Source organism: Streptomyces sp. NBC_01306 (assembly GCF_026340465.1).
Taxonomy (GTDB): domain Bacteria; phylum Actinomycetota; class Actinomycetes; order Streptomycetales; family Streptomycetaceae; genus Streptomyces.
Map to the genome: position 1 here is coordinate 6,062,501 of NZ_JAPEPC010000001.1, position 461,373 is coordinate 6,523,873.

404 protein-coding genes, 8 tRNA genes, 2 rRNA genes, 8 pseudogenes and 1 riboswitch (2 of these 423 only partly in view) are annotated in these 461,373 nt (G+C 70.8%); of the genes and pseudogenes, 280 read left to right on the forward strand and 142 right to left on the reverse strand.

Translation table 11 applies throughout. The annotated features are described in order from the left end of the window. The 4 genes and pseudogenes from OG385_RS26780 to OG385_RS26795 all read left to right on the forward strand — a co-directional run. Positions 1-2,606 (forward strand): 23S ribosomal RNA (locus OG385_RS26780); it begins 518 nt to the left of the window's first position. Between the two features lie 111 nt (positions 2,607-2,717). After that, a 5S ribosomal RNA gene (gene rrf, locus OG385_RS26785) occupies positions 2,718-2,834 on the forward strand. A 678-nt stretch (positions 2,835-3,512) separates the two neighbouring features. Next, positions 3,513-3,866 (forward strand): annotated as a pseudogene (locus OG385_RS26790) (RNA helicase); the annotation flags it as partial. A gap of 516 nt (positions 3,867-4,382) precedes the next feature. Then, positions 4,383-5,093, forward strand: coding sequence for a tetratricopeptide repeat protein (locus OG385_RS26795; RefSeq protein ID WP_266861182.1), 711 nt, complete (start codon positions 4,383-4,385; stop codon positions 5,091-5,093). A gap of 96 nt (positions 5,094-5,189) precedes the next feature. Here the strand turns inward: OG385_RS26795 and OG385_RS26800 are convergent, their stop codons facing one another. Further along, a complete protein-coding gene (locus OG385_RS26800) occupies positions 5,190-6,512 on the reverse strand; it encodes a DUF1015 domain-containing protein (RefSeq protein ID WP_266858416.1) in 1,323 nt (440 codons plus the stop codon). Positions 6,513-6,579: 67 nt separating this feature from the next. Here OG385_RS26800 and OG385_RS26805 point away from each other — a divergent pair, with 67 nt between their 5' ends. The 4 genes from OG385_RS26805 (at position 6,580) to OG385_RS26820 (ending at position 10,665) form a co-directional block, all read left to right on the forward strand. Further along, a complete protein-coding gene (locus OG385_RS26805; RefSeq protein ID WP_266858417.1) occupies positions 6,580-7,608 on the forward strand; it encodes an HAD hydrolase-like protein in 1,029 nt (342 codons plus the stop codon). 140 nt (positions 7,609-7,748) lie between these two features. Further along, positions 7,749-8,792: an iron ABC transporter permease gene (locus OG385_RS26810; protein ID WP_266861183.1), complete on the forward strand. Its 1,044-nt coding sequence runs from the start codon at positions 7,749-7,751 to the stop codon at positions 8,790-8,792. Further along, entirely contained in the window at positions 8,789-9,826 is a 1,038-nt protein-coding gene (locus OG385_RS26815) for an iron chelate uptake ABC transporter family permease subunit (RefSeq protein ID WP_266858418.1), read from the forward strand. Before OG385_RS26810 ends, OG385_RS26815 begins: the two co-directional genes overlap by 4 nt. Continuing rightward, on the forward strand, positions 9,826-10,665 hold the full coding sequence (locus OG385_RS26820; RefSeq protein WP_266858419.1) for an ABC transporter ATP-binding protein: 840 nt from the start codon (positions 9,826-9,828) through the stop codon (positions 10,663-10,665). The genes OG385_RS26815 and OG385_RS26820 overlap by 1 nt, the downstream gene beginning before the upstream one ends. Here OG385_RS26820 and OG385_RS26825 read toward each other — a convergent pair. Further along, the gene (locus tag OG385_RS26825) at positions 10,649-10,996 is read right to left on the reverse strand and encodes an SCP2 sterol-binding domain-containing protein (RefSeq protein ID WP_266858421.1); all 348 of its coding nucleotides are present in this window, start codon (positions 10,994-10,996) and stop codon (positions 10,649-10,651) included. The two genes, OG385_RS26820 and OG385_RS26825, sit on opposite strands and share 17 nt — an antisense overlap. Positions 10,997-11,038: 42 nt before the next feature. On the opposite strand from OG385_RS26825, the gene OG385_RS26830 reads away from it, so the two are divergent. From OG385_RS26830 to OG385_RS26855, 6 genes are all read left to right on the forward strand, one after another. Next, on the forward strand, positions 11,039-11,365 hold the full coding sequence (locus tag OG385_RS26830) for a hypothetical protein (RefSeq protein WP_266858423.1): 327 nt from the start codon (positions 11,039-11,041) through the stop codon (positions 11,363-11,365). Between the two features lie 7 nt (positions 11,366-11,372). After that, entirely contained in the window at positions 11,373-12,188 is an 816-nt protein-coding gene (locus OG385_RS26835) for a TlyA family RNA methyltransferase (protein ID WP_266858425.1), read from the forward strand. Positions 12,189-12,307: 119 nt separating this feature from the next. Then, positions 12,308-13,201, forward strand: coding sequence for an NAD kinase (locus OG385_RS26840; protein WP_266858427.1), 894 nt, complete (start codon positions 12,308-12,310; stop codon positions 13,199-13,201). 126 nt (positions 13,202-13,327) lie between these two features. Continuing rightward, complete coding sequence (recN, locus tag OG385_RS26845) at positions 13,328-15,046, forward strand: DNA repair protein RecN (protein WP_266861185.1); 1,719 nt, start codon at positions 13,328-13,330, stop codon at positions 15,044-15,046. Positions 15,047-15,152: 106 nt separating this feature from the next. Continuing rightward, the gene (locus tag OG385_RS26850; RefSeq protein ID WP_266858429.1) at positions 15,153-15,923 is read left to right on the forward strand and encodes a hypothetical protein; all 771 of its coding nucleotides are present in this window, start codon (positions 15,153-15,155) and stop codon (positions 15,921-15,923) included. Between the two features lie 148 nt (positions 15,924-16,071). Continuing rightward, on the forward strand, positions 16,072-17,190 hold the full coding sequence (locus OG385_RS26855) for a glycosyltransferase family 4 protein (RefSeq protein WP_266858431.1): 1,119 nt from the start codon (positions 16,072-16,074) through the stop codon (positions 17,188-17,190). A gap of 64 nt (positions 17,191-17,254) precedes the next feature. On the opposite strand, the gene OG385_RS26860 is transcribed toward OG385_RS26855, so the two are convergent. Beyond that, positions 17,255-18,844 carry a PucR family transcriptional regulator gene (locus OG385_RS26860; protein ID WP_266858433.1) on the reverse strand — a complete coding sequence of 530 codons (1,590 nt, stop codon included), beginning with the start codon at positions 18,842-18,844 and terminating at the stop codon, positions 17,255-17,257. A gap of 367 nt (positions 18,845-19,211) precedes the next feature. Here OG385_RS26860 and OG385_RS26865 point away from each other — a divergent pair, with 367 nt between their 5' ends. Continuing rightward, a complete protein-coding gene (locus OG385_RS26865) occupies positions 19,212-19,916 on the forward strand; it encodes a GntR family transcriptional regulator (RefSeq protein ID WP_266858435.1) in 705 nt (234 codons plus the stop codon). 50 nt (positions 19,917-19,966) lie between these two features. Beyond that, positions 19,967-20,830 carry a hypothetical protein gene (locus tag OG385_RS26870; protein ID WP_266858437.1) on the forward strand — a complete coding sequence of 288 codons (864 nt, stop codon included), beginning with the start codon at positions 19,967-19,969 and terminating at the stop codon, positions 20,828-20,830. 534 nt (positions 20,831-21,364) lie between these two features. On the opposite strand, the pseudogene OG385_RS26875 reads toward OG385_RS26870, so the two are convergent. Then, positions 21,365-22,339, reverse strand: a pseudogene (locus tag OG385_RS26875) (aldo/keto reductase); the annotation flags it as partial. 52 nt (positions 22,340-22,391) lie between these two features. Here OG385_RS26875 and OG385_RS26880 point away from each other — a divergent pair. The 4 genes and pseudogenes from OG385_RS26880 to OG385_RS26895 form a co-directional block, all read left to right on the forward strand. Beyond that, positions 22,392-23,474 carry an IS630 family transposase gene (locus OG385_RS26880; protein WP_266861187.1) on the forward strand — a complete coding sequence of 361 codons (1,083 nt, stop codon included), beginning with the start codon at positions 22,392-22,394 and terminating at the stop codon, positions 23,472-23,474. A gap of 332 nt (positions 23,475-23,806) precedes the next feature. Continuing rightward, the gene (locus OG385_RS26885; RefSeq protein WP_266858438.1) at positions 23,807-24,739 is read left to right on the forward strand and encodes an aminoglycoside phosphotransferase family protein; all 933 of its coding nucleotides are present in this window, start codon (positions 23,807-23,809) and stop codon (positions 24,737-24,739) included. A 142-nt stretch (positions 24,740-24,881) separates the two neighbouring features. Next, positions 24,882-25,239: pseudogene (locus OG385_RS26890) on the forward strand (hypothetical protein); the annotation flags it as partial. Continuing rightward, positions 25,222-25,582, forward strand: a pseudogene (locus tag OG385_RS26895) (transposase); the annotation flags it as partial. The pseudogenes OG385_RS26890 and OG385_RS26895, both read left to right, overlap by 18 nt. Positions 25,583-25,711: 129 nt before the next feature. Here the strand turns inward: OG385_RS26895 and OG385_RS26900 are convergent. From OG385_RS26900 to OG385_RS26910, 3 genes are all read right to left on the reverse strand, one after another. Then, positions 25,712-26,110 carry a hypothetical protein gene (locus OG385_RS26900; protein WP_266858440.1) on the reverse strand — a complete coding sequence of 133 codons (399 nt, stop codon included), beginning with the start codon at positions 26,108-26,110 and terminating at the stop codon, positions 25,712-25,714. A gap of 434 nt (positions 26,111-26,544) precedes the next feature. Next, positions 26,545-26,790: a hypothetical protein gene (locus OG385_RS26905; RefSeq protein ID WP_266858442.1), complete on the reverse strand. Its 246-nt coding sequence runs from the start codon at positions 26,788-26,790 to the stop codon at positions 26,545-26,547. Between the two features lie 97 nt (positions 26,791-26,887). Next, positions 26,888-27,400, reverse strand: a complete 513-nt coding sequence (locus OG385_RS26910; RefSeq protein ID WP_266858444.1) for a hypothetical protein — start codon at positions 27,398-27,400, stop codon at positions 26,888-26,890. Between the two features lie 232 nt (positions 27,401-27,632). Between OG385_RS26910 and OG385_RS26915 the strand changes: the two genes are divergently transcribed. Further along, positions 27,633-30,020 carry a tetratricopeptide repeat protein gene (locus OG385_RS26915; protein ID WP_266858445.1) on the forward strand — a complete coding sequence of 796 codons (2,388 nt, stop codon included), beginning with the start codon at positions 27,633-27,635 and terminating at the stop codon, positions 30,018-30,020. Positions 30,021-30,553: 533 nt separating this feature from the next. On the opposite strand, the gene OG385_RS26920 is transcribed toward OG385_RS26915, so the two are convergent. Next, positions 30,554-32,356: a glycoside hydrolase family 15 protein gene (locus tag OG385_RS26920; RefSeq protein WP_266858447.1), complete on the reverse strand. Its 1,803-nt coding sequence runs from the start codon at positions 32,354-32,356 to the stop codon at positions 30,554-30,556. 450 nt (positions 32,357-32,806) lie between these two features. Between OG385_RS26920 and OG385_RS26925 the strand changes: the two genes are divergently transcribed. The 16 genes from OG385_RS26925 (at position 32,807) to der (ending at position 50,284) form a co-directional block, all read left to right on the forward strand. Then, a complete protein-coding gene (locus tag OG385_RS26925; RefSeq protein ID WP_266861189.1) occupies positions 32,807-34,465 on the forward strand; it encodes a CTP synthase in 1,659 nt (552 codons plus the stop codon). A gap of 84 nt (positions 34,466-34,549) precedes the next feature. After that, on the forward strand, positions 34,550-35,176 hold the full coding sequence (locus OG385_RS26930) for an NUDIX domain-containing protein (protein ID WP_266858449.1): 627 nt from the start codon (positions 34,550-34,552) through the stop codon (positions 35,174-35,176). 225 nt (positions 35,177-35,401) lie between these two features. Next, entirely contained in the window at positions 35,402-37,384 is a 1,983-nt protein-coding gene (locus tag OG385_RS26935) for an AAA family ATPase (protein WP_266861191.1), read from the forward strand. A 189-nt stretch (positions 37,385-37,573) separates the two neighbouring features. Continuing rightward, positions 37,574-38,689, forward strand: coding sequence for an alanine dehydrogenase (ald, locus tag OG385_RS26940; protein WP_266861193.1), 1,116 nt, complete (start codon positions 37,574-37,576; stop codon positions 38,687-38,689). A 328-nt stretch (positions 38,690-39,017) separates the two neighbouring features. Continuing rightward, complete coding sequence (locus tag OG385_RS26945) at positions 39,018-40,187, forward strand: ParA family protein (protein ID WP_266858451.1); 1,170 nt, start codon at positions 39,018-39,020, stop codon at positions 40,185-40,187. Continuing rightward, a complete protein-coding gene (locus tag OG385_RS26950; protein ID WP_266861195.1) occupies positions 40,184-40,738 on the forward strand; it encodes a hypothetical protein in 555 nt (184 codons plus the stop codon). The genes OG385_RS26945 and OG385_RS26950 overlap by 4 nt, the downstream gene beginning before the upstream one ends. A 77-nt stretch (positions 40,739-40,815) precedes the next feature. Next, complete coding sequence (locus OG385_RS26955; protein WP_266858453.1) at positions 40,816-41,871, forward strand: ScpA family protein; 1,056 nt, start codon at positions 40,816-40,818, stop codon at positions 41,869-41,871. Continuing rightward, positions 41,868-42,479, forward strand: coding sequence for an SMC-Scp complex subunit ScpB (gene scpB / locus OG385_RS26960; protein ID WP_266858455.1), 612 nt, complete (start codon positions 41,868-41,870; stop codon positions 42,477-42,479). The genes OG385_RS26955 and scpB overlap by 4 nt, the downstream gene beginning before the upstream one ends. Beyond that, complete coding sequence (locus OG385_RS26965; protein WP_266858456.1) at positions 42,479-43,663, forward strand: pseudouridine synthase; 1,185 nt, start codon at positions 42,479-42,481, stop codon at positions 43,661-43,663. Before scpB ends, OG385_RS26965 begins: the two co-directional genes overlap by 1 nt. Before the next feature lie 198 nt (positions 43,664-43,861). Continuing rightward, positions 43,862-44,599: an NUDIX domain-containing protein gene (locus OG385_RS26970; protein WP_266858457.1), complete on the forward strand. Its 738-nt coding sequence runs from the start codon at positions 43,862-43,864 to the stop codon at positions 44,597-44,599. Next, the gene (locus tag OG385_RS26975) at positions 44,596-45,663 is read left to right on the forward strand and encodes an ADP-ribosylglycohydrolase family protein (RefSeq protein ID WP_266858459.1); all 1,068 of its coding nucleotides are present in this window, start codon (positions 44,596-44,598) and stop codon (positions 45,661-45,663) included. Before OG385_RS26970 ends, OG385_RS26975 begins: the two co-directional genes overlap by 4 nt. A gap of 143 nt (positions 45,664-45,806) precedes the next feature. Beyond that, a complete protein-coding gene (gene aroH / locus OG385_RS26980; protein WP_266858461.1) occupies positions 45,807-46,169 on the forward strand; it encodes a chorismate mutase in 363 nt (120 codons plus the stop codon). Next, entirely contained in the window at positions 46,166-47,251 is a 1,086-nt protein-coding gene (locus OG385_RS26985; protein WP_266858464.1) for a prephenate dehydrogenase, read from the forward strand. The genes aroH and OG385_RS26985 overlap by 4 nt, the downstream gene beginning before the upstream one ends. 161 nt (positions 47,252-47,412) lie before the next feature. Then, entirely contained in the window at positions 47,413-48,129 is a 717-nt protein-coding gene (gene cmk / locus OG385_RS26990; RefSeq protein WP_266858466.1) for a (d)CMP kinase, read from the forward strand. A gap of 53 nt (positions 48,130-48,182) precedes the next feature. Beyond that, positions 48,183-48,770 (forward strand): 1-acyl-sn-glycerol-3-phosphate acyltransferase, encoded by a 588-nt coding sequence (locus tag OG385_RS26995; protein ID WP_266861197.1) that lies wholly within the window; start codon positions 48,183-48,185, stop codon positions 48,768-48,770. A gap of 65 nt (positions 48,771-48,835) precedes the next feature. Continuing rightward, positions 48,836-50,284 (forward strand): ribosome biogenesis GTPase Der, encoded by a 1,449-nt coding sequence (der, locus tag OG385_RS27000; RefSeq protein ID WP_266858468.1) that lies wholly within the window; start codon positions 48,836-48,838, stop codon positions 50,282-50,284. An 84-nt stretch (positions 50,285-50,368) separates the two neighbouring features. Here der and OG385_RS27005 read toward each other — a convergent pair whose 3' ends face one another. Continuing rightward, positions 50,369-50,695, reverse strand: coding sequence for a hypothetical protein (locus tag OG385_RS27005; protein ID WP_266858469.1), 327 nt, complete (start codon positions 50,693-50,695; stop codon positions 50,369-50,371). Positions 50,696-50,874: 179 nt separating this feature from the next. Beyond that, positions 50,875-51,675 carry a hypothetical protein gene (locus tag OG385_RS27010; RefSeq protein ID WP_266858470.1) on the reverse strand — a complete coding sequence of 267 codons (801 nt, stop codon included), beginning with the start codon at positions 51,673-51,675 and terminating at the stop codon, positions 50,875-50,877. A 210-nt stretch (positions 51,676-51,885) separates the two neighbouring features. Between OG385_RS27010 and OG385_RS27015 the strand changes: the two genes are divergently transcribed. From OG385_RS27015 to OG385_RS27030, 4 genes are all read left to right on the forward strand, one after another. After that, a complete protein-coding gene (locus OG385_RS27015; RefSeq protein WP_266858472.1) occupies positions 51,886-52,482 on the forward strand; it encodes a transglycosylase family protein in 597 nt (198 codons plus the stop codon). A gap of 104 nt (positions 52,483-52,586) precedes the next feature. Next, entirely contained in the window at positions 52,587-53,870 is a 1,284-nt protein-coding gene (locus OG385_RS27020) for a glycosyltransferase family 4 protein (RefSeq protein ID WP_266858474.1), read from the forward strand. Next, positions 53,867-54,703 carry a transferase gene (locus OG385_RS27025; protein ID WP_266858476.1) on the forward strand — a complete coding sequence of 279 codons (837 nt, stop codon included), beginning with the start codon at positions 53,867-53,869 and terminating at the stop codon, positions 54,701-54,703. The genes OG385_RS27020 and OG385_RS27025 overlap by 4 nt, the downstream gene beginning before the upstream one ends. A 333-nt stretch (positions 54,704-55,036) precedes the next feature. Continuing rightward, positions 55,037-55,252 carry an I78 family peptidase inhibitor gene (locus OG385_RS27030; RefSeq protein ID WP_266858478.1) on the forward strand — a complete coding sequence of 72 codons (216 nt, stop codon included), beginning with the start codon at positions 55,037-55,039 and terminating at the stop codon, positions 55,250-55,252. 123 nt (positions 55,253-55,375) lie between these two features. Here OG385_RS27030 and OG385_RS27035 read toward each other — a convergent pair whose 3' ends face one another. Next, positions 55,376-56,407 carry a phosphatase PAP2 family protein gene (locus OG385_RS27035; protein WP_266858480.1) on the reverse strand — a complete coding sequence of 344 codons (1,032 nt, stop codon included), beginning with the start codon at positions 56,405-56,407 and terminating at the stop codon, positions 55,376-55,378. A gap of 426 nt (positions 56,408-56,833) precedes the next feature. On the opposite strand from OG385_RS27035, the gene OG385_RS27040 reads away from it, so the two are divergent. Both OG385_RS27040 and OG385_RS27045 read left to right on the forward strand, forming a co-directional pair. After that, a complete protein-coding gene (locus OG385_RS27040) occupies positions 56,834-58,561 on the forward strand; it encodes an MFS transporter (RefSeq protein ID WP_266858482.1) in 1,728 nt (575 codons plus the stop codon). Between the two features lie 78 nt (positions 58,562-58,639). Continuing rightward, positions 58,640-59,830 carry an acyl-CoA dehydrogenase family protein gene (locus OG385_RS27045; protein ID WP_266858484.1) on the forward strand — a complete coding sequence of 397 codons (1,191 nt, stop codon included), beginning with the start codon at positions 58,640-58,642 and terminating at the stop codon, positions 59,828-59,830. A gap of 93 nt (positions 59,831-59,923) precedes the next feature. Here OG385_RS27045 and OG385_RS27050 read toward each other — a convergent pair whose 3' ends face one another. Next, entirely contained in the window at positions 59,924-60,370 is a 447-nt protein-coding gene (locus tag OG385_RS27050; protein ID WP_266858486.1) for a cell division protein SepF, read from the reverse strand. Positions 60,371-60,666: 296 nt separating this feature from the next. Between OG385_RS27050 and OG385_RS27055 the strand changes: the two genes are divergently transcribed. Next, positions 60,667-61,866, forward strand: coding sequence for a DUF5685 family protein (locus tag OG385_RS27055; protein WP_266858488.1), 1,200 nt, complete (start codon positions 60,667-60,669; stop codon positions 61,864-61,866). A gap of 55 nt (positions 61,867-61,921) precedes the next feature. On the opposite strand, the gene OG385_RS27060 is transcribed toward OG385_RS27055, so the two are convergent. After that, on the reverse strand, positions 61,922-62,866 hold the full coding sequence (locus tag OG385_RS27060) for an ABC transporter substrate-binding protein (protein ID WP_266858490.1): 945 nt from the start codon (positions 62,864-62,866) through the stop codon (positions 61,922-61,924). A gap of 604 nt (positions 62,867-63,470) precedes the next feature. Between OG385_RS27060 and OG385_RS27065 the strand changes: the two genes are divergently transcribed. The 8 genes from OG385_RS27065 to OG385_RS27100 all read left to right on the forward strand — a co-directional run bounded on the left by OG385_RS27065 (position 63,471) and on the right by OG385_RS27100 (position 71,944). Then, positions 63,471-64,322, forward strand: a complete 852-nt coding sequence (locus tag OG385_RS27065; protein ID WP_266858492.1) for an amino acid ABC transporter permease — start codon at positions 63,471-63,473, stop codon at positions 64,320-64,322. Between the two features lie 8 nt (positions 64,323-64,330). Further along, positions 64,331-66,085 carry an FAD/NAD(P)-binding protein gene (locus OG385_RS27070; protein ID WP_266858494.1) on the forward strand — a complete coding sequence of 585 codons (1,755 nt, stop codon included), beginning with the start codon at positions 64,331-64,333 and terminating at the stop codon, positions 66,083-66,085. Positions 66,086-66,228: 143 nt separating this feature from the next. After that, positions 66,229-66,981, forward strand: coding sequence for an amino acid ABC transporter ATP-binding protein (locus OG385_RS27075; protein WP_266861199.1), 753 nt, complete (start codon positions 66,229-66,231; stop codon positions 66,979-66,981). A 14-nt stretch (positions 66,982-66,995) separates the two neighbouring features. Next, on the forward strand, positions 66,996-68,075 hold the full coding sequence (locus tag OG385_RS27080; protein WP_266858496.1) for an LLM class flavin-dependent oxidoreductase: 1,080 nt from the start codon (positions 66,996-66,998) through the stop codon (positions 68,073-68,075). 17 nt (positions 68,076-68,092) lie between these two features. Then, complete coding sequence (locus OG385_RS27085; protein WP_266861201.1) at positions 68,093-69,373, forward strand: NtaA/DmoA family FMN-dependent monooxygenase; 1,281 nt, start codon at positions 68,093-68,095, stop codon at positions 69,371-69,373. A gap of 4 nt (positions 69,374-69,377) precedes the next feature. After that, on the forward strand, positions 69,378-70,244 hold the full coding sequence (locus OG385_RS27090; RefSeq protein ID WP_266858498.1) for a DUF1684 domain-containing protein: 867 nt from the start codon (positions 69,378-69,380) through the stop codon (positions 70,242-70,244). Between the two features lie 183 nt (positions 70,245-70,427). After that, positions 70,428-71,327 (forward strand): S1 family peptidase, encoded by a 900-nt coding sequence (locus OG385_RS27095; RefSeq protein WP_266858500.1) that lies wholly within the window; start codon positions 70,428-70,430, stop codon positions 71,325-71,327. A 137-nt stretch (positions 71,328-71,464) separates the two neighbouring features. After that, positions 71,465-71,944: a hypothetical protein gene (locus tag OG385_RS27100; RefSeq protein ID WP_266858502.1), complete on the forward strand. Its 480-nt coding sequence runs from the start codon at positions 71,465-71,467 to the stop codon at positions 71,942-71,944. 72 nt (positions 71,945-72,016) lie between these two features. Here OG385_RS27100 and OG385_RS27105 read toward each other — a convergent pair whose 3' ends face one another. Continuing rightward, on the reverse strand, positions 72,017-72,901 hold the full coding sequence (locus OG385_RS27105; RefSeq protein WP_266858504.1) for a DUF4231 domain-containing protein: 885 nt from the start codon (positions 72,899-72,901) through the stop codon (positions 72,017-72,019). A gap of 260 nt (positions 72,902-73,161) precedes the next feature. Here OG385_RS27105 and fxsA point away from each other — a divergent pair, with 260 nt between their 5' ends. From fxsA to fxsT, 5 genes are all read left to right on the forward strand, one after another. Continuing rightward, positions 73,162-73,323, forward strand: a complete 162-nt coding sequence (gene fxsA, locus OG385_RS27110; protein WP_266858506.1) for an FxSxx-COOH cyclophane-containing RiPP peptide — start codon at positions 73,162-73,164, stop codon at positions 73,321-73,323. A gap of 9 nt (positions 73,324-73,332) precedes the next feature. After that, entirely contained in the window at positions 73,333-75,546 is a 2,214-nt protein-coding gene (gene fxsB, locus OG385_RS27115; RefSeq protein WP_266858508.1) for a radical SAM/SPASM protein FxsB, inactivated metallohydrolase extension form, read from the forward strand. A 46-nt stretch (positions 75,547-75,592) separates the two neighbouring features. After that, on the forward strand, positions 75,593-76,303 hold the full coding sequence (locus OG385_RS27120; RefSeq protein ID WP_266861203.1) for an aminoglycoside N(3)-acetyltransferase: 711 nt from the start codon (positions 75,593-75,595) through the stop codon (positions 76,301-76,303). A 71-nt stretch (positions 76,304-76,374) separates the two neighbouring features. Next, the gene (gene fsxC, locus OG385_RS27125; RefSeq protein WP_266858510.1) at positions 76,375-77,709 is read left to right on the forward strand and encodes an FxsC protein; all 1,335 of its coding nucleotides are present in this window, start codon (positions 76,375-76,377) and stop codon (positions 77,707-77,709) included. Then, on the forward strand, positions 77,693-81,640 hold the full coding sequence (gene fxsT, locus OG385_RS27130) for an FxSxx-COOH system tetratricopeptide repeat protein (protein ID WP_266858512.1): 3,948 nt from the start codon (positions 77,693-77,695) through the stop codon (positions 81,638-81,640). The genes fsxC and fxsT overlap by 17 nt, the downstream gene beginning before the upstream one ends. Positions 81,641-81,671: 31 nt before the next feature. Here fxsT and OG385_RS27135 read toward each other — a convergent pair whose 3' ends face one another. Continuing rightward, entirely contained in the window at positions 81,672-82,568 is an 897-nt protein-coding gene (locus OG385_RS27135; RefSeq protein WP_266861205.1) for an alpha/beta fold hydrolase, read from the reverse strand. Between the two features lie 399 nt (positions 82,569-82,967). Here OG385_RS27135 and OG385_RS27140 point away from each other — a divergent pair, with 399 nt between their 5' ends. Continuing rightward, on the forward strand, positions 82,968-84,053 hold the full coding sequence (locus OG385_RS27140) for a S1 family peptidase (RefSeq protein ID WP_266858514.1): 1,086 nt from the start codon (positions 82,968-82,970) through the stop codon (positions 84,051-84,053). Positions 84,054-84,199: 146 nt separating this feature from the next. On the opposite strand, the gene OG385_RS27145 is transcribed toward OG385_RS27140, so the two are convergent. Continuing rightward, a complete protein-coding gene (locus OG385_RS27145) occupies positions 84,200-85,240 on the reverse strand; it encodes a DUF3533 domain-containing protein (RefSeq protein ID WP_266858516.1) in 1,041 nt (346 codons plus the stop codon). A gap of 150 nt (positions 85,241-85,390) precedes the next feature. Here OG385_RS27145 and OG385_RS27150 point away from each other — a divergent pair, with 150 nt between their 5' ends. The 5 genes and pseudogenes from OG385_RS27150 (at position 85,391) to OG385_RS27170 (ending at position 92,225) form a co-directional block, all read left to right on the forward strand. Continuing rightward, positions 85,391-88,864: a DNA polymerase III subunit alpha gene (locus OG385_RS27150; protein WP_266858518.1), complete on the forward strand. Its 3,474-nt coding sequence runs from the start codon at positions 85,391-85,393 to the stop codon at positions 88,862-88,864. Next, positions 88,861-89,856 carry a helix-hairpin-helix domain-containing protein gene (locus OG385_RS27155; protein WP_266858520.1) on the forward strand — a complete coding sequence of 332 codons (996 nt, stop codon included), beginning with the start codon at positions 88,861-88,863 and terminating at the stop codon, positions 89,854-89,856. Before OG385_RS27150 ends, OG385_RS27155 begins: the two co-directional genes overlap by 4 nt. A gap of 266 nt (positions 89,857-90,122) precedes the next feature. Then, the gene (locus OG385_RS27160) at positions 90,123-90,983 is read left to right on the forward strand and encodes a triacylglycerol lipase (protein WP_266858522.1); all 861 of its coding nucleotides are present in this window, start codon (positions 90,123-90,125) and stop codon (positions 90,981-90,983) included. A 218-nt stretch (positions 90,984-91,201) separates the two neighbouring features. Next, a pseudogene (locus OG385_RS27165) lies at positions 91,202-91,771 on the forward strand (class I SAM-dependent methyltransferase); the annotation flags it as partial. Positions 91,772-91,850: 79 nt separating this feature from the next. Next, complete coding sequence (locus OG385_RS27170) at positions 91,851-92,225, forward strand: GntR family transcriptional regulator (RefSeq protein ID WP_266858524.1); 375 nt, start codon at positions 91,851-91,853, stop codon at positions 92,223-92,225. Between the two features lie 23 nt (positions 92,226-92,248). On the opposite strand, the gene OG385_RS27175 is transcribed toward OG385_RS27170, so the two are convergent. Next, the gene (locus OG385_RS27175; protein ID WP_266858526.1) at positions 92,249-93,343 is read right to left on the reverse strand and encodes a DUF5925 domain-containing protein; all 1,095 of its coding nucleotides are present in this window, start codon (positions 93,341-93,343) and stop codon (positions 92,249-92,251) included. 298 nt (positions 93,344-93,641) lie between these two features. Here OG385_RS27175 and OG385_RS27180 point away from each other — a divergent pair, with 298 nt between their 5' ends. Both OG385_RS27180 and OG385_RS27185 read left to right on the forward strand, forming a co-directional pair. Next, positions 93,642-94,451, forward strand: a complete 810-nt coding sequence (locus tag OG385_RS27180; protein ID WP_266858528.1) for an SGNH/GDSL hydrolase family protein — start codon at positions 93,642-93,644, stop codon at positions 94,449-94,451. 238 nt (positions 94,452-94,689) lie between these two features. Then, complete coding sequence (locus OG385_RS27185; protein ID WP_164267539.1) at positions 94,690-94,953, forward strand: hypothetical protein; 264 nt, start codon at positions 94,690-94,692, stop codon at positions 94,951-94,953. 260 nt (positions 94,954-95,213) lie between these two features. Here the strand turns inward: OG385_RS27185 and OG385_RS27190 are convergent, their stop codons facing one another. From OG385_RS27190 to hmgA, 5 genes are all read right to left on the reverse strand, one after another. After that, complete coding sequence (locus OG385_RS27190) at positions 95,214-96,467, reverse strand: type ISP restriction/modification enzyme (protein ID WP_266858531.1); 1,254 nt, start codon at positions 96,465-96,467, stop codon at positions 95,214-95,216. A gap of 64 nt (positions 96,468-96,531) precedes the next feature. Then, the gene (locus OG385_RS27195; RefSeq protein WP_266858533.1) at positions 96,532-97,716 is read right to left on the reverse strand and encodes a hypothetical protein; all 1,185 of its coding nucleotides are present in this window, start codon (positions 97,714-97,716) and stop codon (positions 96,532-96,534) included. 13 nt (positions 97,717-97,729) lie between these two features. Then, positions 97,730-98,863: an SPFH domain-containing protein gene (locus OG385_RS27200; RefSeq protein WP_266858534.1), complete on the reverse strand. Its 1,134-nt coding sequence runs from the start codon at positions 98,861-98,863 to the stop codon at positions 97,730-97,732. 170 nt (positions 98,864-99,033) lie between these two features. Beyond that, positions 99,034-99,783, reverse strand: coding sequence for a GntR family transcriptional regulator (locus OG385_RS27205; protein ID WP_266858535.1), 750 nt, complete (start codon positions 99,781-99,783; stop codon positions 99,034-99,036). Between the two features lie 81 nt (positions 99,784-99,864). Further along, a complete protein-coding gene (gene hmgA, locus OG385_RS27210) occupies positions 99,865-101,256 on the reverse strand; it encodes a homogentisate 1,2-dioxygenase (RefSeq protein WP_266858536.1) in 1,392 nt (463 codons plus the stop codon). A gap of 102 nt (positions 101,257-101,358) precedes the next feature. Between hmgA and OG385_RS27215 the strand changes: the two genes are divergently transcribed. From OG385_RS27215 to OG385_RS27230, 4 genes are all read left to right on the forward strand, one after another. Further along, positions 101,359-101,964 (forward strand): TetR family transcriptional regulator, encoded by a 606-nt coding sequence (locus OG385_RS27215; RefSeq protein ID WP_266858537.1) that lies wholly within the window; start codon positions 101,359-101,361, stop codon positions 101,962-101,964. Between the two features lie 282 nt (positions 101,965-102,246). Further along, a complete protein-coding gene (locus OG385_RS27220) occupies positions 102,247-103,641 on the forward strand; it encodes an aldehyde dehydrogenase family protein (RefSeq protein ID WP_266858539.1) in 1,395 nt (464 codons plus the stop codon). Between the two features lie 17 nt (positions 103,642-103,658). Continuing rightward, a complete protein-coding gene (locus OG385_RS27225; protein WP_266858541.1) occupies positions 103,659-104,741 on the forward strand; it encodes a Zn-dependent alcohol dehydrogenase in 1,083 nt (360 codons plus the stop codon). Positions 104,742-105,162: 421 nt separating this feature from the next. Next, the gene (locus tag OG385_RS27230) at positions 105,163-106,248 is read left to right on the forward strand and encodes a hypothetical protein (RefSeq protein ID WP_266858543.1); all 1,086 of its coding nucleotides are present in this window, start codon (positions 105,163-105,165) and stop codon (positions 106,246-106,248) included. 63 nt (positions 106,249-106,311) lie between these two features. On the opposite strand, the gene OG385_RS27235 is transcribed toward OG385_RS27230, so the two are convergent. Further along, positions 106,312-106,968: a TetR/AcrR family transcriptional regulator gene (locus tag OG385_RS27235; RefSeq protein WP_266858545.1), complete on the reverse strand. Its 657-nt coding sequence runs from the start codon at positions 106,966-106,968 to the stop codon at positions 106,312-106,314. A 134-nt stretch (positions 106,969-107,102) separates the two neighbouring features. Here OG385_RS27235 and OG385_RS27240 point away from each other — a divergent pair, with 134 nt between their 5' ends. The 3 genes from OG385_RS27240 (at position 107,103) to OG385_RS27250 (ending at position 109,395) form a co-directional block, all read left to right on the forward strand. After that, positions 107,103-108,260, forward strand: coding sequence for an acyl-CoA dehydrogenase family protein (locus OG385_RS27240; RefSeq protein ID WP_266858546.1), 1,158 nt, complete (start codon positions 107,103-107,105; stop codon positions 108,258-108,260). A gap of 131 nt (positions 108,261-108,391) precedes the next feature. After that, entirely contained in the window at positions 108,392-108,679 is a 288-nt protein-coding gene (locus OG385_RS27245; RefSeq protein ID WP_266858548.1) for a YiaA/YiaB family inner membrane protein, read from the forward strand. A gap of 92 nt (positions 108,680-108,771) precedes the next feature. Then, complete coding sequence (locus tag OG385_RS27250; RefSeq protein ID WP_266858550.1) at positions 108,772-109,395, forward strand: TetR/AcrR family transcriptional regulator; 624 nt, start codon at positions 108,772-108,774, stop codon at positions 109,393-109,395. Between the two features lie 63 nt (positions 109,396-109,458). Here OG385_RS27250 and OG385_RS27255 read toward each other — a convergent pair whose 3' ends face one another. After that, entirely contained in the window at positions 109,459-109,920 is a 462-nt protein-coding gene (locus tag OG385_RS27255) for a MaoC family dehydratase (RefSeq protein WP_266858552.1), read from the reverse strand. 161 nt (positions 109,921-110,081) lie between these two features. Between OG385_RS27255 and soxR the strand changes: the two genes are divergently transcribed. Beyond that, complete coding sequence (soxR, locus tag OG385_RS27260; protein ID WP_266858554.1) at positions 110,082-110,567, forward strand: redox-sensitive transcriptional activator SoxR; 486 nt, start codon at positions 110,082-110,084, stop codon at positions 110,565-110,567. Positions 110,568-110,626: 59 nt separating this feature from the next. Here the strand turns inward: soxR and OG385_RS27265 are convergent, their stop codons facing one another. Continuing rightward, complete coding sequence (locus OG385_RS27265; RefSeq protein WP_266858556.1) at positions 110,627-111,238, reverse strand: hypothetical protein; 612 nt, start codon at positions 111,236-111,238, stop codon at positions 110,627-110,629. A gap of 214 nt (positions 111,239-111,452) precedes the next feature. On the opposite strand from OG385_RS27265, the gene OG385_RS27270 reads away from it, so the two are divergent. Continuing rightward, positions 111,453-114,230 (forward strand): penicillin acylase family protein, encoded by a 2,778-nt coding sequence (locus tag OG385_RS27270; RefSeq protein ID WP_266858558.1) that lies wholly within the window; start codon positions 111,453-111,455, stop codon positions 114,228-114,230. A gap of 66 nt (positions 114,231-114,296) precedes the next feature. Here OG385_RS27270 and OG385_RS27275 read toward each other — a convergent pair whose 3' ends face one another. After that, complete coding sequence (locus OG385_RS27275; RefSeq protein WP_266858560.1) at positions 114,297-115,547, reverse strand: DUF1343 domain-containing protein; 1,251 nt, start codon at positions 115,545-115,547, stop codon at positions 114,297-114,299. 118 nt (positions 115,548-115,665) lie between these two features. Here OG385_RS27275 and OG385_RS27280 point away from each other — a divergent pair, with 118 nt between their 5' ends. From OG385_RS27280 to OG385_RS27290, 3 genes are read left to right on the forward strand one after another with little or no spacing between them, the layout of a single operon-like run. Continuing rightward, the gene (locus tag OG385_RS27280) at positions 115,666-116,427 is read left to right on the forward strand and encodes an SDR family oxidoreductase (RefSeq protein ID WP_266858562.1); all 762 of its coding nucleotides are present in this window, start codon (positions 115,666-115,668) and stop codon (positions 116,425-116,427) included. Then, positions 116,409-118,097: a class I adenylate-forming enzyme family protein gene (locus OG385_RS27285; RefSeq protein ID WP_266858564.1), complete on the forward strand. Its 1,689-nt coding sequence runs from the start codon at positions 116,409-116,411 to the stop codon at positions 118,095-118,097. Before OG385_RS27280 ends, OG385_RS27285 begins: the two co-directional genes overlap by 19 nt. A gap of 57 nt (positions 118,098-118,154) precedes the next feature. Further along, positions 118,155-118,751, forward strand: a complete 597-nt coding sequence (locus OG385_RS27290; RefSeq protein WP_266858566.1) for a TetR/AcrR family transcriptional regulator — start codon at positions 118,155-118,157, stop codon at positions 118,749-118,751. Positions 118,752-118,895: 144 nt separating this feature from the next. On the opposite strand, the gene OG385_RS27295 is transcribed toward OG385_RS27290, so the two are convergent. Then, a complete protein-coding gene (locus OG385_RS27295) occupies positions 118,896-120,110 on the reverse strand; it encodes an acyl-CoA dehydrogenase family protein (RefSeq protein WP_266858568.1) in 1,215 nt (404 codons plus the stop codon). Positions 120,111-120,119: 9 nt separating this feature from the next. Beyond that, positions 120,120-121,142: a phosphotransferase family protein gene (locus tag OG385_RS27300; protein ID WP_266858570.1), complete on the reverse strand. Its 1,023-nt coding sequence runs from the start codon at positions 121,140-121,142 to the stop codon at positions 120,120-120,122. A gap of 282 nt (positions 121,143-121,424) precedes the next feature. On the opposite strand from OG385_RS27300, the gene OG385_RS27305 reads away from it, so the two are divergent. After that, complete coding sequence (locus OG385_RS27305; protein WP_266858572.1) at positions 121,425-122,363, forward strand: NADP-dependent oxidoreductase; 939 nt, start codon at positions 121,425-121,427, stop codon at positions 122,361-122,363. A gap of 87 nt (positions 122,364-122,450) precedes the next feature. Here OG385_RS27305 and OG385_RS27310 read toward each other — a convergent pair whose 3' ends face one another. Continuing rightward, positions 122,451-122,987: an NUDIX domain-containing protein gene (locus tag OG385_RS27310; RefSeq protein WP_266858574.1), complete on the reverse strand. Its 537-nt coding sequence runs from the start codon at positions 122,985-122,987 to the stop codon at positions 122,451-122,453. Next, complete coding sequence (locus OG385_RS27315) at positions 122,984-123,871, reverse strand: DMT family transporter (protein WP_266858576.1); 888 nt, start codon at positions 123,869-123,871, stop codon at positions 122,984-122,986. Before OG385_RS27315 ends, OG385_RS27310 begins: the two co-directional genes overlap by 4 nt. A 159-nt stretch (positions 123,872-124,030) precedes the next feature. On the opposite strand from OG385_RS27315, the gene OG385_RS27320 reads away from it, so the two are divergent. Continuing rightward, the gene (locus OG385_RS27320) at positions 124,031-125,704 is read left to right on the forward strand and encodes an FAD-binding dehydrogenase (RefSeq protein ID WP_266858578.1); all 1,674 of its coding nucleotides are present in this window, start codon (positions 124,031-124,033) and stop codon (positions 125,702-125,704) included. Positions 125,705-125,757: 53 nt separating this feature from the next. Here the strand turns inward: OG385_RS27320 and OG385_RS27325 are convergent, their stop codons facing one another. Continuing rightward, entirely contained in the window at positions 125,758-126,189 is a 432-nt protein-coding gene (locus OG385_RS27325; RefSeq protein WP_266858580.1) for an ASCH domain-containing protein, read from the reverse strand. Positions 126,190-126,334: 145 nt separating this feature from the next. On the opposite strand from OG385_RS27325, the gene OG385_RS27330 reads away from it, so the two are divergent. The 4 genes from OG385_RS27330 (at position 126,335) to OG385_RS27345 (ending at position 130,284) form a co-directional block, all read left to right on the forward strand. Continuing rightward, on the forward strand, positions 126,335-127,330 hold the full coding sequence (locus OG385_RS27330; protein WP_266858582.1) for a hypothetical protein: 996 nt from the start codon (positions 126,335-126,337) through the stop codon (positions 127,328-127,330). Between the two features lie 26 nt (positions 127,331-127,356). Next, complete coding sequence (locus tag OG385_RS27335; RefSeq protein WP_266858584.1) at positions 127,357-128,910, forward strand: APC family permease; 1,554 nt, start codon at positions 127,357-127,359, stop codon at positions 128,908-128,910. A gap of 122 nt (positions 128,911-129,032) precedes the next feature. Next, positions 129,033-129,698 (forward strand): molybdopterin-dependent oxidoreductase, encoded by a 666-nt coding sequence (locus OG385_RS27340; protein ID WP_266861207.1) that lies wholly within the window; start codon positions 129,033-129,035, stop codon positions 129,696-129,698. Beyond that, positions 129,640-130,284: a cytochrome b/b6 domain-containing protein gene (locus OG385_RS27345; protein ID WP_266858586.1), complete on the forward strand. Its 645-nt coding sequence runs from the start codon at positions 129,640-129,642 to the stop codon at positions 130,282-130,284. The genes OG385_RS27340 and OG385_RS27345 overlap by 59 nt, the downstream gene beginning before the upstream one ends. A gap of 172 nt (positions 130,285-130,456) precedes the next feature. Here OG385_RS27345 and OG385_RS27350 read toward each other — a convergent pair whose 3' ends face one another. From OG385_RS27350 to OG385_RS27365, 4 genes are all read right to left on the reverse strand, one after another. After that, the gene (locus OG385_RS27350; RefSeq protein WP_266858588.1) at positions 130,457-131,482 is read right to left on the reverse strand and encodes an L-idonate 5-dehydrogenase; all 1,026 of its coding nucleotides are present in this window, start codon (positions 131,480-131,482) and stop codon (positions 130,457-130,459) included. Continuing rightward, positions 131,482-132,249 carry an SDR family oxidoreductase gene (locus OG385_RS27355; protein ID WP_266858590.1) on the reverse strand — a complete coding sequence of 256 codons (768 nt, stop codon included), beginning with the start codon at positions 132,247-132,249 and terminating at the stop codon, positions 131,482-131,484. The genes OG385_RS27350 and OG385_RS27355 overlap by 1 nt, the downstream gene beginning before the upstream one ends. A 40-nt stretch (positions 132,250-132,289) precedes the next feature. Then, positions 132,290-133,684 carry a GntP family permease gene (locus OG385_RS27360; RefSeq protein ID WP_266858592.1) on the reverse strand — a complete coding sequence of 465 codons (1,395 nt, stop codon included), beginning with the start codon at positions 133,682-133,684 and terminating at the stop codon, positions 132,290-132,292. Between the two features lie 75 nt (positions 133,685-133,759). Then, complete coding sequence (locus OG385_RS27365) at positions 133,760-134,269, reverse strand: gluconokinase (protein ID WP_266858594.1); 510 nt, start codon at positions 134,267-134,269, stop codon at positions 133,760-133,762. 154 nt (positions 134,270-134,423) lie between these two features. Between OG385_RS27365 and OG385_RS27370 the strand changes: the two genes are divergently transcribed. The 4 genes from OG385_RS27370 (at position 134,424) to OG385_RS27385 (ending at position 138,604) form a co-directional block, all read left to right on the forward strand. Beyond that, a complete protein-coding gene (locus OG385_RS27370; protein WP_266858596.1) occupies positions 134,424-135,125 on the forward strand; it encodes a FadR/GntR family transcriptional regulator in 702 nt (233 codons plus the stop codon). Positions 135,126-135,245: 120 nt separating this feature from the next. Then, positions 135,246-136,673: an amino acid permease gene (locus OG385_RS27375; RefSeq protein ID WP_266858598.1), complete on the forward strand. Its 1,428-nt coding sequence runs from the start codon at positions 135,246-135,248 to the stop codon at positions 136,671-136,673. A gap of 216 nt (positions 136,674-136,889) precedes the next feature. Continuing rightward, entirely contained in the window at positions 136,890-137,975 is a 1,086-nt protein-coding gene (locus tag OG385_RS27380; RefSeq protein WP_266858599.1) for an S-(hydroxymethyl)mycothiol dehydrogenase, read from the forward strand. Beyond that, positions 137,975-138,604, forward strand: a complete 630-nt coding sequence (locus tag OG385_RS27385) for an MBL fold metallo-hydrolase (RefSeq protein WP_266858600.1) — start codon at positions 137,975-137,977, stop codon at positions 138,602-138,604. Before OG385_RS27380 ends, OG385_RS27385 begins: the two co-directional genes overlap by 1 nt. A gap of 62 nt (positions 138,605-138,666) precedes the next feature. Here the strand turns inward: OG385_RS27385 and OG385_RS27390 are convergent, their stop codons facing one another. The 3 genes from OG385_RS27390 to OG385_RS27400 form a co-directional block, all read right to left on the reverse strand. After that, positions 138,667-139,473, reverse strand: a complete 807-nt coding sequence (locus OG385_RS27390; RefSeq protein ID WP_266858601.1) for an SAM-dependent methyltransferase — start codon at positions 139,471-139,473, stop codon at positions 138,667-138,669. A gap of 91 nt (positions 139,474-139,564) precedes the next feature. Further along, the gene (locus OG385_RS27395) at positions 139,565-139,801 is read right to left on the reverse strand and encodes a DUF397 domain-containing protein (protein WP_266858602.1); all 237 of its coding nucleotides are present in this window, start codon (positions 139,799-139,801) and stop codon (positions 139,565-139,567) included. Beyond that, on the reverse strand, positions 139,802-140,662 hold the full coding sequence (locus OG385_RS27400; RefSeq protein ID WP_266858604.1) for a helix-turn-helix transcriptional regulator: 861 nt from the start codon (positions 140,660-140,662) through the stop codon (positions 139,802-139,804). Between the two features lie 203 nt (positions 140,663-140,865). On the opposite strand from OG385_RS27400, the gene OG385_RS27405 reads away from it, so the two are divergent. Both OG385_RS27405 and OG385_RS27410 read left to right on the forward strand, forming a co-directional pair. After that, positions 140,866-141,324 (forward strand): ATP-binding protein, encoded by a 459-nt coding sequence (locus OG385_RS27405; RefSeq protein WP_266858606.1) that lies wholly within the window; start codon positions 140,866-140,868, stop codon positions 141,322-141,324. After that, positions 141,318-141,656, forward strand: a complete 339-nt coding sequence (locus OG385_RS27410) for a hypothetical protein (RefSeq protein ID WP_266858608.1) — start codon at positions 141,318-141,320, stop codon at positions 141,654-141,656. The genes OG385_RS27405 and OG385_RS27410 overlap by 7 nt, the downstream gene beginning before the upstream one ends. 74 nt (positions 141,657-141,730) lie before the next feature. Here OG385_RS27410 and OG385_RS27415 read toward each other — a convergent pair whose 3' ends face one another. Then, entirely contained in the window at positions 141,731-144,136 is a 2,406-nt protein-coding gene (locus OG385_RS27415) for a glycoside hydrolase N-terminal domain-containing protein (protein ID WP_266858609.1), read from the reverse strand. A gap of 249 nt (positions 144,137-144,385) precedes the next feature. Then, positions 144,386-144,473 (reverse strand) — tRNA-Leu (locus tag OG385_RS27420). A 188-nt stretch (positions 144,474-144,661) separates the two neighbouring features. On the opposite strand from OG385_RS27420, the gene OG385_RS27425 reads away from it, so the two are divergent. The 3 genes from OG385_RS27425 (at position 144,662) to OG385_RS37405 (ending at position 147,312) form a co-directional block, all read left to right on the forward strand. Further along, positions 144,662-145,996, forward strand: coding sequence for a M20/M25/M40 family metallo-hydrolase (locus OG385_RS27425; RefSeq protein ID WP_266858610.1), 1,335 nt, complete (start codon positions 144,662-144,664; stop codon positions 145,994-145,996). A gap of 145 nt (positions 145,997-146,141) precedes the next feature. Continuing rightward, positions 146,142-146,375: a chaplin ChpH gene (gene chpH / locus OG385_RS27430; RefSeq protein ID WP_266858612.1), complete on the forward strand. Its 234-nt coding sequence runs from the start codon at positions 146,142-146,144 to the stop codon at positions 146,373-146,375. Positions 146,376-146,517: 142 nt separating this feature from the next. Continuing rightward, positions 146,518-147,312, forward strand: coding sequence for a chaplin (locus tag OG385_RS37405; protein ID WP_323183861.1), 795 nt, complete (start codon positions 146,518-146,520; stop codon positions 147,310-147,312). 69 nt (positions 147,313-147,381) lie between these two features. Here OG385_RS37405 and OG385_RS27445 read toward each other — a convergent pair whose 3' ends face one another. Continuing rightward, positions 147,382-147,570: a DUF5703 family protein gene (locus OG385_RS27445; protein ID WP_030907692.1), complete on the reverse strand. Its 189-nt coding sequence runs from the start codon at positions 147,568-147,570 to the stop codon at positions 147,382-147,384. 47 nt (positions 147,571-147,617) lie between these two features. On the opposite strand from OG385_RS27445, the gene OG385_RS27450 reads away from it, so the two are divergent. Beyond that, a complete protein-coding gene (locus OG385_RS27450; protein WP_266858616.1) occupies positions 147,618-148,340 on the forward strand; it encodes a hypothetical protein in 723 nt (240 codons plus the stop codon). 74 nt (positions 148,341-148,414) lie between these two features. On the opposite strand, the gene OG385_RS27455 is transcribed toward OG385_RS27450, so the two are convergent. Next, positions 148,415-150,793, reverse strand: a complete 2,379-nt coding sequence (locus OG385_RS27455) for an ATP-dependent RecD-like DNA helicase (RefSeq protein ID WP_266858618.1) — start codon at positions 150,791-150,793, stop codon at positions 148,415-148,417. Continuing rightward, entirely contained in the window at positions 150,790-151,773 is a 984-nt protein-coding gene (locus OG385_RS27460) for an aldo/keto reductase (RefSeq protein ID WP_266858620.1), read from the reverse strand. The genes OG385_RS27455 and OG385_RS27460 overlap by 4 nt, the downstream gene beginning before the upstream one ends. 140 nt (positions 151,774-151,913) lie before the next feature. On the opposite strand from OG385_RS27460, the gene OG385_RS27465 reads away from it, so the two are divergent. Together OG385_RS27465 and OG385_RS27470 are read left to right on the forward strand one after the other, a co-directional pair. Next, the gene (locus OG385_RS27465) at positions 151,914-152,963 is read left to right on the forward strand and encodes an LLM class F420-dependent oxidoreductase (RefSeq protein ID WP_266858622.1); all 1,050 of its coding nucleotides are present in this window, start codon (positions 151,914-151,916) and stop codon (positions 152,961-152,963) included. A 235-nt stretch (positions 152,964-153,198) separates the two neighbouring features. Further along, positions 153,199-153,990 carry a ferritin-like domain-containing protein gene (locus tag OG385_RS27470; RefSeq protein WP_266861209.1) on the forward strand — a complete coding sequence of 264 codons (792 nt, stop codon included), beginning with the start codon at positions 153,199-153,201 and terminating at the stop codon, positions 153,988-153,990. A 67-nt stretch (positions 153,991-154,057) separates the two neighbouring features. Here OG385_RS27470 and corA read toward each other — a convergent pair whose 3' ends face one another. Further along, the gene (corA, locus tag OG385_RS27475) at positions 154,058-155,050 is read right to left on the reverse strand and encodes a magnesium/cobalt transporter CorA (RefSeq protein ID WP_266858624.1); all 993 of its coding nucleotides are present in this window, start codon (positions 155,048-155,050) and stop codon (positions 154,058-154,060) included. Positions 155,051-155,208: 158 nt separating this feature from the next. Between corA and OG385_RS27480 the strand changes: the two genes are divergently transcribed. The 4 genes from OG385_RS27480 (at position 155,209) to mshC (ending at position 158,723) form a co-directional block, all read left to right on the forward strand. After that, positions 155,209-155,895 carry a histidine phosphatase family protein gene (locus OG385_RS27480; protein ID WP_266858626.1) on the forward strand — a complete coding sequence of 229 codons (687 nt, stop codon included), beginning with the start codon at positions 155,209-155,211 and terminating at the stop codon, positions 155,893-155,895. A gap of 72 nt (positions 155,896-155,967) precedes the next feature. After that, the gene (locus OG385_RS27485) at positions 155,968-156,558 is read left to right on the forward strand and encodes a DUF3090 domain-containing protein (protein WP_266858628.1); all 591 of its coding nucleotides are present in this window, start codon (positions 155,968-155,970) and stop codon (positions 156,556-156,558) included. Beyond that, a complete protein-coding gene (locus tag OG385_RS27490) occupies positions 156,522-157,340 on the forward strand; it encodes an SCO1664 family protein (RefSeq protein WP_266858630.1) in 819 nt (272 codons plus the stop codon). The genes OG385_RS27485 and OG385_RS27490 overlap by 37 nt, the downstream gene beginning before the upstream one ends. Before the next feature lie 153 nt (positions 157,341-157,493). Then, positions 157,494-158,723, forward strand: coding sequence for a cysteine--1-D-myo-inosityl 2-amino-2-deoxy-alpha-D-glucopyranoside ligase (mshC, locus tag OG385_RS27495; RefSeq protein WP_266858632.1), 1,230 nt, complete (start codon positions 157,494-157,496; stop codon positions 158,721-158,723). Positions 158,724-158,832: 109 nt separating this feature from the next. On the opposite strand, the gene OG385_RS27500 is transcribed toward mshC, so the two are convergent. Next, positions 158,833-159,855 (reverse strand): PAC2 family protein, encoded by a 1,023-nt coding sequence (locus tag OG385_RS27500; RefSeq protein ID WP_266858634.1) that lies wholly within the window; start codon positions 159,853-159,855, stop codon positions 158,833-158,835. 311 nt (positions 159,856-160,166) lie between these two features. On the opposite strand from OG385_RS27500, the gene OG385_RS27505 reads away from it, so the two are divergent. From OG385_RS27505 to OG385_RS27525, 5 genes are all read left to right on the forward strand, one after another. Continuing rightward, positions 160,167-161,492, forward strand: coding sequence for an enolase C-terminal domain-like protein (locus OG385_RS27505; RefSeq protein WP_266858635.1), 1,326 nt, complete (start codon positions 160,167-160,169; stop codon positions 161,490-161,492). After that, positions 161,489-162,268 (forward strand): SDR family NAD(P)-dependent oxidoreductase, encoded by a 780-nt coding sequence (locus OG385_RS27510; RefSeq protein ID WP_266858637.1) that lies wholly within the window; start codon positions 161,489-161,491, stop codon positions 162,266-162,268. The genes OG385_RS27505 and OG385_RS27510 overlap by 4 nt, the downstream gene beginning before the upstream one ends. A gap of 104 nt (positions 162,269-162,372) precedes the next feature. Further along, positions 162,373-163,410: a sugar ABC transporter substrate-binding protein gene (locus tag OG385_RS27515; RefSeq protein ID WP_266858639.1), complete on the forward strand. Its 1,038-nt coding sequence runs from the start codon at positions 162,373-162,375 to the stop codon at positions 163,408-163,410. A gap of 2 nt (positions 163,411-163,412) precedes the next feature. Continuing rightward, entirely contained in the window at positions 163,413-164,948 is a 1,536-nt protein-coding gene (locus OG385_RS27520) for a sugar ABC transporter ATP-binding protein (RefSeq protein WP_266858641.1), read from the forward strand. Beyond that, positions 164,945-165,979 (forward strand): ABC transporter permease, encoded by a 1,035-nt coding sequence (locus tag OG385_RS27525; RefSeq protein ID WP_266858643.1) that lies wholly within the window; start codon positions 164,945-164,947, stop codon positions 165,977-165,979. Before OG385_RS27520 ends, OG385_RS27525 begins: the two co-directional genes overlap by 4 nt. Before the next feature lie 117 nt (positions 165,980-166,096). On the opposite strand, the gene OG385_RS27530 is transcribed toward OG385_RS27525, so the two are convergent. Continuing rightward, the gene (locus OG385_RS27530; RefSeq protein ID WP_266858645.1) at positions 166,097-166,768 is read right to left on the reverse strand and encodes a FadR/GntR family transcriptional regulator; all 672 of its coding nucleotides are present in this window, start codon (positions 166,766-166,768) and stop codon (positions 166,097-166,099) included. A gap of 185 nt (positions 166,769-166,953) precedes the next feature. Here OG385_RS27530 and OG385_RS27535 point away from each other — a divergent pair, with 185 nt between their 5' ends. After that, entirely contained in the window at positions 166,954-167,508 is a 555-nt protein-coding gene (locus tag OG385_RS27535) for a MarR family winged helix-turn-helix transcriptional regulator (RefSeq protein WP_266858646.1), read from the forward strand. On the opposite strand, the gene OG385_RS27540 is transcribed toward OG385_RS27535, so the two are convergent. Genes OG385_RS27540 through OG385_RS27595 form a run of 12 tightly spaced genes read right to left on the reverse strand, consistent with a single transcriptional unit; the run spans position 167,421 to position 178,841 of the window. Then, positions 167,421-168,716, reverse strand: a complete 1,296-nt coding sequence (locus OG385_RS27540; RefSeq protein ID WP_266858648.1) for an MFS transporter — start codon at positions 168,714-168,716, stop codon at positions 167,421-167,423. The genes OG385_RS27535 and OG385_RS27540 overlap by 88 nt on opposite strands. Beyond that, on the reverse strand, positions 168,713-169,717 hold the full coding sequence (locus OG385_RS27545; RefSeq protein WP_266858650.1) for an aromatic ring-hydroxylating dioxygenase subunit alpha: 1,005 nt from the start codon (positions 169,715-169,717) through the stop codon (positions 168,713-168,715). The genes OG385_RS27540 and OG385_RS27545 overlap by 4 nt, the downstream gene beginning before the upstream one ends. 1 nt (position 169,718) lies before the next feature. Then, a complete protein-coding gene (locus tag OG385_RS27550) occupies positions 169,719-169,943 on the reverse strand; it encodes a recombinase-like helix-turn-helix domain-containing protein (protein WP_266858651.1) in 225 nt (74 codons plus the stop codon). Between the two features lie 53 nt (positions 169,944-169,996). Further along, positions 169,997-170,944, reverse strand: coding sequence for a PDR/VanB family oxidoreductase (locus OG385_RS27555; RefSeq protein ID WP_266858653.1), 948 nt, complete (start codon positions 170,942-170,944; stop codon positions 169,997-169,999). 10 nt (positions 170,945-170,954) lie between these two features. Continuing rightward, a complete protein-coding gene (locus OG385_RS27560; RefSeq protein ID WP_266858655.1) occupies positions 170,955-172,580 on the reverse strand; it encodes a thiamine pyrophosphate-binding protein in 1,626 nt (541 codons plus the stop codon). A gap of 10 nt (positions 172,581-172,590) precedes the next feature. Further along, positions 172,591-173,379, reverse strand: coding sequence for an SDR family oxidoreductase (locus OG385_RS27565; protein WP_266858656.1), 789 nt, complete (start codon positions 173,377-173,379; stop codon positions 172,591-172,593). A gap of 17 nt (positions 173,380-173,396) precedes the next feature. Continuing rightward, positions 173,397-174,137, reverse strand: coding sequence for an SDR family oxidoreductase (locus OG385_RS27570; protein ID WP_266858658.1), 741 nt, complete (start codon positions 174,135-174,137; stop codon positions 173,397-173,399). Continuing rightward, positions 174,137-174,658, reverse strand: a complete 522-nt coding sequence (locus OG385_RS27575; protein ID WP_266858660.1) for a cupin domain-containing protein — start codon at positions 174,656-174,658, stop codon at positions 174,137-174,139. Before OG385_RS27575 ends, OG385_RS27570 begins: the two co-directional genes overlap by 1 nt. Before the next feature lie 53 nt (positions 174,659-174,711). Next, a complete protein-coding gene (locus OG385_RS27580; protein WP_266858663.1) occupies positions 174,712-175,506 on the reverse strand; it encodes an alpha/beta fold hydrolase in 795 nt (264 codons plus the stop codon). After that, complete coding sequence (locus OG385_RS27585; protein ID WP_266858665.1) at positions 175,503-176,291, reverse strand: aspartate dehydrogenase domain-containing protein; 789 nt, start codon at positions 176,289-176,291, stop codon at positions 175,503-175,505. Before OG385_RS27585 ends, OG385_RS27580 begins: the two co-directional genes overlap by 4 nt. Next, entirely contained in the window at positions 176,288-177,304 is a 1,017-nt protein-coding gene (locus OG385_RS27590) for a VOC family protein (RefSeq protein ID WP_266858667.1), read from the reverse strand. Before OG385_RS27590 ends, OG385_RS27585 begins: the two co-directional genes overlap by 4 nt. A gap of 34 nt (positions 177,305-177,338) precedes the next feature. Continuing rightward, the gene (locus tag OG385_RS27595) at positions 177,339-178,841 is read right to left on the reverse strand and encodes an aldehyde dehydrogenase family protein (protein ID WP_266858669.1); all 1,503 of its coding nucleotides are present in this window, start codon (positions 178,839-178,841) and stop codon (positions 177,339-177,341) included. A gap of 277 nt (positions 178,842-179,118) precedes the next feature. On the opposite strand from OG385_RS27595, the gene OG385_RS27600 reads away from it, so the two are divergent. From OG385_RS27600 to OG385_RS27615, 4 genes are all read left to right on the forward strand, one after another. Further along, positions 179,119-180,519: an MFS transporter gene (locus OG385_RS27600; RefSeq protein WP_266858671.1), complete on the forward strand. Its 1,401-nt coding sequence runs from the start codon at positions 179,119-179,121 to the stop codon at positions 180,517-180,519. Positions 180,520-181,030: 511 nt separating this feature from the next. After that, entirely contained in the window at positions 181,031-181,774 is a 744-nt protein-coding gene (locus OG385_RS27605) for an IPT/TIG domain-containing protein (RefSeq protein ID WP_266858673.1), read from the forward strand. A 155-nt stretch (positions 181,775-181,929) separates the two neighbouring features. Beyond that, positions 181,930-182,934, forward strand: coding sequence for an IPT/TIG domain-containing protein (locus OG385_RS27610; RefSeq protein ID WP_266858675.1), 1,005 nt, complete (start codon positions 181,930-181,932; stop codon positions 182,932-182,934). Positions 182,935-183,125: 191 nt separating this feature from the next. Then, entirely contained in the window at positions 183,126-183,626 is a 501-nt protein-coding gene (locus tag OG385_RS27615; protein WP_266858677.1) for an Ig-like domain-containing protein, read from the forward strand. Between the two features lie 154 nt (positions 183,627-183,780). On the opposite strand, the gene OG385_RS27620 is transcribed toward OG385_RS27615, so the two are convergent. The 5 genes from OG385_RS27620 to OG385_RS27640 form a co-directional block, all read right to left on the reverse strand. Then, entirely contained in the window at positions 183,781-184,839 is a 1,059-nt protein-coding gene (locus tag OG385_RS27620; protein ID WP_266858679.1) for an LLM class flavin-dependent oxidoreductase, read from the reverse strand. Positions 184,840-184,982: 143 nt separating this feature from the next. Further along, positions 184,983-186,590 (reverse strand): glycerol-3-phosphate dehydrogenase/oxidase, encoded by a 1,608-nt coding sequence (locus OG385_RS27625; protein ID WP_266858681.1) that lies wholly within the window; start codon positions 186,588-186,590, stop codon positions 184,983-184,985. A 5-nt stretch (positions 186,591-186,595) separates the two neighbouring features. Continuing rightward, complete coding sequence (gene glpK, locus OG385_RS27630) at positions 186,596-188,125, reverse strand: glycerol kinase GlpK (protein ID WP_266858682.1); 1,530 nt, start codon at positions 188,123-188,125, stop codon at positions 186,596-186,598. 51 nt (positions 188,126-188,176) lie between these two features. Further along, on the reverse strand, positions 188,177-188,953 hold the full coding sequence (locus OG385_RS27635; protein ID WP_266858683.1) for an MIP/aquaporin family protein: 777 nt from the start codon (positions 188,951-188,953) through the stop codon (positions 188,177-188,179). A 284-nt stretch (positions 188,954-189,237) separates the two neighbouring features. Further along, positions 189,238-190,002: an IclR family transcriptional regulator gene (locus OG385_RS27640; RefSeq protein ID WP_266858684.1), complete on the reverse strand. Its 765-nt coding sequence runs from the start codon at positions 190,000-190,002 to the stop codon at positions 189,238-189,240. Between the two features lie 239 nt (positions 190,003-190,241). Between OG385_RS27640 and metH the strand changes: the two genes are divergently transcribed. The 3 genes from metH (at position 190,242) to OG385_RS27655 (ending at position 196,707) form a co-directional block, all read left to right on the forward strand. After that, positions 190,242-193,757 (forward strand): methionine synthase, encoded by a 3,516-nt coding sequence (gene metH, locus OG385_RS27645; protein ID WP_266858685.1) that lies wholly within the window; start codon positions 190,242-190,244, stop codon positions 193,755-193,757. A gap of 148 nt (positions 193,758-193,905) precedes the next feature. Continuing rightward, a complete protein-coding gene (locus tag OG385_RS27650) occupies positions 193,906-194,619 on the forward strand; it encodes an HAD family phosphatase (RefSeq protein WP_266858687.1) in 714 nt (237 codons plus the stop codon). Positions 194,620-195,105: 486 nt separating this feature from the next. Continuing rightward, positions 195,106-196,707 carry an ABC transporter substrate-binding protein gene (locus OG385_RS27655; protein ID WP_266858689.1) on the forward strand — a complete coding sequence of 534 codons (1,602 nt, stop codon included), beginning with the start codon at positions 195,106-195,108 and terminating at the stop codon, positions 196,705-196,707. A gap of 96 nt (positions 196,708-196,803) precedes the next feature. Here OG385_RS27655 and OG385_RS27660 read toward each other — a convergent pair whose 3' ends face one another. After that, on the reverse strand, positions 196,804-197,478 hold the full coding sequence (locus OG385_RS27660) for a response regulator transcription factor (protein WP_164263912.1): 675 nt from the start codon (positions 197,476-197,478) through the stop codon (positions 196,804-196,806). 118 nt (positions 197,479-197,596) lie between these two features. Continuing rightward, positions 197,597-198,454, reverse strand: coding sequence for a RecB family exonuclease (locus OG385_RS27665; protein WP_266858690.1), 858 nt, complete (start codon positions 198,452-198,454; stop codon positions 197,597-197,599). Positions 198,455-198,621: 167 nt separating this feature from the next. Here OG385_RS27665 and OG385_RS27670 point away from each other — a divergent pair, with 167 nt between their 5' ends. The 3 genes from OG385_RS27670 to OG385_RS27680 all read left to right on the forward strand — a co-directional run bounded on the left by OG385_RS27670 (position 198,622) and on the right by OG385_RS27680 (position 201,594). After that, the gene (locus OG385_RS27670) at positions 198,622-199,863 is read left to right on the forward strand and encodes a site-2 protease family protein (protein ID WP_266858692.1); all 1,242 of its coding nucleotides are present in this window, start codon (positions 198,622-198,624) and stop codon (positions 199,861-199,863) included. Between the two features lie 18 nt (positions 199,864-199,881). Beyond that, positions 199,882-200,841, forward strand: a complete 960-nt coding sequence (locus OG385_RS27675) for a tRNA (adenine-N1)-methyltransferase (protein ID WP_266858694.1) — start codon at positions 199,882-199,884, stop codon at positions 200,839-200,841. 165 nt (positions 200,842-201,006) lie between these two features. Continuing rightward, a complete protein-coding gene (locus tag OG385_RS27680; protein WP_266858696.1) occupies positions 201,007-201,594 on the forward strand; it encodes a hypothetical protein in 588 nt (195 codons plus the stop codon). Between the two features lie 76 nt (positions 201,595-201,670). On the opposite strand, the gene OG385_RS27685 is transcribed toward OG385_RS27680, so the two are convergent. Further along, complete coding sequence (locus tag OG385_RS27685) at positions 201,671-201,982, reverse strand: ferredoxin (protein WP_266858698.1); 312 nt, start codon at positions 201,980-201,982, stop codon at positions 201,671-201,673. Positions 201,983-202,223: 241 nt separating this feature from the next. Here OG385_RS27685 and arc point away from each other — a divergent pair, with 241 nt between their 5' ends. From arc to prcA, 5 genes are all read left to right on the forward strand, one after another. After that, the gene (gene arc, locus OG385_RS27690; RefSeq protein ID WP_266858700.1) at positions 202,224-203,990 is read left to right on the forward strand and encodes a proteasome ATPase; all 1,767 of its coding nucleotides are present in this window, start codon (positions 202,224-202,226) and stop codon (positions 203,988-203,990) included. Between the two features lie 235 nt (positions 203,991-204,225). Then, positions 204,226-205,737, forward strand: coding sequence for a depupylase/deamidase Dop (dop, locus tag OG385_RS27695; protein WP_353963174.1), 1,512 nt, complete (start codon positions 204,226-204,228; stop codon positions 205,735-205,737). A 206-nt stretch (positions 205,738-205,943) separates the two neighbouring features. Further along, positions 205,944-206,162, forward strand: coding sequence for a ubiquitin-like protein Pup (locus OG385_RS27700; RefSeq protein WP_164263898.1), 219 nt, complete (start codon positions 205,944-205,946; stop codon positions 206,160-206,162). Between the two features lie 147 nt (positions 206,163-206,309). Then, entirely contained in the window at positions 206,310-207,155 is an 846-nt protein-coding gene (prcB, locus tag OG385_RS27705; RefSeq protein WP_266858704.1) for a proteasome subunit beta, read from the forward strand. A gap of 46 nt (positions 207,156-207,201) precedes the next feature. Then, entirely contained in the window at positions 207,202-207,948 is a 747-nt protein-coding gene (gene prcA / locus OG385_RS27710) for a proteasome subunit alpha (RefSeq protein WP_266858707.1), read from the forward strand. 224 nt (positions 207,949-208,172) lie between these two features. Here the strand turns inward: prcA and OG385_RS27715 are convergent, their stop codons facing one another. Continuing rightward, positions 208,173-209,207 (reverse strand): LacI family DNA-binding transcriptional regulator, encoded by a 1,035-nt coding sequence (locus tag OG385_RS27715; protein WP_266858709.1) that lies wholly within the window; start codon positions 209,205-209,207, stop codon positions 208,173-208,175. A gap of 124 nt (positions 209,208-209,331) precedes the next feature. Between OG385_RS27715 and OG385_RS27720 the strand changes: the two genes are divergently transcribed. The 12 genes from OG385_RS27720 to OG385_RS27775 all read left to right on the forward strand — a co-directional run bounded on the left by OG385_RS27720 (position 209,332) and on the right by OG385_RS27775 (position 221,477). Continuing rightward, entirely contained in the window at positions 209,332-210,591 is a 1,260-nt protein-coding gene (locus OG385_RS27720) for an MFS transporter (protein ID WP_266858711.1), read from the forward strand. Between the two features lie 9 nt (positions 210,592-210,600). Continuing rightward, positions 210,601-211,962, forward strand: coding sequence for a Pup--protein ligase (gene pafA, locus OG385_RS27725; RefSeq protein WP_266858713.1), 1,362 nt, complete (start codon positions 210,601-210,603; stop codon positions 211,960-211,962). A 135-nt stretch (positions 211,963-212,097) separates the two neighbouring features. Continuing rightward, positions 212,098-213,099 carry an FKBP-type peptidyl-prolyl cis-trans isomerase gene (locus OG385_RS27730; RefSeq protein WP_266858715.1) on the forward strand — a complete coding sequence of 334 codons (1,002 nt, stop codon included), beginning with the start codon at positions 212,098-212,100 and terminating at the stop codon, positions 213,097-213,099. Between the two features lie 42 nt (positions 213,100-213,141). Further along, positions 213,142-213,513 (forward strand): FKBP-type peptidyl-prolyl cis-trans isomerase, encoded by a 372-nt coding sequence (locus tag OG385_RS27735; RefSeq protein WP_266858717.1) that lies wholly within the window; start codon positions 213,142-213,144, stop codon positions 213,511-213,513. 172 nt (positions 213,514-213,685) lie between these two features. After that, positions 213,686-214,642, forward strand: a complete 957-nt coding sequence (locus OG385_RS27740) for a YafY family protein (protein WP_266858719.1) — start codon at positions 213,686-213,688, stop codon at positions 214,640-214,642. A 7-nt stretch (positions 214,643-214,649) separates the two neighbouring features. Further along, positions 214,650-215,606 carry a YafY family protein gene (locus OG385_RS27745; RefSeq protein WP_266858721.1) on the forward strand — a complete coding sequence of 319 codons (957 nt, stop codon included), beginning with the start codon at positions 214,650-214,652 and terminating at the stop codon, positions 215,604-215,606. A 23-nt stretch (positions 215,607-215,629) separates the two neighbouring features. After that, the gene (locus OG385_RS27750; RefSeq protein WP_266858723.1) at positions 215,630-215,875 is read left to right on the forward strand and encodes a hypothetical protein; all 246 of its coding nucleotides are present in this window, start codon (positions 215,630-215,632) and stop codon (positions 215,873-215,875) included. A gap of 9 nt (positions 215,876-215,884) precedes the next feature. Next, a complete protein-coding gene (locus OG385_RS27755; protein WP_266858725.1) occupies positions 215,885-216,082 on the forward strand; it encodes a hypothetical protein in 198 nt (65 codons plus the stop codon). Positions 216,083-216,290: 208 nt separating this feature from the next. Beyond that, complete coding sequence (gene tatA, locus OG385_RS27760; RefSeq protein ID WP_266858727.1) at positions 216,291-216,578, forward strand: Sec-independent protein translocase subunit TatA; 288 nt, start codon at positions 216,291-216,293, stop codon at positions 216,576-216,578. 61 nt (positions 216,579-216,639) lie between these two features. Further along, positions 216,640-217,605, forward strand: coding sequence for a twin-arginine translocase subunit TatC (tatC, locus tag OG385_RS27765; protein ID WP_266858729.1), 966 nt, complete (start codon positions 216,640-216,642; stop codon positions 217,603-217,605). An 18-nt stretch (positions 217,606-217,623) separates the two neighbouring features. Continuing rightward, positions 217,624-218,592, forward strand: a complete 969-nt coding sequence (locus tag OG385_RS27770) for a diacylglycerol kinase (protein ID WP_266858731.1) — start codon at positions 217,624-217,626, stop codon at positions 218,590-218,592. A gap of 56 nt (positions 218,593-218,648) precedes the next feature. Further along, positions 218,649-221,477: an RNA helicase gene (locus OG385_RS27775; RefSeq protein WP_266858733.1), complete on the forward strand. Its 2,829-nt coding sequence runs from the start codon at positions 218,649-218,651 to the stop codon at positions 221,475-221,477. A gap of 67 nt (positions 221,478-221,544) precedes the next feature. On the opposite strand, the gene OG385_RS27780 is transcribed toward OG385_RS27775, so the two are convergent. Beyond that, a complete protein-coding gene (locus OG385_RS27780) occupies positions 221,545-222,486 on the reverse strand; it encodes an RluA family pseudouridine synthase (protein WP_266858735.1) in 942 nt (313 codons plus the stop codon). Positions 222,487-222,612: 126 nt separating this feature from the next. Beyond that, a complete protein-coding gene (locus tag OG385_RS27785; protein ID WP_266858737.1) occupies positions 222,613-223,251 on the reverse strand; it encodes a fasciclin domain-containing protein in 639 nt (212 codons plus the stop codon). A 277-nt stretch (positions 223,252-223,528) separates the two neighbouring features. Here OG385_RS27785 and OG385_RS27790 point away from each other — a divergent pair. The 5 genes and pseudogenes from OG385_RS27790 to OG385_RS27810 all read left to right on the forward strand — a co-directional run. Further along, positions 223,529-224,143, forward strand: a pseudogene (locus tag OG385_RS27790) (NAD(P)-binding protein); the annotation flags it as partial. A gap of 101 nt (positions 224,144-224,244) precedes the next feature. Beyond that, on the forward strand, positions 224,245-224,967 hold the full coding sequence (locus tag OG385_RS27795) for a DUF1365 domain-containing protein (protein ID WP_266858739.1): 723 nt from the start codon (positions 224,245-224,247) through the stop codon (positions 224,965-224,967). Positions 224,968-225,035: 68 nt separating this feature from the next. Next, positions 225,036-226,274, forward strand: a pseudogene (locus OG385_RS27800) (class I SAM-dependent methyltransferase). Continuing rightward, complete coding sequence (locus OG385_RS27805) at positions 226,271-227,578, forward strand: cyclopropane-fatty-acyl-phospholipid synthase family protein (protein ID WP_266858741.1); 1,308 nt, start codon at positions 226,271-226,273, stop codon at positions 227,576-227,578. Before OG385_RS27800 ends, OG385_RS27805 begins: the two are co-directional and overlap by 4 nt. After that, positions 227,575-228,381 (forward strand): DUF1295 domain-containing protein, encoded by an 807-nt coding sequence (locus OG385_RS27810; RefSeq protein WP_266858743.1) that lies wholly within the window; start codon positions 227,575-227,577, stop codon positions 228,379-228,381. Before OG385_RS27805 ends, OG385_RS27810 begins: the two co-directional genes overlap by 4 nt. Before the next feature lie 69 nt (positions 228,382-228,450). Here the strand turns inward: OG385_RS27810 and OG385_RS27815 are convergent, their stop codons facing one another. After that, positions 228,451-229,203: an anti-sigma factor gene (locus OG385_RS27815; RefSeq protein WP_266858745.1), complete on the reverse strand. Its 753-nt coding sequence runs from the start codon at positions 229,201-229,203 to the stop codon at positions 228,451-228,453. A gap of 1 nt (position 229,204) precedes the next feature. Beyond that, a pseudogene (locus OG385_RS27820) lies at positions 229,205-229,342 on the reverse strand (RNA polymerase subunit sigma); the annotation flags it as partial. Positions 229,343-229,553: 211 nt separating this feature from the next. On the opposite strand from OG385_RS27820, the gene OG385_RS27825 reads away from it, so the two are divergent. From OG385_RS27825 to OG385_RS27835, 3 genes are all read left to right on the forward strand, one after another. Continuing rightward, complete coding sequence (locus OG385_RS27825; protein ID WP_266858747.1) at positions 229,554-230,231, forward strand: PadR family transcriptional regulator; 678 nt, start codon at positions 229,554-229,556, stop codon at positions 230,229-230,231. Between the two features lie 175 nt (positions 230,232-230,406). Next, a complete protein-coding gene (locus tag OG385_RS27830; RefSeq protein ID WP_266858749.1) occupies positions 230,407-231,411 on the forward strand; it encodes an ATP-binding cassette domain-containing protein in 1,005 nt (334 codons plus the stop codon). Next, the gene (locus OG385_RS27835) at positions 231,408-232,187 is read left to right on the forward strand and encodes an ABC transporter permease (RefSeq protein WP_266858750.1); all 780 of its coding nucleotides are present in this window, start codon (positions 231,408-231,410) and stop codon (positions 232,185-232,187) included. Before OG385_RS27830 ends, OG385_RS27835 begins: the two co-directional genes overlap by 4 nt. A 156-nt stretch (positions 232,188-232,343) precedes the next feature. Here the strand turns inward: OG385_RS27835 and OG385_RS27840 are convergent, their stop codons facing one another. Then, positions 232,344-233,186 carry a siderophore-interacting protein gene (locus OG385_RS27840; protein ID WP_266858751.1) on the reverse strand — a complete coding sequence of 281 codons (843 nt, stop codon included), beginning with the start codon at positions 233,184-233,186 and terminating at the stop codon, positions 232,344-232,346. A 47-nt stretch (positions 233,187-233,233) separates the two neighbouring features. After that, entirely contained in the window at positions 233,234-234,139 is a 906-nt protein-coding gene (locus OG385_RS27845; RefSeq protein ID WP_266861211.1) for a 5'-3' exonuclease, read from the reverse strand. 223 nt (positions 234,140-234,362) lie between these two features. Here OG385_RS27845 and OG385_RS27850 point away from each other — a divergent pair, with 223 nt between their 5' ends. From OG385_RS27850 to OG385_RS27865, 4 genes are all read left to right on the forward strand, one after another. Beyond that, on the forward strand, positions 234,363-235,445 hold the full coding sequence (locus OG385_RS27850; RefSeq protein ID WP_266861213.1) for a glycine betaine/L-proline ABC transporter ATP-binding protein: 1,083 nt from the start codon (positions 234,363-234,365) through the stop codon (positions 235,443-235,445). Continuing rightward, positions 235,438-238,068: an ABC transporter permease/substrate binding protein gene (locus OG385_RS27855; RefSeq protein ID WP_266858753.1), complete on the forward strand. Its 2,631-nt coding sequence runs from the start codon at positions 235,438-235,440 to the stop codon at positions 238,066-238,068. The genes OG385_RS27850 and OG385_RS27855 overlap by 8 nt, the downstream gene beginning before the upstream one ends. A gap of 287 nt (positions 238,069-238,355) precedes the next feature. Then, positions 238,356-238,931: a cupin domain-containing protein gene (locus OG385_RS27860; RefSeq protein WP_266858754.1), complete on the forward strand. Its 576-nt coding sequence runs from the start codon at positions 238,356-238,358 to the stop codon at positions 238,929-238,931. 71 nt (positions 238,932-239,002) lie between these two features. Continuing rightward, entirely contained in the window at positions 239,003-239,977 is a 975-nt protein-coding gene (locus OG385_RS27865; protein WP_266858756.1) for a DUF2510 domain-containing protein, read from the forward strand. A gap of 80 nt (positions 239,978-240,057) precedes the next feature. Here the strand turns inward: OG385_RS27865 and OG385_RS27870 are convergent, their stop codons facing one another. Beyond that, on the reverse strand, positions 240,058-241,260 hold the full coding sequence (locus tag OG385_RS27870; RefSeq protein ID WP_266858758.1) for an amino acid deaminase/aldolase: 1,203 nt from the start codon (positions 241,258-241,260) through the stop codon (positions 240,058-240,060). A gap of 521 nt (positions 241,261-241,781) precedes the next feature. Between OG385_RS27870 and OG385_RS27875 the strand changes: the two genes are divergently transcribed. Beyond that, complete coding sequence (locus tag OG385_RS27875) at positions 241,782-242,678, forward strand: hypothetical protein (protein WP_266858760.1); 897 nt, start codon at positions 241,782-241,784, stop codon at positions 242,676-242,678. 112 nt (positions 242,679-242,790) lie between these two features. Next, the gene (gene mycP / locus OG385_RS27880; RefSeq protein WP_266858762.1) at positions 242,791-243,999 is read left to right on the forward strand and encodes a type VII secretion-associated serine protease mycosin; all 1,209 of its coding nucleotides are present in this window, start codon (positions 242,791-242,793) and stop codon (positions 243,997-243,999) included. On the opposite strand, the gene OG385_RS27885 is transcribed toward mycP, so the two are convergent. Then, on the reverse strand, positions 243,974-244,684 hold the full coding sequence (locus OG385_RS27885) for a serine hydrolase (protein ID WP_266858764.1): 711 nt from the start codon (positions 244,682-244,684) through the stop codon (positions 243,974-243,976). The genes mycP and OG385_RS27885 overlap by 26 nt on opposite strands. A 122-nt stretch (positions 244,685-244,806) precedes the next feature. On the opposite strand from OG385_RS27885, the gene OG385_RS27890 reads away from it, so the two are divergent. Next, positions 244,807-245,532: an SseB family protein gene (locus OG385_RS27890; RefSeq protein ID WP_266858765.1), complete on the forward strand. Its 726-nt coding sequence runs from the start codon at positions 244,807-244,809 to the stop codon at positions 245,530-245,532. 88 nt (positions 245,533-245,620) lie between these two features. After that, complete coding sequence (locus OG385_RS27895) at positions 245,621-246,445, forward strand: MIP family channel protein (RefSeq protein ID WP_266858766.1); 825 nt, start codon at positions 245,621-245,623, stop codon at positions 246,443-246,445. Here OG385_RS27895 and OG385_RS27900 read toward each other — a convergent pair. Continuing rightward, a complete protein-coding gene (locus tag OG385_RS27900) occupies positions 246,436-246,801 on the reverse strand; it encodes a DUF1844 domain-containing protein (RefSeq protein WP_266858767.1) in 366 nt (121 codons plus the stop codon). The genes OG385_RS27895 and OG385_RS27900 overlap by 10 nt on opposite strands. Before the next feature lie 362 nt (positions 246,802-247,163). On the opposite strand from OG385_RS27900, the gene infC reads away from it, so the two are divergent. From infC to OG385_RS27950, 10 genes are all read left to right on the forward strand, one after another. After that, complete coding sequence (gene infC / locus OG385_RS27905; protein WP_266858768.1) at positions 247,164-247,850, forward strand: translation initiation factor IF-3; 687 nt, start codon at positions 247,164-247,166, stop codon at positions 247,848-247,850. Between the two features lie 122 nt (positions 247,851-247,972). Then, the gene (gene rpmI / locus OG385_RS27910) at positions 247,973-248,167 is read left to right on the forward strand and encodes a 50S ribosomal protein L35 (RefSeq protein WP_164266672.1); all 195 of its coding nucleotides are present in this window, start codon (positions 247,973-247,975) and stop codon (positions 248,165-248,167) included. A 105-nt stretch (positions 248,168-248,272) separates the two neighbouring features. Continuing rightward, positions 248,273-248,659 (forward strand): 50S ribosomal protein L20, encoded by a 387-nt coding sequence (rplT, locus tag OG385_RS27915; protein WP_266858771.1) that lies wholly within the window; start codon positions 248,273-248,275, stop codon positions 248,657-248,659. Positions 248,660-248,840: 181 nt separating this feature from the next. Further along, a complete protein-coding gene (locus tag OG385_RS27920; RefSeq protein ID WP_266858773.1) occupies positions 248,841-249,698 on the forward strand; it encodes an RNA methyltransferase in 858 nt (285 codons plus the stop codon). Positions 249,699-249,752: 54 nt separating this feature from the next. Then, a complete protein-coding gene (locus OG385_RS27925) occupies positions 249,753-250,892 on the forward strand; it encodes an ATP-binding protein (RefSeq protein ID WP_266858775.1) in 1,140 nt (379 codons plus the stop codon). Positions 250,893-251,066: 174 nt separating this feature from the next. Beyond that, positions 251,067-252,194, forward strand: a complete 1,128-nt coding sequence (pheS, locus tag OG385_RS27930) for a phenylalanine--tRNA ligase subunit alpha (protein ID WP_266858776.1) — start codon at positions 251,067-251,069, stop codon at positions 252,192-252,194. Continuing rightward, positions 252,194-254,719 carry a phenylalanine--tRNA ligase subunit beta gene (gene pheT, locus OG385_RS27935; RefSeq protein WP_266858777.1) on the forward strand — a complete coding sequence of 842 codons (2,526 nt, stop codon included), beginning with the start codon at positions 252,194-252,196 and terminating at the stop codon, positions 254,717-254,719. The genes pheS and pheT overlap by 1 nt, the downstream gene beginning before the upstream one ends. A 183-nt stretch (positions 254,720-254,902) precedes the next feature. Beyond that, positions 254,903-255,958, forward strand: a complete 1,056-nt coding sequence (locus OG385_RS27940; RefSeq protein ID WP_266858778.1) for a PP2C family protein-serine/threonine phosphatase — start codon at positions 254,903-254,905, stop codon at positions 255,956-255,958. 345 nt (positions 255,959-256,303) lie between these two features. Then, entirely contained in the window at positions 256,304-257,644 is a 1,341-nt protein-coding gene (locus OG385_RS27945) for a transcriptional regulator (RefSeq protein ID WP_266858779.1), read from the forward strand. A gap of 51 nt (positions 257,645-257,695) precedes the next feature. Continuing rightward, the gene (locus OG385_RS27950; protein ID WP_266858781.1) at positions 257,696-258,226 is read left to right on the forward strand and encodes an NUDIX domain-containing protein; all 531 of its coding nucleotides are present in this window, start codon (positions 257,696-257,698) and stop codon (positions 258,224-258,226) included. A gap of 94 nt (positions 258,227-258,320) precedes the next feature. Here the strand turns inward: OG385_RS27950 and OG385_RS27955 are convergent, their stop codons facing one another. Beyond that, on the reverse strand, positions 258,321-259,181 hold the full coding sequence (locus OG385_RS27955) for a 3-hydroxybutyryl-CoA dehydrogenase (RefSeq protein WP_266858782.1): 861 nt from the start codon (positions 259,179-259,181) through the stop codon (positions 258,321-258,323). A 142-nt stretch (positions 259,182-259,323) separates the two neighbouring features. Beyond that, positions 259,324-260,301 (reverse strand): DMT family transporter, encoded by a 978-nt coding sequence (locus tag OG385_RS27960; protein ID WP_266858784.1) that lies wholly within the window; start codon positions 260,299-260,301, stop codon positions 259,324-259,326. Here OG385_RS27960 and OG385_RS27965 point away from each other — a divergent pair. Then, a complete protein-coding gene (locus tag OG385_RS27965; protein WP_266858786.1) occupies positions 260,300-261,736 on the forward strand; it encodes a PLP-dependent aminotransferase family protein in 1,437 nt (478 codons plus the stop codon). The genes OG385_RS27960 and OG385_RS27965 overlap by 2 nt on opposite strands. A gap of 179 nt (positions 261,737-261,915) precedes the next feature. Continuing rightward, on the forward strand, positions 261,916-262,491 hold the full coding sequence (locus OG385_RS27970; RefSeq protein WP_164264673.1) for a histidine phosphatase family protein: 576 nt from the start codon (positions 261,916-261,918) through the stop codon (positions 262,489-262,491). 191 nt (positions 262,492-262,682) lie between these two features. On the opposite strand, the gene OG385_RS27975 is transcribed toward OG385_RS27970, so the two are convergent. Then, positions 262,683-263,840, reverse strand: coding sequence for an FAD-dependent monooxygenase (locus OG385_RS27975; protein ID WP_266858790.1), 1,158 nt, complete (start codon positions 263,838-263,840; stop codon positions 262,683-262,685). Between the two features lie 153 nt (positions 263,841-263,993). On the opposite strand from OG385_RS27975, the gene OG385_RS27980 reads away from it, so the two are divergent. Further along, on the forward strand, positions 263,994-264,581 hold the full coding sequence (locus tag OG385_RS27980) for a TetR/AcrR family transcriptional regulator (RefSeq protein ID WP_266858792.1): 588 nt from the start codon (positions 263,994-263,996) through the stop codon (positions 264,579-264,581). Between the two features lie 71 nt (positions 264,582-264,652). Here the strand turns inward: OG385_RS27980 and OG385_RS27985 are convergent, their stop codons facing one another. Then, a complete protein-coding gene (locus tag OG385_RS27985; RefSeq protein WP_266858794.1) occupies positions 264,653-265,126 on the reverse strand; it encodes an SRPBCC domain-containing protein in 474 nt (157 codons plus the stop codon). Positions 265,127-265,410: 284 nt separating this feature from the next. On the opposite strand from OG385_RS27985, the gene OG385_RS27990 reads away from it, so the two are divergent. Together OG385_RS27990 and OG385_RS27995 are read left to right on the forward strand one after the other, a co-directional pair. Further along, positions 265,411-265,767 (forward strand): VOC family protein, encoded by a 357-nt coding sequence (locus OG385_RS27990; RefSeq protein ID WP_266858796.1) that lies wholly within the window; start codon positions 265,411-265,413, stop codon positions 265,765-265,767. Between the two features lie 179 nt (positions 265,768-265,946). Continuing rightward, positions 265,947-268,328, forward strand: coding sequence for an excinuclease ABC subunit UvrA (locus OG385_RS27995; RefSeq protein ID WP_266858798.1), 2,382 nt, complete (start codon positions 265,947-265,949; stop codon positions 268,326-268,328). Between the two features lie 85 nt (positions 268,329-268,413). Here the strand turns inward: OG385_RS27995 and OG385_RS28000 are convergent, their stop codons facing one another. Continuing rightward, positions 268,414-268,821 (reverse strand): YciI family protein, encoded by a 408-nt coding sequence (locus tag OG385_RS28000; protein WP_266858800.1) that lies wholly within the window; start codon positions 268,819-268,821, stop codon positions 268,414-268,416. A gap of 242 nt (positions 268,822-269,063) precedes the next feature. Between OG385_RS28000 and argC the strand changes: the two genes are divergently transcribed. From argC to OG385_RS28025, 5 genes are read left to right on the forward strand one after another with little or no spacing between them, the layout of a single operon-like run. After that, positions 269,064-270,092 carry an N-acetyl-gamma-glutamyl-phosphate reductase gene (argC, locus tag OG385_RS28005; protein ID WP_266858802.1) on the forward strand — a complete coding sequence of 343 codons (1,029 nt, stop codon included), beginning with the start codon at positions 269,064-269,066 and terminating at the stop codon, positions 270,090-270,092. Positions 270,093-270,150: 58 nt separating this feature from the next. Then, positions 270,151-271,302: a bifunctional glutamate N-acetyltransferase/amino-acid acetyltransferase ArgJ gene (gene argJ / locus OG385_RS28010; protein WP_266858803.1), complete on the forward strand. Its 1,152-nt coding sequence runs from the start codon at positions 270,151-270,153 to the stop codon at positions 271,300-271,302. Further along, positions 271,299-272,222 (forward strand): acetylglutamate kinase, encoded by a 924-nt coding sequence (argB, locus tag OG385_RS28015; protein WP_266858804.1) that lies wholly within the window; start codon positions 271,299-271,301, stop codon positions 272,220-272,222. Before argJ ends, argB begins: the two co-directional genes overlap by 4 nt. Further along, positions 272,219-273,403, forward strand: a complete 1,185-nt coding sequence (locus OG385_RS28020) for an acetylornithine transaminase (protein ID WP_266858805.1) — start codon at positions 272,219-272,221, stop codon at positions 273,401-273,403. The genes argB and OG385_RS28020 overlap by 4 nt, the downstream gene beginning before the upstream one ends. A gap of 19 nt (positions 273,404-273,422) precedes the next feature. Beyond that, positions 273,423-273,980, forward strand: coding sequence for an arginine repressor (locus tag OG385_RS28025; RefSeq protein ID WP_266858807.1), 558 nt, complete (start codon positions 273,423-273,425; stop codon positions 273,978-273,980). A gap of 67 nt (positions 273,981-274,047) precedes the next feature. On the opposite strand, the gene OG385_RS28030 is transcribed toward OG385_RS28025, so the two are convergent. From OG385_RS28030 to OG385_RS28075, 10 genes are all read right to left on the reverse strand, one after another. Beyond that, entirely contained in the window at positions 274,048-274,749 is a 702-nt protein-coding gene (locus OG385_RS28030) for a L,D-transpeptidase (RefSeq protein ID WP_266858809.1), read from the reverse strand. A 123-nt stretch (positions 274,750-274,872) separates the two neighbouring features. Beyond that, positions 274,873-275,838 carry a LysR family transcriptional regulator gene (locus tag OG385_RS28035; RefSeq protein WP_266858810.1) on the reverse strand — a complete coding sequence of 322 codons (966 nt, stop codon included), beginning with the start codon at positions 275,836-275,838 and terminating at the stop codon, positions 274,873-274,875. A gap of 70 nt (positions 275,839-275,908) precedes the next feature. Then, a complete protein-coding gene (locus tag OG385_RS28040) occupies positions 275,909-277,120 on the reverse strand; it encodes an acyl-CoA dehydrogenase family protein (RefSeq protein WP_266858812.1) in 1,212 nt (403 codons plus the stop codon). Next, a complete protein-coding gene (locus tag OG385_RS28045; RefSeq protein WP_266858814.1) occupies positions 277,117-278,382 on the reverse strand; it encodes a CaiB/BaiF CoA-transferase family protein in 1,266 nt (421 codons plus the stop codon). The genes OG385_RS28040 and OG385_RS28045 overlap by 4 nt, the downstream gene beginning before the upstream one ends. Continuing rightward, on the reverse strand, positions 278,379-279,749 hold the full coding sequence (locus OG385_RS28050) for an MFS transporter (protein ID WP_266858816.1): 1,371 nt from the start codon (positions 279,747-279,749) through the stop codon (positions 278,379-278,381). Before OG385_RS28050 ends, OG385_RS28045 begins: the two co-directional genes overlap by 4 nt. A gap of 170 nt (positions 279,750-279,919) precedes the next feature. Beyond that, positions 279,920-280,942, reverse strand: a complete 1,023-nt coding sequence (locus OG385_RS28055; RefSeq protein ID WP_266858817.1) for a bile acid:sodium symporter family protein — start codon at positions 280,940-280,942, stop codon at positions 279,920-279,922. Between the two features lie 58 nt (positions 280,943-281,000). Next, positions 281,001-281,990, reverse strand: a complete 990-nt coding sequence (locus OG385_RS28060; RefSeq protein ID WP_266858819.1) for a PfkB family carbohydrate kinase — start codon at positions 281,988-281,990, stop codon at positions 281,001-281,003. Further along, the gene (locus tag OG385_RS28065; RefSeq protein ID WP_266858821.1) at positions 281,987-283,453 is read right to left on the reverse strand and encodes a cytosine permease; all 1,467 of its coding nucleotides are present in this window, start codon (positions 283,451-283,453) and stop codon (positions 281,987-281,989) included. The genes OG385_RS28060 and OG385_RS28065 overlap by 4 nt, the downstream gene beginning before the upstream one ends. A gap of 66 nt (positions 283,454-283,519) precedes the next feature. Next, a complete protein-coding gene (locus tag OG385_RS28070) occupies positions 283,520-284,518 on the reverse strand; it encodes an ADP-ribosylglycohydrolase family protein (protein WP_266858823.1) in 999 nt (332 codons plus the stop codon). Further along, complete coding sequence (locus OG385_RS28075) at positions 284,515-285,237, reverse strand: GntR family transcriptional regulator (RefSeq protein ID WP_266858825.1); 723 nt, start codon at positions 285,235-285,237, stop codon at positions 284,515-284,517. Before OG385_RS28075 ends, OG385_RS28070 begins: the two co-directional genes overlap by 4 nt. A gap of 158 nt (positions 285,238-285,395) precedes the next feature. Here OG385_RS28075 and OG385_RS28080 point away from each other — a divergent pair, with 158 nt between their 5' ends. The 3 genes from OG385_RS28080 (at position 285,396) to OG385_RS28090 (ending at position 289,238) form a co-directional block, all read left to right on the forward strand. Continuing rightward, positions 285,396-286,589: an argininosuccinate synthase gene (locus tag OG385_RS28080; protein ID WP_266858827.1), complete on the forward strand. Its 1,194-nt coding sequence runs from the start codon at positions 285,396-285,398 to the stop codon at positions 286,587-286,589. Between the two features lie 123 nt (positions 286,590-286,712). Continuing rightward, positions 286,713-288,140 (forward strand): argininosuccinate lyase, encoded by a 1,428-nt coding sequence (gene argH, locus OG385_RS28085; RefSeq protein ID WP_266858829.1) that lies wholly within the window; start codon positions 286,713-286,715, stop codon positions 288,138-288,140. A 126-nt stretch (positions 288,141-288,266) separates the two neighbouring features. Then, complete coding sequence (locus tag OG385_RS28090) at positions 288,267-289,238, forward strand: aldo/keto reductase (RefSeq protein WP_266858830.1); 972 nt, start codon at positions 288,267-288,269, stop codon at positions 289,236-289,238. A 31-nt stretch (positions 289,239-289,269) separates the two neighbouring features. On the opposite strand, the gene OG385_RS28095 is transcribed toward OG385_RS28090, so the two are convergent. Beyond that, on the reverse strand, positions 289,270-290,214 hold the full coding sequence (locus tag OG385_RS28095; RefSeq protein ID WP_266858831.1) for a ribose-phosphate pyrophosphokinase: 945 nt from the start codon (positions 290,212-290,214) through the stop codon (positions 289,270-289,272). A 123-nt stretch (positions 290,215-290,337) separates the two neighbouring features. Between OG385_RS28095 and OG385_RS28100 the strand changes: the two genes are divergently transcribed. Beyond that, positions 290,338-290,889: a TetR/AcrR family transcriptional regulator gene (locus OG385_RS28100; protein WP_266858832.1), complete on the forward strand. Its 552-nt coding sequence runs from the start codon at positions 290,338-290,340 to the stop codon at positions 290,887-290,889. Beyond that, entirely contained in the window at positions 290,886-292,415 is a 1,530-nt protein-coding gene (locus tag OG385_RS28105; protein WP_266858833.1) for an MFS transporter, read from the forward strand. The genes OG385_RS28100 and OG385_RS28105 overlap by 4 nt, the downstream gene beginning before the upstream one ends. Before the next feature lie 115 nt (positions 292,416-292,530). Here the strand turns inward: OG385_RS28105 and OG385_RS28110 are convergent, their stop codons facing one another. Then, positions 292,531-293,202 carry a 1-acyl-sn-glycerol-3-phosphate acyltransferase gene (locus tag OG385_RS28110; RefSeq protein WP_266858835.1) on the reverse strand — a complete coding sequence of 224 codons (672 nt, stop codon included), beginning with the start codon at positions 293,200-293,202 and terminating at the stop codon, positions 292,531-292,533. Positions 293,203-293,427: 225 nt separating this feature from the next. Between OG385_RS28110 and OG385_RS28115 the strand changes: the two genes are divergently transcribed. The 3 genes from OG385_RS28115 to OG385_RS28125 all read left to right on the forward strand — a co-directional run bounded on the left by OG385_RS28115 (position 293,428) and on the right by OG385_RS28125 (position 295,735). After that, positions 293,428-294,597 (forward strand): glycerophosphodiester phosphodiesterase, encoded by a 1,170-nt coding sequence (locus OG385_RS28115; protein WP_266858837.1) that lies wholly within the window; start codon positions 293,428-293,430, stop codon positions 294,595-294,597. A 103-nt stretch (positions 294,598-294,700) separates the two neighbouring features. Further along, positions 294,701-295,195 (forward strand): sigma-70 family RNA polymerase sigma factor, encoded by a 495-nt coding sequence (locus OG385_RS28120; protein ID WP_266858839.1) that lies wholly within the window; start codon positions 294,701-294,703, stop codon positions 295,193-295,195. Between the two features lie 36 nt (positions 295,196-295,231). Then, complete coding sequence (locus tag OG385_RS28125; RefSeq protein ID WP_266861215.1) at positions 295,232-295,735, forward strand: GNAT family N-acetyltransferase; 504 nt, start codon at positions 295,232-295,234, stop codon at positions 295,733-295,735. Positions 295,736-295,777: 42 nt separating this feature from the next. Here OG385_RS28125 and OG385_RS28130 read toward each other — a convergent pair whose 3' ends face one another. After that, positions 295,778-296,191 (reverse strand): hypothetical protein, encoded by a 414-nt coding sequence (locus OG385_RS28130; RefSeq protein ID WP_266858841.1) that lies wholly within the window; start codon positions 296,189-296,191, stop codon positions 295,778-295,780. A 2-nt stretch (positions 296,192-296,193) separates the two neighbouring features. Further along, complete coding sequence (locus OG385_RS28135; RefSeq protein ID WP_266858843.1) at positions 296,194-296,553, reverse strand: hypothetical protein; 360 nt, start codon at positions 296,551-296,553, stop codon at positions 296,194-296,196. A 597-nt stretch (positions 296,554-297,150) separates the two neighbouring features. On the opposite strand from OG385_RS28135, the gene OG385_RS28140 reads away from it, so the two are divergent. The 8 genes from OG385_RS28140 to OG385_RS28175 all read left to right on the forward strand — a co-directional run bounded on the left by OG385_RS28140 (position 297,151) and on the right by OG385_RS28175 (position 308,251). Next, positions 297,151-298,188, forward strand: a complete 1,038-nt coding sequence (locus OG385_RS28140; RefSeq protein WP_266858845.1) for a methionine ABC transporter ATP-binding protein — start codon at positions 297,151-297,153, stop codon at positions 298,186-298,188. Beyond that, positions 298,185-298,856 carry a methionine ABC transporter permease gene (locus tag OG385_RS28145; protein WP_266858847.1) on the forward strand — a complete coding sequence of 224 codons (672 nt, stop codon included), beginning with the start codon at positions 298,185-298,187 and terminating at the stop codon, positions 298,854-298,856. Before OG385_RS28140 ends, OG385_RS28145 begins: the two co-directional genes overlap by 4 nt. Before the next feature lie 85 nt (positions 298,857-298,941). Continuing rightward, positions 298,942-299,802 (forward strand): MetQ/NlpA family ABC transporter substrate-binding protein, encoded by an 861-nt coding sequence (locus tag OG385_RS28150; RefSeq protein ID WP_266861217.1) that lies wholly within the window; start codon positions 298,942-298,944, stop codon positions 299,800-299,802. Between the two features lie 142 nt (positions 299,803-299,944). After that, the gene (locus tag OG385_RS28155) at positions 299,945-300,592 is read left to right on the forward strand and encodes a GNAT family N-acetyltransferase (protein WP_266858849.1); all 648 of its coding nucleotides are present in this window, start codon (positions 299,945-299,947) and stop codon (positions 300,590-300,592) included. A 186-nt stretch (positions 300,593-300,778) separates the two neighbouring features. Next, a complete protein-coding gene (gene cbiE, locus OG385_RS28160; RefSeq protein ID WP_266858851.1) occupies positions 300,779-301,957 on the forward strand; it encodes a precorrin-6y C5,15-methyltransferase (decarboxylating) subunit CbiE in 1,179 nt (392 codons plus the stop codon). Between the two features lie 309 nt (positions 301,958-302,266). Beyond that, entirely contained in the window at positions 302,267-305,923 is a 3,657-nt protein-coding gene (gene cobT / locus OG385_RS28165; protein WP_266858853.1) for a nicotinate-nucleotide--dimethylbenzimidazole phosphoribosyltransferase, read from the forward strand. A gap of 169 nt (positions 305,924-306,092) precedes the next feature. Then, positions 306,093-307,331 (forward strand): uroporphyrinogen-III C-methyltransferase, encoded by a 1,239-nt coding sequence (cobA, locus tag OG385_RS28170; RefSeq protein ID WP_266858855.1) that lies wholly within the window; start codon positions 306,093-306,095, stop codon positions 307,329-307,331. Between the two features lie 77 nt (positions 307,332-307,408). Continuing rightward, on the forward strand, positions 307,409-308,251 hold the full coding sequence (locus OG385_RS28175) for an RNA methyltransferase (protein WP_266858857.1): 843 nt from the start codon (positions 307,409-307,411) through the stop codon (positions 308,249-308,251). Between the two features lie 43 nt (positions 308,252-308,294). Here the strand turns inward: OG385_RS28175 and OG385_RS28180 are convergent, their stop codons facing one another. From OG385_RS28180 to OG385_RS28210, 7 genes are all read right to left on the reverse strand, one after another. Next, a complete protein-coding gene (locus tag OG385_RS28180; RefSeq protein WP_266858859.1) occupies positions 308,295-309,596 on the reverse strand; it encodes an MFS transporter in 1,302 nt (433 codons plus the stop codon). A 169-nt stretch (positions 309,597-309,765) separates the two neighbouring features. Then, positions 309,766-310,152 carry a carboxymuconolactone decarboxylase family protein gene (locus OG385_RS28185; RefSeq protein ID WP_266858861.1) on the reverse strand — a complete coding sequence of 129 codons (387 nt, stop codon included), beginning with the start codon at positions 310,150-310,152 and terminating at the stop codon, positions 309,766-309,768. A 310-nt stretch (positions 310,153-310,462) separates the two neighbouring features. Beyond that, positions 310,463-311,479, reverse strand: coding sequence for a LysR family transcriptional regulator (locus OG385_RS28190; protein WP_266861219.1), 1,017 nt, complete (start codon positions 311,477-311,479; stop codon positions 310,463-310,465). 36 nt (positions 311,480-311,515) lie between these two features. Further along, complete coding sequence (locus OG385_RS28195) at positions 311,516-312,664, reverse strand: acyl-CoA dehydrogenase family protein (protein WP_266858863.1); 1,149 nt, start codon at positions 312,662-312,664, stop codon at positions 311,516-311,518. Positions 312,665-312,714: 50 nt separating this feature from the next. Then, complete coding sequence (locus OG385_RS28200) at positions 312,715-313,938, reverse strand: CaiB/BaiF CoA-transferase family protein (protein WP_266858865.1); 1,224 nt, start codon at positions 313,936-313,938, stop codon at positions 312,715-312,717. 369 nt (positions 313,939-314,307) lie between these two features. After that, positions 314,308-315,078, reverse strand: coding sequence for a GntR family transcriptional regulator (locus OG385_RS28205; protein ID WP_266858867.1), 771 nt, complete (start codon positions 315,076-315,078; stop codon positions 314,308-314,310). 104 nt (positions 315,079-315,182) lie between these two features. Next, positions 315,183-316,391, reverse strand: coding sequence for a serine/threonine-protein kinase (locus OG385_RS28210; protein WP_266861221.1), 1,209 nt, complete (start codon positions 316,389-316,391; stop codon positions 315,183-315,185). 659 nt (positions 316,392-317,050) lie between these two features. On the opposite strand from OG385_RS28210, the gene OG385_RS28215 reads away from it, so the two are divergent. From OG385_RS28215 to OG385_RS28225, 3 genes are all read left to right on the forward strand, one after another. Beyond that, entirely contained in the window at positions 317,051-317,257 is a 207-nt protein-coding gene (locus OG385_RS28215) for a hypothetical protein (protein WP_266858869.1), read from the forward strand. A gap of 240 nt (positions 317,258-317,497) precedes the next feature. Further along, the gene (locus tag OG385_RS28220; protein ID WP_266858871.1) at positions 317,498-318,478 is read left to right on the forward strand and encodes a phosphotransferase family protein; all 981 of its coding nucleotides are present in this window, start codon (positions 317,498-317,500) and stop codon (positions 318,476-318,478) included. Between the two features lie 38 nt (positions 318,479-318,516). Continuing rightward, positions 318,517-318,807 carry a zf-TFIIB domain-containing protein gene (locus OG385_RS28225; RefSeq protein WP_266858873.1) on the forward strand — a complete coding sequence of 97 codons (291 nt, stop codon included), beginning with the start codon at positions 318,517-318,519 and terminating at the stop codon, positions 318,805-318,807. A gap of 71 nt (positions 318,808-318,878) precedes the next feature. Here the strand turns inward: OG385_RS28225 and OG385_RS28230 are convergent. The 5 genes from OG385_RS28230 to OG385_RS28250 all read right to left on the reverse strand — a co-directional run bounded on the left by OG385_RS28230 (position 318,879) and on the right by OG385_RS28250 (position 319,372). Then, a tRNA-Val gene (locus OG385_RS28230) sits at positions 318,879-318,950 on the reverse strand. Between the two features lie 59 nt (positions 318,951-319,009). Continuing rightward, positions 319,010-319,081: transfer RNA gene (locus tag OG385_RS28235), tRNA-Val, on the reverse strand. A gap of 32 nt (positions 319,082-319,113) precedes the next feature. After that, positions 319,114-319,185, reverse strand: a tRNA-Val gene (locus tag OG385_RS28240). A gap of 1 nt (position 319,186) precedes the next feature. Further along, positions 319,187-319,260: transfer RNA gene (locus OG385_RS28245), tRNA-Cys, on the reverse strand. A 39-nt stretch (positions 319,261-319,299) separates the two neighbouring features. Further along, positions 319,300-319,372, reverse strand: a tRNA-Gly gene (locus tag OG385_RS28250). A 146-nt stretch (positions 319,373-319,518) separates the two neighbouring features. On the opposite strand from OG385_RS28250, the gene OG385_RS28255 reads away from it, so the two are divergent. The 3 genes from OG385_RS28255 (at position 319,519) to OG385_RS28265 (ending at position 322,323) form a co-directional block, all read left to right on the forward strand. Continuing rightward, entirely contained in the window at positions 319,519-320,577 is a 1,059-nt protein-coding gene (locus tag OG385_RS28255; RefSeq protein WP_266858875.1) for a chorismate-binding protein, read from the forward strand. After that, entirely contained in the window at positions 320,574-321,395 is an 822-nt protein-coding gene (locus OG385_RS28260; RefSeq protein ID WP_266858877.1) for an aminotransferase class IV, read from the forward strand. The genes OG385_RS28255 and OG385_RS28260 overlap by 4 nt, the downstream gene beginning before the upstream one ends. An 88-nt stretch (positions 321,396-321,483) precedes the next feature. Continuing rightward, positions 321,484-322,323: a GNAT family N-acetyltransferase gene (locus OG385_RS28265; RefSeq protein ID WP_266858879.1), complete on the forward strand. Its 840-nt coding sequence runs from the start codon at positions 321,484-321,486 to the stop codon at positions 322,321-322,323. A 121-nt stretch (positions 322,324-322,444) separates the two neighbouring features. On the opposite strand, the gene OG385_RS28270 is transcribed toward OG385_RS28265, so the two are convergent. Next, positions 322,445-322,963, reverse strand: a complete 519-nt coding sequence (locus tag OG385_RS28270; protein WP_266858881.1) for a DsbA family protein — start codon at positions 322,961-322,963, stop codon at positions 322,445-322,447. A 154-nt stretch (positions 322,964-323,117) separates the two neighbouring features. Between OG385_RS28270 and OG385_RS28275 the strand changes: the two genes are divergently transcribed. Continuing rightward, complete coding sequence (locus tag OG385_RS28275) at positions 323,118-323,606, forward strand: hypothetical protein (protein ID WP_266858883.1); 489 nt, start codon at positions 323,118-323,120, stop codon at positions 323,604-323,606. Between the two features lie 117 nt (positions 323,607-323,723). Here OG385_RS28275 and OG385_RS28280 read toward each other — a convergent pair whose 3' ends face one another. The 3 genes from OG385_RS28280 to rhaI are packed head-to-tail and all read right to left on the reverse strand — an operon-like array spanning position 323,724 to position 328,523. After that, a complete protein-coding gene (locus OG385_RS28280; protein WP_266861223.1) occupies positions 323,724-325,160 on the reverse strand; it encodes a rhamnulokinase family protein in 1,437 nt (478 codons plus the stop codon). A 44-nt stretch (positions 325,161-325,204) separates the two neighbouring features. Then, positions 325,205-327,355, reverse strand: a complete 2,151-nt coding sequence (locus OG385_RS28285) for a bifunctional aldolase/short-chain dehydrogenase (protein WP_266858884.1) — start codon at positions 327,353-327,355, stop codon at positions 325,205-325,207. Position 327,356: 1 nt separating this feature from the next. After that, complete coding sequence (gene rhaI, locus OG385_RS28290; RefSeq protein ID WP_266858886.1) at positions 327,357-328,523, reverse strand: L-rhamnose isomerase; 1,167 nt, start codon at positions 328,521-328,523, stop codon at positions 327,357-327,359. A gap of 293 nt (positions 328,524-328,816) precedes the next feature. Here rhaI and OG385_RS28295 point away from each other — a divergent pair, with 293 nt between their 5' ends. Together OG385_RS28295 and OG385_RS28300 are read left to right on the forward strand one after the other, a co-directional pair. Further along, positions 328,817-329,830, forward strand: coding sequence for a LacI family DNA-binding transcriptional regulator (locus OG385_RS28295; protein WP_266858888.1), 1,014 nt, complete (start codon positions 328,817-328,819; stop codon positions 329,828-329,830). 115 nt (positions 329,831-329,945) lie between these two features. Further along, positions 329,946-330,104, forward strand: a complete 159-nt coding sequence (locus OG385_RS28300; RefSeq protein ID WP_266858889.1) for a hypothetical protein — start codon at positions 329,946-329,948, stop codon at positions 330,102-330,104. 9 nt (positions 330,105-330,113) lie between these two features. On the opposite strand, the gene OG385_RS28305 is transcribed toward OG385_RS28300, so the two are convergent. Further along, on the reverse strand, positions 330,114-330,671 hold the full coding sequence (locus OG385_RS28305; RefSeq protein ID WP_266858891.1) for a CGNR zinc finger domain-containing protein: 558 nt from the start codon (positions 330,669-330,671) through the stop codon (positions 330,114-330,116). Positions 330,672-330,872: 201 nt separating this feature from the next. Beyond that, positions 330,873-331,286 carry an SsgA family sporulation/cell division regulator gene (locus tag OG385_RS28310; protein WP_003959770.1) on the reverse strand — a complete coding sequence of 138 codons (414 nt, stop codon included), beginning with the start codon at positions 331,284-331,286 and terminating at the stop codon, positions 330,873-330,875. Between the two features lie 211 nt (positions 331,287-331,497). Here OG385_RS28310 and OG385_RS28315 point away from each other — a divergent pair, with 211 nt between their 5' ends. The 3 genes from OG385_RS28315 (at position 331,498) to OG385_RS28325 (ending at position 332,449) form a co-directional block, all read left to right on the forward strand. Beyond that, the gene (locus OG385_RS28315; RefSeq protein ID WP_266858893.1) at positions 331,498-331,962 is read left to right on the forward strand and encodes a TIGR02611 family protein; all 465 of its coding nucleotides are present in this window, start codon (positions 331,498-331,500) and stop codon (positions 331,960-331,962) included. Between the two features lie 72 nt (positions 331,963-332,034). After that, positions 332,035-332,106, forward strand: a tRNA-Val gene (locus OG385_RS28320). A gap of 271 nt (positions 332,107-332,377) precedes the next feature. Beyond that, positions 332,378-332,449 (forward strand) — tRNA-Val (locus OG385_RS28325). 96 nt (positions 332,450-332,545) lie between these two features. Here the strand turns inward: OG385_RS28325 and OG385_RS28330 are convergent. Beyond that, positions 332,546-333,271 carry a 3'-5' exonuclease gene (locus OG385_RS28330; RefSeq protein ID WP_266858895.1) on the reverse strand — a complete coding sequence of 242 codons (726 nt, stop codon included), beginning with the start codon at positions 333,269-333,271 and terminating at the stop codon, positions 332,546-332,548. Positions 333,272-333,453: 182 nt separating this feature from the next. Between OG385_RS28330 and OG385_RS28335 the strand changes: the two genes are divergently transcribed. From OG385_RS28335 to thrS, 3 genes are all read left to right on the forward strand, one after another. Continuing rightward, positions 333,454-334,020 (forward strand): DUF4365 domain-containing protein, encoded by a 567-nt coding sequence (locus tag OG385_RS28335; RefSeq protein WP_266858897.1) that lies wholly within the window; start codon positions 333,454-333,456, stop codon positions 334,018-334,020. Continuing rightward, a complete protein-coding gene (locus OG385_RS28340; RefSeq protein ID WP_266858898.1) occupies positions 334,020-335,291 on the forward strand; it encodes a hypothetical protein in 1,272 nt (423 codons plus the stop codon). Before OG385_RS28335 ends, OG385_RS28340 begins: the two co-directional genes overlap by 1 nt. A gap of 84 nt (positions 335,292-335,375) precedes the next feature. Continuing rightward, the gene (gene thrS, locus OG385_RS28345) at positions 335,376-337,352 is read left to right on the forward strand and encodes a threonine--tRNA ligase (protein ID WP_266858900.1); all 1,977 of its coding nucleotides are present in this window, start codon (positions 335,376-335,378) and stop codon (positions 337,350-337,352) included. A 29-nt stretch (positions 337,353-337,381) separates the two neighbouring features. On the opposite strand, the gene OG385_RS28350 is transcribed toward thrS, so the two are convergent. Next, positions 337,382-338,047, reverse strand: coding sequence for a potassium channel family protein (locus OG385_RS28350; RefSeq protein WP_266858902.1), 666 nt, complete (start codon positions 338,045-338,047; stop codon positions 337,382-337,384). A gap of 67 nt (positions 338,048-338,114) precedes the next feature. Between OG385_RS28350 and OG385_RS28355 the strand changes: the two genes are divergently transcribed. Further along, the gene (locus tag OG385_RS28355; RefSeq protein WP_266858903.1) at positions 338,115-338,672 is read left to right on the forward strand and encodes an HIT domain-containing protein; all 558 of its coding nucleotides are present in this window, start codon (positions 338,115-338,117) and stop codon (positions 338,670-338,672) included. Positions 338,673-338,768: 96 nt separating this feature from the next. Here OG385_RS28355 and OG385_RS28360 read toward each other — a convergent pair whose 3' ends face one another. Further along, positions 338,769-340,424 carry a hypothetical protein gene (locus OG385_RS28360; RefSeq protein WP_266858904.1) on the reverse strand — a complete coding sequence of 552 codons (1,656 nt, stop codon included), beginning with the start codon at positions 340,422-340,424 and terminating at the stop codon, positions 338,769-338,771. Between the two features lie 225 nt (positions 340,425-340,649). Continuing rightward, the gene (locus OG385_RS28365; RefSeq protein WP_266858906.1) at positions 340,650-342,875 is read right to left on the reverse strand and encodes an elongation factor G-like protein EF-G2; all 2,226 of its coding nucleotides are present in this window, start codon (positions 342,873-342,875) and stop codon (positions 340,650-340,652) included. Between the two features lie 272 nt (positions 342,876-343,147). Here OG385_RS28365 and pgsA point away from each other — a divergent pair, with 272 nt between their 5' ends. The 15 genes from pgsA (at position 343,148) to OG385_RS28440 (ending at position 358,450) form a co-directional block, all read left to right on the forward strand. After that, positions 343,148-343,822, forward strand: coding sequence for a phosphatidylinositol phosphate synthase (gene pgsA / locus OG385_RS28370; protein ID WP_266858908.1), 675 nt, complete (start codon positions 343,148-343,150; stop codon positions 343,820-343,822). Continuing rightward, the gene (locus tag OG385_RS28375; RefSeq protein ID WP_266858910.1) at positions 343,819-344,721 is read left to right on the forward strand and encodes a phosphatidylinositol mannoside acyltransferase; all 903 of its coding nucleotides are present in this window, start codon (positions 343,819-343,821) and stop codon (positions 344,719-344,721) included. The genes pgsA and OG385_RS28375 overlap by 4 nt, the downstream gene beginning before the upstream one ends. Then, entirely contained in the window at positions 344,718-345,878 is a 1,161-nt protein-coding gene (locus tag OG385_RS28380; RefSeq protein ID WP_266858912.1) for a glycosyltransferase family 4 protein, read from the forward strand. Before OG385_RS28375 ends, OG385_RS28380 begins: the two co-directional genes overlap by 4 nt. 130 nt (positions 345,879-346,008) lie before the next feature. Beyond that, positions 346,009-346,557 (forward strand): hypothetical protein, encoded by a 549-nt coding sequence (locus tag OG385_RS28385; protein WP_266858914.1) that lies wholly within the window; start codon positions 346,009-346,011, stop codon positions 346,555-346,557. 150 nt (positions 346,558-346,707) lie between these two features. Further along, the gene (pdxS, locus tag OG385_RS28390; protein WP_266858916.1) at positions 346,708-347,628 is read left to right on the forward strand and encodes a pyridoxal 5'-phosphate synthase lyase subunit PdxS; all 921 of its coding nucleotides are present in this window, start codon (positions 346,708-346,710) and stop codon (positions 347,626-347,628) included. Continuing rightward, the gene (pdxT, locus tag OG385_RS28395) at positions 347,625-348,218 is read left to right on the forward strand and encodes a pyridoxal 5'-phosphate synthase glutaminase subunit PdxT (RefSeq protein WP_323183868.1); all 594 of its coding nucleotides are present in this window, start codon (positions 347,625-347,627) and stop codon (positions 348,216-348,218) included. The genes pdxS and pdxT overlap by 4 nt, the downstream gene beginning before the upstream one ends. A 62-nt stretch (positions 348,219-348,280) precedes the next feature. Further along, positions 348,281-349,033, forward strand: coding sequence for a YebC/PmpR family DNA-binding transcriptional regulator (locus OG385_RS28400; RefSeq protein ID WP_266858920.1), 753 nt, complete (start codon positions 348,281-348,283; stop codon positions 349,031-349,033). Positions 349,034-349,254: 221 nt separating this feature from the next. Beyond that, positions 349,255-349,788 (forward strand): crossover junction endodeoxyribonuclease RuvC, encoded by a 534-nt coding sequence (gene ruvC, locus OG385_RS28405; protein ID WP_266858922.1) that lies wholly within the window; start codon positions 349,255-349,257, stop codon positions 349,786-349,788. Next, a complete protein-coding gene (gene ruvA, locus OG385_RS28410; protein ID WP_266858924.1) occupies positions 349,785-350,405 on the forward strand; it encodes a Holliday junction branch migration protein RuvA in 621 nt (206 codons plus the stop codon). Before ruvC ends, ruvA begins: the two co-directional genes overlap by 4 nt. Positions 350,406-350,418: 13 nt before the next feature. Continuing rightward, the gene (gene ruvB, locus OG385_RS28415) at positions 350,419-351,510 is read left to right on the forward strand and encodes a Holliday junction branch migration DNA helicase RuvB (protein WP_266858925.1); all 1,092 of its coding nucleotides are present in this window, start codon (positions 350,419-350,421) and stop codon (positions 351,508-351,510) included. A gap of 166 nt (positions 351,511-351,676) precedes the next feature. After that, positions 351,677-352,168: a preprotein translocase subunit YajC gene (gene yajC / locus OG385_RS28420; RefSeq protein WP_266858926.1), complete on the forward strand. Its 492-nt coding sequence runs from the start codon at positions 351,677-351,679 to the stop codon at positions 352,166-352,168. Positions 352,169-352,318: 150 nt separating this feature from the next. Beyond that, entirely contained in the window at positions 352,319-354,046 is a 1,728-nt protein-coding gene (gene secD / locus OG385_RS28425; RefSeq protein WP_266858927.1) for a protein translocase subunit SecD, read from the forward strand. A gap of 1 nt (position 354,047) precedes the next feature. After that, positions 354,048-355,160, forward strand: coding sequence for a protein translocase subunit SecF (secF, locus tag OG385_RS28430; protein ID WP_266858928.1), 1,113 nt, complete (start codon positions 354,048-354,050; stop codon positions 355,158-355,160). Beyond that, the gene (locus tag OG385_RS28435; RefSeq protein WP_266858929.1) at positions 355,157-355,705 is read left to right on the forward strand and encodes an adenine phosphoribosyltransferase; all 549 of its coding nucleotides are present in this window, start codon (positions 355,157-355,159) and stop codon (positions 355,703-355,705) included. Before secF ends, OG385_RS28435 begins: the two co-directional genes overlap by 4 nt. 195 nt (positions 355,706-355,900) lie before the next feature. Continuing rightward, positions 355,901-358,450 (forward strand): bifunctional (p)ppGpp synthetase/guanosine-3',5'-bis(diphosphate) 3'-pyrophosphohydrolase, encoded by a 2,550-nt coding sequence (locus OG385_RS28440; protein WP_266858930.1) that lies wholly within the window; start codon positions 355,901-355,903, stop codon positions 358,448-358,450. A gap of 82 nt (positions 358,451-358,532) precedes the next feature. Here OG385_RS28440 and OG385_RS28445 read toward each other — a convergent pair whose 3' ends face one another. Together OG385_RS28445 and OG385_RS28450 are read right to left on the reverse strand one after the other, a co-directional pair. Beyond that, entirely contained in the window at positions 358,533-359,762 is a 1,230-nt protein-coding gene (locus OG385_RS28445) for a DUF349 domain-containing protein (RefSeq protein WP_266858931.1), read from the reverse strand. A gap of 218 nt (positions 359,763-359,980) precedes the next feature. Then, a complete protein-coding gene (locus OG385_RS28450; RefSeq protein ID WP_266861225.1) occupies positions 359,981-360,763 on the reverse strand; it encodes a peptidylprolyl isomerase in 783 nt (260 codons plus the stop codon). 157 nt (positions 360,764-360,920) lie between these two features. On the opposite strand from OG385_RS28450, the gene OG385_RS28455 reads away from it, so the two are divergent. The 4 genes from OG385_RS28455 to OG385_RS28470 all read left to right on the forward strand — a co-directional run bounded on the left by OG385_RS28455 (position 360,921) and on the right by OG385_RS28470 (position 365,501). After that, positions 360,921-361,607 (forward strand): MBL fold metallo-hydrolase, encoded by a 687-nt coding sequence (locus OG385_RS28455; RefSeq protein WP_266858932.1) that lies wholly within the window; start codon positions 360,921-360,923, stop codon positions 361,605-361,607. Between the two features lie 10 nt (positions 361,608-361,617). Further along, positions 361,618-362,880 (forward strand): histidine--tRNA ligase, encoded by a 1,263-nt coding sequence (gene hisS / locus OG385_RS28460; RefSeq protein ID WP_266858933.1) that lies wholly within the window; start codon positions 361,618-361,620, stop codon positions 362,878-362,880. A gap of 537 nt (positions 362,881-363,417) precedes the next feature. Continuing rightward, on the forward strand, positions 363,418-364,044 hold the full coding sequence (locus OG385_RS28465) for a vitamin K epoxide reductase family protein (protein ID WP_266861227.1): 627 nt from the start codon (positions 363,418-363,420) through the stop codon (positions 364,042-364,044). Positions 364,045-364,133: 89 nt separating this feature from the next. Beyond that, positions 364,134-365,501, forward strand: a complete 1,368-nt coding sequence (locus tag OG385_RS28470; protein WP_266858934.1) for a replication-associated recombination protein A — start codon at positions 364,134-364,136, stop codon at positions 365,499-365,501. A 13-nt stretch (positions 365,502-365,514) separates the two neighbouring features. Here the strand turns inward: OG385_RS28470 and OG385_RS28475 are convergent, their stop codons facing one another. Then, positions 365,515-366,186, reverse strand: a complete 672-nt coding sequence (locus tag OG385_RS28475) for a DUF2470 domain-containing protein (RefSeq protein ID WP_266861228.1) — start codon at positions 366,184-366,186, stop codon at positions 365,515-365,517. A 186-nt stretch (positions 366,187-366,372) separates the two neighbouring features. On the opposite strand from OG385_RS28475, the gene rpsD reads away from it, so the two are divergent. Next, positions 366,373-366,987, forward strand: a complete 615-nt coding sequence (gene rpsD / locus OG385_RS28480; RefSeq protein WP_164265384.1) for a 30S ribosomal protein S4 — start codon at positions 366,373-366,375, stop codon at positions 366,985-366,987. On the opposite strand, the gene OG385_RS28485 is transcribed toward rpsD, so the two are convergent. Beyond that, the gene (locus OG385_RS28485) at positions 366,975-369,134 is read right to left on the reverse strand and encodes an AAA family ATPase (protein WP_266858935.1); all 2,160 of its coding nucleotides are present in this window, start codon (positions 369,132-369,134) and stop codon (positions 366,975-366,977) included. The two genes, rpsD and OG385_RS28485, sit on opposite strands and share 13 nt — an antisense overlap. 169 nt (positions 369,135-369,303) lie before the next feature. Here OG385_RS28485 and OG385_RS28490 point away from each other — a divergent pair, with 169 nt between their 5' ends. The 6 genes from OG385_RS28490 to OG385_RS28515 all read left to right on the forward strand — a co-directional run bounded on the left by OG385_RS28490 (position 369,304) and on the right by OG385_RS28515 (position 376,019). Next, positions 369,304-369,732, forward strand: a complete 429-nt coding sequence (locus tag OG385_RS28490; protein ID WP_266858936.1) for a DUF948 domain-containing protein — start codon at positions 369,304-369,306, stop codon at positions 369,730-369,732. A gap of 7 nt (positions 369,733-369,739) precedes the next feature. Further along, positions 369,740-370,054, forward strand: coding sequence for a DUF6167 family protein (locus OG385_RS28495; RefSeq protein ID WP_266858937.1), 315 nt, complete (start codon positions 369,740-369,742; stop codon positions 370,052-370,054). Continuing rightward, positions 370,054-372,723, forward strand: a complete 2,670-nt coding sequence (gene alaS, locus OG385_RS28500) for an alanine--tRNA ligase (RefSeq protein WP_266858939.1) — start codon at positions 370,054-370,056, stop codon at positions 372,721-372,723. Before OG385_RS28495 ends, alaS begins: the two co-directional genes overlap by 1 nt. Then, complete coding sequence (gene ruvX, locus OG385_RS28505) at positions 372,723-373,187, forward strand: Holliday junction resolvase RuvX (RefSeq protein WP_266858941.1); 465 nt, start codon at positions 372,723-372,725, stop codon at positions 373,185-373,187. The genes alaS and ruvX overlap by 1 nt, the downstream gene beginning before the upstream one ends. Positions 373,188-373,288: 101 nt before the next feature. Further along, positions 373,289-375,199 carry an endolytic transglycosylase MltG gene (mltG, locus tag OG385_RS28510; protein WP_266858943.1) on the forward strand — a complete coding sequence of 637 codons (1,911 nt, stop codon included), beginning with the start codon at positions 373,289-373,291 and terminating at the stop codon, positions 375,197-375,199. Next, positions 375,192-376,019 carry a shikimate dehydrogenase gene (locus OG385_RS28515; protein ID WP_266858945.1) on the forward strand — a complete coding sequence of 276 codons (828 nt, stop codon included), beginning with the start codon at positions 375,192-375,194 and terminating at the stop codon, positions 376,017-376,019. The genes mltG and OG385_RS28515 overlap by 8 nt, the downstream gene beginning before the upstream one ends. A 46-nt stretch (positions 376,020-376,065) precedes the next feature. Here OG385_RS28515 and OG385_RS28520 read toward each other — a convergent pair whose 3' ends face one another. Next, positions 376,066-376,440: a hypothetical protein gene (locus OG385_RS28520; RefSeq protein ID WP_266858946.1), complete on the reverse strand. Its 375-nt coding sequence runs from the start codon at positions 376,438-376,440 to the stop codon at positions 376,066-376,068. Between the two features lie 270 nt (positions 376,441-376,710). Between OG385_RS28520 and aroC the strand changes: the two genes are divergently transcribed. The 9 genes from aroC to OG385_RS28565 all read left to right on the forward strand — a co-directional run bounded on the left by aroC (position 376,711) and on the right by OG385_RS28565 (position 384,752). Continuing rightward, a complete protein-coding gene (gene aroC / locus OG385_RS28525; protein WP_266858947.1) occupies positions 376,711-377,895 on the forward strand; it encodes a chorismate synthase in 1,185 nt (394 codons plus the stop codon). Continuing rightward, on the forward strand, positions 377,892-378,449 hold the full coding sequence (locus OG385_RS28530) for a shikimate kinase (protein WP_266858949.1): 558 nt from the start codon (positions 377,892-377,894) through the stop codon (positions 378,447-378,449). The genes aroC and OG385_RS28530 overlap by 4 nt, the downstream gene beginning before the upstream one ends. Continuing rightward, on the forward strand, positions 378,446-379,540 hold the full coding sequence (gene aroB, locus OG385_RS28535) for a 3-dehydroquinate synthase (RefSeq protein ID WP_266858951.1): 1,095 nt from the start codon (positions 378,446-378,448) through the stop codon (positions 379,538-379,540). The genes OG385_RS28530 and aroB overlap by 4 nt, the downstream gene beginning before the upstream one ends. After that, positions 379,537-379,977: a type II 3-dehydroquinate dehydratase gene (aroQ, locus tag OG385_RS28540; protein WP_266858953.1), complete on the forward strand. Its 441-nt coding sequence runs from the start codon at positions 379,537-379,539 to the stop codon at positions 379,975-379,977. Before aroB ends, aroQ begins: the two co-directional genes overlap by 4 nt. 102 nt (positions 379,978-380,079) lie before the next feature. Next, positions 380,080-380,889: an AAA family ATPase gene (locus OG385_RS28545; RefSeq protein ID WP_266858954.1), complete on the forward strand. Its 810-nt coding sequence runs from the start codon at positions 380,080-380,082 to the stop codon at positions 380,887-380,889. 61 nt (positions 380,890-380,950) lie between these two features. Continuing rightward, entirely contained in the window at positions 380,951-382,057 is a 1,107-nt protein-coding gene (locus OG385_RS28550; protein ID WP_266858956.1) for an aminopeptidase P family protein, read from the forward strand. Positions 382,058-382,108: 51 nt separating this feature from the next. After that, entirely contained in the window at positions 382,109-382,675 is a 567-nt protein-coding gene (gene efp, locus OG385_RS28555; RefSeq protein WP_164264558.1) for an elongation factor P, read from the forward strand. A gap of 2 nt (positions 382,676-382,677) precedes the next feature. Then, entirely contained in the window at positions 382,678-383,106 is a 429-nt protein-coding gene (gene nusB, locus OG385_RS28560; protein ID WP_266858958.1) for a transcription antitermination factor NusB, read from the forward strand. Positions 383,107-383,207: 101 nt separating this feature from the next. Beyond that, positions 383,208-384,752 (forward strand): aminotransferase class V-fold PLP-dependent enzyme, encoded by a 1,545-nt coding sequence (locus OG385_RS28565; RefSeq protein ID WP_266858959.1) that lies wholly within the window; start codon positions 383,208-383,210, stop codon positions 384,750-384,752. Between the two features lie 108 nt (positions 384,753-384,860). Here OG385_RS28565 and bldD read toward each other — a convergent pair whose 3' ends face one another. Beyond that, the gene (gene bldD / locus OG385_RS28570; protein ID WP_014157378.1) at positions 384,861-385,361 is read right to left on the reverse strand and encodes a transcriptional regulator BldD; all 501 of its coding nucleotides are present in this window, start codon (positions 385,359-385,361) and stop codon (positions 384,861-384,863) included. Positions 385,362-385,589: 228 nt separating this feature from the next. Here bldD and pyrR point away from each other — a divergent pair, with 228 nt between their 5' ends. The 13 genes from pyrR (at position 385,590) to metK (ending at position 400,111) form a co-directional block, all read left to right on the forward strand. Continuing rightward, positions 385,590-386,228: a bifunctional pyr operon transcriptional regulator/uracil phosphoribosyltransferase PyrR gene (pyrR, locus tag OG385_RS28575; RefSeq protein ID WP_266858960.1), complete on the forward strand. Its 639-nt coding sequence runs from the start codon at positions 385,590-385,592 to the stop codon at positions 386,226-386,228. A 112-nt stretch (positions 386,229-386,340) separates the two neighbouring features. Beyond that, a complete protein-coding gene (locus tag OG385_RS28580) occupies positions 386,341-387,318 on the forward strand; it encodes an aspartate carbamoyltransferase catalytic subunit (protein ID WP_266858961.1) in 978 nt (325 codons plus the stop codon). A 2-nt stretch (positions 387,319-387,320) separates the two neighbouring features. Further along, entirely contained in the window at positions 387,321-388,607 is a 1,287-nt protein-coding gene (locus OG385_RS28585; protein ID WP_266858962.1) for a dihydroorotase, read from the forward strand. Continuing rightward, a complete protein-coding gene (locus OG385_RS28590) occupies positions 388,604-389,227 on the forward strand; it encodes a hypothetical protein (RefSeq protein WP_266858963.1) in 624 nt (207 codons plus the stop codon). Before OG385_RS28585 ends, OG385_RS28590 begins: the two co-directional genes overlap by 4 nt. Beyond that, complete coding sequence (gene carA, locus OG385_RS28595; RefSeq protein ID WP_266858965.1) at positions 389,224-390,375, forward strand: glutamine-hydrolyzing carbamoyl-phosphate synthase small subunit; 1,152 nt, start codon at positions 389,224-389,226, stop codon at positions 390,373-390,375. The genes OG385_RS28590 and carA overlap by 4 nt, the downstream gene beginning before the upstream one ends. After that, positions 390,368-393,679, forward strand: coding sequence for a carbamoyl-phosphate synthase large subunit (gene carB / locus OG385_RS28600; RefSeq protein WP_266858967.1), 3,312 nt, complete (start codon positions 390,368-390,370; stop codon positions 393,677-393,679). Before carA ends, carB begins: the two co-directional genes overlap by 8 nt. Before the next feature lie 94 nt (positions 393,680-393,773). Next, positions 393,774-394,883, forward strand: a complete 1,110-nt coding sequence (locus OG385_RS28605; RefSeq protein WP_266858969.1) for a quinone-dependent dihydroorotate dehydrogenase — start codon at positions 393,774-393,776, stop codon at positions 394,881-394,883. Continuing rightward, on the forward strand, positions 394,880-395,728 hold the full coding sequence (gene pyrF, locus OG385_RS28610; RefSeq protein WP_266858971.1) for an orotidine-5'-phosphate decarboxylase: 849 nt from the start codon (positions 394,880-394,882) through the stop codon (positions 395,726-395,728). The genes OG385_RS28605 and pyrF overlap by 4 nt, the downstream gene beginning before the upstream one ends. A gap of 315 nt (positions 395,729-396,043) precedes the next feature. Next, on the forward strand, positions 396,044-396,367 hold the full coding sequence (locus tag OG385_RS28615) for an integration host factor (protein WP_266858973.1): 324 nt from the start codon (positions 396,044-396,046) through the stop codon (positions 396,365-396,367). Between the two features lie 38 nt (positions 396,368-396,405). Continuing rightward, positions 396,406-396,999: a guanylate kinase gene (gene gmk, locus OG385_RS28620; RefSeq protein ID WP_266858975.1), complete on the forward strand. Its 594-nt coding sequence runs from the start codon at positions 396,406-396,408 to the stop codon at positions 396,997-396,999. Positions 397,000-397,024: 25 nt separating this feature from the next. Then, on the forward strand, positions 397,025-397,297 hold the full coding sequence (gene rpoZ / locus OG385_RS28625; RefSeq protein WP_003970369.1) for a DNA-directed RNA polymerase subunit omega: 273 nt from the start codon (positions 397,025-397,027) through the stop codon (positions 397,295-397,297). A 150-nt stretch (positions 397,298-397,447) separates the two neighbouring features. Next, on the forward strand, positions 397,448-398,653 hold the full coding sequence (gene coaBC / locus OG385_RS28630) for a bifunctional phosphopantothenoylcysteine decarboxylase/phosphopantothenate--cysteine ligase CoaBC (protein ID WP_266858977.1): 1,206 nt from the start codon (positions 397,448-397,450) through the stop codon (positions 398,651-398,653). 240 nt (positions 398,654-398,893) lie between these two features. Continuing rightward, positions 398,894-400,111: a methionine adenosyltransferase gene (gene metK / locus OG385_RS28635; RefSeq protein WP_266858979.1), complete on the forward strand. Its 1,218-nt coding sequence runs from the start codon at positions 398,894-398,896 to the stop codon at positions 400,109-400,111. Positions 400,112-400,240: 129 nt separating this feature from the next. On the opposite strand, the gene OG385_RS28640 is transcribed toward metK, so the two are convergent. After that, positions 400,241-401,059 carry a hypothetical protein gene (locus tag OG385_RS28640; RefSeq protein ID WP_266858980.1) on the reverse strand — a complete coding sequence of 273 codons (819 nt, stop codon included), beginning with the start codon at positions 401,057-401,059 and terminating at the stop codon, positions 400,241-400,243. Between the two features lie 169 nt (positions 401,060-401,228). Between OG385_RS28640 and OG385_RS28645 the strand changes: the two genes are divergently transcribed. Beyond that, positions 401,229-401,771: a GNAT family N-acetyltransferase gene (locus tag OG385_RS28645; RefSeq protein ID WP_266858981.1), complete on the forward strand. Its 543-nt coding sequence runs from the start codon at positions 401,229-401,231 to the stop codon at positions 401,769-401,771. A gap of 214 nt (positions 401,772-401,985) precedes the next feature. Here OG385_RS28645 and OG385_RS28650 read toward each other — a convergent pair whose 3' ends face one another. Genes OG385_RS28650 through OG385_RS28660 form a run of 3 tightly spaced genes read right to left on the reverse strand, consistent with a single transcriptional unit; the run spans position 401,986 to position 404,365 of the window. After that, complete coding sequence (locus tag OG385_RS28650) at positions 401,986-402,843, reverse strand: biotin-dependent carboxyltransferase family protein (RefSeq protein ID WP_266861230.1); 858 nt, start codon at positions 402,841-402,843, stop codon at positions 401,986-401,988. A gap of 53 nt (positions 402,844-402,896) precedes the next feature. Beyond that, on the reverse strand, positions 402,897-403,619 hold the full coding sequence (locus tag OG385_RS28655) for an allophanate hydrolase subunit 1 (RefSeq protein WP_266858983.1): 723 nt from the start codon (positions 403,617-403,619) through the stop codon (positions 402,897-402,899). After that, on the reverse strand, positions 403,616-404,365 hold the full coding sequence (locus tag OG385_RS28660) for a LamB/YcsF family protein (protein WP_266861232.1): 750 nt from the start codon (positions 404,363-404,365) through the stop codon (positions 403,616-403,618). Before OG385_RS28660 ends, OG385_RS28655 begins: the two co-directional genes overlap by 4 nt. Positions 404,366-404,545: 180 nt before the next feature. On the opposite strand from OG385_RS28660, the gene OG385_RS28665 reads away from it, so the two are divergent. The 5 genes from OG385_RS28665 (at position 404,546) to OG385_RS28685 (ending at position 410,758) form a co-directional block, all read left to right on the forward strand. Continuing rightward, entirely contained in the window at positions 404,546-405,265 is a 720-nt protein-coding gene (locus OG385_RS28665; RefSeq protein ID WP_266858985.1) for a GntR family transcriptional regulator, read from the forward strand. Positions 405,266-405,585: 320 nt separating this feature from the next. Beyond that, positions 405,586-406,323, forward strand: coding sequence for a DUF969 domain-containing protein (locus OG385_RS28670; protein WP_266858987.1), 738 nt, complete (start codon positions 405,586-405,588; stop codon positions 406,321-406,323). After that, entirely contained in the window at positions 406,320-407,288 is a 969-nt protein-coding gene (locus OG385_RS28675; protein WP_266858989.1) for a DUF979 domain-containing protein, read from the forward strand. Before OG385_RS28670 ends, OG385_RS28675 begins: the two co-directional genes overlap by 4 nt. Positions 407,289-407,440: 152 nt before the next feature. After that, the gene (locus tag OG385_RS28680; RefSeq protein WP_266858991.1) at positions 407,441-408,526 is read left to right on the forward strand and encodes a DUF2891 domain-containing protein; all 1,086 of its coding nucleotides are present in this window, start codon (positions 407,441-407,443) and stop codon (positions 408,524-408,526) included. Between the two features lie 90 nt (positions 408,527-408,616). Continuing rightward, positions 408,617-410,758, forward strand: coding sequence for a primosomal protein N' (locus OG385_RS28685; RefSeq protein WP_266858993.1), 2,142 nt, complete (start codon positions 408,617-408,619; stop codon positions 410,756-410,758). Positions 410,759-411,049: 291 nt separating this feature from the next. Here the strand turns inward: OG385_RS28685 and OG385_RS28690 are convergent, their stop codons facing one another. Continuing rightward, positions 411,050-411,619, reverse strand: a complete 570-nt coding sequence (locus OG385_RS28690) for a hypothetical protein (RefSeq protein ID WP_266858995.1) — start codon at positions 411,617-411,619, stop codon at positions 411,050-411,052. 237 nt (positions 411,620-411,856) lie between these two features. Here OG385_RS28690 and fmt point away from each other — a divergent pair, with 237 nt between their 5' ends. Continuing rightward, positions 411,857-412,789: a methionyl-tRNA formyltransferase gene (fmt, locus tag OG385_RS28695; protein ID WP_266858997.1), complete on the forward strand. Its 933-nt coding sequence runs from the start codon at positions 411,857-411,859 to the stop codon at positions 412,787-412,789. 263 nt (positions 412,790-413,052) lie between these two features. Beyond that, on the forward strand, positions 413,053-414,426 hold the full coding sequence (locus OG385_RS28700; RefSeq protein ID WP_266861234.1) for an RsmB/NOP family class I SAM-dependent RNA methyltransferase: 1,374 nt from the start codon (positions 413,053-413,055) through the stop codon (positions 414,424-414,426). A gap of 69 nt (positions 414,427-414,495) precedes the next feature. On the opposite strand, the gene lysA is transcribed toward OG385_RS28700, so the two are convergent. Then, complete coding sequence (lysA, locus tag OG385_RS28705; protein ID WP_266858999.1) at positions 414,496-415,776, reverse strand: diaminopimelate decarboxylase; 1,281 nt, start codon at positions 415,774-415,776, stop codon at positions 414,496-414,498. Between the two features lie 147 nt (positions 415,777-415,923). On the opposite strand from lysA, the gene OG385_RS28710 reads away from it, so the two are divergent. After that, positions 415,924-417,528: a CdaR family transcriptional regulator gene (locus OG385_RS28710; protein WP_266859001.1), complete on the forward strand. Its 1,605-nt coding sequence runs from the start codon at positions 415,924-415,926 to the stop codon at positions 417,526-417,528. A 9-nt stretch (positions 417,529-417,537) separates the two neighbouring features. Here the strand turns inward: OG385_RS28710 and OG385_RS28715 are convergent, their stop codons facing one another. Next, positions 417,538-419,172, reverse strand: coding sequence for a serine hydrolase (locus OG385_RS28715; RefSeq protein WP_266859002.1), 1,635 nt, complete (start codon positions 419,170-419,172; stop codon positions 417,538-417,540). A gap of 14 nt (positions 419,173-419,186) precedes the next feature. After that, positions 419,187-420,680, reverse strand: coding sequence for an APC family permease (locus OG385_RS28720; RefSeq protein ID WP_266859004.1), 1,494 nt, complete (start codon positions 420,678-420,680; stop codon positions 419,187-419,189). Positions 420,681-421,119: 439 nt separating this feature from the next. Here OG385_RS28720 and rpe point away from each other — a divergent pair, with 439 nt between their 5' ends. Together rpe and OG385_RS28730 are read left to right on the forward strand one after the other, a co-directional pair. Then, the gene (rpe, locus tag OG385_RS28725; protein WP_266859006.1) at positions 421,120-421,806 is read left to right on the forward strand and encodes a ribulose-phosphate 3-epimerase; all 687 of its coding nucleotides are present in this window, start codon (positions 421,120-421,122) and stop codon (positions 421,804-421,806) included. Positions 421,807-421,916: 110 nt separating this feature from the next. After that, on the forward strand, positions 421,917-422,933 hold the full coding sequence (locus tag OG385_RS28730; protein ID WP_164267829.1) for a sugar-binding transcriptional regulator: 1,017 nt from the start codon (positions 421,917-421,919) through the stop codon (positions 422,931-422,933). A gap of 43 nt (positions 422,934-422,976) precedes the next feature. Here OG385_RS28730 and OG385_RS28735 read toward each other — a convergent pair whose 3' ends face one another. Further along, the gene (locus OG385_RS28735; protein WP_266859008.1) at positions 422,977-424,350 is read right to left on the reverse strand and encodes a deoxyribodipyrimidine photo-lyase; all 1,374 of its coding nucleotides are present in this window, start codon (positions 424,348-424,350) and stop codon (positions 422,977-422,979) included. A gap of 31 nt (positions 424,351-424,381) precedes the next feature. After that, entirely contained in the window at positions 424,382-425,926 is a 1,545-nt protein-coding gene (locus tag OG385_RS28740) for an SDR family oxidoreductase (RefSeq protein WP_266859010.1), read from the reverse strand. A gap of 151 nt (positions 425,927-426,077) precedes the next feature. Between OG385_RS28740 and OG385_RS28745 the strand changes: the two genes are divergently transcribed. The 3 genes from OG385_RS28745 (at position 426,078) to OG385_RS28755 (ending at position 430,271) form a co-directional block, all read left to right on the forward strand. Continuing rightward, entirely contained in the window at positions 426,078-427,385 is a 1,308-nt protein-coding gene (locus OG385_RS28745) for an NAD(P)/FAD-dependent oxidoreductase (RefSeq protein WP_266859012.1), read from the forward strand. A gap of 223 nt (positions 427,386-427,608) precedes the next feature. After that, entirely contained in the window at positions 427,609-429,054 is a 1,446-nt protein-coding gene (locus tag OG385_RS28750) for a GuaB1 family IMP dehydrogenase-related protein (protein ID WP_266859014.1), read from the forward strand. Positions 429,055-429,479: 425 nt separating this feature from the next. Next, the gene (locus tag OG385_RS28755; protein WP_266861238.1) at positions 429,480-430,271 is read left to right on the forward strand and encodes an RNA polymerase sigma factor SigF; all 792 of its coding nucleotides are present in this window, start codon (positions 429,480-429,482) and stop codon (positions 430,269-430,271) included. Positions 430,272-430,276: 5 nt separating this feature from the next. Here the strand turns inward: OG385_RS28755 and OG385_RS28760 are convergent, their stop codons facing one another. Continuing rightward, positions 430,277-430,636, reverse strand: coding sequence for an ATP-binding protein (locus OG385_RS28760; protein ID WP_266859016.1), 360 nt, complete (start codon positions 430,634-430,636; stop codon positions 430,277-430,279). A gap of 290 nt (positions 430,637-430,926) precedes the next feature. Here OG385_RS28760 and OG385_RS28765 point away from each other — a divergent pair, with 290 nt between their 5' ends. Both OG385_RS28765 and OG385_RS28770 read left to right on the forward strand, forming a co-directional pair. After that, positions 430,927-431,724, forward strand: a complete 798-nt coding sequence (locus tag OG385_RS28765) for a carbon-nitrogen hydrolase family protein (RefSeq protein WP_266859018.1) — start codon at positions 430,927-430,929, stop codon at positions 431,722-431,724. Between the two features lie 95 nt (positions 431,725-431,819). Further along, positions 431,820-433,529, forward strand: coding sequence for an NAD(P)/FAD-dependent oxidoreductase (locus OG385_RS28770; protein WP_266859020.1), 1,710 nt, complete (start codon positions 431,820-431,822; stop codon positions 433,527-433,529). A 73-nt stretch (positions 433,530-433,602) separates the two neighbouring features. Here OG385_RS28770 and OG385_RS28775 read toward each other — a convergent pair whose 3' ends face one another. From OG385_RS28775 to OG385_RS28790, 4 genes are all read right to left on the reverse strand, one after another. Continuing rightward, on the reverse strand, positions 433,603-434,535 hold the full coding sequence (locus OG385_RS28775; protein ID WP_266859022.1) for an LLM class F420-dependent oxidoreductase: 933 nt from the start codon (positions 434,533-434,535) through the stop codon (positions 433,603-433,605). Positions 434,536-434,576: 41 nt separating this feature from the next. Continuing rightward, positions 434,577-435,281, reverse strand: coding sequence for a DUF5995 family protein (locus OG385_RS28780; protein WP_266859024.1), 705 nt, complete (start codon positions 435,279-435,281; stop codon positions 434,577-434,579). A 94-nt stretch (positions 435,282-435,375) separates the two neighbouring features. Further along, the gene (locus tag OG385_RS28785) at positions 435,376-436,800 is read right to left on the reverse strand and encodes a uracil-xanthine permease family protein (RefSeq protein WP_266859026.1); all 1,425 of its coding nucleotides are present in this window, start codon (positions 436,798-436,800) and stop codon (positions 435,376-435,378) included. 194 nt (positions 436,801-436,994) lie between these two features. Continuing rightward, positions 436,995-438,191, reverse strand: coding sequence for an MFS transporter (locus tag OG385_RS28790; RefSeq protein ID WP_266859028.1), 1,197 nt, complete (start codon positions 438,189-438,191; stop codon positions 436,995-436,997). 127 nt (positions 438,192-438,318) lie between these two features. Between OG385_RS28790 and OG385_RS28795 the strand changes: the two genes are divergently transcribed. From OG385_RS28795 to OG385_RS28845, 11 genes are all read left to right on the forward strand, one after another. Beyond that, on the forward strand, positions 438,319-439,494 hold the full coding sequence (locus tag OG385_RS28795; protein WP_266859030.1) for an ROK family transcriptional regulator: 1,176 nt from the start codon (positions 438,319-438,321) through the stop codon (positions 439,492-439,494). Between the two features lie 114 nt (positions 439,495-439,608). Beyond that, positions 439,609-439,739: riboswitch (FMN riboswitch) on the forward strand. A gap of 181 nt (positions 439,740-439,920) precedes the next feature. Further along, entirely contained in the window at positions 439,921-440,985 is a 1,065-nt protein-coding gene (ribD, locus tag OG385_RS28800) for a bifunctional diaminohydroxyphosphoribosylaminopyrimidine deaminase/5-amino-6-(5-phosphoribosylamino)uracil reductase RibD (RefSeq protein ID WP_266861240.1), read from the forward strand. A gap of 5 nt (positions 440,986-440,990) precedes the next feature. After that, positions 440,991-441,614, forward strand: a complete 624-nt coding sequence (locus tag OG385_RS28805) for a riboflavin synthase (RefSeq protein WP_266859032.1) — start codon at positions 440,991-440,993, stop codon at positions 441,612-441,614. 1 nt (position 441,615) lies between these two features. Further along, on the forward strand, positions 441,616-442,269 hold the full coding sequence (locus OG385_RS28810; RefSeq protein ID WP_266859034.1) for a nicotinamide mononucleotide transporter family protein: 654 nt from the start codon (positions 441,616-441,618) through the stop codon (positions 442,267-442,269). Continuing rightward, entirely contained in the window at positions 442,266-443,549 is a 1,284-nt protein-coding gene (locus tag OG385_RS28815) for a bifunctional 3,4-dihydroxy-2-butanone-4-phosphate synthase/GTP cyclohydrolase II (RefSeq protein ID WP_266859036.1), read from the forward strand. The genes OG385_RS28810 and OG385_RS28815 overlap by 4 nt, the downstream gene beginning before the upstream one ends. Positions 443,550-443,607: 58 nt before the next feature. Next, positions 443,608-444,093: a 6,7-dimethyl-8-ribityllumazine synthase gene (gene ribH, locus OG385_RS28820; RefSeq protein WP_266859038.1), complete on the forward strand. Its 486-nt coding sequence runs from the start codon at positions 443,608-443,610 to the stop codon at positions 444,091-444,093. A 34-nt stretch (positions 444,094-444,127) separates the two neighbouring features. Beyond that, positions 444,128-444,400: a phosphoribosyl-ATP diphosphatase gene (locus OG385_RS28825; protein WP_164266345.1), complete on the forward strand. Its 273-nt coding sequence runs from the start codon at positions 444,128-444,130 to the stop codon at positions 444,398-444,400. Between the two features lie 108 nt (positions 444,401-444,508). Continuing rightward, the gene (hisG, locus tag OG385_RS28830; RefSeq protein WP_266859043.1) at positions 444,509-445,357 is read left to right on the forward strand and encodes an ATP phosphoribosyltransferase; all 849 of its coding nucleotides are present in this window, start codon (positions 444,509-444,511) and stop codon (positions 445,355-445,357) included. Between the two features lie 23 nt (positions 445,358-445,380). Further along, entirely contained in the window at positions 445,381-445,848 is a 468-nt protein-coding gene (locus OG385_RS28835) for a PH domain-containing protein (RefSeq protein ID WP_266859045.1), read from the forward strand. Between the two features lie 216 nt (positions 445,849-446,064). Next, positions 446,065-447,408, forward strand: a complete 1,344-nt coding sequence (locus OG385_RS28840) for a hemolysin family protein (protein ID WP_266859047.1) — start codon at positions 446,065-446,067, stop codon at positions 447,406-447,408. Continuing rightward, on the forward strand, positions 447,405-448,505 hold the full coding sequence (locus tag OG385_RS28845; protein ID WP_266859049.1) for a hemolysin family protein: 1,101 nt from the start codon (positions 447,405-447,407) through the stop codon (positions 448,503-448,505). Before OG385_RS28840 ends, OG385_RS28845 begins: the two co-directional genes overlap by 4 nt. 25 nt (positions 448,506-448,530) lie before the next feature. On the opposite strand, the gene OG385_RS28850 is transcribed toward OG385_RS28845, so the two are convergent. Next, entirely contained in the window at positions 448,531-450,432 is a 1,902-nt protein-coding gene (locus OG385_RS28850; RefSeq protein WP_266859051.1) for an AAA family ATPase, read from the reverse strand. Positions 450,433-450,862: 430 nt separating this feature from the next. Further along, entirely contained in the window at positions 450,863-451,444 is a 582-nt protein-coding gene (locus OG385_RS28855; RefSeq protein WP_266859053.1) for a uridine kinase, read from the reverse strand. 172 nt (positions 451,445-451,616) lie between these two features. On the opposite strand from OG385_RS28855, the gene OG385_RS28860 reads away from it, so the two are divergent. After that, positions 451,617-453,014, forward strand: coding sequence for a peptidase C39 family protein (locus OG385_RS28860; protein WP_266859055.1), 1,398 nt, complete (start codon positions 451,617-451,619; stop codon positions 453,012-453,014). A 140-nt stretch (positions 453,015-453,154) separates the two neighbouring features. Here OG385_RS28860 and OG385_RS28865 read toward each other — a convergent pair whose 3' ends face one another. Further along, entirely contained in the window at positions 453,155-454,171 is a 1,017-nt protein-coding gene (locus OG385_RS28865; protein ID WP_266859056.1) for a hydroxyacid dehydrogenase, read from the reverse strand. 142 nt (positions 454,172-454,313) lie between these two features. Then, positions 454,314-455,441 carry a substrate-binding domain-containing protein gene (locus tag OG385_RS28870; protein WP_266859058.1) on the reverse strand — a complete coding sequence of 376 codons (1,128 nt, stop codon included), beginning with the start codon at positions 455,439-455,441 and terminating at the stop codon, positions 454,314-454,316. 194 nt (positions 455,442-455,635) lie between these two features. Between OG385_RS28870 and OG385_RS28875 the strand changes: the two genes are divergently transcribed. From OG385_RS28875 to OG385_RS28890, 4 genes are all read left to right on the forward strand, one after another. Next, a complete protein-coding gene (locus OG385_RS28875) occupies positions 455,636-457,648 on the forward strand; it encodes a DUF2264 domain-containing protein (protein WP_266859059.1) in 2,013 nt (670 codons plus the stop codon). 263 nt (positions 457,649-457,911) lie between these two features. After that, complete coding sequence (locus OG385_RS28880; RefSeq protein ID WP_266859061.1) at positions 457,912-459,588, forward strand: ABC transporter substrate-binding protein; 1,677 nt, start codon at positions 457,912-457,914, stop codon at positions 459,586-459,588. 16 nt (positions 459,589-459,604) lie between these two features. After that, entirely contained in the window at positions 459,605-460,705 is a 1,101-nt protein-coding gene (locus OG385_RS28885; protein WP_266859063.1) for an ABC transporter permease, read from the forward strand. A 3-nt stretch (positions 460,706-460,708) separates the two neighbouring features. Next, positions 460,709-461,373 carry the 5' portion of an ABC transporter permease gene (locus OG385_RS28890; RefSeq protein WP_266859065.1) on the forward strand. It continues 271 nt past the right edge of the window, so 665 of the gene's 936 nt are visible here — the first part of the coding sequence; it begins with the start codon at positions 460,709-460,711; its stop codon lies off the right edge, out of view.

A 461,373-nucleotide genomic window follows, 5' to 3' on the forward strand; every position in this document is an offset into this window, starting at 1 on the left:
TATTCCCTGGTGACCGATAGCGGATAGTACCGTGAGGGAATGGTGAAAAGTACCGCGGGAGCGGAGTGAAATAGTACCTGAAACCGTGTGCCTACAAGCCGTGGGAGCGTCGCTGGCAGTACTTGTACTGTCAGTCGTGACTGCGTGCCTTTTGAAGAATGAGCCTGCGAGTTAGCGGTGTGTAGCGAGGTTAACCCGTGTGGGGAAGCCGTAGCGAAAGCGAGTCCTAATAGGGCGTTTGAGTTGCACGCTCTAGACCCGAAGCGGAGTGATCTAGCCATGGGCAGGTTGAAGCGGCTGTAAGAGGTCGTGGAGGACCGAACCCACCAGGGTTGAAAACCTGGGGGATGACCTGTGGTTAGGGGTGAAAGGCCAATCAAACTCCGTGATAGCTGGTTCTCCCCGAAATGCATTTAGGTGCAGCGTCGTGTGTTTCTTGCCGGAGGTAGAGCACTGGATAGGCGATGGGCCCTACCGGGTTACTGACCTTAGCCAAACTCCGAATGCCGGTAAGTGAGAGCGCGGCAGTGAGACTGTGGGGGATAAGCTCCATGGTCGAGAGGGAAACAGCCCAGAGCATCGACTAAGGCCCCTAAGCGTACGCTAAGTGGAAAAGGATGTGGAGTCGCAGAGACAACCAGGAGGTTGGCTTAGAAGCAGCCATCCTTGAAAGAGTGCGTAATTGCTCACTGGTCAAGTGATTCCGCGCCGACAATGTAGCGGGGCTCAAGCGTACCGCCGAAGTCGTGTCATTCCAGCACATACCCCCAACGGGGGCTGGGATGGGTAGGGGAGCGTCGTGTGCCGGGTGAAGCAGCCGCGGAAGCGAGTTGTGGACGGTTCACGAGTGAGAATGCAGGCATGAGTAGCGATACACACGTGAGAAACGTGTGCGCCGATTGACTAAGGGTTCCTGGGTCAAGCTGATCTGCCCAGGGTAAGTCGGGACCTAAGGCGAGGCCGACAGGCGTAGTCGATGGACAACCGGTTGATATTCCGGTACCCGCTTTGAAACGCCCAATACTGAATCCTCTAATGCTAAGGCCGTGAAGCCGTCCTGGACCCTTCGGGGAAAGGGGAGTGGTGGAGCCGCTGAACCAAGGTGGTAGTAGGTAAGCGATGGGGTGACGCAGGAAGGTAGTCCAGCCCGGGCGGTGGTTGTCCCGGGGTAAGGGTGTAGCCCGTTATCCAGGTAAATCCGGATGACATGTGGGTGAGACCTGATGCCGAGCCGATTGTGGTGAAGTGGATGATCCTATGCTGTCGAGAAAAGCCTCTAGCGAGTTTCATGGCGGCCCGTACCCTAAACCGACTCAGGTGGTCAGGTAGAGAATACCGAGGCGTTCGGGTGAACTATGGTTAAGGAACTCGGCAAAATGCCCCCGTAACTTCGGGAGAAGGGGGGCCATTCTTGGTGATTGGATTTACTCCATGAGCTGGGGGTGGCCGCAGAGACCAGCGAGAAGCGACTGTTTACTAAAAACACAGGTCCGTGCGAAGCCGTAAGGCGATGTATACGGACTGACGCCTGCCCGGTGCTGGAACGTTAAGGGGACCGGTTAGTGATCTTTCGGGGTTGCGAAGCTGAGAACTTAAGCGCCAGTAAACGGCGGTGGTAACTATAACCATCCTAAGGTAGCGAAATTCCTTGTCGGGTAAGTTCCGACCTGCACGAATGGCGTAACGACTTCTCGACTGTCTCAACCATAGGCCCGGTGAAATTGCACTACGAGTAAAGATGCTCGTTTCGCGCAGAAGGACGGAAAGACCCCGGGACCTTTACTACAGTTTGATATTGGTGTTCGGTTCGGCTTGTGTAGGATAGGTGGGAGACTTTGAAGCGGCCACGCCAGTGGTTGTGGAGTCGTCGTTGAAATACCACTCTGGTCGTGCTGGATGTCTAACCTCGGTCCGTGATCCGGATCAGGGACAGTGTCTGATGGGTAGTTTAACTGGGGCGGTTGCCTCCTAAAGAGTAACGGAGGCGCCCAAAGGTTCCCTCAGCCTGGTTGGCAATCAGGTGTTGAGTGTAAGTGCACAAGGGAGCTTGACTGTGAGACCGACGGGTCGAGCAGGGACGAAAGTCGGGACTAGTGATCCGGCAGTGGCTTGTGGAAGCGCTGTCGCTCAACGGATAAAAGGTACCCCGGGGATAACAGGCTGATCTTCCCCAAGAGTCCATATCGACGGGATGGTTTGGCACCTCGATGTCGGCTCGTCGCATCCTGGGGCTGGAGTCGGTCCCAAGGGTTGGGCTGTTCGCCCATTAAAGCGGTACGCGAGCTGGGTTTAGAACGTCGTGAGACAGTTCGGTCCCTATCCTCTGCGCGCGTAGGAATATTGAGAAGGGCTGTCCCTAGTACGAGAGGACCGGGACGGACGAACCTCTGGTGTGCCAGTTGTCCTGCCAAGGGCATGGCTGGTTGGCTACGTTCGGAAAGGATAACCGCTGAAAGCATCTAAGCGGGAAGCCTGCTTCGAGATGAGTATTCCCACCCCCTTTGAGGGGTTAAGGCTCCCAGTAGACGACTGGGTTGATAGGCCAGATGTGGAAGCCCGGTAACGGGTGGAGCTGACTGGTACTAATAGGCCGAGGGCTTGTCCTCAGTTGCTCGCGTCCACTGTGTTGTTCCCAGGCCACGAACTATCGTGCCGGCGGAACTTGTTTCACTTACTTAATTGAAGAGTGTGCTTGTTCGCTAGAGCCCAAATAGGGTTTCGGTGGTCATAGCGTTAGGGAAACGCCCGGTTACATTCCGAACCCGGAAGCTAAGCCTTTCAGCGCCGATGGTACTGCAGGGGGGACCCTGTGGGAGAGTAGGACGCCGCCGAACAATCTTTGAAGGACCTTTGGTCCCAGCGTTCAGCGCTGGGACCAAAGGTCCTTTTTTTATTTCCCGAAGCGCGTCGGATCGCCGACTGCGTGAGAATGACTGCGGTACCCGAAGACAGGAGCCCCACCCATGTCCACCAACTCTCCCGACGACCGACCGGAGCGCGAGCCGCGTCGCCGGGACGGCGGTGACCAGGGCGGATTCCGCGGTGGTCGTGATAATCGATCCAGTGGCCCGAGCCGGGACAACGACCGTGGTGGCTTCCGTCGCGACGACAACCGCGGTGGCAGCCGTGGCGGTGGCAGCGGAGCCGGTGGGTTCCGTGGTGGCCGTGACGACCGCTCGTCCAGCGGCCCGCGCCGGGACGACCGTGGTGGGCGACCCGCCGGTGCCGGTGGTGGTTTCCGTGGTGGCCGTGACGACCGGCCGTCGGGTGGGCCCCGTCGTGATGACGACCGCGGCGGACGGCCCGGCAGCGCCGGCGGATACCGCGGTGGCCAGCGTGACGACCGTGGCGGCCGCCCTTCCAGTGGTGACCGTGGTGGGCGTCCGGGTGGTAGTGGCGGTGGGTTTGCCCGTCGTGACGACCGGCCGTCGTTCCGGCGTGACGACAGTCGTGGTGACCGGCGTGATGACAGCCGTGGTGGGCGTCCCGGTGGTGGTGGCGGTTTTGAGCGTCGCGATGACCGGGGCGGTGACCGTGGTGGCCGTCCGTCCGGTGGTGACCGTGGTGGGTTCCGTGGCGGTCAGCGTGATGACCGTTCGTTCGGTGCTCCGCGCCGCGATGACCGTCCGTCCGGTGGCCCGCGTCGGGACGATGAGCGCGGTGGTGGCTTCCGCCGTGACGACCGTCCCAGCGGTGGCGGCTACGGCCGGCGCGACGACCGGGGCAGCGACCGCGGCGGGTTCCGTGGTGGGCGTGACGACCGGCCGTCCGGTGGTCCGCGCCGTGATGACGACCGTGGTGGGCGTCCGGGTGGTAGCGGCGGTGGGTTTGCCCGTCGTGATGACCGGCCGTCGTTCCGGCGTGACGACAGTCGTGGTGACCGGCGTGATGATCGTCGTGATGACAGCCGTGGTGGGCGTCCCGGTGGTGGTGGCGGTTTTGAGCGTCGCGACGATCGGGGCGGTGACCGTGGTGGCCGTCCGTCCGGTGGTGACCGTGGTGGGTTCCGTGGCGGTCAGCGTGATGACCGTTCGTTCGGTGCTCCGCGCCGCGATGACCGTCCGTCCGGTGCTCCGCGTCGGGATGATGAGCGCGGTGGTGGCTTCCGTCGTGACGACCGTCCCAGCGGTGGCGGCTACGGCCGGCGCGACGACCGGGGCAGCGACCGCGGCGGCCGTCCCTCCGGTGGTGACCGTGGCGGGTTCCGCGGCGGTCAGCGCGATGACCGTGACCGTGGTGGATACCGGGGCGGCCAGCGTGACGAGCGTGGCGGCGGTTTCCAGCGGGACGACCGCGACCGGGACCGCGAGCCTGTGAAGCGGCTTCCCATCCCGGAGGACGTCACCGGCCAGGAGATCGACAAGGACGTACGGCAGGAGCTCATGAGCCTGCCCAAGACCCTCGCCGAGGATGTCGCGAAGAACCTGGTGATGGTCGCCCGGCTGATCGATGAGGACCCCGAAGAGGCGTACGAGTACTCGCGTATCGCCCTTCGGCTGGCCTCCCGGGTCGCCGCTGTGCGCGAGGCGGCCGGGTTCGCCGCGTACGCGACACAGAAGTACACGGAGGCGCTCGCCGAGTTCCGTGCCACGAAGCGGATGACCGGCACGGTCGACCTCTGGCCCGTCATGGCGGACTGCGAGCGCGGTCTGGGCCGGCCCGAGCGGGCGATGGCGATGGCCGGAGAGCCCGAGGTGCAGAGGCTCGACAAGGCCGGACAGGTCGAGATGCGTCTGGTCGCCGCCGGTGCGCGCCGCGACATGGGACAGATCGACGCGGCGATCGTCACGCTGCAGAGCCCGGAGCTGGCGTCCCACTCCGTACAGCCGTGGACCGCGCGGCTGCGCTACGCCTACGCCGACGCGCTCCTCGCTGCGGGACGCGAGGACGAGGCGCGTGAGTGGTTCGCCAAGACCATCGAGTCCGACAAGGACGGCTCGACGGACGCGTCGGACCGGCTCGCCGAGCTGGAGGGCGTCGAGTTCGTCGACGTCGAGGACGAGTCGGACGACGAGTCCGACGAGCCGCAGGCCGATGCCCCGGACCGGAGCGTGGACAGCGACGGCGACAGCGCTGCCGGCAGCCGGGACTGATGAACGCCGTCCGGCCCTGGCCGATCGGTCAGTGAACTGACAACGAGAAAGGCCGCACCCGGACGCCGGGTGCGGCCCTTCTCCGTATGGCGCGATTCAGTCGATGGTGAGGCTGCGCAGCACGAGCCCGGTCGCCGGTTTCGGGCCGAACGAGGTCGATTTGCGGGGCATCGTCACTCCTCGGCGGGCCAGCTCCCGGACGACCTCTTCGCGTACCGGATGCATCAGAACAGCTGTGCCGCCCTGGCGTTCCGCCTGTTCGACGGCCGCGTCCGTGGCATGGATGTACGCGATGTGCTCAGGCGCGTCCGGGACCGACCAGACCTTGTCCAGGAGCGTGTGGTGCAGGACGGTCGCGTCGAGGGTCTGCCAGGCCGTGGGGTGGTCCGTGGGGACGGTTCGGGCCAGCAGTTCCTCCGACGGCCGGTCGACGAGATGGAACCGGCCGTCCCCGGCGAGCAGGAAGGCGTTGCCCGCGGCTGCCGCGTCGGCGAGGGCGGCCAGCGCCTCGGGGAGCGCTTCGATCGTGCGGACCCGGAAGGCGCCGTCGAGCGCCGCCAGCGCTTCGGAGACGGGCAGCCGGCGCAGTACCCGGTGGATCGCCCGTACCTGGAGCGGATAGTGAACCGTGTCGATGAGGAGCACCAGGCCGTACCCCCACGGGCCCGGCCCCGGATGTTCGCCGCGCAGCTGGAGGTAGGTCGCCCACCGGTGGTGCCCGTCGGCGATCAGGGCCTGGCGGTCGGCCAGGTCCGCCTGCGCCTCCGCGATCTCCGCCGGGTCGGTGACGGCCCACAGCCGGTGGCTGAAGCCGTCCTCGGTGGTCGTCGCGAGCAGCGGGGGGCCGGTTATGGTCCGCTCGATGACAGCCGTCGCGCCCGCCGATCCTGCTGTGTCCGCTGTGTCTGCCGCGTCCGTTGTCCCCGTCGTGCCGTCGTCGCTGCGGTAGGTCAGCAGAAGCGGTTCGAAGTTGACGGCTGTGGTCCGCATCAGCGCCGCCCGGTCCGCGACGATGTCGGCCATCACGTCCTCGTGCGGAAGGACCACCCCCTCCTCGGGCGTGGAGAGGGCCAGTGCTCCGATGAGACCGCGCTGGAGCACAGCGCCGTTGCGCTGCTCGTACACATACAGGGCTGCCTCGGGGTCGGCGGCCAGGATGCCGTCCCTGAGCCAGTCGGAGAGGGTCGCCGCGGCCCTCTCGTTGCGGGCTGCCGGAGTGTCGGCCTGCGGCAGGATCAGCCTCACGATGTTGTGCGGATCGGCGGACTCCAGGTGCAGCAGCCCGTCCGGTCTGACCACGACGTCGTACGGCGGAGACGTGACGGCTGCGAGGCTGCCGACGCGTTCGGGAACGTAGCGCACTCCGCGGAAAGGGAAAAGACGCAGTCCGGTGTCCGCATGCCGACCACTTGAAGTCATTGGTGCATGGTATGTGGGGATCCGTCATACGGGATGATCGGGAGAAGAACAGCTATCGAGGAGTGCGATGACCCGGCAGACCAGGACCAGCCCGGACGGCATGAGGACAGCGCTGAGTGAGACGTACGACACAGCCCTGCTCGATCTGGACGGGGTGGTGTACGCGGGCGGCGCGGCGATCGTCCACGCCGTCTCCTCGCTCGGGACCGCGCGGGACGGCGGGATGCACCTCGCGTACGTGACCAACAACGCGCTGCGGACGCCGGATGCGGTGGCGCTGCACCTCACCGAGCTGGGGGTGCCCGCCGAGGCCGCCGATGTCATCACCTCGGCCCAGGCGGTGTCCCGGCTGATCGCCGATCAGGTCCCGCAAGGGGCCAGGGTGCTGGCCATCGGCGGGGAGGGGCTGCGGGTCGCGCTGCGCGAACGCGGTCTGGAACCGGTGGACTCGGCCGAGGACTCCCCGGTGGCGGTGGCCCAGGGGTACGGCGGTCCCGACATGACCTGGGCGCGGTTCGCCGAGGCCGGATACGCGATCAACAGCGGTCTGCCATGGTTCGTTTCCAATACGGATCTGACCATTCCCAGCGCACGTGGGATCGCGCCCGGTAATGGCGCCGCGGTCGAGGTCGTCCGGATCGCCACCGGGGCCGAGCCGCAGGTGGCCGGGAAGCCGTTGCCCCCCATGCACCGGGAGACCGTGCTGCGGACCGGAGCCGAACGGCCGCTGGTCGTCGGGGACCGGCTGGACACCGACATCGAGGGCGCGTTCAACGGAGGGGTGGACTCGCTGCTCGTACTGACCGGCGTGACGGATGCGGCGCAGCTGCTGGCCGCCCGGCCGGAGCACCGGCCGACCTATGTGGACGCGGATCTGCGGGGGTTGCTCACCGGTCAGCCCGAAGTGACCGGCGAGGGCGGTGCGTTCCGCTGCGGCGGCTGGACCGCTTCGGTACGGGACGGTGAGCTGGCCGTGGACGGTGACGGTGGCGCGCTGGACGGGCTGCGGGCGCTGTGCGCAGCGGCCTGGACAGAGGCGGGCGAGGGTACGTACGGTCCGGACGCGGGCAAGGTGATTTCCCGCATCGGGCTCTGACGTACGCCGGGCTCCGACGCGCGTCGGGCTGTAACGCGCGCCGTGCTCCGTCACGCGGACCTCGCCGCTTCCCCCGCCTCACCTTCCGGGTGAAGCCTCCCAGTCGAAGAGTTGCGAGGGTAGGCTAACCTAACTACGTGTTGGTCGACAGTCTCCCCAGACAGAGCGCGGAGCAAGCCCCCGCGCCCCCGAAGCACAACGCTGCGCGCGCCGCCGGGCTGCTGTTGTCGCTCGGTGTGCTGCTCCTGGTCGTCGTGGCGAGCATCGCGCTCGGCGCCAAAGCGGTGCCGCTCAGCGATGTATGGCACGGCCTGGCGCACAGCTCGGGCACCGCCGACGACGTCCTGATCCAGGATGTGCGAATACCGCGCACCCTGCTGGGGGTCCTCGTAGGAGCCGCGCTCGGGGTCGCGGGAGCGGTGATGCAGGCGCTCACCCGCAATCCGCTCGCCGAGCCCGGCATCCTCGGTGTCAACGCGGGTGCCTCCGCCGCCGTGGTCTCCGCGATGAGCTTTCTCGGCGTCAGCTCCTTCACCGGTTATGTGTGGTTCGCGTTCGCGGGCGCCGCGGTGGTCTCGGTGCTCGTCTACGTACTGAGCGGGAGCCGCGGCGCCACCCCGGTACGGCTCGCGCTCGCCGGCACGGCCGCCACGTACGCGATGTTCGGATACGTCAACGCCGTGGAGCTGCTGGACTCGGCCGCGCTGGACAAGATGCGCTTCTGGACGGTCGGTTCGCTGGCATCGGCGACGTCCGCGACGGTCTCGCAGGTGTGGCCGTTCGTGGCGGCCGGTCTGCTGGTCGCGCTGCTGCTCGGCCGCCCCCTGAACGCCATGGCCCTCGGCGACGACACGGCCAGGTCGCTCGGCGCGCATCTGACGCGCACCCGGGTGCTCGCGATGGTCGCCGTCACGCTGCTCTGCGGTTCGGCGACCGCCGCCTGCGGGCCGATCGTCTTCATCGGGCTGATGGTTCCGCACATCGTCCGGGCCATCACCGGACCCGACATGCGCTGGACGCTGCCGTACGCGGCGGTCCTCTCGCCCGTCCTGCTGCTGGGCGCCGACGTCGTCGGCCGGATCGTCGCCCGGCCCGCCGAACTCCAGGTCGGCATCGTGACCGCGCTCATCGGCGGCCCCATCTTCATCTTTCTCGTACGCCGCCGGAGGATGACTCAGCTGTGAAAGCGATCCACGCGATACGGACCCCGGGAGGGCTCTCCCTGCGGGTCGAGGTCAGGACCGCGGTCGTCGTCGTACTGCTGGCCGTGGTCGCCCTGGCGGCCGCCGTCGTGCTCATCGGGAGCGGTGACTACCCGATGGCACCCGCGGACGTGATCCGCACCCTGCTGGGCAGCGGCACCACCGCCCAGGAGTTCATCGTCAACGACCTGCGGCTGCCCAGAGCGCTCGTCGGCCTCCTCGTCGGGGCGGCGCTGGGCATCGGGGGAGCGGTCTTCCAGTCCATCTCCCGTAATCCGCTGGGCAGTCCGGACGTGATCGGCTTCGGGCAGGGGGCCAGTGTCGGTGCGCTCGCTGTCATCGTGCTCTTCCACGGCGGGGCGACCGCGGTGGCCGGCGGCGCGATCGTCGGCGGTCTGGCCACCGGAATCGCCGTGTACATGCTGGCGTGGAAGCGCGGTGTGCACGGCTACCGGCTGGTCCTCGTCGGCATCGGCGCCGCCGCGATGCTCACCGCCTGCAACAGCTATCTGCTCACCAAGGCCAATCTGGTCGACGCGACCCGCGCCGTCGTCTGGATGACCGGCTCGCTCGACGGCCGCGACTGGTCGCAGGTCTGGCCGCTGCTGGTCACCTGTGCGGTCCTGATACCGCTGGTACTCGGGTACGGGCGCAACCTCAGGATGCTGGAGATGGGCGACGACGCCGCGTACGCCCTGGGCGTACGGGTCGAGCGGACCAGGCTGGTGCTGATGCTGGCCGCGGTCCTGCTGACCGCGGTGGCCACCGCCGCGGCGGGGCCGATCGCCTTCGTGGCGCTCAGCGCGCCCCAGCTGGCCCGGCGGCTGACCCGCTCACCGGGCGCCAACCTCCTCCCGTCGGCCTTTATGGGCGCGGCCCTGCTGGTGGTCGCCGACTGGATCGCACAGCGGGCCTTCGGGGACCGGCAGCTGCCGGTGGGAGTCGTGACGGGGGTGCTCGGCGGCTGCTATCTGCTGTGGCTGCTGGTCTCCGAACGCAAGGCAGGACGGATCTGATGATGACAACCAGGAGCACCTCCATGCAGCGACTCACCGCCGAATCGGTCACCTTCGGCTACGAGCAGCGGGTCATCGCCGAGAACCTCTCGGTCGAGATCCCCGACAACTCCTTCACCGTCATCGTCGGCCCCAACGCCTGCGGCAAGTCGACCCTGCTGCGCGCCCTGTCGCGGATGCTGAAGCCCTCGCAGGGGCGGGTGCTCCTCGACGGGCAGGCGATCGGCTCGATGCCCGCCAAGAAGGTGGCCAGGACGCTGGGGCTGCTCCCGCAGTCCTCCATCGCCCCCGACGGCATCACGGTCGCCGACCTGGTGGCCCGCGGCCGCTACCCGCACCAGGGTCTGCTGCGCCAGTGGTCGCCCGACGACGAGCGCATCGTCGAGGAGGCGATGGCCGCCACGCGGATCGGCGGGCTCGGCGACCGTTATGTGGACGAGCTCTCCGGCGGTCAGCGCCAGCGCGTGTGGATCGCGATGGCGCTCGCCCAGCAGACCCCGCTGCTGCTCCTCGACGAGCCGACGACCTTCCTCGACATCCAGCACCAGATCGACGTGCTCGACCTCTGCGCGGAGCTGCACGAGACGCAGGGGCGCACGCTGGTGGCCGTACTGCACGACCTCAATCACGCCGCGCGCTACGCGACCCACCTCATCGCCATGCGGGACGGCGAGATCGTCGCCGAGGGACCGCCCGCCGACGTGGTCACGGCGGGTCTGGTGGAGAAGGTGTTCGGGCTGCGCTGCCAGATCATCGACGACCCCGAGACGGGGACACCGCTGGTGGTGCCCGCCGGGCGCCGGGTGCGTACCGCGGGGACGGCTACAGCAGTGTCCTGAGGCGCAGCAGATCGCGGAAGCCCGCTTCGAGCCGCACCCGGCCCGAGCCCCAGGCCTTCGCGAAGTTCAGCTCGCCCGCCACCAGGGCCACCAGATCGTCGCCCTTCATCGCGAGCCGGATCTCCGCCTTCGCGGGCGGTGGTCCCGCGACGGTGTCGAGCACCTGGATCCGGCCATCCACGAGACGCCCGGTGAAGGTGACGTCCAGGTCGGTGATGTGGCAGCTCAGCGAGCGGTCCAGTGCCGCCGCGCTGCGTACCTGGCTGTTCGCCTCTGTCATGTTGTCCGAGAGCCTGTCGAGGGCGCTGCGGCACTCTTCTGTCGTCGCCATCGTGATCGACCGTACCGCAGCGCTTCGGGGTAGCGTCTGGGCATGAGTGACGCGATGCCGGAGCCCCCCGGGGCGCAGGCCGGGAGCCAGGACGGTCAGGACGGCCCGGGCGGTACGGAACATGCCCCGGCGCCGCTGGGAGTCGTCCGCACGCCCACCGGGAACGACGGCGTGGACCGGGTGCTCGGCCGGCTGGCCGACGCCGACCACCTCGCTGCCGACGGACATGTCGAGGTGTACGAAGATGTACACCGTGGGCTGCGTGAGGCGCTGGACGCGCTGGACGCACCGCCCGGACCTCCGGCCCCGGCCCGGGGCCCCGCCCCTCACGAGGTCCCTCAGAACGTCCCTCACAACAGCAGGAGCTGAACCGAACGTGGCAGGAGTGGCACGCCGGCGTCTCGACGCCGAGCTGGTCCGCCGGAGTCTCGCCCGCTCGCGGGAGCACGCGAGCCAGCTGATCGCGGCAGGACGGGTGTCCGTCAAGGGCGCCACCGCGACCAAGGCGGCCACCCAGGTCGAGACGAGCGCCGCCGTTGTCGTACGCAAGGACGACACGGATCCCGACTACGTCTCGCGCGGCGGGCACAAGCTCGCGGGCGCCTTCGCGGCCTTCACACCGCTCGGCCTGCGGGTCGGGGGGCGGCGGGCGCTGGACGCGGGCGCGTCGACCGGCGGCTTCACCGACGTCCTGCTGCGGGCGGGCGCCGCGCAGGTCGTCGCGGTGGACGTCGGGTACGGGCAGCTCGCCTGGTCGCTGCAGAGCGACGACCGCGTCACCGTCAAGGACCGCACGAACGTACGCGAGTTGACGCTGGAGGACATCGGCGGAACACCCGTGGACCTGGCCGTCGGAGACCTCTCTTTCATCGCGCTCGGTCTGGTGCTGCCCGCTCTCGCGCGGTGCGCGGGGCCGGACGCCGACCTGGTGCTCATGGTCAAACCGCAGTTCGAGATCGGCAAGGACCGGCTGGGCAGCGGAGGCGTGGTCCGCAGCCCCGAACTGCGGGCGGAGACCGTGCGGACCGTGGCCGGGCAGGCGGCCGGGCTCGGACTCGGCGTACGGGGTGTCACCGCCAGCCCGCTGCCGGGACCCTCGGGAAATGTCGAGTACTTTCTGTGGCTGCGGGCGGACGCGCCCGCGCTCGATCCGGCGGATGTGGAGCGTGCAGTGGCGGAGGGGCCGCAGTGACGGAAGCAGCAGCACCATCGGCAGTTGAATCAGCAGCTGGACCGGCGGTACGGGGAGTGGCACCGGCCGTGGCGGCGGGGCCGGCGGTGGAAGCGCCGGCGGAACCGGCGGCGCCCCCCGTGGACCGTACGGTCTTCCTGCTCGCGCACACCGGGCGGCCCGCCGCCATCCGCAGCGCCGAGCGCGTCGTGGAGGGCTTGCTGAAGAACGGCCTGCGCGTCCGGGTCCTGGCGGCGGAGGCCGCCGACCTGCCGGTGCCGCCATCGGTCGAACTCGTCGCCGAGGCGACACCCGCCTGCCTGGACGGCTGCGAGCTGCTGATCGTTCTCGGCGGCGACGGAACACTGCTGCGCGGTGCCGAGTTCGCCCGTGCGTCCGGGGTGCCGATGCTCGGCGTCAACCTCGGCAGGGTGGGCTTCCTCGCCGAGGCCGAGCGCGACGACCTCGACAAGGTCGTCGACCGGGTGGTCACCCGGTCGTACGAGGTCGAGGAGCGGATGACCGTCGATGTCCTCGTGCACAACAACGGCGACATCGTGCACCGTGACTGGGCGCTCAACGAGGCCGCCGTACAGAAGACCGAGCCCGAACGGATGCTGGAGGTCGTCCTGGAGATCGACGGCCGTCCGGTCACCGGCTTCGGCTGCGACGGCGTCGTCTGCGCGACCCCGACCGGTTCGACCGCCTACGCCTTCTCGGCCGGCGGGCCGGTGATCTGGCCGGAGGTGGAAGCGCTGCTGATGGTCCCCATCGGCGCACACGCGCTGTTCGCCAAGCCCCTGGTGACCTCGCCCGCCTCCGTCCTCGCGGTCGAGGTGCAGCCGCACACCCCGCACGGCGTCCTGTGGTGCGACGGGCGCCGCTGGGTGGGGCTGCCCGCGGGGGCGCGGGTCGAGGTGCGCAGGGGCGCCGTGCCCGTACGGCTGGCGCGGCTGCACCACGCTTCGTTCACCGACCGCCTGGTGGCCAAGTTCGCACTGCCCGTGGCGGGCTGGCGCGGCGCTCCGCACTGAGCTTCCCACCGGCCTTCCCGCTGAGCTCCGTACTGAGCTCCGCACGCCCGGCCGGCGGCCGCTCCGGCCGGGGCACGTCGCACGGGACCCGGGAAACCTCGTATGGTCATGTGCGTGTTGGAGGAGATGCGGATACGGTCGCTCGGAGTCATCGACGACGCTGTGGTGGAGCTTTCACCCGGTTTCACCGCGGTGACAGGTGAGACGGGCGCGGGCAAGACCATGGTCGTGACCAGCCTCGGGCTGCTGCTCGGCGGGCGAGCCGACGCCGCCCTGGTGCGGCTCGGTGCCAAGTCGGCGGTGGTCGAAGGGCGGATCGCGCTGCCCGCGGGCGCGCCGGCCGCGGTACGGGCCGAGGAGGCGGGCGCCGAACTCGACGAGGGCGCGCTGCTCATCAGCCGTACGGTCTCGGCCGAAGGGCGCTCACGGGCGCACATCGGCGGACGTTCCGTACCGGTCGGGCTGCTCGCCGAGATCGCCGACGAACTGGTCGCCGTGCACGGGCAGACCGACCAGCAGGGGCTGCTGCGCCCCGCCAGACAGCGCCAGGCCCTCGACCGGTACGCAGGCGAGGCGGTGGCCGGCCCGCACACCAAGTACGCGGCTGCCTACAAACGGCTGCGCGCCGTCGCCGCCGAGCTGGACGAACTGACCACCCGGGCGCGGGAACGGGCCCAGGAGGCCGACCTGCTCCGCTTCGGGCTCGACGAGATCGCCGCGGTCGAGCCGCTGCCCGGTGAGGACGCCGAACTCGCCGCAGAGGCCGAGCGTCTCGGGCACGCCGAAGCGCTCGCGTCGGCCGCGTCCGCGGCGCACACCGCGCTCGTCGGCAACCCGGAGGACCCCGAGGGCATCGACGCGACGACCCTGGTCGCCGGCTCGGGACGGGCGCTCGACGCGGTACGCAGCCACGACCCGGCGCTGGCCGCGCTCGCCGAACGGATCGGCGAGATCGGCATTCTGCTCGCCGACGTGTCGGGGGAGCTGGCCGGTTACGCGGACAACCTCGACGCCGATCCGCTGCGGCTCGCCGCCGTGGAGGAGCGCCGGGCAGCCCTGACCCAGCTGACCCGCAAGTACGGCGAGGACATCGCGGCCGTACTGGCCTGGGCGGAGGAGGGCGCGGCGCGCCTCACCGAGCTGGAGGGCGACGACGACCGGATCGGTGAACTGACGGCGGAGCACGAGGCGCTGCGCTCGGAGCTGTCCGGTCTCGCGCAGACGCTCACCGACGCGCGTACGGAGGCGGCCGAGCGGTTCGCGGGCGCTGTCACCGCCGAACTCGCCTCGCTCGCCATGCCGCACGCCCGGGTGACGATCGACATCCGGCAGACCGACGACCCCGAAGGGGTGGAGGTCGGCGGGCGGACCGTCGCCTACGGCCCGCTCGGCGCCGACGAGGTGGAACTGCTGCTCGCCCCGCACCCCGGTGCGGCCGCCCGGCCCATCTCCAAGGGCGCGTCGGGCGGTGAGCTCTCCCGGGTGATGCTCGCGGTCGAGGTCGTCTTCGCGGGGTCCGATCCCGTACCGACGTATCTCTTCGACGAGGTCGACGCCGGGGTCGGCGGCAAGGCCGCCGTCGAGGTGGGCCGCCGGCTCGCCAGGCTCGCCCGGTCCGCGCAGGTGGTGGTCGTGACGCATCTGCCGCAGGTGGCCGCCTTCGCCGACCGGCAGCTGCTGGTCGAGAAGACCAACGACGGCTCGGTGACCAGCAGCGGTGTCACGGTCCTGGAGGGCGAGGACCGGGTACGGGAGCTGTCGCGGATGCTCGCGGGCCAGGAGGACTCCGAGACGGCGCGGGCGCACGCCGAGGAACTGCTGGCCACAGCACGGGCGGACGGCTGAACGGACCGCGGGGCAGCAGGACGGTCGGCCGGTCGCTCAGCGCCTCCGGCCGACCCCGCCGGGGCTGCCCCCGGGCCTCCGCGGGCCGCCGCCTAGGGTGGAGCGCATGACCAGACACGGCGCCCGGACCACCGCACTCCTCGCTTCGTTCGGTGCGACCCGCGCCGCCGCGACGGGACTGCGCCGCCGGTTTCCGGGGGGCGCGGCGCGCTGGGAGCGCACCAACTACGCCGGGCGCACGGTCGATCTCTGCGCCGGTCCTGCCACCACGGTCGGCGCGGCGCTCGGCGCGGTCGTCGGCACCCTTCCGCCCCGGGCACGCGGGGCGGCCGCCCTGGCCGTGCTCACCGCCGGTGCCTGCGGGGCCTACGACGACACCACCGGCGCGGGCGATCCGCGCCGCGGGTTCCGCGCCCATCTCGGCGCGCTGAGCCGCGGCGAGATCACCAGCGGCACGGTGAAGCTCCTGGGCATCGGCGCGGCGGGTCTTGCCGCGGGCGCGCTGCTCAAGGACCGCCCCGTCGACCGGGTGCTGGCCGGGGTCGTCGTCGCGGGCACCGCCCACTTCGTCAACCTGGTGGATATGCGCCCGGGGAGGGCCGCCGTCGCGGTGCTCGGTCTCGCGGCGCCCGGTCTGCTGCGGCGCGGTCCGGCCGGGGCGCTCGCCGCCGCACCGCTCGGAGCCGCGGCAGCGGTCGTCATCGACGACCTGGCCGAACAGACCATGCTCGGCGACGCGGGAGCGCACGCCCTCGGTGCCGCCCTCGGCGTGGCGATCGTCGCGGGCAACGGGCGGGCCGGACTCGCCGCGCACGCGGCAGCGGTGGTCGCCGCCGCCGCGTACGGTGACAAGGTGAGCCGCGCGGCAGCCGGTTGAGCCGCAGCTCACCCATGCGGGTGACAGCTCAAGCGTGTTGACGCGACCGTACAGGGGCTCGGTCCCCCGGAGAGTGCCGGAACCCGTGCGCGGGCTGGCATCCTGGGGCGCACACATCCGTCCGACGCCGACTCAGGAGCTCCGGTCAGTGAGCAGCACCCAGGTCCCGCCGTACGGCCGTTCACCTCTCTGCGCCGTCCAGGTGCTGGGCGGCGGCAGCGCCGGCAGCAGCGCACATGTCCGGTCGATCACCGGGGGCCTGATCGAGCGGGGCGTGCACGTCACGGTGTGCGCCCCCGCCGAACTTGAGCGGACATACGGCTTCAGCGAGGCGGGCGCGCACTTCGTGCCCGTACCCCGGCGCAGCGACCCGTCGTCCGTCGCCGCGCTGCGCGCCGCCTGTCTGCGGGCCGACATCGTCCACGCGCACGGGCTGAACGCCGCCGTACGGACCTCGCTCGCGCTCAGCGGACTGCGGCGGCCGCTCGTCGTCACCTGGCACACCCGCCCGCACGCCGAAGGCGCGCGGAGCCGTCTGCTGCGGTTGATGGAGCGAAGGGCCGCCAGGGCGGCGGCAGTTGTGCTCGGTACGTCGTCCGAACTGGTCGACAGGGCACGCAGCCGGGGGGCGCGCGACGCGCGGCTCGCGCCGGTCGCTGTCCCCGCACCCCGAGTGGCCGCGAGCGGTACCGAGAGCAAGGCCCGCGCGGAACTGGGCGCGGTGGACCGGCCGTTGGTGATGACCGTCGGCAGCCTCGTCGCACACCACGGTTACGGGACGCTGCTGGATGCGGCCCGGCTGTGGCAGCACCTCGACCCGGTACCGCTGCTGGTGATCGCGGGCGAGGGCGCGGAGCGTGCCGCACTGCAGAGCCGGATCGCGGCCGACGCGCTCTCGGTCCGGCTCATCGGCAGCCGCGAGGATGTGACGGAGCTGCTCGCGTCCGCCGATGTCGCCGTACTGTCCAGCCGTTGGGAGGCGCGGCCCCTGCTGGCGCAGGAGGCACTGCGGCTGGGGGTGCCCCTGGTCGCCACGGCGGTCGGCGGGGTGCCCGAGCTGGTGGGCGAAGCGGCCGAACTCGTCCCGTACGGCGACCCGGAGGCCCTGGCCGCACGGGTGACCGCGCTGCTGGCCGATCCCGAACGCCGGGAAGGACTCGCCACTGCGGGTCTTGCGCAGGCCGCGGACTGGCCGACCGAGGACGAGACGGTGGCGCAAGTGCTCAGCGTCTACGACGAGTTGACCGAGTCCGTCGGGGCCCGCTGAGCGCCCGCCGCCGGGTGACCCGCTCCCGCCTGCGGATGGCCCGCTCCCGCCGAGGGGCGCCCTGCTACGGGGTGTGCCTGCGGGCCCGCAGCGCCAGGCTCAGGGCGAGCACCGTCTGCGGGTCGTCCAGGTCGGTACCGAGGAGCTCGGCGATCCGCGCCAGCCGGTTGTAGAGCGTCTGGCGGTTGAGATGCAGCTCGCGTGCCGTCTCGGCCTTGCGGCCCGCGTGTGCCAGATAGGTCTGGAGCGTGGGCAGCAGCGCGGGCCGCGACGTGCGGTCGTGCTCGCGCAGCGGGCCGATCGCCCGGTCCACGAAGGCCGCCAGGTCCGGCTGGTCGCGCAGCCGCCAGAGCAGCAGGTCGATGTCGAGGCGCCGTGCGTCGTACCAGGGGCGGTCGGGCAGCCCCTGCGCGGCGGTCGCCGTCTCGGCGGCGTGCCGCAGCCCGGCCGATGCCGCGGCCCAGCCGCCCGCCACCCCCACCACGACGATCGGCGGATGCGCGCCGGCCCGCTCCAGGCCCGCGCGCGCCACACCGGCCCGCAGCGCGACGGCCACCCGGTCGGCCACGGTGGTGCGCTCCGACTCCGTACGCAGACCGAGGAGCAGTGGGACCCGGCCCTCCACGGGGCGTACGCCGAGGAGCACCGGCACCCCCACGGAGCTCAGCTCCTCCAGCACAGCCCGGGCCAGCACGGCCCAGTTGCCCGACGGCGACAGCTCGGCCGCCAGCCGCATCACCACGGGCAGCAGCGGACCCTCACCCGGCCGGAAACCGAGCACCCGGGCCTGGGCGGGAGCGTCATGGGCGGAGACCCGCCCCTCGGCCAGGTCGGTCAGGAAGTCACCGCGCCCGCGCGCTGCCAGCTCCTCCTCCTGCCGGGCCTGCATCAGCACGACGGCGAGGATCCCGGCGGTCCGCTCGGCGGCCATCCGGTGCACCTGGGCCAGCGGCGCCGACACCGGGAGGAGCGCCAGCCTGGCCCGTACCGAACCGGTGCCCGAGCCGCCGCCCGCCACGTCCACCAGGACCGCGCCCGCCGGACGGTGTCCGCGCAGCCCCTCCCACACCTGGAGCGGCTCGCCCTCGCCCGCGGCGTACAGCAGCTGTCCGTCGGGGGTCTCCAGGAAGACCGGGTTGGCCGTGAACTCGGCCAGGATCGAGAGCACTTGAGGCACCCCGCCACCGCCGAGCAGCGCCTGTGTGCACCGCCGGTGCACTTCGTCGGCGCGCTGCACCAGGGCGTAATGACCGTTGATGATCTCGGTATGGACCTCCTCCGTCACCGAGACGAAGGGCACCTCCCGGTGCAGCTGGACCAGCGGCAGCCCGGCCGCCCGCGCGGTCTCCACGAGTGTCGACGGCAGCCGCGAGAAGCGCGGGCCCAGTTCCACCACGAGGGCGGCGATCCCGCGGTCGGCGAGCCGGCGGACGAACGCCCGCTGCTCGGCGGGGCGGGTGCCAAGACCAAGACCGGTGGTGAGCAGCAGCTCGCCGCCCTTGAGCAGCGAGGCGATGTTCGGCACCTCACCGGCGTGCACCCACCGGACCGTGCGGCTGAGCCGGTCGCCGCCCGCGACGACCTCGGGCAGCCCACCGCGCAGTCCCGGCAGCTCAAGCGCCCGCTGCACTGTGATTCCGCCCTGGTTCTCCATATGGCCGGACGCTACCCGAAGCCGTCGGCGCAGGTTTCCGTGAGCCGGGGTCGTGAAGCGCGTTGCCCCGCGGATTCGTGAGGTGATCCCGGGACTGCGCCATCGGGGTCGTCGCTTCATCGTGTCGTTCTGCCCGGGACAGGTAGGGGTGTGACCGGGATACGCGCCAAGGGCAACGGGATGATCTCGAAGCCCTGAGCGCCCGTCGCCCGTCACTCATCCGGCTCGGTGCCGGTGGTGGTGATGCGGCCGAGGGAGGTCCCACCGTGGCGGTGCCAGGAGACGATGCGGTCGCGCTTCTGCTCACCATCGAGATCGACGGTAACGCTGATAATCGATTATCTTCCTGATCGTCTATTGTGTAGGCATGACCCAGACGACCCACCCCTCAGCCTCGGCGGGGAAGCAGATGCTCTCCGAGCGGGTCTACACACACCTGCGGGAGGCGATCATGCGCGGGGACCACGCTCCCGGTGACGCCCTCAAACCCCAAGACCTCGCGAAAGAGCAGGGCGTGAGCCTGGCCGTTGTGCGCGAGGCGCTCGTGCGGGTGGTCGGCGAGGGCCTCGCCGACCGGCTGCCCAACCGCGGCTTCGCCGTCCCGGCCTTCTCCGATCTCCGCTGGCAGGAGATCGCGGAGGCCCGCCGGACCATCGAACCGGTCATGCTGCGCATGTCCATCGAACGCGGCGACGTCGACTGGGAAGCCCGCGTACGAGCCGCCCACCACCGTCTGACCCGCACCCCGGCGTACGTACCGGAGGAGGGCGAGCACTACAGCAGCACATGGGCCGAAGTCCACCGGGTCTTCCACCGCACCTTGCTGGAGGGGTGCGGCAACCTCGTCCTGCTGGAGACCTACGACCGGATGTGGACCGCGAGCGAGCTGGCCCGCCGCTGGTCGGCGCACCGCAACCCCGACCGGGACGGCGCCCTGGAACATCGCCGACTGGAGGAGGCAGCCCTCGCCCGCGACGCCGGCACCGCAGCCGAGGTCCTGACCCAGCACCTCACCCAGACCGCGGCCGGACTGACCGACTGCCCCCACCACGAGCCCACGGACGCAGCCTGACGCGCGCCGCCCGCCTGACCGCACCTGATCACCGAGACCGGAGTCACCGCATGACCATCTTCGAGGCGAGCACGAGCCGCCACTGCCACAACGCTGTCAGCCCTCTGCACGCATCCGTGTACTTCGCGCCGGAGCCGGAGGAAGAACTCGCGGCACTGGGGCTGGAGCGCGGATCCATGGTCTACCTCGCGAGCCGCGCGGCGCCGCTCGGGGCCGTCGACGCGGGCACCGTCACAGCGACGTTCTACAACTTCAACCACCAGCACGTGCAGCGGTACATCCCCGCCGCATGGACCGTCACCACACCGGACAAGGTGCTCACGGCACGCCTGCGCGGCGCGGACCGAACGCTGCAGCGGCTGCTCGGGAAGGAGGCCCTCATGTCCACAAAGATGACCGAGGCGGCCGAACTGGCGCTGCACGCCACCGAAGCCTGCCGCCGAGAGGCACGGCCGCTGTACGCCGCCAACGCCGACCTCCCCGTACCCGAAGAACCGCACCTGGCTCTGTGGCACGCCGCGACGCTGCTGCGCGAACACCGGGGTGACGGTCACCTCGCCGCCCTGGCGATCGCCGGCCTGTCCGGCATCGAGGCGCTGGTCCTGCACAACGCCACCGGCACGGCACCGACTTCGGCACTGTTCATGCGGACCCGCGGGTGGTCCGCGCAGCAATGGGACACCGCCCGGAACCAGTTGCGCGAGCGCGGCCTGCTGGACGAGGCAGGCAACCTCACGCAGGCGGGCACGGCCCTGCGCGGCGAGACCGAGGTGCTCACCGACCGCCTCGATGCCGCCCCGTACGACCACCTCGGCCGGGCCGCCACCGCACGCCTCACCGAACTGGCCAGCGGCTTCTCCGGAACCCTCAGGGCAGCGGGCGCCTTCCCCGCGGTGCACTTCGGCAAGGGCTGAGGCCTGCTTCCCGGCCCGGCGCGTCGTCCTGGTCACGAACCCGGACGGCTGCCCCGCCCCCCCGGCTCAGCGGCTCGGTCAACGGTCGCTGTCCGGCATGGCATGGACCTGCGCCGGTTTGAGTCAAGGGCAACCAGCCGACACTGTTCACGCAGATCAAGGCGCTGCCGTGGAAGGACGCTCCGGTCGTGGACAACAGCGAGGACCGCGCCCACGGCCGCATCGAGCGGCACAGTGTCAAGGTCGTCACCGCCGCCGGGATCCTGTTTCCGCGCGCCCGCCAAGCCATCCAGATCACCCGCAAGACCCGGCGGCTCGACAGCACGAAATGGACCACCGAGATCGCCCACGCGGTCACCAGCCTGACCGCCGAGCAGGCCACCGCGCGCCAGCTCGCCACGTGGGTACGAGGCCACTGGCGCATCGAAAACCGACTGCACTTGGGCCCGCGACGTCACCTTCGACGAGGACCGATCTCAAATCCGACTTTGCCCGGATCCTGGTCCGGACGCTCAGAAAGTCGGGCGGGGTTCTGCGGCCGAACCGTGACTGCAACTGCTCAGGGAGACGTTCGCCCTGGATCCGGATGTTGGCCGCGGCCTCTTCGATCCGATGCAGGTCGCCGGTTGTCAGCTCGACGTCGAGTGCGCCCAGGTTCTCTTCCAGGCGGTGCAGCTTGGTGGTGCCGGGGATCGGCACGAACCACGGCTTCTGCGCCAGCACCCAGGCGAGAGCGATCTGGGCCGGAGTGGCTCCCTTGTCGTCGGCAATCTGCTGCAGCAGGTCGATCAGCACCTGGTTGGTTTGCCGTGCTTCAGGGCTGAAGCGCTGAAGCAGGCGGCGGAGGTCGTTGTCGGCCAGTGACGTGCTGGAATCGATCTTGCCGGTCAAAAATCCTTTGCCGAGCGGGCTATAGGAAACCAGACCGATGCCCAGTTCTTCCAAGGTCGGAATGATTTCGGTTTCGTGCTCGCGCATCCAGAGCGAGTACTCGCTTTGCAGTGCCGTTACTGGCTGAACGGCGTGGGCGCGACGAATCGTCGCGGCACCGGCCTCGGACAAGCCAAAGTGCTTTACCTTGCCTTCGGCGATCAGCTCCTTGACCGTGCCGGCCACGTCTTCAATGGGCACGTTGGGGTCGACGCGGTGTTGGTAGAGCAGGTCGATGCTTTCGGTTTGAAGACGCTTGAGCGAGGCCTCGGTCACTTGGCGGATCTGCTCGGGTCTGCTGTCGACCCCGGACATCGGGGTCGGCCCGTGCTCGCCGTGCTTGATTCCAAACTTGGTGGCGATCACCACCTGGTCGCGGACCGGTGCCAGCGCCTGACCGACCAAGTCCTCATTGGTAAACGGTCCGTAGACCTCGGCAGTGTCGAAGAAAGTCACGCCGTGGTCAACGGCCGCCCGCAGCAGCTTCGTCATCTCGGCCGTGTCTTGTGGCTGACCGTAGAAGAAACTCATGCCCATGCAGCCGAGCCCGAGAGCCGAGACTTCGAGGTGTTGTCCTAGTGTTCCGAGTCAGGAATTCCGCGTATATGTGTAGGCTTGTTATATGGCGCGGATGGGGCGGCCGAAGGCCGAGTTGACTCTGTCGGATGAGGAACGGGCCGCACTTGAGGAGTGGGTGCGGCGTCGTTCCACGCCGCAGGCGTGGGCATTGCGGTGCCGGATCATCCTGGCCTGCGCCGAAGGCACCTCCAACAAGGACGTGGCTACTCAACTCGGTTCCACACCACAGGCGGTGGGCCGCTGGCGGGCCCGATTCGTGCAATATCGAATCGCAGGTCTGGGTGACATGCCACGTCCGGGTGGCCCCAGGACAGTGACGGACGACCAGGTCGCCGCGGTCGTCACCAGGACGCTGGAGTCCATCCCGAAGAACGCGACACACTGGTCGACGCGGTCGATGGCGAAAGAGATGGGTCTGTCCCAGTCGTCGGTGTCCCGGATCTGGCGGGCGTTCGGCCTGCAGCCACATCGCTCGGAGACCTTCAAACTGTCAACCGATCCGTACTTCGTCGACAAGGTCCACGACGTCGTCGGTCTCTACTTGGACCCGCCCGAACGGGCGTTGGTGTTCTGCGTGGATGAGAAGTCGCAGATCCAGGCCCTGGATCGGTCGCAGCCGGTGCTGCCGATGATGCCCGGTGTTCCCGAGCGGGCGACCCATGACTACGTCCGCGCCGGCACCACCACGTTGTTCGCCGCACTCGAGGTGGCCACCGGCAAGGTGATCAGCTCCCTGCACCGCAGGCACCGGGCCGAGGAATTCAAGAAGTTCCTAGTCAAGCTCGACAAAGAGGTGCCTGGCGACCTGGAAGTCCACCTCGTCTGTGACAACTACGCCACCCACAAGACACCCGCCATCAAGAAGTGGCTGCTGGCCCACCCCCGGTTCCACCTGCACTTCACACCAACCGGCTCGTCCTGGCTCAACCTCGTCGAGCGATGGTTCGCCGAACTCACCAACAAGCAGATACGGCGAGGCGTCCACAAATCCGTCCACGCCCTTGAGAAGGACATCCGCAACTGGATCAGTGCCTGGAACACCGACCCGAAGCCCTACGTCTGGACGAAGACCGCAGACGAAATCCTCGAACGCCTCGCCAGCTATCTGAACAGAATTCCCGACTCAGAACACTAGTTTGCGTTTTTGCATTAGAGATACTCCTGGGATATTGATCATCTGGCTCCCGCTTATTCGTGTTCAGCCGGGAGCCGGTATAGAAGTTGGACAGCCTTCCGGGACGGCCGGCGAGACCCTAGTGATAAAGGCATGCCCTCAACGCTATGGCTTTGGAGTGCACTCCAAGCAAGCGGAACAGGTAAGAAATCGGCAGGGTGCTCCCGCGGGGCGGCGGCTGCACCCCTGGGTGCTCCCGGGCCGCTCAGTACTCCAGCTGTAGATCGCGATCTTCGTAATGCGGGGCCGGCTGGGCTTGGTGGCTGCGGCGGGATGGTGCGTAGGGTGCCGGGGTGATCGCGATGCCAGAGGAGTTCGCACAGAGCACTGTCGACCGCGAGGGGGAGGCCGGGGTGGTGTGGCTCGCCGAGTTGCCCGGGATCGTGGAGGAGCTGCTGGGGCGCTGGGGGTGTATGCCGGATGGCGAGGTCATGCACGGGGGCGTTGGTGTCATCGTTCCGGTACGGCGGCGGGCTGAGGAGGGCGCCGTGCTGAAGGTGTCGTTTCCGCATCCCGGCAACGTTCACGAGCCGGATGCGTTCGTTGCGTGGGGTGGGTGCGGTGCCGTCCTACTGCATGAGCGCGACGACGAGCGGTTCGCGATGCTGCTGGAGCGGGTTCAGCCGTCGACCCTGGCGGAGGTCGAGGACGGCGACGAGGTGGTGACGGTCGCCGGGCGGCTCAATCGCCGCCTGGCCATCCCCGCACTGCCCGGCCTGCCCCGGCTGCGTGAGCAGGCCGATGTCTGGGAGGAGCAGCTGTGCAAGGACGCCGTGGAGCTGCCGCAGGCGCCGCCGCGCAAGGTGCTGGACGCCGCCGTGGCGACCGTTCGGGAGCTGGGTCGGGCCCAGCCGGACACCCTCATCCATGGCGACTTTCATCCCCGGAACATCCTGCGTGCCGACCGGGAGCCGTGGCTGGCGGTCGACCCCAAGGGGTACGTGGGAGACCCCGCCTACGACGGCGGCACACTGCTGAAGTCCCGCGCGCTGATGCTCCTCGAAGCGGATGACCTGCGCAAGGCTGTCCACCGGGTCTTGGACGTCTTCGCCGAGGCCGCAGAACTCGACCGTGAACGCGTCCAGCGGTGGGCCCAGTTCCATGCCGTCCAGGCTGCGTTCTGGGGCCGCCGCCACGGCTTTCGTATCGCCCGCAGCGGACCACGGCTGGACTGGCTCACCGAATTCGCCGACCGCCTGGCTGAGTTGCTCACCGAACGCTCGTAGAGCGTGATGGTGCTGGCCGGGTCCGGTGGGTGGACGAGTGTGGCCACCGTTGACCATCGTGAGCTGTGTGGACTGACGATGAGATGGCGGCCAAGGTCACAGCGTGGATCCGGCCCGGTGGCGGGAGACGTTCGCGGCGGTCATGGGCCGCATCGCGGGCCGATTCGCCCGATACGAACCCTGTTTGCGGGCCGGGCGGCTGGTACTGGGCCTGCTGTCGGACTTGCCCCACAAGAACTGCTGGGCGATCGCGGAGTGGGCCGGGGGGGGGGCCAGCCCGCACGGTATGCAGCATCTCTTGTGCCGGGCCTCCTGGGGTGTATCTCTCGGCCGGGCGCGGTGCGAAGGGACAACGGTTCTACGACTGCACCGTCGTCGACCTCGCCGACCCGACGCCGGGCAGCCACCAGCTCCTGATCCGCCGCAGCCGCACTACCGGCGAACTCGCCTACTACCGCTGCGACTCCACCGAGCCAGTCCTGCTGACCGTGCTGGTCAAGCGAGAAGTGTCATGCTTCCGGGCGGAGTTGTACGCGTGTCTGACCGCGCGGGGCGAGGCGTTGTTCGAGGCGTTGGTTCGAGTTGTGCGGCGCGCTGCTGTGCACGGTTGGGCCGGTGCGGACGCTCGTCGACCTGGCGCTCGCGCCGGAACACCGCCGCGGGCACGGCGCCCTCTACGCCGGCCTCAACCAGGGACGGATCGACGTGACCCGACTGCGCCGTGCGCTGGTCTCGATGCCGTAGCCGAGGGCCGCGGACTGTCGTATCGTGCTGGCCGCGGACGTCCCGCCATGGCTGCGGCCGGACGTCGACACCTGCCCTGACCGGACCTTCTGCCACGTTCGGCCGGGGTGAAGGGACCGGGGTCACCCCGGCCGGCGAACCACGCAGCCAGGGGCCCGGGTGCGCTGCCGCCCGGCGGTGGCAGCACACCCGGACCTGACGGTCAGCGGGCGCGGGCCGGGGCGGCTGTCACCCGAGGGAGATCGGGTCGGTGCCGAAGGTCCAGGAGCTTCCGGACCTCGCGTAGACCTGGATCGGGGTGCTGCCGTAGTCCTCGCCGGAGATGGAGTCGCACTGGCCGGGCGCGAGGACGGGAGTGATGTGCCCCGGGCTGGTGACGTTGTCGCCCGCCGTGTCCTTGATCCAGAAATAGAAGCTGTTCGCCGAGCTCTGGTAGTTGCACAGCCGGGCGGACACCCACGGGTTGTCGTCCAACGTGTGCCAGCCAGTGATCTCCACGCCGTGCGCAGAGTTGGAGTCGGATCCGGTTGCGGCGGATGCGCTTCCCGACGCGAGCCCCAGCCCCGTGACGGTCAGTGCGGTCACTGCGGCGAGGGAGGCGACTCGGCGCCCCAGCTTGAACTGCATGTCTTCCCTTTCGATTCGGACGGGACGAACGATCCGTGTTCACAACCCTCTGGCAAGTCATGGCACGGACAACTGTCCGACAAGCCATGCCTCGCAGAGGGAGTGGGTGCAGCTACTTCTCTTGCGTGCTCGCCGCTATATGGAGATCGGCGGCGTCTCTCCCCCGTACCAGTAGGCAGGACTGGTGAAGAAGGAAACTCCCTAACCACCCGCGCCGTCTCCATCCACACACGTCCTGACTTGAAGGCCATCCGCGGACAGATAGCGGCAGCCGCCACCTGACTGGTCGGCCGAGGCGGCGCCCGCAGCGCCAATGGAGATGCCCGTGACAAGTGCCAAAGCGGCTGCGCCGCCGGCGACAGCCCGTCGAAACCTCATGGTTCGTTCCTCTTGTAGGCGGGCGCTGCTGTGAGGGGTCCTGTCGGAACTCGAAGCTACGCGGCCATGGGAAGCTGGGAAGGATCTGTCTGCACAGTGAAGAGAAGTGCCGTCGCGCGCATGGAGGTTGCCGAGGTAAAGCAGGCTGACGGCATCCGGATGTACTTGCCGCTGCTGGACGGCACTGGGCTGGGGCACGAGACGTTCTCGACGGGGGCGCCGGCCGGGGTTGCGGCGACGAGGCCAGCGGTGGTGAGGCCGGCCGCGATGGCTCCGGCCGTCAGTTTCAGGGCGAGTTTCATGTGGTCCCCCCGACGTCTGTGCGTCAACGGCCTGTGTCGATCTTGCCAACTCACCCACAGGCCGCGGGCTGCTCTCCAGTCATCTCGCTGAACGCCATCAGCACGGGCCCGCGTCGCTGTTGCCCGAGTTCGCGCCACTGGCATAGGCGTGCCACGAGCCGTAGCCCTCGCCGCAGGCGAGGGAGATATTGACCGTCGCCTGCCAGGTGTCGGGCTTGGAGTTGTGGATCGGAACCCAGCCGGTGGTGACGTCCTGCGGGCCGAGGATCGTCTCGGTGTTGTTGCACGGAGGGTTGGCGAACCCTTGCGGCCTGAGGCAGGGGTTCGCTGACCAGTTGCTCGGGAGCGGGTCGTTGCGGTGGTTGACCCAGTAGCTGTAGGAGTACTGGAAGTGGGCGCGGGCGCTGCCGCAGCTGTCGTACTGCTGCTCCACCTGGCCGGCGTACTCGCCGCCGACATAGATGTTGCCAGGGGCGCCGATGTCGATGATGGTGCAGCTGGCGGGGGCGGCGTGTGCGACTCCGCCGACGTCGATGATGGTGCCGCCTGCGACGGCCAGGGTCGCGGCGGCCATGGCGATGGTGCGTCGGGCCGTTCCGAGTTTCAGCATGGGTGTGTTTCCCCCGCGTAGTTGATACCCCTTGCCGGAGCATCTGGTTGTTCCTCTGGTTTCGTGCTGCCGCTTGGGTCGACCTTGCGCGAAGTGGCAGGTCCAGGCTGCCCGGGGCACTGGAGTGGAGTCACGATTCCCGTACGAATCCGTACAGCCCGCTTATAGACTCTCCTTGTCAGCAGCACGGCTTCACGGGGGAGCGAGCGTCGTGGGTGGGCAGCGGGGTGCTATGCCGGATCCGAGCAAGGCGGCGGATCTGGCGGAGTTCGTCTGTTTGCTGGGTGAGTTGCGGGCCTGGGCGGGGATGCCGTCGTACCGGGTGCTTGCCAGAAGGGTCGGGCCGCTGATGCGACCGGCACGGGTTGTCTCACTGTCCACGGTCGTGGACGCTTTCAAGACCGGACGCAGTCGCCTGGACCTGGACCTGGTCGTGGGAATCGTCCGGGCGCTGGGGGCGGACGAACCTGCGGTCGATCTCTGGCGCAAGGCATGCATCAAGGTCCACGGGCTGGCCAAGACCGGCGGCCCAGTCGGCGTCTTCGGTCAACTACCCACGGATCTGGCGACGTTCACCGGGCGCCGTGAGGAACTCGCGCGCCTGATCGCGGCCGCGACGCAGCATCACGACCGCAGCGGTGCGACCACGGTCGTGATCTCCGCGGTCGAGGGCATGGCCGGGGTCGGCAAGACCCAGCTAGCGATCCATGCCGCCCACAAACTGGTACGCGCCGGGCACTTCATCGACGTGCAGCTGCATGTGAACCTGCGCGGCTTCGACCCCGAACTCCCGCCCGCGGACCCGTCCGCGGTGTTGGAGGCGTTCCTGCGGCAGCTGGGAGTAGCCGCGCAGCAGATCCCCGAGAGTCGGGACGAGCGGGCGGCGATGTACCGCGACCGAATGCGGGATCGCCGTGCCTTGGTGCTGCTGGACAACGCCGCCACCGAGGACCAGGTCCGCGACCTCATCCCAGCCGGGCCCACATGCCTGGTCCTGATCACCAGCCGCCGCAGTCTCGCCGGACTCGACGGTGCCTCCCCGCACCTGATCGACACTTTCACCCAGACCGAAGCACTCGACCTGCTCACCCGGATCGCCGGACACGACCGTGTGGCCGCCGAACCCGAAGCTGCCGCACGCGTCATCGGGTACTGCGACCGCCTCCCACTCGCCCTGGCGCTGACCGCCGCCCGGCTCCGTTCCCGGCCCGCCTGGAGCCTGGCCGAACTCGCCGACCGGATGCAGGCCGGGCGTCTGGAGGCGATCAGCGCCGGCGGCCGCGCAATACGCCCTGTGTTCGACGCGTCCTACCAGGCACTCCCGGACAGGGCACAGCAGGTGTTCCGCCTCATCGGTCTTCACCCCGGCCCGGACTTCAGCGCAGCGGCGGCCGCCGCATTGGCGGGCATCACCGCCGGCGGGGCCGCCGAGGTACTGGAACTGCTCCTGGACGAACACCTGCTCCAGCAAAAGCGCAGCGGGCGCTTCGAACTCCACGACCTGCTCCGCGCCTACGCCAGTGAGCAGGCCAACACCATTGACCCTGGCCAGGAGCGCCGCGCCGCAGTGCACCGGATGCTGGATCACTATGGGCATACCGCACACGACGCCGCCCTGCTGTTGGAACGGGGCCGGGACCCGCTGAGCCTGCCCCCGCCGCAACCGGGGGTCTGCCTGGAACACTTCGCCGATCACGAGCGGGCGCTGGCCTGGTTCACCACCGAACATGCCGTGCTTCTAAGCGCCGTAGGCCACGCCGCCGCCACCGGTTTCCACGCCCACACCTGGCAGCTGGCCCACGCCCTCGCCACCTACCTCGATCGGCGCGGGAACTGGCACGACCTTGCCGCCGTCGGCAACACCGCCATAGACGCCGCCGACCGGCTGGCCGACCCCCTCGGGAAGGCCATCGCCCACAACATCGTCGCCCGCGCCCACCGCCGCCATGGCAACTATGAGGACGCCCAGCATCACCTGCGCCACGCACTCGACCTGTTCGGCCGGATCGGTAACCTGGATGGGCAGGCCGATACGTACATCGAACTCGCCAGAGTGAAGGCATGGCAGAGCCCTCCTGCCATCGCCGAAGCACGTGCACTTGCCCGTCAGGCCCACGCCTTGTACCAGTCCCGTGGCCACCGGCTGGGGCAGGCCCAGACCCTGACCGCCATCGGCTGGTCGCACGCGCGCCTTGGCGACTATGCACAGGCCTTGACCTGCTGCCGACAGGCTCTGCCTGTCCTTGAAGAATTCGACGACCGTGAACGGCAGGCCCATGCCTGGGACAGCATTGCCTACGCCCACAGCTACCTGGGTCAGCACACTCAAGCCGTCGCGTGCTACAGACTCGCCCTTGATCTGTGCCGCGGCCTCGGCGACCGCCCGCTAGAAGCAGACATCCTCAATCGCTTCGGCGACGCCCACCATGCCGCGCACTGCCCCGATGCAGCCCACGATGCCTGGCAACAGGCCCTGGACATCCTCACCGAACTCGATCAGCCCTACGCCGACCAGATCCGCAGCAAGCTCGGTCTGTACGGTGACCGGTGGGAAGTCCCGGACAGGGGGCGTGTCAGAGGGCATGAGAGGACGTTCCGAACCGGCATGACCTTCTTGTAGTCGCCTCCCTCATCGGCAGCGAGACGGGACACCCGTTGCGGCGAGAGCCGTACGCCTTGTCACCGCTGACGTGATCGGGCCGGGTGCGGGGCCGCTCGTCCTGCGGGCGAATCCTGCAACTCTCGAATGCCGGCACCCCACCAGTGCGCGGAGCGCCGCCGAAGGCGCCCTTGACTGACCGGACCAGCCTCACACTCAGCAGTCGGGCGGCCCGTCACGGTCCCGGCCCAGGTGGGGAATTACGCCGCGCAGATCATGTAGTCCGTGGGGGATCACGCAGCCGCTCACACGGCGCGGCCACCGCCGTACCCGTCGGATCACCGACCCCGCGATTTCCCAGGCGGCCCCACTGGCCGCCAAACGCCGGAGTCCTGCCCCGGCCGCGCACGCAGACGCTGACCGGGGCGGTCCCGTACACAAAGAGGGGAACTACTTGCTCATGGGGGGCAGGAATCCCATCCCCCTGTCCTATTGGCCACGCGGTGGACATCACCGGTGGGAAACGGACACGGGATCCGGGATCCCACAGCAGGTCACCCTCCGTAGGCACCCGAGGCCGTGAGCCGCAGCGCGGTGTCGATCAGCGGCACATGGCTGAAGGCCTGCGGGAAGTTGCCCACCTGGCGCTGGAGCCTGGGATCCCACTCCTCGGCGAGCAGCCCGAGGTCGTTGCGGAGCCCGAGCAGCTTCTCGAAGAGCTTGCGCGCCTCGTCCACCCGCCCGATCATCGCCAGGTCGTCGGCGAGCCAGAACGAGCAGGCGAGGAAGGCGCCCTCGTCGCCCTCCAGCCCGTCGACGCCCGCGGCGCCGCCCGTGGTCGGGTAGCGCAGGACGAAACCGTCCGGTGTGGACAGTTCGCGCTGGATGGCCTCGACGGTGCCGATGACGCGCTTGTCGTCCGGCGGCAGGAACCCCATCTGCGGGATGAGCAGCAGGGACGCGTCCAGCTCCTTCGAGCCGTAGGACTGCGTGAAGGTGTTGCGTTCCTTGTCGTAGCCCCGCTCGCAGACATCGCGGTGGATGTCGTCGCGCAGCTCGCGCCAGCGCTCGATGGGCCCGTCGGCGTCCCCGGACTCGATCAGCTTGATGGTCCGGTCGACGGCGACCCAGGCCATCACCTTGGAGTGCACGAAGTGGCGGCGCGGCCCGCGCACCTCCCAGATGCCCTCGTCGGGCTGGTCCCAGTGGTCCTCCAGATACCGGATCAGCTTGAGCTGGAGCAGGGACGCGTAGTCGCTGCGGGCAAGGCCCGTCATATGGGCGAGGTGCAGGGCCTCGGTGACTTCGCCGTACACATCGAGCTGGAGCTGTCCGGCCGCGCCGTTGCCCACCCGGACGGGGCCCGAGTTCTCGTAGCCCGGCAGCCAGTCCAGCTCCGCCTCGCCGAGCTCGCGCTCCCCGGCGATCCCGTACATGATCTGCAGGTTCTCCGGGTCGCCCGCGACGGCCCGCAGCAGCCACTCGCGCCAGGCGCGGGCCTCCTCGCGGTAGCCGGTGCGCAGCAGTGACGAGAGCGTGATCGCCGCGTCGCGGAGCCAGGTGTAGCGGTAGTCCCAGTTGCGGGAGCCGCCGATGTCCTCGGGCAGTGAGGTCGTCGGCGCGGCGACGATGCCGCCGGTCGGCGCGTAGGTGAGCGCCTTGAGGGTGATCAGCGAGCGGACCACGGCCTCGCGGTAGGGGCCGTGGTACGTGCACTGCTCGACCCAGTCGCGCCAGAAGTCCTCGGTGGCCACCAGCGAGTTCTCCGGCTCGGGCAGCGCGGGCGGGGCCTTGTGCGAGGGCTCCCAGCTGATGGTGAAGGCGATCCTGTCGCCCGGTCCGACGGTGAAGTCGGAGTACGTCGTGAGGTCCTCGCCGTAGGTGTCGGCCGAGGTGTCCAGCCAGACCGAGTCGGGCCCCGCGACCGCGACCGTGCGCCCGTCCACCTTGTGGACCCAGGGCGTCACCCGCCCGTAGCTGAACCGCATCCGGAGTGCGGAGCGCATCGGGACGCGCCCGCTCACCCCTTCCACGATCCGGATCAGCTGGGGGGCGCCGTCACGCGGCGGCATGAAATCCGTCACACGGACGGTGCCGCGCGGCGTGTCCCACTCCGATTCGAGGATCAGTGAATCCCCGCGGTAGCGGCGCCGGTCAGCGACCGGCGGACATGCCGAAGGGGCATGCGCGGGTCCCAGCCGCCAGAAACCGTTTTCCTCGGTCCCCAGCAGTCCGGCAAAGACGGCGTGCGAGTCGAAGCGGGGCAGGCACAGCCAGTCGGCCGTCCCGTCCCGGCAGACCAGGGCGGCGGTCTGCATGTCTCCGATGAGTGCGTAATCCTCGATGCGCCCGGCCACGTGCAATCTCCAGTCGAACGGCCACGTCGCCCCTCGGGGCGCTTGTGTTGCAGTCAAGGGCTGTTTGGAATAAGCGCTGACGAGCGCCGGCGGGCGCAAGTTCCGGAGAACGGGCGGGGGTGGTGCCGGCTTCCGGCCGTCTCGGCAGCGAGTGTCCGAGCAGGATACGACGCACCCAGGTGATCCGCATGACCTGCCAGGCACCCTGACTGGTCCGAACGGGTGAGTGTTGAGTGACCGGATTGCGGCCGTCCGGTGAAGGTTGAGCTGTGTGTGGCGGAGGCGGTGCTGTGCGTGGCCGGGAGCGGTCTCCCGCCGTCGCTGATACCCTGGTGGCCCGTGGACCGGTGGTCATTACGCCCCGAACCGCAGCGACGGCACCCCCGGAATTCTCCGGGCCCCGTGTCGGCACGCACTCCAGATCGCGACCACGGGAGCCCCCTCTTGGCCATGCAGGCCCGCAACTCAACATCCGCGACGACCAAGCACATCTTCGTCACCGGGGGTGTCGCCTCTTCCCTCGGCAAGGGTCTGACCGCCTCCAGTCTCGGTGCGCTCCTCAAGGCCCGCGGCCTGCGGGTCACGATGCAGAAGCTCGACCCGTACCTGAACGTCGACCCGGGCACGATGAACCCGTTCCAGCACGGTGAGGTGTTCGTCACCAACGACGGCGCCGAGACCGACCTGGACATCGGCCACTACGAGCGTTTCCTCGACGTGGACCTCGACGGTTCCGCCAACGTCACCACCGGCCAGGTCTACTCGACGGTCATCGCCAAGGAGCGGCGCGGCGAGTACCTCGGTGACACCGTGCAGGTCATCCCGCACATCACCAACGAGATCAAGCACCGCATCCGCCGGATGGCCACGGACGACGTCGACGTCGTCATCACCGAGGTCGGCGGCACGGTCGGCGACATCGAGTCGCTGCCGTTCCTGGAGACCGTCCGCCAGGTCCGCCACGAGGTCGGCCGGGACAACGTCTTCGTGGTGCACATCTCGCTGCTGCCCTACATCGGCCCCTCCGGCGAGCTGAAGACCAAGCCCACCCAGCACTCCGTCGCGGCCCTGCGCAACATCGGCATCCAGCCCGACGCGATCGTGCTGCGCGCCGACCGCGACGTACCGACCGCCATCAAGCGCAAGATCTCGCTGATGTGCGATGTCGACGAGGACGCCGTGGTGGCCTGCGTCGACGCCAAGTCGATCTACGACATCCCGAAGGTGCTGCACACCGAGGGACTGGACGCCTACGTCGTCCGCAAGCTCGACCTGCCGTTCCGCGACGTGGACTGGTCCACCTGGGACGACCTGCTGGACCGCGTCCACAACCCCGACCACGAGGTCACCGTCGCGCTGGTCGGCAAGTACATCGACCTGCCCGACGCCTATCTCTCGGTCACCGAGGCCATCCGGGCCGGCGGCTTCGCCAACCGGGCCCGGGTCAAGGTCAAGTGGGTCACTTCCGACGACTGCAAAACGCAGGCCGCCGCGAAGAAGCAGCTCGGGGACGTCGACGCGATCTGCATCCCGGGCGGCTTCGGCGAGCGCGGGGTCGACGGCAAGGTCGGCGCGATCCAGTACGCCCGCGAGAACCGGATCCCGCTGCTCGGCCTCTGCCTGGGCCTCCAGTGCATCGTCATCGAAGCGGCGCGGAACGTCGCGGGTATCCCGGACGCCAACTCCACCGAGTTCGACGCGGCCACCGGCCACCCGGTGATCTCCACGATGGAGGAGCAGCTGGCCTACGTCGAGGGCGCCGGCGACCTGGGCGGCACCATGCGGCTCGGCCTCTACCCGGCGAAGCTCGCCGAGGGCTCGCTCGTCCGTGAGGCGTACGAGGACCAGCCGTACGTCGAGGAGCGCCACCGCCACCGCTACGAGGTCAACAACACCTACCGCGCCGAGCTGGAGACCAAGGCCGGTCTGGTCTTCTCGGGCACGTCCCCCGACAACAAGCTCGTCGAGTACGTCGAGTACCCCCGCGAGGTGCACCCCTACCTCGTCGCCACCCAGGCCCACCCGGAGCTGCGCTCCCGGCCCACCCGGCCGCACCCGCTCTTCGCGGGTCTGGTGAAGGCCGCCGTGGCGCGCAAGACGGGCAAGTAGCACGCGGACACGGGCGTTACGGTTGACCGGGGCGGGGTTCTCATGAGCCCCCGCCCCGGTTTCCGCATTTGAGAGGACGCTTCCATGGCCATCAGGGACACCGCAGAGGAGTGGCAGGTCACCGCGACCACCACCCCCTTCACCGGGAACAAGACCAGCGTCCGCACCGACGACGTCGTGATGCCCGACGGGACCGTCGTGCACCGCGACTACCAGGTCCACCCCGGCTCGGTGGCCGTCCTCGCACTCGATGACGAGGGCAAGGTCATCGTCCTGCGCCAGTACCGCCACCCCGTACGGCAGAAGCTCTGGGAGATCCCGGCGGGGCTGCTCGACATCCCCGGTGAGAACCCGCTGCACGCCGCGCAGCGCGAGCTGTACGAAGAGGCGCACGTCAAGGCCGAGAACTGGCGGGTGCTCGCCGATGTGTACCCGACGCCGGGCGGCTGCGACGAAGCCGTACGGATCTTCCTCGCCCGTGAGGTCTCCGAGGCCGAGGGCGCGCGCTTCGAGGTCTCCGAGGAGGAGGCGGACATGGAGCACGCCCGGGTCGACCCCGCGGAGCTCGTCCGGGGCGCGCTCGCCGGAGAGCTGCACAACACCTGCCTGGTCGTGGGGGTCCTGGCGCTCACCGCCGCCCTCAACGGCGACGGCCTGGACGCACTGCGCCCGGCCGACGCCCCCTGGCCCGCCCGGCCCTTCGAGGCGTAGAACGGCCCCGCCCGGCCACCGGCACTTTCCGGCCCCCTCTTTTCGGCCCCTCTTTTCGGCTTTCGATCTGATGATCTGCTGATCCGATTGAGGGACATGCCTACTGTGCCCGCCCTGCCCCACCTGGTTCGTCTGAATACGTGAACTACGCTCGGCACCGTCCCGTCCGGGCCCCCGGCGGGCCGGTGCGCAGGCGGACGGAGCGAGCCCGTGACGGATCAGGCGGTGGACGCGGTCGACCGGGTCACGACATCGGACGCCGACCGGACGACCGGTCACTTCTTCGGCAGGCAGCGGGAGTTGAAGGCGCTGCGCGCCGACATCGAGCGGGCAGGTCTGGACACCATGGCCGGCCGCAAGGGCGCCCGCCCCCGGGTGCTGCTCATCGCGGGAAAGCCGGGGTCGGGGCGGAGCGCACTCGCCGCCGAACTGGCCGGACAGCTCACCGCCGACTACCCGGACGGGGTGCTGAGCGCCCGGCTCACCACACCCGGCGGCGACCGGGTGCCCGACGGGGACACCGCACGCCGGCTGCTCGGCGCGCTCGGCGTCCCCGCTCCCGCGGGCGCCGCCGACGACGACCTCACCGGACTGGTCCGCGAGGCACTGGCCGGGCGCCGGGTCCTGCTCGTCCTGGACGACGCGGCTGACGCCGGACAGGTCGATCCTTTCCTTCCCGACATCTCGGACTCCCTGGTCGTGGCCGTCTCCACCGGCCCGCTGACCGGTATCCCCGATGTCAGGCCCTGCACGCTCGGCGGTCTGGACACCGGGTCCGCCGTCGGACTGCTGGGAGATTTCACCGGCGCGGTCCGCGTCACCGTGGACCCGCGGACCGCCGAGGCGCTGTCCGAGGAGTGCGGCGGGCAGCCCGCGGCGCTGGTGCTGCTCGGCGGCTGGCTCGCCGCCAGGCCCAAGGTGTCGGTCGCGGACGTCGCCCAGCAGTTCCGGAACCTGCCCGACGAGGCCGACGGGCCCGCGGCCGCCCGCCCGCTGGCCCGCGCCTTCCGGTTCGTGTACGGCTCCCTGCCGCAGCCGGCCGCCCGGATACTGCGGCTGCTGGCCCTCGCCCCCGCCGGACTGGCCGACGCGCACACGGCGTCAGCGCTGGCCGGCTGCTCGGTGTCAGCCGCCCGGTCCACCCTGGAGGACTTCGCCGGGCTGGGCCTGCTGCGCGCCTGTTCGGAGGGGCAGTTCGAGGTGCCGGGCTGCCTCGCCCCGCTGCTCCGCGCACTGATGGAGGCCCAGGACCGGCCCGCCGAGGTGCAGCTGGCCAGGGCGCGGCTGCTGGAGCGGACCGTGCGGCTGCTCCAGTCCTGCCGGGCGGTCACCGACCCGGACGGCTCGCCGTCCCGCAGGAAACTGGCCGGGCTGCCCCGCACGCTCCGCTTCGCGAACGCCCCGGCCGCCGCCGAGTGGCTCCGGCTGCGGGAGCCCGCGCTGCTCGCGAGCGCACGGCTGGCGGTCGCGGACGGCGAGCTGGACACGCTGGCCAGACGGCTGGTCGCCGCGTTCGTAAGGGCCCTGACCGCGCACCGCGGGGCCGAGGCCGCCGCCGCCGAGCTGTACGGCCTCCACCAGCTGGTGCTGGGCGTCGCCGAGCGGCGCGGGCTGCACCGGGAGCAGGCGGCGGCGCTGCTGAACCTCGCCGATCTCGACGCGCGGACCGGCCGCACCCGCGAGGCCCTGGACCGCTACCGGGCCGCGCTGGACGCCGGACGCGCGGCGAACGACCCGTACGCGACCGGCCGGGCGACGGAATCCGTCGGCGGCGCCTACCAGGAGCTGGGGGACTGGCAGCGGGCCTGCGACTGGTACGGGCGAGCGCTCTCCCAGCGGCAGGCGCGGGGGGAACTGGCGGACGAGTCCCGGCTCCACGGACGGCTCGGCACCGTGCACACCTATGCGGGCCACTACACCGACGCGCTGCGCAGCTGGCGGGCCGCCGTGGCCGGGTACCGCAGGGCGGGGGACCTGCCGGCCCAGGCGCGGGCGCTCAGCGAGGTGGCCCGGGTGCAGGAGTACGCGGGGCGCCCCGACGAGTCGCTCCGCACTTGTACGGAGGCGGTGGAGTGGGCCCGGCGCGCCGATGACGTGCGGCTTCAGGCGGCGCTGCACCTGCGGCTGGCCGACACTCTGGAGCGGCTGGGCGACTCGGCGGCGGCCCAGCTGCACCGCGGTTCGGCTGAGAGATTGCTGGCCGATTAGAGATTTGCCTACGAAATCCGTGGTGGCTCGACTGAAGATTATTGCTTTGGAAGGCTAGACAGCACGAAGTCCTTCATTAACACTGGTTTTCATCGCGTCCATCCGGGATGCCTCAGCTCTGCTGTGCATTGCCGGATATATGCGTCATCTCCAGAACATCACCCCCCAGATTCAAGGACCGTGATCGACGTGCTGGTCGGCATCCCCCGCGAGGTCAAGAACAACGAGTTCCGGGTGGCCATCACCCCGGCAGGCGTGCACGAGCTGGTGCGCCATGGACACCAGGTCGTCATCGAGCAGAGTGCGGGCGTCGGCTCCGCGATCACCGATGAGGAGTACGTGGCCGCGGGCGCGCGCATCCTCCCCACAGCCGACGAGGTGTGGGCCGCCGCTGACCTGCTGCTCAAGGTCAAGGAGCCCATCGCCGAGGAGTACCACCGCCTTCGCAAGGACCAGACGCTCTTCACGTACCTGCACCTCGCCGCTTCCCGCGCGTGCACGGACGCCCTGCTGGAGTCCGGCACCACGGCCATCGCGTACGAGACGGTCGAGACCGCGAACCGCCAGCTGCCGCTGCTCGCCCCGATGTCGGAGGTGGCCGGCCGGCTCGCCCCGCAGGTCGGCGCGTACCACCTGATGCGCTCGGCGGGCGGCCGCGGTGTGCTGCCCGGCGGTGTGCCCGGTACGGCGGCGGGCGAGGCGGTCGTCATCGGCGGCGGCGTCTCCGGCTGGAACGCCACGCAGATCGCCATCGGCATGGGCTTCCACGTCACGCTGCTGGACAAGGACATCAACAAGCTCCGCGAGGCGGACCGGATCTTCGGCACCAAGGTGCAGACGATCGTCTCGAACGCGTTCGAGCTGGAGAAGGCGGTCGTCGCTGCGGACCTCGTCATCGGCGCCGTGCTCATCCCCGGTGCCAAGGCGCCGAAGCTCGTCACCAACGCGCTCGTCGCCAAGATGAAGCCCGGAAGTGTACTTGTCGACATTGCGATTGATCAGGGCGGCTGCTTCGAGGACTCGCGTCCGACCACGCACGCCGAGCCGACCTTCCAGGTCCACAACTCGGTGTTCTACTGCGTGGCGAATATGCCGGGCGCGGTGCCGCGTACGTCGACCTACGCCCTCACCAACGCCACGCTCCCGTACATCGTGGAGCTCGCGAACCGGGGCTGGGAGGACGCGCTGCGCCGCGACCCCGCGCTCGCGCTAGGTCTCAACACGCATGACGGGCAGGTCGTTTACCGCTCGGTCGCCGAGGACCTCGGTCTTCCGCACGTCGAACTGAGCGCCTTGCTCGGCTGACCCGTCAACACGCGTCGTCAATCTCACGCAACCGGCCGGACCTTGCACGCCGAGGTCCGGCCGGTTGCGCGTCTGCCCCCTTTGCGCCCCTCGTTCAACTCGCCGCGAACGTAACCCTTTAGCCGTTTCGTACACCCGTGAAACCCGCCGAGTGATCCCTGTACGCCCTTGACACCGGGGTGTTCCGTTGCCGACACATCGGGCCGGGTCCGGCGGATTGTGTTGCTGCGGACCGGTGACACGCCATAGAGTCGCCCATCGTCGGCATGGTGCCACGCTGACCTATCGATAAAGTTTCCTGGTCACGTCCAAGGAGGTAAGACGACTTGTGAATGAGTCGACATTTACTCCCGGGGGTGGTCGATCAGGAACGCCTGCTCGGGGCCACGGCCCTGCGGGGCGCGAGGCTGTCGGCTCCGTCGCTGTCCGCGCCTCCGCGAGCCACCAGACCCACCCGCACATGACGACAGCCCACCAGAGTATGGACGGCCTACACGTGAACGCCAGGGCCGGCGACCGGAGTGGCGATACGACCACCCATCTCGCCGTCTACAACGAGGTCCCCGAGGGTCACTTCTACGACCCCGACGCCGAGTACGAGCCCGACCCGGAGTACGCGGCCACGCTCGCCCCGGACGCTGCCCGCCAGCGCCGCGAGCGGATCGGCCCGACCGGACGGCCGCTGCCGTACTTCCCGATTCCAGGACCGCTGACCGATCACGGTCCCGCCAAGATCATCGCGATGTGCAACCAGAAGGGCGGCGTGGGCAAGACCACGTCGACCATCAACCTGGGCGCCGCCCTCGCGGAGTACGGACGGCGGGTGCTGCTGGTCGACTTCGACCCGCAGGGCGCGCTCTCCGTCGGTCTCGGTGTGAACCCGATGGAGCTCGACCTCACCGTCTACAACCTGCTCATGGAGCGGGGCATGGCGGCGGACGAGGTCCTGCTCAAGACCGCAGTGCCCAACATGGACCTGCTGCCCAGCAATATCGACCTGTCGGCCGCCGAAGTGCAGCTCGTCAGCGAGGTGGCCCGGGAGTCCACGCTCCAGCGCGCGCTCAAGCCGCTGATGCAGGACTACGACTACATCGTGATCGACTGCCAGCCGTCGCTCGGTCTGCTGACCGTGAACGCGCTGACGGCCGCGCACAAGGTCATCGTGCCGCTGGAGTGCGAGTTCTTCGCGCTGCGCGGGGTGGCATTGCTGACCGAGACCATCGAGAAGGTCCAGGAGCGGCTCAACCCCGACCTGGAGCTCGACGGGATCCTGGCCACGATGTACGACTCCCGTACGGTGCACAGCCGCGAGGTGCTCGCGCGTGTCGTCGAAGCCTTCGACAACCACGTGTATCACACAGTCATCGGCCGGACCGTGCGCTTCCCGGAGACCACGGTCGCCGGTGAGCCCATCACCACGTACGCCTCCAACTCGGTCGGCGCGGCCGCCTACCGTCAGCTCGCCAGGGAGGTGCTCGCCCGGTGTCACGCCGAGTGAGTCTGCCGGGGGCCGACGAGCTGTTCCGTACGACCGGGGGGATGGCGCTCCAGTCGTCGTCCCCGCGGCGGCCGGTCAACGGCGAGGCACGGATCCCCGGACCCGCGGGCGAGAGCGACCCGGCCGCACCGGCCGCGCCCTCCGCCGAGCGGGACGGGTCCGCGGCGGCGGAGCACTCCACCGCCGCGGCGGAGACCACCGAGTCCCGCAGCAGGACCGACGGGGCGGAGGCGGCCGCGGGCCGCAGACCGCAGGAGGCGCGGCCCATGACCGCGCCGGTGGCCCCGGCCGGCCAGCAGCGCCGCCGGGGCGGCGGCAGGGGGGCCAACCGGCGCCCCACCGGGCGTGAGCGGCACGACGAGAAGATCACGGTCTATGTCTCGGCCGAGGAGCTGATGGACCTCGAACACGCGCGTCTGGTGCTGCGCGGTGAGCACGGCCTCGCCGTGGACCGCGGGCGCATCGTCCGGGAGGCGGTGGCCGTGGTGCTCGCCGACCTGGAGTCGCGCGGCGACGCCAGCATTCTCGTACGGCGGCTGCGCGGGCGCTGATACGACGGCGGCGCGGGCGCTGAGCGGCTGCGCGCCGGTGGCCTTCCCGCGCCCGTACTTCCGTACCCTGGACCGCAATGCCTGCCGCCGACGACTCCGCGCCGACCCGCCGCCGCGCCCTGGGGCGCGGCCCGGGGGCGCCTTCCGTGGGGCAGAGGACGCCGGAGCCCGGCGCGGCGCCCGTACGCGCGCCCGGGCCCGATCCGGTACCCGGGCCCGATCCGGTACCTGTGACGGCGTCCCGACCGGCGCCGGAGCCGGTGGCCGACCCCGCACTCCCGGTGCCACCGCCCCCGCCGGCCTCCGTTCAGCCGGAGGACGGTGATCCGGACGAGCCGCGCGACGGCCGGTTCACGGTGCGGCTCACCAACTTCGAAGGGCCCTTCGACCTCCTCCTCCAGCTGATCTCCAAGCACAAGCTCGACATCACCGAGATCGCCCTGTCGAAGGTCACCGACGAGTTCATGGCGCACATCCGGGCCATGGGCGCGGAGTGGGACCTGGACCAGACCACGGAGTTCCTGGTGGTCGCCGCCACTCTGCTCGATCTGAAGGCGGCGCGGCTGCTGCCCGCGGCCGAGATCGAGGACGAGGCCGATCTCGCGCTGCTCGAAGCGCGGGACCTGCTCTTCGCCCGGCTGCTCCAGTACCGCGCGTACAAGCAGATCGCCGACATCTTCAGCGACCGGTTCGAGGCCGAGGGCAAGCGGTATCCGCGCACCGTGGGACTGGAGCCGCACCACGCGGCGCTGCTGCCCGAGGTCGTCATCAGCATCGGCGCCGACGGCTTCGCGAAGCTCGCCGTGAAGGCGATGCAGCCGAAGGCCGCACCGCAGATCTACATCGACCACATCCACGCCCCGCTGGTCTCCGTTCAGGAACAGGCGGAGATCGTGGTGGCCCGGCTGCGCTCCTGCGGCGAGGTGAGCTTCCACACCCTCACCGAGGACGCGGCGGACACCCTCACCGTGGTCGCCCGCTTCCTGGCCCTGCTGGAGCTCTACCGCGAGAAGGCGGTCGCCCTCGACCAGCCGGAGGCGCTCGGCGAACTGCTGGTGCGCTGGACCGGCGGTGACGGCGCGGAGCCCGTGGTGACCGACGAATTCGATCAAGTGGTGGAGGAGACGGCATGAGTGATCTCAAGCCCGAACTCGAAGCGGTCCTGATGGTCGTCGACGAGCCGGCCACCGAAGAACACCTGGCCAAGGTCCTGGACCGGTCCAGACGCGAGGTCGCCGACGCGCTGCGGGCGCTGTCCGACGAGTACACCGTCCAGGGCCGGGGCTTCGACCTGCGGCTGGTGGCCGGCGGCTGGCGGTTCTACACCCGCCCCGAGTACGCGGCGGCCGTCGAGAGCTTCGTCCTGGACGGGCAGCAGGCCCGGCTCACCCAGGCCGCGCTGGAGACCCTCGCGGTGGTCGCCTACCGCCAGCCGGTCAGCAGGTCCCGGGTCTCCGCGGTCCGCGGAGTCAACTGTGACGGGGTCATGCGGACCCTCCTGCAGAGGGGTCTGGTGGAGGAGGCGGGCGCGGAACCCGAAACAGGTGCGATCCTGTACAGGACGACGAACTACTTTCTGGAGCGGATGGGCCTGCGAGGCCTGGACGAGCTCCCGGAGCTCGCGCCCTTCCTTCCGGAGGCGGATGCGATCGAGGCCGAGACACAAGAAGGTGTGCCGTCGTTCGATCCGGATGCACCGTACGGTCCGGACACCGACGCAGACGACAAGACGGAACTTTGATGCGAAGCAACGGCAGGAACAGCGGAACCGGCAACCGGGACAACCGGGGTGCGGGCGGGAAGCCGCCCCGTCGGACGTCCGGCGGTGCCGGCGGGGCCGGCGGAGGGCGCGGCGACAAGCAGGAGGAGCGTCCGCGCCGGCCCCGCCCCGAGGAGCGGCGTTACGACGTCGGTACGGGTTCCTCCGACGACCAGGGCCGCAAGCCCGCGGGTGGCGGCCGGGGCGGCCCGGCCGCCGGCGGCAAGCCCGGTGGCAAGACCGCGGGCAGCCGGGGCGCGGCCGCGCGCGGCGGCGCCAAGGGCGGCCCGAAGAAGAGCCCGCAGAGCCAGCCCCCGCGCCGCGGCCCGCACGGCCAGCGGGAGCCCTCCAGGCCGCGCGAGCTCGACGCCAAGATCGAGGAGCGCAACCGGGAGCGGCACAACAAGCCGCAGGTGAAGACCCCCAAGACCTTCCCCGGCGCCGAGGAGGAGGGCGAGCGCCTGCAGAAGGTGCTGGCCAGGGCCGGTATGGGCTCGCGCCGCGCCTGTGAGGAGCTGATCGACCAGGCCAGGGTCGAGATCAACGGCGAGATCGTCATGGAGCAGGGCCGCCGGGTCCTGCCGAAGGACGAGATCAAGGTCGACGGCCTGACGGTCGCCACCCAGTCGTACCTCTTCTTCGCGCTGAACAAGCCCGCCGGTGTCGTCTCCTCGATGGAGGACCCGGACGGCCGCCAGAATCTGGGCGACTACGTCAACAACCGTGAGACGCGGCTGTTCCACGTGGGCCGTCTCGACACGGAGACCGAGGGCATCATCCTGCTCACCAACCACGGCGAGCTGGCCCACCGGCTGACCCACCCCCGTTACGGCGTGAAGAAGACCTATCTCGCCGCGATCCAGGGCCCGTTGCCGCGCGACCTCGGCAAGCGGCTGAAGGACGGCATCGAGCTGGAGGACGGCTACGCACGCGCCGACCACTTCCGCGTCGTCGAGAACACCGGCAAGAACTACCTGGTCGAGGTGACCCTCCACGAGGGCCGCAAGCACATCGTCCGCCGGATGCTGGCCGAGGCCGGTTTCCCGGTCGAGAAGCTGGTGCGGGTCAGCTTCGGCCCGATCCCGCTGGGCGACCAGAAGTCCGGCTGGCTGCGCCGCCTCACCAACACCGAGGTCGGCATGCTGATGAAGGAAGTCGGCCTGTAGCCGCCACCGCAGACGCAACCGGAACCCGGTCCCCGCTCCGTGCGGGGGCCGGGTTCTCTCTTGCCCGCCCGGCTCATCGGCTTTATAGTCATGGTGACCATAAAGAAGGGCGGGTGCACGGCCGCCCGGTGAACCGGGCCCACGGGGGTGGACCGGATTCCGGGAGGCCGTGCACCGGCAGAGCCGGAGGGGGCGCGCATGACGGAACACCGGTCCCGCGCCCCGTACGACCCCTCTGCCTTCACGCCGTTCGCCGTCGCCGTCGACCTGGCCGTCTTCACGGTCCGGGAGGGTGCGCTGCACGTCCTGCTGATACGGCGCGGTGAGCACCCGTACCTGGGCGCCTGGGCGCTGCCCGGCGGGTTCGTCCTGCCGGACGAGTCGGCCGGGGAGGCCGCCAGACGCGAACTGGCCGAGGAGACCGGGCTGTCCGGGGAGACCGCCGCCGCGCTCCATCTGGAGCAGCTGCGGACGTACAGCGAGCCCGGCCGTGACCCCAGGATGCGGGTCGTCTCCGTCGCCTACGCCGCGCTCGTACCGGATCTGCCGGAGCCCCGGGGCGGCGGCGACGCGGCCCACGCCCAGTGGATGCCCGCCGGTACGGAGCGTGCTCTCGCCTTCGACCACACCCGGATCCTGGCCGACGCCCACCGCCGGGTCGGCGCCAGGATCGAGTACAGCTGCCTCGCCACCTCGTTCTGCCCGCCCGAGTTCACCCTCGGCGAGCTCCAGCAGGTGTACGAGACGGTCTGGGGCACCGTGCTCGACCGTCCCAACTTCCGCCGCAAGGTCCTCGCCAGCCCGGGTTTCGTCGAACCGGTGCCGGGGGCCGCGCGTCTGACGGGTGGCCGGGGCAAACCGGCCGCCCTCTACCGGGCGGGTCCCGCCACCGCCCTGCACCCACCTCTGCTGCGCCCGGAAGGACGACCCGAATGAGTCCCGTCAGCCGTACCAGCCGTGTGAGCCCCGTCAGCCGTACGAGCAGCGCCGCCGGTCAGGCCGCCACCGGCGCCCTCATCGGACTCGCCCTGGGGGACGCCCTCGGCTACCCCACCGAGTTCGACGGCATACCGTCCATCCTCGCCACGCACGGCCCCTGGCGGGAGATGGCGCTGCCCCGCCCCGCGCTCGTCACCGACGACACCCAGATGACGCTCGCGCTGGGCCGGGCCCTGCGGACCGTGATGGACCGCGGGATCCTCGAACCGGTGTCGATGGCGGCGGCGGTCCGGCAGGAGTTCGTCGCCTGGTACCACTCGCCCGACAACAACCGCGCGCCAGGAAACACCTGTCTGACCGCCTGCGGCCTCCTCGACAGCGACCGGCCCTGGCAGCAGGCGAGCCGGCTGGGGTCCAAGGGATGCGGGGCCAATATGCGGGTCGCGCCCCTCGGCCTCGTACCCGGACTGAGCACCGAACAGCGCGCCGGAGCCGCCCAGTTGCAGTCCGCGCTCACCCACGGCCACCCCACGGCGCTGGCGGCCAGTGACCTGACGGCGCACGCGGTGTTCCTGCTGGCGCACGGGGCAGAGCCGACCGGTCTGGTGGGACAGCTCCGCTCGTACGCCATCGAGAACCGCACGCGCTACCACGAGCGGTGGCTCGGCGACCTCTGGACGTACGCGGGAGACGCCGGCGGCGCAACCCCCGCCCACTTCATGGCCCGCGGCTGGGACGACTGCCTCGCCGTCCTGGACCGGCTCGTCGCGGCGCTCCGCGCACCCTCGCCGGAGACGGACCCCTGCCTGGCGACGGGGGAGGGCTGGATCGCGGAGGAAGCCCTCGCCACCGCGCTGCACTGCTTCCTGCTCTTCCCCGACGAACCGCTCCTTGCGCTGCGCAGAGCAGCCTGCACCAGTGGCGACTCCGACTCGATCGCCTGCCTGGCGGGCGCCTTCGCCGGTGCGCGCCTCGGCCCCGGCGTCTGGCCGCGTGAGTGGGCGGAACGGATCGAGTACCACGGGGAACTGCTGGCGCTCGGCGCGCTCTGGGACGCCTGAGCAGGACAGCGCAGTGGGCCCACCGCGCCCGTCCCCGTCTCGCAGGTCGGGCGCGGCGGCCGATGTCCGTACGGCTGACTACTCTGGACGGAGCCGGTGCGGCAGACGCGCGGCGGACGTTTCACGGGAGCGAGGAGCAGCACGTGGCGGTACGAGCGGTCAGGGGAGCGGTCCAGCTGGAGCGGGACGAGGCCGGGCACCTGGAGGACCAGGTCGCCGCCCTCCTCACGGCCATCCTGGAGCGCAACGGCCTCGCCGTCGACGACCTGATCAGCATCTGGTTCACCGCCACCCCCGATCTGCACAGCGCCTTCCCGGCGGCTGCCGCGCGCGGACTCGGCATCGTGGACGTCCCGCTGATCTGCGCCCAGGAGCTGGACATCGCCGGGGCCATGCCGCGCGTCGTGCGGATCCTCGCGCACATCGAGAGCGACCTGCCCAGGTCCGGGATCAACCATGTCTACCTCGGCGCCGCCGGGGCCCTGCGCAAGGACATCGCCCAGTGAGAACCGCCCTCGTCATCGGGACCGGACTGGTCGGTACCTCAGCGGCCCTCGCACTGGCCGGCCGGGGGATCACGGTCCACCTCGTCGACCGCGACGAGGCCCAGGCCCGTACCGCGGCCGCGCTCGGCGCCGGAACCGACGAACCGCTCGAAGGCCGGGCGGACCTCGCGATCATCGCCGTACCGCCCGCCCATGTGGCAGCCACGCTGGCCGACGCGATGCGCCGCGGCGTCGCCCGCGCCTACCTCGACGTGGCCAGCGTGAAGAGCGGGCCGCGCCGCGAGCTGGAGGAGATGGGCTGCGACCTGGCCCCCTACATCGGTACGCATCCGATGGCCGGCAAGGAGCGCTCGGGCCCGCTGGCCGCGACCGCCGACCTCTTCGAGGGGCGGCCCTGGGTGCTCACCCCGACCCGGGACACCGAGACCGAGGTGCTGAACCTGGCCCTGGAGCTGGTCGCGCTCTGCCGGGCGGTGCCCGTGGTGATGGACGCCGAGGCGCACGACCGGGCCGTGGCCCTGGTCTCGCACACCCCGCAGCTGATCTCCTCGATGGTCGCCGCCCGCCTGGAGCAGGCCGACGAGACGGTCGTACGGCTCTGTGGCCAGGGCATCAGGGACGTCACCCGGATCGCCGCGTCGGACCCCCGGATGTGGGTGGAGATCCTCTCGGCCAACCCGGGACCGGTGGCGGACGTCCTGACCGGGGTCGCCGAAGACCTGGACGAGACGGTACGGGCACTGCGCGCCCTGGAGTCCGCCGACGAGGAGAAGCGGTTCACCGGGGTCGCGGGCATCGAGGACGTGCTGAAGCGGGGCAACGCGGGCCGGGTCCGGGTGCCGGGCAAGCACGGGGCCGCACCTGCCGCGTACGAGGTCGTGGCGGTCCTCATCAGCGACCAGCCGGGCGAGCTGGCCAGGATCTTCGCGGACGCCGGCCGGGCCGGGGTCAACATCGAGGACGTACGGATCGAGCACGCGACGGGACAGCAGGCCGGCCTGGTGCAGCTGATGGTGGAGCCGAGCGCGGCCCCCGCCCTGGCCACGGCGCTCCAGGAGCACGGCTGGGCGCTGCGCCAGTAGCGCCGCCCCTCAGCAGCGCCCACTCAGCAGTGCCCACCAGGAACGCCCGGGGGCCGGGCGCGGCGCCGCCGCCGGACGGCGTAACGGGACGGTCGCCCCAGCCAGTAACCTTGTGCGGGGCGCACCGGCGTCCCGCACATACCGCCCCGTGAAGCAGGAAGGTGTCCGTCACCGTGGAAACCGCCGCCCGGAACACCCCGGCAGCAGTGATTGTCGCCATCGACGGCCCCTCCGGCACGGGCAAGTCCAGCACGTCGAAGGCCGTCGCCGCCAAGCTCGGGCTGAGCTACCTGGACACGGGCGCCCAGTACCGGGCGATCACCTGGTGGATGATCAGCAACGGGGTCGACGTCCAGGACGCCGCGGCCGTGGCGAACGCGTCGGCCAAGCCCGCCATCGTCTCGGGCACCGACCCGGCCGCCCCGACCATCACCGTCGACGGCGCGGACGCCTCGGGGCCCATCCGCACCCAGGAGGTCACCGCCAAGGTCAGCGCGGTGAGCGCGGTCGCCGAGGTACGGGCCCGGATCACGGAGCTCCAGCGGGAGATCGCCGCCGCGGCCGAGGGCGGCATCGTCGTCGAGGGCCGCGACATAGGGACGACCGTCCTCCCGGACGCGGACCTCAAGGTCTTCCTGACCGCTTCCCCCGAGGCGCGGGCCGCGCGCCGCAGCGGCGAACTCAAGGGCAGCCAGGCCGCCGGTCTCGCCGCCACCAAGGACGCCCTCGTCAAGCGGGACGCGGCCGACTCCAGCCGTAAGACATCGCCCCTCGCCAAGGCGGACGACGCGGTCGAGGTGGACACCACGGAGCTGACCCTTCAGCAGGTCATCGAGTGCGTCGTCACCCTCGTCGAGGAGAAGCGGGCCGCCAGGTGACACCACCCGGGCCACGTGGTGCCGCGGTCGGGCGGGGCATCGGCATCGGGCTGATGTACGGCCTGTGGCGGCCCCGCGTCCTCGGTGCGTGGCGGGTCCCGGCGGGCGGGCCGGTCATCATGGCCGTGAACCACTCGCACAACATCGACGGGCCCATGCTGATGGGAACGGCGCCCCGGCCGGTGCATTTCCTGATCAAGAAGGAGGCGTTCACCGGTCCTCTCGACCCGTTCCTTCGTGGAATCGGGCAGCTGAAAGTGGACCGCGAGACCGCCGACCGGACAGCGGTCACGGACGCCCTCGGGGTACTCGCCGGCGGAGGTGTCCTCGGGATCTTCCCCGAAGGCACCAGGGGCGAGGGCGACTTCGCCTCACTGCGCGCGGGACTCGCGTACTTCGCGCTGCGGGCGGGCGCACCCATCGTCCCGGTGGCCGTCCTGGGCAGCACCGGACGCGGCGGACGCCTCGTCAGGGCGCTGCCACCGCTGCGCAGCCGGGTCGATGTGGTGTTCGGCGAGCCCTTCGACGCGGGGGACGGCAGCGGACGGCGTACGCGCAAGGCGCTGGACGAGGCCACCGTACGGATCCAGCAGCGGCTCACCGGCCACCTGCAAAGTGCCAGGCGCCTCACCGGGCGCTGAGCGAGACTTGAGTAGTGGACCGCGCAACCGCGGTCCATCGATGACGCAACAGAGGAACGGACTTCATGAACGACCAGCACGACCACGGAGCACTCGGCGACGCCGAGTACGCGGAGTTCATGGAGCTCGCCGCGGAAGAGGGTTTCGACGTCGAGGACGTCGAAGGCGCTCTTGAGGAGGCCTCGCACGGCCCCCTGCCCGTCCTCGCCGTCGTCGGCCGGCCGAATGTCGGCAAGTCGACCCTGGTGAACCGCATCATCGGCCGCCGTGAGGCGGTCGTCCAGGACAAGCCGGGTGTCACCCGCGACCGCGTCACCTACGAGGCCGAGTGGGCCGGGCGCCGCTTCAAGGTCGTCGACACCGGCGGCTGGGAGCAGGACGTCCTGGGCCTGGACGCCTCCGTCGCGGCGCAGGCCGAGTACGCCATCGAGGCGTCCGACGCCGTGGTCTTCGTGGTCGACTCGACGGTCGGCGCGACCGACACCGACGAGGCCGTCGTCAAGCTGTTGCGCCGGGCGGGCAAGCCCGTGGTGCTCTGCGCCAACAAGGTCGACGGGCAGAGCGGTGAGGCCGACGCCAGCACCCTCTGGTCGCTCGGTCTCGGCGAGCCGCACCCGGTCTCCTCGCTGCACGGCCGCGGCACCGGCGACATGCTGGACGCCGTACTCGAAGCGCTTCCCGAGGCACCGGCCCAGACCTTCGGCACCACGGTCGGCGGCCCGCGCAGGATCGCGCTCATCGGCCGTCCGAACGTCGGCAAGTCCTCGCTGCTCAACAAGGTCGCGAACGAGGACCGTGTCGTCGTCAACGAGATGGCGGGCACCACCCGCGACCCGGTCGACGAACTGATCAAGCTCGGCGGCATCGTCTGGAAGTTCATCGACACGGCGGGCATCCGCCGCCGGGTGCACCTCCAGGAAGGCGCGGACTACTACGCGTCACTGCGTACCGCGGCCGCTGTGGAGAAGGCCGAGGTCGCGGTCGTCCTGATCGACGCCACCGAGTCCATCAGCGTCCAGGACCAGCGCATCATCACCATGGCCGTCGAGGCGGGCCGGGCGATGGTCCTCGCGTTCAACAAGTGGGACAACCTTGACGAGGAGCGCCGCTACTACCTGGAGCGGGAGATCGAGACCGAGCTCGGCCAGGTCACCTGGGCGCCCCGGGTGAACGTCTCCGCCCGCACCGGGCGCCACATGGAGAAGCTGGTCCCGGCGATCGAGACGGCCATCAAGGGCTGGGAGACCCGGATCCCGACCGGCAGGCTCAACGCCTTCCTCGGCGAGATCGTCGCCGCCCACCCGCACCCGGTCCGCGGTGGAAAGCAGCCGCGCATCCTCTTCGGCACCCAGGCCGGGACGATGCCGCCGCGGTTCGTCCTCTTCGCGTCCGGCTTCCTGGAGGCCGGTTACCGGCGCTTCATCGAGCGCCGGCTGCGTGAGGAGTTCGGCTTCGACGGCACGCCGATCCACATCTCGGTCCGGGTGCGCGAGAAGCGCGGCCGCAAGAAGTAGTCGGGCGCGGGCAGGCTGCCGGGCGGGTGGATGCCACCGGCCCGGCAGCTGTCACCGTTCGCCGGCTTCCGTCGGGCCGGGGTGTCACATGCCCCGGCGCGGGCCCGGCGGCAGCGCGGGCCGCGCCTGCCCGCTGTTGTACTGGCGCTGCCAGGACCCGGGGTTCTCCGGCGGCCGCTGTGCGCTGCCGCCGCCCGTGTGCATCCCGCCCCCGTGCATCCCCGTGCCATGCATACCGGGGCTGTGCATCCCGCCCCCGTGCATCCCGGTGCCGAAAGCCGTGAAGCCGGTGTGCTCCTCGTTGTTCCGGTCGCCGGGGAGCGTACGGAACGATCTGCGGTACTCGGAGTAGAGCGCGTCGTAGATCGGTGTGGCGGAACGGTTCCCCGCCGGGTCCTGCGACGGGCGCATCGCGGGGATCTGAGACTGGTACGGCTGGCGGCTCGGCTCGTATGGGTGCACACAGGGGCCAACGACCCCGGGGCTCATCGGATGCGGGTCGGAAGTAACGGAATTTCCGCTGCAAACATGCTGGTAACCCCCAAACCGGAAATGGCTGGGGGTTTACCGGCATCCGGTCATCCGGGCTCTCAGGTACCGGCCAGCGGAAGAGCGGCGGCCACCAGCGCGCCCCGCATCGCCGCCCGCTCCAGAGCGTCACGCAGCAGGTCCTCGCGGCCCTGCTGGCCGATCGAGCCCGCCGGGGCCGCGAAGACCAGCACCGTGTGCGACTTGTTGGCCGCCGTGCGCCAGCCGTCGGTGACATGCAGCGGCTGGTGCGCCTGCCACCAGGAGACGGGGCTGCCGCCGCCCGTGCCCGGCTGGAGGATGGCGTGCAGCTGTCCCATGGCGAGCAGCACGGACCAGCCCGGCAGGGCGCTCGGCAGCTGCTCCAGACCGGCCACGGGCAGGAACCCCTGCTCGGTGAGGAGGTCCAGGAAGTCGTCGCCCGTGCCGGTGGAGCCGGGCCGGACGACCGGCGCGGTCGGCTCGACGACCAGTGCAGGGCAGAGCTCGCCCTGGATCAGCACGAGACCGCTGGTGATGCCGAGCACGGCCTGCTCAGGGCCTGCCGCGACCGGCGGGACGGGCGGTCCCTGCTGCGCGTCGGGGCCCTCGCCCGTGATGCTCCGTACGGCGCCCTGGAGCTGCGTCTCGGAGACCTTGACGACCTGTGAGGGGATGCAGGTGGCGTGGGCGAAGGCGAGCACGGCCGTCTCGTCGCCGACGAACAGCACCGTGCTGGTGCGCTCCTGCTCGGAGTCTCCGGGGGTACGGCAGGAGGTGCAGTCGTAGCTGCCCGGGGCGTTGTCCCCGGCGAGCAGGAGATCGGCTTCTTCGTCGCCGATCTCGGCACGTACGTCCTGGCTGACGTCGAGCATGCGCGGCACGGGTGGCTCCTCGAACTCGGTTCGTGCGCCGGGCAGTTCCCGGCCAACAAGAGAACAACGGGAGACCGCCTTCGGGGGTCACGCGTAAAGGCGGACAGAAATGGATGGCGGCGCCCGGGGGAGGACGAGCGGTCCGCCGAGCGGGTGGGACGGCCGCCGTGGGCCGCGCGGCACGATCATCATCTGATCCGCTCTGCTTAGCGTGGCCCGATGCCGACCCCTCGCGTGTGGCCCGCCGCCCTGCTGGCCCTGCTGATCGCCCTGGCCCCGTCCGGTGCGCAGGCCGCCTCGCCGCACGTCGCCACGGCCTCCGCCCGGGCTCCGGAGTCCAGGCCGTTGGCCTGCACCGGTGACCAGCGGCCCTGGGGATGCATCGCCGAGTGCGAGAGCGGCGGCCACTGGGACGCCAACACCGGCAACACCTTCTACGGCGGGCTGCAGATCCTCCAGTCGACCTGGGTCGAGTACGGCGGCCTCGCGTACGCACCGCGGGCCGATCTGGCCACCCGTGAGCAGCAGATCACCGTCGCGGAGAGAATCCTCGCCGCCCAGGGCTGGGGGGCCTGGCCGGTCTGCTCCAAGCGGTACGGCTTCGACGGGGCCGCGGGCCGGGGCCATGTCGTGACGTCCGGCGAGACCCTCAGCTCCATCGCCAGGCACTACGGGGTCAAGGGCGGCTGGTCCGCGCTCTACCGGACCAACGCCCGCTCCGTCGGGGCGCACCCCGACCGGCTCGCCGTCGGTACCAGGCTGACCCTGCCTGCCACGGCCCGGGGCTCCGCCCGAGGGGCCGGCGGGCCCGAGTAGAGTCCCTTCGCACGGCAGTCACGGGGGGAGATCCGGGACACCGGGGGCGCCGGGGTGCCGCGGTCCCGGGCACACGGCGGCGACGCGGGGGACACGACGGCGACATGCACATTACTTTCATGCTCCACAACGCCTACGGCATCGGCGGCACGATCCGGACCACCTTCACGCTGGCCGGCACGCTGGCCCAGCAGCACGATGTGGAGATCGTCTCCGTCTTCCGGCACCTCGACCGGCCGACGCTGGGCGCTCCGGACGGCGTACGGATGACTCATCTCGTCGATATGCGCAAGGACAGCGCGGACTACGCCGGGGACGATCCGGACCATGCCAGGCCGGCCATCGTCTTTCCCCGGGGCGATCACCGCCACCGCCAGTACAGCCGGCTCACGGACACCCGGATCGCCGGATATCTGAAGTCCCTGGAGGCCGACGTGATCGTCGGCACCCGTCCGGGGCTCAATGTGCAGATCGCCCGCCAGACGCGGCGCGGACCGGTCCGGGTCGGCCAGGAGCACCTCACGCTCGACAGCCACAACGCCCTGCTGCGCCGCGAGATCGGGTACCGCTACGGCCTGCTGGACGCGGTCACCACGGTCTCCGAGGCCGACGCACGCGCGTACCGTAACGGGCTCGCCCTTCCCGGCCTGCGGATCGACGCGATCCCCAACAGCGTTCCCGCGCCGCGTCTCCCGGTCTCCGACACCACGGCGAAGTGGGTCGTGGCAGCGGGCAGGCTGACCGAGACGAAGCGGTTCGACCTGCTGATCCGCGCCTTCGGCCAGGTGGTGGAGGTCCGCCCGGACTGGCGGCTGCGGATCTACGGCAGCGGCGACGCCAGCGGCAACGAGAAGAGCGCCCTGCGTGCCCTGATCGATGAACTGGGCCTGTACAACCACGTGTTCCTGATGGGCCCGGCCAACCCGATCGAGGCGGAGTGGGTCAAGGGTTCGGTGGCCGCGGTCACTTCGCGTCTCGAATCCTTCGGCATGTCGCTCGTCGAGGCGATGCGCTCCGGGCTGCCGGTTGTCTCCACCGACTGCCCGCACGGTCCCCGCGAGATCATCAGCGACGGCGTCGACGGGCGGCTGGTGCCCGTGGGCGACACCAGGGCCATAGCGGCTGCCCTCCTCCAGCTGATCGAGGACGACGCCCTGCGCGCCGCGATGGGAAGGGCCGCGCGCGACAGCTCCGCGCGCTTCGACCCCGCGCCGGTCGCGGCACGGCACGAGGCGCTCTTCACCGAACTGGCCGCCGGGCACGGCGGCGGGCCGTCCCGCGGCGCGCTGGGCGAAGGACTGCTGCGCGCCCGTGGCACGGCCGGGAGCAGGACGTACGGACTGCGGCACCGGATCTCCGGCGCCGTGCGAAGGAGGAGGGCCGCATGACAGGGACCAGCGAGGACCGGCTGCCGTACGCCGTCGACTGCACGGCCGACGCCGACGGAACCATCGGCTTCGCCGTCGCGGCGGCCGGCCCGACCGCACTGGTACTGAAGCGGCGCAAGTCCGGCGACCGGGTCCGGCTGGCGCTCACGGAGTCCCCGGACGGCGGCTCTTCCGGGGGTCACGCCGTTCTGGACGCCGCCGCTGAGCTCAGGGAGGGGCGCTGGGACGTCTTCACGGAGGGCGGACCGGCCGGCGAGCAGGGCGTCGAGCCGGGTCTCAGGGACCTGCGGAAGCTGACCGACCGCACACCGCATCCCGCGGCCACGGCAGTGGTCGCCCGCATCCCGTACCGCACGGCCGACGGGATGCTCGCGGTCCGCAGCTGGTTCCGCTCACCGCACGCGGAAGCCGGTGAACTCACCGTGCGGCCGGGTGCGCTGACCGTAAGCGGGCAGCTGTACGGGGCGGGGCTCGGCGCGGACGCGGTGGTGGAGGCGAGGCTGCGCGGCGCGCCGGGACAGGTGCACCGCGAACCGGTGCGGACCGGCGGTGACGACGGAGCGTTCAGCTGCACCCTGCACTGCGGGCCGCTGGCCGTGGGCGACGGCGAAGGGGCCCGGTTCTGGGACCTGTGGCTGCTGCCGGAGGGCGCGGAGGGGAGCGGTCCGGGCGTCCGGATCAGCCGGATCCTCGACGACATCGCCGACCGGAAGTCCGTCTTCGTCTACCCCGGTTCGCCGTGCGGCGACGGAGCGGTGCGGGCCGCCACGGCCACGCCGTACTACACGGTGGACAACGACCTCAGCGTGCGGGTCGACCCGCCGAAGGGCTGACGGGCGGGCATCCCGGGTGGTGCGGATTCTGTAGGGAATTCGTGAATCAACCGCGTTCCTGTTATTTTTCTCCCCGCTCTATTCACCGGAAATTCGGCACCCGTGTGCGGGCCGGTTCCTGTGAAATTCCGGGGGCGGAAAATGGTCCGTGGTTCACCGTGAGTGCAATGCAGATTCGACCGGTACGGAACACCCCTTCGGGTGACGGGCCACGGCCGAACAGCTGTGTTGGCGCTGTGACAGAAGTGTGACAGCAGGCGGATCCCGGCGTGATCAGGGACACCGGCCCCGCCGGCCTTCCGCCACCCTGGCCCGGGGCCTACGGTGGGTGTCATGGCACCCATTCCGACCCCTCCCGTACAGCCTGACGACGCCCCCGACAGCTATGTGGGCCTCGATGAGGAGCGCGCCGGGCAGCTGGCCAGGGAACGCGGCTGGTCCACCGTGAGAGCGCTGCCCACGGGCACCGTCATCACCATGGAGTTCCTGTCGGGCCGGCTCAACTTCGAGGTCGACGGCGGGAAGGTCGTCCGCTGCTGGCCGGGCTGATCCCCGCGTCGGCCGGCGCGGCGGAGCCCGCGTTCCCGCAGCAGTACGAAGGCCCCGGCCCGGGAGAGATCCCGGGCCGGGGCCTTCGTACTGCTGAGGAGTCTGTGCGTACCGCCTCCGCTGTCAGGTGGAGCCCCCCGGAACCGGCCGTGTCTGACCGGTGCGCGGGGTGCGGTCGGCGTGCGGGGGACGGCGGCTGCCGGCCGGAGTGACAGGCGTGCGGTCCGAGCGCGGGCCGTGCGCCCGTTGCAGCGAGGTGGGGTGCGTGCCGCTCCTGGGCGTACTGCCGGAGCGCCCCGCGATGCCCACCGGCTCCAGCGGCTGGCTCTCGTCGTCGGAGCCTTCGGCGCGCGGCTGGCCGTGCGGGAACAGCGCGGGCTGGACGTCGACCGGTATGGGCGCGGGCGCGGCGGGCCTGCGGCGGGCGGCGCGCAGTTTCTCGCGCACCGCGAAGATCGCGGTCTCGGTGCGGCCGATCAGTGGCTCGAACCAGGGGAGGCCCAGCAGGACCAGCAGACCGGCGGCCCAGCCGAGCAGCACATCGCTCAACCAGTGCGTACCGAGGTACACCGTGGTGGCTCCGACGCCCAGGGCCAGTGCGGCCGAGCCCACCGAGAGCCAGCGCCTGGCCAGCGGGGTGGTGGCCAGGTAGGCCAGGATTCCCCAGGTCACGACCGCGTTGGCGGTGTGGCCCGACGGAAATATATCGCCGCCGGCGAAGAGCTCGGCCGAGCCGATCTGGGTCGCGTAGTGCGGGCCGAGGCGGCCGAGGCCGAGCTTGACCGCGCCCACCGTGATGTTCAGCAGCAGCAGCGCCGCGCCGAGGGTCAGCAGGGGTCTGAGGGTGTGCTGCCGCCAGGAGCGCCAGCCGAGCCAGGCCGCGACCATCACCGCGGTGGGTCCGCGCTGGCCGAGCACCACGAAGTAGTCGAGGAAGGCATGAAGCTGGGGCCACTGCTGGTACGGCCGGAAGAGCATGACCTTCCAGTCCAGTCCCACGAGCCAGGACGTGGACAGCACGGCGACGACGATGGCCAGGTAGAAGGCCAGCGTCGAGCCGAGCAGGGCGATCCGGGTCCGGCTCATCCGCGGGATCTCTAGCTTCGGCGGTTCCGGCTCCCGGTCCAGGCGGGTAAAGATTCGGTCGATACGCACTCAATCGACGTTACAGCGAGTGAGTGACAAGGCTGGCCGATCCGGTCTCTTTGTGATGACGATGTGATGTGGACTATGTCTCATCCGCTTGTTTATTCCAACGCAATGTCGAATAGCGGTTCGTGGGTCTCGTTATATGCAAGAAGGCCCTTACGCTCGTGTTATCGGCCCTCTGGTAAAGACTTTTGAGGTATGCGCTCGGTATTTCCTTCCGGCCGCCGATGCCGCGCCGTCGCCCCGGCAAGATCGTTTGACCGGGTGCCGGGCGGGCGCGGACCGGTGCCCCGGGAGGTGAGATGGGCCACGTGGCAGGCGCGCGGTCTCGCGTACTCTGACGGCTCACTCGCCCGTCGAAGCCGGGCCCCGGAGGCGCACGCCCCCAGGTCCGCCGAGCGCGAGGGACACACCGTTGTGGGAGGTATGCGCATGTCAGGGACGTCCACAGTGGGCAGGCGCCCCGGCGTCGCCGTCGCGGCCGGTGCCAACCGCTGGGTCGTTCTTGTCGTCCTGTGCGTCAGCCTGCTGCTCGTCGCCCTCGACGCGACCGTCCTGCATGTCGCGGTCCCCTCGCTCACCGAGGACCTGCACCCCGGTGCCGTCCAGCTGCTCTGGATCGTCGACGCCTATCCGCTGGTCTGCGCCGCACTGCTGATCCTCTTCGGCACGCTCGGCGACCGGGTGGGCCGCCGCCGGGTCCTGCTGATCGGATACGGGCTGTTCGGCGCGGCCTCGGCCGTCGCGGCCTTCTCCACCGGCCCCGGGATACTCATCGGGGCCCGCGCCCTGCTCGGTGTCGGCGGCGCGATGATCATGCCCGCGACGCTGTCGATCCTCCGGGCGGTCTTTCCCGACCGCCGTGAACGCGCCGTGGCCATCGGGGTCTGGACCGCGGTGGCCGCGGTCGGCGCCGCCATCGGCCCCGTCCTCGGCGGATTCCTCGTGGAGCACTTCTGGTGGGGCTCGGTCTTCCTGATCAACCTTCCGCTGATGGCGGTGCTGCTGCCGCTGTCCCGCTGGGTGCTGCCCGAGTCGCGGGGCGGCTCGGACGGTCCGTGGGACGTGCTGGGCGCGCTGATGGCGGCCGCCGGTGTACTCGGCGTGGTCTTCGGTGTGAAGCGCATCGGCGGCGGCGAAGGCGTCATCGGCGCCGAGACGCTCGTGCCACTGCTGGTGGGCGCCGTGCTGCTGGTGCTCTTCGTCCGGCGGCAGCGGAGCCGGGAGCACCCGCTCATCGACATCCGGATGTTCTCCCGGCCCACCTTCACCACGGCGGTCGGCTGCATCGTCCTGGCCATGCTGGCCCTGGTCGGCCTGGAGCTGATCGCCGTCCAGTACCTCCAGCTGGTGCTCGGCCTCAGCCCGCTGGCGACCGGCCTGCGGCTGCTCCCGCTCACCTTCGCCGCCATTACCGCCGGGGCGATGGGCTCCGCCGTGCTGCGCCGTGTCGGACCGCGCCGGATGGTCGGCTGCGGGTTCGTACTCACCGCGGTCGCTGTGCTCTGCCTGGTCGGGATGGGAACCCGCGACAATCCGCTGCTGCTGACCGTCGCCTTCGTGCTGCTCGGCTTCGGGCTCCAGGCCACGCTCTTCGGGGCGTACGAGTCGATGCTCAGCGAGGCGCCCGCCGACCGGGCGGGCGGCGCGGCGGCGATCGGCGAGACCTCGTACCAGCTGGGCGCCGGTATGGGCATAGCGCTGCTCGGCAGTGTCATGAACGCGGCCTACGGTCCGTCGCTCCGTTCGGTGCCCGGGGTTCCGGCGCGGGCGAGCCACCAGGCCGCCAACTCACTGGGCGAGGCGTACCAGGTGGCCGCCCGGCTCGGCGGCCCCGCCGGACGGGCGCTGCGGAGCGCCGCCCGTGACGCCTTCGTCCACGGGCTGCACGTCACCCTGCTGGTCAGCGCCGGACTGCTGCTGCTCGGCGCGGTCGCCGCACTGCGGCTGCCCCGGGTGATGGAGTGCGCGGCCCTGCCCGGGGAGCGTGAGCACTCCGGCGGACCGCGGGCGGAACAGACGGAGGCGGAAGGGGGCCGCGCGTCCGTGGGGCAGCCGTCGGACGGGCGGGCCCGGGAGGCCCTGCCGAGGGTGCCCGCCCCCGCCCTGGCGCGCCCGGTGTCCGCCGATGCGGCCGGGTCTGGACGAGCCGGACACTGAGCCGTAACGTCAGCGGCACCCCGTAACTAACGCTGCTAGTTTTATCCGTTGTCCGCGCGAGCCGCCGGAGGCATCCCCATGTCCGCACCGTCCACGCTGCCGCCCTTCGACCCCGCCGACCCCATCGGCCTGGACGACCTGCTCGATGACGAGGATCTTGCCATCCGCGGCACCGTCCGCACCTGGGCCGCCGACCGGGTCCTGCCGCACATCGCGGAGTGGTACGAGAAGGGGGAGCTGCCCGACATCCGTGAGCTGGCCCGCGAACTGGGCTCTCTCGGCGCGCTGGGCATGTCCCTGGAGGGGTACGGCTGCGCGGGCGCCACCGCCGTCCAGTACGGCCTCGCCTGCCTGGAGCTGGAGGCCGCCGACTCCGGTATCCGCTCGCTGGTCTCCGTACAGGGATCCCTCGCGATGTACGCGATCCACCGCTTCGGCTCCCTGGAGCAGAAGCAGCAGTGGCTGCCCGGCATGGCGGCCGGTGAGGTCATCGGCTGCTTCGGCCTCACCGAGCCCGACCACGGCTCGGACCCGGCCGGAATGCGGACGTACGCGAAGCGGAGCGGCACCGACTGGGTGCTGACCGGCCGCAAGATGTGGATCACCAATGGCTCGGTGGCGGGCGTCGCCGTGGTCTGGGCGCAGACGGACGACGGCGTGCGCGGATTTGTCGTCCCCACGGACACCGCCGGGTTCTCGGCCCCCGAGATCAAGCACAAGTGGTCGCTGCGCGCCTCGGTCACCAGCGAGCTCGTCCTCGACGAGGTCCGGCTCCCGGCCGATGCGGTGCTGCCCGGGGTCACCGGGCTCAAGGGCCCGCTGAGCTGTCTGAGCCACGCCCGGTACGGGATCGTCTGGGGCGCGATGGGCGCCGCCCGCGCCAGTTTCGAGGCCGCGCTCGACTACTCCAGGACACGTGAGCAGTTCGGCAGGCCGATCGGCGGCTTCCAGCTGACTCAGGCCAAGCTGGCCGACATGGCGGTCGAACTGCACAAGGGCATCCTGCTCGCGCACCACATCGGGCGGCGGATGGACGCCGGGAGGCTCCGGCCCGAACAGGTCAGCTTCGGAAAGCTCAACAACGTGCGGGAGGCGATCGAGATCTGCCGCACCTCGCGGACGATCCTGGGCGCCAACGGGATCTCGCTGGAGTACCCGGTGATGCGGCACGCGACCAATCTGGAGTCGGTGCTGACGTACGAGGGCACCGTCGAGATGCACCAGCTGGTGCTGGGCAAGGCGCTCACCGGTCTCGACGCGTTCCGGTAGATCCGGACCCGCAGGCCGGGCCGGCCCCGGCACGGTCCCGGTCGCTCCGTGCTCCGGGGGTGTCCCCGGAGCACCGCCGGGCCCCGTCCCGGCTCAGCTCTGGTTGAAGAAGCCGCCCTCGGTGGACCGGCCCGCGGCCTCCCCGCTCACGATCTTCGTGTCGGACGGGGTCAGCAGGAAGACCCGGTTGGCCACCCGGTCGATCGAGCCGCGCAGCCCGAAGATCAGCCCGGCGGCGAAGTCCACCACACGCTTGGCGTCGGCGGGCTCCATGGACGTGAGGTTGACGATCACCGGGACACCGTCCCGGAACATCTCGCCGATGGCGCGGGCGTCCCGGAAGCTGTCGGGCGTGATCGTCGCGATCCGGCGGCTCCTCGCCTGCCCCGCTTCGGCGGCGACCCTGACCCTGGGGTCGGTCACCCATGCCTCGGCCGGGGCCGGGGACTCGGCGCCCTCCGTGTAATCGTCGTCGTAGTAGCGGTCTTCGTTGTCCTCGACGAGCCCCAGCCAGGCACTCGCCTTGCGTACCGATCCCATGGACGCCTCCTTTCGCCGCGGTCCTTCTGCGTTCCGCACCCCTATCGTCGTCCATGATGTGGATCGTTCGCCAAGTGGATAGTCGGTGTGCAGGGGATTCGTGACGGTACTGGTGCAGAAGTTATGGCGGTTCGTCAGGTTTCTTCCTACGTACGACTGCTGACAGAATGAAAATAGGATGTCTCCAGCCGTACGGGTGACGGTGGGGTCGTACGGGTGAAAGGGCCGCTCGCTACGATGCCGGAGGCGCCGTCACACCTCGTCCGGCACCGGTGAAAGAGGCTCGGGGGAGCACTGTGTTCGGAATAGTCAGGCCCTGTACGCACCGTCTCTCCGAGGGCCTGAGGGCGGAGTGGACGGCACATCTGTGCGGGCTCTGTCTCGCGCTGCGCGGCGATCACGGCCAGTTCGCGCGGGTCGCCACCAACTACGACGGCCTGATCGTCTCCGTGCTGACGGAGGCTCAGACAGAGCGGTCCGCCGGAAGGCGGCGCACCGCGGGCCCCTGTCCCTTGCGCGGGATGCGCACCGCGCCCGTCGCGCGCGGTGAGGGCGCCCGGCTCGCGGCAGCCGTATCCCTGGTGCTGGCCTCGGCGAAGATGCGGGACCATGTCGCCGACCGCGACGGTCTCCTGGCACGTAGGCCGGTCGCCGCGGCCGCCCGCCGCGTCGCCGCCCGCTGGGACCGCGCCGGTGCGCGGACCGGCGCCGATCTCGGGTTCGACACCGCGCTCCTGGTCGACGCCGTCGACCGGCAGGCCGGGATCGAGGCGCTCGCCGGGCCCGGCACGCCGCTGCTCACCGTCACCGAGCCGACCGAGACCGCCACCGCCGCTGCCTTCGCGCACACTGCCGTGCTCGCCGGCCGGCCGGGGAACGCGCCGCCGCTCGCCGAGGCCGGCCGGCTCTTCGGGAGGCTGGCCCATCTGCTGGACGCCGTGGAGGACAGGGAGGCTGACGCCGCGTCGGGTGCCTGGAACCCGCTGGCCGCGACCGGCACCTCCCTCGGCGAGGCCCGCAGGCTGTGCGACGACGCCCTGCACGGGATACGGCTCGCGCTGCGGGACGCCGAATTCACGGACGACCGGCTGGCACATGTGCTGCTCGCCCATGAACTCGGGCGCTCGGTGGACCGGGCGTTCGGCGGGAGCTGTGCCCACCGGACGCCCGGACCGTTCGGCCCGCCGCCGCCGGGGTTCGACCCCGATGGGCCGGAACACGGCGGCCAGGACGGCCACGGGCATGACAGCCACGACGGGAACGGCCACCACGGTGGGTCCAAGCGGGGCTTCCTGGCGGGGTGCGCCGTCGCCGTCGGGCTCTGCTGCACCTGCCGGGTCTGCTGCTCCTCCGAGTTCGAGGGCCCCTGGTCGGGCCGTAAGCGCGAGGGCTGCTGCAACGACTGCGACTGCAGCGGCTGTGACTGCGGTGGGTGCGACTGCAGTGGCTGTGACTGTGACGGCTGTGACTGCTGCTGCCCCTGCGACGGCTGCTGACCCCGGCCAGTCGGTCACCCGGTCAGCAGCGAGAGTGGTCAGCGGTGTGAGGCGGCTACTTGATCTCGGGCGGTGAGATCCGCGACTCCCCGATCCCGGACGGCACGGTGCCCCACTTCTTCAGGATTCGCCGGTACGTACCGTCCTTGATCAGCTGATTCACCGCGGCCCGGAAGGCAGGCGCCAGTGGCGTCCCCTTTTTGAAGGCGAATCCGACATCGAGACGGTGGAACTCATTGAGGAACCGCAGCCCCGGCTGCTGTTCGACGGCGAAGCGCAGGCCGTTGATCGTCGACATCACCACATCACTGCGGCCCTGCTGGAGCGAGCCCCAGAGCGCGGCGGAGTCGGCATACGTCTGGACCCGGTAATCCTTCTTCCCCGCAGCGGCGCACAGCTTCTTGGCCGCATCCAGGGTCGCCTCGAATGTGGTGCCGGCGCCGGTGGCCACATTCAGCCCGCACAGCTGTGTCAGATCGGTAACCTTGCCCAGTTTGCTGTCCTTGCGTACGGCGAAGCCCTGGCCGTCATTGATGTACGTAACGAAGTCGATCACCTTGCGGCGCTCGTCGGTCACGCCGAAATTGCCCACGCCCAGGTCGAATTTGCCGCTGTCGAGTGCGGGCAGAATCGTCTCGAAACCGGCGGCCTCACGTTTCAGCTTCAGACCGAGCGTCCTCGCGGCGGCGTCCGCGAAGTCGATGTCCTGGCCCACCAGGGTCTTCCCGTCGGGCAGATAACTGGTGCCGGGCGGGGCACCGCCGACGGCGGTCGCCAGGGTGAGGGTGCCGCCTTTCCGCAGGTCGGCGGGGAGCAGTGCGACGGCCGCCCGGTCGGGACGTACGTCCGACACCACGTCGCGGGTCGGGAGTGCGGCCGGCTTCGCCACGGCCTTCGAGCCGCCGCCCGTGGTCGCGGGGTCGCCCGATCCACAGGCCGTCAGGGCCAGTGCGGCCGCGGTGATCAGGGCTGAGGCAGCGACTCTTCGGCTCTTGCTCATGACGTCGGATTCTCCAGATGTGCACGGCACGACCGCCGTTCCGGCCTGGCCCCGGGGATCGCGCATGACGGATTCACGGATACACGGATTCACAGCCGTGACAGGGCAGGAGGGAACGGCGGAAGGGCCACAGGGAAGGCGGACAGGGGGAATGGCGAGGGGAATGGCGAGGGGAGTGGTGGGGAAAGCGCTGCGCGGGTGAAGGCGTGAGGGATCAGCACGATGCCGTGGCGCGAGCGCGGGACGAGATCGCGTGAAAGAGGCGGCCCGGAAAGGGCGCAGAAGCAAGAAGGGCGATACGCGGAGGAAACACGCGCAGCGAGAAAGAGCGGGGGTCAGCTCAACAGGAAGAGGACCACACTCGACCGAAGTCGATGTGGGAGCGGGTGACCAGCCACTGCTGCGGATGCATGGCCCAAGTGGAACAGGCATCCGTTACCCCGTCAACTGCCGCCGGACGTAACGCCCACAGTATGGACAGCCTTGACAGCGTACGGAACCAGCGCCGTAATCTCGGCAGCGGACCGTGCTGAGGGGCTCGGTCCGCTGCTGCACCGCGTGAAGGCATCACCGTGTTCGATCTCTGCATCCACGGAGCCTTCTCATGTCCGCGTCGTCAGACACCCTTCCCCAGCTCTCCCAGGCACCGCCCGCGGACGACGGCCCGGTGCCGCGCATCGTGCCGGTCCGCCGCACCGGCCAGTGGGCGGCGGCCGCCGTGGTGCTGGTACTGCTCGCCGGCGCCGTCACCTCCGTCGTCCGCAACGAGGCCTTCCAGTGGGGTGTGGTCGCCGACTACTTCGCCACCACCGCCGTGCTGCGCGGTCTCGGCCTGACCCTCTGGCTCACCGCCGCCGTCATGGTGCTCGGCTTCGCCCTCGGCACCCTGCTCGCCGTGGCGCGGATGTCCGCCAACCCCGTGCTGCGCGCGGTCGCCTGGGGATACATCTGGCTCTTCCGGTCGACGCCGATCCTGGTGCAGCTGCTGTTCTGGTTCAACATCGGAGCGCTCTACCCGCGGATTCTGGGCGTCAGGACCGTCGACCTCCTCGGCCCGGTCACCGTCGCCATCGTCGGGCTGACCCTGCACGAGGCGGCGTACGCGGCCGAGGTCGTACGCGGCGGCATCCTCTCCGTCGGACGCGGCCAGACCGAGGCGGCCGAGTCGCTGGGGCTCGGCCGGTGGCGCAGGCTGCGGCGGATCGTGCTGCCGCAGGCCATGCGGTCGATCGTGCCGCCCGCGGGGAACATGCTCATCGGCACGCTCAAGGGCACATCGATCGTCTCCGTCATCGCCGTCCAGGACCTGCTCTACTCCGTGCAGCTCGTCTACCACCGCACGTACCAGGTCATCCCGCTGCTGCTGGTCGCCACCATCTGGTACGCGCTCGTCACCTCGGTGCTCAGCGCGGGCCAGCACTACATCGAGCGGTACTACGCGCGCGGTGCCCGGTGAGGGGGTCCGTGGCGGTGGTCGGGGCCGGTCCGCGCGGCACCGGATTCCTGGAGCGGCTCGCCGCCAACGCCCCTTCGCTGTACGGGAACCAGCCGCTCGACATCCATCTGATCGACCCCTACCCGCCGGGCGGCGGGCGCATCTGGCGCCAGGACCAGTCACCGCTGCTGTGGATGAACTCCATGGCGGCCGACGTCACCATGTTCACCGACGAATCCGCGCAGCCCCTTGAGGGCCCCGTACGTCCGGGCCCCGACTTCGCCGAGTGGTCCGGGGCCGACCCGCGGACCTTCCCCACCCGGCAGGCGCAGAGCGGCTATCTGCGCTGGGTGTACGAGGAGGCCGTGGCCGCGCTGCCGCCGGGCTCCGCGGTACGCCGGCACCGGACGCGCGCGGTACGGATCAGTGGCCCGGCCGACGGCCGCCAGCAGGTGTGGCTGGAGGGGGAGGCCGAGCCGGTCATCGCCGATCTGGTGGTGCTGACCGTCGGCCACCTGGACGCGGATCCCGACGAGGAACAGCGCGAACTGGCCCGGTTCGCCCAGCGGCACGGGCTCGTGCACCTGCCGCCCGCCTTCACGGCGGACAGCGACCTGTCGGTGCTCGGCGCCGGCGAACCGGTCGTAGTCCGCGGCTTCGGCCTCGCCTTCATCGACCTGATGGTGCTCCTCACCGAGGGGCGCGGCGGCCGGTACGACGCACGGGGGGAGTATCTGCCCTCCGGCCGGGAGCCGGTCATGTACGTCGGATCGCGGCGCGGAGTGCCGTACCACTCCAAGATCGGCTACGGCTGGACCGGCGAACGCCCGCCGCTGCCACGGTTCTTCGGGCCCGAGCAGGTGGACCAGCTGCTCGCCGCGCCGGGGCCGGTCGACTTCGACCGCGACGTACGCCCGCTCATCGACCGGGAGCTCGGATTCGCCCACTACCACCGGCTCTTCACCGCGCACCCCGGCCGCACCACCGTCGAGTGGCCGGTCTTCGAGGAGAAGTACGCCGCGGCCGCCACCGGGCCGGAGCTGGCCGCGCTGGCCGAGGACGCCGTCCCCGACCCCGCCGACCGCTTCGACCCGGCGGCGCTCGACCGGCCGCTGGACGGCGTACGCCATGACTCCCTCGACGCACTCCAGGAGAGCCTGCGCGGCTGCATCGAGGCCGATCTCACCCGCCGCCACGACCCGGCGCACAGCCCGGACCTGGCGGTCTTCCTCGGACTGCTCTCGGTCTACGGTCAGTTGACCCGCCTCGGCGACACCGGTGAGGGCGGCGCCCGCTGGCACGGATTCTTCAGCTATCTGGCGTCGGGCCCGCCGGGACCGCGGCTGCGGCAGCTCCTCGCCCTGTCCCGCGCCGGTGTGGTGCGGTTCCTCGGCGCGGGCATCACCGTCGCCGCCGACGAGAGCCGCGGTGTGTTCAGCGCGGGCAGCGCGAGCGTTCCGGGGGAGCGCGTCGAGGCCCGCGCCCTGGTCGAGGCGAGGCTGCCCGCACCCTCGCCCGCGCGCACCCGCAGCGCCCTGCTGAACGCGCTGTACGAGGACGGGGCGCGGTCCAGCGCTGCGGGCCTGCTCGTCGTGGACCCGTCCGACGGACGGGTCGTGGAGCGTGGCACAGGGCCGCATCCGCGGCGTTTCGCACTCGGCCCGCACACCACGGCCCGCTCGGCCGGCGCCTTCGCCAGGCCGCACACGAACGCCCCCGCATTCCGGCAGAACGACGCCACCGCGCGCGCTGCCCTCACCCTGCTCAAGGAGTCCGCACGATGACAACGAGCCCGACGACGACCGGCCCGACGAAGACCGGCCCGACGAAGACCGGCCCGACGAAGACCGGCCCGGCGCAGGCCGGACTGACGGATGCCGGCCCGACGAATACCGGCCCGGCGGACGCGTCGGACCCGGCCCCCGCCATGGTCGAGATCAGGGCCGTGCACAAGAGCTTCGGCCCTCTCGAAGTGCTGCGCGGGATCGACCTGACAGTCCGCACCGGTGAGGTGACCGTCGTACTCGGCCCGTCCGGTTCGGGGAAGTCGACCCTGCTGCGGACCATCAACCACCTGGAGAAGGTGGACCGCGGCTGGATCAGCGTGGACGGCACCCTGGTCGGCTACCGCCGCTCCGGCGACCGTCTCCACGAACTGCCCGAGCGCGAGGTGCTCAAACAGCGCACCCGGATCGGCTTCGTCTTCCAGAACTTCCATCTCTTCCCGCACCTGACCGTGCTGGAGAACATCACCGAAGCCCCCGTGGCCGCCCTCGGGAGGCCCAGGAAGCAGGCGGAGGCGGCCGCGCAGGAGCTGCTGGCCCGGGTAGGGCTCGCCGACAAGGCGTCCGCCTACCCGGGCAGGCTCTCCGGCGGACAGCAGCAGCGGGTGGCCATCGCCCGCGCGCTCGCCCTGGAACCCAGCCTGCTCCTGTTCGACGAGCCCACGTCGGCTCTCGACCCCGAACTCGTCGGTGAAGTCCTCGATGTCATCAAGGACTTGGCCGCCCAGGGCACGACGATGATCGTCGTCACCCATGAGATCGGCTTCGCCCGGGAGGCCGCCGACACGGTGGTCTTCATGGACGAGGGCCGGATCGTGGAGCAGGGCCCGCCCGCCGCCGTGCTCGACCACCCGGAGCATGAGCGGACCCGCGCCTTCCTCTCCAAGGTCCTGTGAAAGGACTCCTGACCATGCCAGTGCCCCGCCCCCTCCACCTCGCCGCCGAGATCGGCGGCCGGCCGCGGTACGACGCCGGCCACTACACCCGCCTCGCGCTCCTCGCCGAGCGCGGCAACCTCGACTTCATCACCCTCGACGACTCCTTCGCCCGGCCGGGGCCCGACGCCCTCGCCGTGCTCGCCCGCGTCGCCCCCGGGACCGGACGGATCGGCCTGGTACCGGCCGTGACCACCACCCACACCGAGCCGTTCCATGTCTCGTCGGCCGTCGCCACCCTGGACTGGGTCAGCCGCGGCCGGGCCGGCTGGCGCACCGCGGTGTCGGACACCGCGGCCGAGGCCGCACTCTTCGGACGCCGCGACGCCGCGCCCCACGACGAGCTCTGGCACGAGGCCGGCGAAGTCGCCGACGTGGCGGCCAGGTTGTGGGACAGCTGGGACGACGACGCGGAGATCCGCGATGTGGCCACCGGCCGCTTCATCGACCGCGACAGGCTGCACTACACCGACTTCACCGGCCGTACGTTCTCCGTCCGGGGACCCGCGATCGTGCCCAGACCGCCCCAGGGCCACCCCGTCACGGTGGTCGACGGAACCGGTGCGGCGGCCCGCGAGACGGCCGTCCGGCACGCCGATGTCGTACTCGTACGCGCCGAGGACCCGGTCACCGCCCGTACGTGCAGGGAGGAGATCAGGAACCGGGCGGCCGCCCACGGCCGCAGCCCCGACCAGCTGCGTGTCCTGGTATCCCTCCCGGTCGAACTGCACACCGGCGCCGACGCGGTGGGCCTCGCCCGGCTGATCGCCGACTGGTACGAGCAGGACGCGGCCGACGGCTTCCATCTGATCCCCGCCGACGTGGAGCGCGACCTCCCGCTCATCGTCGACGGCACGGTCCCGGTGCTCCAGCACCACTGCCTGCTGCGCCGGTTCTATCCGGGCGCGACGCTCCGCGAGCATCTGGGACTGGCCCGTCCCGCAGGCCGGTACGCGGCACGGAGCCCCGGGGGACGGCACGCACCGGGCGCCGCAGGCCGGTACGCGCAGAGCGCCGCAGGCCGGTACGCACAGAGCCCGGGGGGACGGCCGTGACCGCACAGCAGAAGCAGATGCATCTCGCCGCCCACTTCCCGGGCGTCAACAGCACCACCGTGTGGACGGATCCCCGCTCGCGGAGCCAGATCGAGTTCTCCTCCTTCGAGCATCTCGCCCGGACGGCCGAGCGCGGCAGGTTCGACTTCTTCTTCCTCGCCGAGGGGCTGCGGCTGCGCGAGCACCGGGGACGCATCCACGACCTGGACGTGGTCGGCAGACCCGAGTCGATCACCCTGCTCAACGCGCTGGCGGCCGTCACCGACCGGCTCGGTCTGGCCGCGACCGTGAACGCCACCTTCAACGAGCCGTACGAACTCGCCCGCAGGCTCGCCACCCTCGACCACCTCAGCGGCGGGCGGGCCGCCTGGAACGTGGTCACCTCGTCCGACGCCTTCACCGGCGAGAACTTCCGGCGCGGCGGCTATCTCGACCGGGCCGACCGCTACACCCGCGCCGCCGAGTTCGTCGCGACGGCGCGTGAACTGTGGGACTCCTGGAGCCCCGACGGCAGCCCGAGTCCCTTCGCCCACCCGGGCCGGCACTTCGACATCGCGGGCGAGTTCACCGTCCCGCGCTCCCCGCAGGGCCACCCGGTCGTCATCCAGGCCGGCGACTCGGACGAGGGCCGGGAGTTCGCGGCCTCGTCCGCCGACGTGATCTTCACCCGGCACGGCACACTCGACGCGGGCCGCGCCTTTTACGCCGACACCAAGCGGCGGCTGGCGAAGTACGGCCGTGAGCCGTCGGAGCTGAAGATCATGCCGGGTGTCAGCTACGTCCTGGGCGACACCGCGGCCGATGCGCAGGAACGGGCGGCGGTCATCCGCGAGCAGCAGGTCTCCCCGCAGAACGCGATCCTCGCCCTGGAGCAGATCTGGGGCCGGGACCTCTCCTCGTACGACCCGGACGGGCCCCTGCCCGAGATCGACCCCGATCCCGGTTCGGATCTCGTCCAGGGGCGGGTCAGGGTGGCCGATCCGCAAGCCGTCGCCGCGAAGTGGCGGGCGCTCTCGCAGGAGAAGGGGCTGTCCATCCGGCAGACGGTCATCGAGACCACCGGACGCCAGTCCTTCATCGGCACCCCGGAAGCGGTGGCCGCCGAACTGCATGAATTCGTCCGGGCGGACGCGGCCGACGGGTTCGTCCTCGTCCCGCATCTCACCCCGGGCGGACTCGACGACTTCGTCGACCGGGTCGTACCACTGCTCCAGGAGCGCGGGGTGTTCCGCACCGAGTACAGCGGCCCGACGCTCCGCTCCCACCTCGGTCTCGCCGAGCCGGTATGGAAGGGTTGATCCCATGACAGAAGGAACGGGCAGTACCGATGGCCCCACGACTGCCACTGATGGCTCCACCGGCTCCACGACTGCCGAGGAAGCAGGGGCGCCGGGGCCGGCCGGCTGGCGGGCGTGGCACGAGCAGCGCACGGCGACGGTCACCGCGCCCTACGGTCCGCTGGCCCTGACCGGCACCCACTGGCTCGACGACGCGCCGGACGGACGGCTTCCGGATGTAGCGGGCCACTGGGAGGCAGCCGGTGACGAGGTGGTGCTGACGGCCACCGCCGAGGACGGACTCTCCCTCGACGGAGAGCCGTTCACCGGACGGACCGCGCTCACCGCCGACCACACCCCGCCCGCGCAGGCGCGCGTCGCCCAGGGCGACCGGCGGCTGGTCGTGGTGCGCAGGGAGGGGCTGTGGGCGGTCCGCGTCTGGGACCCGGACTCCGCGAACCGGCGGGCGTTCGCCGGGATCGAGGCCACGCCGTACCACCCGGAGTGGGTGCTTCCCGGCCTCTACCGGCCGTACGGCGCGAGCCGCACCGTCCAGGTGCCCAACGCCGACGGCCGCGACCGCGGTCTCGGCCTCTCCGGCGAACTCGCCTTCCACCTGGAGGGCGACGAACACACCCTCCAGGTCGCGCAGGAGGAGGACGGCTCGCTGTGGGCGGTCTTCGCCGATACCACCAGCGGAACGAGCAGTTACCGGTTCCGCTTCCTGCGGCCCTCCGCGCCGGCGGCCGACGGCCGGGTGAGCGTCGACTTCAACCGCACGCTGCTGCCGCCCTGCGCCTTCGCCGAGCACTTCATCTGCCCCTTCCCGCCGCCGGGCAACACCCTCCCGGTCGCGGTCACGGCGGGTGAACGCACGGCGCGTACACGCTGATCCGTCACCTCGCGGTGGCCGTGCCCGGCCGGAAGGCCCTCTTGCGCCCGACGGCCGGGTCGCGCTGTACTCCCGGCAGCGCGTTTGTCAGGGACACGGCGGGAGTGCTCTGCCGTGCCCCGGCCTGCGCCTCATGGGTCCCCCCACCGAAGGACCCGCGGATTCTCTTCCGGAGGAACTGATATGAGGATCAAGCGCACCACCCCCCACAGCGGCCCCGCGAGACGCGGCCGGCTGATCGCCGTGGCGTCCGGCCTGCTGGTCGCGGCCGCACTCACGGTCCCCACCGCCCACGCCGACCAGGCCACGGCGTACAGCCCCCAGCAGCTGACGGCCGCGAGCAACGCCGTGCAGGGCGCGGACGTGGCGGGCACCGCCTGGTACGTCGACAAGGCGACCGGCACCCTCGTCGTCACCGCGGACAGCTCGGTCTCATCGGCGGAGATCAGCCGGATCAAGCAGCGGACCGGGGCCAACGCGGGTGCGATCCGCGTCGAGCGCACCTCCGGCACCTTCAACAAGCTCCTCAAGGGCGGTGACGCCATCTACACCTCGCAGTGGCGCTGCTCCGTCGGCTTCAACGTACGCAGTGGCTCGACCTATTACTTCCTCACTGCGGGGCACTGCACCGAGGGCTCTCCCGCCTGGTATACCAACTCGTCCGACACCACGAGCATCGGCCCGACGGCCGGCACCAGCTTCCCGGGCAACGACTACGGCATCGTCAAGTACACCAACTCCGCCGTGCCGCACGACGGCACCGTCGGCAGCCAGGACATCACCAGCGCGGGCAACCCCACCGTGGGCCAGACCGTGACCAGGACCGGCTCCACCAGCGGTACCCACAGCGGCAAGGTCACCGCGCTGAACGCCACCGTCAACTACGGCAGCGGGGACGTCGTCTCCGGACTCATCCAGACGACGGTCTGCGCCGAGCCCGGTGACAGCGGCGGCCCGCTCTACGCGGGCTCCAAGGCCCTGGGTCTCACCTCCGGCGGCAGCGGTGACTGCACATCGGGCGGTACGACCTTCTTCCAGCCCGTCACCGAGGCGCTGAGCGCCTACGGGGTCAGCGTCTACTGACCGGGCCCCTCGGGTGGTTGTCGCCGCCCCGCTGACACAGCGACGCAAGAGCCTTCGTCCGGATTCCGGGCGGGGGCTCTTGCGTACTTTTGAGAGGATGTCAGGGGGAGCGGGGAGCTCACAGAAGGCGGGGGCGTATGAAGCGCATCGGAGTGACCGGACACCGCAGTATTCCGCCCGACGCCATCGCCCATGTGCGGGAGGCGCTGCGCACTCTGCTCGGCGGCCTCCAGGGGCCCCTGGAGGTCCTCTCCAGCCTGGCCGCGGGCGCCGACCAGCTCTTCGCCTGCATCGCGCTGGAATGCGGCGCCGAACTGACCGCGGTCATCCCCAGCGGTGACTACGAACTGGGCTTCTGCGACCCGGTCGAGCTGGCCGGCTACCACCGGCTCAGAGGCAGGGCGACCCAGGAGGTACGGATGGACTTCCCGCACTCCACGGACGAGGCCTACTACGCGGCGGGCGCCTATATCGCCGACAACTGCGACCGCCTGGTGGCCGTCTGGGACGGCCTGCCCGCGCGTGGCCTCGGCGGTACGGGCGACATCGTCAGCTACGCCCTGGAGGCGGGCAAGCCGGTGACGGTCATCTGGCGCGAGGGTGTGAAACGTGACTGAAAACGATCGCTGCTTCTGATCCGTCCCGCGGGCTGCTTCTGACCCGTGCCGCGGTGAATGTGTGACGTGGCATCAACTGCCGTGCCGGGCAAGCCAGTCGGTGTACTGCGGGGAGACGACCCGCTCGGTCTCGTACACCGCGGCCGACCACTGCTTCTCGGTGAGGGGGCTCTCCATCTCCAGATGCAGCGCCTTGAGCTTCTCCTCCACCAGCGCGTGCGCCGCTATCAGCGGCTGGTGCCGGCGGAATTCGCTCCAGGCGACCCCGGAGGCCGCGGCGGCCGACACCACCGCGGCGACCTCGGTGTTCTCGCTGATGGAGAGGGCACGCAACACCCCGAAGGCCAGGGCGACCAGGGTGAGCAGCGCGAAGGCACTCGACCACAGGAGGGTGGCGCCGCGGGAGACCTCCTGCTTGCGCCGGTACCAGTTGCGCTGCTCGATGAGCCGGTCCCGCACATAGGTCTCCTTGCGGACCTCGAACGACTTGGCCCGCAGGGAACGCATCTGAGGGGTGATCAGGTCAGGACCCGGTGTCTCCTGGTCCCAGCCCACCGTGCGCAGTTCCTCCAGCTGCTCCCCGACGCGGCCGATGAACAGCTCGTCCACATCGGCCGATCCGGCGTCGAAGGGGGCGCCGTGGACGGCGTACCGCCAGCACATGGACTTGATGAAATCGGCTGCCGAGCGGTTGAGTTGCCACTGCGCCTTGGCCTTGCGGCGGGAGGTGCTGAAGGTCAGCAGCAGCACCCCGGCGTAGGCCAGCGTGCTCAGTACGCCGATGGCCTGGAAGCCACCCCCGAGCTCCGCCCGCCAGGGCAGGGACGCCGTCGCGGCACCCACCACCAGGAGCACCAGCTGGGCCCGGGTGGAGCCCACGGCCTCGCCCTGTCTGGCGATGGCGTGGGCGTCGGCCCGGTGGAACAGTTCGGGCAGATCGGCACTCCGGAAGACCATGCTGCGTTCTGGGTTCCGCTCTGGACCGGGAAACGCCGTCACATGAACCCCCGTCTGCGACTTCAGTCTTCACTCTTTAGGTGGAATGGCGTGTTCCGGAATTCGGGAGCACACTCTGTGCGACGTTCTCGCTCGCGTCCGGTCGCGCTCAGTTGCCTTCGGTGTGGTTGAGGGTAAAGTCGACCCGCCGACACTGCAACGGTGCAAGTATCGGCATTCCTGCCCATGTCCAGAAAACATCCCTCAAGGACGGCCTCATCATGTCCGTAACTTCAGCCTCTTCCGGCGCAGTCAAGAAGCCGCGTGTCCCCCTGGCCGAGATCGATGTGCGCGGTACCGAGGCTGTCAAGCAGCTCGGCCGGGTTCTCTCCGCTTCGACCGGTCGCTCGATGAGGGCATCGACCTTCAATTCGGCGCTCTAGACTGGTGGAATGACAGGACCCCTGGTCCCATTCCGCGAGATCGTCCTCAAGGTCCACAGCAGATGCGATCTTGCCTGTGACCACTGCTATGTCTACGAACATGCTGACCAGAGCTGGCGCACTCGGCCCAAAGCCATCTCTGACCAGGCGATCCACTGGACAGCTCTGCGACTGGCGGAGCATGCCAGGACCCATGACCTGCCCTCCGTGTCAGTGATCCTGCACGGAGGGGAGCCACTGCTGGCAGGTCCCGCACGACTGCGCCGCGTCTGTGAGGAGCTCACCGGGGCCCTGGAAGGGACCGCCGAGCTCGACCTCCGGATCCACACCAACGGCCTCCAGCTCAGCCCCCGGTACCTCGACCTGTTCGACGAGTTCAACGTCCGGGTCGGCATCTCCCTCGACGGGGACCGCGCCGCCAACGACCGGCACCGCCGCTTCGCCGACGGCCGCACCAGCCATCCGCTGGTGCTCAGGGCCGTCGAGCTGCTCCGCCAGGACCGGTACGCCCATCTCGACCTCGGTCTGCTCTGCACCATCGACGTGCTGAACGACCCGGTCGCCGTCCATGACGCGCTGACCGGGCTCGGCCCCCCGCGCATCGACTTCCTGCTGCCGCACGCGACCTGGGACGACCCCCCGCACCGGCCCGCCGGATCGCCGACCGCCTACGCCGACTGGATCCTGACGGTCTTCGACCGCTGGGACGCGCGGGGTCGGCAGATCCCCGTGCGGCTCTTCGAGTCGGTCATCTCCACGCTCAACGGCGGTCCGAGCCTCACCGAGTCGCTGGGCCTGGCCCCCACCGATCTGGTCGTCGTGGAGACCGACGGCACGCTGGAGCAGGTCGACTCCCTCAAGAGCGCCTACGAGGGCGCCGCGTTCACCGGGTTCGACGTCTTCAGCCACACCTTCGACGAGGTCGCGGCCCACCCCGGGGTCCGCGCCCGCCAACTCGGCCTGGCCGGTGTCGGCGAGAAGTGCCGGGAGTGCCCCGTCGTACGGTCCTGCGGGGGCGGTCTCTACACCCACCGCTACCGTGCGGGCTCCTTCGACCAGGAGAGCGTCTACTGCACCGACCTGGAGGCCCTGGTCCGCGGCATCGAGACGCGCACCGCGGCGGCCACCACCTCGCCCGCGCTCACCGATCCGCAGGAGCTGGACGCCGGACAGCAGGACCTGACCCGCACTCTGCTCGCCGCCCTGCACACGGAGCTGGCGGGCCGCGGCGGCGAGGAGTGGGCTCGGGCCTGGGAGCTGGCGGGCACGGTCGAGCAGCGGTCCGACGGGCTCGACACCGTGCTCGCCCACCCCTACGCCCGCAGCTGGCTGCTCAGTTGTCTGGACGCCCTGCGCCAGGGCCGGACCGGCACCCCCGGCAGCAGGCTGGCCGCCCACGTCGCGGCCGGAGCCCTGCGCGGCGGGCTCGACCTGCCCGTCACCGTGGCGTACACCGGCGGTCTGCTGCACCTTCCGACCTACGGGGCGTTACGTCTCACCGGGCCGGCCGGGAGCGGCCGTGCCGAGGTCCGCATCGCCGAGAAGGGCTTCCTGGTCAGAAGCGAGGGCGCCGAACTGTACGTGCCGCGCCCGGACGAGGCCACCGCCGACTGGCAGCCGCTGCGCCGGACCGACTGCGACGGGGCCCCCGATCTCGCGCTGGACGATCTGGACCCGTACCGCGACTGCTTCGGTACGCCCGTCGGGGAGCGCCTCACCCTGGCGGGCGCCGCCGACTGGAGCCGGCGCTTCGCGCACACCTGGTCCGCGCTGCGTGCCGCCGTACCCGCGCACGCCGAGGACGCCGCCGCCCGGCTCACCACGGTGACCCCGCTGACCGCGGGCGAGCCGGCCGTCGGCCGGCACGGAGCCGGAGCCATCGGTGTCTCCCTCCCCGGCCTCACCCCCGAGGGCCTGCTGCGCGCCACGCGCCGGGCGAAGCTGCGCGCGCTCCTGGATGTCACCGATCTCTACGCCCAGGACGGCGCCTGGCTGCACCGGGTGGCCCGGCGGCAGGAACCGGCGCCGGTCTCGGAGGTGCTGTCCTGCGCCTACGAGGGCGTGGCGCTCGCCGCGTACGGAGGAGAGAACCGTGCACGCACCCTGGCGCACACCCGGCAGGCGCTGGAAGCTCTGGAGGGTGCGGCCGAACTGACCGTCAGTGGCAGGAGCCTGGTCGCCGCCCTGTGGGACGAGTGGGAGGAGACCGCCCGTGGCCGATGAAGCCGGGCCGGCCGCCGAGCTGAGGGCGCTCGGTGTCAGGGAGGGGATGACGCTGCTGGTGCACGCCGCGCTCGGCGGCACCGGGCTGGACGCGCGGACGCTGCGGGACGCGCTCCTCGGCGTACTGGGCGAGGACGGGACGCTGGTGGTCCCGGCCTTCACCCCGGAGAACTCCACGACATCGGCGGCCCATCTGCGGCAGACCGCCGGACTCACCGCGGACGCCAGGGACCGCTTCCTCGCCGCGATGCCCGCCTTCGATCCCGCCCGTACACCGTGCCCCGGGATGGGCCGGCTGGCTGAATGTGTACGGCTCTCCCCGGGCGCGGTACGCAGCAGCCACCCCCAGACCTCGTTCGCCGCGCTGGGCGCGCGCGCCGAAGAGCTGGTAAAGGACCATCCCGCCGACTGCCACCTCGGTGAGGAGTCCCCGCTGGGCAGGCTAGCCGCCGCCGGTGCGGAGGAATTGATGATCAATGTGGGATTCGGTGTGTGCACCTCCTTCCACCTTGCTGAATACCGGATTCCGGATATCCCGACGCAGCTGTACCGCTGCGTGGTCAGTACGGGCGGGCGGCGTGAGTGGTTCGAATACCGGGACGTCGAACTCGACGACAGCGATTTCGAACTGATCGGTGCGGATTTCCCCCGCGGGAGCCTGCGGGAGGGGAAGCTGGGGAACGCGGCCGCCACGGCGTTCCCGATCAAGGACGCTGTGGAGCACGCGATGAAATGGATGACCGAAAAGCGGCGTTGATTGACCGAACGTCGACGGGGTGGAGACTCTTCGCTCCGGAATGATGTCTTCATGGACGACGGGGGGCCGAGTTGGCAGCATCGGAACAGCCGAGAGCGGCGAACCACAGGCCGTATTTTTTTCTCAGCTATGCGCACACTCCGAAACACGGAGCCGTCGGGCCCGACCCGGACATGTGGGTCGAGCGGCTCTTCCGTGACCTCTGCGCCCATGTGATGGCCATGACCAACCTGCCCGCGGGAGCGCCCGCGGGCTTCATCGACCGGGAGCTGCGGTCGGGGGAGGGCTGGTCGGAGCGGCTCGGCGAAGTCCTCGCCACCTGCCGGGTCTTCGTACCGCTCTTCTCGCCCCGCTATTTCGGCAGCGAGATGTGCGGCAAGGAGTGGTACGCCTTCGCCCAGCGCGCCATTCAGGAACAGGTCCGCAGCAACCGCACGGCCGACGCGATAGTCCCCGCCCTCTGGGTCCCCGTGCCGCCGCACCAACTGCCGGGCCCGGCAGCGCGGTTGCAGTTCAACCACCGCGCGTTCGGTGAGCGCTATGTGACCGACGGGCTCTACGGTCTCGTCAAACTGCGGATATTCGCCGAGGAGTACGAGCGGGCCGTCTACGAACTGGCCAAACGCATTGTGAGCGTCGCCGACGCATCGGACGTCGGCCCGTGCCGCCCCGTCGACTACCGGGCCATACCCAGCGCCTTCGGCCCGCCCAGCGCGGGCCCGCGCCCGATGAAACTGACCGTCGCCGCGCCCACCCGCCACGACCTTCCCGACGGCCGGCATTCCGAGTACTACGGGGACACCCCGCTGGACTGGAATCCGTACCACCCGGTCTCCGCACAGCCGCTGTCCCGGCTCGCCGAGGACCTGGTCCGCTCGCTCAACTACCAGGCCACCGTCACCTCGTTCGACGAGGAAGTACTCCATCTCGACGGGAAACAGCCGCCGTCACGCCCCGAGGTCCTGCTCGTCGACCGCTGGGCCCTGCACGACGACGAGCGGCGCCAGCGGCTCTCCGCCTTCGACTCCGAGCACCGCCCCTGGGTGAGCGTGGTGGTCCCCTGGAACCGCGACGACCACCAGAGCAGAGCCTCCGAGGCCGAGCTCACCGGCCGTCTGGAGGACACCATGCCGTCCAAGATGCGGGAGGGGCGCGCCGCGTCGAGAGCGGCGGCCAAGGGCGTCCCGAGCATGGAGGCCTTCGGCCAGATCCTGCCCCAGGTGGTGGAGGCCGCCGCCCAGCAGTATCTGAAGCACGCCGCCGTCTACCCGCCGGGCGGCGGCGGTCACCACGAACGGCCCCGGCTCATCGGCCCGATGGCGACCGAACAGGCCGCCACCCGCTACATACCGGCTACTCAGGATCTCGCGCTCGATGCGGAGGACACGGATGACGGCAGGTCGTGACGGACGCATCGTCACCTTCTACTCGTACAAGGGAGGTACCGGCCGGACCATGGCCCTGGCCAACACCGCCTGGATCCTGGCCGCCAACGGCAAACGCGTCCTCGCGGTGGACTGGGACCTGGAGGCACCGGGCCTCTACCGCTTCTTCCACCCCTTCCTCGACCCGTCCACGCTCGGCGCCACCACCGGGATCATCGACCTGATCACCGAGTACGCCTGGGCGGCCACCAGCCCCGTCCCGCGCCCCGACGACTGGCACCGGGACTACGCCCGTATCCAGCAGCACGCGGTCTCGCTGACACCGGAGACGCTGGGCTGGGAGTTCCCCGACGGCGGCACGCTCGACTTCGTGTCGGCCGGCCGGCAGAACCGCGAGTACTCGGCCACCGTCTCCACCTTCGACTGGGACAACTTCTACGACCGGCTCGGCGGCGGCCACTTCTTCGACGCGCTGCGCGACGACATGAAGGCCAACTACGACTACGTCCTCATCGACAGCAGGACCGGACTCAGCGACATCGCCGACATCTGCACCGTCCATCTGCCCGACGCGCTCGTCGACTGCTTCACCCTCAGCGACCAGTCCATCGACGGCGCCGCCGCCGTGGCCCGCCAGATCGACAAGCACGACGGCGGCCGGGGCATCCAGATCCTGCCCGTCCCCATGCGGATCGACGAGGGCGAGAAGGAGAAGGCGGACGCCGGACGGGCCCTGGCCAGGCTCCGGTTCGACGGACTGCCGCGCGGGCTCACGGGCGAGGAGCTCACCGCGTACTGGGGAGCGGTCGAGATCCCGTACCGCCCCTACTACGCCTACGAGGAGACCCTGGCCACCTTCGGCGACGAGGCCGGGCTCACCAACTCGCTGCTCTCCGCCTTCGAACGGCTCGCCTCCGTCGTCACGAACCGGCAGATCACCTCGATGCCGCAGATCCCCGAAGAGGTCAGGCTGCGCATCAGGGACGCCTTCACCCGGCGCCGCCCCGCGCTCCCCGCCGATCTGCTGCTCAGCTATGTGGCGGAGAACCGGATGTGGGCCGACTGGATCGAGTCGGTGCTCACCCGCGCCGGCTTCCGGGTGGTGCCGCGCGACGTGTCCGCCGAGGCGCCGCCGTCCGACGCGGAGACCGCGGCGGCCGAAGGCGCGGCCCGTACCGTCGTCGTCCTCTCCAGCGCCTATCTCAAGTCGGCCCGCGCGGTGGAGGTCTGGCAGCGCTCGGCGGCCGAGGACCCCTCGGGGACCCGCAGACATCTGCTGCCGCTGCGCGTCGGTGATGTACGGCTGACCACGCCGTACATCGACCGCAACCCGGTCGACCTGTTCCGGCTGGACGAAGTGCACGCCACCACGGCGCTGCTGCGGTCGGTGGACCGGCCGGGCGGCCAGGCCGTCGACGGGGTGGCGCCGGGGCCGCGGTTCCCCGGCACCGTCCCGAAGATCTGGAACGCACCGGCCCGCAACTCCGGCTTCACCGGGCGCTCCCTGGTACTGGAGCGGATGCGCGACCAGCTCGGCGGCGGGATGGCCGTGGTCCTGCCGCAGCCCCAGACGCTGTACGGCCTCGGCGGCGTCGGCAAGACCCAGGTGGCCCTGGAGTACGTGCACCGCTTCATGGCCGACTACGACCTGGTCTGGTGGATCTCCGCCGAACAGACCGACGACGTGATCGCCGGCCTCGCCGAACTCGCCGTCCGTCTCGGCACCCAGGGCGCCGACGACATGGCGTCCGCCTCCCAGGAGGCCATCGACCTGCTGCGCCGCGGGGTGCCCACCTCGCGCTGGCTGCTGGTCTTCGACAACGCGGACGACCCCGAGCAGCTGAAGCGATTCTTCCCGCCGGGCGGCCCCGGCCATGTGCTGGTGACCTCGCGGAACCAGACCTGGTCGCAGTACGGGGACGCGCTGCCCGTCGACGTCTTCATGCGGGAGGAGTCCGTCGAGCACATCCAGCGCCGGGCGCCCGGCCTCTCCGCCGACGACGCGGCCCGGGTCGCCGAGGCGGTGGGCGACCTGCCGCTCGCCGTCGAGCAGGCGGCCGCCTGGATCGCCGAGACCGCCACCCCCGTCGACACCTATCTGGAACAGCTGGCCCAGGAGGCCGAGAGCGTCCTCGGCCTCAACCAGCCCGCCGGATACCCCGAACCGGTGGCCGCCACCTGGAACGTGTCCATCGCCCGCCTCAAGGAGCGCTCGCCCGCCGCGGTCCGGCTGCTCCAGCTCTGCGCCTTCTTCGCACCGGAACCGATCTCGGCGAAGCTCCTCTACAGCCGGGAGATGATCGACGCGCTCAAGCCGTACGACGCGACGCTCCAGGAGAAGCTGGTGCTCGGCCGGGTCATCCGGGAGATCGGCCGCTTCGCGCTCGCCAAGGTGGACCCGGTGGGCGGCTCCATCCAGGTGCACCGCCTGGTGCAGGCCGTGATCAAGGCACAGCTCACCCACGCGGAGCGGGACGACGCACGGCACGCCGTCCACATGATCCTCGCGGGCGCCAGGCCCGACGGTGACGAGCCCATAGACAACCCCGGCACCTGGCCCGACTTCGCCCCCATCTGGCCGCACCTGGGCCCGTCGGAGGCCAGGCTCTGCAAGGAGCCGGAGACCCGCCGGCTGATGATCGACCGGGTGCGCTATCTGTGGAAACGCGGCGACTTCGTCACGGCAGCGGCGCTCGCCGGCGAGCTGCGCGAGGTCTGGCGCGAACGCCTCGGCAACAACGACCTCCAGTACCTCTACCTCCGCTTCCACCTCTCCAACATCCTCCGCTCGCGCGGCCGTTACGTGGAGGCCATGGAGCTGGACGAGGAGACCCTGCGGCGCCAGCGCGAACAGCTCCCGGAGCTCGGCCCCTCGCATCCGCACACCTACATGACCACCAGCGCCCTGGCCATGGACCTCGGCGCGGTCGGTGAGTACAGCAGGGCCATGACGCTGGCGACCGAGGCGTACGAGGGGTTCAAGGAGATCTTCGACGAGTCGCATCCGAGGACCCTGGCCGCGGCCAACAACCTGGCGCTGAACCTGCGGATCGCGGGCCAGTACGCCCGCGCCCGCGAGATGGACCAGGACGTCTACGACCGGCGCACCGAAGTGCTCGGCCCGGAGCATCCGTACACCCTCTCGTCCGCGCAGAACCTCGCCCGCGACCTGCGCGAGGTCGGCCGGTACGAGGACTCCGTCGCGCTGCTCTCGCGGACGTACCAGATCTTCAAGGAGCAGCTGGGCCGGGCCTTCCCCGGTACGCTCGCGGCGGCCAAGAGCCTGGCCGTCTCGCTGCGCAGGGCCGGCCGTCCGGAGGACGCCAGGCGGCTGACCTCGGCCACCCGGGACAGGTACCGCATCAAGTACACGGTGGCGAACCCGGACTGGCTGGCCTGCGACCTGAACTTCGCGGCCGACCTGTTCGCCGCCGGGGACGCGGTGGGAGCACGGGACACCGCGCAGGCGGTGGTCGACCAGTACATGAAGATGCCGGGGGAGCGGCATCCGTACACCCTCACCGCCATGAACAACCTCGGCATCTACCAGGGGGCCTGCGGGGCGCTGGACACCGCGGAGTCGGTGCTCGCCTCCACGATCAGGGCGATGAGCGACGTACTGAACCCCCGCCATCCGCATGTGCTGTTCGCGACCGTCAACCTCGCCAATGTCACGGCCCAGCTGGGCGATCTCCCCAAGGCGCTGGAGATCGAGCGCCGGGTGGTCGCGGCGCTGCGCGAGGTCGTCGGCGCCCACCATCCGGAGACCCTGGCCTGTGCGTCCAACATGTCGGTGACGCTGGACGCGCTCGGCCGCAAGGAGGAGGCGCAGCTGCTGAGGGCGGAGACCGTCACCGAGCTGCAGCGGCAGCTCGGTGACGACCACGACTACGTGGGGATCGCGGGCGACGCGCGGCGGTTCAGCCGGGACCTGGAGCCGCTCGTGGTGTGACGGGCCCGGATCGCGCCGCGCGCCCCGGTTCTCACTCGTCCAGCAGCCAGTTGAGGATGCGGGGGAGCGCGTGCAGCGCGTCGAAGTGCGCGGCGGCCGGTTCGAGTACGGCCGTCGCGCCCGGGATGCGCCGGGCCAGCCAGCGCGAGTGACCGACGGGCGAGAAGACGTCCTTCACCCCGTGCCACAGCATGATCGGGCTGCGGATGTCGGCGGGGTCGAAGCCCCAGGGACGGGAGAACGCCAGCGCGTCGTCGATCCAGCCGTACGGTGAAGTGCGCAGCGCCTCCTGGTAGTTGCGCAGCAGCATGGCCCGTACGCCCGCGTCGTTGACGACTCTGCGGTCGGAGTCGGTGAGGTCGCTGAACAGCTGGTCGAGCAGGCGGACGGGGTTCTTCCTGATCTCCGCCGAGCGCGGGATGAGCCGTGCCGCCAGACCGTCGGGGTCGTCGGAAGCGCTGGTGTACTCCCGGACGTTGGACGCGGCCATGCCCTCGAACCAGTCGAGTCCGACGGCGTCCCGCGGGGCGAGCGTCACCAGGGCGGCCGCCCTGGTGACCCGGCCGGGCAGCAGGGCCGCACAGGCCAGCGCGTGGGGTGCGCCACCCGACCGCCCGGCGACGGCGAACTTCTCGATTCCCAGCGCGTCCGCGATCGCCCCGACGTCCTGGGCGACATCGGCGACGCTGCGTCCCGGCAGCCGGTCACTGCCTCCGTAGCCGGGGCGGTCGAAGGCGATGAGCTGCATTCTGCGCTGATAGAGCACCATGCCGCGCGGGGCGGGCCCCAGTCTGCTGCCCGGTGTGCCGTGCAGCAGGAACACCGGCCTGCCGCGTGGATCGCCGAGGCGCTCCACTGTGAGATGACGTCCGTCCGGCGCGCGAACCCGCCCGCGCAGCCCCGGTCCCTCTGTGCCGTATGCATGCATCGTGTGCACTGGCATCCCCCTTCGTTCCGATGATTACCCATCAGAGCGATTTCCGGGGGAGGGAGTTGCAGGGAAAGTGCGGATACGGACGGGGCCGCGCCCGCAATCCGCCCGCAACACGGTTGCAATCCGGTCGCAATCCGGTCCTCCGGCGGTGGATAGCGGACGGCGGCCGTCGGGCAACGGCTTCTGTTTGTCATCCGGCGGGGCTTATCTCCGCTTGAGTCCCCCTGCCGGACTGCCCATTCGTGAACGGAGTGCGGGTGCCTTGTTGGTGTCGTGTGCCCGTCCATGGGTCGACCTTGTGTGCGAGCTGTGACTGTCGGAATAGTGGGCGGCTCCATCCTCCGCTTCCGGTCACCCCACATGGCCGGAAGCGGCCCCCACAGGAGGTCGAAGTTGAAGCACCGACGCATACCCAAGCGCCGAGTGATCGCGGCAGCGACCGGCGCCGCCGCGCTGATCGCCGCAGGCGTCACCTTCCAGACGGCCAACGCCAGCGAGGCAGCACCGGCATCCCCGGTGAAGACGCTGTCCGTGGCCGCGGCCGGGACCCTGGCCTCGACGCTGACCCACGAACTGGGCGCCGACGCGGCCGGTTCGTACTACGACGCCAAGAGCAAGCACCTGGTGGTGAACGTCGTCGACGAGGCGGCGGCCCAGGGTGTGCGCAAGGCGGGCGGCCGAGCGAGAGTCGTCCAGAACTCGATGGCCGCACTGACCGGTGCGCGCAAGACCCTGGCCGACAAGGCATCGCTGCCGGGCACCTCATGGGCGGTGGACCCGGTCAGTAACAAGATCGTCGTCACCGCCGACCGCACCGTCTCCGGGGCGAAGCTCTCGAAGCTGGACAGCGTCGTCAAGGGCCTCGGCGCCAAGGCCGAACTCAAGCGCAGCGCGGGGGAGTTCAAGCCCCTCATCGCGGGCGGCGACGCCATCTGGGGCTCCAGCGCCCGCTGCTCGCTCGGCTTCAACGTGGTCAAGGACGGCCAGCCGTACTTCATCACCGCCGGGCACTGCACCCAGGCCGTCAGCAGCTGGTCGGACTCGCAGGGCGGATCCGAGATCGGCACCAACGCGGCCTCCGACTTCCCCGGCCACGACTACGGCCTGGTGAAGTACACATCGGACACCCCGCACCCGAGTGAGGTCGACCTCTACAACGGCAAGACGCAGCCGATCACCAAGGCGGCCGACGCGACGGTCGGCATGGCGGTCCAGCGCAGCGGTTCCACCACCCAGGTGCACGGCGGCACGGTGAAGGGGCTCAACGCCACCGTCAACTACGGCAACGGCGATGTCGTCAACGGCCTCATCCAGACCGATGTCTGCGCCGAGCCCGGCGACAGCGGCGGCGCGCTCTTCTCGGGCGACAGCGCGATCGGTCTGACTTCGGGCGGTAGCGGTGACTGCTCCGCCGGCGGCGAGACGTTCTTCCAGCCGGTGCCCGCGGCGCTGGCCGCCTTCGGAGCGACGATCGGCTGACGCTCCCTCCCGTACGCAGGGCGTGTTCTGAAGGCGTGCCTCCTGAAGGCGTGTCCTGAAGTGCATGTCCTGCGAACAGCAACAGGGCCCGGCCCGTCCTCGTGACGGGCCGGGCCTCTGCCGTGGGGCCGCCCCCGGCTCCGCCCTCAGGCCCGGGGGGCCCGGGGCGTCTCCCGTGGCTCCGGGGCGACGGCCGGCCTCCTGCGGAGCGTGGACATGGAGAGCGTGATCACCGTGCCCACCACCGCCCAGCCGGAGAGCACCAGCAGCGGCCCGGTGACGGAGTTGCCCCTGAAGTACGTGATGGAGCGCGCCGTCCAGGTGCCCGCGCCCGGGGGCAGCCAGGGGCCGATCGCGTGCCAGAACGGCGGCAGCATCGGCAGCGGGAAGGCGCCGCCCGCGCTCGGGTTGCCCGCGACCACCACCAGCAGGACGGCCAGGCCGATCCCCACGATGCCGGTGAGCGCCTGCAGGGCGAGCGTGATCGCGCCGACCCCGAAGACGACCAGCGCGCCGAGACCCCAGAGCGCCAGGACGCTGCCGGGCAGGGCGCCGAGCACCGGGCCGACGATGACCGCGCCCCCCAGCCCGCCCAGGACCGAGTAGAGCGCCATGGTGATGAGCCTGAGCGCGGCGCGGCGTCCGTTGGCGGCCCGGGAGCCCGCGCTGATGGCCAGGATCGACGCGCAGAGGTAGCCGCCGACGCACCATCCGACGACCAGGTAGAACGCGGAGAGACCGTCGAAGTCCTGGGCCGACGCCGGTGCCACGTCGACGGTCCGCACGCTCCGCCGCTGTGTCTTCTCCACGCCGGTGATGATCCGGTCGAGCGACGAGGACAGCACGGTCCCGCCGCCGGACGCGACCAGGAGCGTGTCCTTCGAACCACCGGGGCGGACGATCAGGGCGCCGTCGAGATCACGGTTCAGGATCTTCTGCCGGGCATCGGCCGCGTCGGCGACCGTACGCGGGTCCAGCGGCCCGCCGGGGAGTCCCTTGAGTTCACCGACCAGCCGCGGGCCCGCCTGCGCGGGCGCGACGACCCCGAAGGGGACGTCCTTCGGCCGGGGATTGTGCAGAGCGCCCACATAGGACGCGATGAACAGCAGCTGAAGCACCAGCGTGCCGATGACGAGCAGCGCCGCGCGCGGAGTGACAGCGGTCTTCATCTCGTCCAGAAAAGTCATGGCCCCACGGTCCGGTAGAGCCGGTGTTTACGCAGGTGGGGCGGGCCCGAATGGCTGACGCACCGTTAATCGCACAAGTATTCGAAAGTGGTCTATGGTGGAGAAGGGGGTCAGGAACGGACTGGATCATCGGAGCAGGAGGTGCGGCGGATGCCCGGTTTCACGCATCTCCACACCGTCTCGGGGTTCTCCCTGCGGTACGGGGCCTCCCACCCGGAACGGCTCGCCGAGCGGGCCGCCGAGCGGGGCATGGACGCCATCGCGCTGACCGACCGGGACACCCTCGCGGGCACCGTCCGCTTCGCCAAGGCGTGCGCCGCGGCCGGGGTGCGGCCGCTGTTCGGGGCGCGGCTCGCGGTCGGCGGGCGGGCGCGCGCCGAGGGTCCCACGCACCGGATGCGCGCCCCCGTGCGCGGCGGGGTGTTCGTCGACGAGTCCGTGCCCCGCGCGACCTTCCTCGCCCGGGACGGTGCGGAGGGCTGGGCGGCCCTGTGCCGGCTGGTCACCGCGGCCCACGCGGACGGGGACCGGCCCCTGCTGCCCTGGGACGAGAACCACGGGGACGGTCTCGCCGTCCTGCTCGGCCCGGACTCCGACGTCGGCCGGGCGCTCGCCGCAGGCCGCCCGGACCGGGCCGCCGTCCTGCTCGGACCCTGGCGGGAGGTCCACGGCGACGCGCTCCGCCTCGAAGCGGTCCACCACGGGCTGAGCGGCACAGGGCCCGGCTCGCTCAGACTCGCCGCCCGCACGCTCGGCTTCGCCGCCGAGCAGGGCGTACGCCCCGTACTGACCAACGCGGTCCGCTACGCCGACCAGGGGCAGGGCCCCGTCGCCGACGTCCTCGACGCCGCCCGCAGGCTGGTGCCCGTCGACCCGCGCAAGGGCCTCGACAGCGGTGAGCGCTGGCTCAAGGACGCCGGTGAGATGTTCCGCACCGCCGAGCGGATCGCCGAGGCGGCGGGCTTCCGCCGGGACACCGCGCACCGGCTGATCGACGAGACCCAGTCCCTGGCCGCCTCGTGCAGCGTCGACGCCGAGGACGACCTCGGTATGGGTACCGTCCACTTCCCCGAGCCGCGCCTCGTCGGCGCCGCGCACCGCACCGCCCAGCGCGTGCTCGCCTCCCGCAGCGCCGCCGGCATGGTGCTGCGCGGCTACGACCGCAGACGTGAGTACTGGGAGCGGCTGCACCACGAGCTGGACATCATCGCCTTCCACGGCCACGCCTCGTACTTCCTGACCGTCGCCCGGGTCGTGGACGACGTGAAGGAGATGGGCATCCGGGTCGCGGCCCGCGGCTCCGGCGCGGGGTCCCTCGTCAACCATCTGCTGGGCATCGCCAACGCGGACCCCGTCGAGCACGGGCTGCTGATGGAGCGCTTCCTCTCCCGGCGCAGGCTCGCGCTGCCCGACATCGACATCGACGTCGAGTCGGCCCGCAGGCTCGACGTCTACCGCGCGATCATCGGCCGCTTCGGCGCCGAGCGGGTCGCCACCGTGGCCATGCCGGAGACCTACCGGGTGCGCCACGCGATACGGGACGTGGGCGCCGCCCTGTCCATGGACCCGGCGGAGACCGACCGGCTCGCCAAGGCCTTCCCGCACATCCGCGCCCGCGACGCCCGCGCCGCGCTGGCGGAGCTGCCCGAACTGCGCGCCGTGGCCGAGGAGTCGGAGCGGGACGGCGGGAAGTACGGACGGCTGTGGGAGCTGGTCGAGGGGCTCGACGCGCTGCCGCGCGGAATCGCCATGCACCCGTGCGGGGTGCTGCTCTCCGACGCCTCCCTGCTGCGGCGCACGCCGGTGATGCCGACCAGCGGCGAAGGCTTTCCCATGTCCCAGTTCGACAAGGAGGACGTGGAGGACCTGGGGCTGCTCAAGCTCGATGTGCTGGGGGTGCGGATGCAGTCCGCGATGGCTCACGCCGTCGCCGAGATCGGCCGGGCCACGGGGGAGCACCTCGACCTGGACGACCCCGCACAGGTGCCGGCGGGCGACCCCGCGACGTACGCGCTCATCCGCTCCACCGAGACGCTGGGCTGCTTCCAGATCGAATCGCCGGGCCAGCGCGACCTGGTGGGGCGGCTGCAGCCGGCCACCTTCGACGATCTGGTCGTCGACATCTCGCTGTTCCGGCCCGGGCCGGTCGCGGCCGACATGGTGCGGCCCTTCATCGAAGCCCGGCACGGCCGCGCGCCGGTGCGCTTCCCGCATCCCGATCTGGCGGAGGCGCTGAGCGGCACGTACGGGGTCGTCGTCTTCCACGAGCAGATCATCGAGATCCTGCGGATCATGACGGGCTGCGGCCGGGACGAGGCGGACCAGGCGCGGCGCCGGCTGTCCGACCCCGAGTGGCAGGGGCGGATCCGCGCCTGGTTCGCCGGGGCGACTGCGGAGCGCGGCTATGCGCCCGAAGTCACCGCGCACACCTGGGAGATCGTCGAGGCGTTCGGCGCGTACGGCTTCTGCAAGGCGCACGCGGTGGCCTTCGCCGTGCCGACGTACCAGTCCGCCTGGCTCAAGGCACACCACCCCGCTGCCTTCTACGCGGGGCTGCTCACCCACGACCCCGGGATGTATCCGAAGCGGCTGCTGCTGGCGGACGCACGGCGGCGCGGGGTCCCGGTGCTGCCGCTGGATGTGAACCGGTCGGCGGTCGCTCACCGTATCGAACTGGTGTCCGGTACTTTCGGTGTCCGGCTCGCGCTCTCCGACGTCCACGGCATCAGCGAGGCCGAGGCCGGACGGATCGAGGCCGGGCAGCCGTACTCCTCGCTGCTGGACTTCTGGCAGCGCGCCCGGCCGGGGAAGCCGGTCGCCCAGCGGCTCGCCCAGGTCGGCGCGCTGGACGCGTTCGGCGCGAACCGCCGGGATCTGCTGCTGCACATCTCCGAACTGCACGCGGGCCGCAGCGGATCCGCGCACAGCGGCCAACTCGCCCTGGGGGAAGGGCGGAGGACGGCACCGGCAGGACTTCCCGACCTCAGCGACGCCGAGCGGCTCAGCGCCGAACTCGGCATCCTCGGCATGGACTCGTCGCGCCATCTGATGGAGGACCACTACGCCTTCCTGAAGGAACTGGGCGCGCTCTCCGCCCGGCGGCTGCGCTCCGCCGAGCACGGGCAGAGCGTCCTGGTCGCGGGCGCCAAGGCCGCCACCCAGACCCCGCCGATACGTTCCGGGCGCCGGGTCGTCTTCACCACCCTGGACGACGGCACGGGCCTGGTCGACCTCGCCTTCTTCGACGACAGCCATGCCACGTGCGCGTACACCGTCTTCCACTCCTGGCTGCTGCTGGTACGCGGAGTGGTGCAGCGGCGCGGGCCGCGCAGCCTCAGCGTGGTCGGCTCGGCGGCCTGGAACCTGGCCGATCTGGTCGAACTGCGGCGTACCGGCGGTCTCGATGCCGTCGCCGCCGCCCTGGCCGCGCCCGCACCGGACGGAAGGGACGGGGCGGATGGAAGGGACGGGGCGGACGCAACGGATGGGCCGGGCGACAACGGCCGGCGCATCCAGCTCTCCACCGGCTACGAGATGAACCCCTGGGCGGACCTCAGGCCCGCCGGGGACCCGAACGCCACCGGGCGCAAGCTCTGGCACTCCAGCCAGGGGAGCGCGGGATGATCCTCTCCGTACGGTTCACGCCCGAGGCCCTGCCCCTCGGCCTGATCGAGGACCTCACCCCGGTGGTCCAGGCGTTCCCGCCCGACTCCGCGCTCATCGATGTCGGCGGCGCGCAGCGGTACTTCGGGCGGAGCGCCACCGAACTCGCCGCGCTGCTGCGGGTGCGCGCGCTCGCCCACCACGGTCTCGACTGCGCGATCGGGGTGGGCGCCAATCCGCTGCTGGCCCGGATGGCCGCACGGGAAGCCCGGCCGGGAACGACCCTGGTGGCCGGTGACGCCCGGACGTTCCTCGCGGACAAACCCGCCGCCGCGCTCCAGGGGGTCGGGCCGAAGCTGGCCCGCATTCTCTGCTCGTACGGACTCGACTCCATCGACAGGATCGCCGCCGCGCCCCTCGCCACCCTCCAGCGGATCGCCGGAGCGCGTGCCGGGCGCGAACTCCAGGAACGGGCGCGCGGCATCGACCGTACGCGGGTCGTGCCGAACGCCGCCGCCCGCTCGGTCTCGTCCGAACGGTCCTTCCCCCGCGACGAACTGGACCGCGACCGGCAGCGCGGGGCCCTGCTCTCGCTCACCGAGGAACTGGGCGCCCGGATGCGCCGCGAGGGGCAGGTGTGCGGCTCGCTGACGCTCACCGTGCGGTACGCCGACCGGTCCACCACCACTCGCGGCCGCACCCTGCACGAGCGGACCGCGCACTCGGCGGCGCTCACCGCCGCGGCGTACGCGATTCATGACGCGCTCGGGCTCCAGCGCGCCAGGGTGCGCGCGATCGCGCTGCGCGCCGAGGGGCTGACACCGGCCGAGCACGCCGCCCATCAGCTGATGTTCGACCCCGCCGACGACAAGGCACGCCGCATCGAGGCGGTCGCCGACCGGGCGCGGGCACGGTTCGGACCCGGGGCGATCGTGCCGGGGACGCTCGGGGTGCAGGACCGGCGACACATGCGCCGTGCGGGCAGGCCCGTACGGCGGTCCGCTGTACCGTGACCGGCGAAGGTCAGCGACCGGCGAAGATCAGCGACCGGCGAAGATCAGCGAACGGCGAAAATCAGCGGACCGCGAAGGTTCAGCGGACGCGAAGGTTCAGTGACCGGCGAAGATCAGTTTCTGATCCTCCATCAGTTCTTTACTGACGCGTAACTTCCCCCGCTACCTTACTCGCGCGTAATTTGGCGTGAGCAGAACACTCTGGTGGTCCGGGCCGCAGGGCGAACATCCGTCGTCACTCCCTTGAGTCGCAAGGAGATCACTCGATGATGCCCTGGAAGCGTGCGCTCGGAGCCCTCCCCGCGCTGGCGCTGGCGGTCACCGCCGCCGCGGTCCCCGCCGCTACGACGGCGCAGGCCGCCGCCCCCAGCAGCGGCTGGAACAACTACTCCTGCAAACCGTCGGCCGCTCACCCCCGGCCGGTCGTCCTCGTCCCCGGCACCTTCGGGAACGCCGCCGACAACTGGCTGGTACTCGCCCCGTACCTGGTCAACCGCGGCTACTGCGTCTTCTCGCTCGACTACGGCCAACTCCCCGGCGAAACCCTCTTCGACGGGCTCGCCCCCATCGAGCAGTCGGCCGCCCAGCTCTCCACGTTCGTCGACAAGGTGCTCGCGGCGACCGGCACCCCGAAGGCCGACATCGTCGGCCACTCGCAGGGCGGCATGATGCCGAACTACTACATCAAGTTCCTCGGCGGGGCGGCCAAGGTGAACTCGATGACCGGCATCGCCCCCGACAACCACGGCACCACCCTGTCGGGCCTCACCAAGCTCCTGCCGTACTTCCCCGGCGCCGCCGACATCCTCGCGAAGGGCGCACCGGGCCTCACCGACCAGGTCGCGGGCTCGCCCTTCGTCACCAAGCTCAACTCGGTGCCCGACACGGTGCCCGGCGTGCACTACACCGTCATCGCCACCAAGTACGACGAGGTGGTCACCCCCTACAAGACCCAGTTCCTCAGCGGCCCGGACGTCAACAACGTGCTGCTCCAGGACAAGTGCGCGGCCGACCTCTCCGAGCACGTCACCATCGGCCTGACCGACAAGATCGCCTACCACGAGGTCGCCAACGCCCTCGACCCCGCGCACGCCACCCCCACCACCTGTGCCTCCGCCGTGGGTTAGGGGCCGGCAAGCCCGCCGGTACGGCGGCGAGCGCAGGGCGCGGTCTCCCCTCCCGTCCCGGGGCTGGAGGGGAGTTGTATACGGACGCGCCGAAGAGGGAGATCCACGCGCCGCGTCCGCCGTACGGTCATGAACTGCCCGAGCGTCGCACGGAGATACACGTATGTTTCGCCGGGCATGTGATCAGCGGGATTGTCGGTGGGAGCTGAGAGCATCGGATCATGACGATCAACTGGGATGCCGCCGCCGACACCTTCGACGAGGAGGCCGACCACGGCCTGCGCGACCCCGGGGTGCGCGACGCATGGGCGGCACGGCTGAAGAGATGGCTGCCGGGGGAGCGGGCCGCGGTCCTCGACGTGGGCTGCGGCACGGGCAGCCTCTCCCTGCTCGCCGCCGAGCAGGGACACCGGGTCACCGCGGTCGACCTCTCCCCCCGGATGGCCGAGCAGGCGCGCACCAAACTGGCCGGTGCGGACGCCGAGGTACTGGTGGGCGACGCGGCGCTGCCACCCGTCGGCGAGCGGACCTTCGATGTGGTGCTGGCCCGCCATGTGGTGTGGCTGCTCCCCGATTTCGAGGCGGCGCTCAAGCACTGGTGCTCCCTGCTCAACCCGGGCGGCCGGCTGGTCCTGGTGGAGGGCGTCTGGGGCGGCGTCGGGCTCTCCGCGGGCCAGCTGATGGCGGCCCTGGACCCGCTCACCGAGTCCGTGCACCACGAACTGCTCTCGGCCGACCCGGCCCTCTGGGGCAAGGAGGTCGACGACGAGCGCTATGTCCTGGTGGCGCTGACCTGAGACACCTTCAGCCCGGGATGCCTGGGTACCTGGGAAGCGGTGGTGGTCCTCCCTGGGGGAGAATCGCGGGGTGACTCTGAAGATCGCCATTGACGCGGATGCCGCCACCGCCCCGTACGAGCAGCTGAGGGCCCAGATCGCCGGACAGGCGCGCTCGGGGAAGCTTCCCGCGGGGTACCGGCTGCCGACGGTACGGGGGCTGGCCGAGGAGCTCGGCCTCGCTGCGAACACGGTCGCCAAGTCGTACCGGGCGCTGGAGGCGGACGGTGTGATCGAGACGCGTGGACGCAACGGCACCTTCGTGGCGGCCGCCGGTGACGCGGCGGAACGCGAAGCGGCGGAGGCGGCGCGGGCCTTCGCCGAGCGCGTCCTGCGGCTGGGCCTCGCTCCGGACGCGGCCCGCACCGCGGTCGACGACGCGCTGCGGGCGGTCTACGGGAAGTAGCTCCGGCAGGGGTACGCGCACCCCTACAGGTACAGCCCCGCGTCAACGCCCCGTTCCTGTGCGGGCACGGACGCCGGTCCCGTACCCCGTCGCAGCGCGTACAGCTCCGCGAGCGTCGTGCCGTCCCGGCCGACGCCCTCCTCCGTGCCCAGCCACGCCGCCGATTCCTTGCGGGTCAGCGGGCCGACCTCGATCCGGGCCAGGCAGCGGCCCGGACGCACCACGGCGGGGTGCAGACGCTCCAGGTCCTCATTGGTGGTGACGCCCACCAGGACATTGCGGCCCTGGCCCAGCAGCCCGTCCGTGAGGTTCAGCAGCCGCGACAGCGCCTGCCCCGCGGTGTGCTTGGCCTCGCCGCGGATCAGTTCGTCGCAGTCCTCAAGGAGCAGCAGCCGCCAGCGCCCCTTCGCCGAGCCGTCGTCCTCGCCGATGGCGATGTCCATCAGATAGCCGACGTCGTTGAACAGCCGCTCCGGGTCGAGCACGCAGTCCACCTGGCACCAGTCGCGCCAGGACCGGGCCAGTGTGCGCAGCGCCGACGTCTTCCCGGTGCCGGGCGGGCCGTGCAGCAGGAGCAGCCGGCCCGAGATGTCGTCCGGGGTGACCTTCATCAGGCCGTCCAGCGCATCGGCCACCGGTGCGGTGTAGTTGGCCCGCACCTCCTCCCAGGTGCCGGCCGCGATCTGCCGGGTGGTGCGGTGCGGACCGCGGCGCGGGGAGACGTACCAGAACCCCATGGGGACGTTCTCGGGCTGCGGTTCGGGCTCGTCCTGCGCGTCGTCCGTCGACTGCTTCAGTACCTTCGCCGCCAGCTCCTCACTGACCGCGGTGACGGTGACATCGGCGCCGCGGTTCCAGCGCGAGACGAGCAGCGTCCACCCCTCGCCCTCGGCGAGCGTCGCGCTGCGGTCGTCGTCCCGGGCCGCCCGCAGCACGGTCGCGCCCGGCGGCACCAGGGTGAGCCCCTTCTTGACGCGGTCGATCGAGGAACTGTGCGAGTACGGCTGCTCGCCCGTGGCGAAGCGGCCGAGGAACAGCGCGTCCACGACATCGGACGGCGAGTCGCTGTCGTCGACGTTGAGCCGGATCGGCAGGGATGCCTCAGGGTTTGCGGACATGCGCCCATGATCCGGCACCGACGCGGCCGGTGCACGCCCTTTGTGCCACGCGTTCTTCCCCGGCGGGACCGCCGTACGGCCGTCCGGGTCACTGAGGCCGTGTCACCGAAGGGGTGAATCACGGCCGTTGACGCCCGGAACCGCCGAGTGCCGGGCTTCACTGACGACGGGCGACCGTAAGCCGTCGGTGCGCCGTCCATGCGCCGTCGACGCGCCGAATACTTGGCATGAACACTTCCAGAGTGTGGCCCTGAGCTGGTACGACAGACGTGGCGGAAATCCCGCTCAAGGAGGTTCCATGAAATTGTCCAGATTTGTGACTTTCTCATCCTCTGTACTGCTCGCCGTCGGACTCGCCCTCACCGGGGCGGGCGCGGCGCAGGCCGCCCAACCGGCCGCATCCACCAGCTATGTGGCCCTCGGAGACTCGTACTCCTCCGGTGTCGGATCCGGCAGCTATGACAGTTCGAGCGGGGACTGCAAACGCAGCAGCCTCGCGTACCCGAAACTGTGGGCGGCGGCCCACTCGCCCTCGTCGTTCGCCTTCGTCGCCTGCTCGGGCGCTCGTACGAGTGACGTTCTCTCCAGCCAGCTCTCCGCGCTGAACTCCTCGACCGGCCTGGTCTCCCTCACCATCGGCGGCAACGACGCGGGATTCGCCGACACCATGACCACCTGTGTGCTGAAGTCCGAGGCGACCTGTCTCGCGGCTCTCGCGACAGCCAACACGTACATCGACTCGACGCTGCCCGGCCTGCTGGACAAGGTCTACTCGGCGATCTCCGCCAAGTCCCCCTCCGCGCATGTGGTCGTGCTCGGCTATCCGCGCTTCTACCAGCTGAACGGCAGCTGCATCGCCGGGCTGAGCGAGAAGGAGCGCGGCGCCATAAACTCCGCGTCCGACCACCTCAACGCGGTGACCGCCAAGCGCGCCGCCGACCACGGCTTCGCGTTCGGTGATGTCACCTCCGCCTTCTCCGGACACGAGATCTGCTCGTCCGACAGCTGGCTGCACAGCGTGAACATCCTCGATCTGACCGAGTCCTACCACCCCACGGCAGCCGGCCAGTCCGGCGGCTATCTGCCCGTGCTCACCGCGCAGGACTGAAGCTCGCCGTACGGGGGAGGAGGCCCTGTGTCCCAGGGCCTCCGTCCGGCTCCGTCCGCCTGCCGGCAGGACGGAGCGTGACCGGTCAACTCACCCTGGAACCAGATATATTCGGAGAGTTACCGTCAACCTCCGTATGGCAGAGGTGAATCCGGCGCCCGGGATACACGGGTGCCTCCGAGGGGCGATAGGGTTACTGTGCCCCGGGCCGGGTGCCCTCGTACGGGTGGGGAGTGACATGGAACAGATAACAGTGCGCAGCAGGCCACGAGTGCCTGCGATTACGTGCGGAAGCGGTGCGACCAGTTCGCGCCTCGACCGCCATCTCTCGGTGCTCGGCGGCCCTGTGGTCCCGCAGCGCGAGTCGGCAGAAGCGACGTCCCTGATGCGTGAACTCACCTCGCGTGACGTCGCACACTCCAGGACGGGCAGGGGTGCACGGGTGAAGCTCTTCGCGCCGCTGCGACGCCTGCGCCGCTCGCTCTTCGGCAGCCGCGGCTGAAACCTCCGAACAGGAACGACCGGTCCACGACCGGGCGACCACACCGTCCCGGTGCGGCGCTGCTCACGTCCCGCCCGTCATTCCCGGGGCGCACAGTGGCGCGCCGGTGTGTTCGCCGGTTCCGCACTCCTGACTTCCCGGCACCCTGAGCTTCCGTAACTCCGAGTCTCCACAACCCTGCCCAGCAGGCCCGGCCCGTCCGTGGGTCCTCCCCAGCCCGCAGGCCGGTCTGCTCCGGGCTCCGGGCCCACCCGGCGGTGTCACACCAGAGCGAACTGGCCTTCCGGGCCCTCCTCGTGGTGATCGAGCACCGACGCGGGGCGGCGGGCCGCCGCAGGTATCGGAAGGACGCCTGCCGCTTCCAGTTCGGCCCGTCCGATGCGCGGGCCCGACGCCAGCTTCCGCCGCAACTCGCCCTGCCCGGACCGGAGCCCGGCCAGCAGGGCCAGCACGGTGATCAGCTCCAGCAGTTCGGAGTTCCACTCCGGGGGCCAGCCGGCCGGCCGCAGCGCCTCCAGGGTGCCGGGCTCCGCCGCAGCGGTCCTGCGTCCGAACCAGAGGTCGAGCACCCGCACACCGCCCACGGTGAAGTCCCATGCCTCGGCGGGCACCGGGGAGATACGTCCGGTGCCGAGCAGCAGGGCCTCCTCGCCGGGGTCGTACGTGAGAACGTCGGGCCGGGGCGGGACGGCGGCCCGCACATAGGGCCGGCGGCCACCGGGCAGCCGGGGCCGGTCGCCGCCGCGCGCCCCGCGCAGCTGGATCCGCAGCAACCGCCGCCCCAGTTCGGTCCCGGACGACCAGAGTTCCGGGTCGGCGGTCAGCGGTACGGCGCACCCGCCGGGCGCCGTACCGGCGGCGGCCACCGCCCAGGCGAGTATCTGCCCGGCGGTCACCTCCTGCCCGTACCGCGAGGCGAGCAGATCCGCCAGCCCCGGCGCGATGTTGGGCTCGGTCCCGCCGGGCCTGCGGTGCAGCGGCCTGATCCGGCCGGCCCGGCCCGCCGGGGAGCGGCCGTCCGGGAGCACGGCGGAGACCAGCAGTGCCGGGCCGCCGTCCTGGGCCGTGCTGTCTCCCGCCGTGCGGTTCCGCGCCGCTCTGTCTGCCGCGGCGCCGGCCTGTTCGACGGCGAAGAGCTGGTGCTCGTCGGCGACCCGCCACAGCTCCGGGCGGGCGGCGTCCAGCAGCCGGTGGTCCGGGATCAGCCACTGCTCGTCGAACGGGCCGCATCCGAGCCGTACCGGTGCCGGACACGGGCCCGACTCACGGCTGAAGCGGCCCGTCCCGGTGGGCTGTCCCGGCAGCGCGGGTACGGAACTCTCCGGCGTCCTGGCCCTGGTGGGGCGGAACAGCCGCTCCCGTTCCGGCCCGTCGGCCCGTACCAGGGTGTCCCAGCGTGCCCTCAGCGAACGGGCGTCGGGCGCCACCACCCAGTCGCGCCCCAGCCGCGGGGACCCCACCGACCAGGGCATCAGATCGTCGAGCAGGGGAGCGTCATCCGTCACGGTCCGCATGCTAGTGCTGCGGCGGGCAAGGCTTGCCCCGTCCCGACGGGGCAAGCGCTCTCCAGCAGGACGATCACCGCTGTCTGACCACCACCAGGACGATCGCCGCGACAACGACCAGGGCGGCCACCACCGCGGCGGCGATCTTGCCCTTGCTGTACGGGCGTTCGCCGATGACCTCGGCGGTCCGTGCGTTGACCATGACCTGCCAGCTCTTGCCCGCGTAGAGATAGGTCAGGAACCAGACGGGCAGCAGCATCAGCTTGAAGGTGAGCCCGGAGTACCGGGTGTCCACCGAGTGCACCCGCTGTTCGTCCCCGCCGATGTCGGACCGGCAGTCGCGCGTAATGACGTCGGCCATCCGCTCCTTGGCCGTCACCAGCCCGTCCTCGGGCTCCACGTCGTACCGCACGGTCTGGAAACCGGCCAGGTACTCCGGCTGGAAGGGCTTGGCCTCCTCCAGCGGCCAGGGCGTCAGCTTGTCCAGCTGCTTCGTGGCCACGTGGTTGGTCCCCGCGACCAGCACATCGTCGAAGTCCCGGCTGACCGTCCCGGAGGCCGCGAACCAGCGGGTGTGCCGCACCTCACGGGTCTTGGTGACGCTCTCACCGTTCTCCGTCGTGGTGTACGTCTCGGTCACGTAGTAGTACTGACCACGCTGGCCCCGGTAGTGGGAGACCGTCTCCGCGTCATACGTCCAGTGCGGCAGATAGCTGCCCTTGAACGTCTCCGCCTCGCTGACCTTCTTCAGGCTGGAGGGGGCGAACCAGCGGGACGACGTCCACTTGCGCAGCGCCTCACGGGCGTTGTTGCGGTCCAGACCGAACGGGACCACCGCCTCCGGTGCCACACGTTCGGTGGCGTCCGGCTCCGCGACCAGCGCCGTAGCGCAGAACTGGCAGCGGGCGGAGAGGTCGTCGGTCTCGGTGTGGGCGGCGCAGCCGGGGCAGACATACGCCCGCACGCCCGCGGGCACGGAGCCCCGCGGCTTGGCGGGGAGCATGGCCAGCTCGTCCCAGCTGTGCTCGCGCACCTGGCGGGGCACGGAGGTGACAGCCTGCTCCTGACCGCAGTACGGGCAGCGCATCGCGTCGGAGCCGGGAGCGAACTCCACGGTGGCGCCGCACGCCTGGCACGGATAGGAGAGGGAAGCGGCCCCGGGCACGGCGGCCCCGGCGGCCGGATCCGCGGCCGGATCCGCGGCCGGATCCGCGGCCGGTCCGGTGGGTGCGCCGTAGGGCTGATCGTTGCTGGTCATCGTCGTCCCTGCCTCAGCCCTGCTGCGGGAACGGTGGCGGAACGGACCCGAGGAGTCTGCTGATCCCCGGCACCTGGTCGGCGGGGAGCCAGCCCGCCATCCCGTCCTTCCAGACGAGCGTCTCGCGCGTCAGGGTGCCCGCGCCCACCAGGCCGCTGAGCGCGGCGCTGTCGTACGGTCCCTGCTGGGCGCCGTTGACACCGACGAACCACTGCTCCTGCGCGGGCAGCGGCGGCGGACCTGCCGCCGGTGCGGGCGCCGCGGCAGGGGCGGGCGCCGCTGCGGCCTGCTGCGGGGCGAGCCCTGCGGCCATCCGCTGACCTGCGGCCATGCCGAGGCCCAGACCCATGCCCTCGCCGACACCGCTGCCGGGGGTCCGCGCACCGGCGCCGAGCGCGTCGGCCGCCTGGAACTGGGTGTACTGGTCGAGATTGCCCGCGATGCCCATCCGGGAGCGGGTGTCGATGGCCTGCTCCACCTCCGGCGGCAGCGAGATGTTCTCGATGATGAACTTGGGCACCGCGATACCGACCGGCGTCAGCTCCTGGGTGAGCACACCCGCCAGCTTCACGCCGATGGCGTCCTGCTGGGTCGCCAGATCCAGCATCGGTACGCCCGAGTTGGCCAGCGCGCTGCCCAGCTTGCCGACGATCAGCTGGCGCAGGTACTCCTGCACCTCCTCGGTGCGGAACTGCGGGTCGGTGCCCGCCAGTTCGCGCAGCAGCGCGGCCGGATCCACCACCCGTGCGGCGAAGGCGCCGAAGGCCCGGAGCCGCACCATGCCGAACTCGGGGTCGCGGACGATGACGGGGTTCTGCGTGCCCCATTTCATGTCGGTGAACTGACGGGTGGTGACGAAGTACACCTCGGCCTTGAACGGCGAGTTGAACCCGTACTTCCAGCCCTTCAGCGTGGCGAGCAGCGGCAGGTTCTGCGTTTCCAGCGTGTACGTGCCGGGCTGGAAGACGTCCGCGATCCGGCCCTCGTTGACGAAGACCGCCGTCTGCGACTCGCGTACGACGAGCCTGGCACCCATCTTGATCTCGTTGTCATGACGCGGGAATCGCCACACGATGGTGTCCCGGCTGTCGTCGGTCCACTCGACGATGTCAATGAATTCTCCGCGGATGCTGTCGAACAGCCCCATGGAACCTCCCCCTCTCGCGTTCGCGCGCCTTTCCCGACCCGCCCGGGAACGATAGCAACCGGTTCGGACACCTGGTCGGGCCGTCCGCCGGCACGGGCGCGCAGGCCGGAGGCCCGGAACACCCGTCTTCAACAGGTCAGGGCGCTCGACAGATCACGGCGCTCGACACGTCAGGGCGCTTCCACCGTCACCGAGAAGGAGAACTTGTCACCCCGGTACCGGATCCGGGCCACATCGACGACCTGGCCCGCCTCGTCGTACGTCACGCCCGTGTAGTGCAGGATCGGCGAGAGCAGCGGAACCTGGAGCAGTTCGGCCGTCACCGGGTCCGCCAGCCGGGCCTCGACCGTGTCGGTGATCCGGCTGATCCGCACCCCGACCCCGTCGCGCAGGACCTTGGTCATCGGCCAGCGCTCCAGGTCGCTGATCCGGACGGCGGCGGCGATCTCCGGACGGAGCGCGTTCTCCGCCCAGTTGGTCGGCTCACCGCTCTCGCTGTCGCAGCGCAGCCGGGTGTAGTCGACTATCTCGTCCAGCCCGGGGAAGTGCTCGGCGAGCTCACCCGGCACCGGGACCGGGCCGTGGCTGAGTACGGTCGTCCGCTCGCCCGACTGCTGGGCGACGATCGCGTCGATCGACCCCAGCAGACGGCGCGGAGCGCTCGGCCGTGCGCCGGGATCGATGAAGGTGCCGCGCCGCCGGTGCCGGGTGATCAGGCCCTCCGTCTCCAGCTCCTTCAGGGCCTGGCGCATGGTGAGCACGCTGACGCGGTAGTGCCCGGCCAGCTGCTCCTCGGTCGGCAGCCGCAGCGGATCCTGCGGACGGCGGCCCAGTATCGAGGCCCGCAGCGACTGCGAGACCTGATACCAGAGGGGCAGTCTGCGGTTCAGGACCAGCGAGTCGGGCGCGAAGGCGGTCACGTGGGTCTCCGTACGTACGGACGGTCGGCCGTGCCGGCACCGGACAGCCGGTGATCTTCGACCGTGCTGTCCGAGTATCCCTCAGCCCTCCCAGTGCCTGGCCAGCCCCTGCCACACGTTGTCGTACCCGGTCTGCAGATGACCGGCCTCCGCCGCCTGCGCGGTCGTCGTCACCGGCCAGCGCGTCTCGAACATGAAGGCGAGCCCGTCGTCGATCTTCTGCGGCTTGAGCTCGGCGACGCCGGCCCGCTCGAAGGTCTCCCGGTCCGGACCGTGCGCGGACATCATGTTGTGCAGGGAGCCGCCACCCGGTACGAATCCGCCCTTGCCCGCCGTCTTCGCGTCGTACGCGCCCTCGATCAGCCCCATGTACTCGCTCATCACATTGCGGTGGAAGTAGGGCGGCCGGAACGTGTCCTCGCCGACCAGCCAGCGCGGCGCGAAGACCACGAAGTCGACACCGGCGAGACCCTCGGTGTCGGACGGGGACGTCAGCACCGTGAAGATCGACGGGTCCGGGTGGTCGTAGCTGATGGACCCCATCACATTGAACCGGTGCAGGTCGTAGACGTACGGCGCGTGGTTGCCGTGCCAGGCCACGACGTCCAGCGGCGAGTGGTCGTACTCCGCGGCCCAGAGATTGCCGCAGTACTTGTTGACCACCTGGACCGGGCGCCCGGCGACGCCGTCGTCCTCGTAGGCGGCCACCGGGGCCAGGAAGTCCCGTGCGTTCGCCAGGCCGTTGGCGCCGATCGGGCCGAGGTCGGGGAGCTGGAAGGGGCGGCCGTAGTTCTCGCAGACATAGCCGCGGACCACTCCGTCGAGCAGCTCGACGCGGAACCGGACCCCGCGCGGGATCAGCGCGACCTCACCGGGCCGCGCGCTCAGCAGCCCCAGCTCGGTACGGATGAGGAGCCCGCCGCTCTCCGGGACGATCAGTAGCTCGCCGTCGGCGTCGCTGAACACCCGGTCCTTCATGGGGGAGTTGGCGTGGTAGAGGTGCACCGCCATCCCGGAGCGGCTGCTCGCGTCGCCGTTGCCGCCCAGCGTCCACAGGCCGGCCAGGAAGTCCGTGCCCGGGGCGGGCTCGGGCAGTGGGTCCCAGCGCAGCCGGTTGGGGTCGGGGACCTTCTCGGTGAACGGCGCACCGCGCACCGCGCCGTTGTCGATCCGTACGAAGGGCGGGTGGGCGGCCGACGGCCTGATCCGGTAGAGCCAGGAGCGGCGGTTGTGCGCGCGTGGCTCGGTGAAGGCGGTGCCGCTGAGCTGTTCCGCGTACAGCCCGAGCGGGGCGCGCTGCGGCGAGTTCCGGCCGTGCGGCAGGGCGCCGGACACCGCCTCCGTGCTGTGCTCGTTGCCGAAACCCGACGAGTACGTCAGCGCCCCGGCCGTCTCTCTGGCCTGCTCGACTGCGCCGGCCTGCTCGATCTCTCTGGCCCGCTCGATCTCTCTGGCCTGCTCGGTGGTCGTCATCGCTCGCTCCCGGGTGCCGAAAGAATCCTATGCTCAACAGTAGGATTGCGCTTACCGCGCGTCAACGGGGGGAAACCGGGGGCGACACCGCGCCGGGGCATCATGGAACGCATGGCCGATCCGAACGCGCTCCGGCGCGTCCCCGTACAACAGCGCAGCGCCGAGCGGCTGACCCGGATACTCGACGCCTGCGCGGAAATCCTCGATGAGGACGGTTACGAGCAGCTGACCACCCGTGCCGTCGCCGCGCGGGCGGCCGTTCCCATCGGCTCCGTCTACCGCTTCTTCGGAAACAAGCGCGCGATGGTGGACGCCCTGGCGCAGCGCAATCTGGACGGCTATGCGACCCGGATCACCGAGCGGCTCACCGGGCTCCCCGCGGCGGACTGGCGCGGGGTGATCGATGCCGTACTGGACGAGTACCTCGCCATGCGGCGGACCGTCCCCGGATTCGCCTTCGTCGACTTCGGCGGTCCGGCGGCACTGGACGACCCCAACCCGAAGGTCGCCGACCGCCTCACCGAACTGCTCGCGTCCCACCTCGGCAGGGCCGCCGACGGCACGCTGCGACGCAAGGTGCTCGTCGGTGTCGAGGCGACCGACGCGCTGCTCCAACTCGCCTTCCGCGGCGAGCCGTCCGGGGACACGGGGCTGATCGGGGAGGTCCGGGAACTGCTGCACGCGTATCTCGGACCCGTACTGGACTGAGCGCGCCCGGGCTGTTCGCCCCGCCATTCGCCCCACCAGGGGTGCGGCGCTCCGTCCACCGGGGATGAGCCCCCCCGCTCTGACACACCGATCTGCCCCGCCCCGCTCTGACGCACCCGGTCTGCCGTGCCTGTTCCGGCACGTCTGTCGCGGCATCGCCGTCGGGGGGCCCTGGCGCCGGAAAACTAACATCGCTAGTTTGGGCGGTGACGTCACCGCACGGCCCCGCACGGCGCCGGGCCGGGTGGCGCAGCGACATCCGGCAGGCTCTGGAGGAGTGCGATGAAGGCCCACGACGGCATGTACATCGGCGGTGAGTGGCGGCCCGCGGCCGGCCCGGACACGATCGCGGTGGTGAATCCGGCCGACGAGCAGGTCATCGGCCATGTCCCGGCCGGTACCCCGGAGGACGTCGACGCCGCGGTACGGGCGGCCCGTGCGGCCTTCCCGGGCTGGGCGGCGACGGCGCCCGCCGAGCGTGCCGCCAGGATCGGGGACCTGCGCGATGTGCTGGTCGCGCGCCGGGACGAGATCGCGGAGACCGTCACCGCCGAGCTGGGCGCACCCCTGCAGTTCTCCCGGGCCGTGCACGCGGGCGTGCCCGCGCTGGTCGCCGGTTCGTATGCGGAACTGGCCGCCACCCACCCCTTCGAGGAGAAGGTCGGCAACTCGACCGTCCTCTCCGAACCGGTCGGCGTCGTCGGCGCGATCACCCCCTGGAACTACCCACTGCACCAGATCGTCGCCAAGGTGGCCCCGGCGCTCGCCGCGGGCTGCACGGTCGTCCTGAAGCCGGCCGAGGACACCCCGCTGACGGCGCAGCTGTTCGCCGAGGCGACCGCGGAAGCGGGGCTGCCCGCGGGGGTCTTCAACCTGGTCACCGGCGTCGGATCGGTCGCGGGCCAGGCGCTGGCCGGGCACGACGGCGTCGACCTGGTCTCCTTCACCGGCTCCACCGCGGTCGGCCGGCAGATCGGCGCGGTCGCCGGCGCTGCGGTCAAGCGCGTCGCGCTGGAGCTCGGCGGGAAGTCCGCCAACGTGATCCTGCCGAGCGCCGACCTGGCCAAGGCGGTGGGTGTCGGTGTCGCCAACGTCATGGGCAACTCCGGCCAGACGTGCAGCGCCTGGACCCGGATGCTGGTCCATCGCGACCAGTACGACGAGGCGGTCACGCTCGCGGCGGCGGCCGCCGCCAAGTACGCCCCGGGTGAGCGGATGGGCCCGCTGGTCAACGCCAAGCAGCTGGACCGCGTCCGCGGCTACATCGAGAAGGGCGTCGAGGAGGGCGCCAGGCTGGTCGCGGGCGGGCCCGGAGCGCCGCTGGAGCGGGGGTACTACGTCAGCCCGACCGTCTTCGCCGATGTCACCCCCGACATGACCATCGCGCAGGAGGAGATCTTCGGCCCGGTCGTCTCGGTCATCGCCTACGAGGACGAGGAGGACGCCCTGCGGATCGCCAACGGCACCGTCTACGGCCTCGCGGGCGCCGTCTGGGCCGGTGAGGAGAGCGAGGCGGTGGCCTTCGCACGGCGGATGGACACCGGCCAGGTCGACATCAACGGCGGCCGCTTCAACCCGCTCGCACCCTTCGGCGGTTACAAGCAGTCCGGCGTCGGCCGCGAGCTCGGCTCGCACGGCCTCGCCGAGTACCTCCAGACCAAGTCCCTGCAGTTCTGAGCCCGGGAGCACCGCACATGGTCCGCGCAGCTGTCCTGTCCGCCGTCGGTTCCCCCCTGGAGATCACCGGCATCGAACTGCCCGAACCCGGCCCCGGTCAGGTCCGGGTCCGTCTCGCCGCAGCCGGGGTCTGCCACTCCGACCTCTCGCTGGCGAACGGCACCATGCGGGTGCCGGTTCCCGCGGTCCTCGGCCACGAGGGCGCGGGCACCGTCGTCTCGGTGGGCGAGGGCGTCACCCATGTCGCCCCGGGTGACGGCGTCGTCCTCAACTGGGCCCCGTCCTGCGGGACATGCCATGCCTGCTCGCTCGGGGAGGTGTGGCTCTGCGCCGACGCGCTGTCCGGGGCCGGCCGCGTCCATGCCCGTACCGCCGACGGCACCGAGCTGCATCCCGGCCTGAACGTCGCGGCGTTCGCCGAGGTGACGGTCGTCGCCGCGAACTGCGTCCTGCCGGTGCCCGACGGCATCCCGCTCACCGACGCGGCGCTGCTGGGCTGTGCTGTCCTCACCGGGTACGGCGCGGTGCACCACTCGGCGCGGGTCCGCGCGGGCGAGACGGTGGCGGTGTTCGGGGCGGGTGGTGTCGGCCTCGCGACCTTGCAGTCCGCGCGGATCGCGGGTGCGTCGGCGATCATCGCGGTGGACGTCTCCCCGGCGAAGGAGGAGCTGGCGCGGGCCGCCGGTGCCACCGAGTTCGTGGTGGCGTCCGGGACCACGGCCAAGGACATCCGCCGGCTGACGGGCGGCCACGGCGTGGACGCCGCGGTCGAGTGCGTGGGCCGCGCGGTGACGATCCGTACGGCCTGGGAGTCGACCCGGCGCGGCGGCCGCACCACGGTGGTCGGCATCGGCGGCAAGGACCAGCAGGTCACCTTCAACGCCCTGGAGCTCTTCCACTGGGGCCGCACGCTCTCCGGCTGCGTCTACGGCAACTCCGACCCGGCGCAGGACCTGCCGGTGCTCGCCGGGCACATCAGGGCGGGGCGGCTCGACGTCGGCGCGATGGTGACGGAGCGGATCGGCCTTGAGGGGATCCCCGGGGCGTTCGAGAACATGCTGGCGGGCAAGGGCGGACGGGCGCTGGTGGTCTTCGAATAGGCCCCTGGGCAGGGCCTCCAGGGGGTGGGGCGAGAGGTTCGCAGGGTGCGCGGGCCCGGCATCCCGGTGAACTTCCCGGCCGGGGAGCGCGGCACCGGGCGCCGTGGGTGACCGCTGCGTAGGGTCGCGCCGCCGGCCTCTCCGGCCGCACCGCCCCTGCCGCTTCCGGACGCGGGGCTCCCACCGCCGAAGGGTCTGCCCATGCCTCGCCTTCTCAGCCGTGCCCGCCTCAGCAGAGCCGCGCTCGCCGCGTGCGGGATTCCGGCGCTGCTCACACCGCTCGCGCTGGCCGGGGCCGGCCCGGCGGCCGGAACGCCGCTTCCCGGCAGCGCGGCACGCGGCGGCGGATCGGTCATCACCGTGACGACCGTCGAGGTGGGCAGGCCCGGCAACCGGGCGATCGGTGTCGTGCCCTTCACTGATGCCGTCTACCGGTCCTGCGCCGACGCCCCCCGACACCTCCAAGGGATGCCTGATGGTCGGCGGTGTCCGGCATCCGTACGAGATCGGGCAGCTCGAAGTCACCGTCGACGAGTGGGTGGCGTTCCTGAACACGGCGGACCCGACGGGCCGGGACCCCCACAACCTCTACGACAGCACCGAGAGTTCCACCGCCTGGCCCAGGTTCGGCCAGATCAACTTCTCCGCGCGGGCCCGCAGCGGCCACCACTACACGGTGGCCTATCCGCAGTGGGCGGACAAACCGTACGGCTTCGCGAACTTCCTGCGGTCGGCGCGCTTCGTCAACTCGCTCTACAACGGCCGGCTGATCTCCGAGAAGTCCGGGAACGGCGGCGGCTTCACGTCACGGACGTACAAGGTCCGGCTGTCGGCGCGCACCGAGCGGGGCATGTACGACCTCGCACGGCCGAAAGCCACCCGCTCCCACGCGTCGGGCTTCGTCCTGCCGAGCCAGGACGAATGGATCAAGGCCGCCTACTACGACCCGAAGGGCGGCGGCACCGACTCCTACTGGAAGTACCCGACCAACCCCGGGGTCTTCGGTGACGGTGACGCGACCGCACCCGCTCCGACGGCCCTGAACCCCTCGACCGGGGACGTCACCAACTCCGCGAACCAGCCGCTGGCCACCTACCACGCTTCAGGTCAGCCGGCGCCGGCCTGGTGCCCGGGGCAGGTGCGGCCGGATGTCTGCTCCAGCGTCAACCCGTTCGGCCTGGACCCCACGCTCTACGCCCGCGTCTACCAGGGCAGTCTCAGTACGGTCGGCCAGGCGCGGAGCACCTCGCCGTGGGGCACGTTCGACCAGGGCGGCAACGCGGTCGAGTGGACCGACACCATCGCACCGGCCCCGGCCGGGCAGGACTCCAGCCGCGTCTGGCGGCGGCTGCACGGCGGGACCGCCGGCGCCCCCGCCTACCAGATGTGGCCGTCGGCCGTCGGACTCCAGCCGCAGGACAATCCGTTCTTCGACCACGTCTATCCGTGGCTCGGCATCCGGGTCGGCGTCATCGGCACCCTGCGGACCGGCGCCCCGCGGGGCTGACTCCCGGCCGGCCGTGGCGGTGTTCCGGGCGCTCGCGGACGGCTGACGCGCGCACCGCGTGCGTCAGCCACCGTCCGCGGGCGGCCGGCTGTCCGCGAACTGCAGAGCCAGGCCGTCCACCAGGGCCCTGAGCCCGGTCTCGAAGGCGCCGTTGTCGACCTTCTGCCGGCGGTCGGCGAGCAGATGCGCCTGTCCGAGGTGCGGATAGTCGGCGGGGTCGTAGGCCGTCTCGTCGTCGACGAAGCCGCGCGCGAACGAGCCGAGCGCCGAGCCGGTGATGAAGTACCGCATCAGCGCCCCGATGTACGTCGCCTGGGCGGGCGGCCATCCCGCGCGGACCATCGCGCCGAAGACCGCGTCGGCCACCCGCAGCCCCGCCGGGCGCCTTCCGGGACCGTGGGCCAGCACCGGGACGATGTTGGGGTGGTCGCTGAGGGCCGCCCGGTAGGAGACGGCCCAGTCGTACAGCGCGGTGCGCCAGTCCCGGCCATCCGTCTCGTCGAACATCGACAGGTCGACCTGCGCCGAGACGGCGTCGGCGACCGCTTCGAGGATCTCGTCCTTGGTACGGAAGTGGTTGTACAGCGAGGGCCCGCTGACCCCCAGTTCGGCGGCGAGCCGGCGGGTGGAGACAGCGGCGAGCCCCTCGGAGTCCACGAGCGCGCTCGCGGTGGTGACGATGCGCTCCCTGCTGAGGAGGGGCTTGCGTGGGCGGGCCATGGCGCACATAGTAGGGCCTGCCACCCAGAAACTAGCAGTGCTAATTTAACGGATCCGGCCCGGCGGCCCGGCCGTCGGGCTGTCCGGCCGCCCGGCCGTTCCGGATGATCCGGCTGATCAAAAAGAGGTGCCCCATGAATCTGGAGCTCAGTGAGGAGCAGTCCGCGGTACGGCGGCTCGCCGAGGACTTCGTCGCCCGGGAGATCACACCGCACGTCGTCGAGTGGGACCGGGCGGAGAGCGTCGACCGCTCCGTGGTGCGCAAGCTCGGCGCGCTGGGCTTCCTCGGACTGACCGTGCCCGAGGAGTACGGCGGCTCCGGCGGTGACCACCTCTCGTACTGCCTGGTCACCGAGGAGCTGGGCCGCGGGGACTCGTCGGTGCGCGGCATCGTCTCGGTCTCGCTCGGCCTGGTGGCCAAGACCGTCGCGCACTGGGGCGACGAGGAGCAGAAGCAGCGCTGGCTGCCCGGCCTCACCTCCGGCGAGTACATCGGCTGTTTCGGCCTCACGGAGCCCGGCACCGGATCCGACGCGGGCAACCTCACGACGAAGGCCGTCCGGGACGGCGCCACCGGTGACTACGTCGTCAACGGCTCCAAGATGTTCATCACCAACGGCACCTGGGCCGATGTGGTGCTCCTCTTCGCCCGCTCCACCGATGCCCCGGGTCACCGGGGGATCTCGGCGTTCCTGATCCCCACCGACACCCCGGGACTCACCCGCCGTACCGTCCACGGCAAGCTCGGGCTGCGCGGCCAGGCGACGGCCGAGCTGGTCTTCGAGGACGTACGGGTCCCGGCGTCGGCGATGCTGGCGCCCGAGGGCAAGGGGTTCTCGGTCGCCATGTCGGCGCTGGCCAAGGGGCGGATGTCGGTCGCCGCGGGCTGTGTGGGCATCGCGCAGGCGGCGCTCGACTGCGCCGTGAAGTACGCGACCGAGCGCGAGCAGTTCGGCAGAACGATCGCCCACCACCAGCTCATCCAGGAGCTGATCACCGACATCTCGGTGGACGTGGACGCGGCCCGGCTGCTCACCTGGCGGGTCGCCGATCTGATCGACCGCGGCGAGCCCTTCGCCACCGAGTCGTCCAAGGCGAAGCTCTTCGCGTCGGAGGCCGCCGTACGGGCCGCGAACAACGCACTCCAGGTCTTCGGCGGTTACGGGTACATCGACGAGTACCCGGCGGGGAAGCTGCTGCGCGACGCCCGCGTGATGACGCTGTACGAGGGCACCAGCCAGATCCAGAAGCTGGTCATCGGCCGCGCGCTCACCGGGGTTTCCGCCTTCTGACACCGGGGCCCGCCTTCCGGCCCGCTCGTGGCCGCACCGGACGGGCACCCGCGCCGGGCGCCCGCTCTGAGTACCAGCGCTGAGTAGCTGTGCGGATGTGGCCGGTGCCACATCCGCACGATGCTGTCCCCATGAGTGACACACCGGTCAGACAGCAGAACACCGCCGCCTACTACGGCCAGGCCGTCGCCTCCTTCGCCGTCGCACTGGCGGCCATGGCGCTGGGCATCCTCAACCTGGACGTCAACGTCTGGGTGCGGGCCTTCCTCGGGCTCGGGCTCCTCTACCTCACGACATCCGCCTTCACCCTCGCCAAGGTCATCAGGGACCGGCAGGAGGCCGGCCAGATCGTGACCCGGGTCGACCAGGCCCGGCTGGAGAAACTGCTCGCCGAGCACGACCCGTTCCAGAAGCTCTGACAGCCGCTGCCATCGTTCTAAGCGCTTGCTCACCTTCGGGGTATGGTGTGCGTCCTGCAGCAGCGCTGCGTCATGGGCGGAAGGGGCGAGCAATGAGCACGGCGGAGGAGACGGCGGGCGGCGAGGAGCCGTGGGCGGAGGTCGGCCCCGAGGCAGCCAGGCGGCTGCTCGTCGCCGCGGTCGAGGCCTTCGCCGAACGCGGCTACCACGCGACGACGACCCGCGACATCGCGGGCCGCGCCGGAATGAGCCCGGCCGCGCTCTACATCCACTACAAGACCAAGGAAGAGCTGCTCCACCGGATCAGCCGGATCGGCCACGAGAAGGCCCTGGAGATCCTGGAGACGGCGGCCGACGGCCCGGGCACACCCGCCGACAGGCTCGCGGCGGCCGTCCGCGCCTTCGTCCGCTGGCACGCCGGGCACCACATGACTGCCCGTGTCGTCCAGTACGAACTCGACGCGCTCGCCGCCGAACACCGCACCGAGATCGTCGAACTCCGCAAGCGCAGCGACGCCGCCGTGCGCCGCATCATCAACGACGGTGTGCTGGCAGGGGAGTTCGACGTCCCGTACGTCGCCGGGACAGCGCTGGCCGTGCTGTCGCTCTGCATCGACGTGTCGCGCTGGTTCAACGTGGAGGGGCGGAGCACGCCCGACGAGGTCGGCGTGTTCTACGCCGACCTCGTCCTGCGGATGGTCTCCGCCCGCAAGTAGCGCGGGCTCAGCGGCGGCCCGGCGCCGCGGTGGTCCAGCGGTGCGGCAGTCCCGCGGCCGGTGTCAGAAGTAGTAGCGGGAGACCGACTCCGCCACGCACACCGGCTTGTCGCCGCCCTCGCGCTCCACCGTGACGGCGGCCGTCACCTGGACGCCCCCGCCCGCATCGGACACATCCGTGAGGACCGCCGTGGCCCGCAGCCGGGAGCCGACCGGCACCGTGGCGGGGAAACGCACCTTGTTGGTGCCGTAGTTGATGCCCATCTTCATCCCCTCGACCCGCATGACCTGCGGGACCAGCGTGGGCAGCAGCGACAGCGTCAGATAGCCGTGAGCGATGGTCGTGCCGAACGGGCCCGCCGCGGCCTTCTCCGGGTCGACATGGATCCACTGGTGGTCACCCGTGGCGTCCGCGAAGAGGTCGATCCGCTTCTGGTCGATCTCCAGCCAGTCGCTCGGCCCCAGCTGCTCACCGATCCCGGCGCGCAGCTCATCGGCGGATGTGAAGATCCTCGGCTCTGCCATGCGTGATCCTGCCTTTCCCAACAGTCCCGGCGGCCGGCGGCGCTCCGGCGGCCCCAGTGAAGTGTCCAAGCGCTTGCTCAGCATCGTAGGGCGCGCCCGTCCCTGTCAACGACCGGCCGCACCACCGGCCGTTGACGGAGGCGGGCAGTAGGCTTCGCGGAGTGCCGCACATTCCAGAGAAGATCCATGAGCTCACGGTCGGCCAGCTCTCCGCACGGAGCGGGGCCGCCGTCTCCGCCCTGCACTTCTACGAGAGCAAGGGGCTGATCAGCAGCCGCAGGACGAGCGGGAATCAGCGCCGCTACACCCGGGACGCGCTGCGCCGCGTCGCCTTCGTCCGCGCGGCGCAGCGGGTCGGCATCCCGCTGGCCACGATCAGGGGCGCGCTCGCCGAACTGCCCGACGAGCGCACGCCCAACCGCGAGGACTGGGCGCGCCTCTCCGCCGCCTGGCGCTCCGAGCTGGACGGGCGCATCGCCCAGCTCGCCCGCCTGCGCGACCATCTCACCGACTGCATCGGCTGCGGCTGCCTGTCGCTGGAGAACTGCGTCCTGTCCAACCCGGACGACATGTTCGGCGACCGCATGACCGGTTCGAGGCTGCTCCCCGGTCCTCCCGGTCCGGCTCCGGAGAGCGGGACCGGCTGACGGTCACGCAGGCTGTATCGGGCCCGCCGGATACCGGGCCCGGCCATCGGGCCCGGTTCTCAGGCCGCCGATGCCAGGGGTGAGTGCCGGGCGCTCCTCGCGCGGGCCAGCGCGGTGGGGGTGAGGACCGGCTGCGGTACGAGGATCCCGCAGTGGCTGCAGACAGGCCCCGACCACGGCTCCCGGCCGCCTCGCGAGGTCCAGGTCATGGTCTTCTCGGTACATACCGGGCAGGCGCCGGCCGGATCGGCCCTGAGGGCGGAAATCAGCCGCCGCAGAACCTCCGCCAGAGGGCGGGACGGGTGCACGGCGGGGTCGCCGCACCAGGCCACACCGCAGCCGCCCCAGGTGCGCCGGTGCCAGTCGTCGAAGGTGCCGGGACGCCGTATCCCGTCGTGTTTCTCACGCTTGCGCCGCTCCGCGAACTCCGCCTCGTAGGCGAGCCAGACGGTTCGCGCCTCTTCAAGTTCGTCGAGCGCGGCCACCAGCCGCGCCGGATCCGGGGCCCGGTCCTCGGGCCCGATGTGATGCCTGGCACACAGATGATCCCAGGTCGCCCTGTGTCCGTACGGGGCAAACCTCTCCAGACACTTGCGCAGCGAATACCGCCGCAGGGCAAGGTCGTGGTGGGGATCGCGCACCTGTCTCGCGAGACTCCGGAAACCGGCCATCGCACTGCCACCTCCGTCGCTGAATACTCCTGTGTCAGTGAATGGACGTACGGCTACCCGGTTCGGCTCCATCGAATTCCCGATGGCTGCCATCACCGATCCGGCCGCTCCCGCACCTGTGTGGTGATTCGGAAAAGGTGACGCATGTTCACCTTACTGACGGGTTACCTCGCCAGTAACGTCCGTCTCCACGGCTTCCCCCTCAGGAGCATTCATGCGACGACGCACCGGAAAGTTCAGAACCGCCATCGCCATGGCGGTGTTCGCACTCGGCGCCGGCCTGATGACACCACTGCCGCAGGCGACCGCCGCGGCCGCGGACCCCGTCACCGACTACTGCAAGAGCCAGTGCAACGACATCATGCCGCCGGGTGAGAACGGCAACGCCACCCTCGCCCAGATCCTCGCCCACCGTGCGCTGGGCACCCGCCCCGAACACAGCGCCGACCAGCTCGGACCGTACGACGCGCTGCCCGCCGGGGCTCCGTCGCTCACCGACTCCACCCTGAACAACTTCTTCAACGACGCCTCGTTCGGCGTCCCCGACGACCAGGTCGCCTCGGTCACCAAGCCGCGCGACGACGTCAGCATCACCCGGGACAAGAAGACCGGCGTACCCCACATCAAGGGGACGACGCGCTACGGAACCGAGTTCGGTGCCGGATACGCGGCGGGCCAGGACCGGCTCTGGCTGATGGACCTCTTCCGGCACATCGGCCGCGGCGAGCTCACCTCCTTCGCCGGCGGCGCACTCGCCAACCAGGGCCTGGAGCAGGAGTTCTGGCCGCAGGCCCCGTACACCGAGCAGGACCTCCAGGACCAGGCCGACCGGATAGCGGCCCAGGGCGCGCGCGGCAAGCAGGCCATGGACGACGCGCAGGCGTACATCGACGGCATCAACGCCTACCGGCAGAAGTCGAAGGACGGCCGCTACTTCCCCGGCGAGTACGTCCTCACCGGGAAGATCAACGCGATCACCAACGCCGGTGAGATCGCACCGTTCAAGATCACGGACATGATCGCGCTCGCCTCGGTCGTCGGCAGCCTCTTCGGCAGCGGCGGTGGCGGCGAGGTGCAGGACGCGCTGTCGCTGCTCTCGGCCCAGCAGAAGTACGGCGTCACCGAGGGCAGCAAGGTCTGGGAGTCGTTCCGGGAGCGCAACGACCCGGAGGCGACCCTCACCGTCCATGACGGCACCAGCTTCCCGTACGCGGACAAGCCCGCGGACCCCAAGGGCACCGCGATGCCCGACCCGGGCTCCGTGAAGGCCGAACCGCTGGTCTACGACCGGACGGGCGGCGCCAAGACCGAGGCGAAGACCCCGGTCAAGGCTCCGAAGAAACTCAAGCCCATGCAGGGGATGTACGACAACGGGGTGCTGCCCGCCGACCTGTTCAGCAGCAAGAAGGGCATGTCCAACGCCCTCGTCGTCTCGGGGCAGCACACCGCGAGCGGAAACCCCGTCGCCGTGTTCGGCCCGCAGACCGGGTACTTCCTGCCCCAGCTGCTGATGCTCCAGGAACTCCAGGGGCCCGGCATCAGCGCCCGCGGTGTCTCCTTCGCCGGTGTCGGCATGTACATCCAGCTGGGCCGCGGCCAGGACTACGCGTGGAGCGCCACATCCGCGGGCCAGGACATCACCGACACCTACGCGGTGGAGCTCTGCCAGGACGACACCCACTACCTCTTCCGGGGCGTCTGCACCCCGATGGAGAAGATGGAGCGGACCAACTCCTGGACGCCCACCGTCGCCGACTCCACGGCGGCCGGCTCCTACCGGATGCAGGTCTACCGCACCAAGTACGGCATCGTGACGCACCGTGCGACCGTCGGCGGCAAACCCGTCGCCTATACCTCGCTGCGCAGTACGTACGGCCATGAGGCCGACTCGATAGTCGGCTTCCAGATGATGAACGACCCGGGGTACGTGAAGGACGCCAAGACCTTCCAGGAGGCGGCCAGCCACATCGGCTTCACCTTCAACTGGTTCTACGCGGACTCCCGTCAGGCCGCCTACTTCAACAGCGGCAGGAACCCGGTGCGTGCGGACGGGGTGGACGCCTCGCTGCCCGTCAAGGCCGAACAGGCCTACGAGTGGAAGGGCTTCGACCCCGACCAGTACGCCACCGACGTCACCCCGCCCGCCCAGCACCCGCAGTCCGTGGGCCAGGACTACTACGTCTCCTGGAACAACAAGCAGGCCAAGGACTACTCCTCGGCCGGGTTCGGCAACGGCTCGGTGTACCGGGTCGACCTGCTCGGTGACCGGGTGGCCAAGCTCGTCGCCAAGGGCGGTGTCACCCGTGCCGCGCTGACCCGTGCCATGGCCGAGGCGGCCGTCACCGACCTGCGCGGCGAGGACGTCCTGCCCGAACTGCTCGACGTCGTACGGAGCAAGCCGGTCACCGACCCGGCGGAGGCAAAGGCCGTCGAGCAGCTGGAGGCCTGGGTGGCCGACGGCGCCCAGCGCAAGGAGAACGCCCAGAGCTCGCACGTCTACACCCACCCGGACGCCGTGCGGATCATGGACGCCTGGTGGCCGCTGCTGGTGGAGTCCGAGTTCAAACCGGGGCTCGGTGACGACCTCTACACGGCGCTCACCAACAACCTCGCCATCGACGAGTCGCCGTCGGCGGCCCACGGACCCACCGGGGCCCACGCCGGATCCGCCTTCCAGTACGGCTGGTGGAGCTATGTCGACAAGGACATCCGTACGGTCCTGGGACGCCCGGTGAAGGGCAAGCTGGGCAAGACGTACTGCGGTGGGGGAGACCTGAGCTCCTGCCGCGACGTGCTGCTCTCGACCCTGGGCCAGGCCGCGGCCAAGACCCCGGCGCAGGTCTACCCCGGCGACGACAGCTGCGCCGCCGGTGACCAGTGGTGCTCGGACGCGATCATCCACCGTCCGCTGGGCGGGCTGCAGTTCTGGCCCATCCAGTGGCAGAACCGGCCCACGTACCAGCAGGTCGTGGAGTTCCCCTCGCACCGGTAGCGATACCGGGGTAGGGGGCCGCGGGCCGGACCGGACAACTCCGGTCCGGCCCGCGGCGGTTGTCGCTCAGCGGTACGTCAGATACCGCTCGCGGACGGACCGGAAGGCGGCGAGTTCGCCCTGCCAGGCCGCCACCACCTCATCGGTGTCCGCACCCTTGTCGATCATGGTGCGGACCTGCGCGGACCCGGTCAGCTTGTCGATCCAGTCGTCGGAACGCCAGGCGAACCCGGACCAGACCTTCTTGGCCGTCACCAGCAGCCCGATCGCGGTCCGCACCGGGTCGAACGCCGCACGGTCCTGGACATGGAGCTGCACACCGCCCGCGGTCTTCCCCTCGAACTTGGAGAACACCGGCGCGAAGTACGCCTCGCGGAAGGCGACCCCCGGCAGCTCCAGCGCGTTGGCCGCCTCGGCCCACCGCCGGTCGATCCCCTCTGCCCCCAGCAGCTCGAACGGCCTGGTGGTGCCCCGTCCCTCGGAGAGGTTCGTCCCCTCGAACAGGCAGGTCCCCGAGTAGACGAGTGCGGTGTCCGGTGTCGGCATGTTCGGGCTCGGCGGCACCCATGGCAGCCCCGTCGCGTCGAAGAAGTCGCCGCGCCGCCAGCCGGACATCCGCACGGTCTCCAACTCGACCGGCTTCGGGAGGAATTCACCGTTGAAGAGCCGGGCGAGCTCCGTCACGGTCATCCCGTGCGCCTGGGAGACGGGCTGCCGCCCGACGAAGGTCGCGAACTCCTTGTGCAGCACAGGACCGAGCGCGGCCCGGCCGGTGACCGGATTCGGCCGGTCCAGCACCACGAAGCGCAGGCCCGCCAGCGCCGCCGCCTCCATGCAGTCGTACAGCGTCCAGATGTACGTGTAGAAGCGGGCCCCCACGTCCTGGATGTCGAAGACCACCGTGTCCACGCCGGACGTGGTGAAGATGTCCGCGAGGGGCTGCCCGCTCCTGGTGTACGTGTCGTACACCGGAAGCCCGGTCGCCGGGTCGTCGTACCGCCCCTCCGAACCGCCCGCCTGCGCCGTGCCGCGGAACCCGTGCTCCGGGCCGAAGACGGCGGTGAGGTTCACCCTCCGGTCGGCGTGCATGACATCGACGATGTGCCGGACGTCCTGGGTGACCCCGGTCGGGTTGGTGACGATCCCGACGCGCTCCCCGTCGAGCAGGCCGTAGCCGTCGGCGGCCAGCCGGTCGAACCCGGTACTCACCCGGGCGCGCTTCCCGTGCGCGGCGGCCGGCTGGGCCGCCGCGCCCACGGCTCCCAGCGCACCCACGGCTCCGCTCGCGGCCAGCAGACCCCGCCTGGACAGGTTCATCGGGCTACCTCCATGATCTCGCCGAGTGTCATGGCCACGCAGGCTAACTCTCGCCCCTTCCCCTGCCGCATACCGACTGGTTAGTCTGCTGGTGAATTCAACGGAGAGGCAGGTCCTGATGGGTACCGTCGAAGGCGCGGGTGTAGTGGTCACAGGGGCGGGCGGCGGTATCGGCGCGGCACTGGCCCGGAGGTTCGCCGCCGAGGGAGCCCGTGTCGTCGTCAACGACCTGGACGGCGACAAGGCCCGTGCGGTGGCCGACGGTATCGGCGCCACCGCGGTGCCCGGCGATGCCTCGGCCATCGTGGACGCCGCCCGCGAAGCGCTCGGCGGACGTGTCGACGTCTACTGCGCCAACGCCGGTCTGGGCTCCGGCGGCGACCCCTTCTCCGACGAGGCGGTCTGGGCCGCCGCCTGGGACGTCAATGTGATGGCCCATGTGCGCGCCGCCCGTGCGCTGCTGCCCGACTGGCTGGAGCGCGGCGAGGGCCGGTTCGTCTCCACCGTGTCGGCCGCCGGGCTGCTCACCATGATCGGCGCGGCCCCGTACAGCGTCACCAAGCACGGCGCGCTGGCCTTCGCCGAGTGGCTCTCGCTCACCTACCGCCACCGCGGGCTGAAGGTCCACGCGATCTGCCCGCAGGGCGTACGGACCGACATGCTCGCCGCTACGGGTTCCGCGGGCGAACTGGTGCTCGCCCCGACGGCGATCGAGCCCGACGATGTCGCGGACGCGCTCTTCGACGCCATCGCCGATGACCGGTTCCTGGTGCTGCCGCACCCCGAGGTCGCCGAGTACTACCAGGCGCGGGCCGCCGAGCCCGACCGGTGGATCGGCGGGATGAACCGCCTCCAGCAGAAATGGGAGGCCGGGCGGTGAGCACCTCGATCTACGCGGCGAAGCCCTGGCTCGGGCAGCTCAGCGAGGCCCAGCGCAGGCCGGTACACCCGCAGCCGAGCGTGGTCCACGCCTTCCGCGACGCCGTGGCCCGCGCACCGGAACACCCCGCCCTCGCCTACTTCGACGGGCGGCTCACCTACCGCGAGACCGACACGCTCTCCGACTCGGTCGCCGGACACCTGGCCGCCAGGGGGGTGGGCCGCGGCGACCGGGTCGCGGTCATGCTGCAGAACTCGCCGCACTTCGTGCTGGCGCTCCTCGGCGCCTGGAAGGCGGGTGCCACGGTCGTACCGCTCAATCCGATGTACAAATCGGCGGAGGTCGGCCATGCCCTGCGGGACGCCGGTGTCACGGCGCTGGTCTGCTCCGACCGTGCCTGGGAGGCGTATCTGCGGGAGACCGCCACCGGCACCGCCGGCTCCCTGGTCCGGTTCGCGCTCACCGCCTGCGAACGCGATCTGCAGAGCCGCGACGACGAACGGGTCCTCGGCTTCGAGCGGCTCCCGTGCCCCGCCGACACCGACGATCTGCTGGCGGTCGCCCGGCAGGGGCTCCCGGCCCCGGCCGACCGCGATCCGCTCGCCTCCGATGTGGCGCTGATCAGCTATACGTCGGGGACCAGCGGGACTCCCAAGGGTGCGATGAACGCGCACGCCAACATCATGGTGAACGCCGAGCGCCAGCGCACCGGCCACCCCGTCCCGGAGGGCTCGGCGTACTTCGCGCTCGCGCCTCTCTTCCACATCACCGGGATGGTCTGCGAACTCGCCGCGTGCGTCGCCAACGCCGGGACCCTCGTCCTCGCTTACCGGTTCCACCCCGGGGTGGTGCTCGACGCGTTCACCGAGCACCGTCCCGCGTACACGGTCGGCCCCTCCACGGCCTTCATGGCGCTCGCGGCCGACCCGTCGGTCACCCCGGACCACTTCGCCTCCTTCAAGGTGATCTCGTCGGGCGGCGCACCGCTGCCGCCCGCGCTGGTGGAGGGCTTCCGCGAGCGGTTCGGCCCCTACATCCGCAACGGATACGGGCTCACCGAGTGCACCGCCCCGTGCGCTTCGGTCCCGCCCGAGCGGGAGGCCCCGGTCGACCCGGTGTCGGGCACGCTCTCGGTCGGGGTGCCGGGACCGGACACCGTGGTGAGGATCGTGGACGCCGGCGGCGCCGAGGTGCCCTTCGGGGAGCAGGGCGAGATCGTGGTGAGCGGGCCGCAGGTGGTTTCCGGGTACTGGGAGCGCCCGGAGGCCACTGCCGAGACGTTCCCCGGCGGCGAGCTGCGCACCGGGGACATCGGCTTCATGGACCGGTACGGCTGGCTCTATGTCGTGGACCGGATGAAGGACATGATCAACGCCTCCGGTTTCAAGGTGTGGCCGCGCGAGGTCGAGGACGTCCTCTACACCCATCCCGCCGTACGGGAGGCCGCCGTGGTCGGGATCCCCGATGCCTACCGGGGAGAGTCGGTCAAGGCCTATGTGAGCCTGCGGCCCACGGAGTCCGGGGCCGCTGTGACGCCGGAGGAGCTGGCCGGCTACTGCAAGGAGCGGCTCGCGGCGTACAAGTACCCGCGCGAGGTCGAGATCCTGCCCGAGCTGCCGAAGACAACCAGTGGGAAGATCCTGAGGCGGGAACTGCGTTCCCCGCGGTGACGGGCGCAGGCGACGAGCACATGTGACGAGCTCATGGACGGACGGAAGGTGGCGGCGATGGCAGCCAGAACGACCGACGGGAACGGTGTCCCCGTCCCGCAGAGGCTGCTGGCCGCCGCGACCCGGCTCTTCGCCGAGCGCGGCTACGACCGGACCTCCGTCCAGGAGATCGTCGAAGCGGCGGGGGTCACCAAGGGCGCCCTCTACCACTACTTCGGCTCCAAGGAGGATCTGCTCCAGGAGGTCTACTCCCGGCTGCTGAGGCTCCAGCAGGAGCGGCTCGACGCGTTCGCGGACTCCGACGCGCCCGTCGAGCAGCGCCTGCGGGAGGCCGCGGCCGACGTCGTCGTCACGACCATCGAGAATCTGGACGACGCGTCGATCTTCTTCCGCTCCATGCACCAGCTGAGCCCGGAGAAGAACAAGCAGGTACGGCTGGAACGGCGCCGCTACCACGAGCGCTTCCGGGCGCTGGTGGAGGAGGGCCAGCGGATCGGGGTGTTCTCGAAGGCCGTCTCCGCGGATCTGGTGGTCGACTACCACTTCGGGTCCGTGCACCATCTGTCGACGTGGTACCGCCCGGACGGCCCGCTGACCCCACGCGAACTGGCCGAGCAGCTGGCCGATCTGCTGCTGAGGGCGCTGCGGCCGTAGCCATGACCGGCCGTAGCCGGAGCCCTGCTGTGGCCATGACCGGCCGTAGCCGGGCCGCGGCCGGTCCGGTGGTGACGGTCATGGCCACGACCGCAGCGACGGTCCTGGCCACACCGGTGATGTGACCAGGCAACCGTCCGTCCGCTACAGGTACTTCTTCAGCTCGCGCCGCGCCAGCGACCGCTGATGCACCTCGTCCGGCCCGTCCGCGAGCCTCAGCGTCCGCGCTCCGGCCCAGAGTTCGGCCAGTGGGAAGTCCTGGCTCACCCCGCCCGCGCCGTACAGCTGCACCGCCTTGTCGATGATGTCGATGACCGCGCGCGGCGTGGCGATCTTGATGGACTGGATCTCCGTGTGCGCCCCTCGGTTGCCCACGGTGTCCATCAGCCAGGCGGTCTTGAGGACCAGCAGCCGCAGTTGCTCCACGGTGACCCGGGCGTCCGCGATCCAGTTCTGTACGACGCCCTGCTGGGCCAGTTGCTTGCCGAACGCGGTACGGGAGACCGCGCGGCGGCACATCAGCTCGATGGCGCGCTCCGCCATCCCGATCAGCCTCATGCAGTGGTGGATCCGGCCCGGTCCGAGACGGGCCTGGGCGATGGCGAAGCCGCCGCCCTCCTCACCGATCAGGTTCGACGCGGGGACCCGGACGTTGTCGAGGACCACCTCGGCGTGGCCGCCGTGGTAGTGGTCCTCGTAGCCGTACACCTGCATGGCACGGCGGACTTCGAGTCCCGGGGTGTCGCGCGGGACCAGGATCATCGACTGCTGGCGGCGGGCGTCGGCGCCGTCCGGGTCGGTCTTCCCCATCACGATGAAGATCTTGCAGTCGGGGTTCATCGCCCCGGAGATGTACCACTTGCGGCCGTTGATGACGTACTCGTCGCCCTCGCGCGTGATACGGGTCTCGATGTTCGTCGCGTCGGACGAAGCGACCTCGGGCTCCGTCATGGCGAAGGCCGACCGGATCTCACCGGCGAGCAGCGGCTCCAGCCACTGCTTCTTCTGCTGCTCGGTGGCGAACTGGAACAGCACCTCCATATTGCCCGTGTCGGGGGCCGCGCAGTTCAGCGCGGTGGGTGCCAACTGCGGTGAGCGCCCGGTGATCTCGGCGAGCGGCGCGTACTGAAGGTTGGTCAGCCCCGCGCCGTACTCCGCGTCCGGCAGGAAGAGGTTCCACAGGCCCTGGCGGCGCGCCTCGGCCTTCAGGTCCTCGACCACCGCCGGGGTCTCCCAGGGGGAGGCGAGCCGGGCACGCTGCTCGTGGACGACGGCCTCGGCCGGGAGGACATGCTCGTCCATGAAGGCGTGGAGCTTGTCGCGCAGCTCTTCGGTGCGCGCGTCGAATGCGAAGTCCATGGGGGTGTTTCAGCCTTCCTTGAGGGTGGTGAGACCGTGCTCGATGAAGACGGGGACCAGCGAGCCGATCTGGTCGAAGCCGGCTCCGACGGTCTGGCCGAGGGTGTAGCGGTAGTGGATTCCTTCGAGGATCACGGCGAGCTTGAACCAGGCGAACGCCGTGTACCAGGCGATGGCGGAGGTGTCCCGGCCCGAGCGGTCCGCATAGCGCTCGACCAGCTCGGCGGGCGAAGGATGGCCCGCCGCACCGCTGGTGGTGGAGACCGGCGAATCGGGGATCCCCAGGTCCGAGCTGTACATCACGAGCAGGCCGAGGTCGGTCAGCGGATCGCCGAGCGTCGACATCTCCCAGTCCAGGATCGCGTTGATCCTGTCGTCGTCACCGAGCAGGACGTTGTCCAGGCGGTAGTCGCCGTGCACGACGGTGGGAGCCGGGGAGCGGGGCAGATCACGTCCGAGAGTGGCGTGCAGTTCGTCGATGCCGGCCAGTTCGCGGTTGCGCGAGGCGTCGAGCTGCTTGCCCCAGCGGCGCAGCTGCCGGTCGAGGAAGCCCTCGGGGCGCCCGAAGTCCGCGAGGCCCACCGCCTCCTGGTCCACGGCATGCAGATCCACGAGCGTGTCGACCAGCCCGAGCACCGCCGCACGGGTCCGCTCGGCACCGATGGCCGCCAGCTGGGCGGCGGTGCGGTACGGGGTGCCTTCGACGAACTCCATGACGTAGAACGGCGATCCGATGACCGACTCGTCCTCGCACATCAGCACTGTGGCCGGCACCGGAACCCCCGTCGGGTGCAGCGCGCTGATCACCCGGTGCTCGCGCTTCATGTCGTGCGCGGTGGCAAGGACATGGCCCAGCGGGGGCCTGCGGACGACCCAGCGGCCGGTCCCGTCGCTCACCGTGTACGTCAGATTCGACCGGCCGCCCTCGATCAACCGCGCGCTGAGCGGTCCGCTCACCAGGCCGGGCCGCACCCGGTCGAGATGACCGCGCAGCGCCTCGGGGTCGATTCCCGGTGGGTGGACTGTGCTCATGGGGCACCTCCGTGTGTAGCGGCGGACCGTCCGGGTGGACCATCGCGCCGATGTCTGCTGGAACTGTCTGCCGGCACGCTCGCGGTGAACGTCTGTACTCATCATGCCGACCAGTCGGTATGGCGTCCACCCCCGGCCCGTTTCCGGCAGCCGGTGCGCGGTCGTCACATCTCTGATACACCGCCCGGCCGCTTCCGGTTCCCGCCGGGCCCGCACCGCCGGCGCTCCCGTTTGCACGGGGTCCGGTTGCGCGAGGCGGGGCCTGACCAGAGGCTCATAGGCATGAAGGCGATCAGCTACAGCCGTTACGGCGGCCCCGAGGTCCTGGAGTACGGCGAGCGCCCCGAGCCCACGGTCGGGCCCGACTCCGTGCTGGTGAAAGTACGCGCGGCAGCCGTCAACCCGGTCGATGTGCATGCCCGCGAGGGGCACCTCGCCGCGCGGCTCGACGCCGTCTTCCCGGTCGTGCCGGGCTGGGACGTCTCCGGTGTGGTGGTGCAGCCGGGGGCGGCCGTGACCGAGTTCGCCGTCGGGGACGAGGTCATCGGGTACGTACGGGAGGACTTCCTGTCACGCGGAACCTTCGCCGAGTACGTGGCGGCCCCGGTGCGCACCCTGGCCCGCAAGCCGCTGCGGCTGAGTTTCGAGGAGGCCGCCGGGCTGCCGCTGACCGGACTCACCGCCTACCAGGCCCTTCGCGCGCTCGAAATCCGTTCCGACGACACCGTCCTCGTGCACGCGGCGGCGGGCGGCGTCGGCTCGATGGCCGTACAGCTCGCCCTGCACTCGGGAGCACGGGTCATCGGCACCGCGAGCACCCACAACCACGACCATCTGCGCACGCTGGGCGCGGAGCCGGTGGCCTACGGCGAGGGGCTCGCCGACCGGGTGCGGGCCCTGGCGCCCGACGGGGTGGACGCGGTCCTCGACACGGTCGGCGGCGACACCCTCAGGCTGTCGGCGAACCTGCTCGCCCCGGAAGGCCGGCTCGCGTCCATCGTGGACGGCGACGTCGTCGAGTTCGGCGGCCGCTATGTCTTCGTACGGCCCGACCCTCTCGACCTGCATGTCCTGGGCGAACTGGCCGACCAGGGAGAGATCACGGTCCACGTCGACCGGGTCCTCCCGCTGGAGCAGACGGCCGAGGCGCAGCGGCTCAACTCGGAGGGCCACACCCGCGGCAAGATCGTCGTCACGGTCGACTGGGACGCGGCGGCCTGACCCGTCCGCGCGCCGGATGCCTGCGCGGACGGTCCGCTTCGCGGTCGGCCCGGACGCGCACCGGATGCCTGCGCCGGTCCTTCGCCGTCAGTGTGGTTGCCGGGCGGTCAGCCGGCGGTACGCGGCGAGGCCGTCGGGCACCCACTCCCAGGTGCCGATACGGAGCGCCAGCTCCTCGTCGGAGAGGAAGCCGTGCCAGGCGACCTCCTCCACCTGGGGGTTCACCGGACGCGTGCAGCGCACCTCGTACACCCAGGACCACCAGCCCTGCCCGGCACCCTCGTACAGGAACTTGAAGAGCGGTACGGGCGCGGGCAGCCCGGACACGCCCAGCTCCTCCTCGGCCTCCCGCAGCGCCGCCGCGTCGTAGGACTCGCCCGCACCGACCACGCCGCCGACGAACATGTCGTACAGCGAGGGGAAGACCAGCTTCACCGGTGTCCGGCGGTGGACGAAGATCCGGTCGTCGGCGTCCCGGGCGAGGACGAAGACACAGCGGTGCAGCAGCCCCTTCGCGTACACCTCGCCCCGCGGGGCCTGCCCCGTCACCTGGTCGGACGCGTCGACCACATCGAGGATCTCGTCGGCGGGGGACGCGGGGGGTACGGGGTTCGCAGCGGTCATGCCGCCATCTTCTCGCGCGGCGCCCGCGCCGAGCCGGGGGGCATCGCCGGATGCCGTCCCAGCAGGACGATCCCCACGACGATCGCCGCGAGCCCGGCCGACTCCCAGGCCAGGGCTCCGGTGTCGGTGCGCAGCTGGTCGCCGAGGAACCCCACACCGCAGACGATGCCCGCGAGCGGCTGGGCCGCGGTGAGCGCGGGCAGCGAACTGCGCAGCGGCGCTGCCTCGAACGCGCTCTGCACCAGGATCAGCCCGGTCACGCCCAGCACGATCACCGCGTACGGCTCCCAGCCCGTCGTCAGCGCCGCCCAGCCGCCGTGCTCCAGAAGCTGCCCGCTGACCCGGGTCAGGGCGTCCTGGAGCCCGTACAGCAGACCGGCGCCGAGTGCGAGGAGCGCGGGGCCCACGGTCAGCCGGGTCCGTTTGGCGCAGACCGTCAGGACCATCGCGGTGCCGGCCACCACGCCGATGATCAGCCAGTGCCGCAGCTCGTTCACCGACGCGGCGCCGGGCTTCGGCTGGCCTGCCAGGATGAAGGCCGCGACCCCGCCCGCCAGCAGCGCGAGACCGCCCCAGCCCTGCCGCCCCAGCGGCTGTCCGGTCTGGTGCCGGGAGAGCGCCATGGCGAAGAGCAGGTTTGTCGCGAGCAGCGGTTCGACCAGCGAGATCTCGCCGTGGCCGAGCGCCAGGGCCCCCAGCACCATGCCGCAGACCATCAGCGCGATGCCGCCCAGCCAGAGCGGCACCCGCACCAGGTCGAGCAGCAGCCGGAAGGAGAGGAAGTCCTTCATGGGGGCGTGCCTGGCCGCTCTCTGCTGGAGCACGAATCCGAATCCGAGACAGCAGGCCGCGGCCACCGAGAGCGCGACGACGAGTACCGACACGTGATCAACCTCAAGACCGGCCAGAAGGGGCGGGGTTCTGGCGACGATAGCGCCTGCGGGTGCACCTGTACCCGTTGAGTGCACCGAACGGGACGGTTGACGCAGCTTCGGGACGAACTGAAGATGTGACCCACAAGTAACCTGGCAGGGATGGGGCTCATGGCGGACGACGCTGACGTGATCGTGATCGGGGCCGGGCTCGCCGGTCTGGTGGCCACCGCCGAGCTGGTGGACGCGGGGAAGAAGGTGATCCTCCTCGACCAGGAACCCGAGCAGTCGATGGGCGGGCAGGCGCACTGGTCCTTCGGCGGTCTGTTCTTCGTCGACTCGCCCGAACAGCGGCGCTTCCGGGTCAAGGACAGCCGCGAGCTGGCGATGCAGGACTGGCTGGGCACCGCCGGTTTCGACCGGCCCGAGGACCACTGGCCGCGGCAGTGGGCCGAGGCGTACGTGGACTTCGCGGCGGGCGAGAAGCGGGCCTGGCTGCACGCCCAGGGGATGCGCTTCTTCCCGGTCGTCGGCTGGGCGGAGCGCGGCGGGTACGACGCGACCGGCCACGGCAACTCCGTACCGCGCTTCCACATCACCTGGGGGACCGGGCCCGGCGTCGTCGCGCCCTTCGAGCGCCGGGTGCGGGAGGGTGTGGCGCGCGGCCTGGTGCAGCTCAGGTTCCGCCACCGGGTCACCGGCCTCGCCCGCAGCGCCGGTGCGGTGGACACGGTGACCGGTGAGGTGCTGGAGGCGAGCGGGGCCGAGCGGGGCACCGCCAGCAGCCGCGCGGTCACCGGCGAGTTCACCTACCGGGCACAGGCGGTCATCGTCACCTCGGGCGGGATCGGCGGCAACCACGACCTCGTACGGGCCCAGTGGCCGGAGCGGCTCGGCACCCCGCCCGCGCACATGCTGTCGGGGGTGCCCGCCCACGTGGACGGGCTGATGCTGGGCATCGCGGAGGCCGCGGGCGGCAGCCAGATCAACCGGGACCGGATGTGGCACTACACCGAGGGCATTCAGAACTGGAACCCGATCTGGGCGAAGCACGGCATCCGCATCCTGCCGGGGCCCTCGTCGCTCTGGTTCGACGCGCGCGGCAAACGCCTGCCGGTACCGCTCTTCCCCGGCTTCGACACCCTGGGCACGCTCGACCACATCATGAAGTCGGGCCACGACTACACCTGGTTCGTCCTCGACCAGCGCATCATCGGCAAGGAGTTCGCCCTCTCGGGCTCCGAGCAGAACCCGGACCTGACGGGGAAGTCCGTCCGTGACGTCATCGGGCGGGCGCGCGCCGACGTACCCGCGCCGGTGAAGGCGTTCATGGACAACGGCGCGGACTTCGTCGTGGAGAAGGACCTGGCGTCGCTGGTGCGCGGGATGAACAAGCTCACCGGGGAGCCGCTGATCGACGAGGCCGGGCTGCGCCGGGAGATCGTCGCCCGCGACCGGGAGATCGGCAATCCCTTCACGAAGGACCTCCAGGTGATGGCGGTCCGCGGCGCCCGGAAGTATCTGGGCGACAAGCTCATCCGCACGGCCGCGCCGCACCGCATCCTGGATCCCGCGGCGGGCCCGCTGATCGCGGTGAAACTGCACATCCTGACGCGCAAGTCGCTGGGCGGCCTGGAGACGGACCTGTCGTCCCGGGTCCTCGCGGAGCCGGCCGGCGGTACGGACAGGGGCGCGCCCGTGCCCGGTCTGTACGCGGCGGGGGAGGCGGCCGGGTTCGGCGGTGGCGGGGTGCACGGCTACCGGTCGCTGGAGGGCACGTTCCTGGGCGGCTGCATCTACTCCGGGCGGACCGCCGGGCGGGCTGCGGCCCGGGCGGTGGGGTAGCGGGGGCGGCGGGGCAGCGGGCGGTGGGGTGCGAGGGGCCGGCCGGCCCCGGCTCACCCTTCCTGGAGCCGCTCCACCACCCGGAACCGCTCGGCCACGATCATCGTGTCGTCGTCCACGGTGAACTCCGGGTCCCGCAGCGCCTCCCGCATCTCGTCGCCGTGCCAGAACCGCTCGTGCCCCGCGCGCCACTCGGCGACCGATGTGTGACCCTCGCCCTCGTCCAGTGCGTGCTGGAGGCCGACGTCGCCCAGCCGCAGCACCCGTACCCCGGTCAGCTCGACCACCGCGACCTCACGGCCGTCCGAGTCGATCAGCGCGGAGCGCTCGCCGACGGGGGGCAGTTCCTCCCGCTCCGCCTCGTACTCGGCGAGCAGTCCGCTGGTCGAGACCTTCTCCCCGCGCAGCACGGCGTCGACGAGCTGATCGCGGAGCGGGCCGGGAAAGGCGAACAACAGGGGCTTGAGGTGTTCGGGACCGGTCATGGAACCAGCGTACGCACCCGGGCAAAGCATGGCGTTGTAAAGGGAGTTGAGGAGGATGTGACGCCTGTGCGGCCTTGACGTGGAGCCATCAATACCGGTTTGCTGTGCGTGATCATTGCCCCCGGCGCCCTGAGGACCCCCGCGGATGCCCCCACTCCTCGGCCGCTCCCGAAGACGGGCCGGCCAGCTCGCCGACCCGGCTCTCGACGACGTCGAACTCACAGAAGTGCGAACCCAGTTGGCCCAGGGCCGCTGGGGCAGCGTCAGTTCCCTGCTCACCGCGACCGCCGACGACTGGGACCGCCGGGGCCACCGTCTCGTCGTACTCGCGGAGGGGCCGGGATCGGCGGCCTGGGCCGAGGACTGGCTGCTCGCCGAGCCGGAGAGCGCGGACGCCGCCGCCCTGCTGGCCTGCGCCATGGTCCTGCGGTCGCTGCGCGGCAAGGACGGCAGGGGAGGCCGGGCGGACAAGGTGGGCAGGGTGGGCAAGGCGGCCAAGGAAGAGGAGGGCGCGGCCCGCGAGGCCTGCCGGGCCGCTGCCCGGCTGGCGCCGTCGGACCCGACACCCTGGCTCGGGCTGCTGATCCTGGCCCGCAGCCGCGGCACCGAGGAGGAGGTCAGCCGCCTCTTCGACGAGGTGCGCTCACGCCACCCCGAGCACCACCACGCCCACCATCTGATGGCGGCGCGGCTCGCCGAGCGCCATCCGGGAGCCGGCCAGGACCCGCTGCACGAGGTGTACGACTTCGCGGCCTGGGCGGCCGAACAGGCGCCCGCCGACTCGCCGCTCGCGGTGCTGCCGGTGGTCGCCCACGCGGAGCGCTACCGGGTGCTCGCCACCGCGGGCAGCGAACCGGACGACCCCGCACGCTCCGCGCACTGGACGGGCCGGCGGGCCCGTCAGGTGATGAAGGCCGCCTTCGACTGGTGGCTGGAGTGGGAGCGCGAGGACCATCCGCGCAACCGCGTCGACCTCAACTTCCTGGCCCACGCGAAGTTCTGCGAGGGCCGGCCCGCGGAGGCCGCCGCGCTGTTCCACCGCATTGGAGAGCACTTCACGCCGGCCCCCTGGGCCTACCCCGACCGGGACGCGTACCAGGCGTTCAGCGCCGCGCGCGGTGCCGCGCTCGGCTCCGTCTAACTCCTCACCGAAGGGACCGACCCGCCATGCCGCCGGGCAGTTCGAGCACGAGCGAGATCAACGAGATCAGCACGTTCAAGGGCCAGGACCAGGCGCTGCGCGCCGGCCGTCTGGGGACGGCGGGGCTGCTGCTCTCCGTGCTCGCGGCCAGCGCTCCTCTGATGGTCGTCGCGGGAGTCATGCCCACGATCTTCGGCCTGATGGGAATCGTGGGACAGCCGATCCTCTACGTCATCCTGGCGGTCGTCCTGGCGCTGTTCAGCGTCGGTTACGCGGAGATGAGCCGGCATGTCCACAACGCCGGGGCCTTCTACGCGTACATCGCCCGCGGCCTCGGCTCCACCGCCGGAGCCGGCGCCTCCTTCGTCGCCCTGGTCGCCTACAGCGCCATGCAGGTCGGCATCTACGGGATCTTCGGCTTCGAGGTCTCCGGCCTCTTCGACACCTATCTGAGCACCGAACTGGCCTGGTGGATTCCGGCGTTGGTGGCCGTCGCGGTCGTCGGGGTGCTGTCCTGGCTGAAGATCGACCTCAATGCGAAGGTCCTCGGTGTGCTGCTGCTCATCGAGTGCGCCCTCGTGGTGATCTTCGACATCGCCTCGGTCGCGAGCCCCGCCAAGGAAGGGCTCTCGCTGCACGCATTCAACCCCGGCACCCTCACCGGTGCGGGCTTCGGCACCGCGCTCTGCTTCTGCATCGCCGCCTTCGTCGGCTTCGAACAGGCCCCCGTGTACGCCGAGGAGACCAGCAGGCCGCAGGTGGTGGTCCGCCGGGTGATGTTCCTCGCCGTCGGCTTCGTCGCGCTGTTCTTCGCCGTCAGCTCCTGGGCGCTGACCGTGGCCGCCGGGCCTTCGGCGATCAGCGCCCAGGCCGGCAAACTCGGCCCCGGACTGCTCTTCGGCCTCAGCGAGGGCGTACTCGGCAAGTCCTTCACCGATGTGCTCCACGTCCTCTTCGTCACCGGAATGTTCGCCGCGATGCTCAGCTTCCACAACGTGGTCGCCCGCTACGCCTTCGCGATGGGCCGGGAGGGACTGCTGCCCGCCGCCTTCGGCCGTACCAACAGGTCCAGCGGCGCACCCGGCACCGGCTCGCTGCTCCAGACCGTCATCTCCCTCGTCGTCGTCATCGCCTTCGCGGTGACCGACAGCAAGCCGCACGGTGACCCGACGGCGCCCGTCCTGCACCTCTTCACCTGGATGGGGAACATCGGCGCCCTCGGCATCATCCTGCTGATGGCCGCCGCGTCGGTCGCGGTGATCGCCTTCTTCGTGCAGCGCGGGGCGGCCCGTGCGCAGATCTGGCGGCTGACCGCGTCGGGCCTCGCCTGCCTCGCCCTGCTCACCATCGCCTTCATGACGGTCAAGGACTTCGACGTGCTGGTCGGAGCGGGCCCCGGGTCCGTCCTGAGCTGGCTGCTGCCCGGGATCATCGGCCTCGCCCTGCTCGGCGGTCTGGTCTACGGACTGGTGCTGCGCTCGGGCAGGCCCGAGGTGCACGCCCGGATCGGGCTCGGCAACGAGGCGTTCCAGCTCGACAAGGCCGCCGAGGCGCGGGCCGGAGCCGCCGCGGACATATGACGGAATCCTGACGTCACCCGCGGTCGCTGGCTTCTGGCGCCCGCGGGTGTTCGAATCGTTGGGTGAAACCAGAACCATCGGACCAGGGCGGCGCGCCGGTCGGCCGCCGCCTCGTCCTCGGGATGCTCGGCCTGGGCGCGGCGGGTCTTGTCACCGCGCCCTACGTCCAGCGCGGGGTCGACTCCGCGCTGGGGGCGGTCTCGGGCAAGGACCCCACCGGCCTGACCGGTCTGCTGCCCAACGGCGGCGGATTCCGCTACTACTCGGTCACCTCATCGGTGCCCCACAAGGACGCCGGGAACTACCGGCTCACCGTGGACGGCATGGTCGAGCGGCCCACCTCGTACACCCTCGGCTCGCTGCGCCGGCTGCCGCAGACCAGGCTGGTGCGCGATGTGCAGTGCGTCACCGGCTGGCGGGTGCCCGGCACCCCCTTCGAAGGCGTCCGGCTCTCCCGGCTGCTCGACGCGGCGGGGGTGCGGCCCGGGGCCGGCGCTGTCCGCTTCACCTGCTTCGACGGCGCGTACAGCGAGAGCCTCACCCTGGACCAGGCGCGCCGTGCGGACGTCCTGGTGGCGCTGCGGATGCAGGACGAGCCGGTGAGCCACAACCACGGCGGACCCGTCCGCCTCTATGTCGCGCCCATGTACTTCTACAAGTCGGCGAAATGGCTGTCCGGGATCACCGTCACCAGTGACGTGCGACAGGGTTACTGGGAGGAGCGCGGCTATGACATCGACGCCTGGGTCGGCAAGTCCAACGGACGCGACGACCACCCCACGGTCTGAGCTGCGCCGCTTCACCCGCCCCGTGCGGTGGGTGCACCGCACGACGTCGGCCCTGATGCTGGTGTGCATCGCGTCGGCGGGCTGCCTGTACATCCCGCAGTTCGCGGAGCTGGTCGGGCAGCGCTATCTGGTCGTGACCGTCCACGAATGGTCCGGGCTGCTGCTGCCGGTGCCGGTCCTGCTCGGCCTCGTCTCGCGTGCGCTGCGGGCGGACCTGGGCCGCCTCAACCGCTTCGCGCCGTACGACCGCGCCTGGCTCCGGTCGGCGCTGCGCAGGGACGGATCACCGCGCACGGCCGGCAAGTTCAACGGCGGCCAGAAGATCTACGCGGGGTGGATCGCCGGCGCCGCGCTGGTGATGCTCGGCACCGGGCTGCTGATGTGGTTCACGCATCTGGCACCGCTGGTCTGGCGGACGAGCGCCACCTTCATCCACGACTGGCTGGCGCTGGCCGTCGGCATCGTGGTCGCCGGGCACATCGGGATGGCGCTCGGCGACCCGGAGGCCCGGCGGGGGATGCGGACCGGCCGGGTCGGGCGCGGATGGGCGCGGCGGGAGCACCCGCTGTGGCTGGACGAGGAGTGAGGAGCCGGGCCGGGATCCGCGAGGTCGCGGCCCGGCTCCGGCATCCCGGTGCGCGGAGGCGGCCCCGCGGATCCGGCTCCCGGGTGGCTCCGGGCGGCATTGCGGACCGGGCCGCCCGGGACCGTTGGATCCGGGCGGGCCCTGCCGACCCGGCCCGGGGCCGGGCGGGCCCTCAGCCGCCGAAGTCCAGCAGCACCTTGCAGGACTGCGACCGGTCCGCCGCGAGAGCGAAGGCCTCAGCGGCCCGCTCCACCGGCACCACCGCACTGACCAGCGAGTCGAAGGAGTCGTCCCGGGCCAGCAGCTCGATCGCCGCGTCGAACTCCACGTCGAAGCGGAGCGCCCCGCGCAGTTCGATCTCCCGGCTCACCACCAGATTCCCGGCGAACGGGCTCATCCCCGGTGGCAGCATCCCCAGCTGTACGACGGCCCCGCCCCGCCGCACCGACCGCAGACATGTGTCCAGACCGGCTGCCGACCCGGACGCCTCGACCGCGGTGTCGACCTCGTCCGGCAGTCCGGGACCGGCCGGGTCGCCCACCGGTACGAGCGTCGTCGCGCCCGCGGCGGCCGCGAACTCCAGCGCCTTCGGCAGCAGATCGGTGACCGTGACGGCCGCGGCGCCCGCGGCCCGCAGCGCCGCCACCACCAGGGAGCCGATCGGCCCCGCACCCGTGACCAGGACGTGCTTGCCTTCGACGGGACCGGCCCTGCGCACCGCGTGCAGTGCGACCGACAGCGGTTCGGCCAGCGCGGCCCTGCGCAGCCCGAGGCCCGCCGGAAGCGCCCTCAGCTGGCCGGCCGGCACCGCGATCCGGGCCGCGAACCCGCCCTGCACATGCGGGGTACGGGCCGCGCTGCCCAGATAGCGGGTGTCCCGGCAGACGTTGGCCCGCCCGTCCAGGCACTCCGGGCAGGCGCCGCACGGCGTCGCCGGGTGCACGGCGACCGGGGTGCCGGGCGCGGGGCCGTCCGCCCCTTCGCCGTACGCGACCACGGTGCCGACGACCTCATGGCCCAGCACCATCGGCTCGCGCAGCAGGAAGTCGCCGACCCCGCCGTGCCGCCAGTAGTGCAGATCCGAGCCGCACACTCCGCCGTACCGCACCGCGACGACGGCCTGGCCGGGTCCGGCCACCGGCTCGGGCAGCTCATCGACCCGCAGGTCGTCCACTCCGTGGATCACACATCCGCGCATCACAGCACACTCGTCATTCCGCCGTCGACGTACAGGATCTGGCCGCTCACGAAGTCCGCGGCCGGTGAGGCGAGGTAGAGCACGCCGCCCACCAGGTCGTCGGTGCGCCCCCAGCGCCCGGCCGGGGTGCGGCGGCGCACCCAGGAGCTGAACTCCTCGTCCGCCACCAGCGGCCGGGTCAGCTCGGTCTCGATGTAGCCGGGGCCCAGGCCGTTGACCTGGATGCCGTACTGCCCCCAGTCGGCGCACATGCCCTTGGTGAGCATCTTCAGGGCGCCCTTGGTGGCCGCGTACGGAGCGATACCGGGGCGCACCACCTCGCTCTGCAGCGAACAGATGTTGATGATCTTCCCGTGGCCGCGGGGGACCATCCGCCGGGCGGCCTCGCGGCCCACCAGAAAGGCGCTGGTGAGGTTGGTGTCGACGATCCGGTGCCAGTCGTCGTCGGCGAAGTCGAGCAGCGGGGCGCGCAGCTGCATCCCGGCGTTGTTGACCAGGATGTCCAGCGGGCCCGCCTGCTCCTCGGCCGCGGCGATCCCGTCGGCGACCGAGGGCCCGTCGGTGACGTCGAAGGCGGCGGTGAGCACCGTGCCCCCGGCGTCGGCGAGTCCGGCGGCGGCCGCCTTCAGCCGGCCCTCGTCCCGCCCGTTGATGACGACGGTGCAGCCCGCCTCCAGCAGACCGCGGGCGAGCGCGTGCCCGATGCCGCGGCTGGCTCCGGTGACCAGCGCCGTACGGCCGCCGATCTCGAACAGTGGATGTGCCATGAGATGTGTCCTCGATCCGGCCTGATCCGAACGAACGGCCCTAGACAACCAGCGAGAGCAGCAGGATGAAGATCAGTGAGACCACCGAGATGATGGTCTCCATCACCGACCACGTCTTGATCGTCTGGCCGACGTCCATCCCGAAGTACTCCTTCACCAGCCAGAACCCCGCGTCGTTCACATGGCTGAAGAAGAGCGAGCCCGCGCCGATGGCGAGTACCAGAAGTGCCACGTGCGCGGTCGACATGTCCGCGGCGAGCGGCGCGACCAGACCGGCGGCGGAGACCGTCGCCACCGTGGCGGAGCCGGTCGCCAGGCGCATCACCACGGCGATCAGCCAGGCCAGCAGCAGCGCCGGGATCGACCAGTCCTTGGAGATGTCCAGCACCATCTGACCCACACCGGAGTCGATCAGGGTCTGCTTGAAGCCGCCGCCCGCGCCGACGATGAGCAGCACACTCGCGATCGGGGCGAGCGACTTCTCGACGGTCGCCGACATCCGTCCCTTGCTGAATCCGGCGGCCCGGCCCAGCGTGAACATGGCGACGAGCACCGCGGCCAGCAGGGCGATCAGGGGCGAGCCGATGACGTCGAACGCACGCTGGACCGTGTCCGCGGGGTCGTCGATCACGATGTCGACGAGCGCCTTGGCCAGCATCAGCACGACGGGCAGCAGCACGGTCGCCACGGTGGCACCGAAACCGGGCCGCTTCTCCAGGTCCTCCGACGGGCGCTGCGGCACCATCCGGTCGGGTGCCTGGATGTCCACCCAGCGGGCCGCGTACCGGGAGAACACCGGACCGGCGATGATCACGGTCGGGATGGCCACCAGGACACCCAGTGCGAGCGTCACACCGAGGTTGGCGTGCACGGCGGCGATGGCCACCAGCGGACCGGGGTGCGGCGGAATCAGACCGTGCATCACGGACAGGCCGGCCAGCGCCGGGATGCCGATCCGCATCAGCGAGAAGTTGCCGCGCTTGGCGACCAGCAGGACCACCGGGATCAGCAGCACGATGCCGATCTCGAAGAAGAGCGGCAGTCCCACGATCGCCGCGATCAGCACCATCGCCCACGGCATCCCGCGCCGGCTCGCCTTCGCGAGGATGGTGTCGACGATCTGGTCGGCGCCGCCGGAGTCCGCGAGGAGCTTGCCGAGGATGGCACCGAGCGCGATCAGGACACCCACGCTCGCGGTGGTGGAACCGAGGCCCGTGGTGAAGCTGGTGATGACCTTGTCGAGCGGAGCACCCGCGACCGCTCCCAGGACGAGCGATCCGATGGTCAGGGACAGGAACGCATGGAGCTTGGTCTTCGTGATGAGCAGGACGATGACGGCGATGCCCGCGAGGACGGCTATCCCCAGCTGGGCGTGGCCGGCCGACGATATCGGCGCTGCGTCCGCTGCCAGCATCTCGACACTGAGACTGGACACGGTGGATTCCTTCGGTTCGTGAGGAAGTGGTGCGTCAGGCGGTAAAGCGGTGAGAGGCCGGGCGTGACGGTGTTGCTACTGGCCGATGCCGCGCAGTGCGGCCACGGCCCGCCCGGTGATGTCCTCGGGGGTTCCGGAGATGTCGACGGCTGCGCCCGCCTCGTCCGGGCCCAGCGGCTGGAGCGCGGCGAACTGCGAATCGAGGAGCGCGGTGGGCATGAAGTGCCCCTTGCGCTCAGCCATCCGCTTCTCGATCAGCTCCCGGTCGCCCGTCAGATGCAGGAAGACGACGCCGGGCGCCTCGGCCCGCAGCCGGTCGCGGTAGGAGCGCTTGAGCGCGGAGCAGCTGACCACCCCGCCCCGGTCGGCGCGCTCGTGCGCCCACCGGCCGATCGCGTCCAGCCAGGGCCACCGGTCGGCGTCCTCAAGAGGCGTCCCGGCCGACATCTTGGCGATGTTCGCGGCGGGATGGAAGTCGTCCCCCTCGGCGTACGGGACGCCCAGTGCGGCGGAGAGCAGCGGACCGATCGTGGTCTTGCTGGTCCCTGCCACGCCCATCAGGACTACGACTCGGGGGGTGCTCATCGGTGGTGCCTCGCTGTCTTCTTCGACATGACTTCGACGGGGGCCGACATGGATCCGTCGCGCTACTGAAACCCATTAGGTACGACTTATTCAAGAGGCTGTGACCTAAAAGTCATACGTAATGGCTCCGGCAGATGCCCCGTAGGGTGAAGCCATGACCACTCAGGGCCCGGGGCTCCACGCCCACGTGCTGGAAAACCTCGGTCCCTCGATCACCTCGGGGGAGTACCCGCCGGGCAGCGTGCTGCGCACCGACGAACTCGCCCAGCGCTTCGACGTCTCGCGCACCGTGATCCGCGAGGCCGTCCGCGTCCTGGAGTCGATGCACCTGGTGGAGTCGCGGCGCCGGGTCGGCGTGACCGTCCGCCCCACCGAGGAGTGGAACGTCTACGACCCGCAGGTCATCCGGTGGCGGCTGGCCGGCGCCGACCGGTCCCGTCAGCTCCGCTCACTGACCGTCCTGCGGTACTCCGTGGAGCCGGTGGCCGCCGGGCTCGCGGCCCGGCACGCCACCGCCGAGCAGTGCGCCGCCCTCACCGAGCAGGCGCTCGGCATGGTCGCCACGTCCCGCGGCCACCAGCTCCCCGCGTACCTGGTGCACGACATCGCCTTCCACCGCCTCGTCCTGCGCGGCTCGGGGAACGAGATGTTCGCCCGGCTCGGCGACGTGGTCGCCGAGGTGCTCGCCGGACGTACGGAGCACCAGGTGATGTTCGACGACCCCGACCCGGCCGCCGTGACCTTGCATGTCCAGGTGGCGGAGGCCGTACGGGAAGGCGATGCGGACCGGGCGGAGGAACTCACCAGAGAGATCGCGGTCGGCGCCCTGAAGGAGCTCGATGTCCTGGCGCCCTGACCGGTGCCGTTCCAAACGTTTTTGTGACATAGATTTCATTCCGTTCTCGTGCCCGACGTGTCCCCTTTACGCTGACGCCTTGATCGGCCGCCACCTCCCCCACGTAAGGCGACGCACTCCATGAGCAACCGCACCCTCACTGCGGCAGAACCGACACCGCACGTCGATGCTGGTGACGAGGGCTACAGCAAAGACCTGAAGTCCCGCCACATCAACATGATCGCCATCGGCGGGGCCATCGGTACCGGCCTCTTCCTCGGCGCCGGCGGCCGGATGGCAGGTGCGGGCCCCTCACTCGCCATCGCCTACGCCGTCTGCGGAGCCTTCGCCTTCTTCGTCGTACGGGCCCTGGGCGAACTCGTCCTCTACCGCCCCTCGTCCGGCGCCTTCGTCAGCTACGCCCGTGAGTTCATGGGCGAGAAGGGCGCCTACACGGCGGGCTGGCTGTACTTCCTCAACTGGTCGACCACCGCCGTCGCCGACATCACGGCCGCCGCCACCTACGCCCACTTCTGGTCGATGTTCAGCTCGGTCCCGCAGTGGGTCTGCGCGCTCGTCGCCCTGGCCGTCGTCCTGGCCGCCAACCTGATCTCGGTGAAGTACTTCGGCGAGACCGAGTTCTGGTTCTCGATCATCAAGGTCACCGCACTGGTGGCCTTCATGTGCATCGGCATCTATCTGGTGGTCACCCAGCACTCGGTCGCCGGGCACACCCCCGGGATCAGCACCATCAGCGCCAACGGGGGCTTCTTCCCCAAGGGCGTGATGCCCATGCTGCTGGTCATCCAGGGCGTCGTCTTCGCGTATGCCTCCGTCGAGCTGTGCGGTGTCGCGGCCGGCGAGACCAAGAACCCCGGGAAGATCATCCCCAAGGCGATCAACTCGATCATGTGGCGGGTCGGCATCTTCTACGTCGGCTCCGTGGTGCTGCTCGCGCTGCTCCTCCCGTACACCGCGTACTCCGACGGCGAGAGCCCCTTCGTCACGGTGCTCTCGAAGATCGGCGTCCCGGGCGCCGCCGGCGTGATGAACCTGGTCGTCCTGACCGCCGCGCTCTCCAGCCTCAACTCCGGCCTGTACTCCACCGGCCGCATCCTGCGCTCGATGGCGCTCGCCGGGTCCGCCCCGCGCTTCACCGGCCGGATGAACAAGGGCCAGGTGCCCTACGGCGGCATCCTGCTCACCGCGGCCTTCGGGGTGCTGGGCGTCGTGCTCAACTACCTGGTCCCGGGCAAGGCCTTCGAGATTGTCCTCAACTTCGCCTCCATCGGCATCCTCGGCACCTGGGGCATGGTCATGCTCTGCTCGCTGCTCTTCTGGCGGCGGTCGACGGAGGGCCGGGTCACCCGCCCCTCCTACCGGCTGCCGTGGGCGCCGTACACCCAGATCGTCACCCTCTGCTTCCTGGTCTCCGTCGCGTTCCTGATGTGGTGGGGCGGGGGAGTGGGCCGTACCACCGTGGAGTGCCTGCCGCTGATCGCCGCCGCACTCGTCGGCGGCTGGTTCGTGGTGCGCGGCCGCGTCGCGTCCATCGCCGCCGAGCGCTAGGACCTTTCGGTCGGGACGGGCCGGGCTCGCGGGGTCTGGCACGCAGATCTGCGGCGTTGTCGTCAATCACCATGGCTCCGCCATGATTCAATCCTCCGCCTTGCAGATGCACGCACCAGACCCCGCTCCCTGGTCCGGCCTGTCCCGACCGAAAGGTCCTGGGGCCTGGAAGACTGAGCCCACGTACCGCTCGGTTACAGGAAGGCTGTTGACGGCATGACGCAGCAGGTCCAAGGGGTCGTGGCCCCCGGCAAGAACCAACCCGTACGCGTGGAGACGATCCTGGTCCCGGACCCGGGGCCGGGCGAGGCCGTGGTGAAGATCCAGGCCTGCGGGGTCTGCCACACGGACCTCCACTACAAGCAGGGCGGGATCAACGACGACTTCCCGTTCCTGCTCGGCCATGAGGCCGCGGGCATCGTGGAGTCGGTCGGCGACGGCGTCACCGACGTCGCCCCCGGCGACTTCGTGATCCTCAACTGGCGTGCCGTGTGCGGCCAGTGCCGGGCCTGTCTGCGCGGCAGGCCGCAGTACTGCTTCGACACGCACAACGCGAAGCAGAAGATGACATTGAGCGACGGTACGGAGCTCTCCCCGGCGCTCGGCATCGGAGCCTTCGCCGAGAAGACCCTGGTCGCCTCCGGCCAGTGCACCAAGGTCGACCCGGCCGTCTCCCCGGCCGTCGCCGGTCTGCTCGGCTGCGGAGTGATGGCGGGGATCGGCGCGGCCATCAACACCGGACAGGTCGGCCGCGGCGACTCGGTCGCGGTCATCGGCTGCGGCGGTGTCGGTGACGCCGCCGTCGTCGGGGCCCGGCTCGCCGGGGCCGCGAAGATCATCGCCGTCGACATCGACGACAAGAAGCTCGCCACCGCACAGCGGATGGGAGCCACCCACACCGTCAACTCGCGTACATCGGACCCGGTAGAGGCGATCCGGGAGCTCACCGGCGGCTTCGGCGCCGATGTGGTGATCGAGGCGGTCGGCCGCCCCGAGACGTACAAACAGGCCTTCTACGCCCGCGACCTGGCGGGCACGGTCGTCCTGGTGGGCGTCCCCACGCCGGAGATGCAGCTGGAACTCCCGCTCCTGGACGTCTTCGGCCGCGGCGGGGCGCTCAAGTCCTCCTGGTACGGGGACTGTCTGCCCTCCCGCGACTTCCCGATGCTCGTCGATCTGCACCAGCAGGGCCGGATCGACCTCGGCGCGTTCGTCACCGAGAAGATCAGGCTCGACGAGGTCGAGAAGGCCTTCGAGCGGATGGCCGACGGCGATGTGCTGCGCTCGGTGGTGGAGTTCTGATGGCGGCCCGTATCGACCATCTCGTCACCTCCGGCACGTTCTCGCTCGACGGCGGCAGCTGGGACGTCGACAACAACGTCTGGATCGTCGGCGACGACAGTGAGGCGATCGTCATCGACGCCGCCCATGACGCCACCGCGATCGAGGCCGCCCTCGGTGGCCGTACGCTGCGCGCCATCGTCTGCACGCACGCGCACAACGACCACATCGACGCGGCGCCCGCACTGGCCGCGGCGACCGGGGCGCCCATCCTGCTGCACCCGGACGATCTGCCGCTCTGGCGGATGACCCACCCCGGCCGCCTCCCGGACGGCGAACTCAAGGACGGGCAGACCCTGACGGTGGCGGGGACCGCGCTGACGGTGCTGCACACACCGGGCCATGCGCCGGGTGCGGTCTGCCTGTACGCGCCGGACCTGGCCACGGTGTTCACCGGCGACACGCTGTTCCAGGGCGGCCCCGGTGCGACCGGCCGGTCCTTCTCGGACCACCCGACGATCGTCGCGTCCATCCGGGACCGGCTGCTGACACTGGCCCCGGAGACCCTGGTCCGAACCGGCCACGGCGACTCCACCACGATCGGCGCCGAGGCCCCCGGCCTGCCGGAGTGGCTGGCACAGGACGGCTGAACCGCCGCGGGGCCGCTCCGGAGGGGAAGCCGGACAGGCGTCCCTCCGGAGCGGCCCCGGGCTCACTGCTTGCGGGCGACGCCCACCCAGCCGGGGATCGGATCGTCACCGGGGACCGGCACCCGCTCACCGAGCTCGGGCCGCCACTCGGCGGCCAGCGAGACCTCGGGGTCGAGGAGTTCGAAGCCGTCGAAGAACCGGGCGGTCTCCGCGCGTGAACGGGGCCGCAGGGTCAGACCCCGGGCCCGGTACATCTCGACGGCCCTCGCCGACCCCTCCGGGTCGAAATCCCCGGTGACATGCGAGAGGACGAGGCAGCTTCCCGGCGCCAGCGGCTCCATCAGCCGGTTCACCAGCTCGTACGCGTCCTCGTCGGCGACGAAGTGCAGCAGGGCCACCAGCGAGAGCGCGACCGGCCGGCCGAAGTCCAGGAGCTTCCCGGCCGCCTCCAGAATGGTGGAGGGCTCCCGCGCGTCCGCCTGGATGTAGTCGGTCGCGCCCTCGGGCGTCGACCGCAGCAGCGCCGCGGCGTGCGCCAGCACGATCGGGTCGTTGTCGCAGTAGACGACACGGGAGTCCGGCGCCGACCGCTGGGCGATCTGGTGAAGATTGGGTTCGGTCGGTATGCCCGTGCCGACGTCCAGGAACTGGCGGATGCCGCTCTCCGCCAGACAGCGGGTAGCGCGGTGCATGAACGCCCGGTTGACCCGGGCCATCTCCCGGCCCCGCGAATCGAGGGCGAGCAGCTGCTCGGCCATCTCCTGGTCGACCGGATAGTTGTCCTTGCCGCCCAGGAACCAGTCGTACATCCGGGCGGGATGCGGCTTGCTGGTGTCGATCTGGATGTGCGCGGGGTCTACTCCGGTCATGGGACGCTCCAGTTGATAGGTCGACAACGACGGCAATGACAACGACGCGATGACAACGGGCAACGGCAATGACTGACGGCAACAGTGCTGTTCAGGTGAGGAGGAAGTCCGCCTGGCCGGACTTCGCCCCCTGGATGAAAGCGGCGATCTCGCCGGTGGAGTAAATGAGTGCGGGGCCGTCAGGGTCTGCGGACTGGCGTACGGCGACCCTGCCGTCGGCCAGCTTCATGGCCTCGATGCAGTTGCCGCCGTTGCCGCCGCTCCACGGCTTGTGCCAGCCCTCGGCGCCGAGGTCCGCGGCAGGCATGCCGTTGTATATGCGATCCATTTACAGCTCCTTGCGGAAATCCTTGAGGATCTCCTTCGTGCGTTGTGCAGTTGCGGCCTGAGCCGCCATGCGGTCCATGACTTCGAGGTGCGCGGCCACCTCGGGGCGCGCGTCAAGATAGACCGCGCCGGTCAGGTACTCGCTGTAGACCATGTCGGGCAGTTCGGGCATCGCAAAACGGAAGAGGACGAAGGGACCGTAGGTCCCCGGGTGGTGACCGCTGGAGAACTCCGCGATCTGTAGCGTGACATGCGGCAGATCGGCGGCCCGCAGCAGCCGGTCGATCTGGCCCCGCATGACGTCGCGGCCGCCCGCGTGCCGCCGCAGCACCGTCTCGTCCATCACGACCCAGAGCGTCGGGGCGTCGGGCCGGGTCAGCAGGGACTGCCGCTCCATCCGCAGCGCGACGTGCCGCTCGATGTCCTCGGGGCTGGTCTCGCCGACGGCGCCGCTCATCATGATCGCGCGCGCGTACTCCTCGGTCTGGAGCACGCCGGGCACGAAGTGCGGCTCGTACTGCCTGATGAGCGAGGCGGCGCCCTCCAGGCTGACGTACATGCTGAACCAGTCGGGCAGGATCCCGTGGAACCGCTGCCACCAGCCCGGCTGGTTGGCCTCCTCGGTGAGTTCGACGAAGGCGTCGTTCTCGGCCTCGGTGATTCCGTATGCCTTCAGCAGCAGCTGCACATAGGGGATCTTCAGCGCCACCTCGGCGGTCTCCATCCGGCGGATGGTGGCCTGGGCGACCCTGAGTACCTTGGCAGCCTGTTCGCGACTCAGGCCGGCTCGCTCGCGCAGTTCCTGCAAGCGCTTACCGAGTACGACCTGGCCAACGGTCGGGGCGGACCGCGGCTCACTCAACTGAGACCTCCACTTGGGCAGTTGTCCAGCAGTGTGCCATGCCCGCCCCATCGGTGAAACGCCACTCTGAACTTTACAAAGTGCCTCTTGCCAAGGTGTCCGTTACGGAGGACAGTAGACGCGTGAACCAGTTCACGCGACTGGCGCATACCCGTGGGGGATGGTGCGGCAGTCGCGGTACCCCCACCGTGAGGATTTCGGCTGTGGCTCCAGGCACCGCGCTCATCCCCCAGCTCATCGATCAGTGTCCCGGCAGCAATGTCCGGCGGTACGCATTCGAATTACCGGCACGCACCGATTCCGTGGCCCGCGCCCGCCGCCTGACCCGGAACCGGCTCGCCTGCTGGGACTTCTCGGAGGACATCTGCGACACCGCCCTCCTGATCGTCTCGGAACTCTTCACCAACGCGGTCGTCCATACGGCAGGTGACCACATCGCCTGCGAACTGCGGGACGACCGGGGTCAGTTGCGCATTGCGATACAGGACCAGGGGCACGCGGCCGCGGGCCCGCAACTCTGCCGTTCCCCGCAGGGGGAGCACGGCCGCGGACTGCTGCTCGTCGACGCCGTCAGCAGTGCCTGGGGCGTCCGCGAAGCGACGCACGGGCCAGGGCGGCTGGTCTGGGCGGAGCTGGAGCGCGACGCGGGGCGGCCGTGCTGAGGAACGCGCTCGCGCGCGTCCCCGCTCTCTCGACACCGCTCGGCTGCGACGCGGTGGGTGTGCCCGAGCACCACGGCTTCCGGCTGCTGGCCAGACTGCCCAAGCCCGGCTGCGTCTTCGTGGACGACGACTGGTGGTGGTGGATCGTCCCCGCCGGATCGGACCACGAACTCGCCTGGCCGGACCGGGTGCGCTACGCCCCCGGCGCGTATGTGCCGACGGCCCGCCCCCGGCTGCTCCACTGGCCGCAGGACTCCCTGCCCTACACCCCGCCGATTCCGCTCTACCTCATGGTGTGCCAGCTCATGGGCGAAGTACCGGAGTGGGCGTAGCGCCTTCCGTTCGGATCGGTCAGGGAGGGCGCCGCGGACACCCGCACCGCTCTCCCCGACCCGCACGAAAGACCCTACGGCCGGAGCGTGACCGCCCGGCCCGGCCTCAGCCGTACCGTCCGGTGCCAGTCCCCGGCCCGTACCTCGGTCGTCGTACTCACCGTGGAGCGCAGCACCGCACCGGTGACCTTCCCGGCGCGCCACTCCAGATCGACGGTGATACCGCCGCGCGCGCCGACACCCGTGATCCGGCCCGCGGCCGCCCAGGCGCCGGGCAGCGCCGGAAGCAGCTCGATCACGCCCGGTCTTGAGTAGACCAGCATCTCGATCATCGCGGTCGGGGCACCGAAGTTGGCGTCGATCTGCAGGGTGGCGCGTGACCCCAGGTCGTACATGTCGAAGAGGTTCTGCGAGGTGCCGTTACTGGTGCCGGTGGACGGAGCCATGACCGTACGGACCAACTGGTAGGCCTTCTCGGCGTCCTTGAGCCGTGCCCAGCTCGCCGCGCGCCACGCGCAGCCCCAGCCGAAGCTCGACATACCGCGCGCCGTGAGCAGATTGCGCGCGCCGGTGACCAGCGCCGCCGGGCTGTCCTCGGGGGTGATCCGGTCGCCGGGGAAGAGGCCGATCAGCGGTGACAGATGCCGGTGGGTGGTCTCGCCCAGGTTCTCCGGGGTCATCCACTCCTCCAGCCAGCCGGTCTCCGGGCTGACCTGAGGGAGGTAGAGGCGGGCCTGGAGCCCGGCGACAGTCTTCGCGTATCCGGCGTCCCTGGCGAGCAGGGCGGCCGCCGTGCGGTACGAGGCGAAGAGGTCCCGTACGAGTTCCTGCGCATAGGTGATGCCCTTGGCGTCGGTCGGCCCCTGCTCCGGCGACCAGTCGCTGTCGTCGATCAGGACCTGCCGGGACGCGCCCGTGGCCGGGTCGGTGACGGTCGTGGTGATCAGCCGCGCCTCCCAGAACTCGCAGGCGCCCTTGAGGAGCGGGTAGATCTTCTTCAGCTCGGTGCGGTCCTGGGTGTACTCGTAGTGCTGCCAGAGCGAGTTGCAGAGCCAGGCGTTCCCGGCCGGGTGCCACCACCAGCCCATCCCGCCATGGACGTTGGTGGAGATAGCGGTCGTCCAGCCGGCTACCTTCCCGCTGGAGTTGCGGAATCCGTTGCGCGGGTCGTTGAAGCGCTTGGCGGTGGTACGGGTCCAGGACGGCACCTGGGCGAGGCAGTAGTCCAGGAAGGCGCCGAAACAGTCGGAGAGTCCGGCCCGGTCGGCCAGCCAGTAGTTCATCTGGACGTTGATGTCCGTGTGGTAGTCGCCCATCCAGTCCGGGTCCGTACGGTCGATCCACAGGCCCTGGAGGTTGAGCGGCACACTGTCGCGCGAACCGCTGATCATCAGATAGCGGCCGAACTGGAGGTAGGCGGCCTCCAGTTCGGGGTCCGGCGGCGCGCCGGCCGCGCCCAGCGCGGTGAGCCGGGACCAGGTGTCCATGGACCGCTGCGCGTCGGTCGACGTCCCGAGCTCGACCGTCATCCGCTCGTACAGCGGCCGGTAGTCGGCGAGATGGGTGCTGAGCAGCGCGGGGCCGCCCGCTTCCGCCGCGGCGCGCAGCCGGCCGGCCGCGATGGCGTGCGGGTCCGCGCCGGGGTTCCGGTAGCCGGTCGAGGGGTCCGGCGCGTAGTTCGTACCGCCGGCTATGACCACCAGGACTTCGGAGCACCCGGCGAAGGTGACGTCGGCGCCCTTGACGGCCACGGTGCCGGTGCGGCCGGTGACACCGGCCGCCGCCGCGTACGTCAGTCCGTTGGGGAACGCGCCCGTGAACGAGGCGGTACGGGTGGCGCCGTCCGCCGCGGCCGTCTCACCGTGCCATCCGGCGAGGGAGAGCGAGCCGGTGTAGGTGCCGCCGCCGCTCTGGGTGAGGCGGACGACGACGACCTCGTCGGGGTGGCTGGCGTACACCTCACGGCGGTAGGTCACCCCGCCCAGCCGGTAGGTGACCGTGCTGAGCCCGTTGCTGAGGTCGAGGGTCCGGCGGTAGCCGGTCACGGCGGACAGTTCATGGCCCGGGAGGTCGACCGAGGCCTTCGCGAGCAGCGTGAAGCTGCCGAAGTCGTCGGCTCCGTAAGGGAACTGGCCGTCGCTCTGGAGGGTGTCGTTGAGTCCGCCGGTCCACAGGGTGGCATCGGTGAGATAGAGCACGTCGTGCGCGGGGTCGCCGGTCAGCAGGGCTCCCATGCGGCCGTTCCCGACCGGCAGCCCCTGCTGGATGATCAGGCTCTCGCTCGCGGGCGCCGGGTAACGCAGCTCGGTGGCGGCCGATTCGGGTACGCGTCGGGCTCCCTGGCCTCCCCGGCGCGGCACGTCGGCGGCAGCGGTGAAGGGCCGGAGCCCACCGAGCGCGAGGCTCGCGGCGAGGGTCCCGCCGGCTGCCCCCAGAACGCTTCGACGCGACGGTGCGGGTTGTTCCGGGGCTTGGGGCATCTACCGGTCCCTTCGACGTGGTGTGCCATGACGGCACCTCAGGAAGCGACGGAAACGTACGATGTCTACGGGGGTGTGTCAATGTTCTGGGCGGTTTTCGCGCTCGGGGGAGGTTCGGTGGTGCTGTGACATCCGATGTATTGCCTGCGAGGCGTGGCGGCCGGCAGGTATGGCCCGCACGCACGGCCGGCGGCGGTCCCGTAAACGCAGAAGAACCCCAGCAGCAGCTGGGGTTCTTCTGATCCGATCTGGTGTCCGAGGGGGGACTTGAACCCCCACGCCCGATAAAGGGCACTAGCACCTCAAGCTAGCGCGTCTGCCATTCCGCCACCCGGACAAGGTGTCTGTCTCGCGGCCCCGGGCCGTTCCGACGTGGAAAACCATAGCAAACATTGGGAGGTGCTCGATCACGCGCCGGAGTCTGTGAACCGTGTATGACGACCGGTCCCGGCGCTTGGGTCCGGGGGGTGGCGCGGGCGAGGATGGGGCAGGGGACCACCAGCAGCGACAGCGGGAGGAAACAGCGTGAGCGAGCCCAACAGGACAGACGCCGGACGGGCCGTCTCCGGTGAGGACGAGGTCGTGGACCTCTGTCGTGACCTGATCCGGATCGACACCAGCAACTACGGCGACCACTCGGGGCCGGGTGAGCGGGCCGCCGCCGAGTACGTGGCGGAGAAGCTCGCCGAGGTCGGTCTCGAACCGCAGATCTTCGAGTCCCACCCGGGACGCGCGTCCACGGTGGCCCGGATCGAGGGCGAGGACCGGTCCAGGCCCGCGCTCCTCATCCACGGCCACACCGACGTCGTCCCGGCCAACGCCGACGACTGGACGCACCACCCCTTCGCCGGGGAGGTCGTGGACGACTGTGTCTGGGGCCGCGGCGCGGTCGACATGAAGGACATGGATGCGATGACCCTCGCGGTCGTACGGGACAGGCTGCGCAGCGGCCGAAAGCCCCCGCGCGACATCGTCCTGGCCTTCCTCGCCGACGAGGAGGCGGGCGGCACCTACGGCGCGCGCCACCTCGTCGACAACCACCCGGATCTCTTCGAGGGCGTCACGGAGGCGATCGGTGAGGTCGGCGGCTTCTCGTTCACCGTCAACGAGAATCTGCGGCTGTATCTCGTGGAGACGGCGCAGAAGGGCATGCACTGGATGCGCCTCACCGTGGACGGCACCGCCGGCCACGGCTCCATGACCAACACCGACAACGCCATCACCGAGCTCTGCGAGGCGGTGGGACGACTCGGGCGCCACCAGTGGCCGGTGCGGGTCACCAAGACCGTGCGGTCCTTCCTCGACGAGCTGTCCGACGCGCTCGGCACCCCGCTGGACCCCGAGGACATGGAGGCGACCCTCGCCAAGCTGGGCGGCATCGCGAAGATGGTCGGCGCGACCCTGCGCAACTCGGCCGCGCCCACCATGCTCGGCGCCGGCTACAAGGTGAACGTCATCCCCGGACAGGCGACGGCCCATGTCGACGGCCGCTTCCTGCCCGGCTACGAGGAGGAGTTCCTGACCGACCTCGACAAGCTCCTCGGCCCCCGGGTCAGGCGCGAGGACGTGCACGGCGACAAGGCGCTGGAGACGGGCTTCGACGGGGACCTGGTCGACGCCATGCAGGTGGCGCTGAAGGCCGAGGACCCGATCGCGCGGGCGGTGCCGTACATGCTGTCGGGCGGTACGGACGCCAAGTCCTTCGACGACCTGGGCATCCGCTGCTTCGGCTTCGCGCCGCTGAAGCTGCCGCCCGAGCTGGACTTCGCCGGAATGTTCCACGGGGTCGACGAGCGGGTGCCGGTCGACGGTCTGAAGTTCGGTGTACGGGTACTCGACCGCTTCCTGGACAAGTGCTGAACCGACTTTCCAACTAATCGGCTGTACGTGCGTATGCGACCGGAAAGAGTGAATGGGGCGATTGGTTCGTAGCCCCGCAGGGTTCTCCTCGTTACAGGTGGTGCGGTCCGCAGTCTGGACCGTATTTGCCGACTAGGAGGAACTAATGATCAAGAAGGTCGTCGCCGCTGCGGCAGTCACCGGTGGTCTCGTGCTCGCGGGTGCGGGCATGGCCGTCGCCGACTCGGGCGCTCAGGGTGCCGCTGTGCACTCTCCCGGCGTGATCTCGGGCAACGTTGTTCAGGTGCCCGTTCACATCCCGGTGAACGTGTGCGGCAACACGGTCTCTGTGATCGGGCTGCTCAACCCCGCCTTCGGCAACACCTGCGCCAACGTCTGACGTTGTGCCCCCGACCCGCGAGGGTCGGAGCCCCGCCGGCCCCGGAGCGCGCGCCATGCGCTCCGGGGCCGGAGGGGCATTCGGCCCAAGGGCGACGATGTCCGCGGGCATTTCCGGAAGGTAGAAGGCAGGAAACGAACCTATGCGCCAGGTCACGAAGAAAGGCCTGATCACCGTTGCGGCCGCGGGTGGAGTGCTCGCCCTGAGCGGTGGCTACGCGTACGCGGACTCGTCGGCTGACGGAACCGCAGCGAATTCGCCCGGAGTGCTCTCCGGCAATTCGATCCAGGCGCCGGTGCACGTGCCGGTGAACGTCTGCGGCAACACCGTCGACGTGGTCGGACTGCTCAACCCCGCATTCGGCAACAGGTGCAGCAACGGGCCGTCCGGCTCCGGAACGTCCCACACCGGGGGCGGGCACCAGGGGCAGGGCAGCGGCCACCACCGCGCCCCCGGCAACAACGGCAGCCACAACAACGGCACCGGCAGCCACAGCGGTGGCGGAGCGACGGCACAGGGCGACACGAGTGGTTCGCCCGGCGTTCTCTCCGGCAACAACGTCAAGCTTCCGCTCGACGTGCCCGTGAACGCCTGCGGCAACAGCGTCGATGTCGTCGGCCTGCTCAACCCGGTCTTCGGCAACAACTGCGCCAACGACGAGAGCGTCCCGCCGCCGGTCCACGTCCCGCACCACCCGGTCCACCCCGGTCAGCCGGGTCATCCGGAGCACCCGGGAACGCCGCGCGGTCACACGCCGAGCACCCCGCCGAAGCCCGCGGCGCCGCACGCCCCGGTCGCGCAGACCGTTTCGGTGCCCTCGGGCACCGAGCAGCTCGCGCACACCGGTACTGCCCCGCTCGGGCTGATCATTCCGGCGAGTGCCGGGATGGTGCTCGGGGGGATCATCCTGTACAGGCGGTCCCGGGCAGCCGCGTGACGGGCTGCTGAGCCCCACGCATACGCATGGAAGGGAGCGGGTTCCGCAGTCGCGGGACCCGCTCCCTCTTCACCATGTGGCGCGCACTTGGCGAATGATGCGCCGGCGCAGCCGCACTCTGCGGCTGCCGTCCCGGTGCAGACTCAGTCGGTCCAACTCCCAGTGTCCGTACTCGGCATGGTCGGTGAGCAGGCGTGTCGCATCCTTGCGGGAGACCCCGCGAGGTACGTACACGTCGACAAATTCGTATTCCGGCATCGCATCTATTGTGCGGGCAGAGGCCCGGTACGGATAGCGTCTGCCCTATGTCTGATGCTGCGCAGCCCACGGCTGCCGAGGTACGCGCCGCCGCCGAGGCGGTCAAAGCCGCGCTGGACCGTCACCTCGACGCGGTCGAAGCCCGTACGGGAGAGGACGACCCGGCCGTTTACGACGCGTTCAACGCGCTCGCCGCGGCCGCCGAGGCGTACGACGAGAGGCTCTACGACCGGTACGACGAGGTCACCCCCTTCGAGATTCCCGCTGCGGACGACGCACTGCCTCCGTATGCGGGCCCCGACGATCCGCACGCGCTCACGGTGCTGATCCGCCGCGACTACGCGGTGGCCCAGCCGCAGCGGCTGCTCGGGCAGGCACAGCGCATCGTGGACCTCGACCCGGAGGCGGACGGCGGACCGGGCGCGGGGGCTGTCGTCGGCAACAGCGTGCACGCCGCTCTGGGGGTGCTGTTCGGTGAGTACGAACCGGACGAGATCGCCTCGCGGCACAAGGAGTTCGGCCTTGAGGAGGGCGACTCCACGCTCTGGGTCTCGGCGTCGGACGACCTGCCCGAGCCGGGGGAGTGGCTGAGCACTCCGTTCGACCAGGCGGACCCGCAGCAGATCGTGTGCCGGTTCGACGTCAGTTCCGTCTTCGACGACGAGGAACTGCTCGATGGCGATGACGACGACGATGAGGATGATGACGGCGCCGACGACGACGCCGATGCGTCCTCCGCGCAAGGGGACCCGGAGGGCGAGAGGGTCTGATCCGGGCGTAGGACGTCCGGTATCCGGCATGGCGGCGGCCGGGGCAACTGCCCCGGCCGCCGCCGTGCCGGCGTCTAGACCGCTGCCGGCCGCAGCAGGGTGCGCAGCCGGGTGGTGCGGGGCCGGGCGGGGACTTCGGCCACCGCGTGCGGCAGTGCCTGGTCGACTCCGTGCACCACCGAGAGATGCCGTTCGCCGCGGCCGAACGCGGTGTAGACCCACGGCCTGCTCAGCCCGCTCGCCGCGTCGCCGGGCAGCACCACGACCACCGCGGGCCACCGCAGCCCGGCTGCCTGGTGCGCGGTGAGTGCCCAGCCGTGCCGTACCGATGCCTCCACCCGGTCCTTCGGTACGACGACGGGCGTGCCGGCGCAGTCCAGGTGCAGGCCGTCGCCGTCGGCCGAGACCACCGTGCCGGGCAGGGTCCTGCCGGGCGCCGGGGTGTAGGCGGCCCGGTCACCGGGATCGAAACCGCCGAAGCGGCCGGGGCCGGGGTTGAGACGTTCCTTCAGGGCCGCGTTGAGCGCGCGGGTGCCGGCGGGGCCACCGTGCCCCGGGGTGATGACCTGGGTGTCGGACACCGGCACGCCGATGGCCCGGGGTACGGAGTCGGCGACGAGCTGCACGGTGCGGTGCACCGCCTCACCGGCGTTCTGGACGGGGACGATCACGACTTCCTTGCCGGGCGCCGCCACCTGGTTCAGCTCGCCGATCCCGATTCCCGAGACCAGCTCGCCGATGGGGCCCGGATCGGGGGTGCGGGAGGCCAGCTGCGGGCAGGCGCGCGCCGCGAGGACATCGGTGAACACCTGCCCGGCACCGGCGGAACCGAGCACTCCGGGATCCCCGCTGAGGACCAGGCGGCTGCCGTCGGCCAGCGACTCGACCAGTACGGCCGCGCTCTCGACATCCAGCTGGGGGGCGTCCACGACGGCCAGCAGATCGAGCGCCAGAGCGCCCTCGCCGTCCCGTCCCGGCCCCTCCGAACCGGTCAGCAGCCCGGAGACGGTGACGGCCGCCGCCGGATCGTCCAGTGCGGCGGCCAGCCGCCGCCTCCCGTCGGGGGTGTGCGCGGCCGCGTATGCCCGCAGGCCCAGCGCGCGCGCCGCCGTGACCACTGCGGCCGGTTCGCTGCGGGCGGCCTCGCCGCCGGTGTGGGCGACCAGGCCGTTCTGTGCGACCGTCCGGATCAGTTCGGCGGCCGACGGGGAAGGGGCGTCCGCTGCGGCCTGTTCCCAGTCGGCCTGTTCGCCGCCGGGGGCGAGGGCGGACGCGTTCACCAGCCGGGCGAGGCCGTCCGCCAGGCTTTCCTCCGCGAGGGCGTACCGGTCGAGACCCAGCAGGACCCGCACGGGCTGCGGCGCCGCTTCGTCCTCGCTCCCGGAGCCGACGTCGTCCTGCCCGTCGTGCCCGGCCTCCTGCGCGGCGGGTGCCCCTGGGGCGGTGTCCAGCGCGTCCTGGAAGACCAGCACCGCGCCGTCCGCGACAGCGCTCTGCAGCGCCTCGTCGGGGTCCGGCACGGACCGCTCGGCGAGCGCCGCGCGGACCGCGTCCGACTCCAGCGCGGTGTGTCCCTGGAGCGCGGCCCGCTCAAGGAGCCAGCCCACCAGAGCGGCGGCCCGCCGCTCGTCGCCGGGTCCGGCCTCCGGGCCGAGCAGCGCACGGGCGAAGCCGTCCGCCTGTTCCGGCCGTACCCCGGGAACCGACAGCAACTGCCAGGGGTCCTCGCGCAGGGCGTCGGCCGCCTGGTCGCCGAGCGTCTCGGCGGCCCGTACGGCCAGTGACTCGGGGGCGCCGCCGGCGGCCAGGACGGCCCGCACGGACGACACGCTCTCGGGCGCCGCACCGGTGGGCGCGGCGGCCGGACGCACCGCGGGGCGTGGCTCGGCCTGCGGGGCAGGCGCGGGGCGGCGCGGCTCGGGCGCCGGGGGAGGGAAGTGCGCGGAGGGCTTCTCGCCGCCCTCCACCGCCCGGACCGCGGCCAGCAGGTCGGCGGCCCGGCCGCTCAGCTTCGTGCCGGCCTCGATGGGCCCGTCCTTCGCGGCCTTGCGCTGCTCGATTCTGGCCCGCAGCTCGCGCTGGGCCGCCAGTTCGGCTTCGGCCTCCGACAGGGCGGGTGCCTCGGCCGTCCCGGCGCCCTCCGCCGTTGCCGCCTCGGACGTCTCCTCCGCCGTCCCCTCGCCGTCCGGGGCTCCGGCTTCCGGGGCCCCGGCTTCCGCGGCCCCGCCGCCGTCGCCCTCGTCGGCACCCCCGCCGTCGCTCCCGTCGCTCCCGCCGGGGGGCCTGGACACGCTCCCCGGAGCTGCTTCCGGCCCGGTACCCGTACCGGTCTCAGCAGCACTCCCGGTGTCGGGCGCCGATTCCGATTCCGGTTCCGTCTCCGGTGCGGCTTCGGCGCCGGGAGCGGCCTCGGCCTCGGTGCTGGCCTCGGTGTCGAGGCGATCCGTACTCACAGCTCGGTCCAGTCCTGGTCGGGATAACGGTGAACGGGCTCCGACACATCGTCGAGCGCCCGGCAGATCTCGTCAGGAAGACTAAGCGTCTCCACTGACAATGCCGCCGCGAGCTGCTGCGCGTTGCGCGCGCCGATGATCGGGGCGACCACCCCGGGCCGGTCGCGGACCCAGGCCAGCGCGACCTCCAGCGGCGTGGTCGCGAGCCCGTCGGCCGCCGTGGCGACCGCGTCGACGATCCTGCTCGCGGCGTCGTCCAGATAGGGCGCGACGAAGGGCGCCAGCTGCTCCGACGCCCCGCGCGAGTCCACCGGAGTCCCATGGCGGTACTTGCCGGTGAGCACCCCGCGCCCCAGCGGCGACGACGGCAGCAGTCCCACCCCCAGGTCCACCGCGGCCGGCAGCACCTCCCGCTCCACCCCGCGCTGGAGCAGCGAGTACTCCATCTGCGTACTGGCGATGCGGGTCCTGACGCCCGGCGCCGCCAGCTGCCAGGTGGCGGCCTTGGCCAGCTGCCAGCCGGAGAAGTTGGACAGCCCCGCGTACCGCGCCCGACCGCTGGAGACCGCGATGTCCAGCGCCTGGAGCGTCTCGTCCAGCGGGGTCTCCGGGTCGAAGGCGTGCACCTGCCACAGATCCACGTAGTCGGTCCCCAGCCGCTCCAGTGAGGCGTCGAGCGCCGCCAGCAGATGCCCGCGCGAGCCGTCGAACCGGCGGTAGGGGTCGGGCACGCTGCCCGCCTTGGTGGCGATGACGAGATCGCGGCGGGGTATCAGCCGTTCGCAGAGCTGCCCGAGCAGATACTCGGCTTCTCCGTCGCCGTACACATCGGCCGTGTCGACGAGTGTGCCGCCGGCCTCCCAGAACGCCTTCAACAGGTCGGCGGCGTCGTGCTCGTCGGTGCTCCGCCCCCAGGTGAGGGTGCCGAGCCCGATCCGGGATACGCGCAGGCCCGTGCGGCCGAGATGCCTCTGCTCCATGGGCGCTGAGAGTACTGGCCACAGGGCCGCCCGGTGCAGGCCTGTGGACAACCACCCCCTGGACCACCCCCTGACGGATCTTGCCCCCGCGCGCTAGAGTCCCCGGAACAGGGACGTTACTCAGCAGTAAGGGAGCGGTCATGCGGCTCGGAATCAACCTCGGCTACTGGGGTGCCGGGATGGACGGCGACAACCTCGCCGTGGCTCAGGAGGCCGACCGGCTCGGCTACGACGTCTGCTGGGCGGCCGAGGCGTACGGCTCGGACGGGCCGACCGTGCTCTCCTGGGTCGCCGCCAGGACCGAGCGGATCGACGTGGGCTCCGCGATCTTCCAGATCCCCGCCAGGGCGCCCGCGATGACCGCGATGACCGCGGCCACCCTCGACTCGCTCTCCGGCGGCCGTTTCCGGCTCGGCCTCGGCGTCTCGGGGCCGCAGGTCTCCGAGGGCTGGTACGGCGTCAAGTTCGACAAACCGCTCTCGCGCACCCGTGAGTACGTGGAGATCGTCCGCAAGGCGATGTCGCGCGAGCGCCTGTCGTACGAGGGCGAGCACTGGACGCTGCCGCTGCCCGGCGGCCCCGGAAAGCCCATCAAGCTCACCGTCCACCCGCAGCGCGAGCACATCCCGCTCTACATCGCGGCGATCGGCCCCAAGAACCTGGAGCAGACCGGTGAGATCGCCGACGGCGCCCTGCTGATCTTCCCCTCGGCCGAGCACCTGGAGTCCACCGCGATCAGCCCGTTGCGCGCGGGCCGGGAAAAGGCCGGGCTCACGATGGAGGGCTTCGACGTCTGCCCGACCCTGCCGCTCGCGGTGGGCGACGACGTGCCCGCGCTGGCCGACACGTTCCGCCCGTACACCGCCCTGTACGTGGGTGGTATGGGCAGCCGCAAGCAGAACTTCTACAACAGGCTCGCGCAGCGCATGGGTTACGAGAAGGAGGCCGCCGAGATCCAGGAGAAGTACCTGGGCGGCGACCGGGACGGCGCGGCCGCCGCCGTACCGCACGAGCTGATCGACCGGACGACGCTGCTCGGGTCCGTGGAGCGGATCGCCGACCGGATGCAGGCCTACGCCGCGGCCGGGGTCACCACGCTGACGCTGGCCCCCGCCGGGTTCACGCTCGACGAGCGGGTGGCCGGGCTGCGGGCCGGTACGGAGGCGCTGGAGCGGGCCGGGCTCGCGTAGCCGGGCCATACAGTTCCCGGGAAGCCGGGAGAGGTCTGCGGCCGTGGTGGGGGCTCGGGGGTCTTCCCCGCCACGGCCGTCGTGCTGAACAACGCCTCAGGGGCCCCTCGGTTACGCCCCTGGGCCGCGGGTGGGCGTACCGCCTTTCGGCCCAACCGGTCAGGGGCACACATTGCCGGTCAACCGATATCGCATTTGACTCATACCGTCAGATATCGGCATGGAGGTGGCAGTGATGCTTTCGGCGCGGAGCATTTTCCAGGAGATCGTCGACAGCGACGACGCCTTCCGGCTGTTCTGCTCCATCGCGGCCGGCGGGGAGTCCCAGGGCGGCTGGGAGAACGGCCGGATCTCCGCGCTCGCCCCCGAGAGCATGAGCGCCCTCGCCCCGAAGATCGCCCGGCACGGTGCCGACGAGGACAAGCACGGCCGGATCTTCCGCGCCCTGCTCAAGAAGCGCGGGCTCGACCCCGTGGAGATCCCCGCGGAGACCGACTACACGATGCTGCTCGAACGCCGGGGCATCGGCCTGAGCCACCGCAGGCTGCGCGGAAGCGAGCGGCTGACCGAACGGGAGATCGTCGTCTACCTCGCGCACAGCAGGGTCACCGAACAGCGCGCTTCCGAGCAGATGAACACCCTGGTGCGGTACCTCGGCGACCAGCCCGACATCGGCCGGGCCGTGCGCATGATCTGCCGGGACGAGGACAACCACCTCGCCTACTGCCACGAGGAACTGCTGCGCCTGGCCGCACAGGGCCACGCCCGCACCATCCACTCCGTCCTGCGGGAGAGCGCGCTGGAGGAGATCCGCGTCTACCGGGAGGTGGGTCTCGCGGTGATGGAGCGGATGGGCGCCATCCTCGGCTGGCCGAGGGCCAAGTCGGCGGTGCTGGCCGCGGGCGTTCAGGGGCTGTACGGGTACGAGCGGGCGGGCGGCTGGCGCCGGTCGGTGAGCCTGGCCATGCCCGAGCGGCGCGACGCGCTCGGCGGGCCGGCCGCACCCCACACGGCGGAGTTCGCCTGAACCCGTACCCGCCCCCGTGCGGCAGCCGCCGGGGCCCGCCGGGCAAGCGGCCCCCGGCCGTCCCGTCTCAGAGCCAGCCGCGCCGTTTGAACTGCCGGTGCAGGGCGAAGACGACCGCGGCCATCAGCGCGATCACCGCCGGATAGGCCCAGGTCCACTTCAGTTCCGGCATGTGCTGGAAGTTCATGCCGTAGATACCGGCGACCATGGTCGGCACCGCCGCCATCGCCGCCCAGGCCGAGATCTTGCGCATGTCGTCGTTCTGCCGGACGCCCATCTGCGCCAGATGCGCGGAGAGGATGTCGGACAGCAGCCGGTCCAGACCCTCCACCTGCTCGTTGGCGCGGGTCAGATGGTCGCCCACATCCCGGAAGAACGGCTGCGAGTGTTCGTGCACGAACGGCACCCCCGCCCCCGCCAGCCGGGTCATGGGGGCCGCCAGCGGCCCGCTGGCACGGCGGAATTCGAGCACCTGCCGCTTGAAGGTGTAGATCCGCGACGCGATGTTCTTGGAATCGCCGCCGTTGGGCGCGAAGACCTCGGCCTCCAGCTCCTCCAGGTCGGTCTGGAGCTCCGCGGCCACGTCGATGTAGTGGTCGACGACGGTGTCGCTCACCGCGTACATGATGGCCGTGGGGCCGTGCTTGAGCACCTCGTGCTCCTGCTCAAGACGCTTGCGCACGGCGGCGAGCGGGGCACCCGCACCGTGCCGCACCGTCACCACGAACGAGTCGCCGAGGAAGAGCATCAGCTCGTCGGTGGTCACGGTGTCGCTGTCGGCGTCGTACATCACCGGCTTCAGCACCATGAAGAGCGTCTCGTCGTAGACCTCCAGCTTGGGCCGCTGGTGGGCCCGCAGGGCATCCTCCACCGCCAGCTGGTGCAGCTTGAACTCGCTGCTGACCAGGTCGAATTCCTCCTGCGTCGGCTCGTGCAGCCCGACCCAGAGAAAGGCGTTCCCGTCCGCGCGTGCTTCGGCGAGGGCGTCGGAGAGGTCCGGCGGCCCCTCTATGCGGCGTCCGTCCCGGTAGATGGCGCAATCGACAATCACGGCGCGCATTCTTCCCTGACCGGGCCGCCCGTGCACGCCCGGGGGGCCGCATCCGGGCCGCACCGGGTGCCGCAGGCCGCCCGGCGGGCCCCGTGGTCCACCGTCCGGATCGGGCCGGACCCGGTGGGCCCGGCCCGATCCGGACGGAAGGCCCTAGGCTGGCCGCCATGGCCACGCTGATTCTTGTACGGCACGGACGCTCCACCGCCAACACCTCCGGAGTGCTCGCGGGCCGGACGCCGGGCGTCTCCCTCGACGAGCGGGGTGTCGCCCAGGCGGCCGGGCTGCCGGACCGGCTGGCCGGGCTGCCGCTCGCCGCCGTCGTCACCAGCCCGCTGCAGCGCTGCCGCGAGACCGTCGCGCCGCTGCTGGCCGCCAGGCCGGAGCTGACGCTGCACACCGAGGACCGCATCAGCGAGTGCGACTACGGCGACTGGTCGGGGCGCAAACTCGCCGAACTCGGCGACGAGCCGCTGATGAGGACCGTGCAGCAGCACCCGTCGGCCGCAGCGTTCCCCGGCGGCGAGTCGATGCGCGCGATGCAGGCGCGGGCCGTCGACGCCGTACGGGACTGGAACGCCCGGATCGACGCCGATCACGGCGAGGACGCGGTGTACGCGATGTGTTCGCACGGCGACATCATCAAGTCGGTGATCGCCGACGCACTCGGTATGCACCTCGACCTCTTCCAGCGGATCCACGTCGACCCGTGTTCCCTCACGGCCATCCGCTACACCGCGGTGCGGCCCTTCGTCCTGCGGCTCGGCGACACCGGGGAGTTCGGCTCGCTGGCGCCGCGCGAGAGCGCCCCGGGATCGGACGCGGCTGTCGGTGGTGGCGCGGGCGCGCCGTGATCGCTCCGCGCAGTAGGGTGGGCGGGCCGTAAACCGGACCACCCCGCAGCCGAACCCCATGGAGATCAGGACGTGTCCCGTCAGGTGTACTTCTACGACCCGCCGGACCGCTTCGTTGCCGGTACGGTCGGGCTGCCTGGGCGCCGTACGTTCTTCCTTCAGGCGTCGTCCGGGCCCCGCACCACCAGCGTCGCGCTGGAGAAGACCCAGGTGGCCGCGCTCGCCGAGCGTATCGACGAACTGCTCGACGAAGTGGTGCGCAGGACCGGGGGCAACTCCCCGGTGCCCGCGGTCGCCCCGTCCGACGCCGGGGACACCGCCCCGCTGGACGCCCCGGTCGAGGAGGAGTTCCGCGTCGGCACGATGGCGCTGGCCTGGGACGGCGACGAACAGCGCATGATCATCGAGGCTCAGGCCCTCGTCGAGCTGGACGCGGACACCGACGAAGACCTCGCGGAAGCCGAGGAACGGCTCCTCCAGGACGACGAGAACGGTCCGCCGATGCTCCGCGTGCGGCTGACCGGCGCGCAGGCCAGGGCCTTCGCCAAGCGCGCGCTCGACGTCGTGAACGCGGGACGGCCGCCGTGCCCCCTGTGCAGCCTGCCGCTCGACCCGGAGGGACACGTATGCCCGCGCCAGAACGGATACCGCAGGGGGGCGTGACGGCCACCCGGCTTCTCCTGGAGGGGGAGCTGACGGTACGCGGACGGGTGCGCGAGGCATCCAACGCGGTGCTCTACTGCTCGGTCGCGTACGAGGGCCGGGAAGCGGCCTGTGTGTACAAACCGGTGGCCGGTGAACGGCCGCTGTGGGACTTCCCCGACGGGACGCTCGCCCAGCGCGAGGTGGCGGCGTACGAGGTCTCCGAGGCGACGGGATGGGGATTCGTCCCGCCGACGGTGCTGCGTGACGGGCCGTACGGCGAGGGCATGTGCCAGCTGTGGATCGAGTCCGCCGCCGAGCCGTCGCTGCTGGGTCTCGTCGAGGAGGACGAGCCCGCCGAGGGCTGGAAGGCCATCGGCTTCGCCGAAGTGGGCGAGGGCAGGACGGCGCTGCTGGTGCACGCGGACGACGAGCGGCTGCGGCGGCTCTCGGTGCTCGACGCGGTGATCAACAACGGCGACCGCAAGGGCGGTCATCTGCTGCCGACCGACGAGGGGCGGCTCTACGGCATCGACCATGGAGTCACCTTCAACGCCGACGGCAAACTGCGGACGCTGCTGTGGGGCTGGGCGGGCGAACCGCTGACGCCCGAGACGGCCGGGGTACTGGACAAGCTCGCGGTGGAGCTGGCGCCCGGTACGGGGCTCGCGGAGCGGCTGGCGGGGCTCATCACCGGGACGGAGCTGGAAGCGCTGCGAGGGCGCGTGGGGGCGCTCCGGGAGGCCGGCCTGCACCCCGTACCCAGCGGTGACTGGCCGGCGATCCCCTGGCCGCCTGTGTAGGGCGTACGGTTCCGGCCCCGGCACCGCGTCACGCAGCTCCGGATCACGCGGGCCTGTATCACGTACGCACCCCATTCGCGCAAGGGTGCCGATTCGGCCAACGTCGGCACTCCGGTTCGTTGTCGGAACTGACGTCCGGTTACGCTCGTGTACATGTATGCCTGGCCCGCTTCTGAGGTTCCCGCCCTGCCCGGCAAGGGCGCCGACCTCCAGATCCACTCCACCGCGACCGGCGGACGAGTAACCCTCGACCCCGGCCCCGTCGCCCGCATCTACGTCTGCGGCATCACGCCGTACGACGCGACGCACATCGGTCATGCGGCGACCTACAACGCGTTCGACCTCGTTCAGCGCGTGTGGCTCGACACCAAGCGGCAGGTCCACTACGTCCAGAACGTGACCGACGTGGACGATCCGCTGCTGGAGCGGGCCGTACGCGACGGCGAGGACTGGACCGAGCTCGCGGAGCGCGAGACGGCACTCTTCCGCGAGGACATGACCGCGCTGCGGATGCTCCCGCCGCAGCACTTCATCGGAGCGGTCGAGGCCATACCCGGCATCGTGCCGCTCGTCGAGCGGCTGCGTGACTGCGGGGCAGCCTACGAACTCGAAGGCGACATCTACTTCTCCGTGGAGAGCGACCCGCACTTCGGCGAGGTGTCGAACCTGGACGCGGAGGCGATGCGGCTGCTCTCGGCCGAGCGCGGCGGCGACCCCGAGCGGCCCGGCAAGAAGAACCCGCTGGACCCGATGCTCTGGCTGGGTGCCCGTGAGGGCGAGCCGAGCTGGGACGGCGCCTCCCTGGGCCCCGGCAGGCCCGGCTGGCACATCGAGTGCGTGGCCATCGCCCTCGACCACCTCGGGATGGGCTTCGACGTCCAGGGCGGCGGTTCCGACCTCGCCTTCCCGCACCACGAGATGGGCGCCTCGCACGCTCAGGTGCTGACCGGCGAGCACCCGTTCGCCCAGGCCTATGTGCACGCCGGCATGGTCGGTCTGGGCGGCGAGAAGATGTCCAAGTCCAAGGGCAATCTGGTCTTCGTGTCGAAGCTGCGCCACGAAGGCGTGGACCCGGCCGCGATCCGGCTCGCCCTGCTGGCCCACCACTACCGCTCGGACTGGGAGTGGACGGACCAGACCCTCCAGGACGCCGTGGAGCGGCTCGGCCGCTGGCGCGCCGCTGTCTCCCGGCCCGACGGACCGTCCGCCGACGCCCTGATCGAGGAGATCAGGCAGGCGCTCGCCGACGACCTCGACGCGCCCGCCGCGCTGCGCGCCGTGGACCGCTGGGCGGCTCTTCAGCAGTCCGGCGGCGGTACTGACGAGGGTGCGCCTGGCCTGGTGTCGCGCGCCGCCGACGCCCTGCTCGGAGTGGCCCTGTAAGGACGCCCCGCTCTTTCCCCGTCGCCCCCGGACTCCACAGGAGCCCGGGGGCGATTCCGTTCCGCAGGACCGGGATTACGGTCTGCCCCCGGAGGGGCCGCCGCCCTGATCACTCCTCGGAGGAGTCCTCCGGGCCGTTCTCGTCGTCCGTCGGCTTGTTGCTCCCCGGGTCGGGCCGCTGCGGCTTCGGGGGCCGGGAGCGGTTGCCGGGGCCGGAGCTGTCCCGCCGGTAGTTGCTGCCCTCGCCGCCGTCCGTGGCGTGTCCGCCGCCGGCCTGGCCCGGTCCTGGACCGCCGTCACGGCGGCGCAGATACCGCTCGAACTCCCGGGCGATGGCCTCGCCGGACGCCTCGGGGAGCTCCGCGGTGTCGCGTGCCTCCTCCAGCGTCTGGACGTACTCCGCCACCTCGCTGTCCTCCGCGGCCAGTTGGTCCACGCCGACCTGCCAGGCCCGTGCGTCCTCGGGCAGTTCGCCCAGCGGGATCCGCAGGTCGATCAGGTCTTCCAGCCGGTTCAGCAGAGCGAGCGTCGCCTTCGGGTTGGGCGGCTGCGACACGTAGTGCGGAACGGCGGCCCAGAGGCTCACCGCGGGCACACCGGCGTGGGTGCACGCCTCCTGGAGGATGCCGACGATGCCGGTCGGACCCTCGTACCGCGTCTCCTCCAGGTCCATCGTCCTGGCCAGATCCGCGTCCGACGTGACTCCGCTGACCGGCACCGGCCTGGTGTGCGGGGTGTCGCCGAGCAGCGCGCCCAGGATCACCACCATCTCGACGCCCAGTTCATGGGCGAAGCCCAGGATCTCGTTGCAGAACGAGCGCCAGCGCATGGACGGTTCGATCCCCCGGACCAGCACCAGGTCGCGCGGCTTGTCGCCGGTCACCCGGATCACGGAGAGCCGGGTCGTCGGCCAAGTGACCTTGCGTACCCCGCCGTCCAGCCACACCGTGGGCCGGTTGACCTGGAAGTCGTAGTAGTCCTCGGCGTCGAGCGCCGCGAACACCTCGCCCTTCCACTCCCGGTCCAGATGGGCGACCGCGGTGGAGGCTGCGTCGCCGGCGTCGTTCCAGCCCTCGAACGCGGCCACCATGACCGGGTCGATCAGCTCGGGAACCCCCTCGAGCTCGATCACCCAGTGCCTCCCTCCGAAGTTCTTCTCTTACGGACCAACCTTACGGCTTCCCGGGTGCCCGGACGCAGCCCTTGCGCACGCCCCCGTACAACCCGGCGTACGTCCCGGCGTGCACCGGGTTGTACGTCCCGGCAACTGGACGAGCCGTTCCGGCAGTCTGCCCATATCGAACCGATTCATCCGAGCTGTACCGGTCAAATTTCGTCCCACCTCTGGACGCTGCGGCATGTACGGGGCTATACATCGGATGACAAATTAAAGGTCCGATGTTCTTAACGGTTCTTACCAACGTTCTTACCAAGGGAGTGTGGATGAGTCCGACCGTCACGGGGTTCGAGGTCCACGACATCCGATTCCCCACCTCGGAACAGCTCGACGGCTCGGACGCCATGAACCCGGACCCCGACTACTCGGCGGCCTATGTGGTGCTCAGCACCGATCTGCCGGGCGGTGTCGCGGGACATGGCTTCTGTTTCACCATCGGGCGCGGCAACGACGTCATCGCCGCCGCCATCGAAGCGCTGCGGCCCTACGTGGAGGGGCGGCCCGCGCCGCTCACCGCCGCCGGGCTCGCGGAGCTGCACCACGATCTCACCCACGACTCGCAGCTGCGCTGGCTCGGCCCCGAGAAGGGGGTGATGCACATGGCGGCGGGCGCGGTCATCAACGCCGCCTGGGACCTGGCGGCCACCGTCGCGGGCAAGCCGGTCTGGGAGTTCCTGGCCGGGATGACACCGGAGGAGCTCGTCTCGCTGGTCGACTTCCGCTATCTGACCGACGCCCTCACCCCCGACGAGGCCCTCGCCATCCTGCGCGCCGCCGAACCCGGCCGCGCCGAACGGGCCGCCCTGCTGCGCGCCGACGGCTACCCCGCGTACACCACGTCGCCCGGCTGGCTCGGGTACTCCGACGAGAAGCTGGTGCGGCTCGCCCAGGAGGCGGTCGACGCCGGCTTCGGACAGATCAAGCTGAAGGTCGGCGCCGACCTGGACGACGACGTCCGCAGGATGAAGCTGGCCCGCGCGGCCGTCGGCCCCGGCATCCGGGTCGCCGTGGACGCCAACCAGCGCTGGGACGTCGCGGACGCGCTGCGGTGGATGGACGCGCTCGCCCCGTACGACCCGCACTGGATCGAGGAGCCGACCAGCCCCGACGACATCCTGGGCCACGCGGCGGTCAGATCCGGGCAGCCCGTGAAGGTCGCCACCGGTGAGCACGTCGCCAACCGGGTCGTCTTCAAGCAGCTGCTCCAGGCCGGCGCCGTCGACTTCGTACAGATCGACGCGGCCCGGGTCGCCGGAGTCAACGAGAACCTCGCGATCCTGCTGCTCGCGGCCAAGTTCGGCGTCCCGGTCTGCCCGCACGCGGGCGGCGTCGGACTGTGCGAGCTGGTCCAGCACCTGGCGATGTTCGACTTCGTCGCCGTGTCGGGCAGCCAGGACGACCGCGTCATCGAGTACGTGGACCATCTGCACGAACACTTCACCGACCCCGCGGTGATCGAGGGCGGACGCTATCTGGCGCCCCGCGCCCCGGGCTTCTCCGCCCGTATGCACCCCGCTTCCCTCGCCGCACACCGCTACCCCGACGGGCCCGTCTGGCAGGCCCGCCGCACCACCGAGGAGGTCAACTCGTGACCACTGCACGCGACTTCGAAGGGCTCGGCGCCCTGGTCACCGGCGGAGCTTCCGGCATCGGAGCCGCCATCGCCACCGAGCTGCTCGCCCGGGGCGCCCGGGTCGCCGTACTCGACCGCGAGACCGAGGGAGCGCCGGACGGCACCCTCGCGCTCAAGGCGGACGTCACCGACGACGGCGCGGTACGGGAGGCGGTCGACGCCGCGGCGGCCGAGTTCGGCGCACTGCACACGGTGGTGTCCAACGCGGGCATCGGCGCCGTCGGCACGGTCGCCGACAACCCCGACGACGAGTGGCAGCGGGTCCTGGACATCAACGTCCTCGGTATGGTCCGCACCGCCCGCCACGCGCTGCCGCACCTGCGCCGTTCGGCCGCCGAGCGGCCCGGCTGCGTCTCCGTCACCCACACCTGCTCGATCGCCGCGACCGCCGGCCTGCCGCAGCGCGCCCTCTACAGCGCCAGCAAGGGCGCGGTCCTCTCGCTGACCCTGGCCATGGCGGCCGACCACGTACGGGAGGGCATCCGGGTCAACTGCGTCAACCCCGGTACCGCGGACACCCCGTGGGTCGGGCGGCTGCTCGGCCAGGCCGACGACCCGGCCGCCGAGCGCGCGGCGCTCAACGCCCGCCAGCCCACCGGCCGGCTGGTCACCGCCGAAGAGGTGGCGGCGGCCGTCCTCTACCTCGCGAGCCCCGCGGCGGCGGCCGTCACCGGGACGGCACTCGCGGTCGACGGCGGAATGCAGGGACTGCGCCTGCGCCCCGCCGCCGACTGAGCAGAAGCGAACGCACTGAACACACGCACTGAACACACGCACTGAACACACCGGGCCGCACGGCCGACAGAGCATCAAGCGCCACTATCAAGGACGGGACACCAATGAGAGTGCGTACAACGAGTGCGGCGGCCTGCGCCGTACTGCTGGCCGTGACCGCCCTCGCGGGCTGCAACCGCGACTCCGGCAGCGGTTCGGAGGACAAGAAGGTCGGCATCGATCTGCCGCGCAGCGACAGCGACTTCTGGAACTCCTACCAGCAGTACATCAAGAAGGGCGTCGCGGCCGGTGAGGTCAAGGCGCTCCCGCTGACCAACTCGCAGAACGACATCGGCAAGCTCGTCGCCAACGTCCAGACGTTCAGCGACCAGGGCGCCAAGGCCGTCGTGATGGCGCCGCAGGACACCGGGGCCATCGCCTCGACGCTGCAGAACCTCAACAAGAAGAAGATTCCCGTCATCAGTGTCGACACCCGCCCCGACAAGGGCGACGTCTACATGGTGGTCCGCGCAGACAACCGCGCGTACGGCGAGAACGCCTGCAAGTACCTCGGCAAGCAGCTGAAGGGCAAGGGCAAGGTCGTCGAGTTCCAGGGCGACCTGTCGTCGATCAACGGCCGGGACCGCTCCGTCGCCTTCAAGTCCTGCATGACCAAGAACTTCCCCAAGATCAAGGTCTTCGAGCTGGCCACCGACTGGAAGGGCGATGTCGCATCGGCCAAGCTCCAGTCCACACTGGCCGCCAACCCCGACATCAACGGGATCTACATGCAGGCGGGCGGTGTCTTCCTGCAGCCCACGCTCGCGCTCCTGGAGCAGAAGAAGCTGCTGAAGCCGGCCGGCACCAAGGGCCACATCACGATCATCTCCAACGACGGCATCCCGGAGGAGTTCGACGCGATCAAGGCCGGGAAGATCGACGCGACCATCTCCCAGCCCGCCGACCTCTACGCCAAGTACGCGCTGTACTACGCCAAGGCGGCCGTCGACGGCAAGAAGTTCAAGGTGGGCCCGACCGACCACGACTCCCACATCATCAAGATCCCGAACGGCTACGAGGACCAGCTCCCCGCGCCGCTCGTGACCAAGGCCAACGTGAACGACCCGAAGCTGTGGGCCAATCAGCTGGGGAAGAAGAACTGACGATGCCCGATGCACCCGCGGTTCATGCGCAGGGCATCGTCAAGCGCTTCGGTCCCACCGTCGCGCTCGACGATGTCCGCCTGACAGTCCAGCCCGGTGAGTCGCACGCCCTGGTCGGGCGCAACGGCGCCGGAAAGTCCACCCTCGTCAGCGTCATCACCGGACTCCACAAGCCGGACGCGGGGACGGTCACCTTCAGCGGTGAGCCCGCGCCCGCCTTCGGCGACACCATGGCCTGGCAGTCGAAGGTCGCCTGTGTCTACCAGAAGTCCATGGCCGTCCCCGATCTCACCGTGGCCGAGAACCTCTTCCTGAACAACTTCGGCATCGACCGCGGTGCGCGGGGCGGCCGCTGGATCAGCTGGTCCGGGCTGCGCAAGCGGGCCGCGGCGCTGCTCGCGGAGTACGGGGTGAACATCGACCCCAGTACCCGCGCGAAGGACCTCTCCGTCGAACAGGTGCAGTTCGTGGAGATCGCCCGCGCGCTGTCCTTCGGGGCCCGGCTGATCATCCTCGACGAACCCACCGCTCAGCTCGACGCACGGGGGATCCAGAGCCTGTTCACCAAGCTCAGGGACCTCCAGAGCCAGGGGGTGGCGTTCCTCTTCATCTCGCACCACCTCCAGGAGGTGTACGAGCTGTGCACCGCGGTCACGGTCTACCGCGACGCCCGGCACGTCCTGACGGCGCCCGTCGCCGAACTGGGCAAGGCCGATCTGGTCGCCGCCATGACCGGTGAGTCCGCGACGGGCCCGGTGGCCTGGCACGCGGCCTCCGGTGCCGGGCCGACGGCCGCGACCGGGACGGAGGAGCCCGTCCTGCGCACCGAAGGGCTCGCCGTCGACGGCGAGTTCGAGCCGCTGGACATCGAGGTGCACCCCGGTGAGGTGCTGGGTATCGCGGGCGCCGCGGCCAGTGGCAACACCGCGCTGGGGGAGACGCTCGTCGGTATGCGCAGGGCGACCTCCGGGCGGGTCTCGGTCCGGGGCCGCGAGGTCAGACCGGGCAGCGTGCCGCACGCCCTGAACGCGGGGATCGGCTACATCCCGGAGGACCGGCACCGCCAGGGTCTGGTCCTGGAGCGCAGCGTGGCGGAGAACGCCACCCTGACGGTCGCCGACCAGCTGGGGCCGTGGGGGACCGTACTCCCCTCCCGTACCCGGGAGTTCGCGAGGACGATGATCTCCTCGCTGGACATCAAGACCACCGGGCCCGACCAGAAGGTCTCCGGGCTCTCCGGCGGCAACCAGCAGAAGGTGGTGGTGGCCCGTGCGCTGGCCCGTAACCCCAGCACGCTGGTGGCGGTACGGCCGACGGCCGGCGTGGACATCAAGTCCAAGGACTCGCTCCTGGGCGTGGTGCGGCGGGTCGCCGACGAGGGCAACGCCGCCGTGATCATCTCCGACGAACTCGACGACCTGCGGGTGTGCGACCGGGTGGTCGCGCTCTTCCACGGGCGGGTGGTCGCCGAATACGACAGTGGGTGGACGGACGGGGAACTGGTCGCCGCCATGGAAGGTGTGGGGGAACGGGCATGACCGACACGATCCGGCCGGCAGCGGCCGAGGAGACCAAGGTCCAGGTGAGCCCGGTACGCGCCAGGCTGGCCCTGGTCCGCTGGAGCGATTTCTCGCTCGTGCCGGTGATCCTGGTGCTGATGGTGATCGGATTCATCGTCTCGCCGGTGTTCCTGACGTCCCAGAACCTGATCAACGTCATCCAGCAGTCCTCCGAACTCAGCCTGCTGGTGCTGGCCCAGGCCTTCATCCTGATCTGCGGGCGGATGGACCTGTCACTGGAGTCGACGATCGGTATCGCGCCGGTCATCGCGCTGTGGCTGGTGCTGCCCTCGTCGGGCGACCGGTTCACCGGTCTGGGGCTGCTGCCCGCCTGGACGGCGATTCCGCTCTGCCTGCTCGCGGGTCTCGCGATCGGCGCGTTCAACGGCTTCCTGATGCTCAAGCTGCGCGTCAACGGCTTCATCGCGACGCTGGGCATGCTGATGATGCTCCGCGGGCTGCACATCGGGATCACCGAGGGCAAGTCGATCATCGATGTCCCGGCCTCGTTCAGCTACCTGGGCAGGGCCTCCTGGCTCGGCGCCCCCGCCGCGGTCTGGATCTGCCTGGCGCTGTTCGCCATCGGCGGGGCCGCGCTGGCGTGGACCCGGCACGGCCGGTCGCTGTACGCGATCGGCGGCAACCCGGAGGCGGCCCGCGCGGCCGGTATCCGGGTGGACCGGGTCACCTGGATCGTGCTGGCGATCGGCGGGCTGCTCGCGGCCTTCGCCGGAATCCTCTACACCGGCCACTACGGTTCGGTCGGCGCCGCCCAGGGCAAGGACATGATCTTCCAGGTCATGGCGGCCGCGGTCATCGGCGGCATCGGGCTGAAGGGCGGCCGGGGCACCATCTTCGGCGCGCTCACCGGTGTGCTCGCCCTCCAGCTGGTGGTCAATGTGATGACGCTCGCCGGGGTGCCCGGCCAGTGGGAGACGTTCCTCAACGGCGCGATCATCATCATCGCGCTGATCGCCTCCCGCTTCGCGAGCGGTGAGGAGCAGGACTGACGGACGCGCCACCCCGGCCCGCCCCGGGACGTACACCCAGGGCGCGCCACCGGGACGCACTCGCAGTAGGGGCCCCCGGGGCCTGGCCATCGCGGCCCGGCCCCGGGGGCCCCGTACTCACAGGGTCGAGCGCAGCCACTGCTCGACGCTGGCGATGTGCACCGTGGCCCAGGACCGGGCGGCTTCGGCGTCCCGGTCCCTGAGCGCCGTCAGGATGGCGCGGTGCTCGTGGAGCGTACGGCTCACCGCGTCCTCCTGGGTCAGTCCCCGCCACACCCGGGCGCGGGTGGTGGGCCCGGAGAGGCTGTCGAGCAGCGAGCAGAGCACCGAGTTCCCCGAGCTCTGCACGATGCCCCGGTGGAACTCCAGGTCGCCGGCGACCAGTTCCTCCACGGAGGGCTGCGGGCCGAGCGCGTCCAGCTGGGCGCTGAGCGCCTCCAGCTCCTCCTCGCTGATCCGGTGCGCGGCCATCGCCGTCGCGGCAGGCTCCAGGATGCGGCGTACGGCCAGGAACTCCAGCACGGTGTCGTCCCGGTGGAAGTCCACGACGAAGCTCATCGCTTCGAGGAGCAGCTGGGGATCGAGACTGGTGACGTACGTGCCGTCGCCCTGCCGCACGTCGAGGATGCGGATCAGCGAGAGCGCGCGCACCGCCTCGCGCAGCGAGTTGCGCGAAAGGCCGAGATCCGCGGCGAGTTCGCTCTCCTTGGGCAGCCGGTCGCCTGGCCGCAGTGCGCCCGAGACGATCATTTCCTTGATCTTCTCGATGGCCTCGTCGGTCACAGCCATGGGAACCTCGCCTCAACAGACATCCGATGTATCTGCTGATTATGGCTCCTCCGGGGCCGCTCGCGCACGCGGGTCCGGGTAACCCGCAGGACCGGAGTGTGCAACACCTGTGCGAGCCGACATATTTCAGGGCTAAGATTTCAACCCTGTACGGCGTTGTGAGAGCGACAGGGAGGCTGCGGCGCATGGCCGGGAAGAAGGCGGCGGGGGCACATCAGGATGCTGTCGCGTCCATTGTGGGGGACTGGGCGAGGGAGCGTCCCGAGCTGGACACCGCGCCCCTGGAGGTCCTCGCGAGACTGCACCGCACCTTTCTCCGGTACAGCACCAGGCTCACCACCGCGATCGACCGGCACGGGCTCTCGGTGGCGGGCTTCGACGTACTGACCGCGCTGCGCAGGGCCGGTGCGCCCTACCGGCTGACGGCGGGCCAGCTCGCCGACTCGGGTCTGGTGTCGTCGGCCGGGGTGACGCTGCGGATCGACCGGCTGGAGAAGGACGGTCTGATCGTCCGGGAGCGCGACGCCGAGGACCGCCGCGTCGTCTACTCGCGCCTCACCGACGCCGGGCTCGCCAAGGTGGACGAGGTGTTCGCCGAGCATCTCGACAACGAACGCCGGATGCTCGGCGGCCTCACCCCCGCGGAGTGCCGTCAGCTGGCACGGTTGCTGTCCAGGCTGGAGCGGTCCATCACCGAATCGGACGTCGACGAGGCGGCACCGGACTCCGCGTCGGGCTGAGGGACCGGCCGGAGCAGCAGCCAGGTGCCGCACACCAGCGTCACCGCCTGGGTGGCGGCCAGCAGCGCGTAGCCGGCAGCGAATCCCCGGCCGCCGAGCAGCCCCATCACGGCGCCCATCGCCATCGGCATGAACGCCGAGACGAGATTGCCGATCCCGTTCACGACCCCGTAGGCGCTGCCGACGGCGCCGGCCGGCGCGGCCTGCTGCACCAGCGTCGGGATCGCCGGACCCTGTAGCCCCCAGAAGCCGTTGGCGAGCACCAGCCCGGTGGCGGCGAGCCAGGCGGAGTCCGCCCCGATGACCAGCAGGACGCAGCCCCCGGTCCCGATACTGCCGACGACGAACAGCAGCGGGAGACGGCGCGGGGGCAGCCGGTCCAGCAGCCAGCCGCCCAGAAAGCCGGAGGCGAGGCTCAGCAGGAACGGCAGGGCCGCCACCGCCCCCATCGCGGCCAGCGAGAAGTGGCGCTCCTGGAGCAGATACGACGGCAGCCAGGCGCTGCTGCCCCAGAGATACGCGAGCGTGGCGATCTCTATCAGCAGGATGCCCCCGAGCCGCGGTGTGCGCAGGGCCTGTCGGAGTGTCGCCCCGAAGGACCGCCGCCCCGTCGTCCCCGTCGTCCGCCGGGTGCCCCGTCCCCGGACGAACAGCGCGATCAGCGGCAGCCCCACCACGGCGTTCAGGGCGGCGAGCAGCAGGAACGAGCTGTGCCAGTCGAAGCGGTTGACGAGATACGTGATCAGCGGCAGCCCCACCGCGGTCCCCAGCGAGACCCCCATCGAGGTCACCGCGTTGGGCTTGCCCACCGCGCCGGGCGTGAAGTGCTCACTCACATACATCGTCTTGAGCGAGAACAGCGGTCCCTCCGCCATGCCGAGGAACGCCCGCAGCACGACCAGCACGACCGCGCCCAGTGCGTAGGGCGAGACCAGGGTGAGCACCGACCAGAGGGCGACGCTCAGCAGGAGGCCGCGGCGCACACCCAGCAGGGACTCGTACAGCGGGGTGAGGAAGAACGCGGCCAGCCCGTACCCCACGAGGAAGGCTGTCATCAGGGCGCCCTGCGCCACCCGGTCGCCGGTGATCCCGAAATGACCGGTGAAGGCCCGGTCGGTGATCAGCACCGACACATTGACCCGGTCGATGTACGAGATCAGCACGATGACCAGGAGACTCAGGACGCCCAGCCAGCGGCGGGTGATCACCGCGGCGCGCCCTGCGCCTCGGCCTCCGCCCGGTACATCCGGCGCAGCCGGACCACGCCCAGGTCGTGCTGGTACAGGTTCTCCCGCTGGTCGGCGTCGGCCGGCATGGCCTCCAGCATCACCCGGTCCTGTTCGAGGACCTCCCAGTGGCGCTTCTCGATCAGCGTCCGGTACAGGAAGCGCCAGCTGTCCCGCTGCCAGCCCTCGACCTTGCGGTAGCGCCAGAAGAAGACACCCGTACGGTTCTCGTCCACCGGGCAGACCATCCCGACGATGCCGAACGGGCCGCCGGGGCCCGCCGACGGCGGGTAGGGAATCGACAGGTCGACCCAGTCGACCCCGGTCCTGCACAGCTCGACCCAGTCGAAGTTGACACCGCGCTGGTCGGTCTTCTCGAAGAAGTAGCCGCGGTCCGTCTCCCGGATGCGGAACTTGGCCGTCGTGTCGCCGTCGAACATCGTGTGCGACTCGTGGTGCAGGAACGCGCCGTGCATCGGGTCGAGCAGGTTCTCCACCGCGTACCGCCAGGGGCCGTTCCACTCCGCGTAGCAGAGGAACGAGTCGGTGCCCGGGTCGGTGAGGGGCTCCGGCAGCGTCAGCGGCGCCGGTTCGGGGTGCTCGTCGTCGCCGAAGTACGCGAGCACCGCGCCGCCCACCTCGCGCACCGGCAGGCTCCTGACGAGTTTCCTGCCCTCCAGATTGCAGCCGGGCAGCCCCGGCACCGAGGAGACCGTGCCGTCGGTCTCGATCTCCAGGCCGTGGTACCAGCAGGCCACCCGGTCGCCCAGGTGCTTGCCCAGCGAGAGCGGCGCGCCCCGGTGCGGACAGCGGTCCGCGAGCATGCTCAGTGTCGAGTCGGAGCGGCGGAACAGCAGCCACTGCTCACCGAGCACGGTGACCTTGCGCATCGCGCCCGGTGCGACGAAGCGGGAGGGCACGACGGGGTGCCACTGGTTGCGCAGGCCGGTGGCGTAGATGTGGTCGGCGGTCAGAGTGGTCATGTCACGCTCCCAGTCGGTTGATCTCGTCGCGGAAGGACTGCTCGGTCCACGGGGCGCCGTCGGGGGAGTGCACCTGGCGGGCGTTGAGCCCCCGTACGACGTCGGCCAGTTCATGGCCCTCGTGGGTGAAGACCTCTTCGAGCGCCGAGGCCAGCCGGTACTCGTAGGGGGTGGGCTCATGGGTGCGTGACTGATGTACGTCCAGGTAGGGCCAGTCGGTGGTCACAGTGCCTCCAGGAGGGGTTCGGGGTTGCACGGCCTCCGCCGTGACAGGGGTCGTCAGAGGTCGAGTACGAGAGGTCCCGAGGCGCAGCGCGACACGCAGATCATCATGGTCGCGTTCGACGCGTGCTCGGTCTCGCTGAGGACGAAGTCCCGGTGGTCCGGGGTGCCTTCGAGCACCCGGGTCTCGCAGGTCCCGCAGATGCCGTCCCGGCAGGAGCTGCCGACGGGAATGCCCGCGGCCTCGACGGCCGCCAGTACGGTGGTACCGCTGCCGACCGCGACGGTGACGCCGGACGCCCGGCACTCCACGTCGAAGGCCGTGTCGTCCCCGGCCGGCTCGACGGCCGGTGCGGCGAACCGCTCCACCCGCAGCAGCCCGGCCGGGCAGACCGCCTCCACGGCGTTGAGCAGCGGCTCCGGCCCGCAGCAGTACACCAGCGTGCCGGGACCCACGCCGTCCAGTGCCGACGCCAGGTCGATGTGTCCCAGCTCGTCCTGCGGATGCCGGAGCACGTCCCCGCCGCCGAGCGCCGCCAGTTCGGAGCCGAACGCCATGGACGCCCGCGTCCGGCCGCCGTGCACCAGGGTGTACGGAACGGACCTGCGCGCGGCCTCCCGGGCCATCGGCAGGATCGGGGTGATGCCGATGCCGCCCGCGATGAAGACGTAGCGCTCCGCCCCGTCCAGCGCGAAGTGGTTCCTCGGCCCGGCGGCGGTGACCCGCTGGCCGGGGCGCAGCCGGGTGTGCACATACCGTGAACCGCCGCGCGAAGACGGCTCGTCGAGCACGCCGATGCGGTATCCGGACAGATCGTGCGGGTCCCCGCAGAGCGAGTACTGCCGGGTCAGCCCGCCGACCTCCAGATCGAGATGGGCACCGGGCTCCCAGGCCGGCAGCGGCTTGCCGTCCGGGTGGACGAGAACCACCGAGAGGACGCCGTCGGCCTCCAAAGTCATGGTGCGGACAAGAAGTTCGAGCCGGGGTTCGCTTGGCGCGTCCATGGTGGCCTCCCTACGCCGTGGGGATCGTGACGGGCGGGGTGAACGGGTTCTTCATCGGGCCGAGTTCGGCCAGGTCGACCTCGACGAGCACAGGGCCGCCGGACGCCACCGCGTGTTCGAGCACCGGGTGCGCGTGCTCCGCGGCCGCTATGCGGGCGTACGGGAGGCCGCAGGCGCGGGCCAGCTGCTCGAAGTCCGGGGTGGCCAGATCGACTCCGGACCGCCGCTCGCTGTAGCGGTCCTGCATATTGCGGAGCACGCCGTAGCCGCCGTCGTTGAACACGACCAGGGTCAGGGCCGGGCGCTCCTGGGCGAGGGTGAGCAGTTCGCCGAGGTGGACCGCGAGGCCGCCGTCGCCGGCCAGTACCACGGTGGGGGTGTCCGGCCGCGCGAGCGCCGCCCCGATGCCCATGCCGAGGCCCTGTCCGATGCCGCCGCCGCGCGGGAACACATTGGACCGGGGGTCGTACATCTCCAGCAGACGGTTGCCCCAGCTGCTGGACGCGATGGTGACATCGCGGGCGACGACCGCCTCGCGGGGCAGCACCGCCCGCAGCGCGTCACAGACCGCCGCCTGCGGCCCGATGGAGTCGTGCAGCAGGGCCCGTACCTCCTCGCGTACGGCGGTGACCCGCGCCGTCCAGTCCGGTTCCGCCCGGCGCGCGTACGGCAGGAGGGACTCCAGTACGTCGGCCGCGCGCCCGTGCAGGGCGTGGCGCGCCGGGTAGACGCGGCCCGGTGCGGCCGCGTCGACATCCAGCTGGATATGGGCCGCGGGCAGTTCGAGGGTGTAGTCGGCGGTCTCGTTGGACCGGAAGTGCGTGCCGACGGTGAGCAGGACGTCCGCGTCGGCGAGCAGGGCGCGCCCCGCGGGCGTGGTGGCGAAGTTGCCGATGACCGCCGGGTGGTCCTCCGGCACCGCTCCCCGCCCCGAGTTGGACGTCAGCAGGCCCGCGCCGGTCGCCGCGAGCAGCGCCGTGAGCTGCGGTCCAGCCCCGGTCGCCCCGCCGCCCGCCCAGATCAGCGGGCGCCGTGCGGATGCCAGCAGCGCGGCGGCGGCGGCGAGTTCGGCCGCTTCGGGCACCGGATGCGGGCCGTCGGCGGGCGCCGCGCCGGTGTCGGTCTGTGCCGCGTACTGGAGATCCACCGGCCACTCGACGCTGCCGGGCCCGCCCGGAGCGGTGAGCGCGGCGCGGGCCGCCTCGCGCAGCAGCCGGCCCGCGTCATCGGCCGATGTGACCGTCGCGGCGTACGCGGAGACCGCACGCAGCATCGAGAGCTGGTCCTTGGTCTCATGGATGAAGCCGCGACCGCTGCCCAGGTAGGCGCTGTCGATCTGCCCGGTGACGTGCAGGACCGCCGTGCCCGAGCTGAGCGACTCGATGAGCGAGCCGGCCGCGTTGCCCGCCCCGGTGCCCGTGGAGGTGAGCGCGCAGCCGATCGAGCCGCGCGCCCTGCCGTAGGCGTCGGCGGCGCTGACGGCGGTGGCCTCGTGCCGCACGGGCACGAAGCGCAGCTCCCGGTCGACGGCCTCGACCAGCGGCAGATTGTGCACGCTGACGATGCCGAAGACCGTGCCGATGCCGAGTTCACGCAGGACGGCGACGAGGAGATCGCCTCCGGTGGTGTAACGCATGGTGGTCTCCTCAGAGGATGGAGCGGCCGACGCCGCCGCAGACGTCGATGCCGGTGCCGGTGATGTACGAGGCGCGGGGCGAGAGCAGGGACACCACCGCGTAGGCGACCTCATCGGCGCGGCCGAGCCGGCCGAGCGAGACCCCGCGGTCGGCGGCCAGCTCCGCCTGCCACCGCTCGTACGGCAGCGAGGTGCCGGACGCCGCGTGGCGGCGGGTCCACTGCCCGGTGTCGACCAGGCCCAGGCAGACCGAGTTGACCCGGATGCCGTCCGGGGCCAGCTCCTGTGAAAGGGACTTGGAGAGGTTGAGGATCCCGGCGCGGGCGGCGCTGGTGGTGATGAGCCGGGGTTCGGGCTGTTTGGCGAGTACCGCGTTGATGTTGACGACCGAGGCGACCGGCGAGGCACGCAGCAGGGCGAGCCCCGCGTGCAGCGGGTTGAGGACGCCGGCGAACTTCAGCTCCAGCTCGTCCCGCCAGTCCTCCGCCGTGCTCTCGGCGAAGTTCTTCATCCGCGACTGGCCGGCGTTGTTGACGAGTCCGTCCAGCGCGCCGAAGTGCTCCGCCGTGCGCTCGGTGAAGCGGCGGACCGCTCCGGCGTCCCGGACGTCGCAGACTCCGGTGAGCAGCCGGTCGCCGCCCGCGCCGAGACCGGCGGCAGCCGCGGCGAGCCGGTCCGCGTCGCGGCCGCAGGTGGCGACGTTGGCGCCTTCGTCGAGCAGGGCGCGGACCGTGGCCAGGCCGACGCCCGAGCTGCCGCCGGTCACCAGTACGGTGCGGTCGGCGAGGCCCAGATCCATATCAGTTGCTCCGATGGTCAGTTCATGGTGAAGCCGCCGTTGACGGCGATCACCTGTCCGGTGAGATAACGGGACTCGGCGCCCAGCAGGTACGAGACGAGCCCCAGCAGGTCGTCGGGGCGCTGCGGGCGTGAGATGGCCCGGTTGGCGCGGTACAGCTCATGGCGCTCGGCCGGTACGGACTCGGTGGCCTCGCCCTCGGTGATGCCGGGCGCCACCGCGTTCACGGTGATGCCCCGGTCGCCGAGTTCCCGGGCCATCGCCCGGGTGAGCGCGATCACGGCGCCCTTGGACGTGACGTAGTGGGCGAGCCGTACGGAGCCGTACAGCGCGGCGTCGGACGCGAGATGGACGATGCGACCGCCGTCGCCGTGCGCCAGCAGCTGGGGCAGCAGCGCACGGGAGACCAGCCAGGGGGAGCGGGCGTTGACGGCCATCAGCCGGTCCCACTCCGCGACGGTGATGTCCTGGAACTCCTTGCCGCCCACGCCGTTGGCGAGCGCCGCGTTGTTGACGAGACCGTGCAGCGGGCCGAGCCCGGCGACGGCCGACGCGAGGGCGTCGACCGATGCGGGGTCCGCCACGTCGCACTGGACGAAGTGGGCGTCCAGGCCCTCGTCGCGCAGCGCGCGGGCCGCCGATTCGCCGCGTTCCCGGTCCAGTTCGGCGACCACGGTGCGGAAGCCGTCCTGGCCCGCCCGGCGGGCCATGGCCAGTCCGAGGCCACGGCCGGCGCCGGTGATGACGACAGTGCGCATCAGTCGCGGGTCACGCCGTGCATCGGCGAGTGCTCGGGGTAGGTCGGGACCTGCGGCTTCTGCGTGCCGATGACGACGCAGAACAGCGCGTCGGTGTCGCCCTCGTTCTTCAGCGAACGCGCCACGCCCGCCGGGACCATGATCATGTCGCGGTAGCCGAGCGTGCGGTACTCCGCCTCGCTGTCACCGCGGTGGATCCCGACGCGCACCTTGCCCTCCAGGACGAAGAAGGCCTCCTCGACGTCGTGGTGGGTGTGCTCGGGGCCCTCGGCGCCCGGCGGCAGCAGCATGTTGGAGAAGGTGAAGCCGCCGGACGGCAGGATCCGGTTGTCACCGTCGTGGTTGCCGGTCGCGCCGGAGCCGACGTAGCGGATCTGCGCGCGCCGGTACTGGTCACCGGCCTTGGCCTGGAACGCCAGGGTGTCCCAGTCGGGCTCGCGGGAGTCCTTCGTGGCGATCAGGGAGTCGGTGTAGCCGGCGAGGTCGCCGCCGTTGTCGTACTCGGTGGTGGTGACGGGCATGACGTGCTCCTTCTCGGTGCGGGTGCTGCTCGGGCGGGTGCTGCTGGGGTGGTTCATTCGGGGATCTGTGCGGTGATACGGAGGTGGGAGAGGACCCAGGCGTTGAAGGCCCGGGGCTGCTCCTGGTTGGCCAGGTGACCGGCGTCCTTGACGATCACGTAGGCGGACTTGTGGAGGGAGCCCGCGATGAGCTGGCTCGCCTCGACGCCGGTGACCCGGTCCTGGTCGCCGCAGATGACCAGGGCGGGGGCGGTGATCCCGGCGAGTTCCGTACGGAGGTCGGCTGCGGCCATCGCCTCCGCGGCGTAGCCGTAGCCGGGCAGCCGGACGGCGCCGGCCATGGTGTCGACGACCCGCCGCACCAGCTCCGGGGGCGCCGCCGCGGAGACGAGCCGCGGTCCGCGCTGCTCGGCGAAGGCCCGCGGCCCGGCGGCTTCCAGCTCGGCCGCCCGTCCGCGCATCGCCGCCGCCTTCGCCGGGTCGGTGCCCGAACCGGCGCTGGAGTCGGCGACGATCAGCGAGGCGACCAGCCCGGGGTGGCGGGCGGCCAGCCGCAGTGCGATGACCCCGCCCCAGGAGACGCCCAGCACATGGGCGCTGCCGCCGCGCTCCTCGATGAGCGCCGCCGCCGCGTCCGCGTAGCCGTCGAGCGTCAGCGGGCCCGGCGGGTCGGGGGACGCCGCGTAGCCGGGCGCGTCCCAGGCCACCACCCGGACGTACGCGGAGAGTTCCGCGAGCTGCGGGGCGAAGGCGGCGGACGACGAGCCGATGCCGTGCAGGCAGAGCAGCAGCGGCCCCGCGGTCCCGGCCTCCGTCACCCGCGGGCCGGCCGCCGGTGCGGCGGTCACAGGATCTGCCCCGTCCGCCCGGCGAGGGCCGCGATGCTGCGCAGCACCGCGTACGGCACGATCCGGCTGGTGGCGGGGTTGCCGGGGTCCGGCAGATGCGCGACCTCGAAGCGGTAGGTCCCCTGCGGGCCGTCGGCCTCGATGAGATGACGGGTACGGTCGGCGCCCGGGTCGGCGACCACCCTGACCCGTACGGAGTCCGGGTCCCCGACGGCGAGGGCCACCGAAGCGGCCACATTCGTCGACTTGGGGAATTTCACCGGGATGTCGCGTGAGGTGCCCGACATGACCTCGACCGGACCGGTCGCCGTCCGCATCCGGGTCAGCAACTCCTCGTCCATCCAGGGCTGTTCGAGGGTCGACGGCAGTTTGGTGGTGGTCAGCCGTATGTCGTGCAGCGGCCCGAGGCCCCGGGCCGCCTGGAGCAGGTCGAGACCCCCGACGGCGCCCGATGTGAAGTACACCCGGCCAGGACCGGCGGCCAGCAGCCGCTTCGCCAGTTCCTCGTCGGTGAGCGCCCCGGTCGACGCGATCAGCAGATCGGTCCCGGACCGCAGGATGCGCTCGGCCCACTCCCGTACGACGCCCTGGCCCGCCGCCTCCACGATCAGATCGCAGCGCTCCAGGGCCTCTTCGAACGTCAGCTGCGGGGCGGGCGCTTCGCCGATCGCGCGGTTGTCCACCACACAGACCAGTTCGGCGCCTTCGACGGCGCCTGCGGCGAGTGCGGTGCCCACGGTGCGGCCGATGGCGCCCCAGCCGACGAGTCCCACGCTGCGGGTCATACCGGAATCTCCTCGGTGTCGGTGTCGGTGTCGGTGTCGGTGTCGCTGTCGCTGTGGGTCGTTGCTGTGCCGGCGTCGGCACAGGGGGTTGCGGGGGCCGCCGGGGCGGCGAGCGGACCGGGGTCGGGGATGCCCGCCATCCGGTCGCGGATCTCCGCCGACGGCGGCCCGGCCGTTCCCCAGAGATCGGACAGCTCGGGGGTCCGCCGCCAGACCCGGGCGATCCAGGCGTCCTCCACGATCTGCGCGACCTCCGACGTGTACTCGCAGACGAGCCCCGACGGGTCGGTGAAGTACGAGAAGGTGTTGTCGCCCGGACCGTGCCGGCCGGGGCCCCACTGCGGGACGATGCCGTGGTGACGCAGGCGGCCGAGCCCGCGCATGAAGTGGTCGACCGAACTCATCTCGTACGCCACGTGGTTGAGCGAGGCCCACTCGGCCTGGTTGAAGGCGATGCAGTGGTGGTCGGCGTTGCACCGCAGGAACGCCATCTGGTGCTCGGACCAGTCGGAGACCCGCAGGCCGAGTACGTCGCGGTAGAAGGCGACCGAGGCGTCGATGTCGGTGGTGTTGAGCACGGTGTGGGTGACGCCGACCGGCACCGAGCCGTCCCGGCCGCGCGGTGCGACCGCCTCGACCTCGGCGCTTATCTCGATCAGCCGGTGCTCGGGGTCGGTGAAGCGCAGCCCGTAGCCGCCGCCCACCTGGTCGAGCGGTCCTGGGCCCGCGACCGGGGTGATGCCCCGGGCGAGCAGCCGCCGTGCGGCCTCGTCCACATCGGCCGGTGTCGCCACGGCGAAGGCGATCCGGCCGAGGCCGGTGCGGTCGGCGCGGGTGAGGTGCAGGACGTGGTGCTCGGTTCCGGTGCCGCGCAGCCAGCGCGCACCGGGGCCGGACTCGACGCTCTCCAGGCCCCAGACCTCCTGGTAGAAGTCGGCGGTCTCGGAGAAGGCGGGGGTGAACAGCTCGACGCTGCGCAGCGACCGCAGCCGGGCGATGGGGGGTTGGGGCATGACTGTCTCCAGACGGGCTGTGACGACCGGGCGACTACGGGGCGGCCCAGGGCAGGGGGGCGTCCGACGTGCCCCAGTACAGGGACTTCTGGCGCTGGTAGGCGCGGATGCCGTCGCGGCTCTTCTCCCGCCCGAGACCGCTGTCCTTGAGGCCGCCGAAGGGGGTGGCGATGCTGAACTGCTTGTAGGTGTTGATCCAGACGGTGCCGGCCTCGACCCGGCGGGCGATCCGCCAGGCCGCCCGGTGATCACGGGTCCAGATGCCGCAGGCCAGGCCGTACACCGAGGCGTTGGCCCGCCGGACGAGATCGTCCTCGTCGTCGAACGGCAGCGCGGCGAGCACCGGTCCGAAGATCTCCTCCTGGCAGGTGCGCGAGGAGTTGTCCAGGCCGTCCAGGACGGTCGGCAGATAGTAGGCGCCGTCCCGGTACTCGTCGCCCGGCGGCACCGAGCCGCCGCAGAGCACCCGGGCCCCCTCGGTACGCGCCAGGTCGACCCTGGCCGCCACCGCGTCCCGGTGCCGGTGGTGCACCAGCGGACCGACCTGGGTGTCCGGCGCGCTACCGGGGCCGACCCGCAGCTTCCGGGTGCGCTCTACCAGTTCACCGACGAAGGCGTCGTAGATCTCACGCGCCACGAAGAGCCGCGAACCGGCGATGCAGGACTGGCCGCTGGAGGAGAAGACGCCGAACATCACTCCGGCCAGGGCCTGTTCGATGTCGGCGTCGGCGAGCACGATGGTCGGTGACTTGCCGCCCAGCTCCAGCGAGACGGGCATGATCTTCTCGGCCGCGGCGTGCGCGATCGTCCGTCCGGTGTCCGTACCGCCGGTGAAACTGACCTTTCCGATACGCGGATGGCGCACGATGGCGTCGCCCACGACGCTGCCGCGCCCGGGGAGCACCGACAGGAGCCCGGCGGGCAGCGAGAGTTCGTCCAGGGCGCGGCTGATCAGCCGGCCCAGCGCGAGGGAGACCAGCGGGGTCCACTCGGCGGGCTTCAGCAGGACCGCGTTGCCCCCGGCGAGGGCGGGCGCGAGCTTCTGCGCGTCGCTGGCCACCGGGGAGTTCCAGGGGTTGATCGCGCCGATGACACCGATCGGCTCGAAGGTGCTCATCGTGAGGTAGTCGCCGCGCGAGGGGGTGATCGCCTCCTCGGCGGTCTCCAGCGCGGCGGCCGTGTACCGGAAGGTCCCGGCCGCGCTGGCCACCAGGGCGCGCGTCTCGGTGAGGGCCTTGCCCGTGTCGGCGGTCTGGAGCGCCGCGAGGTGTTCCGCCGCGCCCTCGGTCAGCTCGGCGATCCGGTGCAGCAGCCGGGCGCGCTGATGCGGGAGGAGCGCGCGCCAGGCCGGGTCGGCGGCGGCGCGGGCGGCGCCTTCGGCGGCCTCGTCGACCTCCGCCGGGGTCACGGCGTGCACGGTGGCGAGCACCCGGCCGGTGGCCGGGTCGACGGTCTCGGCCGGGGCACCGGCGCCGCGGCGCCACACGCCGGCCACGAGCGCTTCGTCGGGTACTTCGGCAGCAGGGGACCGGGTCATACGGGAGCCTCCTGGCTGGACGGGGTTGAGTGGGGGCTGGTTTGGGTGAGGGCTAGAAATCTAAGGGCTTAAATATCTCAACGCAACCCCCTAATTGTTTGGTGATTTACCTGTGCAGACCCTTGACGCCGTCCGGTATGCAGGCGATACAACTTAAGCCCTAAGAAACTTTGGCCTAACGCGCTTCGCAGTCCGGGTTGCGGACAACCCCTGTGGGACATCGCGTTCTTCTCGCCTCGCCCTCGCCCCTCAGCCGTGGAGTCGGAGGACCCTGCATATGACGATCGACGCTTCAGCGGACCGAGCCGTCCGGGCGGCCGTCGCCGCCCGTTTCGAACGGCTCCCGATGAGCCGCTGGCATGTCACCGTCCGGCTCATCGTGGGCGCCGTCACCTTCTTCGAGGCGTTCGACCAGCTGCTGATCGCGTACGCGATGCCCCAGCTGCGCCACGAGTGGCATCTGACCGACTCCGCCTCCACCTGGCTGCTCACCGTCGGCTCCGTCGGGATGCTGATCGGGGCGGTGCTCTCCGGCCGGCTCGCCGACCGCATCGGCCGGGTCAAGGTCATCGCGCTGTGCGTGGCCGTCTCCAGCGTCGCCAACCTCGCCCTGGCCGCGACCACGTCGCCCGGCTCCTTCATGGCGGTGCGGTTCGTCCAGGGACTGGCCATCGGCGGCGAGGTCCCGGTGGCCGCCACCTTCATCGCCGAGATCACCCGCAGCCACCGGCGTGGGCGGTTCGTCCTGCTCTACGAACTGGTCTTCCCGGCCGGGCTCACCGTGGGCGCGCTGGTCGCCGCCTGGGTGGTGCCGCTGCTCGGCTGGCGCTGGATGTATGTGCTGGCCGCCGTGCCCGGGGTGCTCTGCGTCCTGGTGCAGCGATCCGTACCGGAGTCCCCGCGCTGGCTCGCCGAACACGGCAGGGTCCAGGAGGCGGCCGATGTGATGACCAGGATCGAGACCGAGGTCCAGCGCGCCACCGGGAAACCCCTGCCACCCGTCACCGACCCGCCGGCGGACGAGGCGGGCCCGGCGCCCGAAGCGGCCCCGGAAGCCGGGGCGAGCGGTCTGCGCGGGCTGTTCACCGGCCGCTACCGCCGCCGCACCCTGGTGATCGGCGCCCTCTGGTTCACCGGCTACTTCGTCAACTACGGCATCACGTCCTGGCTGCCGACGATCTACCAGAACCGCTACGGCCTCTCGCTCTCCGACGCGCTCCTCTACTCGACCGTCACGGCCTGCGCGGGACTCGCGGGCTGTCTGGCCGCGGCCCTCACCGTGGACAGGGCAGGACGCCGGCGCGTCATCACGGTGTGTCTCACGGGAGCCGCCGTGATGCTCCTGGTACTCGCGTACCTCGGCGCCGGGACCCCGGTCCAGGTGCTGGTGTGGACCTCGCTCGCCGCGGTCTTCTTCTTCGGCTCCAACATCTGCCTCTACCTCTACACACCCGAACTCTTCCCGACCCGGATGCGGGCCCTGGGCAGCAGCGTGGGCGGTGCGATGAACCGGCTCGGTGTGATCCTCGGCCCCATCGCCGTCGGCATGGTGTACGCCGGGGGGCATGTCCCCCCGGTCTTCGTGGTGCTGGGAGCGGTGGCCCTGGCGGGCGCCGCCGTCGCGGTGGTCGGCGCGGAGGAGACGGCGGGGCGGCGCCTGGAGGAGGTCTCGCCCTGAGCCGCCGCCGTGAACCGAACCGGCCGTGAACCGAATCGGCCGTGAACCGAATCGGCCGTGAACCGAACCACGGGCACTGGAAATGGTCGGCCGGTCACCGGTCAAGGCTGAGCGGAAGCTCGCGATGCGCGCTCACGGCGCCGGGGCCGGACCCGCACGTCGTGGAACCCCCCTGGTGGTGATGGCCTGTCAGGTGGCCATGTACCACCGTGAACGCGCCGCCGCACGCCATGCGCGCGCTCCGCCAATCGGTTGACGACGCGTCAATTCCCTTGGTAGAGGCGTCACTCCGATGGGTTAATGCGGGTGTCTACATCATGGGGCGATGGTCCATCGAGTCGCCGCGGACCAGCCTCCCTCCCGGGACTGGCCTCATCCCGTCCGGACGGGTCTCCGCACATCCCCATCTGCCAGCGGCCGGACGTGTTGGCCTGGGCCGGTTCGGGACGCCCGTGGATCGGGACACCCAGTCGCTGCTCGGAGAAGACTTCCGAGTGAGGAGGAACCCCTCATGCCCATCAGTCCCAACCAAGGCTCCACCAGCGGCGGAACAACCGTCACTATCACCGGCGTGAACCTGTCCGGTGCCACCGCCGTCCACTTCGGGTCCCGGACAGCCACGATCACCGCGAACACCCCGACCGCGATCACCGCCATCGACCCCGCGGGCTGCGGTGTCGTCGACGTCAACGTGACGACCGCGGGAGGGACGAGCAACTCGCTCTCCTTCTTCTACATCAGCCCGCCGATCGCGGTGTCCGTGGACCCGGGCTCCGGTCCGACGGCGGGCGGCAACACGGTCACCATCAACGGCTACGGACTCTCCACTGCCACCACCGTGTCCTTCGGCCCCAACAGCGTGACCCCGACGGTCGTCTCGGACAGCCGGCTGTCGGTGGTCGTTCCGGCCGGCAGCTCAGGTGGCTCCGTCGACGTCGCCGTCACCACCACCGGGGGCACGACCGCTCCGCTCACCTACGCCTACCTCGACGCGCCGACACCGGTCTCGCTCACACCCACCTCGGGGCCGGCCTCCGGCGGTACCTCGGTGACCGTCAACGGCACCGGCCTGGCATCCACCACGGCCGTCACCTTCGGCGGTACCGCCGCGTCCTTCGCAGTGCTGAACAGCACCACGCTGGTGGCTGTCACACCGCCCGGCACCACAGGTCCCGTCGATGTCGTCGTGACCACCGGGGGCGGTAGCGCCACCCTCAGCGACGGATTCACCTACGTGTCCGGTCCCGGTATCTGACGGAGTATCGGACGCACGGCTGTGCACAGCTCCGCTCCGGTCACCGGTCTGTGCCCAGCGGAAGCGGTGCGAACTCGGGTACGCCCGACCGCACCGCTTCCGTGACCCCCACAGCTCGCGGCCCAGCCAGGCCGACCACACCCCTTGGAGTCACCGTGGCCCCTCCCGTCCTCACGTCGGTCGCACCCAATACGGGTCCGGCGGCGGGCACCAATCCCGTGACCCTGAACGGAAGCCAGTTCACCGGCGCCACCGCCGTCACGTTCGGATCCGCGGCCGCCCTGTCGTACACGGTCACCACCCCCTCGACGATCACGGCGACCGTCCCGCCCGGAACCGGCACGGTCAACGTCACCGTGCGCACGCCCGCCGGGCTCAGCAACACGGTCGCCTACACCTACGCGCCCACACCGACCCTCAGTGCGATCGCACCGAACCAGGGACCGACGTCGGGCGGGACCACCGTGGTCCTCACCGGCACCGGCCTCACCGGGACCACTGCCGTCACCTTCGGCAGCACCCCCGCGACCTCCTACACCGTCAACTCCGCCAACCAGATCACCGCCGTCACCCCGGCCGGCAGCGGCGCGGTTGCGATCACCGCGACCACCGTCGGCGGCACCTCGGGGCCGGTGTTCTTCTACTACCTCAACGAGCCCTCGCTGCTGTCCGTCTCACCCGCCGAGGGACCGACGTCGGGCGGGACCACCGTGGTGCTCACCGGCACCGGCCTCACCGGGACCACCGCCGTCACCTTCGGCAGCACCCCCGCGACCTCCTACACCGTCAACTCCGCCACCCGGATCACCGCCATCACCCCGCCCGGCAGCGGATCCGTCGCGTGCACCGTCACCGGTCCCGGCGGCACCAGCAACTCCGTCATCTACACCTACGTGGCAGCGCCGACGCTCACCGCACTGTCGCCCACGCAGGGGCCGACCGGCGCGGGCGCCACCGTGACCCTGACGGGCACCGGGCTGACCACGACCTTCGCGGTCCACTTCGGTACCGAGCCGGCGGCCTTCACCGTGGTGTCGGACACGACAGCGATCGCGATCGCCCCGGCGGGTCCGGCGGGTCCGGTGCCGGTGAGTGTCATGACGTCGGGCGGCACGACCAACTCGCTCGCCTACCAGCGGGTTGCGCCTCCCGCGATCTAGCCAAATACCATGGCATCGGCGCCACCGGCCCGCGCCATCGGCCCGCTCCAGCCCATTCGAGCGAGCCGATGACTCAGGTGGGGCCGCCGGGACCCGCGCCTCCCGCATATGCCATCGAAAGCGGCCTAAGGTCACGCCCCGAACGGTTACGGCGAAACCCCGCCTGCCGAGCAGACCGAGGAGGCCCTTCAGTGAAAGCATGTCGTGCGCGCAAAGCCGGAGCCATGGTCGCCGCAGCCGCGGCGGCCACAGTGCTGTTCCTCGCTCCGTCGGCTGCTGCCGCCGATCAGTCCTCGACCACGGTCCAGGCCACGCCCTCATCGGCGGCGACCGGGCAACTGGTCACCCTCGACGCGACAGTGACCTGCAGCTCGGACCCGAGCGGCGGCCTCGGCGTGTCGTTCTTCGACGGCTCGGACCTCCTCGCGACCGCACCCGTCTCCGCCGACGGACACTCCTCACTGACCACCGGTTTCACGACCACCGGAACACACACCATCACCGCCGCCTACAACGGCGACGACGGTTGCAGCGCTTCGAACGACACCACCACCGTCACCGTCTCCCAAGCCCCGGCTCCCCCGGCCAACAACCCGGGCTGCCTGCTGTGCGGGCTCATCGACTTCCACTCCGGGGACATCCACAATCAGGTCAACGTCAACAGCCACAATGTGACGCGCATCGACAAATAAGCCCGTCCCGCCGGCCACTGGACGCGCGCCCGGGGTGCCACCACCGTGAGACTGAACGACCGACCGCCGATGTGAGACACCGGAAGCAGTACTGGTCAGAAGCAGGGCCGCTGCCGACAGAGGCGAGAACCCACAGGTCCGGTCAGGGCGGGCCTCACTCCCAGAGGGCCGACGGCGCCTCCTTCCGCACCACCGGGGCGATCTCCTCCGCGAACCGCTGCAGCGTCTCCAGCTGCTCCCCGCGCGCGAGCCCGAATCCGTCGACGCTGATGGACTGGAGGTCGTGCCGGTAGACCTCGTGGTAGCCGAGGATCTTGTCGATGATCTGCTGCGGGGACCCGATGAGCTGCGGGCCGCTCCCCATCGCGTCCTCGATGGTGCGGAAGGGGGTGTTGTATCCGGCTCTGCCCGCCAGATGTGGCTTGAAGGTCTGCGCCACCTTCGCCTCGTACAGCTCCTTGAAGCGCTCCACCGCCTGCTGCGAACTGTCGGCGATCAGCAGCCCGCCCGACCCGGCGGCGACATGGGCCCGCGCCGGGTCGTGCCCGTACTCCTCGAATTTCTCCCGGTAGTGGGCGATCAGCGCCGCATACGCCGCGCGCGGCTGGACGGCGTTGGCGGTGAAGAGCGGATCACCGTGGCGGGCCGCCAGTTCGGGGGAGTTGAGGCTGGTCGCCGAGCCGTGCCAGATGCGCGGGACCCCGTCGTACGGACGCGGGAGGGTCGTAGCCCCGTGCAGAGCGGGCCTGAACTCACCTTCCCAGTCGATCTCCTCCTCGCTCCAGAGCCGGCGCAGCAGCTCGTACTTCTCCTTCTGGAGGTCCCACTGCCGCTCCTCGTCGAGCCCGAAGAGGTCGAAGTGCCCGGCCTCCGCCCCCTTGCCGACGACCAGCTCGATACGGCCCCGCGACAGCTGGTCCAGGGTCGCGTAGTCCTCGGCGACCCGGACCGGATCGAGGATCGCCACGACCGTGACGCCGGTCAGCAGTCTGATCCTGGAGGTGCGGGCGGCGAGGGCGCCCAGCACCACCGTCGGGCTGGACGACAGAAAGGGCCCCGCGTGCCGCTCGCCGACCGCGTACCCGTCGAAGCCGAGCTGCTCGGCCGCCACGCCGACATCGACGACCTCGGCCAACCGGTCCGCTGCGGAGGGCAGTTCACCGGTCAGCGGGTGCGGGGCGTGGCTGATGAGGGAGAGCACTTGAAACTTCATGGTGCAACTCTGGGCGCCGCACATTGCGGCACTGTGGCAGCCGTGTGGCAGCAGTGAGGGGCGGCCCCGGAGGACCGCCCCTCACCGCTGCGGTGTTTCAGCGTGCTGCCGTTGTCAGCACGTCGGTTCTCCGCGCGTGGCCGCTACTTCTTGCCGAGCACGTCCTCGACCTTCGCCCGGACGTCGTCCGTGGCCAGGCCCCGGATGGTCAGCGTCGTACGGCGGCGCAGCACGTCGTCGGCCGTCTCGGCCCACTCGTGGTCGCGTGCGTAGACGACCTGCGCCCATATCTCCGGGGCGTCCGGGTGGACCCGTTCGGCCAGCGCCGGGTCCTCGTTCGCCAGCCGCGCGATGTCGAAGGAGAGCGAGCCGTAGTGCGTGGCCAGGTGGCGGGCCGTGTCCGCCGCCATGCGCGGCCCCGGCGTCCCGCCGTCCACAAGAAGCCGGTGCGCGACCGCGTGCGGGTTGGCGATGCCGGGCAGCGGCTGCTTCTTCGGCAGGTGCGAGATCGGCTCCATGTCGTCGCCGAGCGGGTGGCCGGGCAGTGCGGCCAGCTTGTTCATGACCGTACGGCCGATGTGCCGGAAGGTCGTCCACTTGCCGCCCGCCACCGAGAGCATCCCGCCGCGCCCCTCGGTGACGACCGTCTCGCGCTTAGCCTTCGAGGTGTCACCGGGGCCTCCCGGCAGCACCCGGAGTCCGGCGAAGGAGTACGTGATCAGATCACGCGAGAGCTGCTGGTCCCGTACGGAGAAGGCGGCCTCGTCCAGGATCTGGGTGATGTCCTTCTCGTTGACCGAGACATCGGCCGGGTCGCCCTCGTACTCCTCGTCGGTGGTCCCGAGCAGCAGCTGGTCCTCCCAGGGGAGGGCGAAGGTGATCCGGTACTTGTCGATCGGCGTCGCCAGCGCGGCACGCCAGGGCGCGGTGCGCTTGAGCACCAGGTGCGCGCCCTTGGAGAGCCGGATGGAGGGCGCCGCGTTCGGGTCCTCCAGCTTGCGCAGGTGGTCGACCCAGGGGCCGGTGGCGTTCAGTACGAGCCGGGCGCTGACGCCGAACTCGCTGCCGTCAAGACGGTCCTTCAGCTCCGCGCCGGTCACCCGGCCCCGGGTGAAGCGCAGCCCGGTGACCTCCGCGTGGTTGAGCACGGTGGCGCCGGACTCGACGGCGGCGCGCACCGTCATCAGGGCCATCCGCGAGTCGTTCATCTGGTCGTCGCCGTAGACCGCGACGGCCTTGAGGTTGTCGGTCCGCAGCTCGGGCACGTCGCGCTGCGCCTTCGCCGCGGAGATGACGTGGCCGACACCGTCGCCGAAGGCGGAGAGCGCGGAGTAGGCGAAGACGCCCGCACCGAGCTTGGCCGCGCCGTGCGGGCCGCCCTTGTACACCGGCAGGTAGAACGTCAGCGGGTTGGCCAGGTGCGGGGCCACGTCACGGGAGACGGCGCGGCGCTCGAAGTGGTTCTCCGCGACCAGCTTCACGGCCCCCGTCTGGAGGTAGCGGAGGCCGCCGTGCAGCAGCTTGGAGGAAGCGGACGATGTGGCGCCGGCGAAGTCACCGGCGTCCACCAGGGCCACCCGCAGCCCGGACTGCGCGGCGTGCCAGGCGGTGGAGATGCCCAGGATTCCGCCGCCGATCACCAGGAGGTCGTACGTCGCCTTGGAAAGCTGCTCCCGAGTCTCGGCGCGGCTCGGAAGGGAGCCGGAGGCCGGGTGCGTCCCGAGGGCCGGGACGCTCTGCAGGGTGGTCATATTGGTTACTCCTCGTCTTCGAGCCAGCCCATGGTCCGCTGTACGGCCTTGAGCCAGTTCTTGTACTCGCGGTCACGGACGGCCGCGTCCATCCGGGGTGTCCACTCGGCGGCCCTGCGCCAGTTGGCACGCAGTGCGTCGGTGTCCGGCCAGAAGCCGACGGCGAGACCGGCGGCGTAGGCAGCGCCGAGGCAGGTCGTCTCGGCCACCATCGGGCGCACCACCGGCGCGTCCAGGAAGTCGGAGAGCGTCTGCATCAGCAGGTTGTTGGAGGTCATTCCGCCGTCGACCTTGAGCGCGGTCAGCTCGACGCCGGAGTCCTTGGTCATGGCGTCGCTGATCTCACGCGTCTGCCAGGCGGTGGCCTCAAGAACGGCACGGGCGATGTGCGCCTTGGTGACGTAACGGGTCAGACCGGCGATCACACCGCGCGCGTCGGGACGCCAGTACGGGGCGAACAGACCGGAGAAGGCCGGTACGAAGTACGCGCCGCCGTTGTCCTCGACCGACGATGCCAGCGTCTCGACCTCGGCGGCACTGTTGATCATGCCCATCTGGTCGCGCAGCCACTGGACGAGCGAGCCCGTGACGGCGATCGACCCCTCCAGGGCGTACACCGGCTTCTGGTCGCCGATCTGGTAGCCGACGGTCGTCAGCAGGCCGTTGTACGAGTTGACGGGCGTGTCACCGGTGTTCATGAGCATGAAGGTGCCGGTGCCGTACGTCGACTTGGCCTCGCCCTCGGAGAAACAGGTCTGGCCGAACAGGGCCGCCTGCTGGTCGCCGAGCGCGGAAGCGACCGGGACACCGGCCAGCACGCCCGCGCTGGCCGTGCCGTACACCTCGGCGGACGAGCGGATCTCCGGCAGAACGGACTCGGGGATGCCGATGGAGGCGAGGATCTTCGGGTCCCACTCCATCTTGTGCAGGTTCATCAGGAGCGTGCGGGAGGCGTTGGTGACGTCCGTGACGTGGACACCGCCGTTCACCCCGCCCGTCAGGTTCCAGATGACCCAGGAGTCCATGGTGCCGAAGAGGATGTCGCCGGCCTCCGCGCGCTCGCGCAGCCCATCGACGTTGTCCAGCAGCCAGCGGATCTTCGGCCCTGCGAAGTACGAGGCCAGCGGCAGACCGGTCTCGCGGCGGAAGCGGTCCTGGCCGACGTTGCGGCCGAGCTCGCGGCAGAGCGCGTCGGTGCGGGTGTCCTGCCAGACGATGGCGTTGTGGACGGGCTCACCGGTGTTCTTGTCCCAGAGCAGCGTGGTCTCGCGCTGGTTGGTGATGCCGATGGCCTTGACGTCGGCTGCTGTGATGCCGGCCTTGTTGACCGCGCTGCCCACGACTTCCTGGACGTTGGTCCAGATCTCGGCGGCGTCGTGCTCGACCCAGCCGGGCTTGGGGAAGATCTGCTCGTGTTCCTTCTGGTCGACGGCGACGATCCGTCCGTCCCGGTCGAAGACGATGCAGCGGCTGGAGGTGGTGCCCTGGTCGATGGCCGCGATGAACGGCCCGGTGGTGTGAGCGTCAGTGGTCACGGTGTGCTCCGAAAGTCTGAAGGGTTGGTCGACGGTGCCGGTGCCGGGAGCTCACGCGAAGGCGAGGTTGTACAGACCGCCTGCGAGAGCGCCGCCTATGAGGGGGCCCGCCACGGGTATCCACGCGTAGCTCCAGTCCGAGCTGCCCTTGTGGGGGAGCCGCAGCAGGGAGTGGACGATACGCGGGCCGAGGTCGCGGACCGGGTTGATGGCGTAACCGGTCGGACCGCCGAGCGAGAGCCCGATGGATACGACGACCAGCGAGGTGATCAGAGCGCCGATGATGCTCAGGCCCTTGCCGTCCGCGCTGAGGCCCTGGGTCAGGATCGCCAGGACGAGGACCATGGTGCCGATGATCTCGGTGGCCAGGTTCTGCACGACGTTGCGGATCTCGGGCGCGGTGAAGAAGACACCGCCCACCGGGCCGGGGCCCGGCTCGCTCTTCGTGAGGCCCTTGTCCTGCGCCGCGATCTCCGGGTCCCTGAGATGGGCCTGGAAGTGTCCGTAGTACGCCACCCAGACCAGGGTCGCACCGATCATGGCGCCGAGCAGCTGGGAGCCGAGGTACAGGGGTACGTCACCCCACGGGGTGTCGCCCTTGATGGCCAGGCCTATGGTCACGGCCGGGTTCAGATGCGCGCCGGAGACGCCGGTGGAGATGTAGGCGGCGGTCAGTACGGCGAATCCCCAGCCGAACGTGACGGCCAGCCAGCCCGCGTCCTTGGCCTTGGAGCGCTTGAGTGTGACGGCGGCGCACACACCGGCGCCGAGCAGTACGAGTACGGCGGTCCCGATGGTCTCGCCGATGAAGATGTCGGAGCTGGACACCCGCGACTCCTTTGTCCTTCGTCCAGGGGAAGCCGGACACCGGTTTCCTCCGGTCGTCCGCGCCCTCAGGTGAGGGCGTTGCCGGCCCTTTGGCACTGTCACACCTTAACGCGTATTTCCGTTAAGTGTTCGACAATGCCGACCGATGAACGGCAGTTTTGTCCTGCGGTCGGTAAACGTCAAGGGGCTGTGACGTGAAACTCGATGGGCGGTTTCCGTCGGAGCCGTGCCGGCGCGCGGCCGGGACGGAAAAGGCGCCCCGGACCCGTACCCGCGGCGGCGCCTCAGAAGCGGCCGGCGCCCAGATCGCGCGAGACGGAGCGGGCGCAGTCGCGCACCGCGGCCACCAGTTCCGGGCGGAGCTCCCCGTCCACGCAGACCCGCTCGACCGCACCGGTCACCGCGATGGCGCCCAGCGGCATCCTGCGCCGGTCGTGGATGGGGGCGGCCACCGACGCCACGCCCTCCCAGGTCTCCTCGATGTCCGAACCCCAGCCGCGCGCCCTGGTCAGGTCGAGCACCGACTCGAACTGCTCCGGGTCGCTGATCGTGCGGGGAGTGAAAATCTGCCGCTCGGTCTCCAGGGCCTCGCTGTGCGCCACCGGGTCGTACGCCGAGAGCACCTTGCCCAGGGCGCTGGAGTGCAGTGGCTGCATGGCTCCGACCTCCAGCACCTGCCGGCTGTCGTCGGGGCGGAAGACATGGTGGACGATCAGGACGCCGCGCTGGTGCAGCACGCCCAGATAGACGCTCTCACCGCTGGAGCGGGCCAGGTCGTCGGTCCAGACGAGGGCGCGCGCCCGCAACTCGTGCACGTCCAGATAACTGTTGCCCAGGCGCAGCAGTTCGGCCCCCAGCTGATAGCGCCCGGATGCCGGGTCCTGCTCCACGAAACCCTCCTGCTGGAGGGTGCGCAGGATGCCGTGGGCGGTGCCTTTGGCCAGGTCGAGGGAGGAGGCGATGTCGGAGAGGCCGAGCCGCCGCTCGCCGCCCGCGAGCAGCCTCAGCATCGCAGCCGCCCGCTCCAGGGACTGAATGTTCTTCGCCATTGCTGGGCCACCCTCCACACTGTTCGGCAATGCTGAACACTATCGGTCCATGTCGACCCAGTGTCACGCGGAGTGCGGCCGGGCGATACCGGATCCGACCCGCGGCCCTGCGGTGGCAGGGGCGTCCGTCCCGTGGGACACCTGCCCCTATCGGTGCCGTCCCCGTTAGGCTGGCCTGGTGCGCCATCCTGCCGGAAGGCGCAAAGCCGACAGCCGTCGCATCCCAGGGAGTACATTCCATGGCCTCGTCGCCAACCCCTTCCGCTGACAGCCGGACCCGAGCTGACGCCCTCCGAGAGGCACTGGCCACCCGTGTGGTGGTGGCCGACGGTGCGATGGGCACGATGCTGCAGGCGCAGGATCCCACTCTTGAGGACTTCCAGCAGCTGGAGGGCTGCAACGAGATCCTGAACGTGACCAGGCCGGACATCGTCCGCTCGGTGCACGAGGAGTACTTCGCTGTCGGCGTCGACTGTGTGGAGACGAACACCTTCGGCGCGAACCACTCGGCGGCGAACGAGTACGAGATCGCCGACCGGATCACCGAGCTGTCCGAGGCCGGCGCCCGCATCGCCCGCGAGGTGGCCGACGAGTTCGGCGCGAAGGACGGCCGCCAGCGCTGGGTCCTCGGCTCGATCGGCCCCGGCACCAAGCTGCCGTCGCTCGGCCACACCACGTACGACGTCCTGCGGGACGGCTACCAGCAGAACGCCGAGGGACTGCTCGCCGGCGGGGCGGACGCCCTGATCGTGGAGACCACCCAGGACCTGCTGCAGACCAAGTCGAGCCTGATCGGCGCACGCCGGGCGATGGACGCCCTCGGTGTCAGCGTGCCGCTGATCTGCTCACTCGCCTTCGAGACGACCGGCGTCATGCTGCTCGGCTCCGAGATCGGCGCCGCGCTGACCGCCCTGGAGCCCCTGGGTATCGACCTGATCGGGCTGAACTGCTCGACGGGCCCGGCCGAGATGAGCGAGCACCTGCGCTATCTGGCCCGCCACTCGCGTACCCCGCTGATGTGCATGCCGAACGCCGGCCTGCCCGTGCTGACCAAGGATGGCGCGCACTTCCCGCTCGGCCCCGAGGGACTGGCGGACGCGCAGGAAGCATTCGTGACCGACTACGGCCTGTCCCTGATCGGCGGCTGCTGCGGCACGACGCCCGAGCATCTGCGTCAGGTCGTCGACCGGGCCAGCGCCCTCACCCCCACCGCTCGTGAGCCGCGTCCTGAGCCGGGTGCCGCGTCGCTGTATCAGACGGTGCCGTTCCGTCAGGACACGGCGTATATGGCGATCGGTGAGCGGACGAATGCCAACGGCAGTAAGAAGTTCCGTGAGGCGATGCTGGAGGCGCGTTGGGACGACTGTGTGGAGATGGCGCGCGATCAGATCCGTGAGGGCGCGCACATGCTGGATCTGTGTGTCGACTATGTGGGCCGTGATGGTGTGGCCGACATGAGCGAGCTGGCGGGCCGTTTCGCGACCGCCTCGACGTTGCCGATTGTGCTGGACTCCACGGAACTGCCTGTGCTGCGGGCGGGTTTGGAGAAGCTGGGCGGTCGGGCGGTCCTGAACTCGGTGAATTACGAGGACGGTGACGGGCCGGAGTCCCGTTTCGCGAAGGTGACCGCGCTGGCGGTCGAGCACGGTGCCGCGCTGATCGCGCTGACGATCGATGAGGAGGGTCAGGCGCGCACGGTCGAGCACAAGGTCGCTGTCGCGGAGCGGCTGATCGAGGACCTGACCGGTAATTGGGGGGTGCGCGAGTCGGACATTCTCATCGACACGCTGACCTTCACGATCTGCACGGGTCAGGAGGAGTCGAGGGGCGACGGCGTCGCCACCATCGAGGCCATCCGCGAGCTGAAGCGCCGGCATCCGGATGTCCAGACCACGCTGGGTCTGTCGAATATTTCCTTCGGTCTCAACCCGGCTGCCCGGGTGGTGCTGAACTCGGTGTTCCTGGATGAGTGTGTGAAGGCGGGGCTGGATTCGGCGATCGTGCATGCGTCGAAGATCCTGCCGATCGCCCGCCTGGAGGAGGAGCAGGTCAAGGTCGCCCTCGACCTGATCTACGACCGGCGGGCTGAGGGCTATGACCCGTTGCAGAAGCTCATGGAGCTTTTCGAGGGCGTCAACATGAAGTCCATGAAGCAGGGCAGGGCCGAGGAGCTCATGGCTCTCCCGCTGGACGAGCGGTTGCAGCGCAGGATCATCGACGGGGAGAAGAACGGTCTGGAGGCCGACCTGGATGAGGCGTTGCAGGCCCGGCCGGCTCTGGAGATCGTCAATGACACCTTGCTGGAGGGTATGAAGGTTGTCGGTGAGCTTTTCGGGTCGGGGCAGATGCAGTTGCCGTTCGTGCTCCAGTCGGCTGAGGTGATGAAGAGTGCGGTGGCTCATCTGGAGCCGCACATGGAGAAGACCGATGATGACGGCAAGGGCACGATCGTTCTGGCCACCGTCCGTGGTGACGTGCATGACATCGGTAAGAATCTCGTCGACATCATTCTGACGAACAATGGCTACAACGTCGTCAACCTCGGTATCAAGCAGCCTGTCTCGGCGATCCTGGAAGCGGCGGAGGAGCACAAGGCGGACGTCATCGGGATGTCCGGTCTCCTGGTGAAGTCGACTGTGATCATGAAGGAGAACCTCCAGGAGCTCAACCAGCGCAAGATGGCTGCCGATTTCCCCGTCATCCTCGGCGGCGCAGCCCTGACCAGGGCGTATGTCGAGCAGGACCTTCACGAGATCTACGAGGGCGAGGTCCGCTATGCGCGGGATGCTTTCGAGGGTCTGCGGTTGATGGATGCGCTGATCGGGGTCAAGCGGGGTGTGCCGGGTGTGGTGCTGCCCGAGCTCAAGCAGCGGCGGGTGCCGAAGCGGGATACGGCTGCTGTTCTGGAGGTGGAGGAGGCGCAGGGGCCTGTCCGCTCGGATGTGGCCACCGACAATCCGGTCCCGGAGCCGCCGTTCTGGGGCACCCGTGTCGTCAAGGGGATCCAGCTCAAGGAGTATGCGTCCTGGCTGGACGAGGGCGCGCTGTTCAAGGGGCAGTGGGGTCTGAAGGAGGCCCGTAAGGGTGAGGGTCCCACGTATGAGGAGCTGGTGGAGGCCGAGGGGCGGCCGCACCTGCGGGGGTGGCTGGATCAGCTGCACACCAAGAACATGCTCGAAGCGGCAGTGGTCTACGGCTACTTCCCCTGTGTCTCCAAGGGCGACGACCTGATCCTCCTGAACGAGGACGGCAGTGAGCGGACCCGTTTCTCCTTCCCGCGTCAGCGCCGTGGCCGCAGGCTCTGTCTGGCGGATTTCTTCCGCCCCGAGGAGTCCGGCGAGACCGATGTGATCGGTCTCCAGGTGGTCACGGTCGGCTCGCGGATCGGTGAGGCCACCGCCGAGCTGTTCGAGGCCAACTCCTACCGCGACTACCTCGAACTCCACGGCCTCTCCGTCCAGTTGGCCGAAGCCCTCGCCGAGTACTGGCACGCACGAGTCCGCTCCGAACTCGGCTACGCGGGCGAGGACCCCTCCGACGTCCAGGACATGTTCGCCCTGAAGTACCGCGGTGCGCGCTTCTCGCTCGGCTACGGCGCCTGCCCGGATCTGGAGGACCGGGCGAAGATCGCCGAACTGCTCCAGCCCGAGCGGATCGGCGTACACCTCTCCGAGGAGTTCCAGCTGCACCCCGAGCAGTCCACCGACGCGATCGTGATCCACCACCCCGAGGCGAAGTACTTCAACGCCCGGTAGACCCGTAGCCCGCTACCGGGCGCGGGTGCGCCGCATCGCAGCGCGCGCCGGACCGTCCCGACGTACACTGGTCGGTCCGGTGCAGGCCGGTTGCCTTCCCAGCAGGGCGGGCGACCGGCCTTCGTGTCCCTCCAGGAGGTGTCCCCGTATGACCAGTACGGTCGCCGCGCTCAACACCCGTATGGCCGAAGGCGCAGCTCTGCAGGCGGTCCTGCTCGACATGGACGGCACGCTGGTGGACACCGAGGGCATCTGGTGGGACGCCGAGGTGGAGGTCTTCGCGGACCTCGGCCACCGGCTCGACGAACGCTGGCGCGACACCGTGGTGGGCGGGCCGATGACCCGCAGTGCGGGATACCTGATCGAGGTCACCGGCGCGGACATCGCGCTCCCCGAGCTGACCACGCTGCTCAACGACCGGTTCGAGGCGCGGATCTCGGGCGGGGTGCCGCTGATGCCCGGGGCGCTGCGGCTGCTCACCGAGCTGGCCGCCCACGGTGTGCCCACGGCCCTGGTCTCCGCCTCGCACCGGCGGATCATCGACCGGGTCCTCAAGTCGCTCGGCCCGGACAACTTCTCCCTGACCATCGCGGGCGACGAGGTGGCGCGGACGAAACCGCACCCGGACCCCTATCTCGCCGCCGCCGCGGGCCTGGACGCCGATCCGGCGCGCTGCGCGGTCATCGAGGACACCGCGACCGGAGTGGCGGCGGCGGAGGCCGCGGGCTGCCGCGTGGTGGCAGTGCCCTCCGTGGCGCCCATCGCCGCAGCGGACGGCCGGGTAGTCGTCGGATCTCTGGAAGAAGTCGATCTGGGCTTTCTCAGGGCACTGGTCAACGGAATGCACCGAGCCGGATACTGACCGTGTTCCTTTCGTTTTGAAGGGAATCGGCGCCTGTCATCCACCTGTATTTACGTGAGCATGAAGAGAGGCTTGATGCTTTACGAAAGGCGGGGTCGAAGTGACGTTCATCACCTGACGAAACGTCGACACGGGGGCATTTGCGTGCTGCGAGTGCCGCATCGCCGTTCAGCACATGCCCATGTGTCCCGATTGGTGAAGCGGTGTACGAATCATTTCGGTGGTCGGATATTGACGCTCCGCTATCCGTGAAGATGGTGTGGATCCCACCCAAGTCGCCCCCGGTCCAGGTTTCCTGACGTTCCCCACTAATCTCATGGCGAGAACTTCGCCGTACACTTCTGTGCCCCCGGCGCCCACCATGCGGCCGGGATCACTGGACTGATCGCTCTGTACCCGGCCCGATCGCCCCGCCCCGATCGGGCGGCAGCGGCGGAGTGTCTGTACATCGCTGTATCCCAGTGCCGGATGAGGAGAACGTCCAGAATGAACCGCAAGACTCTGGTGCTGCCGGCGATAGTGTGCCTGCTCGCTCCGGTACTCGCCGCGTGCGGCAGCACAGGCAGCGGCGGCGACGGCGGCAAAGCCATCGTCGTGGGCACGACGGACTTCATCGAGTCCGGCAATAAGGCTCCGGCTCCTCTCGACCCCGCCTACACCTATGACACCGGCGTCTGGAACTTCCTGCGCCCGACACTCCAGTCACTCATGGCGATGCCGCGTGGTGGCGGCCTGCCGGTGCCGGACGCCGCCAGCGACTGCCGTTTCACGGACACCGAGAACGAGAGCTACCGCTGCAAGCTCCGCAGCGGCCTCCAGTTCGCCAACGGCGACCCCCTCACGGCCGCCGATGTGAAGTACTCGATGGAACGCGTCACCAAGATCGATGACCCGAACGGCCCGGCCGGTCTGCTGGAGAACATCGACACCATCGAGGCCGTCAACTCTCACGAGCTGGTCTTCCACCTCAAGACGCCCGACGCCACCTTCCCGTACAAGCTGGCGACGCCTGCCGCGGGCATCGTGGAGAAGAAGGAGTACGCGCCGAACAAGCTGCGCAAGGGCTTCGTGATCGACGGCTCCGGCCCGTACACCTTCAAGGCGGTGGTCAGCAACAACCGCTTGCAGAAGGCCATCTTCACCAAGAACCCCCACTACAAGGGGTCGCTGAAGCTGCAGAACGACAAGGTCGAGATCGATTCCTTCAAGGACGCCGCGGCCATGGGCTCCGCGCTGAAGTCCGCGAAGATCGACATGATGGCCCGCACGCTCTCCCCGGAGCAGATCAAGCAGTTCTCGGACGGTTCGTCGCCGAACATCAACTTCGTCGAGAGCCCCGGCCTGGAGATCCGCTACCTCGCCTTCAACACCAATGACCCGGCGGTGAAGAACAAGGCGGTCCGCCAGGCGATGGCCGCGCTCGTCGACCGCGGTCAGATCGCCAGCCAGGTGTACGGCGCCACCTCCGACCCGCTCTACTCGCTGATCCCCACCGGCATCGGCGGACACACGAATTCGTTCTTCAACAAGTACGGCGATCCGAGCAAGTCCGAGGCCGCCCAGATCCTGCACTCCGCCGGGATCACCAACAAGGTCCGGCTGACCCTGGACTACACGAGCGACCACTACGGGCCGGGTACGGCGAAGGAGTTCGCGCTGCTCAAGCAGCAGCTGAACGCCTCCGGGCTGTTCGACGTGAAGACCCAGGGCCACAAGTGGGCGCAGTTCCGCCCCGACGAGGTGAAGGGCGACTACGCGGTCTACGGCATGGGCTGGTTCCCGGACTTCCCCGACGCGGACAACTTCATCTCGCCGTTCCTCAGCAAGGGCAACTTCCTCAACTCGCCCTACGTGAACACCACCATCCGCGACAAGTACATCCCGGACTCCCGGCGCGCCGCGGACCGCACCACGGCGGTGGTCCCGCTCCAGAAGATCCAGGACATCGTCGCGGACGACGTTCCCGTGCTGCCGCTCTGGCAGGGCAAGCAGTATGTGGCGGCCCGGGACGACCTGACCGGAGCGGAGTGGGCGCTGAGCAACTCCTCCGCCCTGCAGATCTGGGAGCTCGCCCGCGGCGTCAGCTGACCGGCCGGCGGCAGCACACCGGCCGGTGTGCTGCCGCCCGGAGCCGCCCCGGTGGGTCGCGGGCGGCCCGGAGGACCGGCGGGCGGGGCCCGGGAGCTACTGCTGGGCCCCCGGGCGTACCAGACCGCTCTCGTACGCGTAGACCGCTGCCTGGACCCGGTCGCGCAGCCCCAGCTTGGTCAGCACGTGACCCACATGCGTCTTCACCGTGGTCTCGCTGACGAACAGATCGGCGGCGATCTCGGCGTTGGACAGACCCCGCGCGACCAGCTTGAGGACTTCCACCTCGCGCTCGGTCAGCGTGTGCAGCGTGTCCGGAACGGGATCCTCGCCGGACGGCAGATGGTCCGCGTACTTGTCGAGCAGCCGGCGGGTGATGCTCGGCGCGAGCATCGCCTCGCCCCCGGCCACCACCCGGATCGCCTGGACCAGCTCATTGGCGGGCGCGTCCTTGAGCAGGAAACCGCTCGCGCCGGCCCGCAGGGCCTCCACGACGTACTCGTCCAGGTCGAAAGTGGTCAGCACCAGGACCTTCGCCGGGCCGTCCCGGCCGGGGCCGGTGATCTGGCGGGTGGCCTCGACCCCGTCCATCCGGGGCATCCGGATGTCCATCAGCACCACATCGGGCTGCAACGCCCGGACCTGGTCGAGGGCCTGGAGGCCGTCCCCGGCCTCACCGACCACCGCCAGGTCCTGCTCGGCCTCCAGAATCATCCGGAAACCGGTGCGCAGCAGCGGCTGGTCATCGACCAGTAGGACGCGGATCGCCACGGGAACTCCTTCGCTAGACCGGCCCCATTCTGCCCTGACCGGCCCACCGGGACGCCGCAGGGCGTACCGGGGGAGTCCAGGACGGATCAGGCACAGCGCCGAAGGGGCCCGCCGGATCTCACCGCTCCGCGGCCGCGCCGGACACCTCGGCCCCGGCCTCGCGCACCACTTCCAGGGGGTAGACCGGCGGGGTGCCGCCGAATTCCGGACAGACCGCCTGGTGGTCGCACCAGCCGCAGAGCTTCGTCGGCCGCGGCTGCCAGTCGCCGCTCTCCGTGGCCTTCCTGATCGCGTCCCACAGCGCCAGCAGCTTGCGCTCGACCCGCTCCAGATCGCCTTCGACCGGGTCGTACGTCACCACGTCGCCGCTCCCCAGATACACCAGCTGGAGCCGGCGCGGCAGGATGCCCTTCAGCCGCCACACGACCAGCGCGTAGAACTTCATCTGGAAGAGCGCGCCCTCCGCGAACTGCGGGCGCGGCGCCTTGCCCGTCTTGTAGTCGACGATCCGGACCTCGCCGGTCGGCGCCACATCGACCCGGTCGATGATCCCGCGCAGCCGCAGCCCCGACGCCAGCTCCGTCTCGATGAACAGCTCCCGCTCGGCCGGTTCGAGCCGCGTCGGGTCCTCCAGCGTGAACCACCGCTCGACCAGCGCCTCGGCCTCCGAGAGCCACTTCGCCAGCTGCTCGCCCCCGGGGTCGTCCGCGAACAGCTCGCCCAGCTCCGGCTTGGCCGACAGAAGGCGGTCCCACTGGCCGGGGACCATGCCCCGGGCGCGCGGAACCGTCCGCTCCGCCGCCGGGTCGTCGAACATCCGCTCCAGCACCGCATGCACCAGAGTGCCGCGCGTCGCCGCAGGACTGGGCTTCTCCGGCAGCTTGTCGATCACCCGGAACCTGTACAGCAGCGGACACTGCATGAAGTCACTCGCCCGCGACGGCGAGAGTGAAGTGGGCTGCTGGGCGGTAGTCATGTCCAAGACCCTACGACCCGCCACTGACAACGATCCGCATACCATCGACGGTGGACCTCCTCACCCTGCATGATCAGGACACCGTGGAAAGCGGTGTCGGACCGGCGGCGGTGCGGAGGAACGCATTCGAACGACATGAACGACACGGAACGACATGAAGGGACACCGTGGACGAGAGCGGCGACAGCGGGCGCCCGCAGCCCGGCGCGGACGGGTCGGGGCCCGGCCCCGCGCCCGACGGCGGCAAACCGCAGCGCCGCCGGGACGCACCGGGCGGCGGCATCCTGATGGGCCGCCCCTTCGGAGTCCCGGTGTACGTCGCCCCCAGCTGGTTCCTGGTGGCAGCCCTCATCACCTGGGTATTCGGCGGCCAGCTCGACCGGATCCTCCCCGAACTGGGCAACGTCCGGTATCTGGTCTCCCTCTTCTTCGCGGTCGCCTTCTACGCCTCCGTGCTGGTCCACGAACTGGCCCACACCGTCGCCGCACTGCGGTTCAAGCTGCCGGTGCGCCGCATCCAGCTCCAGTTCTTCGGCGGTGTCTCGGAGATCGAGAAGGAGTCCGACACCCCGGGGCGCGAGTTCATCCTGGCCTTCGTCGGACCGCTGCTCTCGCTGATCCTCTCCGGCCTCTTCTACCTCGGGATGAAGGCGGTGGAGCCCGGTACGGTCCCCGGAGTGCTGCTGGCCGGCCTGATGATCTCCAACCTCATCGTGGCGGTCTTCAACCTGCTGCCCGGGCTTCCGCTGGACGGCGGCCGGATGCTCCGCGCGGTCGTCTGGAAGATCACCGGCAAGCCGATGAGCGGCACCATCGCCGCCGCCTGGTTCGGCCGCCTGCTCGCCGTCTCGGTCCTGATCGGCCTCCCGCTGCTCACCCACACCGGCTCCGACGCCGACGTGGGCGGCATGGAGACGGTCATGGACGCACTGCTCGCCGCGATCCTCGCCGCGATCATCTGGACCGGCGCGGGCAACAGCCTGCGGATGGCCAGGCTCCGCGAACACCTCCCCGAACTCCGCGCCCGTACGCTCACCCGGCGCGCCGTCCCCGTGGAGACGACGACACCGCTCTCGGAGGCGCTGCGCAGGGCCAATGACGCCGGTGCCCGCGCACTGGTCGTCGTGGACAGCCAGGGCGACCCGACCGCCCTGGTCCGGGAAGCGGCCATCGTCGGAGTGCCGGAGCACCGGCGCCCCTGGGTCGCGGTCAGCGGACTCGCCCAGGACCTCACCGAGGGGATGCGGGTGCCGGCCGAGCTGGCGGGCGAGGCGCTCCTCGACAAGCTGCGGGCCAGTCCGGCCACCGAGTACCTGGTGGTCGAGGAGACCGGCGCGATCTACGGAGTCCTCTCCACCGCCGACGTCGAACGGGCATTCGTCCAGGCGATGGCGCGACCCGGTTCCTGAGGCCGGTAGTCTGCTCGTATGTCCGAACCGACCGGTGCCGCCCGCCGACGTGGGCCCTTCAAAGTCGGGGACCAGGTCCAGCTCACCGACCCCAAGGGACGCCACTACACCTTCACGCTCGAAGCCGGGAAGAACTTCCACACCCACAAGGGTTCTTTCCCGCACGACGAGCTGATCGGTGCTCCCGAGGGCAGTGTTGTCCGTACCACGGGAAACGTCGCCTACCTCGCGCTGCGCCCCCTGCTCCCCGATTTCGTCCTGTCCATGCCCCGCGGCGCCGCCGTGGTCTACCCCAAGGACGCGGGCCAGATCCTGGCCTTCGGGGACATCTTCCCCGGCGCACGCGTCGTCGAGGCGGGTGTGGGGTCCGGCGCACTCAGCAGCTTCCTGCTGCGTGCCATCGGCGAGCAGGGGATGCTGCACTCGTACGAGCGCCGCGAGGACTTCGCGGAGATCGCCACGCAGAACGTGGAGCGCTACTTCGGCGGTCCGCACCCCGCCTGGCAGCTCACCGTCGGTGACCTCCAGGACAACCTCTCCGACACGGACGTCGACCGTGTGGTGCTGGACATGCTCGCCCCCTGGGAGTGCCTGGACGCCGTCTCCAAGGCGCTCGTCCCCGGCGGCATCCTCTGCTGCTACGTGGCCACCACCACCCAGCTCTCGCGCACCGTCGAGTCGATCAGGGAGATCGGCTGCTTCGCCGAGCCGCAGCCCTGGGAGTCCATGGTCCGCAACTGGCACGTCGAGGGGCTGGCCGTCCGCCCGGACCACCGGATGATCGGCCACACCGGCTTCCTCGTCACCGCCCGCCGTCTCGCCGACGGTGTGGAGGCCCCGCTGCGCCGCCGCCGGCCGTCCAAGGGCGCGTACGGCGAGGACTACAGCGGTCCCGGAAAGAGCACCGCCCAGCCGAAGGCCGCAGTCGAGAGCGACTCGGCCGAGAGCGGATCGACCGGTTCCGACGAGATCGTCTGACCCGGACAACGCACCGGCGCCGCCGCGCAGTTCCCCGAGCACACCGGGGAACTACGCGGCGGCTTCTTTACGTTGACCTTACGGACCCCGGCGTTCCGATCCCCTGTGACGTGTGGCACTATTCTGGCCACCCCCTCCGGCACTGCCCCACAGGAGACCTCTCGCGTGCAGCCCTCCGCGCTCCCGGACCTCGTACTCCCGGACCTCGCGCACAACAGGACCAGTCCGGTCCACTGGCTGGCCACGGCCACCGCGATGGCCGGCGTCGTCGCACTGGCGGGCGTTCTCACGCCCGATCCGGCCACCGCGTCCCAGCCCGGCGGCAGACCGGCCCGCACGCACATGGCCGCGCCGAACCCGGCGGCCGTGACCTTCCCGCTGAAGTGCGGAGGGGCGGGGACCACCGTCACCGGGAAGGCGTCCGGCGACCTCGACGGGGACGGCAGCTCCGAAACGGTGGCCGCGGTGCGCTGCGACGCCGGATCGGGCACACCCCCCAGCGGGATCTACGTGCTCGCCCGGCCGGGGACCGGTGACGGCCCGCCCCGGATCGTCGCGACACTGATCAGCCCGGCCGAGCAGCAGACCGTGGGCGCGCTCGCCGTGCGGGACGGCGCGGTGACCGCGACGCTCCTCGGCTACTCCTCACCCGATGTGCCGCGCTCGAATCCGGACGTGCGGCAGCAGGCCAAGTGGCGCTGGCAGGGCGGCGAGTTCGTACGCTCGGCGCCCTCCCAGGCGCGGAGCGTCTGACGGCGGTGGGCCCGGCGGCGGGCGTATGCCGACGGCGGGTACGTGGCGTACCTGAGGATGCGGCGCGCGCGATGACCTACTCGGCAGCGGGCCCGTAGACCTCGACGCTGTCCGAAACGCGACGTACATGGATGCAGTCGCCCGGACACTCCTTGGCCGAGTCCACCACGTCCTGGAGGAGCGGCAGCGGCACGGGCGTTGTGGCGCCGACGGCCTGGAGCAGCTCGTCGTCGGCGCTCTTCACATAGGCCAGCCCGTCGATGTCCAGCTCGAACACCTCGGGCGCGTACTGGGCGCAGATGCCGTCCCCGGTGCAGAGATCCTGGTCGATCCAGACCTCCAGCGCCTGGGCGCCGTCGCTGGTGGGAGCCTCGTCCTGCACGGTCATTTCTCCTGCCGTTCCTGCGCGGTTGAACCAATTGAAGCCAGCCCTGACGGGTGTTGAACACTTCGACGATACAACCGGCTGCTTTCCGATGTTGTTGGGTGGGTATTCCCAAGGCGTGAGGGAGTACGCAAGGGTGAAGATCAGACACACCCCGACGGTCTTTGTGATCTAGGGGTTTCAATCACCAGCCGCCCAGGTAGGGTCAGGAAGCGTCCAGCTCCCCTTGGAGGAGGTGAGGACCGTGGCAGCCCACGACGACGACATCAACCGCGGCACCCGGCCCGCGCGAGGGTCCGAGGACCCCGCCGGCCAGGTTGCCTATCTCGAGCAGGAAATCGCCGTCCTGCGCCGCAAGCTCGCCGACTCTCCGCGTCATACGAGGATTCTCGAAGAGCGGATCGTCGAGCTGCAGACCAACCTGGCAGGCGTGTCCGCGCAGAACGAGCGGCTCGCCAATACACTCCGTGAGGCCCGCGACCAGATCGTGGCCCTCAAGGAGGAGGTCGACCGGCTCGCACAGCCGCCGGCCGGCTTCGGTGTCTTCCTGCAGGCCAATGAGGACGGGACCTGCGACATCTTCACCGGGGGCCGCAAGCTCCGGGTGAACGTGAGTCCCAGCGTCGAGCTCGAAGAGCTCAGGCGCGGCCAGGAAGTCATGCTCAACGAAGCGCTCAACGTGGTCGAGGCCATGGAATTCGAGCGCGCCGGGGACATCGTCACCCTCAAGGAGATCCTTGAGGACGGCGAGCGCGCCCTGGTGATCGGGCACACCGACGAGGAACGGGTGGTGCGGCTCGCCGAGCCGCTGCTGGACATCACCATCCGCCCCGGCGACGCCCTGCTGCTCGACTCCAGGTCCGGTTACGTCTATGAAGTCGTGCCGAAGAGCGAGGTCGAGGAGCTCGTCCTCGAAGAGGTCCCGGACATCGACTACGACAAGATCGGCGGCCTGGGCGACCAGATCGAGCTGATCCGCGACGCGGTCGAGCTTCCGTACCTCCACCCCGACCTCTTCAAGGAGCACGAGCTGCGGCCGCCGAAGGGCATCCTGCTCTACGGTCCGCCCGGCTGCGGCAAGACTCTCATTGCCAAGGCCGTCGCCAACTCCCTTGCCAAGAAAGTCGCCGAGGTCACCGGCCAGCCCGCGGGGAAGAGCTACTTCCTCAACATCAAGGGCCCCGAACTCCTCAACAAGTACGTCGGTGAGACCGAGCGGCACATCCGCCTGGTCTTCCAGCGTGCCCGGGAGAAGGCGAGCGAGGGCACCCCTGTCATCGTCTTCTTCGACGAGATGGAATCCCTCTTCCGCACCCGTGGATCAGGCGTCAGCTCGGACGTGGAGAACACCATCGTCCCGCAGCTGCTCGCCGAGATCGACGGTGTGGAGGGCCTGGAGAACGTCATCGTCATCGGCGCCTCCAACCGCGAGGACATGATCGACCCGGCGATCCTGCGGCCGGGCCGGCTCGACGTCAAGATCAAGATCGAGCGTCCGGACGCGGAGGCGGCGAAGGACATCTTCGCCAAGTACCTGCGGTCGTCGCTGCCGCTGCACACGGACGACCTGGCCGAACACCGGGAGAACCCCGATGTCACGGTCAGCGCCATGATCCAGTCCGTCGTGGAGCGGATGTACACGGAGTCCGAGGAGAACCGCTTCCTCGAAGTCACGTACGCCAACGGCGACAAGGAAGTCCTCTACTTCAAGGACTTCAACTCCGGCGCGATGATCCAGAACATCGTCGACCGGGCCAAGAAGATGGCCATCAAGGCCTTCCTCGACCAGGGACAGAAGGGTCTGCGGGTCTCCCATCTCCTCCAGGCATGTGTGGATGAGTTCAAGGAGAACGAGGACCTGCCGAACACCACCAACCCCGACGACTGGGCCCGTATCTCCGGCAAGAAGGGCGAGCGGATCGTATTCATCCGCACCCTTGTCACCGGAAAGCAGGGCGCGGACACCGGGCGCTCCATCGACACGGTGGCGAACACCGGTCAGTACCTGTAAAAGACAGGGCGGCTGCGGGTCCCCCGGCGGGCACCCGCAGCCGCCGTGTTTTCCGGCCTTCGGCCGCAAGGACAGCAATGCCTGTAATGATCTCCCCAGCGGCGCAATGGCGTTCTACGCTCTTCGGTATCACCGAGTCGCGCAGTGCGGGGAAGGGCAACCGCACACGCACCGGAGAAGCAGCGGTACTTGAGCGACGTTCCCGCGAGGGGCGCTGCCGGGCAAGGAGGGCCGCATGACCGTACGGCGGGTAATGGGCATCGAGACGGAGTACGGCATCTCTGTTCCGGGCCACCCGAACGCCAATGCCATGCTCACCTCGTCCCAGATCGTCAACGCCTACGCGGCGGCGATGCACCGGGCGCGCCGCGCCCGCTGGGACTTCGAGGAGGAGAATCCGCTGCGGGACGCGCGAGGCTTCGACCTCGCCCGGGAGACCGCGGACACCAGCCAGCTGACCGACGAGGACATCGGCCTGGCCAATGTGATCCTCACCAACGGGGCGCGCCTCTACGTCGACCACGCCCACCCGGAGTACAGCTCCCCGGAAATCACCAATCCGCGCGACGCCGTGCTCTGGGACAAGGCGGGCGAGCGGATCATGGCGGAGGCCGCCGAACGGGCCGCCGAGATCCCGGGTGCGCAGCCGATCCACCTGTACAAGAACAACACCGACAACAAGGGCGCCTCGTACGGGACGCACGAGAACTACCTGATGAAGCGGGAGACCCCCTTCTCGGACATCGTGCGCCATCTGACCCCCTTCTTCGTCTCCCGCCAGGTGGTGACCGGGGCCGGCCGCGTCGGGATCGGCCAGGACGGCCATGAGCACGGCTTCCAGATCAGCCAGCGCGCGGACTACTTCGAGGTCGAGGTCGGCCTGGAGACCACGCTCAAGCGGCCCATCATCAACACCCGCGACGAACCGCACTCGGACGCCGAGAAGTACCGCCGCCTCCATGTGATCATCGGCGACGCGAACCTCTCGGAGATCTCGACCTACCTCAAGCTGGGCACGACCTCGCTGGTGCTCGCGATGATCGAGGACGGGTTCATCAAGGTGGACCTCGCGGTCGACCAGCCGGTGCGCACCCTCCACCAGGTCTCGCATGACCCCGGCCTCCAGCAGCTGGTCACGCTGCGCAGCGGCCGCACCCTCACCGCCGTACAGCTCCAGATGGAGTACTTCGAGCTGGCACGGAAGTACGTCGAGGAGCGGTACGGCGCGGACGCCGACGAGCAGACCAGGGACATCCTGGGCCGCTGGGAGGACGTGCTGAACCGGCTGGAGATCAACCCGATGAGCCTGTCGGGGGAACTCGACTGGATCACGAAGCAGGAGATCCTGGAGGGTTACCGCCGCCGGGACGGTGTCGACTGGGACGCGGCCAGGCTCCATCTGGTGGACCTGCAGTACGCGGATGTCCGGCCGGAGAAGGGGCTGTACAACCGTCTGGTGGCCCGCGGGAAGATGAAGCGGCTGCTGGACGAGCCCGCGGTCGTACGGGCCGCTGCGAACCCGCCGGAGGACACCAGGGCCTATTTCCGGGGCCGCTGTCTCGAACAGTACGCGGACGACGTCGCCGCGGCCTCCTGGGACTCCGTGATCTTCGACCTGCCGGGCTATGACTCGCTGCAACGGGTGCCGACGCTGGAGCCGCTGCGCGGGACCCGTAACCACGTCAAAGAGCTGCTGGACCGGTGCCGGACGGCGGAGGACCTGGTCCGAGTGCTGCAGGGCGGCTGAAAAGCCCCGCTGGTGGGAATCATCAGGGTAGGCCCCGGACGTTGAGGAAAGTGCGGGGCCAATGTCGGACCCCGCTTGTAGTGTCTGATCAAGCGGATCCGATCATGCTTCTGACCGGGGCGGGCCGATCCGTTCGTTCCAGTCAGCTCCAGTCAGTTCCAGTCCGTTTCAGCTTCAACAACATCGAACCGAGCGGGGTGAGGTAGATGGCGACCAAGGACACCGGCGGCGGGCAGCAGAAGGCGACGCGCTCCACCGAGGAGACCGAGGAGCAGGCGCCTGAGGCGCAGGGCTCCGAGGACCTCAAGGAGCGCCAGGAGAAGCTCTCGGACGACGTCGACTCCGTTCTGGACGAGATCGACGACGTGCTTGAGGAGAACGCCGAGGACTTCGTTCGGTCATTTGTTCAAAAGGGTGGCGAGTAGCCCCTGTTGTCCGTGGCCGGTGCGGCCGGCGCAAGCCGTTCGTACCGGGGCGGATGACCGGCGCGGGCGCGGGTAAGGTCCGTTCACAGTCCGCAAGATCGGCCCGGCCTCCAGAAGGCGGGCCGCCGCCCATCCGGAAGGAAACGCGTGGAAGCCAACCCTCGTAGCACCGGGCGTCTGCCGGCCGCTTTCCTGACGCCGGGGTCCTCCTCGTTCATGGACTTCCTGTCCGACCACTCGCCGGAAATCCTGCCGGGCAGGCGGCCGTTGCCGCCCACCCAGGGGCCGGTCGAGGCGCCGCACGGGACGACCATCGTCGCCGCGACCTTCCCCGGCGGGGTCGTCCTCGCCGGAGACCGGCGCGCGACCATGGGGAACATGATCGCTCAGCGCGACATCGAAAAGGTCTTCCCGGCCGACGAGTACTCGGCGGTCGGGATCGCGGGTACGGCCGGTCTCGCCGTCGAAATGGTCAAGCTGTTCCAGCTCGAACTGGAGCACTTCGAGAAGGTCGAGGGCGCCACCCTCTCCCTGGAGGGCAAGGCCAACCGGCTCTCCACCATGATCCGGGGCAATCTCTCCATGGCGATGCAGGGCCTCGCCGTGGTGCCGCTCTTCGCCGGGTACGACGTCGACCGCGAGGAGGGCCGGATCTTCTCCTACGACGTCACGGGCGGCCGCTCCGAGGAGCGCGGCTACGCCTCCACGGGCTCCGGCTCGATCTTCGCGCGCGGCTCCATGAAGAAGCTCTACCGCGACGACCTGACGGAGCAGCAGGCCACCACCCTGGTCGTACAGGCGCTGTACGACGCGGCCGACGACGACTCGGCGACCGGGGGGCCCGACGTGGCCCGCCGGATCTATCCGATCGTCACGGTCATCACCGACGAGGGCTGCCGCAGGCTGACCGATGAGGAGGGCTCCGAGCTCGCCCGTTCGATCCTGGCGCGGCGTCTCGAACAGCCCGACGGCCCGCGCGCCGAGCTGCTCTGAGGCCCTTCCGATGCACTCGTCACTGACAGAAAGGGACGGATAGCCGGTGTCGACGCCGTTCTATGTCTCACCTCAGCAGGCCATGGCCGACCGGGCGGAATACGCCCGGAAGGGCATCGCCCGTGGTCGCAGCCTGGTCGTGCTGCAGTACGCCGACGGCATCGTCTTCGTCGGCGAGAACCCGTCCCGTGCGCTGCACAAGTTCAGCGAGATCTACGACCGGATCGGCTTCGCGGCCGCCGGCAAGTACAACGAGTACGAGAATCTGCGGATCGGCGGTGTGCGCTACGCGGATCTGCGGGGCTACACCTACGACCGCGACGACGTGACGGCCCGCGGTCTGGCGAATGTCTACGCGCAGACGCTGGGCACGATCTTCTCCAGTGCGGCCGAGAAGCCGTACGAGGTGGAGCTGGTGGTCGCCGAGGTCGGGTCCGAGCCCGACGGCGACCAGATCTACCGGCTGCCGCACGACGGATCGATCGTGGATGAGCACGGCTCGGTCGCGGTCGGCGGCAACGCCGAGACGATCAGCACCTTCCTGGACCAGCAGCACCGCGAGGGGATGACCCTCGCGGAGGCGCTCAAGCTGGCCGTGCAGGCGCTGTCCCGCGACACCAACGGAGGCGAGCGGGAGATCCCCGCCGAGCGCCTCGAAGTGGCGGTGCTGGACCGGACCCGGCCGCAGCAGCGCAAGTTCAAGCGCATCGTCGGCCGTCAGCTGGCCAGGCTGCTCGATGCGGACGACGCCGCGACCGCCGAGACGGACGCGCCGTCGGACGAGGACGAGTAGCCCCGGCTGCCGCCCGGCTACGCCTGTGCCCCGGTCCGCCTGTGCGGTCCGGGGCACGTGTCTGTGGCTCCGCAGAGCGCCCGCGAGCAGAGATCGCACAGGCGGCAGAGCCCCCACAGGCAGAGTTCCCTACGAGCAGAGCGTCCACGAGCCGACGCCCGTGAGCCGGCGCCCACGAGCCGGCTTCCGCAGGCTCGCACCCACAAGTCCCAGTTGCCCGGTCCTCAGCCCTGCGCCGGTGCCCGGGCCGTCGAGCCGCGTACGAGAAGGTCCACCGGCAGATCGCCGCCCTCGGGCCTGCGGCCGTCGAGCACGGCGAGCAGAGCCGCCATGCCGCGCCGGCCGATCTGCTCCGCGGGCAGGGCCACCGTCGTCAGCTCCGGTTCGATCGCGGTCGCGAGCGCCAGATCGTCGAAACCGGTGACGGAGAGATCCTCCGGCACCCGCAGCCCCAGCCGCCGCGCCGCCTTGCAGGCGCCCGCGGCCAGGATGTCGTCGTCGCAGATGACCGCGGTCGGCCGGGGACCGGGGCCGGTGAGCGCGTCCTCCGCCGCCTGCCGCGCGGCATCCACCGCCAGCGGGGCCGTGACGGTGCGGACTTCCGCGCCCCGCAGAGCCGACCGCAGGGCGGCGGCCCGGACGTCGAAGGTCCAGGAGTCGACCGCCGGTGCGAGATGGACGAATCTGTGGTGGCCCAGTGCGAGCAGATGGTCCGTCACCTGGCGCATCCCGTCCGCGATATCCAGATTCACATGGGCCGCGGCCCCCGACTGGTCCGGATCGCTGTCCAGCATGACCAGCGGCAGACCGGACTCCTGGATCGCGGCGAGCGCGCCGACAGCCATCGACGAGGCGATGACCCCGTCCAGCGCGGTCCGCGCCGAGCCGAAGGGATCCCGGGCCGGCCCCACGCCGTCGGGGGAGGGGTAGAGCACCACCCCGAAGCCGTGCTCGGCCGCTGTCGCCGCGGCGCCCGTGTAGACGCGGGCGAAGAACTCGGTGGTCAGCGCGGGGACTACCAGCAGCACGGTCCGGGTGCTGCCCAGACGCAGATCGCGGGCGGCGAGATTCGGCCGGTACCCCAGCTGCCCGGCCGCGTCGCGGACCAGCCCCGCCGTGCGCTCGGAGACCCGTCCCCGCCACTTGTCGCCGAGGACCAGCGAGACGGTGGCCTGCGAGACACCTGCGGCGCGGGCCACGTCACGGCTGGTGGGGCGGGCCGGAACCACTGGTTCCGGGCTCGTCGCTCGGGCGTCCACTCGGGCCTCCGTCCGGCTTGCTCCCGGCCGCGGTCATCTGGACTCGCGGTCTGCGCACATGGTACGTATGAGCCCACACGTTATACGTAACACTCCGGTCGCGGCCGGGAGACAAGGGGCGGACATGGCCGCGGGATACGCGGAACTCTTCGGCACCAGGCATGTGAAGCGGCTGCTCACCGGCACCCTCGTCGGCCGGCTGCCGAACGCGACAGCCGCCATCGCCGTGGTGCTCTTCGTCCGCGCCGAAGGCGGCAGCTACTCGCTCGCGGGGGCGCTCTCCGCCGTCTACGGGCTGGCCACCGCGGTCGGCCAGCCGCTGCTCGGCCGCGCCGTCGACCTGTACGGACAGCCCCGGGTGATGCTGCCGTCGGCGCTGGTGTCGGCCCTGGGCATGGTGCTCTTCGCCGTCGTCGGCACCGGTCCGCTCGCGCTCGCCGTCATCGCGATGCTGGTCGCCGGGCTCTTCACACCACCCCTGGAGGGCGGGCTGCGTGCCCTGTGGCCCAGTGTCCTGAAGCGTGAGGACCGGGTGCACGCCGCGTACGCGATGGACGCGGTGGCCCAGGAGGTGATGTTCACGGTCGGCCCGCTGCTGATCACCCTGGCGGTCTCGCTGTGGTCGGCGGCGACCGCGCTGGTGGCGGTCAACGCCCTCGGGGTGCTCGGGGCGCTCTCCGTCGTCGTGTCGGAGCCCTCGCGCACCTGGCGCTCCGCGCCCCGCGAGGCCCACTGGCTGGGCGCCCTGCGCTCGCCCGGACTGCTCGCACTCCTCGGGGCGTTCTTCTTCGTCGGCCTGGTGCTGGGCTCGATCACGGTGGCCGCGATCGCCTACTCCGACGGGCACGGCGGCGACACGGCGTACGGCGTGTTGATGGCGGCGATCGGACTCGGCGCGCTCTTCGGCGGGCTGCTGTACGGCGCGCGGCAGTGGCCGGGCGCCGCGGAGAAGCGGCTGCGCGTCATCGTCGGGGCACTGGCGCTCTGTTATCTGCCCCTGATGCTGGTGCCCGGGGTGACCGCGATGTCCGTACTGATGACGGTGGCCGGTGTCTTCCTGGCTCCCGCCATCGCCTGCGCCTTCATCGTCGTCGACCGGCATGCCCCGCGCGGCACGGTCACCGAGGCGTTCTCCTGGCTGGTGACGACCTTCGGTGTCGGCGCCGCACTGGGTACGGCCGTCGCAGGACCGGCCGTCGAGGCGGGCGGCGCGCCCGCCGGGTTCGCCGCCGCGGGAGGCGGCGGGATCGCCGCGCTGCTCGTCCTGCTGGCCACTCAGCGGGTCCTCGCAGCTCCCGGCGGTACCGGCTCCGTCGTGGCCGGTTCCGAAAATGATCGGAACGGGGCCGTCGAACCCGGTTTCAGGACAGGCCATCAGGCGTAATGTTCAGTCATGGACCGCCGCATTTTCGGGCTGGAGAACGAGTACGGCGTCACGTGCACATTCAGGGGACAGCGCCGACTGTCACCTGACGAAGTGGCGCGCTACCTCTTCCGCCGTGTTGTGTCATGGGGCCGCAGCAGCAACGTCTTTCTGCGGAACGGCGCCCGCCTCTACCTCGACGTGGGATCGCATCCGGAATACGCAACTCCCGAATGCGACAACGTGGCTGAACTGGTCACACACGACAAGGCGGGCGAGCGCATTCTCGAAGGCCTGCTCGTCGACGCCGAACGCCGCCTGCACGAGGAGGGAATCGCGGGCGACGTCTATCTCTTCAAGAACAACACCGACTCGGCGGGAAACTCCTACGGCTGCCACGAGAACTATCTCGTCGCCCGCCATGGGGAGTTCTCGCGGCTCGCGGACATTCTCATCCCCTTCCTCGTCACCCGCCAATTGCTCTGCGGCGCCGGAAAGGTGTTGCAGACACCGCGCGGAGCGGTTTTCTGCGTGAGCCAGCGGGCGGAGCACATCTGGGAGGGCGTCAGTTCCGCGACCACCCGTTCCCGTCCCATCATCAACACCCGTGACGAGCCGCACGCGGACGCCGAGCGCTACCGCAGGCTGCACGTCATCGTCGGGGACTCGAACATGTCCGAGACGACCATGCTGCTGAAGGTCGGCGCGACCGACCTCGTCCTGCGCATGATCGAGGCGGGCACGGTGATGCGTGATCTGACCCTGGAGAACCCGATCAGGGCCATCCGCGAGGTCAGCCACGACACCACGGGCCAGCGCAAGGTGCGCCTCGCCAGCGGGCGGGAGGCATCGGCGCTCGAAGTCCAGCGCGAGTACTACGAGAAGGCCGTGGACTTCGTGGACCGCCGCGGCATCCGTACGGGCCAGGTCGAGCAGGTCCTGGAGCTCTGGGGCCGCACGCTCGACGCGATCGAGGAGGAGGACCTCGACAGGATCGGCACCGAGATCGACTGGGTGATGAAGTACAAGCTCATCGAGCGGTACCGGGACAAGCACAACATGACCATGTCGAATCCGAGGGTCGCTCAGATAGACCTCGCCTACCACGACATCCACCGCAGGCGCGGGCTGTACTACCTGCTGGAGAAGCGCGGACAGGCCGCGCGCATCTGTGAGGACCTGAAGATCTTCGAGGGCAAGTCGGTGCCCCCGCAGACCACTCGGGCGCGGCTGCGCGGGGACTTCATCCGCCGGGCCCAGGAGCAGCGCAGGGACTTCACCGTCGACTGGGTCCATCTCAAGCTCAACGACCAGGCGCAGCGCACCGTGCTCTGCAAGGACCCCTTCCGGTCGGTCGACGACAGGGTGGAGAAGCTGATCGCCGGGATGTGACCGTCCTCACCCCGGTCGCGCGAGGGCCCCGTACACATCAGTGCACGGGGCCCTCGCGCATGCCGTGAGCCCACATGGGGGACGCGGAGTCGTAGAGTGGCGGCCACTGACACCCCCACTACCCCGAGGACCACTGTGCGACGCCGTTTTGCTGCCTTGCTCATCGTGCCGGCCCTGGTACTGACCGCCTGCGGAGGTGGGTCCTCCAAGAAGACGGATGACTCGTCCTCACCGCCAGACCAGTCCGCGGCCACGGCCGTGCCCAAGCCGGTCGATTCGGCGTCCCCCCTGCCGACGGTCTCGGGCGGCGCGGGCAAGAAGGCGACCATCACGGTCCCCAAGAAGGACCCGAGCGGCAAGTTCGTCATCCACACTGTCTCCGAAGGCAGTGGCGCCGTGGTCAAGAAGAACGACCTGGTGATGGCCGACTTCACCGGCAAGGTCTGGAAGAGCGGCAAGGACATCGGCAGCTCGTTCGACAAGGGCGGCGCCCCGCAGCTCATCACCGCCGGTTCCAAGACGATCATCCCGGCCTTCGCCGACGCCGTCACCGGCCAGAAGATCGGCAGCCGGGTCCTGGTCGTCGCTCCGCCCAGCGCGGCCTTCGGCAGCCAGGGTCAGCAGCAGCTCGGTGTCACCGGCAAGGACACCCTGGTCTTCGCGCTGGACATCAAGAAGGTGATCCCGAAGAAGGTCGAGGGCACCCAGGCCCCCACCTCCTCCGACCTGCCCCAGGTCAAGGCGGACAAGGAAGCGCCCGCCACCATCTCCGTACCGAAGAGCGACCCGCCGACGAAGCTGGTCGACAAGGAGCTGATCCAGGGCAAGGGCGCCACGGTCAAGAAGGGCCAGACCGTCTACATGCAGTACAGCGGTGCTGCCTGGAAGCCCAACGAGGGCAAGTCCACCGCGACCCTGTTCGACTCGTCCTGGAAGAGCGGCACGCCGTTCCAGACGGCCATCGGTGAGGGCGCCGTCATCAAGGGCTGGGACCAGGGAATCGTCGGCAAGAAGGTCGGCAGCCGGGTCCTGCTGGTGATCCCGCCGTCGCTGGCCTACGGCGACAAGGCCCAGGGCACGACCCTGCCGGCCAAGTCGACGCTGGTCTTCGTCGTCGACATTCTGGCGGCAGTGTAAGACTGTCCCGGTTGCCCAGTACCAAGAAGTAGGAGCAATTACGTGAGCATCGACAAGCCCGAGGTCGACTTCCCGGGCGGCGAGCCGCCGGCCGAGCTGGAGATCAAGGAGATCTGGGAGGGCGACGGCGCCGTCGCCAAGGCCGGGGACAAGGTCAAGGTCCACTACGTGGGTGTGGCCTTCTCCACCGGTGAGGAGTTCGACGCGAGCTGGAACCGCGGCACCCCGCTGGAGTTCCAGCTCGGCGTCGGCCAGGTCATCTCCGGCTGGGACCAGGGTGTCCAGGGCATGAAGGTCGGCGGGCGTCGTCAGCTGACCATCCCCGCGCACCTCGCGTACGGAGACCAGGGCGCCGGCGGTCGTATCAAGCCGGGCGAGACGCTGATCTTCGTCTGTGACCTGGTCGCTGTCTGACCGGAACTGATCGTTTCCGAGGGTCCATGCCTGCCGGCATGGACCCTCGGCTTTTGACCGGGCACCCGGGAGCGGTACGGTCGGCGGTCGTGGAACGTCCCGCGTTCCACGTGCTGCGTTCTTCCCGGGGAATCGCCCCGGCGGACACTTCCGGACCCCAGAGAGGGCGTCGATGGCGATTGCCAAGGCCGAGCGGCTCATGAATCTGGCGCTGTGCCTGCTCGGAACCAGGCGACCCCTCAGCAAGCGTGAACTGCGGGGGTCCATCGAGGCGTATCTGGAAGCGGGGTCGGACGAGTCCTTCAACCGGATGTTCGAACGGGACAAGGACGATCTGCGGGAACTCGGCCTGGTCATCGAGACGGTCGAGAGTCTGGACGGGGACGCCGGATACCTGGCCCGCCGCGACAGCAACAGGCTTCCGCCGGTCGCACTCGACGCCGAGGAGGCCGCGGCGCTCGGACTGGCCGCCAAGGTCTGGCAGCAGGCGCGGCTGGCCGGCGCGGCCAGCGGCGCCCTGCAGAAACTCCGGGCCGCCGGAATGCCCGAGGCCGAGGACCCGTACGCCGTGCAGCACGGCGCCCTGGAACCGCGCATCCCGGTGCACGAGGCCGCGTTCGAGCCGCTGATGCTGGCCTGCCGCGACCGCCGCCCGGTCGTCTTCGACTACCGCAAGGCCAACGCGGCCCGCCCCGAGGCCCGTCAGGTCGAACCCTGGACGCTGGAGTGCTGGCGCGGCCACTGGTATCTCGCGGGCTGGGACCGTGAGCGCGGCGCCGAGCGGGTGTTCCGGCTCTCCCGTATCACCGGCAAAGTCCGTGCCAGGCCAGGTGCGTTCACCGCCGACGTGCCGGACGTGGTGACCGTACGCGAGACGGTGGAGACCTGGGCGGGCGAGACTGCGACCCGCAGCGCTCGGATCAGGCTGCGCTCCGGCGCGGGTTACCCGCTGCGCTCGCGTGCCACCGCCGTCCGGGAACTCGGCGACGGATGGGACGAGTTGGAGATTCCGTACGGACACGGCCTGGACGCCTGGCTGGTGGAGTTCGGCCCCGACGTGATCGTGCTGGACCCCGCGGATCTGCGGGCCGACGTGGTGGACCGGCTGCGCGCCGTGGCCAAGGACTGAGGAGCACGTGGCTACGAACGCGATCGACCAGACCCGCCGGATGCTGTCCCTGGTGACCTATCTGCGCGAGCGCCCCGGTGCCCGTGTCGGGGATGTCGCGCGGGCCTTCGGCATCACCGAGGACGAGCTGATCTCGGACCTGGACGTGCTGCCCATGTGCGGGACGAGCTTCCGCGGCGGCGACCTCCTCGACATCGACACCGACGGCGAGTCCATCTGGTGGCACAACGCCGATGATGTCGCCGCGCCGCTGCGGCTCGCCGCCGACGAGGCCACGGCCCTGCTGGTGGCAGCGCGTGCAGTGGCGACCCTGCCGGGGCTCCGCGAGGGAGACCGGCAGGCGCTGCTGCGGGCCACCGCGAAGCTGGAGGCCGCGGCCGGTGAGGTGGCGGGCGCCAGCTCCCGGCTCTCGGTGACCTTCGAGTCCGAGGGCGGTGTGTTCGCCGACGTGGACCGGGCCATCTCGGAGCGGCGCAGGCTCTGGCTGCGGTACTACTCGCCGGCCCGCGACGAGCTCACCGAGCGTGAGGTCGACCCGATCAGGCTCTTCGCCGTCGGCCATACGTACATGGAGGCCTGGTGCTACCTCTCCGAGGCCCGTCGCACCTTCCGGCTGGACCGGGTCGCCGGGATCCGGCTGCTCGACGAGCCCTCCGCGCCGCCCGAGCTCGAACTGCGTGACCTGTCGGCGGGGCTCGTCCAGCCCGCGGCCGAGGACCCGGAGGTCGTGGTCGAGACCGGCCCCGGCGGCCGCTGGGTCGCCGAGTACTACCCCCACGACAGCGCGGAGGAGCTCGCCGACGGCGGGCTGCGCATCACTCTGCGCACCCCCGACCCCGCCTCGCTGCGCAGGCTCGCCCTGCGGCTCGGCCGGGACGGGCGCATCGTCTCGCCGGGTGACCTGGCGGCCAGCGCACGTCTCGCGGCCCGTGAGGCCCTCGCCGCCTATGACGGGCAGGAGTAGAGGAGTTGAGGAATATGTCGGTTATGCCCGGATTTTCCGCGCAAGTGGGCCCGGTCATCTTCCGGGCCGCCTGCCCGGACTGCCGCAGCCGGTTCGAGCTGGCCGCGGGTGCGCTCCGGCTGGCGATCGGCGCCAGCCGGCGTACCACCTTCTACTCCTTCACCTGCCCCGACTGCGGGTCGTCGGTGCGCAAGCCGGCCGGTGAGCGGATCGTCGAACTCCTCACTGGCGGAGGCGTGCGGACGCTGCGCCTCCACTCCACTGTCTAGGGTGCTCACATGTTCTGGCCGATGACCGCGATCGCTCTGGGGTTCCTCGGAATCGCCGTGCTCGGTGTGCTCGCCATCAGGGTTTTCGTCGAGGCCCAGCGCCTCGGCAGCGAAGTGGCGCGCGCCACACAGCAGATCAGTAAGGCCTCCGAGGGGCTGGAGCGCGCGGCCACGGGGCTCGCGCGGAGCGGCGAAAGTTTGCGATAGAGGCACTCGGCTCTGCTGCCGGGCCGTTTCGAGCGGTACGCTGCTGGTCGCGGGCTCGGGAGCGAGGTACGGGCCGCAAGCGCGAGTCTGCACAGGGATTGCCCTGCGTTTACCCCCGCGGGTTACGATCGCTGCCAGCACGACGACCGGACGCCTGTCCGATCGGTCGGCAGCCCCACCCAGCCGCCTCGGTGAGAAGGTACAGCTTATGTTCGGAAGGCTCGGCGCCCCCGAGATCATCCTGATCCTCGTCGTCATCGTCCTGCTGTTCGGTGCGAAGAAGCTTCCGGACATGGCCCGTTCGCTGGGCAAGTCCGCCCGCATCCTCAAGAGCGAGGCCAAGGCGATGAAGTCGGAGGGCCAGCAGACCGCCCCCGCCGACCCGCCGCAGGACACCAACGGCCAGACCGACGTCCCGCGTACGATCCAGGCCGCTCCGGGAGACGTGACCAGCGCCCGTCCCGTGACCGAGCCGTCGGACTCGACCAAGCGCTGACAACCGGGCCGGAGCGGGCTCCGCGGTGAGCGGCAGCCCGCCGCACAGATGAGGACGTGGGTTGCTCGTGTCTGCCCGCAAAGTGGATAGGGATCCCGATGGGCGTATGCCCCTCGTGGAGCACCTGCGTGAGCTGCGCAATCGCCTGGCGAAGGCGATTCTGGCGATCATCGTGGTCACGATAATCGCCGCTTTCTTCTACGACGACATCATCAACTTCTTCACCCGCCCGGTGCTGCACTCGGTCGGCTGCCCGACAGCCTTCGCCGATCTCGCCACCCAGCCGAAGGGCACGACCTGCGCGCAGATCACGCTCAACGGCCTGCTCGGGCCCTTCACGCTCTCGCTGAAGGTCTCGCTCATGGCCGGCGTCGTGGGGGCGTCACCGATCTGGCTCTACCAGCTGTGGGCATTTCTCGCCCCGGGTCTGCACAAGAGCGAGAAGCGCTACACGCTCGGTTTTGTCGGGGCCGGAGTCCCGCTCTTCCTCTGTGGTGCCCTCTTCGCCTACGAGGTACTCCCGACCACCGCCAAGGTGCTGATCAACTTCACGCCTTTCGGGGTGAAGAACCTCCTGCCGCTCGACGATCTGCTGGATCTCGTCACGCGTATGGTCGTCGTCTTCGGTCTCGCGTTCGAGCTGCCGCTGCTGCTCGTGATGCTCAACTTCGCCGGGATCGTCACCGGGAAGCGGATGCTCGGCTGGTGGCGCGGCATGGTCCTCGGGATCACCGTGTTCGCGGCGGTCGCCACGCCGAGTACGGACCCGCTCTCGATGCTGGCGCTGTCCGCCCCGATCTGGGTCCTCTACTTCGTCGCCACCGGCGTCTCGATCCTGAACGACAGGCGGCGCAGGCTCCGTGCCGAGGAGGGCCCCGGCGACGACGAGGCATCCGAGCTCGACCTCACCCCCGAGGACATAGGAGAGGTCGAGACCGTGCCCGCATCCCGGGTACCGGGACAGGCCGGCAGTGAGACGGACGGTTCCAGCCCCCGTGGTCTGGGCGGTTACGACGACGTGACCTGACCTTGTAGGGTCCGGCGGGTGACCAGCGAGATCACCCTCTTCGTCAATCCCACCGCAGGACGCGGCCGGGGCGCGCACGCCGCGCAGCCGGCCGCTTCCGCGTTGCGGGACGCAGGTTTCTCCGTACGTACGGTGCTCGGCAGCGACGCGCCCGACGCGCTGCGCCGGGCGCGCGAGGCGGTCCGGGACGGGACCGGCGCCCTCATAGCCGTCGGAGGGGACGGCATGATCAGCCTCGCCCTCCAGGCCGTGGCGGGCACCCGCACCCCGCTGGGCGTGGTGGCCGTCGGCACCGGCAACGACTTCGCCCGCGGGCTCGGGCTGCCCGTACGGGACCCGGCGGCGGCGGGCCGCTCGGTGGCCGGGGCGCTCAAGGGCGGGAACATCAGGGAGATCGACCTCGGCCGGGTCGTTCCGGGCGACGGCGCCGGTCAGAACGACGGTATGGAGCCGGGTGACCGTGCGGACAACACCGGGGTCCGGCCGGCCGGGGAGCGCTGGTTCGGGAGCGTGCTCGCCGCCGGATTCGACTCGCGGGTCAACGACCGCGGCAACCGGATGCGCTGGCCCGCCGGCCGGCTGAAGTACGACCTGGCGATGGTCGCCGAACTGGCCGCCTTCCGGCCGCTCCCGTACCGGCTGGTGCTGGACGGGGGACCGGCGCGCGAGATCGAGGCGACGCTCGTCGCCGTCGGCAACGGACCGTCGTACGGCGGGGGCATGAAGATCTGCGCCGGGGCGGAGCTGGACGACGGTCTTCTCGACGTCACTGTGGTCGGTGCCTGCTCGCGCACCACCCTGGTCAGGGTCTTCCCGAAGGTCTACCGCGGCACCCACCTCGGCCATCCCGCCGTCACCTCGTACCGGGTGCGCAGGATCGAGCTGGGGGCCGCCGGGGTCACCGGGTACGCGGACGGTGAGCCACTGGGCGCGCTGCCGCTGACCGCCGAGTGTGTGCCGGGCGCGGTCCGGGTCATCGGCTGTTGAAATGCTGAAATAAAGATCACTGACTGTCGGAGGCGGCGGGTAGGCTCGTTGACAAGATGACCGAGGACCTTTCGCCCGCTGAGCGTTATGCAGCCGCCCGCATCCGCGCCGTCGAGGACGCCACTGCGCTGGCCCCTTTCCGCGGCATGTACGACTTCGATCTCGATCCGTTCCAGATCGAGGCGTGCCGGGCCCTGGAGGCGGGCAAGGGTGTGCTCGTCGCGGCACCCACCGGCTCGGGCAAGACGATCGTCGGCGAGTTCGCCGTGCACCTGGCCCTGGAGCAGGGCCGCAAGTGCTTCTACACCACCCCGATCAAGGCCCTGTCCAACCAGAAGTACGCGGACCTGGCGCGGCGGTACGGGGCGGACAAGGTCGGCCTGCTCACCGGTGACAACAGCGTGAACGCGGACGCCCCGGTGGTCGTCATGACCACCGAGGTCCTGCGGAACATGCTGTACGCGGGTTCGCAGGCGCTCCTGGGGCTCGGCTATGTGGTGATGGACGAGGTGCACTACCTCTCCGACCGCTTCCGCGGCGCCGTGTGGGAGGAGGTGATCATCCATCTGCCCGATTCGGTGACCCTGGTGTCGCTCTCCGCGACCGTGTCCAACGCCGAGGAGTTCGGCGACTGGCTGGACACCGTCCGCGGCGACACCGAAGTGATCGTCTCCGAGCACCGGCCCGTCCCGCTCTGGCAGCACGTGCTCGCCGGGCGCCGGATGTACGACCTCTTCGAGGAGTCCACGGACCACGGCGGGCGGGGCGGAGCCAAGCGCGAGGTCAACCCGGACCTGCTGCGGATGGCCCGGCAGGAGAACCAGCGCACGTACAACCCGCGGGACCGCCGTCGCGGCAAGATGGTGCGTGAGGCGGACCGCGAGCGCGAGCGGCGCTCCCGCAGCCGGGTCTGGACCCCCAGCAGGGCCGAGGTCATCGCCCGGCTCGACGCCGAGGGACTGCTGCCCGCCATCACCTTCATCTTCAGCAGGGCCGGCTGCGAGGCCGCCGTCCAGCAGTGCCTCTACGCGGGGCTGCGGCTCAACTCCGACGAGGCGCGCTCCACGGTCCGCGAGATCGTCGAGGAGCGCACCGCCGCCATCCCGCGCGAGGACCTCCACGTCCTCGGGTACTACGAGTGGCTGGAAGGCCTGGAGCGGGGCATCGCCGCGCACCACGCCGGGATGCTGCCGACCTTCAAGGAGGTCGTCGAGGAGCTCTTCGTACGCGGGCTGGTGAAGGCCGTGTTCGCGACGGAGACCCTGGCGCTCGGCATCAACATGCCCGCCCGCACGGTGGTCCTGGAGAAGCTCGTCAAGTGGAACGGCGAGCAGCACGCCGACATCACCCCCGGCGAGTACACGCAGCTGACCGGCCGGGCCGGGCGGCGCGGCATCGACATCGAGGGCCACGCCGTGGTGCTCTGGCAGCGCGCCATGGACCCCGGCGCGCTCGCGGGCCTCGCCGGAACCCGCACCTACCCGCTGCGTTCCAGCTTCCGGCCCTCGTACAACATGGCCGTCAATCTGGTGCAGCAGTTCGGCCGGCACCGTTCGCGGGAGCTGCTCGAAACGTCCTTCGCGCAGTTCCAGGCCGACAAGTCGGTCGTCGGGATCTCCAAGCAGGTGCAGAAGAACGAGGAGGGCATCGCCGGCTACCGCGAGGGCATGACCTGCCACCTCGGGGACTTCGAGGAGTACGCGCGGCTGCGCCGGGACCTCAAGGACCGCGAGACGGAGCTGGCCAAGCAGGGGGCCGTGCAGCGGCGGGCCGCCGCCGCTGACGCCCTGGAGAAGCTCAAGGCGGGTGACGTCATCCATGTGCCGACCGGCAAGTTCGCCGGCCTCGCGCTGGTCCTGGACCCGGGGCTGCCGGCCGGGCGGGCCAACGGGCACCGCGGCTTCGAGGCGTACGACGGGCCGCGGCCGCTGGTGCTCACCGCCGAGCGGCAGGTCAAGCGGCTCGCCGCGATGGACTTCCCGGTGCCGGTCGAGACCCTGGACCGGATGCGGATCCCGAAGTCGTTCAACGCGAAGTCGCCCCAGTCCAGGCGCGATCTGGCGTCCGCGCTGCGGACCAAGGCCGGGCACATCGTGCCCGACCGGCACCGCAAACCGCGGGCCGCTGCCGCCGATGACCGGGAGATCGCCCGGCTCCGTACCGAGCTGCGCGCGCACCCCTGCCACGGCTGCGACGAGCGGGAGGACCACGCCCGCTGGGCCGAGCGCTACCACCGGCTGCAGCGCGACACCCGTCAGCTGGAGCGCCGGATCGAGGGGCGGACCAACACCATCGCCCGCACCTTCGACCGGATCTACGCCCTGCTGACCGAGCTGGACTACCTCCGCGGCGACGAGTCGACCGTGCACGGCAAGCGCCTCGCCCGGCTCTACGGCGAGCTGGACCTGCTGGCGTCCGAGTGTCTGCGGGCCGGTGTCTGGGAAGGTCTCAGCCCCGCCGAACTGGCCGCGTGCGCCTCGGCCCTGGTCTTCGAGGCGCGCCAGTCCGACGACGCCGTCGCGCCCAAGGTCCCCGCCGGTGCGGCGAAGACCGCGCTGGGCGAGATGGTCCGGATCTGGGGCAGGCTCGACGCCCTGGAGGAGGACTTCAAGATCAACCAGACGGAGGGCGTGGGCCAGCGCGAACCCGACCTCGGCTTCGCCTGGGCGGCCTACCAGTGGGCATCCGGCCGGGGCCTCGACGAGGTGCTGCGCGACGCCGAGATGCCGGCCGGTGACTTTGTCCGCTGGTGCAAGCAGGTCATCGACGTCCTGGGCCAGATCGCGGCGGCGGCCCCCGGCGAGAACAGCACGGTCTCGCGCAACGCCCGCAAGGCGGTCGACGCGGTGCGGCGGGGCGTGGTGGCGTACAGCTCGGTGGGCTGACCGCACATACCGAAGCGCCGTACGGGCCCCCGCGGGAGCAGTCCTGCGGGGGCCCGTACGCGTGTGCTCAGCGGCCTGCGGCCCACTCGTCGTACGCCGTCCAGGCCAGGAGCGAACGGCCGCTCTCGAAGCGGTGCTCGGTGCCGGTGACCGGGTCGGTGAACTCCAGTACCCGGGCGAGGAGTTGCAGCGGCCTGCGGAAGTCGTCCGGCGGCGGGTCGGTGACCACCGGGAAGAACGGGTCGCCGAGCAGTGGGACGCCCAGCGCGTTCATATGGACGCGCAGCTGGTGCGTACGGCCCGTGACCGGGGTGAGCCGGTAGCGCACGAGATCCCCCCTGCGGCCGGCCGCCTCGATCCGGGTCTCGCTGTTCGGCTCGCCGGGTGTCTCGAAAGCGGCGACGATCCCCGGCACCTTCTCGATGCGGCTGCGGGAGACGTGCGGCAGTTCAAGACCGGCCCGGTACGGGGCGACGCCCTCGTACTCCTTGTGTACCTTCCGGTCCCGGAACAGCGTCTGGTAGGCGCCGCGCTCCTCGGGCCGCACGGAGAACAGCACAAGCCCCGCGGTCAGCCGGTCCAGCCGGTGGGCCGGGCTCAGCGCGGGCAGCCCGAGATCCTTGCGCAGCCGTGCCAGCGCGGTCTGGGTGATGTGCCTGCCCCGCGGGGTGGTGGCCAGGAAGTGCGGTTTGTCGGCGACGACGATGTGCTCGTCGCGGTGGCGCACAGTGATGGCGAACGGTACGGGTACCTCGTCGGGGAAGTCCCGGTGGAACCAGACCGAGGCGCCCGGCAGATAAGTGGTATCGGCCAGGACCGGCCCGTCCACCCCGACGAACGCGCCCCTCCGCAGCATGGCGTCGACCTCGGCGGCGCCGCCCGGCAGCCGCTCGGCCAGGTGCTCCCTGACGGTGGTCCACGCACCGTCCACGGGAAGCCGCAAGCGCACCGCGTCGATGCCCTCGCGCTGGGGCAGGGGGCCCGGGAGCCGGGAAGTCTTGCGTCTCATGGTGGGTCAAGAGTACGAGCGGTGGAGCGGCGGGGGCACCCGCCCCGCACGCACGGCGCGGGCCGCCGCACACCTGCTGTGCGGCGGCCCGCGCCGAAGGACGTACGTCTCCCTGCTCCACCGTGACTACTTCGGCATCAGCACCGAATCGACGATGTACACCGTCGCATTGGCCGTCGGGACGTTGCCGCAGACCACGTTGGAGGTGTCGTCGACCTTGTACGAGACGCCGGAGCCCGAGGTGGTGAGCTTGCTCTTCTCCAGCGTCGGGTAGCTGCCGTTCTCCAGCATCTTGGGCGTGAGCTTCTGGCCGACGACGTGGTACGTGAGGATCTTGGTCAGCATCGCCTTGTCGTTGAGGACCTTGTCCAGCTGAGTCTTCGGGATCTTGTTGAAGGCGTCGTTGGTCGGGGCGAACACCGTGATGTTCTTGGCGCTGTTCAGGGTGTCGACCAGGCCGGCCTTCTTGACCGCGGTCACCAGCGTGGACAGCGCCGGGTTGTTCGAGGCGGCGGTGGCGACCGGGTCCTTGGCCATGCCGTTGAAGCTGCCCGCGCCGTTCTTCGGGACCGTGGTACAGCCGGGGCCGAACGGCTTGCTGGTGTCCATGGCGTTCGACTTGGTGGCCGCAGCCGAAGGCGCCTTGTCCGAGCTCGCCTTCGAGTCTCCCTTCGAGTCGTTGGACGAGCACGCGGAGAGCGCCAGCGGAAGGACGACCGCGCCGACGACGGCGAGGGTGATGCGGGGGAAGCGGTTGGTGCGCATGGGGTTCTCCTAGCGGAAAAGGCTGCTCAGACCGGCTGCAAGGGATGGGGCACATGCGGAGTGAGCCGCCGCCACGTAACGCGTCGCGCGGCGGGTGTGTCCGGGACCCGGTGCGGCCGCATCTCTCCGAAGTGCACTCACGTCGGCTATTCGCGGCCGGTGCGGTCGCGGATTGGTCTGTCGCCCGATCGTGTGACGGACCAATCCGAATGGGGTCCGGCCGCGAATACCTGATGAGGGGGTGTTGTGCCCGACATGACGTACCGGAGGGAGCGGCATGGCAGACCGGAGGCGCCGGACGGCAGTAGTGGGAAGCGGGATCGCGGGGCTGACCGCCGCGCATGTTCTCCAGCGCGCGCATGAGGTCTCGCTGTACGAGGCGTACGACCGGATCGGCGGCCACGCGCACACCCACGACATACCGTCGGCCGACGGCCGGGTGCACACGGTCGACTCCGGATTCGTCGTCCACTACAAGCGCACCTATCCGCAGTCGCTGCGGCTCTTCGCCGAACTGGGCGTTGAGACGCAGGAGTCGGAGATGAGCATGTCGGTGCGGTGCGAGGAGTGCGGCCTCCAATACGCCGGTGCGCGCGGCCTGTCCGGAATCCTCGCCCAGCCCCGCGACGCCTTCCGCGGGCGGTATCTGCGGATGCTTGCGGAAGTGCCGCGCTTCCACCGCCTGGCCCGGAAACTGCTGAAGGCCGGAGCAGACACCGAAGCACTGACCCTGGGCGAGTTCCTCGGCCGCGGCGGCTTTTCCCCGTACTTCACCTCGCACTTCAGGACCCCGCTGGTCTCAGCGGTCCGGTCCTGCGACCCGGTGACCGCCCCGGGCCACCCCGCAGGTCCGCTCTTCCGCTTCCTGGAACACCACGGCCTCCTCTCGGTGACCGGGTGTCACCGCCTACGCGGGCGCCTACCACGGCCCGGGTTCCACGAGGACGGCTGTCGCTCGGGCGCCGTCGCCGCAGAGGCACTGGGGGTGATCCGGTGAACGCCGTCTACCCGTCCACGATCACGCATGTGCGGACCGCGCCGAAGCGGCACACCATGCACCACCGCACCTATATGTGGTTGATCGACCCTGACAGGCCGCCCCGGCTGCCGAGCGTGCTGCGACCGCTCGCCCGGTTCGAGGGCCGCGACCACTTCGGCGGGGGCGATCGGACCATCCGCGAGGGGCTCGACACCTTCCTGGCCGCCCGCGGGGTCGACCTCGACGGCGGCAGTGTGCTGATGCTCGCCCACGCCCGGGTGTTCGGACATGTCTTCAACCCGCTGACCGTCTACTGGTGCCGTGACGCGGAGGGCCGGCCGCTGTGCGTCGTCGCCGAGGTGCACAACACCTACGGCGAGCGGCACTGCTATCTGCTGCGCCCCGACCCGGCGGGCCGCGACACCGTACCGAAGGAGTTCTACGTATCGCCGTTCTTCCCCGTGGACGGCGACTACCGGATGCGGCTGCCCGAACCGGGCGAGCGGCTGAATCTCGCGGTGCATCTGGAGCGCGGCGACGCGCGCCCGTTCACCGCGACCGTACGGGGAGAACGCCGGGCCGCCACCCCGGCCGTTCTGCTGCGGTCGGCGCTGCGCCACCCGTGGTCGACCATGGTCCTTTCCCTCGGAATCCGGGCACATGGCATCTGGCTGTATCTGCGCGGGCTGCCCGTCCAGCCCCGTCCCCGTCATCTGCCCCAGGAGGGCGTGAAGTGAGTGTGTCCGTCTCCCCGGCGTCTCCCGGATCCGCAGGATCTCCCGGGCCCGCCACCCCCTCGGCAGCACTGCCCCGCACCGCGGTCGACGCCGAGCGCTGGCCGGACGTGGCCCGGCTGCCGGATGCGTCCTGGCTGCGTACCGCCATCGCGGAGCACATCGTCCGCCGGGCGCTCGCCGGACTTCCGCTGCGGGTCCGCCTCGCCGGCGCCGAGACACTCGGGCGCGGTGGTCCGCTGCTCGACGTGCACGACCCCAAGGCGTTCTTCCGGCGGATCGGCGCGGGCGGGCTGATCGGCTTCGGCGAGTCCTGGATGGCGGGCGAGTGGGCGGCTGCCGACCTGGTCGGTGTGCTGACCGTGCTCGCCGATCGGGCGGCGGTCCTGATCCCCGCGCCACTGCAGAAGCTGCGCACCGTCTGGGCCAGGAAGTAGCCCGTGGCCCGGCGCAACACACCCGAGGGCTCGCGCGGGAACATCAGCCACCACTACGACCTCTCCAACGACCTGTTCGCGCTGTTCCTCGACGAGACGCTGTCGTACTCGTCGGCCCTCTTCCGCGGCTTCCCCGCCGACCGGTCGGTGCTGGCCGCAGCCCAGCACCGCAAGATCGACCGGCTGCTCGACGAGGCCGGGGTCGGCCCCGGCACCGAACTCCTGGAGATCGGCACCGGCTGGGGTGAGCTGGCCGTCCGGGCCGCCGCGCGTGGCGCCCGGGTGCGCACGGTGACGCTCTCCAGGGAACAGCGCGAGCTGGCCGTCGAGCGGATCCGCGCCGCGGGACACCAGGACAGTGTCTCGGTGGAGATCCTCGATTACCGCCGGGTCGAAGGCAGTTACGACGCGATCGTGAGCGTCGAGATGATCGAGGCGGTCGGCGCCGAGTTCTGGCCCGAGTACTTCACGACCCTCGACCGGCTGCTGGCGCCCGGCGGGAAGATCGCGCTCCAGGCGATCACCATGCCGCACGAGCGGATGCTGGCCAGCAAGGACACCCACACCTGGATCCAGAAGTACGTCTTCCCCGGCGGTCTGCTGCCGTCGACCGAGGCCATCGAGCAGATCACCGCCGAGCACACGGCGCTGCGCGTCCGGCGCCGCGAGGAGTTCGGGCCGCACTACGCCGAGACCCTGAGGCTCTGGCGCGAACGCTTCGAGGAACAGGCCGACGAAGTCGGGGCACTGGGCTTCGACCAGACCTTCCGACGGCTGTGGACCTTCTACCTCGCCTACTCCGAAGCGGGTTTCCGCTCCGGCTATCTCGACGTGCAGCAACTGCTGCTCTCCAAGGAGGAGACCTCCCGATGACGCGCCCTCAGACCCGGACCGGCGCCGCCCAGCAGCTGTTCCCGCTGGTCGAACAGCTCCTCGGCGGCCGGCTTCCGCTGCGCCTGCGGGCCTGGGACGGTTCCACCGCGGGCCCCGATGGTGCTCCCGTCGTGGTCCTGCGCTCCCGCCGCGCACTGCGCCGCCTGGTCTGGCAGCCCGACGAACTCGGCCTGGCCCAGGCCTACATCACCGGTGAACTGGACATCGAAGGCGACCTCGCCGACGGCCTGCGCACCGTGTGGAGCGCGGTCCGGGCCCGCGGGCTGCGCCCACCGCGTCTCACCGTCGCCGACCGGGCCCGCGCGCTGCGCACCGCGGTGCGGCTCGGCGCGGTCGGCCCGCGCCCCGCGCCGCCGGCCGCCGAGGCCAGGCTGCGCGGCGCACTGCACAGCAAGGCCCGGGACCGGGCCGCCATCAGTCACCACTACGACCTCTCCAACGACTTCTACGCCTTGCTGCTCGATGAGACGATGGCGTACTCGTGCGGCTACTGGACCAGTGACAAGCCGGAGTACGGTGCGGCCGACGCCCAGCGCGACAAGCTGGAACTGATCTGCCGCAAGCTCGCGCTGACCCCCGGCGCCCGGTTGCTCGACATCGGCTGCGGCTGGGGATCGCTCACCCTGTACGCGGCGCAGGAGCACCAGGTGAAGGTCACCGCCGTCACCCTGGCCGCCGAGCAGGCGGAGTACGTCAGGCGCCAGGTGGTGGAGCGCGGGCTGACCGATCTGGTCGAGGTCCGGCTCTCGGACTACCGCGACATCACCGGCGGCGACTACGACGCGGTGTCCACCATCGAGATGGGCGAGCACGTCGGCGACGAGCAGTACCCCGGCTTCACCGCCACGCTGTTCGGGATGCTCCGCCCGGCGGGCCGGGTGCTGGTCCAGCAGATGTCCCGGGGCGCGGTCGCCCCGGGCGGCGGCGCCTTCATCGAGGCGTACATCGCGCCCGACATGCACATGCGTCCGCTGGGCGAGACGGTCTCGCTCCTTGAGGGCGCGGGCCTCGAGGTACGGGCCGTGGAGTCGATGCGCGAGCACTACACCCGGACCGTCGCCGCCTGGGAGCGGACGCTGGAGGAGCGCTGGGAGGAGTTCCGCGCCCTGGTCGGTGAGGAGACCGCACGGGTCTGGCGGCTCTATCTGGTGGGCGGGCGGCTGGCGTTCGAGGAGCGCCGGATGGGCGTGGACCAGATCCTCGGCGTACGGCCCGACGACAGCGGCGCCGGCGCGATGCCCGCCACTCTGCGCGACTGGTACGCCGAGGATGCCCGCCGGTGAGCGGTTACCCGTGGGGCGCCTTCGGCCAGGGGGTGGGAGCGGCGGCCGTCGCCGCGTTCGCCGTCCTGCTGCTCACCTTCGCCGTGGCGGTGGCCAGGGGGCTGCACCGGATCGTCGACATCGTCTGGGGGCCGGCGTTCGCCGCGGTCGCGGTGGTCTCGTACGCGGTCTCGGCGGGGGAGGGCGGTGACGGGACGCGGCGGCTCGTGGTCACGGCATTGACCGTGGTCTGGGGGCTGCGGCTCGGCATCCACATCGCGCGGCGCGGACGCGGCCACGGCGAGGACGCGCGCTACGAGGCGATGCTCGCCAAGGCCCCGGGCCACCGGAACCTGTACGCCCTGCGCATGGTCTATCTGCTCCAGGCCGCCCTCGTCGTGCTCGTCTCGCTGCCGGTGCAGGCCGCGCAGTACCTGTCTGGTGCGATGGGGCCCGCCGGGTACGCGGGCTGTGCGGTATGGCTGGTCGGTCTGCTCTTCGAGGGAGTGGGGGACCGGCAGCTGGCCCGCTTCAAGGCCGATCCGGCGCACAGCGGGCGGATCATGGACCGCGGCCTCTGGTCCTGGACCAGGCACCCGAACTACTTCGGTGACTTCTGCGTCTGGTGGGGGCTTTTCCTGCTTGTCTGTGACGATCCGGTGGTGGCCGCAGCCACCGTGGTGAGTCCGCTCGTGATGAGCTTCCTGCTGATCGGCGGAAGCGGAAAGCGGCTGCTTGAGCGGCATATGGCCGACCGGCCGGGCTTCGCCGATTACACCGCGCGGACCAGTGGGTTCTTCCCGCTGCCGCCGAAGCGGAGCTGACGGGAGAGTCACAGCGAATCGTGAGGGGGCCCGGCCGGGCCCCCTCACGATCACTTCCCCCAGCCGGTTTCAGGCCGCGAACTTCATCAGTGCCAGCGGGGTGGTCGTCGGCGCCTTCGAGCCGCCGGCCGGTTCGACTGTGATGCCCATACCGGCCGCGGAGTTGACCGAGCCATCCATGAGCACGCTCTCCGAGGAGGTCGAAGGATTCAGCAGACCGGCGGAGCGCATCGTCCCGTTGTCGTTGAACCAGAGCTGGTAGACCTTGCCGCTCGGTGGCTTCGGCAGTCCCGACGTGAGGAATGCCGCTCTGTTCCTGGTGTGCGAGACGACGACCGTGCCGCTCGCCCCGTCCTTCAGCTTCCCGGTCGTGACCTTGGCGTCCGGCGCGGCGAGCACCGCGGTCAGCGCACGGGCCTGCTGCTGCGCCTGCGCAGCGGAGTTCCTGGCGTCGCCGGCCGCCCGGTGCTGCCACACGGCGATCCCGCCGAACCCGACGGCCGAGGCGAGACAGGCGGCCAGTGCGAAGCGCGAGAGCGCCCGCCCACCCCGCCCGGTGCCGCCATCGCGGTGCTGCCGGGCAATCAGCGCCGTGTCCTGGCGCTCGGTGGAGATCCGTCGCAGGACCTCCTGCTTGAGCGCGGGCGGCGCGGTCACGGTGACGGCGAGCGCCAGCCTGCCCGCTGTCGCCACCAGCTCACGGACTTCCTGGGTGCAGGCGGGACATGCCTGGAGATGCTGTTCGAATGCGGCTCGCTCGTCGGGTTCCAGGGCGTGGAGTGCGTAAGCGCCGGTGAGTATGTGCAGATCCGCTGTCATCATGGGCTGCCCCCAGGCAGTCGCGCATCCGGATGAGTCCGTCGCGCAGTCGAGTCTTGATGGTGCCGAGCGGTACGACGAGCAGCTCAGCCACTTCCCGGCAGGCAAGTCCCCGGTAGTACGCGAGTGTGTACGGCTTCCTTCACGTGGGGTTCCTCCGCAGGGGCGGGCAGGGGGCATACGAGTGCTCGATGGACATTCGGAGCGGGCCGGGCAGCGGATTGGCCGGTTGTGCGAATCGTTCCGAGTTCCCCGGAGATTCGCGATACATCGTGGTTGCCCACTCTCGGTACTCGCGATATATTCGGTGACGAGTATTCGAATGGCGGGACAGCGGCGAGGTGGTGGGTGCGGTGGCCGGAAGGCGGCGCAAACTGAGCAATCCCCTGGCCCTTGCGGTCATGGTGACGCTGCACGAACGCCCCATGCATCCGTACGAGATCGCGCAGACGCTCCGGCAGCGCGGCAAGGAGCAGAGCGTCAAGATCAATTTCGGCTCGCTCTACACGGTCGTGCAGAACCTGGAGAAGCACGGCTTCGTGGAGGTCGCCGATGTGCAGCGGCAGGGCAACCGTCCCGAGCGCACTCTGTACGGCCTCACCGACAGCGGCCGTACGGAGATGCTCGACTGGATGTCCGATCTGCTGGCCGTCCCGGCGGCCGAGTTCCCGTTGTTCGGGACCGCGCTGTCGTTCCTGGGGGTGCTGCCGCCCGGTGAGGCGACGGCGCTCCTCGCGGAGCGGCTCGGCTCGCTCGATGTGGAGGCCGCCTCACTGCGGGGCGCGCTGCACAAGCTGTACGAGACGCTGCCCCGGATCTTCCTGGTGGAGATCGAGTACAAACTGCACATGATCGAGGCCGAGGCCGACTGGATCCGCACGCTCCGCACGGAGGTCGCGGACGGGTCGCTCAGTGGTCTCGACGGATGGCGGTCTCTGCACGAGACCGGTGAAATTCCGCCCGAATGGCGGGCGTTGGAGGAGATGAACCCAGCAGACACAAGCCGCGCACACGACAGCGGCAGAGATTAGAAAGCCCTGGCGGGCGCTGTTGGAGCAGCTCCCGCCAGGGTTCGAACCCCGGACCGGACTGCCGTGCGGCAGGCCAGGCCATCGAGGTGCGGCACACCAACGATAGCCCGGCGCTCCTCACGCGGATCGGCTCGGTATGCCCGAGAACCCCCGCTCACCACAGGAGAGCCCCGTCATGAGCACCCGTGCGCCCGCAGTCCTGGCGCGGAAACTGATCAAGACCTATCCCGGCGGAATCACCGCCCTCAACGGTATGGACATCACGGTCGAGACCGGCAAGGTCTTCGGCCTCCTCGGCCCCAACGGCGCCGGAAAGTCCACGACCGTCAAGATCCTCACCACCCTCGCCCGCGCCACCAGCGGAGAGGCGACCGTGGCCGGGCACGATGTGCTGCGCCACCCCGACCGGGTACGCCGCGCCATCGGTGTGGTCGCCCAGAGGTCGGGCGCGGACCCGGTGGCCACCGGCCGCGAGAACCTGCAGCTCCAGGGCAGGCTGTACGGACTGACGGGCGCCGCGCTCAACCGGCGTGCCGACGAACTGCTCGACCGGTTCGACCTGGCCGGTGCGGGGAAGCGCGCGGTGAAGGGGTACTCCGGCGGAATGCAGCGCCGGCTGGATGTGGCGCTCGGCCTGGTCCACCGGCCCGATGTGCTCTTCCTCGACGAACCGACGACCGGGCTCGACCCGGAGGCACGCGCGGCGATGTGGGACGAGATCTCCCGGCTCGCGGGTGACGAGGGGCTGACCATTCTGCTCACCACCCACTATCTGGAGGAGGCCGACCGGCTCGCCGAACGTATCGCGATCGTCGACCGCGGCCGGGTCGTGGTGGAGGGCTCGCCCGACCAGCTCAAGGGTGAACTGCGCGGCGACGCCGTGCACATGGAGCTGCGCGCCGAGGCCGGGCGGACGTCGCTCGCCGCGGCCGTCGGCGGGCTGCCCGGCATTCACGAGGTGCTGATCGAGGGGCGCAGGATCAGCGCCCGCGCCGACGACGGCGCCGCTGCCGTGCCCGTGCTGCTCGCCGCGCTGGAGCGGGCCGGGGCCGTGGTCGCGTCGGCGACCGTCGCGCGGCCCTCCCTCGACGACGTCTATCTGCGCTACGCGGGCCGCCGCTTCTCCGAGGCGCAGGACGACCGCACCCTCGAACCCGCCACCGCCGGAGGTACCCGATGAGCGCCGTCGCCCTCCGCCAGACCTGGTATATGACGCAGCGCCAGCTGACCGCGATCCTGCGGCAGCCCGTCTTCCTGCTGATCTCGCTGATCCAGCCGGTGATCTGGCTGTTCCTCTTCGGCAACCTCTTCAAGAAGGTCGTACAGCTCGGAGGCTTCGGCACCTCCAGCTATCTGGACTACCTGATCCCCGGCATCGTGGTGATGAGCGCGCTGGGATCCAGCATGTGGGCCGGTATGGGGACCCTGGAGGAGATCGACCGCGGCACGCTCAACAGGTTCCTCACCACGCCGGTCAGCCGTACCGCGCTGATGAACGCCAACGTCGTGCAGAACGGCATCTCCACCGCCGTCCAGTCCGTGATCATCGTGCTGCTCGGGATGCTGGGCGGTGCGGACTATCCCGGCGGCGCGGGTGGACTCGCCGTGCTGGTGTTGGCGTCGATCCTGCTCGGCACGGTCTTCGGCGCGCTCTCCAACGCGCTCGGCATGCTGGTGCGCCAACGGGAGTCGATCATCGGTATCAACACGTTTCTGCTGCTGCCGCTGACCTTCCTCTCCTCCGCCTTCATGGCGCCGTCCCAGATGCCGTCCTGGATGCGGTACATCGCCGACTTCAACCCGGTCAACTGGGCCATGGTCGCGGGCCGTTCGGCGATGGCCGCTGACCCGGACCGGTTCCTGGTGCTCAGCCGCGGGGGAGCGCTGCTCGTCCTGGCGGTCGTCGCGGTCCAGCTGTCGACCCGCACGTTCCGGTCGTACCAGCGCTCTGTATAGCCCTGAACACCGCGGCACAGCCCTGAACACCGGGGCCTGAACACCGCAGCCCGAAAGGTGCGGTCTGAACACCCCTGCCCCGTACAGCGGCAGGCCCCCGCACCGAGCGCAGTGCTCGCTGCCGGGGCCTGCCGCGACGGGGAGTAGGGAGGCGGGTCAGCCCGCCTGCTCCTGCTCGGCCTCCACCTGGGCGTTCCACTCGCGCTTCGCCGCGCGCCAGGTCTCGTCGTTCTGGCCCAGCCGCCAGTAGCCCGAGATGGACAGCTGTTCGCGGGGGATCCCCCGGTCCAGCCGCAGATGGCGCCGCAGCTCCTTCACACAGCCCGCTTCGCCGTGCACGAAGGCGCTGACCTCACCCGACGGGAAGTCCAGTGCCTTCACCGCGTCGATCAGGGCCTCGCCCGCCGGGCGGTCACCGCGGTGCAGCCAGTGCACCCCGACGCCGTCCGGCGCCGCGATCTTCTGCTCCTCGGCGGGGCCCGAAACCTCCACGAACGCGTGCACCACGGCGCCCTCCGGCATCCGCTCGACCGCGGCAGCGATCGCGGGCAGCGCGCTCTCGTCACCGGCCAGCAGGTGCCAGCCGGCGGCCGGGTCCGGGGCGTAGCCGCCGCCGGGGCCGAGGAAGCGCATCGTGTCGCCGGGCCGGGCGGCGGCCGCCCACGGACCGGCAAGACCTTCGGTGCCGTGCACGACGAAGTCGACCACCAGCTCGCCCAGCGCCGGATCCCAGGACCGCACCGTGTACGTCCGGGTCACCGGCCACTGCTCGCGCGGGAACTCCTCGCGGATCCGGGCCATGTCGAACGGTTCCGGGTAGCTCACGCCCTCGGGCGCGAAGAGCACCTTGATGTAGTGGTCGGTGAACTCCGCCGCGTCGAACGCGTCCAGCCCCTCGCCGGCGAGGACCAGACGGACCATGTGCGGGGTGATCCGCTCGGTACGGACCACCTGCGCCTCGTGGGCCTGCGGTGTCTTACGGGCCGGTGCTTCCGCCACGGACGGCTCCCCTGATCGTTGTGGTTAGGCTCGCCTAAGTTAACACCTCAGCCCTGGAGAGTGGAGAGCAGGCGCTGAAGCGATCCGCCCAGGCCCCACAGGGCGCCCTGCTGTTCCAGGGTGGCGGGGTCGCGCGGCTCGGCGGGCAGGGCCGGGTCGAACGGCGGCAGCGGTACGTCCGAAGCCACCCGCACCACCTTCGGCGCCACCGCGACATAGGGGCGCGCCTCGTCCAGCTTCCTGCGCTGCGAGGGGGTGAGCCGGGACACCGGGTCGTCGACCGCGGCCATGATTCCGGCCAGATCCCCGAACGCGTCGAGCAGCTTCGCCGCGGTCTTCTCGCCGATCCCCGGAACGCCGGGCAGCCCGTCGCTCGGGTCGCCCCGCAGCAGCGCCAGGTCCACATACCCCTGGCCGGTCACCCCGTACTTCTCGCGCAGCAGCGCCTCGTCGGTGAGCTGGAGGTTTCCGACGCCCTTCAGCGGATAGAGGACCCTGATGCCGCGGGCGTCGTCCACCAGCTGGTAGAGGTCGCGGTCCCCGGTGACGATGTCGACGGGTCCGGTGGCCCGGCCGGCGAGCGTGCCGATCACGTCGTCCGCCTCGTACCCCTCGACGCCGACCCGGGCGATCCCCAGGGCATCGAGCACCTGCTCGATCATCGGCACCTGCGGGGCAAGGGTGTCCGGGGTGTCCTCCTCGTCGGGGCCCTGGTCGGTCTCCTGCGCCACCCGGTGCGCCTTGTACGAGGGGATCAGGTCGACCCGCCACTGGGGGCGCCAGTCCGCGTCCATGCAGGCGACCAGGGAGTCCGGGCGGTGGTCCTGCACCAGCCGGGCGATGAAGTCGAGCAGCCCGCGCACGGCATTGACCGGGGTGCCGTCCGGGGCCCGTACGGTGTCGGGGACCCCGAAATAGGCCCGGTAGTAGAGGGAAGCGGTGTCGAGGAGCATCAGGCGTCGCGTCACACCCCGATCATGCCGCACGCCACTGACAGCTCACCCGAAGTGAGCTGGGTCACTCTTCTGTTTGGGCCGCATAAAGGTGGGCAGGCGCCGCCACGGAGCGGAACCAGTAGCAGATTCAAGTATTGCGAGGGTGAAGCGGACCGATACCGCGCCGCTCCACGACCCGTCGACACGGGGGTGGCAGGTCGTATTCGTTTCAACGCGTGAGGTGTATGTGTCCAGGCTGCAAGCCGACCGCTTGTACAAAGTGTTCGGCAGACGACCCGATGAAGCCGTGCGGAAACTCGAGAACGGCACCGGCCGCGATGAGCTGCGCGGTGAAGGGACGACTGCTGCGGTCATCGACGCATCCTTCACCGTCGAGCCGGGCCACATCTTCGTGGTCATGGGTCTCTCGGGATCCGGCAAGTCCACGCTGCTGCGCATGCTCAACGGACTCCTGGAGCCGACGTCGGGCCGTGTGCTCTTCGACGGCCAGGACCTGACCGCGCTCAGCGACAGCGAGCTGCGCGAGGTCCGCTCGAAGAAGATCAGCATGGTCTTCCAGCACTTCGCGCTCTTCCCCCACCGCAGCGTCCTGGAGAACGCCGGCTACGGCCTGGAGGTCCAGGGCGTGCCCCGCGCGGAGCGCGACAAGCGGGCGGCCGAGGCCCTGGAGATGACGGGTCTCGCGGGCTGGGAGAACTCCTGGCCCGACGAGCTGTCCGGCGGTATGCAGCAGCGTGTGGGCCTGGCCCGCGCGCTCGCCACCGACGCCGACCTGCTGCTGATGGACGAGTCCTTCAGCGCGCTCGACCCGCTGATCCGCCGCGACATGCAGGACCAGCTGCTCGAACTGCAGAAGCGGCTGAAGAAGACGATCGTCTTCATCACCCACGACCTCAATGAGGCCATGCGCCTCGGCGACAGTATCGCGGTCATGCGCGACGGTGAGATAGTCCAGCTCGGCTCCGCCGAGGACATCCTCATCACGCCGGCCAACGACTACGTCGCCTCCTTCACCAAGGACGTGGACCGCACGCGGGTCCTCACCGCCGCGGCGATGATGACCGACGACCACCGCCCCGACGCGGGCACCTGCGGCTGCGAGACCGTCACGCCCGACACCACCTTCGCCGACCTGTGCGGCGTGAGCGCGCGTGTCCCGCACGACGTGTCCGTGAAGAACGCCCAGGGCAAGATCGTCGGAGTCGTGCAGCAGTCCCGTCTCATAGGATTCCTCGGCGAGTACGCCGAGGCCCCGCTGGCCTGCGACGCAGCCCCCAAGAACAAGGCGGTCGCCAGTGCCTAGGTTCCATTTCGGCGACTGGGTCGAAAACATCGTCAAATGGCTGACGGACAACGTCGGCTGGCTCTTCGACGCCATCAACAGCGTGCTCACGCACATGTACAACGGCGTCGACGCGGTACTGGGCGGCGGTGAGCCGCTGCTGATGGCGGGCATCTTCGCCGTCCTCGCCTTCTGGCTGCGCGGACTGATACCGGCGGTGCTGACCTTTGTCGGCTTCGCCCTGATCGACTCCCTCTCCCTCTGGGACGACGGGATGGAAACGCTGTCGCTGGTGATCGTCGCGGCGGCCATCACGATCGTGATCGCGGTGCCGCTGGGTATCTGGGCGGCGCGCAACGCGAAGGTCGGCGCCGTGGTGCGCCCGGTGCTCGACGTCATGCAGACGATGCCCGCCTTCGTCTACCTGATCCCGGGCGTCATGTTCTTCGGCGTCGGGGTGACCCCCGGCGTGATCGCCACGATCGTCTTCGCGATGCCCCCGGGCGTCCGGATGACCGAGCTCGGCATCCGGCAGGTCGACGGCGAACTGGTCGAGGCCGCCGAGGCGTTCGGCACCACCCCGCGCAACATCCTGCGCCGGGTCCAGCTGCCCCTCGCGCTGCCGACCATCATGGCCGGTGTCAACCAGGTCATCATGCTCGCGCTCTCCATGGTCGTCATCGGCGGTATGGCCGGTGCGGGCGGTCTCGGTGAGAAGGTCTACGCGGCCATCACCCAGCTCCAGGTCGGTCTCGCCGCCGAGAGCGGTGTGGCCGTGGTCATCCTCGCCATCTATCTGGACCGGATGACCGGCGCCCTCAACCAGCGCGTCTCCCCGCTCGGCCGGCGGGCCGCCGCGAAGGCGGCCTCCGTGGCCCAGAAGTGGAGCTTCGCGCACTACCGCCCCGGCACCACCGTCGCCATGATCGGCGTCGTGATCCTGGGGCTCGTCGCGGGCGGCATGAACCTCGGCTCGGCCTCCGACAGCAACGGCTCGTCGCAGGCGGGCTCGGACGTCGGCCACGGCAAGCAGATCAAGATGGGGTACATCCCCTGGGACGAGGGCATCGCCTCCACGTACCTGTGGAAGGAGCTGCTGGAGGAGCGCGGCTACACGACCGACGTCAAGCAGCTCGACGCCGGCCCGCTCTACTCCGGTGTGGCCCGCGGCGACATCGACTTCCAGACCGACTCCTGGCTGCCGACGACCCACAAGGACTACTGGAACAAGTACAAGTCCCAGCTCGATGACATGGGCACGTGGTACGGCCCGACGTCGCTCGAACTGACGGTGCCTTCGTATGTCAAGGGTGTGAAGTCCCTGGCGGATCTGAAGGGCAAGGGCAAGGAGTTCAACGGCAAGATCATCGGTATTGAGTCGAGTGCCGGTGAGATGGGTCTGCTGAACAAGAAGGTCCTGAAGGCCTACGGGTTGCAGGGTGAGTACAAGGTGGTGTCGTCGAGTACGTCGTCGATGCTGGCGCAGCTGGCCCGCTCCATCAAGAAGAAGGAGCCGGTCGTGGTGGTGCTGTGGTCGCCGCACTGGGCGTACGGCAAGTACGACCTGACGAAGCTCAAGGACCCGAAGGGTGCCTGGGGCAAGAGCGACTCGATCCACACCGTCGCGCACAAGGGCTTCGACAAGAAGGACCCGACGGTCGCGAAGTGGCTCAAGGACTTCAAGCTCACCGAGGACCAGCTGACCAGCCTGGAGAACTCGGTCCAGGCCGCCGGTGAGGGCCACGAGCAGGACGGTGTGCGCGCCTGGCTGAAGAAGAACCCGGGCATGGCCGCCAAGCTCGCGCCCGTCGCGAAGGGTGCGGGCGCCCCGCAGAAGGGCAAGGACGCCGGCAAGAGCGTCAACCTGGGCTTCTTCCCGTGGGACGAGGCCATCGCCTCCACATACCTCTGGGACAACATCCTGGAGGACCGCGGCTACAAGCCCAACGTCAAGCAGCTCGACCCCGGGCCGCTGTACACCGCGCTGGCCCAGGGCCAGGAAGATGTGCAGTTCGACTCCTGGCTGCCGACGACCCACAAGCAGTACTGGGACAGATACAAGAGCAAACTCACCGATGTCGGCTCCTGGTACGGCCCGACGTCACTTGAGCTGTCCGTGCCTTCGTATGTCAAGGGTGTGAAGTCCCTGGCGGATCTGAAGGGCAAGGGCAAGGAGTTCAACGGCAAGATCATCGGTATTGAGTCGAGTGCCGGTGAGATGGGTCTGCTGAACAAGAAGGTCCTGAAGGCCTACGGGTTGCAGGGTGAGTACAAGGTGGTGTCGTCGAGTACGTCGTCGATGCTGGCGCAGCTGGCCCGCTCCATCAAGAAGAAGGAGCCGGTCGTGGTGGTGCTGTGGTCGCCGCACTGGGCGTACGGCAAGTACGACCTGACGAAGCTCAAGGACCCGAAGGGTGCCTGGGGCAAGAGCGACTCGATCCACACCGTGGCCCGCAAGGACTTCGGCAAGGACCTGCCCGAGCTGAACGGCTGGCTGAAGAACTTCAAGCTCAGCGAGGACAAGCTCAACTCCCTGGAGGTCGCGATCCAGGACGGCGGTGCGGGCAAGGAGAAGGAGTCCGCTCGCAAGTGGCTCGACGCGAACCCGGGCCTGGAGGACAAGCTGGCGCCTGTCGGCAGCTGATCCGGTTTCTCCCGCGGGATCTTCCGCGGAAGGCTCTCCCGCGAGGGGCGGGCAACGCCACCGGCGTTGTCCGCCCCTCGCGGCGTTCCGGGCTCCGTGCCGTCAACTTCGTACCGCAGATCCGCACTTGGGGAGGCGGGTCCGCGCGGTGCCGGATGCGGGCGCGCGGTTGTGCGGCGGAGCGGTTGTACGACGCGGGTGTGGCAGGAGGACCCTCCGGTGGCCCGAAGCTGCGTAAGGTGCTTGCAGACACGACGGGCGACAGGGCAAGGGGAGGGGAACCAGAGATGGACGCTAAGGAGAAGGAGGCGTTCCGGGTGGGTGCCGCCGTCCGCAGGCGCCGCCGCACACTGGGACTCACCCTCGCCAAGGTCTCCGCGCGCAGCGGACTCTCGGTGCCCTTCCTCAGCCAGATCGAGAACCAGCGGGCGCGGCCGAGCGAGCGCTCGCTCCAGCGGGTCGCCGACGCGCTGGAGACCACGGCCGTGGAACTGCTGGCCGCGTCCGACGCGGGACGCACGGTCGACGTCGTCCGTGCGACGGCCGCCACCGGGGCCGTGCCGGACCCCGAGCCGCAGATCCGGGACCTGGTGCGCGGACACCACCAGCTGCACGCCATGGAGTTCACGGGCGAGCAGGAGACCGGGCGCGAGTTCCAGCACCGCAACGACGAGGTGCTGTACGTGGCCGAGGGCGCGGCCGAGGTGGAGGCGGAGGGCCGGGCGTACCGACTGGAGCGCGGCGACAGCCTGTTCCTCTCCGGGGGAGTACGGCACCGCTGGCGTGCCACGGCGCCCGAGACCCGGATCGTCGTCGTCGCTGTCGCCGAGCACGTCGACGCGACGGCCGCCCCGCGGTGCTAGGGCCTGCGGTGCCAGGACCCGTCGTCCGGACCGGGCCCCCGGTGCCGGGGGCCTGACTCTAGAGTGACCGGATGACCCACACGACCCCGCCCGGCTGGTACCCGGACGCCGGCCTGCCCGCCACCGAGCGGTGGTGGGACGGCGCGGCCTGGACCGCGCACACCCGCCCGCTCGACGCCGTACCGCAGCAGCCGGGACCGCACCGGCCCGGATCGCACCAAGCCGTACCGCACGGCTTCGGTCCGCCGCCGCCCGCGCCGGCGGCCGGGCGCGGGCCCGGCGGGCTGCCGCGTGCGGTGCCGATCGCCGTCGGCGCGGTGGTCGCCGTCGCCCTGGCCGTGACGGTGGTGGTCACCGTGGTCAACAGCGGCGGTCACGGCAGAACGGCGCACTCCCCGTCCGCCACCGGCGTGCCCGCCTCGCACCAGGCCACGGCCGCCGGGACACACGGCCCGAACACCGCCGCGCCGCCGACCGACGACCCCTCGCTGCTCGTCGACGAGCTGAACGGCATCACCCTGCCGGTCCCGGCCGGCTGGGAGAAGCCGACGAGCACGGTCGATGACGTGACGACCATGCGGACCAGCCACTCCTACGAGTGCCCCGGCGACTCGGCCTCGTTCTGCTACCACGGCACGGTGACCTCACGCACCGCCGACGAGACCGAACTCCCCTCGGCGGAGGCCGTGGCCAAGGCGGACATCAAGGACGCCGCCGACAGCTCGTACGACAGGGATCTCGTCGGAGATCTCAACTACGACGGCATCACCTCGCACACCCGGCTCAAGTCCCAGTCCGTGGTGGTCGCGGGCCGCACCGGCTATCTGGTGCGCTGGCGGGTCAGGACCGGTGCGGGGCCCGGCGGTTACGTGCAGACCGTCGCCTTCCCGTCGTCGCTCGGCTCCGAGTCGATGGTGGTGGTGCGCTTCGCCTTCGACGCCGGGCCGGACGGACCGCCGCTGGGCGGCATGGACACCATCACCAGCGGGATCCGGCCCATCGGCGATGCCACCAGCGGCGGGGTGGGCAGCAGGATCGGTCACTGACGCCCCCTCAGGCCGGAGCGGGAACCAGGGAGTCAGGGAATCACGGAGAGAAGAGGGCAACGGGGCGCCGGGTCGGGGAGCTACAGGAAGGTGTGCCCCTCACCGCGGTACGTCGGCGCGGTCCCGGTCACCCGGTCCCCCTCGATCAGCTGCAGCGCGTCGAACCGCTCGCACAGCTCGCCCGACTTCGCGTGCCGGAACCACACCTTGTCACCGATGAGCAGATCGTCGGCGGGTGAGCCCAGCAGGGGTGTCTGGACCTCGCCCGGCCCCTCCTGCGGGTCGTAGCGAAGGCCCTCCGGAAGGTACGGGACGGGCAGCCGGTCCGCCCCCGCCGCGCCCGACGCGGGGTAGCCGCCGCCGAGCACGGTCACCACGCCCACGCCCGGCCTGCGCACCACCGGCATGGCGAAGAGGGCCGCCGGACGCCCGGTGAAAGAGGTGTAGTTGTCGAAGAGCCGCGGCACATAGAGGCCGGAACCCGCCGCGATCTCGGTCACCGCGGCCTCGGCCGCCGTGTGCTGGACGCTGCCCGTCCCACCGCCGTTCACGAACTCCAGGTCGGGCGCCACCGCCCGCACCGCCCGCACCACGGCGGCCCGCCGGGCCGCCAGCTCCCTGCGGGCCGCCGACTGCATCAGCCGCACCGCGCGGGAGCGCAGCGGCCGTCCGGCCACCGAGTCGCCGACCCCGGCGATATGGCCCTCGTACGCCATGAGGCCCACCAGCCGGAACCCCGGACGGCGCGCCACCGACCTTGCCAGCTCGGCGAGTTGGGCGGGCTCGCGCAGCGGCGACCTGAGCGCCCCGATCCGTACCCGGCCGGCGAGCATCCGGAGCGAGGTGTCCAGCTCCAGGCAGACCCTGATCTCCTCGCGGCCGCCGGCCCGTGCGCGGTCGATCAGCTCCAGCTGGGCCGGATCGTCCACCATGACGGTCACGGCGGCGGCGAGCTTGGGGTCGCCGGCCAGCTCGGCGTAGCCACCGCGGTCGGCCGACGGGTACGCGAGGAGCACGTCGTCGAAGCCCGAACGCGCCAGCCACAGCGACTCCGCCAGGGTGAAGGACATCAGTCCCTCGAACCCGTCCCGCTCCAGCACCCGTTCCAGGAGCGCCCGGCAGCGTACGGACTTGCTGGCCACCCGGATCGGTTTGCCCGCCGCGCGGCGGACCAGGTCGTCGGCGTTGGCGTCGAAGGCTTCGAGATCGACGATCGCCAGCGGGGCATCGAGAGCGGCGGTGGCCCGGTCGTACCGGGTCCGGTCAGCAGCACGGGGCGTCATGGCCGAAGCCTGCCAGACATGAATACCGGAGGGTAGGGGGATGTTCTGGGCAGATGCCCCGTGCGTACCGTCCGGTTCCCGCAGGTCCCGTGCCAGCCCGTAGAGTGACCGACGGACCCGCCAGGAAGGCGAATTCGGGCGGACGCACAGGGGGGCGGATGAGTACCGAGGCGCGACGTGCCCCCTTCCCGTCCTTCCCGCCCCGCCCGAAGGAACCGCCGCCCGCGCGGACCGGCACGGGGGAGCCCCCGGCAGAGACCCCCACCGAGACGACCACCCGGCTGCGCCCGGTCGTCGAATCGCCCGCACCCGCAACATCCGCAGTACCTGCACCCGCAGCATCGGCAGTATCCGCTGCATCGTCCGCATCCCAGGAATCCGCGGCATCGTCCGCAGCATCTCCTGAGTCTCCCGAACCGCCCGGCACGTCAGCCGGTTCACGGGCCGGAACGTCCGCCCCGCGGTCCGGCGTCCCGCCCCGGCCCACCACCGCGCCGCCGGCCTACCCGCCCCGGCCTCCGGTGCCCCCGGCCACCCGCCGCCGTCCGGTCGGCGCCGTCGATCTCACCCCGCGGCCGGGCGCGGGCGGCCCGGCGATCCGTACACAGCCGCATCCGGTCGCCGACGAGACGCCGGTGGAGACGACCACCCGGCTGCGGCCCGTTCCGGCCCGGCACCCCGCCAGGGCCGCGGCGGCCGCGGCCTGTGTGGTCCTCGGGCTCGGACTGCTCGGCGGCGCGGCCGCCGGGAGCATGCTGAGCGGTGACAGCGCGGCGGCCGGCCCCAGCGACGGGTTCACCGCATCGCGCGGCCTGTGGCACAGCACCCCTGTCGACACCCTCTTCCCCCCGACGCTCAAGGGCATCGGCGCGGGCCCCGGCGGTGCCGACCGCACCTGGACCAGGGTGGGTGTCGCGCCGGACAGCACGTGCACGGGCCGGCTCGACCCCATGCTGCTGCGGGCGCTCCAGCCGGTGGGCTGCACCAGGATGGTGCGCGCGACGTACACCGACGCCACCAGCAGCAGCGTGACCACGGTCGGGATGGTCTTCACGGAGGCGGACCCGGCGGCGATGTCCGCCCTGCACAAGAGGTTCGCGGCCGAGGGGCTCGACCGGCGCACCGATCTGATGCCCGGCACCTACCCGGTGAAGTCCACCGACGCCGCCTCCTTCGGCGACCGGCAGCGGGCGAGCTGGACGGTGAGCATCCTGACGGACGCGCCGGTGGTCATGTACGCGGTCTCGGGGTTCGCCGACGGGCGGACGGTCACCGATCCGCAGCCCGCCGCCGTGGCCATGGAGGAGTCGCAGACAACGGCCGCGGCCCAGGCGGGACTCGGCCACGAGGCCAAGGGCGTCGAGGAGCGGGTCGAGCGGGCGCTGCGCAAGAACGTCGCCGCGGCGGAGAAGCCCTGAACCGCAACCGACCAGGAAGCCCTGAACCGCAACGGACGGGCAGCCCTGACCCGCAACCGGGCGGGAATCCCTGACCGCACAGCGAAGCCCCGAACCGCACGGAGGAGCACCGATGAGACGCCGAGGACCGACCGTACTCACGGCCGTGCTGGCCGCCGCGGCCCTCACCGTGCTGCCCGCCGCGCCCGCGAGCGCCGACTCCATCCGCGCCCAGCAGTGGGAACTGGCCGCCATGCACACCCAGCAGGCCTGGCGTACGACCAAGGGCCGGGGCGTCACGGTCGCCGTGCTCGACACCGGAGTCGACAGCGCCAACCCCGATCTCACGGGGCAGGTGCTGCCCGACAAGGACCTGATCGGCTTCGGAGCGAAGCGCGGCGACCGGTCCTGGGCCCGGCACGGCACCGCGATGGCGGGCATCATCGCCGGACACGGCCACGGCCCCGGCCATGTGGACGGCGTCCTGGGCATCGCACCCGAGGCGCACATCCTGCCGGTCCGGGTGATCCTCGAAGGCAGCGACCCGGCGATCAAGAAGGCCCGTGCCTCGCGAGGCGGCGCCCTGGCCACCGGTATCCGCTGGGCGGCCGACCACCACGCCGATGTCATCAACCTCTCCCTCGGTGACGACAGCGCGTCCGCCCGCCCGGAGCCCGGCCAGGACTCCGCCGTCCAGTACGCCCTCTCCAAGGGCTCGGTCGTCGTCGCGTCGGCGGGCAACGGCGGCGAGGACGGGGACCACATCTCCTACCCGGCCGCCTACCCGGGCGTGATCGCGGTGACCGCCGTCGACCGGTACGGCACCCATGCCTCCTTCTCCACCCGCCGCTGGTACGCCACGGTCAGCGCCCCCGGCGTCGACGTCGTGATCGCCGACCCCGACCGCAAGTACTACGAGGGCTGGGGCACCAGCGCGGCGTCCGCGTTCGTCTCGGGCGCGGTCGCGCTGGTGCGGGCCGCGTACCCGGACCTCACTCCGGCACAGATCAAGAAGCTGCTCATGGACACCGCCCGGGACGCCCCGCAGGGCGGCCGCGACGACTCCCGCGGTTACGGCATGGTCGACCCCGCGGCCGCGCTCGCGGCGGCGGCGAAGCTCGCCCCGGCGCAGATCCGTACGGAGGCCGCCGGTTACGGGAAGAAGTACTTCGGGCCGGGCCCCGACGCGGAGCCGGGCGGCGGAGACGCCGGTGTCTGGGTCGTCCCGCTCGCGGGCGGCGCGGGGGTGCTGCTGCTGGCCGGCGCCCTGGTGCTGTGGCGCCGGGGACCGTCCAGGACCCCGCGCGGCGCCGGATTCAGCCGGTTCCGCCGGTCGCTGTGACGGCGGCCCGCGCCGCCGCCCCGGTGACCGCGATCCCCGCCGGCAGGGTCGTGTGCCCCTCGGAGAGCACGGCGATCAGCCGGCCGCCGGCCCCCGTGGTCACCAGCCCGATGCTGTTGACGGTCCAGCGGGCGGCGGAGCCGCGCGGGAGCCAGCCGTTCTTCAGCGCCCAGCTGCTCCCCGCCGCCGAGACGCCCCACGCCTGACCGGGCACCACCTGCGCCATCAGCGCCGTGAGGACGCGGCGCGAGGCCGGTGCCAGCTCGGAATCAGTGCCGAACACCGCCCGCAACAGGGCCAGTTGATCCCCGGCGGTGGTCCGGGTCAGACCCCACTCGCCGTTGGCGCCGCCCCGGGTGCGGGTGAGCCCGAGCCGCCGGACACCCGAGTCGAACCCCCGCGCACCGCCGATCGTCTTCCACAGTGCGGTGGCCGACGCGTTGTCGCTGTGCTCGATCATCGGCGCGGCGAGAGCCAGCTCCGGGGCGCCGGGACCGCGACCGGCGTCCTGCGCCCGCAGCAGCAGCGTCGCCAGGATGCCCACCTTCACGATGCTGGCCGTGTGGTAACTGCCGTTCCCGTACGCGGCGGTGGCGCCGGTCGCCGTGTCGAGCACCGCGACCGACAGCGAGGCGCCCCCGGCGACGGAACGCAGCGCACGGGCCAGTACCGCGTCCGGATCCACTTCGGCCCTCCCGGCGCTGCCCGCCTGCGCCCGCCGCGGCGGCGACGGGCGACGCCGACGATACGGCTGTGCGGGCCCGGCCCGGCAGCCGGCCGCGGCGCCGCGGCGGATAGGGTCGGGGCGTGGCGCTCAAGAACATTCCGGACTCCGGATTCTCCGACGACGACGGCACCGCCGACCCCCGGCTGACCGCGGCTCTCGCCGACTGGTCGCAGGACAGGGCGGCCGAGCCGAAGGTGCTCGAAGCCCTCAAGGACGCCCGGCTGCTGGTGCCGGTCGTCGCGATGCTGGGGGAGGCCGAGACGGGCGAGGACGGGCTGCGCCGCGAGAAGTCCAGCGACATGGCGGTCCCGACGCTCCAGGCCGGTGACCGCAGGGCGCTCCCGGCCTTCACGTCGACCGCGTCGCTGGCCCGCTGGGACCCGCAGGCCCGCCCGGTCGCCGTACCGCTGCACCAGGCGCTCCAGGCCGCCGCCCATGAGCGCGCCGACACCCTCGTACTCGATCTGGCGGGCCCCGTTCCGTACGAGCTCAAGGGCGGTGCGCTGCTCGCCCTCGCCGAGGGGCGCACCAGCGCAGACCCGCTGGACGACCCGGCTGTGGTGGAGGCGGTGCGCGACGTCGTGGCCGCGCACCCGGCGGTGGTCCGCGCCCACCTCGGCCCCGGCCGGGCCGACGGCACCCTGGCGCTGGTCCTCGCACCCGGTGCCGACCAGTCGGCCGCCACCGCCGTCGCCACGGATCTGGCCGCCCACGAGGTGCTCAGGGCCCGGCTGGTACGGGGCCTCGATCTGGCCCTGCTGCCCGCCGGGGCACCGGCTCCGAACACGCCGCTCTTCGCGCGCTGACCCGCGGCCCGGCGCCCCGAGAGGCAGTTCCGGCTCTTCCGACGAATAATTGCGGAGAAATCCGACAATCTTCGTGAGGGTGTGAGCTATGGAGACGGCGGAGACACGGAGGATTGCCGCGGAGTTCCTGGGAACTCTGCTGCTGGTGTTCATCGCGGTGGGATCCGTGGTGCTCGCCAGCGAGTACATCGGTGCCTTCGGCATCGCGCTCACGTTCGGCTTCACCATGCTGGCGCTGGCCTACTCGCTGGGCGCGATCTCGGGCTGCCACATCAACCCGGCCGTGACGCTGGGCATGCTGCTGGCCGAGCGCATCGATCTGCGCAGGGCGGTGGAGTACTGGATCGCGCAGTTCCTCGGCGCCATCGTCGGCGCCGCGCTGCTCTTCCTGCTCACCAAGCAGGTGCCGGGAATCAAGACCGACGGCCTGTTCGGCAGCAACGGGTACGGCAGCCGCTCGGCCGTCCACATCAACCTGGGCGGCGCCTTCCTGGCGGAACTGGCGCTGACCTTCGTCTACGTCTTCGTCGTGCTGGCCGTGACCCACAAGGTGGCCGTCGTGGGCTTCGACGGCCTGCCCATCGGTCTGGCGCTCGCCGCGGTCCACCTGATCGGCATCCCGCTGACCGGTACCTCGGTGAACCCGGCGCGGAGCCTCGGGCCGGCCCTCTTCGCCGGTGGCGCCGCACTCTCCCAGCTGTGGCTCTTCATCGTGGCGCCGCTGGTCGGCGGGGCGCTCGCGGCCTACGCGCACCGGTTCACGCACCCTGTGGGGTTCACCGGCCACGAGGAGGGGGAACTGAACGGCGGCCCCGCCGGTGGCTCCCCCGCCGACGGCTCCCGGGGCGGTACCTCACGGACCGGCCCCCGGGGAACCTCGTGGATCCGGCGTGGGCCCCGCTCTCAGCCGTAGACCGGCCCGGTGAACTTCTCACCGGGCCCGTCGCCCGGCTCGTCGGGCACGGCGGAAGCCTCGCGGAACGCCAGCTGGAGCGACTTTAGGCCGTCGCGCAGCGGGGCGGCGTGGAAGGAGCTGATCTCCGTGGCGCTCGCCGTGATCAGTCCGGCCAGCGCCTGGATCAGCTTCCGGGCCTCGTCAAGGTCCTTGTGCTTCTCGCCGTCCTCGGCCAGGCCCAGGTTGACGGCGGCCGAGCTCATCAGATGCACCGCGACCGTCGTGATCACCTCGACCGCGGGGACGTCCGCGATGTCACGGGTCATGGAGTCGAAGCCGGGGGCTTCTTCGGGGGTGGGGGTCGCGTCGCTCATGACGCACACGATATGCGGTGGTCCCGGTGGCCCCGCGCGGAGGCCGCCGCGCACCGGTTCGCCGCACCGGGTCCGGGGTGCTAACCTTGTGTAACGACCGGCCGGACACCTGTGTGCCCGGCCCGCAAGTGGAGGCTCCGATCTCCCACCTGACTGTCCTCCGGGACGGCGGGTCACCGGTCAGGCGGCGCCCATCGTTCCGTACGGACGATGGAAGCCACCCGATGTGCGCCCCGCGGCAAACGCGGCGGTGCTCCGGTATGTGAGGAGCTCCCGCCTGTGTCCCGTCCGGGGCGTTTTTCATGTTCCAGGTGCGGTTGGTCTGTCTAAACAGACGTTACGCGGCTGTCTGCCAGAGAGCCGTGTGGTGCTACCGAGGAGGATCCATCAGCGCCGAGCCCCGCATCAACGACCGGATTCGCGTTCCCGAGGTGCGACTTGTCGGACCCAGCGGCGAGCAGGTGGGCATTGTCCCGCTCGCGAAGGCCCTGGAACTGGCACAGGAGTACGACCTCGACCTGGTCGAGGTCGCGGCGACCGCCCGTCCGCCCGTGTGCAAGCTCATGGATTACGGGAAGTTCAAGTACGAGTCGGCCATGAAGGCCCGTGAGGCGCGCAAGAACCAGGCGCACACGGTCATCAAGGAGATGAAGCTCCGGCCGAAGATCGACCCGCACGACTACGACACCAAAAAGGGTCACGTCGTGCGCTTCCTCAAGCAGGGCGACAAGGTCAAGATCACGATCATGTTCCGCGGTCGCGAGCAGTCCCGCCCCGAACTGGGTTTCCGGCTGCTGCAGCGTCTCGCTTCGGACGTCGAGGACCTCGGGTTCATCGAGTCGAACCCGAAGCAGGACGGCCGAAACATGATCATGGTGCTTGGCCCGCACAAGAAGAAGACCGAGGCCATGGCCGAGGCGCGCGAGGCCCAGGCCGCCCGCAAGGCGGAGCGCCAGGGCTACGCGACCGAGGGGTCCGCGGACGAGGTCGCCGAGGCTCCGGCCGAGGCAGAGGCCGAAGCACCGGCCGAGACCACCTCCGAAGCGTGACCGGACGGGCCACCAGCCAGGCGGCCCCGGGGTTCCGCCCGGAACACATACCAACGATCTGACGCTCCCGGTCTCCGGTGCCCGCACCGGGGGAGCGCCACTGACGAGGAGAGTACGGCGCGATGCCGAAGAACAAGACGCACAGCGGCTCCAGCAAGCGCTTCAAGATCACCGGCTCCGGCAAGGTGCTCCGTGAGCGCGCCGGCAAGCGCCACCTGCTGGAGCACAAGTCGTCCAAGAAGACGCGTTCGCTGACCGGCACCGTCGTGGTGGCCCCGGCCGACGCCAAGAAGATCAAGAAGCTTCTCGGCAAGTGACCTCGCGGCCCCCGGTCACCACCGGGGGCACGAAGTCGGGACCGGGACCAATTCGTTTCCGGGCCGTGTGAGTTCACCCACGGCCCCGCTACAAGGAGTCAACAAGTGGCACGCGTCAAGCGGGCAGTCAACGCCCACAAGAAGCGCCGGGCAATTCTCGAAGCGGCCAAGGGCTACCGCGGTCAGCGTTCGCGCCTGTACCGCAAGGCCAAGGAGCAGGTCACCCACTCCCTGGTCTACAACTACAACGACCGCAAGAAGCGCAAGGGCGACTTCCGTCAGCTGTGGATCCAGCGCATCAACGCCGCTGCCCGCGAGAACGGCATGACGTACAACCGCCTCATCCAGGGTCTGAAGGCCGCCAACATCGAGGTGGACCGCAAGATCCTCGCCGAGCTGGCCGTCAACGACACCAACGCGTTCGCCGCGCTGGTCGAGGTCGCGCAGAAGGCGCTCCCGAGCGACGTCAACGCGCCGAAGACCGCTGCCTGATCAGGCACGCACTTCAGCCGGAGCCCGGCCGGCAGGACCCGCAGGCGGAAGCCGCCTGCGGGTCCGCTGTGTTCCACAGACCGGTTGTGCCCCCGCATCACCCCTGTAGAACGACCCGGACCGGTACCCAGCCGCCCGGACCTGCCGCAGTTCCGTACGTGAGTAAGGTGAAACGCCGACCATGGGCACCCCCGCCGAGCTGATCTCCCCGCGCTCCCCGCGCGTCGCCGCCGCGAAGCGGCTCGCCCGGCGCAACTTCCGCACCAAGGAACGCCGGTTCATCGCCGAGGGGCCGCAGGCCGTACGCGAAGCCGTGCAGCACCGGGTCGACGGCCGGCCGACGCTCGTGGAGCTGTTCGCCACCGTGGAGGCCGCCGAGCGGTACGAGACCGTCGTCGCCGCGGCACGGGACTCCGGAGCCCGCATCCACCTGGCGGGCGACGACGTACTCGCCGAACTCTCCCAGACCATCACCCCGCAGGGCCTCGTCGGAGTCTGCCGCTTCCTGGACTCGCCCTTCGACGAGATCCTCGCGGCGCGGCCCCGGCTGGTGGCCGTACTCGCGCATGTCCGCGACCCGGGCAACGCCGGGACGGTGCTGCGCTGCGCCGACGCAGCGGGCGCCGACGCCGTCGTACTCACCGACGCATCCGTCGACCTGTACAACCCCAAGTCCGTACGCGCGTCGGTCGGTTCGCACTTCCATCTGCCCGTCGCGGTGGGCGTCCCCGTCGAGCGGGCCGTCGCCGGTCTCAAGGCCGCCGGGGTACGGATCCTCGCCGCCGACGGGGCGGGCGACGACGACCTCGACGCCGAGCTCGACGCGGGCACCATGGGCGGTCCGAGTGCCTGGGTGTTCGGCAACGAGGCCTGGGGGCTCCCCGAGGAGACCCGGGCCCTCGCCGACGCCGTGGTCCGCGTCCCCATCCACGGCCGGGCCGAAAGTCTCAATCTCGCCACCGCCGCCGCCGTCTGCCTCTACGCGTCAGCGCGTGCGCAGCGCGCTTCCGGAGGGTGCCGCTCCGTGACCTCCAGCTAGTAGGGTGACGAGTTCGGGGGCCCACTGCGCTATTCGGAGAGGTGGGATACGGGGATGGCTGTCTCTTCGGGCAGTGCGTCATCGCACGGACATGGATCGCCGCTGAACGGAACCGGCGCGTCCGTCGGCCCGGGTCCTGCCGGATCCGGGGTCGACCCCGACGAACTCCCCGACGGTCTGGTCGTCGCCGACGAGCACGGCCGGATCATCTGCTTCAACGCCGCCGCCGCACGGATCACCGCCGTACCGCGAGCCGCCGCACTGGGCCGCCCCCTGGAGCAGGCGCTGCCCCTGGAGGACCTCAAGGGCCGCCGCTGGTGGACCCTGACCGATCCGTACGGCGGGCTCGCCATCCGCTACGGCCAGCCCGAGCGCAATCTGCTGCTGCCCGGCGGGCGCGAGGTGCTGGTCTCCGCGCGGTACATACGGGAGCGCCCCACCGGGCCCGTCCTGCGGGTCGTCGTCTCGATCCGGGGCACCGAGGCGCGCCGCCGCACCGAGCGCAGCCACGCCGAGCTGATAGCCACCGTCGCGCACGAGCTGCGCTCCCCGCTGACCTCGGTCAAAGGGTTCACCGCGACCCTGCTCGCCAAATGGGAGCGCTTCACCGACGCACAGAAGCGGCTCATGCTGGAGACCGTCGACGCCGACGCCAACCGGGTCACCCGGCTGATCGCCGAGCTTCTCGACATCTCGCGCATCGACTCGGGCCGGCTGGAGCTGCGCCGCCAGCCCGTCGACATCGCCGCTGCCGTCGTCCGGCACATCCAGGCCCACACCGCGTCCGGCCAGGACCCCGACCGGTTCCTGGTCCGGATCCAGCAGCCGCTGCCCGATCTCTGGGCCGACCCGGACAAGATCGACCAGATCCTCGGCAACCTGCTGGAAAATGCGGTGCGCCACGGTGAGGGAACCGTCACCATCGAGGTGGCGGCAGCCGCCGCGAAGAACGACGAGAAGGGGACGGGCGTCACGGTGACCGACGAGGGCCCCGGTATCCCCGAGGAGTCGATGAGCCGCGTCTTCACCCGCTTCTGGCGGGGCAGCAAGCGCGGTGGCACCGGGCTGGGCCTGTACATCGTCAAGGGCATCGTCGAGGCGCACGGCGGGACGATCACCGTCGGCCGCGGGGCGGGCGGCGGCGCGGAGTTCCGATTTATTCTGCCCGTAGGGGCTCCGGCCTACCTGAAATAGGAAATGTCGCGAAGCGTCGTGCAAGGGTGGCGGCGGGCGACGGGTGGGCCTGAGGACCTGCGGGCTTCTCCGACCCCACGCGACCTCTAGAATCGACCTTTGGCACGTTTGCGTCCTTGACGTCGCTGTCGGCGAGCAGGTCGCCTCAGCCAGAAATCGGAAGTACGGGAAGAGATGTCGGCACCGAACAAGTCGTACGACCCTGTTGAGGTCGAGGCACTGAAACCGGAAGAGATCGAGCGGATGCGGAGCGAGGCGCTCGCCGCCTTCGCTGCCGCGGGCGATCTCGACGCGCTCGCGCACGCCAAGACGGCCCACACCGGCGGCACCTCGCCGCTGGCGCTCGCCAACCGCGAGATCGGCGCGCTGCCGCCGCAGGCCAAGGCCGACGCGGGCAAGCGCGTCGGCATGGCGCGCGGCGCCGTGAACAAGGCCCTCGCGGCCCGTCAGGCGGAGCTGGAGACCGAGCGCGACGAGCGGGTCCTGGTCGAGGAGGCGGTGGACGTCACCCTGCCCTACGACCGCACCCCCGCCGGCGCCCGCCACCCGCTGACCACCTTCATGGAGCGGGTCTCGGACATCTTCGTGGCCATGGGCTACGAGGTCGCCGAGGGCCCGGAGGTCGAGGCGGAGTGGTTCAACTTCGACGCCCTGAACTTCACGCCCGACCACCCGGCCCGGCAGATGCAGGACACCTTCTTCGTCCAGGGCCCCGAGGGCACCGAGGGCGACGAGTCCGGTGTCGTGCTGCGGACGCACACCTCGCCCGTGCAGGCCCGCACCCTGCTCGACCGCGAGCCGCCCGTCTACGTCGTCTGCCCGGGGCGGGTCTACCGCACCGACGAGCTGGACGCCACGCACACGCCGGTCTTCCACCAGATCGAGCTGCTCGCCGTGGACGAGGGCCTCACCATGGCCGACCTCAAGGGCACCCTGGACCACATGGTGCAGGCACTCTTCGGTCATGACATGACGACCCGGCTGCGCCCCAACTACTTCCCGTTCACCGAGCCGTCCGCCGAGATGGACATGCAGTGCTACGTCTGCCGCGGCGCATCGGTGGGCAACCCCGACCGCCCCTGCCGTACCTGCTCCAGCGAGGGCTGGATCGAGCTGGGCGGCTGCGGGATGGTCAACCCCAAGGTGCTCACCGCCTGCGGTGTCGACCCCCAGAAGTACAGCGGATTCGCCTTCGGGTTCGGCATCGAACGGATGCTGATGTTCCGCCACAACGTCGAAGACATGCGAGACATGGTCGAGGGTGACATCCGGTTCACCCGGCCGTTCGGGATGGAGATCTGATGCGGGTCCCGCTTTCCTGGCTGCGGGAGTACGTCGATCTCCCCGCCACCGAGACCGGTCGTGACGTACAGGCCAAGCTGATCGGCGTCGGCCTGGAGGTCGAGACCGTCGAGCAGACCGGCGCGGGCCTCAAGGGTCCGCTGGTCGTCGGAGAAGTACTGACCATCGAGGAGCTGGAGGGCTTCAAGAAGCCCATCCGCTTCTGCACCGTCGACGTCGGCACCGCCAACGGCACCGGCGCCCCGCAGGAGATCGTCTGCGGCGCCCGGAACTTCGCCGTCGGCGACAAGGTCGTCGTGGTGCTGCCCGGCGCCGTGCTGCCCGGCGACTTCGCCATCGCCGCGCGCAAGACGTACGGCAAGACCTCGCACGGCATGATCTGCTCCGGCGACGAGCTGGGCATGGGCGACGACGGCACGCACGGCATCATCGTGCTGCCCCCCGGCCACGAGCCGGGCACCGACGCCATCGCGCTGCTCGAACTGGTCGACGAGGTGCTCGACATCGCCGTCACCCCCGACCGCGGCTACGCCCTGTCGATCCGAGGTGTCGCCCGGGAGACCGCCACCGCGTACGGGCTGCCGCTGAGCGACCCGGCGCTGCTCGACGTGGCGCCTCCCAACGCGTTCGGTTACCCGGTGAAGATCGCCGACCCGCGCGGCTGCGACCGCTTCACCGCCCGTACGGTCACCGGCATCGACGTCGAGGCCCGCACACCGATCTGGCTCCAGCGCCGGCTGCAGAAGGCCGGTATGCGGCCGGTCTCGCTCGCCGTCGACATCACCAACTACGTGATGCTGGAGCTCGGCCAGCCGCTGCACGCCTACGACCGCACCCGGATCGACGGGCCGATCGGCGTACGCAGGGCCGTGGCCGGCGAGAAGTTCACCACGCTCGACGGCGCGGCCCGGGTACTCGACGCCGGTGACCTGGTCATCACCGACGACCGAGGCCCCATCGGCCTCGCCGGTGTGATGGGCGGGGCCAACACCGAGATCGCCGACGTCACCACCGACCCGGAGACCGGACAGCTCCAGGGCACCACCGACGTCGTCATCGAGGCCGCGCACTTCGACGCGCTCTCCATCTCGCGCACCGCGCGCCGCCACAAGCTGGCCTCCGAGGCGTCCAAGCGCTTCGAGCGGGGTGTCGACCCGGAGGCCGCTTCGGCGGCCGCCCAGCGGACCGTCGACCTCCTGGTGCTGCTCGCGGGCGGCACCGCCGAGGCCGGGGTCACCGAGGTCGTCGCACCGTCGGCGCCGCGCACCCTCCAGATGCCCGCCGACCACCCGGACAAGGTGGCGGGCGTCGCGTACGGCCGGGAGACCGTCGTACGCCGCCTCCAGCAGGTCGGCTGCGACGTCTACGGTCAGGACGAGCTCGTCGTCACCGTGCCGTCCTGGCGCCCCGACCTCGCCTACCCCAACGACCTGGCCGAAGAGGTCATCCGTCTTGAGGGGTACGAGAACCTCCCGTCGACGCTGCCCAGGCCCCCGGCGGGCCGCGGGCTCACCGAGCGGCAGCGGCTGCACCGCAGGGTCGGCCGCGCGCTGGCCGGCGCGGGCTTCGTCGAGGCACTGAACTACCCGTTCACCGGCGACGCCGCGTTCGACCAGCTCGGGCTGGCCGCCGACGACCCGCGCCGCGCCACGGTCAAGCTGGTCAACCCGCTCTCCGACGAGGAGCCCGCGCTGCGCACCACGCTGCTGCCGGGGCTGCTCGGCGCGCTGCGGCGCAACACCGGACGCGGCTCGCACGACCTCGCGCTCTTCGAGACCGGTCTGGTCTTCCGGCCGACCGGTGAGGAGCGGGTGCCCGCGCGGCTGCCCGTCGACCGCAGGCCCACCGACGAGGAGATCGCCGGGATCACCGCCGCACTGCCGCGCCAGCCGCGCCGGGTCGCGACCGTCCTGGCCGGTGCGCGCGAGCAGGCCGGCTGGTGGGGCAAGGGCCGCCCGGCCGACTGGGCGGACGCCGTCGAGGCGGCCCGTACCGTCGCCCGCGAGGCCGGTGTCGAGCTGATCGTCCGCGGTGACCGGCACGAGCCGTGGCACCCCGGGCGCTGCGCCGCGCTGTACGTCACCGTGGACGGCGCGGAAGTCCTCGCCGGGCACGCGGGTGAGCTGCACCCGCGCGTCATCAAGGCGTTCCACCTCCCCGAGCGCAGCTGCGCCATGGAGCTGGAGCTCGATGTGCTGGAGCGGGCCGCCGGCACGCTCGTCGCGCCCCGGATCTCCTCCTTCCCGGTGGCGACCCAGGACGTCGCGCTGGTCGTTCCCGCCGGGGTACCGGCCGTGGACGTCGAGGCGGCCCTGCACGAGGGCGCCGGTGAACTCCTCGAATCGCTGCGGCTGTTCGACGTCTTCACCGGTGAGCAGATCGGTGAGGGCAAGAAGTCCCTGGCCTACGCACTGCGCTTCCGCGCGGCCGACCGCACGCTGACCGTCGAGGAGGCGACCGCCGCGCGGGACGCCGCTGTCGCGCTCGCGGCGGAGCGGACCGGGGCGGTGCTGCGCGGCGCGTAACCGCCGTTCCGCGTACGGGAACCACTGAGGGGCGTGTCCGGATCTCCGGGCGCGCCCCTCACTCGTTCGGGTGAGAAGCGCCCTGATGTACGCCAACGGGTACGCACCGCCGACAGAATCGACCCGCCCGATCATAGGCCGCCCCCGACTGCCGGACGGTCTCAAGTCGAGGGGGCCGGCGGCATGATCCGTACCAGGGCCGTGATCCGTACCAGGGGATGGCGGGGCGGGGTCGTCTTCGGCCTCCCCGCGCTCGGGCTGGCCGTCGTGGTCGGCTGGGAGCTGGCCGGCTCGCCGGCCGGCGACGACAGCATCACCGTCCGGCTGGCCTTCAGCGCCGCGCTGCTCTCGCTGGCGGGCTATGTCATCGCGGGTGTCCGGCTGGGCCCGGTACGGGAGTTGAGGCAGGCGCGTGCCGTCGCGTACGCCACCCAGCGGGTGCTGCTCAGGCCGCTGCCCCCGCGGATCGACGGTCTCGCCGTTGCCGCGAGCCAGCTCTCCGCCTCCGGGGGAGCGATGGTCGGCGGGGATCTCTACGAGGCGCTGGCCACGGTGCACGGGGTGCGGTTGGTGATCGGTGACGTGCGCGGCCACGGGCTGGCGGCCATCGGCGCGGTGGCCGCCGTGCTCGGCAGCTTCCGGGAGGCCGCGCACGACGAGCCGGCGCTGCCCGGCGTGGCACGGAGACTGGAACGCGCGCTGGAACGGCATCTGCGGGAGCGGTCCCGGCAGGAGCACCCGGCGGCGGGCGGGGCCGCGCCGGGCCATCCGTCGGCCGAGGAGTTCGTGACCGTACTGCTCCTGCAGATCGACGGCGAGGGCGGGATGACCGCGGTCAACTGCGGGCATCCGTGGCCCTACCGGCTGGGGAAGCCGGCCGGACCGCTCTGCGGGGGCGATCCGCTGCCCCCACTCGGGACGTTCCCGCTGCCCGCCGCCGTCGAGGCGGACCGGTGCGGCCGGCTGCTGCCCGGCGACGCGCTGCTCCTGCACACCGACGGGGCGACCGACGCACGGGACCCGGCAGGCCGGTTCTTCCGTCTGGAGGAAGCGCTGTCCGAAGCGGCCGCGGACGGCGTTCCCGCACCCGCGCGGGTGATCCAGCGGGTGCACGGGGCGCTGCTGCGGCACACCGGTGGCCGTATCACCGACGACGTGGCGCTGCTCGTCCTGCGCAACGACCGCCGCAGGACGCTCGGCAGGCCGGACCCGGTCCGTACCGCACGGTCAGCCCTCTGAGGCGGGCATGTGGTGCCGTAGGCGGGGCTGCGGGCCGTGGGAGAGCGCGATGCCGATGTGCTGTGACGGGCCGGGGCCGTGCCGTACGGGAGTGCGGCGCGGTGTGCGCCACCCGTCCTGTCGCGGAGCGCCGGGCAGTTCCGGCAGGGCGGGTGGCGCCGGGAGCGGGCCGTCGCACTGTACGAGGGGGAGCCGACGGCCCGGCCGCCTCCTGGGAGGCAGTTCAGTCAATCGCCCGGGCTCTCCCGGAGGAAGGGACCCGGGCCCCCGGTCCGGGCGTTCCGTTCACACCCCGTGTGAACCGCGCTCCGCTACGCTGTCCCGCACCCGGCCACGGAGGGCCCCATGCTGCCCAACACCCAGCTCGACGCCCTGCTCGACGAGGCCGGGATGTCCCATGCGGGCCTCGCCGTCCGGGTCAACGGGGCGGGCAGGACCCGCGGACTGGCCCTGCGGTACGAACACACCGCCGTGGCCCGCTGGCTGAAGGGCCAGCGGCCGCGCGGCCAGGTGCCCGACCTGCTCTGCGAGGTCCTGGGCGCCCGGCTGCGCCGTACGGTCACGCTGGACGACATCGGCCTCGGCGTACCGGGCGCACCCGCGCCGGTGCACACCACCGCGCTCTGCGGGTTCGTGGAGCGGGCGGCCGCGCTCTGGCGCTCCGACGCACAGCAGCGACCGCATCTGCGGGGCGCGGCCCCGGTGACCGGGACCCCGGCCGTGCTGCCGGTCTGGGAGTGGGAGAACCCGCCCGAGGACAACGACGTCTCACGCAGCGGCAGTTGCCGGGTCGGCCACGCCGACACCGGCACACTCCGCGCGGCCCGGACGCACTACGAGCAGATGTACCGGAAGGCGGGCGGTGTCGCGACCCGCGCCCGGATCGTCGGATTCCTCAACACCGGGACGGCGCCGCTGCTGCGCGGCTCGTACAGCGACGCCACCGGACGCGAACTCCTCCGTGCCACCGGCGGACTGGTGGCCATCGCCGGGATCTGCGCCTACGACTCCGATGAACAGGGCCTGGCCCAGCGCTACTTCCACCAGGCGCTGCGGCTGGCCAAGGCGAGCGGGGACCGCGCGCTCGGCGCGTATGTCGTCGCGCTCCTGGTCAACCAGGCGCTCTTCATGCGGGAGTACCGGCAGGCCGTCGCCTTCGCCGAGGCGGCGCTGCGGACGGCAGGCCGCGAGCTCACTCCGGCGCTGGGCAGCGATCTGCACGCGATGCAGGGGAAGGCGTACGCCTATCTCGGCGACGCCGGCAGCGCGCTGGCCTGCATCGGACGGGCGGAGGAGGCCGCCGGGCGGATCAGGCCGGGTGCCGAACCGGACGAGACCGGCTATGTGCAGCCCGGGCTCGTCAATGTGCAGGTGGCGGAGGCGCTGCTCAGGCTGGGTGATCTGCCGGCCGCCAGGGCCCAGGCGGTCGCCGCCGCCGCGGCCCCCGCGCACGACCGTGGCCGGGTCCACCGGCTGGCGATGCTCGCCCGGATCGAACTGCGGCAGGGGGACGCCGACCGCGGCGTGGCCACCGCGGTCGAAATGGCCGTCCAGGCACGGGGGATGGAGTCGCGCAGGCTCCGGGACCGGCTCCGCGATGTGCGTGACGATCTGCGCGAGACCCGGTTCGGCGGGGCCGATGAGGCCGCCGCTCTGATCGAGGGAGCGCTGCGCGTTCCCCTGTGAGCGTGCTCCTGCTGCCATATTGCCATCGACTTGTCGGAAGGTGGCAGGACTGTGCAGTGGACGAACTTAAGCGAACGAAATGTGTACAAGAACCGCTGGTTCCAGGTCAATCTGGCGGATGTCGCGCTCCCGGACGGCACCCGGCTCGACCACTATGTGATCCGGCAGCGGGCCGTCGCGGCGGCGACCGTCGTCAACGGGGCGAACGAGGTGCTGCTGCTCTGGCGCCACCGGTTCATCACGGACAGCTGGGGCTGGGAGCTGGCAGCGGGGGTGGTCGAGGACGGCGAGACGGCCGAGGCGGCAGCGGCCCGCGAGATGGAGGAGGAGACGGGGTGGCGGCCGGGTCCGCTGCGCCATCTGCTCAGCGTCGAACCGTCCAACGGCCTCTCCGACGCCCGGCACCATCTGTACTGGTCGGAGCAGGGAACCCGGACCGGCGGTCCGCAGGACGCGTTCGAGTCCTCGCGCCGTGAGTGGGTGCCGCTGAAGCTGGTGCCTGACATGATCGCGCGCGGCGAGGTCCCGGCGTCCAACATGGCGGCGGCGCTGCTGATGCTGCACCATCTGCGGCTCGGCTAGCCGGACTTGACGGCGAGGGGGACCTGGCGGCGGCGAGGGTGTGCGGGGCGGTGCGTACCGCCCCGCACAACCGCGCCGGGTCCGTCCGTACAGCTCAGTTGTACGGGTAGAAGCCCGAGCCGGTCTTACGGCCGAGCCGTCCCGCGTCGACCATGCGCTGCAGCAGCGGGGGAGCGGCGTACAGCGGCTCCTTGAACTCGGCGTACATCGAGTCGGCGACGGACGCGACGGTGTCGAGGCCGATCAGGTCGGCGAGCTTCAGCGGGCCCATCGGGTGGGCGCAGCCCATCTCCATGCCGTTGTCGATGTCCTCGCGGCTCGCGATGCCGGACTCGAACATCCGGATCGCGGAGAGCAGATACGGGATGAGCAGGGCGTTCACCACGAAGCCCGAGCGGTCCTGCGCACGGATCGCGTGCTTGCCGAGTATGTCCTGGACCAGCGCCTCGGAGCGCTTGACCGTCTCCTCGGACGTGGTCAGCGCCGGGATCAGTTCGACGAGCTGCTGCACGGGCGCGGGGTTGAAGAAGTGGATGCCCATGACCTGGTCGGGCCGGGAGGTCGCGACGGCCAGCTTCACCAGCGGGATCGAGGAGGTGTTGGAGGCGAGGATCGCGTCCGGCCGGGTCACCACCTGGTCGAGCACCTGGAAGATCTCCGTCTTCACCTGCTCGTTCTCCACGACGGCCTCGATGACGAGGTCGCGGTCGGCGAACTCCCCGAGGTCGGTCGTGAAGCTCAGCCGGCCGAGCGTCGCGTCGCGCTCCTCCTCGGTGATCTTGCCGCGCTCTGCGGCCTTCGAGAGGGAGTTGTGGAGCCGGGTGCGGCCGATTTCCAGAGCCTCGCCGGTGGTCTCGGCGACCATCACCTCAAGGCCGCTGCGGGCACAGACCTCTGCGATCCCCGCGCCCATCTGGCCACAGCCCACCACTCCGACGCGTTCGATGTCGGTCACATCCAGCCTTTCGCAGATCGTCGCGGGCGAGTACCCCGTATGGTTCCGGCGCCCGCCCGGCCCTCAGACGTTACCCCCGACCTGTGGGTGGCCGGGGCGCCGGGTTAACCACCGCTCACTGCGCAAATCATGACTTTTCTGCCTATCTCGTCCTGGAACGCTGAGTGACCGCGATGCAGACGAGGACCGCGACGGCGGCGATCGGAGCGGCCACCGGAAGGTGCTCGCCCAGCAGTGCGACGGACCAGACCAGGGTCAGCAGCGGCTGTGCGAGCTGGAGCTGACTGGCCCTGGCCACGCCGATCTCCGCCATGCCGCGGTACCAGACCACCAGCCCCAGGAACTGGGAACCCGCAGCCACCCAGAGCACCCCGGCGATGCTGTGGCCGGTGAGGTGTACGGGTTCGAGAGCCAGCGCCACGGCGGCGGCCGGCACGGCGAGCGGCAGGCAGAGGACCAGCGCCCAGCCGATCACCCGCCAGCCGGGCATCTCGCGGGCCAGCCGTCCGCCCTCGGTGTAGCCGGCGGCGCAGATCAGCAGGGCGCCGAAGAGATACATGTCACCCGTGGACACGGCGCCGCCGGACTGCTGCACGGTGAACGCGATCACCACGGCCGCCCCGGCCAGAGCGGCGGCCCAGAAGGCGCGGGACGGCCGCGAACCGGTCCGCAGGGCCGAGAAGGCAGCCGTGGTGAGCGGCAGCAGCCCCACCACCACGGCTGCGTGCGAGGTCGTGGACGTCTGCAGGGCGAGCGTGGTGAGCAGCGGGAAGCCCAGGACCACCCCGGCGGCCACCACGGCGATACCGGCCCAGTGGCGACGTTCGGGGACGGGGGCCCGCAGGGCCAGCAGGGCGCCGCCCGCCAGCAGGGCGGCGAGCACGCAGCGTACGGAGACGAGCGACCAGGGCCCGAAGCCCTCAAGGCCCCAGGCGGTCGCGGGGAACGTCAGTGAGAAAGCAACGACCCCGAGCCCGGCGAGGAGGGTGCCGTTGCGGCCCGTAGGGGTCCCGCCCGGTCGGGCCGCTCGGGCAACTGCGGTCCCGCCTGCGGCACCGTCACCTCTGCTGTCGGCGACTGCTATCGATGGATCGTCGGTAGCGCTATTCTGTGCTGTCATGTACGAGCGTAGCAGTGTGGCCGAATTGGTGAAATCCCTGAAAGCGGAGCTGAACCGCTATCCAGTTGATGGGAAGCTGCCGTCGAGCCGGGCCATGGTCGAGTCCTATCGGGTCAGCCCGGTGACCGTTTCCAGGGCGCTCGCCCAGCTCGCCGCCGAGGGGCTCGTCGTGACCCGCCCGGGCGCCGGAGCGTTCCGGGCGCGGCCCCGCGAGGACACCCCCGCACCCGGCGACACCTCCTGGCAGGAGATCGCGCTCAGCGCCGACGGTGCCACCGACGCGGCGCCCCGCGCGGTGGACGCCTCCGGAGTGCTGGTCACGCTCGCCGCCCCGCCGCCGGGCGTCATCGAGTTCAACGGCGGCTATCTGCATGCCTCACTCCAGCCGGAACAGGCCATGGCCGCCGCCCTCGCCAGGGCGGGCCGCAGGCCCGGCGCGTGGGGGCGGCCCCCCGTCGACGGGATTCCCGAGCTGCGCGAGTGGTTCGCGCGGGGGATCGGCGGACCGGTCACCGCGGCCGACGTCCTGGTCACCGCGGGCGGTCAGAGCGCCCTCAGTACCGCCCTGCGCGCCCTCGCCCCGCCCGGTGCCTCCGTACTCGTCGAATCCCCGACCTATCCGGGGATGCTGGCCGTCGCCCGCGCGGCAGGGCTGCGGCCGGTGCCGGTGCCGGTGGATCCCGACGGCGTGCGCCCCGGGCTGCTCGCCGACGCTTTCCGCGCCACCGGGTCCCGGGTCTTCGTCTGCCAGCCGCTCTTCCAGAACCCGACCGGCGCCGTCCTCAGCGACGCCCGCCGCCCGGAGGTGCTGCGCATCGCCCGGGAGGCGGGGGCGTTCGTCATCGAGGACGACTTCGTCCGCAGGCTCGTCCACGAGGACGCGGGACCCCTGCCGAGACCGCTGGCCACCGATGACCACGACGGGGTGGTCGTCCATGTCTGCTCGCTCACCAAGGCGACCTCGCCCAGCCTGCGGGTGGGGGTGCTGGCCGCTCGCGGTCCCGTGTTCGAACGGCTGCGCTCGATCCAGGTCGTCGACAGCTTCTTCGTGCCGCGGCCGATCCAGGAGGCCACCGTCGAGCTGGTCGGATCGCCCGCGTGGAACCGCCATCTGCGTTCCGTTTCCGGGAAGTTGAAGGACCGCAGGAACACCCTCACCGCCGCGCTCCGCAGCAGTCTCCCCGAGCTGGACCTGCCGTACATCCCCAGCGGCGGCTACCACCTCTGGCTGCGGCTGCCCGACGGTACGGACGAGGCGGCGGTGGTCTCGGCGGCTCTCCGCGCGGGCGTCGCCGTCGCGCCGGGCCGCCCGTACTTCTCCGCCGAACCGCCCGCCCCGCACCTGCGGCTGAGTTTCGCCGGGGTGGCGGGGCAGGGCGAGATCGCCGAAGGGGTACGGCGGTTGCGTACGGCGTGCGACGAGGCGCTCGGCTGAGGCGGCGCGGACGGGTCCCGCTCGCCCGCGCGGTCACGTGCCGCTCTGTTCCGGCGAGCCCCGGTCCGGTGTCGGCCCCGGCCGGCCTCGCTCGGTTCTGGCGCGCAGGTCTCCGCTTCGGTGCGCCGGTTCGCCGCCGCCCCTTGACCCGCCGGGGTTTCAGTCGCACGATCGCGGCCATGAGCGTTCGCGTCACGCTGGTCGCCGCCGCACGCAGTTCCTCCAGGCTCGCCGAGCGCTTCGACGACGACCGGCCTCTCGACCACGCCGGCTGGCACGAGGTGCAGCTCTCGGCGGGCTTCCTCGTCCCGCTGGCCGCGGCCGAGCTGCGCTACTGCTCGCCCACCGCCCGCAGCCGTGCCACCGGCGACGCGCTCGGGTTCGCGCCGCTGCTCCAACCCGCGCTGAGCGACTGCGACATGGGCCGCTGGCGCGGGCTCACCCTGGCGGAGGTGACGGCGCGCGAACCGGCCGCCGTCGATGTCTGGCTCTCCGACCCGCGCTCCGCCCCGCACGGCGGCGAGTCGCTGCTGGGCTTCATCTCGCGGATAGGGAACTGGCTGGAGACCCGGCCCCCGTGCGACGGCTCCATCGTCGCGGTCGCCGAACCGTCCGTCGTCCGGGCAGCCCTGGTCTACGCGCTCAAGGCGCCGCCCTCGACGTACTGGAACGTCGACGTGCCCCCGCTCTCCACGGCGACCCTGACCGGTCTGCCGGGGCGCTGGAGCCTGCGCCTGGAGACAGCCGCCCGCTGACCCGGCCGTACGGGGTGAGGGGAAGCTCTGCCCCGACCCGCCAGGTCCGGAGCCGCCAGGTCCTGACCCGCCAGGTCCTGACCCGTCAGTACCCGGGCCGCCCGGTGCCTGGGCCTGCCAGTACTTGAACTGCCAGTACCTGAACTACCAGTGCCTGGACTGTTAGTACCTGACCTGCCGGTACCTGACCTTCAGGTCAGCTCCGGCGGTGTCCAGTCGGCGTGCCGCAGGATCATCCGTACCGCTGTACCGGACGGGGCGATCCTGAGCGCCGCGTTGCGCAGCGACACGGCGAGCGGGTGCGTGAGCTGCTGCCCCATCCGGCCCGCCTGCCGGGCGGCCCGGGCCACCGACCGGCTGCGGGGGCGGCGTTCGGCGTCGTACCGCATGAGTGCGGACTCCACCGTGGTCGCACCCGCGAGCGCCGCGGCCAGGGTGACGGCATCCTCCAGCGCCTGGCAGGCGCCCTGACCGAGATGAGGGGTCATGGCATGTGCGGCATCGCCAAGCAGGGCTACGCGGCCCACGGCGTACGAGGGGAGCGGGGTGACGAGTTCACCGACGTCGTGGTGGAGGACGGTGTCCGGCCGGGTCGCGTCCAGCAGGGCGGGGATGGGGTCGTGCCAGCCGTCGAACCGGCGCCGTACCTCGGCCAGCGGGTCCCTGTGGCGCACCCCTGCCGGGGAGTTGACCACCGCGTGCCACTCGGCCCGGCCGTCGGTGAACGCGATGTGGCCGAACTCGGCGCCGCGTCCCCAGGTGAGTTCGAAGTCGGACCGCAGATCGACCGGGTGCTCCGTGATGGCGCGGAGCACGGTCGAACCGGAGTGGACGGGACCCGGGTGCCCGGGGAACAGCTCCGCGCGCACCCGGCCGGCGATGCCGTCGGCCGCCACGGCCAGATCCGCTTCGAGCACGGTGTCGCCGTGGCCCACCAGGACCCGAGCGGGGTCGGAGCGGTCGACGGAGGTCACGTCGGCGCCCACGACCAGGGACTCCGGGGGCAGGGCCGCCCGCAGCAGCCGGTGCAGCGCGGCACGGGGGATGCCCACGATCGGGGTGCCCAGGGCGCGCTCCAGGGCGGCGCCGTCCATCCGGGCGAGCCAGGTGCCGTCCGGCCTGCGGGTGCCGCCGGTGTACTGCGGCCGGGCCGCGCCGCGCACCTCGTCGCCCACACCGAGGGCGTCCAGGGCGCGGATGCCGTTGGCCGCGAGGGAGATTCCGGCGCCCGCGTCGTCGAGGACCGGGGCGCGCTCGACGACCGTCACCTCCCAGCCGATACGCCGCAGGCCGATCGCAGCCGCCAGCCCGCCGATCCCCCCGCCGATCACCACCGCGCTGTTCCCCATACCGGTCCCTCCTTCGGTCTCCGCCACCCGGCCGTTCCATGGCCTGCGGCCGTCCCGCGCCTCCGCTTTTTCTACAGCTGTAGAAAAAGCGGGCAGGGGGAGCGTACTACGGTCTTTCTACGGGTGTAGAAGGGGTGGGTGTAGAAAGGGGGGATGACTGGAGATCGACGCACTGTCCTCGCCGACGCGGCCATCGGGGTGCTCGCCGACGAAGGGATGCGCGGTCTGACCCACCGTGCGGTGGAGCGCGCTGCCGGTCTGCCGCCCGGCACCACATCGGCGTACTTCCGCAGCCGGAAAGCGCTGCTCACCGCACTGGTCGGCAGGCTTGTCGAGCTGGACCAGGCGGAGCTCCAGGCCGCGGGGGAGGCGGCGCAGATGCCGCGGGACGCCGGTGAACTCGCCGACGCCATCGCCGTGTTCGCCGCAGGACGCCTCGGGGGGGAGGGCCGTCGGCGGTCGCTCGCCCGGTACGCCTGCGCCGTCGAGGGCGTACGCCACCCGGAGCTGCGGGAGATTCTCGTACCGCATGAGAACGCGGCACGTGACGCGGTACGCGCGTTCCTGGCCGCGCAGGGCGTCGCCGACACCGAAGGGCGCACCCTGACCCTGCTGGCCTGTGTGGACGGGCTGATCTTCGACCGGCTGGTGGGCGGCGGGACCGTGCCGCGCGAGGAGATCCGGGGGCTGGTCACCGCGGCGCTGCGCGAGGGCCGCGCGTCCGAACCGGGCCGGGGGTGAACTGGCCGCGGTGACACGGTCCGGGGATGAGCGGGCCAGGGGTGAACGGGCCGGTCGTGTGTGCCGTCGCCTCAGCCGGCCGGTGCGGTCTGCCGGTCGAGCTGTTCGAGGACCAGGGGCCAGGCGTCGGCGGTGCGCTCGCAGGACTCCTCGTCGGCGAAGCCCGCATGGGTGAGCGTCAGCAGCGTGCCGTCCCCCTCCGGTGCGAGCTCGACGGTGACGACGGTCTCGGCGCCCTCGGTGCCGCCCGCCCCCGTGACCCAGGTGAGCTCGACGAGCCGGTCCCGCTCCAGCCGCAGGAACCGGCCGTAGTGCGGGTGCCGGACCACCGGGCCGCCCGGCTCGGGCGCGTACTCCGTCTCGAAGAAGAACGGCGCGCTCTCCTCGGGCGTCATCCGTACCGAACCGGGGGCCGCGAACCACCGGTCGAACCGTTCGGTCCAGGCCAGATAGAGGTCCCCGGGGGCGGCGCCCATGGTGCGCCCGGTCGTCAGCCGGAAGGGCCTGGACGTCAGATCCGGACTGCGGAACGGTTCCTCGGACATCGCGGTACGCCTCTTTCCACGGTCGGTCGGACAAGCCGGTCCGGACAACAGGGCGGTCGTCCCCATCGGATCACATGCGCCCGCCCGGCGCCCCGCGCGGGCGGGTTCTCCACGGGCGGCCGTCCCCGCCGGACCGGCGGTCCCGCAGCGCAGGCCGAGCGCGATCCGGCCGGCAACCGGTCAGGAATCGAGAAGCACGGCTGAGCGAGCCGCATTAGCGTGATCTCCATGGACGTCGGCATCCCCACGCCGGGTGGATGCGACCCACGACCACAGGAGCGACCATGCCAGGATCGGCAACCCAGGGAATCAAGACCGTGCTGCATCCCGTCTCCGACGTGGCGGCGGCCAAGTCGGTCTACACCGCCCTCCTCGGCGTACCACCGGTGGCCGACGAGTCGTACTATGTCGGGTTCGAGGCCGGTGGACAGCACATCGGGCTGGTGCCGGGCGGTGCGGAGCAGGGCATGACCGGGCCTGTGACCTACTGGGAGGTGCCGGACATCGAGGCGAAGCTGGCCGAGGTGACCGCCGCGGGTGCCGTGGTGAAGGAGCCCGCGCACGACGTCGGCGGGGGCCGCCTGGTGGCCACGGTCACCGACCCCGACGGTAATGTCCTGGGACTGCTCCAGGACCCGTGAGCACCGCCCCCTTCCGTGACAGAGAGAGTTCCCGCGACACAGGAGGGTTCCCGCGACGCAGGAGGCTTTCCGCGACGCGGGAGAGCCGCACTGCCCGACCGGAGCGGGTCCGGCCGGGCCGGGTGACACGGCGGAGACCGCGAGGGCGGCCCCGCCCGACAGATGGAGAGACGACACACATGGCCAGGAGGACGGGCGCACAGCCGCCTGCGCACGTTGCCGACAGCCACGGGCTGATCCGCGTGCACGGCGTGCGGGTGAACAACCTCAAGGACGTCAGCGTCGAGATACCGAAGCGCCGGCTGACGGTGTTCACCGGCGTATCCGGCTCGGGCAAGAGCTCCCTGGTCTTCGGCACGATCGCGGCGGAGTCGCAGCGGCTGATCAATGAGACCTACAGCGCCTTCGTGCAGGGCTTCATGCCGACGCTGGGGCGGCCCGAGGTCGACGTGCTCGAAGGTCTGACGACCGCGATCATCGTCGACCAGCAGCGGATCGGCGCCGACCCGCGCTCCACGGTCGGCACAGCCACCGACGTCAATGCGATGCTGCGCATCCTCTTCAGCCGGCTCGGGAAGCCGCACATCGGCTCGCCCCAGGCCTACTCCTTCAACGTCGCCTCGGTCAGCGGCGCGGGCGCGGTCACGATGGAGCGCGGCGGGGAGACCGTGAAGGAGCGGCGCAGCTTCAGCATCACCGGCGGTATGTGCCCGCGCTGCGAGGGCCGCGGCACGGTCACCGACATCGACCTCACCCAGCTCTTCGACGACTCCAAGTCGCTCGCCGAGGGCGCCATCACCGTCCCCGGCTACAAGGCGGGCGGCTGGAACTACCGGCTCTACAGCGGGTCCGGCTTCTACGACCCGGACAAGCCGATCCGCAAGTACACCAAGAAGGAGCTGCACGACTTCCTCCGCCGCGAGCCGACCAGGATGAAGATCGAGGGCATCAACATGACCTACGAGGGGCTGATCCCCCGGGTCCAGAAGTCGATGCTCTCCAAGGACCGGGAGGCGATGCAGCCGCACATCCGGGCGTTCGTGGACCGGGCGGTCACCTTCACCGTCTGTCCCGAGTGCGACGGCACCCGGCTCGCCGAGGCGGCGAGGTCGTCGCAGATCGGGAAGACCAGCATCGCCGACGCGTGCGCGATGCAGATCAGCGATCTGGCCGAGTGGGTCCGCGGCGTCGATGACCCCTCGGTCGCGCCGCTTCTCGCGAAACTGCGGCAGACCCTCGACTCGTTCGTGCAGATCGGCCTCGGCTACCTCTCGCTCGACCGGCCGTCGGGCTCGCTGTCGGGCGGCGAGGCACAGCGGGTCAAGCTGATCCGCCACCTCGGCTCCTCGCTCACCGACGTCACGTACGTCTTCGACGAGCCCACCATCGGTCTGCACCCCCACGACATCCAGCGGATGAACGACCTGCTGCTGCGGCTGCGGGACAACGGCAACACGGTGCTCGTCGTGGAGCACAAGCCGGAGACGATCGCGATCGCCGACCACGTGGTCGACCTCGGTCCCGGCGCCGGTACGGAGGGCGGCACCGTCTGCTTCGAGGGCACCGTCGAGGGGCTGCGGGCCGGTGGCACCCTCACCGGCCGCCATTTCGACGACCGGTCCACCCTCAAGGAGAAGGTGCGCACACCCACCGGCACGCTGGAGATCCGCGGCGCGACCGCGCACAACCTGCGCGATGTCGACGTCGACATCCCGCTCGGGGTGCTGGCCGTCGTCACCGGGGTCGCGGGCTCCGGCAAGAGCTCGCTCGTGCACGGATCGATCCACGCGGACGAGGGCGTGGTGTCGATCGGCCAGGAACCGATCCGCGGCTCACGGCGGAGCAACCCGGCGACGTACACCGGACTGCTCGAACCGATCCGCAAGGCGTTCGCGAAGGCCAACGGCGTGAAGCCGGCGCTGTTCAGCGCCAACTCCGAGGGTGCCTGCCCCAACTGCAACGGCGCGGGCGTCATCTACACCGACCTGGCGATGATGGCCGGCGTCGCCACCACCTGCGAGGAGTGCGAGGGGAAGCGGTACCAGGCGTCGGTGCTCGACCACCACCTCGGCGGACGCGACATCAGCGAGGTGCTCGCGATGTCGGTGGCCCAGGCCGAGGAGTTCTTCGGCGCGGGCGAGGCGCGCACCCCGGCCGCGCACGCCGTCCTCAGCAGGCTCGCCGATGTCGGGCTCGGCTACCTCAGCCTCGGCCAGCCGCTCACCACGCTCTCCGGCGGCGAGCGGCAGCGGCTCAAGCTGGCCACGCACATGGCCGAGAAGGGTGGCGTCTACGTACTGGACGAGCCGACCGCCGGGCTGCACCTCGCCGACGTCGAGCAGCTGCTCGGCCTGCTCGACCGGCTCGTGGACTCGGGCAAGTCGGTCATCGTCGTCGAGCACCACCAGGCGGTGATGGCGCACGCCGACTGGATCATCGACCTCGGCCCCGGCGCGGGCCACGACGGCGGCCGGATCGTCTTCGAGGGCACCCCCGCCGATCTGGTCGCCGCCCGCTCCACCCTCACGGGCGAACACCTCGCGGCGTACGTGGACGCGTGACGGCCCCGGCCGCTGCCCGGCCTCTCCGGTGCCCGGGCCGGGGGCACCGGAGAGGCCCCGGGAGGTCTCCTGCTCTCCTGCGAGGTCACTCCGTGCCGGTGGGCGGCTCGGTCAGGAACGGGCGCAGTTCGAGCCACTCGTGGATCGGCTTTCCGCCCGCCCCGGGGGCGGCCGACAGCTCCCCGGCCAGCTCGACGGCGCGCTCGTAGCCGGCGACGTCGATCACCATCCAGCCCGCGATGAGGTCCTTGGTCTCGGCGAACGGGCCGTCGGTGACCGGCGGGCGGCCCTCGCCGTCGTACCGGACGAACGTCCCCCCGGGGGCGAGCGCCTGACCGTCGACGAACTCGCCGGTCTTCTCCAGCCGGGCCGCGAAGTCGTTCATGTACTGGATGTGCGCCGATACCTCTTCCGGTGTCCACTGGTCCATGGGCACGTCGTTGACCGCAGCCGGAGCGCCGCGGTAGTGCTTGAGCAGCAGGTACTTCGCCATGGTTTCTCTCCTCGGTGCTGGTGCGGCCCATTCTGGCCGCGTTCGCCGTTGGGGGCGCGTTCACTGCTGGGACGGAGCGGGTCATGAGTTCTCGACATCGCCGCCCGGATTTTTTTCGCTGATTTTCGACGGCCCCAACCCGACGGCCCCAACTCGATGCCCCCAACGGTCGGTGCCTTCGGGCATCCTTTGCATAAAAGTGCAGTATTGCGTATAGTCATGCCATCGACGAGGAGGTTTCGGTGGCGGTACGTGCAGCGGTGGCAGGGGCAAGCGGATACGCCGGCGGGGAACTCCTCCGCCTGCTGCTGGGCCACCCGGATGTCGAGATCGGTGCGCTCACCGGCAACACCAACGCGGGTCAGGCGCTCGGCGCCCTCCAGCCGCATCTGCGGCCGCTGGCCGGGCGCGTGCTCCAGCCGACCACAGCGGACGTTCTCGCAGGTCACGACGTTGTCTTTCTGGCGCTGCCGCACGGGCAGTCCGCCGCCGTCGCCGACCAGCTCGGTGACGATGTCCTCGTCGTCGACATGGGCGCCGACTTCCGGCTGAAGGACGCCGGGGACTGGGAGCGGTTCTACGGCTCCCCGCACGCCGGGACCTGGCCGTACGGTCTGCCCGAGCTGCCCGGCGGGCGGACCGCCCTCGCCGGGTCGAAGCGGATCGCCGTCCCCGGCTGCTATCCGACAGCGGTGTCCCTCGCGCTCTTCCCGGCGTACGCGGCCGGCCTCGCCGAGCCCGAAGCGGTGATCGTCGCCGCCTCCGGTACATCCGGCGCGGGCAAGGCGGCCAAGCCGCACCTGCTCGGCTCCGAGGTGATGGGCTCGATGTCGCCGTACGGGGTCGGCGGCGGCCACCGGCACACCCCCGAGATGATCCAGAACCTCAGCGCGGCGGCCGGCGAGCCGGTCACCGTCTCGTTCACGCCGACCCTCGCGCCCATGCCGCGCGGCATCCTCGCCACCTGCACCGCGAAGGCGAAGCCCGGTGTGAGCGCCGAGACGGTCCGTGCGGCGTACGGCAAGGCCCTCGCGGACGAGCCGTTCACCGAGCTGCTGCCCGAGGGGCAGTGGCCGTCGACCGGCGCCGTGTACGGCTCCAACGCGGTGCAGATCCAGGTCGCGTACGACGAAGCCGCCGGCCGGATCGTCGCCATCAGCGCCATCGACAACCTCACCAAGGGCACCGCGGGCGGCGCCTTGCAGAGCATGAACATCGCACTCGGACTCCCCGAGGACCGAGGGCTTTCCACGATCGGACTGGCGCCGTGAGCGGCGCAGGCACAGACACCGGCCGGCACGTACGTACAGAGGCGAACGAGGAGATGCAGTGAGCGTCACGGCAGCGAAGGGATTCACGGCAGCGGGCATCGCCGCCGGAATCAAGGAGAGCGGCGGACCGGACCTGGCCCTCGTGGTCAACGCCGGCCCCCGGCTGGCCGCCGCGGGAGTCTTCACCTCCAACCGCGTCAAGGCCGCACCGGTCCTCTGGTCCGAGCAGGTAATCAAGGGCGGGACCGTCGGCGCCGTGGTCCTCAACTCCGGTGGCGCCAACGCCTGCACCGGACCCAGGGGCTTCCAGGACGCCCACGCCACCGCCGAGAAGGCGGCCGATGTCCTCGGCGGCAACGCGGGCGAGGTCGCGGTCGCGTCGACCGGGCTCATCGGTCTGCCGCTGCCCATGGGCAAACTGCTGCCCGGCATCGAGCGGGCCGCCGCCGAACTCTCCCCGCACGGCGGCGAGAAGGCCGCCATCGCCATCAAGACCACCGACACCGTCCACAAGACGGCCGTCGCGGGCGGGGACGGCTGGAGCGTCGGCGGGATGGCCAAGGGTGCGGGCATGCTCGCCCCCGGCCTCGCCACCATGCTCGTGGTGCTCACCACCGACGCCGACCTGGACAGCCCGGTGCTGGACCGGGCGCTGCGCGCCGCCACCCGCACGACGTTCGACCGGGTCGACTCCGACGGCTGCATGTCCACCAACGACACCGTGCTGCTGCTCGCCTCCGGTGCCTCCGAAGTGGTGCCCGGTGAGGAGGAGTTCGCCGAGGCCGTCCGTACGGTCTGCGCCGACCTGGCCCGCCAGCTGATCGGCGACGCGGAAGGCGCCAGCAAGGACATCCGGATCGAGGTGGTCAACGCCGCGACCGAGGACGACGCCGTCGAGGTGGGCCGCTCCATCGCCCGTAACAACCTGCTGAAGTGCGCCATCCACGGGGAGGACCCCAACTGGGGCCGGGTGCTCTCCGCGATCGGCACCACGTCCGCCGCCTTCGAGCCCGACGAGCTCAACGTCGCCATCAACGGCGTCTGGGTCTGCAAGAAGGGCTCCGTCGGCGAGGACCGCGACCTGGTCGACATGCGGTACCGCGAGGTCGCCATCACCGCGGACCTGGCGGCGGGCAGCGAGTCGGCCGTGATCTGGGCCAACGACCTCACCGCCGACTACGTCCACGAGAACAGCGCGTACAGCTCATGAGCACCCGCAAGCACACCGCGCTCCCCAAGGCGCAGACCCTCATCGAGGCGCTGCCCTGGCTGACCCGCCACCACGGCAAGACCGTCGTCATCAAGTTCGGCGGCAACGCCATGGTCGACGAGGAGCTGAAGGCCGCCTTCGCCCAGGACGTGGTCTTCCTGCGGCACGCAGGACTCAAGCCGGTCGTCGTCCACGGCGGCGGCCCGCAGATCAGCGCACAGCTCGACCGGCACGGTCTGGTCAGCGAGTTCAAGGCCGGGCTGCGGGTGACGACGCCCGAGGCGATGGACGTCGTACGGATGGTCCTCGCGGGCCAGGTGCAGCGCGAACTCGTCGGACTGCTCAACCAGCACGGCCCGTTCGCGGTCGGCATGACCGGCGAGGACGCGAACACGATCACCGCCGTCCAGCACTTCCCGCAGATCGACGGCGAGGCCGTCGACATCGGCCGGGTCGGCGAGATCACCGGGATCGACATCGGCGCGATCGAGGCGCTGCTCGCCGACGGCCGCATCCCCGTCGTCTCCTCGATCGCCCGCAGCGCCGATGACAACCACGTCTTCAACGTCAACGCCGACACCGCGGCCGCCGCACTGGCCGCAGCGCTGAACGCCGAGACGCTGATGGTCCTCACCGACGTCGAGGGCCTCTACGAGGACTGGCCCCACAGCGACGAGGTCATCAGCAGGCTCACGGCCAAGCAACTGGAGAAGCTCCTTCCCGAGCTGGCCAGCGGCATGGTCCCCAAGATGCAGGGCTGCCTCTTCGCCGTACGCAACGGCGTCACCACCGCCCGCGTCATCGACGGGCGGGTCCAGCACTCGATCCTGCTGGAGATCTTCACCGATGAGGGAATCGGCACGATGGTCGTGCCGGACACCGAGACGGAATCCACCGGCGCCACCGAGGGGGAGTCATGAGCAACCAGGAACTCGCACAGCGCTGGCAGGGCGCTCTGATGGACAACTACGGCACGCCGAAGCTCTCCCTGGTACGCGGCGAGGGCGCCACCGTGTGGGACGCCGACGGCACCGCGTACACCGACTTCGTCGGCGGCATCGCGGTCAACGCCCTCGGCCACGCCCACCCCGCGGTCGTCGAGGCCGTCTCGCGGCAGATCGCCTCGCTCGGCCATGTCTCCAACCTCTACATCGCCGAACCGCCCGTCGCGCTCGCCGAACGGCTGCTCCAGGTCTTCGGCCGCGCGGGCCGCGTGTACTTCGCCAACTCGGGGGCCGAGGCCAACGAGGCGGTCTTCAAGATCGGCCGGCTCACCGGGCGTACGCACATGGTCGCCACCCAGGGCGCCTTCCACGGCCGGACCATGGGCGCGCTCTCGCTCACCGGGCAGCCCGCCAAGCAGAACGGCTTCGAGCCACTGCCCGGTGTGGTCACCCATGTTCCGTACGGCGACGCGGAAGCCCTGCGCGCGGTCGTCACGGAGAACACCGCCTTCGTCATCATCGAACCGGTCCAGGGTGAGAACGGCGCAGTCGTCCCGCCCGCGGACTACCTCAGGGCCGCCCGGGAGATCACCCGCGCCACCGGCACACTGCTGGTGCTCGACGAGGTGCAGACGGGGATCGGGCGCACCGGCCATTGGTTCGAGTACCAGGCGCACGAAGGGGTCGACCCCGATGTCGTCACGCTCGCCAAGGGCCTCGGCGGCGGGCTCCCGCTGGGCGCGGCCGTGGCGTTCGGGGCGGCTGCCGAACTGCTGCACCCCGGTCAGCACGGCTCCACCTTCGGCGGCAACCCGGTGGCGTGCGCCGCCGGACTCGCCGTGCTCGACACGATCGCGGCGGACGGAATCCTCGACCGGGTGAAGCGCACGGGCGAGAAGCTGCGCACCGGAATCGAGGCGCTGGGGCACCCGCTGGTCGGGCAGGTCCGCGGTGCCGGACTGCTGCTGGGTATCGTGCTCACCGAGTCCCGCGCGCACCGGGTGCAGCAGGCGGCTCAGGACGCAGGCTTCCTGGTGAACGTGACCGGCCCCGATGTCGTACGGCTGATGCCGCCGCTGATCATCGGTGACCGCGACGTGGACGCGTTCCTTCAGGCGCTGCCCGGCGTTCTCGACCAGGCCAACGGGGAAGAGTGATCCGCAGAGTGAGGCGACGATGACCGAGGCGCAGCAGACCGAGCACGAGGCGCAGGACACCGAGCACGGCGGGCCGTCGGTCCCGCAGACCCGGACCGCACGCCACCGCCGGATCGTGGACATCCTCAACCGGCAGCCGGTGCGCTCGCAGAGCCAGCTCGCCAGGCTCCTCGCCGACGACGGGCTGAGCGTCACCCAGGCGACGCTCTCCCGCGATCTCGACGAACTGGGCGCCGTGAAGATCCGCAACACCGGTGGTGAGCTGATCTACGCGGTGCCCAGCGAGGGCGGCTACCGCACCCCCCACGCGCCGCTCGGCGAGTCCGCCAAGGAGGAGCGGATGCGCAGGCTCTCCTCCGAGCTGCTGATCTCGGCGGAGGCTTCGGCCAATCTGGTCGTGCTGCGCACCCCGCCGGGCGCCGCCCAGTTCCTCGCATCGGCCATCGACCAGGCCGAACTGCACGACATCCTCGGCACGATCGCCGGGGACGACACGCTGATGCTGATCAGCCGGGACCCGGCGGGCGGTCAGGCACTCGCGGACCATCTCCTGCGGCTGGCGCAGAACCCGCGCTGAGCACCCGCGGCCCCGGCCGGATGCTTCTTCTCGGTTCCGTCAGTGACGGGCCGTCAGTGACAGGCCGTCAGTAACGGGTCAGGGCTGTCGGCCCGGACCGGGTGCCGATCGCGATGTGCGGTCGGCTCCCGGGGGCGGCCCAGGTGAGGATACGGTCGATCGCGGCCGCCGGTACGGACACACAACCGTCGGTCGCGCCACTGCCGTTGACATGCAGGAAGATCCCGGCGCCCCGTTCGTGCACCGGCCGGGCGTAGTTGAAGCCGATGACGAGCGCCCGGGCGTACTGCGTCGGATAGGTGATCAGCCGCTCCGCGTCACTGGCCCGGCAGTCCGCGGGCAGCGGGTCCACCCAGCGGTTGTACGCACGGGACGCGTTGTCCTCGCACCACCAGGAACTCCCGTTGACCGCCCGGTAGGGGTAACGGGTCCCGGCGGGGGCCGCCTTGATCCCGAACGCGTACGGCAGGTCGTAGATGCCGGTGGGTGTGGTGGCCGTGCCCTGTCTGCGCGTCGCGCCGTCGGCCAGCCCCTTGGAGCCGAAGCGGGCCGGTGACGAGCCGGCCTCGCGCCAGGTGCCGTCGCGCAGGTCCCACCAGCTCAGCGTGCCGGTGGTGGAGTGCAGGGTCGCGGCCTCCACGGTGATCAGCTGGGAGCCGCCGCCGGTGTCGGCGAGCTGTCCGGGCAGCGGACCGTCACCGGCGGGAAGGGCCGCGAGGGAACCCGCGACGGCCAGCAGAACCGAACCTGCCACCAGGAATCTGCGCATGGTCCGGACGGTACGCGGCGGCCGGCCGGCCCGCCCGCGCTGTTGCTCCGTACGGCCCACCGGCAGTGCCCGGGCGGTCGGCGGCGGCCCCGGCGCGAGACCGTGAGCGGGCAGGTGGCCGGCTCAGGGTGTCGAGTCGCGGCTCGCGACCAGTGCGTCGATCAGGCCGAGCCCCTCGCCGCGGTGCCGGTCGATGGCGCGGTACCAGGTGCTCAGTGCCTCCTGGACATCGGTCATGAACTGCCGTGCGGCCGGGGCGAGTCCGCCGGTACGGTGCACCACGCCGAACCGGGCTTCGATGGCCGGCACCGTTTCGAGTACGCCGGCTCCCGCGTCCAGGGCGGTCAGGCACATCCGCAGGGGAAGGAACGCCTGGAACCCGGACCGGAGCACGAACGTGAGCTGCGCGGACCGGCTGGGCACGGTGGCCCCGATCGTCGCGTCGACGCCGTTCGCGGTCAGGGCGCGCTGGATGGCGTCCTCCTCGTGCCTGGGTACCTGCCGGCAGACCAGCGGGAGATCGCCGATGCGGGCCAGTTCGATCGCCGCCCCTCCGGGGGCGGGGCGGCTGCCGGGCGGACGTACCAGCAGGAGCCGCTGCACCCCGAGTTCGACGAACGTCAGATCGCTGCGGAGCTTCGATGCCAGCGCGAAACCCAGCTCGGCCTGGCCCTCCGCGACCGCCGCGGCCATCTCCTGCTGCGAGCCGACCTCCCGGATGACCAGCCGCACGGCGGGATGGCTGCGGGTGAAGCTGCCCGCCCAGGAGGCCACCGCCTCGCCCGACATGTCGGGGGTGCAGACCACCGTGAGCTCACCGCCCTGCACCTCCCGGGCACGCCGCATGGTGTCCTCGACGACCACCAGATCCTCCAGCACCCGGCGGGCCGGCGGCACCAGCTCAAGACCGGCCGAGGTCGGGACCAGCCGCCGTCCCGTCCGGTGGAACAGCGTCACCTTCAGCTCACGCTCCAGGGAGCGGATCGCGCTCGACAGCGAGGGCTGGGAGAGATAGAGGTGCTCCGCTGCGCGTCCGAGACCGCCCTGGTCCACGACCGCGAGGAAGTACTCGAGTTGCCTCAGCTCCACCTGTCCCTGCCCTCCTGCTGGGTTCACGGGCTCCGTCGGCCCGGCGGCCGGCGGACGGGTGCGGTGCCCCTCATGCCGCCCGCCTGCCGGTCACACGATAGGTGTCGGGCAGGGAGCCACAGGCCCCGACCTGGCGGGTGACCGCGCGGCCGAGGTTGCGCTCGTGGACCGGCGACGAGCCTTCGTAGATCCGCAGCGCCCGCACGTCCCGCCACATCCGGGGCACCGGGTGGTCGCCCACGATGCCCTCTCCGCCCAGGAGCTGGACGCAGCGGTCGCCGACCCGGCTCGCCATCTCCGAGGCGAACAGCTTCGCCGCGGTGATCCGGTGCCGGGGGACGGTGCCGCTGTCGAAGCTGTCCGCCGCCGCGACGGTGAGCGCGCGGGCCGCCTCCAGATCGGCGAAGCACCGGCCGAGGTCGGCCTGCACCGCGCCCAGATCCGCGAGGGGCGCCCCGAACTGCCTGCGCTCCAGCAGATGGGCCGCGGTCTCCTCCAGCATCCGGGTGGCCTGGCCCACACAGGTGGCCGCCACGTGCAGCCGGGCGTGGTTGATACCGCGCAGCGCCGCCGCGAAGCCGCCGCCGAGCGTGTCGCCCAGCAGCGCGGAACCGTCCACCTCCACCCCGGTCAGAATGATCTCGGCGACCGGGCCCTCGGCGTGCCCGTTCATCCGGGTGGCAAGCCGGGTCTCCAGGCCGGGGCTCCGGCGGGGCACCAGGAACGCGGAGACCCCGGCCGCACCTTCCTCCACGGTGCCGGTACGGGCGAACAGGAGGAGTTCGTCGGCCCAGTGGGCGTTGGTGATGTAGCGCTTGTGGCCGTCGATGACCCAGCCGCCCCCGGCCCGCCGGGCGGTCGTGGTGAGCGAGCCCGCGTCCGAGCCGGCCTCGGGCTCGGTCAGCGCGAACGCGGTGATCAGCTCACCGGCGGCCATGCCCGGCAGCATCCGCTTGTGCTGCTGCTCGGTGCCGTGGTCGAGGATGGCCTGCGAGCACAGTCCGACCACCGAGGCGAACCGGGACCGGTAGACGCAGGAGGCGCGGGTGAACTCCATGGTCAGCCGGACCTGCTGAGCCATGTTCCACTGGAGCCCGCCCAGCCGCCGCGGAATGGAAATCGCGAACAGCCCCGTGCGGGCCAGGGTCTCCATCACATGTCCCGGGACCTCCCCGGCCTCCACCATCTCCGCTTCGGCGGGGATGAGGACGTCGTCGGTGAGTTCGGCGACCCGCCCGAGGTACGCGTCGAAGTCGAGGTCGAGGACTTCACGGTCGATCATGCGATCTCCTTCGTCAGGGTTGCGGACAGTTCGCTCGGTGCGCCGGGTGCCGCTCCGGCCACGACGCCGCGTGCGATCAGCTCGCGTATCTCCGTTTCGTCCCGGCCCAGTTCGGCCAGGATCCGCCCCGTGTGCTCGCCGGTGTCCGGGGCCGGCGCGGATGTCGAAAGACGGTGGCCGTCGAGGGAGAACGGCGTGGTGGGCGCCGAGTACCGGCCGTCCGTACCCTCCGGGCCCCGGCAGTCGGCGATCAGCCCGGAGGCGAGCAGGTCCGGGTCCGTGGTGATCTCGTCGAAGCTCCGGACCGCGCCGCAGACGATGCCGGCCGAGCGCAGCCGCTCCAGGGCTCCCGCACGGTCCAGCCGGCCGAGCGTGGCGTGCAGGATCGCGAGGAGTTCGTCCCGGTGCGCGACCCGGGCCGAGTTCGAGGAGAAGCGGGCGTCGGACGCCAGCCCGGGACGGCCGATGACCTCGCAGAGCGCCGCGAACTTCTCCACGGTGTACGCCGAGATCACCAGCGCTCCACCGTCGCGCGTACGGATCAGGTCGGCGGCGGGCGCGGCCAGCGCCTGACCGTTGCCGCGGCGGCGCGGTGCCCGGCCGGTCATGCCGTGCTCCGTCCACTGCGGCGCCTGGGCGTGCACCACCGCCTCCATCAGCGAGGTCTCGACCACCCGGCCGCGCCCGTCGGCCGACCGTGCCAGGAGTGCGGCGAGCACCCCGGAGGTCAGGGCCTGCGCGGCCAGGACATCGGTGACTGCGAACCCGACCCGCTGGGGGTCGCGGTCGGCCTCGCCGGTGAGGTCCATGACGGCGAACTCGGCCTGGGCGGCGATGTCGAGCCCGGCCTGGGCCGCCGAAGGGCCCCGGGAACCGAATCCGCTCACGAACCCGTAGACCAGCCGGGGGTGGCGGGTCGTCAGGGTGGCGGCGTCGAGTCCCAGCCGGTCCACCACGCCGGGGCGGAAGTTGTGCAGCAGCACGTCCGCCGTGGCGATCAGGTCCGCGACGATCTCGCCGCTGCCCGGCGCCCGCAGGTCGATCGCCAGACTCCGCTTGGCCCGGTTGTTCGCCCGTACCATCGCCATCCCGAAGGTGCCGACGCGCCGCGCCTGATCACCGGCCGGTGGTTCGACCTTGACGACGTCCGCGCCGAGGTCGGCGAGGTTCTGTCCGGCGCCGGGAGCGGCGATGAACTGGCCGAAGTCCACCACCCGCAGTCCGGTGAGCGGCCGGGACCCGGCCGGGTGGGCGGTGGTCATCGGGTCACCCCTTTCGTCGCCCGGCGCCGGGCGGTCTCGGCGAGCAGGGTCTCGCGTGAACGGGCGGGGTCGAGGAGCAGGCCGCCGCCGACCGCGAGGACACAGATCGCGATACCTGTGAGCAGGAAGCCGTGGTCGTAGCCGTCGGCGACGGTCGTACCGGCATCCACGACCGCCCCGAGCGCCCAGGGCGCGACGATCCCGGCGAGGCTGTAGAGGGCGCTGCTGCACCCGAAGAAACCCGCACGGTGCTTGCGGGGCAGGAAGTCGGCCGCTCCGGCGAAGGTGATCGCGAAGGCGACGCTGTTGATCGAGAAGGAGACGACCACCAGCGCGAGTTGGAGCCCGCCCGGCGGCAGCCGGCTGAAGACGATCATCGAAAGGCCCGAGACGCACAGCAGGCCCATCGTCAGGTGGCTGCGCGCGACCCGGGAGGAGAAGCCGGCCTTCAGCAGTCTGCCCGACACCAGCCCGGCGGCGAGCAGGACCACGATGTCCAGCCCGTACGGCAGGGTGGCGAGCAGGCCGACGGTCGACTGCGAGTACCCCATGCCCTGGTGCAGGAAGGACGGCAGCCAGGCCACCTTCAACGACGTGATCAGGTAACCGGACGAGCAGAGCAGTGCCACCCCCCAGAAACTGCGGTTCCGCAGCAGCGAGACGAAGGGGACATCGATGCCGGCGTTCGGATCGTCGGCGACGGCCGAGGGGCGGGCGCCGGTGATGCGCAGCCGCCGCGCCCCCGGCTCGTGCCGGGTCGCCCACAGCCACACCGCGAACCAGAGCAGACCGGCCGCGATCAGCACGGCGAACCCCGTGTGCCAGTTCCAGGTCACGATCAGCCAGGTCAGCGCCGGTGTCGCGACCAGCGGGCCCAGCGACGAACCGGAGTTGACCACGGCGCCGGCGAACGCGCGCCGCTGCGGGGCGAACCGGTCCATGACGATCGACTGGCACAGCGCGAACGCGGGCCCTTCGAAGAACCCCAGGGCGATCCGCGACATGAGCAGCACACCGAGCGTGGTGGGCGCCGTCAGGGGGGCCATGCTGACCAGCCAGGCAGCCATCAGCAGCGCCGCCGACCACCGCCAGCTGATCCGGCGGACGGCCACGGTCAGCAGGACCGCGCCCACCGCGAACAGCCAGAAGAAGGAGCTCGACACCATGCCGTACTGGCTCGCGCTGAGGCCGAGGTCGGCCTCGATGTCGGGAGCCGCCACACCGATCGCGGCCTTGTCGGCGAAGTTCAACGTGAAGAAGGCCAGCAACAGGCCGATGATCAGCCAGTCCCTCGCCGGGACGCCTGCGCGGGTGTTTCGCGTGAGGTCCTGCTCGGGGATCGCCCGCGGTGCCGTGTTTGCGCTCATGTTCACCTCCGGACACTTGGGCTACGGGAACGTGCCGTGCGTCACACAGCACACCGTGGTGCGGGAGGGCGAACAAGGCCGGATCGGCTCAGGGTCACTTCGGCAATTCCGAAGTGACCCCGCGCGGCAGCCGGGCGTGGGCGTCGGGCGAGGGGGTGGTGTGGCCGCGGTCAGCCGGTTCGAAGGGCGTCCGGCACCGGAGCCGCGGCGGTCTCCGCCTTCCGGGACCGGTACGACATCCAGGCCGCGACCAGGGCCCCGGACACGTTGTGCCAGACCGAGAAGATCGCCGCGGGGAGCGCCGCCAGCGGGCTGAAGTGGGCGGTGGCCAGGGAAGCGGCCAGGCCCGAGTTCTGCATACCCACCTCGAAGGCCATCGCCCGGCTCCCCGGCTTCCCGAGACCGGCCGCCTTGCCCGCGCCGTAACCGAGCAGCAGGCCGAGACCGTTGTGGAGGACGACGGCCAGCAGCACCATCGCCGCAGCCGACTTGATCGCCGTCGCGCTGCCGCCCACCACGACCGCGACGATGACCGCCACGGTGACGGCCGAGAGCCAGGGCAGCGCGCCCAGCACCCGGTCCACGTAACGGCCCGCCAGGAACCGAACCGTCAGTCCCGCCAGCACCGGCAGCAGCACCGTCTTGAGGATGTCGGTCATCATCGAGCCCGCGTCGACCGGCAGATAGGCGCCCGCGAGCAGCAGCGTCAGCGGCGGCGTGACCAGCGGGGCGAGGACCGTCGAGACGGTGGCCACCGAGACCGAGAGCGCGACGTCGCCGCGCGCCAGATAGGTGACCACGTTGGACGCCGTGCCGCTCGGCGCGCAGCCGACCAGGATGACGCCGGCCGCCAACTGCGGCGAGAGACCGAGAACATGGGCGATCAGCCAGCCGAGTCCCGGCATGATCACATAGTGCGCGACCAGGCCGAGCCCCACGGCCCACGGCCGTTTCGCCACACCCTGGAAGTCCACCTTGGTCATGGTCAGTCCCATGCAGAACATGACCACGCCCAGCAGATACGGGACGGAGACGCTCCACCCCGCGAAGGTGTCCGGGGACGCCAGGCCTATCGCCCCCGCCACCAGGACGAGTACGGGGAAGACCGTGACCGCGCGGCGGGCCGCCCGGTCGGTGGCGCCGGCGGTGCCGGTCGTACCGGCGGATTCCTGGATCACTTGTTCGTTCTGCACCTGAGTGATGCAACGCTGCTCGCGCACTCCGCCGCAATCCCGTCTCGTTATGTGGTCTTTACATCGATTGTGCGGGCAGCGCGGCCAGCCGCTCCGCCAGCGGGTCGTCGCCGAGGAACGCCACCAGCTCCGCGAGGCCGGGGGCGGTCGCCGGACCGCGCCGGGTCACCGCGCAGGCCGCCGACGCGTTGGCGCCGCGTGCCGCCGACAGCGGGTCGAGACCCCTGCCGAGCAGGGCGAGGAACGCCCCGACATGGGCGTCGCCCGCACCGTTGCTGTCGACCGCCTCGACCGCGAAGCCCGGCACATGGACCGGCTCAGCACCCGGCGCCGCCAGCACGCAGCCGTCCTTGTCCGCGCGCACCAGCACCCCCGCGCCGGCCGGGAGCCGCTCGCGCAGCGCGGCGGCGGCCCGGCCGGGATCCGCGTGCCCGGTCAGCAGCCGCCCCTCGCGGGCGTTGCAGCTGAGCCAGTCGGCCCGTGCCAGGACCGGATCCAGGATCTCGCCGGGGATGTCGGCGACCAGCGGGCCCGGGTCGAAGCAGACCGTGACCCCGGCCGGCAGTCCGCCGGTGAAGCGGGCGAGCAGCGGGCCGTTCACCGGCATGACCAGGCCGTACCCGGACAGCTGGACCAGGTCGCCGTCCCTGAGCCGCCCGGCCACCACGGCCAGTTCCGCCGCGGTCAGCCGGGCGTCGACCCCGAAGCTGGTCACGAACGTGCGCTCGCCCCCGGCGTCCACCAGCGCCACGCAGAAGCCGGTGTCGCCGTCCTCGCGGACCGGCAGCACGGTCCGTACGCCCTCGGCGGCCAGCGCCTCCCGTACGAGATCGCCGTGCGGGCCCGTACCGTGCAGCCCCGCGTACACCGCGTCCGTACCGAGCCTGCGGGCCGCGACCAGGGTGTTGAACCCGCCGCCCGCCGTCCGGGACACGTGCGAGCCGATGACATCGCCGCCCCGCTCGGGCAGCGCGGGGATCTCGATCACCAGGTCCACGATGACGTTTCCGGCGAGGACCAGGCGGGGGGTGAGCGGGCGGGGGTTCATCGGACGGCCTCCTCAAGGGCGGGCTCAGGGACGGCGGCGGTCACCGGGGAGCGGCGGCCGGCCAGGAAGTAGACGGCGGCGCCGACCGCCATGGAGACGGCCCAGCCGAGGCCGTTGGTGCCGAACCAGCTTCCGGCCAGCGGGCCGGAGAACCAGACGTCGTCCTTGCCGGTGGACGCCTCGGTGAAGAGCAGCCCCGCCACGATCGCGGCGACCCAGGCGAGCACGGCCGGCAGCCGGAAGCCGCCGGTGTACCAGTAACCGCTGGTGCGGGTGGTGTCCATCAGGGCCGCGTCGTCGTACGTACGGCCGCGCAGCGTGTCCACGGCGATCACCCCGATCCACGCGGAGATCGGCACGGCCAGCAGGGTCAGGAAGGTGGAGAAGGGCCCGTAGAAGTCACCGGCGACCAGCATGAAGTAGATGCCGCCGAGGAACATCAGGACGACGTCGACGAGCACCGCGGCGGCCCGCGGCACCTTCAGCCCCAGCGTGATCATGGTGAGGCCGGCCGAGTAGGTGGAGAGGTGGTTGGACATCAGGAGTCCGCCGAACGCCGCGATCAGATAAGGGATCGCCATCCAGGACGGGAGCATCGCGTTGATGGCGGCGACCGGGTCCGACGCCGTGGCGAGGGCCGGGTCGCCCGCGGTCAGCAGCGAACCCAGCGAGATCAGCAGCACCAGCGGGATACCGGCACCGAAGGCGGACGCGCTGATCAGCCGGGAGCCCCGCACCGAGCGCGGGAGGTAGCGGGCGTAGTCCGCGCCCGCGTTGGCCCAGCCGATGCCGGTGCCCGCCGCGATGAACCCGATCCCCGCGATGACACCGCTGGTGGGTCCGGACGGCGTGTGCAGCACCTTGGACCAGTCGACGGTCGCGACCAGGAAACCCATCACGACCAGGTTCAGTACGCCGAAGAGGACCGTGGCCCACTTGTTGATCCACATGATGGTGGCGTGGCCGAGGCCGCTGATCAGCAGGGTGCAGGCGATGAAGACCAGCAGACAGACCACGGTGAGGACGGTGTTTTTGTGCACCCCGAAGGCGACCCCGAGCAGCGCAAGGAGCGCGTAGGCGGCGGTGGTCGTCGTGATCGTCTCCCAGCCCACCCGGCTCAGCCAGGTGATCAGGGTCGGACCCGCGTTGCCGCGCTGCCCGAAGACCGCCCTGGACAGCGTGAGTGCGGGGGCTCCGCCCTTCTGGCCCGCGATGCTCAACGCGCCGACCAGCGCGAACGAGCCGAACGAACCCACGACGGCGACCAGCGCCGCCTGCCAGATGTTCAGGCCGCGGAAGGCGACCAGCGTCGCACCGAGCGGCAGCCCGAGGAGCGAGATATTGGCGGCGAACCAGGTCCAGAACATCTGGCTCGCACGGCCATGGCGTTCACTGTCGGGGACCGGTTCGATCCCCCGGGTCTCCACGGTGCCGACGCGATCGTTCTTCGTTGAAGCGGCCATGACGGAACCTCCTTGCACGGTGTGTTGCGGGAATGGGGGCGATGCGGGAACGGGGGAACGCGGGGCTCAGCGGAGCGCGAGCAGCGCGTCGGCCAGTGGCTCCAGCGCGAGGCCGTTGACGGCCCGGAGCGTGCGTACGGCATCGGGCGGCAGGCCCGCCAGCCCGCGCACGGACCCGGCGACGGCGCCTGCGATGGCCGCGATGGTGTCGCTGTCGCCGCCGAGGTTGGCGGCGAGCAGGGTGCTGCGCCAGGGGTCGCCACCGGTCAGCGCGAGGACGGCGAAGGCCGCGGGGACGGACTCCTGGCTGGCCACGCTGGTGCCGATGAGCGCGACGATACGGTCGAGGGCTTCGGCCTCGTCCAGGCCGCTCACCAGCTCGCGGGCCCAGCCGATCCGGGCGGAGATGTCCGCCCCGGCGATCCAGTTGCCGCGGGCGGCTCCCGCGCGGGCCGCGGTGACCGCCGCCGCGAAGGCGTCGTCCAGCGTACCCCCCGCGACTCCGGTGCTCACCGCTGCCGCGACGGCCGCTGCGCCCGCGATCCCCACGTTCGTGTCGTGGGTGACCTGGCAGGACTCCACGACCCGGTCGAGGAACCGGGGCAGCGGCTGCACGGCGGAGGCGATGCCGACGGGGGTGACGCGCATGGCGGCGCCGTTGGTGGTGCCGTACCTGCCCGCCTCCTTGATGTCCGCGCCGCCCGCCACCGCGTCGAGAGCCGCCTTGGTGGAGGGGCCGAGCAGGTCGAAGGAGCCCTTGGCCTTCATCTCCTTCTCCCAGGCGAGCAGTTCAGCGGCGAACCGGAGCGGGTCGATGTGCCCGCCGCCCTCCACCAGCAGCCGGCCCACGATGACCGCCTGGTCGGTGTCGTCGGTGACCGATCCCGCGGGCATCCCGGCGCTGACCGGGTTGTCGTGCTGCGCGGGTTCGAAGCCGGTGATGCTGCCGTAGACCCGTACGACGTCCTCACGGGACATCACCTGGGTGGGCATGCCCAGGGCGTCCCCGAGGGCGAGGCCGTAGAGGGCGCCGAGGGCGCGGTCGAGCTGGTGCGGGTCGGTCATGCGTGGCCTCCTCGGCCGGTGGTGCGGACGTGCAACTGGAACCGGGACGGGTCGAGCAGGCTGGTGACCTGCTCCACGACGGAGCCGTCGGCGGCCCGGAACACCTGGGACTGGTGGAGGAATGCCTCACCGGGGGAGCGGCGCAGCGTGGCGGCGTCGGCCTCGTCGATGCCGGAGACCGAGATCCGGGCCTCGCCGGAGTCGGCGATCCGGCCCGCCGCGACGAGCGCCTTGTGCAGTGAACCGTCCTCCAGGCCGCGCTCGGCCAGCCCGGCGAGCGCGCCGACCGCGGGCACCCGGCTGCGCTCCAGCGAGATGCCGCGCCCGTCGGGCAGCCGCCTCACGCGGTCCAGGGCGATGAACCCGGTGGCCGCCAGACCGAGTGCGGCGGCGAGCCGCTGATCGGTGACGGTCTCGAACCGGAGTACCTCGGTGGTCAGTTCGGTGCCCTGGTCGGCGAGGGCCTGGGTCCAGCCGAGCCGGTTGTCCAGCGGTGTCCCGTCGAAGGTGACGAACGAGCCGATGCCGGCGTGGGTGGCGATCAGACCCTGCTCGCCGAGCTCGTTCAGCGCCTGCCGCACGGTGGTGCGGCTGACCCCGAAGCGTTCCCGCAGGGTGTGCTCGCCCGGCAGCTTGCTGCCGTCGGCGTGCACACCGGCGCGGATCTCCTCGGCGAGGATGCGTGAGATGCGGTGATGCTTATGAACCTGTCCAGGCATGTCTAGAAAGTAAGCGGAGTTCACCCTTCCAGTCCATGGTTCACGGCGAAAACTTTTCTGGACCTCCTGTGGCGACATCGCTCACCTGCGCTTTTGACAAGTCATACGGAGTTCTGCATAGTTATGCCTACCAGTGATTGCACCGTAAGGAGAAGCCCGTGACCGAGCGCGTCGTACTCGCCTACTCGGGAGGCCTGGACACCTCTGTCGCCATCGGCTGGATCGCCGAGGAGACGGGCGCCGAGGTCATCGCCGTCGCTGTGGACGTCGGCCAGGGCGGCGAGGACCTGGACGTCATCCGCAAGCGCGCGCTCGCCTGCGGTGCTGTCGAGGCCGAGGTCGCCGACGCCAAGGACGAGTTCGCCGAGGAGTACTGCCTCCCGGCGATCAAGGCCAACGCGCTCTACATGGACCGCTATCCGCTGGTCTCCGCGCTCTCGCGGCCGACCATCGTCAAGCACCTGGTCGCCGCCGCCAGGAAGCACGGCGCCACCACGGTCGCCCACGGCTGCACCGGCAAGGGCAACGACCAGGTCCGCTTCGAGGCCGGCATCACCGCGCTCGGCCCCGACCTCAAATGCATCGCGCCGGTCCGTGACTACGCGATGACCCGCGACAAGGCCATCGCCTTCTGCGAGGCGAAGAACCTCCCGATCGCGACGTCCAAGAAGTCCCCCTACTCCATCGACCAGAACGTCTTCGGGCGCGCTGTCGAGACGGGCTTCCTGGAGGACATCTGGAACGCGCCGATCGAGGACGTGTACGAGTACACGGCGAACCCGGCGGAGCCGCGCGAGGCCGACGAGGTCGTCATCTCCTTCGAGGCGGGTGTCCCGGTCGCCATCGACGGCAGCCCCGTCACCGTCCTGCAGGCGATCCAGCAGCTCAACGAGCGGGCCGGTGCCCAGGGCATCGGCCGGATCGACATGGTCGAGGACCGGCTCGTCGGCATCAAGTCCCGGGAGATCTACGAGGCGCCCGGCGCCATCGCGCTGATCACCGCCCACCAGGAGCTGGAGAACGTCACGGTCGAGCGCGAACTGGCCCGCTACAAGCGGCAGGTCGAGCAGCGCTGGGGCGAGATGGTCTACGACGGTCTGTGGTTCTCCCCGCTCAAGCGCGCCCTGGACGGCTTCATCAACGAGGCCAACCAGCACGTCACGGGCGACATCCGGATGACGCTGCACGGCGGCCGCGCCACCGTCACCGGCCGCAAGTCCAGTGAGTCCCTGTACGACTTCAACCTGGCGACCTACGACTCGGGCGATACTTTCGACCAGTCCAAGGCGCAGGGCTTCATCGAGATCTTCGGCCTCTCCGCGAAGATCGCGGCCAAGCGCGACCTGGCCTGACCCCACCGACCCGACCCGTACGGCGGCCGCCTCCCCGATCCTCCGCGGCGGGGAGGCGGCCCCCCCCGGCCTTTGAGGCCTCGGGGGAAGCCGCGTATTCCGACCCTCTTGAGGAGCAACTCAGTGAGCAGCAACACCGGTGACGTCCGGCTCTGGGGCGGACGTTTCGCCGACGGCCCCGCCGAGGCGCTGGCCCAGCTGTCCGCCTCCGTCCACTTCGACTGGCGGCTCGCCCCGTACGACATCGCCGGCTCCCGCGCCCACGCCCGCGCGCTGCACACGGCCGGGCTGCTCACGGTGGACGAACTGGACCGGATGCAGGACGGCCTCGACCGGCTGGCGGCGGACGTCGCCGACGGATCGTTCACCGGTACCGTCGCCGACGAGGACGTCCACACCGCACTGGAGCGGGGACTCCTGGAGCGCGTCGGCCCCGACCTCGGCGGCAAGCTGCGGGCCGGCCGGTCCCGCAACGACCAGATCGCCACCCTCTTCCGGATGTACCTCCGCGACCACGCCCGGACCATCGGCGGTCTGATCGCCGGTCTCCAGGACGCGCTGGTCGGCCTCGCCGAGGCGCACCCGGACGTGGCGATGCCCGGCCGCACCCATCTCCAGCACGCCCAGCCCGTCCTCTTCGCCCACCATGTGCTGGCCCACGCCCAGTCGCTGGCCCGGGACGCCGAGCGGCTGCGCCAGTGGGACGACCGCACCGCGGTCTCGCCGTACGGATCGGGGGCGCTCGCCGGGTCCTCGCTGGGGCTCGACCCCGAAGCGGTCGCGGCGGACCTCGGCTTCGAGCGCGGCTCGGCCGGCAACTCGATCGACGGCACCGCCTCGCGGGACTTCGCCGCCGAGTTCGCCTTCATCACGGCGATGATCGGCGTCAACCTCTCGCGGATCGCCGAGGAGATCATCATCTGGAACACGAAGGAGTTCTCCTTCGTCACCCTCCACGACGCCTTCTCCACCGGCTCGTCGATCATGCCGCAGAAGAAGAACCCGGACATCGCGGAGCTGGCGCGCGGCAAGTCCGGCCGGCTGATCGGCAATCTGACGGGGCTGCTGGCCACCCTGAAGGCGCTGCCGCTCGCGTACAACCGCGACCTCCAGGAGGACAAGGAGCCGGTCTTCGACTCCTGCGACCAGCTGGAGGTACTGCTGCCCGCCTTCACCGGCATGATGGCGACCCTGACCGTGCACCGCGAGCGGCTGGAGGAGCTGGCGCCCGCGGGCTTCTCGCTCGCCACCGACATCGCGGAGTGGCTGGTCAAGCAGGGTGTGCCGTTCCGGGTCGCCCACGAGGTCGCAGGTGAGTGCGTCAAGGAGTGCGAGCGGCACGGCATCGAGCTGGACCAGCTCACGGACGAGCAGTTCGCGAAGATCTCCGAGCATCTGACCCCCGAGGTCCGTACGGTGCTCGACGTGCCCGGCGCGCTGGCCTCCCGCAACGGCCGCGGCGGCACCGCACCGTCTGCGGTCGCCGCACAGCTCATCGAGGTCAAGGCGAACCTGGTCATCCAGCACGCCTGGGCAGCGGCCAAGGAGTAGCTCTCCCGTTCCGCCACCGGGTCCGACAGCGCCCGGCACCTCCACCCGGGTGCCGGGCGCTGTCGTACGCGATCGTGGGTAGGGGTGTCAGAGACCGCATCCCCCGATCCGCGCAGGGAGCCCCCGATGCCCTTCGCCCGCCTCACGGCAGCGACCACCCCCACGGCCCACATCGGACTCGGTCTGGCAGCCGTGGGCAGGCCGGGCTACATCAACCTCGGCCGCGACCAGGACCTGCCCGCCGACCGGACCCCTGAGGCCCTGCTCGGCCGTACGCATGAACTCCTGGACGCCGCCTACGCGCAGGGCGTGCGCTACTTCGACGTCGCACGCTCCTACGGCCGCGCCGAGGCCTTCCTCGCCGAGTGGCTGAATGCCAGGCCCGCCGTCCAGGACGTCGTGATCGGCAGCAAGTGGGGCTACACCTACACCGCCGACTGGCGCACCGACGCCGAGGTCCACGAGGTCAAGGACCACAGCGTCGCCACCTTCGACCGGCAGCGCACCGAGACCGGCATGCTGCTCGGTGAGCGGCTCGACCTCTACCAGATCCACTCCCTGACCGCCGACAGCCCGGCCCTGACCGACACCGAACTGCACGCCAGGCTGGCGGCGCTCGCGGCGGAAGGCGTGACGATCGGGTTCTCCACGAGCGGCCCCGCCCAGGCGGACACCGTCCGGGCCGCGCTCGGGGTCGAGGTCGGCGGCGAACCGCTCTTCCGCGCGGTGCAGAGCACCTACAACCTGCTGGACCCCTCGGTCGGAGAGGCGCTGGCCGAGGCCAACGAGGCAGGGCTCTCCGTGATCGTCAAGGAGGCGGTGGCCAACGGCCGTCTCGCCGGCAGCGCCGCCCCGGCGCCGCTGCGGGACATCGCCGAGGAGACCGGTACGACCCCCGACGCCGTCGCGCTGGCCGCGATCCTGCGCCGCCCCTGGGCGACGGTGGTGCTCTCCGGGGCGGCCACCGCCGTACAGCTGTCGGCCAATCTGCACGCGGCGGTGGCCGACCTCGGCGACGAGCAGCTGGAGCGGCTGGCCGGACTGCGGGAGGAGCCCGCGGCGTACTGGCAGCAGCGGGCGAAGCTGCCCTGGCACTGAAACACCGGAACGGGGCCCGCGCCGCGCGGGCTCAGGACGCGTCGAAGAGCGCGCTCACCGATTCGCCGTTGTGGATCCGCCGCATCGCCTCGGCCAGCGCCGGGGCGATGGAGAGGACCGTGAGTTTGTCGGTGTGCTCACGGGGCGGTATCGGCACGGTGTTCGTGCAGACGATCTCCAGCACGTCGGGCTGGTCCGAGAGCCGCTTGAGCGCTCCGGCGGCGAAGAGCCCGTGCGTACAGGCCACCCGGATCGACCTGGCGCCCAACTCGCGGAGCCGGTCGAGGAGTTCCAGTACGGTGCTGCCCTTGGCGATCTCGTCGTCCAGGACGATGATGTCGCGGCCCGCGACCTCACCGATGACGGAGCTGATGGCCACCCGGTCGTCGGCGAAGCGCTGCTTGGCGCCCGCCGCCACCTGGACGCCCAGCATCCGTGCGAAGGCCGCCGCCTCCTTGGCGTTGCCGAGGTCCGGCGAGACGACCGTGGTGCGCGAGACGTCGTAGCCGCGGAAGTGCTCGGCCAGCTCCCGCAGGGCGTGCAGATGGTCCACCGGGACCGAGAAGAACCCGTGCACCTGGGGCGAGTGCAGGGTCAGTGCCAGCACCCGGCTCGCCCCGGAGTTCACCAGCAGGTCGGCCACCAGCCGGCCCCCGATGGAGATCCGCGGCGCGTCCTTCTTGTCCGAACGGGCGTAGGCGTAGTGCGGCATCACCACGGTGATCCGGCCGGCCGACGCGCCGCGGGCCGCGTCGCACATCAGCAGCAGCTCGACGAGGTTCTCCTGCACCGGGGTGACCAGGGGCTGGATCAGGAAGACGTCACGCTCACGGCAGTTGGCCTGGAGCTGGACCTCCAGGCAGTCGTTGGCGAACCGGTTGACCCGCACCGGGCTCAGGGGTACGCCCAGATGCGCGGTGACCTCCTCGGCCAATTCGGGGTGGGCGCTACCGCTGAACACAGCGATGTCTCGCACGAACCGCTCCTTGTGTGGTCGAGGGGCGGCCGAAGTTCGGCCGAACCGGCTTGTCGCGCCGGGCCCATGCTACTGGCCGATATTGATGAGACATAGCTGTCTCATTGTGGTTATGTTTGTCTCATGACTGTCGACCGGGACCAGGTGCTGCGCACCGCCGCCACCCTGCTCACCCGTAAGGCGACCGCCACCATGGACGAGGTCGCCAGGGCGGCAGGCATCGGCAGGGCCACCCTCCACCGGCACTTCGCCGGACGGGACGCGCTGGTCAGGGCCCTGGAGGAGTTCGGCATCGCGGAGTTCGAGGCGGCGCTCGACGCGGCCAGGACCGACGAGGGACCGGCGGTGGAGGCGCTGCGGCGCCTGATCGCCGAGGTCCAGCCCGCCGCCGGGCTGCTCGCCTTCCTCGTCACCGAGAACGAACTCTTCGAGGGCGAAGGGGTGAACGAGGGCTGGGACCGGCTCGACGCCCGGGTCTGCGCCCTCTTCCGGCGCGGCCAGGAGGCCGGGGAGCTCCGGATCGACCTCACCCCCGCCTGGCTGACCGAGGCGTTCTACGGGCTCATCGGCACCTGCGCCTGGGCGATACAGGACGGCCGGGTGGCGGCCAATGACTTCTCTTACATGATCGCCGAGTTGCTGCTCGGCGGCGCACAACGGAGCGTGGAGCAATGACCGGTACCACCCGGCGGACGAGCGACTCCGGGGCCACTCGCGGTCCCGGCCGCTGGCTCGCCCTCGCCGTGCTCGTCCTCGCCGTGCTGCTGGTCGCGGTCGACGCGACGGTGCTCGGCCTGGCGACGCCCTTCCTGAGCGAGGACCTCAAGCCATCGGGCACCCAGCTCCTGTGGATCGGCGACATCTACTCGTTCGTCATCGCGGGACTGCTGGTCTCCATGGGCAGCCTCGGCGACCGGATCGGCCGCAAGAAGCTGCTGCTCTCCGGCTCTGTCGCCTTCGGCGCGATCTCCGTACTGAACGCCTACGCGAACAGCCCCGAGATGATGATCGCCGCCCGGGCGCTGCTCGGCATCGCGGGCGCCACCCTGATGCCGTCCACCCTCGCGCTGATCCGCAACATCTTCCACGACCCGAAGGAGCGCAGCCTCGCCGTCGGGATCTGGGGCGCGGCCGCTTCGGCCGGTACCGCGGTCGGTCCGGTGGTCGGCGGGTTCCTGCTGGAGAACTTCTGGTGGGGCTCGGTCTTCCTCATCAACCTGCCGGTGATGCTGGTGCTCGTCCTGGTCGGCCTGAAGGTGCTGCCCGAGTCGCGCGACCCGAACCCCGGCCCGTGGGACCTGGTCAGTGTGGGCCTCTCCCTGGTCGGCGTGATGGCGGTGGTGTACGCGGTGAAGGAGGCGGCGGCCAACGGCTTCCACTGGGACAACCTGGCGGCCGGGGCCGTCGGTCTGCTGGCCCTGCTCTGGTTCGCCCGTCGCCAGCTGACCCTGGATTCGCCGCTGCTCGATATGCGGCTCTTCCACCACCGCGGTTTCTCCGGCGCGGTGCTGGCCGATCTGCTGACCATTCTCGGCCTCTCCGGTCTGGTGTTCTTCCTCTCGCAGTTCCTCCAGCTGGTGCAGGGACGCTCCCCGCTGGCCGCCGGGCTGATCGAACTTCCCGCCGCGGTGGGAGCGGTCGCCACCGGGCTGATGGCCGGATACCTGGCGCGCAAGGCGTCGGTCCGCAGCGCCGTGGCCGGCGGTCTGTCGGCGGTCGCGGTGGCCCTCGCGGGCTGTGTGTGGGTCAGTGCGTCGACCGGTGTGGTGGCCCTGGGGCTTGCCCTGTTCTTCGGCGGGCTCGGAGCGGGCCTGGCCTTCACCGTGACCTCCGACGTGCTGCTCTCCAGCGTCCCCAAGGACCAGGCGGGCGCGGCGTCCGCCGTGTCCGAGACCGCGTACGAACTGGGTACGGCTCTGGGGATCGCCCTGCTCGGCTCGGTGGTCACCGGGATCTACCGGGGCTTCTCCATCCCGCAAGGGGTCCCCGCCCACGCCGCGGTCGAGGCCCATGAGTCACTCGGCGGCGCCGTCGAAGCGGCGAAGACCCTGCCGCACGACCAGGGCGCCGCCCTGCTCTCCTCCGCGCAGGAGGCCTTCACACACGGCTTCCAGGCGGCCGCCGCGGTCGGCTCCATCGTCCTGTTCGCCACGGCGGTGACCTCGTGGTTCCTGCTCAGGGGACAGAAGCTGCACGTCTGACACGGACCGCACGCCTGCGGGGCACGGCTGATACAGCTGATGCCTACGGCGGAGGGCCACCCGGGACATTCCGGGTGGCCCTCCGCCGTATGCGTATGCAGCAGGCGTGCGCGGGTCAGGCGGCCTTCGCCTTCGTGGCGTACATGTCGACGTACTCCTGACCGGACAGACGCATGACCTCGGCCATCACCGAGTCGGTGACCGCGCGCAGCACATAGCGGTCGCGGTCCATGCCGTCGTAGCGCGAGAACTCCATCGGCTCACCGAAGCGGACCGTGACCTTGCCGGGCCGCGGCAGGCCCGAGCCGTTCGGCTGGAGCTTGTCCGTACCGATCATCGCGAACGGCACCACGGGCGCGCCCGTCATCAGCGTGAGACGCGCGATGCCCGTACGGCCGCGGTACAGCCGTCCGTCGGGGGAGCGGGTGCCCTCCGGGTAGATCGAGAACGCCTTGCCGTCCTCCAGCACCTGGCGGCCGGTCATCAGGGCAGCGACGCCGCCGCGTCCACCGTCGCGGTCCACCGGGATCATCCCGACACCGGTGAAGAACCAGGCCATCAGACGGCCCTTCAGCCCCTTGCCCGTCACGTACTCGTCCTTGCCGATGAAAAAGACCTGCCGCTGGAGGCAGATCGGCATGATCATCGAGTCGATGAACGTGAGGTGGTTACCGGCGAGGATGACCGGTCCCGTCCCCGGGATGTTCGAGGCGCCCTCCACCCGCGGGCGGAACATCAGACGCATGATCGGTCCGAGCACTGCCTTGATGAGTGCGAGTCGGGACAACGGTTCCTCCGGAGTCGGGGCCGGGCGGCCACGGTGAAGTATGTGCAGGTCGGTACGGTACTCGCGCGCTGTGGAGTGGCGCACATCGGGTTCACCCCATTGATGCGCGGTATTGACGCGAGTTCGAGCCGTGTTCTGCGCTGTGCCACCCCACGTTAGGCGCAACTCCCTACCATCGGGCCCTTCAGCGTTGCCAGGTGCGGGACATCACAGCGAGGAGTGCCCATGTCGCAAGGCGGACAGACAGGACCCGGACGGCGCACACTGCTCGGCGCGGCGGTGCTCGGCACGGCCGCGCTGGGGCTCTCCGGTACGGCGAACGCGGCAGCACCCGGCACCGGCCACGGCGCGCCGGACGGCGGTCGCGGCACCACGTACAAGGACCTGCCCGTGCCCACGGTCATCGGTCACCGCGGAACGGCCGGCTACCGGCCCGAGCACACACTCGGTTCGTACCAGCACGCTCTCGACCTCGGCGCCGACATCATCGAGCAGGACGTGGTCCCCACCAGGGACGGGCACCTCGTCTGCCGTCATGAGAACGACATCTCCGCGACCACGGACGTCTCGGCGCACCCGCGGTTCGCGGACCGCAGGACCACGAAGTCGGTCGACGGGACGGCCGTCACCGGATGGTTCACCGAGGACTTCACCCTCGCCGAACTCCGGACCCTCCGGGCCAAGGAGCGTATTCCGGCCAACCGCCAGCACAACACGCTCTACGACGGCCGCTGGCCGGTCCCCACCTTCGAAGAGGTGCTGCGCTGGGCGGAACAGAGAGGCCGTGAGCGCGGCAGGCCGGTCTGGCTCTACACCGAGACCAAGCACCCCACCTACTTCCGCGGGCTCGGCCTCGGCCTTGAGGAGCGTCTGGTCGCGCTGTTGCGCAAGTACGGCCGGGACCGGCGCAGTTCCCCGCAGTTCGTCCAGTCCTTCGAGCCCAGCTCCATCCAGCGCCTCGCCCGGCTCGCCGGCACCCCGGGCATCGTGCTGCTCTCCGATCCGGCCGGCCGGCCCTGGGACTTCGTGCAGTCGGGGGACCCGCGCACGGTCGCCGACCTCCAGACCCCGGCAGGGCTGAAGTGGATCGCCTCCTACGCCCAGGGCATCGGCCCCACGCTCGACTCGGTCATCCCGAAGGACGGGGACGGTCGGCTCACCGAGCCCACCACCCTGGTGCGGGACGCCCATGCGCAGGGCCTGCTCCTCCACCCGTACACGATGCGCAACGAGAACACCTTCCTGCCCGCGGACTTCCGGCGCGGTACGGACCCGAACGCCTACGGCGACGCCTTCGGCGCGTTCCGGGTGTACTTCGCGACGGGCATCGACGGGGTCTTCTCCGACAACGCGGACACGGCGCTGCTCGCGGCCGCCGACCACCGCGCCCGCTGACACGGCGGCCTCTTCCGGCCGGCCGCCCTGCCCGCTCTTCCCGTACGGGTGAAATACCGCCGCCGGGGCAACCGCGCCCGGCGGCGGCCGCGTCCCGTCCGGCATGGATCTCGTCACCGAACTGAGCCCGCTGCTCGCTGCCGAGGCGGCCGCCGAAGCCGCCGCGTCCGGAGTGGACCCCGCCGATCTCGAACAGGCCGTCTGGGTACGGCTGCTGGAGCAGACCCCCGCCGAACCCCGGCGCTGGGTCCGCTCCGCCGTACGGGCCGAGGCGGACCGGGCGCGGCAGCAGGCCGGACGGGAACTGCCGTACGCCGTCGAGCCGTACGCGGACCCCGAGGCACGGCCCGAGCGCGCCGTGCTCGCAGCCGAGCGGCGCCGCGCGGTGCGGGCCGCCGTCAGCCGGACGCCCGGGCGCTGCCCCCGGCTGCTCACCGCGATGCTCTCGCCCGCCGACCCCACCTACCGGGAGATCGCCGGGGAGTTGGGTATGTCACAGGGGAGTCTGGGGCCGGTTCGTTCCCGATGTCTGGGATGTCTGCGGAGAATGCTGACGGCGGAGGTTGCGGCCGGGGGCCGGTGGGGAAAGGAGCGTTAGACATCCGGTGAACAGGTGAGCGGGAGGCATGCGCACATGGGCATGAGCGTGACCATCTCAGCGGCGACTGCGCAGGACGCCGAGCAGATTCTGAAACTCCAGTACCTGTGTTACCAGAGCGAGGCCGAGCTCTACGGCGACTACTCCATCGAGCCGCTCACCCAGACACTCGACGCGCTGCGGGCCGAACTCGCCGAAGGCCACGGGCTGGTGGCGCGCCTGGGCAGTGAGGTGGTGGCCTCGGTGCGCGGCGGGGTGGACGCATCGGGCACGGCCCGGATAGCCAAGCTGATCGTGCATCCGAGGATGCAGCGGCACGGCATCGGTGGCCGGCTGCTCACCGCCATCGAGGGCAAGTTCGCGGCGGACCCGGCCGCCCGCCGCTTCCAGCTGTTCACCGGCCACCGGAGCGAAGGCAATCTGCGGCTGTACCGCAGCCACGGATATGTACCGGTCTCGACCGAGAGCACCGGCGGCGCGGTCACCGTGGTGACGCTGGAGAAGGAGGCCGGGGCGCGCGCGTATGTGAAGAGCGCCTGAGGAGCTGTTGCTCAACCCGCCGGGCCGCCCTGCGCCGGGACGTCAGTGCCTGGCGGCCCTGCGCAGCCACAGCATGCCGAGCACCGGAAGGATCACCGGGATGAAGAGGTAACCCATCCCGTAGTCCGACCAGACCGTGGCGTCCGGGAACGATCCGGGGGAGGCCAGCGTCCAGCTGCCGACGACCAGGACGAAGACCAGCTCGGCGGCGCAGCACACCAGCGCCGCCCGGCGGGCCTTCTCGCCGCCGCGGACCAGCGAGTAGGTGATGAAGCCGTACACCAGGGCGGCCAGCGCCGAGAGCGAGTAGGCCAGCGGCGCCTTCCCGAAGTCCATGATCATCTGGACGATCGAGCGGGATGCCGCCGCGACCGTGAACACCCCGTAGAACCAGACGAGTACCCGGCCGGGACCGGTGCCCAGCTCGTACCGGGGCTTCTCCTCAGCGGTGGTCATCGTCAGTTTCCCCAGATGTCGTAGAGCCGGACTTCCAGCACGGCCAGGACCACCGCGCCCGCGACGACCGTCACCGAACCCCAGCGGGTCCGCTCGGTCAGCGACAGGAACCCGGCGGCGGGCACAGCGGCGAAGGCGCCGATCAGATAGGCGATGAAGATCGTCTTGCCCTGCTCGGGCCGCTCGCCGCGGGCCAGCTGCACGATGCCGATCACCAGCTGCGCCAGGGCCAGGACCGAGACGACGGCCATACCGATGAAGTGCCAGTCCTTCGTGGGCTGGTCCCGGTAGGCGGCGAAACCGCACCAGGCTGCGAGGGCGAGCGCGGCCACGGTGACCGCGACCGTCAGGGCGAAAAGCATGGAGCTGAGGGTATTACGGCGCGGAGCGCCCCCCGCGCGCGGCCCCGGCCCGGTGTCCGGCCGCTCGCCTTCCCGGTGACCGCGGGAGTCCCTCGGCGGGGCCCCGGCACCGGGCCGCGATCAAGCCCGTGGCCTTGGCCACAGCGCAGGCACCCACCGGCTGCACACCCGAACCACCCGCGCTGGGCTCCGTACGGTGTCGCCGCAGGTCGGAGCCGTTTCGCGGGCGCCGGGCGACTGCCCCGGAGCGTGTCCAGGGCCGTCCGTTATGCGGACAAGCGTGCTCGGGCCGTCCTCACGTCTGCTTTACTTGCCGCATGACCACGACGAGCAGCCGCACCCTTGCGACCGAGGCGATCAGCACGCCCGGTGCTCGTTGTATGTGTCGAATGCGCGCCTTCTGAGGGTCCCTGCCCGCGCCCCGAAGCGGGACCGAGAGCCGGGCCGCCCGCCTCCGCGCCCCTGCGGACACGGCAGCCGCCCGGCCACGCGCACGAAAGCCTTCCGGTCACCACCGTTACGGCCGTGCCGCGCTTCCAGACGAATGCCCCGTGCCGGCGGACACCGCGCCGCGCACTCGACAGTGACGGAAACTCTGTGATCACCACCACCGGCCTGACGAAGGTCTATGCCTCGCGCGGCCGTGAGGTCACCGCCCTGGACGGCGTCGACCTGCACGTCCGCGAGGGTGAGGTGTTCGGCGTCATCGGCCAGAGCGGCGCCGGGAAGTCCTCGCTCATCCGCTGCGTCAACCTCCTCGAACGCCCCACATCCGGCACCGTGACCGTCGACGGCACCGACCTCACCGCGCTCGCCGGCCGCGGCAGCCGCGCCGGCCGGGAGCTGCGCGCGGCCCGCAGCCGGATCGGCATGGTCTTCCAGCACTTCAACCTGCTGTCCTCGCGCACCGTGCAGGACAACGTCGAACTGCCGCTGGAGATCCTCGGCGTCGCCCGCAGGGACCGCGCCCGCAAGGCGCTCGAACTGCTCGACCTGGTCGGCCTCGCCGACCGCGCGAAGTCCTACCCGGCGCAGCTCTCCGGCGGTCAGAAACAACGCGTCGGCATCGCCCGCGCACTAGCGGGCGACCCGAAGGTGCTGCTCTCCGACGAGGCGACCTCCGCACTCGACCCCGAGACCACCCGGTCGATCCTCCAGCTGCTGCGCGACCTCAACCAGCAGCTCGGTCTCACCGTGCTGCTCATCACGCACGAGATGGACGTCGTCAAGACCGTCTGCGACTCGGCCGCACTGATGAAGAGCGGCCGGATCGTCGAGTCGGGGACCGTCGCCGAACTCCTGGCGACGCCCGGCTCCGAACTCGCCCGCGAGCTGTTCCCGGTGGGCGGCCCGCTGCCGGGTACCGACCGTACGGTCATCGACGTCACCTTCCACGGAGAGAGCGCGGGCCGCCCCGTGATCTCCCAGCTCTCCCGTACCTACAACATCGACATATCGATCCTGGGCGCCGCGATGGACACCGTCGGCGGCAACCAGATCGGCCGGATGCGGATCGAACTGCCCGGCCCCTTCGAGGAGAACGTCGTGCCGATCGGATTCCTCCGCGAACAGGGCCTCCAGATCGAAGTGGCAGGCGCCGAGCACCCCGCACTGGTCAAGGAGGACGCCAAGTGAACTGGTCCGAGATGCAGCCGCTGCTCTCCCAGGGCACCACCGACACCCTCTACATGGTCCTGTGGGCCACCCTCGTGACGGTCCTCGTCGGACTGCCGCTCGGTGTGCTCCTCGTCCTCACCGACAAGGGCGGGCTGCTCCAGAACCGCCCGGTGAACAAGGTCGTCGGCGTGATCGTGAACATCGGGCGCTCGCTGCCCTTCATCATCCTGCTGATCGCGCTGATCCCCTTCACCACCTTCGTCGTTGGCACGTTCATCGGCCCGACCGCGATGATCGTCCCGCTGGCGATCGGCGCCATCCCGTTCTTCGCCCGGCTCGTCGAAACAGCCGTACGCGAGGTCGACCACGGTCTGGTCGAGGCGGTCCAGTCGATGGGCGGCAGTGTCCCGACCATCGTCCGGAAGGTGCTGCTGCCGCAGGCGCTGCCGTCCCTGATCTCCGCGGTCACCACCACCGTCATCGTGCTCATCGGGTACTCGGCGATGGCCGGCGCGGTCGGCGGCGAGGGGCTCGGCTCCAAGGCGATCACCTACGGATACCAGCGCTTCGAGAACAGCTTCATGATCGCGACCGTGATCGTGCTGGTCGTGATCGTCACCGTGATCCAGCTGATCGGCGACGGAGCCGTACGCCTGCTGGCCCGCCGGGGGCGCACCACCTCGTAGGACATTCCCTCCGCTCGCAGTCCGCAGTAGAGCCCGCACTCCTTGTCCGGGCGACATCCCGCACCACATGAAAGAGGCACTTTTCGTGCGTAACTCCCGCAAGATATCCGCTTCCGCAGCCGCCGTCGCCGCTCTGGCCATCGGTCTCACCGCCTGCGGCACCTCGTCCGACCCGTCGAGCAAGCCCGAGGGCGCCAAGGCCGACACGAGCAAGCCGCTCGTCGTCGCCGCCTCGCCCGTCCCGCACGCCGACATCCTCAACTTCGTGAAGACCCACCTGGCGGCCAAGGCCGGGCTCAAGCTCCAGGTCAAGGAGTTCACGGACTACGTCCTGCCGAACACGGCCACCCAGACCGGCCAGGTCGACGCCAACTTCTTCCAGCACAAGCCGTATCTCGACGACTTCAACAAGAAGAACCACACCGACCTGGTCCCCGTCGTCAGCGTGCACCTGGAGCCGCTGGGCCTGTACTCCAAGAAGGACAAGTCCCTCAAGGACGTCAAGTCCGGGCAGACCGTCGCCGTCCCCAACGACACCACCAACGAGGGCCGCGCGCTCAAGCTGCTCGCGGACAACGGGCTGATCACCCTCAAGAGCGGTGTGGGCAGCGAGGCCACGCTCGGCGACATCAAGGACAGCAAGGGCCTGAAGTTCAAGGAGCTGGAGGCCGCCACGCTGCCCCGCGCCCTGAACAGCGTCGACGCCGCCGTCATCAACGGCAACTACGCGATCGACGCGAAGCTCAAGCCCGCCAAGGACGCGCTCGTCCTGGAGAAGGCGGCCGGCAACCCGTACGCCAACATCCTCGTCGTCAAGAAGGGCAGCGAGAAGGACCCGCGCGTCGAGAAGCTGGCGAAGCTCCTCAACTCCCCGCAGGTGAAGAAGTTCATCGACGACAAGTACCAGGGCGCGGTCATCCCGGCGTTCGGGACCGTCAAGCCCTGACACCCGTACGGTTACTGCCCGCGCGGGCCCCGCGTACCCTCACGTGGTATGCGGGGCCTCCCGCCGCCACCCGGCCATGCGGCGCCCGGTCCCCATGCTGCATGCTGTGGCTTTACTTCGGTCCCTGGCCATGGAGCAGCGCATGACGACCACCTTCCCGGACATCTCCATCAGCACGGACCGGCTGGTGCTGCGCCCCTTCGAGGAGGCGGACATTCCGCCGCTGGCCGACATGATGAACGACGAGGCGGTCACGGCCTGGACCACGGCGCCCCACCCCTACCAGCACATCGACGGTGAGCGCTGGGTGCGCAGGATCGCCCCCGCAGAGCGCACCGCCGGGCGCGGGATCGTCCTCGCCGTCACGGAGTTCCTGACCCACCGGCTGGTCGGCACCATCCATCTGCGCGCCACCAACTGGCGCACGATGGCCACCGAGGTCCGCTACATCACCGCCCCCTGGGCACGCGGCGAGGGATACGCCACCGAGTCGGTCCTTGCCGTCGCGCAGTGGCTCTTCCGCGACCTGCGGTTCGAGCGCATCGAGCTGCGCACCCCGGCGGACAACACCGCGGCGCAGCAGGTCGCGCAGAAGATCGGCTGCATCAGCGAGGGCGTGCTGCGCAACGCCTGGATAGCGCGCACCCGCACCGAGAACGGCACGGACGGCGGCTGGACCGACATCCGCACCGACCTCATCGTGTGGAGCCTGCTCCCCGAGGACCTGGAAGGGATCGCCGACCAGCTGGCCGACGCCAACGGGTACGGCACCTTCAACGACTGGAACTGACCCCCTCGTCGGTCACCGGCCGCAGCGGGTAACCTCGCGGGTGCTCGCTGTTCCGCTCCGCAGCCCCGGTTCGTCCCTGCCCCGCCGGCACATGTCCGCCGGCACATGTGCCGGGCGGAACTGCTGCCCGGACACCGGCAGAACGTTTGCACCCCGCCGCGCGACAACACCAGGAGACTGACGACGATGGCCGACCGGATCACGGTGATCGGCTGGGACGGCTCGCCCCTGACCGCGGCCGCCAGGTCGGCTCTCTCCGCGGCCACGCTGGTGGCCGGGGCCGCCCACCACCTCGCGCTCCCCGAAGTGCCGCCCGGCGCCGAGCGGATCCGGCTCGGCAGTGTGAGCCTGGCCGCCCGCCGGATCGCCGGACACCGCGGCAGCGCCGTGGTGCTCGCCGACGGCGACCCAGGCTTCCACGGAGTCGTCCGCACCCTGCGCGCCCCGGAGTACGGCCTGGAGGTCGAGGTCGTCCCCGCCGTGTCGTCCGTGGCCGCGGCCTTCGCCCGCGCCGGGATGCCGTGGGACGACGCCGAGGTCGTCGTCGCCCATCCGCGTACGCTGCGGCGCGCGGTCAACGTCTGCCGGGCGCACCCCAAGGTCGCCGTCCTCACCTCGCCGGGCGCCGGCCCCGCCGAACTCGCCCTGCTCCTCGAAGGGGTCCACCGCACCTTCGTCATCTGCGAGGAACTGGGCACCACGCGCGAGCAGGTCACCGTCCTCACCTCCGACAAGGCCGCCGACCACACCTGGCGCGACCCGAACGTCGTCATCGTCATCGGCGGCGGCGGCCCCCCGGACGCCCCGGCGGTCCGCGGCTGGGCGCTGCCGCCCGCCGAGTACGGCGAAGGGCTCAGCGAGGGCGAGCACGCCGGACTGCGCGCCGCCCAACTGGCCAGGCTCGGCCCGCGCACCGGCGACCTGGTCTGGGACATCGGCTCGGGCAGTGGAGCACTGGCCGTCGAGGCGGCCCGGTTCGGCGCCGCCGTCATCGCGGTCGACGCCGACCGCGAGAGCTGTGTCCGTACGGACGCGGCCGCGCACCGCTTCGGGGTCCAGCTCCAGGTCATCCACGGGCAGGCACCCCAGGTACTGGAGCGGCTGCCGGAGCCCGACGTGGTCCGGATCGGTGGCGGGGGAGTGGCAGTTGTCACCGGCTGCGCCGACCGCAGACCCGGGCGCATCGTCACCCACGCGGCCACCCGGGACGAGGCCGAGGCGCTCGGGGCGGCGCTGGCGGACGGCGGCTACCTGGTGGAATGCGCGCTGCTGCAATCCGTCGACCTGGACACCCGCACCTGGGCGGAGCGTGAGCGCTCGGTTGTCTTCCTGGTGTCGGGCCGCCGTCCGGAAAGTGGCCCCTGACCCTGCTCCGGGACGGCGCGGGGTAGGCTGGCCGACTGTTGTACCGCAGCTGGAGGTTCGGCGCTTCGTTCGCCAATGTCCGGAAAAAGGAACCGTTTTGGGTCCGGTGTGGTACGGCGGCACCGGGGACGCGCGACGTGGCGCAGCCCACAGCGGACCGTGGCAGGAATCCCTGCACGGCGTCGAACGGCCGTGACAATACTGAGTGTCCGCAGGCCTTTCGTACCGCACGGCGTGCCCGCTCGTTGTCTCAGTACGGGCGACCCGGTAAAGGGCTGAAGGAGCACTATGGATGGGCAAGGGGTACGCATGACCGACACCGGCCAGGTCCCGGGCGATGGACAGCCGGGGAACGCAGGCATGGTGGAGCAGCAGGGCCTCCCCGCCCCCGGTGCCTACACCTTCCCCGACTCCCCGGAGACTCCCGCAGAGGACGACGATCTGCTGCTGATGCCCGGCGCGCAGGGCGCGTGGAGTGAGCCGCAGCAGGCGCAGGGGCAGCCGCAGTTCCAGGCCCAGTTCCAGCCGCAGGCCGCCGCTCAGCTGCCCGAACCGGGTGCGCACGAGACCGGTGGACGCGACTCGGGCTCCGTGGACGTGGGCGCCGTGCGCGCCCAGGCCGGGGCCCAGTCGACCCCGCCGCCGCGCAGGCCGCTGCACATGGGTCCGCCCGTGCCCGACGCCACCGGTGGTGTGGTGCGCTCGCTGGCCGACCGCGGCCCGACCATGGCTCCGCCGCAGCCCGCTCCGGTGTCCGACGGCGGTCCGCAGACGCTCGGGCCCGAGTATCTGGACTTCCCGCGTGATGAGGCCGAGGCCCTGCCCGGACCGCAGTTGGGGGAGATCCCGCCGCAGGCCGTTCCGTGGACGCCGCAGCCCGAGCCGGTCGCCCAGGACCCGGCCGCCGCCGTGCAGCCCGGAACGCCCGCGCAGACACCCCGGTCCGAGCCGCAGCCCGAGCCGCAGTCCCATGACTTCCCCGCGGACCAAGTCGGCCCGGCGGAAACGGTCGTTCCCGAGCCGGTCGCCGCGCAGGTCCAGGCCGCTCCGGTGACGGTGCTGCCGGAGGCCCCGGCCGAGCCCGCCGCCGCACAGGACTCGATGGGCCGCTTCGTCCCGGTCGAGGGCTCGCTGCCGTCCGCGCCGCATCTGGCCCCGACACCGGCCGCCGCCATGACGGCACCGGAGGCCCCCCTGGCCGAGCAGCCGGTCGCCGAAGCGGCACCGGTCGCCGGACAGCCGGCCGGACCGCAGCCGGAAGCGGTCCCGGCCGGGTCCGCTGTACCGGTTCCGGAGGCGGAATCCCCGTCAGTGGCCGAACCGGTGGCGGAGCCGGTGGCCGAACAGGCCGCAGGACCGGTGGCGGAGCCCGTGACGGAGCCGGTGGCGGAGTCAGCTCCGGAAGCCGTGGCCGCACCTGCTCCGGCGCCCGTGCCGCAGGCCCAGCCGGAGCCGGTCGCCGCCGCTGCGGAAGCGGAGGCGGCAGCAGCCGGTACGGACGTCGTGGAGCCGGAGAGCGCCGTGGCGCCCGTGCCCGCCGCCGAATCCGTACCCATAGAGGCCGGGGAGCAGCTTCCCCGCACCGCGGCCGTGGCCCCGGTGCCCGCCCCCCGCCGGAGCGGAGCCGCCGAGCAGCAGGTGCCCGCAGCCGAGCCGCAGCCGGACCCCGCAGGGCAGGCCGCACCGCAGGCGTCCGCCGGACCGGCCGAGGCGCAAGCACCGGTCGACGCACCGGCCGATGTCGTCGCCGATGAGACGGTCGCTCACGCCGCCGCCCCTGCCGCCGCCGTCGCTCCGGCCGCGGCAGCACCCGCGGAGGCCGCAGCACCCGCCGTCGAGCCCCCGGCGGCAGCGGCAGTCGAAACCGAAGCCGCCGCCGAAGCCGTATCCGCCCCCGATGCCGCCGAGCCGGCCACACCGGTCCCGGCCGCCGAGCCCGTACCGGCTCCCGAAGCCCGGCCGTTCCCCGCCGACGCACAGCCCGGGCCGGCGGCCGCCGCGGAACAGGCTGCCGAGGCGCGGCCCGCGGCCGCAGCGGCGCCCGTCCAGGAACAGCCCGCCGAAGCGCAGCCCGGCACTGAACAGCCCGGCACGGAACAGCCCGGAACCGAGCACCCCGGCCCCGAGCAGCAGCCCGCCGAGAACGCCGATCAGCAGCCCACCGAGGACGCCGAAGCCGCCGATACCGCCGAGCAGCAGCAGCAGTCGGCCGAGGCCGAGGCCGAGCCCGTCACGGCCGCCGCCCCCGGCTACGACGACGCCGAGCGCGAAGCCGTCCTGCGGGTCATGCGGGAGCGCCGGGACATCCGCAACGGCTTCCGCAGCGACCCCATCCCGCACGAGGTGCTGCTGCGGGTGCTCGAAGCCGCGCACACCGCGCCGAGCGTCGGCCACTCCCAGCCCTGGGACTTCGTCGTCATCCGCTCGGCCGAGACCCGCCGTTCCATGCACGAACTGGCCCAGCGCCAGCGCGAGGCGTACGCCAAGTCCCTTCCCAAGGGCCGCGCCAAGCAGTTCAAGGAACTGAAGATCGAGGCGATCCTCGACACCCCGGTCAATATCGTCGTCACCGCCGACCCGACCCGGGGCGGCCGCCACACCCTCGGCCGGCACACCCAGCCGCAGATGGCGCCGTACTCCTCCGCCCTCGCCGTCGAGAACCTCTGGCTCGCCGCCCGCGCCGAAGGCCTCGGCGTCGGCTGGGTCAGCTTCTTCGACGAGCGCGAGATGGTCCGCGCACTCGGTCTGCCCGAACACCTCGAAGTCGTCGCCTACCTCTGCGTGGGGTACGTCGACGAGTTCCCCGAGGAGCCCGAGCTGATGCAGGCGGGCTGGTCCAAGCGCCGCCCGCTCTCCTGGGTCGTCCACGAGGAGACGTACGGCCGCCGCGCACTGCCCGGCGAGGACCCGCACGACCTGCTCCAGGACACCATCACCAACATCCGGCCGCTGGACGCCAAGGCGCTCGGTGAGGCGTGGGACCGCCAGAAGCGGATGACCAAGCCCGCCGGAGCGCTGGGGATGCTGGAGATCATCTCCGCACAGCTCAGCGGCCTCTCCCGGATGTGCCCGCCGCCCATCCCGGAACCAGCGGCCGTCGCGATCTTCGCCGGGGACCACGGGGTGTACGCCCAGGGCGTCACCGCATGGCCGCAGGAAGTGACCTGCCAGATGGTGGCCAACTTCCTCGGTGGCGGCGCGGTCTGCAACGCCTTCGCCAACCAGGTCGGCGCCGAGGTCTGCGTCGTGGATGTCGGTGTCGCCGGCGAACTCCCGGCCACACCGGGCCTGCTGCCCCGCAAGGTGCGCGCCGGGACCGGCGACTTCACCACCGGCCCCGCGCTCACCCGCGAAGAAGTGCTTTCCGCGATCGAGGTCGGCATCGAGACGGCCCGCGATCTGGTGGCTGCGGGCAACAAGGTGCTGCTCACCGGTGAGATGGGCATCGCCAACACCACGGTCTCCGCCGCGCTGATCTGCGTCTACACCGGCCAGGACCCCAGCGAGGTCACCGGTCGCGGCACCGGCATCAACGACGAGATGCACGCCCGCAAGGTCGATGTCGTCCGGCGCGGACTGGAGCTCCACCACCCCGACCCCGCCGACCCGATCGGGGTCCTCGCGGCGGTCGGCGGCCTCGAACACGCCGCGCTGGCCGGATTCCTGCTCGGCGGCGCCTCGCTGCGTACGCCGGTGATCCTGGACGGTGTCAGCGCCGGAGCCGCAGCACTGGTCGCCCGTGCCATCGCACCCGAGGCACTGGCCGCCTGCATCGCGGGCCACCGCAGCGCGGAGCCCGGCCATGTCGCCGCGCTCAACAAGCTGGGCCTGCGCCCGCTGGTCGACCTCGACCTGCGCCTCGGCGAGGGAACCGGCGCGCTGCTCGCGCTGCCCGTCGTCCAGAGCGCGGCCAGGGCGATGCACGAAGTGGCCACCTTCGACTCCGCGGGTGTCACCGAGAAGTAGCCGCAGCGAACGCGGGTGAGGGGCCGGGGTCGTTGATCCCGGCCCCTCACCCCCGTCGGGGCGGCCCCGGACCGTACAGTGTCCCGGGGAGCCGACCCCACTCCCACCAGCCGCTTCGTCGTCGCAGCGGTACGCAGCCCCAGTCCCCGCGCGAGGAGCCAGCCACGCCATGGCCGAGCATTCCGATTACCCCGCCTACCCCGTAGGACTCCGTCTCTCCGGCCGGCGCGTCGTCGTCATCGGCGGCGGGCAGGTCGCACAGCGCCGCCTCCCCTCGCTCATCGCGGCCGGCGGCGACATCCTGCTCATCTCGCCGTCCGCCACCCCTTCCGTCGAGGCGATGGTGTCGGCGGGCGAGATCGCCTGGGAGCGGCGCGCCTACGCGGACGGTGACCTGGCCGGGGCCTGGTACGTACTGATCGCGACCGGCGACACGGCGGCCAACGAGACGGCGTCCGCCGAGGCCGAGCGCCACCGGATCTGGTGCGTACGCAGCGACGACGCCGCGGCCGCCACCGCCTGGACGCCCGCCACCGGCCGCAGCGAAGGCGTCACCGTCGCCGTCCTCACCGGCCACGACCCGCGCAGGTCGGCCGCCGTGCGCGACGCCATCGTGGAGGGCCTGCGGGACGGCACCCTCGCCGCCCCGCGCAACCGCGACCGCGACCGCGCCCCGGGCGTCGCCCTGGTCGGCGGCGGCCCCGGCGACCCCGACCTGATCACGGTGCGCGGACGGCGCCTCCTCGCCGAGGCGGACGTCGTCATCGCCGACCGGCTGGGCCCGCGTGACCTGCTCGACGAGCTGCCCCCGCACGTCGAGGTCATCGACGCCGCGAAGATCCCGTACGGCCGGTTCATGGCGCAGGAAGCCATCAACAACGCGCTCATCGAACACGCCAGGGCCGGAAAGGCCGTCGTACGGCTCAAGGGCGGCGACCCGTTCGTCTTCGGCCGGGGCATGGAGGAGGCCGAGGCGCTCGCCGCTGCGGGCATCGCGTGCACGGTGGTGCCCGGCATCTCCAGTTCCATCAGCGTCCCGGGAGCCGCCGGGATCCCGGTCACCCACCGCGGTGTCGCCCATGAGTTCACCGTCGTCAGCGGCCATGTCGCCCCTGACGACGAACGGTCCCTGGTCGACTGGGCCGCCCTCGCCACGCTGCGCGGCACGCTCGTCGTGCTGATGGGCGTCGACAAGATCGGCGCCATCGCCGAGGCCCTGATCGCGCACGGAAAGAGTCCGGACACCCCTGTGGCGCTCGTCCAGGAAGGAACCACGGCCGCTCAGCGCCGGGTCGACGCCACGCTCGCGACGGTGGGGGAGAGGGCCAGGTCCGAGGGGGTACGCCCGCCCGCTGTCATTGTCATCGGCCCCGTCGTCCGGGTCGGACCGGCGTACGGTCGCCCTTAGCCCCCATTGCCGGGCGGTGTTCACCGTTTCCGTGCCCAGCCGTTGGCACCTCATCCAGGACAAGGCAGTATCACCCTGTGGCTGATCTCATCACTGTCGATGACCCCGACGACCCGCGTCTGCGCGACTACACGGGCCTGACCGATGTCGAGCTCCGGCGCAGGCGTGAACCCGCCGAGGGCCTCTTCATCGCCGAGGGTGAGAAGGTCATCCGCCGGGCCAGGCTCGCCGGGTACGAGATGCGGTCGATGCTCCTGTCGGCCAAGTGGGTCGACGTCATGCGCGACGTCATCGACGAGGTCCCGGCCCCGGTGTACGCCGTCAGCCCCGAGCTCGCCGAACAGGTGACCGGCTACCACGTGCACCGCGGCGCCCTGGCCTCCATGCAGCGCAAGCCGCTCCCGGCCTCCGGCGAACTGCTCGGCAGGACCCTCGGGACCGTGGTGCGGCAACCCGCGGCGCGGCGCGTCGCCGTGTTCGAGGACATCGTCGACCACGCGAACCTGGGCGCTGCCTTCAGGAACGCCGCGGCCCTCGGAGTCGACGCGGTCTTCCTCACTCCGGGCTGTGCAGACCCTCTCTACCGGAGGTCGGTGAAGGTCTCGATGGGGGGCGTCTTCCAGGTGCCGTGGACCCGTTTCGAGTCCTGGCCCAAAGGCGTCGAGGCCCTCCGCTCCGAGGGGTTCACGGTCGCCGCACTCTGCTTGAGCGAGCGAGCGATCACCCTCGACGAACTCGCCGCGCGGAAGGACGAGAACCTCGCCCTTGTCTTCGGCACGGAGGGCATCGGCCTCACCCCCAGGACGCTCGCCGCTGTCGACGAGCACGTCCGCATCCCGATGGACGCCGGTGTGGACTCCCTCAATGTGGCCGCAGCCTCGGCTGTGGCCTTCTACGCCACCCGGCCGGGAGCCGCCTGAAACACCTCGTCGGCAGGCCGGTTCGGGGTATCGGCGCCGCCGCTCATCCCAGACGCAGCCGGTCGTGTTCGTAGTGGCGCTTGCCGATCACGAAGGCCGCACAGCTCGCGACAGCGATGAACGGGACGACGCGCAGCGCGCCGAGCAGGCCCACATGATCAGCGAGCATGCCCGTCAGCGTGGGGCCCGGTGCCAGGCCGAGGAGACTGTTGGCCAGGGTGAGCGTGGCGAAGGCCGTCGCCGAGATGGCCGCAGGGGTCAGATCGGCCACCATGGCTGCCGCCGGCCCCGCAGTCGCATTGCACAGCAGACTTCCCAGGCCGATCAACACCAGTTGCAGCGGGCCTGCCGACAGCAGGAAGCCGCTCGCCAGCAGTACCAGCGATCCGAGGCTGCAAGCGATCGCCACGGTCCACTTCCGTGCCGCCGCACCCCGGCAGACACGGTCCGCCACCATTCCGGCGGCGACCATTCCGATCCCGGTGATCAGCGCGAAGACTCCGGCGATCAGGCCGGCCCTGGAAGAGGACATCGAGTAGTAGCGGTTGAGGAAACTCGGCATCCAGGCCAGCAGCGCCATCCCGACGAACATCTGCAACCCGCTGCCGACGTAGGCGCAGTTCACCGAGACCGACGAGAACAGGCGGGGCAGCAGGGAGCGCAGAGCAGCAGGTGTGAGCGGCCGGCCTCCGCCGCTCGCTGCGGCTCTGCCGGCCTGCGGATTCAGCCTCTTCTCCGTCACCACCAGGCAGTAGGCGATGGCGAGGACCAGCCCGAAGATCCCCATGATGCTGAACGCCCAGCGCCAGCCCAGGTGCTGGGCCACCACACCACCGACCGACACGCCGAGCACCGAGCCGAACGCCCCGCCCCCGATGAACGCGCCGGAGAGCGTGGCCCGCATGGTGACGGGAAAGACGCTGATGACGACGGCGATGCCGACGCTTCCGTAGGCCGCCTCACCGACGCCGACGAGGAACCGGGCCGCGAACATCTCGCCGTAACTCGCCGAGAGCGCGCAGGCGAAAGTCGCCAGGCTCCACACCAGCGCGGCGGCGACCAGACACCGGACCCTGCCCCAGCGGTCCGCGGCCAGCGACAGCGGAAAGGTCAGTACGCCGACCACCAGCGCCACGATGCCGCTGAGGGAGCCCAACTGGCCGTCGGACAGCAGCCAGTCCGCCTTCAGCATCGGGAAGACCGCGTTGAGGACCTGCCGTGACATGTAGTCGGACAGCAGGAGCCCGAAACTCAATACGAATACGAGCCATGCGTAGCCGCGGGACACGGCCGGTATGGGCTGGAAGGTCCGCGGACCTGTTGCGCCGTCGGTCTGAAGCGCCATCGGTGTCACCTCTCCTGTCCGGGAAACGTCAGACCGCGTAGTGCTGCGTGCAGCGGTTGTCCCAGATGTCCTGGTTCTCCGGCAGCAGGGAATCATCATGGAATTGCACGGTGGGCCTCCTGGCAGAATGCGTACGGAACGAGGGGTGTGAAGCCGGCCGGTGCGTGGGTCAGGCGCCGTCGCCGTGCTGTGGGAGCTGCGCGAGCTCCTCGGCAAGGATCGGTACGCCGAGGTTGCAGGCGTGGATGCCGACCAGCGTTGTCAGCTTGAGGACTTCGAGGATCTCTTCACGCGTGGCGCCCAGCCGCAGAGCCATCCGGATGTGCCGGCGAACGCCCGGGGCGTACATGTGCGTAGCGGCCGCGTCCACGGCGATGGCCAGCAGCTCGACGACCTTGGGTTCCAGAACTCCGCTCAGCCACGGCTGCATGGCCGTTGCCATGAACTGCTCGGTCCAGGCCGGGTCCCATTCATGCAACTTGTCCCACAGTGGGTTCCAGTTGTCCTGCTCGCGCATCCGTTCCACGACCGGTGTGGGATCGCTGGTGCTGTTCACTCGTTCAACTCCGTCCCGTGATGGTGTGAGAGCCCACTCGCAGCGCCGGGACTGCCCGGAGGCGATGGAGTGGTTGGAGCACATGAGGATGTACGGACGAGGCTCGGGAGTCCGCCGCCGGAACTCGGAAGGACAGCGGCGGAGCCCGGGAGGAGCGGTGTGACCGCGAGCAGGATCCCTGCCCTTCGATGTGCGGTCAGCGTTCCCCGCTGGCGATACGCAGACGTTACGTCCCGGCCGTATTCCGTGCTTTGCCTCACGGGACGAGTGACTTACCTCCTTGGGACAGTCCCGTCGGGGCCGGTACCACTCACTCCAGGGTGGAAGCGCCGAGGTTGGCCCTGCGTACCCGGCGATCCACGCTCTGTGCCGTTCGTGCGGCGGCATCGATGAGCGAGTCGCCTTCGGACATGTGCCGGTCGATGGCCCGGACCCATTCATTGAGCGACTGCTTCGAAAAGGCCAGGAATCGGGAAGCGGCTCCGGTGGGCTCGGCTCGCCGGCTGATCACCCCGATTCCCATCGAAAGACCCGGGGACAGCTCCCTCAGCACGCCGCCGCGGTACCGCGCGTCCAGGGCCACCCGCAGGGGGACGATGGCGACGGCACCGCCGGCCAGGACCATCGGCAGTACGGCACCACGCTGCCGGACCTCCACGACGATGCGGGGCTCGACACCGTGTGACCGCAGCGTCTTCTCGATGTGGTCCCTCATCGCCGTCCCACGCTCGCCCAGCACGAAGGGAGTACCGGAGAGCGAGCCGATCGGTACGGGGTCCGGCCATCGTTCCTCGGTACCCGGAGGACTGACGAGTACCAGCCGCTGGTCCACCAGCCGCTCCGCCTCCAGATCGGTACTGGACACGGGCACCGGGAGAAACCCCAGTTCACAGGCGCCGGACTTGACGAGTGCCGCGACCTCCGCGGGGTCGTCGCGCTCCTCGATCCGGAACTTGATGTGCGGATGAAGGCTCCGGAACCGGGCGACCCACACCGAGAGCGGATCCGTGGACAGATCGGAGAGTGAGGAAATATCGATACGCCCGGTACGGACTTCGCTGACATCGCGGACGGCGTTGTGCGCTGCGTCGACCTCACGCAGAATCATCCTGGCCGGCCCGACAAGTGCTTCGCCGGCCGGTGACAGCACCACCCTCCTGCCGACCCGGTGGAACAGCTCGGTTCCGAGGCCCTTTTCGAGCTTGCGCACGGCCTGCGACAGAGAAGGCTGTGCCACGCGCAGTGCGACCGCTGCCTTGTTGACCCCGCCGTGGTCGACGACCGCGAGGAATACTCCAACTGACGCAGATCCATGAGCGCACCCTATGGTCCGGACCTCGTCACTCCGGGCTTCGGAGCGAACTCACAGAGCCAGCGACTTGGAGATCACGCTCTTCATCACTTCGCTGGTACCGCCGAAGATCCGTGTGACGCGGGCGTCCGCGTACAGCCGTGAGATCGGGTACTCCCGCATATAGCCGTAACCGCCGTGAAGTTGCAGGCACCGGTCGATGACGCGGGCCTGCGTCTCGGTGGAGAACAGCTTGACCTTGGCCGCGTCGGCCGGAGTCAGCGTGCCGGCGTCGAGCCCGGCGACGGCCCGGTCGATCAGTGCCTGGGAGGCCTCCAGCTCTGTGGCGCAGTCCGCCAGTACGAACTTGGTGTTCTGGAAATCAGCCACGCGGCGGCCGAACACTTTGCGTTCCCGCACATACTCGATCGCCAGGTTCAGCGCCGCGGTCGCAGTCGCCTGGGCGGTGATCGAGATGGAGAGCCGTTCCTGGGCCAGGTTGCTGGTCAGCATGGCGAACGCGCCACCCTCCGCGCCCAGTACGTTGCGGGCCGGCACCCGGACATTGTCGAAGACGAGCTCCGCGGTGTCCGATGACTTGAGGCCGAGCTTCTCCAGGTTGCGCCCCCGGACGAAGCCGTCCGTGCCGGCCTCGACCACCAGCAGTGAGAGCCCGTCACGCCGGCTCTCCACGTCACGGGAGGTCCTCGCGACGACGATGACGAGGTCGGCGTTGATCCCGCCGGTGATGAACGTCTTGGACCCGTTGAGGATGAAGTCGTCGCCGTCGCGCACGGCGTTGGCCGAGATGCCGGCCAGGTCCGATCCCGTTCCTGGTTCGGTCATCGCGATGGACGCGACGAGGTCTCCGTCCGCGAAACCGGGGAACCACCGGGACTTCTGCTCGTCGTTGGCGTACTCCAGGAAGTACGGCAGGACGGTGTTGAGGTGCACCTGCAAGCCACCCAGTGAGGCAGCGGCATAGCCGATTTCCTCGAACACGATGACGTTGAAGAGGAAGCTGTCCATGCCCGCGCCGCCATAGGCCTCGGGCACCTGCAGGCCGTTGATCCCGATCTCGGCGGTCCGCTTGAACAACTCGCGGGGGACCATGCCCGCGGCCTCCCACTCCGGCATGTGAGGCGCCACCTCCTTGGCCATGAACCGGCGGACGGTGGCACGGAATGCGTCGTGCTCCGGGGCGAACAGGTTTCGTTCCATGTGAACTCCTCAACTTGAAGGTGGGGCGAGTCAGTTCGAAGCGGGACGAGTCAGGGCTGCGGGACGGGCTGCGCTCCGGGCCGGCCGGCGGTGAAGGTGCGGACGACGCCCGCGGCTTCGAGCTTGCGGATGGCGGTGAGGTCGTAGCCCAGCTCGGTGAGCACCTCGGTGGTGTGCTGGCCGAGCTCGGGAGCTCCGTTGCCGGACACCTCCGGAACGCTGCCGAGGTGCCACGGCGAGCCGAGCGTTGTCGACTCCTGGCCGGCCGCGTCGGCCACGTTGATGAAGATGCCGGAGGCCTCGACATCGGGGCTCGCCATGGTCTGGCCGTAGGTGTTGATGCGGCCGGCCACCACGCCGTTGCCCGCCAGGAGACTCATGGCCTCCTCCGTGGTCATCGTCGCGAACTCGCGGCGCAGCTCGGCCAGCAACGCGGGGCGGTTGCGCACCCGTGCGCCATTGGTCGCGAAGCGCTCGTCCGTGGCCAGCTCCGGCCGTCCCAGCATCCGGCAGAGACGTACGAAGTGGCCGTCCGAGTAGGCGGATACGACCAGGGCCCCGTCACCGGTGGGCATGATGTCGGCCGCAGGGGCGAGGGCCGGCTGGCTGTTTCCCGTGCGGATGGGCTCTTTGCCGGTCAGCAGGTACGTTCCCCAGTTGGGAGCCTGCAGATGGACGGCCACTTCGAGCAGGGAGACCTCGACCTCATCTCCCTGACCGGTACGGAGACGCCTGATGTACGCGCCGAGAACGGCCTGCGCACAGACGTACGCGGTGGTCGAGTCGACGACCTGGAAGCCGACCTTCTGGGGCTCCCGGTCCGGCTCGCCGGTCACCCACATGATGCCGCTCTCGGCCTGTGCCGCTATGTCCAGACCCGCTCGCAGCCTCGACGGGCCGTGCAGCCCGAAACCGCTGACAGTGGCGTAGACGATCTCCGGCTGCTCGGCGCGAACGGTCCGCGCCCCCAGTCCGAAGGACTCCATCACACCGGGGCGAAGGTTCTGGACGACGATGTCGGCGCCGGCGATCAGCTGCCGTGCGACCCGCCGGCCGCGAGGATCCTTGAGATCCAGCGCGACACCTCTCTTGTTCCGGCTGTAGGCGTTGAGCATGGCCCGGCCGGGAACACCGATCACCCGGGCCGATTCGCCGTTGACCGGCTCGACCTTGATGACATCGGCTCCCATGTCACCGAGAAGCTGAGCGGCGGCGGGCGCCGCGATGAACTGGCCGAAGTCGATGACTCGGACACCTTCCAGGGGCTTGGTCATCGGGGACCTTCCTGAACTGGGCACGGAGCTCGGCGCGGTCACGATCCGGGCGGAGGGACATGAGGGCGAGGCGTCGGATGCGATGGGCCGACGCGCTCGGGGCAGAGCCGTAGGTCTGCCCACCTGCCGGCAAGCGGAGATCGGGTTGCGAAGCCGCTGATCCCATTGAACTCATCCGGAATAATCACGTCCAAGACCGAACTTCACCCGGATCGACTGCAATTGCCTATGGATCGCGAAGCTGCCGATGTGCCCATGCCGTTCAGGCAGTGGCACATCGGCAGGAAGGTCTGGCCCACGTCAGCGTGATTGATGTCGACAGGAACGAGGGGAGGTGACCGCTGTCAACCCCTTATGGGCCGAACGCCCTCAGTCCTCCGGGCCGGAGTCTCCGAGCGCGGTCAGGGCCGCATCACGGACCCGTTCGATGCGCTCCTCGGCGATCCGGACCACCGGGGCGACCTCGCCCGCCGCCACCGCGGTGCGAAGGGCATGCCAGCTGTCGAGGGACCGCGGGATGTTCTCCGGGTGGTACGCCAGTCCCAGACGCACATACCGGAGCGTCTGGATGGCGAGGGACTGCAGCAGATCCGCGAGGGTGCGGTTGCTCGCCGCCGACGTGATCGCCGAGTTCATCAGGAACGTCGCCGTCGCGTAGTCGTCGGCGGACTCCGTGACCGGCCGCTCGACCGCGGGCATGTGCGCGTCCAGAACCGCGAGCAGCCGCTTCGGCTCCAGAGCCATCTCCTCCCGGAGGAGCATGACGTACAACGCGATGCGCACGTCGAAGACGTTGCGCACCTCCTCCGGCGTCGGCGCCGTGACGAGCGCGCCCCGCCGTGCCTGGAACTCGATGAGCCGGTCCCGTTCGAGAATGCGCAGCGCCTCACGGACCGGCGCCCGGCTGACGCCGAGGACCTCGCAGAGATCGTGCTCAAGCAGGCGCCGGCCGGCGTGGATGAGGTCGAGTGTGATGGCACAGGCCAGCCGGGCGGCGATCTGTTCGGCCAGCGAGACCGCCACCTCCGTGCTGGAACGGTGCCTGAGCACCGACCGCTCCATGGCCACCATCCGCTGGTCATGGGGGAGGAGCAGCAGCCGGGACAGGTCAGGCAGGTCCTGTGTCCGTTTGCGTGCCAAGCCGCGGCCTTCTTCCTTGTTCCGTGTCTGTCCGCTGTGGACGGCCCCTGATCGTATCGCCGACCGAGCGGCCGCTTACGCCGCCGCGGGAGACCGCGCCCGGCTCAGAACTGCTGCGCCGCCGCGATCCCGAGCAGGACGATGAGCGTCACCACGACGAAGACGATCAGGCGCTGTCGGATCATCCGCGGGCTCGGCCCGGTCCTGCGGCCGGCCGAGGTCGGACGGCCGGTGCCCGATCTGGCCCCCGGGCGGCCGTTCGTACGGGCTCCCGAGCGCGTGGTGTTGCGCTGCGGCCCCGGCCGGGCGCCACTGTGCGGCGCCGGCGGGCGCGGCGCCTGTGGCCTGGGCGTCTGCGGCCTGGGCGTCTGGGCGCCCTCGGCCCGGCGGGGCGGGACGTGCCGCTCGGTCGGGGGTGCGGCGATCCGCCCCGTCGGCCGGTCCGCCTCCTGCTCGCGGCGCTGCGCGGGGGTGCGGCCCTCGGAGAGTCCCTGCGCCTCCCTTGCGGCGATCTCCTTGAGCCGCATGGACAGTTGGAGCGTCGAGGGGCGGTCCTCGGGGTCCTTCGCGAGACAGGCCCGCACCAGTGGCGCCAGGGCGTCGTGCACGTCGTACAGATGCGGCTCCTCGTGCACCACCCGGTAGAGCATCACCTCGGAACTGCCGTGCCCGAAAGGCGAGTCGGCCGTCGCGGCGTACGCGAGCGTGGCGCCCAGCGCGAAGACGTCGGTCGCCGGGGTGACTGCGGCGCCGCGCACCTGCTCGGGCGCGAGGAAGCCCGGTGACCCCACGGCCGTACCGACATGGGTGAGGGTGCTCGCTCCGGTCGCCCACGCGATACCGAAGTCGATGATCCGGGGGCCCTTCGGGGAGAGCAGGATGTTCGACGGCTTCAGGTCGCGGTGGACGACACCCGCCTCGTGGACCGCCACCAGACCCTCGGAGAGCGCGGCCCCGATGGACGCGACCTCGGCCGCCGACAGCGGGCCCTCATCGGCCACCTTGTCGTGCAGGGAGGGGCCGGGGACGTACTGCGTCGCGAACCACGGCCGGTCGGCCTCCAGGTCGGCGGCGACCAGCCGGGCCGTGCACCCGCCCCTGATCCGCCGCGCGGCCGACACCTCACGGGCGAACCGTGACCGGAACTCCTGGTCCTCGGCCAGATCCGGCCGGATCACCTTGAGCGCCACGCGCTGCCCCCGCCGGTCGGAGCCGAGGTAGACGACACCCATGCCGCCCGCACCCAAGCGCCGGTGAAGCCTGAACGAGCCGACGACACGCGGATCCTCGCGCCGGAGCCGCATCATCGTCATGTCCATCCCCGCTGCCCGGTCCGTCTGACGAGGCACAGCTTACGTACCCGCGGCCCGGTGTGCTCATAGGCCGCGCCCTCTCGCCCGTATCGATTGGCCGGCCCGCCCGGTGGTGGTGAAGCGCGGTCAGCTCGGGGCGTATCCGGCCGCCTTGGCGCGGACCGCGTCTCAAAGCTCCTCCACAGGAAGGATATTGAGATCTTCCGGGCCGTCGGCCGGTACGGGGGCCGGGTACAGCGGGCACCGTCCGTACCCGGGCCGCCGTGCCCGCCGGGGGAGGCCCGGGTACGGCGGCAACGGCCCACTGAGGGGTCCGTGACGTGAGTGAAGTCACCCGCGCGGGCGCCCGGCGCCGCTCGGCGGAGCACCGTCGCCGGTTCCCCGGCCGGGGGCCGGACAGCAGGCGGCCGCGTTCCCGGACGGGTCGGGGCGGCCTCCCCCTCGGGGAAGACCCGCAGGTGTACTGCCGGGTTCTCCACCCAGGGGAGTAGACCGGTGTACGGAGGCTCATCCTCCTGGAGGCCCGGTATTCGGTACGCGGGCATGACGACCGGGGCATTTCCCACCCCTAGATTTGAGGTCAAGCGGCGGGTGCAGCACTCGTCCCCCGAGGTCGGTACTCGCCGCTTGCCGAAACCGACAGGAGAGGGAGCGGGACCATGGCCGGCACCGCAGCGCGGACGACGCTCCGCACGCAGGGACGCAGGGCGTACACCACGCTCGGCGTCCGCAGCTCCGGTACCCGCCACCCGCTGGTGGCGACCGCCATGGTCCTTCCCCTCGCCGCACTGCTGATGTTCGTCTTCGGAGGCTGGCAGGCAGTGGTCACACAGGCGTCGTCCGTGGGCGTGATGCTGGGGCGCTGAGCGGCGCCCCGGGTCCGGGAGAGCGGTCCGGGCCAGGGACATCCGGCCAACAACCCCGTGGGGACGGGGGTGCGGCGGACGGCAGCGTTTGTCCGGTCAGCTGGGGAGCTGGCCGGACATCGCGCTGTCCGGGGCCTTTCCCGCTGCCTGGTGCCCGCCGGGGCCTCGCCGGTTCCGCCATGTTCCGGAGCGCCGCGTAGGCTCCCCGGCGCGCACACCGACCCACCGACGGGGGAGACCGTGACCCCAACCGCCAGGACACGCACGCTCGCCGCCGCCGCCGAACGCGCCGCCCACCCCCGCGGCGACGGACACCCGCCGTACACACCGTGCCCCGACTGCGGCCGCGAGGCCACCGTCCTCACCGACCGTCCCGACGGCGCCGTCGTCCGGCACGGCACCGCCGTGGCCAAGGCGCACGCCACGGACACGGATCCGGCCGCCCTCGCGGTACGGGTGGCCGTCGCCGCGCACCCCCTCCTGGCCGGCATCCTGCTGCCGCCGCTCACCGGCCCGGCGAGGAGCGCGGCCGGAGCCGTCACCGTGTGGCCCTGCGGCGCCCCCGTCGACCCCGGGGCCCCCGGCGCGGCGCCCTGGGAGGACGCCGCCATCCTGCTCGCCCGGCTGCACTCGGTACCGCCCGCCGCCCTCGCCCTGCCAGGTCCGCTGCCCCCGATGCGGGGCCCGGCCAAGGCGGCCCGCGCCCTGGCCCGGATGCGGGAGGCGCGTCCGGGACCGGCGGCCGAGACCGTACTGAGCGCCTGGCGCGGACTGCCCGGCTGGGCCCGGGACGAGGCGCCCGCACCTCGCGACACCTTCCTCTGCCACGGTGATCTGCACCTCGGGCAGCTCGTGCGGCACCCTGCGGACAGCGGCCCGTGGCAGCTGATCGACGTGGACGACCTCGGCCGGGGCGACCCCGCCTGGGACCTGGCCCGCCCCGCGGCCTGGTACGCGGCCGGGCTGCTGGCGCCCGGCGCGTGGGCGCGGTTCCTCGCCGCGTACCGGGCGGCGGGCGGCCCCGCCGTGTGCCGGGAAGGCGACCCCTGGCCCGAACTGGACGTACCCGCACGGGCGCTGACCGTTCAGACCGCCGCTCTCGCCCTGGCCAAGTCGGCGGCAGCGAACAGACCGCTGGACGAGGCCGAGCGGATGATGCTCGATTCGTGCGCCCGAATCGCCGGTGTCCCGGCGGAGTTGGCGCCCGGAGCGGCATCGTAGGCTGAGCCGTCCTGATCCAACGGCGAGGAGTCGAACCGGTGCAGTGTCCCAAGTGCCATGCCCCGATGCACACGTACAACCGCAATGGCGTCCAGATCGAGCAGTGCAGCGGCTGCCGGGGGATATTCCTCGACTACGGGGAGCTGGAATCGCTGACCCGTCTTGAATCCCAGTGGGGCCAGCAGCCGCCGCCACAGGCCTATCAGGCCCCGCCGCAGGCACCGGTCTGGGGCGCCCCGCAGCAGCACGGCGGCCACTACGGCGGTCACCACGACAGCCATCACGGCCACCACAACAGGGGCTTCGGCCACATGCTGTTCTCCTCCTGACCACGGGGGAGGGGCCGGCACGACAGAAGAACCCCCCGGCCGTGGAGACGGCCGGGGGGTTCCTGTTCCGGTGCGCGATACTGGGATTGAACCAGTGACCTCTTCCGTGTCAGGGAAGCGCTCTCCCGCTGAGCTAATCGCGCGGGATATTTCGATGGTGCTCGTACCGCGAGTGATCTCGGTACCTTCTGGCATTACTGCGTGCGCGATACTGGGATTGAACCAGTGACCTCTTCCGTGTCAGGGAAGCGCTCTCCCGCTGAGCTAATCGCGCGGGACGGAAACCCGGCCGAAGCAGGGATCCAGTGGACGATACTGGGATTGAACCAGTGACCTCTTCCGTGTCAGGGAAGCGCTCTCCCGCTGAGCTAATCGTCCTTGGAGGTGGAGACGGGATTTGAACCCGTGTAGACGGCTTTGCAGGCCGTTGCCTCGCCTCTCGGCCACTCCACCAGGAGTACGGGGGTTCGGGAAGATCCCCCGGGTCCTACGAGCGGACGACCAGGTTCGAACTGGCGACCTCAACCTTGGCAAGGTTGCGCTCTACCAACTGAGCTACGTCCGCTTGTCATTCCCGCAGCGCTTGCGCGCCCCGGCGACATGTTGAACTCTAGCGGATTCCCGGGCCAGCACAAAAACGCGTTTCCGCAGCGTGCTGCGGTGCGTTCGCGCCGGAGCGGCTTTCCGGCGGCCCGTCCTAGACTCGCCGGTGTGCACCGCCTCCCCGCTCTTGCCCGCTTCGGCGGCCGCGTCGCCTGTGACCTGCGCGATGTCACCAGCGACCCCGCCGCCCTGGACTCCACCGGCTTCTGGGCGGTGGCCGCGGATTTCGAGGGCGGGCTCGTCTGCGCCCGCTTCGGGGGCGTACGTACGGAGCCGGTGCCCGCGGCCGTGCCCGGCCGGTGGCAGGGGCCGGCTGCCGGTGACTGGACGTCCTCGCTCGACCGCGACGCGTACACGGCGGGGGTCCGTCACATCCGTGCGCGGATCGCCGCGGGCGAGGTGTACCAGGCCAATCTCTGCCGGGTGCTCTCCGCGCCGCTGCCCGGCCGGGGGACCCCCGACATCGACGCCCTGACCGCCCTGCTCGCCCGGGGCAATCCGGCGCCGTACGCCGGGACGATCCGGCTGCCCGCGCACGGGGTGGAGATCGCGACGGCCTCCCCCGAGCTGTATCTGCGCCGCTCGGGACGGACCGTCGAGTCGGGCCCGATCAAGGGGACGGGGCGCACCGCCGCCGACCTCCTGGAGAAGGACCACGCGGAGAACGTGATGATCGTGGACCTCGTACGCAACGACCTCGGCCGGGTCTGCGCCACCGGCTCGGTCGAAGTGCCGCGGCTCTGCGCGGTCGAACAGCATCCCGGTCTCGTCCATCTCGTCTCCGCGGTCCGCGGCGAACTGGCCGAGGGGACCGGCTGGAGCCGCCTGCTGGCAAGCACCTTCCCGCCCGGCTCGGTGACCGGGGCACCCAAGTCGAGTGCGCTGCGCATCATCGAGGCGCTGGAGACCGCGCCGCGCGGGCCGTACTGCGGAGGCATCGGCTGGGTCGACGCAGACCGTGGTACGGCTGAGCTGGCCGTCGGCATCCGGACGTTCTGGATCGACCGCGGCGACGGCCCCGGGCCGGTGCTGCGCTTCGGCACCGGCGCCGGGATCACCTGGGGCTCGGACCCGGCGCGCGAGTGGGACGAGACGGAACTCAAGGCCGGCCGGCTGCTCGCGATAGCGTCCGGGGCGAACGAGACGATCGGAAGGACCACTCCATGAAGATCTGGGTCAACGGCGGGCTGCGGGACGCGGACACCGCCCTGGTCTCGGTGCTCGACCACGGGCTGACCGTGGGCGACGGCATCTTCGAGACGGTCAAGGCGACCGGGGGCCGCACGTTCGCGCTCACCCGGCACCTGGACCGGCTGACCCGCTCGGCCCGCGGACTCGGCCTGCCCGATCCCGATCTGGACGAGGTGCGCCGCGCCTGTAGGGCTGTGCTCGACGCCAACCCGGTGGAGCTGGGCAGGCTGCGGATCACGTACACCGGCGGGCTCTCCCCGCTCGGCTCCGACCGCGGCGACGCGGGCCCCACCCTGGTCGTCGCACTCGGCGCGACGAAGCGCCGCCCCGACACCACCGCCGCGGTCACCGTCCCCTGGACACGGAACGAACGCAGCGCGCTGGCCGGGCTGAAGACCACCTCGTACGCGGAGAACGTCGTCGCGCTCGCGCGGGCCCATGAACACGGCGCCACCGAGGCGCTGTTCGCCAACACCACGGGCGCGCTGTGCGAGGGCACCGGCTCCAACGTCTTCGTCGTGGTCGACGGCGAACTGCACACCCCGCCGCTCTCCTCCGGCTGCCTGGCCGGTATCACCCGGGCGCTGGCCGTCGAGTGGACCGGAGCGCGGGAGACCGAGCTGCCGCTGGACGTCCTGGAGCGGGCCGAGGAGATCTTCCTGACCTCGACGCTCCGCGATGTGCAGGCCGTCCACCGGATCGACGGACGCCAACTGGCCGACGCGCCGGGCCCGGTGACCTCGAAGGCCATGCGGATCTGGGACGAGCGCGCCGCGGACCGGCTGGATCCCTGAGCCGTCACCGGGCCCGGGGGCCGCGCAGCGGGCCGTACATCGGTGAACGCGGATGACGTGGGGCCGCAGGACGGGTACAACTCCCCTGATGACCACCACCCTGCGGCCGACCGGGCCGCTTCAGCAGGGCGCCGACGGCGCCAAGGCACGCTCCTACGAGGTCTGCGTGAACAGCCGCCCGGTGGGCGCGGTCGACCTCCGCACGGACCCCGCGTTCGGGCCCGTCGGCGGCGTGATCGGCGGGCTGCGGATCGACGAGCCCGACCGGGGGCGCGGCCGGGGCACCGTGGCCGCGCTCGCCGCCGAGGAGGTGCTGCGCGGCTGGGGGTGCGACCGGGTGCGGATCGGCATACCGGCCGACGCCACGGCCGCGCTGCGGATGGCCGACGCGCTCGGCTACACCCTGCTCAACAGCCACCTGTTGAAGGAGCTGCCCGGGCAGCCGCCGGAACTGCCCTCCGGGGTGGCGGGCCGCCGGATGCGCGAGGACGAGTTCCCGGCCTGGCTGGCCGCGGCTGTCGACGGCTACGCGCGGTCCTGGACCGAGCGGGGAATGCCGGAGGCCCGGGCCCGCGCCAAGTCCGAGGCCGACCACCGGGAGAACCTTCCCGACGGCCCGGTGACCCCCGGCGTCGCCCTCGATGTCCTGGTCGAGGGCGGCCGGGTGGTCGGGTACGTCTGGGTCGCCGAGATCGAACTGGACCCCGGCCGGCGGGGCGCTTTCGTCTTCGACGTCGAGGTGGCCGGTGAGCACCGCGGGCGGGGCCACGGCCGTTCGCTGATGCTGCTCGCCGAACGCGAGGCACTGGCGGCCGGGGCGCGGCTGATCAAGCTGAACGTGTTCGCGGCCAACACCCCGGCGGTCCGGCTCTACGCGTCACTCGGCTACCGGGAGGTCGAACGCTTCTACGCCAAGCGGCTGCTCTGAGCCGTCGGGCCTTCCGGGACGGCCGGGCCTCCCGGGAGGCCCGAACTTTTGGGACGGCGGAGCCTTTCCGCGGCGGCGGCCGGCCGGTCGGTGACGCCTCAGGTCTCCGGCCGGAGATCCCTCAGGCTTCGCCGGCGGCGAGCAGCCGGTCGGCGATCTCCTCGATCCGCTCGCGCAGGCCTTCCTGGCTCTTGCCGCCGTCCAGCCGTTCGCCGCCGATGACATAGGTCGGGGTGCCGGTGACACCGATCGCCTTGCCCTCGGCCTGGTCGGCGTCGACGGTCAGCATGTGCCGGCCGTCGATCAGCACGGTGTCGAACTCATCGGTGTCCAGGCCGAGTTCACCGGCGGTCTCCAGCAGGACCGGCTCGCCCCGGGAGGCCAGCTCCCCGGTGCGGGCGAGCACGGCCTCCGTGTACGGCCAGCCCTGTCCCTGCTCGAAGGCCTCCTCCGCCGCCTGGGCCGCCGCATAGGCGTGCCGGTGCTTCTCCAGCGGGAAGTGGCGCAGCCGCACGTCGAGACGGTCGCCGTAGTGGGCGCGCAGCGCGCGTACGTCGTCCAGGGCGCTGTGGCAGTCGGGGCACTGGAGCTCGCACCAGACGTCCAGGACGACGGGGCGGGAGGCGGAGGAGTCACTCATGGCGCCAGTCTCCCAGCCGTACGCGGTACGGCCCAACCGGGACCTGAGGAGGATCCGCCCCGGATATGTCCCTGAAGTCGGACCGGGACGTGGCCCGCGCACCCCACTCCGGTGCAGGATGGAGGGAAGCGAACCCATGGCTGGAGGAGACCGGATGATTGCCGAGACCGTCTGTTCCGCGGTGTCCGCGGCAGGGCTGGGCATCGCCGCGATCACGGCGTACCGCAAGCGATTCCTGTCGGCGACCCGCATTTTCGCGTACTCGCTGGTCCCGGTCGGGCTGGTGCTGACGGGAGTCGTCGGCTGGGTGGCCGACATCGCGTTCAAGCCGTCGGTCTGGCTCGGCTTCGGGATGCTCGCGGTCGCCTGGCTGCTCTTCATCACCACCCGGGCTGTCGAGCGCCGCTCCGGCGGCACGCGCAAGGAGCGCAAGGCGGCTGCCAGGGCGGCCGAGCCGGACGCGGTCGCCCCCGCGGCTTCGGCCCCTTCGCTGCCGGGCCGTACCGGAGCGCAGCCGCAGACCGCCGCGCGGCCCGCGCCGCAGGCCAAGGCGGCGGAGCCCAGGACCGCCCCGCCCAGGACCGCCGCACCCACCGAGGACTTCACCGACATCGAGGAGATCCTCAAGAAGCACGGCATCTGACCGCGGAGCCACGGCATCCGGCTACCGGGGTCCGGTCGTCCCGCTGATGGATCCCGCCCGGTCCACGGCGCCTGCCCGGCCCACGCCGCTCCACGTGGTCCCCGGCGCCCGCCCGGTCTAGGGCGCCCCGCCCGGATGCCCGCCGATCCGCGCCTCCGCGGCTGTCCAGCCGTTGCGGTCCGGCCCCGGTTCGTATCTGCGCAGCGGCTGCGTGGCGGCGATCAGCCCCCGCATCTCGGACAGCCCCCCGACCAGTCCGTGGGCCCGTGCCTGCACCAGCACATTGCCGAGGGCCGCCGCCTCCGCGGGCCCGGCGATCACCGGAATACCCGTCGCGTCGGCCGTCAACTGGCACAGCAGCGCGTTGCGCGACCCGCCGCCCACCAGATGGATCCGGGTGATCTCCCGGTCGGCCAGAGCGGCGGCCCGGCGCAGCACTCTGCGGTGGGCCAGCGCCAGGCTCTCCAGGATGCAGCGCACCACAGCGCCCCGGTCCGCCGGACGCGGCTGGCCCGTCCGTACGCAGAACGCGGCGATCCTGGCCGGCATGTCACCGGGGGAGACGAAGACCGGGTCGTCCGGGTCGATCAGTGAGACGAAGGGCCGCGCCTTGGCCGCCGCGTCCAGCAGCGGGCCGAGCCCGGCCGGCTGCCCCGCCCTCTCCCAGGTGCGCAGGGACTCCTCCAGAAGCCACAGCCCCATGATGTTGCGCAGGAAACGCCAGGTGCCTTCCACTCCGCGCTCATTGGTGAAATTGGCAGCCCGCGCCTGCTCCGTGAGGACGGGGGCGGCCAGTTCAAGACCGGCCAGTGACCAGGTGCCCGCCGAGACGTACGCGAACCCCGGCCCGTCCGCCGGCACCGCGGCCACCGCGGAAGCCGTGTCGTGCGAGGCCACGGTCGTGACAGCGGTGCCCGGCCGCAGCCCGGTCGCATCGGCCACGTACGGCAGCAGCACCCCGGCCGGGTCCCCGGGCGCCCGCAGCGGCGGCAGCAGCGCCGGGTCGATGCCGAGCCGGGCGGTCAGTTCCCGCGACCAGAGCCCGGTGCCGGCCTCCAGCAGCCCGGTGGTCGAGGCGTTGGTGAGCTCGGCGCCCACCGAACCGGTCAGCCAGTACGTCAGCAGATCGGGGATCAGCAGCAGCCGGCGCGCCGCCGCCGGCTGCGCGCCGCCCCGATCGGCGGCCAGCTGGTACAGCGTGTTGAACGGCAGATGCTGGAGCCCGCACACCCGGTACAGCTCCCCGGCACCCACCTCCCGTCTGACCTGCTCGGCCACATCGGCGGTGCGCGGATCGCGGTAGTGGCGGGGCAGCCCGAGCAGCGCCCCGTCCGCGTCGAGCAGCCCGTAGTCGACCGCCCAGCTGTCGATGCCCACCGAGGCGACACCGCCCCGGCGGGCCGCCTCCCGCAGCCCGTCCAGCACGCCCTGGTACAGCGACGGCAGATTCCAGTGCAGCCCGCCCGGAAGCCGCACCGGCACATTGCGGAACCGGTGCAACTCGGTGAGGTCCAGCCGGCCGGCGCCGCCCCCGGTCTCCACCCGGCCGGCCATCACCCGGCCGCTGGTCGCCCCCAGATCGGCCGCTGCGAAGACGGTCACCGCAGGAACGCGGCGGCCACGCCCGCGTCGACCGGCACCAGCAGCCCGGTGGTGTGCGACAGATCCCCGCCGGTCAGCGCGTAGACCGCGTTCGCGACATGCTCCGGCAGCACTTCGCGCTTGAGCAGGGTCCGCTGGGCGTAGAACTCGCCGAGCTTCTCCTCCTCGACCCCGTACACCGCCGCCCGTTCGGCGCCCCAGCCACCCGCGAAGATCCCCGAACCGCGCACCACACCGTCCGGGTTGACCCCGTTGACCCGGATCGAGTGCTCGCCCAGCTCGGCGGCCAGCAGCCGCACCTGGTGCGCCTGGTCCGCCTTGGTCGCGGAGTACGCGATGTTGCGGGGGCCCGCGAAGATCGCGTTCTTGGACACGACGTAGACGATGTCGCCGCCGAGCCCCTGCGCGGTCATCATCCGGGCCGCCTCGCGGGACACCAGGAACGAGCCGCGCGCCATGATCGAGTGCTGGCGGTCCCAGTCGTCGGCCGTGGTCTCCAGCAGCGGCCTCGACAGCGAGATCCCGGCGTTGTTGACGACCAGGTCGACGCCCCCGAAGGCCAGCGCGGCCCGGTCGAAGGCCGCGGTAATCTGCGCCTCCGATGTGACGTCCACGGTCACCGCGACGGCGTGGTCGGGGCCGCCCAGCTCGTCGGCGACCCGGGCGGCGCCCGCTCCGTCCCGGTCGGCGACGACCACACAGGCCCCCTCGGCGGCCAGCCGCCGCGCGATGGCACGGCCGATGCCCGAACCGGCGCCGGTCACCAGCGCGACCCGGGTGGCGAGGGGTTTGGGCGCGGGCATCCGGCGGAGCTTGGCCTCCTCCAGCTCCCAGTACTCGATACGGAACTTCTCCGCCTCGCCGATGGGCGCGTACGTGGAGACGGCCTCGGCCCCGCGCATCACCTGGACCGCGTTGAGGTAGAACTCCCCGGCCACGCGCGCCGTCTGCTTGTCCTTGCCGAAGGAGAACATCCCCACCCCGGGCACCAGCACGATCGCTGGATCGGCGCCGCGCATCGCGGGCGAGGCGGGCGTCGCGTACCGCTCGTAGTACGCCCGGTACTCCTCACGGTAAGCGGCGTGCAGCTCGCGCAGCCGGACGGTCACCTCGTCCACCGGGGCGGCGGGCGGCAGGTCCAGGACCAGCGGGCGCACCTTGGTCCGCAGGAAGTGGTCGGGGCAGGAGGTGCCGAGGGCGGCGAGCCGGGGGTGCGCGGTACGGGACAGGAAGTCGAGCACCGTGTCCGCGTCGCTGAAGTGCCCGACCTGCGGCCGGTCGGCGGAGGCGAGACCGCGTATCACCGGCGCCAGGGCGGCGGCCCTGGCCCGCCGCTCGGCCCGCGGCAGCGGCGTGTACCCCTCCCGTACGGGGCCGAACGGCTCGGGCCTGCCGCGCCGGGCCAGATACTCCCCGGCGGTGCGGATGATGAAGAGCGAACGCTCCTCGCACTCCTCGGCCGTCGCGCCCCAGGCGGTGATCCCATGGCCGCCGAGCACACAGCCGACGGCCCGCGGGTTGGCGGCCTTGACCGCTGCGATGTCGAGCCCCAGCTGGAACCCCGGCCGCCGCCACGGCACCCACACCACCCGGTCCCCGAAGCAGTCGGCCGTGAGCTTCTCCCCGTCGGCGGCGCAGGCCAGCGCGATCCCCGAGTCGGGGTGCAGATGGTCGACATGCGGGGCATCGACCAGGCCGTGCATCGCGGTGTCGATGGAGGGCGCCGCACCGCCTCTGCCGTGGAGGCAGTGGTCGAAGGCGGCGACCATCTCGTCCTCGCGGTCGACGCCGGGGTAGACATCGGCGAGCGCGCGCAGCCGGTCCAGCCGCAGAACGGCGAGCCCCGACGGGGTGAGCGTGCCCAGGTCGCCGCCCGAGCCCTTCACCCAGAGCAGCTCGGTGTCCCGGCCGGTCACCGGGTCGATGCCTGCGCCCTTGGCCGATGTGTTGCCGCCCGCGTAGTTGGTGTTGCGCGGATCGGAGCCGAGCCGGTTGGAGCGTGCCAGCAGCGCCGCGACCTCAGGGGGCTGCGTGGGCTGCGTGGTCTGTGAAGCCTGCGCGGATTCGGGTACTTCGGGGACTGCCGATTCGTCGGGGACTTCCGGTACGTCGGGGACTTCCGGTACTTCCGGGACCGGGCGCGGCATGTCAGGCCCCCCATCCGGCCTGGGTGCCGCCCACGCGCTCGGCGGCGATCCGCTCCTGCCTGCCGGACGCGAGATAGGCGGCGACCGGATCGGGGTGCAGCCCGCCCTCCTCCCGGATCCCGGCGAGCAACGGCCTGACGTCGGTGTTGTACGCGTCCATCAGCACGGCGTTCGCGCCGAGCACGTCCCCCGAGCGCTGCGCCGCGCCGAGCGCGTCGGCGTCGACGGTGAGCGCCTTCGCCGTGGCCTCCTGGACGTTCATCACCGACCGGATGACAGCCGGGATCTTGGCCTCGATGTTGTGGCACTGGTCGAGCATGAAGTTGACCTGGGCGGCCGGTTCGAGACCGCCGTTCCTGACGACCTCGTGCATGATCCGGAACAGCTGGAAGGGGTCAGCCGCTCCCGCCATCAGATCGTCGTCCGCGTAGAAGCGGGAGTTGAAGTCGAAGGCCCCCAGCTTCCCTTCGCGCAGCAGCACGGCGACGATGAACTCGATGTTCGTGCCCGGTGCGTGGTGCCCGGTGTCCACGACGACCTTCGCCTTCGGGCCGAGCTTCAGGCAGTGGGCGTACGCCGTGCCCCAGTCGGGGACGTCCGTCGCGTAGAAGGCGGGTTCGAAGAGCTTGTACTCCAGCAGCATCCGGCGGCCGTCACCCAGCCGTTCGTACACGGTCGCCAGCGCCTCGGCGAGCCGGTCCTGGCGGGCCACCACATCGTCCTGGCCCGGGTAGTTGGTGCCGTCGGAGAACCACAGCTTCAGATCGGACGAGCCGGTCGCGTCCATGATGTCGACGCACTCCAGCAGATGCGCCACCGCCTTGCGCCGTACCGCGCCGTCGGGGTGCGTCACCGATCCCAGCTTGAAGTCGTCGTCCTGGAAGACGTTGGAGTTGACCGCGCCCAGCGTCAGCCCGCGCTCCTTGGCGTACGCGGCCAGGGCGGCGTAGTCGTCGACCCGGTCCCAGGGGATGTGCAGGGAGACGCGGGGGGCCACCCCGGTGAAGGCATGAACCTGTGCGGCGTCGTCCAGCTTCTCGAACGGATCGCGGGGCACCCCGGGCTGCGCGAACACCTTGAAACGGGTGCCGGAGTTCCCGTAACCCCAGGACGGGGTCTCGATCGTCTGCGACGCCAGCGCGGCCTTCACGGCCGAGAGTTCAGACATGCCAACCCCTTCAATGAATCGATTCATTGAGCGGTGAAGCTAGTAGCGGGGCACAGTCGCGTCAACCCTTGACGCACCTGGGGGTGGCGGCCGGCTTCCCGCTGGTTTGAATCAATTCACGGATGCGCCTGCCCGGCTGCCGGGAGCGGTACGGGACGGGTCCGCCGGGCCCGGGGGTCCGCCCGTCTCGCCCGGGCGGGGGCGCGACCGTACGATGAGCGCACTCCGTGCGGGCGGGCCGGACATCTCCCGGGTCGGCCCGGACACAGCCAGGTACAGCAGGTGGGACAGACGTGGCAGGCATCAAGGACGTGGCCAGACGTGCGGGCGTCTCGGTCGGCACCGTGTCCAATGTCATCAACCGGCCGGCCTCCGTCTCGCCGGAGACCCGCGCCCGGGTGCAGGCGGCCATCGCTGAACTCGGCTATGTACGGAGCGAGTCGGCCAGACAGCTGAGGGCGGGCAGCAGCAGGATCGTGGCGCTGCTCGTGCTCGACATGGGCAACCCGTTCTTCGTGGACATCGCCCGCGGTGCCGAACGGGCCGCCCGCGGTGCCGGGCTCGGCGTCATGGTCTGCAACAGCGACCAGAGCGCGGCCGAGGAGGCCGCCTACCTGTCGCTCTTCGCCGAGCAGCGGGTGCTGGGGGTGCTGGTCACCCCGGCCGACCCCACCGGGAAGAGCCTGGAGGACTTCGGCCGGCACGGCATCCCCTCCGTCCTGGTCGACCGGGTGGCGTCCGGCGCCACCTCCTGCGCGGTCTCGGTGGACGACGTCCACGGCGGCACCCTGGCCGTACGCCATCTCGTCGCCGCCGGGCACCGGTCGATCGCCTTCGTCACCGGGCCGCCGGAGCTGCGCCAGATCCAGGACCGCAGAAAGGGCGCGCTGGCCGCGCTCCACGAGGCGGGGCTCCCGTCCGAGGCCCTGGTGGACATCTCCACGGGCCGGCTGGACGTGGCGGCGGGCCGGGACGCCGGTGCCCGACTGGTCGGCCTCGTGCCGCGGCCGACCGCCGTCTTCTGCGTGAACGACCTGCTGGCGCTCGGCGTGCTCCAGTCGCTGTACGCCGCGGGCGTCAAGGTGCCGCAGGACATGGCCATCGTCGGCTACGACGACATCGAGTTCGCCGCGGCGGCCGCCGTACCGCTGACGTCGGTACGCCAGCCCGCGGTGCTGATGGGACGGATGGCGGCCGAACTCCTCCTGGAGGAGGCCGGATACGCGGGCGACGGCGAGCATCTGCACCGCGGTGTCATGCTCCAGCCCGAGCTGGTCGTCCGGGCGTCCAGCATTCTGCCGCACTGACGTCCGTCCGGCGCACGGACGGCCGGGCGTGCTGTCACGGGATTCAGCGAACTGGCCATCGATATATGCGTGTTGACCGGCGGAAACGGCACCGCTGCGTCATCATCGGCCCGAGATGCCGGATACCTGCCGGGACGATGTTGCCGTCCCCACCCCTGCCCCCGAGCCGCGTGGCTGCCTCTTCGCGCTCTCCCAGCCACCCCTGATGATCTTCCTCGGGGTGATCTGCTGTCTGCTGCTCATGGCGGCCGTGCACGATCTGTTCCTGCTGTGAGGGCGGACGTCAGCCCGCGGCCGCCTTCCGTCTGGCGCGGTAGGCGGCGACATGCAGCCGGTTGCCGCAGGTGCGGCTGTCGCAGTACCGGCGGGAGCGATTGCGTGAGAGATCGACGAAGGCGTGTCCGCAGTCCGGGGCCTCGCAGCGGCGCAGCCGCTCCTGCTCGCCCGCGACGACGATGAAGGCGAGCGCCATCCCGCCGTCGGCCGCCAGGTGGTCGGCGACGGAGGCGCCGGGCGCGAAGTAGTGCACATGCCAGTCGTAACCGTCGTGGTCGGTGAGCTGCGGAGTCGTGCCCGCGGACGCGACGAGCCGGTTGACGAGCGCTGCCGCGGCATGGGGGCCGGGGGCGGCGAACACCTCGGCGAACTGCCGGCGCACCCCGATCACGGCCCGCCGGTCGTCCTCGCCGAGCTGTCCCACGCCGCTCAGGTCGTAGTCGCGCACGAAGGCGTACAGCCCCTCGATGTCGGCGAGCGGGTCGGCGTCCGCACCCTCCGGCGCGGTGTTCACCAGACTGACCACCACGTTGAGGGCGATCCGGGTGTCGTGGGGAATCAGCACGATGCACTCCCTGGCCTGCGACGGGCCGGCGCCCGCCGATGCTGGCCGACTCTAGTGCCTCGCCGCTCCCGCCCCGGACGCACCGGGGCGCCGTCCCCGCGGTGGATTCCGCGGGGACGGCGCCCGGCTTCTGGCGTATGTCGTTGTCTGCGCGGTGCCGTCGCCCCGAGTCGGACGGCGCCGGGCCTCTCGCAGCCTGGCTCAGCTTTCGGCCAGAATGTGCGAGAGCTCGGTGTCGAGATCGAAGTGACGGTGTTCCGTACCGGGTGGCACGGCGGCGTCGGTCCGCTTGAGGAACGACTCCAGGGCCCTCGCAGGGGCTTCGAGCAGGGCTTCTCCTTCCGGGGAGCTCAGGGCGATACAGACCACGCCCTGACCGTGACTGCGCGACGGCCAGACTCGGACGTCGCCGGTGCCGGTGGGCCTGTGCAGACCCTCTGCGAGGAGATCGCGGGCGAAGACCCACTCCACGGTCTCCTCGGCTCCGGTGTGGAAGGTGGCATGCACGGCATACGGATCGGCCGTGTCATACCGCAGGCCCGCGGGTACAGGCAGTGATGACTCGCTCGACACAACGAGGCGCAGGTGCAGCTCGCAGCTGACCGTGGTGTTCATAAGCGCCAGGGCCTTTCGCTCAGTGTGCGCTCGGGGATTCGCACGTCGGCGAAATCGACATGCCACCTACGGTGCCGTTGTAAACCCCTCTGACCGATTTGTGGCTCTTAAGGTCGCCTGTACGGCGGAGTGTGACTTTGTCCGGTTACGGCAAATGGGTGACGCCCGGCGCGGCGGCTCCGGAGGTGGCCGGTCCAGTAAGTTGGGGGACATGAATGCGGAGAGTGACGGGCGGGGTGGGATCGCCACGGTGGACTCCGGGGGAGGCGGGACGGGCGTGAGCGGCGCGGAGGCGCCCTCGGAGCGCGTGCCCGGGTCCCGGGCCCCGGCCTTCGTCAGGAAGTCCAGGGCGCTGCGTCTGAGCTGGCAGGTGGGCGTCTTCCTGGTGGGGCTCGCCGTGGTGGCCGCGGGCGTCGTCATGCTGCCGCTGCCGGGGCCCGGCTGGCTGGTGATCTTCGGTGGCATGGCGGTCTGGGCGACCGAGTTCGTCTGGGCGCAGCTGGTGCTCCGCTGGACCAGGCGGAAGGTGGCCGGGGCGGCGCGCAAGGCACTCGACCCCCGGGTCCGGCGACGGAACCTGATCCTGCTGACTGCCGGGCTGGTGATCGTCGCCGTACTGCTCGCGATCTACGTCAGGCAGTTCGGGGTCGTGATGCCGTGGAAGATCCGCGAGTGAACGAAGTTCCACGAGTGGTTCCAGGGTGGTCCGGAACGGCCCGGGCCATGCGGTAATGTTTTCCCTGCGCCCGGGCGATTAGCTCAGTGGGAGAGCGCTTCGTTCACACCGAAGAGGTCACTGGTTCGAACCCAGTATCGCCCACCGTCCGGTTCCGATGGCCCGGAGGCTTTCCAGCCTCCGGGCCATCGGCGTTCCGCCGTGACGCAGGCCGTTGATCATTCCCGCCGCGCTCTCCCCGGCTGTTCTCCTTAAAACGATTCACCCTGTGTCGGGGCTCCCGCGTGTTCCTGTGTGAACCACGGAGACCGGTGCGCGCCGAGCCGGTTCGGGGTGCTGCTCCGGGCCGGCGGCCGTGCCTGCCGCAATAGTTTGAACCAGGACCGGCGGGCCCTGTATGGTTCAGTCCGTTCCCGGGCGATTAGCTCAGTGGGAGAGCGCTTCGTTCACACCGAAGAGGTCACTGGTTCGAACCCAGTATCGCCCACCGGGTCAGGCCGGTCCGCCACCGCGGACCGGCCTTTCTGTATGCCGCACCCGTGTGCCGCGCCTGCCGTACGCCGGTTCGTTCCGTGCCGTACGGTCAGGCCGCCACGGACAGTTCGGGCCGCAGCGGCCACGACGGATCCACGGTCTCCGGTGTGCCCTGCCGGGCGAACCAGGCCTGTAGTCCGCGCGCCTGCGCCGCGTGCCACGTCGTCTGCAACGTGTGCAGCTCACCGGGCGTCAGCCGCTCAAGACGCCCCGCGAACCGGCGCCCTATCGCCCGTACGAGCTCCAGTGAGGCCAGTGCGTCCGCGGCCGCGTCGTGGGCACCGTCCAGCACTACCTCGTACTGCTGGCAGAGGTCCGTCAGGGTGCGGTGGCCCTTGCGGTAGCGGTCCAGGTGTTTGTCCAGGACGCGCGGGTCCAGGACCCGCAGTGGTGACTCCCCGAGGTACCGGCCGAGCGAGGATGCGCGGTGGCGCCTCAACTCCCGGTCGAGCAGAGTCAGATCGAAGGGCGCGTTCATGACCACCAGCGGCCGGCCCGCCGCGCACTGCTCGGCCAGCGCCCTGGCTATCTCCGCCACCACGGGCGACGGCCAGCGGCCGTTGCGCTGGAGATGGAGATCGGTCAGACCATGGATCTCGGTGGCACCCGCGGGAACCGGGATACCAGGATTCACCAGCCAGCGGGTGGTGCGCGGCCGCCCTCCCGCGGCGTCCTGCACGACCAGCGCGGCGGACACGATGCGGTCGTCCTCGACGTCCACGCCCGTCGTTTCGGTGTCAAAAGCTGCCAGGGGTCCTTCGAACCAGCACGGCATGTCCCAACTCCTCGCACTCACTTGGCAGATGGCGTGCGACATCTGCCCGATTCGGTGATACCCGGCTGTTTGCGACATACGCCGACCGGAGACAACACAGGTGACGGGCGAGGACATTGACGGCCCGTCGCCGGAAATGGACCGGCCCGGTATCGGCACAGTCCGGAAGGCACACCACAGCCATGGCGCTCACGCAGCCCGAACGGGGCCCCCTGGTGCCCGAGCGGCTCGCGCCGCTGCGCGGTTCGCTCGCCACCACCGCCTGTATGGAGACCTTTCAGGTGGGATATCTGCACGCGGTCGCGGCCGCTTCGGGATGTTCGCTGTCCCAGCCCTTTCCGGACAACGGGATCGACTGGCACGTGAGCCACGGAGCTCCGGACCACACCGTGGACGACGAAGTGACCATCAAGGTGCAGCTGAAATGCACCTACCAGATCGCCCCGAACCCGCCCGGCGCGGCCTTCTCCTTCACGCTCGACAACGCCCATCTCGTGAAGCTCGCCCGTACGCCGGTCTCGGTGCACAAGATCCTCGTCGTGATGCTGGTGCCGCGGACCCGGGACGACTGGCTGCGGGCCGGTCACGACCGGCTCGATCTGCGGCACTGCTGTTACTGGACCAACTTGGCAGGCCACCCGGTGACGGGCCGGCACAGGACCACCGTGCGGATCCCGACCTCGCGGATATTCGACGACCGAGCACTCTGCGAGATCATGACCCGTGTCGGGGCCGGAGGGAGACCCTGATGCAGCACCGCCCGCTCGACGAACCCGTACGTCCCCACCCGGTCGAAGGACCGGGGGTCCGGGACGGCGGCGAGGGCCCCGACCCCGCGCGGGTCGACCCCGCGGTACTCGGCGCGCTGCTCGGCCGGCACGGCTGGCTCCGCCGCGGCGGAGCCGCCGGACGCTATGCCCGCTGGACGCCCCCCGGCCCCGCAGGCCGGGGTACGAGCGTCCTCGTCCCCGAGAGCCGCTCCTTTCCCGACAGCGACGACCTGCTGGCCGAGGCGCTCACCGCACTCACCCGCTGCGCCGCGCCGTCGGCCCGCGAGGTGCTGGTCGCGCTCACCGTGCCGAGCGACGAGGTCCGCTGGTCGCGGGAGACCGCCGACGACCTCTCCGGGGTGGCCCCATGGACCGTCCAGGAGCAACTGCGCTCGGCCGCACGCCAGATGCTCACGGCGGGCGCACTGGCGGCGGCCCGCAGCGCCGGGTACCACGGCGCCCGCCACCGCAGGCAGGCCGACGCCGCGCTGGACGGGGTGCTGGCGGGTCCTGCCCCGGACGGGCGCGGGCTCACCGCCTTCGTCCCCGTGGAGCCGGGCCGGGCCGTCGTGGTCCGGCTGCACCACGCGCTGCACGCGGCCAGGGAGGCGGTGGACTACCAGCGGGCGACCGGCGGGATGGACGCGTTCGACGCCGCGGTCCGCGCCGGGGTGAGCCGCGAGCTGACCGAGGCGGTCGTCGCGCTCGTACGGGGCACCGAAGGGGTGTCGGTCGCGCTGGCCTGGGCCCCGGCGGCCGGGGTGCCCGAGGGGTGTGCGGCCAGGCCGGAACCGGTCGCGTTCTCGCCCGGTGACCTTCCCGCGCTGCGGGCGGCCGGCGCCCGCTATCTGCGCTCGGAGCCCTCCCTGCCGGTCCGGGTCACGGGCGCCGTCGTACGGATGCGCCGCTCGGCGCCGGGCGGTCCCGGCACGGTCCGGCTGCGAGTGCTGGCCGGCGCCGAGGTCCCGTACGTACGGATGGTGCTCGACGAGGAGGCGTACCGGATCGCGGGCCACGCGCATCTGGTCGGGCTGCCGGTCAGGGTGCAGGGCAGGCTGGAGAGCCGCAGCGGCTTCCGCCGGCTGACCGGCGCCGAAGGGGTGGTCCCCGTCCAGGTGGACGAGGTGGAGCGGGACCGGCTGATGAAGGCGCTCCAGGAGAACCTCGACTTCTTCGAGGAGGCCTGCGCGGGGGAGCGGGCGGAGGACGCGGAGGAGGCCGGGGGAGGGTCCGGGAGCGAGGGCCCCTAACCGTTTCGCAAACCACGCCCCGGTCTCGGTACGATTCAGGCGCGCCGGGCTCCACCGGCGCACCCCCTGAGTCAGGAGAGACCGGTGTCAGACGTCCGTGTGGTCATCCATCGCGATTCCGAGCGGGAAGAGCGCGTGGTGACGACGGGCACTACGGCAGCCGAGCTCTTCCCCGGCGAGCGCACCGTCGTCGCGGCCCGGGTGGCAGGTGAGCTGAAGGACCTGGCCTACGCGTTGGCCGACGGCGACGAGATCGAGCCCGTCGTGATCTCGTCCGAGGACGGCCTCAACATCCTGCGCCACTCCACCGCGCATGTGATGGCACAGGCCGTGCAGGAGCTCTTCCCCGACGCGAAGCTCGGCATCGGCCCGCCGGTCAAGGACGGCTTCTACTACGACTTCGACGTCGAGCGGCCGTTCACCCCCGAGGATCTCAAGGCCATCGAGAAGAAGATGCAGGAGATCCAGAAGCGCGGGCAGCGCTTCTCACGGCGTGTGGTGACCGACGACGACGCCCGCGCCGAGCTGGCATCCGAGCCGTACAAGCTGGAGCTCATCGGGATCAAGGGCTCCGCCTCGGCGGACGACGGGGCGGACGTCGAGGTGGGCGGCGGCGAGCTGACCATCTACGACAACCTCGACCCGAAGACCGGCGACCTCTGCTGGAAGGACCTCTGCCGCGGTCCGCACCTGCCCACCACCCGGTTCATCCCCGCCTTCAAGCTGATGCGGAACGCCGCCGCGTACTGGCGCGGCAGCGAGAAGAACCCGATGCTGCAGCGCATCTACGGCACCGCCTGGCCCACCAAGGACGAGCTCAAGGCGCACCTGGAGTTCCTGGAGGAGGCCGCCAAGCGGGACCACCGCAAGCTCGGCAACGAGCTGGACCTCTTCTCGTTCCCGGACGAGATCGGCCCCGGCCTCGCGGTCTTCCACCCCAAGGGCGGCATCATCCGCCGCGCCATGGAGGACTACTCGCGCAAGCGGCACGAGGAGGAGGGCTACGAGTTCGTCTACTCGCCGCACGCCACCAAGGGCAAGCTCTTCGAGAAGTCCGGCCACCTGGACTGGTACGCGGACGGCATGTACCCGCCCATGCAGCTCGACGACGGGGTGGACTACTACCTCAAGCCGATGAACTGCCCGATGCACAACCTGATCTTCGATGCGCGCGGCCGCTCCTACCGTGAACTGCCGCTGCGTCTCTTCGAGTTCGGCACGGTGTACCGGTACGAGAAGTCGGGCGTCGTGCACGGCCTGACCCGCTCGCGCGGCTTCACCCAGGACGACGCGCACATCTACTGCACCAAGGAGCAGATGGCGGACGAGCTGGACAGGACGCTCACCTTCGTCCTGAACCTGCTGCGCGACTACGGCCTGACCGACTTCTACCTGGAGCTGTCCACCAAGGACCCGGAGAAGTTCGTCGGCTCGGACGAGGTCTGGGAAGAGGCCACCGAGACGCTCCGCCAGGTGGCCGAGAAGCAGGGCCTGCCGCTGGTCCCGGACCCGGGCGGCGCCGCGTTCTACGGGCCGAAGATCTCCGTCCAGTGCAAGGACGCCATCGGGCGCACCTGGCAGATGTCGACCGTCCAGCTCGACTTCAACCTGCCGGAGCGCTTCGACCTGGAGTACACGGGACCCGACGGCACCAAGCAGCGCCCGGTGATGATCCACCGCGCCCTGTTCGGTTCCATCGAGCGCTTCTTCGCGGTGCTCCTGGAGCACTACGCGGGCGCGTTCCCGGTCTGGCTGGCGCCTGTCCAGGCGGTCGGCATCCCGATCGGCGACGCGCACATCCCGTACCTCCAGGAGTTCGCCGCCACGGCGCGCAAGCAGGGGCTGCGGGTCGAGGTGGACGCCTCGTCGGACCGGATGCAGAAGAAGATCCGCAACCAGCAGCGTGCCAAGGTGCCCTTCATGATCATCGCGGGCGACGAGGACATGGCCAACGGCGCCGTCTCCTTCCGGTACCGCGACGGATCGCAGGAGAACGGCATCCCGGTGGACGACGCCATCGCCAAGATCGCGCAGGCCGTCGCGGACCGCGTACAGGTCTGATCCGCCCGGCCGGTGAGGCCCCCGGAGAGTCAGCTCTCCGGGGGCCTCTCCTCGTCGTCCCGTCGGAAGGTCTGCAACAGCCAGGACGAGAAGGATCCCGTCACGGCGCCCAGCAGGGCGATGCCGCACGCCATCATGGCCACCGCGATCACCCGTCCCAGTGGCGTCACGGGGGTCACGTCGCCGTAGCCGACCGTCGAGAGCGTCGCGGCGGCCCACCACACGGCGTCGCCGAAGGTACGGATGGTGGCGCCCGGCGCCGAGCGCTCACAGCTGTAGACGGCGAGCGACCCGGCGAAAGCGAGCAGTACGGCCGAGAGTCCCGCATACGCGATCACCCGGGCCTGCAGATTCAGCCGCGGCTGCTCCCTCTTCTGCTGCACCGCGTTGTAGAGCGGCACGATCCGCAGCAGCCGAAGCAGCGGCAGGATGACCGCCAGCGTGTCCATCCGGTGCCGGTGCGGGAAGCGCAGCCGCTCACCGCTCAGGACGAGCCGTACCGCGTAGTCCAGTACGAAGACCAGCCAGACCGCCAGGGCCACCGCGAGTGCGGTGTCCCGCAGCAAAGGATCAGCGCCCCGCGCCAGCACCCGGACCGCATAACAGGCGAGGAAGAGCAGCGCGGCCGCGAAGAGCGGAATCTCCGTGCGCTCCTCCCAGCGGCGCAGCCGCTCGCCGGGAATCAGGACGTCCATCCGCCCAGCATCGCCGGGACCGCCGTCGCCCGCGCCCCGGCGACACGTCGCGAACGGGGGAAGTCATATGCTGCACAGCATGACGAGTGAGCCGGAGCAGCAGATCGGAGTGGGGACGCAGGACGCGTTCCAGCGCCTGTGGACCCCCCACCGGATGGCGTACATCCAGGGGGAGAACAAGCCGAGCGGGCCGGGCTCGGACGACGACTGTCCGTTCTGCTCGATCCCGTCGAAGTCCGACGAGGACGGCCTTGTCGTGGCGCGCGGCCGGCATGTGTACGCGGTGCTCAACCTCTACCCGTACAACGGCGGACATCTCATGGTCGTGCCGTTCCGCCATGTCGCCGACTACACGGAGCTGGATGCGGCCGAGACGGCCGAGCTGGCCGAGCTGACCAAGCGGGCGATGACGGCGCTGCGGACGGCTTCCGGTGCGCACGGCTTCAACATCGGTATGAACCAGGGGGAGTCGGCGGGGGCCGGCATCGCGGCCCATCTGCACCAGCACGTGGTGCCGCGCTGGGGCGGCGACACCAACTTCATGCCGGTCGTCGGGCACACCAAGGTGCTGCCGCAGCTGCTGGCCGACACCCGTACGATGCTGGCCGCGGCCTGGCCGGTCTGAGCGGCCGGTATGCGGTGACGGGGGCGTAGCCCGGCACATGGACGGAGGCAGGGCCCCGGCGGGTGCCGGGGCCCTTGCGTTTCCGGGGGCGTGGTGTCAGGCGTCGTAGACGTCGGCCTGGCGCGGTGTCGGGTCCTGCACCAGTCCGCTGAGGACCATCGAGCGATTGGTGAAGGAGTCGGTGTTCACGCCGTGCTCGTCGAGCACCCGCATGGCCGCCGTGTGCACGGCGCGCAGTACCGGAGTGGCCGCCCGCATCGCGTCGTCCGCCATGAAGCGGTGCCGCCAGGGCTTGTCGGCCCAGGCGTGCCGCATCCCGAACGGCTCGGGCAGCGTGATCTTCCCGCCGCAGAAGTCGAGGACGGGCGGGAACCAGGTCAGCGGGGCCCGCGCGGCCAGTCGCACCACCTCGGGGGTCTCCACCAGCGGCAGGTTCACCTCCCGCGTCTCCCAGAACTTGACCGCCTTGTTGACCTCCTTGGTCTTGGCCGCAGGCTTGGTGGTGAAGAGCGAGTGCACCGGGCCGAGCGCATGGCCGGTGACCTCGATCCGCAGCGTCTCGTGGAGCACCGTCACCGTGATCATCATGGTGATCACCAGCTGCCCGTCCCAGAGAGTGAACTGCACGCCCAGATAGTGGCGGTTGCCGCTGCCGAACTGCTGCTCGTTGCAGATCCGCTGTATCTCGTGGCCCTTGATCTGGAAGGCCTCCACGTCCTCCCCGTCGGGCCGGCTGACCTCGCTCGCGTTCTCACCGACGGGTGCCACGATCCAGTGCTTCACGGACGGGGTGGGGAAGCCGCCGGTGTGCAGCGGGCCGCGCTCCAGCATCCGCAGCCGGTCGTGGATGGCCCGGATGACGTCCCAGCTGCGGAAGCCGTGGATCTCGGTGCCCGCCTCGCGGGGGACGAGCTCCTCGGCGAGCTGCCAGCTGCCCCAGCGGGTGCCCATGCCGAGTATCCCCTTGGGGCCCGCGTAGAACACCGAGTTGGACTGCTGCTCGGCCGTCAGCTTGGCCAGGGACTGGCGCAGCTGCTCGGCTGCGGTCTCGGTGGGGTTGCGCGGTACGGCCTCCGGGATCTTCGGCCCGATGCCGCCGCCGGACAGCAGACTCTCCCAGCGGGACCGCAGGTCAACGGCCGTCTTCTCGCAGATCCGCTTGGCCCACACCCAGCCGATGACCGGCGCGACCATCATGAGCCGCAGATACAGCGCCCCGATGCCGCCGAACGGCAGCTTGACGAGGAAGAGCACCACGAGTGCGCCGACAGCCACAAGCAGCGCGGTGCCCAGGGCTCCCATGCTGCGGTTCCGGGATCCGGACAGGGTGCGCCGCAGCTGGAAGACGCCGAGCCAGATCAGCAGCCCGGGGAGGAACACGAGTCCGAAGAGGGCCATCACGATGGTCAGCCTGGTGTCGCGCTCCTTACGGATACGGGTCGCCGCCAGGCAGTGTTCGACCACCGTCTGGGGCTCGGTCCCGAAGGACTGGATGAGCGCCTTCCGGGTGCCACCGAGCATCCGCACCTGGACGGCTCGGGAGAAGGACTCGCCCAGATTCGGCTCGAAGAGCGAGAACTTGCCCTTCTTCACCACTGTCTTGTGCCACTCGCTGTTGGCTTTGAGTATGTCCTCGACCGAACTGTCCCGGTAGGCCGCCGACGCGAGGGCGTGGGTCGCGGCGGTCTGGCCCGCTGCTCCCTGGAGCGGAACCTGTGCCCCGGGAATGAAATCGAATCCGTCGTTCGCCACCGCTGCCCCCATCGCCGCACCCAACCGCTGCTGCGGCTGTTCCCAACTACCGTGCCCCGCACACCTGCTGCGCCGGACCCGGGCAGTCCCGCGCCTTCCGTCCGTGCCGTGACCTCAGCGTATCCGTGGTGCTCCCCGCGCGTCACGGGACGCCGGAAGGCTGTCCGGCGCAGGGCGGTGCGCGGCCGGATACCGCTCAGCCGCACGGCTGTTGGCCGCAACCCGCTACGAACCGGTGTACGCCTGATCGCGCACCCGGTCGGCCACCTGCGGTGGCATCGGCTCATGGCGTACGTACGAGCGTGTGAACCGCCCGGTGCCGTGCGAGAGCGACCGCAGATCGACGGCGTACCGCCCGATCTCGATCTCCGGGACCTCGGCCCGGACCAGGGTGCGGCCCGGCACCGTCTGCTCGGTGCCCACCACCCGGCCGCGCCGACCGGAGAGATCGCTGATCACCGGGCCCACGAAGTCGTCGGGCACCAGCACCCGGACCGAGATCACGGGCTCCAGGAGATGGATCGGGGCCCGGTCCGCCGCCTCCCGCAGGGCCAGCGCGCCCGCCGTCTGGAACGCCGCGTCCGAGGAGTCCACGGAGTGGGCCTTGCCGTCCCGGAGGGTGATACGGACGTCGACGAGCGGGTGCCCGGCCGCGACGCCCCGGGCCGCCTGCGCGCGTACGCCCTTCTCGACGGACGGGATGAACTGGCGGGGCACCGAACCGCCGACGACCCGGTCGACGAACTCGATCCCCGATCCGGAGGGCAGCGGGGCGACCTCGATCGCGCAGATCGCGAACTGGCCGTGGCCGCCGGACTGTTTGACGTGCCTGCCGCGCCCCTCGGCCGGTCCGCCGAATGTCTCGCGCAGCGACACCCGGTACGGCTCGGCGTCCACCCGGACCCCGTATCTGCCCTGCAGCCGCTCCAGCGCCACGTCCCGCTGCGCCTCGCCGAGACACCAGAGCACCAGCTGGTGGGTGTCCGGGTTCTGCTCCAGACGCATGGTCGGATCTTCGGTGACCAGCCGGGTGAGCCCCAGCGAGAGCTTGTCCTCGTCCGCCTTGCCATGGGCGGCGACGGCGAGCGGGAGCAGCGGCTCCGGCAGCGTCCACGCCTCCATCACCATCGGGTCGTCCTTGCCGGACAGCGTGTCGCCGGTCTCCGCGCGGCTCAGCCCCGCGACGCAGGCGATGTCTCCCGCGATGCACTCGTGCAGCGGGCTCTGCCGTCGTCCGAAGGGTGCCGAGAGCGCGCCGACGCGTTCGTCCGTGTCACGGTCGTCGCCGCCGTCCAGGCCGGCGCGGCCGTGGCCCGGCTGGCTGTGCCCGGCCACATGCACCGTCTCGTCGGGCCGCAGGGTCCCGGAGAAGACCCGTACGAGGGAGAGCCGGCCCACATAGGGATCGGATGCCGTCTTGATCACCTCGGCGACCAGCGGCCCGCACGGGTCGCAGCTCGCCGCGGCGTGCGGGGCGCCCTCCGGGGTGGTGACCGCCGGGGCCTCCCGCTCGGGCGGTGCGGGGAAGCCGCGGGTGATCAGTTCGAGCAGTTCGACGGTGCCGAGCCCCTGCCGTCCGCCGGACACCGCGGGCGCGGCGGCGAGCACCGGGTGGAAGACACCGCGGGCGACCGCCCGCTCCAGATCCGCGATCACCGTCCCGACGTCGATCTCCTCGCCGCCGAGATAGCGGTCCATCAGGGTCTCGTCCTCGCTCTCGGCGATGATCCCCTCGATCAGCCGGTTGCGGGCCTCCTCCATCGGCGGCAGCTCGGCCTCGCCGGGCTCGCTCTCCGTACGCTCTCCCGAGGCGTAACCGGACAGCCGACGGGTGAGCAGCCCGGCAAGCCCGGTCACCGGGACGTGCCCGTCCGGCCCCGGCGATCCGTACAGCGGGAGGTACAGGGGGAGCACCGCGTCGGGGTCGTCGCCGCCGAAGATCCGGCCGCACAGCCGGGTCAGTTCCGCGTAGCCGGTGCGGGCCGTGTCCAGATGGGTGACCACGATGGCCCGCGGCATCCCGACGGCCGCGCACTCCTCCCAGACGGCGCGCGTCGCGCCGTCGACGCTGTCCGCGTCCTGGGCGGCCGACACGACGAACAGGGCGGCGTCCGCAGCGCGCAGACCGGCCCGCAGCTCGCCGACGAAATCGGCGTAACCAGGTGTGTCGAGCAGATTGATCTTGATGCCGTCCCACTCGACGGGGACGAGCGAGAGCTGGACCGACCGCTGCCTGCGCTGTTCGATCTCGTCGTAGTCGGAGACGGTCTGGCCGTCCTCCACGCGGCCGGCCCGGGTGACCGCTCCTGCGGTCAGCGCCAGGGCCTCGACCAGCGTGGTCTTGCCGGATCCGCTGTGGCCGACCAGGACCACGTTCCGTACGGAAGCGGGCCGGCCGGCCGTCGTCACTCTGCCGGCGGCCCCGGGGTGTGTGCTCGCCTTGTCGCCCATGAGTGTGCCTCCCGTGTGATGAGGGACGTTGCACGGTGAGAAACGGAGCGGACACAGGGCCGGGAAGCGTGGCGGCACCGGTGACGCCCGCGGTCATTCGAGCTTTCCACTCGGGCCGCGGCGCGTCCATACGTGCGGCTCCGGCGTCTGCCCGGCCCCCGCCCGTCACCCGCCGCGACAGGGCCCGGCGGTGGAGGTCCGCGGTCCTGGCTACGATGGGCCCGCCGGGTGGCCAATGGGGCCGCGCGGCTCACCAACCCCCCGGGAAGGCCATGCTGAACAAGTACGCGCGTGCATTCTTTACGCGTGTCCTCACGCCGTTCGCCTCGTTTCTGCTCCGGATCGGGGTCAGCCCCGACGCGGTGACGCTGACCGGTACGGCCGGGGTGATGGCGGGTGCGCTGGTCTTCTTCCCCAGGGGAGAGTTCTTCTGGGGCACGATCGTCATCACACTCTTCGTCTTCTCCGACCTCGTCGACGGCAACATGGCGCGCCAGGCCGGGATTTCGAGCCGCTGGGGGGCCTTCCTCGACTCGACCCTCGACCGGGTCGCGGACGGGGCGATCTTCTCCGGGCTCGCCCTCTGGTACGCGGGCACCGGTGACAACAACATGCTGTGCGCGGTCGCCCTCTTCTGCCTCGCGAGCGGCCAGGTGGTCTCGTACACCAAGGCCCGCGGCGAGTCGATCGGGCTGCCGGTCGCGGTGAACGGGCTGATCGAGCGGGCCGAGCGGCTGGTCATCTCGCTCGTCGCCGCCGGTTTGGCCGGGCTGCACAAGTTCGGGGTGCCCGGGATCCAGATCCTGCTGCCGATCGCGCTGTGGATCGTGGCGGTGGGCAGCCTGATCACCCTGGTGCAGCGGGTGGTCACCGTACGCAGGGAGTCTGCGGAGGCCGATGCCGCGGCGGCTGCCGAAGCCTCCGCGCACGGCGGCGAGGCGGTATGAGGGAGCGAGTGACGGACGCCCTGTACGGACTCGGCTGGGGCGCGGTCAAGAAGCTGCCCGAGCCGGTCGCCACGGGGCTGGGCAGGCGTATCGCGGACACGGTCTGGAAGCGGCGCGGCAAGAGCGTGCTGCGGCTCGAATCCAACCTGTCCAGGGTGGTGCCCGGCGCCGGCCCCGACCGGCTGGCCGAGCTGTCCCGGGCCGGGATGCGCTCGTACATGCGGTACTGGATGGAGTCCTTCCGGCTGCCCGCGTGGAGCGCCGACCGGGTCCGCAATGGCTTCGACGTCGACGATGTCCACCATCTGACGGACGGCCTGGCCGCCGGGAAGGGCGTCATACTCGCCCTTCCGCACATGGGCAATTACGACCTCGCGGGCGCCTGGGTCACCACGAAGCTGGGGGTGCCGTTCACCACGGTCGCCGAGCGGCTCGAGCCCGAGACCCTCTACGACCGGTTCGTCGCCTACCGCGAGGGCCTGGGCATGGAGGTCCTGCCGCACACCGGCGGCTCCGCTTTCGGCACGCTGGCCAGGCGGCTGCGGGACGGCGGTCTGGTCTGCCTGGTCGCCGACCGCGACCTCTCCGCATCGGGCGTCGAGGTCCGGTTCTTCGGCGAGGCGACCCGGATGCCCGCGGGCCCCGCGCTGCTCGCCCAGCAGACCGGAGCGCTGCTGCTGCCCGTCACGCTCTGGTACGACGGTTCGCCGGTGATGCGCGGCCGTGTCCATCCCCCGGTGGACGTACCCGCCTCGGGTACGCGCCCCGAGAAGACCTCGGTGATGGCGCAGGCGCTCGCCGACGCCTTCGCCACCGGAATCGCCGAGCACCCGGAGGACTGGCACATGCTCCAGCGCCTCTGGCTCGCCGACCTGGAGCCTCGTCAGGAGCCTTCGTGAAGATCGGCATCGTCTGCCCGTACTCCTGGGACGTCCCGGGCGGGGTCCAGTTCCACATCAGGGACCTCGCCGAGCATCTGAACGGCCTCGGCCACCAGGTGTCGGTGCTGGCCCCGTCCGACGACGAGACACCCCTGCCGCCGTACGTGGTCTCCGCGGGCCGGGCCGTCCCCGTCCCGTACAACGGCTCGGTCGCCCGGCTCAACTTCGGCTTCCTGTCGGCGGCCCGGGTGCGGCGCTGGCTGCACGACGGCACCTTCGACGTGATCCACATCCATGAGCCCACCTCGCCGTCGCTCGGGCTGCTCACCTGCTGGGCCGCGCAGGGGCCGATCGTGGCGACCTTCCACACCTCCAACCCGCGCTCACGGGCGATGATCGCCGCGTACCCGATCCTGCAGCCCGCGCTGGAGAAGATCTCGGCCCGGATCGCGGTGAGCGAGTACGCGCGCAGGACCCTGGTCGAGCACCTGGGCGGCGACGCGGTGGTCATCCCCAACGGCGTCGACGTCGCATTCTTCGAGCGCGCCGAGCCCAAGCCCGAGTGGCAGGGGGCGACCATCGGGTTCATCGGGCGGATCGACGAGCCGCGCAAGGGGCTGCCGGTCCTGATGCGGGCGCTGCCGAAGATCCTCGCCGAGTGCCCGGACGCCCGGCTGCTGGTCGCGGGCCGGGGCGACGAGAAGGAAGCCGTCGCCACCCTGCCGAAGGAGATGCGGCAGCGGGTCGAGTTCCTCGGCATGGTCAGCGACGAGGACAAGGCCCGGCTGCTGCGCAGCGTCGACGTCTATGTCGCGCCGAACACCGGCGGCGAGAGCTTCGGGATCATCCTCGTCGAGGCGATGTCGGCCGGTGCGCCAGTGCTGGCGAGCGACCTCGACGCGTTCGCCCAGGTCCTGGACCAGGGCGCGGCCGGCGAGCTGTTCGCCAACGAGGACGCGGACGCGCTGGCCGCCTCCGCCGTGCGGCTGCTGGGCGACAGCGAGCGCCGGGAGGGGCTGCGCCGGCGGGGCAGCGCGCATGTGCGCCGCTTCGACTGGTCGACGGTCGGTGCGGACATCCTGGCGGTGTACGAGACGGTGACCGACGGCGCCGCGTCGGTCGACACCGACGAACGGGTCAGCCTGCGGGCCCGGTTCGGCCTGGCCAGGGACTGACAGGGCGCCACAGACGGGCACTTGACGGGCCGTCAGGTCTGCTCGTGGCGCTGTGCCGCGGCCCGGGGGCGGCCCGGGGCGTCCGCCGCGGCGGACGCCGGCCCGCGCCGGACCGGTAGCCTTTCGGCCCGTGACCGTATCCCTGATCATCTGGATCGTCCTCGCTTTCGTCGCGGTCGGCCTCTACCTGAGCTGGACCGCAGGCCGGCTCGACCGGCTGCACGCGCGGATCGACGCCGCCCGCGCCGCCCTCGACGCCCAGCTGCTGCGCCGCGCGTCGGTCGCCCAGGAGCTGGCCACGTCCGGCGTCCTCGACCCCGCGGCCTCGATCGTCCTGTACGAGGCGGCGCACGCGGCCCGGCAGTCCGATGAGGAGCAGCGCGAGGTGGCCGAGAGTGAGCTCAGCCAGGCGCTGCGGGCTGTATTCGGTGAGACGGCGCAGGTCGGGGCCGTACGCTCGGCGCCCGGCGGGGAGGAGGCGGCCGACGAGCTGGCCGCGGCCGTCAGGCGGGTGCCGATGGCCAGGCGCTTCCACAACGACGCGGTACGGGCCGCCCGCGCCCTGCGCACGCACCGCAAGGTCCGCTGGTTCCGGCTCGCGGGACACGCGCCGTTCCCGCTGGCGTTCGAGATGGACGACGAGCCGCCGGTGGCGCTGGCCGACCGGCCGGGCACCTGATCTCCTGAATCGCCGGGGCGTCTGCTGAATCGTCTGAATCGTCGGGGCTTCGAGAACGATCCACCGGCTGTTCATTGGCCCTTGCAGTGGACTGGTTCACAGGAGTTATCTCGGTGGAGCAAGAACTCTCTTCCCCGAGCGAGGTAGCCCGTGTCCAGTACGCACTCCACCACTTCCCCCGCCGAGACCCCGGCGACCGGCACCGCACGCGTCAAGCGCGGCATGGCCGAGCAGCTCAAGGGCGGCGTGATCATGGATGTGGTCGACGCCGAGCAGGCGAAGATAGCCGAGGACGCGGGCGCCGTCGCCGTCATGGCGCTGGAGCGGGTCCCCGCCGACATCCGCAAGGACGGCGGAGTCGCCCGGATGTCCGACCCGAACATGATCGAAGAGATCATCTCGGCCGTCTCCATCCCGGTCATGGCCAAGTCGCGTATCGGCCACTTCGTCGAGGCCCAGGTGCTGCAGTCCCTCGGCGTCGACTACATCGACGAGTCCGAGGTGCTGACCCCGGCCGACGAGGTCAACCACAGCGACAAGTTCGCCTTCACGACGCCGTTCGTCTGCGGCGCCACCAACCTGGGCGAGGCCCTGCGCCGGATCGCCGAGGGCGCGGCCATGATCCGCTCCAAGGGCGAGGCCGGCACCGGCAACGTCGTCGAGGCCGTCCGTCACCTGCGCCAGATCAAGAACGAGATCGCCCGGCTGCGCGGCTACGACAACAACGAGCTGTACGCCGCGGCCAAGGACCTGCGCGCCCCGTACGAGCTGGTCAAGGAGGTCGCCGGGCTCGGCAAGCTGCCCGTCGTCCTCTTCTCGGCAGGCGGTGTCGCCACCCCCGCCGACGCGGCGCTGATGCGCCAGCTCGGCGCCGAGGGCGTCTTCGTCGGCTCCGGCATCTTCAAGTCCGGCGACCCGGCCAAGCGCGCCGCCGCCATCGTCAGGGCCACCACGTTCTTCGACGACCCGAAGGTCATCGCGGACGCCTCCCGCAACCTGGGCGAGGCCATGGTCGGCATCAACTGCGACACCCTTCCCGAGTCCGAGCGTTACGCGAACCGGGGCTGGTGATGGGCACTCCCGTCATCGGCGTCCTCGCTCTCCAGGGCGACGTGCGGGAGCACCTGGCCGCCCTGGGCGCCGCCGGCGCCCAGGGCGGTCCGGTCCGGCGTCCCGAGGAGCTGGACGAGCTCGACGGCCTGGTCATCCCGGGCGGCGAGTCCACCACGATGTCCAAGCTGGCCGCCCTGTTCGGCATGCTGGAGCCGTTGCGTGAGCGCATCGCGTCCGGGCTGCCGGTGTACGGGACGTGCGCCGGAATGATCATGCTCGCCGACAAGATCCTCGACCCCAGGTCGGGCCAGGAGACCTTCGGCGGGATCGAGATGATCGTCCGGCGCAACGCCTTCGGACGCCAGAACGAGTCCTTCGAGGCGGCCGTCGAGATCCCCGAGATCCCCGGCGGCCCCGTCGAGGGTGTCTTCATCCGGGCGCCCTGGGTCGAATCGGTGGGCGCCGGGGTCCAGGTCCTCGCGGAGCACGGCGGCCATATCGTCGCGGTGCGCCAGGGCCATTGCCTGGCCACGTCGTTCCACCCGGAGCTGACCGGCGACCACCGCGTACACCGGTACTTCGCGGACATGGTGCGCGACGCCCAGTGACCGGCGCCCGGTAGGATCTCTGGCGTTCGTCCAGGAAATGGTTACGCGAAGGAGACAGGCAGATGTCCGGCCACTCTAAATGGGCTACGACGAAGCACAAGAAGGCCGTGGTTGACGCCAAGCGCGGCAAGCTCTTCGCGAAGATGATCAAGAACATCGAGGTCGCGGCCCGCACGGGCGGCGCCGACGTGTCCGGCAACCCGACCCTCTTCGACGCCATCCAGAAGGCCAAGAAGAGCTCGGTGCCGAACAAGAACATCGACTCCGCGGTCAAGCGCGGTGCCGGTCTCGAAGCCGGTGGCGCCGACTACGAGACGATCATGTACGAGGGCTACGGACCGAACGGTGTCGCGGTGCTCATCGAGTGCCTCACCGACAACCGCAACCGTGCCGCGTCCGACGTGCGCGTCGCGATGACGCGCAACGGCGGCAACATGGCCGACCCCGGCTCCGTGTCGTACCTGTTCAACCGCAAGGGCGTCGTGGTCGTCCCCAAGGCCGAACTCACCGAGGACGACGTCCTGGGCGCGGTGCTCGACGCCGGCGCCGAGGAGGTCAACGACCTGGGCGAGTCCTTCGAGGTGCTCTCCGAGGCCACCGACATGGTCGCGGTCCGCACCGCGCTCCAGGAGGCGGGCATCGACTACGACTCGGCCGAGGCCAACTTCATGCCGACCATGCAGGTCGAGCTGGACGAAGAGGGCGCACGCAAGATCTTCAAGCTGATCGACGCGCTGGAGGACAGCGACGACGTGCAGAACGTCTTCGCCAACTTCGACGTATCGGACGAGGTCATGGAGAAGATCGACGCCTGACGGGCACTCAGCACCACGGGTACGTACGGACGGGCCGCCGGGGACACACCCCGCCGGCCCGTCCGTGTTCCCTGCGGACCCGGCTGCCCCGGCGGTCCCGGCGTTCTCTGTGTTGTCGGTGCCACCCGATAGCCTGCGACAACGCAGGAACACCTGGGCGAACGGCACCACCCGTTCCGCCAGGCACCGGACAGGCGATCGGGCATGAGGGAGGGGGCACCGTGCGGGTACTGGGCGTGGACCCGGGGCTGACGCGCTGCGGCGTCGGAGTCGTCGAGGGCGTGGCCGGTCGCCCGCTGACCATGCTCGGCGTGGGAGTCGTCCGGACGCCCGCCGACGCGGAGCTGGGGCAGCGGCTGGTCGCCATCGAGCGCGGCATCGAGGCGTGGCTGGACGAGCACCGGCCCGAAGTCGTCGCCGTGGAGCGGGTGTTCAGCCAGCACAACGTCAGTACGGTGATGGGCACCGCACAGGCCAGCGCGGTCGCGATGCTCTGTGCCTCACGCCGCGGCATCCCCGTAGCCCTGCACACCCCCAGCGAGGTCAAGGCCGCCGTCTCCGGCAGCGGCAGAGCCGACAAGGCCCAGGTCGGGGCGATGGTGACCCGGCTGCTCCGGCTCGACGCGCCTCCGAAACCGGCGGACGCCGCCGACGCCCTGGCGCTCGCCATCTGCCACATCTGGCGGGCCCCCGCCCAGAACAGGCTCCAGCAGGCCGTCGCCGCCCACCGCACCCTGAAAGGCCGTACCGCATGATCGCCTTCGTCTCCGGACCGGTGGCCGCCCTGGCCCCGACCACCGCCGTCATCGAGGTCGGCGGGATCGGCATGTCGGTCCAGTGCGCACCCAACACGCTGTCCGCCCTGCGCATCGGCCAGCAGGCCAAGCTCGCCACCTCTCTCGTCGTGCGGGAGGACTCCCTCACGCTCTACGGCTTCGCCGACGACGACGAACGCCAGACCTTCGAACTCCTCCAGACCGCGAGCGGCGTCGGCCCCCGGCTCGCCCAGGCCATGCTCGCCGTGCACTCGCCGGACGCCCTGCGGCTCGCCGTGTCCACCGGTGACGAGAAATCGCTCACCGCGGTACCGGGCATCGGCAAGAAGGGCGCCCAGAAGCTCCTCCTGGAGCTCAAGGACCGGCTCGGAGCCCCGCTCGGCACCGGCGGCGCGCACCTCGCAGCGCAGCGCACCGCATCCGGACCCGCGCCGTGGAGCGAGCAGCTGCACTCCGCGCTGGTCGGCCTCGGGTACGCGCCGCGTGACGCGGAGGAGGCCGTCGCCGCTGTCACCCCCCAGGCCGAGGCCGCCGCCGAGCCCAACGTCGGCGCGCTCCTCAAGGCCGCCCTGCAGACCCTCAACCGCGCCCGCTGATCGAGAGACCCGCATGCTGCCTCCTCAGAACGAGTGGGACGACACCGTCCCCGACACCGAAGAGCGCCTGGTGGGAGCCGACGCCGACGGTGAGGACCAGGCTGTCGAAGCCGCACTGCGCCCCAAGGACCTGGACGAGTTCGTGGGCCAGGAGAAGGTCAGACTCCAGCTCGACCTGGTCCTGCGGGCGGCCAGGCAGCGCGGCGCCACCGCCGACCATGTGCTGCTCTCCGGCGCCCCGGGCCTCGGCAAGACCACTCTTTCGATGATCATCGCGGCCGAGATGGGCGCTCCCATCCGGATCACGTCCGGCCCCGCGATCCAGCACGCCGGGGATCTGGCTGCGATCCTCTCGTCCCTCCAGGAGGGCGAGGTCCTCTTCCTGGACGAGATCCACCGGATGTCCAGGCCCGCCGAGGAAATGCTCTACATGGCGATGGAGGACTTCCGGGTCGACGTCATCGTCGGCAAGGGGCCAGGCGCCACCGCCATCCCGCTGGAGCTGCCGCCCTTCACCCTGGTCGGCGCCACCACCAGGGCGGGCCTGCTGCCGCCGCCGCTGCGCGACCGTTTCGGCTTCACCGGGCACATGGAGTTCTACGAACCGGCCGAGCTGGAGCGCGTCATCCACCGCTCGGCCCGGCTGCTCGACGTCGAGATCGGCGAGGACGGCGCAGGGGAGATCGCCGGACGCTCCCGCGGCACCCCCCGGATCGCCAACCGGCTGCTGCGCCGGGTCCGCGACTACGCCCAGGTGGAGGCCGACGGAGTGATCACCCGGGAGATCGCCCGTACGGCGCTCGCGGTGTACGAGGTTGACGCCCGCGGACTCGACCGGCTGGACCGTGCGGTGCTCCAGGCCCTGCTCAAGCTCTTCGGGGGCGGACCCGTGGGACTCTCCACACTCGCCGTCGCCGTGGGGGAGGAGCGCGAGACGGTCGAGGAGGTCGCCGAGCCGTTCCTGGTCCGCGAGGGGCTGCTGGCCCGGACCCCGCGCGGCCGGGTGGCCACACCGGCCGCCTGGGCGCACCTGGGACTCGTACCCCCGCAGGGTGGCGCGGGAGGCGCCGCGGGAAAGGGACAAGCGGGTCTGTTCGGGGCGTGAGAAGGCTCGGGGGTGCACGCTGCGGAACCCCGGTGCCATGCTGGGCGTTGTTCCATTGATGCGGACTCGCCTAGACTCCGCCGATGCCGCCCTTCCCGGACGGCATGCCCCGCCCCCGAAGATCAGGCCGCGATCCAGCGCGGTCGTGCGAAGGAAGTTCCCTCCCGTGAGTCTCGTGACCCTCCTCCCCTTCATCGTGCTCATCGGGGCCATGTTCCTGATGACCCGGTCCGCCAAGCGGAAGCAGCAGGCGGCTGCAACGATGCGCAATGAGATGCAGCCCGGCACCGGCGTCCGGACGATCGGGGGCATGTACGCCACCGTCAAGGAGATCAACGAGGACTCGGTTCTCCTGGAGATCGCGCCCGGCGTCCACGCCGTCTACGGCAAGAACGCGATCGGCGCGGTCCTGGACGACGCGGAGTACAACCGCATCGTCCACGGCGAGACCGCGATCGTCCCCGACGACGCCTCCTCGCTGACCGAGCTCGACGACGCCAAGGTCGACCTCGGCAAGCACGAGACGCCGTCCGCCGACGATGACGCCGCCTCTGGCGAAGCCGAGGACGCCGACCAGGCCGAGGCCACCTCCGAGGACAAGGCCGACAAGGCGGACAAGGCCGAGAAGAAGAACGACGGCGAGGGCGAAGCGAAGTAGTACATCCGGGGACCGCCGGTGCTGCCCGATGGCAGCACCGGCGGTCCCCGAGACCGTGCACTGCTACAGCGGAGCAGGTCCCCCACATCACTTCGTGGCCGCTCACAGCGCATACCCGGCGCGGGCGGTAGGACAGGGAGAATCGACAAGGTGGCAGCACCGAACAAGGGCCGAAGGCAGACGGGAGCCCAGGGCAAGCCCGGGCGGTCCCTGGCCCTGATCCTGATCGCCATGGTTGCGCTCGTCGGCGGGATGTTCTGGGCGAAGCAGGTCACGCCACGTCTCGGCATCGACCTCGCGGGCGGTACGAGCATCACGCTCCAGGCCAAGCCCCAGCCGGGCAAGCCCAACGCGATCAACCAGAAGAACATGGACACCGCGGTCAGCATCATCGAGCGCCGTGTCAATGGACTCGGGGTCTCCGAGGCCGAGGTTCAGACGCAGGGCAAGGACCAGATCCTCGTCAACATCCCCAAGGGGACGAACGAGAAGCAGGCCAGGCAGCAGGTCGGTACCACCGCCCAGCTGTACTTCCGCCCTGTGGTGACGGTCGCTGCGGGCAAGCCCACGCCCGCCGGTAAGCCCTCCACCACGCCCTCCCCGAGCGCCTCGTCGAAGTCCAAGGCCACCGACAAGTCGTCCTCGTCGTCGAAGAAGTCGACCTCGTCCCCCCAGGGCCGTGCGGTGACCGACGCGCTGAAGGCCGGTCCCACGCCCAACCCGTCGACGCCTCCCCAGTCCAGCCCCACCCCGTCGACCGCCGACAGCGCGGCCGCCGCCAAGCTGGAGAAGAAGTTCGCCGCGCTCGACTGCTCCACCAAGGCCGGCCGTGCCAAGGCCGGCGGCGACAACGTCAAGCCCAGCGACCCGACCGTGGCGTGCAGCCAGTCCGGTGACGCGAAGTACATCCTCGACGCCGCAGCCGTGGACGGCACCGACGTCTCCGGCGCCAAGGCCGTCATCGACCAGCAGCAGGGTCAGTGGATCGTCCAGATGGACTTCACGAGCAAGGGCTCGAAGAAGTTCCAGGCGATCACCAGCAAGCTCTCGAAGCAGCAGTCCCCGCAGAACCAGTTCGCCATCGCGCTGGACGGCGCCGTCGTCTCGGCCCCCAGCGTGAGCCAGACGCTCAGCGGCAGCGCCCAGATCTCCGGCAGCTTCACCCAGCAGTCGGCCGAGGACCTCGGCAACGTGCTGTCCTACGGTGCGCTCCCGCTCTCCTTCAAGGAGGAGACGGTCACCACCGTGACCGCGGCGCTCGGCGGCGAGCAGCTCCAGGCGGGCATCATCGCCGGTGCGATCGGCCTCGCGCTGGTCATCATCTACCTGGTGGCCTACTACCGCGGCCTGTCGTTCATCGCGATCCTCAGCCTCCTGGTCTCCGCGATCCTCACGTACTCACTGATGTCGCTGCTCGGCAAGGGCATCGGCTTCGCACTCAACCTGCCTGCGGTGTGTGGTGCGATCGTTGCGATCGGCATCACCGCGGACTCGTTCATCGTCTACTTCGAACGCATCCGTGACGAGATCCGCGAGGGCCGCACGCTGCGGCCCGCCGTCGAGCGCGCCTGGCCGCGCGCCCGGCGCACCATCCTGGTCTCGGACTTCGTGTCCTTCCTCGCCGCCGCGGTGCTGTACATCGTGACGGTCGGCAAGGTGCAGGGCTTCGCGTTCACGCTGGGTCTGACCACGCTGCTCGACGTCGTCGTGGTCTTCCTCTTCACCAAGCCGGTGATGACGCTGCTGGCCCGCAAGAAGTTCTTCTACAGCGGCCACCCGTGGTCCGGACTCGACCCGAAGCGGCTCGGCGCCAAACCCCCGCTCCGCCGTTCGCGCCGTGCCGCCTCCTCCGCCCCCACCGACCCGAAGGAGGCGTGAGATGTCGCGACTCGGCAGCATGGGCGCCCGGCTGTACCGCGGCGAGGTCGGCTACGACTTCGTGGCCAAGCGCAAGATCTGGTACGGCATCTCGATCCTGATCACCATCACGGCCATCGTCGGCCTGGCGGTGCGCGGTCTGAACCTGGGCATCGAGTTCCAGGGCGGTGCGGTCTTCACCACCACCCAGAGCAGCAGCGTCTCGGTGACGCGCGCCCAGGACGTGGCGGAGCAGCTCTCCGGACATGACGCGTCCGTCCAGAAGCTCGGCAACGGCGGGATGCGGATCCAGGTCTCCGGGATCGACACCGACACGGCCGACAAGATCCACGGCACGCTCGCCAAGGACCTGAAGCTCCCGATCGACAAGATCGCCGCCGACGTGGTCGGTCCCAGCTGGGGAGCGACGATCGCCAACAAGGCCTGGGAGGGCCTGGCGATCTTCATGATCCTGGTGGTGGTCTATCTGGCCATCGCCTTCGAGTGGCGGATGGCCCTCGCCGCCCTCGTCGCCCTGATCCACGACCTCACGATCACGGTCGGGATCTACGCGCTCGTCGGCTTCGAGGTCACCGAGGGCACGGTGATCGGTCTGCTGACCATCCTCGGTTACTCCCTCTACGACACCGTGGTCGTCTTCGACGGTCTCAAGGAGGCGTCGAAGGATCTCAAGAAGCAGACCCGCTTCACCTACAGCGAGATCGCCAACCGCAGCCTCAACGGCACCCTGGTGCGTTCCATCAACACCACGGTCGTCGCGCTGCTCCCGGTGGCGGGCCTGCTCTTCATCGGCGGCGGTTTCCTCGGCGCCGGAATGCTGAACGACATCTCGCTCGCGCTGTTCGTGGGCCTCGCGGCCGGTGCGTACTCCTCGATCTTCATCGCCACCCCGCTCGTCGCCGACCTCAAGGAACGCGACCCCGCGATGCAGGCCCTCAAGAAGCGGGTGCTCGCCAAGCGGGCCGCCGCCGCCGCGAAGGGCGAACCGTCCGACCAGGACGACGACACCCTCCAGCCGGAGGACGGCGCCCCGGCCCCGGCCGGCGCCGTGGCCGGCGGCCGGCGCGCTCCCGCCCCGCGGGGCCGCGGGCGTACCCAGGGGAAGCGCCGATGACGGACACCCGGAGCATCCAGGACCTGCTGCTCAGCAGGATCAGGGACGTGCAGGACTATCCGCAGCCGGGCGTGGTGTTCAAGGACATCACCCCGCTCCTCGCGGACCCGGAGGCCTTCACGGCGCTGACCGACGCCCTCGCGGAGCTCTGCCTGCGGCACGGCGCCACGAAGATCGTCGGCCTGGAAGCGCGCGGCTTCATCCTGGCCGCACCGGTCGCGGTCCGCGCCGGAATCGGCTTCATCCCGGTCCGCAAGGCCGGGAAGCTGCCGGGCGCGACGCTCTCCCAGACGTACGACCTGGAGTACGGCAGCGCCGAGATCGAGGTGCACGCCGAGGACCTCTGCGCCGACGACCGCGTCATGGTCATCGACGACGTGCTCGCCACCGGCGGCACGGCCGAGGCCTCGCTGGACCTGATCCGGCGGGCCGGTGCGCAGGTCATCGGCGTGGCCGTACTGATGGAGCTGGGCTTCCTGGACGGGCGTGCCCGGCTGGAGCCCGCACTGCACGGCGCCCCGCTGGACGCCCTGATCACGGTCTGATCGCGGCCTGATCCGTACGCCGTACCGCTGAGGCGGGCCCCCGGAACCCCGGGCGGTCCGCCTCTCGCGTACGGTGCCGGCACCGGCCCGGGGCGAGCGGATCGCCCGGGATCGTTACCATGGGCTTCCGGACCTGACACGGGGACCCGGACCCTCCCCCAGGCTCCGTCCGGGGGGACCCCCAGAGGAGTGCCCTTGCCAGACGAGGACCGGCCCGCAGCCGCCGCACAGCCCGAGAAGCAGGACCAGAAGGCCGCGGCGGCCCCAGCGACGCCCGAGAAGCCGCCTGCCGGTCAGCCGAAGCCCTCGGCTCCCGTGGTGCGCCCCGGCGGCGCCGCCCCCCTCTCCACGCCGAAGCCCGCCGCCCAGGCGCCCCCGCCGGGACCGGCCGCGCAGGGTGCCACCGCGCGCCCGGCCCCGCAGGGCCCCGTCGCGCGCTCCGGCGGCTCGTCCAACCGCGTCAGGGCCAGGCTCGCCCGGCTCGGAGTCCAGCGCTCCTCGCCGTACAACCCGGTCCTTGAACCGCTGCTGCGGGCCGTGCGCGGCAACGACCCGAAGATCGAGTCGGCGACGCTGCGGCAGATCGAGCGCGCCTACCAGGTGGCCGAGCGCTGGCACCGCGGGCAGAAGCGCAAGAGCGGCGACCCGTACATCACGCACCCGCTCGCCGTCACCACGATCCTCGCCGAGCTGGGTATGGACCCGGCCACCCTGATGGCGGGGCTGCTGCACGACACCGTCGAGGACACCGAGTACGGCCTGGACACCCTGCGCCGCGACTTCGGCGACCAGGTCGCCCTCCTCGTCGACGGCGTCACCAAGCTCGACAAGGTCAAGTTCGGTGAGGCCGCGCAGGCCGAGACCGTACGCAAGATGGTCGTCGCCATGGCCAAGGATCCGCGCGTCCTGGTCATCAAGCTCGCCGACCGGCTGCACAACATGCGCACCATGCGGTATCTCAAGCGGGAGAAGCAGGAGAAGAAGGCCCGCGAGACCCTGGAGATCTACGCGCCGCTCGCCCACCGCCTGGGCATGAACACCATCAAGTGGGAGCTGGAGGACCTCGCCTTCGCGATCCTCTACCCGAAGATGTACGACGAGATCGTGCGGCTGGTCGCCGAGCGGGCGCCCAAGCGCGACGAGTACCTCGCCATAGTGACCGACGAGGTCCAGTCGGATCTTCGCGCCGCCCGCATCAAGGCCACCGTCACCGGGCGCCCCAAGCACTACTACAGCGTCTACCAGAAGATGATCGTGCGCGGCCGCGACTTCGCGGAGATCTACGACCTGGTGGGCATCCGCATCCTTGTCGACACCGTCCGCGACTGCTACGCGGCGCTCGGCACCGTCCACGCCCGGTGGAACCCGGTCCCGGGGCGGTTCAAGGACTACATCGCGATGCCCAAGTTCAACATGTACCAGTCGCTGCACACCACGGTGATCGGTCCCAGCGGCAAGCCCGTCGAGCTCCAGATCCGTACGTTCGACATGCACCGCCGGGCCGAGTACGGCATCGCCGCGCACTGGAAGTACAAGCAGGAGGCCGTCGCGGGCGCCTCCAAGGTGCGCACCGACGCACCGAAGAGCACCGGCAAGGGCTCCCGTCAGGACACCGTCAACGACATGGCCTGGCTGCGGCAGCTGCTCGACTGGCAGAAGGAGACCGAGGACCCCAGCGAGTTCCTGGAGTCGCTGCGCTTCGACCTGTCGCGCAACGAGGTCTTCGTGTTCACGCCGAAGGGCGACGTCATCGCGCTGCCCGCCGGCGCCACCCCCGTCGACTTCGCGTACGCCGTCCACACGGAGGTCGGCCACCGGACCATAGGGGCACGGGTCAACGGGCGGCTCGTCCCGCTCGAATCCACCCTCGACAACGGCGACCTGGTCGAGGTCTTCACCTCCAAGGCCGCGGGCGCCGGACCCTCCAGGGACTGGCTGGGCTTCGTCAAGTCGCCCCGGGCGCGCAACAAGATCCGCGCCTGGTTCTCCAAGGAGCGCCGCGACGAAGCGATCGAGCAGGGCAAGGACGCCATCGCGCGGGCCATGCGCAAGCAGAACCTGCCGATCCAGCGCATCCTCACCGGCGACTCGCTCGTCACACTGGCGCACGAGATGCGCTACCCGGACATCTCCTCGCTGTACGCGGCGATCGGCGAGGGCCATGTGGCCGCGCAGGGCGTCGTGCAGAAACTGGTGCAGGCGCTCGGCGGCGAGGAAGCGGCCAACGAGGACATCGCCGAGAGCACACCGCCGTCGCACGGCCGCAGCAAGCGGCGCGCCAACGCGGACCCCGGTGTGGTCGTCAAGGGCGTCGACGACGTCTGGGTGAAGCTCGCCCGGTGCTGCACGCCCGTCCCCGGCGACCCCATCATCGGGTTCGTCACCCGGGGGAGCGGGGTCTCCGTGCACCGCGCGGACTGTGTCAACGTGGACTCGCTGTCGCAGCAGCCCGAACGGATCCTCGAAGTCGAGTGGGCACCCACCCAGTCCTCGGTCTTCCTGGTCGCCATCCAGGTCGAGGCCCTGGACCGCTCCCGGCTGCTCTCGGACGTCACCCGCGTCCTCTCCGACCAGCACGTGAACATCCTGTCGGCGGCGGTCCAGACCTCCCGCGACCGGGTGGCCACCTCACGCTTCACCTTCGAGATGGGCGACCCGAAGCACCTCGGACACGTCCTGAAGGCGGTACGGGGCGTGGAGGGCGTCTACGACGTCTACCGGGTGACCTCGGCCCGCAGGCCCTGACGCCGGAGCCGCACCACGACATGGGTGAGGGCCCTCCGCTCGGCGGAGGGCCCTCACCCATGTCCGGGATGCTTCAGGCTTCTCAGCCGCCGAACTCCTCCAGGCCCTTCATCGCCTGGTCGAGCAGCGCCTGGCGCCCCTCCAGCTCACGGGCGAGCTTGTCGGCCCTGGCGTTGTTGCCGGCCGCACGCGCCGTGTCGATCTGCTTGCGCAGCTTGTCGACCGCGTCCTGGAGCTGACCCGTCAGACCCGCGGCCCGTGCGCGCGCCTCCGGGTTGGTGCGCCGCCACTCGGTCTCCTCGGCCTCCTGGAGTGCCCGCTCCACCGTGTGCATCCGGCCCTCCACCTTCGGCCGGGCGTCACGCGGTACGTGGCCGATGGCCTCCCAGCGCTCGTTCAGCGCCCGGAACGCGGACCTGGCCGACTTGAGATCCCGTACCGGGAGCAGTTTCTCGGCCTCGACCGCGAGCTCCTCCTTCAGCTTGAGGTTCTCGGACTGCTCGGCGTCCCGCTCGGCGAAGACCTCGCTGCGGGCGGCGAAGAAGACGTCCTGGGCGCCGCGGAAGCGGTTCCACAGGTCGTCCTCGGACTCGCGCTGGGCGCGGCCCGCGGCCTTCCACTCGGTCATCAGATCGCGGTAACGGGCCGCCGTCGCACCCCAGTCGGTCGACCCGGAGAGCGACTCCGCCTCGGCGACCAGCTTCTCCTTGGCCTTGCGGGCGTCCTCGCGCTGGGCGTCCAGCGAGGCGAAGTGCGCCTTGCGCCGCTTGGAGAACGCCGACCTGGCGTGCGAGAAGCGGTGCCACAGCTCGTCGTCGGACTTCCGGTCGAGCCGGGGGAGACCCTTCCAGGTGTCCACCAGCGCCCGCAGCCGCTCACCCGCGGACCGCCACTGGTCGCTCTGCGCGAGCTCCTCGGCCTCCACGACCAGGGCTTCCTTGGCGTGCTTCGCCTCGTCGGTCTGCCTGGCCTTCTGGACCTTGCGCTCCTCACGGCGCGCCTCGACCGTCGAGACCAGCCCGTCCAGCCGCACCCGCAGAGCGTTCAGGTCGCCGACTGCATGGTGCTCATCGACCTGCCCGCGCAGGTGGTCGATCGCGGTCTGGGCGTCCTTGGCCGACAGATCGGTGGTCTTCACCCGGCGTTCGAGGAGGCCGATCTCGACGACCAGGCCCTCGTACTTGCGCTCGAAGTAGGCCAGGGCCTCCTCGGGAGAGCCTGCCTGCCAAGAACCGACGACCTTCTCGCCGTCGGCCGTACGCACGTATACGGTGCCGGTCTCGTCGACACGGCCCCACGGGTCGCTGCTCACAGCGCCTCCATCCACATGATGTCTGCGGAGACTTGTGGGCCCCCGGACATCGTCCACAGTTTCTTCGGCCGGGCTGCTTGCGCCCCGCACACCGCCAACATAGGCGAACGGCGGGGCGGCTGTCCGCATCCGGCCCATCCGAATATCCCCATATCCCCTGTCCCCGTTCCTGGTTTACCCGTTTCCCCGCCGCCCCGATTCGCCGCTACGGCCCCGGCTCAGTCCTTGGTGACGGTGGCCTTCGAGACGGTGACGGCCTTCTTGGGCGCCCCGTCCTGGCTTCCGCCGGTCACTCCGGCCTTGGCCACGGCCTTCACCGTCTTCAGTCCCGCCGCGTCCATCGTCCCGAACGGGGTGTAGGTCGGCGGCAGTTTGCTGTCCTTGTACACGAGGAAGAACTGGCTGCCGCCGGTGTGCGGCTGGCCGGTGTTGGCCATCGCCACCGTGCCCGCCGGGTACGTCACCGTACCGTCGCTGCCCGCCTTGCCGAGGGCGGTCAGGTTCTCGTCAGGGATGGTGTAGCCGGGCCCGCCCGAGCCGTCGCCCTTGGGGTCGCCGCACTGGAGCACGTAGATGCCGCTCGTGGTGAGGCGGTGGCACTTGGTCTTGTCGAAGAAGCCCTTGTCCGCGAGCGACTTGAAGGAGTTCACGGTGTGCGGGGTCTTCGCGGCATCCATGACCAGGGAGACCGCACCCTGGTTCGTCTTGAGGGCGAAGGTGTACTTGGCCTTCTTGTCGATCTTCATCGCGGGCTCGGGGGGACCGGTGCTGCTCGCCGACGGCGACGGGTCCGCGGCCTTGGCGGGGGCGGCCTTGCCGTCGTCGCCCTTGAAGGCCCCGGCTCCCCACGCGATGCCGCCCGCCACGACCACCACGGCGACCGCCGACGCGATCACCGCGTTGCGGCGGCGTGCGTTGCGCCGGGCCGTGATGCGGCGTTCCTGCTGCCGCTCGAACTTTTCCCTGGCGAGCTGCCGCCGCCGCTGATCGCTGTTGACCACCGGGTGTTCTCCCTCGTCCGTATGCATGCGTGATTCGCGCGTGCCGTATACCTGTCCGGGCTAGGCCGTACCGTATATGGGTTCGCTGTGCGATGAGCGGCGCCGGTAGGCTCTCATCTGCTGCATTCTCCCGCTGGACCGACATTTAAGGACGATCGTGCTCATTGCCGGGTTCCCCGCCGGGGCCTGGGGGACCAACTGCTATCTGGTCGCCCCCGCCGCAGGTGAGGAGTGCGTGATCATCGACCCGGGCCACCAGGCGGCCCAGGGAGTCGAGGACGCGCTCAGGAAGCATCGGCTCAAGCCAGTGGCGGTCGTTCTCACCCATGGCCACATCGACCATGTGGCATCGGTCGTCCCGGTGTGCGGAGCGCATGACGTCCCGGCGTGGATCCACCCCGCCGACCGCTTCATGATGAGCGACCCGGAGAAGGGCATCGGCCGTTCCATCGGGATGCCGCTGATGGGCGAACTGACCGTCGGTGAACCGGACGACGTCAAGGAACTGGCCGACGGGAGCGAGCTGACCCTCGCCGGCCTGGAGTTCGCCGTCTCGCATGCGCCCGGCCATACCAAGGGGTCGGTGACGTTCAGGATGCCCGAGGCTGCGGACATTCCGCAGATTCTCTTCTCGGGCGACCTGCTCTTCGCCGGCTCCATCGGCCGCACCGACATGCCCGGTGGCGACCACGCCGAGATCCTTGAGTCGCTGGCCCGTGTGTGCCTGCCGCTCGACGACTCGACCGTGGTGCTGCCCGGTCACAACGAGCAGACGACCATCGGCCGCGAGCGCGCCACCAACCCGTATCTGCGGGGCCTGGCCGCTCCCCGACGAGGAATGTGACGACTTTTCCGTGAGTACTTTCCAGGCCCCCAAGGGCACGTACGACCTGCTGCCGCCCTCGTCCGCGAAGTTCCTCGCGGTACGCGAGGCGCTCGCGGCCCCGCTGCGGAACTCCGGCTACGAGTACATCGAGACGCCCGGCTTCGAGAACGTCGAGCTCTTCTCGCGCGGGGTGGGCGAATCGACCGACATCGTCTCCAAGGAGATGTACGTCTTCGAGACGCGCGGCGGTGACCGGCTCGCGCTGCGCCCCGAGGGCACCGCTTCCGTACTGCGCGCCGCGCTGGAGGCCAACCTCCACAAGGCCGGGAATCTGCCGGTCAAGCTCTGGTACTCCGGCTCGTACTACCGCTACGAGCGCCCGCAGAAGGGGCGCTACCGCCACTTCTCGCAGGTGGGCGCCGAGGCGATCGGCACCGAGGACCCCGCGCTCGACGCCGAGATGATCATCCTCGCCGACCAGGCCTACCGTTCGCTCGGCCTGCGGCAGTTCCGCATCCTGCTCAACTCGCTCGGGGACCGCGAGTGCCGTCCGCTCTACCGCGACGCGCTCCAGGGCTTCCTGCGCGGGCTCGACCTGGACGAGGACACCCGGCGGCGGGCCGAGATCAACCCGCTGCGCGTGCTCGACGACAAGCGGGCCGACGTACAGAAGCAGCTGGCCGGTGCGCCGATGCTGCGGGACTACCTGTGCGAGGCGTGCAAGGCGTACCACGAGGAGGTCCGCGCCCTGCTGACCGCCGCGGGCGTCGCGTACGAGGACGACGTGAAGCTGGTACGCGGCCTCGACTACTACACCCGCACCACCTTCGAGTTCGTCCACGACGGACTCGGCTCGCAGTCCGCGGTGGGCGGCGGCGGCCGCTACGACGGGCTCTCCGAGATGATCGGCGGCCCCGCGCTGCCGTCGGTGGGCTGGGCGCTCGGCGTGGACCGCACCGTGCTGGCGCTGGAGGCGGAGGGCGTCGAGCTCGAACTGCCCGCCACGACAAGCGTGTTCGCCGTGCCGCTCGGCGAGGAGGCCCGGCGGGTGCTCTTCGGGGCGGTCACCGAGCTGCGCAGGGCGGGCGTCGCCACCGACTTCGCGTTCGGCGGGCGCGGCCTCAAGGGCGCGATGAAGAGCGCCAACCGCAGCGGGGCCCGCTTCACCGTGGTCGCGGGTGAGCGGGATCTCGCCGAGGGCGTCGTCCAGCTCAAGGACATGGAGTCCGGCGAGCAGAGCGCGGTGCCGCTCGACGCCCTCGTCGGAGAGGTCCGCAAGCGGCTCGGCTGAGACCGGCACCACTGCTGAACCCGGCACACCCTGCGGCCCGGGCGGAGACTCTCCGCCCGGGCCGCAGGCGCAGGACCGCCATGGAAAATCCTGCCCATTCGGGACAAGAGGGACGGTGGCGTCAACCCGGCGCGTGCCGGTTCGCTCCGCCGGGCAATTGCGACACATGATCGCCGGGTACGGTTCACGGCGCCCGGACAGGCCGCCCGCCGGACGGCTCCTGCCGCGTCCCCGGAGCGAGTGCCTGCAGCCTCCCGGTCGCGCCGGCCCCTGACGGCCCTCCGGCACCCGCGCCCCCGGACACCTTCCCCGGATCGAATGCCCAGGTCGCAGAGGGTCGGCCAGGACGGCGCCGCCGTGTCCCGGCCGCTGCCCTCGTCCGCCGGCCGTGCACGCCACCCGGCCGGAAGGCCTTCCGGCGGGCGGGCCGCCCGGCGCAGGGGTCCGCATCTCCTTATCTCCATCGAACAGTGCGAACCCCGCGCGGTGCGGCACAATGAGCCTGCCCACAGGCCACAGGAGCGATGGATCGGCATGATGACGACGACAGTGGTTGACGACGTGTCCGCGCAGCAGGACGGGAAGACCGGCGCGAGCCGTGCCTTCGGCTGGCTTCTGGTGATCACCGGAGCCGCCGGGCTACTCGCGGCGTGGGTCATCACCCTCGACGAGTTCAAGCTCCTGAAGAACCCGAACTTCACCCCCGGCTGCAGCCTCAACCCGGTGGTGTCCTGCGGCAACGTGATGAAGAGCGCGCAGGCCTCGGTCTTCGGCTTCCCCAATCCGATGCTGGGCCTTGCCACCTACGCCGTCGTGATCGGTGTCGGCATGAGCCTGATCGCGGGCGGGCGCTACAGCCGCTGGTACTGGCTGACGTTCAACGCGGGCTGCCTCTTCGGCGTCGGCTTCGTCACCTGGCTCCAGTACCAGTCCCTGTACAACATCAACTCGCTCTGCCTCTGGTGCTGCCTGGCCTGGGTGGGCACGATCACCCTCTTCTGGTACGTCACCTCGCACAACATCCGGCACGGCCTGCTGGCCGCCCCCGGCTGGCTGCGGAGCTTCTTCGGCGAGTTCACCTGGGTGCTGCCCGTCGTGCACATCGGGATCATCGGCATGCTGATCCTCACCCGCTGGTGGGACTTCTGGACCGGGGCGCACTGACCTCTCGTACTCCGGCCCCGGACGGGCCGGTCCCGGGCGGCGACAGCGGCCCGGGACCGTTGTCAGTGGCGTGACATAGGGTTTTGTACGTGGAACCCGATCTGTTCACCGCCGCGGCCGAAGAGCGCCAGGAGAAGGACCCGTCCAGCAGCCCCCTGGCTGTACGGATGCGCCCGCGCACCCTGGACGAAGTGGTGGGCCAGCAGCATCTCCTGAAGCAGGGCTCACCGCTGCGACGGCTCGTTGGCGAGTCCGGCGGCGGACCTGCCGGGCCCTCGTCCGTGCTGCTCTGGGGGCCGCCGGGCATCGGCAAGACGACCCTCGCCTACGTCGTGAGCCAGGCCACCCGGAAACGGTTCGTCGAGCTCTCCGCCATCACGGCGGGCGTCAAGGAAGTCCGCGCCGTCATCGACGGCGCACGCAGGGCCTCGGGGGGATACGGCAAGGAGACCGTCCTCTTCCTCGACGAGATCCACCGCTTCAGCAAGGCCCAGCAGGACTCACTGCTCCCCGCGGTGGAGAACCGCTGGGTCACGCTGGTCGCCGCGACCACCGAGAACCCGTACTTCTCGATCATCTCGCCGCTGCTCTCCAGGTCCCTGCTGCTCACGCTCGAATCGCTCACCGACGACGACCTGCGGTCGCTGCTGCACCGGGCACTCACCGAGGAGCGCGGGCTCGGCGGCGCCGTCACGCTGGCGCCCGCGGCCGAGACGCATCTGCTGCGGATCTCCGGCGGCGACGCCCGCCGCGCCCTCACCGCACTCGAAGCGGCGGCCGGCGCGGCCATGGCCAAGTCCGAGCCGGAGATCACGCTCGGGACGCTGGAGGAGACGGTCGACCGCGCCGCGGTGGCGTACGACCGCGACGGCGATCAGCACTACGACGTGGCGAGCGCCCTGATCAAGTCGATCCGCGGCTCCGACGTGGACGCCGCCCTGCACTATCTGGCCCGCATGATCGAAGCGGGGGAGGACCCGAGGTTCATCGCCAGACGGCTGATGATCTCGGCCAGTGAGGACATCGGACTCGCCGACCCCACCGCGCTGCCGACCGCGGTCGCTGCCGCCCAGGCCGTCGCGCTGATCGGCTTCCCCGAGGCCGCGCTCACCCTCAGCCACGCCACGATCGCGCTGGCGCTGGCCCCCAAGTCGAACGCGGCGACGACAGCGATCTCCGCCGCCCGCGCCGATGTGCGCGCGGGTCTTGTCGGGCCGGTTCCGGCGCATCTGCGCGACGGGCACTACAAGGGCGCGGCCAAGCTCGGCCACGCCCAGGGCTACGTCTATCCGCACGATGTCCCGGGCGCCATCGCCGCCCAGCAGTACGCCCCGGACTCCGTGCGGGGCAAGCGTTACTACGAGCCCACCCGGTACGGCGCCGAGGCGCGCTACGCGGACGTGGTCGAGAAGGTGCGGGAGCGGCTGTCGGGCGAAGGCGCGGACGGACGTCAGTGACGGCCCGGCGGTCTCACCCGGCCGCCGCGTCGAAGAGCGTGTACATGGCGCGTTGCAGCCCGGTCACATCGCTCACCGGCTCGTGGAAGTCGAAGCGCGCGTCGAAGCACCGGGCGCCGGTGAACCGCACCCGCAGCCCGAACCGGTCGAGCGCCAACGGCACCGCCGCGGTCCCGTCCGGCACCCGGTCGCCGAGCAGCCCGGACACCTGGTCGCCGTGGGCGGAGTGCAGATGCTGGAGCAGTTCGGCCTCATGGCCGACCAGGGGATCGGCGACCGCCTCCGCGAACTCCTCGGGCTCGGCACTCCCGTGCCCCCAGAGGTCGTCCACGTACACCTCTCCGACCTCCAGCCGCAGCATCATGCGGCCCGGAGCCGCCATGCCGGGTACGGAGGTGAGCCAGCCGGAGACCCGGGCCCGGCCGCGGATCCGGTGGGGCACGGAGACCGGGGCGACATCTGTGATCTCCAGCACCGCGGCCAGCTCGTCGTCCTGGGCGTGGGTCGCCGCCCGGACGGCCGGGGACGCGGCGGGGAAGAGCAGATACAGCTCGCCGTCGGGTCCGGTGCTGCGGGTGAGCGGGACCAGCTGGTCGCTGAGGGCGGCTTCGACCCCGGTCACCAGCAGTACCGCGGAGCAGGTACTCTGTACGAGAGTTCGTGTGCGCTCGGCTGCTGACGGCATCCGGGCGGATTCAAGTCCGCTGGGACGCGGCTGACCACGATCTGATCGGACCTCCGTCGCGTCGACGCCCAGAGCGTCGGCCTTCTTTGTGCTGTCCGTGATGTGACTGGTGTTCCCCGGACGAGACATACGATCTCCTTGAGTAAGGTGAGCCTAACCTAACCCAACCATGGAGGTTTGGAGAACGTGCCTAACCAGTCGCGTCCCAAGGTCAAGAAGTCACGCGCGCTCGGTATCGCGCTGACGCCGAAGGCTGTCAAGTACTTCGAGGCCCGTCCGTACCCGCCGGGCGAGCACGGCCGTGGCCGCAAGCAGAACTCGGACTACAAGGTCCGTCTGCTGGAGAAGCAGCGTCTGCGCGCCCAGTACGACATCAGCGAGCGCCAGATGGCCCGCGCCTACGACCGCGCCAAGAAGGCCGAAGGCAAGACGGGCGAGGCGCTGGTCGTCGAGCTTGAGCGCCGTCTCGACGCCCTGGTCCTGCGTTCGGGCATCGCCCGGACCATCTACCAGGCCCGCCAGATGGTCGTCCACGGCCACATCCAGGTCAACGGCGGCAAGGTCGACAAGCCGTCGTTCCGCGTCCGTCCCGACGACGTCGTGATGGTCCGCGAGCGCAGCCGCGAGAAGGTCCCCTTCCAGGTTGCCCGTGAGGGTGGCTACGACACCGAGGGCGAGACCCCGCGCTACCTCCAGGTGAACCTGAAGGCCCTGGCCTTCCGCCTGGACCGCGACCCGAACCGCAAGGAAATCCCGGTCATCTGCGACGAGCAGCTGGTCGTCGAGTACTACGCCCGCTGATCCGGACGTACCTCGCGCTTCATCGCTTCGGCCCGTCGTCCCCTCGCTCCTCGCGGAGCCGGGGGCGGCGGGTCTTCGCGTGCTGCCGGGCCGTGCAGCGCACGCGCCACCGCGGCGTCCCGGCCCAGCTGTGCACCCCGCGACAGGAAACTCTCGTAGACCTCGGGACCCAGCTTGCGGCGGGCCCCCTCCTCGCACCGCTGATGCGGCGCGTTGTAGTACGCCGAGCCGAAGAGCGGCAGCCCCACCGACGACCAGAGCCGCCCGGCCGCGCCCTGCAGCAGCGCGGCCTCCGTGGCCTCGCCGCCCTCCAGGGCGAGCAGCGCCATCAGCTCCAGGGCGAGCACCGTGCCCAGCTGGTCGTGGAAGGCATGGCTGGTCGCGAGGGACTCGGACAGCAGCTCGCGGGAGCGCGCCGCCCGGCCGTCCGACCAGGCCTCGAAAGCCAGTACATACAGCGCGTAGGCCCGCGCCCAGCGCTCGCCGTGGTCCTCGCAGACCGTCACGACGTCCTGGCAGATGGCGACCGCCTCGGCGAGCCGGCCGCGGAAGCACACCGCCATCGCCAGCTCGACCTGGCCCATCAGGACGTTGCTGTTGAGTTCACCGAGCTCCCGGTACTGCCCGATCGCCTCGCGCAGCAGTTCCTCCGCGCGCGGCATGTCATCGGTGACCAGCGCCAGACAGCCGGTCCTGTGCAGCGCGTACGCGGCCGCCACCTCGTCACCGGTGTGCTGCGCCGCCTCGTGGCACTCGTGGAGGGCGGCCACCGCGGCCACCGCGTCGCCCTGGAGCACCGCCACGTAGCCCAGGACCCAGAGGGCTTTGAGCCGTGAGCCGTCGTGCCCGCTCTCCGCCTCCAGTACATGCTCCAGCCAGTGCCGGCCCTCGGCGAGCCGCCCGCAGCCCGCCCAGTAGAACCAGAGCGTCCCCGCCAGGTACTGCGCCAGATGAACGTCACCGGAGTGCTCCAGCGAGAACTCCAGCGCGCCCCGCAGATTGGGCAGTTCACTGTCCACCCGGGCCGCGATCCCGGCCTGCCGTGGGCTGAACCAGTCGAGCTCGCACCAGGTGGCCAGCCCCAGGAACCAGTCGCGGTGGCGCCGCCGGAGCTGCTCGGTGTCCCCGGTCGCGGCGAGCCACTGTGCCCCGTAGTCCCGGATCGTGTCGAGCATCCGGTAGCGGACGCCCGCCGGGGTGTCCTCCCGTACCAGCACGGACTGTGCGAGCAACTCGTCCAGCACCTCCAGGACGCCGTCGGAGGGGAGTTCGGGGCCGGCGCAGATGTACTCGGCCGCCTCCAGGTCGAACTGCCCGGGGAACACGGAGAGCCGCGCCCAGAGCAACCGCTGTTCCGGGGTGCACAGTTCGTGGCTCCAGCCGATCGCCGTGCGCAGCGTCCGGTGGCGCGGCAGCACACCCCTGCCGCCCCCGGTCAGCACCCGGAACCGGTCGTCCAGCCTGGCCAGCAGCTGCTCGACCGAGAGGGCCCGCATCCGTCCCGCCGCCAGTTCCAGCGCGAGCGGGATCCCGTCCAGCCGCCGGCACACCTCCGCCACCAGCGCGGCGTCGCTCCGGGCGAACCGGAATCCGGGCCGGCCAGCCGAGACGCGTTCGGTGAAGAGCCGCACGGCGTCCCGGTCCCGCATCGGCCCCAGCGGGAGGGGCAGCTCGCCCTCGATCTCCAGGGGCCGCCTGCCGACCGCGATCACCCGCAGTCCCGGTGCGCTGCGCAGCAGTGCGAGGAGCAGCCCGGCGCACGCGTCGACCAGGAACTCGAAGCCGTCGACCACCAACAGCAGCTCCCGCCCGGCGAGATGGCGGGTCAGCACCTCGCGCGGCGGCCTGCTCGTGTGGTCGGTCAGCCCCAGGGCCTCGACGAGGGTGTGCTCGACCAGCTCCGGGTCGCGCAGGGCGGACAGCTCGGCCAGCCACACTCCGTCGCAGAACCGTTCCTGCAGTGTCTCCGCCACCTGCGTCGCCAGCCGTGTCTTGCCCACGCCACCGACTCCGACCACGGTGACCAGCCGGGACGAGCCGATGAGTCTCTCCAGCTCGGCGGCCTCGCTCCGGCGCCCCACGAACCGGCTGAGCTCTGCCGGAAGGCTGCCGGGGGCGGTCCGATGGCCGGTCGAGTCACTTCGCATAGAACACGGAGAGTACGCGGCGGTGAGCACTACGTACAATCCGATGCCGGAACTCCCGGCGCGCACAGCGGATATCCGGTACAGGGGCGGAGTCCCGGCGCGATAGGCTCGGAAACCGCAATCGATGTGACCAACGACGTGACTTCCGACGACCAGAGAGCGGTGCAACGTGTCCGGTGGAGAGGTGGCCGGCATCCTGGTGGCCGTCTTCTGGGCGATCCTGGTCTCCTTCCTCGCCGTGGTGCTGGTGAGGCTGGCCCAGACGCTCAGGACGACCACCAAGCTGGTGGCGGACGTGACCGACCAGGCCGTGCCCCTGCTCGCCGACGCCTCCACGGCCGTCCGGTCGGCGCAGACCCAGCTGGAGCGGGTCGACGCCATCGCGAGCGACGTGCAGGAGGTCACCTCCAACGCGTCGGCGCTCTCCACCACCGTCGCATCGACCTTCGGCGGACCGCTGGTGAAGGTCGCGGCCTTCGGCTACGGCGTCCGCCGGGCCCTCGGGCGCAAGGGCGAAGCGGAGCCGGAGAGCCCGCGCCGCCCGGTGATCGTCGGCCGCACGGTGCCGGCCCCACGGCGTAGGAAGCGGAAGGGCTGACGCTGCAATGTTCCGCCGTACGTTCTGGTTCGCCACCGGCGCCGCAGCCGGTGTGTGGGCCACCACCAAGGTCAACCGCAAGATCAAGCAGCTGAGCCCGGAGAGCCTCGCGGCGCAGGCGGCGAACAAGGCCGTCGACGCGGGCCACCGGCTGAAGGACTTCGCCGTCGACGTACGGGCCGGAATGGTCCAGCGCGAGGCGGAGCTGGGGGAGGCGCTCGGCATCGACGCGCAGCCCGGACCGGCCGAGCTTCCCGCGCGGCGACGTCTCGCCGCCATCGAATACACCAAGCACTCGCACAACCGGAATGAGGACCACTGATGGAGTCGGCTGAAATTCGCCGCCGCTGGCTGAGCTTCTTCGAGGAGCGCGGGCACACCGTCGTCCCTTCGGCGTCGCTCATCGCGGACGACCCGACTCTGCTCCTTGTGCCCGCGGGCATGGTCCCGTTCAAGCCGTACTTCCTGGGCGAGGCCAAGCCGCCGGCCCCGCGCGCCACCAGCGTGCAGAAGTGCGTGCGTACACCGGACATCGAAGAGGTCGGCAAGACCACCCGGCACGGCACGTTCTTCCAGATGTGCGGCAACTTCTCCTTCGGCGACTACTTCAAGGAAGGCGCCATCCAGTACGCCTGGGAGCTGCTCACCAGCTCCGTGGCGGACGGCGGTTACGGTCTTGAGCCCGAGCGGCTCTGGATCACCGTCTACCTGGACGACGACGAGGCCGAGCAGATCTGGCGCGAGAAGATCGGCGTACCGGCCGAGCGCATCCAGCGGCTGGGCAAGAAGGACAACTTCTGGTCCATGGGCGTCCCCGGCCCCTGCGGACCGTGCTCCGAGATCAACTACGACCGCGGCCCGGAGTTCGGAGTCGAGGGCGGCCCCGCCGTCAACGACGAGCGCTACGTGGAGATCTGGAACCTGGTCTTCATGCAGTACGAGCGCGGCGCCGGAGACGGGAAGGAGGACTTCCCGATCCTCGGCGACCTGCCGTCCAGGAACATCGACACCGGCCTGGGCCTCGAACGCCTGGCGATGATCCTCCAGGACGTGCCGAACCTGTACGAGATCGACACCTCGCAGGTCGTCATCGACAAGGCCACCGAGCTGACCGGCGTCAGGTACGGCCAGGCCGAGGGCTCGGACGTCTCGCTGCGGGTCGTCACCGACCACATGCGTACGTCCGTGATGCTCATCGGCGACGGTGTGACCCCCGGCAACGAGGGCCGCGGCTACGTCCTGCGCCGCATCATGCGCCGGGCCATCCGCAACATGCGGCTGCTGGGCGCCACCGGGCCGGTCGTCGCCGAGCTGGTCGACGTGGTGATCAACACGATGGGCCACCAGTACCCGGAGCTCATCACCGACCGCAAGCGCATCGAGACCGTCGCCCTCGCCGAGGAGGCCGCCTTCGTCAAGACGCTGAAGGCCGGCACCAACATCCTCGACAGCGCCGTCAGTGAGACCAAGGCCGCCGGCGGCCGGATCCTCGCCGGTGACAAGGCGTTCCTGCTCCACGACACCTGGGGCTTCCCGATCGACCTCACCCTGGAGATGGCCGCCGAACAGGGCGTCTCGGTGGACGAGGACGGCTTCCGGCGGCTGATGAAGGAGCAGCGCGAGCGGGCCAAGGCCGACGCCAGGTCGAAGAAGACCGGCCACGCCGACCTCTCCGCCTACCGCGCCGTCGCCGACAGCTCCGGCGCCACCGAGTTCACCGGATACACCTCCACCGAGGGCGAGTCGACCATCGTCGGACTGCTCGTCGACGGGGTGCCGTCGCCCGCCGCCACCGAGGGCGACGAGGTCGAGATCGTCCTGGACCGGACCCCGTTCTACGCCGAGGGCGGCGGCCAGCTCGCCGACACCGGCCGGATCAGGCTCGACTCGGGCGCTGTCGTGGAGGTCCGCGACGTCCAGCAGCCGGTCCCCGGGGTCTCCGTGCACAAGGGCTCGGTCCAGGTGGGCGAGGTGACGGTGGGAGCCGCCGCCTACGCCGCCATCGACCAGCGCCGCCGCCGGGCCATCGCCCGCGCCCACAGCGCCACCCACCTCACCCACCAGGCGCTGCGCGACGCCCTCGGCCCGACGGCCGCCCAGGCCGGCTCGGAGAACTCGCCCGGTCGCTTCCGCTTCGACTTCGGTTCGCCCAACGCCGTTCCCGGCACGGTCCTCACCGACGTCGAGCAGAAGATCAACGATGTCCTCGCCCATGAACTCGACGTCCACGCCGAGGTCATGTCCATCGACGAGGCCAAGAAGCAGGGCGCCATCGCCGAGTTCGGCGAGAAGTACGGCGAGCGCGTCCGTGTCGTCACCATCGGAGACTTCTCCAAGGAGCTGTGCGGCGGGACGCATGTCCGCAACACGGCCCAGCTCGGACTGGTGAAGCTGCTCGGCGAGTCCTCGATCGGCTCCGGTGTGCGCCGGATCGAGGCTCTGGTGGGCGTCGACGCGTACAACTTCCTGGCCAGGGAGCACACGGTGGTCGCCCAGCTCCAGGAGCTGGTCAAGGGCCGCTCCGAGGAGCTGCCCGAGAAGATCTCCGGGATGCTCTCGAAGCTCAAGGACGCCGAGAAGGAGATCGAGAAGTTCCGCGCGGAGAAGGTCCTCCAGGCCGCCGCCGGTCTCGCCGCCGGGGCCAAGGACGTACGCGGTGTCGCCGTGGTGACCGGCCAGGTCCCCGACGGCACGGGCGCCGACGACCTGCGCAGGCTCGTTCTCGACGTACGGGGCCGTATCCAGGGCGACCGCCCCGCCGTGGTGGCCCTCTTCACCACGGCCAACGGCCGCCCGCTGACGGTCATCGCCACCAACGAGGCCGCCAGGGGCCGCGGTCTCAAGGCCGGCGAGCTGGTCCGTACGGCTGCCAAGACCCTCGGTGGCGGCGGTGGCGGCAAGCCGGACGTCGCCCAGGGCGGCGGGCAGAACCCGGACGCCATCGGCGACGCCGTGGCCGCCGTCGAGCGCCTGGTCGGAGAGACCGCCTGATGCGACGGGGCCGCCGGCTTTCGATCGATGTCGGGGACGCCCGGATCGGGGTCGCCTCGTGCGACCCCGACGGGGTCCTCGCCACACCGGTGGAGACCGTGCCCGGACGTGATGTCCCGGCCGCCCACCGGCGGTTGAAGCAATTGATCGCCGAGTACGAACCGATTGAGGTCGTGGTCGGCCTTCCCCGTTCCCTGAATGGAGGAGAGGGCCCGGCGGCCGCCAAGGTCCGCGGATTCGCCCAGGAACTCGCTCGTGGTATCGCACCCATTCCGGTGCGATTGATCGACGAGAGGATGACCACAGTGACAGCGAGTCAGAGTTTGCGGGCCTCAGGCGTAAAGTCCCGAAAGGGTCGTTCTGTCATCGACCAGGCGGCGGCCGTTGTCATCCTGCAGAATGCACTGGAGTCCGAACGGGCGTCAGGCGTTGCTCCAGGTGAGGGCGTCGAAGTGGTTGTCTGACCGGGTTACGGTAACGTTCCGCGCCATGCGGCGGTTTTCGAACAGCTGCCGCACAGCACAAGAGGCGGACCGTCCGGAGGCCTCGCGGCTCTAGGGGACCGATGACTGAGTATGGCCGGAGCGCAGGCTCCGAACCGTGGCATCCCGAGGACCCGTTGTACGGGGACCAGGGATGGGGAGGTCAGCAGGACGCCTCCGGTCAGACGCCGTACAACGGCCAGGCGCAGCAGTACGCCCAGGTGCAGCAGTACGACCAGTACGGCAACCCGGTGTACAGCCCGCCGCAGGACCCGTACCAGCAGCAGTACCCGCAGCAGCAGGGGCAGTATCCGCAGGACCCGCAGCAGCACGGCGCGGGCCAGGACCAGTACGGCCAGGGCCAGTACGGCCAGAACCAGAACCAGTACGGCCGGGACCAGCAGCAGTACCCGCAGGACCCGAACCAGCAGCAGTACGCGCAGAATTCGAATGCGCAGCAGTACCCGCAGACCCCGCACCAGCAGGCCCCCGACCAGCAGGCGCAGTACCAGCAGCAGTACGGGCAGCCCCCGTACCAGCAGGACGCGTACCCGCAGCAGACCCAGCCGCAGCAGAACGGCGGCTGGGACGGCGCAGCGCAGACCGGTGTGGCGTACGGCGCGGATCCGCACACGCCGTACGGCGGACAGCCGGTGCACCACAACGGGGAGAACCCCGACTTCTACCGGACGCCCGACGCCTATCCGCCGCCGCAGCCCCCCGGCCGCCGGGACGAGTGGCAGCAGGAGCCGCCCGCGGAGCCCGAGGCCGAGCCGCAGCACGAGCCCGAGACGCATCCTTTCTTCACCGGCGCCGACAGTCCTGTCGGCGGCGGCGATGACGACTACGACGACGACCCCGCCGAGACACGTGACGGCACCCGGGACCGCCGGGGCAAGAGCGGAAAGCCCAAACGCCGCAACGGCTGTGCCTGCTTCGTGGTCTCACTCGTCATGGTCGCCGGCCTCGGCGGCGTGGGCTATGTCGGTTACAGCTTCTACCAGTCCCGCTACGCACCGCCGCCCGACTACACCGGCGTCGGCAGCACGCCGGTCGAGGTCGAGGTCCCGCAGGGCACGGGCCTCGGCGGGATCGGCCGGCTGCTGAAGCAGAAGGGCGTCGTCAAGAGCGTCCAGGCGTTCGTCACCGCGGCCGGGAAGAACCCGAAGGGCAAGGCGCTGCAGGCCGGGGTGTACAGCCTCAACCAGCAGATGTCCGCGGCGAACGCGGTCACCGCGATGGTGGACCCGAACAGCCTGAACCAGCTGATCATCCCGCCCGGCTGGCGGAACGCCAATGTGTACGCGGCCATCGACAAACGGCTGGAGCTCAAGGCCGGGACCACCGCCGGCGTCGCCAGGTCGCAGGCCGACAAGCTGGGTCTGCCCGGCTGGGCCAAGGGGCACAAGAACCTCAAGGACCCGCTGGAGGGCTTCCTGGCGCCGGCGAGCTACCCGATCGCCAAGGGGATGAAGCCGGAGGACCTCCTCAAGAAGATGGTCGGCCAGTCGGACAAGACGTACGGGGACGACAAACTCGACGCGGCGGCGCACCGGCTGGGGCTGAAGGACTCGTTCCAGGTCGTCACCGTGGCGAGCATGCTCCAGGCCGAGGGGAAGACGAACGACGACTTCCGGCGGATGGCCGAGGTCATTTACAACAGGCTGAAACCCAGCAATCTCCAGAACACCAATCAGCGGCTTCAGTTCGACTCCACGTACAACTATCTCAAGGGCCAGAGCAAGATCAATATCGGCTCCACCGAGATCAACAAGAACACGGATCCGTACAACACCTATAAGCAGAGAGGGCTGCCCCCCGGACCCATTGGGAATCCGGGCAAGGACGCCATGGCGGCAGCGTTGAATCCGACAAAGGACGGCTACTACTTCTTTGTTTCGATCGACGGGCACCAAACCGAATTCGCCAAGACGTATGCGGAGTTCATGAAGTTGAAGACGCAGTTCGATGCCAAACAGAGCAGCAATGGCTGAGGCTCGCAGGGCGGCCGTTCTGGGCTCGCCGATCGCGCACTCGCTCTCGCCGGTGCTGCACCGTGCCGCGTACCGGGAACTCGGCCTCGGTGACTGGTCGTACGACCGTTTCGAGGTGGACGAGGCGGCCCTCCCGGCGTTCGTCGACGGGCTGGGCGCGTCCTGGGCCGGGCTCTCGCTGACCATGCCGCTCAAGCGGGCGGTCATCCCGCTGCTCGACGAGGTGACCGCGACGGCCGCATCCGTCGAAGCGGTCAACACGGTGGTGTTCACCGCCGACGGGCGCCGGGTGGGTGACAACACCGACATCCCGGGGATGATCGCCGCGATGCGTGAGCGCGGCGTCGAGAAGGTCGAGTCGGCCGCCGTCCTGGGCGCGGGCGCCACCGCCTCGTCCGCCCTCGCGGCCCTCTCCCTCATCTGTACGGGCCCGGTCACCGCCTACGTACGCAGTGCCGCCCGCGCCCAGGAGATGCGCGGCTGGGGCGAACGGCTGGGCGTCGACGTGCGCACGGCCGACTGGGCGGAGGCCGCCGGGGCGTTCAACGCGCCGCTGGTCATCGCGACCACCCCGGCCGGCACCACCGACGCGCTCGCCGCCGCCGTCCCCGACGCGCCCGGCACGCTCTTCGACGTGCTGTACGAGCCGTGGCCGACACCGCTCGCCACCGCCTGGCAGTCCCGCGGCGGGGCCGTCGTCGGCGGCCTCGACCTGCTGGTGCACCAGGCGGTGCTCCAGGTCGAGCAGATGACCGGGAGCAGCCCCGCACCGCTGGCCGCCATGCGGGAAGCGGGAGAGCGGGCGCTCGCCTCGCGGTGAGGCTCGGCCTGCCGTACGTACACACGGCATCCGGCAGTGCGGCGGGTCAGCCGCGGTGCCGGAGGCCGATGCCCGTACCCGCCGCGTAGTCCTGGGTCCAGCTGCGGCCCGCGTCGGACTTCCAGGTGACCTGGACGGTGTCGCCCAGGGCCCTGACGCGCTCCACCGTCATGGAGCGGTCACTGTCCCTGACATCGCCGCGGCGCAGCTCCCGCGCCTCCACGGTGACGCGCTCGGCGGGCTGTGCGCGCTGTGCCTCGCCGGCCGCCCGCACCAGGGCGGCGGCCAGCTCCCTGGCCTGCGCGGGGGAGCAGTGCAGCACGGTCTCCGGGGCCTGCGGCGACGTCCGCGCGGTGAGCCGTACTCCTGCGGCGCCCGCCGTCAGGGTCACCCCCGCGCCGTCCGCGAGATCCAGTTCCACGCGCTCTCCGTCTCTCTCCGGCGGCCCGCGTCCGGGGGCCGCCCCGCTCTCCGGTGACCTCCGCATTGGAGCACACCGCGCGCCCCTGCCCCGGCGCCGGACGCCGGATCCGGCGGCGCCCGGACGGTCCTTACGGGGACCGGGCCGACGTCCGCCAGCTGGACCCGTGACCGCCCGGCGCCCCGGTCGTGGGAGGATCGGGTCAGGCGGGCCAGGGCCGCGCACCCGGTCGCGCCGTCGCAGATCGAGGCGCGAGCATGAGGAGCACCGTTGAGCAGGTTGCGTTGGCTGACCGCGGGGGAGTCGCACGGACCCGCACTGGTGGCGACGCTGGAGGGGCTTCCCGCCGGCGTCCCGGTCACCACGGACATGGTGGCGGACGCGCTCGCCCGGCGGCGGCTCGGATACGGCCGCGGCGCCCGGATGAAGTTCGAGAAGGACGAGGTCACCTTCCTCGGCGGGGTCCGGCACGGGCTGACCATGGGCGGCCCGGTGGCCGTCATGATCGGCAACACCGAGTGGCCCAAGTGGGAGAAGGTCATGTCGGCCGACCCGGTCGACCCCGACGAGCTGGCCCAGCTGGCCCGCAACGCCCCGCTGACCCGCCCCCGCCCCGGCCACGCGGACCTCGCGGGTATGCAGAAGTACGCGCTGGACGAGGCCCGGCCGATCCTGGAGCGCGCCAGCGCCCGTGAGACGGCGGCCCGCGTCGCCCTCGGCACGGTGGCCCGCTCCTACCTGAAGGAGACGACCGGCATCGAACTCGTCTCGCACGTCGTGGAGCTGGCCGGAGCGAAGGCCCCCTACGGCGTCGTCCCGGTCCCCGCCGACGAGGCGCGGCTGGACGAGGACCCGGTGCGCTGCCTGGACGCGGACGCGTCGAAGGCGATGGTCGCCGAGATCGACCAGGCCCACAAGGACGGTGACACCCTCGGCGGTGTGGTCGAGGTGCTCGCCTACGGCGTACCGGTCGGCCTCGGTTCGCATGTCCACTGGGACCGCAGGCTCGACGCCAGGCTCGCCGCCGCCCTGATGGGCATCCAGGCCATCAAGGGCGTCGAGGTCGGCGACGGCTTCGACCTGGCCCGGGTGCCGGGCTCCAAGGCCCACGACGAGATCGTGCCGACCGATGAGGGCGTACGCCGCACATCGGGCCGCTCCGGTGGTACCGAGGGCGGAATGTCCACCGGTGAACTGCTGCGCGTCCGGGCCGCGATGAAGCCGATCGCGACCGTGCCCCGCGCGCTCGCCACCATCGACGTGGCCACCGGCGAGGTCGCCGCCGCGCACCACCAGCGCTCGGACGTCTGCGCGGTGCCTGCCGCCGGGATCGTCGCCGAGGCCATGGTCGCGCTGGTCCTGGCGGACGCGGTCGCGGAGAAGTTCGGCGGCGACAGTGTCGGCGAGACCCGCAGGAACGTCCGGTCGTTCCTCGACAACCTGCAGATCCGATGACCGGGCCGCTGGTCGTCCTCGTCGGCCCGATGGGCGTCGGCAAGTCCACCGTCGGTGAACTGCTCGCCGAGCGGCTCGGCGCGGGCTACCGCGACACCGACGCCGACATCGTGGCCGCCGAGGGCCGCACCATCGCGGACATCTTCGTCGACGACGGCGAGGACCACTTCCGCGCCCTGGAACGCGCGGCGGTACGCGAGGCGGTGACCGGGCACACCGGCGTACTGTCGCTCGGCGGCGGCGCGGTCCTCGACCCGGCCACCCGCGAGCTGCTCGCCGGCCGCCCCGTCGTCTACCTCTCCATGGACGTGGACGAGGCGGTCAAGCGGGTCGGGCTCAACACCGCGCGCCCGCTGCTCGCCGTCAACCCGCGCCGTCAGTGGCGTGAGCTGATGGACGCGCGGCGGTCCCTGTACACCGAAGTCGCCCGTGCCGTCGTCGCCACCGACGGCCTGTTCCCCGAAGAGGTCGCCGAGGCGGTCCTCGACGCCCTGGAGCTCCGGCTCCCCGCAGGGGACATCACCCCGCCCCCCGGCCAGGAGAAGACCGTATGACGCAGGACGCCCCCATCCGTATCCAGGTCGGCGGCACGGACGGCCACGATCCGTACGAGGTGCTGGTCGGCCGTCAGCTGCTGGGCGAACTGCCCGCGCTGATCGGCGAGCAGACCAGGCGGGTCGCCGTACTGCACCCCGAGGCGCTGGCCGAGACCGGCGAGGCGGTGCGCCAGGACCTCGCCGACCAGGGGTACGAGGCCATCGCGGTCCAGCTGCCCAACGCCGAGGAGGCCAAGACCGTCGAGGTCGCCGCCTACTGCTGGAAGGCGCTGGGCCAGACCGGGTTCACCCGCACCGATGTCATCATCGGCGTCGGCGGCGGCGCGACCACCGATGTGGCCGGGTTCGTCGCGGCGACCTGGCTGCGCGGAGTGCGCTGGATCGCGGTCCCCACCACCGTGCTCGGCATGGTGGACGCGGCCGTCGGCGGCAAGACCGGCATCAACACCGCCGAGGGCAAGAACCTGGTGGGCGCCTTCCACCCGCCCGCCGGGGTGCTCTGCGACCTCGCCGCGCTGGACTCGCTCCCGGTCAACGACTACGTCTCCGGGATGGCCGAGATCATCAAGGCCGGTTTCATCGCCGACCCGGCCATCCTCGACCTCGTGGAGTCCGACCCCGAGGGGGCCCGTACACCCGCAGGACCGCACACCGCCGAGCTGATCGAGCGGTCCATCCGGGTCAAGGCCGAGGTCGTGTCGAACGACCTCAAGGAGTCGGGGCTGCGGGAGATCCTCAACTACGGCCACACGCTCGCCCACGCCATCGAGAAGAACGAGCGCTACAAGTGGCGGCACGGCGCCGCCGTCTCGGTCGGCATGGTGTTCGCCGCCGAACTCGGCCGTCTCGCGGGGCGCCTCGACGACGCGACCGCCGACCGGCACAGCGCCGTACTCGCCTCCGTCGGGCTGCCGCTGACCTACCGGGGCGACCAGTGGCCCAAGCTCCTGGAGACGATGAAGGTCGACAAGAAGTCCCGGGGCAACGTCCTGCGCTTCATCGTCCTCGACGGACTCGCCAAGCCGACGGTCCTGGAGGGTCCCGACCCGGCCGTCCTGCTCGCCGCGTTCGGTGAGGTCTCCGCGTGAGCGCCCGCGTCCTCGTCCTCAACGGCCCCAACCTGGGCAGGCTGGGCTCCCGCGAGCCCGACGTCTACGGTGCGACGTCGTACGCGGGACTCGTCGAGGCCTGCACCCTGCTGGGCAAGGAGCTCGGTCTCGACGTCGAGGTGCGTGAGACCAACGACGAGGGCGAGATGATCCGCTGGCTGCACGAGGCGGCCGACGGTGCGGTCCCCGTCGTGATCAACCCCGGTGCATTCACGCACTACTCGTACGCGATGCGGGACGCGGCGGCCCAGCGCACCGCCCCGCTCATCGAGGTGCACATCTCGAATCCGTACGCCCGCGAGGAGTTCCGTCACAACTCGGTAATCGCCGCGGTCGCCAGCGGTACCGTGGCGGGCTTCGGGATCGGCTCCTACCGCCTCGCCCTGCGGGCGCTGGCCGGGGAACTCCCCGGCTGAAGCCGGACTTTGGTCCCTCCCCGGCCGTTCACAGGGTGCCGGCCGGGGAGGGTACCGTTCAGTACGAGAACCAGTCGGCTGAGCGAGACGGAGTGGCACCGGATGCAGCACGCTGTGGGACCTCCGCTGCCGCCGCCCCCACCGGGCGCCGCAGGCTGGGGACAGAGCGCCCAGCATCCCGGCCGGCCCCCGGGCTGGGTGGCACCCGGCCGGCCGGCGGGCCCGCCCGCGCCGCCGCCCCAGCCGCCGCCGGCGCCGCCGTCCATGGAGACGACCGGCCACATCCAGCTGCCGCCCGGTGGGCCGGTCCCGCTGCCGGCGCCGCCCGTGGCCAGCACCCCGGCCGACACCGGCAACACCACGCTCGCCGTCCTCCTCATAGGACCGGCGGGCGCCGGCAAGACCACCGTCGCCCGGCACTGGGCGCGGAGCCGCCGGATGCCCACGTCGCACATCAGCCTCGACGACGTACGCGAGTGGGTCTGCTCCGGTTTCGCCGACCCCAAGACCGGCTGGAACGACCACTCCGAGGCCCAGTACCGGCTGGCCCGCCGCACCTGCGGCTTCGCCGCGCGCAACTTCCTGGCCAACGGCATCTCCTGCATCCTCGACGACGCGGTCTTCCCCGACCGCCCGGTCGTCGGCCTCGGCGGCTGGAAGCGCCACGTGGGCCCCGGCCTGCTGCCCGTCGTCCTGCTGCCGGGCCTGGAAGTCGTCCTGGAGCGCAACGCGGCCCGCAGCGGCAACCGCCGCCTCGGCGACGAGGAAGTCGCCCGGATCCACGGCCGGATGGCCGGCTGGTACGGCTCGGGGCTGCCGATCATCGACAACTCGGGCTACGACGTGGCGACCACCGCCCAGGTGCTCGACGACGTACTCGCCCGCTCCATCGCCTCCCCTCCGACCTGGTGAAGCTCCCCGGTCGGACGCGCTGAACCAGCCGGGACCCGCTGCCGCTCCTAGGCTCGGGACCATGGCAGAGGTGTTTGCGGTCCGCCGGGCAAGGCTGCGCGACCGGTGCCTGGCAGCGGGCAGCGGGGCGGCGCTGGTCTCCCGGCCGGCCAACGTCCGGTATCTCGCCGGTGCGGCCCCGGCGGGCGCGGTCCTGCTGCTGGGCCCCGACGGCGATGAGCTTCTCTGCCCTGCCGAGCCGCCGGACGACCACCAGGACGGCCGCCCCGACGAGCACCTGCGGCTCACGGTGCTGCCGGCGCCGGGCGGCGACCCGGCGGTGGCAGCCGCCGGCCGGCTCGGCTCGGTGGGCGCCGTGACGCTGGCCGTCGAGGAGCACCATCTGACCGTCGCGCGGCACCGGGCCCTGCAGTCGGTGGCTCCGCGGGTGCGTCTCGCCGATCTCGCCCGCGCCGTCGAGCAGCAGCGGATCATCAAGGACGAGGACGAGATCCGCTGTCTGCGCACCGCGGGGGAGATCACCGACCAGGCCCTGGGCGAGCTGCTCGAATCGATCCTCGTCGGGCGCACCGAGCGCCATCTCGCCCTGGAGCTGGAGCGCCGCCTGGTCGACCACGGAGCCGCCGGTCCTTCCCTCCCGACCTCGGTGGCCACCGGTCCCAACGCCGGACTGTGCGGCCACCGCCCGACCGACCGCCGGGTCGAGGAGGGCGATCTGCTCTCCGTCCGGCTCGGGGCGGTGTACCGCGGATACCGATGTGAGATCGGCCGGACGTTCGTCATCGGGACGGCGCCCGCGGACTGGCAGATCGAGCTGTACGACCTGGTCTTCGCCGCACAACGGGCAGGTCGGGAGGCACTTGTGCCCGGCGCGGCCTGCCGGGACGTGGACCTCGCGGCACGCCATGTACTGGAGGCCGCGGGCCACGGCGACACCCTCGGCCCGTCGACCGGACACGGTGTCGGGCTCGAAATCGACGAGGACCCGCAGCTGGCACCTGCGGCCATGGGTAAACTGGACGCTTGCGTGCCGGTCACCGTCGAACCGGGGGTCCACCTCCCTGGCCGGGGCGGAGTCCGGATCGATGACACGCTCGTCGTACGCCCTGAGGCGGACGGCGGACCCGAGCTACTCACCATTACGACCAAGGAGCTGCTCGCCCTCTAGTGGCGTGCACCCGCGGTCCCACACACGCTGCAGTCCAGGAGAACCTCAACCGTGGCTTCCACGAACGACCTCAAGAACGGCCTGGTGCTCAAGCTCGACGGGGGCCAGCTCTGGTCCGTCGTCGAGTTCCAGCACGTCAAGCCCGGCAAGGGCCCGGCTTTTGTGCGCACCAAGCTCAAGAACGTGCTTTCCGGCAAGGTCGTCGACAAGACGTTCAACGCCGGTGTGAAGGTCGAGACGGCCACCATTGACCGACGCGACATGCAGTTCTCGTACATGGACGGCGAGTACTTCGTGTTCATGGACATGGACACCTACGACCAGCTGATGGTCGACCGCAAGTCGGTCGGTGACGCGGCCAACTTCCTCATCGAGGGCTTCACCGCCTCGGTCGCCCAGTACGAGGGCGAGGTGCTCTACGTCGAGCTCCCGGCCGCGGTCGAGCTGACGATCCAGCACACCGACCCGGGCGTCCAGGGCGACCGTTCCACCGGCGGCACCAAGCCGGCCACCCTGGAGACCGGTTACGAGATCGGTGTCCCGCTGTTCATCACGACCGGCGAGAAGATCAAGGTCGACACGCGATCCGGTGATTATCTCGGCCGGGTGAACAGCTAACCGTGGCTGCCCGGAACACGGCGCGCAAGCGCGCCTTCCAGATCCTCTTCGAGGCCGACCAGCGCGGGGCGTCCGTGCAGACCGTCCTCGCGGACTGGATCCGTCACGCCCGGACCGACGACCGGCAGCCACCGGTCAGTGAGTACACGATGGAGCTCGTCGAGGGGTACGCGGAGCACGCGGACCGTATCGACGACCTCATCGCCACCTACGCGGTGGGCTGGACCCTCGACCGGATGCCGGTCGTCGACCGCAACATCATCAGGCTCAGCGCGCACGAGCTGGTGTGGGTCGACGGGACGCCGGACGCCGTCGTGATGGACGAGGCGGTGCAGCTCGCCAAGGAGTTCTCCACCGACGAGTCGCCGGCCTTCATCAACGGCCTGCTCGGCCGGTTCAAGGACCTCAAGCCGAGTCTGCGCCGCGACTGACCCCGGTCACGGAGTCCGCCCAGCCAGGCCCGGAGCAGAAGATGAACAATCTTCCGCTCCGGGCCTGGTGCGTTCCGCGGACCGTGACCTAGGTTGCGCGCATGGCTGACCCAGGTGCACAGACCGGCGAGCCGGTCCCCGCGGGGACCGGACCGTACGCCCCCGCCGACCGGCGCATCCTCGACAGGCTCGGCGCCCTGCGCGCGGCCGATCTGCCCGTCAGGGGCGGACGCACCATGGCGTACGTCTACGACTCGGGCCTGCCGGGCATCGAGGAGCTGGCCAATGCGGCGGCCGCCGCGTTCGCGGGCGTCAACGGCCTCGACATGACGGCCTTCCCCAGTGTGGTGTCCCTGGAGAACGACATCGTGGCGCGCACCGCCCGGCTGCTCGGCGGCGGCCCTGACACCGTGGGCACCTTCACCAGCGGCGGTACGGAGAGCTGTCTGCTCGCCGTCCTCACCGCCCGCGAACACGCACTGCGCACCCGTGGTGTCACCGAACCCGAACTGGTGCTGCCCGAGACCGCGCACGCGGCCTTCCACAAGGCCGCCGCGCTCTTCGGGCTCAGGACCGTGGTGGTCCCGGTGGACCCGCTGACCTACCGGGTGCGCGTCGCCGACCTCACGGCCGCGCTCTCCGACCGCACGGCGCTCGTGGTGGTCTCCGCGCCCTCGTACGCCCACGGGGTGATCGACCCGGTCGCTGAAGCCGCCGCCGAGGCGGCCCGGCACGGCGTGCTCTGCCACGTCGACGCATGTATCGGCGGCTGGTACCTGGGGCATCTGAGGCTGGGCGCTGATGCGCCGGCGCCGCCGCCGTTCGATCTTGCCGTGCCCGGTGTCACCTCGCTCTCGGTCGACCTGCACAAGTACGGATACACGGCCAAGGGCGCGTCGGTCCTGCTGTTCAGGGACGCCGAACTCCGCAGGCACGGCTGGTTCGCGCATGCCTCATGGCCCGGCTACCCGGTGGTCAACGCCACCCTCCAGGGCACCAAACCGGCCGGGCCGCTGGCTGCCGCCTGGGCGGTTCTTGAGCGGATCGGCACCGACGGGTACACGGCGCTCTCGCTGCGCGTCCACGAGGCGGTGACGGCGCTCGTGGTGGGGATCGCGGACATCGACGGGCTCCGGGTGCTCGGCAGCCCCGACTCCTCACTGCTCGCGATCGCCGGCGACGGACCGGGCATCGACCCGTTCGTGGTGGCGGACGAGATGCGCCGCCTGGGCTGGTACGTACAGCCGCAGCCCGCCTTCGCGGGCTCACCGGCCAATCTGCATCTCACCGTGACGGCGGCGATGGCGGGGGAGGACACCGTACGGAAGCTGCTCGGCGCGCTGACCGCCGCGGTGGCCGCAGCCGCGGCCACCGGGCCCGCCGAGGCCGATCCCGCGGTGCTCGCGGCCGCCGCGGCACTCGACCCGGAGACGCTCACCCCCGAGGAGGCGGCTCTCGCGGTCGACTTCGCCGGAGTGGGGGCGCAGGGGGAGCTGCCCGAGCGGATGGCGCCCGTCCTCGCGGTGCTCCAGGCGCTGCCGCCGAAACTCGCCGAACGGCTGCTGCCCGAACTCGTCGGCCGGCTCTACCGGCCCGCGGGACTGACGGCGGGGACTGACGGCGGGGGACTGACGGTGTCGGACTGAGGTGGGCCGACCGCCGCCGGGAGCCGGAAACCCGAAAGGCGGCCACCGGCATATGCGGGGCCGCCCTTCGGACGAGACGTTTCTTCTGTTGAACAATCGGCGAGCGGCTCAGCCCTCGTCGTGCGCGACCGCGCGCCGCGCGTCCGCGTCCAGCACACCCCAGCTGATCAGCTGCTCGGTGAGCACCGAGGGGGACTGGTCGTAGATGACGGCGAGTGTGCGCAGGTCGTCCTGGCGGATCGACAGCACCTTGCCGTTGTAGTCGCCGCGCTGGCTCTGGATCGTGGCCGCGTAGCGCTGGAGCGGCCCGGCCTTCTCCGGCGGGACGTGGGCGAGGCGCTCCAGGTCCAGGACGAGCTTCGGCGGCGGCTCGGCCGCTCCGCCCGGCGTCGTGCCCGGCAGCAGCTCCTGCACCGGAACCCCGTAGAAGTCCGCCAGCTCGGCGAGGCGCTGGACGGTCACGGCGCGGTCGCCACGCTCGTACGAACCCACCACTACGGCCTTCCACCGGCCCTGGGACTTCTCCTCGACACCGTGGAGGGAAAGGCCCTGCTGGGTGCGGATGGCACGGAGCTTGGCCCCGAGCTGTTTTGCGTATTCGCTGGACATATGGCTCCCCGGACGCTGAGATGCACTGCGGCTCCGCCGCGCGGCTGGTAACTCACTGTGAGGTTACGCAGCGTTACTTGGATGCGTCAAGCCGAATGGTCCGGACCGCCTCCGGACCGCCTCCGGACCAGGGCGGGAACGCCCGCTCCGCCCCTGGTACGGTGGCTGTTGTAATCCCGACGTCCTTTAAGGTCCGTCCCGTGAGGCGGAGAAGGAGGTCCGTTTCATATGGACACCAGCAGTGCAAGTTCAGCCAGTGGAAGTTCTGCCAGTGCGGGCCCGAACGGTGCCGGCGCAGGCAGCGGTGGTTCCGGCGCGCGCCCCGTTCTGGAGGCCCCGGACATCGCACGGGTTCTGACCCGTATCGCTCACGAGATCGTCGAACGCGCCAAGGGCGCCGAAGACGTCGTGCTCCTCGGCATCCCGACCCGCGGTGTGTTCCTGGCCCGCAGGCTCGCGGCCAAGCTCGAAGAGATCACCGGCCGTACGATCCCGGTCGGTTCCCTGGACATCACCATGTACCGCGACGACCTGCGGATGCGGCCCGCCCGCGCGCTGGCCCGTACGGACATCCCCGCGGACGGCGTCGACGGACGCCTGGTGGTCCTCGTCGACGACGTGCTCTTCTCCGGCCGTACGATCCGTGCCGCGCTGGACGCCCTGGGCGACATCGGCCGCCCGCGCGCGGTGCAGCTCGCGGTCCTCGTCGACCGCGGCCACCGCGAACTCCCGATCCGCGCGGACTACGTCGGCAAGAACCTCCCCACGTCGCTGCGGGAGACGGTCAAGGTCCAGCTCGCCGAGGAGGACGGCCGCGACACGGTCCTGCTCGGTACCGAGCGGACCGCCCCGGCCGGCGGCCGTTAGCTCCTCTCCCGTACGGCCCGCGACCCGGGCCGCAGAGCTGTGCCCGCCCGCCTGCCCTGCCTGAATCCGCTGCGTCCTCCGCGACCCCCGCGAAAACATGGAGAACACCCAGATGAAGCGTCACCTCATCTCGGCCGCCGATCTCACCCGTGACGACGCCGTCCTGATCCTCGACACCGCCGAGGAGATGGCCCGGGTCGCCGACCGGCCGGTCAAGAAGCTTCCGACCCTGCGCGGCCGGACCGTCGTCAACCTCTTCTTCGAGGACTCGACCCGGACCCGCATCTCCTTCGAGGCCGCGGCCAAGCGGCTCTCCGCCGACGTCATCAACTTCTCCGCGAAGGGCTCGTCGGTCTCCAAGGGCGAGTCCCTCAAGGACACCGCGCTGACCCTGGAAGCCATGGGCGCCGACGCCGTCGTCATCCGGCACGGCTCGTCCGGGGCCCCGTACCGGCTCGCCACATCGGGCTGGATCGACGGCGCTGTCGTCAACGCGGGCGACGGCACCCACGAACACCCCACCCAGGCACTCCTCGACGCGTTCACCATGCGCCGCAGGCTGGTCGGGGCCGACACCGGCATAGGGCGCGACCTCGAAGGCCGCCGGATCACCATCGTCGGCGACGTGCTGCACAGCAGGGTCGCCCGGTCCAACGTCCATCTGCTGCACACCCTCGGCGCCCGGGTGACGCTGGTCGCGCCGCCCACGCTGGTGCCCATCGGCGTCGAGCACTGGCCCTGTGAGGTCTCGTACGACCTCGACCGGGTGCTCCCCGAATCCGACGCCGTCATGATGCTGCGTGTGCAGCGCGAGCGGATGAACGCGGCCTTCTTCCCCACCGAACGCGAGTACTCGCGCCGCTACGGCCTGGACGGCGACCGCATGGCGCGGATGCCCGGCGACTCCATCGTGATGCACCCCGGACCGATGAACCGCGGGATGGAGATCACCGCCGACGTCGCCGACTCGGACCGCTGCACCGCCGTGGAGCAGGTCGCCAACGGCGTCTCGATCCGGATGGCCGTCCTCTATCTGCTGCTGGGCGGCTCCGAGCCCGCCATGACTTCCCGTACCGAGGAGAGCAAGTAATCATGAGCAAGACCCTGATCCGTGGTGCGAAGGTGCTCGGCGGCGAGCCGCAGGACGTCCTGATCGACGGCGAGACCATCGCGGCGGTGGGCCCCGGCCTGTCCGCCGACGGCGCCGATGTCATCGAGGCCGACGGCCGGATCCTGCTGCCCGGCCTCGTCGACCTGCACACCCATCTGCGTGAGCCGGGCCGTGAGGACTCCGAGACCGTGCTCACCGGTACCAAGGCCGCCGCCTCCGGCGGATTCACCGCCGTCCACGCCATGGCGAACACCTTCCCCGTCGCGGACACCGCCGGCGTCGTGGAGCAGGTCTGGCGCCTGGGCAAGGAGTCCGGCTACTGCGACGTGCAGCCCATCGGCGCCGTCACCGTCGGCCTGGCCGGCAAGCAGCTCGCCGAACTCGGCGCGATGCACGACTCGGCCGCCGCCGTCCGGGTCTTCTCCGACGACGGCAAGTGCGTGGACGACGCCGTGATCATGCGCCGCGCCCTGGAGTACGTGAAGGCCTTCGACGGCGTCGTGGCCCAGCACGCCCAGGAGCCCCGGCTCACCGAGGGCGCCCAGATGAACGAGGGCGTCGTCTCCTCCGAACTGGGTCTCGGCGGCTGGCCCGCCGTCGCCGAGGAGTCGATCATCGCCCGCGATGTGCTGCTCGCCGCCCACGTCGGCTCCCGGGTGCACATCTGCCACCTCTCGACGGCCGGTTCCGTGGAGATCGTCCGCTGGGCCAAGTCCAAGGGCTGGAACGTCACGGCCGAGGTGACCCCGCACCACCTCCTCCTCACCGACGAGCTGGTCCGTACGTACAACCCGGTCTACAAGGTCAACCCGCCGCTGCGCACCGAGGCCGATGTGATGGCCCTGCGCGAGGCGCTCGCCGACGGCACGATCGACTGCGTCGCCACCGACCACGCCCCGCACCCGCACGAGGACAAGGACTGCGAGTGGGCGGCCGCCGCCATGGGGATGGTGGGCCTGGAGACCGCGCTCTCCGTCGTCCAGCAGACGATGGTCGACACCGGGCTCGTCGACTGGGAGACGGTCGCCGACCGGATGTCCTTCCGCCCCGCTGCCATCGGCCGCCTGGCGGGCCACGGCCGGCCGATCGCCGCCGGTGAGCCCGCGAACCTCACGCTGGTCGACGCGGCTTACCGTGGTGAGGTGGACCCCGCGGGCTTCGCCTCCCGCAGCCGCAACACTCCGTACGAGGGCCGTGAGCTGCCGGGACGCGTCACCCACACCTTCCTGCGGGGCAGGGCAACGGTCGTGGACGGGAAGCTGGCGTGACACCTCTCATCAATCTTCACCTCGCAGCGGAACAGAAGTCGGCGGACGTCACCGACTGGTCGGGCCGCATCGGCTGGATCGTCGGCCTGCTGCTCTTCGTCGCGCTCGTCTACTGGCTGATGCGCGAAGGCTGGAAGTGGCGCGGGACGCTCCAGAGCGACCTCCCCGAGCTGCCTGGAATGCCGGACGAACCGGGTGCGGCCAGACTGGAGATGAGCGGTCGCTACCACGGCTCGACCACGGCAGGGCAGTGGCTCGACCGGATCGTCGCGCACGGCCTGGGCACCCGCAGCAAGGCCGAGGTGACGCTCACGGACGCGGGTGTGGAGGTCGTACGCCCCGGGGCCGAGGACTTCTTCATCCCGGCGGCGCAGCTCCGCGAGGCCCGGCTCGACAAGGGCATCGCGGGCAAGGTCCTCACCGAGGGCGGCATGCTGATCATCACCTGGCAGCACGGCGACAAGCTGCTCGACTCCGGCTTCCGCTCCGACCGGGCGGCGGAACAGGCCGCCTGGGTCGAGGCCGTCAACGCCATGAGCCACCCGGCGGGCGCGCACACCACGGACAGCACCACCAGCACCACGCACCACCCGATCACGACGGAAGGCACCGCACGATGACGATCTCCAGCCCGGGGAACGCCTCGGAGAGGAAAGCGGCATCCCCCGCCGTACTCGTCCTGGAGGACGGCCGGTGCTTCCGCGGCCGCTCCTACGGGGCCACCGGGGAGACCTTCGGTGAAGCGGTGTTCAACACCGGCATGACCGGTTACCAGGAAACCCTCACCGACCCCTCCTACCACCGCCAGGTCGTCGTGATGACCGCCCCGCACGTGGGCAACACCGGCGTCAACGACGAGGACGACGAGTCCGCGAAGATCTGGGTCGCCGGCTATGTCGTACGCGACCCCGCCCGTATCCCGTCGAACTGGCGCTCACGCCGCTCCCTCGACGACGAGCTGGTGAAGCAGGGCATCGTCGGCATCAGCGGTATCGACACCCGGGCCCTCACCCGGCATCTGCGGGAGCGCGGCGCGATGCGCGTCGGCATCTTCTCCGGCAACGCGGTCGCCGACGAGGGAATGCTCCTTGCCAAGGTCCGGCAGGCACCCGAGATGAACGGCGCCGACCTCTCCGCCGAGGTCGCCACCACCGAGACGTACGTGGTCCCGGCGGTCGGCGAGAAGAAGTTCACGGTCGCCGCCATCGACCTCGGCATCAAGGGCATGACCCCGCACCGGATGGCCGAGCGCGGCATCGAGGTGCACGTCCTGCCCGCGACCGCCACCGCCGACGACGTGTACGCGGTCGCCCCCGACGGAGTGTTCCTCTCCAACGGCCCCGGCGACCCCGCCACCGCCGACCTGACGGTCATCAAGGCCGTCCTGGAGCGGAAGACCCCGCTCTTCGGCATCTGCTTCGGCAACCAGTTGCTCGGCCGCTCGCTGGGCTTCGGCACCTACAAGCTCAAGTACGGCCACCGCGGCATCAACCAGCCCGTGCAGGACCGTACGACCGGCAAGGTCGAGGTCACCGCGCACAACCACGGCTTCGCCGTCGACGCGCCGCTCGACCAGGTCTCCGACACGCCCTACGGCCGTGCCGAGGTCTCCCACGTCTGTCTCAACGACAACGTGGTCGAAGGACTCCAGCTGCTCGACCAGCCGGCCTTCAGCGTCCAGTACCACCCCGAAGCAGCCGCAGGCCCGCACGACGCCGCGTACCTCTTCGACCGCTTCGTATCCCTGATGGAGGGCCAGCGTGCCTAAGCGCACCGATATCCAGTCCGTTCTGGTGATCGGGTCCGGTCCGATCGTCATTGGTCAGGCTGCCGAGTTCGATTACTCGGGTACCCAGGCGTGCCGGGTGCTCAAGTCGGAGGGCCTGCGGGTCATCCTGGTCAACTCGAACCCGGCCACGATCATGACCGACCCGGAGATCGCCGACGCCACCTACGTCGAGCCGATCACTCCGGAGTTCGTCGAGAAGATCATCGCGAAGGAGCGCCCGGACGCCCTGCTGCCGACCTTGGGCGGGCAGACCGCGCTGAACACCGCGATCTCGATGCACGAGGGCGGGGTGCTGGAGAAGTACGGGGTCGAGCTGATCGGCGCGAACGTCGAGGCGATCAACAAGGGCGAGGACCGCGACCTGTTCAAGGGTGTCGTCGAGGCCGTGCGCACCAAGATCGGTCACGGTGAGTCCGCCCGCTCGGTGATCTGTCACACGATGGACGACATCATCAACGGCGTCGACGAGCTCGGCGGCTACCCCGTCGTCGTCCGCCCCTCCTTCACGATGGGTGGCGCCGGTTCCGGCTTCGCGCACGACGAGGAGGAGCTGCGGCGGATCGCGGGGCAGGGGCTGATGCTGTCGCCGACCACCGAGGTGCTCCTGGAGGAGTCCATCCTGGGATGGAAGGAGTACGAGCTGGAGCTGATGCGGGACAAGCACGACAACGTCGTGGTCGTCTGCTCCATCGAGAACTTCGACCCGATGGGCGTGCACACCGGGGACTCGATCACGGTGGCTCCGGCGATGACGCTGACCGACCGTGAGTATCAGCGGCTGCGGGACATCGGTATCGCGATCATCCGTGAGGTGGGCGTCGACACCGGCGGCTGCAACATCCAGTTCGCCGTCAACCCCGAAGACGGCCGGATCATCGTCATCGAGATGAACCCGCGTGTTTCGCGGTCCTCGGCGCTGGCGTCGAAGGCGACGGGGTTCCCGATCGCGAAGATCGCGGCCCGGCTCGCTGTCGGATACACGCTGGACGAGATCCCGAACGACATCACGGAGAAGACTCCGGCATCGTTCGAGCCGACGCTCGACTACGTGGTGGTGAAGGTCCCGCGGTTCGCGTTCGAGAAGTTCCCCGCCGCGGATGCCACGCTCACCACGACCATGAAGTCGGTGGGCGAGGCGATGGCGATCGGCCGTAACTTCTCCGAGGCGCTGAACAAGGCGCTGCGTTCGCTGGAGAAGAAGGGCTCGCAGTTCACCTTCACCGGTGACCCCGGCGACAAGTCCAAGCTGCTGGAGAAGGCCGGGGTTCCGACCGACGGCCGGATCAACACGGTCATGCAGGCCATGCGGGCCGGCGCGACACCCGAAGAGGTCTTCGACGCGACGAAGATCGACCCGTGGTTCGTCGACCAGCTGTTCCTGATCCTGGAGCACGCGCAGGAGCTGGCCGCCGCCGAGAAGCTCGACCCGCAGCTGTTGGCGGATGCGAAGCGGCATGGCTTCTCGGACGCTCAGATCGCGGGGATCCGGGGCCTGCGTGAGGACGTCGTCCGCGAGGTGCGGCACGCGCTGGGGGTGCGCCCGGTCTACAAGACGGTCGACACCTGCGCCGCCGAGTTCGCCGCGAAGACCCCGTACTTCTACTCCTCCTACGACGAGGAGAGCGAGGTCGCGCCGCGCGAGAAGCCCGCCGTGATCATTCTGGGGTCGGGTCCGAACCGGATCGGCCAGGGCATCGAGTTCGACTACTCCTGTGTCCACGCCTCCTTCGCGCTCAGCGACGCCGGCTACGAGACCGTGATGGTCAACTGCAACCCCGAGACGGTCTCCACCGACTACGACACCTCCGACCGGCTCTACTTCGAGCCGCTCACCCTCGAAGACGTCCTGGAGATCGTGCACGCCGAGACCCTGGCGGGGCCCGTCGCCGGTGTCATCGTGCAGCTCGGCGGCCAGACCCCGCTGGGCCTGGCACAGGCCCTCAAGGACAACGGCGTGCCGGTCGTCGGCACCCCGCCGGAGGCCATCCACGCCGCTGAGGACCGCGGCGCGTTCGGCCAGGTCCTCGCCGAGGCCGGACTGCCCGCGCCCAAGCACGGCACGGCCACCACGTTCGACGAGGCCAAGGCCATCGCCGACGAGATCGGCTACCCGGTCCTGGTCCGCCCCTCCTACGTGCTCGGCGGACGCGGCATGGAGATCGTCTACGACGAGACCCGACTCGCCTCCTACATCGCCGAGTCCACGGAGATCAGTCCTACCCGCCCGGTGCTGGTCGACCGATTCCTCGACGACGCGATCGAGATCGACGTCGACGCGCTCTACGACGGCACCGAGCTCTACCTCGGCGGCGTCATGGAACACATCGAGGAAGCCGGAATCCACTCCGGCGACTCCGCCTGCGCGCTGCCCCCCATCACCCTCGGCGGCTTCGACATCAAACGGCTGCGCACCTCGACCGAGGCCATCGCCAAGGGCGTCGGTGTCCGCGGGCTGATCAATATCCAGTTCGCGCTGGCCGGGGACATCCTCTACGTCCTGGAAGCCAACCCGCGCGCCTCCCGTACGGTGCCCTTCACCTCGAAGGCCACCGCGGTCCCGCTGGCCAAGGCCGCAGCCCGCATCTCACTCGGCGCGACCGTCGCCGAGCTGCGCGCGGAGGGGATGCTCCCGGCGACCGGCGACGGTGGGACTCTGCCGCAGGACGCGCCGATCTCGGTGAAGGAGGCGGTGATGCCGTGGTCGCGTTTCCGTGACATGCACGGCCGTGGCGTCGACACCGTCCTCGGCCCGGAGATGCGCTCGACCGGTGAGGTCATGGGCATCGACTCGGTCTTCGGGACCGCGTACGCGAAGTCGCAGGCGGGGGCGTACGGGCCGCTGCCGACCAAGGGGCGGGCGTTCATCTCGGTCGCCAACCGGGACAAACGCTCGATGATCTTCCCGGCCCGTGAGCTGGTCGCGCACGGCTTCGAGCTCCTGGCCACCTCGGGGACCGCGGAGGTACTGCGGCGTAACGGGATCAACGCGACCGTGGTCCGCAAGCTCTCCGAGGGCGAGGGCCCCGGTGGTGAGCGGACCATCGTCCAGCTCATCCACGACGGGGACGTCGACCTGATCGTCAACACCCCCTACGGCACCGGTGGCCGGCTCGACGGCTACGAGATCCGTACCGCGGCCGTGGCCCGCTCCGTGCCCTGCCTCACCACGGTCCAGGCACTCGCCGCCGCCGTACAAGGCATCGACGCACTCAACGGCGGCGACGTCGGCGTCCGTTCCCTCCAGGAACACGCACGCCATCTGACCGCGGCACGCGAGGCGTAGCAGCCCACGAGGGGGACACCGGAAACGGTGTCCCCCTCTTCATGAGCCCCCGTACGTGAGTTCCCGCCCGGGGGCTCGTCATGAGGAAAGCCGGATGTACAAACTCTTCTTCGACCTGGTCTTCAAGCGGATGGACCCCGAGCGCGCCCACCACCTGGCCTTCCGCTGGATCCGCACCGCGGCGCGGATCCCGGTGCTGCGCACCTTCGCAGCCGCCGCTCTCGCGCCCCGCCACAAGGAACTGCGCACGGAGGCCCTCGGTCTGCGGATGCACGGCCCCTTCGGCCTCGCCGCCGGCTTCGACAAGAACGCGGTCGCCATCGACGGTATGACCATGCTCGGCTTCGACCACGTCGAGATCGGCACAGTCACCGCGCAGCCCCAGCCCGGCAACCCCGGGAAGCGGCTCTTCCGCCTGGTGGCGGACCGCGCGCTCATCAACCGCATGGGCTTCAACAATGAGGGCTCCGCGGCCGTGGCGGCCCGTCTGGCGGCCCGTAACCCCGTCTTCAGGACCACCGTCGGCGTCAACATCGGCAAGACCAAGGTCGTCCCCGAGGAGGAAGCCACCGGCGACTACGTCACGTCGACCGAACGGCTGGCCCGCCACGCGGACTACCTGGTGGTCAATGTGTCGTCGCCGAACACCCCGGGCCTGCGGAACCTCCAGGCCACGGAAGCGCTGCGCCCGCTGCTGACCGCCGTACGCGAGGCGGCCGACCGCACCGTCACGGAGCGGCGGGTCCCGCTCCTGGTGAAGATCGCCCCCGACCTGGCCGACGAGGACGTGGACGCCGTCGCCGACCTGGCGGTGGAACTGGGCCTGGACGGCATCATCGCCACCAACACCACCATCGCGCGCGACAGCCTCGGCCTGCGGTCCGCCCCCGAGCTCACGGAGGAGACCGGCGGCCTCTCCGGCGCACCGCTCAAGGAACGCTCCCTGGAGGTCCTGCGCCGTCTGCACGGGCGCGTGGGCGGCGACCTCACCCTGATCGGGGTCGGCGGCATCGAGACCGCCGAGGACGCCTGGCAGCGGATCCTGGCAGGGGCCACGCTGGTCCAGGGCTACAGCGCCTTCATCTACCAGGGCCCGTTCTGGGCCCGCGCGATCCACAAGGGCCTCGCGGCCCGGCTGCGCAACAGCCCGTACGCCACCCTCGCCGAAGCCGTCGGCGCCGACACCCGGAAGGCCACCCGATGACGCCCCAGCAGCCACTCGAACCGTTCGGCACCCGGCTCCGCCGGGCGATGGACACCCGCGGGCCGCTCTGCGTCGGTATCGACCCGCACGCCTCCCTGCTGACCGCCTGGGGCCTCGGCGACGACATCGCCGGTCTGGAGCGCTTCACACGTACGGTCGTGGAGGCGCTGGCCGACCGGGTCGCGGTGCTCAAGCCGCAGTCCGCCTTCTTCGAGCGGTTCGGCTCACGCGGCATCGCCGTCCTGGAGAAGGCCGTCGCCGAGGCGCGTTCGGCCGGGGCCCTGGTGCTCATGGACGCCAAGCGCGGCGACATCGGCTCGACCATGGGTGCCTACGCCGCGACCTATCTGGACCAGGGCTCGCCGCTCTTCTCGGACGCGGTGACCCTCTCGCCGTACCTCGGCTTCGGCTCGCTGCGGCCGGCCCTGGACGCGGCGGTGCTCAGCGGCGCGGGCGTCTTCGTCCTCGCGCTGACCTCCAACCCGGAGGGCGCCGAGGTCCAGCGGGCCACAACGCTCGACGGCCGGCCGCTCGCCCGGGTGATGCTCGACCACATGGCGGCCGAGAACGAGGGCGCCGACCCGCTCGGCTCGGTGGGCGCCGTCGTCGGTGCGACGCTCGGCGACCCGGGGGTACGCCTGGACATCAACGGCCCGCTGCTCGCCCCCGGCATCGGCGCCCAGGGGGCGACGCCCGCGGATCTGCCCCGGGTGTTCGGTTCGGCGGTCGGCAACGTGGTGCCGAGCGTCAGCCGGGGAGTCCTGCGCCACGGGCCCGACACCGCGGCCCTCCGCGATTCGGCCGCCCGGTTCGCCGACGAAGTGCGTACCGCGGTCGCCGGTTAGCGAGCGTCCGGCCGGTCAGCGAGGTCCGGGGCCGGGCCGGGCGTGAAACCCGGGCCGGAAACCCGGGGCGGTGCGGCGAGATTCAGCCAGTTCCGGCCCGGTGGGCCGAAAACCGGGGTGTTATGCCCTAAATATCCCCTCCGGCCAAGGCTGACCAGGACTTTTCGTCTGTTCTCGCTGACTGGAGCGGCCCTGGCCGCTAGTCTCCGTCGAGAGCCGACGTGCAATTCTCTTGTTCGTCGCTCCGCAGGTGTGGGGCGATCAGGTTCCTCACCGGTCCGTATCCGACAGTTCGACATCCGAGGTGACGTAGGCGTGGCTCTTCCGCCCCTTACCCCTGAACAGCGCGCAGCCGCGCTCGAAAAGGCCGCCGCGGCTCGCCGGGAGCGGGCCGAGGTCAAGAATCGACTCAAGCACTCCGGCGCCTCCCTGCACGAGGTCATCAAGCAGGGCCAGGAGAATGGCGTCATCGGGAAGATGAAGGTCTCCGCTCTCCTTGAGTCCCTGCCCGGTGTGGGCAAGGTCCGCGCCAAGCAGATCATGGAGCGGCTCGGCATCTCCGAGAGCCGCCGAGTGCGCGGTCTCGGCTCCAATCAGATCGCCTCTTTGGAGCGCGAGTTCGGTGGCGGCGCTGCCTGACGTCCCGGGCACCCCCGGGAAGCTGGAATAATCGCCGCATGGCTGCAACACCCCGGGGGACGACCCCCGTACCCCCGGACCCCCATCCGCGGTTGACCGTGCTCTCCGGCCCCTCCGGGGTCGGCAAGAGCACGGTCGTCGCCCATATGCGCAAGGTTCACCCCGAGGTCTGGCTCTCGGTGTCGGCGACGACCCGCAAGCCACGCCCCGGCGAGCGCCACGGCGTCCAGTACTTTTTCGTGGACGACGAGGAGTTCGACAAGCTCGTCGCCAACGGTGAGCTGCTGGAGTGGGCCGAATTCGCGGGCAATCGGTACGGCACCCCGCGCCGGGCCGTCCTGGACCGCCTGGAGGCGGGGGAGCCGGTGCTCCTGGAGATCGATCTCCAGGGCGCCCGGCTCGTACGGGATTCGATGCCCGAGGCCCAGCTGGTCTTCCTGGCACCGCCCAGCTGGGACGAGCTGGTCCGCCGGCTCACCGGGCGCGGGACCGAACCGCCCGATGTCATCGAACGCAGGCTGGCGGCCGCGAAGATCGAACTGGCCGCGGAGTCGGAGTTCGATACGACTCTTGTCAATACCTCCGTCGAGGACGTGGCCCGTGAGCTGCTAGCCTTGGTCAAGGTTCTTTGATTTTCACTCCATCGGAAGGCAGAGAGTGTCCTCTTCCATCACCACGCCCGAGGGCATCATCAACCCGCCGATTGATGAGCTGCTCGAGGCAACCGACTCCAAGTACAGCCTTGTGATCTACGCCGCCAAGCGCGCGCGCCAGATCAACGCGTACTACTCGCAGCTCGGCGAAGGCCTGCTGGAGTACGTCGGTCCGCTGGTGGACACTCACGTCCACGAGAAGCCCCTCTCGATCGCGCTCCGCGAGATCAACGCGGGTCTGCTGACCTCCGAGGCCATCGAAGGCCCCGCGCAGTAACGCAGACAGTGATTTCTTTCACTCCGGGCCCGGCAGCACAGCTGCCGGGCCCGGAGTGTTTCCCGGGGCCCCCGGGAGCGCTGCCCCGCCCGTGATGCAGCATGGGGGTGTACGAATCCGAATGCGGAGCGAAGCCGGGGAGACGTGGACGTGGCGGAGAAGCCGAAGGTCGTTCTGGGGGTCAGCGGAGGCATCGCCGCGTACAAGGCGTGCGAGGTGCTGCGCAGGCTGACCGAGTCCGGCCATGACGTACGGGTCGTGCCGACCGGTTCCGCCCTCCACTTCGTCGGCGCCGCGACCTGGTCGGCGCTCTCCGGCCACCCGGTGTCCACCGAGGTCTGGTCCGACGTCCACGAGGTCCCGCACGTGCGGATCGGCCAGGGCGCGGATCTGGTGCTGGTCGCCCCCGCCACCGCCGACCTGCTCGCGAAGGCCGCCCACGGGCTCGCCGACGACCTGCTGACCAACACGCTCCTCACCGCCCGATGTCCGGTGGTCTTCGCCCCGGCGATGCACACCGAGATGTGGGAGCACCCGGCCACCCAGGAGAACGTGGCGACGCTGCGCCGTCGCGGCGCCGTCGTGATCGAGCCGGCTGTCGGGCGCCTCACCGGCGTGGACACCGGCAAGGGCAGGCTGCCCGACCCCGGCGAGATCTTCGAGACCTGCCGCCGGGTGCTCACCCGCGGGACCGCGGAGCCCGACCTCGCGGGCCGCCATGTCGTCGTCAGCGCCGGCGGCACCCGTGAACCGCTCGACCCGGTCCGCTATCTGGGGAACCGCTCATCGGGCAAACAGGGGTACGCCCTGGCCCGTACGGCTGTCGCACGCGGCGCCCGGGTGACGCTGATCGAGGCCAACACCGGACTGCCCGCACCGGCCGGGGCCGATGTGGTGCACGTGGGCACGGCGGTGCAGCTGCGGGAGGCGGTACTGAAGGCCGCGGCCGACGCCGACGCGGTGGTCATGGCGGCAGCGGTGGCCGACTTCCGGCCCGCGGCCTACGCCCAGGGCAAGATCAAGAAGCGGGACGGCCAGGAGCCCGCACCCATCGCGCTGGTCCGCAATCCGGACATCCTCGCCGAGATCTCCGCGGAGCGCGCCACGCCCGGACAGGTCGTGGTCGGATTCGCGGCGGAGACGGACGACGTGCTCTCCAACGGACGGCACAAGCTGCGGCGCAAGGGCTGTGATCTGCTCGTCGTCAACGAGGTCGGGGAGGACAAGACCTTCGGCTCCGAGGAGAACGAAGCGGTCGTCCTCGCGGCCGGGGGTGACGAGACCGCCGTGCCGTACGGCTCCAAGGAAGCCCTTGCCGATACCGTCTGGGATCTGGTGGTATCGCGCTTCGGATGAAAATCTGGTGACAGCCACCGGGTCGGAGGAAGCCGGTGGAGGCCGTTTTCCACCCCATTTCGGCGGTCGTAAGGCCGTACCGCCGGTGCAGTGCCTCTGGTCACACGACTCCCACGGAGCGAGACACGTTCCCCGTTGACCGGAGGCGACCGATAAACTGGTCACGGAATGAGCCGGGCGCAGCCCCCGGCCCACTCCACCCATGATCAGCCAGCAGCCGCTGCAACCCCAGGGAGCGTTGTGTCCCGTCGTCTGTTCACCTCGGAATCTGTTACCGAGGGCCACCCTGACAAGATCGCTGACCAGATCAGCGACACGATTCTTGACGCGCTTCTGCGTGAGGACCCCGCTTCCCGTGTGGCCGTGGAGACGCTGATCACCACGGGCCAGGTGCATGTGGCCGGTGAGGTCACCACGAAGGCGTACGCGCCGATCGCGCAGCTCGTGCGGGAGAAGATCCTGGAGATCGGTTACGACTCGTCGAAGAAGGGCTTCGACGGTGCTTCCTGTGGTGTGTCGGTGTCGATCGGGGCGCAGTCCCCGGACATCGCGCAGGGTGTCGACACCGCGTACGAGAAGCGGGTGGCCGCTTCGGGTACCGAGGATGATGATCTCGACAAGCAGGGCGCGGGCGACCAGGGCCTGATGTTCGGCTACGCGTGTGACGAGACGCCCGAGCTGATGCCGCTGCCGATCCATCTGGCGCACCGGTTGTCGCGTCGTCTGTCCGAGGTTCGTAAGAACGGGACGATCCCGTATCTGCGTCCGGACGGGAAGACTCAGGTCACCATTGAGTACGACGGTGACAAGGCGCTGCGGCTGGACACGGTCGTGGTCTCCTCGCAGCATGCGAGTGATATCGATCTGGACTCGCTGCTCGCGCCGGACATTCGTGAGTTCGTTGTCGAGCATGTGCTGAAGCAGCTGATCGATGACGGCATCAAGCTGGACACCGAGGGGTACCGGCTGCTGGTCAACCCGACGGGCCGTTTCGAGATCGGTGGCCCGATGGGTGACGCGGGTCTGACCGGTCGCAAGATCATCATCGACACGTACGGGGGGATGGCCCGCCACGGCGGCGGCGCGTTCTCGGGTAAGGACCCGTCGAAGGTGGACCGCTCGGCGGCGTACGCGATGCGCTGGGTCGCCAAGAACGTGGTGGCCGCAGGCCTCGCCACCCGCTGCGAGGTCCAGGTCGCCTACGCGATCGGCAAGGCCGAACCGGTGGGCCTGTTCGTCGAAACCTTCGGCACCGCCGCCACCGACGTCGAGAAGATCGAGCACGCCATCTCGGAGGTCTTCGATCTCCGCCCGGCCGCGATCATCCGCGACCTGGACCTGCTGCGCCCGATCTACGCCCAGACCGCCGCGTACGGCCACTTCGGCCGCGAACTCCCCGACTTCACCTGGGAGCGCACGGACCGCGTGGACGCACTGCGCAAGGCCGCGGGGCTGTAAGCCCGCTCGTTCCTGACACAGCGCTGCCCGGCCCCTCCCGACGGAGGCGCCGGGCAGTGCTGTGTCGTACCCCGGAACGGGCCGGATCCGAACCCGGTCAGAACCGGATCGGAACGGATCAGGAGGAGATCAGAACGGGACCGACTCCGCAGGCGGGGGAGGCCCGGCGGGTCCCGCTCCATTGACGTGGGGCGAGGGCCGGCCGGGAGACGAGTCGAACCTCGTGTGGATCTCGGCCGCGGGGTCCCCGTCGAGATAGCGCAGTGTCCCGGCGACCTGCCCGGCGAGCAGGGAGACCACCGGGTCCTCCGGCCCCAGTCCGGCGGCGTGCACCAGCTGAGCGAAGGCGTCGCCCAGCCCAGCCCCGGCCGGTGACGTCGGGGGCGCTGCCTCTCCGGGGGCAGTTCCCGGAGCGCCGCCCGGCCCGGTGGGCGGCGCCGGTGTCCCGATGGGCGGAATCGCCGGCCCCTCCTCGGGCGGGCGTTCCACCAGATGCCGGAACCTCTCGTCGACGTCCTGGTTGTTGGCGGCCGATGTGAGCTGGGCGAGCAGGCCGATGTCCTTGACGGTCCTGTCCACGCGGTCGTCGTTCCGGTGCAGCCACCACACCACCGCGCTGCCGGTGTCCCGCAGGACGTCCTCGCCCAGATAGGTCCGACGGCTCTGCTCGAACTTCCGCTCGTGCTCCCAGACCGCTTCGTCCTTGCGCACGGAGGCCAGCGCGGCCAGCCGCTCCTGGTCCCGGGCCAGCAGAAACGCCCCGGCGTCAGCCGAGCCACGATGAACCGGGCCCCCGACACCCTCACCGAGTGGAACGCGCGGACAGCCGCGACCGGCGCCCGAACCCCCGGCGAAGCCCGCCGAGACACCGAACTTGGTGAAGTCCGAAGCCAGTTGAAAGACCTGAGACGTGAGCGGACCCAGCCGGCGCTTCGACGCAGCAGCCACCGTGATCGCTGCCCTGCACCATGACAAAGCGGGCCTACGCGAAGAACTCGCCGGACGCGGCGCCATCGTCGCACGCGACGAACGACGCGCCTCTCGAACCGAAACGATCGGCCCATGCTGCCCCCGGGCCCACCCAGAACTGTCAGTGCTGGGTGCAAGCATCTCCTGCATGCATAGCGAACCCCTCGACCTGCGACAGGTCACAGCCCCTGGTGACGTCACGCCGGAGCTGAGGCAAGCACTCATCGGATGCTGGATTGAGGTCACCAACACCGGCGGAGCAGCAGGGTTCCCCTTCCCGCCCATCGACGCGAGCCAGGCAGCCCCTGCGGTCGACTCCCTCGTCAAGGGCCTTGTCCCTGAGACGAGCCGCCTCGTGGTCGCATCGATCAACGGCAACCTCGCCGGGTGGCTGAATGTTCGGCGTGATCCCTTTGAGGTCATCTCCCACTGGGGGACGCTCCACCATGTCCAGACACGGACGGGCCTGCGGGGCCGCGGCATCGGGGCTGCTCTCATGAATCACGTTCGTGACATCGCCCGCGACGAGATGGGGCTGGAACAACTCCACTTGGCTGCCCGCGGCGGCGTTGGACTGGAGGACTTCTACGGCCGCTTGGGCTGGAAGGAGATCGGTTGTTGGCCGGGCGCTCTTCGCCTCGCCCCCGGCGATGATCGCGACGAAATCCTGATGATCCTGGCACCGCTCTGACGCCAAGCATCTGTCTCAACACCATCGCGGCAAAAGGTCCCGTGTTCGCCCCGATGAACACGGGATCTTGCATGTCAGGCAGACCTCACGATGTCTCATGAGACACCGAAACGGTGGGGAACGTTGCCGGTTCTGGAGGGAACCGGAAACGGTCAGCCATGTCGAGAAGGCGATTTCGGCCACCGCAGCGACGCGTGCGGGGTGCGGGTCCGGCTCAGCGGATCAGGGTGAAACGGAGTTCCGTTCCGGGTGCTGCCTGGGCGGCTGCGGACAGGGACGGTTCCGGGACGACGCCGATCACCGGGTAGCCGCCCGTCGTCGGGTGGTCGTTGAGGAAGACCACCGGGCGGCCGTCCGGCGGGACCTGTACCGAGCCCAGGACGACGCCCTCGCTGGGGAGTTCGCCGTGCCGGGACCGTTCCAGTGCGGGGCCCTCGGTGCGCAGGCCGATGCGGTTGCTGTGCGGCGACACCCGGTATCCGGCTGTCGCCAGGGTGCGCAGGGCGGCCGGTGTGAACCAGTCGTGACGGGGGCCGGGCCGCACCGGCAGTACCAGCGAGGTGGGGATGCCGGGCCACGGGGCGGTGTCCGCGCCCGGGGTCGTTCCGTGGTCCTGCGGTGTGCCGAGCGGGAGGGCGTCGCCGTCGCGCAGGGGGGCCGGGCCGAGGCCTGAGAGCAGGTCGGCCGAGCGGCTGCCCAGTACGGGCTCGGGGCACAGGCCGCCCCCGAAGGCCAGATAGCTGCGGACCCCGTGCTGCGCCGGATGCGCTTCCAGTACCGCACCGGCGGGCACGACGACCGGTGCGCCCCAGGGGGCGGGCCGTCCGTCGACCGTCACCCGGCAGGGCGCGCCCCCGACGACCGCGGTCACCGCCCGGGTGGGGCGGACCGCGCAGCCGGTGAGTGTCGTCTCCAGTACGGCGGCGTCCGCCGGGTTGCCGGTCAGGCGGTTGGCCAGTTGCCGGGCCGGGGCGTCCAGGGCGCCCGCGCGGGGGACGCCGAGATGGGCGTACCCGGTGCGGCCGCCGTCCTGCACCGTGGTCAGGGCGCCCGCGCGGACCACCTGGAGCATGGGCGGCAGCACAGCTGTCACTGTCAGCGCTGTCGTCGCTTGTGTCTCTGGCGTCACTGGCACTGGGCTGCTTCCTCCTCCGTACGCGTTCCGGCAGCGCGGTGGCGGTCCGGGGCCTCGGTGAAACGGACCCGGGTGCCGGGGGTCAGCAGTGCGGCGGGGTCGCGGTCCTGGTTCCAGAGGCAGTCCGGGTCGGGTGTCCGGCCGATGAGTTGCCAGCCGCCGGGGGACGCGCGCGGGTACACGCCGGTGTACGGACCGGCCAGCGCCAGCGATCCAACGGGGACCCGGGTGCGCGGGGTGGCGCGGCGGGGGACCCGGAAGCGCTCGGGGAGACCGGTCAGATAGCCGAAACCGGGAGCGAAGCCGGAGAAGGCGACCCGGAATTCGATGCCGCTGTGGATCCGGGCCACATCGCCGGGCTCGACGCCCCAGACGGCTGCCACATCGGCGAGGTCGGGGCCGTCGTACACCACGGGGACCTCGACGGCCGGGCCCGCGTCGCGCGGCAGCGGCGGTATCCGCCAGGAGACGAGAGACCGGGCCAGGCGCTCGGGGGCGCCGGGCGGGCCGTCGGCGATGCCGTCGAGCAGGACGGTTCGGGCGCCGGGGACGATCTCGCGTACGCCGGGGAGCACGCCGAGGGCACGGCGGCGCAGCAGTTCGGCGTGGAACGCCTCGGCGGCCGCGCCGGTGGGGAGCTCCACGAGCAGTCCGTGGCGCCCTGCGGGCAGCACCCGGATGCTGTCGGTGCGGGCTGCTTCGGTCTTCCTCATGCGAACGCCCCGACCCGGACGCCGGCTTCTTCGAGCGCCGCTCTGATCCGGCGGGCGACGTCGGCCGCACCGGGGGTGTCGCCGTGTACGCACAGGGAGCGGGCTCCGGCCGGCACCTGGCTGCCGTCGACGGCGGTGACCGTACCGTCGACAGCCATCCCGACGGACCGGCGAACGACCGTTCCGGCGTCCTCGATCACCGCGCCGGGTTCGCGGCGTGGCACGAGGGTGCCCTGCGGGGTGTACGCACGGTCGGCGAACGCCTCCTCGACCGCGGGCAGGCCCGCGGCCCGGGCGGACGCGAGCAGCCGTGAACCCGGCAGGCCCAGGACGGCGAGGCCGCCGCCCGCGAGGCGGATGCCTTCGACGACCGCCTCGGCCTGCTCCTCGTCCCGGACGGTGCGGTTGTAGAGGGCGCCGTGCGGTTTGACGTACGAGACACCCGGCCCGGCGGCCTCCGCGAAGACCCGCAGCGCGCCGATCTGGTAGGCCACCTCGGCGGCCAGTTCGCCGGCCGGCACATCCATGGAGCGGCGGCCGAAACCGGCGAGATCCCGGTACGAGACATGGGCGCCGATACGTACCCCGCGCGCGGCGGCCGTATCGCACACCCGGCGCATCACGGAGGCGTCGCCCGCGTGGAATCCGCAGGCGACGTTGGCGCTCGTCACACAGGAGAGCAGGGCCTCGTCATCGGTGAGCTGCCACCGGCCGAAGCCCTCGCCGAGGTCCGCGTTGAGATCCATCACATGCGTACGCTAACGAATTGTTGAACAATCTGACAAGGGTGAGGGGGAAGCCGGGCCGGACGCCGGTACGGGGCCGGTCGGGGTCGGCTTGGGTGCGGGCGCGCGACTGCGGTTGACTTGGCGGCGTTGCCCGGCGCGGGGCGGAGCGGCGAACGACTGATGGACAGGGGTCGAGACATGGCGGGGACAGCGGGCCGGACTTCTCCGGACCTCTCGGAGCTGACTGCGGGCAGTGCCGCTCCGGCCGGTACGGGCGCGGGCACCGCGGAGCGGGTGGCCGCGATCCTGCGGGAGCGGATCACCGAGGGGTACTTCCAGCCCGGCAGCCGTCTGTCCGAGGAGAGCCTCAGTGCCGCGCTCGCGGTGTCCCGCAACACGCTGCGGGAGGCGTTCAGGCTGCTCACCCATGAGCGGCTGCTGGAGCACCGGCTGAACCGAGGTGTCTTCGTCCGTGTCCTGGCGGTCGAGGACCTCGTCGACATCTACCAGGTCAGGCTGCTGGTCGAGTGCTCCGCGCTGCGGGCCCTGGGGGAGCCGCCGTACCGGCTGGACGACGTGGAGGCCGCGGTGGCCACCGGGGAGCGGGCCGCGGCCGTGGACGAGTGGGCGGCCTGCTCCACCGCCAACATCCGCTTCCACCAGGCGCTCGCGGCGCTCGCCGGGAGCCCCCGGGTGAACGAGCTGATGCGCAATGTGCTGGCCGAGCTGCGCCTCGCTTTCCATGTGATGGCGGATCCGCGGCGTTTCCACGAGCCCTATCTCACCCGGAACAGGCAGCTCGTCGACCGGCTGGCCGCGGGCGACGCGGTGGGCGCCGAACGGATGCTGGGCTTCTATCTGGAGGACTCCCGCCGCCAGCTCGCCGAGGCCTATGCGATGCGCCTCGCCGCGGAGTGAGCGGACCGGGTGAGTGGCGGGCCGGCCCGGGTGATGTGCCCTGCGGGTGAGCCGGGGTGTGTGATGCGGATGCGCGTGGTGTGGATGCGTGTGGTGCGGAGGTGTGTGGTGATGCGTGTGGTGCGGATGTGTGGGCAGGTCTGTGCTCGTCCTTCCGTTCGCTCCGTGCTGTTCCCCCTTCCGTGCTGTTCCCCCTTCCGTCCGCTCCGTACTGGGTGACGAACACCTCTTGTGTGTTTGTTCAACAATCGCCTAGGGTCTCGCGCAGCATCCCCGTCTGATCAGGGCCGACAGGTCCATGCGCGGAAGAAGGCCGACGCGTGATCGTTCTCCTCGGCGTGCTTGTGGTGATCCTCGGATTCGCCACGCGCCGCAACCCCCTCCTCGTGGTGGGCGCCGCCGGCATCGTGACCGGACTGCTCGGCAAGATGTCGCCGCAGGAAGTGCTGGCCGCGTTCGGCACCAGTTTCGCCTCGTCCCGTTCCGTCACCGTCTTCGTCATCACCCTCCCGGTCATCGGTCTCCTGGAGCGCTACGGCCTTCAGGAACAGGCCCGCAACCTCATCGGACGACTCGGCTCGCTGACCACCGGCCGGTTCCTCGCCCTCTATCTGCTCATCCGCCAGCTGACCGCCTCCGTCGGACTGACCAGCATCGGCGGTCCCGCGCAGAGCGTGCGCCCGCTGATCGCCCCGATGGCCGAGGCCGCCGCAGAGACCAGGGCGGGCGGTCCGCTGCCGAAGCGGCTCCGCGAGAAGATCCGCTCGCACGCCTCGGGCGCCGACACCATCGGCATGTTCTTCGGCGAGGACTGCTTCATAGCCATCGGCTCGATCCTGCTGATCACCGGCTTCGTCAACTCGACGTACAACCAGCACCTCGAACCGCTCAGCCTCGCCCTCTGGGCCATCCCCTCCGCGGTCTGCGCCTTCCTCATCCACGGCGCGCGGCTGCTGCACCTGGACCGGGTGCTGGAGCGTGAACTGGCCGTCGTCGCCGCCGAGAACGAACTCGCCGCCCACACCGCAACCGCACGCCGTCCCGAGGACCTCACGTGATCAAGTCCGAGTACTTCTTCTGGCTGGTCGGCGCGGTCTTCCTGGTGATGGCGGCGCAGATGGCCGGCGACCGCACCAACCCCAGGCGCTTCGGTTCGGCGTCCTTCTGGGGCCTGCTGGGCGCATCCTTCTTCTACTCGACCGGTGTGGTCGACAAATCGCTTCCTGCCGAGCCGCTCGGTGCCGCCGTCCTGGTGCTGATCGTCCTCGGCGGCTTCGGCCTCACCGGCAAGGGCACACCGCACACCCCGCCCCGCGAGGAGCGGGCCGCTTCGGCCGCGCGGCTCGGCAACAAACTGTTCCTCCCGGCCCTCACCATCCCGGTCGTCGCGATGCTCTGCGCGACGCTGCTGAAGAAGGTGAAGATCGGCGGCGAACCTGTCCTGGAGCCGGGGTACGAGACGATCCTGGGCCTCGGTATCGGGGCAATCGCCGCGCTGGTGGTCGGCATGATCGTCCTGCGCGAGCGCCGCATCACGGTCCCCCTGCACGCCGGGCGCAACATGCTCGAATCCATGGGGTGGGCCCTGGTGCTGCCCCAACTGCTCGCGGTGCTCGGGACCATCTTCCAGACGGCGGGCGTCGGCGACCAGGTCGGACGGATCACCGAGGCGATCCTTCCGGACGGCCAGCGTTTCATCGCGGTGCTCGTCTACTGCTGCGGCATGGTCCTGTTCACGATCGTCATGGGCAATGCCTTCGCAGCCTTCCCCGTCATGACAGCGGCGGTCGGCTGGCCCGTCCTGATCCAGCAGATGCACGGCAGTATCCCGGCGATCCTCGCCATCGGGATGCTGTGCGGCTTCTGCGGCACTCTCGTCACGCCGATGGCCGCCAACTTCAACCTGGTCCCGGCCGCGCTGCTGGAACTGGACGACCAGTACGGGCCCATCAAGGCCCAACTGCCCACGGCGGCGGCGCTCCTTGTCTGCAACATCGCCGTCCTCGCGCTGTTCGCCTTCTGACCGCCCCGCCCGCCTTCTGACCGCCCGCCTTCCGAACCGAGCCCCGCCTTCCGAATCGCCCCGCCTCCTCCTCAGCTCCGTTCAGTTCAGCCAGTTCAGCCAGCTCAGCCAGCTCAGTTCGTTCAGTACCGCCCCGCTCAAGGAGTACCGCCATGCCCCCCACCTCCCCGGTCCCGGCCTCCGTGCTGCCCCGTGAGTACGCGCGTCCGTTCGCGGAGCTGGCGCTCCACAACGTGGTGCGCGAGTACCCGAACGCCCCGGCCCACCTGTACGCAGGCCCCGAGGAGATCGTCGCGCCGCGCGAGCTGCACCCCGCGTTCTACGGGTCGTACGACTGGCACTCCACCGTGCACATGCACTGGCTGCTCGTCCGGCTGCTGCGCCGCTTCGGCCCGGCCGCGCACGGCGGGGACCGGAGCGGCGCGGACGCGCTGCCCGCGACCACGGCGAGCCGGATCACCGAGGTGCTGGACGTCCATCTGACCCACGCCAACATCGCGGTCGAGGCCGCCTACCTGCGCCGCCGCCCGTCGTTCGAACGCCCCTACGGCTGGGCCTGGCTGGTGGCGCTCGCCGCCGAATGCCGGGCGCTGGGCGGCGCGGCGGGCGACCGGTGGGCCGACGCGCTCGCCCCCGCCGTGGACGCCGTCGGAGATCTGCTCCAGTCCTGGCTGGCCAAGGCTACGTATCCGGTCCGGCACGGAGTGCACAACAACAGCGCCTTCGGGCTCGGGCTCGTCCTGGACGCGGGCGAGCGGGCCGGGCTCGCCCGTCCGGTGCTGGACGCGGCGGCCGGCCGGCTGACCGACTGGTTCGCCGGGGACCACGACGCGCCGCTCCACTGGGAACCCTCCGGCCAGGACTTCCTGTCGCCCGCGCTGACCGAGGCGCACGCGATGCTGCGGGTCCTGCCGGCCGCAGAATTCCCCGGCTGGCTCGCCGGTTTCGTACCGGCGCTGACCAGCGGTGACCCGTGCTCCCTGCTCACCCCGCCGGTGATCTCGGACTACGCCGACCCGCAGATCGGGCATCTGCTCGGCCTCACCATGAGCCGGGCGGCGGGGCTGCGCGCCATCGCGGCCGCGCTGCCCGCGGGACCGGCGCGCGAGGCCGTGGAGGAGTCGGTCGCGGCCCATCTGGCGGTGGGGCTCCCGGCCGTCTCGTCGGGCGAATTCAACTCCGACCACTGGCTGGCGACGTATGCCGCGCTGGCCCTGGACACACCGCCCGGACACTGACCCTGATCACCGGCGCGGCACTCCGGCGCCGGCTCCGTAGCCGTCCGTCCGGCAGACCCGATGTCAGTGGGGTCTGGTAGGAATTTGGCTGTGAGCAGCGACGACGAGCAGCCCGGGACCCCTGCCGACGGGGGCCCCGAGCAGCTTGCCCTCATCAGGGAGACCGTACGGCGCACGAAGGTGCCCCGGGCCAAGCCGCGCACCTGGCGCGGGGCCGCACTCGCCAAGGAGCTGCCCGTGGCGAGGGTCGTGGTGAACAAGGGCGTGCTCCACCTCGACCAGTTCTTCGACTACGCCGTACCGGAAGAGCTCGACGAGGCGGCCCAGCCGGGTGTGCGGGTGCGCGTCCGCTTCGGCGCCGGCAGCCGCAATGTGCGTGCCGGCCGCCGGGAGGGCGGTGGGCTGATCGACGGGTTCGTGGTCGAGCGCCGGGCCGATACGGACTACTCGGGAGCGCTCGCCGCGCTGGCCGGGGTGGTGTCGCCCGAGCCCGTCCTCAGCCCTGAACTGCTCGGGCTCGCGCGGGCGGTCGCCGACCGGTATGCGGGCAGCCTCGCCGACGTACTGCAACTGGCCGTGCCACCGCGGAACGCGCGCGCCGAGGGGAAGCCGTCCCCCGAGCCGCTGGAACCACCGCCCGCACCGGAGCCCGGCACCTGGGCCCGGTACGGACAGGGGCCGGGCTTTCTGCGGGCGCTGGCGTCGGGCGGGGCGCCGCGGGCCGTGTGGACCGCGCTGCCGGGACCGCACTGGCCGCAGGAGCTGGCGCTCGCCGTCGCCGCCGCGCTGTCCTCGGGGCGGGGCGCGCTCGTCGTGGTGCCCGACGGACGTTCGGCGGCCCGGGTGGACGGCGCGCTCACGGAGGTCCTCGGCCCCGGGCACCACGCGCTGCTCACCGCCGACGCAGGACCCGAGAAGCGGTACCGGCAGTGGCTCGCGGTGCGGCGTGGCGCCGTGCGGGCCGTGGTCGGCACCCGGGCCGCGATGTTCGCACCCGTCCAGGATCTCGGTCTGGCGGTCATCTGGGAGGACGGGGACGCCAGCCACAGCGAACCGCACGCGCCGCTGCCGCACGCCCGCGAGGTCCTGCTGCTCCGCGCCGCGCACGACAAGTGCGCCTTCCTGCTGGGCAGTACGAGCTGCACGGTGGAGGCCGCCCAGCTCGTCGAGACCGGCTGGGCCGCCCCGCTCGTCGCGGACCGGGAACAGGTGCGGGCCGCCGCTCCCCTCGTACGGACCGTGGGTGACCTCGATCTGGCGCGGGACGAGGGGGCCAGGGCGGCCAGGCTGCCCAGCCTCGCCTGGCAGGCCGTGCGGGAGGGCCTCAAGAGCGGCCCGGTCCTGGTGCAGGTGCCGCGCAGAGGCTATGTGCCGAGACTCTCCTGCGAGCGCTGTCGTACGCCCGCGCGCTGCGCGCACTGCTCGGGCCCTCTGGAAGCACCGGACGAGCGGGCGCTGACCTGCGGCTGGTGCGGGCGCGACGCGGCCGGCTGGCACTGCCTGGAGTGCGGCCACACGAGACTGCGGGCGCAGGTCGTCGGCGCGCGGCGGACCGCCGAGGAGCTGGGCCGGGCATTTCCGGCCGTGCCCGTACGGACGTCGGGACGCGACCAGGTCCTGGACACCGTGGACGGGCGGCCCGCCCTGGTGGTGAGCACACCGGGCGCCGAACCGGTCGCCGAAGGCGGATATGCGGCGGCGCTGCTCCTTGACGGCTGGGCGATGCTCGGCAGGCCCGACCTGCGCGCGGGCGAGGAGGCGCTGCGCCGCTGGATCGACGCGGCCGCGCTGGTACGGGGGCAGAGCGAGGGCGGCACGGTGGTGGTCGTCGCCGAGCCGACACTGCGCCCCGTCCAGGCACTGGTCCGCTGGGACCCGGCCGGGCACGCGGTGCGCGAGCTGGCCGACCGGGCCGAGCTGGGCTTCCCGCCCGTCTCGCGGATGGCAGCGGTGTCGGGGAGGGCGCAGACGCTGGAGGAGTTCCTGGAAGCGGTCAGGCTGCCGCAGGACGCCGAGGTACTGGGACCCGTGCCGATCGTCGCCGCCGACCCCAACAGGCCCCGCAGACCCGGCGATCCGCCACCGGGCGAGAGCTGGGAGCGGGCGCTGGTCCGGGTGCCGCCGGGGAGCGGAGCGGCGCTCGCATCGGCGCTGCGGACGGCACAGGCGGCACGGCTGACGCGGGGCAGCGACCCGGTACGGATCAGGGTCGACCCACCGGACATCGGCTGACGCCGAACGGCCCTTCGGCGCTTGCCGGTTGGGGTGCCTGAGCCACAGGCGGCACCTGCGGTTCCTGCGGCACCTGCGGTTCCTGCGGCCCCTGCGTTTCCTGCGGTTCCTGCTTCACCTGAGTCTCCTGCGACACCTGAGTTCCTGCGAGACCTGAGTCCGGGAACTCCGTCGGCACCTGAGTCCGGGAGCTCCGTGCTCCCGGCACGCGACTGCCCCCGGCGCGGTCCGGCGCGAGGGGCAGTTGAGGCGGGGCGGGCAGCGTTGAAGTGCCGGTGCCGAGCGGCCGGGTCAGCCGTTGCGCGGCCCCGGGAAGGCACTCGGGCGTGCCTCTTCGCGCAGCGAGTGGCCGCCCGCCGTCGGCTGGGGCGGCATCGAGCGCGCGGCGGGCACCGACGGCAGGGCAGGTGACACCGGCAGGGCGTGCGGCGGGGCGGCCGGCTGACTGTCCTCGTCGGTGGCGGTGTTCTCCGGCTCGGCGTTCGCCGCGGCAGCGACCGCGGCGGCCGCCGAAGCCCGCCGGGTGCCGTATCTGCGGTGCACCGCCTGCTTGGTGACGCCGAGCGCCGAGCCCACCGCGTCCCACGAGAAGCCCAGCGATCGGTCGAAGTCCACCGCGGCTGTCACCAGGGTCTCGACGCTGTCCCGGAGTTCCTGGGCCAGGCGGACGGTCGGGGCGGGAGCCCTGCCGTAGACGACGAAGCCCGTGGAAGGGCCTGAGCGGCGCGGGCGGTAGACATTGCCCAGTTGAGCGGTGAGGGTGCGCAGTGCGTCCACTTGTCGGCGGACCCGCTCGATGTCTCTGACCAACAGGTGCAGGCTGGCCCGCGCTTGGGCGTCGTGGGTTGCGTGGTCGGCCATGAACAAGCCTCTCGAACCGGCGTTGAAAAGGATCGGGCCGCGCATACGGCCCACTTTCATTTCGGTCAATCTCTCTTGACCAACGCTCCACCTGCTGTTCTGGTCACGCTGCGGGGGCGTATGGGCATATGCGAGGGGCGCGCGGCGGTGCGTACGCCCCCTCTGAACGGGCCCGTAGACTGGTGCGCTGCTCGTAGTCGTTTCGTAGTCGTGCGCAGTCGGTCCGAGAGGCATCCAGTGAAACTCGTCTTCGCAGGCACCCCCGAGGTCGCCGTCCCCGCCCTGGACGCCCTGATCGCATCCGGCCGGCACGAAGTGGCCGCTGTGGTGACCCGCCCCGACGCCCCCGCCGGGCGCGGCCGCAGGCTGGTGGCGAGCCCGGTCGCACAGCGCGCCGAGGAGGCCGGCATCGAGGTGCTGAAGCCGGCCAGGCCGCGGGACGAGGACTTCCTGGCACGGCTGCGGGAGATCGGCCCCGACTGCTGCCCGGTCGTGGCGTACGGGGCGCTGCTGCCCAAGACCGCCCTCGACGTGCCGGCGCGCGGCTGGGTCAATCTGCATTTCTCGCTGCTGCCGGCCTGGCGCGGTGCGGCGCCCGTGCAGCACTCGATCATCGCGGGCGACGAGGTGACCGGTGCGTCGACCTTCCTGATCGAGGAGGGGCTCGACTCGGGTCCGGTCTACGGGGTGCTCACCGAGGAGGTGCGCCCCACCGACACCAGCGGCGATCTGCTCACCCGGCTGGCCTTCGCGGGATCGGGCTTGCTGGTGGCGACCATGGACGGGATCGAGGACGGCACCCTGCACGCGGTGCCCCAGCCCGCCGAAGGGGTCTCGCTCGCCCCGAAGATCACCGTCGAGAACGCCAGGGTGGACTGGTCCGCCCCCGCGATGCGGGTGGACCGTCTGGTGCGCGGCTGCACGCCCGCGCCCGGTGCCTGGACCGTCTTCCGGGACGAGCGGCTCAAACTGGTCTCTCTCGCGCCGGTCACCGACCGCACGGACCTGGCCCCCGGCGAACTGGCCGTCGCCAAGAACAGCGTCCACGCGGGCACCGGCTCGCACGCAGTGGAGCTGCTCTGGGTCCAGCCCCAGGGCAAGAAGCCGATGCGCGCGGCCGACTGGGCGCGCGGTGTACGGATCGTCGCCGGGGAACTGCTCGGCGAGTAGGCGCGCGGCGCAGCACTCCGCCGTACTCACCGGAGCGGCACGAGCGGCCGAGCGCGCGGCCGGAGCGTCACGCGCGGCGGGCAGGGGGCGCCCGGGTGAACCGCACGCTGTGCCGGACGTACGCTGAGAGGGTTCGTCCCCCTCACCCTCAGCGGAGCACCTTTCACGTGACCGACCAGCCTCGTCGCCGTCCCGCGCAGCAGCCGGGACAGCAGCGGCCGAAACAGCAGTCGAAGCCCTACCGCCGCCCGCAGAAGGACCCGGTGCGGCTCCTCGCCTTCGAAGTGCTGCGGGCGGTCGACGACCGGGACGCGTACGCCAACCTCGTGCTGCCGCCCCTGCTGAAGAAGGCCCGCGAGAAGCCGGACTTCGACGGGCGGGACGCAGCGCTCGCCACCGAGCTGGTGTACGGGACGCTGCGCCGGCAGGGCACGTACGACGCGGTCATCTCGGCCTGTATCGACCGCCCGCTGCGGCAGGTCGACCCGCCGGTGCTCGATGTGCTGGCACTCGGTGCGCACCAGCTGCTCGGTACCCGTATCCCCACCCACGCCGCGGTCTCGGCGAGCGTGGAACTGGCCAGGGTCGTGCTCGGCGACGGTCGGGCCAAGTTCGTCAACGCCGTGCTGCGCAAGGTGGCGGCGGACGACCTCGATGGCTGGCTGGAGCGGGTCGCCCCGGCCTACGACGAGGACGCCGAGGCCCATCTCGCCGTGGTGCACTCGCACCCCCGCTGGATCGTCTCCGCGCTGTGGGACTCGCTGGGCGGCGGCCGCGCCGGGATCGAGGACCTACTCGAAGCGGACAACGAACGCCCCGAGGTGACCCTGGTCGCCCGGCCGGGCCGCTCCACCACCGACGAGCTGATGGAGACCGTCGGCGAGGACTCGGCGCTGCCCGGCCGCTGGTCGCCGTACGCCGTCCGGCTCGCGGAGGGCGGCGAGCCCGGTGCGATCGAAGCGGTGCGCGACGGGCGGGCGGGCGTCCAGGACGAGGGCAGCCAGCTGGTGGCCGCCGCCCTGGCGAACGCGCCGCTGGAGGGCCGCGACGAGCGCTGGCTCGACGGCTGCGCGGGTCCCGGGGGCAAGGCCGCCCTGCTGGCCGCGCTCGCCGCGCAGCGCGGCGCCCTGCTGCTCGCATCCGAGAAGCAGCCGCACCGGGCCCGGCTCGTCGAGCGGACGCTCGCGGGCAACCCGGGCCCGTACCAGGTGATCGCCGCCGACGGCACCAGGCCGGCCTGGCTGCCCGGCTCCTTCGACCGGGTGCTGATGGACGTGCCCTGCACCGGGCTCGGCGCGCTGCGCCGCAGGCCCGAGGCCCGGTGGCGGCGACGCCCCGAGGACCTGGAAGGGTTCGCCCCGCTGCAACGCGGGCTGCTCCGCGAGGCGCTGAGCGCGGTACGGGTCGGCGGTGTCGTCGGATACGCGACCTGCTCGCCGCACCTCGCCGAGACGCGGATCGTGGTCGAGGACGTCCTGAAGGGCCGCGGCGGACAGCCCGTCGAGGCCGAGTGGATCGACGTCAGGCCGCTGATGCCGGGGGTCGCGGCGGTGGGCGACGGCCCCGACGTACAGCTGTGGCCGCACCTGCACGGCACCGACGCCATGTACCTCGCACTGCTGCGGCGCACTGCCTGAACCCGACGGGCAGCTGCTGCCGTGAGCTCATCGCTCCGTGTCCATGTGGGACATGGTGCAAGGGCGCAGTTACGGCAGGTCGCGGCGCATCAGGTCGGCGTAGGTCTCGCGACGCACGACGGCGCGGTGCTCGCCGTCGCGGACGAAGACCACCGGGGGGCGGCGCGCGCCGTTGTAGTTGTTGCTCAGCGCGTAGGTGTAGGCGCCGGTGACCGGTACGGCGATCAGGTCGCCGACGCTCGGGTCGTCGAGCGGGACGTCGGCGCTGAGGGTGTCGCCCGACTCACAGTGGCGACCCACCAGTCGGCACATCTCGCCCGCGCCGGTCGGGCGGGTGGCGACGGCGGCCTCGAAACGCTGCTGGTAGAGGGATACCTCAAGGTTGTCGCCCATACCGCCATCGACGGCGACGAAGGTGTGGCCGGCGCCGCGCTTGACGGAGACGACGCGGTAGAGCGAGACGCCGGACTCGGACACCAGCGAACGGCCCGGCTCGATCAGGAGGCGGGCGTCGGCCGGCAGCAGCCGCTTCGCGACGTCGGTCATGGCGTCGAGGTACGCCTCCACCGTGGGTGGCCGGTCGGTGTAGGTGTACCGGGAACCAAGGCCGCCGCCCAGGTCGTAGACGGCGAACTCGCCAAGTTCGGCGACCGCCTCGACGGCCTGCGCGAAGGGTTCGAGGTCCAGGATCTGGGAGCCGATGTGGACGTGGACGCCGTCCAGCCGCAACCGGTCGCCGGCGCGCAGCCGCGCGATCGCCTCCCGGGCCTGCGGGAGGAGCAGGCCGAACTTGGAGCCGTTCTGGCCGGTGGAGATCGCCTCATGCGTGTCGGGGTGGATGTCGGGAGTGACCCGGACCAGCACGCCCTGCTCGCCGCCGGTGTCGGAGAGGATCTTCTCCAGCTTGTCGATGTCGTCGAAGTTGTCGATGACGATCTTCCCCGCGCCCGCCTCGACGGCGAGGCGCAACTCCTCCTCGGTCTTGGCGTTGCCGTGCACGACCAGACCGGTCGGGTCGGCGCCCGCGGCGAGGGCGAGGGTCAGCTCGCCGCCGCCGGCGACGTCGATGCCGAGGCCCTCCTCGGTGAGCAGCCGGTAGACGGCCGTGCAGGGGAAGGCCTTCGAGGCGAATGTGGCCCGGGAGTTCGGCCAGCGGGCGGCCAGACCGTCGGCGTACCGGCGGGCACGGGCGCGGATTGAGGCCTCGTCGACGATCAGCGCGGGAGTGCCGTAGGTCTCGGCGAGCTCTGCCACCGGGACACCGCCGAGCACCAGCGCGCCAGTCCCGTCCTGGGTCGTCCCCGGGGGGAACAGCCCCACCAGTTCCCTGCCTGCCTGCGTCGCCGCCATCCGCGCTCCTCGTGACATTGGTTGGTCCCGCTCTCCGAAGTGACTCCCCTTATATTTGGGCTTTCGTTGGGTCGAAGCATCGTTGACATCATCAATATGGGGTGCTCAGACTTGGTGTCTGCAACAATCGCTGAGCCGGAGACGCACATGCAGGAGTCTGGCGCGCGGCGGCACCTGCCCGCCCGCCAACTGGTGGACAACATCGGCCCGGCGCTGCTGCGCTTGATCCAGGAGGGGGCCGGCTGCGACGGGCCGCTGACCGAGATCGCCATCTACGCCCCGGGTGCGCCGACGCAGCTTGGGCCGGGGTGTGTGGTGCTGGGCGTCGGCGTGACCACTGAAGCCGAGCTGCGCGAACTGACCGCGGCGATGGAACATGGTGACGCGCGAGTGGTGGCGGTGAAGGCCCCGGTGCCGCCGTCGGCGGACAAAGAGCTGACGATCATCGAGGTCAACCAGAACGCGTCCTGGATGCACGTCGCGACGACCGTTCGTGAGCAGTTGCTCGAATACGCGAGGATGCGCGTGCGCTCCGTCAGCAGCGGCTCGGAGCTGTTTTCCCTGGCGAACGCGATCTACGAGGCTCTCGGCGCCCCGGTCACCATCGAAGACCGCTTTTCCGCGCTGGTCGCCTGGTCGGAGGGCCAGGACAAGACCGATGCCGAGCGGATCGAGACCATTCTGGGGCGGGCGGTGCAGCCGAGGACGCTCGCCGAACAACGCGAGCGCCATGAATTCGAGCGCCTCCATGCCAGCAGCGAGCCGGTGTATATGGAAGCGACCGAACCGGACCAGCTGCCGAGGGTAGCCATCGTTGTCCGGGCCGGCTCGGATGTCCTCGGCTACATCTGGGCCGCGGTCGCCGGACCGCTCGACGAGGCGGGCACCGCTCGTCTGCGCGAATTCGCGTCGATGGTCGCGCTGCAGATGGTCGGCTTGCGAACCGAGACCAGCTATGCCCGTCAGCAGCGTGGCGAGCTGGCTGCCGCAGTACTCGGAGGGTCGGCCGATCGAGTGGAGGCGAGCCGGCTGCAATTGGGCTCTGGACCGGTCTGTGTACTGGCTGCGGCCCCCAGGTTGATCGGGACCACGGACGCCGACGCAGCGACCGCTGACGAGCTACGCCGGTTCGCTGACACGTTGGAGTACTTTCTGGCGGCCGTGCACTCCCGTTCTGCCTCGGTGGTGGGCACAGGCGCGGTGTACGTACTGGTTGCCTGGCCTCCGGAACACGCCGCGGCACTTGAGTCGACCATCAACCTGGCACGTGATTTCCTCGGGCGGACGCCACTGGCCAGTGACTATGTGGTCGCCATCGGCGGCCCGGCCGACTCGCTGGGCCGGATCGCCGCCGTGCGGGCGCAGACAGACGCCGCACTGCGGGCGCTACGGCACCCGACCTTCCACGGGCCGGCTGTGCGCACCGTGGAGGACATGGCGCTGCCGGTGTTGTTGCTGCATCTCGCCGACGTTACTGAGTCGCTCGGCCTCCCGGATACCAGCGGAGCTCTGCACCGGCTGTGTCAGGAGGATGGCCAGGACGGTCTGCTGACGGTGACCCTGGCCGCCTATCTCGCCGCCGCGGGGGCCACGGACATCGCGGCGGCCAAGCTGCACATCCACCCCAACACGATGCGCTACCGGCTGCGCCGGATCCGCGAGGTCTCCGGGCTGGATTTCACTGATGCCGACGCCGTGCTGCTCGCGCACCTCCAGCTTCGGGTGCGCGAGCTGCGGATGAGGATTGCCTGATTGCTCCCGCTATGGACGGAATGAGCGCGTGTAGCGGCATCCGTCCAGGTCGACCCACAGCACTGAGCCGTTGAGGGCGGGGCCGGCTGTCAACCGCTCCGGCAATCGCGGATCGGCTCCGACGCGGAACGTTCCGTCATCGAGTGCGATGAGTTCCGGTTCATCGCACGGCGCTTCGACGCCGGTCGCAGCGATCATGTGCAGTCGCCCCGCCCGTTGCACGATCCTGAAGCTGGGATACCAGGGCGTGTAGCTCCGGTAGTGACCGGCGAGCGGATGCGGGGTTGTGGCCGGCGTGGGGTCAGGACCGGGCGTGGGGTCGGGACCGGGCGTGGGGTCGGGACCGAGCGTGGGGTCGGGACCGAGCGAGTCGGGTCCGCAGAGCCACTGCGGCTTCCCGGCGACGGTGCTCAGCGAATGGTGGTAGGCGGACCAGTCCGGGTGATCACATGCCAGCCGCCCGTCCCCTGCGTCGTACAGCTTGCCTGTTGTCCCGTTCGAGGTGAGAGAGAGGCCATGGTCCGCAGTGGCGTCGACCCGGATCCGGCGCGATCCCGCTCCGTAGCTTCCTGTGTAGCGATGAGCGTCTGCGATTATCTCCCGGTCGAACAGCGCCGGTTCCGGCGAGGCGCCTTGTACGACGGAAAGCACATGCCGGCCGAAACGGTCGACTATCTGGCAGTCGCCGGGCGCATTGGTCAGCACTGCGACACCGTATCCACCGTCGATATCGGCGGCGAGAAACGAGCGGTATCCGACCATTCCGCCGGCGTGCATGAGCCAGGTATGGCCGTCGATGATTTCCACGTCCACGCCAAGTCCATAACCACTCCGATGTTCCGCCGAACCGCCTGCGTCGACACGGTCTGTGATGATCTGCTCGAACCGCTCCGGGCTGAGGATCCTGGTGCCGGCCACGGTGCCGCGCCCCAGGAGCATTCGAGCGAACACGCCCAAGTCGGATGCGGTTGCAGTCACATTCGCATCGGCCGCCGAATAATCGAAAAAGGTGGCAGGCGTGAGCGGGGCCGACGGCAGTGGCGGTGCGGCGTCGTGCCGGAACCGGTATCCGGTGGCGAGGTGGGCCATGTCTTCGTGAATGATGTGCGCTGTCGATTCACGCATTCCCAGCGGGTGCAGCAGCCGCTCGGCCATGGCGTCCGCGAGCGATTTCCCTGTGACATGCTCGATGATCAGCCCCAGCAGGTTATAGCCTTCGTTGGAGTAGTGGAACATCTGACCCGGTTCGACACACGTCGTCGCATCACGCAGTGCGTAACCGCGAGCGGCGGCATCGGGAAGCGCATCAGCCCCGGCCACCAGACCCGAAGTGTGCTGCATGAGGTGGCGGACTGTGATTTTTCGCGACCCGCCGTTCGGGGTGAACCACGGCAGATAGTCAGCAACCTGTGCTTCGAAATTCACCTTCCCCTCATCTGCCAATTGCCCGAGCAGGAACGCGGTGAAGGTCTTGCTGACCGAACCGATCTCGAACCGCGTGTGATCAGAAACTGGAGCACCGGATTCCGTGTCAGCGAATCCCTCTGTGATGAGCATGGATTCGCCGGTTGCGGTGACAATACTGATGGCGAGCCCGGGCACCGGCCACGATGTGCGCAGCTGCTTTGCCAGCTGGGAGATCATGGGTCGCATGTTCATCAAATTCCTGCCTTCTGTGAACCGGATCCTGTGTACCTGTCAGGCCCGAGCTCGACGTTCGAGTAATCCATTTCCGCGTCCGGTCGGTGGCCCTTGACGAATCGGCGACACAGCGGGTACAGCGCCACGCCCAGGAGTGCCACCGCGAGACTCGTGAGGAACGTAGCGGTCTCATCGACTGCTGAAATCCACGCCAGATACACGATCATTCCGGTAGGGAGCGCGACCACCAGGACAGCGCCGGGCCAGCCGCCGGGAACACGAACCGGTCGGCGCATCTGGGGATACCGCCAGCGAAGGACCAGGAAGGCGACGAATTCAAGCAGGATGGACGACAGGGTGAGGAGCACCGTGGCCCGCAAAATCGAACTGAAATCGACAGCAGCGAGGACAATCACGACAATGCTGCTCGCCAGGAGAGCACCTACCGGCGTGTCGAATCGTCTACTGTCTCGCGCCATCCAGCGAGGCAGATAAGCATCCGCTGCAAGCGCGCGCGGAATTCGTGTGCTCGTCAGGAGGATCGCCATGAACAAGCCGGCCAGGGAAAGCGCCGATCCCAGGGAGATCAGCACCTTGAGCCAGCTTCCGCCCAAGATATCGCCGACCGTGATGAAATCGCCTTGAGCCCAGGCGGCGGGCGAACCCCGATGAAGGCCACTGCCGATGGCGGCGATCGTGGGCAAGAGGTAGGCAGCGATGATCAGCGGAACCGAAATGATCAGGGCGCGCGTGTAGGTTCGGTGCGCGTCGGCAACCTCACCCAGCACGGTACTCGGACCGTCGAAGCCAAGGTATAGCCACACGATCACGCTGAGCGCGCCGGCCACCGACGAGCGCGCGCTTTGACCTGGAATCATGAAGGGTGAAAAAACGTCGGTTCCGTTGTTGATCGCATGATAGACACCGATAACTGCCAACACGGCGAACGGTGCGAGAATCAGCACCATCATCCCGACTGAATATTCGCTCACGGCCTTGGAGCCGCGATAGTTGAGGTAGGCCATCGGAATAATGAGGGCGACGGTGACGATCCAGTGCAGGTCCACCACGAAGCCACCATGGAACAGGGACAGAATTACCAGTCCCTTCCCGCGCGTGATGGCGGGTACCCAGGTCGCCAGGTAGTCGACGAGTAGGATCGGATACAGGGTGAGATTCAACACTGAGCCGACCGTATTCCAGATACCGAACACAAATGCCGGAAAATTTCCGAGCGCGAGTTTTGTCCAGTAATAGTAACCGCCGTTGACCGGTATCGCGGCGCTGAGTTCCGCTGCCACCAATGCGTTCGGGACACCGAAAATAATTGGCACCAGGATAATCATCATCAAGGTCATGCCCGGCCCGGCGCTGGAAATGGAAGCTTCCAGCCCGAAGGGACCTCCGGAAACCGTGAAGAAGAAGATGCCGACCAGTGGCAGCACGCCGATCGCACGTTTCCCCGTCCCCGGCGCCGATGGCGCGATATCGGTTGGGGTCAGTTCAGTCATACTGGTCTCCGCTAGTCGATCCGAGCCGGGCATCCGCCCCTGTAAGAGCCCTTAGACCCTGAAGAAGTAGCCGGGTCACGTCAGATATGGGCGGTTGGGCACCTGATCGACATAACGTATGGGGCGTCGTCGAAGCGGTCCTCGTCGTACGCGTCAAAGCCGTGCCCCGGTAGTTGTCGCTTCCACCAAACGCTGGACGCCGCAGCCCCTGTCATCTCTGGTGCACTCGATGGCCAGGATCGTGAGACCAAACCGGGTCGACCACGGATGAGACACCTGAGGACTTCCGGGCCAGGCCATCGGCTGTGGTAGGGAGAAGCGAGAACCTGCACCTCCGGGCGCCGGTGTATGCGAGGTTTGCACGGTGTGTGCGGATCCCCGGGCCACCGCGGTCCCTGCCGTGGCGGGCAACTGCGCCGGGGCATGGCAGGCTTGGGGCATGGCCGTGCAGATCAACCCCAGCATCCTGTCCGCCGACTTCTCCCGACTCGCGGAGGAGGCGAAGGCCGTCGAAGGTGCCGACTGGCTCCACGTCGATGTGATGGACAACCACTTCGTCCCCAATCTGACCCTCGGGGTCCCTGTGGTGGAAGCGCTCAGCCGGGCCTCGGACACGCCGCTGGACTGCCACCTCATGATTGAGGACGCGGACCGCTGGGCGCCGCAGTACGTCGAGGCGGGCGCGGGCTCCGTCACCTTCCACGTGGAGGCCGCCGCCGCCCCCGTACGGCTCGCGCGCGAGATCAGGGCCAAGGGCGCACGCGCCTCCATGGCGCTGAAGCCCGCGACGCCCATCGAGCCCTACGAGGACCTGCTCCCGGAGCTCGACATGCTGCTGATCATGACGGTGGAGCCCGGCTTCGGCGGCCAGTCCTTCCTGGACATCATGCTGCCGAAGATCCGCCGCACCCGTGAGCTGATCTCCAAGCACGGACTCGAACTCTGGCTCCAGGTCGACGGCGGGGTCTCCGCGTCGACGATCGAGCGGTGCGCGGAGGCCGGCGCGGACGTCTTCGTCGCGGGCTCCGCGGTGTACGGCGCCGACGACCCGGCCGCGGCGGTCCGGATGCTCCGCCACCAGGCGCAGGAGACGACGGCGACGGCGGGCTGGGCCTGCGGCCACTGAGCGGCCAGGAGATGAACGCGGCCTTTCGGGGCTGATCAAGTGATGCCGGGTCTGACAGGATGGCGGGTCCGGGAGTGAACAGCAGTAGTGAGGAGATCGCGGTGTCTGCAATGTCGGCGGGCAGATCAGCCCTGCGGATGGGACCCGCGGAGCTGGTGCAGGCGGCGGCCATGGCCCGTCGCTTCTACCTGGAGGGAAAGTCCAAGATCCAGATCGCCGAGGAGTTCGGCGTCAGCCGGTTCAAGGTCGCCCGGGTCCTGGAGACGGCGCTGGAGCGCGATCTCGTACGGATCGAGATCCGGGTCCCCGCCGAGCTGGACGCGGAGCGTTCCGACGCGCTGCGCGCCCGTTACGGGCTGCGCCACGCGGTCGTCGTCGAGTCCCCGGCGGACGCGGCGGACGACGCCCCCGATCCGGAGAACCTGGGTGAGGTCGCCGCCGATCTGCTGGGCGAGCTGGTCACCGAGGGCGATGTGCTGGGCCTCGCCTGGGGTCGCTCCACCATCCACATGGCGGCGGCGCTCAATGTTCTCCCGCCGTGCACGGTGGTCCAGCTGACCGGTGTGTACGACGCGGGGACGGCCGAGCGCGGCTCCGTCGAGGCGGTACGGCGTGCCGCCCAGGTCTCCGGGGGCGAGGCGCACCCCATCTACGCCCCGATGCTGCTGCCGGACCCGGCCACCGCCGCCGCGCTCCGCAACCAGACCGGCATCGCGCGCGCCTTCGAGTACTTCGACAAGGTGACCGTCGCCGCGGTGTCCATCGGCTCCTGGGAGCCGGGCATCTCGACGGTCCACGACATGCTCAGCGACGCCGAGCGGGCGCACTACGCCTCGCTCGGGGTCGCCGCCGAGATGTCCGCGCACCTCTTCGACGCCGAGGGGCGGCGGGTCGGCCGCGACCTGGGCGAGCGGTGCATCACCGTCGAGGCCGACCGGCTGCGCCGGATCCCCGAGGTCGTGGCCATCGCGGGCGGCCAGCGCAAGGCGGCGGCGATCGGGGCCGTCCTGAAGTCGGGCCTCGTCACCAGCCTGGTCACCGACACGGCGGCCGCCGACTTCCTGCTGACGGAGACCGGACCCGGACCGCGCCCGGCGCTGGACCGCGCGGACCCCGACGGGGTCTGACCCCGGACGGATGCGCTGACCGGCAGGGCCCGCGCCCCCGCGATCAGGCCCGGCCGCGTGCCTGCTTGAAGCGGGCCAGGCCGTCGGAGAGTTCGAGCAGGGGCCCGGGATAGTCGTACGCGGCGCGCTCCGGCCCCCGGAGCTTCCACGGCTCGTGCGCGGCCGCCCCCACCAGACCGGCCAGCTCGGGCACCCAGCGGCGGACGTAATCCCCCTGCGGGTCGTACCGCCTGCCCTGGGTCACCGGGTTGAACACCCTGTTCGGCCTGCTGTCCGTGCCGGTGCCCGCCACCCACTGCCAGTTGAGCTGGTTGTTCGCGACATCGCCGTCCACCAGCAGCTCCAGGAAGTACCGCGCACCGACCCGCCAGTCCACGTACAGCGTCTTGGCGAGGAAACTCGCGGTGAGCAGCCGCCCCCGGTTGTGCATCCAGCCCTCGTGCCGCAGCTGCCGCATCGCGGCGTCGATCACCGGATATCCGGTGCGTCCCTCCTTCCAGGCCGTGATCTCCCGCGCGGCGGACCGTTCGGAACGCCAGCGGTCGTGCTGCGAGCGGTAGTCGGCGGAAGCGGCCGCCGGGCGCGCGGCGAGCACCTGGTGGTGGAAGTCCCGCCAGCACAGCTGCCGTACGAACGCGTCGGCGCCCGCACCGCCCCTCCGGGACGCGCCGTGCACCAGCTCGACGGGGGAGAGGGTGCCGAAGTGCAGATGCGGCGACAGACGGGACGTCAGATCGCCCGGCAGGTCGTCGTGGTGGTCCTCGTACCCGGCGAGCCCGTTCCGCTGCCAGGCCGACCAGCGGGCGCGGCCCTCGCGCTCGCCGCCGGCGGCGAGACCTTCCGAGACCCCGGACACGTCCGTGCGGGACGGCAGCCGCTCCGACCGGGCGGCCTCGGGCACCCGTACCGTGCGCGGCGCGCCCTGGACGGTGCGCAGCCGCTCCTCGGACCAGCGCCTGAAGTACGGGGTGAACACCGCGAAGTGGTCCGACGACGCGGGGGTGACCGCACCCGGCGGCACCGCGGTGATCACCGCGTCATGGACGCACAGACGCCTGCCGTCCGCCTCCAGCGCCGCGCGCAGCCGCTCCTCCCGGTGCTGTGCGTACGCGCTGACCCCGGCCGCCATGTGCACATCGGCGGCGCCCGTCTCCGCGGCCACCCGGCAGACCTCATCGGTCACGGCGCCCGACCGTACGACGAGCCGGCCGCCGCGCTCCCGCAGCCCCGCGTCGAGGCCGGCCAGGCAGTCGGCCAGGAACGCCTGCCGGTTGGGCGCGGCGAAGCCCGCCGACTCGATGGCCCGGTCGCGGACGAACAGCGGCACCACCTCGTCCGCCGACGCGAGGGCAGCGCGCAGCGGCGGATTGTCGTGCAGCCGCAGGTCGGAGGTGAACAGGGCGACCGACACGCTCATGCGCCACTCCTCTTCGGTTTCCTGGCAGATTTCAGCGGGCGCCGGGGGCGGGCTCCTGACGGCCCTGGCTCGCGCGGTCCGCCGCTCCGGCGATATTGCGGGCCATTCCGCCGAAGACGACGGCATGGAAGGGCGCGACACTCCACCAGTACGCGTGTCCGAGCAGCCCCCGGGGGTGGAAGAGGGCGCGCTGCCGGTAGCGGGTGCGTCCCCGGCTGTCCCGGTCCACGGACATCTCCAGCCAGGCGAGTCCCGGCAGCCGCATCTCGGCCCGCAGCCGCAGCAGGCGGCCCGGCTCGATCGCCTCGACGCGCCAGAAGTCCAGCGAGTCGCCGACTCTGAGCCGCTGCGCGTCCCTTCGCCCGCGGCGCAGGCCGACCCCGCCCGCCAGCCGGTCCAGCCAGCCGCGCACGGCCCAGGCGAGCGGGAAGGAGTACCAGCCGTTGTCGCCCCCGACGCCCTCGACGATCCGCCAGAGCGCTTCCGGGGCCGCGTCCATGGTGAGTTGGCGCCGGTCCGTGTAGAGGCTGCCGCCCGCCCAGCCGGGGTCGGTGGGCAGCGGATCGCTCGGGGCGCCGGGCAGCGAGGCGGACGACCAGCGGGTGGTGACCTGAGCGTCCTGAACCCGCTGGAGCGCCAGTTGGAGCGCCCTGCCGAAGCTGAACGGCACACCGGGGCCGTCCGGCACATACCGCGCGATGTCGTGTTCGCGGCACACGACTTCGTAGCGCAGCGACTCGGCGAGCGGCCGGGCGAGCGAGCGCGGAACGGGGGTGACCAGGCCGATCCAGTGGCTGGACAGGCGCGGCGAGAGCATCGGCACCGGCAGGATGAGCCGGTGCGGAAGACCGGCGACCGAGGCGAACCGGCGCATCATGTCGCGGTACGTCATGATGTCGGGTCCGCCGATGTCGAAGGCCCGGTGCACATCGGCCGGCATCAGCGCACTGCCGACCAGGTACCGCAGCACGTCCCGGACGGCGATCGGCTGGATCCGGGTGCTGACCCAGCTCGGCGTGACCATGACCGGCAGCCGCTCGGTGAGATACCGCAGCATCTCGAAGGACGCGGAGCCGGAGCCGATGATGACCGCGGCGCGCAGCACGGTGGTCGGCACCCCCGACGCGAGGAGGATGCGGCCGACCTCGGCCCGCGAGCGCAGATGCGGTGAGAGCTCCTGCTCCGGTACGCCGTCGGGGGTGAGGCCGCCCAGATAGACGATGCGCCGGACACCGGCGGCCCGGGCCTGCTCGCCGAAGATCCTGGCCGCCCTGCGGTCCGTCTCCTCGAAGCCGGAGCCGGTGTTCAGCGCGTGCACCAGGTAGTACGCCACGTCGATGCCCCGCATGGACGCGGCCACCGACGCGGCATCGGTGACATCGCCCCGTACGGCTTCCGCCCGTCCGGCCCAGGGGTGGTCCCGCAGTCTGTCCGGGGACCTGGACAGACAGCGGACGCGGTGGCCGGCATCGAGCAGTTCGGGCACCAGCCGGCCACCGATATAGCCCGTAGCCCCGGTCACCAGGCAGTGCAGGGCGGGTGAGCCGGGCGCGGGTGCCGCTTCACCGTCGCTCATGGAGGCCTCCGTGGCATGTCGGTTTCATGGTCTTCTGTGCTGTTCTCTTCCTCCACTGTCCCCGTTTCTTCCCGGCAGGGGCGTCCGGCGAGAGAAATGCGCCCCGAGGACGTCTACTGAGAAGTCCGGACGAGTGAAGGGTTGCCACCCCATGACGGACCACCGGGGCCGCCGCTGCGATGTCATCGTGATCGGCGCGGGGCTGGCCGGCCTCGCCTGTGCCGCTGATCTGTGCCGGGAGGGTCTGTCCGTCAGCCTGCTGGAGGGATCCGACACGCCCGGCGGCAGAATGCGCACCGACCGGCACGAGGGATTCCTCCTCGACCGGGGCTTCCAGGTCTTCAACACGTCGTACCCCCAGGTCAAACAGCGGATGTGGCTCCGAGGGCTGCGGCTGCGCCCCTTCACGCCCGGAGCCCTGGTGTACACGCCGTCGGGACGGCTGCGGTTCAGCGACCCGACCCGGCGGCCGGGCGTGGCGGTGGATCTGCTGTCGCTGCGGCCGGTCGCGGGCCGCCGCGACCTCCTGGCGCTCGGGCTGCTCTCCGCGCGCGACCTGTTCGGGCCGGCCGGCGCGGTGAAGCGTGCGGCGGACCGTACGACGCGCACGGCGCTCGCCGACGCCGGGATCTCCGAGAAACTGATCGACACGTTCTTCCGGCCCTTCCTCTCCGGTGTCTTCCTGGAGGACAGCCTCGAAACCTCGTCGCGCTTCTTCCATCTGGTCTGGCGCAGCATGCTCCGGGGCACCCAGTGCCTGCCCGCGGCGGGGATCGGCGCCGTACCGGCGCAGCTCGCGGGCGCGCTGCCGCCGGGGGTGCTGAGCCCCGGCACCCCGGTGCGGGCGATCACGGACGCGGGTGTCGAGCTGCCGGACGGCACGGAGCTCCACGCTCCCTGTGTGGTGGTCGCGACCGGGCCGGCCGCGGCGGCCCGGCTGCTGCCCGGCCTCGTCGTACCGGACACCCGCACCGTCACGACCTACTACCACGCGGCCCCGCAGCCGCCGCTGCACGAGCCGACCCTGCTGGTCGACAGCGCGCGGCGCTTCCTCAACACCTGCGTACTGAGCGAGGTCGCCCCCACCTACGCCCCGGCCGACCGCTCCCTGATCTCCACATCGGTCCTCGGTCCCGGCGGGCCGGGGGAGGAGGAGAGGCTGCGCGGCGTGCTCGCCGAGGTGTACGGCACCGACACGTCGTCCTGGGAGCTCCTCGCCCCGTACACGGTGGAGGGCGCCCTGCCCGCCATGACCGCGCCGTGGCCGCTGAGCCGCACGACGCGGGTGTCCGCCGGGCGTCATGTGTGCGGAGACCACCGCGCCACGGGGTCCGTGCAGGGCGCGCTCGCCTCCGGGGCACGTGCGGCGCGCGAGGTGCTCGCGGACCGGAGCGGACAGCACGGAGAGCACGAAGAGCACGGACAGCACGGGCAGTACGGGCAGTACGGACCGGTCTGAGCCGCGCACCGGTCCGCGACACGCACCGCCGCCCCGGCCGGTTCGGCTGAACATACGAGCCGCCGTACCCCGCCCCTGGTGGAAGCCACAGAAGAGGGGGCGCGCATTCGCCACTCGGGGTCCCATCGGCGATGATGGCCTAGGAGCCGCAGCCTGATCCTGTGCCGGACGGCGCTGACTTCCCGCCCGCCCATTCTGTATAACCGCAGGTGAGAGAGTTAGTATGCGTTTCCTCAATGATCTCAAGCCGCCGTACGACCTGACGTACGACGATGTGTTCATGGTGCCGAGCCACTCCGCTGTCGGCTCACGTCAGGGCGTCGATCTGTCCGCCCCCGACGGCACCGGCACCACCATCCCGCTCGTTGTCGCGAACATGACGGCCATCGCGGGCCGCCGGATGGCCGAAACCGTCGCCCGGCGCGGTGGCCTGGTCGTCATCCCGCAGGACATTCCGATCGAGGTCGTCACCGAGGTCATCTCCTGGGTGAAGACGCGTCACCTCGTGCTGGACACGCCCATAGTGCTCGCCCCGACGCAGACCGTCGCCGACGCGCTGTCCCTGCTGCCCAAGCGCGCCCACAACGCGGGTGTCGTGGTGGACGAGGACAGCCGGCCGGTCGGTGTCGTGACCGACGAGGACCTGGCGGGCGTCGACCGCTTCACCCAGCTGTCCGAAGTCATGTCGTCCAAGGACCTGGTGCTCCTCGACGCGGACATCGACCCGCGTGAGGCGTTCAACCGGCTCGACGGCGCCAACCGCCGCTACGCGCCCGCCGTCGACACGGATGGCAGGCTGGCCGGCATCCTGACCCGTACGGGCGCTCTGCGCGCCACCCTCTACACCCCGGCCGTCGACGCTCAGGGCAGGCTGCGGATCGCCGCCGCCGTCGGTATCAACGGCGATGTCGCGGGCAAGGCCAAGCAGTTGCTCGACGCCGGCGCCGACACGATCGTCGTGGACACCGCGCACGGCCACCAGGAGTCGATGATCGCCGCGGTCAGGGCGGTGCGGGCACTCGACCCGCAGGTGCCGATCGTCGCGGGCAACATCGTGGCCGCCGAGGGCGTACGTGATCTCATCGAGGCCGGCGCCGACATCATCAAGGTCGGCGTGGGCCCGGGCGCCATGTGCACCACCCGGATGATGACGGGCGTGGGCCGCCCGCAGTTCTCCGCCGTGCTCGAATGCGCCACGGAGGCGCGGAAGTTCGGCAAGCACGTCTGGGCCGACGGCGGGGTCAGGCACCCGCGTGACGTGGCGATGGCGCTGGCCGCCGGTGCGTCGAACGTCATGATCGGCTCTTGGTTCGCCGGGACGTACGAGTCCCCGGGCGACTTGCAGCAGGCTGCCGACGGCCGCTGGTACAAGGAGTCGTTCGGGATGGCGTCGGCCCGCGCCGTCCGCAACCGTACGAGCGAGGAGTCGGCCTACGACCGTGCCCGCAAGGGCCTGTTCGAGGAGGGCATCTCCACGTCGCGGATGTTCCTCGACCCGGCCCGCCCGGGTGTCGAGGACCTGATCGACTCGATCATCGCGGGCGTCCGCTCCTCCTGCACCTACGCCGGTGCCAACACCCTGGAGGAGTTCGCCGAGAAGGCGATCGTCGGGGTGCAGAGCGCCGCAGGCTACGCCGAGGGCAAGCCGCTGCACGCCAGCTGGGGCTGACCGGTTCGGGCTGACCGTACCGACGCCGGAGCCGGCCTCCGCACCTGCGGAGGCCGGCTCCGGCGTTTCCGCGCTCCGACGCGCCCTCCCCGTATCCCCTCGCAACCCCTCGCGCCCCCCGTATCTCCCGTAGCACTGCTGTCCCCGCGTCTCCGATCACCGCTCTCTGTCACCGCCTTGTGCCACCGCCTGTGTCATCGCCCTGGCCCGGTCGTTGACGGCGCAATGGCCGGATTCCCGCGTATGGAGTGCCCCGTAATGGGTAACCGGGAACTGCGGAAGCTGCCGGAGAACGAGAGAGGGAGTACACCGTGCCCCTGGCGACCACTGTCCCGGCCGGATTCGCCCCGCACGCCGGCCACCAGCCCGTCGGCCATCCGCACGCCGGCCACCCGCCGGGCCGGGCGCCCGGACAACTCCCTTACGTGGCATACCCGTCGAAGGTCGCGTCGTACGAGGCGCGCGAACTCTCCCGGCTCTTCTTCGCCACCCTCGACACAGCGGAAGAGGGCACCCACGAGCACCAGTACGCGCGCAACACACTGATCGAGCTGAACCTCTCGCTGGTCAGGTTCGCTGCCACCCGCTTCCGCAGCCGCTCCGACCAGATGGAGGACATCGTCCAGGTCGGCACCATCGGGCTGATCAAGGCGATAGACCGGTTCGACCTCTCCCGCGAGGTGGAGTTCGCGACATTCGCGATGCCCTGCATCATCGGTGAGATCAAGCGCTTCTTCCGTGACACCAGCTGGTCCGTCCACGTGCCCCGGCGCCTCCAGGAAATGCGGATCACGCTGGCCAAGGCGTCCGACGAGCTGTTCCAGACCCTGGACCGTTCCCCGACGCCCGCCGAACTGGCCAGGCACCTCGGGATGGACGAGGAGGAGATAGTCGAAGGGCTGGTCGCGGCCAACGGCTACACCGCCGGCTCCATCGACTCCACCGTCGAGGACGGCGCGGACAGCGGCGCCAGGACCCTGGCCGACCGGCTCGGCGAACCCGACGGCGGCCTGGACCTCGTGGAGAACCTCGCCGTGCTGAAACCGCTGGTGGCCCGGCTCGGTGCCAGGGACCGGCGCATACTGCGGATGCGGTACGGCGACGAGCTGACCCAGTCGCAGATCGGAGCCGAACTGGGCATCTCCCAGATGCATGTGTCCCGGCTGCTGGCACGGATCACCGCACAGCTGCGGAGGGAACTGCTCGGCCCGGAGTGACCGTCTCAGCCGACCGCCTGCCCGGTCGGCGGATGCGACCAGATCGCCCGGACCGTTTTGCCGGACGCGCGCGGGCTGATCTCGACCCGCCCGGCCAGCCGCAGCACCATGTGCCACCCGAACCCGCCGCCTCCCGAGAAGTCGGGCTCACGGGCGACGGGGTGCGCCGGGCTGTCGTCGTCCATCTCCACGACCAGCACGCCGGGCTCGGCGCTCAGCCGCAGGTGCCACCAGCCCGCGGTGTGACGTGCCGCGTTGGCGGCGAGTTCGCTGATCACGAGCAGCACAGCGTCGACATCGGCCCAGGGGCAGTTCTGGGACAGAAATCGGCTGGCGGCATCGCGGGCCGTGGCACTGTCTGCCAACGGCGAATCCATGACAACCACGGGCGGCTCCTCAGCATCTCCCGCTCGCTTACCCCACCAGTGCCAGTCCATCACTCCCGGGTTCCGGGTTCGCCCCCAGCGGAATCGGTACGCCGCGGAGCCCTGACCCGCTGCCCGCTCGCGGGCACGCAACGGATCGCCATCAGCAGGCACAGAGACGCAACGAATCGTGCAGTGATGCGCAATGGAGGCGCCTTGTCCGCATGGAGCCGCTGAACGTACCGTCGGTCTGTCCCCAGAATCCCCTTCTGTACCGTCCGAGGTCTGCCATGCCGCCGCTGCGCACCGCCCTGCTCCAGAGTTCCGGCCGTCCCGGCGACGTCGCGGGGAACCTCACCGCGCTGGACGAGGCAGCGGGCCGGGCCGCGGCCTCCGGCGCCGGACTGCTGGTCTGCCCCGAACTGTTCCTGACCGGATACGCGATCGGTGAGGACGTGCCCCGGCTGGCCGAGCCCGCCGACGGTGCCAGTGCGCTGGCCGTCGCGGACATCGCGGTACGCCACGGGATCGCCGTGCTCTACGGCTACCCCGAACGCCACGGCGAGCAGATCCACAACGCGGCCCAGCTGATCGACGCCGAAGGCCACCGCCTGGCCAACTACCGCAAGACCCATCTCTTCGGCTGCTTCGAGCAGAAGTGGTTCACGCCGGGGGACGCCCCCGTCGTCCAGGCGGAGCTGGCCGGGCTCCGGATCGGGATCATGATCTGCTACGACGTGGAGTTCCCGGAGAACGTCCGGGCGCACGCACTCGCCGGCACCGATCTGCTCCTGGTCCCCACCGCCCAGATGCACCCCTTCCAGTTCGTCGCCGAGTCCCTGGTGCCGGTCCGGGCCTTCGAGAACCAGCTGTACATCGCGTACGTCAACCGCACCGGCCCCGAGGGCGACTTCGAGTTCGTCGGCCTCAGCTGTCTGGCAGGCCCCGACGGGACCGTCCGCACCCGCGCCGGACGCGGCACCGAGCTGATCACCGGCGACGCCGATCCCGCGCTGCTGCGCGCCTCGCGTGAGAACAACCCGTATCTCCGCGACCGCCGACCGGACCTCTACCACTCGCTGGTCTGAGCGCCGCTCGTACCGCGCGCCCCTGCATCAGCCACTTCAGCACTTCCGCTACTTCAGCCGCTTCCGCGACTTTCCGTGCAAGGAGCCCGTACCCCATGACGTCCACGGTGCCCAACACCGCCGTTCAGCACGCCGACGGCCAGCCGCCGATCACCATGTTCGGACCGGATTTCCCCTACGCCTACGACGACTTCCTCGCGCACCCGGCGGGCCTCGGCCAGATACCGGCCACCGAGCACGGCACCGAGGTCGCCGTCATCGGTGGCGGGCTTTCGGGGATCATCACCGCGTACGAGCTGATGAAGATGGGCCTCAAGCCGGTGGTGTACGAGGCGGACCGGATCGGCGGGCGGCTGCGCACCGTGGGATTCGACGGCTGCGACCCCTCGCTCACCGCGGAACTGGGGGCCATGCGCTTCCCGCCGTCCTCCACGGCGCTCCAGCACTACATCGACCTGGTGGGTCTTGAGACGAAGTCCTTCCCCAACCCGCTGGCCCCCGGCACCCCTTCGACAGTGGTCGACCTCAAGGGCGAGTCGCACTACGCCACGTCCGTGGAGGATCTTCCGCAGGTCTACCGCGATGTGATGCACGCCTGGAACGCCTGCCTGGAGGAGGGCGCGGACTTCTCCGACATGAACCGCGCCCTGCGCGAGCGGGACGTACCGCGGATCCGGGAGATCTGGGCACGGCTCGTCGAGCAGCTGGACGACCAGACGTTCTACGGCTTCCTCTGCGGGTCCGAGGCGTTCTCCTCGTTCCGGCACCGGGAGATCTTCGGCCAGGTCGGCTTCGGGACGGGCGGCTGGGACACCGACTTCCCCAACTCGATCCTGGAGATCCTCCGGGTTGTCTACACGGAGGCGGACGACCACCACCGCGGGATCGTCGGGGGCTCGCAGCAGCTGCCGATGCGGCTCTGGGAGCGCGAACCGCAGAAGACCGTCCACTGGCCGTCCGGCACCTCGCTCGCCTCACTGCACGGTGGGGAGCCCCGCGCCGCGGTGACCCGGCTGCACCGCACGGCAGGCAACCGCATCACCGTCACGGACGCGTCCGGCGACATACGCACCTACCCGGCGGCCGTCTTCACCGCGCAGTCCTGGATGCTGCTCTCCAAGATCGACTGCGACGACACGCTCTTCCCCATCGACCACTGGACGGCAATGGAGCGCACCCACTACATGGAGTCGTCCAAGCTGTTCGTCCCGGTGGACCGGCCCTTCTGGCTCGACGAGGCGCTGGACGACAACGGCAACCCGACCGGCCGCGACACGATGTCGATGACGCTCACCGACCGGATGACGCGCGGCACCTACCTGCTGGACGACGGACCGGACCGGCCCGCCACGATCTGCCTCTCGTACACCTGGTGCGACGACAGCCTCAAGTGGCTGCCGCTCTCCGCGCACGAGCGGATGGAGGTCATGCTGAAGTCGCTCGGCGAGATCTACCCGAAGGTGGACATCCGGAAGCACATCATCGGCAACCCGGTCACCGTCTCCTGGGAGGACGAGCCCTACTTCATGGGCGCGTTCAAGGCCAACCTGCCCGGCCACTACCGCTACCAGCGGCGGCTGTTCACCCACTTCATGCAGGACCGGCTCCCCGAGGACCGGCGCGGGCTGTTCCTCGCGGGCGACGACATCTCCTGGACGGCGGGCTGGGCCGAGGGCGCCGTGCAGACCGCGCTCAACGCGGTCTGGGGCGTCATGCACCACTTCGGCGGTACGACCGACGCGGCCAACCCCGGGCCCGGCGACCTGTACGACGAGATCGCGCCGGTCGAACTCCCCGAGGACTGAGCCCCTGGACCCCTGGGCTCTGAGCCCGGGGGAGTACGGGGGAGCGCGGGGAGGCCGTGCGCCGGCCGGCCGGTCAGATCCCGGCCGCGCGCGCTGCCGCGTACACCTCGGCGGCCACGTCGGTCAGTTCGTGCGCGTCACGCATCGTGCTCTGGAGGTCGAGCAGGAACTCGGTGGCCACCCCGGTCTCCGCATGAGCCGCCAGATCCTCGACGATCTGCGCGGTGCTGCCCTGGAACGGCTTGCGGTCCCCGCCCTCGTACGGCTTCACGCTGTGGGTCGCGTTGACCCGGACCGTCACGGTCAGCGGGCGCTCGCGGCCCCGTTCGCCCGCCAGGTCCTGGATCTTCCGCCACTCCTCGGCCAGGGCGCCGGGCCCCAGGGCGACCGGAATCCAGCCGTCCGCCCGGTCGACCAGCCGCCGGAGCGCACGCGGGCCGCCCGCCGGCAGCCGGACCGGGATCGGGCGGGCCGGCTTGGGGCCGACCACGGCGGGCGCGATCGTGGTGAACTCCCCTTCGTACGCCACCGGATCGGGACCCCACACCGCTGCGAAGACATCGAGCAGTTCGTCCAGGAGCGCGCCCCGCTTCGCGAAGGGGGCCACGGCCGCCGCCGCGTACTCGTCGTGGGACCAGCCCGTCCCGATCCCGGCCACGACCCGGCCGCCGCTCGCCGCGTCGAGCGAGGCGAGGGAGCGGGCCAGCTGGAAGGGCACATGCAGCGGCGCCACCAGCACACTGGTGCCCAGCTCCGCCCGGCCGGTCGCCGCGGCGGCCAGGGTCAGGGTCACCAGGGGATCGGCCACCGAGCGGTACTGCTCGGGCCAGGGCAGCCCCGGGACGCCGTACAGCCCCTGGGTCGCGGGCTCCGGGAAGAGGATCCGCTCGAAGACCCACAGCGACTCGAAACCGGTCTCCTCGGCCGCACGCGCCACCGCCGGGACGTCACGACCGATGGCGTACTGCTTCATCTGAGGAAGGCCGAGACCGAGCCGGACCGCCATGGTGAACTCCTTCGTCGGGAGAGCCTGCGCTGCCGGGCGGGTCAGCGCAGGGGGGTGAGCAGATACCGGCCGACCAGGCCGGCACTCGCGTCCATCCCCTCTCTGAACTCCTCGGCCAGCACCGGTTGTTCCCGCAGGCTCCAGAGAATCCGGGCGGCCGACCAGGCGGCGTCGCGGGCCCGCTCCAGACTCCACGAGCCGATGAGATGGGTGAGCGGGTCGATGATCTCCAGGAGGTCAGGACCCGGCATCAGCTCCTCGCGGATCCGCTCCTCCAGCCGTTCGAGTAGCTGGCCCACCCGGTGGAAGTCCCCTTCGAGCGCGGCGGGTTCGCAGCCGAGGAGACGGCAGGCGTCGATGACCGCGAGCGCCAGATCGTGGCCGATGTGCGCGTTGATGCCCGCGAGCGCGAACTGCAGCGGCCGTACGCCGGGATGGTGGCGGTACTGGAAGAGCGGCCGCCAGCAGGCGGGCGGCCGGTGCCCGTCGGCCACCGCTCCGACCGCGGCCAGATAGCGCTCCGCGAACACCACGTCGAGCGTCGTGGCGCGGCGCGGATCGGGGAACTGCCGTCCCTCGATGCGCTGTCCGACCTCTTCGGTGACCGTCAGATAGATGTTGTTGAAGACCGCCACCCCGTCCGCGGCCGGCCACGACGAGCGCAGGGCCCGCATCCTGGCCACCACACCGTCGACCGAACGCCGCTCGGGGACGGTCCGGGCCGCGCGCTGTTCCGTCTGTGTCATGGGGGCAGCCTGGCAGCAGCGGGCCGCCGGACGGCGGCATCACGCCCGTACTTCCTCAGAACGGGCGAAGCCGGAAAGGCTCCAGCGAAAGGCCTCAGGCGTCGCTGCCCGGCTCCGGCTCCGCGCCGCCCTCCGGCTTCTCGTACGAGGAGGTGCCCGAATCCAGCAGCGGCGTCTGCGACTTGAGGTGCGGCGGTGCCATGGCCCGCAGCGCGTGGTAGCCGGTGATGACCACGATCGTGCCGAGCGCGATCCCGCTGAGCTGGAAGTTGTCCGTGATCTTCAGTGAGACACCGCCGACACCGATGATGATGCCCGCGGCCGCCGGTACGAGATTCAGCGGATTGCGCAGATCCACCTTGCCGTTGATCCAGATCTGCGCGCCGAGCAGGCCGATCATGCCGTAGAGGATCACGGTGATCCCGCCGAGCACGCCGCCCGGGATGGCGGCCACCACGGCACCGAACTTGGGGCAGAGGCCGAAGAGCAGGGCGAAGCAGGCGGCCGCCCAGTACGCGGCGGTGGAGTACACGCGGGTCGCGGCCATCACGCCGATGTTCTCGGAGTACGTGGTGTTGGGAGGACCGCCCAGACCGGTGGAGAGCATGGAGGCGACACCGTCGGCGGCGATGGCGGTGCCCAGCTTGTCGTCCAGGTTCGAGCCGGTCATCTCGCCCACGGCCTTGACGTGCCCGGCGTTCTCGGCGATCAGCGCGATGATGACGGGCAGCGCGACGAGGATCGCCGACCACTGGAAACTCGGGGCGTGGAAGTGCGGCAGCCCGACCCAGTCAGCGTGGCCCACTGCGGAGAGGTCGAGACGCCAGTGGTCGGTGACCTTGCCGGCCGAGTCGACCGAGTGGATCTTCCCGAAGACCCGGTCGGACAGCCAGGAGAGGCCGTATCCGAAGACCAGCCCCAGGAAGATCGCGATCCGGGACCAGAAACCGCGCAGGCAGACGACGGCGAGACCGGTGAAGAGCATCACCAGGATCGCCGTCCACTGGTCCTGCGGCCAGTACGTGGACGCGGTCACCGGCGCCAGGTTGAAGCCGATCAGCATGACGACCGCACCGGTGACCACCGGCGGCATCGCGGCATGGATGATCCGCGCGCCGAACCGCTGGACGGCCAGACCCGCCGCGAAGAGGACCGCACCGACGACGAAGACCGCACCGGTGACGGTGGCGCTGCTGCCTCCGGTGGCGCGGATGGTCGCGGCGACGCCCACGAACGAGAGCGAACAGCCGAGATAGCTGGGGACCCGGCCACGGGTGGCGAGCAGGAAGATCATGGTCGCGACACCGGACATCATGATCGCGAGATTCGGGTCGAGCCCCATCAGGACGGGCGCCACGAACGACGCACCGAACATCGCCACGACATGCTGCGCGCCGAGACCGGCGGTGCGCGGCCAGGTCAGCCGTTCGTCGGGGCGTACGACGGCCCCCGGGGCGGGGGTCTTCCCGTCCCCGTGCAAGGTCCAGCGCACGCCCAGGCCGCCCATGATCGCTCCCATTCGTTCAGTTCTCTGCTGATTCTCTGTCTCGCCTGGCAGCTGATCGTGCACTTCGCGGCAGAAATGGCCAGAGCAATGTTAATCCGGAGCCCGGCCCTCCCTTTACCGCCGGGAAGCGGCTCCGGTCACCGCGGGGAAGCGGCTCCGGTCACCGGCGGAGAGCGGCCCCGGTCACCGGCGGAGAGCGGCCCCGGTCAGGCCTCCTGCTCGGCCCCGGCCACCGCCACCACGCGGTTCGTCGAGCGCAGCACACCCGCGGCCAGCACCAGGCCGAACGCCAGCACCGTCACCAGGATGAAGGAGCCCACCAGCGAGGTCGCATTGGCGATCCCGCCGATCGCCGACGGCGCGATGAGCCCCGAGGTGTACGTGATGGTGGCGACGCCCGCGATGGCCTGGCTGGTGTTGGGGCCGCTGCGCCCGGCCGCCGCGAAGGCCAGCGGGACGACCACCGCGACCCCGAGCCCGATCAGCGCGAAACCGCCCACCGCCGCCCAGGGGTTGGGGGCCAGTACGACCCCCAGCCCGCCCAGCGTGGCCAGGACCCCGCCCGCGCGCACCGTCCGTACCGCGCCGAAGCGGTCGACCACCCGGTCCCCGGCGAGTCTGGCCACCGCCATGGTGAGCGAGAAGGCCGTGGTCGATCCGGCGGCGACGCCCGCCGATGTGTCCAGCGTGTCCCGCAGGAAGACCGCCGACCAGTCCAGGCTCGCGCCCTCAGCGAAGACCGCGCAGAAGGCGACAGCGCCGATGACCAGCGCGGACCTCGGCGGCAGCGCGAAGCGCGGCGGCGGTTCGTCGTGCGCGGTGCTCCGCAGGTCGAGTACCCCCTGGCAGGCGGCGAGTCCCAGCACGGTGAGGGCCGCGGCGGCGATGCAGTGGTGGAGCCTGGCGTCGCTGCCCAGATGGGCGGCGAGCGTGCCGGCGGCCGACCCGATCAGGGCGCCCGCGCTCCACATGCCGTGCAGCCCGGACATGATGGACCGGCCGAGCCGGTTCTCCGTCTCGACCCCCAGTGCGTTCATCGCCACGTCCGCCATGCCCGCGGCGGCGCCGTAGAAGAAGAGCACGGCGCAGAGCGTCACCAGATTCGGTGCGAAAGCGGGCAGCGCCAGTGCCAGCGTCCACAGCGCGAGCAGCCCGCGCAGCGCGTTGCGGGCCCCGAACCGGTGGGTGACCGCACCCGAGACCGGCATCAGCAGCGAAGAACCGATCGCCGGAAAGGCCAGCGCCAGACCGAGCTGGCCCGCGCTCACCCCGGCGTGCTCCTGGATCCAGGGGACGCGGGTCGCGAAGCTGCCGGTCACCGCGCCATGGACGCAGAACACGGCAGCCAGGGCGTAGCGCGCCCGCTTCACTCTGCCCAGGCTGAAGCCCGCCTCGCCGGTCATGCGCCCTCCCCGAGCGTCGTTCGCTGTCCCGTACCCCTGATGCGGCTCCCGGTACCGCCGGGTGCCGTGCCCGGCCGTAAACTATCAGGCAACCTGCCTGATAAATAGATCTGGAAGGATCCCGGCCATGCCCGCATCCTCGATCACCGCTCGGGCCGTCAACGACCGCATCGCCCTCGACCTGCTCCAGGGAGAGGGCCCGTTGACGGCCGGGCAGCTCAAGACGCTCACCGGACTCTCCCGGCCGAGCGTCGCCGACCTCGTGGAGCGGCTTCAGACGGCCGGGCTGATCTCCGTCGTCGGCGAGGCGGGCGCGGAGCGGCGCGGCCCGAACGCCCGGGTGTACGGGATCGTGGCCGACCGGGCGCACCTCGCGGCCCTCGACGTACGGACGGGAAGCGTCGCCGTGGTCGTCACCGACCTGCTCGGCGCGGTACTCGCCGAGGCCACGCTGCCCATCGGAGACGGTGCGGGCCCCGGCCCCGCCGACGCCGTGGAGGAGGCGGCCGCCCTGCTGGAGCGCACCGTGCGGCAGGCCGGCGCGGCCCGGCTGCACAGCGTCGGGATCGGCGCCCCGGGCCTCATCGACCCGGCCACCGGCGAACTCCGCAACTCCAGCGGGCTGCCCGCCTGGCACCGCAGCCTGGTCGGCGCGCTCCAGGAGCGGCTGCCCGCCACCGTCCTGGTCGAGAACGAGACCAATCTCGCCGCCCTCGCCGAGCAGCGGACCGGCGCGGCCCGCGGGCTCGACACCTTCGTCCTGCTCTGGCTCGGCCACGGCGTCGGCGCCGCCCTCGTCCTCGAAGGAAAGCTGCGCCGGGGCGCGTCGGGCGGCGCGGGGGAGATCGGCTTCCTCCCGGTTCCCGGCAGAGGGCTCCCGTCGGCCACCGACTGCGGCGAGGGGTTCCACGGCCTGGCGGGCAGCGCCGCGATCTGCGCGCTCGCCGACCGGCACGCCGTCACGGCGGTGCCGGAGGTACGGGAACCCCCGGCGGCCGCCGTCGTACGGGCCGCTCCGTCGGCGGGCCGGCGCGGCGAGGACTTCCTGGAGGCGCTGGCCGGACACATCGCCCTCGGCGCCGCAGCCGTCGCCGCGGTGGTCGACCCGGGCTGTGTGGTGCTGGGCGGCGAGATCGGCCACGCGGGGGGCGCGGACCTCGCGGCCCGGGTGGAACGGCGCCTGGCCGCACTCTCCCCGCTGCGTACCGAAGTGCGGGCCGGGACTCTCGGCGGCGCGGCGGTGCTGCACGGCGCACTGCTGACCGCGCGGGACGCGGCGCAGGACGATCTGTTCGGCGGCTGACCGGCCGCCCGGCACGGGCTGTGACCGGACGGTCGCAGTGCCTGTGAGCCAGCCCACATCGGCTCGCCCGCATGGCCGACGGCCGGACGTGGCAGACTTGCCGTGTACCAGCAGCAGCGCACTCCGGGGTCGGTGTAATTCCGAACCGGCGGTTATAGTCCGCGACCCGTCCGCATCCAGTGGGCGGTTGACCAGGTGTAATTCCTGGACCGACGGTGAAAGTCCGGATGGGAGGCAGTGCGCGGCGGGCCGTATTGGTACGCCGTAGCCGGTGGCGTGTCGTCTCGACACAGCCTTCTCCGGTCCCGGCGTTCCTGTGTGGTCCCGCTCTCTGTCGTCATCGACAGGCCCCGGAGTCCGTGCCCGAAGAGGCAGGAGGACCCGGTGGCCACCGCAGCCGTTCCGTCGCCACAGGCGGTCGACGCCATGCGCCGAGCCATCGCGCTCGCGGCGCGCGGACTCGGATCCACCAGCCCCAACCCCGTCGTCGGGTGTGTCGTCCTCGACGCGTCGGGCGAACCGGCGGGCGAAGGCTTCCACCAGCGGGCAGGCGGTCCGCACGCCGAGGTCAACGCACTCGCGGCGGCAGGTGACAGAGCGCGCGGCGGCACCGCGTACGTCACGCTCGAACCCTGCAACCACATCGGCCGCACCGGCCCCTGCTCCCAGGCGCTCATCGACGCCGGTGTCGCCCGCGTGGTGTACGCGGTCGCCGACCCCAACCCGCAGGCCACCGGCGGCGCCGACACCCTGCGCGCGGCCGGGATCGCGGTCACGGCGGGCGTGCTGGCCGACGAGGCCGAAGCGGGCAACACCGCCTGGCTCACCTCGGTACGCCTCGGCCGCCCCCATGTGACCTGGAAGTACGCGGCGACGCTCGACGGCCGCACCGCGGCCGCCGACGGGACGAGCCGCTGGATCACATCGGCCGAGTCCCGCGCCGACGTCCACCGGCTGCGCGCCGAGTCCGACGCGGTCCTCGTCGGCTCGGGAACCCTGCGCGCCGACGACCCGCACCTCGCCGTCCGCGGTATCGAGGGCGCCACCCAGCCGCTGCGGGTGGTCCTGGACACCCACGCCCGCTCCCTCACCCCCACCGCCCGGGTCCTGGACGACGCGGCACCGACGCTGGTCGTCGTCGGCAAGGGCGTCACCACGCCCCCGCTCCCCGGAGCGAGTGCCGCCGAAGTGGCGCGGCTGCCGTACGACGGAGCCGGTATCGCCGTCGACGCGCTGCTCGCCGAGCTGCACGCGCGCGGTGTCCGCTCCGTACTCCTCGAAGGAGGGCCGACGCTGGCGGGCTCCTTCGTCGCCGCGGGCGCCGTCGACCGGGTCGTCGGCTATCTCGCCCCTGTCCTCCTCGGCGCGGGCCCCGCGGCCCTCGCCGACGCCGGAATCACCACCATCACCGACGCGTTGCGACTCGACGTCACCGAGACCGTCCGCATCGGCCCCGATCTGCGGATCACCGCCACCCCTAAGGAGCGCTGAGCGCCGTGTTCACCGGAATCGTCGAAGAACTGGGTGAGGTCACCGCCGTCGAGAACCTCGGCGACGCCTCCCGCTTCCGCCTGCGCGGACCGGTCGTGACCGAGGACGCCAAGCACGGCGACTCCATCGCCGTCAACGGCGTCTGTCTCACCGTGGTCGAATCCGGCGGTGGCGAGTTCACCGCCGATGTCATGGCCGAGACACTCAACCGCTCCAGCCTCGGCGCGCTCGCCACCGGCTCCCGGGTCAACCTCGAACGCCCCATGGCGCTCGGCGGCCGCCTCGGCGGACACCTCGTCCAGGGCCATGTGGACGGCACCGGCACGGTCGTCGAACGCAAACCGTCCGACAACTGGGAGTTCGTGAAGATCTCACTCCCGTCGGACCTCTCCCGGTACGTCGTGGAGAAGGGCTCCATCACCGTCGACGGAGTCAGCCTCACCGTCGTCGACGCCGGGCCTGACTACTTCACCATCAGCCTCATCCCCACCACCCTCGCCCTGACCACCCTCGGCATCAAGCAGGCGGGCGACCCGGTCAACCTCGAAGTGGACGTACTCGCCAAGTACGTCGAGCGGCTGCTCGGCGCCGACGGCACCCGGGCCACACCCGAACCGGAGGGCCGCTGAAGTGAGCGCACTGACCTGGCTGAACACCGAGGCGTTCACCGTGCTCGGCCAGCACATCCTGTGGTCCGACATGATCGGCAACACCATCGGGCTGATCGCGCTCGCCCTCGGCTGGCGCCGCTCGGTGCTGACATGGCCCGCGCAGTTCCTGTCCGGCGTCATCCTCGTCGGCGCGTACTCATCGGCCCATCTCAGCGGCGGAGTCGGCAAACAGCTGCTGGTCATCGGGATCGCCCTGTGGGGCTGGTGGTCCTGGACCCGGGGCAGGCAGCAGGCCCAGGACGGCAGCATCGCCGTGCGGTTCGCGACCTGGCGTGAGCGCGGGCTGCTGCTGGCGGGCGCCGTGGTCGGCACCGTCGCCGTGGCCGCGCTCTTCCTGGCCGTCCCCTCCCTGTCCTGGAGCCCGTGGGCCGACGCCTACATATTCGTCGGCACCCTGGTCGCGATGGTCGCCCAGGCGCGCGGTCTCGTCGAATTCTGGTTCGCGTGGCTGCTCGTCGACCTCGTCGGCGTCCCCCTCGCCTTCCACAGCGGCCTGGCCTTCTCCGGTCTGGTCTACGTGGTCTACTTCGCGCTCGTCCTCTGGGGCATGCGCGACTGGTGGCTGCGATCCCGTACGAGCGTCAAGCCCGCCCTGGAAGGAGCAGCAGCATGACTGCCGAGCCCGTCTGGTACTCGACCGACAACGCCGAGGACCTCTCCCTCGACCCCGTGGAACAGGCCGTACGCGACATCGCGGCGGGCCGGCCGGTGGTGGTCGTCGACGACGAGGACCGCGAGAACGAGGGCGACCTCGTCATCGCGGCCGAGAAGGCCACCCCCGAGATCGTCGCGTTCATGATGAGCGAGTGCCGTGGACTGATCTGCGCGCCCATGGAGGGCGACGAGCTGGCCCGGCTCGACCTCCCGCAGATGGTCGAGAACAACACCGAGTCGATGAAGACGGCCTTCACTGTCTCCGTCGACGCCGCCACCGCGCACGGGGTCACCACCGGAATCTCCGCCGCCGACCGCGCGACCACCCTGCGGCTGCTCGCCGACGGCCGGGCCGGCGCCGGGGACTTCGTACGCCCCGGGCACGTCTTCCCGCTGCGGGCCAAGCCCGGCGGCGTGCTCGTGCGCAACGGGCACACCGAGGCGGCCGTCGACCTGGCCCGGCTGGCCGGTCTGCGCCCGGCCGGCGCGATCGTCGAGATCGCGGGGGAGGACGGGGTGATGCTGCGCCTGCCCGAGCTGGTCCCCTTCGCCCGCAAGCACGGCCTCACGATCATCTCCATCGAGGACCTGATCGCCTACCGCCGCAGCTCCGAACCGCGGGTACGCCGCGAGGCGACCGTCCGCCTCCCCACCGCCTACGGCGAGTTCACCGCGTACGGCTACCGCTCCATCGCCGACGGCATCGAGCATGTCGCCCTGGTCCACGGGGAGATCGGGGACGGCGACGACGTCCTGGTGCGGATCCACTCCGAGTGCCTCACCGGCGACATCTTCCACTCGCTGCGCTGCGACTGCGGCCCCCAGCTGGAAGCCTCCATGGAGCGCATCACCACCGAGGGCCGCGGCGTCGTCGTCTACCTGCGAGGCCACGAGGGGCGCGGCATCGGGCTGCTGTCCAAGCTGCGCGCCTACGAGCTCCAGGAGCGAGGCCGCGACACCCTGGACGCCAACCTGGAACTCGGGCTGCCCGCCGACGCGCGTGACTACGGCGCCGGAGCGCAGATCCTGGCGGACCTCGGGGTACGCAGCCTGCGGCTGATGACCAACAACCCCGAGAAGACCGCCGCCCTCGTCCGGCACGGCCTGGACGTCACCGGCCGGGAGGCCATGCCCGTCCAGGCGGGCGAGCACAACCTCCGGTACCTGCGCACCAAGCGGGACCGGATGGGACACGACCTGCCCTGGCTGGACACCACGTCCGCCTGCGGCAACCAGTAGGACCGGGCCAACAGCAGACCAGCCGGCCCGAGAACGAGAAGCACGAGGAGAGACAGACATGAGCGGCAAGGGCGCACCCGAACTCACCGTGAAGAACTGCGGCGACCTGCGCGTGGCCGTCATCGCGGCCCAGTGGCACGAGAAGGTCATGGACGGCCTCGTCGACGGCGCACTGCGCGCCCTGGGCGAGCTGGGCATCGACGAACCGACCCTGCTGCGGGTCCCGGGCAGCTTCGAACTCCCGGTGGTCGCCAAGGTCCTCGCGGGCCGCGGCTACGACGCGATCGTCGCTCTCGGCGTGGTCATCAGGGGCGGCACCCCGCACTTCGACTATGTCTGCCAGGGCGTCACGGGCGGCCTCACCCAGGTCTCGGTCGACACCGGCGTCCCGATCGGGTTCGGCCTGCTGACCTGCGACACCGAGGAACAGGCGCTGGACCGGGCCGGCCTCGAAGGATCCAACGAGGACAAGGGGCACGAAGCGGTCACCGCTGCTGTCGCCACCGCGACCACACTGCGCACGGTCAGCGAACCCTGGCGCTGAGTGGGGACGGGGACCCCGTACTCTTAGCAGCATCATGGCGAACAAAACCTTCGAAGAGCTCTTCTCCGAGCTCCAGCTCAAGGCCGCCAACGGCGACCCCTCCACCTCCCGCACCGCCGAACTGGTGGGCAAGGGCGTGCATGCCATCGGCAAGAAGGTCGTCGAGGAGGCAGCCGAGGTGTGGATGGCAGCCGAGCACGAGGGCAAGGAAGCCGCAGCCGAGGAAATCTCGCAGCTGCTGTACCACGTTCAGGTGATGATGGTCGCCCGTGGGATCTCACTCGACGACGTCTACGCCCATCTCTGAGCACCCGCCCTCGTAGATCCAGCACGCTCTCCGTCTCCGTACGTCCAGACAGTCAGCACCCCAGCACCTCAGCACCCGTAATCACTCCGCACGAAGGAAGCCGACCTCATGCTGCGCATCGCCGTCCCCAACAAGGGTTCTCTCTCCGGGCCTGCGATGGCGATGCTCCATGAGGCCGGCTACCGGCAGCGCAAGGAGTCCAAGGAGCTCGTCCTCGTCGACCCGGTGAACCAGGTCGAGTTCTTCTACCTCCGCCCGCGCGACATCGCGATCTACGTCAGCTCCGGCAAGCTCGACATCGGCATCACCGGCCGCGACCTGCTGCTGGACTCCGGGGCCGAGGCGGAGGAGATCCTCCAGCTCGGCTTCGCCCGCTCGACCTTCCGGTACGCCACCAAGCCCGGCACGGCGAAGGGCCCGGCGGACTTCGGCGGCATGACGATCGCGACCTCGTACGAGGGAATCGTCGCCAAAGCCCTCGCCGAGCAGGGCGTCGACGCGGCAGTCGTCCACCTCGACGGCGCCGTCGAGACGGCCATCGAGCTGGGCGTCGCCCAGGTCATCGCGGACGTCGTCGAGACCGGCACCTCACTGCGGAACGCCGGACTCGAAGTCATCGGCGAACCGATCATGAAGTCCGAGGCCGTCGTCATCCGCCGGATCGGAGCCGACGCCGACGAGCCCAAGGCGCAGCAGTTCCTGCGCCGCCTCCAGGGCGTCCTGGTGGCCCGGAGCTACGTGATGATGGACTACGACTGCCGGGTCGAGTTCCTGGAGCAGGCCGTGGCCCTCACGCCCGGCCTGGAGTCGCCGACCATCTCCCCGCTGCACCACGAGGGATGGGTCGCCGTCCGCTCGATGGTCGCGGCCAGCGAAGCCCAGCGGATCATGGACGACCTCTACGCACTCGGCGCCCGCGCCATCCTCACCACGGCCATCCACGCCTGCCGTCTCTGACCAGCACGAAGGACGAACGGATCATGACCGCCCCCGAACTTCCCGCCCTCCCGGTCACCTTCAGGCCGACCCGTACGCGGGTGGTGCTGCTGTCGGTGGGGACGGTCATGTTCGTCGTCCTCAGCGTCGTCTCCCTGATGCTGGAGACCCTGACGCCGGGTGAGCGTGTCTCGTTCATCTTCACCGCGGCTGTCTTCTTCGGGGTGCTGGCGCTGCTCAGCCGCCCCAAGGTCGTCGCGGACGAGGACGGCGTCACCGTCGTCAATCTCACATCCAGGCGCCGGCTGGCCTGGCCGGAGATCCTGCACGTCAATCTGCGCCCCGGCGACGCCTGGGTCTTCCTCGACCTCAGCGACGGCACCAGCCTCCCCGCCCTCGGCATCCAGCCCGGTATCGGCAAGGCCCAGGCCATCCGCGACGCCCGCGCCCTGCGCGCCCTGGCGGACTCACGCGGCCCGGCCACCGACGACCGGAGCACCCCGGCGGAGTAGCAGGATCCGCCCGCCGGACAGGTACGGACGGCTGAGCCCCTGACGCGCCGGGCCGCTGTTTGATTACTCTGGGGCGGGGCGCCAGGTGCGCCCCGCCCCGCATTCTGTGACCCACGCGGTCCGCGGGGCACCCCTGCGACATGAGGAGTGATTCCTTCCAGCAATGGACGGATCATCCGGTAGTACGTGCGCCGCCCCCCTCCTGGAGGCGGCGGCATGACCATTCCCCTTCTGCTCCTCGGAGCGGCTTTCCTCCTGATCCTCGCCAACGGATTCTTCGTCGCGGCCGAATTCGGCCTCGTCACCGTGGAGCGGCCGGACGCCGAACGCGCCGCCGCGGACGGCGACCGGCGGGCCCGCACCGTCGTACGGGCCCTGCGGGAACTCTCCTTCCAGCTCTCCGGCACCCAGCTCGGCATCACCATCACCTCGCTGGTGGTCGGAATGCTCGCCGAGCCCGCGCTCGCGGAGCTGCTCGAAGGACCGCTCACCGCCACCGGGCTGCCCGCGGGGGCCGTGTCCGGGATCAGCGTGGTGCTCGGCATGATGCTCGCCGCCGCCGTGCAGATGGTGCTCGGCGAACTGGTCCCGAAGAACTGGGCGGTGTCCAGGCCGCTCCAGGTGGCCAGGTTCGTCGCCGGCCCCCAGCACCTCTTCTCGACCGCGTTCCGGCCGGTGATCAGTCTGCTGAACACCGTCGCCAACCGGCTGGTCCGGGCGCTCGGCGTCGAGCCCGCCGACGAGCTGGCCTCGGCCCGTACCCCCGGCGAACTCGTCTCGCTGGCCCGCCACTCGGCGCAGGCCGGCACGCTGGAACAGGACACGGCCGACCTCTTCGTCAGGACCCTCTCGCTGGCCGGGCTCACCGCCCAGCACGTCATGACCCCCCGGGTGAAGGTCAGCGCACTCCAGTCGTCGGCGACGGCGGCCGACGTACTGAACCTCACCCGCGCCACCGGCCTCTCCCGCTTCCCCGTCTACCGGGAGCGCATCGACGAGGTCGTCGGCATGGTCCATCTGAAGGACGCGCTCGCCGTGGCGGTGCAGGCCAGGCACCGGACCTCGGTGGGACGGGTCGCCGTCGCACCGCTCCTGGTGCCCGAGACGCTGCCCGTGCAGCAGCTCCTGGAGCGGCTGCGCACCGAGCAGCCGATCGCCGTGGTGGTGGACGAGTACGGCGGCACCGCCGGAGTCGTCACCCTGGAGGACATCGTCGAGGAGCTGGTCGGGGAGGTCAGGGACGAGCACGACGGCGCCGACGCCGACCGCCCCGAGCTGTCCCCGGCCCCCGCCGAGGACGGCAACCCCGCCTGGGAGGCAGACGGCAGCTGCCGGGTCCTCACCCTGCGGCGGATAGGTCTTGAGGTCCCCGAGGGCCCGTACGAGACCGTCGCCGGACTCGTGGCAGACCTGCTGGGACGCATCCCCGCCCCGGGCGACCGGGCCGAACTGCCCGGCTGGCGGCTCTCGGTCCGCAGGGTCGAGCGCTACCGCGCCGAGCGGGTGCGGCTGGTCCGTACCGCCGATGTGCCCGTCCCGGTCATGGAGGGCGTGCGATGAGCTTCTTCCAGCTCCTCTTCGCCGTCGCCCTGGTACTCGCCAACGGCTTCTTCGTCGGGGCGGAGTTCGCGCTCGTCTCCGTACGCCGCAGCCAGGTCGAGCCACTGGCCGCCGAGGGCTCCGCACGGGCCCGCAAGGTGCTCTACGGCCTGGAGAACCTGCCGCGGATGATGGCCGCCGCGCAGTTCGGCATCACCGTCTGCTCGCTGACACTGGGCGCTGTCGCCGAGCCGACCGTCGCCCACCTCCTGGAGCCGGTCTTCCAGGCGGTCCGGCTGCCCGGCGGTCTGGTCCATCCGCTGGGGTACGCGATCGCTCTCGCGCTCGTGGTCTCGCTGCATCTGGTCATCGGCGAGATGGTCCCGAAGAACCTCGCCATGGCCGCACCCGAGAAGACCGCGCTCTGGCTCAGCCCCGGACTCGTCGGCTTCGCCCGGCTGTGCCGCCCGGTGACCGTCGCACTCGGGGCCTGTGCCCGGCTGGTGCTGAAGCTCTTCGGCGTCGAGCCCAAGGACGAGGTCGAGGCGGTCTTCACCAGCGAGCAGCTCAACCGGCTCGTCGAGGACTCGGGCCAGGCCGGTCTGCTGGACTCGGAGGCCCAGGAACGTCTGGAGGACGCACTGGAGCTGGGCAGCAGGCCGATCGCGGACGTGCTGATCGCCCGCGCCGAGCTGATCACGGTCGCCCCGTCGGTCACCCCGCTGATGATCGAGGAGCTGACCGTGCGCACCGGCTACTCGCGCTTCCCCGTCTGTGCGGACAGCGGCGCCTTCATGGGCTATCTGCACGTCAAGGACGTGCTCGACCTGGAGGACCGGGAACGGGCCGTCCCCCAGCAGGTCTGGCGTCCGATGGCGACGCTCCGCGCGGAGCTGCCGCTGGACGACGCGCTGACCGTGATGCGGCGCGCGGCCACCCATCTGGCCCAGGTCGCCGACGGATCGGGGAAGGTGCTCGGTCTGGTGGCGCTGGAGGACGTACTGGAGAAGCTGGTCGGTGAGGTACGGGACCCGGCGCACCGGGAAGTCCCGGCACCGCAGGTGACCCGGGTATCCGAGCCGCGCACCGACCGCAGCGAACAGGCGCTGGCCGGGTAGGCCCGGCCCCCGGGGCGGGGACCGTTCAGAGCGGCGGCTCCTGCTGCCCGCGACCGACCGGTCCCCGCCCCGAGAGCACCTCCCCGTACGCCTGCATCAGGTCCGGCAGCCGCAGCGTCGACAGATCGTCCCTGCCCGGTGTGGTGGCGTACCCGGTCAGTCGCAGATCCCGGTAGGCGCAGCTCTTCTCGTACAGCGTGCGCAGGAACCGGCCGTTGCCCAGCTCGTCGATCCACCCCTGGTCCACCACATGACCGGCGATCGAGCGCAGCTCGTCCAGCGACTCCGCGTCCCACACATCGCCGTTCTCCGTCGCCAGCACCTCGCCGATGGCGGTCAGCTCCAGCGGCCGGTAGCTCGGGAAGTCGACGCGTGAGGTGAACCGCGACGAGAGCCCCGGATTGGTGGCGAGGAGACGGTCCATGCCCTGGGGGTAGCCGGCCAGGATGACCACCAGGTGGTCGCGGTTGTCCTCGGCCCGTTTCAGCAGGACCTGGAGCGCCTCGTCGCCGTAGGCGTCGCCTTTGCTGTAACCGGAGTTGGCGAGGCTGTACGCCTCGTCCACGAAGAGCACCCCGCCGAGCGCGGAGTCGATCAGCTCGTTCGCCTTCACGGCGGTCTGTCCCAGGAACTCGCCCACCAGATCGGCGCGCTGGGCCTCGATGAGATGGTCGCCGCCGAGCAGCCCGAGCGCGTAGAACACCCGGCCCAGGATGCGGGCCACGGTTGTCTTGCCGGTACCCGAGGGGCCCGAGAAGACGAAGTGGCGTTTCGGCGGCTGCACCGGCAGCCCCTGGCCGGCCCGCAGCCGGGCCATGTTGAGCTGCGCCGACAGCGCTTTGACCTGACGTTTGACCGGTTCCAGGCCGACCATGCGCTCCAGTTCGTCCAGTGCGCACGCCAGCAGTTCGGGGTCGGTGGGCCCGGCAGGCAGATCCGGCGGGAACTGGCCGGCGGGGGAGGGATCCCGGTCCCGTACGGTACCGGAGGGCGGAGCGGAGCCGCCGAGCGGATCGCCGCCCGGACTCCCGGGGCTCCCGGGCCGGGGATCCCGCCCCTCGGCCGGATCGCCCTCCGCGAAGGCGCTGTCCATCTGCCCGTCCACGGCGTCCTGCCCGAACCCGGCCAGTGAGACCGCGGCGTAGTCCACCGCGTCGTCGTACCCGTCGCCCTCGGAGATCGCGGCGAGCCGGGCAGCGGTGTCCATGAACGCGGGATCCACCCGGTGCACCGCCCGGTACAGCGGCAGGGCCGCGGCACTGCGCCCGGTCCCCTCATGGGCGCGGGCGAGCCAGTAGCGCAGCTCCTTGCGCTGCGGCTGCTCGCTGCGGCAGCGCATCAGCGCCGCCGAGAGCAGTGGTTCCGCTTGCCCGTACATCTCCAGGCGCACCCGCGCCATCCCGCCGAACAGTCCCGCCTCGATCCCCAGGACCGGATCGTCGACCAGCGAAGCGGTGTAACGCACCAGCCGCTCCCAGTCCTTGGCGAGGTACGCGCGGCAGGCGTGCAGGAACCGCACCTGCGGATCGGTGTCGACCGGCGGCAGCCCCGCCAGCGCCCGGTCCAGCTCCGGCACATGGCGTCCGTCCAGCCAGTGCGAGGCGTGCGCGAGGAGCAGATCGCGCGGACTCTCAAGGACCGGCTGCACCCACCAGCCCAGCCAGTACCAGGAGTTGAGGGTGCGGCGCAGCCTGCCGCGCTGCTCGCCGAACCGCTCCCGGTGCCGGAACATCCGCAGTAACGCGGTGGTGGTGTCCACCCGCAGCGCATGCAGTCCGAGCCAGCCGTCCGCCATCCCCGGATCGAGCCGCACCGCGGCCCGGAACTCCTCCTCCGCCTGTGGGTACGCCCCCATCGTGTAGGCGTCCACGCCTCTCAGCCAGGCAAGATCGGCCGGGGCGTGCGAGCCCTGCGTGCCGAAATCCATCACGTCCCCCACAGACCGTGCCCCCGTACCGTGCCGCCGGGCTCGGCGCCCTGCGACCTGTGAACCGCTGTGCAGCGGACGGGAATTGACCGGCGCCGCCCGAAGGGCATCGTACCTGCGCAGAGGCCCGGTACCGAAGGGTGCCGGAGTACTGGGTGCCAGGGGGAGAGGGCTTGCTCACGGTGACCGAGGGTGAGCGATCAGCGAGACCGGGAGTCCGGTTGGGGAGGGAATGGGCAGAACGAAGCCCCCGATCACGGGGGAACAACCGGGGGCTTCGCGTCTGCGGCGGCTTCGAAAAGCCGCACATTGAGAACGTAAGACCTGTACGGGCCCTGGGTCAAGCGGAGTTGAAGCACTGGAACGGCGGTTTTCCGCCGGGCGCCGGTCCTGGGGAGAGGTCATGACTATGCGTGACCAAATGGATCGCTCACGCGGTCACTGAGGGAGCCCGGAACCACTCGTAACCCTTGTAACACTCACGTACCAGCAGATCCGCGAATGGCCGGGAAGGGTCCCCGGCGAAGTGCCGGGCCTCCGCCGCCGTCCAGCCGTCCCAGAAGTCCGTCAGGGCCGGGCCGTCGCGGTGGCGGCCCCGTGCCCAGGACGCGGCAGCGCCCCGGTCCATCCAGAGCAGCTGGGCGAGATACGGGCGCAGGGCCCGGCGGCCCGCGCCCACCCCTTCGACAATGACGACGTCAGTGGCGTCGATGGTCCGCTCGGGACCGAAGCGGCGCAGCGTCCAGTCGTACGGCGCGTACCGTGCGGCCTCGCCGCGGGTGAACGGTCCGGTCACCTGCGCGTGCAGCCTCCCGGTCCAGTCGAACAGTTCCTGGTGGGTGGCGAGATCATCCAGATGGAGTACGGGCACACCACCCAGCGCTTCGGCGAGCGTGGCCGAGAACGTGCTCTTCCCCGAGCCCGCGTGGCCGTCGACCGCGATCAGCCGAACCGGCCCGCAGGAGACGGGCCGTGCACGGATCGCGGCGGCGAGGTGGTCGAGGTCTTCCATGGGGCCAGCCTAGGAGCAGTTGGCGGCGCCGCAGGTCACGCCAGTGGTCGATACCAATATTGGTGGCAGGACGCGAGGCGAATCACTGGCAGAAACGCGTCGTGAGCCGGGATAGTTGCCCCACTGTCGCGCACTCGCCGCCCCATCCGTATCCGACTGGGGGTCCATCAAAGTGACCAGTACCACTCCGCGCAGAACCGTCCTCGCCGCGGCGGTCGCCGCCGCGGCCGCTGCCGCAGGTGCCGCTGCCGCCGCACCCGCCGTCGCCGCCCCGGCCGCCCCGGACGGCGCGCCCGCCACCCCGCACACCCCGCAGGCCGCCGGGGGAGGGCCCGTGACCCCGCTCGTGGACAACAGCGCCTGGGCCTCGTACAGCGACTGGCGCTCGGGAACGGCCGACGGCACCAAGGCTGTTCCCGGCCGCCGCTCCGGGCTGGTGATCACGGCCCCCGCGGGCCGCACCGACTACACCGATCCGCACACCGGGAAGACCGCCGCCTGGGAGTACGCGACCTGGACCTCACCGGTCCACCGCTCACGCGTCCCGGCCACCGAGGCCGTCGCGTCCTGGAACGCGCACACTCCGGCAGGCACCTGGATCCAGGTCGAGCTGCGCGGCAGCTACACCGACGGCACCGAGACCCCCTGGTACGTGATGGGCCGCTGGGCCTCCGGCGACGCGGACATCCGCCGGACCTCCCTCGACGGCCAGGGCGACGGCAAGAGCTCCATCTCGACCGACACCTTCGCCATCGGCGACGCCGCGAGCGGGCTCCGGCTGGTCTCGTACCGGCTGCGGCTGACGCTGTACCGCACCCCGGGCACCCGGCTCACGCCCACCGTCCGGCGGATCGGGGCGATGGCGTCGGACATCCCGGACCGGTTCACCGTCCCGCCGTCGGTGCCGCGGATCTCCCGCGAGCTGACCGTCCCGCGCTTCTCGCAGGACATCCACGCGGGCCAGTACCCGCAGTACGACAACGGCGGCGAGGCCTGGTGCAGCCCCACCTCGTCCTCGATGATCATCAAGTACTGGGGGCGCGGGCCTACCGCCGCCGACCTGGCCTGGATCGATCCGTCGTACGCCGACCCCGAGGTCTGCCAGGCGGCCCGCTACACCTATGACTACCAGTACGAGGGCTGCGGCAACTGGCCGTTCAACGCCGCCTACGCGGCGACCTACGAGGGCATGAGCGCGGTGGTCACCCGGCTGGGTTCGCTCGGCGACCTGGAGACCCTGATCAGGGCGGGTATCCCGGCCATAACGTCACAGTCCTTCCTCAAGGAGGAGCTGACCGGCGCCGGTTACGGCACCTCGGGCCATCTGATGACGGTGATCGGCTTCACGGCCGACGGCGACGTGATCGCCAACGACCCCGCCTCACCGGACGACAACGCGGTCCGCCATGTGTACCGGCGAGCCGAGTGGGAGAACATCTGGCTCCGCACGAAGCGGCACGACGCGAACGGCAAGGTCGTGAGCGGCACGGGCGGTGTCTGCTACCTCTACTGGCCCACTGACCTGACACCGGGTCAGCACCGGGTTCTGCGGTCGCTCGGGCTGGTGTGAGCATGAGGGGCCCCGCACAGGTGTGACCATGTGGGGTCCCACGGCCGCCTCGACGCCTCGACGCCTCGACGGCTCCACGGCGAAAGACGCAGGAGTCGTCAGTGGACGGACTCGCCACGTACGCATGGACGTACTCGTGTCTATGCCATGCGCTCAAGCAGGCGGGCCGAGACGGGGTGGTTCAGCGGCCGGCTGTCGGCGAGGCGCTCCACCTCACCGACAGCCAGCTCTCCCATGCGCAGCAGCTCGGTTCCCAGGGAGCCCGCGACGTGAGGCGTCAGCGCGACATGCGGGTGATTCCACAGCGGACTGTCCGCGGGCAGCGGTTCCGGATCCGTGACGTCGAGTACCGCGTACAACTGTCCGCTGCCCACCGCGGCCGTCAGCGCGGCGGTGTCGACCAGTTCCCCCCGCGCGGTGTTGATCAACGTGGCACCGGGGCGCATCGACGACAGCCGCCGCGCGTCCATGAGATGCCGCGTCTGCGGTAGCGAAGGCGCGTGCAGGGAGACCACGTCGCTGGTGGACACGAGCTCGTCGAGCCCCAGCAGCCGTGCGCCCAGCGTCCCGGCCTCCGCCTCCGTGAGGTAGGGGTCGGCGACGACGCGTTCGACGTCGTAGTTCCGCAGCAGGGCGAGGACGCGGCGGCCGACGGCGGAGGCGCCGACGACCCCGATCTGCTTGCGGTAGTTGCCCACCGGAACGGAGCTGTCGGGCGGGTCCGTCTGTGCATGGCCGGACGCCTGCCGCGCGAGCAGCGGCAGGACACGCTTGTTGGCCAGGACGATCATGGCGACCGTGTACTCGGCGACAGGGACGGCATTGGCGGCGGCGGCCGAAGAGACGGCGATACCCCGCTCCCAACAAGCAGCCGTGACATGGTGTTTGACCGATCCGGCGGCATGGACAACGGCGCGCAGGCGTGGTGCCCGTGCCAGCACCTCGGCTGTGAGGGGCGGGCATCCCCAGCCGGTGACAAGGATGTCGACGCGCGCGAGAGAGGCTTTCGCCCGGGGCGAGGAGAACTCGTGGAGCACCGGAGCCGGGTCGAGGTCCGCGGCCCTGCCGAGACGCCGCAGCTGCTCGTCGTCGAACAGGCGCCCTGCCAGGCCTTCCTGCATGGCGAGGGCAAGTCGGGGTCGGTTGTCGCTGGTCACGCGTCTCCTCGGCCGGGGGCTTGATGTGCAGGTGCCGGGACAATCCAATGACCGGTCGGTCGGCAGCGTCAACGATCACCCGGCTGACCGAAAGGAACCGAAAGCGAAGAGACGGGATGGCCAACAGGCGGGCGGCCGGCTCTCAGACGGCGCCGCAGGAGGAGCGGACCACGAGCTTGGGCAGCAGCGCCATGCGCCGGGTCGCCACCTCATCACCCGGCGCGGCGATGCGTCGCATCACGGTGTCCACGGCGGTGCGGCCCACATCGAACTTGGGCGGGGCCACCGCGGTCAGCGGCACCTCGGCAAGCGCCGCCACCTCATCGTCGTAGGAGATGACCGCGAAGTCACCGGGGACATCCAGCCCGCGCTCCATGACGGCCCGTACGACCGCCGCCGCGTTTCCGTCCGCGTGCACGACGACGGCTCGGGTCCCGCTGTCCAGACAGCGGTCCACCAGTGATTCGACGGCGGCTGCGTTGCCCTTCGGGTCGAGGTCGCTGCGCGGCAGTTCCGTGCGTTCCACTCCGCCGTCGGTGAGCCCCAGCCTGGCCAGCGCTTCCGCGTGGCCGTCGAAGAGCCACCGGGCCGTGGGGCTGCGGAGCCCGCCCGCCGCGGCCACCCGGGTGTGCCCCAGGGAGACCAGATGTTCCACCGCGAGTTCGGTGCCCGCCGCATGGTCGGTGCGCACGTACTCGATGTGCGCGGCGGCCGTCCCCGACAACGAACGCTCGACCAGTACGGTCGGCACGTCGAGTCCGCTCAGCCACTGCGTGGTCTCCGGATCCTCGTCAGGGGGCTGGGCGGTCGCGATCAGCAGTCCGTCCACCCCGCGGTTCAGCATCCGGTCGACCTGCTCGCGTTCGATGCCGTGGTCGTAGTGGTTGACGGCCAGGACGATACGGGCACCGTGCTGCCCGGCAGCGGACTCCGCCCCCCGGAGCACAGCCGGGTAGTAGTACACGGAGGACGGGACCACCAGGCCGACGGTGGCGCGGTGGGTGTCGCGCCCGCCCGCCTGCTTGCCCCGCGCCGTCCTGCGAGCCGGCTGCGACTGCTTGCCGGGGATGCTCGCTCCGCCGTAGACCCGCTCCAGCATGCCGCGGTCGACGAGCGTGCCGATGTCCCGGCGCAGGGTGACCGTCGAGACGCCGAGCCGACCGGCCATGTCCGTCACGCGCACACAGCCCTGACTCCGGGCCACCTGCATGATCGCCTCGTGGCGCTCGACCGCCATCATCACGTGCTGTCCCCCCGAATCGGCTGACACTTACCCGGCCATGGGCTCCCCGGTCACCGGGCGTGGAGCGTACTGGCTTTTCCAACCGATCGAAAGCCTCCGCTTTCACTCTCCCGCACCTTTCTTCGTTTCCCTTCGACTTATTGCCACCTCCTTGACCGAACGGTCATGCTGGCGATCATTTCCGTACCGCCGCGACTCAGAACGAAAACGAGGTGCCGCGCATGAACCTGTCGCACCAGCCCTTGCCCCCCGAGGTGCGGGAACTCTCCCCGTACACCGGGTTCGGGCGGGCCCACTGGCTGGCACTCGCGGACCAACTCCTCGTGGACGCGCACCGGTTCGCCACTCCCTCGGGCGCGCGCATCGCCCTGCCGGGCCGTGCCTCGTCCTCGGGTCCGGACTCGGATCAGCTGGAGGGTTTCGCACGGACCTTCCTGCTGTTCGCCTTCCGCGTGGCGGGCAGTGCGGGAGAGGCACCGGCCGGGCTGCTCCAGTCGTACGCCGACGGTTTCGCGGCAGGTACCGACCCCGCTCATCCCGAGGCGTGGCCGAGACTGGCGCAGGACTGCCGTCAGACACTCGTGGAGGCGTGCTCGCTCGCGCTCGGTCTGCACCTGACCAGGCCGTGGCTGTGGGACCAACTGCCCTCCGCAGTGCGGGAGCGGATCGTCGCGTGGTTCCAGGGTGCCTGGGGGCTGGGCATCCCGGACAACAACTGGCACATGTTCCGGGTGATCGTCGGCGAGTTCCTGGCGAGCGTCGGCGGGGCGCACGACCGGGCCGAGATGGACACCGACCTCGCCAGGATCGAGGAGTTCTACGTCGGAGACGGGTGGTACCGCGACGGCGGCGATGCCCGAAGAGCCGACTGCTTCGACCACTACTGCGGCTGGGCCATGCACACGTATCCCGTGCTGTGGGCCTTGATGGCGGGGGAGCGCGGCGAGGCACGACTGCCTGTCCTGCGAGAGCGGCTGAGACGATTCCTGGACGACTTCACGCTGCTCTTCGGTGCCGATGGTGCGCCGGTGCACCAAGGGCGCTCCCTGATCTACCGGTTCGCCGCCACAGCGGCCCCCTGGGTCGGTGCGCTGGCCGACGCCACACCGCTCACCCCGGGCCAGACCAGACGGCTGGCCAGCGGCGCGTTGCGGCACTTCACCGCCCGCGGTTTCCGCGACAGCCAGGGGATCGCCACGCTGGGCTGGTACGGGGAGTTCCCGCCGCTGGTGCAGGGCTACTCGGGGCCGGGCTCGCCGTACTGGTTGTCCAAGGGCTTCCTCGGCCTGTTGCTGCCGGCGGATCATCCGTGCTGGACCGCGGTGGAGGAACCGCTCCCCGTCGAGCGCGCCGACCAGGTCAGGTCCCTCCCGGCGCCCGGCTTCGTCCTCTCGGCCACACGAGCCGACGGAGTCGTCCGGCTGTTCAACCACGGCAGCGACAACCGGCTCCTGCCCGGCGCCGCCGCCGACCCTCACTACGCGCGTCTGGCGTACTCGACAGTCACCGGCCCCGCCCATCCGGAACCCGGGCAGCAGCACGCGGACAACCATGCCGGTCTGCTGGACAGCGAGTGGGGGCTGTCCCAGCGCCACCGCATCCACCGGCTGCGCGTCGTCGACCGCCACGCCGCGTCGTGGCACCGTCCGCGCTGGCCTGCCGCGCCGGACGGACAGGGTCCCGCCGGTGTGGCGGATGCCCGTATCGAGACGGCGAGCGTGGTGTGGGGCGCGTACGAACTGCGAGTCCATCTCGTGGACGCTCCTCCCGGCCTGCCGCTCTACGAGAGCGGGTGGCAGGTCGCCGGGGAAACGCTCGTACCGCAACCGGTCGGCGGGGACCGGTCTTCGGCCGTCACCGCCGCGGGGCTCACCAGTAACTTCGTCGCTCTGCACGGCCATGGCCAGGTACGGCTTGCGAACGACGGAACCACGAGCGCGTTCGGAGCGAAAGCCGCGTTCCCGTACACCACCACCGAGCGCGCCGAACGCCGCACGCTGCATGTGGCCCTGGTGGGGCTCACCGGACAGGGCGCGCCGGCGCAAGTCCCCGACGTGCGGTGCCGGATCGACGGAACCACGGTCACTGCACGGTTCCCCGACGGGACCCGGGTCCTCGTCGCCCTGGGGCCGGTGCCCGCGCACTCGCCCCAGTTGGGGGGACGGGTACTGGAGGGGCCGGTGCGGTACGCGCGCCTGACTCCCGGCGAGCGTTCGGTCGTCGTCGCCCACTGAGTCGCCCATTGAACGGTCGTGGCCCATCGGACGAACGACCCAACGGCCCGAGCGTGCGACGGCTTTGATCATCCTCCGGATGATCGATGTTGAACGGTTGAAGCAAGTTTCTGGCCGAGTTCCGAAGCGATCTCGTACAGTCCGGGCACTGCTCACCCGCGCAGTGGCGCAGCCCGGACGAGTTGCCGCCGCTGCCGTTCCGCTCCGTCTCCCCGACGCCGTGGCCCGGGTGCCCGTCATTCCCGTATCGCAAGGAGGACATCGTGTTGTCCATCGGAAACGGTCGGCGCAGGCTGAACGCCCTCGCGGTGGCCGGCTGCCTCGTGGCAAGCCTCGGGGCCTGCACCGGCGGGACCACTGACATCAGCGGGGGCACGGGCGGCAACGGTGCGTCGCTGACCATGGCCGCCGATGCCGCCACGACCTGGGCCCGCAACTTCAACATCTACTCACCCGCCAGCGACAAGAGCCCCGCGCTGCGACTGCTCTTCGAACCGTTGGTGCGCGTCGACTACACCCAGGGCGCGAAGGCGGACCCCTGGCTGGCCAAGTCCTTCGACTGGAACAGCAAGGGCACCGAACTCACCTTCCACCTGCGCACCGATGTCGCCTGGTCGGACGGCAGGAAGTTCACCGCCGACGACGTCGTCTACACACTGCGCCTCATGCTGGAGCACCCCGAACTCAACCGCGCCGGCGTCACCTACAAGAAGGTGACCAAGGTGGACGGTTCGACCGTCAAGGTCACCTGGGACCACGCGGCCTACTCCGAGCTCAGCAGCTTCGGGACCGGCAGTCTGGACATCGTTCCGCGGCACCAGTGGGCCCACAAGGACCTCAAGACCTGGACCAACAACAATCCGGTCGGTACCGGGCCGTACACCCTCGCCGACTTCAACAGCCAGCAGGTCACCTACAAGGCCCGCGACGACTACTGGGGTGCCCGGGTGGCCGTACCGGCCATCAAGATCCCGGCGGTCCTCGGCGACGCGACCAAGCCCAAGATGCTCACCGGCGAACTCGACCTGGCCACGACCGCATGGGCCGGCGCCGACAAGGACTTCGTGGCGAGGGACCCGAAGACGAACGTCTACGCGGTGTACGCGACGGGCGGCAGCACGGCGCTGTACTTCAACAACGCCGTCGCCCCGTACAACAACGTCCATGTGCGGCGCGCCCTCTCCGCGGCGGTGGATGCCCGGAAGATGCTGTCGCTCAACGACACCGGCCAGGCACCCGCGAACATCACCGGGCTCGACGAGCAGGCCTACGGCGACGTCATCGCCCGCGAGTACCGCGGCAAGGTCAACCGGCAGGACATCGCGCTGGCCAAGAGGGAACTCAAGGCCGGTGGCTACACGGTCAGGAAGGGCGAGCTCGTCAAGGGCGGCAAGTCCTATCCCCTGGAACTGAAGATCATCCAGGAGTACGCCAACTGGCAGGCGTACGCACGCGGCTTCGCGGACCAGGCGAAGCAGGCCCTCGGCCTGAACGTCAAGGTGCTGCCGGTGCAGTCCTCCAGCTTCGACCCCGAGGTCAACGAGGGCGACTACGGCATGGCCTTCAACTATGCGGGGAGCGGCACCGGGGTCTTCAACTCCTACTCCGCCATGCTCGACAGCTCGTACGCCCAGCCGATCGGCAAGAACTCCAACTTCGACAACACCGAACGCTGGAAGGACCCGCAGACCGACCGTCTCCTCCACCGGCTGAGCGAGACGGACGACCCGGCACGGATCAAGGAGATCTCGGCTGAGCTGGAGAAGATCGTCGCCGATCAGGTGCCCCTGCGCCCGCTGTTCCAGAGCGTGTGGTTCCTGGACATCAACACCAGCCGCTGGAAGGGCTGGCCCAAGCCCGGCGTCGACAACTACGTCCCGCACTTCATCAACGGACCGGACTTCACCCTGACCCTCCAGCACCTCAAGCCGGCCGAATAGGAACAAGGACCGCGCCATGACCGAATGCACCGCGGAGGAGAACCCCTCCGCTGCCACCCCCGCCGCGGCCGGGACCCCTCCTGCTCCGGCCGCAGCGCCCCGGCGCCACCGTTTCTCCGGCCGGTGGCGGCCGCTGCGCAGACGACTCGGCTTCTACCTGGTCGCCGCCTGGGCCGCGATCACCGCGAACTTCCTCATTCCGCGCCTGATGCCCGGCGACCCCGCGGAGGTGATTCTCCGCCAGTTCCAGAAGACCTCCGGGGGAGAGCCGCTGCCGCCCGGGGCCATCGACAACATCCGGGCCCTGTTCGGCGACCCGAAGGCGAACCTGTTCCAGCAGTACGCCGACTACCTCGGCAACCTCGCGCATCTGAACCTCGGCGTCTCCGTGAGCCGGTTCCCCGTGCCCGTCTCCGACCTGATCATGACGGGCCTTCCCTGGACCCTGATGCTGGCCGGGATCTCCACAGTCCTCGCCTTCGTCATCGGGATCGTCCTCGGCGTCGTCGCCGGATGGCGGCCCGGGCGCCTCGCCGACTCGGTGATGGCCCCGCTCGCGATGTTCACCACCTCCGTGCCGTACTTCTGGATCGCCCTGCTCGCGGTGTGGTTCCTCGGCTTCAAGCTGCGCTGGTTCCCGCTCTCCGGCGGGTACGCACCCGACGCGACTCCCGGATCGATCGGCTACGTCCTGAGCGTGCTGCACTACGGAACTCTGCCGGTGGCGACGATCGTCCTCGCCTCCGCCGGAAGCTGGCTGGTGGGCATGCGCAACATGACGGTCACCACAGTCAGCGAGGACTACGTCCAGCTCGGGCGCGCCAAGGGGCTGTCCCCCTGGCGGGTGATGACCCGCTACGGCGCCCGCAACGCGATCCTGCCCAGCTTCACCAGCTTCGCCCTGGCTCTCGGTTCTGTCGTCGGCGGCTCCCTGCTCACCGAGATGGTCTTCTCCTACCCCGGTATCGGATTCCTGCTGTTCGACGCCATCGACAAGCGGGACTACCCCCTGATGCAGGCGGTTTTCCTGCTCGTGACCCTGGCGACCCTGTTCACCAACTTCGTCGCGGACTCCCTGTACACCCTGCTCGACCCGCGCACCCGGGAGGTGAGCTGAACCATGAAGGACTTCCTGCACAGCTGGAAGGTCCGCACGGGCCTCGCGATCCTGTGCCTGTACGGCCTGTTCGCGATCTTCGGCCCCGGCCTCGACGCACTCCTCGGCCTGGACCCGCACGCCATCGACTACACGGCCATCCAGCAGCCGCCCTCCACGGCGCACTGGCTGGGCACGACGACCGGTGGGGAGGACGTCCTTGCGCAGCTCCTCGCCGGAACCCGCGGCTCGATCACGGTCGGGCTGATCGCCGGGACCATCAGCACCGCCATCGCGGTACTGGTGGGAGTCATCGGTACGTTCGCGGGCGGCCACGCCGACGGATTCGCCAACTTTCTGACGAACCTCTTCCTGGTCGTCCCCGTCTTCCCGCTGATCCTCGTTGTCGCCGGATATCTGCAGGGCGGCGGGGTGCTGATGATCGGGCTCCTCATCGGCTTCTTCGGCTGGCCCGGTGGCGCGCGTACCCTGCGGGCGCAGACCCTGAGCCTGCGCCGGCGGGACTTCATCATGGCGATGCGCATGCTCGGTGAGCGCCGATGGCGTCTGGTCTGGGTCGAGGCGATGCCGCACCTGGCCGGCTGGATCTCCGCGATGTTCCTGCATGCGGTGGTCGGGGCGGTACTCGCCGAGGCCGGGCTCGCCTTTCTCGGCATCACAAGCCCTGA

Excerpts from the sequence above, each read along its gene's own strand:
- OG385_RS26795 (WP_266861182.1), top strand. The coding sequence starts at position 4,383 with ATGAGCCTGCCCAAGACCCTCGCCGAGGATGTCGCGAAGAACCTGGTG.
- OG385_RS26800 (WP_266858416.1), bottom strand. The coding sequence starts at position 6,512 with ATGACTTCAAGTGGTCGGCATGCGGACACCGGACTGCGTCTTTTCCCT.
- OG385_RS26805 (WP_266858417.1), top strand. The coding sequence starts at position 6,580 with ATGACCCGGCAGACCAGGACCAGCCCGGACGGCATGAGGACAGCGCTG.
- OG385_RS26820 (WP_266858419.1), top strand. The coding sequence starts at position 9,826 with ATGATGACAACCAGGAGCACCTCCATGCAGCGACTCACCGCCGAATCG.
- OG385_RS26825 (WP_266858421.1), bottom strand. The coding sequence starts at position 10,996 with ATGGCGACGACAGAAGAGTGCCGCAGCGCCCTCGACAGGCTCTCGGAC.
- OG385_RS26830 (WP_266858423.1), top strand. The coding sequence starts at position 11,039 with ATGAGTGACGCGATGCCGGAGCCCCCCGGGGCGCAGGCCGGGAGCCAG.
- recN (WP_266861185.1), top strand. The coding sequence starts at position 13,328 with ATGCGGATACGGTCGCTCGGAGTCATCGACGACGCTGTGGTGGAGCTT.
- OG385_RS26850 (WP_266858429.1), top strand. The coding sequence starts at position 15,153 with ATGACCAGACACGGCGCCCGGACCACCGCACTCCTCGCTTCGTTCGGT.
- OG385_RS26860 (WP_266858433.1), bottom strand. The coding sequence starts at position 18,844 with ATGGAGAACCAGGGCGGAATCACAGTGCAGCGGGCGCTTGAGCTGCCG.
- OG385_RS26865 (WP_266858435.1), top strand. The coding sequence starts at position 19,212 with ATGACCCAGACGACCCACCCCTCAGCCTCGGCGGGGAAGCAGATGCTC.
- OG385_RS26870 (WP_266858437.1), top strand. The coding sequence starts at position 19,967 with ATGACCATCTTCGAGGCGAGCACGAGCCGCCACTGCCACAACGCTGTC.
- OG385_RS26880 (WP_266861187.1), top strand. The coding sequence starts at position 22,392 with ATGGGGCGGCCGAAGGCCGAGTTGACTCTGTCGGATGAGGAACGGGCC.
- OG385_RS26900 (WP_266858440.1), bottom strand. The coding sequence starts at position 26,110 with ATGCAGTTCAAGCTGGGGCGCCGAGTCGCCTCCCTCGCCGCAGTGACC.
- OG385_RS26905 (WP_266858442.1), bottom strand. The coding sequence starts at position 26,790 with ATGAAACTCGCCCTGAAACTGACGGCCGGAGCCATCGCGGCCGGCCTC.
- OG385_RS26910 (WP_266858444.1), bottom strand. The coding sequence starts at position 27,400 with ATGCTGAAACTCGGAACGGCCCGACGCACCATCGCCATGGCCGCCGCG.
- OG385_RS26915 (WP_266858445.1), top strand. The coding sequence starts at position 27,633 with ATGCCGGATCCGAGCAAGGCGGCGGATCTGGCGGAGTTCGTCTGTTTG.
- OG385_RS26925 (WP_266861189.1), top strand. The coding sequence starts at position 32,807 with ATGCAGGCCCGCAACTCAACATCCGCGACGACCAAGCACATCTTCGTC.
- OG385_RS26930 (WP_266858449.1), top strand. The coding sequence starts at position 34,550 with ATGGCCATCAGGGACACCGCAGAGGAGTGGCAGGTCACCGCGACCACC.
- OG385_RS26955 (WP_266858453.1), top strand. The coding sequence starts at position 40,816 with ATGCCTGCCGCCGACGACTCCGCGCCGACCCGCCGCCGCGCCCTGGGG.
- scpB (WP_266858455.1), top strand. The coding sequence starts at position 41,868 with ATGAGTGATCTCAAGCCCGAACTCGAAGCGGTCCTGATGGTCGTCGAC.
- OG385_RS26965 (WP_266858456.1), top strand. The coding sequence starts at position 42,479 with ATGCGAAGCAACGGCAGGAACAGCGGAACCGGCAACCGGGACAACCGG.
- OG385_RS26970 (WP_266858457.1), top strand. The coding sequence starts at position 43,862 with ATGACGGAACACCGGTCCCGCGCCCCGTACGACCCCTCTGCCTTCACG.
- OG385_RS26975 (WP_266858459.1), top strand. The coding sequence starts at position 44,596 with ATGAGTCCCGTCAGCCGTACCAGCCGTGTGAGCCCCGTCAGCCGTACG.
- OG385_RS26995 (WP_266861197.1), top strand. The coding sequence starts at position 48,183 with ATGTACGGCCTGTGGCGGCCCCGCGTCCTCGGTGCGTGGCGGGTCCCG.
- der (WP_266858468.1), top strand. The coding sequence starts at position 48,836 with ATGAACGACCAGCACGACCACGGAGCACTCGGCGACGCCGAGTACGCG.
- OG385_RS27005 (WP_266858469.1), bottom strand. The coding sequence starts at position 50,695 with ATGCGCCCGTCGCAGGACCCGGCGGGGAACCGTTCCGCCACACCGATC.
- OG385_RS27015 (WP_266858472.1), top strand. The coding sequence starts at position 51,886 with ATGCCGACCCCTCGCGTGTGGCCCGCCGCCCTGCTGGCCCTGCTGATC.
- OG385_RS27020 (WP_266858474.1), top strand. The coding sequence starts at position 52,587 with ATGCACATTACTTTCATGCTCCACAACGCCTACGGCATCGGCGGCACG.
- OG385_RS27025 (WP_266858476.1), top strand. The coding sequence starts at position 53,867 with ATGACAGGGACCAGCGAGGACCGGCTGCCGTACGCCGTCGACTGCACG.
- OG385_RS27030 (WP_266858478.1), top strand. The coding sequence starts at position 55,037 with ATGGCACCCATTCCGACCCCTCCCGTACAGCCTGACGACGCCCCCGAC.
- OG385_RS27040 (WP_266858482.1), top strand. The coding sequence starts at position 56,834 with ATGTCAGGGACGTCCACAGTGGGCAGGCGCCCCGGCGTCGCCGTCGCG.
- OG385_RS27045 (WP_266858484.1), top strand. The coding sequence starts at position 58,640 with ATGTCCGCACCGTCCACGCTGCCGCCCTTCGACCCCGCCGACCCCATC.
- OG385_RS27050 (WP_266858486.1), bottom strand. The coding sequence starts at position 60,370 with ATGGGATCGGTACGCAAGGCGAGTGCCTGGCTGGGGCTCGTCGAGGAC.
- OG385_RS27060 (WP_266858490.1), bottom strand. The coding sequence starts at position 62,866 with ATGAGCAAGAGCCGAAGAGTCGCTGCCTCAGCCCTGATCACCGCGGCC.
- OG385_RS27065 (WP_266858492.1), top strand. The coding sequence starts at position 63,471 with ATGTCCGCGTCGTCAGACACCCTTCCCCAGCTCTCCCAGGCACCGCCC.
- OG385_RS27075 (WP_266861199.1), top strand. The coding sequence starts at position 66,229 with ATGGTCGAGATCAGGGCCGTGCACAAGAGCTTCGGCCCTCTCGAAGTG.
- OG385_RS27080 (WP_266858496.1), top strand. The coding sequence starts at position 66,996 with ATGCCAGTGCCCCGCCCCCTCCACCTCGCCGCCGAGATCGGCGGCCGG.
- OG385_RS27085 (WP_266861201.1), top strand. The coding sequence starts at position 68,093 with ATGCATCTCGCCGCCCACTTCCCGGGCGTCAACAGCACCACCGTGTGG.
- OG385_RS27090 (WP_266858498.1), top strand. The coding sequence starts at position 69,378 with ATGACAGAAGGAACGGGCAGTACCGATGGCCCCACGACTGCCACTGAT.
- OG385_RS27095 (WP_266858500.1), top strand. The coding sequence starts at position 70,428 with ATGAGGATCAAGCGCACCACCCCCCACAGCGGCCCCGCGAGACGCGGC.
- OG385_RS27100 (WP_266858502.1), top strand. The coding sequence starts at position 71,465 with ATGAAGCGCATCGGAGTGACCGGACACCGCAGTATTCCGCCCGACGCC.
- OG385_RS27105 (WP_266858504.1), bottom strand. The coding sequence starts at position 72,901 with ATGGTCTTCCGGAGTGCCGATCTGCCCGAACTGTTCCACCGGGCCGAC.
- fxsA (WP_266858506.1), top strand. The coding sequence starts at position 73,162 with ATGTCCGTAACTTCAGCCTCTTCCGGCGCAGTCAAGAAGCCGCGTGTC.
- fxsB (WP_266858508.1), top strand. The coding sequence starts at position 73,333 with ATGACAGGACCCCTGGTCCCATTCCGCGAGATCGTCCTCAAGGTCCAC.
- OG385_RS27120 (WP_266861203.1), top strand. The coding sequence starts at position 75,593 with ATGACGCTGCTGGTGCACGCCGCGCTCGGCGGCACCGGGCTGGACGCG.
- fxsT (WP_266858512.1), top strand. The coding sequence starts at position 77,693 with ATGACGGCAGGTCGTGACGGACGCATCGTCACCTTCTACTCGTACAAG.
- OG385_RS27135 (WP_266861205.1), bottom strand. The coding sequence starts at position 82,568 with ATGCATGCATACGGCACAGAGGGACCGGGGCTGCGCGGGCGGGTTCGC.
- OG385_RS27145 (WP_266858516.1), bottom strand. The coding sequence starts at position 85,240 with ATGACTTTTCTGGACGAGATGAAGACCGCTGTCACTCCGCGCGCGGCG.
- OG385_RS27150 (WP_266858518.1), top strand. The coding sequence starts at position 85,391 with ATGCCCGGTTTCACGCATCTCCACACCGTCTCGGGGTTCTCCCTGCGG.
- OG385_RS27155 (WP_266858520.1), top strand. The coding sequence starts at position 88,861 with ATGATCCTCTCCGTACGGTTCACGCCCGAGGCCCTGCCCCTCGGCCTG.
- OG385_RS27160 (WP_266858522.1), top strand. The coding sequence starts at position 90,123 with ATGATGCCCTGGAAGCGTGCGCTCGGAGCCCTCCCCGCGCTGGCGCTG.
- OG385_RS27175 (WP_266858526.1), bottom strand. The coding sequence starts at position 93,343 with ATGTCCGCAAACCCTGAGGCATCCCTGCCGATCCGGCTCAACGTCGAC.
- OG385_RS27180 (WP_266858528.1), top strand. The coding sequence starts at position 93,642 with ATGAAATTGTCCAGATTTGTGACTTTCTCATCCTCTGTACTGCTCGCC.
- OG385_RS27185 (WP_164267539.1), top strand. The coding sequence starts at position 94,690 with ATGGAACAGATAACAGTGCGCAGCAGGCCACGAGTGCCTGCGATTACG.
- OG385_RS27190 (WP_266858531.1), bottom strand. The coding sequence starts at position 96,467 with ATGCGGACCGTGACGGATGACGCTCCCCTGCTCGACGATCTGATGCCC.
- OG385_RS27195 (WP_266858533.1), bottom strand. The coding sequence starts at position 97,716 with ATGACCAGCAACGATCAGCCCTACGGCGCACCCACCGGACCGGCCGCG.
- OG385_RS27200 (WP_266858534.1), bottom strand. The coding sequence starts at position 98,863 with ATGGGGCTGTTCGACAGCATCCGCGGAGAATTCATTGACATCGTCGAG.
- hmgA (WP_266858536.1), bottom strand. The coding sequence starts at position 101,256 with ATGACGACCACCGAGCAGGCCAGAGAGATCGAGCGGGCCAGAGAGATC.
- OG385_RS27215 (WP_266858537.1), top strand. The coding sequence starts at position 101,359 with ATGGAACGCATGGCCGATCCGAACGCGCTCCGGCGCGTCCCCGTACAA.
- OG385_RS27220 (WP_266858539.1), top strand. The coding sequence starts at position 102,247 with ATGAAGGCCCACGACGGCATGTACATCGGCGGTGAGTGGCGGCCCGCG.
- OG385_RS27225 (WP_266858541.1), top strand. The coding sequence starts at position 103,659 with ATGGTCCGCGCAGCTGTCCTGTCCGCCGTCGGTTCCCCCCTGGAGATC.
- OG385_RS27230 (WP_266858543.1), top strand. The coding sequence starts at position 105,163 with ATGCCGTCTACCGGTCCTGCGCCGACGCCCCCCGACACCTCCAAGGGA.
- OG385_RS27235 (WP_266858545.1), bottom strand. The coding sequence starts at position 106,968 with ATGGCCCGCCCACGCAAGCCCCTCCTCAGCAGGGAGCGCATCGTCACC.
- OG385_RS27240 (WP_266858546.1), top strand. The coding sequence starts at position 107,103 with ATGAATCTGGAGCTCAGTGAGGAGCAGTCCGCGGTACGGCGGCTCGCC.
- OG385_RS27245 (WP_266858548.1), top strand. The coding sequence starts at position 108,392 with ATGAGTGACACACCGGTCAGACAGCAGAACACCGCCGCCTACTACGGC.
- OG385_RS27250 (WP_266858550.1), top strand. The coding sequence starts at position 108,772 with ATGAGCACGGCGGAGGAGACGGCGGGCGGCGAGGAGCCGTGGGCGGAG.
- OG385_RS27255 (WP_266858552.1), bottom strand. The coding sequence starts at position 109,920 with ATGGCAGAGCCGAGGATCTTCACATCCGCCGATGAGCTGCGCGCCGGG.
- OG385_RS27265 (WP_266858556.1), bottom strand. The coding sequence starts at position 111,238 with ATGGCCGGTTTCCGGAGTCTCGCGAGACAGGTGCGCGATCCCCACCAC.
- OG385_RS27270 (WP_266858558.1), top strand. The coding sequence starts at position 111,453 with ATGCGACGACGCACCGGAAAGTTCAGAACCGCCATCGCCATGGCGGTG.
- OG385_RS27275 (WP_266858560.1), bottom strand. The coding sequence starts at position 115,547 with ATGAACCTGTCCAGGCGGGGTCTGCTGGCCGCGAGCGGAGCCGTGGGT.
- OG385_RS27280 (WP_266858562.1), top strand. The coding sequence starts at position 115,666 with ATGGGTACCGTCGAAGGCGCGGGTGTAGTGGTCACAGGGGCGGGCGGC.
- OG385_RS27285 (WP_266858564.1), top strand. The coding sequence starts at position 116,409 with ATGGGAGGCCGGGCGGTGAGCACCTCGATCTACGCGGCGAAGCCCTGG.
- OG385_RS27290 (WP_266858566.1), top strand. The coding sequence starts at position 118,155 with ATGGCAGCCAGAACGACCGACGGGAACGGTGTCCCCGTCCCGCAGAGG.
- OG385_RS27295 (WP_266858568.1), bottom strand. The coding sequence starts at position 120,110 with ATGGACTTCGCATTCGACGCGCGCACCGAAGAGCTGCGCGACAAGCTC.
- OG385_RS27300 (WP_266858570.1), bottom strand. The coding sequence starts at position 121,142 with ATGAGCACAGTCCACCCACCGGGAATCGACCCCGAGGCGCTGCGCGGT.
- OG385_RS27305 (WP_266858572.1), top strand. The coding sequence starts at position 121,425 with ATGAAGGCGATCAGCTACAGCCGTTACGGCGGCCCCGAGGTCCTGGAG.
- OG385_RS27310 (WP_266858574.1), bottom strand. The coding sequence starts at position 122,987 with ATGACCGCTGCGAACCCCGTACCCCCCGCGTCCCCCGCCGACGAGATC.
- OG385_RS27320 (WP_266858578.1), top strand. The coding sequence starts at position 124,031 with ATGGCGGACGACGCTGACGTGATCGTGATCGGGGCCGGGCTCGCCGGT.
- OG385_RS27325 (WP_266858580.1), bottom strand. The coding sequence starts at position 126,189 with ATGACCGGTCCCGAACACCTCAAGCCCCTGTTGTTCGCCTTTCCCGGC.
- OG385_RS27330 (WP_266858582.1), top strand. The coding sequence starts at position 126,335 with ATGCCCCCACTCCTCGGCCGCTCCCGAAGACGGGCCGGCCAGCTCGCC.
- OG385_RS27335 (WP_266858584.1), top strand. The coding sequence starts at position 127,357 with ATGCCGCCGGGCAGTTCGAGCACGAGCGAGATCAACGAGATCAGCACG.
- OG385_RS27340 (WP_266861207.1), top strand. The coding sequence starts at position 129,033 with ATGCTCGGCCTGGGCGCGGCGGGTCTTGTCACCGCGCCCTACGTCCAG.
- OG385_RS27345 (WP_266858586.1), top strand. The coding sequence starts at position 129,640 with ATGACATCGACGCCTGGGTCGGCAAGTCCAACGGACGCGACGACCACC.
- OG385_RS27350 (WP_266858588.1), bottom strand. The coding sequence starts at position 131,482 with ATGCGCGGATGTGTGATCCACGGAGTGGACGACCTGCGGGTCGATGAG.
- OG385_RS27355 (WP_266858590.1), bottom strand. The coding sequence starts at position 132,249 with ATGGCACATCCACTGTTCGAGATCGGCGGCCGTACGGCGCTGGTCACC.
- OG385_RS27365 (WP_266858594.1), bottom strand. The coding sequence starts at position 134,269 with ATGAGCACCCCCCGAGTCGTAGTCCTGATGGGCGTGGCAGGGACCAGC.
- OG385_RS27370 (WP_266858596.1), top strand. The coding sequence starts at position 134,424 with ATGACCACTCAGGGCCCGGGGCTCCACGCCCACGTGCTGGAAAACCTC.
- OG385_RS27375 (WP_266858598.1), top strand. The coding sequence starts at position 135,246 with ATGAGCAACCGCACCCTCACTGCGGCAGAACCGACACCGCACGTCGAT.
- OG385_RS27380 (WP_266858599.1), top strand. The coding sequence starts at position 136,890 with ATGACGCAGCAGGTCCAAGGGGTCGTGGCCCCCGGCAAGAACCAACCC.
- OG385_RS27385 (WP_266858600.1), top strand. The coding sequence starts at position 137,975 with ATGGCGGCCCGTATCGACCATCTCGTCACCTCCGGCACGTTCTCGCTC.
- OG385_RS27390 (WP_266858601.1), bottom strand. The coding sequence starts at position 139,473 with ATGACCGGAGTAGACCCCGCGCACATCCAGATCGACACCAGCAAGCCG.
- OG385_RS27395 (WP_266858602.1), bottom strand. The coding sequence starts at position 139,801 with ATGGATCGCATATACAACGGCATGCCTGCCGCGGACCTCGGCGCCGAG.
- OG385_RS27415 (WP_266858609.1), bottom strand. The coding sequence starts at position 144,136 with ATGCCCCAAGCCCCGGAACAACCCGCACCGTCGCGTCGAAGCGTTCTG.
- chpH (WP_266858612.1), top strand. The coding sequence starts at position 146,142 with ATGATCAAGAAGGTCGTCGCCGCTGCGGCAGTCACCGGTGGTCTCGTG.
- OG385_RS37405 (WP_323183861.1), top strand. The coding sequence starts at position 146,518 with ATGCGCCAGGTCACGAAGAAAGGCCTGATCACCGTTGCGGCCGCGGGT.
- OG385_RS27445 (WP_030907692.1), bottom strand. The coding sequence starts at position 147,570 with ATGCCGGAATACGAATTTGTCGACGTGTACGTACCTCGCGGGGTCTCC.
- OG385_RS27450 (WP_266858616.1), top strand. The coding sequence starts at position 147,618 with ATGTCTGATGCTGCGCAGCCCACGGCTGCCGAGGTACGCGCCGCCGCC.
- OG385_RS27460 (WP_266858620.1), bottom strand. The coding sequence starts at position 151,773 with ATGGAGCAGAGGCATCTCGGCCGCACGGGCCTGCGCGTATCCCGGATC.
- OG385_RS27465 (WP_266858622.1), top strand. The coding sequence starts at position 151,914 with ATGCGGCTCGGAATCAACCTCGGCTACTGGGGTGCCGGGATGGACGGC.
- OG385_RS27470 (WP_266861209.1), top strand. The coding sequence starts at position 153,199 with ATGCTTTCGGCGCGGAGCATTTTCCAGGAGATCGTCGACAGCGACGAC.
- corA (WP_266858624.1), bottom strand. The coding sequence starts at position 155,050 with ATGCGCGCCGTGATTGTCGATTGCGCCATCTACCGGGACGGACGCCGC.
- OG385_RS27480 (WP_266858626.1), top strand. The coding sequence starts at position 155,209 with ATGGCCACGCTGATTCTTGTACGGCACGGACGCTCCACCGCCAACACC.
- OG385_RS27490 (WP_266858630.1), top strand. The coding sequence starts at position 156,522 with ATGCCCGCGCCAGAACGGATACCGCAGGGGGGCGTGACGGCCACCCGG.
- mshC (WP_266858632.1), top strand. The coding sequence starts at position 157,494 with ATGTATGCCTGGCCCGCTTCTGAGGTTCCCGCCCTGCCCGGCAAGGGC.
- OG385_RS27505 (WP_266858635.1), top strand. The coding sequence starts at position 160,167 with ATGAGTCCGACCGTCACGGGGTTCGAGGTCCACGACATCCGATTCCCC.
- OG385_RS27515 (WP_266858639.1), top strand. The coding sequence starts at position 162,373 with ATGAGAGTGCGTACAACGAGTGCGGCGGCCTGCGCCGTACTGCTGGCC.
- OG385_RS27520 (WP_266858641.1), top strand. The coding sequence starts at position 163,413 with ATGCCCGATGCACCCGCGGTTCATGCGCAGGGCATCGTCAAGCGCTTC.
- OG385_RS27525 (WP_266858643.1), top strand. The coding sequence starts at position 164,945 with ATGACCGACACGATCCGGCCGGCAGCGGCCGAGGAGACCAAGGTCCAG.
- OG385_RS27530 (WP_266858645.1), bottom strand. The coding sequence starts at position 166,768 with ATGGCTGTGACCGACGAGGCCATCGAGAAGATCAAGGAAATGATCGTC.
- OG385_RS27535 (WP_266858646.1), top strand. The coding sequence starts at position 166,954 with ATGGCCGGGAAGAAGGCGGCGGGGGCACATCAGGATGCTGTCGCGTCC.
- OG385_RS27545 (WP_266858650.1), bottom strand. The coding sequence starts at position 169,717 with ATGACCACTCTGACCGCCGACCACATCTACGCCACCGGCCTGCGCAAC.
- OG385_RS27555 (WP_266858653.1), bottom strand. The coding sequence starts at position 170,944 with ATGGACGCGCCAAGCGAACCCCGGCTCGAACTTCTTGTCCGCACCATG.
- OG385_RS27560 (WP_266858655.1), bottom strand. The coding sequence starts at position 172,580 with ATGCGTTACACCACCGGAGGCGATCTCCTCGTCGCCGTCCTGCGTGAA.
- OG385_RS27565 (WP_266858656.1), bottom strand. The coding sequence starts at position 173,379 with ATGGATCTGGGCCTCGCCGACCGCACCGTACTGGTGACCGGCGGCAGC.
- OG385_RS27570 (WP_266858658.1), bottom strand. The coding sequence starts at position 174,137 with ATGCGCACTGTCGTCATCACCGGCGCCGGCCGTGGCCTCGGACTGGCC.
- OG385_RS27575 (WP_266858660.1), bottom strand. The coding sequence starts at position 174,658 with ATGCCCGTCACCACCACCGAGTACGACAACGGCGGCGACCTCGCCGGC.
- OG385_RS27585 (WP_266858665.1), bottom strand. The coding sequence starts at position 176,291 with ATGACCCGCAGCGTGGGACTCGTCGGCTGGGGCGCCATCGGCCGCACC.
- OG385_RS27590 (WP_266858667.1), bottom strand. The coding sequence starts at position 177,304 with ATGCCCCAACCCCCCATCGCCCGGCTGCGGTCGCTGCGCAGCGTCGAG.
- OG385_RS27595 (WP_266858669.1), bottom strand. The coding sequence starts at position 178,841 with ATGACCCGGTCCCCTGCTGCCGAAGTACCCGACGAAGCGCTCGTGGCC.
- OG385_RS27600 (WP_266858671.1), top strand. The coding sequence starts at position 179,119 with ATGACGATCGACGCTTCAGCGGACCGAGCCGTCCGGGCGGCCGTCGCC.
- OG385_RS27605 (WP_266858673.1), top strand. The coding sequence starts at position 181,031 with ATGCCCATCAGTCCCAACCAAGGCTCCACCAGCGGCGGAACAACCGTC.
- OG385_RS27620 (WP_266858679.1), bottom strand. The coding sequence starts at position 184,839 with ATGAAGTTTCAAGTGCTCTCCCTCATCAGCCACGCCCCGCACCCGCTG.
- OG385_RS27625 (WP_266858681.1), bottom strand. The coding sequence starts at position 186,590 with ATGACCACCCTGCAGAGCGTCCCGGCCCTCGGGACGCACCCGGCCTCC.
- OG385_RS27640 (WP_266858684.1), bottom strand. The coding sequence starts at position 190,002 with ATGGCGAAGAACATTCAGTCCCTGGAGCGGGCGGCTGCGATGCTGAGG.
- metH (WP_266858685.1), top strand. The coding sequence starts at position 190,242 with ATGGCCTCGTCGCCAACCCCTTCCGCTGACAGCCGGACCCGAGCTGAC.
- OG385_RS27650 (WP_266858687.1), top strand. The coding sequence starts at position 193,906 with ATGACCAGTACGGTCGCCGCGCTCAACACCCGTATGGCCGAAGGCGCA.
- OG385_RS27655 (WP_266858689.1), top strand. The coding sequence starts at position 195,106 with ATGAACCGCAAGACTCTGGTGCTGCCGGCGATAGTGTGCCTGCTCGCT.
- OG385_RS27665 (WP_266858690.1), bottom strand. The coding sequence starts at position 198,454 with ATGACTACCGCCCAGCAGCCCACTTCACTCTCGCCGTCGCGGGCGAGT.
- OG385_RS27675 (WP_266858694.1), top strand. The coding sequence starts at position 199,882 with ATGTCCGAACCGACCGGTGCCGCCCGCCGACGTGGGCCCTTCAAAGTC.
- OG385_RS27685 (WP_266858698.1), bottom strand. The coding sequence starts at position 201,982 with ATGACCGTGCAGGACGAGGCTCCCACCAGCGACGGCGCCCAGGCGCTG.
- dop (WP_353963174.1), top strand. The coding sequence starts at position 204,226 with ATGACCGTACGGCGGGTAATGGGCATCGAGACGGAGTACGGCATCTCT.
- OG385_RS27700 (WP_164263898.1), top strand. The coding sequence starts at position 205,944 with ATGGCGACCAAGGACACCGGCGGCGGGCAGCAGAAGGCGACGCGCTCC.
- OG385_RS27720 (WP_266858711.1), top strand. The coding sequence starts at position 209,332 with ATGGCCGCGGGATACGCGGAACTCTTCGGCACCAGGCATGTGAAGCGG.
- pafA (WP_266858713.1), top strand. The coding sequence starts at position 210,601 with ATGGACCGCCGCATTTTCGGGCTGGAGAACGAGTACGGCGTCACGTGC.
- OG385_RS27740 (WP_266858719.1), top strand. The coding sequence starts at position 213,686 with ATGGCGATTGCCAAGGCCGAGCGGCTCATGAATCTGGCGCTGTGCCTG.
- OG385_RS27750 (WP_266858723.1), top strand. The coding sequence starts at position 215,630 with ATGCCCGGATTTTCCGCGCAAGTGGGCCCGGTCATCTTCCGGGCCGCC.
- OG385_RS27755 (WP_266858725.1), top strand. The coding sequence starts at position 215,885 with ATGTTCTGGCCGATGACCGCGATCGCTCTGGGGTTCCTCGGAATCGCC.
- tatA (WP_266858727.1), top strand. The coding sequence starts at position 216,291 with ATGTTCGGAAGGCTCGGCGCCCCCGAGATCATCCTGATCCTCGTCGTC.
- OG385_RS27775 (WP_266858733.1), top strand. The coding sequence starts at position 218,649 with ATGACCGAGGACCTTTCGCCCGCTGAGCGTTATGCAGCCGCCCGCATC.
- OG385_RS27780 (WP_266858735.1), bottom strand. The coding sequence starts at position 222,486 with ATGAGACGCAAGACTTCCCGGCTCCCGGGCCCCCTGCCCCAGCGCGAG.
- OG385_RS27785 (WP_266858737.1), bottom strand. The coding sequence starts at position 223,251 with ATGCGCACCAACCGCTTCCCCCGCATCACCCTCGCCGTCGTCGGCGCG.
- OG385_RS27805 (WP_266858741.1), top strand. The coding sequence starts at position 226,271 with ATGACGCGCCCTCAGACCCGGACCGGCGCCGCCCAGCAGCTGTTCCCG.
- OG385_RS27815 (WP_266858745.1), bottom strand. The coding sequence starts at position 229,203 with ATGATGACAGCGGATCTGCACATACTCACCGGCGCTTACGCACTCCAC.
- OG385_RS27830 (WP_266858749.1), top strand. The coding sequence starts at position 230,407 with ATGAGCACCCGTGCGCCCGCAGTCCTGGCGCGGAAACTGATCAAGACC.
- OG385_RS27835 (WP_266858750.1), top strand. The coding sequence starts at position 231,408 with ATGAGCGCCGTCGCCCTCCGCCAGACCTGGTATATGACGCAGCGCCAG.
- OG385_RS27845 (WP_266861211.1), bottom strand. The coding sequence starts at position 234,139 with ATGCTCCTCGACACCGCTTCCCTCTACTACCGGGCCTATTTCGGGGTC.
- OG385_RS27860 (WP_266858754.1), top strand. The coding sequence starts at position 238,356 with ATGGACGCTAAGGAGAAGGAGGCGTTCCGGGTGGGTGCCGCCGTCCGC.
- OG385_RS27865 (WP_266858756.1), top strand. The coding sequence starts at position 239,003 with ATGACCCACACGACCCCGCCCGGCTGGTACCCGGACGCCGGCCTGCCC.
- OG385_RS27870 (WP_266858758.1), bottom strand. The coding sequence starts at position 241,260 with ATGACGCCCCGTGCTGCTGACCGGACCCGGTACGACCGGGCCACCGCC.
- mycP (WP_266858762.1), top strand. The coding sequence starts at position 242,791 with ATGAGACGCCGAGGACCGACCGTACTCACGGCCGTGCTGGCCGCCGCG.
- OG385_RS27895 (WP_266858766.1), top strand. The coding sequence starts at position 245,621 with ATGGAGACGGCGGAGACACGGAGGATTGCCGCGGAGTTCCTGGGAACT.
- OG385_RS27900 (WP_266858767.1), bottom strand. The coding sequence starts at position 246,801 with ATGAGCGACGCGACCCCCACCCCCGAAGAAGCCCCCGGCTTCGACTCC.
- rpmI (WP_164266672.1), top strand. The coding sequence starts at position 247,973 with ATGCCGAAGAACAAGACGCACAGCGGCTCCAGCAAGCGCTTCAAGATC.
- OG385_RS27920 (WP_266858773.1), top strand. The coding sequence starts at position 248,841 with ATGGGCACCCCCGCCGAGCTGATCTCCCCGCGCTCCCCGCGCGTCGCC.
- OG385_RS27925 (WP_266858775.1), top strand. The coding sequence starts at position 249,753 with ATGGCTGTCTCTTCGGGCAGTGCGTCATCGCACGGACATGGATCGCCG.
- pheS (WP_266858776.1), top strand. The coding sequence starts at position 251,067 with ATGTCGGCACCGAACAAGTCGTACGACCCTGTTGAGGTCGAGGCACTG.
- pheT (WP_266858777.1), top strand. The coding sequence starts at position 252,194 with ATGCGGGTCCCGCTTTCCTGGCTGCGGGAGTACGTCGATCTCCCCGCC.
- OG385_RS27940 (WP_266858778.1), top strand. The coding sequence starts at position 254,903 with ATGATCCGTACCAGGGCCGTGATCCGTACCAGGGGATGGCGGGGCGGG.
- OG385_RS27945 (WP_266858779.1), top strand. The coding sequence starts at position 256,304 with ATGCTGCCCAACACCCAGCTCGACGCCCTGCTCGACGAGGCCGGGATG.
- OG385_RS27965 (WP_266858786.1), top strand. The coding sequence starts at position 260,300 with ATGTACGAGCGTAGCAGTGTGGCCGAATTGGTGAAATCCCTGAAAGCG.
- OG385_RS27960 (WP_266858784.1), bottom strand. The coding sequence starts at position 260,301 with ATGACAGCACAGAATAGCGCTACCGACGATCCATCGATAGCAGTCGCC.
- OG385_RS27970 (WP_164264673.1), top strand. The coding sequence starts at position 261,916 with ATGAGCGTTCGCGTCACGCTGGTCGCCGCCGCACGCAGTTCCTCCAGG.
- OG385_RS27975 (WP_266858790.1), bottom strand. The coding sequence starts at position 263,840 with ATGGGGAACAGCGCGGTGGTGATCGGCGGGGGGATCGGCGGGCTGGCG.
- OG385_RS27980 (WP_266858792.1), top strand. The coding sequence starts at position 263,994 with ATGACTGGAGATCGACGCACTGTCCTCGCCGACGCGGCCATCGGGGTG.
- OG385_RS27985 (WP_266858794.1), bottom strand. The coding sequence starts at position 265,126 with ATGTCCGAGGAACCGTTCCGCAGTCCGGATCTGACGTCCAGGCCCTTC.
- OG385_RS27990 (WP_266858796.1), top strand. The coding sequence starts at position 265,411 with ATGCCAGGATCGGCAACCCAGGGAATCAAGACCGTGCTGCATCCCGTC.
- OG385_RS27995 (WP_266858798.1), top strand. The coding sequence starts at position 265,947 with ATGGCCAGGAGGACGGGCGCACAGCCGCCTGCGCACGTTGCCGACAGC.
- OG385_RS28000 (WP_266858800.1), bottom strand. The coding sequence starts at position 268,821 with ATGGCGAAGTACCTGCTGCTCAAGCACTACCGCGGCGCTCCGGCTGCG.
- argB (WP_266858804.1), top strand. The coding sequence starts at position 271,299 with ATGAGCACCCGCAAGCACACCGCGCTCCCCAAGGCGCAGACCCTCATC.
- OG385_RS28020 (WP_266858805.1), top strand. The coding sequence starts at position 272,219 with ATGAGCAACCAGGAACTCGCACAGCGCTGGCAGGGCGCTCTGATGGAC.
- OG385_RS28025 (WP_266858807.1), top strand. The coding sequence starts at position 273,423 with ATGACCGAGGCGCAGCAGACCGAGCACGAGGCGCAGGACACCGAGCAC.
- OG385_RS28030 (WP_266858809.1), bottom strand. The coding sequence starts at position 274,749 with ATGCGCAGATTCCTGGTGGCAGGTTCGGTTCTGCTGGCCGTCGCGGGT.
- OG385_RS28040 (WP_266858812.1), bottom strand. The coding sequence starts at position 277,120 with ATGATCGACCGTGAAGTCCTCGACCTCGACTTCGACGCGTACCTCGGG.
- OG385_RS28045 (WP_266858814.1), bottom strand. The coding sequence starts at position 278,382 with ATGACCACCGCCCACCCGGCCGGGTCCCGGCCGCTCACCGGACTGCGG.
- OG385_RS28050 (WP_266858816.1), bottom strand. The coding sequence starts at position 279,749 with ATGAGCGCAAACACGGCACCGCGGGCGATCCCCGAGCAGGACCTCACG.
- OG385_RS28060 (WP_266858819.1), bottom strand. The coding sequence starts at position 281,990 with ATGAACCCCCGCCCGCTCACCCCCCGCCTGGTCCTCGCCGGAAACGTC.
- OG385_RS28065 (WP_266858821.1), bottom strand. The coding sequence starts at position 283,453 with ATGGCCGCTTCAACGAAGAACGATCGCGTCGGCACCGTGGAGACCCGG.
- OG385_RS28070 (WP_266858823.1), bottom strand. The coding sequence starts at position 284,518 with ATGACCGACCCGCACCAGCTCGACCGCGCCCTCGGCGCCCTCTACGGC.
- OG385_RS28075 (WP_266858825.1), bottom strand. The coding sequence starts at position 285,237 with ATGCCTGGACAGGTTCATAAGCATCACCGCATCTCACGCATCCTCGCC.
- OG385_RS28090 (WP_266858830.1), top strand. The coding sequence starts at position 288,267 with ATGCCCTTCGCCCGCCTCACGGCAGCGACCACCCCCACGGCCCACATC.
- OG385_RS28100 (WP_266858832.1), top strand. The coding sequence starts at position 290,338 with ATGACTGTCGACCGGGACCAGGTGCTGCGCACCGCCGCCACCCTGCTC.
- OG385_RS28105 (WP_266858833.1), top strand. The coding sequence starts at position 290,886 with ATGACCGGTACCACCCGGCGGACGAGCGACTCCGGGGCCACTCGCGGT.
- OG385_RS28115 (WP_266858837.1), top strand. The coding sequence starts at position 293,428 with ATGTCGCAAGGCGGACAGACAGGACCCGGACGGCGCACACTGCTCGGC.
- OG385_RS28120 (WP_266858839.1), top strand. The coding sequence starts at position 294,701 with ATGGATCTCGTCACCGAACTGAGCCCGCTGCTCGCTGCCGAGGCGGCC.
- OG385_RS28125 (WP_266861215.1), top strand. The coding sequence starts at position 295,232 with ATGGGCATGAGCGTGACCATCTCAGCGGCGACTGCGCAGGACGCCGAG.
- OG385_RS28130 (WP_266858841.1), bottom strand. The coding sequence starts at position 296,191 with ATGACCACCGCTGAGGAGAAGCCCCGGTACGAGCTGGGCACCGGTCCC.
- OG385_RS28135 (WP_266858843.1), bottom strand. The coding sequence starts at position 296,553 with ATGCTTTTCGCCCTGACGGTCGCGGTCACCGTGGCCGCGCTCGCCCTC.
- OG385_RS28155 (WP_266858849.1), top strand. The coding sequence starts at position 299,945 with ATGACGACCACCTTCCCGGACATCTCCATCAGCACGGACCGGCTGGTG.
- cbiE (WP_266858851.1), top strand. The coding sequence starts at position 300,779 with ATGGCCGACCGGATCACGGTGATCGGCTGGGACGGCTCGCCCCTGACC.
- cobT (WP_266858853.1), top strand. The coding sequence starts at position 302,267 with ATGACCGACACCGGCCAGGTCCCGGGCGATGGACAGCCGGGGAACGCA.
- cobA (WP_266858855.1), top strand. The coding sequence starts at position 306,093 with ATGGCCGAGCATTCCGATTACCCCGCCTACCCCGTAGGACTCCGTCTC.
- OG385_RS28180 (WP_266858859.1), bottom strand. The coding sequence starts at position 309,596 with ATGGCGCTTCAGACCGACGGCGCAACAGGTCCGCGGACCTTCCAGCCC.
- OG385_RS28195 (WP_266858863.1), bottom strand. The coding sequence starts at position 312,664 with ATGGAACGAAACCTGTTCGCCCCGGAGCACGACGCATTCCGTGCCACC.
- OG385_RS28200 (WP_266858865.1), bottom strand. The coding sequence starts at position 313,938 with ATGACCAAGCCCCTGGAAGGTGTCCGAGTCATCGACTTCGGCCAGTTC.
- OG385_RS28210 (WP_266861221.1), bottom strand. The coding sequence starts at position 316,391 with ATGACGATGATGCGGCTCCGGCGCGAGGATCCGCGTGTCGTCGGCTCG.
- OG385_RS28215 (WP_266858869.1), top strand. The coding sequence starts at position 317,051 with ATGGCCGGCACCGCAGCGCGGACGACGCTCCGCACGCAGGGACGCAGG.
- OG385_RS28260 (WP_266858877.1), top strand. The coding sequence starts at position 320,574 with ATGAAGATCTGGGTCAACGGCGGGCTGCGGGACGCGGACACCGCCCTG.
- OG385_RS28265 (WP_266858879.1), top strand. The coding sequence starts at position 321,484 with ATGACCACCACCCTGCGGCCGACCGGGCCGCTTCAGCAGGGCGCCGAC.
- OG385_RS28270 (WP_266858881.1), bottom strand. The coding sequence starts at position 322,963 with ATGAGTGACTCCTCCGCCTCCCGCCCCGTCGTCCTGGACGTCTGGTGC.
- OG385_RS28275 (WP_266858883.1), top strand. The coding sequence starts at position 323,118 with ATGATTGCCGAGACCGTCTGTTCCGCGGTGTCCGCGGCAGGGCTGGGC.
- OG385_RS28280 (WP_266861223.1), bottom strand. The coding sequence starts at position 325,160 with ATGGCCGGCCGGGTGGAGACCGGGGGCGGCGCCGGCCGGCTGGACCTC.
- OG385_RS28285 (WP_266858884.1), bottom strand. The coding sequence starts at position 327,355 with ATGCCGCGCCCGGTCCCGGAAGTACCGGAAGTCCCCGACGTACCGGAA.
- rhaI (WP_266858886.1), bottom strand. The coding sequence starts at position 328,523 with ATGTCTGAACTCTCGGCCGTGAAGGCCGCGCTGGCGTCGCAGACGATC.
- OG385_RS28300 (WP_266858889.1), top strand. The coding sequence starts at position 329,946 with ATGCCGGATACCTGCCGGGACGATGTTGCCGTCCCCACCCCTGCCCCC.
- OG385_RS28310 (WP_003959770.1), bottom strand. The coding sequence starts at position 331,286 with ATGAACACCACGGTCAGCTGCGAGCTGCACCTGCGCCTCGTTGTGTCG.
- OG385_RS28315 (WP_266858893.1), top strand. The coding sequence starts at position 331,498 with ATGAATGCGGAGAGTGACGGGCGGGGTGGGATCGCCACGGTGGACTCC.
- OG385_RS28330 (WP_266858895.1), bottom strand. The coding sequence starts at position 333,271 with ATGCCGTGCTGGTTCGAAGGACCCCTGGCAGCTTTTGACACCGAAACG.
- OG385_RS28335 (WP_266858897.1), top strand. The coding sequence starts at position 333,454 with ATGGCGCTCACGCAGCCCGAACGGGGCCCCCTGGTGCCCGAGCGGCTC.
- OG385_RS28340 (WP_266858898.1), top strand. The coding sequence starts at position 334,020 with ATGCAGCACCGCCCGCTCGACGAACCCGTACGTCCCCACCCGGTCGAA.
- OG385_RS28350 (WP_266858902.1), bottom strand. The coding sequence starts at position 338,047 with ATGGACGTCCTGATTCCCGGCGAGCGGCTGCGCCGCTGGGAGGAGCGC.
- OG385_RS28355 (WP_266858903.1), top strand. The coding sequence starts at position 338,115 with ATGCTGCACAGCATGACGAGTGAGCCGGAGCAGCAGATCGGAGTGGGG.
- OG385_RS28365 (WP_266858906.1), bottom strand. The coding sequence starts at position 342,875 with ATGGGCGACAAGGCGAGCACACACCCCGGGGCCGCCGGCAGAGTGACG.
- pgsA (WP_266858908.1), top strand. The coding sequence starts at position 343,148 with ATGCTGAACAAGTACGCGCGTGCATTCTTTACGCGTGTCCTCACGCCG.
- OG385_RS28375 (WP_266858910.1), top strand. The coding sequence starts at position 343,819 with ATGAGGGAGCGAGTGACGGACGCCCTGTACGGACTCGGCTGGGGCGCG.
- OG385_RS28400 (WP_266858920.1), top strand. The coding sequence starts at position 348,281 with ATGTCCGGCCACTCTAAATGGGCTACGACGAAGCACAAGAAGGCCGTG.
- ruvA (WP_266858924.1), top strand. The coding sequence starts at position 349,785 with ATGATCGCCTTCGTCTCCGGACCGGTGGCCGCCCTGGCCCCGACCACC.
- ruvB (WP_266858925.1), top strand. The coding sequence starts at position 350,419 with ATGCTGCCTCCTCAGAACGAGTGGGACGACACCGTCCCCGACACCGAA.
- secF (WP_266858928.1), top strand. The coding sequence starts at position 354,048 with ATGTCGCGACTCGGCAGCATGGGCGCCCGGCTGTACCGCGGCGAGGTC.
- OG385_RS28435 (WP_266858929.1), top strand. The coding sequence starts at position 355,157 with ATGACGGACACCCGGAGCATCCAGGACCTGCTGCTCAGCAGGATCAGG.
- OG385_RS28465 (WP_266861227.1), top strand. The coding sequence starts at position 363,418 with ATGACGACGACAGTGGTTGACGACGTGTCCGCGCAGCAGGACGGGAAG.
- OG385_RS28475 (WP_266861228.1), bottom strand. The coding sequence starts at position 366,186 with ATGCCGTCAGCAGCCGAGCGCACACGAACTCTCGTACAGAGTACCTGC.
- OG385_RS28485 (WP_266858935.1), bottom strand. The coding sequence starts at position 369,134 with ATGCGAAGTGACTCGACCGGCCATCGGACCGCCCCCGGCAGCCTTCCG.
- OG385_RS28495 (WP_266858937.1), top strand. The coding sequence starts at position 369,740 with ATGTTCCGCCGTACGTTCTGGTTCGCCACCGGCGCCGCAGCCGGTGTG.
- alaS (WP_266858939.1), top strand. The coding sequence starts at position 370,054 with ATGGAGTCGGCTGAAATTCGCCGCCGCTGGCTGAGCTTCTTCGAGGAG.
- ruvX (WP_266858941.1), top strand. The coding sequence starts at position 372,723 with ATGCGACGGGGCCGCCGGCTTTCGATCGATGTCGGGGACGCCCGGATC.
- mltG (WP_266858943.1), top strand. The coding sequence starts at position 373,289 with ATGACTGAGTATGGCCGGAGCGCAGGCTCCGAACCGTGGCATCCCGAG.
- OG385_RS28515 (WP_266858945.1), top strand. The coding sequence starts at position 375,192 with ATGGCTGAGGCTCGCAGGGCGGCCGTTCTGGGCTCGCCGATCGCGCAC.
- OG385_RS28530 (WP_266858949.1), top strand. The coding sequence starts at position 377,892 with ATGACCGGGCCGCTGGTCGTCCTCGTCGGCCCGATGGGCGTCGGCAAG.
- aroB (WP_266858951.1), top strand. The coding sequence starts at position 378,446 with ATGACGCAGGACGCCCCCATCCGTATCCAGGTCGGCGGCACGGACGGC.
- OG385_RS28545 (WP_266858954.1), top strand. The coding sequence starts at position 380,080 with ATGCAGCACGCTGTGGGACCTCCGCTGCCGCCGCCCCCACCGGGCGCC.
- OG385_RS28550 (WP_266858956.1), top strand. The coding sequence starts at position 380,951 with ATGGCAGAGGTGTTTGCGGTCCGCCGGGCAAGGCTGCGCGACCGGTGC.
- OG385_RS28565 (WP_266858959.1), top strand. The coding sequence starts at position 383,208 with ATGGCTGACCCAGGTGCACAGACCGGCGAGCCGGTCCCCGCGGGGACC.
- bldD (WP_014157378.1), bottom strand. The coding sequence starts at position 385,361 with ATGTCCAGCGAATACGCAAAACAGCTCGGGGCCAAGCTCCGTGCCATC.
- pyrR (WP_266858960.1), top strand. The coding sequence starts at position 385,590 with ATGGACACCAGCAGTGCAAGTTCAGCCAGTGGAAGTTCTGCCAGTGCG.
- OG385_RS28580 (WP_266858961.1), top strand. The coding sequence starts at position 386,341 with ATGAAGCGTCACCTCATCTCGGCCGCCGATCTCACCCGTGACGACGCC.
- OG385_RS28585 (WP_266858962.1), top strand. The coding sequence starts at position 387,321 with ATGAGCAAGACCCTGATCCGTGGTGCGAAGGTGCTCGGCGGCGAGCCG.
- carA (WP_266858965.1), top strand. The coding sequence starts at position 389,224 with ATGACGATCTCCAGCCCGGGGAACGCCTCGGAGAGGAAAGCGGCATCC.
- OG385_RS28605 (WP_266858969.1), top strand. The coding sequence starts at position 393,774 with ATGTACAAACTCTTCTTCGACCTGGTCTTCAAGCGGATGGACCCCGAG.
- pyrF (WP_266858971.1), top strand. The coding sequence starts at position 394,880 with ATGACGCCCCAGCAGCCACTCGAACCGTTCGGCACCCGGCTCCGCCGG.
- gmk (WP_266858975.1), top strand. The coding sequence starts at position 396,406 with ATGGCTGCAACACCCCGGGGGACGACCCCCGTACCCCCGGACCCCCAT.
- OG385_RS28645 (WP_266858981.1), top strand. The coding sequence starts at position 401,229 with ATGCATAGCGAACCCCTCGACCTGCGACAGGTCACAGCCCCTGGTGAC.
- OG385_RS28650 (WP_266861230.1), bottom strand. The coding sequence starts at position 402,843 with ATGCTCCAGGTGGTCCGCGCGGGCGCCCTGACCACGGTGCAGGACGGC.
- OG385_RS28655 (WP_266858983.1), bottom strand. The coding sequence starts at position 403,619 with ATGAGGAAGACCGAAGCAGCCCGCACCGACAGCATCCGGGTGCTGCCC.
- OG385_RS28660 (WP_266861232.1), bottom strand. The coding sequence starts at position 404,365 with ATGGATCTCAACGCGGACCTCGGCGAGGGCTTCGGCCGGTGGCAGCTC.
- OG385_RS28665 (WP_266858985.1), top strand. The coding sequence starts at position 404,546 with ATGGCGGGGACAGCGGGCCGGACTTCTCCGGACCTCTCGGAGCTGACT.
- OG385_RS28680 (WP_266858991.1), top strand. The coding sequence starts at position 407,441 with ATGCCCCCCACCTCCCCGGTCCCGGCCTCCGTGCTGCCCCGTGAGTAC.
- OG385_RS28690 (WP_266858995.1), bottom strand. The coding sequence starts at position 411,619 with ATGGCCGACCACGCAACCCACGACGCCCAAGCGCGGGCCAGCCTGCAC.
- lysA (WP_266858999.1), bottom strand. The coding sequence starts at position 415,776 with ATGGCGGCGACGCAGGCAGGCAGGGAACTGGTGGGGCTGTTCCCCCCG.
- OG385_RS28710 (WP_266859001.1), top strand. The coding sequence starts at position 415,924 with ATGCAGGAGTCTGGCGCGCGGCGGCACCTGCCCGCCCGCCAACTGGTG.
- OG385_RS28715 (WP_266859002.1), bottom strand. The coding sequence starts at position 419,172 with ATGATCTCCCAGCTGGCAAAGCAGCTGCGCACATCGTGGCCGGTGCCC.
- OG385_RS28720 (WP_266859004.1), bottom strand. The coding sequence starts at position 420,680 with ATGACTGAACTGACCCCAACCGATATCGCGCCATCGGCGCCGGGGACG.
- rpe (WP_266859006.1), top strand. The coding sequence starts at position 421,120 with ATGGCCGTGCAGATCAACCCCAGCATCCTGTCCGCCGACTTCTCCCGA.
- OG385_RS28730 (WP_164267829.1), top strand. The coding sequence starts at position 421,917 with ATGTCGGCGGGCAGATCAGCCCTGCGGATGGGACCCGCGGAGCTGGTG.
- OG385_RS28735 (WP_266859008.1), bottom strand. The coding sequence starts at position 424,350 with ATGAGCGTGTCGGTCGCCCTGTTCACCTCCGACCTGCGGCTGCACGAC.
- OG385_RS28740 (WP_266859010.1), bottom strand. The coding sequence starts at position 425,926 with ATGAGCGACGGTGAAGCGGCACCCGCGCCCGGCTCACCCGCCCTGCAC.
- OG385_RS28745 (WP_266859012.1), top strand. The coding sequence starts at position 426,078 with ATGACGGACCACCGGGGCCGCCGCTGCGATGTCATCGTGATCGGCGCG.
- OG385_RS28750 (WP_266859014.1), top strand. The coding sequence starts at position 427,609 with ATGCGTTTCCTCAATGATCTCAAGCCGCCGTACGACCTGACGTACGAC.
- OG385_RS28765 (WP_266859018.1), top strand. The coding sequence starts at position 430,927 with ATGCCGCCGCTGCGCACCGCCCTGCTCCAGAGTTCCGGCCGTCCCGGC.
- OG385_RS28770 (WP_266859020.1), top strand. The coding sequence starts at position 431,820 with ATGACGTCCACGGTGCCCAACACCGCCGTTCAGCACGCCGACGGCCAG.
- OG385_RS28775 (WP_266859022.1), bottom strand. The coding sequence starts at position 434,535 with ATGGCGGTCCGGCTCGGTCTCGGCCTTCCTCAGATGAAGCAGTACGCC.
- OG385_RS28780 (WP_266859024.1), bottom strand. The coding sequence starts at position 435,281 with ATGACACAGACGGAACAGCGCGCGGCCCGGACCGTCCCCGAGCGGCGT.
- OG385_RS28785 (WP_266859026.1), bottom strand. The coding sequence starts at position 436,800 with ATGGGAGCGATCATGGGCGGCCTGGGCGTGCGCTGGACCTTGCACGGG.
- OG385_RS28790 (WP_266859028.1), bottom strand. The coding sequence starts at position 438,191 with ATGACCGGCGAGGCGGGCTTCAGCCTGGGCAGAGTGAAGCGGGCGCGC.
- OG385_RS28795 (WP_266859030.1), top strand. The coding sequence starts at position 438,319 with ATGCCCGCATCCTCGATCACCGCTCGGGCCGTCAACGACCGCATCGCC.
- ribD (WP_266861240.1), top strand. The coding sequence starts at position 439,921 with ATGCGCCGAGCCATCGCGCTCGCGGCGCGCGGACTCGGATCCACCAGC.
- OG385_RS28815 (WP_266859036.1), top strand. The coding sequence starts at position 442,266 with ATGACTGCCGAGCCCGTCTGGTACTCGACCGACAACGCCGAGGACCTC.
- ribH (WP_266859038.1), top strand. The coding sequence starts at position 443,608 with ATGAGCGGCAAGGGCGCACCCGAACTCACCGTGAAGAACTGCGGCGAC.
- OG385_RS28825 (WP_164266345.1), top strand. The coding sequence starts at position 444,128 with ATGGCGAACAAAACCTTCGAAGAGCTCTTCTCCGAGCTCCAGCTCAAG.
- hisG (WP_266859043.1), top strand. The coding sequence starts at position 444,509 with ATGCTGCGCATCGCCGTCCCCAACAAGGGTTCTCTCTCCGGGCCTGCG.
- OG385_RS28835 (WP_266859045.1), top strand. The coding sequence starts at position 445,381 with ATGACCGCCCCCGAACTTCCCGCCCTCCCGGTCACCTTCAGGCCGACC.
- OG385_RS28840 (WP_266859047.1), top strand. The coding sequence starts at position 446,065 with ATGACCATTCCCCTTCTGCTCCTCGGAGCGGCTTTCCTCCTGATCCTC.
- OG385_RS28845 (WP_266859049.1), top strand. The coding sequence starts at position 447,405 with ATGAGCTTCTTCCAGCTCCTCTTCGCCGTCGCCCTGGTACTCGCCAAC.
- OG385_RS28850 (WP_266859051.1), bottom strand. The coding sequence starts at position 450,432 with ATGGATTTCGGCACGCAGGGCTCGCACGCCCCGGCCGATCTTGCCTGG.
- OG385_RS28855 (WP_266859053.1), bottom strand. The coding sequence starts at position 451,444 with ATGGAAGACCTCGACCACCTCGCCGCCGCGATCCGTGCACGGCCCGTC.
- OG385_RS28875 (WP_266859059.1), top strand. The coding sequence starts at position 455,636 with ATGAACCTGTCGCACCAGCCCTTGCCCCCCGAGGTGCGGGAACTCTCC.
- OG385_RS28885 (WP_266859063.1), top strand. The coding sequence starts at position 459,605 with ATGACCGAATGCACCGCGGAGGAGAACCCCTCCGCTGCCACCCCCGCC.